The following is a 461,373-nucleotide window of genomic DNA, read 5'->3' on the forward strand; positions in this document are numbered from 1 at the left end:
ATTAACGTTTACGTTGTTTGCCTGCGTTGCGGCGTTTGTTTGATTTGGTAGAAATCACCGATTGAGTTTGTTGGTTATTTGTTTGTGTTACATCTTTGCGAGCTTTGGTAGATTTGTAAGCTTTGGGTGGATTTTTTTCAAATTCAGCAGCAATTTTTTTACGAAGACGCGGTTTAATGACATACATGGTAATCAATTGTTGGAAAATTGAGAAGAAGCCTCCGACCAACCAATAAAGACCGACTCCTGCTGGAAGATTGATAGACATAAAAATCATCATTAATGGAGTTACATACATCATTGACTTCATTTGTGCTTTTTGTTCTTCAGGAACACCGTACATAGACAACCATGATTGACCAAAATAGAGAACTGCAATGATAGCTGTTAAAGCGAGACTGCGCTCACCAAGATTCATCCCTAAAAATGTACTTTCGGAAACGCCATCTGTAAAGCGGGCAGCATAATACATAGCAGTGAAGAAGGGCATTTGGATGATAAGTGGTAAACATCCAATACCACCAAATGGACTTACACCATTTTCTTTTTGAGCGGCCATTAGTTCGGTTTGGGCAGCTAATTTTTCTTCTTGTGTAGAGGCGTTGCGCATGCGCTCGTTGATAGGTTCAAAGATTGGTTTTAAGTAGGCCATCTTTTCAGATTGGTAGCTGGCTTTCCAAGATTGGTACAAGCCCAGCGGCAAAATGAGAAAACGAACAATAATAGTTACTAAGATAACTGCGATACCAAAACCAAGTCCGAGATCGTTAGCAAAATACTGGATAACAGCTCCCATAGGTTTGACGAGGAGGTTATAAACCCAACCATCACCAGTTGGTACGATTTGCCCATTCTTTTTGGTTGTCTGAACACAACCTGCTAAGAATAAGAGCATTGACAAGCTTAGTCCTGAAAGCAGGACACGATTAAGTTTCTTTTTCAATGGTAAATATTCCTTTAAATTTAATAATACCTTACTATTTTACTGTTTTTTAGCAAAATATACAATAGTTCTAGAGACTGATTTTAATTAGCCATACGAAAATCACTATAATCGTCAAAAGATCCCATCTTGACATCGACATAGGTCACCTTTGCCCATTTTGATGGCCCTTTGCGGATTTCTTGAATGAATTTGGCCATCTTAGCAGCATCATTTGACTGCGCTAAAATTTCTACAGTACCATCATCATTATTCCAGACACGTCCATAAATATCGCCTAGTTCAAGTGCTAACGCATAGGTTGAATAACGAAAACCAACGCCTTGAACACGTCCAGAGACAATTAAATGTACTTTTTTCACGCAAATCCCTCCATTATGTTATAATATTCCTATGACTATTATAACCTCAAAATCAAACAATCTCATCAAAAAAACAAAAAAACTTTTACAAAAAAAGTATCGACAAGAATCGTATCTTATTGAGGGGTGGCATTTATTCGAAGAGGCTCAAAATTCTGGTGAGACTTTTCTTCATATTTTTGTTCTTGAGGAAATGGCGGAGCGACTTCCAAATGTCACTAATGTAACTCTTGTGACCAATGATGTCCTCAAAGAGTTGACAGATTCTCCAACACCTCAGGGAATCGTTGCCGAAGTTACTATGCCACATCGTGAATTAGAAGAGTTACAAGCGGGGCGTTATTTGGTCCTTGAGGATATTCAAGATCCCGGAAATCTTGGTACTATGATTAGGACGGCTGATGCGGCTGGTCTTGATGGCGTCATTATTTCAAACAAGTCTGCAGATATTTACAATCAAAAAACCTTACGCTCTATGCAAGGTAGTCATTTTCACTTGCCTATTTGGCGGACGGATGTTATCAGAGCTTGCCAACAATTACAGATAGTAGGTGTGCCTGTCATGGCGACGACTCTTTCTCAGCAGTCTGTGGATTTTAGAGTGATTCAAAATCCCTCCCACTTTGCTCTTGTTATGGGAAATGAAGGACAAGGGATCTCTAAGGAGATGGCTGAGCTTGCTGATGATTTGCTACACATCACTATGCCAGGGAAGGCAGAGAGTTTAAATGTTGCTGTTGCTACGGGTATTGTTCTTTTCAGCTTAATTTAAGTTACTATGTTATAATGGTAGTATAAGAGGTGACTTGTATGAAAAAATATGAACAAGATCAAGAATTTATGAAATATGTGGGGCATTTAATTGACCACCCACGCTTTCAACGTTTGGATGGAATTATACAGCACCAACATTCTACGCGAATGGAGCACTCTATAAATGTCGCCTACACCAGTTTTCGGATTGCTAGAAAACTAGGGTGGGATTCTAAGTCAACAGCTCGTGGTGGTCTTTTGCATGACTTTTTCTACTATGACTGGCGAGTGACCAAATTTAATAAGGGACATGCTTGGGTTCATCCTAGAATTGCTGTGCGTAACGCAAGAAAACTGATTGATTTAAATAAAAAAGAAGAAGACATCATCCTCAAACACATGTGGGGAGCTACCATAGCACCGCCGCGTTACAAGGAAGGTTATATTGTTACGATGGTCGACAAGTATTGGGCGGTCAGAGAGGCTGCTAGACCTTTACGGAAAATTTTTTCGAAGCCAAGACGCTTCAGCCGTAAGATTCTACACAGTGATCACTAATTACGTATACAAGGGAGTTCCGCTTAGTTTCTATTTATTTTTAAGGAGATATGATGAACGATAATCTTATTTACACAGAAGCAGACAGTGGTTTAAACCGCTTCTTTGCCAAAATTTATGGCCTGGTTGGTATGGGGATTGGCTTGTCAGCCTTCGTTTCCTACCTCATGCTTTATATTTTTACGGATAACATGTTAGGAATCATGATAAATTCCCCTATGATTTACTATGGTGCGATTTTATTAGAATTGGTGCTTGTTTTCGTCGCTTCCGGTTCGGCAAGAAAAAATTCGCCGTTGGCCTTGCCTTTGTTTTTAACTTACTCAGCTCTAAATGGCTTCACGCTCAGCTTTGTGATTCTTTCTTATGCCAGAACAACGGTCTTTCAAGCCTTTCTGACATCGGTGGTAGTCTTTTTGGTTATGGCAGTCTTAGGTGTGGTGACTAAAAAGGATTTGTCAGGTTTAGCTAAAGCATTCTTTGCGGCAATTATTGGTATTATTGTGGCAAGTCTAATCAACATGTTTATTGGTTCAGGAACCATGAGTTATATCATTAGTATTGTATCCGTTTTAATTTTCTCAGGTCTCATTGCTTATGATAATCAGATGATTAAACGTGTTTACGATGCTACTGGTGGTAATGTTGGAGATGGCTGGGCTATTTCTATGGCGCTCAGTCTCTACCTTGATTTTATCAACTTGTTCTTAAATATCTTACGTTTATTTGCGAGAAATGATTGATGAGAGTTGGCTTTTTGCCAACTTTTTTCTGTATTTTTTGCAATAGCAGTGCTTTATGTTATAATAGTTTTAATATTTTGAATTTTTGAGGATAGACTATGAAAACACCCTTTATTTCAACAGCAGATTTAGATAAGATAACGGAACAATTTCCGACACCTTTCCATCTTTATGATGAAAAAGGTATTCGTGAGAAAGCGCGTGCAGTTAACAAAGCCTTCGCATGGAACCAAGGCTTTAAAGAATATTTTGCGGTCAAAGCAACACCGAATCCTACTATCTTGAAGATTTTACAAGAGGAAGGGTGCGGTGTGGATTGTGCGACAGAGGTTGAACTATTGATGGCGCATAAATTGGGCTTCACTGATATTATGTTTTCGTCTAATGATACACCTGAGCGTGAGTATGCCTACGCAAAGGAAATTGGAGCAACTATTAATCTTGATGCTTACGAGATGATTGATTTTATCAAGGACAAGGTTGGTCTTCCTGATACCATTTCTCTTCGTTACAACCCTGGTGGTGTTTTTGCTCTAGGAACGGATATTATGGACAATCCGGAAGAGTCAAAATTTGGCATGACACATGATCAACTTATTCAAGGATTTAAGGACTTGAAAGAAGCTGGTGTCAAAAGATTTGGGATTCATTCTTTCTTGGCCTCTAACACGGTGACTAATGATTATTATCCAACTTTGGCAAAACAATTATTTGAATTAGCTGTTGAAATCAAGGAAAAGACCGGTGTTGAACTCAGTTTTATCAACCTTTCAGGCGGTATCGGCGTTAATTACCTTCCTAACCAAGAACCTAATGATATTGCTGTTATTGGTGAAGGTGTGCATCACGTTTTTGATGAGGTTTTGGTGCCAGCTGGACTCGGTCATATCAGTATTTACACTGAGTTAGGACGCTTTATGTTGGCTCCTCATGGTCTTTTGGTAACAAAGGTTTTACACCGCAAAAAAACTTACAGAGATTACATTGGTGTAGATGCATCAGCGGTCAATTTGCTGCGACCTGCTATGTATGGGTCTTACCATCACATCACTAATATGACTAATCCAAGTGGAAAGGTTGAAGTCGTTGATGTGGTTGGTTCTCTATGTGAAAATAACGATAAATTCGCCAAGCAGCGTGAATTGCCTGAAGCACGTGTTGGAGATACTTTAGTTATCCACGATGCGGGTGCTCATGGATTTTCAATGGGCTATAATTATAATGGACGCCTGCGTTCGGCGGAAGTTCTCTTCCAAGAAGATGGCTCGGCTCGCTTGATTCGCCGTGCTGAAACACCGGAAGATTATTTCGCAACCTTGTATGGCTTTGATTTTGAGAAATAAAGTTTTGGAGCAATAATATACTCGAAACAGAGATTGATAATGTTACTGTGCTATTGCTATTGATGCGCGTTGAAAACGGTCTCTTTGACGCATTGAGTTGTGATGTTTATTAATTAGTATTTACTCAAAGTTAATTGACTAAAAAAAGAAAAATTACAAAGTTATGAAACTCTCTACTCTAGTGAGTAAATGAGTTTCTTTTTGTTTTATCTGTTCTTAAAGGTCTTACTATTTTCTTTGAAAAGGCTACTGGAGTTTGTAAAGCTAACACTTTTTTGCTATAATATAGAACGTAATAAAACTTAGGAGAATTAAAGAATTATGCCAACTTTTGTATGGATTTTATTGATTATCGTAGCTCTTGGTGCTGGCCTTGTCGGAGGTGCTTATATTGCTCGTAAGCAAATTGAGAAAGAACTCGGCGAACACCCACGATTAACCCCAGATGCTCTTCGTGAAATGATGAGTCAAATGGGTCAAAAGCCAAATGAAGCTAAGATTCAACAAACCTACCGTAATATTATTAAACATTCTAAAGAAGCTGCAAAGGCTAAGAAAAAATAGTTTTAGTCTAAATCAATTAGAAAAGACTGTTTTGATGGTGATTAAAAGCAGTCAGCAAACTAGATTCTTGAGCAAAAAGGCTCAAAAAAGAAGAACTCAGTTGGCTCACCAACTGAGTTTTTAAGTGTTCTACGTTCTATTTAGGAAGAAAATTTATGGATAATAGACCAATTGGTTTTTTAGATTCAGGTGTTGGTGGGCTGACAGTTGTGAAGGAGTTGATGCGACAATTACCCTTTGAGGAAATTGTGTACATTGGTGATTCCGCTAGGGCTCCTTATGGACCAAGACCAGCCGAACAAATTCGTGAATACACTTGGGAACTGGTTAATTTTCTACTGACCAAAAACGTTAAGATGATAGTCTTTGCCTGTAATACAGCAACAGCTGTTGCTTGGGAGGAAGTCAAAGAGAAACTGGATATTCCTGTTTTAGGAGTGATTTTGCCTGGATCTAGTGCGGCAATTAAGTCTACTCTGACTGGAAATATTGGTATTATTGGAACTCCGATGACCATTAGCTCAGATATTTATCGGCAGAAGATTATGGCTTTGGCACCTCAGATGGAGGTTAAAAGTTTATCCTGTCCTAAATTTGCGCCACTGGTGGAATCCAATCAAATCAATTCGAGCATTGCTAAAAAGGTAGTGTACGAAAGTTTGGCACCTTTGGTCGGTAGGGTTGATACACTTGTTTTAGGATGTACACATTACCCACTTTTGCGACCAATTATTCAAAATGTCATGGGACCTAAAGTAAAATTAATTGATAGTGGTGCCGAGTGTGTACGTGATATTTCTGTTTTATTGAATTATTTTCAAATTAATCGTAGTAGGGCTGTTGAGATGAAGGAACACTGTTTTTACACAACGGCCAACCCTGAAAGCTTTAAGCAAATTGCCGTTAATTGGCTAGGTCGGGATCTGAGTGTTGAACACGTTGAACTGAGTGATTAGAAGTGAGGTATGAATGAGCGAAAAAATTTACGAATACAGAGATGAACAGAACTGGTTTATCGGAAAAGCTAATTTTGCCAATCTAATTAGCAGTTTCGGAGAAATAGGGAGAGAGCAAGAAGTTTTTCAGATAGGTCATCTCTTAAATCAACTTATCCCTGGGAACTATGATGATGAAAATTATAACCAGTGTGTCAGTATTGAAGTTATCAAATTACAATCAGACTTTAGGCTTTTTCAGTTTGCCTGTGAGGTATTGAATAAATTAAACAATCGTCAGTTCAAGGTTTTTCAACACCAAGGGGCTATTCTGGTAAAAGAAGGAGAACAACTTTTACTGGTACACTTGCCAGAGAGTGGGGTGTTATTAAAAGACTTTTTTGGAAGTGGCAGCATCGATGAGATTGGGGACACTATCTTGATTGCAACGCGCAATGAAGGTAAAACCAAAGAGTTTCGAAAGATGTTTGCAGCTCTAGGCATCAAGGTTGAAAATCTTAATGACTATCCAGACTTGCCCGAAGTGGCAGAAACGGGAGTTACTTTTGAGGAAAACGCTCGTCTAAAAGCTGAAACGATTTCTGAATTGACTGGTAAAATGGTCTTATCTGATGATTCAGGACTCAAAGTTGATGCTTTGGGTGGATTGCCGGGGGTCTGGTCTGCTCGCTTTTCTGGACCAGACGCAACTGATGAAAAAAATAATGCTAAACTATTGCATGAGTTGGCCATGGTTTTTGACAAGGAAAAGCGTTCTGCTCAGTTCCATACAACATTAGTTGTAGCAGCGCCGGGCAAGGAAAGCTTGGTAGTTGATGCTGATTGGGCAGGCTACATTGCTACAGAGCCTAAAGGTAAAAATGGTTTTGGCTATGACCCACTGTTTATTGTTGGGGAAACGGGTCGTCATGCTGCGGAGTTAACAGCAGAAGAAAAAAATGAGCTCTCCCATCGTGGTCAAGCGGTCAAGAAATTGATGGAGGTATTTCCAAAATGGCAAGCACAAGAATAGTTGTGATGAGTGATTCACATGGTGACCGAGAAAATGTTAAAAATATCAAGGAACGTTATCTGGGGAAAGTAGATGCTATTTTTCATAATGGTGATTCTGAATTGTCTAGTTCAGATCCAATTTGGGAAGGTATCCATGTAGTGGCAGGGAATTGTGACTATGACTCAGGATATCCAAATAGTTTGGTTGTCCACTTACCAAATGCAACCATTGCTCAAACACATGGTCACCTTTATCACATTAATTTTATGTGGGATAGGCTGGATTTGTTTGCTCAGGAAGCACAGGCAGATATTTGTCTTTATGGTCACCTTCACCGGGCAGCAGCTTGGAAAGAGGGAAATATCGTTTTTATTAATCCTGGTAGTGTTCTACAGCCTCGTGGAGAAATCAACGAAAAACTCTATGCTTTGGTAGAGATAACCACTGATAGTATCAAAGTTGACTATTACACACGTGACCACAAACTTTTTCCAGCTATTTCAAAGGATTTTTCACGATGATTGCAAAAGAATTTGAACAATTTTTATTAAGCCACCTTGATTCTTATCTTATTCCTGCTGATGATTTAGCAATTTTTATTGATACACACAATGCTGAACATGTTATGCTACTTTTGGCTAATAATGGTTATTCGCGAGTGCCAGTCATTACCAAAGATAAGAAGTATGTTGGGACTATCAGTATCTCAGATATCCTTTCTTATCAATCTAAACATCATTTAGCAGATTGGGAAATGACTTCTATGGATATTGGATATATGGTCAACGATAAAATTGAAACCCTTCCTATTGAGGCAACTCTGACAGAAACAATGCACAAATTGGTGGAATATCCATTTCTTCCTGTTGTTGATAAAGATAATATTTTCATTGGTATTATTACGCGTAAATCCATTTTGAAAGCCGTAAATAGCCTTTTACATGATTTTACCGACGATTATGAGATAAGGTCAAAACATGATTGAGTGGATAGACGCCTTTGTAGCCAGTAAGGAGTTGTCAGAAAATAGCAGAGCAGCCTATTTTTATGACCTTCAACAATTTGCGACGACAGTTTGCGATACCATTACCCGAGAAAAGCTGGCGCTTTATGAACAGTCGCTGACTAAACTCAAGGTTTCTGTCAAGAAACGCAAGTTGTCAGCAGTCAATCAATTTTTATTCTTTCTTTATGAGACTGGTAGAATTGACACCTTTTTTAAGCTGAAGAATAGTGAGAAACTAGTCGCTCAAGTAGTCAAAGAAAATTTGATTGATAGAAGTTTATTTTACCAAGAAACAAAATATATCTCAGGTCAACTGATTGCTCTACTAATCTTAGAATTAGGCCTAGCACCAAATGAACTTAAGGAAATCAAGTTGATTGATCTTGACCTTGATTTTGCTATTTTACGCTTGGGGAAGAGTGGCAGTGTTCGCGTTTTGGAAATTCCACATCAGCTTCTACCTTATTTAGAACGTGCTGTCTCTTCTGATCAGATTTATCTGTTTGATAAGAATGGCAAATCTTACTCACGACAGTGGTTTTTTCAACGGCTTAAAGATTTTTTGGCTGAGATAGGCTTAACAACTTTGACAGCTAAAGATCTGCGTCAGCAATTTATTCTAAAGCAAAAGGAAGACGGGAAAAGCATAAGCCAGGTTAGTCGGCTTCTAGGTCTGAAAAGTCCAATAACGCTGGAGAAGTATTATAAGAATGGATATTAAATTAAAAGATTTTGAAGGACCTCTGGATTTACTGCTGCACTTAGTATCCAAATACCAGATGGATATTTATGATGTTCCCATTGTGGAGGTGATAGAGCAGTACTTGACGTACATTTCAACCTTACAAGCTATGAAGTTAGAGGTGGCAGGTGAGTATATGCTTATGGCCAGTCAGCTTATGCTGATAAAAAGCCGAAAACTTTTGCCTAAGGTAGTAGAAGAGCAGGCAGATGAAGAGGATCTTGAGCAAGTTTTAATTTCACAAATCGAGGAATATCGTCGTTTCAAGGTTCTTAGTGAAGAGATGACACTCCAGCACGAAGAGAGAGCCAAGTTTTATTCGAAGCCAAAGCAAGAATTGATTTTTGAAAATGCGGTGCTGAATCAGGACAAGACTACCATGGATCTTTTTCTTGCTTTTTCAAAGCTTATGGCTGATAAGAAAGAGTCCTTTCGGCGTAATCATACGGTTATTGAGCGTGATGATTTTCGGATTGAGGATATGATGAGTAGCATACAGCAGCGTTTGGCAGTTCAGCCAGTGTTGACCTTGACCACTGTTTTTGAAGAATGTCAGTCTGTTCAAGAAATGCTGACACTTTTTCTAGCGACTCTGGAACTGATAAAAATTCATGAGGCTGTAGTTGAACAAGATGAAAATTTTGGGGATATTATTTTAACCAAACCTACCGAGTAGATGGAGAAGCATGATATGAATTATTTAGCCCAAGTTGAAGCATTGCTTTTTGTAGCGGGTGAGGATGGCTTGAGTTTGCGCCAGTTGGCTAGTCTATTGAATCTTACCCCCACAGCTCTTCAGCAACAGTTGGAAAAATTGTCGCAAAAATACCAAGAAGATGATAGTTCCAGTCTTTGTCTTTTGGAAACATCAAATACTTATAAGTTGGTAACAAAAGAAGTTTTTGCTGACTTGTTGCGTGATTTTGCCAAGGCACCAGTTAATCAAAGTTTATCGCGTGCCAGCACAGAAGTTTTGTCTATTATTGCCTACAAGCAACCCATCACACGAATTGAGGTTGATGATATTCGAGGTGTTAATTCAACTTCTGCTATTAGTAAACTTATGGCATTGGGTTTGATTACAGAAGCTGGGAAGAAAGAGGTTATTGGTCGACCAAATTTATATGCAACGACTGATTATTTCTTGGATTTTATGGGTATCAATGATTTGGCAGAACTTGTTGATGTTTCTGATGTGGAAATTGGTGAAGAAGAGATGACACTATTCAACACCACTGAGATTCCAGAAGAAGAGAAAAATGAGTAATTACCTCTGCTATTTTCATAGCACACCTTGTTGTATATTAGGATAACCAGTGATCCACTGCTATACCCTAGTGAACTATATCAAAAAACACGGACGTGAGTCCGCGAGGAGAAGAAAATGAGAATAAATAAGTACATTGCGCATGCTGGTGTTGCCAGCCGCCGTAAAGCTGAAGAACTTATCAAAAAAGGTCTTGTGACCATCAATGGTCAGGTTGTTAGAGAATTGGCGACAATTGTCAAAGCTGGTGATCTTGTTGAAGTAGAAGGAACACCGATTTACAATGAGGAGAAAGTCTATTATCTTCTCAATAAGCCGCGAGGTGTGATTTCATCAGTATCTGATGAGAAAGGGCGCAAAACTGTTATTGACCTTCTACCTCAAGTAAAGGAGCGGATTTATCCTGTCGGGAGACTTGACTGGGACACATCTGGTTTGTTAATTTTAACCAATGATGGGGATTTCACTGATAAGATGATTCATCCTCGAAATGAGATTGACAAGGTTTATCTGGCGCGTGTTAAAGGCATAGCGACTAAGGAGAATCTTCGTCCATTGACTAGAGGCCTTGTTATTGATGGCAAGAAAACTAAGCCAGCACGTTATAATATTATCAAAGTTGAGCCAGAAAAGAACCGCTCTGTCGTTGAATTGACTATTCATGAAGGTCGCAATCATCAGGTTAAAAAAATGTTTGAAAGTGTAGGACTATTGGTGGACAAGCTATCTCGCATTCGTTTCGGGAATCTGGATTTGACAGGTCTACGTCCAGGTGAATCACGCAGGCTTAATAAAAAAGAAATTAGTCAATTGCATAACATGGCTATTAATAAGGTTAAATGATAAAAAAGCTTTTGATAGCACCTGTTCGCTTTTATCAAAAATTCATATCTCCAGCCTTTCCACCATCCTGTCGCTACAAACCGACTTGCTCGGCTTACATGATCGAAGCTATTGAAAAACATGGGGTCAAAGGTATCCTTATGGGAATTGCCCGTATTCTTCGGTGTCATCCGCTTGTTGAAGGAGGAGAAGACCCTGTTCCAGACCATTTTAGTTTACATAGAAATCGCAACGACTGACACATAAAAATCCCCTCAAGTTATTTTTGAGGGGATTTTTCAATATGAACTCTAGTATTTAGACCATGTTTTTGGAATAAACATGAGAAGAACAGGGTAGATTTCTAAACGTCCTGCGATCATGGCAAAAGACATGATAAGTTTTGAAAATGGGCTAAAAATAGCAAAAGTATCAGATGTTCCAAGCATTGGTCCAATATTGTTAAAGGTAGAGGCAGCAGCACTGACAACGACCATAAAATTATTATTATCTAGAGATAAAATGAGTATGAGCCCTAAAAGAATCATGGCATAAATTGCTAAATATTTTAGGACACCATGCTGTGTTTCTTTATCTAGAGGTTGGTGATTGATGTGGAGTGTGGTAACACGGTTTGGATAAAGTGAAGATAAGACTTGATTTTTTGAAATTTTAGATAATATCAAAGCTCGCATAACTTTTATACCACCAGCTGTTGACCCAGCAGACCCACCAATAAACATTAGTAAGAGTAAGATAACTTGTGAAAAGAGAGGCCAGACAGTAATATCAGTAATTCCAAAGCCTGTCGTTGTAATGACAGTAGCAACCTCAAAAAAGGAATATTCAAATCCTTTATAAGAGGTTTCATAGAGTCCACTGACATTTAGCCAAATTAACACTGTGGAAATAATAACAATCCCTATGTAAGTGCGCAATTCTTCATCACCAAAGAAAGCTTTAAACTTTCTCAAGAGAAGGAAGTAGTAGAGATTAAAATTAATTCCAAAAAGAAGAGTACCTATGGAGACGATGTTCGTAATGAGCGAGCTATTATAGTGAGCGATACTGTCATTATAAACCGCAAAGCCCCCTGTCCCTGCCCCACCCATGGCAATAATAAAACTATCATAGAGAGGCATTCCAGCTAACCAAAGTATTACGGTAAATATGGCGAACATAATCAAGTAGATGATATAAAGAAGTTGAGCGGTGTTTTTTAGTTTAGAGACCACTTTACCAAAGACAGGTCCTGGCACTTCAGCTCGCATGACTTCTAAGTGACTATTTTTACTATTTTCCATAATAGCGAGGGCAAAAACAAGTACTCCCATTCCTCCTATAAGGTGAGCAAAACTACGCCAAAACATTAAGGAAGGAGACAATACAGCTGTGTCAGGAAGGATAGTAGCTCCAGTAGTAGTAAAACCGGAACTCATCTCAAAAAAGGCATTAATGATATTTGGAATTTGCCCAGCAAAGACAAAAGGGAGTCCACCAAAGAAGGCCCATAGAATCCAACATAGTGCAACAATCAGCAAACCTTCCTTTGTATAAATGTGATAATTTTTAGGTTTAAAAATACTTCCCAAGCCACCTAAAAGCACTAGTATTGTCATAGTTCCAAGAATACTTTGGAAAACCAAAGGAGATTCTTGATAAATCACGGCAACGATTAGAGGAACAATGAGTAAGGCAGCTTCAATTAATAGTAACTTGGATAAAAGGTAACGTACCATACTTTTATTCATAGCCTACCTCGCTAGCAAATCAGAGATATGGGTGATATTCTTTAGGAGCGTAATAACGACAATTTTATCTCCAAATTCTAAAATATCATCACCAGTAGGGAAGATCGTTCGTCCGTTGCGAATAATAGCTGCAATCAGCAAATTATTCTTAAATTTAAGAGATGACAAACTTTTTCCAATCATTTTATTACCTTCACGAATTTCAAACTGAAGGGTTTCAATACGTCCATTTGCAACGTGATGCATAGCCTCTAGATGAGAGTCTTGAGCGTTAACACGGCCACGGATGAAATGCATCATGGTGTCAACGGCAATGCTTTTTGGTGTAACAATGGTTGAAAATTGATTGGTATCTATAATTTCAAGTAAGCTTGTGCGGTTAACCTTGGTAATGTTTTTAGCGACTCCAAGTGTTTCTATAAACATTGAGGTGATAATATTTTCTTCATCAACTCCAGTCAATGTTGCCACAGCATCGAAACTTTCGACGCTTTCTTCCTGAAGGACATTTTTAGCGGTTCCATCACCATGAACAATATGGACATTTGGGAATTCTTGGCTAAAGAGCTCGGCACGCTCAAAGTTTGCTTCAATAACCTTGAGATTAATATTTGTGTTTTTGAGTAGGTTAAGTAAATAATATGCTGTTTTACCCGCACCAATAATCATCATATTCTTTACAATCTTTGATTTTACAAAATTGTGAAAAAGAATCATCTCAACACGATTACCAGTAACAAAAATTTTATCACCAGTTTCAAGTGTTGCTTCACCATCGGGAATAATCAAGTCACCTTGACGTTCAATTGCACAGATAACTAAATTGCCAAATTTTTTTCGGAATTGGCTAAGTGTCATCTGACATAGCTTGCTATCATCAACGATTTTGAACTCCATAAGCATGACACGGCCATTGACAAAATGTTCAACAGAAAGTGCGTTGGGAAAGTCAACGGTATTAGCAATATAGCGTGCCGCCAACAATTCAGGATTGACCACAAGGGAGAAACCGAGGAAATTTTTATCCTTAAAGTAAGCATTAGAGTATTCAGGGTTACGTACACGTACTACTGTTTCAGTGGCTCCCATTTTTTTAGCTAGGACAGCTGAAATCATATTAACTTCATCTTTGTCAGTGATGGCAATAAAAATGTCACAGCTTTTGACATCAGCTTGCTCTAAAATTTTAAAGTTAGCACCATTGCCAACAATCCCCATAATATCATGACGTTTAGTGATACGTTTTAGAACAGATTCTTTTTCTTCAATTAAAATGACATCGTGTTTTTCTTCGACAAGTGAGCGACAGAGGGCAGTACCGACCTTTCCTCCGCCGACAACAATAATTTTCATAGCAACCTCCAAATTATACTCTCTATCATACCATTTTTTTGAGAAAATGCACGTTTCTTTAATGTTTAAAATCCTAATAAAATACTGAATTATTACAGTTATATATTTTTTCTGAAAATCTCTTGAAAACTCCTAAAGAGAAGACTATAATCTCTTAGTATTTTAATTATGAGGAGAAGTTATAAGTGTTTACAAAGATGAAAATAGCTCTTATTGGTAAGGCTCTAAAATCTGCCGATGAGGGTGATGAGGAACATTTGTTAACAAAGTCTCAAGCTTTGGCTATGCTATCAAGTGATGCTTTGTCTTCAATTGCCTATGGTCCCGAACAGGTTGTCCTTGTCCTAACAGCTATTTCAGCAGCTGCTATTTGGTGGTCACTGCCGATTGGGATTATTGTTTTAGTTTTGTTAGCAAGTTTAACAATTTCTTATCAACAAGTTATACGAGCCTATCCTAAAGGTGGCGGTGCTTATATGGTATCTACAGAGAATCTCTCGCCCCTTGCTGGTCTAGTGGCTGGTGGAAGCCTCTTAGTTGATTATATGTTGACGGTAGCAGTATCGGTTTCTTCTGGTGCTGATGCAATCACCTCTGCTCTACCAGTACTTAAGGATTATAATTTAGCCATCTCTCTTATTTTGATAGTGGGATTGATGCTTATGAATCTGCGAGGGTTAAGAGAGTCAGCAACTTCTTTGATGATTCCTGTTTATCTTTTTATTGCCTCAGCTTTGTTTTTAATTGGTTTTGGCTTTTTCCAAATTGCGACGGGGCATCTGTCTTACAATGCAACAGCACACGTTGGGAAAGTGGTGCCTGGTGTCGGTATTATTCTTTTATTACGCGCTTTCACAAGTGGTTCAGCCTCTTTGACAGGGGTAGAAGCCATTTCAAATGCGGTCCCATTTTTCAAAAAACCTAAGGAGCGCAATGCGGCCCAAACTTTGGCTATTATGTCCTTGATATTGGGGATTATGTTTGCGGGTATTACTTTCCTGAATTATTGGCTAGGAATTTTGCCTTCCCAACATATTACAATTTTGGCACAAATGGCGAAAATTATTTTTGGAAACTCTGCTTTAGGAAACGCCTTGTTTTATGTATTTCAATTGTCAACGGCTCTTATCTTGGCTGTAGCAGCTAATACTGGCTTTTCAGCTTTTCCAATGTTGTCTTTTAGTATGGCAAAAAATAAATACATGCCTCACATGTTTATGGAGAAAGGGGCGCGTTTGGGCTACTCTAACGGTATTATTACTTTGGCCTTGGGAGCGATTTTACTTTTGCTTTTGTCAGAAGGATCAACTGAACGTTTGATTCCTTTATACACAATTGGGGTTTTTGTTCCTTTTGCTTTGTCGCAAACAGGGATGGTTATTCACTGGAAACGACAATATGGTAAGGGTTTTCTTAGACATTCTTTGGCTAATATTATTGGTGCTGCAATCTGTTACCTCATTATTATTGTTTTATTGCTTTTCCGTTTATCAGATATTTGGCCGTTTTTCCCAATCATCGGTGCTCTGATGTTTCTTTTCATTTCCATTAAGCATCACTATACCAATGTTGCTCTCCAACTACGTTTGACGGATGAAGTTAAGAATATTCAATACTCAGGGAATACAGTCCTAGTACTTGTTGGTAATATGACACAAGCAAGTATCAGAGCGGTCAATTATGCTAAAAGTATTGGCGATACCGTCATTGCTATGCATGTTTCAACCTTGGAAACAAAAGAAAAAGACGAAGAAATTGATGCTGAGTTTCATGACTATTTTCCTGATGTTACCTTTATCAATATTGAATCTACTTACCGTGATATCATCGGTCCGACAGTGTGTTTTGTTGAAAAGATCAGTCGCGAAGCCAATAAGGAAGGGCAAACAATGACGGTTGTTATTCCAAGGTTTGTCCCTAAACACGGTTGGCAAAATATGCTCCACAACCAAATGAGTTTGCGTCTTAAAGCACGTTTACGCTGGCATGAGGATATTGTTATCAGTTCCTACTCTTTCCACTTAAAAAAATGAAAAAAAGAGTTAAAAGGATTGACATTAATATGTAAAGTGTTATAATAAAGTACATGAATTCGTTAGTTTAAATCAAACCTGTTATGATTTAAGGTAATGAATCGCCATCAACCACATTGTCTGCTGAGCTTGACTCCGGGCACTGTGGTTTATTTTTATGTCAAGATGGAGACCAAACATGAACATTGAAGAATTAAATTATCAAGAAAGAGAACATGTTCAAAATCATGTTGTTCTCTTTCAGCCACAGATTCCACAAAATACTGGGAATATTGCCCGAACCTGTGCGGCAACCAATAGCCCCCTTCACATTATCCGCCCTATGGGATTTCCCATTGATGACCGCAAAATGAAGCGTGCTGGTCTTGATTACTGGGATAAACTTGATGTGACTTTTTATGATAGTTTGGATGAATTCATGGAAAAATGTTCTGGAAAAGTTCATCTAGTCAGTAAATTTGCAAGTAAGGTTTATTCAGACGAAAACTACAGTGATGGGCTGGCGCATTATTTCATGTTTGGGCGTGAGGATAAGGGGTTACCTGAAGAATTTATGCGGGTACATGCGGAAAAAGCTCTGCGCATTCCTATGAATGATGAACATGTTCGCAGCCTCAATGTCTCTAATACAGTCTGCATGATTGTCTATGAAGCTTTGAGACAGCAAGCTTTTCCTAATCTTGAATTGAGCCACACTTATGAGCATGACAAGCTAAAGTAGTAGGGAGATAGTACTTTTAATAAAAAAGTACAAAATATACTTGCAATTATCAGAATTTTCATGTAAAATATATTTCAAATATAAAGCGATGAGAGAAAGCGTCTAAGACAACAGACAGAGAGTGCCCGGGGGGTGAGACGGCATGCAATCCTTAGACAACACATTCTTGAGTGCGTATGCAAAATCAAGGTTGAGAGTAGTGTACGACGGTGGGTTCACGTTACGAATCAGAAGTCTCGATACTTCGTGAGAGCAGATAGGCGACTGTCTGCTGAACTAAGGTGGAACCACGCCTCAAGCGTCCTTGCAAGATTTTTTTGCAAGGACTTTTTGTTTTCTCGTAGAGAAAGGAGCTAAGATGTCAGTGATAAAAGGTTTACGAAAGATTACCCCCTATGTAGCAGGTAGTCAGCCCAAGGAAAAAGATATTATTAAACTCAATACTAACGAAAATGCATATGGCCCAAGTCCAAAAGTTGCCCAAGCGCTTGTTGATTTTGATACTGATCATTTACGGAAATATTCAAGCTTAGATCAAGAAAGCTTAAGAACAGCTCTAGGCAAGAAACTAGAAATAGATCCAGATCAGATTATCATTGGAAATGGCTCAGATGATATCTTATCTATGGCTTTTCTTGCTTTTTTCAATGCTGATGAACCGATACTTTTTCCTGATATGACCTATGGTTTTTACAAAGTTTGGGCTGAGCTTTATCATATTAATTATCATGAAATTCCTCTCAATACTCGTTATGAAATTGAGACAGCTGATTATTTTGCGGAAAATGGTGGTATTGTGTTGACCAATCCTAATGCTCCAACTGGGATTTACAAACCTTTGGATGAAGTTGAGGAAATCATCAAGGCCAACCAAGATGTGGTTGTTATTATTGATGAAGCCTACATCAATTTTGGTGGTCAGACAGCTCTGCCCCTGCTTCAAAAATACGATAATGTTTTTATTACTCGAACTTTTTCAAAGGATGCCGCACTAGCAGGATTGCGGGTCGGTTATGGTATTGGAAGTCCTCGGTTGATGAAGGTTATCAATGCCATTAAAAATTCTATTAATCCTTATAATGTCAATAGTATTGCAGAATATCTAGCGGTTTCTGCTGTAGAATCTTGGGATTATTATCAGGAAAATTGCCAAAAAATAATAAAAACACGAGATTGGTTTAGCGAAAAATTAAGAAGTTTTGGATTTAATGTACTTGATTCGAAGACAAATTTTATTTTGACTGAGTCACAAGATGTTAGTGCCGAAGAGCTGTTCAACTATCTTCAGGATAAGAAAATCTATGTTCGTTATTTCCCAAACGTTAAACGTATTAAAAATTATTTGCGCATTTCCATAGGCACCCAGGCTGAGATGGAAAAAGTGGTCGAAACAATTCAGGAGTTGCTGTGATGAAAAAAACAAGTTTACCAACAGGTATGCATGACAAACTTTTTAAACGAGCGCGTGTCATGTATCAAATTGAAAGGGACATCAGTGATTTACTGATGGAACAAGGTTTTAATCGTATTGAAACACCAACTCTAGAACATTTTGAAGTTTTCTCAGATACCATCAATGCTAGCAACTATAATTTCTTTGATAAACAAGGGGAGTTGTTGAGTTTGAGACCTGATATCACCAGCCAGATTGGACGGGTGATTGCATCTACTCGTGTTAACACACCTGTTAAATTTTCTTATTCTGGCAAAGTCTTTAATTATAATGAAGAGATGCGTGGTTTGGCCAATGAACATACTCAGACTGGTATTGAAATTGTAGGTTTTCCAGCAAAAGATGCTTTGCAAGAGGCTATTCTATTAGCTAAGGAAGCCTTGGAGGTAGCAAGGCTAAAAAACTATCAATTTGAATTTTCTCATGCTGCTATTTTACAAACTATTTTTGATGAGTTAGATTTAGATAAGGATTTGGTTGAAGAGCTGTCAACGGCTATTCGGGATAAAAATATCACGGTTCTGCATGAATTTACCAAATCTAATTCCAGTGAATTTGATGCTTTTCTGAAAGAACTCCCGTTCTTATTTGGTGAGGCGACTTCAGTAATTACCAGAGCGCGTAATTTAGTTCAAAATAGCCAGGTGCTTGCTGCTCTGGATGACATTGAACATTTGCTTGGTTGGCTGGGAAATGACTTTGCTCAGGTAACTGTTGATTTAGGGCAGTTACCACGTATGCCTTATTATACTGGCATGATGTTTAAGGTTTTTGGAGAAAAGGTTCCAGATGCCTTCGTCTCAGGAGGCCGTTATGATAAACTTTTTGAGCGTTTTGGTGCTAAAAAACTAACTGCTGTAGGCTGGGCTATAGATGTGGACAGTATTTACCAAGCTATCCACGATGAGTTAAGTGATAGAGGAGGGGCAAGATGACTAATCAAATGACTATCGCCCTGACTAAGGGAAGGATTGAAAAAGATACGGTAGCTTTGTTGAAAAAAGCTGGCTTTGATATGAGTTTTATGGCTGATAAGGGACGCAATCTGATTTTTGAGAGTCCCGATAAGAAGTTCCGATTTTTATTGGTCAAAGCTCCCGATGTGACGACTTATGTTCGACATGGCGTTGCAGATATTGGTGTCGTTGGAAAGGATGTCCTCATTGAGCATCCAATGGGATATTTGGAAATGTTGGATTTGAACTTTGGACTTTGCAAGTTTTCTGTTGCTTCTGTACCAAGTTATAACCCCAATGATCATAAACGGAAGCGGATTGCGACCAAATACCCAACTGTGGCTAGAGATTATTTCAATAAAAAAGGAGAAGATGTTGAAATTATTTCTATTCAGGGCAGTGTTGAAATTTCACCTGTTCTAGGTCTAGCAGATGCTATTGTTGATATTGTCGAAACTGGTAATACATTGGTTGCCAATGGTTTGGTCGTCTTTGAAGATATCTGTCGCATATCAGCTCGGCTTATTGCCAATAAAGCTGCCATAAAAAATAATCCAGAACTTATGGCTTTTATCAAAAAAATTGAAGCTATTGTCGGAAACGAGGAGGTGCCTTTCAAATGAAACGTTTAAAAGGAAGTAATGAAGAAATTGCTGCCTTGCTTTATCAAGAACAGTTGGAATTAAGCAGGCAAAATGTAGATGTTGAGGCGAACGTGCGAACTATCATTGATGATGTGAAATCTCGAGGTGATAAGGCTTTGCAAGAATACTCTCTCAAATTTGATCATATCACTTTAACAGATTTTGAGGTAGGACAAGATTTGATTGACCACGCTTTTGCAGAGGTTGATCCAGCTGTCCTTACGGCTCTTGAAAAGGCAAAAGCGAATATTGAAAGTTACCACCGTCAACAATTAGAAAAAGGGTTTGAAGACGGCCCTACCGAAGGTGTCATTCGCGGTCAACTCATTCGTCCCATTGAGCGCGTAGGTGTCTATGTGCCGGGTGGAACAGCTGCTTATCCGTCTTCTGTTCTTATGAATGTTATTCCTGCTAAAATTGCAGGAGTCAAAGAAATCATCATGATTACACCTCCGCAAAAGGAATTTGTCCCAGCCATTCTGGTAGCTGCTAAACTGGCCGGTGTGGACAAGATTTATCAGGTTGGCGGTGCTCAAGGAATTGCTGCTTTGGCCTATGGAACAGAAAGTATTCCTAAAGTGGATAAAATCACTGGTCCTGGTAATATCTTTGTAGCTACGGCTAAGAAACAAGTTTTCGGGCTTGTTGGGATTGATATGATTGCAGGGCCATCAGAAATTGGTGTGATTGCGGATCAGACGGCTAATCCAATTTTTGTGGCGGCAGATCTGTTGTCGCAGGCTGAGCATGATAAATTGGCTCGCGCGATTTTGGTGACCAATTCTGAAACGTTGGCTGATGCGGTAGAGGCTGAGATTGAAAAACAACTGCAAACCTTGCCGCGTCAGGAAATTGCCCGCGCCTCTATCGAAAATAACGGTCGCATTATCATTGCTGAGAATGTAGATGACATGTTTGATCTCATGAACCAAGTTGCTCCAGAGCATTTGGAAGTGGCTATGGAAAATGCTTATGATTATCTAGATAAGATTGAAAATGCAGGTTCTATCTTCTTAGGACATTACACTAGTGAGCCTATTGGGGATTATTACGCTGGTGCCAATCATGTTCTACCAACCACCGCTACCAGTCGCTTTTCATCAGCTCTAGGGGTGCATGATTTTATCAAACGTATCCAATACACTCAATACAGCAAGGCTGCTGTCAATGCGGCTGAAAAGGATATTACTACCTTGGCTTATGCTGAAGGGTTGCAGGCCCATGCTAGAGCTATTGAGGTGAGAAATGACCAAAATTAAAGGATTGTTAGTCATGGACGTGGATTCAACCCTGGTCCAAGAAGAAGTGATTGATTTATTGGGAGAAGAGGCTGGTGTTGGTCAGCAAGTGGCTGCTATTACTGAGCGTGCCATGCGGGGAGAATTGGATTTTAAGCAAGCTCTGGCTGAGCGTGTGGCGACCTTGAAAGGACTATCAGAATCTATTTTTGACAAAGTTTATGCCCGCATCCATTTTAATAAAAATGCCAAGGAATTGGTGGAAGAGTTGCATGCGCGTGGTTATAAGGTTGGTCTAGTTTCAGGTGGCTTTCATGAGACGGTTGACCGACTGGCAGCAGAAGCCAATATTGACTATGTTATGGCCAACCACTTGGAGACGGCAGACGGCGTCCTGACAGGCCGAACCTATGGCGACATTGTGACCAAGGAAGTCAAGGTGCAAAAGCTCCGCGATTGGGCTGTTGAAAATGGGTTGACGCTGGCAGAGACTGTTGCCATGGGAGATGGCGCCAATGATTTGCCCATGATTCAGTCAGCCGGCATCGGTATCGCCTTTTGTGCCAAACCAATCGTACGCGAGCAGGCACCCTACCAAATCAATGAACCTGATTTGTATAAAGTGATTGAGATATTAGATGAGGTAAGAAAATGAGACAAGCGGAAATCGAACGCAATACCTTTGAAACCAAAATTAAATTGAGTCTAAATTTAGATGCTCAGGAACCTGTTGATATTCAAACAGGTGTAGGTTTTTTTGACCACATGCTAACCCTTTTTGCCCGTCATGGACGGCTGTCTTTGGTGGTTAAGGCTGACGGAGACCTTTGGGTGGACAGCCACCATACCGTAGAGGATGTGGGAATCGCTCTCGGTCAAGCCCTGCGCCAAGCTTTGGGAGATAAAGCGGGAATTAACCGCTATGGAACCAGTTTTGTGCCCATGGACGAAACACTTGGGATGGCCAGTCTTGATTTGTCAGGCCGTAGCTATTTAGTCTTTGACGCAACTTTTGACAATCCTAAGCTAGGCAATTTTGATACAGAGCTCGTTGAGGAATTTTTCCAAGCTCTTGCTTTTAATGTTCAAATGAATCTGCATTTGAAAATTCTGCACGGCAAGAACACCCACCACAAGGCAGAAAGTCTCTTTAAGGCGACCGGCCGCGCGCTTCGTGAAGCGGTAACGTTAAATCCCGAAATACATGGGGTAAACTCAACAAAAGGATCGTTGTGATATGAAAATAATTGTGATTGATTACGATGCAGGCAATACTGCTAATGTCTTGCGAGCGTTGAATAAGCTAGGGGTCAAAGCAGAACTGTCAGCTGATCCGCAAAAGATAACGGCAGCTTCGGGTTTGATTTTGCCAGGTGTGGGAGCCTTTCCTGCGGCAATGGCAGAGCTGGAAAAACGCGGTCTAGTATCTGCAATCAAGGAGGCTGTTGCTAAAGGAACTCCGCTCTTAGGGATCTGCCTTGGCATGCAATTATTAGTTGAAAAAGGGCTGGAACATCATGAAACGGCTGGTCTAGGCTTCATTCCCGGACTTTGTCAAGAAATTCCTGCTATGGCTGGCTATCCTGTTCCCCACATGGGCTGGAATGATTTACAGGTCAAGCAGGAGTCGCCGCTGACGACTGGCTTACAAGATCAAGCAGTTTATTTTGTGCACAGCTATTTTACAGATGTTCCTCAGGAATACATTGATGTAACCGCAGAATATTCTATTTCTGTTCCAGCCATGATTCACAAAGATAATGTCTTTGGCGCTCAATTTCACCCTGAAAAATCAGGGGATGTTGGACTGGGTATTCTCAAAAAATTTGTGGACTTGTGTGAGCGATGAAATAAATTATAAAGGATGGTTCATTTAGGTATTTTCTGAACTGAACCCATGCTAAGATTTAACGGAATAACCAAGTTATTTTTGTTAAGTAAATAAGAAAGAAAGGAATTGAGTTCGAGCTAAAAGCTCGGAATTTAGATGAGTTGTCTAAGGAATAAAGAGTCCTTATTACCTTCCTAAAATTCGATTGCTTTTTAGACGTTCTCGCATCATATATTATGCAAATTCTTCCTGCTATTGATATTAAAGATGGCCAGGCTGTCCGTCTCTTTAAAGGAGATTTTAATCAAAAAACAGTAGTCAATCCCGACGTTCTAGGACAGGCTCGCCTTTTTGCAGATGCCGGTATAGAGTTTATTCATGTGGTGGATTTAGATGGTGCCTTGGATGGGCGAGCCACCAATCGTGATTTGATAGCAGCACTGAAGGTGGCGACAGGCCTTGGTGTTGAAGTCGGCGGCGGCATTCGCACGCTCGAGCAGATTGAAGATTACCTCAATGTTGGTATTGACCGTGTTATCATTGGATCTATGGCAGTTAAAAATCCTAGCTTTGTCAAAGCTGCGCTGGATAAGTTTGGGGCAGATAAGATTGTCGTTGGTATTGATGCCAAAGATGGCTACGTTGCCACCGAGGGTTGGCTAGAAACAAGCACGGTTGATTATATTAGCTTAGCTAAAGAAATGGAAAAAATGGGTGTTAGTCTCTTTGTCTACACCGACGTTGACCGAGATGGTACACTGACTGGACCAAATTATGAGCATTACCAGCACTTGGTATCTGAACTGACCACAGCTAAAGTTATTGCTTCTGGTGGCATTGCAGATGTTGGCAATCTCACTAAACTTCAAGAAATTGGAGTAGCTGGCACTATCGTTGGCAAGGCCTATTATAATGGCAATATCAGCCTAGACCAATTAAAATCATTTGGAGGGTAAGATGCTAAAAAAACGAATTATTCCCTGCCTTGATGTCAAAGACGGTCGTGTGGTCAAGGGTGTTAATTTTGTCAATCTCACCGATGTTGGCGATCCCGTAGATTCAGCACGTGCTTATTACCAAGCTGGTTGCGATGAGTTGGTTTTCTTAGACATCACAGCGACATCTGACAATCGTGAAACAACAGTAGAGATGGTGCGGCACGTGGCTGATCAAGTTTTTATTCCTTTTACTGTTGGCGGTGGTATCCGTTCGGTCGAAGACATGAATAAAATGCTCAAAGCTGGTGCTGATAAAGTAGCAGTCAATTCATCTGCCCTTGCCAATCCGCAGCTAATAGCAGACTGTGCTCAGAAATTTGGTAACCAGTGTGTTGTGGTAGCTATTGATGCCAAAAAACAAACAGATGGGACATGGCATGTTTATGTGGCTGGCGGCCGCAAAGATACAGGTAAGGATTTAATTGAATGGGCAAAAGAAGCAGTCGGTTTGGGGGCTGGCGAAATTTTACTTACTTCCATGGATAAAGACGGAACCAAATCAGGATTTGACCTTAATATGTTAAATGCTGTGGCTGAGGTTGTGGATGTGCCTATCATTGCCTCGGGTGGTGCTGGAAATATTGAGAATATGGTGGAAGTCTTTGAAGAAACCCCAGCAACGGGTGCCTTAGCAGCCTCCATTTTCCACTATGGAGAAGTTGCTATCGCAGATACCAAGAAAGCCATGGCTGATGCGGGAATTGAGGTGAGACTGTGACAGAAATCAAACTGGATTTTGAAAAACAAAATGGACTGGTGCCAGTTATTGTGACGGATTACCAGACTAATCAAGTCCTTATGCTGGCCTATATGAATCAAGAGGCCTATCAACTGACCCTTGAAACCAAGCAAATGCATTATTGGAGCCGTTCTCGTAATGAAATTTGGCATAAAGGAGCTACAAGCGGGCACTATCAATACGTCAAATCCATCAAAACAGATTGTGACCAAGACACCCTGCTCATTGCTGTGGAGCAAGTTGGCGCAGCCTGCCATACGGGAGCTTATTCTTGCTTTTTTAATGAGATTTTCTAAAAGCAAGTTGAATAAACACGCCTTAGGACAACAGTTACACCTTACCAAGTACACTGTTTTGTCAGTTCAGTTTGATAGAATTTTGGACAGTTTTTTTTGTGAAAAACAAGTCTAATCCTACTATTTTTAAAGGAGTAAAAATGTTAGAAACACTATATCAAGAGGCTTTAGATCGAAAAAAAAATCCCAAAGAAGGATCTTATACCAACTATCTTTTCGATAAGGGGCTGGACAAGATTTTAAAGAAAGTCGGTGAGGAAGTCACCGAAGTTGTCATCGGTGCTAAAAATGAAGACAAAGAAGAAATTGCCAATGAAACAGCCGATGTCCTCTATCATTTGGCCGTTATGCTGGTTGAAACTGGCGTGACGCCGGACGATGTCAATAGAGTACTGGAAGATCGTCAGGGCAAAAAAAGCAATGTCCACGATCGTAAGGAAGTGACCGATTATTAGAGAAAACGTGAGGTAGTGCGATGACTTACCACTTTCACCGATATCAAGGCGATTTGTCTGACTTCTTTGACTAGGTTTTTACACAACAGTATGAAAACTTTTTTCAGGAAATAAAGCCCCGTGAACAAAAAGAAATATTTCAGTTTGTTCTAGAGAAAGAACAGCAAATTTTGGCGGTAGCGTCTTGTCAAAGGTTGTATGAGACACTGAAAATCTGTGATTTTGCTGTCAAAAGTCAGTATCAAAGGAAGGGTCTGGGAAGGTGTCTTCTCAAAGAGATTAAAAATTTTGCCAAAAAATCAGGCCTAAAAACGATTGTTTCAACCACACGCTCTTACCAAACTAGGGATTTTTACCTTAAGCAAGATTTTCAAATCTATGCAGTTTAGATGACCTTCCTTTTAAAGGTGTTAAAACTTATTACATGGCCTATAGAGTAGACTAAAAACTAGCATTATAAAAGTGCTAGTTTTCTCAGCTTAGTCGAAAAAATCTTGGAAAAACTTTGGATTTTTCATTTTACAAATACCTTCTGAAAATGCTATAATGTAATGTAACACTAAAATGGGATACTTCTGAGGAGGTGATGAATTGGCTGTTGACAAAGAAACGATTGCTGAGATAAAAAACAGTGTCAATATTGTTGATGTCATCGGAGAAGTGGTCAGCTTATCAAAGGCCGGTCGCAACTATCTGGGACTTTGCCCATTTCATAAGGAAAAAACTCCCTCCTTTAATGTCATTGAAGACCGCCAATTCTTTCATTGTTTCGGCTGCGGCAAATCTGGCGATGTTTTTAAATTTATTGAGGAATATCGTCAAGTCAGCTTTCTGGAAAGTGTTAGAATAGTAGCAGAACGGTCGGGAATTTCTGTTCAGGTTGAAACAACTCCTCAGCAAAATCGTTCTGCTCATCCCAATCAAGCTTTATTGGATATTCACCAAGATGCGGCTAAGTTTTATCATGCCGTTCTTATGACCACTAAGGTTGGTCAGGAAGCGCGAGCTTATTTGGCTGAACGGGGAATGACAGACCAACTTTTGGACGAATTCAATATCGGGTTGGCTCCTGACGAAGCGGATTTTTTCTACCGTCAAGTCAGTTCAAAGGACAAGTATGACGAAGTCACGCTGACCAATTCAGGTCTCTTTAACTTTTCAGAAGAAAATAATCGGTTTTACGATGCTTTTCGTAATCGTATCATGTTTCCTCTGACAGACGACTCAGGACATGTCATTGCCTTTTCGGGTCGTATTTGGACACAGGCTGATAGCGAGCAGAAACTAGCCAAGTACAAAAATTCACGCTCTACACCGATTTTCAACAAGTCCTATGAGATGTACCATTTGGACAAGGCTAAGGCTGTTGCGACTAAACAGCGTGAAATCTATCTTATGGAAGGTTTTATGGACGTTATCGCTGCCTATCAGGCGGGTATTGAAAATGCCGTCGCTTCTATGGGGACGGCGCTGACACCAGAACACGTTCAACATTTGAAAAAATTCACCAAAAAAGTAATTTTAACTTATGATGGTGACAATGCTGGGCAAAATGCCATCGCAAAGTCCTTAGAGATTTTGTCTGATATGCAGGTAGAAATTGTCCGCGTCCCCAATCAGATGGATCCAGATGAGTTTCTTCAAAAAAATTCTCCTGAGGCACTCCGGCAACTTTTGGAGCAGTCGCGTGTTTCTAGTGTTGAATTTTTTATTCATTATTTGAAGCCAGACAATATCGATAACCTTCAGGCTGAAATAGCCTATGTTGAAAAGATAGCACGAATCATCGTTCAATCACCGTCTATTACAGCTCAGAATGCCTATATCAATATGGTAGCGGAGCTTTTGCCAGACTACGATTATTTTCAGGTAGAACAAGCTGTTAACAATCAACGTTTGTCCAACCGCTCTGCTATTGCCCAAGAAACGAAACAAACGGCTATGCGAGTGGTTGATTTACCAGTGTCAAAATCATTAACAGCAGTGGTCAAAGCTGAGACTCAGCTTATGCATCGTTTGTTGCACTACGATTACCTGCTTAATGAATTTCGTAATCGTGATGATTTCTCTTTTGACACACCTGAACTACAAGAGTTGTATTTTTTACTGAAAAAACAAGGAGAAATCAGCACTATTGACTTGAATCAGATGGACGAGCCAGTTCGTCTGATGTATTATCGCGTTTTGGAGGAAAATTTGCCCAAAGAAATTGCGAATAATGAAATAGAGGCCATTGAGCATCGGAGAAAACAACTTTTACAAGAGCGCGAGATGCACAGGCATAGTAAGCAAGTTCGCGAATCTAGTAACCACGGCGATACCGATCAAGCTTTATTAGCTTTGCAACAACTTATTGCACAAAAAAGAAATATGGAATAGAGGAACCTATGGCAAACGAAAAAGAAATTACAACATTTAACGTTCAAGTTGCAGAATTTATCCGTAGCCACAAAAAAGAAGGAACAGCTGTTGATGATGAAGTTACAGAAAAGCTAGTTATTCCTTTTGCATTGGATGCAGATCAGATTGATAATCTCTTGGAACGTTTGACAGATGGCGGTATTTCGATTACCGATAAAGAGGGAAATCCATCAACAAAATACGTCGTTGAGGAACCTCAACCCGAAGAATTAACTGACGAAGAATTGCTGGGTTCCAACTCGGCTAAGGTCAATGATCCCGTCCGCATGTATTTGAAAGAGATTGGTGTGGTGCCACTTTTGACCAATGAAGAAGAAAAAGAATTAGCTGTTGCGGTTGCCGCAGGTGATTTGCAAGCAAAACAGCGTTTGGCTGAGGCTAATTTACGTTTGGTAGTTTCCATTGCTAAACGTTATGTTGGGCGTGGCATGCAGTTTCTTGATCTTATCCAAGAAGGTAACATGGGCTTGATGAAAGCCGTTGATAAATTTGATTATTCAAAAGGCTTCAAATTTTCAACCTATGCGACTTGGTGGATTCGTCAGGCTATCACTCGTGCTATCGCTGATCAAGCTCGTACCATTCGTATCCCTGTTCACATGGTGGAAACAATTAACAAATTGGTTCGTGAGCAGCGCAACTTGCTTCAAGAACTCGGTCAAGATCCAACACCAGAGCAAATTGCTGAGCGTATGGATATGACGCCAGATAAGGTCCGTGAAATTCTCAAAATTGCACAAGAGCCTGTTTCTCTAGAAACACCAATTGGTGAGGAAGATGATAGTCACCTTGGTGACTTCATTGAAGATGAAGTTATCGAAAATCCGGTTGACTATACAACCCGTGTGGTGCTGCGTGAGCAATTGGACGAAGTTTTGGATACACTTACTGATCGCGAGGAGAATGTGCTTCGCCTTCGTTTTGGACTCGACGATGGTAAAATGCGTACTCTTGAAGATGTTGGTAAAGTTTTCAATGTAACGCGTGAACGTATTCGTCAGATTGAAGCTAAAGCGCTTCGTAAACTTCGCCACCCAAGTCGTAGCAAGCAGCTTCGTGATTTCATTGAAGATTAATAAGTGAGGTAATTATGTCAGAAACTGTAAAATACACTGAAGAAGAAATTACTAAAATCAAGGACCGCATCCTAGAAGCTTTGGAAATGGTTATTGATCCTGAACTTGGTATTGATATTGTCAATCTTGGTCTAGTTTATGAGATACGTTTTGAACAAGATGGTCGTACGGAGATTGATATGACCTTAACAACGATGGGATGTCCACTAGCGGATCTTCTGACAAATCAAATCCACGATGTCATGAAAGATGTGCCAGAAGTGACCAGTGTTGAGGTTAAACTGGTTTGGTATCCAGCTTGGACAGTTGATAAAATGAGCCGTTATGCTCGTATTGCACTAGGTATCCGATAAAAAATGAAAAAGGGTGAAAAATCCCTTTTTTTGTTGTAAAATAGAATGGAACGAATAAAAAGGAGTACTCACATGATTTTAGTAACAGGTGCTAATGGCCAGTTAGGAACAGAATTACGCTATCTTTTAGATGAGCGCAATGAAGACTATGTGGCTGTCGATGTCGCAGAGATGGATATTACTGATGCAGATAAGGTGGAAGAGGTATTCTCTCAAGTCAAACCGACCTTGGTTTACCACTGCGCAGCCTACACTGCAGTTGATGCCGCTGAAGATGAAGGAAAAGAACTTAACTATGCCATCAATGTGACAGGTACGGAAAATGTCGCTAAAGCTGCTGCCAAATACGGTGCAACCCTGGTTTATATTTCAACAGACTACGTTTTTGATGGTGAAAAACCAGTTGGACAAGAGTGGTTGGAGACAGATACACCAGATCCAAAAACAGAATACGGTCGTACCAAACGTTTAGGTGAAGAAGCGGTTGAAAAATATGCGGACAAATTCTATATTATCCGTACCGCTTGGGTATTTGGTAATTATGGTAAAAACTTTGTCTTTACCATGCAAAATCTTGCCAAAACCCATGATACGCTAACAGTTGTCAATGATCAGCACGGTCGTCCAACTTGGACACGCACATTAGCAGAATTTATGACTTACTTAGCCGAAAACCAAAAAGCTTTTGGTTACTATCATTTGTCAAATGATGCCAAAGAAGACACAACCTGGTACGATTTTGCAGTTGAGATTCTCAAAGATAGTGATGTTGTCGTTAAACCAGTTGATTCAAGCTCATTCCCAGCTAAGGCCAAACGCCCATTAAACTCAACGATGAGTCTGGCTAAAACAAAGGCAACAGGTTTTGTTATCCCAACTTGGCAAGAGGCCTTGCAAGAGTTCTATAAACAAGGTAAAAAATAAGAATTACTTCATATTTTTAGAGTCTAGATTAGCATCTAGCTCTTTTTTATAATCTTTTAAGTTTTATTTTCAAAGGGTATTTAATACTTTTGAGAGCTAATCTGATATAATAGATGTATGGGAACGTTAAATCTTATTGTGACTTTATGCAGTCACTTTGTTTTTATTGGTATTAGCTATCAACTCTTAGCAACAATGGTTGATTGGTCTAAATTTATTAAATTAACCACGGAAAATATGTCGAAACTCCGTCTTTTAGTGCTATTTTTAAGTCTTGGTTTAGGTTACATGGTCAGTCACTTTTTCTTAGAACTGATTCAAGTTAGCCAAAATCTTTTTTTCATGTTCCGATAAAGGTATTATCTATCAAACTATGGTATAATCAAAGTCAGGATATTGTATAGAACGGAGTTATATTTTGGATAAAATTATCATTGAAGGTGGTCAAACACGCCTTGACGGAGAAGTGGTTATTGAGGGAGCTAAAAATGCTGTTCTTCCCTTACTTGCAGCGACTATTCTACCTGAAAGCGGAAAGACTATTTTGAGAAATGTCCCTATCTTATCAGACGTTTTCACGATGAACAACGTAGTCCGTGGATTGGGAATTTCTGTTGAATTTAATGAGGATGATAAGGAGATTACCGTTGATGCTACGGGTGACATTTTGGATGTTGCACCGTATGAGTACGTTAGCAAGATGCGGGCATCTATTGTTGTTTTGGGGCCAATTTTAGCACGTAATGGACACGCTAAGGTTTCTATGCCTGGTGGTTGTACAATTGGCAGTCGCCCTATTGATTTGCATTTAAAAGGTTTAGAAGCCATGGGGGCAAAAATAACGCAGCTTGGTGGAGATATTACTGCCGAAGCTGAAAAACTCCGCGGTGCTCATATTTATATGGATTTTCCATCAGTAGGAGCAACTCAAAATTTGATGATGGCAGCAACATTGGCTGAAGGAGTAACGACGATTGAAAATGCTGCGCGTGAACCGGAAATTGTGGATCTTGCCATTTTACTTAATGAAATGGGGGCTCAGGTTCGTGGTGCGGGAACGGAAACACTTGTCATTACTGGAGTTGATAGCCTTCACGGTGCTGAACACGATGTTGTTCAGGATCGCATTGAAGCGGGAACCTTTATGGTAGCTGCAGCTATGACCTCTGGAAATGTTCTTATCAAAGCTGCCGTCTGGGAGCATAATAGACCTTTGATTTCAAAATTGATGGAGATGGGAGTCAGTGTTACTGAGGAAGAAAATGGTATTCGTGTGCAGGCAGAGCTTGATAACTTACGTCCTGTAACAGTTAAAACTCTGCCACATCCAGGCTTCCCAACGGATATGCAAGCCCAATTTACTGCGCTTATGGCGATTGTTAAAGGGGAGTCGACCATGATCGAAACAGTTTTTGAGAATCGTTTCCAACATCTGGAAGAAATGCGTCGCATGGGTCTGCATTCAGAGATTCTTCGTGATACGGCATTGATTCATGGTGGGCACGATTTACAAGGAGCGCCAGTTATGTCAACTGATTTACGAGCTAGTGCTGCTCTTATTTTGACAGGACTTGTTGCCAATGGCACAACGATTGTTGGAAAATTAACACATTTAGATCGTGGTTATTATCAATTTCATGAAAAGTTGGCCAAACTCGGTGCCAATATTAGACGAGTTAGCGAGGCTTAAAGATGAATAGTGGTTGGAAGTATGTTTTAAAACAAATCTCACTCGTTCTCTTGGTAGCTCTGCTATCATGCCTTTGTCTAGCTATTGGCTTGATGATTGGTTACAGCTTTATGGGAAATGGAAAGAACCCTCTATCTATCCTTTCAGTGGATAAGTGGGAGTCTATCATTGGAAAATTCACAGGAAAGTAGGGATACCACCTACTTTTTCTTAAAATTTGAAGAGGGATAATGAGAAAGAAAAGACAAAAATCAATTATTTCAGTCCTAGTTTTCCTAGTGACTGTAATTACCATCGCGGTTGTTAATAGCGGAGCTATTCCTGACAAGTCTCCTTTAAAGCAAGTGGCACAATTCGTTTTAAAAACTGATAATGAAACTTCGCAAGCAGGCAAATCGGTTGATACAAGCGGGCGACCGGATCAAGTGTTAGCAGAGTCTGTTCTTACGGCGGAGGTCAAAAATCAGCTTGGGAAGAAAATAGAATGGAATCAAGCAGGCGCTTTTATTATCAATAATAATCAGACGAGTTTAAAAGCAGATGTTGCAAGCGTACCATATGCTACCAATAAAACAAAATATGTGAGAGGGGAAAAAGTGCCGACAGTGGCTAATGCTCTTTTATCGAAAGCTACACGGCAATATGAAAGCCGTGAAAAGACTGGTAACGGAGGAAGTAGTTGGCGACCAGCAGGTTGGCATCAATTGACTGATTTAACAGGCGATTATGATCATGCAGTGGATCGTGGACACCTTTTAGCCTATTCCTTGGTAGGAGGCTTGAAGGGATTTGATGCTTCAATGAGTAATTCAGATAATATTGCTACGCAAGCTGCCTGGGCCAATCAAGCAAATTCTCAAGAGTCAACTGGACAAAATTACTATGAAACACTTGTTAGAAAAGCTCTAGATAATAAAAAACGTGTTCGCTATCGCGTGACTTTGATTTATCAGGGAGATAACATTCTAGCAAGCGGGGTGCATCTTGAAGCTAAATCATCAGATGGGAGTTTAGAATTTAATGTCTTTGTACCCAATGTTCAAAATGGTTTAGTTTTTGATTATTATTCAGGGGAAGTCAAAGAAAGTAGCTGATTATGGAAACAATCAACATTACAAAAGAGTTGCGTTTGTTACCTTTTCAAGCAGATATGATGAAGTTAAGAGTGGCTCTCATTTGGTATCAGGATAAAGAACTTTTGAATCAGGTTAATGGCACAACTGAATCTTATGATTTAGAACGCCTTGTGCGTATGTATGATTATCAGAAAAAACACGGGGAATTGTATTTTATCGAGATTTTTGATAGTGGAAAATGGTTACCAATTGGAGATGTTTGTCTATCTAGAGATGACTTCGCTATTGTCATTGGAAATAGAAACTATCAGGAACAGGGAATAGGGAAATTGGTGCTAAATGCTATGATTGCTCGAGCTAAATCTTTGGGATTTGATACAATACAGGTTCAAGAAATTTATGATTTCAACAAACGTTTCCAGAATCTTTTTTTATCCGCAGGCTTTAAAGTGAATCAATTGACTTCTAATGGTAGATCTTATTGTTTAAAACTTGAGAAATAGATTCTGTATCCGTTTACATTCATTGACTTTAGGTGTATAATAAAGATGTAAAAAGTAGGATGTTTCTTCCAGAAGGAGGTTGTCATGATTTACTTATTTATCAGCTTAATAGCTTTAGCATTATTGATTGTCATTGGTGTGCCCTATCTTATTGATGACTTTGAAGTGATGCAAGCTTTCAAGAAAAAGTCAGGGGAATCGATATCAGATCAGTTAATGGAAATGATGGGATTTCACAGACCTTCACACGGTTAGAGGTTGAGGCAAGGGTCTCAGCTTACTTCTTAGAGTTCATGTTAAAATTTTCAACGCAGTAGTTGATTGCCAGATTTGTTTGTGTTTTACACTCCAATCTGTTCTTACAACTATGCGGAATGGGATTTTGATATGAACTTTTTTATTTGTTAAATTTTTCTTGTGTTTGTTTAAAAATACATTTAAATAGCAAAAAAATTTATTTTTATAAAAAATATATTGACAAACGAATAAATATAAAGTAAAATGAATATATATCAAAAAAGAAAAGAGAAAATTTATGAAATTAGTAAAAGTATTTAGTGGTTTAGCACTTACGGCATCAGTATTATTATTAACAGCTTGTGGTTCAGGTCAAAAGGAAGACACTTCGCTTAAGGATATTCAAGACAAGGGAACTTTGACCGTGGCCATGAATCCCGAATTTGCGCCATTTGAATTCAAAACCTTGGTTAACGGTAAAGATACCATTGTTGGTGCAGATGTAGAGATTGCCAATGCTATTGGAAAAGAACTAGGCGTTAAAGTAAAATTTTCTTCTATGTCTTTTAATAACGTCTTGGCAAGTCTTCAGTCAGGCAAAGCTGATATTGCAATTTCAGGGATTTCAGCTACAAAAGAGCGTGCAAAAGTTTATGATTTTTCAGAAAGTTACTATGAATCTGTTAATGTTGTCATTGTCAAAAAATCTGACTTGAGTAAATATACATCAACAGCTGATTTTGAAAATGCATCAGTGGCAACTCAAAAGGGAACTATTCAAGAAATGGTTGCCAAAGATCAACTAAAAGGAGCAAAAGTTGTCTCTCTTGTTCAAAACGGGGAAATGATTAATGAATTAAAGAGTTCACAAGTTGATGCTGTTGTCTTTGAAAAACCAATTGCAGAAGCCTATGTGGCTAAAAACGATGACCTTGCTATCGCAGAAGTCAAATTAGAGTCTTCTGATTCTGATGCTTACGCTGTTGCCATGCCAAAGGGAAGTACAGCATTGAAAGAAAAAATCGACAAGGTTATTAAAGAATTGAAGGATTCAGGTAAGATTGATCAATTCGTTCAAGATGCCTATGACTTGTCAGTCTCTGGTGCAGAATAACATTCGGTAGAAATGACATTGAAAAACTAAATTAAAGTAATCGTTATTGCATTTAGTAGTAATTTTGCGAGAGTAAAAGGGACTTATTTAAATTCAGACTCCTTTTTAGAACCTGTATTCACAAGTGAGGTGCTTATAGATAAGAAATAGTTTTTCGCTAATCAAGGCAGTTTTTTGAGAGAATACTGACTGTATTTTAAAAAAAACTAACGATGAGTAGCGAAAAAACTAGCCTTAGATAGACGTGCTGAACTGTGAATATAGGTTCTTATTCTTTTTTTATTTGCAGTGATAGTAAAGTGTCTCAAATTTTATTATTGACAGACCTTTCTTTATCCAGTATGCTAGAGAAGTTAACTGTACGATATTATACTCTTTGAAAATCAAACTCAGATGTCGTTGCTTTGATTTGATGAACTTCAGTTTTATCTGCGCCTGCGTTACCTAGTCTGGTTTTGATTTTCATTGAGTATCAGCGGTAGTTAGATTTGCCTGCTCTGCTATTTTCAAAAAAGAATTGAAAGGTTGTCGGATATGTATTTGCCGCGATTTGGGGTTGAGGAGTGGTTAAATAGCCACGAAAAAGATGCGATTTATGATATTGCTGGGGTGTCAATTGATGCTTTGACTATGGAAGAATTATTTGAGTTGTCTGGTGTTACTTCTCAAGAATTTTTTCAACAATTGATAACTAAGAAAATGGATTATGGTTGGATTGAGGGGTCTCCAAGGTTTAAAGAGGCGGTTAGTTCCCTTTATCAATACATTTCACCAGAACAAATTTTACAAACTAATGGGGCGACGGGAGCTAACTTTTTGGTGCTTTATGCACTTGTTTCGACGGGAGATCATGTGATTGCGCATTACCCAAGTTACCAACAGCTATATGATATTCCAAAATCACTTGGTGCAGAAGTGGAACACTGGCAGATTAGGGAGGAAAATAATTGGTTGCCTGATTTGGATGAACTGCGCCAGATGATCCGCCCTAACACTAAGATGATTTGTATTAATAACGCTAACAATCCGACCGGTGCTGTTATGGATAAAGCCTATCTCAAAGAATTGGTTGATATTGCATCTTCGTGCGGTGCCTATATCCTTGCCGACGAAATCTATCATTGCTTTGATGGTCGTGACATCCCAGCTATTGCAGACCTCTATAGTAAAGGAATTTCAGTTAACAGCCTCTCTAAAACTTATTCGTTGCCTGGTATCCGTGTGGGTTGGGTGGCGAGTAGCCCTCAGGTGGTTGATCTTCTTAGAGATTATAGAGACTATACCTTGATTTGTGCTGGAGTTTTTGATGATATGCTTGCTACCTTGGCATTGGAACATAGGGAGCAAATTTTGGCTAGGAATGCTAAAATTGTTACGGAAAATTTGGCTATTTTGGAGAATTGGATAGCATCTGAATCTAGAGCTAGTTTTGTCAAACCAGCTTATGCTTCATCCTCTTTTGTTAAATTGGAAATAGCAGAACCAGTTGAAGAGTTTTCTTTATCTTTGTTAACTGATTATGGGGTATTGGTTATTCCTGGAAATCGTTTTGATTTTGAAGGTTTCGTTCGAATTGGTTATTGTTGCCCTCCAGAAATCTTAAAAGCTGGTCTCGCCAAACTATCCCAGAAACTACATGAAAATGATTGAATTTTTATGCACATATATATTGACAGATGAATAAAAGGACGTTATACTTAGATTAAGTTAAAAGAAAAGAGTATAAAAATGAAAAAAATTGTTTTGGGAGCAATTTCCCTTTTATCTGTCTTCACCCTAGCTGCTTGTGGTTCGTCATCTAATGAAAACTTACAAGATAAAATTGAAGAAAAAGGTAAGTTAGTTGTAGCTGTTAGCCCTGATTATGCCCCTTTTGAATTCAAAGCGCTTGTTGATGGCAAGGACACCATTGTCGGAGCTGATATCGAGTTGGCGCAAGCTATTGCGGACGAATTAGGTGTTAAGCTTGAATTGTCTTCTATGAACTTTGATAATGTTTTATCAAGTTTACAAACTGGTAAGGCTGATATGGCTATTTCAGGTTTGTCTTACACAGCTGATCGTGCTAAAGTTTACGATTTCTCAGATCCTTACTATGAAACGGAGAATGCCGTTTTGGTAAAAGCGGAAAATGTAGACACTTATAACTCTATTGAAAGTTTAGTTGGGAAGAAAGTTGCTGTACAAAAGGGCAGTATTGAAGAAGGGCTTTCAAAAGATCAATTTAAAGATTCTAATGTTGTATCTTTAACAGCGATGGGTGAAGCTATCAATGAATTGAAAGCGGGTCAGGTCCAAGCTGTTGATTTGGAAAAACCAGTTGCTGAGGGTTACCTTGCACAAAATTCAGACTTAGCTTTAGCAAGTTTTGCTCTGAAAACGGGCGAAGGTGATGCTAAGGCGGTTGCTATGCCAAAAGGTAGTGGGAAACTTGTCAAAACAGTTAATAAAGTCATTGCTAAATTGGAAAAAGAAGATAAATATAAAGACTTTATTTCAGAAGCTGCTAAGTTAACAGGATCAGCAGTAGAGTAAAGCAAAGGGAGAGTTTCTCCCTTTTTTAATTTCTAAATTTCTGAAAAATCCTGCTTTATGGTATAATAAAATAGCTAATCAAAAAGTAGTCTGCTTATACTCTTCGAAAATCAAAATTATCCGTTGTCAACTTGCCTTGATGAACTCAAGTTCTATCGTCGGCTTCGTTTCCTAGGCTACTTTTGATTTTCATTGAGTATTACTTGGATAAAGTGGCAGACTGCTTTAATGATTGAGATGAGGTGAGCAGATGATTGAGACGCAAGAAAAGCAAGAACGGGTAATGCTATTAGGAGTTGAACTTCAAGATACTGAAAATTTTGACATGTCTATGGCAGAGTTAGCCTCCTTAGCCGAAACGGCGGGTGCTGAAGTTGTAGCTTCCTACTCACAAAAGCGTGAAAAATATGACAGTAAGACTTTTGTTGGTTCTGGGAAATTAGCAGAGTTAAAAGCTTTAGTAGAAGGTGATGAAATTGACTCTGTGATTGTCAACAATCGTCTGACACCTCGCCAAAATGCAAATTTGGAAACGGAATTGGGTGTTAAAGTTATCGACCGAATGCAGTTGATTTTGGACATTTTTGCCATGCGAGCGCGTAGCCATGAAGGAAAGCTACAAGTTCACTTGGCACAGTTAAACTATATGCTGCCTCGTCTAGTGGGGCAGGGGGTCATGCTCAGTAGACAAGCAGGTGGTATTGGTAGCCGTGGTCCAGGTGAAAGTCAGCTAGAACTTAATCGCCGTTCCATCCGTAATAAAATTCTTGACATTGAACGTCAACTCAAGATTGTTGAGAAAAACAGAAAAACCATTCGTGAAAAACGGATTGATTCAGATACTTTCAGAATTGGCTTGATTGGTTATACCAACGCTGGTAAATCAACTCTTATGAATCTGCTGACAGACAATAAACACTACGAAGCCAATGAATTATTTGCGACACTGGATGCTACAACCAAGCAGATGTATCTACAAAATCAGTTCCGGGCAACCTTGACCGACACGGTTGGCTTTATTCAAGATTTACCAACGGAACTAGTGGCTGCTTTTAAATCAACATTGGAGGAAAGCCGTCATGTGGACCTGTTGCTTCATATCATTGATGCCTCAGACCCAAACCATAGTCAGCATGAAAAAGTAGTTTTGGATATTCTTAATGATTTGGACATGCAGGATATTCCTCGTTTAGCAGTATACAATAAGATGGATTTGGCTGATAATTTAATAGCAACTGCTTTTCCAAATGTGCGTATTTCTGCGCGTGATAAAGGAGCCAAAGACCTTGTACGTAAGCTCATCATTGATGAAATTCGGGATATCTTTGTTCCTTTTTCCGTTAAAGTTCATCAAAATCAAGCTTATAAACTTTATGATTTAAATAAAGTTGCCCTTTTAGACCGATACAGTTTTGAAAAAGAAACTGAGACGATTACAGGCTATATCTCAGAAAAAAATAAATGGAGGTTAGAAGAATTCTATGACTAATTATGTAGACTTGGCCTTGACTTACGGCGGTTTTACAAATTTGGATAGGGTTTATTTGGAAAATAAGCTGGCGCAGTTATCAAATGATCAAAAACTGGCCTTTATCACACCTCCGCCCTCTGTTATCAATGCCTATTTTGCGGAGATTTATCAAAAACAATCGCCTCAGGCTGCGACAGATTATTATTTTGATTTGTCTAAAAATCTAGCTTTATTCACGAAAAAGCCATCTTTTGATGAAGTTAAACCCTTTATTCGACTTAATCTTTCTGGAAAAGCTTATGGATTTGTCTATGAAAATGATGATGAAGAGGCTGTGGTATTTGCAGAGAATGAAGAGGTTATTGAGGACAGCCTTTTATTTGAAATTGCTCAGATTTTTCCTCACTACAAGGTTTATGTTGAAGGCACAGCTATTAAAATGCGAAAAATAGATTTTTCAGAGGAGGTTCTTGAAGATCTCACCCCTGCGACTAGTCTGCTCAGCCATGTGACAAAATTAAAAGGAAATCTCATAAAAATCTCTAGCTTTAATCAGGAAGAGTTGCTAGAATTGGCGCAGCATTTTTCAGGGGGAAAATACTATGCCTATAAGGATCGAGAAGTCATTCTCTATCTCAAAAAATAAGTATTAGAAAGAATAGCAAGATATGGAATTACAATTTTTAGGAACAGGAGCTGGACAACCATCACGAGCGCGTAATGTGTCAAGCTTAGTGCTCAAACTTTTGGATGAAATTAATGAAATTTGGATGTTTGATTGCGGAGAGGGTACCCAGCGCCAGATTTTGGAAACAACGATTAAACCTCGTAAGGTGAGACGGATTTTTATCACCCATTTACACGGAGATCATATTTTTGGTTTGCCAGGATTCCTTGCAAGCCGAGCTTTCCAAGCTAACGAGGAACAGACGGATCTTGAAATGTATGGACCTGTTGGCATTCGAAATTATGTCATGCGTAGTCTACGTGCCTCAGGCACACGCCTACCTTATCGGATTCATTTTCATGAATTTGATGACAATAATTCTAGGAAAGTTTTGGAGACTGATAAGTTTAAGGTCTATGCTGAAAAGCTTGATCACACAGTTTTTTGCTTAGGGTATCGTGTGGTTCAAAAAGACTTAGAAGGAACTTTGGATGCTGAAGGTCTGAGAAAGGCAGGTTTGCCATTTGGTCCGCTTTTTGGCATGGTAAAAAAAGGGCAAAATGTGGTTTTAGATGATGGAACAAAAATTATTGCCAAAGATTTTATATCAGAGCCGAAGAAAGGCAAGGTTGTTACGATTTTGGGCGATACGCGTAAGACAGATGCTAGTGTTCGTCTAGGTCTCGGCGCTGATATCTTGGTTCACGAATCAACCTATGGCAAAGGGGACGACAAAATTGCTCATAAACACGGTCATTCAACTAATATGCAGGCGGCACAAGTTGCCAAAGAGGCTTCTGCCAAACGTCTTTTGCTCAATCACGTTAGCGCCCGTTTCCTAGGTCGTGATTGTAAAAAGTTAGAAACTGATGCACAGACTGTTTTTAAAAATACCCATTTGGTTTGGGATTTAGAGGAGATTAATCTATGAGAAACATTGCCATTACAGGGGCTACTGGTGGTCTTGCTCAAGAGATTGTTAAAAGACTATCTGCCGATGATCAGCTGATTGTCATGGGGCGTAGCCAGCAGCGATTGGAAAAACTATACGGAGATCGTCCGAAAACCAGTTGCCTTCAAGTTGATATCACTGATGATCATGCTATTGAACAGGCTGTTGCAACCATATATCAACAGTTTGGTCAGCTTGATGTTTTTATCAATAACGCTGGTTATGGTGATTTTTCTGCCTATGACGCATACGAAACCTCACAAATCAGACAGATGTTTGAAGTGAATACTTTTGCGACCATGACTTTTTCACGGCTAATAGGTCAGCACATGGCAGATCAAGGACATGGACATATTATCAATATTGCTAGCATGGCGGGGTTGATTGCTTCAAGTAAATCCTCGGTTTATTCAGCGAGTAAGTTTGCCGTTATCGGCTTTTCAAATGCTTTGCGTTTAGAGTTGGCAGAAAAAAACGTTTTCGTAACGACGGTCAATCCTGGTCCTATTGAAACGCACTTCTTTGACACTGCGGATCCTTCAGGCCAATACCTTAGAAGTGTGGAAAAGTTTACTTTGCAACCTGAACAAGTTGCTGAAAAGATTGTGGCCAACATCGGTCGATCCAAAAGGGAACTAAACATGCCATTTACCTTGGCAACCGCGCATAAACTTTACACTCTTTTCCCAACAATTTCTGATTTTCTAGCCAGAAAGGTGTTTAATTATAAATGATTAGATCCAAATTTTCTTGGAAAGAGGAAGGAAGAAAGCCAGATGATGGCTTTTTTGCCCTTGCTAAAAAAGAGGGGTTGAGTCCTCTAGCCACTGAAATTCTCTATCAGCGGGGCATTGACGATGATAAAAAGTTACAATCCTTTTTATCGGCGGATCTATCCCAGCTGCATGATCCTTATCTTTTACATGATATGGAAAAAGCAGTATCGCGAATTCGATTGGCTATAGAGAATGGTGAACAAATCCTGATTTATGGAGATTATGATGCCGATGGAATGACAAGCGCTAGTATTGCTAAGGAAGCTCTAGAAATGCTTGGAGCAGAGGTTCAAATTTATCTTCCCAATCGTTTCACTGATGGTTATGGGCCAAATAAGTCCGTTTATAAGTATTTTATTGAGCAGCAAGATATATCTCTAATTATTACGGTGGACAATGGCGTTGCAGGCCATGAGGCTATTGCCTATGCACAAGACCATGGAGTTGATGTCATTGTGACGGATCACCACAGCCTTCCAGAAGAGTTACCAGATGCTTTTGCGATTGTGCATCCAGAGCATCCACAGGCAGACTATCCTTTTAAATCTTTAGCTGGTTGCGGTGTTGCTTTTAAATTAGCCTGCGCCTTACTTGAATCTCTTCCAACAGAAATGCTGGATTTGGTAGCTATTGGTACTATTGCTGATATGGTTAGTTTGACCGATGAGAATCGTATTATGGTCAAAGCTGGTCTTTCTATTCTCAAAGAGACGGAGCGAATTGGGCTCCTTGAACTTATGTCAGTTTCTGACGTGAGTATTGAAGACATTACCGAGGAAACAGTCGGTTTTAAACTTGCTCCTCAACTAAATGCCCTTGGTAGATTGGATAATCCCAATCCTGCCATTGAATTATTGACAGGGTTTGATGATGAAGAAGCGCGAGCCATTGCCCAGATGATAAACCGCAAAAATGAAGAACGCAAGGAGATTGTTGAGAGTATTTTTGAAGAGGCTATGACTATGGTAAATCTGGATAAGCCAGTTCAGGTTTTGGCTAAAGAAGGTTGGCATCCAGGTGTTCTTGGTATTGTAGCTGGAAGAATTTTAGAGCAGATAAGCCAACCGGTAATCGTTCTCAATATCGAAAATGGATTGGCAAAAGGTTCTGCACGTAGTCTTGAAGCACTGGATATTTTTCATGCGCTCAATCAGAACCGCGACTTGTTTGTAGCATTTGGTGGTCACAGCGGAGCTGCAGGCATGACTCTTCAAGCAGAAGATTTAGATAAACTTGATAGTCTTCTTTGTGACTATGTCAGTAATTATCAATTAGATCTTTCCCAGAAAAATAGCTTGACCATTGATGGTCACTTAAACTTTGCTGAATTGAGTTTGGAGAGCCTTAGGAGTTTGGAGCGCTTGGCACCCTTTGGTATGGATAATAAAAAGCCTGTTTTTCTGTTGAAAAATGTCAAAGTGACCCAAGCTAGAACTATGGGACAAAATGGTAGCCATCTTAAACTTAAGCTGAGTCAGGGCAAGGATAGTTTCGATTTAGTAGCCTTTAATCAAGGACATTTGTATCAGGAATTTCAACAGGCTCAGCAACTTGAGTTAGCTGTCACCCTTTCTGTCAATAAGTGGAATGGGCAAACTACTTTGCAGTTGATGATGGTAGATGCTCGTGTGAAAGGGGTTCAACTTTTTGATATCCGTGCTAAAAATGCTAAATTACCTGCGGATGTTCCTGTCTTAGACGAAAATAGCAAAGCTTCAGAGGTTGTGGTCTTAGATATTCCAGATACGGCTGAAGAATTAAAGGCTCTCTTTGCAGATCGAAAATTTAATGCTGTCTATTTCAAAAACCAGATGAAGCAAAACTATTATTTGACCGGTTATGGAACGCGTGAGCAGTTTGCAAAACTCTACAAAACTATCTATCAATTTCCAGAATTTGATGTTCGCTATAAACTTAATGAACTCAGCCAGTTTCTCAAAATTCCAAATATCCTACTTGTTAAAATGATTCAGATTTTTGATGAGTTGAATTTTGTTACGATAACTGATGGGGTGATGACGGTCAATAAAGAAGCTCAAAAACGTGAAATTTCCGACAGTCAAATTTACCAAAATTTGAAAAAACAAGTTAAATTTCAAGAACTTATGGCCTTGGGAACTCCACAGGAAATCTATAATTGGCTGACAGAAAAGAAAAATGACGGTAAAAATGACTAGAATGTCCTATTTTACCCCAAATGAAAAATATGCTATAATGGACTGTAAATTATTTTTGGCTCAGGCCGATAGGAAGAAAAGATGGAATTAGAAAATTATATTGCTTCAATCGAAAATTACCCACAAGAAGGTGTAACCTTCCGTGACATTAGTCCTTTAATGGCAGATGGCAACGCCTATAGCTATGCTGTACGTGAGATCGTTCAATACGCAACTGATAAAAAAATTGATATGATTGTTGGGCCAGAAGCTCGCGGATTCATTGTCGGCTGTCCTGTTGCTTTTGAACTTGGTATTGGCTTTGCTCCAGTTCGTAAGCCTGGTAAATTGCCACGTGAAGTCATTTCAGCTGACTATGAAAAAGAATATGGTATTGATACTCTTTGTATGCATGCAGATGCCATCAAACCAGGTCAGCGTGTTTTAATCGTGGATGACTTGTTGGCGACAGGCGGGACAGTTAAGGCAACTATTGAAATGATTGAGCGCCTTGGAGGTATTGTTGCAGGCTGCGCTTTTCTTATCGAACTTGATGGACTTAATGGTCGTAAAGCTATCGAAGGTTATGATACAAAGGTTTTAATGAATTTCCCTGGTTAATTCTGAAATAGTATAGTTTTTAACTATAACTGACTAAAGAATTTATATAATTGAAAACTATATCTCCATGGTCTATAATATTAACTAGGATATTGTAAGAAATGGAGATATTTTTATGCCGATAAAACTTGATAAAGAACTGCCAGCACTTGATATTTTGCGTTCAGAGAATGTCTTCATTATGGATAACAGCAGAGCGCGACATCAGGACATTCGTCCGATGGAAGTTTTGATTTTAAATCTTATGCCGACTAAGGAAGCAACTGAGACCCAGCTACTGCGTCTTTTAGCCAATACACCTCTGCAAATCAATGTTGATTTTCTTTATATGGAAAGCCATAAATCTAAAAATACTACTGCTCAACACTTGGAGACCTTTTATAAAACTTTTTCGGACATCAAAAATAAGTATTATGATGGTCTGATTATCACAGGTGCTCCTGTTGAAACCCTAGATTTTGAAGAGGTTGATTATTGGGAAGAACTTTGTCAAATTTTTGACTGGTCAAAAAGTCATGTCTATTCAACCTTACACCTTTGCTGGGGTGCGCAAGCAGCCCTATATTATAAGTATGGTGTTAATAAAGTCAGAATGGCACATAAGCTGTCTGGTATTTTCTCGCAAGACGTTAAGGAAAGCCTTAATCCTCTGATGCATGGTTTTGATGATGCCTTTGATTCACCACATTCTCGCCATACAGAGGTGCTAGCTAGTGATATTGCCGATTTGGATAATATTGAGGTTGTGGCAGCAGGCGAGGAAGTAGGGCTTTCTATTCTAGCTAGCAAAGATCTTCGTGAGGTATATAGCTTTGGACATTTAGAATATGATCGTGATACCTTGAGCAAAGAATATCTACGTGATTTTGAGGCGGATAAACATCCGGGGTTACCAGTAAATTATTTTCCTGATGATGATCCAAGAAAGCCTGTCAAAATGCGTTGGAATTTAGCGGCAACAACCTTCTTTAGTAATTGGCTCAACTATGCCGTTTATCAGGAAACACCTTATCAATTGGAAGAACTGGAAACAGATTTTTCTTATTATGGGTATTTGTAGAGGATAAAAATGCAATTTTTAGAACACTATAAGTCAGGAAACTTGGTTTTACCAGCTGCCTTACTTTTTCACTACAGGGACATTTTCGCCAACAGTGACGATTTTCTGGTTTGGCAATTTTTCTATTTGCAAAATACGACAAAATTAGATGATTTAGCACCTAGTCAGATTGCTTCTGCCTTAGATAGAACTGTAGCAGATGTCAACCGTATTATTTCAAGCCTCACTTCTCAAGAACTTTTGGACATGAAAACGATTGAACTGGATGGTGAAATTGAAATTATTTTTGATGCTAGTCCTGTATTAGCAAAGCTGGATGCTCTTTTAACACAGCCAGAGGACACAGAAGCGCCAGCAGAAGAAGGAAATCAACTGAAGTCCCTTGTTGAAGATTTTGAACGTGAATTGGGGCGAATGCTCAGCCCATTTGAACTGGAAGACATACAAAAAACAATCAAGGATGATAAGACAGATCCAGATTTGGTTCGGGCTGCCTTGCGTGAGGCAGTTTTCAACGGGAAGACCAACTGGAATTACATCAATGCTATCTTGCGCAATTGGCGTCGCGAGGGTATTACGACTTTACGTCAAATTGAGGAGCGCCGTCTGGAACGCGAGGAAGCTAAATCAAGTCAAGTCCCCGTTTCAGATGAGTTTTTAACAGCTATGAACTTGTGGAGTGACCAATGAGAATTGGTAAGGAACGCTTGAAACAGGTTTTAGCCCTGATTGGTGAAATGTTCCCAGATGCTCACGGAGAGTTGGAGTGGGATAAGGACAAGCCGTTTCAGCTGTTAGTGGCAGTTATTTTGTCTGCTCAGACCACTGACAAGGCGGTCAATAAAATTACACCTGAACTTTGGACACATTACCCTGAGATTGAAGACTTGGCAAACGCTAACTTGGTAGATATTGAGAATTGTCTGAGAACAATAGGCTTATATAAGAACAAGGCCAAGAATATCATTAAAACAGCGCGAGCTATTTTGCGTAACTTTGATGGTAAAGTCCCAAAGACGCATAAGGAACTGGAAAGCTTGCCAGGTGTAGGCAGAAAGACTGCTAATGTCGTTTTAGGGGAAGTATATGGTATTCCTTCAATAGCTGTCGACACGCATGTGTCTCGGATTGCTAAGCGTTTGAATATATCTGCTCCAGATGCTGATGTGACTGAGATTGAGAAGGATTTGATGAGAAAGGTGCCTAAGAAAGATTGGATTATCACACATCATAGGCTTATCTTTTTCGGTCGCTATCATTGCACTGCTAAAAATCCCAAATGTGATAGCTGTCCCGTTCAAAGTTATTGTAAATACTACAAAGATGTGGTGAAAGCAAATAGATAAGAAGGGCTCTCCAGCCCTTTTTATAGTCAATTAGTTTATCTTTTATTACTTCAACGTAAGAGGAAACCCCGTTTCCTTATTTCCAACTTCAAACAATCCAGTGGAGTGTTTGAACTCACTTTGCCGTACTTTACGAAAGTGACTTGCTTCGCATGTCTTATTTCCAACCTAGGGCAGCCTAGAGGCTGTTCTAGCAACCTGCAGCTCGTTGCCTAGTACTAAAAGACTACACTATTCAAAGCGAAGAGAATTCTTGTTTTGAAGTTGTCAAATCACCTAAATTCAAAAGCATTGCGTTTATTGACTTTGATGAGATTGTTAGGACCTCCAATTTGGTGTTGTAATAAGGTAATTCCTGTCGTTTAAAACCTTGGTCTGCTGAGTAATTTTTTATCAGGAATTATCAAACTGAGATTGCTTAACTCCTATTTTTTCTGGTTTTAAATGAGATGATATTAGGAGTTATGAAGTCTGTTGTATTCAAAAAAAAAGACAAGCTTGATAAGAAAGTTTGTCTTTTATCTGAACTAATTAAGTTTTTTTTGTCTATCACATTTCAATTTTTTAGTTACCACGATAATAAACATGGTCTCTGTAATTATTATTACCAAAAAGAAGACCTGATGCTATCACCAGACGGTCACGGCTAGTATCAGAGACATCTCCACCACCTTCTGGGGAGAAATAAGTCTGTGCTAATTCAACACCAGCGGGAATGTAATACAAGGTTTGGGACTCTCCATTGCTAGTATTAAAGGTTATAATGGCAATTTGGCCATCCAATCTAGGATTACTTAAAAAATAATCTCCCGGAATGTTGCCATCGCTGGCAATGGTGAGGTTATCAGTCTGACTTTGCCAAGTACCAGCGATGAGATCGTACCTCCCTGATAAGAGTTGAGCATAGGGGTCGGGTTGTGTGGCACTGTCAGTTGTCTGTGTTGACTCGTTAGAGGCTACTGAAGAGCTTGTTTCAGACGAAGTCGCTGATGACGTTGTCTTGCTAGAAGAGCTGCTTGATTGACTCGTTTTTTTACTTGAGCTAGCTGCAAGGCTAGATGATGGCGAGGTTTCTTCTCCTTGTTTTTCGGATTGCTGGCAGCCAGTCACACCGATAAAAAGTAAAAGTAGAGGCAATACAAGGTAAATTTTCTTTTTCATAACAATCACTCCTTTTCATAACTATTATACTACGAAGTGACGTTTTTTTGATAAATTTGACTAGAATAGACACACATAAGATGTTATACTAAATTTATCACAATACGAAAAAGGATATGATATGCAAACACCGTTATCAAATAGATTAAGAAAGGTTACGGAATACGTCCCTGAGGGGGCGCGACTTCTGGATGTCGGCAGCGACCATGCTTATTTACCCATATACCTTATAGAAAAAGGACACATTGATTTTGCCATTGCTGGCGAGGTAGTCAAAGGGCCGTATGAATCGGCAGTTTCCAACGTGGCAAATGCTCAAATGACTGACAAGATTGATGTGCGTTTAGCTGATGGCCTTGCTGCTTTTGAAGAGTCTGATCAGATTTCAGTGATTACCATCTGTGGTATGGGCGGTTATTTGATTGCTGAGATTTTGGCTAATGGCAGAGCAAAGCTAGACAAGGTTGAACGCCTGATTTTACAGCCCAATAACCGAGAGGATGAACTCCGCGACTGGTTAGCGCAACATGGTTTCAGGATTGTAGCTGAGACTATCATGACCGAAAATGATAAATTTTATGAAATCATGGTAGCAGAGCATGGTGATATGACCTTATCCGCTCAGGAGCACCGTTTCGGTCCTTATCTTAATCAAGAAAAATCAGCGGTCTTTAAAGCTAAGTGGCAACGTGAATTAAACAAACTTCAAATAGCTCTCAGTCATGTTCCAATTAGCCATGAGGCTGACCGCTTTGCTATTTCCCAAAAAATTACAGCTATCAAGGAGGCACTTAATGATAAAAGCTAAAGATTTAATCGCACGCTATGAAGCCTATTGTCCTCAAGAATTATCACTGGAGGGGGATATTTCGGGATTACAAATCGGAAGTTTGGATAAACTTGTCAATCGTGTCCTGGTGACACTAGATGTACGTGAGACAACAGTGGCAGAAGCCATCGAAAAAGGGGTTGATTTAATTATTACCAAACATGCTCCCATTTTTCGTCCTCTAAAAGAGTTGACATTGACTCCACAAAATAAAATCTATATTGATTTAATCAAACACGATATTGCTGTTTATGTCAGTCATACCAATATTGATATTGTGCCTGATGGTCTCAATGATTGGTTTTGTGATCGTTTAGGTATCAAGTTTACAAAGCCATTGAGATTAACCAAAGATAGTTATGGAATTGGACGTATCGGAGATGTCCCAAGGCAGACTTTTTCGGAGTTTGCCGTGAAAATCAAAAATGTCTTTCATTTGGATAGTGTCCGTTTGGTTAGTTATGGTCAAGAGAGCAAGATTATCCGCCGAGTTGCTATCTGTGGTGGTAGCGGTGACGATTTTTACAAGGATGCTCTAGTCAAAGGCGCAGATGTTTATGTGACGGGTGATATTTATTACCATACTGCCCAAGAAATGATTACGAATGGGCTTTTGGCTATTGATCCAGGTCATCATATTGAAGTTTTATTTATTGAAAAAATTGTTGAAAAATTAAATGAATGGAAGAAAGAGATGTTTTGGTCAGTAGATATTATTGCTAGCCAAGCGCAAACTAATCCTTTTAGTCATCTTTAAAAAGAGGTCTTTATGTTTGAATGGTTTCAATCACAAAATGCTGTTTTTCTGGCTCTTCTAGCTGGATTATTTACATGGTCTTGTACGATTATCGGTGCAGCAATTGTCTTTTTCTTCAAAAAAATCAGTCGCAAACTTTTAGATGTCATGATGGGATTTGCTGCTGGAGTCATGATTGCTGCTTCTTTTTGGTCACTATTGGAACCTGCTTTAACCTATGCTCAAAGTGATTACGGAGTATGGTCTTGGTTTCCAGCGGCAGCAGGTTTTCTCATAGGCGGTTTTAGTCTGCGCTTAATCGATGCTTTAGTGCCTCATCTGCATATTGGTGATGATATCACAGAGGCTGAAGGTATTCAACCCAAGAAAAAATTATCCAAAACAGCTTTACTATTTTTAGCTATTACTATTCATAATTTTCCAGAGGGGTTAGCAGTAGGTGTAACTTTTGGGGCGCTTGCAAACGGGAATATGACAACAACTGGACTTTTGGGAGCTATTGGTCTAGCGGTTGGAATTGGTTTGCAAAATATTCCTGAAGGTGCGGCTCTCTCAGTTCCGATACGTGCTGATGGAAAGTCAAGGGCGCGTGCCTTTTATCTGGGATCTATGTCCGCTGTTGTCGAACCAATTGGTGCTGTTCTTGGTGCAGCCTTGGTTATGTTGATGCTCCAAATCATTCCTTATGCTCTTTCCTTTGCGGCAGGAGCCATGATTTTTGTAGTTGTGGAGGAATTGATTCCAGAATCTCAAAATAATGGCAATACGGACGTTGCGACCTTAGGTTTAATGCTTGGCTTTGTTATCATGATGGTCATGGACGTTGCTCTGGGATAATTATTTCAGTAAAAGAGAGCGGAAAATCAATGCTATTAAGTAAACTAACAACCTATCACATTTTGTGGTAGGTCAGTTTTTTGGGCTCTTTTCTACCATTGCTAATCTAGATGACGTTCATAGTATTAGTTGCAATTCTTGAGAAATCTTTTTTATTTGTCAGTCAGTCTTGGAGGCATTTTCTTTTTTAGCCGATTTTGCATATTTGTGGTAAAATAGAATGGATTGTATATCTATTAGAATGCACAAATAATTAATGATTTGAAAGGAAAACTCATGATAACCTTAGAAAGTAAGCTACGTGAAGAGTTTGAAATTGTTTTTAGTGATAAAAATTTGCTTGATACAGCCTTTACTCATACATCATACGCTAATGAACATCGCCTCCTAAACATTTCACATAACGAACGTTTGGAATTTTTAGGAGACGCCGTTCTACAACTCTTAATTTCACAGTATTTATTTAAAAAATACCCGCAAAAGCCTGAGGGAGATTTATCTAAGATGCGCTCGGTCATTGTACGTGAAGAATCGCTAGCTGGTTTTTCGCGCCAGTGTGGCTTTGATGATTATATTCGTCTTGGAAAGGGCGAGGAGAAGTCAGGAGGACGCGATAGAGATACTATTTTAGGGGATCTTTTCGAGGCTTTTTTAGGAGCTCTGCTATTGGACAAAGGTGTAGATGCTGTAGAAAAATTCCTTAATCAAGTGATGATTCCAAAGGTTGAGGAGGGGAATTTTGAGCGTGTTAAGGATTACAAAACGACCTTGCAAGAATTTTTACAAGTTGAGGGCGATGTTTCTATTGAGTATAGGGTAATCAGTGAGACTGGGCCAGCCCATGCCAAGATGTTTGAAATGGCCGTATATGTTAATGGTCGAGAAATCAGCACTGGTATCGGAAAGTCTAAAAAATTAGCGGAACAAACTGCAGCTCAGAGTGCTTTGCAAGTGTTCCAATATGAAAATCGAAAGGAAAACTAAGGAGTCAAACTGGCAGGGTTAGTTACTCCAACCACTTTCTCTATGTTTTTAAAAGAAATTGAAATGCAGGGCTTCAAGTCCTTTGCAGACAAGACAAAAATTGAATTTGATAAAGGTGTGACAGCGGTAGTTGGACCGAATGGTTCTGGAAAGTCAAACATCACAGAAAGCTTACGCTGGGCTTTGGGAGAATCTTCTGCCAAAAGTTTGCGCGGCGGTAAGATGCCTGATGTCATTTTTGCAGGAACTGAAAATCGTAAACCACTCAATTTTGCTCAAGTTGTGGTTAAATTGGATAACTCAGACGGTTTCATCAAAGATGCCAAAGAAGAAATTCGTGTTGAACGTCACATTTACCGTAATGGCGATAGTGATTATCTGATTGATGGCAAGAAAGTTCGTCTTCGTGATATTCATGACTTGTTTATGGATACTGGTTTGGGACGAGACTCATTCTCAATTATTTCGCAAGGGCGCGTTGAGGAGATTTTTAATAGTAAACCTGAGGAGCGCCGGGCTATTTTTGAAGAGGCTGCTGGAGTGCTAAAGTATAAGACTCGAAAAAAGGAAACTCAGAGCAAGCTTAATCAGACGCAGGACAACCTTGATCGACTGGACGATATCATTCATGAGTTGGAGATGCAGGTAAAACCATTGGAACGACAGGCCAAAACTGCCAAGCAATTTCTGGTCTTGGAGGAAAATCGTAAGCAACTGCAATTGGCGATTCTGACGGAGGATATTGAGCAGGATAAAGCTAAGCTAAATGATGCGAATGAAAGATTGACTGAAGTTAAAGAAAATTTATCAGCTTACTACGAGCAGCGCCAGCGTTTGGAAGATAAAAATCAAAAACTCAAAGACAAACGGCACATGGTCTCTGAGGCAATAGAGACTAAGCAGTCAGCACTTCTTGATTTAACCCGACTGATTTCGGATACCCAAGGGCAAATAGAACTTGTGCGCTTGCAATCTAGCCAATCTGAAGAAAAGAAACAAGAAGCCCATCAACGTTTAGATGATTTGGCGGTCCAGAAGTCAAATTTAGAGAAAGATCTAGCTACCAATCAAGAAAAGTTAGAAATTCTTAAAGAAAAGCTAACCGATATTCAACTGGCTATTCAGGAATCAGAGGCAGAACTAGCTCTCTTTTCTACTGATCCAGATCAAATTATTGAGAATCTGCGTGAAGAATTTGTAGCCCTGATGCAAGAAGAAGCCGATTTATCCAACCATTTGACAGCCTTATTAGCTGATATGGAAAATCAAAAAAAGCAGTCGGAAAATCAGTCAGCGGAATTATCTAGTTTGTCTGAGCAGCTTATTTCATTGAAAGAAAGCAGTCAAAAGACTTTGTTGGCTTATCAGAATGCTAAAGCAGAAGTTAAGGATTTGCTGGACCGTTATCAGTTACTTGTGACTGAAATAGGCGAAGATGAAAAAAACTATCAAGAATGTCAAGATAAGATGTTTGAGATGATGGATAAAATTAAGTCCAAAGAAGCGCGGCAACAGAGTTTGGAAGCTATTTTAAGAAATCATAGTAACTTTTACGCTGGTGTTAAGGCAATTTTGCAGGCTTCTCATGAGTTAGGGGGAATTGTTGGTGCGGTTAGTGAACATTTGACTTTTGATCGAAACCACCAAACCGCTCTAGAAATCGCTCTTGGAGGAAGTGCTCAACATATTATTGTAGAAGATGAAGCAGCTGCTAAACGTTCAATTGCTTATCTCAAACAACATCGTCAGGGACGAGCTACTTTCTTGCCGTTGACGACTATCAAGGCGCGTGAACTTGCAGGGCATCATCGCTCAAAATTGCAGGCTTGCGCAGGTTTTATTGGTATTGCTAATGATTTGGCAACCTATGATGCTCGTTTGGCCAATATTTTCCATAATCTTTTAGGGGTAACAGCTATTTTTGATACCATTGACAATGCCAATAAAGCTGCACATCAGTTGCATTATCAGGTGAGGTTGGTAACTTTAGATGGAACTGAAATTCGTCCAGGAGGTTCTTTCTCAGGAGGTGCCAACCGTCAGAATAACACTACTTTTATTAAACCTGAACTTGACGGTGTTAACAAGGAACTTTTACAATTTAAAAATCTTTTATGTCAACAGGAGATATTAGTTGAGAAATTGCACACTGAACTTCAGTCTAAAAAAGACCGACTTGCTGATTTGAAATCTCAAGGAGAAATGGCTCGCCTAGCTGAACAAAGGGCGGATTTGGAGTATCAGAAACAGGCTGAACGCTTGGCTGATGTTACTAAAGTTTATGAAAGTTTACAAGCTAATCAAGGTCCATTGGACGTCTCAACTTTAGAAGCTGATAAGGTTGAAATCGAAGCTAAACTTTTACAGTTGTCGGAGAAGAAGACTAAATTAACTAGTGAGATTAATCAAATAAAAGCTGACAAGGATAGTCTTAATCAGAAAGTTTCAGATCTCAATCAAAAATTGTCACAGTCTAGATTGCAGGAACGAGACTTGTTAAGTGAACAAAAATTCGAGTATAGTAATCAAACGCGACTAAAGAGTACTCTTTCCCAATTAAGTAGTGAAGTCCTAACTTTAGAGCAATTGCTTGCAACACATTCAGAAAATCAAGCTAATCAAGATTTGCCACGTTTAGAAAAACAATTAAGTGAAGCAAAAGAGCGTCAGACAGTTGACGAGGAACATTTGATTCAGTTGCGTTTTGAATTGGAGGATTGTGAGGCAGCTTTAGAAGATTTAGCTGAACAGGTTCAAAAAGCAAGCCAAGAAAATGAAGATTTCATTCGTCAACAAGCTCAGCATGAAGCTGAAATTGAAAAAATTTCGGATCGTTTGCGTAATTATTCAAAACATTTGATAGAAGATTATCAAATGTCCTTCAGCGAGGCCAAAGAAGTTGCGTTTGTTCTGGAAGATAGCATAAAGGCAAGACAAGATTTGCAAGATTTGCGTCGTCAGATAAAATCGTTGGGGCCAATAAATTTAGATGCCATTGTGCAATATGACGAAGTTAATGAGCGTTTGATCTTCTTAAATGGTCAGAAAGAGGATTTGGTTCGCGCTAAGAATCTTTTACTTGAAACTATTCATGATATGGATGATGAGGTGAAATCACGCTTCCGTGTAACTTTTGAGGCTATTCGAGAAAGTTTCAAATTGACCTTTACTCAGATGTTTGGTGGCGGTTCCGCTGATCTTTATTTGACAGAAGGGGATCTGTTAACGGCTGGTATTGAAATTTCAGTTCAACCACCAGGTAAGAAAATTCAGTCTCTCAACCTCATGTCTGGTGGAGAAAAGGCACTTTCGGCTTTAGCTCTGCTATTTGCTATCATCCGTGTTAAAACAATACCTTTTGTCATTCTTGACGAAGTAGAAGCTGCACTGGACGAAGCCAATGTCAAACGCTTTGGAGATTACCTCAACCGATTTGATAAGTCCAGTCAGTTTATCGTGGTCACTCACCGTAAGGGGACGATGGCTGCCGCAGATAGCATATATGGTGTTACCATGCAAGAATCTGGTGTGTCAAAGATTGTCTCAGTCAAGCTAAAAGATGCAGAACATATGGTGAATTGAGCAAATGATGTTCTAACTTCGTTTACTCTATTTGCCATTTTCAATAACGACTCAGAAAGTTGAAGCATGAAAAATTCGACTATGAAGAGTCTGGGACAAAAGTTTAACCTCAACTCAAGTATAAAAAGCGAACAAAACTAGTTTTCTGGTGCTCAGATTTTACTATTGTTCGCTTTTTATGTTTATACTCTTCGAAAATCAAAATTATCCGTTGTCAACTTGCCTTGATGAACTCAAGTTCTATCGTCGGCTTCGTTTCCTAGGCTACTTTTGATTTTCATTGAGTATTAGTTTATCAATTTGTAGAGTTGTTGATGAGAAACCTCGAAAATCAATCTCAGACGTTGTTGTCGTGGTTTGACGAAGATAGTTTTATCTGTCGTTTATATTGATTAGTCTGATTTTCATTGAGTCTCAGTATGGCTTTCTGGGGAAGATTGAGGAATCTCTGTTAGACTTTTTTCCTGAATCTCTTGAGTGATTTGGCTATCAATTGCGCTGCTAGATTCGATCGTTTCAGTCGTTAAATTTTCTGTTGGGTAGTCGTCAGAAATTTTATAGAAGACACTATTGATAAATTGTGTGGTTGATTCGTAATCAAAGCGGCTAATCTGGCTAGCAAAGAGACGGTCACGTCCAAAATCAGAAGGGTCTGAGCTTGTAATACCAAAGTGCCAAGCGGGAATCTCTATCCCTGCAGGATAGTAGTGCAAATTAAATCCACCACTGCCATGTCCGTTTGTCACATTAACATGTGATAGAGCTTCACCATTGGCGTCATATACTAATGTGCTCATGCTAAGACTGCCATCGTGGCTGACCAAGCCCTGTGGTGAGAAAGTCAGAGTGTAACCATTAGCATCAGCCCACGTACCAGAAAGGCTGGAAAAATCACCAAGTGAAAGGCTCGTAAAATCTAGTGAGCTTGTTTGGGAACTCAGTTGTCGTGTGTTAAGGATATCCTCTCCGGCTACCATTAAATCTTGTGTAACTTCATTTTCTGCTGGTGTATTAACAAGATCTGAGCGAAGTGATGTTGTTTGTGTTATGTCATTATGAGAAGATTGAACAGTCGCCTGATCGTTGGAAGTGGTAGCCTGTTTTGCTTTAGATTGAGTTGTTTGATGACTAATCGGCTTTGTATGACTTTGATCAGCTAAAATATATTTTCCAGCTGCCAAAAGTAAAATGAGACCCGAGGTTAGTGTAATAGCGGTAGATTTTTTCATGATTTCCTCCTATGTGTTATCATAAACTATATTCGAAAAAGGTTAGAAAAAAGTTTATTTTTGAAATATTTTAAAGGCTAAAAAGATGAAAGCATTTAAATAGTTGTTAATAGGCTGACTGTTGTCGCTTGAAAGTTAAATAGATGATTAACAGTTGAATGTCTATATCAAATTATTGGTTTCAACGATTGAATGCCCAATTTTCTGTGATTTTCTGATACAATAGAGGTATGTAAATAATTTGAGGTAGAAAATGATAAAATTAGTTGCAACAGATATGGACGGTACGTTTTTGGATGGTAGAGGAAATTTTGATGTTAACCGTCTCGGTGCCGTTTTGGATAAGTTTGATAAGGTTGGCATTGTTTTTGCAGTTGCTAGCGGACGATCACTTTTAGCCCTAGAGAAAATGTTTCAAGACTTTTCGGAACGTCTTGTTTTTATTGCTGAAAATGGGAATGTCGTTAAGGTAGGCAATGATGTCATTTTTGAGGCTAGTTTCACAGCACCACAATATACTGAGATTGCTCAAATACTCCTTGAAAGTCCGTATATGAATGGCTATGACTTTCTCTTATCAGGAGAAAATGGAGCATATGTTCATGAAAAAGCAGATTCTAGCTACGTGGAGTTTATTAGTCAGTATTATGAAAATGTGCAGAGCGTACCTGATTTTTCAGGACTTACTGATAAAATTTTTAAAGTGACAGCTAATTTTACCGAAGAGACAGTGCATCAAGGTGAATCTTGGGTCAATCAGGCGTTACCCTACGTTCAAGCTGTAACTACAGGTTTTAAATCAATTGATATTATTTTAAGAGGCGTAAATAAAAGAACAGGGCTAGAGCAGCTTTGTTTACAATATAACTTGGATCAGACAGAAGTTTTAGCCTTCGGCGATAACCTTAATGACTATGAGATGTTGGATTTTGCTGGAGTTGCAATAGTACCGGAAAATGCCCGAGATGAAATCAAAGCCATTTCAGATAAAGTGATTGGCTCTCATGAAGAAGAGGCAGTAATAGCCTATATGGAAGGATTGGTTGATTAAATGGCTAGAATTAAACTACTGGCCTTGGATATGGATGGTACACTTTTTACGACAGATAAAAGAGTGACAACCGAAAACAGAATAGCTTTGAAAGCAGCAGAAGAAAAAGGGGTACATGTTGTTATCACAACTGGACGTCCTTTGCCGGCCATTAAATATGTACTGGAAGATTTACAACTTTACGATGATAAGCACTACAGTGTCACTTTTAATGGAGGTCTGGTTCAGCGCAATAACGGTGAGATTTTGGACAAAAATGTCATGAGTAGAGACCAGTTGCGTGCTATATATGCTATTTTGGAACCTTTATCTCTACCCATGGACGTTCTAAGTGATGGTATTGTTTACAGTATTTCTAGTCAAGGGAATGACTCTCTCTATCATATAGCCAATCCGATGTTGACTTTTCAAAAACTGCCTTCTTTTGAGGAGATACCAGAAAATATTAGTTATAATAAGGTTGTAGTAGTCATTGACTCAGATTTCCTTGATCAACAAATCACCAAGTTGCCAAAAGAATTTTATCAGCAATTCGAGGTTTTCAAATCACGAGATATTATTTTGGAAATTATGCCCAAAGGTATACATAAGGCTGCTGGTCTGGAGTTGTTAATCAAGCATTTGGATGTTAAACAAGAAGAAGTTATGGCTATGGGCGACGAAGAAAATGATTTGAGCATGTTAGAGTGGGCTGGCTGGGGAGTTGCTATGGCCAACGGCGTACCACTTGCAAAAGAAAAAGCTGACGCTGTTACCCGACGAACAAATGATCAGTCAGGTGTGGCAGAAGCAATTAGAGAATATATTTTGAGTGAGGAGTAAAATGGGACTATTTGACAGACTATTTGGAAAGAAAAATCAGGAAGAAAAGACACAAGAAGAAATATCTGAACAACTGACAGAGCCGACTGCATCTGAGAACAGTCAAGCTGAGACTGTCCTTGAGACACTTGATATTAGCCAAGAATCTGAGAAAGCAGAACACGATTTAGCCACAGCAGGGCAAGAAGTGAAATTAGAATCTCCATCACTTACTCAGGAAGATAAGGCTGAAGATGAAGAGACTGAATTAGTTGTTCCTGATTTATCAAAAAATTTCCGCGAAGAAAACTTAGAAGTATCTTCTGAAGCAAAATCACAAGATGATATTGTCGAGGAAACTCATGATAATGTGTTTCAAGAAGAGAATTCAAATCAAAATTTGAAGGAAGACAACAACTCACATACTCAAGAAAGTCAGTCTGAATCTGCCCCTAAAAATGATGCCGCAGCACTTTTTATGGCAGACTATTATTCAAAAAAAGCAGCACTGGAGAAATCCATTGCAGATGGAACATATGTCAAACCTGAGGAGAACAAAGTTGAGGTTGAACAGGTTCATCATCAGAGAGAAGTGCCAGCCATTGAAAGTGAGGAAGAAAAATACAATCGTAGCTTGAAAAAAACGCGTACAGGATTTGCCGCGAGACTGAATGAATTTTTTGCTAATTTTCGCCGTGTTGATGAAGATTTCTTTGAAGAACTGGAAGAAATGCTCATCCTGTCAGATGTTGGTGTGAATGTTGCCACGCAATTGACTGAGGACTTGCGTTATGAGGCTAAACTTGAGAATGCTAAAAAACCTGAAGATCTCAAACGCGTTATTATTGAAAAGTTGGTTGATATTTACGAAAAAGACGGTATTTACAACGAGAAAATCAACTTTCAAGATGATTTGACGGTTATGCTTTTTGTTGGGGTCAACGGTGTTGGAAAGACAACATCTATTGGTAAGTTAGCCTACAAATATAAAAATCAAGGGAAAAAAGTCATGCTGGTAGCTGCCGACACTTTCCGTGCTGGAGCAGTAGCCCAGTTAGTCGAATGGGGACGACGTGTGGATGTTCCTGTTGTGACAGGGCCTGAAAAAGCAGATCCTGCTTCCGTTGTCTTTGATGGCATGGAAAGGGCTGTTTCCGAAGACGTAGATATTCTTTTGATTGATACCGCTGGTCGCCTGCAGAACAAAGATAATCTCATGGCAGAACTTGAAAAGATTGGTCGCATTATCAAACGAGTTGTCCCAGAAGCACCACATGAAACACTCTTAGCCTTGGATGCTTCAACCGGTCAAAATGCCTTGAGTCAAGCCAAAGAATTTTCAAAAATCACACCATTGACTGGACTGATTTTGACCAAAATTGATGGAACTGCCAAGGGTGGTGTGGTTCTAGCTATTCGACAAGATTTAGACATTCCTGTTAAATTTATCGGCTTTGGTGAAAAAGTTGATGACATTGGTGAATTTAACTCTGAAGACTTTATGCGTGGACTCTTGGAAGGTATTATTTAACGGAGTTGCATAATATTTATTAGAGTTGATAGCTTTAGGAAGAGAGCTCGGTCATGACTCAATGTCATTAAGTTAACCAACCTATCATGTTTTGTGGTAGGTTAGTTTTTTTCTATGGTACACTAAAAATAAAAGGGGAAAAGTCATGTTAGATCAGATTAAAGCTCATTTACTTGATAGTATTAACGACATCGTTTCCATCGCAAACCAGTTTGTGCTTCATCCTGAAAAAGATTTTAGTCGGAAAAGTCAGCTAACGATGAAAACCATGATTCAAGCTATACTGACCATGGGTGGTAATACCTTAGCCAAAGAGCTACTTGATTTAGATTTGCCTGTCTCTCAATCTGCCCTGACACCCCTTGTTTTGATGAAGAGTTTGACCTAAACATCTGTCGAAAACAAACCAATAAGATGAAACAACAGTATCGGGACTTCCCTAATCAGTATCATTTTTTACCTAATCACACATCCTTTGGCTTTCTGCCTCGTTCTAGTCGAAAAAGTGATCCAATCAGTTTTTATGAACTTCATTTTCGAATGGTGCGCCTTGAAATCAAGCCAGGTTTCTTTGAAACTTTGGTGACAAACACCGATTATTCTCCAGAAAAATTAAAAGATCTCTATGCCTGCAGATGGGGCATAGAGACCAGTTTTCGTGACCTAAAATACAGTATCGGTCTGACTCATTTTCATGCTAAAAAGAAAGAAGGGATTCTCCAAGAAATCTACGCTCGCTTTATCAATTTTAATGTTTGTAAATGGCTAACCTCACACGTTGCTATTAAAACATCAAAGTTAAAAAAGGCTTATAAGATTTGTTTTTCAGACGCTGTTTATGCCTGTCGAAAATTTCTTAGAGACAAACTCACTTCCTTCCAATTAGAAACCTACATTGCTAAGCACCTATCCATTATTCGACCCAATCGAACCTTCCAAAGAAAGATAAAAAGTCAGGCTCCCGTAAGCTTCACTTATGGAATATCATAATAGTTGAAAAATAAGGTTAAAAAACCTCCTTTTTGTGCGCCCTAAATATAAAAACTATCCCCATTTTGTCATGAACTGCTCGGACGGGAATAGTTTCTTTAGTTAGTTAGTTAAATGTTTAACTTAATGGCATTGGACAAAAACTAGCTTCTCACATATAAAAAACGAGCAATTCCAATTAGGAGTTGCTCGTTTTCTACTTCATGCTTTATAATTATAATAACCACAAAACAACTAGAAAGGCATGAAAATGTATAAACAGTATAACACAAATCAGCTTAGTTTGGAATTAAATATTGCTTCCTCCTAATGAGCATGAATCTAACGAAATTGGCTAAGAAAATAGTCCAAGATAATAGAGATAAAAAGAAAAACACAGACAGTTCGGCTGGATTTCATCAGAAGCAGCTCAATCTGTCTGTGTTTTTTATTTACTGGCTAGTTTTACCCAGCCTCTAGGTGTTAGCTTTTCATCTACCACCACAGTTGACAAAGAGCCAGCTTTTGAAGTTTTGTGAGAATAATTTTAAAGGTAAAATTATTTTAAGGATATTATTTTGTCAGGTCATTCATATACTTTTCAATTTGAAGATGCATTAATTTATTACCATAGATTCTAGATAAATCACGAGCGTCTACATAATAATCATTTACTTCATCGCTATCTAGAAAATCCTTGCCTCCATTACCGACTATGATTAATAGGGGAGCTAGTTGGTAACTAGTCTCATATTCTTTGCATACCTCTATTGTTTCAATTGCAATTTGTATAGCTTGTAATGTTTGACCTTTGGCAAGTAAATAGTGAGCATAGTTATATCTTGTTCTTATATAGCCAAAAAGAAATTCCTGAGAGTCAAAATCTTTCTCGCTATAAAGTTGAATGAGCTTTTGATAATTTCTTTCATAATCATTATCACGTCCAACTAATGAATAAAAATTAGCGAGGGTGTTTAGTATTTTTAGATAAACAGAATGTTTTTCACTCACGGAAATCATTGTTTTTTCTAACAAAGAAATAGCTTTATCTTTTTCATTGTAAGTGTAGAACAAAATAATGGAATGAACCCAATTGAGGTAAGACTCTTCATCTAGCGATAAAAATGACTGTTTTTCTTTTTCAAGATTGTAGAGATATTCAAGGTCTTTGTAATTTCTGTCTTCTAATAGCCTAGATGATAATCTCATAAATTCCTTTAAATTAGAGACAGACTCTATTTGCTCATCGAAAAAATAATCTATTGTAACATTAAGTCGACTTGCTAATTTATGTAAGAGAATGGCTGTAGGCATATAGTTCCCTCTTTCGATTTTACTAATTTGGCTTTGTTCACAAATTCCCTCAGCTAATTCTGACTGTGATAAACCATATTCTTTACGCTTAGTTTTCAATTTATCTGCAATATTAATCATATTTAGAATCCTCATATATTAACGCTAGTATATCTTAATACTTTGTAATATGTATTATACTACTTGAAATTTAAACATTCAAATAAAATAAATAGTTTTTATAGAATAAAAAAAAAAAAAAATCTTAAACAACATAAAAATGTTGACGTTTTCATAATGCTGTGATATTATCTGTATATAAAAAGAAAAGAGGCACCTTTATGAACCGCAATCATAAATTAATTAAAACTGTATTACTTTCGCTATTGATTTTTAGCTCAGGGCTGAGTTTGCCTCGCACCAATGAAAAGAATCAGAGTCAGAAGCGTCCATATATTATAGTTGTAAGAGAAAAGACTATGAAGTCCACAGGACTTGATGTTGGAAAAGCTGATTGATAAGTTCCTAAAAACAGAGTGAGAATAATTCATCTATACATTATTGAGTGAGGGGCTGTACATGTTTAAAAAATATGCCTGTACCATGCAACATGATCAGTCAGATTGTGCAGCAGCAGTTGTTTCGACAGTGCTTTTATCGTATAAAAAAGAACTGTCTATCATGAAGATTCGTGAGATTATCGGGACTGATATGTATGGAACAACTGTGAGCGGTATCGTTTCAGGTCTTGAAAAGCTAAACTTTACTGTCAAAGCTGTCCGAGTAGCACAAGAAGATTTGACATCGAAGTTGACTTTTCCTGCTATCCTTCAAATAAAAAATGATTTGGGACAAAACCATTTTGTTGTACTGCATCGTATCAAGAGAAATGGTAGGTTTCTGGTAGCGGACCCTGCCAGAGGAATGCTTAAGATGTCTCGTGATGAAATAGAAGAAGTCTATCAGGGGATAGCCCTTTTTATGGTTCCTAATTCAGATTTTGAAAAAGGGAAATTAAAAGGAAAGGGACTATTAGAACTATTTGGCACATTGATTTTTAGTCAAAAAGGATTGGTAGCTACGGTTATACTAGCATCCTTTATTCTTAGTATCATTGGGATTTTATCTAGTCTGTTTTCAAAGGTCATTATGGATGAAGTTATTCCATATGGCTTAAAAAATAGTTTGTACCTTTTCTTGATAGTCTTTGGGATAGTGTCTTTTCTACAGAGTCTACTATCCGCCTTCCGACAACATATTTTGTTATTTCTATCACGAAAAATAGATATCCCTGTCCTGATGGGATACTATGACCACATCATCCATTTACCGTATAGTTTTTTTGGTAGCCGAAGAGTAGGGGACGTCCTAACACGATTTCAAGATGCGATGACGATAAAAAATGTATTTACATCAGTATCAATCTCGTTAGTTATGGATATTACTTTATCAGTTATTAGTGCGGTTGTCTTATGGACCATTAACCAGTCCTTGTTTCTGATTTTAGTGTTAATGGTTGTTGTGAATATTATTCTTATTTACTGCTTTAAGAAGCCTTATAAGAAAATTAACCATGAACAAATGGAAGCAAACGGGCTCCTAAACTCTCAGTTAATTGAGTCTATTCGTAATATTGATACCATTAAATCACAACACGATGAAGAACAGCGCCTAAATAAAATTGAAGAAAAATTTGTGCATACTTTAGAGATTGGCTACAAAGAAGGTGTGTTACAAAATGTACAATCTACAGTCTCTTCAATGGCTTCAACTATTGGTGGCTTACTGTTTATGGGGGTGGGCGCCTTATTCATCATTGATGGTAAGATGACGATTGGTGATCTTTTAGTATTTCAAACACTGAGTCAATATTTTACAGAGCCTGTACAAAACTTAGTTGGTCTTCAGTTAACATTTCAGGAGGTACAAGTTGCAGTTAGCCGCCTTCAGGAATTGATGGAAGTTGACCGAGAGGATAACAATCTTGATTATAGTGTCAAAAATTTTTCCTTACAGGATGATATCATATTTAATCATGTGACCTTCGCGTATGGTTCAAGGCCTCCAGTTATTAAAAACTTTGATTTGCAAATTAAACAAGGTGAGAAAATAGCCTTCGTAGGAGAGAGTGGCGCAGGTAAAAGTACGTTAGTCCGATTATTACTTCGCTTTATAAATCCGAGTGAGGGCAGTATCCGTATTGGGCATCATGATTTATCTGATCTTGACTACGGCGAATTACGGGAGAAGATTTCCTATATCCCTCAGACTATTGAACTCTTTACAGGAACCATCATTGATAATTTGAAAATTGGTAATCCAGATGCAACCTATGAAGATATGATGCGAGTTTGTCGTATTGTGGGTATTCATGACACTATCCAGCGCCTTCAAAACCGCTATGGTTCCTTCGTAGAAGAAGGTGGTCAGAATTTCTCCGGAGGAGAGAAACAACGATTGGCTATTGCGAGGGCATTGTTAAGCAAAGCTGATTTATATATTTTTGACGAGGCAACTTCTAACTTAGATTCATTTAGTGAGCAAATTATTCAAGATTTAATCTTTAACAAGATTATTGGTAAGACAACAATTGTTGTTGCCCATCGATTGTCCACAATTCTTCGGTGTGATAAGATATGCTTCCTAGAAAATGGGACCATTGTGGAATATGGAACCCATGAGGAATTAATGTCTCAAAATGGGAAATATGCTCAAATGGTTGACTTACAAAGCATTAAGTTGAATCAACAGATTCAGTCGCAGGCGGTGTTAGATACAGAGGAGGTCACTTATGGCTAAACTAGATGTAAAAGATAATAAAAAACTTGTTTTGAAACAAGTTATTTGTAAAAAATTACATGGTGCTAAAGTAGAAAATGTTGATCATGAAATTGATAAGTTTCATCAACATTTGCAGTTAGTTAAAGCACAAATATTTGGTCCATTAATTGTCAAAAGTTGTGGAACAACAATTCATGATGACGGAACTATCACAACGGATTTTGAGTTTTATGTTCAAGCACATAATGCGCAACAGTACAGCAATATGTACGATGTTCAGGATATGGTATCTGTCCCACATTGTTTATATGTGCATTTTGAAGATAGTCCAGAGTATCTTCAGTTTGCATATTCAAAATTAGAATTGTATCTATATGAGAATGATATTCAAACGGATGGAACTGTCTATACCGTATATGTCAACTCTTCTCCTGAAAAAATGACTGTAGATATTTTTAGACCAATAATAAGCCTATGAAACTATATAACAAGTCAGAATTACGTTATTCTCGGATTTTCTTTGATAAGAAGCCCCCAGCCTATGCCTTTATTCTCATTATTTCAACCACTCTAGTTTTAGTTGGTGCATTGATTGGTGCGGCCTATATCCCTAAAAACTATATTGTGAAGGCGAATGGAAATGCGGTGATAACAGGAACCGAATTTCTATCTGCTATTGGTTCAGGTAAGGTCGTTACCATGCATAAATCTGAAGGAGATACGGTCAAAGCTGGAGATGTTATTCTCTCTCTTTCAAGTGGCGAAGAGGGATTGCAGGCTGGTTCTTTGACGAAACAGTTAGAGAAACTACGCGCCAAAGAAGTAATTTTTCAAAAATTTGAACAGTCATTAAATGAGAAAGTCAACCATATGGCTAACTCTGGTGAAGAGCAGGAGTACTATGGTAAAGTGGAGTATTATCTGTCTCAGCTAAATTCAGAGAGTTATAATAATGGCTCCCAGTACTCCAAACTTCAGGATGAGTATGTAAAATTGAATAAACTCATCGGTGAACGAGATCAGTTAAATATTGATCTTCAGACTGCTCAAAATGAATTAGCTCAACTACAGCAACAACTAGCCTCACTACCTGCGCTAGATCCGACGACAACAACCACTAATGGTACTGAGCCATCTACACCACCTGTAGCGACTACGACAGACGTTAAGGCTGATTTAGAAGCTAAAATAAGTGAACTGACTACGAAAGTTGAAACCATTAAATCCAGTATTACAGCAAAAGATAGTGAGATAGAGGGTCAACAAAGTAATATTAAAGATATGGAACGTACCTATAATGATCCAACATCTCAAGCTTATAACATTTATGCGCAACTAATCAGTGAATTAGGGACTGCTCGTTCAAATAATAATAAGAGCATCACAGAACTTGAGGCGAATCTTGGTATTGCAACAGGACAAGATAAAGCACACAGTATTTTAGCAGCAAGCGATGGTGTACTTCATTACATTGTTCCCTTAAAACAGGGAATGTCACTTCAACAAGGTCAAACAGTAGCTGAGGTTTCTGGAAAAGAAAAAGACTACTACGTGGAAGCCTTTGTGGTTGCAAGTGATATTTCTCGTGTGTCCAAAGGTGCTAAGGTTGATGTGGCACTGACAGGTGTGAATAGCCAAAAATATGGTACTTTAAAAGGAAAGGTTAGACAGGTTGATTCAGGGACAATTGCCCAAGAAACAAAAGAGGGCAGTGTCAGCCTTTATAAAGTTATCATAGAGTTAGAGACGTTAACGCTAAAACATGAGAGTGAAACGATTGTTCTTCAAAAAGATATGCCTGTTGAAGTACGTATTGTTTATGATAAAGAAACTTATTTTGATTGGATTTTAGAAATGTTGAGTTTTAAACAATAATTTGGGTTTAGCCCTTAGACGACCTATAAAATACAATAAAACAGAGAAAGGCTGTCTTATCTAGGTAGCTACGGAGATATAAACTAAGTTGTCTATTACTTGTTAGGGCAATTCCCTAACCCTGTTAAATTAAGAAAGGAAATTTCTTATGGAATTAGTATTACCAAACAATTGTGTAGCTCTTGAACAAGAGGAGATGATGTATCTTGAGGGAGAGGGATGGCTTGCTCAAATTTGTGGAAGTGTTGGAGGTGTTGCAGGAGGAATAGCAGGTGCTATAACTGGTGCTGTAGCTGGTGCTACACTGGGAACAATAACCTTGCCAGTTATTGGTACAGTTAGTTATTCATTTATTTTAGCTACTGCTGGTGCTGCAACAGGCTATATGTCGGGGTATATTACTGGACATACATTTGGTCGTATATTGGAACAAAATTTAGGTTGGCGCTAGCTATGAAAGATAGGCGCATTCACGTGTTCTCATTTATAATGCTTATTATAAATGTGTTATTAGCTGTCATGAGTTTTTATAACGTTAGTATTTTTAAAAGTGTTTTCTTTGCGTTATGTTATTTTGCAATCACGATTGGATATCTGGTCTATATTATCTTTAGGTCTCTACAAGCAAGGAAGAATGAAAAATAAGAATTTGCTTCAGACTGAGGATAAAGTAACGTATCTTGACTGGATTTTAGAAATGCTAAGTTTCAAACAATAATTTGGGTTTAGCCCTTAGACGACCTATAAAATACAATAAAACAGAGAAAGGCTGTCTTATCTAGGTAGCTACGGAGATATAAACTAAGTTGTCTATTACTTGTTAGGGCAATTCCCTAACCCTGTTAAATTAAGAAAGGAAATTTCTTATGGAATTAGTATTACCAAACAATTGTGTAGCTCTTGAACAAGAGGAGATGATGTATACTGATGGTGGTGGCGTTGGTCGTAACTGGTGGAACAGTAGAGGAACTCTTGCTACTGTCTTTGATATCGGGCTTGCTATCTATACAGGTGGAGCTACTATTTTCTCAGCAGTTGCAATTAGAAAAGCGATTAAAGCTAATAAAGGTGCAATGACAAGAACGTTGCGTAGTATGATTATTAAACATGTGGGAAGTGCGGCTGGCCATTTAGCAGGTGGGGCTTTAGATATTGCATTAACTGTTTCTGGTTTCTCGTTAGGTGGAGCAGTTGCGTATGGCGCTGACTGGGCAGATGGCCGCTTGGATGGCTATGTATTTGCTTAAAGATATGAAGCACTTTTTTGCAGGCCTCGGAGAAATAAGTTTATTTAGTTTCGTGATATTATCATGTATTGGACTAGTTCCACTAGTGCATATTTATATCATTGGAACTGAACTAAGTTTTGGAAGATTGCTACTTACTTTCATTGGTATTTCTTTCGTACTCATTTTATTACTTTCTCGCCTTTATAGAAAGTTTTTCTATAAAGATAGTGAATAAACATATACTAATCTATAAATTTTATTGTTAATAATTTGTTAGGTGATATTACCCTAACCATGATCTTCGTTTGGAGGTAAATATTATGGAACTTGTATTACCAAAAAATTATGTAACTCTCGATCAAGAGGAAATGATGTATCTTGATGGAGGAGACTGGAACAACTTTAGGAACAACATTCAAGGATTATGGGCTAGCAGTGCAGGATTGCGTGATGCAATGCGCCAAGTTGGCTTGGTTTCTGCAGCAGGAACTGCAATCAAGTACAGTTATCCTATTCTAATGGCTAAAGTTGCGACAATCTCTGGCCCAATTATTTGGGCAACAGGGGGAGCGGCTGCAGTAGTTGCGGTTGGTGCTGGAGTAGCACTTTGGACAATGCGATTATTCTATTAGTATGAATATTTGAATAATAGCCGAGGTGGGTGTACCAGTGACTCTAAAGTTTTTTAGTTAACTGGATACATTCATCTTGGCTTTATTTTTTAAAATTCTGTACAATATATAAGGAACATATAGGGAGAGAAGCTATGAAAATTAACAAAACTTTGATGATATTTTTATTGTTAATAGTAACAAGCATTTTTTGCGTTGCTCCAGTTTTTATTCAGTTAAATATAAGTGAGGATCCTTTGAAAATAATTCTGTCATTTATAGGAGCTATTCCAATGTATTATATACTTTCTCAGTTTTTCCATACCTTACTTCTTTGGATTACCATGATTTTATTTAGACTGAAAAGTATATATTGTTACTTTGTAGTATTAGTCAGATTAGGTTCGAAATTCTATTTTAGAATTTTCCTTAATCACGTCATGGGCTTTGCTCCAGCAATTGCTTTCCAGTATAAAGAAGGGAAATTACCAAAGCCTTTTTTTAAAGTGTATTACCTCCTATACTTCCTCTCAATGATAGGATACTACCTATTATTTTTGGTAGTCCATCGTAATCCGTTGTTTTTACCGCTTATCCCATTTTCAATTGTAACAGCAATTATTCAGAGGCTATACGAGCCAGAGTATCAGCAGTTATTCATGTTAAAATCAAAGGTATTGACAATATTAGAATCAGGCCATGACTATCATTTTTCGATTAAAGACTATCCCAGAATTTGGCAATTGAGTTCAAAGTCGGAACTACCATTTATAGCACTTTCTTATGTAAGTTTAATAAAAGTATATTTATCTGAGGAGCAGTGTAAGGCTATTGAGATGATTGAAAATGAACGATTTGACGATAAAGGCTACCAAATGGGACTTTATGGAATGTTAGATGTTATCAAACTTAATTTATATCTATTAAAAAATGATACAGAATTGAGGCTAAGGTACAGTAAAATGTTAAATCAACTTTTGACTGATAAACCAAACTTTATGCTCGTTAAAGATGGTATTGATGCCGCTTTAGCTGGAGAACAAGACTTAACAATATCGCTCGGTATTTCTGAAATACAGTTGTTTATGGACATATATAAGTAGAAATTTTACTATTTGTTCTCAAACAACTAGTTTATGATTATACGTATCTCCAAGTATCTGGCGTTATATAATAAGTAAATAACAAATTTCATGAGGTGAAAATATGGCCTATAATTCTTTTGAGAAGCTACTTCAAACTAAGTATTACAATGATATTTTCAAGAAAGTAGATAATTATATCTATAATAACCGTTCAGAAATATCGGTAAAGTCGTATACTATTGATAATCCGAATTATAAGAAACTGGATGATTTCACGGTAAAGAAAGTATTATCTCGTAAAATTCGAGGAGGAGGAGTAATTGTTTCTGAATTACAAGTAGTTGCTTCTCTTGAAATTAAAGGTCATACAAAATATAGTTATGAGACATTTTTTTGCAGGAATTGGTGAGATTCCTTTTTGGTTATTTTTATTATATCTAACAATGTCTACTAGTCCAATTATTGGACTAGTGATTGGACTTACTAAAATAAATCCAATAAATTCTACTATTATGGCTCTTGGTATGATATGGGCATTAACTTTGGTATTATCAAGAGTGTATAGAAAATATTTTTATAGAAACGATGATTACTAAAGTTTTTGCCAACCATAGTGGGTTGATGAAAAGCTAACATATGGAGAGAATCATCAGGGTTCTCTCCTTTTTGATATTTAAAGTGATGAGAATTCTAGTTTTGAAGTTTTCAAAGTTCTGAAAGCCTTAATGACCTTGATGAGGTTGTTGGTTTTGTCTTAGGAACAGGAGGCTTGAGTGTCGGTGGGATATTACATAATTTATGTGGCAAAAATATTTTTTAATCATCATAGCTCTTATTGGAGTACTACTTGTATTACTTAGCATGTATGTCATTCCATATATTGAAAAATATAAGGAAATGGAATTACCAATCTTTTTAATTGGGGTGATTATAATACTGGGATCTTTATTTTTAATAAAAATTTTTAATAAATTTTAAGATTTCTAGAATCAACTTTGTAATACAACTGTACTGCTCTCCAAAAGTTGGACGTTCTATATTAGACCTGTTCGGAAACTCAATGAGTTAATTTTAAATCGACAGGTAAGGTAGCAACAATTTCCGCACCAATTATTGGGGCAACTGGGGGAGCGGCTGCAGTAGTTGCGGTTGGTGCTGGAGTAGCACTTTGGACAATGCGATTATTCTATTAGTATGAATATTTGAATAATATCCGAGGTGGGTGTACCAGTGACTCTAAAGTTTTTTAGTTAACTGGATACATTCATCTTGGCTTTATTTTTTAAAATTCTGTACAATATATAAGGAACATATAGGGAGAGAAGCTATGAAAATTAACAAAACTTTGATGATATTTTTATTGTTAATAGTAACAAGCATTTTTTGCGTTGCTCCAGTTTTTATTCAGTTAAATATAAGTGAGGATCCTTTGAAAATAATTCTGTCATTTATAGGAGCTATTCCAATGTATTATATACTTTCCCAGTTTTTCCATACCTTACTTCTTTGGATTACCATGATTTTATTTAGACTGAAAAGTATATATTGTTACTTTGTAGTATTAGTCAGATTAGGTTCGAAATTCTATTTTAGAATTTTCCTTAATCACGTTATGGGCTTTGCACCAGCAATTGCTTTCCAGTATAAAGAAGGGAAATTACCACAATGTCATTAAGTTAACTAACCCACCACAAAACGTGATAGGTTAGTTAACTTAATGACATTGCGGTCGTGACTGGCTCTTTTTCTTTTAAAAATTGATTTTCATCGGTCAATTTTCTCTTTGAAGGTGTATAATAGAACTTAATTAGAAATTGTGGAGGTAAATTGTATGGCACGAAAAGTCGGAATTATTGGAATGGGACATGTTGGTTCAACAGTTGCACACGGTTTAATCGCTCAAGGGACTTTTGATGATTACATTTTAATTGATACAAATGAGAAGAAGGTGATGGCTGATGCAGTAGATTTCACCGATGCAGCTGCCAACCTCAATCAGCATGCTAATATTATCGTGAACGATTATGAGGCTCTAGCGGATGCGGATGTGGTGATTTCTGCGTTAGGGAATATTGCCTTGCAGGATAACCCCAATGCGGATCGTTTTGCTGAATTACCTTTTACAGCGAAAGAAGTACCAGCTGTTGCTAAAAAATTGAAGGCGGTGGGCTTCAAGGGGATCATCATTGCCATTTCCAACCCTGTAGATGTCATAACCAGCCTATACCAACATTATTCTGGTTTGCCTAAAGAACGTGTGATTGGAACAGGTACCCTTTTGGATACGGCTCGCATGAAACGTGCAGTTTCTGAAAGATTTGGTGTGGATGCTAGAAGTGTTTACGGCTATAACCTTGGTGAACACGGCAACTCTCAATTCACCGCTTGGAGTCAAGTACGTATCAAGGGGCAAGCTATTTCAGAATTTGCCAGTCCAAAAGAGCTGGAAGATATTGCTCACGAAGCTATGATTGGTGGACATACCGTTTTCTATGGCAAGAAATATACAAGTTACGGTATTGCCAGTGCAGCTATTCGTTTGGCAGTAGCAGTTGTCTCGGATAGCCATGAAGAGTTGCCAGTGTCTAATTATTATGAGCCGTTGGATACTTATCTCAGTTATCCGGCTATAATCGGTCGTCAAGGTGTTATTGAGCAAATCAAACTCACCTTGCCAACTGAGGAAGAAGACAAATTAGCCTACTCTGCTGATTTTATCAAACGAAAATTTGCTGAAAGTCTTTGATTTTTAAGAATCCTGAGGGATTCTTTTTATCTAGTCAACCCCGTAGCAAATGTTTGTTAGCTTCTTTATTTTATGGTAAATTATGGTTATTACACGCAATCAAAATTAAAGTCAGACGATGCAACACTGGTTCAATAGAACTAAGGTTCATCAAATTGAATCAACAATGTCTGAACTTGATGTTTGAAGCATACTAGTTCACTAAAGGAGAAATCAAACATGGTTAAAGAATATGATTATATTGTTATAGGTGGCGGTTCAGGTGGCATTGCCTCAGCTAACCGCGCAGCCATGCATGGAGCAAAAGTCATTCTTTTTGAGGGAAAAGAAGTTGGCGGCACATGTGTCAATCTTGGTTGTGTTCCTAAAAAAGTTATGTGGTATGGTGCTCAAGTTGCTGAGACCCTTAATCACTATGCAGCAGAGTACGGTTTTGATATTGAGACTAAAAACTTTGATTATAAGAGATTGAAAGCTAACCGTCAAGCCTATATTGACCGTATTCACGGTTCTTATGAACGTGGTTTTGACAACAATGCTGTTGAACGTGTCTACGATTACGCAACTTTCGTGGATGCCCACACGATTGAGGCAGCAGGGGAGCGCTATACTGCACCACACATTCTCATTGCAACTGGCGGTCACGCCCTTTATCCAGATATTCCGGGGGCTGAGTACGGCATTACTTCAGATGGCTTCTTTGAACTTGATGAGGTGCCTAAGCGTACTGCAGTTGTGGGAGCTGGATACATCGCTGTTGAGGTGTCAGGTGTTCTCAATACCCTAGGTTCAGATACTCACCTCTTCGTTCGCAGAGATCGTCCGCTCCGCAATTTTGACAAGGAAATCATCGATACTCTTGTGAGTGAAATGGCTGTCAATGGTCCTAATCTTCACACTTTCTCTGTCCCAAAAGAAGTCATCAAAAATGCTGATGGCAGTCTGACTTTGGTTTTGGAAAATGGCGAGAACTACACTGTTGATACTCTCATTTGGGCTATCGGTCGTCGGCCAAATGTGACAGGCTATGGTCTGGAAAAGACTGGTGTCAAATTAGATGAGAGAGGTTTCATTAAAACAGATGCCTTTGAAAATACCAATATTGAAGGTATTTATGCTCTTGGCGATGTTAATGGGAAATTGGAATTGACACCTGTTGCTGTTAAATCTGGCCGTCAACTATCAGAACGTCTTTTTAATAACAAACCTAACGCCAAAATGGACTATAAGGATGTGGCAACAGTGATTTTTAGCCATCCAGCCATTGGTTCAATAGGACTGTCAGAAGAAGCTGCTATTGCTCAATTTGGTGAAGATCAAATCAAGGTCTATCGCTCTAGTTTTACTCCAATGTATACAGCTCTTGGCAACCATCGCCAACCAAGCAAGATGAAATTGGTCACACTTGGTAAAGAAGAAAAAATCATTGGTCTGCATGGCATTGGATATGGTGTTGATGAGATGATTCAAGGCTTTGCAGTCGCTATCAAAATGGGAGCAACCAAGGAAGATTTTGATAATACGGTTGCTATCCACCCAACGGGTGCCGAAGAGTTTGTTACCATGCGATAAGGTAAGTAAAAAGAGCAATTTCGAGTGATTACTCCACTTGATAGGGAGTGGTTTAGAAAACTGCTCTTTTTGATTATTCTTTTCGAAAATCGAACGATGACGTTATTGCTTTGGTTTGATGAATGTTCATCAGCAGAGAAATTTAACAACCTGTTACCCAAAAACTCAAAAGTAGTGGAGTTCTACCTACATATGGCTGATTACTTTTGAGTTTCATTGAGTATCGGTAGAAAAACTGAGTCAAAAAAACCTTGCGATTAATCGTGATAATTATCGGTGGATAAAGCTGTGAGCAAATACTGCCTCACTTCGGAGATGAAGTAGAGTGAGCCAGTCACTACGTAAAACTCGTTGGACTGCTTGCTTTCTTCCAACCATGTTCGATAATCAACAACTTTCGTGTAACAGTCAGGGTAGTCTGTTACACATCTTGCTTCGTAAAAGTCAAAATCAGTCACGGACAAGTCATAGTCGGCTAATTGATCTAACATTTGTTCCAGCGGTTTGCGTTTGAGTCCTGCAAAAAGGATATGGATAGTCTTATCGGCGAAGTCTTGTTTGAGCAAGGACACGAGTTTAGCAATTGAATCTTGATTGTGAGCACCATCTAGCATGAGGTTGGGCCTCACGAGTTCGCAGCGTCCAGGCCAGCGCGTGGATTCCAAACCTTTCTTGATGTTGTCTAGGTTTATTTTTGGGAAATGCTGCGCAATTTGCAGGCTGGTCATGGCTGCCAGTGAAGCGTTGGATTTTTGGTGCTTGCCGAGCATCTGTAAATGGATATCTGCAATTTTCACATCATCATAGATAACATCAAATGCTCTGCCATTGTCCAAAAAATGAAAGTCTTGGCCAAGCTCAAAGGTTGGACAGTCCAGAGCTTGAGATTGTCTGTAGAAAACGTGACGGACGGGCTCGTCCATCTGGCCAAATATAAAGGGAACTGCTGGTTTAAGCACGCCAGCCTTGTGCTGGGCAATTTGTTCGAGGCTGTCACCGAGAGTGGCCTGATGGTCAAGGCTAATGGATGGACATACGACTGCTTGAGCAGTAAAAACATTAGTAGAGTCATAGAGACCCCCTATACCAGCTTCAATAACGGCAATGTCAACAGGGTCAATTTGTGCGAAGTAAGTGAACATAATTGCTGTCACTAATTCAAATTCGGTGAGTTTACCGTAGTTTTTTAAAAATGTTTTATCCTCTATCAAAGGTCTAATCTGATCAGCTAGTTTGTCAAGAGCACTGTCAGGAATGTCTTTCCCGTTGATGGCAATGCGTTCGTTAAAACATCTGATGTAGGGCGAGATGAAGGCCCCCGTTTTGTAGCCAGAGGCAGTTAGGATATGCTGTAGAAAACTTGTTGTTGAGCCTTTTCCATTGGTGCCAACGACATGAATAGCTGGAAATTGGTTCTGAGGATTGCCTAGTTGCTTCAACAAGGCTGTCATGCGTTTAAGGTTTGGTCTGAGTCCATTAGCTTTATAGGAATGAATCCAGGCTATGGTGGGTGTTTGATTGATCATATTTTCTAGGATGGTTTAATTAGATGATTCAGTATTTGAACTGTCAATTCCATCTTGGGCAGACGAACTTGTTGCAGTACTAGTTTCTGAGGAACTACTAGAGCTGGTACTTGAGTCATTAGAGGTGGCTGAATTTTCACTGGTTTGATTACTGCTGTTATTTGTTGCAGAATAGGTGCTGCTGTCAGTCTGACTATCAGTGCCGGAAGAATCTGCCGATTGTTCTTTGATAATAACCTGAGTAGTGGAGGTTGTGCTGTCACTTGATTTAGTAGAGGAACCTGAAATGGCATTCTTGATAGTAAAACTAGCCACGATAATACTAAGAATGGAACCAATTAGAGCAATCGTTTTTTGAAAGGCTGAAAATCCAGTCTTAATATGATGGCTAGGATTCTTTGGAGATTGTTTTTGTTGACGTGAATATTGTTTAGACATTTGGAACTCCTTTTACAATTTATTTTTATATTATAGGACTTTCTGTCAAAAAATGCGAGGTAAAACTGAGCAATTCTGTTTGAAAAAATTACTCTACAATATGGTAAAATAATCTCTTTATGAGGTTAAAGGCTTAAAAGACTTGATATTAAGTACTTTGGGGCATCATCCCAAGGTGCTTTTTTAGAATTTACTACCCTTTGTACTACCCCATGTTTGAAATACTGTATTTTTGGTATAGTAAGAGGGTAGTCACAAAGTGTGACCCCCTTTATAAACTATTGATTGCTGTTTCATAATTTGAGACAGCTTTTCTTGCGTTTTCTTGGTTAGTGTGCCAATAAACATTTTCAGTCATCATCAAACTAGAGTGTCCTAGTCTGTATTGTACATCTTTAGGGCTAGCTTGAGCGTAGAGCATCATTGTTGTATGTGTGTGACGGAAACCATGGAATGATACATTAGTCACGCCAGCAGCCTTAAAATGCTTTTCTAGGCGCTTTCTCAAATTACAAGCATAAGCATACTTTTCTGTAAATACAGAGAATACAACCGTTTCAGACCGCCCTAGTTGCCATGATTGTACTTGTTGACGGTTTTTGTATTGTTTGAGCATAAGTAACGTAGCATTGTCTATTGGTATATCACGATAACCAGCGTTTGATTTAGGCGAGTTTATCTCTTGGAATCTGTTGAGTGTCTTGTTAATGCGGATAATACCATTGTCTAGATCAATATCAGACCATTCAAGAGCTAGAGCCTCACCGATACGGCAACCAGTAGCTAACAAAGTCTTATATAAGACAACATCAAACAAGTTTTCATAGTTTGATTGGTCTAAGGTATCGAGATAATCAAGAAATTGTTTTAGTTCTTTGTTATCTAGGTATTTTACGCTAGCTTTTTCTTTTTGCTGCTTACGTGGAACACTAACATCATTAGCTGGGTTATACGTTATCACTTGTAGAGATACACCGTATTTCAAAATACGCTTATTCATGTTATGGAGTAAGGAGTAGTTAGCAAACGCCCCTTTTTGCCCTGTATTAGCCTTGTCAGCCCATTTGTTTACTTGTTGTTGGATAATAGGCGTAGTGAGTTTAGATAGCTTGTAATCGCCAAATACAGGCAATAGATGCACTCTAACCAATCCCTCCATAGATTGGCGAGTATTTGGCTTAACTGTATTCCTGTAACTATCCCACCAAACTTTTACAAGCTCTTTGTACGTTGTAATTGTCGGCTTGTCTTTAACTGTATAGCCATTAGCGGCAAAAGCATTGATAGCATCACGCGCTTTTACCCTAACCCCCTTTTGGGTGGTTGCTGTAACAGTTGTACGGGCTTTTTTGCCCGTTAGTTGATCAACGCCTAGATAAACACTAGCATAGTAAACTTTTTGACCGTTCTTTTTGATTTTATCTTTGATTTTCATGTATTTGTACCTTTCTTTCCATCAGCAGGCAAGGCGCATGGTTTTGTTAGGTATTTATACATGAAGTTGGGAAGTATTTAATAATTGGATACGCTACTTATTTTCAAAGTAGTTTTTGAAATGTTCAAGTTCATGCTTCATTGTAATATTTTTGATTTGAGTATCTTTTAGTTTTAACAAAACTTCTGATGAAGTTTCTAATTTAGTTATTTCACCAGCTAAAGCTATTAAAAACTCACTTGTTTCTTCTAGTGAAAACTTTTTATCAGGATTTAAGGAGTTTACAACATTATCTAACTGTTCATTAGCGCCAACAATTGATGATTTATATATTTTCAAGTAATGCTCATATTGTTCATCAGTCTTTTGTATGGCAGTTGGTAAAATTTCATATAAAGCGTTATTAATTTCTTTTTCATAGCCTAAAAGATAGCTTAGCGGTACTTCAAAGTAATCTGCAATTAACCTTGCAATATCAGGTTTGATAGAATGTTTTCCATTTTCCCAGTTGGAAATATTCATTTTAGAAATGGGCTTCTTTCCATCTAAGAGCCTTAAGTTTAATTGGTCAGCTAGTTCTTGTTGAGTTAGATTTTTACTTAATCTTAAATCTTTTAAGTTATTTTTTATATTGGTCATATTCACCACCTCAAACATGAGTATAACATACAAAAAATGCTCTTGTAAAGAATTTTTATATTTCTTGTTGACAAGTAAAGAAAAGTTTTATAAAATGAAACCAAGTAAAGAAAAACTTTACAAAAACGAGAGGAGGTAATATATGATTATAACTGAAAATCAAGCAAAAGCTGTACGACGCAAACAAGCGGATAACATGCTAACAGCTAAAGCGACAGCACAGGCTATTGGCATTAACCCAATCACTTATAAAAAAGTAGTACAAGGTGGAGAAGTAAAAAACACCGTCTACGCAAAAGTCATGGAATGGCTAGCAAAAGATTACTAAACCAATTTGAAAACACCTATTAGAACAAGCGAAAAAAGGAGAAAACAAATGAATATTGCAGATTTCAAAGCAAAATACAACAAACTCATCGAAGAGGCGACCGACCGTGTTGCCTATAATGACCGAAGAGGAGGGATTGGAGTTACAACTGATGGTGAACTATTAAGAAATCTTCTAAAAGCACTTGATGCTGAAAATTAATCCAGGAAAACAAAAAGCCATGTACAGGCGACCAAACCAACGTACATGGCTAAGGAAAAATAACAAAACTCAAGCAAAGGCAAGGCGCATGGTTTTGTTAGGTATTTAGCAAGGGCTAGAAAAACATACTAAGATTAGTAGTGAGGAAATCTCCGACGGGAGAGAGTACTCACTACTTTTTTCATTCTCAAGATGATAAAGTAGAGGTGTCTTGTTAAGTCGTGGGGCTTTTTGACGCTAGACGTCGCAACAAAAACTGGCAAGACACCTGTTTTAGAAAGAATGTTATCAAAGTATGTGGGACGCCAGACGTCGAGTATTGAAAATGACATCTCTAAAACAAGGAATCATTCAAGACAAAGAGGTAATATCATGCGTGCAGTTTTTGGGATTGATGTGAGTAAAGTAAGTTCAGAAGTGGCCATTCTAGTCAACGGCGAGAAGGTTCATGGCTATACCATGCCCAATGATGCCATTGGCTTTGCTCGGCTACTTGGCGATTTGAAAACCGTCCACAAGCCAGAAATCATCTTTGAAGCAACAGGCGTCTATTCTCGTCGTCTTCAAGCTTTTCTGGATGAACATGGCTACGCTTACACACGGCTCAATCCCTTAGAAGCCAAGAAGCAACTGGATAGCTTGCGTGTGCGGAAAACAGATCAAATTGACGCTGAAAAACTGGCTCAGTCCCAGTTTGTGCTGAATCGTAAACCGACCTATGTCCAAGAAGAAGTCTATCAAGACTTGCGGGATCTCAGCCGTTTCTATCAGAATCTGACTGAGGACATTGTTCGGGCTAAAAATCGTCTACACAAGGTCTTACAGGTCACTTTCCCAGAGTTGGAGACTATCTTATCAACGCCAACTGGGGAACAATACTGGAACTTAGTTACTGCGTTTCCTTGCAAGGACTTCGTGCTTGAGTTAAGCAAGGATGAACTCTCAAAGAGCATCCGTCAGTCCACCTCAAAACGTATTTCGGACAAGCGTGTGGCTTACTTAGCAGAGAAGCTGACAGCACTAGCTAATCAATCTTATTGTGCCGTTAAGAAAACCTCTCCAATGCTGGAAGAGGTGCGTTACTATGCAAAAGAATTGCTTAGACTTTCTGAACAGAGACAGGCAGTCTTAGACCAGATGGTGGAAATAGCTCAACCTTTACCAGAGTATGACATTCTGCTTTCTATTCCTGGTATCGCTGAGACGACTGCAACAAGTATTATTGGTGAACTGGGAGATATTCGCCGTTTTCAGTCTGCCAATCAAATCAATGCCTTTATCGGTATTGACCTGAGACACTATGAATCTGGAAACTTCATCGCTAAGGAACACATTACCAAGCGTGGCAACCCCTACGCTAGAAAGATTCTGTTCAAATGCATTCACAATATCGCTTCAGCTAGTCACACCAATCCTTGCCATATTGCAGACTTTTATGAGAAACGAAAAAGGCAATCGCAAACGACTTCAACCAAGCCACACACGATTGCCTCCATACACCGTCTCATTCGGACAATGTATTACCTCATTACGCATAATAAGCTTTACGATTATACTTCTACCCAAAATCGGTAAAACTGTTTATGCCATATTATTGTAACACCTTATTTCAAAAATCACAAAATAAGGTGTTGGTTTTGTATACACTTTTTATGTAAATCTTTAGTGTAAAGTAAGGTCACTTCCCTATTTTGATGACTGTATGAAAATTATTTTTTCTCTAAAACCTTGATAGGCTTGACAAATGGTAGAAAAAGCCCCTTGTCAAATTTCATTACTTTAATTTTACCAAAAACAAAGTAGAAAATCAAAAATGGGATTAAGCACACGAAACATTAAGCAGCAGGGCAACCAATGGGTTAAAGCATCTTGTTTCAGAACACACTGAATTATCAGATAAATTTTTCAAGGAGTATGGCAATGAATTTAAACGACATGACACGACAAGAATTTGATGAACTTCTAGCAGAGGTAAAAGAAGACTCACCTAATTTATTTCAAATGATCAGTGATTTTATAGATAAAAAAGTGACACGCGAAGAAGTTAGTGTTTATTTATCTATGACCTCTGACCAGCAACAAAACTATATTGACAACTATCAAGCGAGGTAAGACATGCAAAATGAATTAAATCTAACACCAACAGAAAGCATTATTGTGATTGTCGTGTGCTTATTTATCCTTGCCTTGATATGGAACTATGACAAGCCACAGAAAGGCGCTGACACAGCTTTAGACACCGAGCCAACAGAAACACCCAAGGACTATGTAAAAGAGCGCTATGGGGCTTATATTTGGCTATCGAATAAGCATTACAATTAGGAGGGGAGTATGGCGATATTTTCAGTTGAATTTGAACAGGGCTTATTAGATAGAGTTGATAGGCTAGCACAGCAAAAGCTAGAGCTAGAGAAGAAGTTACAAAAGAAAACTGGTCTAATCACGGCTAAGGAACTTAAAGATGAGTTAGATATTTCTAGAACAACATTAAAAAACTGGATGGATATTGGGCTTGTATCGTATCAATCCCCTTTTGAAAGTAGTAAGAAACTTTATTTTAAGGTTTCTGATGTGATTAACTTTCTTACGATTCGCTAGGAGGTATATTTTGAAAGTATTTATTATTGATGGTGATGCGTGGAGAGGTAAGGCACATTATTCACCTAGCTTGGATGTTGTGTTTATCAGCGATAAAGTACCGCAACATGCGCACAATGAAATGATTGAACGTGTGACAAAATCAAGTAATAGAACAATTTGGAGGTAAAGTAGATGAACTCAAAAGATGCCATTAGTTTATTAAATGCTGACATCAGTAATTTAGATAAAATAAAAAATTATGTTAATAGTTACGATAAACAATTGCTGACCGCAGAGCGCTTTGTATTTTTAGTGAAATTATTGTTTAAGGAGGAGGACAATGTACAGAATACTTGAGCTTACCTTACATAAAGATATGATGGCGTTATTTAGCTTTTTGAAAAACAATCCTAGCAGAGCATTTCGAAAGGATGGATATTATAAATTATTGTATTATGAGCCTTTAGATGAGTATTTCACCCCATTTATTTATAAGTTGATTGCATTGAAAATTGTTGAAACTGATCCGACAGAGGAGCTTTTTAACAATGGATGGCAATTTGTTAGAAATTTGGATATTAAAATAGCTGGTACACAACTTATTACAGAGTTGAGGGAGCTAGAGCTTGATAAAATCCGAAAAAATAGACAGGCAAGCGGATTGGAATTAACTGGGTGGGTCTTTGATACTATCACAATAGGAATTTTTACTAAACGTGATGCCGCCCTATTCGTCCGATTGATGTATTTGAACGGATATGATTTTGAGCAGACTGTACAACTATTTAGCGCTATTATTAAAAATATAAGCTTATCAAGGTATTTTCTTGAGTTAGCAACAAAATTATATAAGGAGGTCTAAGTGAGTGAAATTTTAAATAAAGTGAGAGATGCCGAAAATGAAAAGTCATTGTTTCAGCAAGAGAGCAAAGTTATTGAGTTTCCAAAACCAGAACTTTATAAAACTGATAAAGGTGTGGTCAAAAAAATCAGAGCAAACTTGCGTAAATTGTTGACAGGTTATGATGATAATCTTAGTAATCTTTTCAGATACAACGAGAATACACATGTTATTGAAGTCATTGAAGATAGGGAGCTATCGGTCGGAACTATTACTAAAGGTGTACTTGATGATATGGTGGTAAATCAAATTATTAGCTATGTATCAGAAACTTATCAAGTTGATTTTAAAGATGCTGATGTTAGCGGTGAAATTCGAGTAGTGGCAAAAGAAAATAGCTACAATCCCATCAAAGATTTTTTAGAGTATGCCAAAAATACTGGTAAAACCTTAGACGCTTTTCAAGTCATTAAAAAATATATCAACATTGAAGATACTGAATACAATAGAATAGCGCTTGATTTGTTTATGAGGGGAGCAATTGCTCGCGTATTGCACCCCGGTATAAAATTTGATTATTGCCTTGATTTAGTCGGAGTACAAGGTGGAGGAAAAACAACTTTTGCGCGTGATTTATTCATGGGAGTGTATTATACTGACCAAATTAGCTCGTTTTCAGATAAGGATGATTTATTGAAAATGGTAGCTGTTTGGGGTGTGAATGATGATGAGCTGGTAGCAAGTAATAAAATGAGTTTTGGAGAACTCAAGAAAACCATAACCTTAACTGAAATCACTGTACGCCCACCGTATGCGAGAGCGGCAGAGACAACCCCTGTTGACTTTGTTTATATGCGAACAACTAACAATTTCCAACATTTGGCGGATGCAACTGGAGATAGGCGATTTTTACCGATTAAGATTGGTAAAAAAGAAAGTTATCATAGACATCATATTACTAAAGATGATTTGAGGGATATTTGGGGCGCTTACTATATTTCATACACAAATAACCCCATACTCTTTTATCATGATGATAGCCCAGAGGGGCAAATTATATCACTAGAACGTGATACATTCAAGCGTGTTGATGATGTTGTTGAAAAAATTGAATGGTATTTAGAGCAACTGATACCGAGTGACTTTTATAGCCAATACACACGAAGTTGGCAAAGAAAACAGTATTACAGAGATCTTGAAGAGGGAGTGACACCGCTCAAAAATCGTACAGATGATGATGAGTGGATAGGTGATACCGTCAGAGATAGGGTTAATATCGGTGATATGATGAATGAAATATTTTCCGAGGATAGACAGGCGAAAAAGAAAGCTAAACTATTCTTTGATGTATCAACTGAATGGGAGTATAAGAAAAATGTTAAGTTCGGACAAAGACAAACAAGCGGATATTTATTGGTTGGAAAATCCTAAAAAAATTCCAACCAAATTAAGTGGCTAAAACGTTGATTTTATAGGGTTTAAATTATCATGGTTGGAAAAATATTTTTTCTCCAACGCAACTCCAACCATGAAAACCCTTGATATATCTAACTTTGTGAGTATTTGGTTGGAAAAATAATAATAATTGTCTATAAAATATATAAATTCCTACCTAATAGAGGTATATGTTATCTGTTATATGTTTTTATATAATGTTGAGCGATTCCAACCGTGTTTTTCCAACCACGATAGCTAGAAACGTTGGTATTATAAGGTTTTTGTTTTTGGATTGGTTGGAAAATCGCTAAAAAAAGGGTGTTTTAGTTGGAAAAATGACCTTTAAGGTTGGAATTTTGTATTAGATAGTTGGAAAATTTTGCAACTCAATAATTTTAGAATAGGAGAATTAAAATGACTTATGATGAAATCAAAACCCTTGTCTTTGAGAGATTAGATGATCAAGAGCAACATAAAGTAGAAATGTATCTTGATGGTAAGGAAACGATGCTTGAGAAAGCAGCTATACTTGAAGCGATTTTAGGTGCTTTTAATTATATTGATAGCGCCATAAAGCAGGGCTTGCTTGTGCGTAACTTACAAACCTAAACAAAAATAGACACTTTTCATGGGGTGAGAAATCGCCCAATTTAGAAGTAGTTGCCATGCTTTCCACGACCAAATAAATCAAGCGTGGCAATCTAACCAATTTGAAAAATCAGCCATAGGGTACACAAAAAGGGTAGTATTTTAGCATACGAACCCTAAAAACCTAGTGAAATCAATAGGCTGGGGCATTCAGATTATAATAAAATGAAATAAGGGAGCAAAAAACATGGATTTTAATGATATTCAACCAATGGAATCAGTAGCTGAATTATTAAGCCAAGGCTGGATAATTTTAGAAAAAGATGGTATAATTAAAAAAGTCAATAATGTAAGTCATGGTAGCGTAGAAATCCATTTTAGGGATGGCGTGCCATATAAAAAGACTGATCATGTTGATGGTTTAATTTAATAAATAATGCTAGAGGAAGAACCCAATGCAAATTTCAAGGCTTATGGCTTTGTTATTGTGTTGGGTTCTTTTATTTGTCATAAGGAGGATTTTAAAATGACAACATCAAATGTATTGCCTAATATTCAATCTATCGTATCTCAAGTAAATACTAAACGTGATGTAGTGGATGAGTACAAACAAAAACTAGATGCAGCTAAGTCAGAATTAGAGCAAGCAAAAACTGACAGAGAAAAGAATTTCTCATTTGAAACTGATAATAAGGTATCAGAGTTAGAAAGTTATATCTTGCGTGTTGAGAGCCGCTATAATACCTTGAAACGTGAACTTGATGCAGAGTTACCTAATAAGTTACGTGAAGTTGAAGAGTTGTATCATACGTATGTAGTTGAACAATGGGGGCAAGATGAAGATGTTAAGGAGCTGACAGAGCAGACATTGAACAGTTTTAAAGAAACAGTTTCCTTGCTTAGTCAATATACCAAGAAACCCTCAGAGTTTAATAAACAAGTGTTATCACAGATTGTTGATGAAGACTTTAGAAAAGCCTTTAGTGGGCAAACAACTTTTATTGGTGCTGATAATCACTCTTTAGCTACGGCGCTACCGCTAGACTATGAGACATATCAAAAGTTATATGCCGCAGGGCGTAGCCTAGGGGTTAATCTTGGATGATTTATAAGAAGTATCATACAGCGCTGGTATTTACGCTTGTTTTGCAACATCTGCTTAAAGATACTGAGTTAGAGGAAAAAGCATTTAATTTATATGCTGATATTTTGGAACAAGAGAAAGTACCAAAACATCAGATTAAATCAGCTATTCTATACTCAAAAAGAATTATCAGAGCCTTTGAAAAGGGGCAAATTTCACAGCAATCACCCTTTACGAGTTGGCAGAAAGTTAGGCAAGTCATCAAAAAGGGTATAGCTAAAATGGTTGGTTATTTTAGTCCGTAGGGGGTATTATCCCCCTTTACATGTTAGGAGGTAGTAAGTGGCAGGAAATGAAAATGATAGCCTTACAACTAAACAAGTGAAGTTTATAGATGCCATGCTTACCGAACCAACGATAGAAAAAGCATGCGAAAAGGCAGGGATAGCTAGGGCAACAGGGCATAAGTATCTAAATATTGCAGCCGTTAGAAAGACATTGAGGATAAAGCAAGATGAGATGATGGATAAAACAACTCAAATGCTATACCTGGCATCGTCTAATGCTGTTTCTGTACTCAATGATATTATGATGGATAGCAAAGTTAATCCATTCATCAGAACTCAAGCCGCAAAGGCTATACTTGAACAATCATATAAGACCCATGAAATTTTTGGAGTTGTAAGGCAGATTGAAGAATTGAGGTTAGAAATTGAGGAAGTATCTAAAGGAAATTAAAGAGTTACGAGAACTCAAGGAGTTATTAAGTAATAGAAATATGCCAGAGTTTATTATTGTTGAGGGAAACAATGACCTAGGAGAATTTTTCCAAATTGACGGCGAGCTATTTAGTGATAATGAACTTTTAGAAAACCTTAAAAAATGGCATGAGTGGGAAGTGCCAGTTATTATCGATGATGATGCTAACCGTATGTTAAGTGAGGATGAAACGGAAATACTATACTTTCCCACTCATGAGGATATGATGGACTATATTAGAGTGAACAAAGGCTTAGAACCTTTGTATCATACGCCGAACAAGCCCTATGTAACTATTTCTAAAAGTGAGTGGCTAGAGTTGTTAGATTAATTTAGGAGGTAGCAATGACAAAGAAGAAAATTGAGCGTATTTCTGTAATACATCGAGAAAAGATTTTATGGCTCAAGTGGTATTTCATGAGAGATAAAGAACAACCTATGTATAGTGTCCTTGAGCGTAAAATGTTTGATGCTGCTAAAAATCAAGATATGTTATCTTATCAAAAATACGCTACTATCAAGCAGATAACAGATATTAGGGTACAGACAAGCCCAGAGGATATGCTAGAAACTGTAAAAGAAGTTTATGTATATAATCGTATGAATGTTATTGGAGCTTGTCAGAGGATACTATTTCTTACTCAATCATCAGCATATACTAAGCTGAATAAGTGGTTTGATACCTATTCGGATTTGTATTTTAGTATTGTACCTTTACCTAATATGGGGGTATATCATAATAAATTAGAGGAGGTATAATATGGGAAAAGCTATTAGTGTTAAGATAGATTTAGGCGGGATAGAGAAAAAGCTTAGTTCACAATCCTTACAAATAGGAAAGGCAGCAATGATGAACCAAATGATGCTTGATACTAACAAATATATTCCAAAGAAAAGTGGTAATTTGCGAGCATCTGGACACGTAGTTGGAAATTCTATAGTCTATAACCCACCTTATGCAAGGGCGCAGTATTACGGACCAAAACGCAAGGGGTTTGTTTCTGAAAAACAAAGACGATTTTTCTTTGCTAACAAAGAGGAATTATTAGCGGCTAAAAGAAAGTACACAACGCCTGGAACTGGTACACATTGGTATGAGAAATCCTTTAAAAATGCTAATAATATCAGAAATTGGAAAAAGGTATTTATCAAAGCGATTGATATTGATGCTACTTGATAAATTTTAATACTGTTTGATATAATATTCTAAAGCACAAGGAGTAGTATATAGGGATTACGCCTTGATGGAGGAGATTCCAGTTCGAATCCGGGCTATTGTGCTAGCATCTAGGAAACTAGATGCGTTTTTTGTTTTAATAACTTAAAAGTATTTACAAATAATAACTTTTAGGTTATAATAGTTTTTAGAAAGAGGTGCTAATAGTGCATAATATCTATTTTTATAAGGATAAGAATGGGAATGAGCCTGTTTTAGATTATATGCGAGAGCTTGCCAGTAAAAAAGGGAAAGATAGTAGAATTAAGCTCAATAAAATCAATGATTATATTGAGTTACTAAGCCAGAATGGAACACGCGCAGGCGAACCCTATATTAAGCATTTAGATGCTGAAATTTGGGAACTAAGACCACTTAGAGATAGAATTTTATTTGTGGCTTGGATTGATGGTAGCTTTGTTTTACTGCATCATTTTATGAAAAAGACACAGAAAACACCTAAAAGAGAAATTGAGCAAGCTAAACGAGAGCTAGCAGATTTAAAAGAAAGAGGTTTAGACAATGAAAAATAATGCTATTGGTAGTAACTGGAAAGATGTAAGAGCTGAATTATTCAGCAAAGAGGAAATTTTGGAAAGTGATATGCGCGTGGCTATCATGAGTGAGCTTATCGAGGCTAGAAATGAAAAGGGCATTAGTCAGAAGAAACTAGAGGAGATGAGCGGTGTTAGTCAGCCAGTTATCGCTAGAATGGAAACAGGAAAGACAAGCCCGCAACTTGATACAGTATTAAAAGTATTGGCAAGTCTTGGTAAGACCTTAGCCGTTGTTCCTTTGGAGCATGAACAAGCATAAAAAAATAGCACCCGCAAAGGTGCTGTTTTTTTGCCTGCTGAACTCATCGATTTAATACCTTTTTTACTACCCCTCTAGTATATTGTACTTGTTTGTACTTTACATTTTAGAATGAAAAAGGAAAAAAGTAGATTAGTAATTTAGCGTATTTTATTGAACTATTTGATATTATGATAATATGGTATAATAATGTCAATTGATTTTTTAGAAGGAAGACAAATGATTTATTTTGATAATTCAGCAACGACCATTCCCTACGCAGAAGTTCTCAGAACTTATCAGGAAGTGGCCAGTAAGATTTGGGGAAATCCCTCCAGTTTGCACAATCTCGGCAGTAAGGCGACCCGTATTTTAGAAGCCAGTCGCAAGCAAATTGCTGAACTCCTCGGAGTCAAGAGTAGTGAAATCCTCTTTACTTCAGGCGGAACAGAGAGCGATAATTGGGTGATTAAAGGTGTGGCATTTGAAAAAGAGCGCTACGGCAAGCACATCATCGTTTCGGATATCGAACATCCTGCAGTGAAGGAGTCTGCAAAATGGCTGAGCCAACATGGTTTTGAGGTCTCTTATGCACCAGTAACCGCAGATGGCTTTGTGGATATTGACCAGCTAGCTACACTTTTGCGTCCAGATACAATCCTTGTTTCAATTATGGCAGTGAATAACGAAATCGGCTCAATCCAGCCTATTAAAGCTATTTCGGATTTGTTGGCAAATAAGCCAGCCATTACGTTTCATGTTGATGCGGTTCAGGCAATTGGTAAAATTCCGACAAAAGATTATTTGACCGAGCGTGTGGATTTCGCCAGCTTTTCTGGTCACAAATTCCATTCAGTGCGCGGTGTGGGATTTATTTATAGGAAAGAGGGGAAGAAGTTACAGCCTTTGCTAACTGGTGGGGGGCAAGAAGGAGACATGCGCTCAACCACTGAAAATGTGGCTGGTATCGCTGCAACTGCTAAAGCTCTGCGATTAGTCATGAGTAAGGAAAACGAAGCTTTACCCCGTATCGCCAAGATGAAAGAAGTTATCTACGACGAACTTGCCCATCATGAGGATATTGTTATCTTTTCTGGAAAGTCTGAGGCCTTTGCGCCTAACATCCTGACCTTTGGCATCAAGGGTGTCCGTGGTGAGGTGATTGTCCATGCTTTTGAAGAGCATGATATCTATATCTCAACGACTTCAGCTTGTTCATCCAAGGCTGGTAAACCTGCAGGAACTTTGATTGCTATGGGAGTACCGACCAAACTTGCTCAATCGGCAGTTCGTCTCAGTCTTGACGATGACAATGACATGAGCCAAGTCGAACAATTTTTGACCATTTTCAAGCAAGTCTATGAAAAAACTAAAAAGGTGAGATAAGAATGGATTGATACTCAATGAAAATCAAAAGTAGCCTAGGAAACGAAGCCGACGATAGAACTTGAGTTCATCAAGGCAAGTTGACAACGGATAATTTTGATTTTCGAAGAGTATGAAATAGTCCCTTGGGTTTATTCTAGTTATGAGTCAGCAAGTTGAAAATTATACTAGAATATGGCAAAGTTAACTTAGAAAAACCAGTTGTCCTAGTAACGTATTATACTTGTAAGATTGAAGATTTACTAGTGTGCTAGCCAAATAATATTCTTAAAAGAAAGAGGAAAAATGACTTTAACGTATTCAGAAATCATGGTTCGCTACGGCGAACTCTCAACTAAAGGAAAAAATCGTATGCGTTTCATCAACAAATTGAAGCGTAACATTCAGCATGTACTATCCATTTACCCCGATGTACATGTAACAGCTGATCGTGACCGTTGCCATGTTTATTTGCATGGTACAGCTTATGAGCCTGTCGCTGAATCACTCAAGCAAGTCTTTGGAGTGCAAGCTTTTTCACCTGTTTATAAGGTGGAAAAAGATGTGGTTATTTTGAAAAAAGCAGTGCAAGAAATCATGATAGGTCTCTACCATAATGGAATGACTTTTAAGATTGCTAGCAAGCGTAGCGACCACAAGTTTGAATTAGATAGCCGTGAGCTCAATCTAACGCTTGGGGATGCCGTCTTTGATGTTTTGCCTGACATTAAAGCGCAAATGAAAAATCCTGACGTGACCCTCAAAGTGGAAATTCGTGATGAAGCTGCCTATATATCTTATGAAGAAATCAAGGGCGCAGGCGGTTTGCCAGTCGGGACATCTGGTAAGGGCATGCTGATGCTGTCTGGTGGAATTGATTCGCCAGTTGCAGGGTATCTTGCTCTTAAACGTGGTGTGGACATTGAAGCGGTTCACTTTGCTAGTCCGCCTTACACTAGCCCTGGTGCTTTGAAAAAAGCCCAAGATTTGACGCGTAAGTTAACAAAATTCGGTGGCAATATCCAGTTCATTGAGGTACCTTTCACAGAAATCCAAGAAGAAATCAAGGCCAAGGCACCAGAAGCTTATCTCATGACCTTAACTCGACGTTTTATGATGCGTATCACCGACCGTATTCGTGAGATTCGTCATGGTTTGGTCATTATCAACGGAGAAAGTCTGGGTCAGGTTGCCAGCCAAACGCTTGAAAGTATGCAAGCTATCAATGCTGTAACCTGTACGCCAGTTATTCGTCCTGTCGTTACCATGGACAAGCTAGAAATTATTGACATCGCTGAAAAGATTGATACCTTCACGATTTCTATTCAACCATTCGAAGATTGTTGTACGATATTTGCGCCAGATCGTCCAAAAACTAATCCAAAAATAAAAAATGTTGAGCAGTATGAAAAACGTCTTGATATAGAAGGACTAGTCGAGCGTGCGGTTGCAGCTATTACCATTACTGAAATCACACCACAGGCAGAAAAAGATGATGTGGAAACTTTGATTGACGATTTATTATAGGATAAATTGAAGTTAGAACCTGTATTCACAAGTGAAGTGTTTTTATATAAGAGATTGTTTTACGTTAATCAAGGCAGTTTTTTCGTGGGAATACTTACTGACTGTATTTTGAAAAAACTAACGATGAGTAGCTTAAAAACTAGCCTTAGATGGAAGTCCTGAACTATGAATATGGGTTCTTAGAACAGAAATTTTAAATTTTGAAGTCTTGCATTTGTTATCTCATTTCAGCGGTAGTTTATTCATTGTTTAATGATTGAGAATTACTTTTAAAAACTATGTTGTTTAAGTAAAAACGACAGAAACATAGAGAGCTAGATACTTTTGTTCTAGCTCCTTCATGTAGAAAAAAACTATTTCAATTTTCAGAAAACTTTGCTATAATAATAGCGAGAAAAATAGAAATGGGAGAATTTTTATGACAAAAACGATTCACACTGACAAAGCACCAGCAGCTATCGGACCTTATGTCCAAGGAAAGGTTGTTGGTAATTTCCTTTTTGCATCAGGGCAAGTGCCTTTATCACCAGAAACGGGAGAGATTGTCGGAACAACTATTCAAGAGCAAACTGAACAAGTACTGAAAAACATTTCAGCCATTCTTGCTGAAGCAGGAACAGACTTTGACCACGTTGTTAAAACTACTTGTTTCTTATCTGATATCAATGATTTCGTCCCGTTTAATGAAGTTTATGCTACTGCTTTCAAGGCAGATTTTCCAGCGCGCTCAGCAGTGGAAGTGTCTCGTCTGCCTCGCGATGTTAAAGTTGAAATCGAAGTGATTGCATACTTAGATTAATTTTTCTAAAAGAGTGGTTCTCACTCTTTTATTTGAAAAAAAAACAGTAAAAAAGCGCAAAGAATCACTCCCTGTGCTATACTGTAATTGAAATTTTTTAAAGTTTAGGTGTTAGAACTGTTGTCTCAGTCCTAGCGCCTTTTCTTTTTGATAGATTTGGTGAGTGGAGAATAGTTTATAAATAAGTCTGAGAATCTTATGGGCACAAGCAATGACAGCTTTTATCTTGCTTCCTCTTTGGAAGATTCGGTTGTAAAGAGATGAAAAAGCGAGATCCTTAGAGTGTGCTACAATCAATCCAGACATAGTTAAAACCTGTTTGCTGTAGCGATTTCCTTACGTGATGTGTGAGGATTTTTAATGCCTACACTGTCGTAAGAACTAGGACAAAGTCCAGACCAAGAAGCTAGATGTCCATCGGTCTCAAAACTATCTACAGTTGGTCAAATCTCAGCTAAAATAATGGCGACACAATTTTCACTAACACCAGGAATTGTTTGGAGTGGCCTGTTTTCTTCAGGAAAATTCCTTTTCGATATAGGTTCGAATCTCACCATTCAATTTCCCACTGAGTCTGACATTCTTCTAGACTCTGATTCAACAAAAAACGGTCTTCTAGTGACAGTTTCCCCTTCATAGCCTCAGCTAGCTGATCAGGACTTGCTTTCACTTTCCTGTGAATACAAGAAATGACAGTGTTTTACATTAATTCTCTCTCCAATAATGAATAGTGTTAAAAGTGCCTGACCAGTCTTCAAAAAGATGTCAGAAAGATAGCTAGTCAGCTTAATATTGACCCATTGTAGAGATTATGAATTTTTTTAACTTGTGTTTGGCGTCGTTTATAGGAGTGTAACCTGCGAGTGAGTAAGCGTAACTGCATAACCTAAGGACTTGGGATATAAGAAGGGGTAATCAAACCACATCGTCCTAGTTGTGCGATCCATTCGGCATTCTTCATATCTGATTTTCACCCCGAGATATTTTTGATGTGGTGTGGATTAGTTAGTACAAGAACCAAATCTGAATCTGAAAAAATATTAAAGAGAGGTGCCCAATATTGACCTGTGGATTCAAAGAAAACATGGGTAACATGATTTTCATACAACCAAGCTAAAGCATTTTGAAGAGTGATAGTAGTCGTCCAAAATTTCTTCTGAATTTTCTTTGGTTAGACGGTATCCAATGGACCATCTAAGATACAACAAACGATCGATTGTTGGTGGACATTGATACCACAACAGGTTTCAATCATGACTTTTATATGAAAGGCCTCCTATTCTAAGTTTGAACAATAAAATAAGAGGTTTCGAGTAATTTTATTTTCACGCTATAGGCGTATTCGAGTTTTCTCATAGCTCTTATTCATCCAGTTTTTTGCACAGGCTAGGCAAAGCCTAATTAGAGTTTTTTATGGCTTTAAGACTCTCGGTTCCCTCGATTTTCTTGAAAATACGGCTAGAAATGAAAAGATAACCTAACGATAAAAGCCAGTTTGTTTACGGTCTGATATTATTACAAAAAAATTGAAAAATAGTGTGTTTGCATGATAAAATAAAACTAACAAAAGTGAAAAGGGTTGCGAATCCTGAAGAAAGCAACTAAAAAGTTTGTAATAGCTATTTTATTAGTAGGTTTATTGATTACAATTCCTAAACCGTTAGGAAATCCAACGCCCACTCCTTTAGGTGTTGCCACTGAAGAATTGTATAATATTGGTACTTAGAATAATTGTTGTAGTAGATGGAATGTTGTCAAATTTACTAACAGCAGATACTTATTAAACTAATTGACGTGATAACGGGTTTATTTATTTTCAGTCATTTTGTTCTTCCTTTTGAGGTGATAATTGGTGAAATGATTGTTTAAAAATTTTTGAAAAAAGTGTGTCGGTCTGTAGAAAGGAGAGAAAAATTTAGGAAACTATATTCAGGCTGGTATACCGAATGTTGTTTTATTGTGTTTTAGGATTTAATTAAATAAGGAGTATCATTATGTTAATAATTAGAACAGTAGTTGCAACAGCTCTTACAATTTTGACGTTTTCGGTAGCTCTTCCTGTTTTAGCAGTTTCCCATCGTGGTGGAGAGTGGACCTATGTTGGAAGCACATGTCGAAATAATCAAAGAACTGCTATTGCAAATGCACGCCGTACATCATATGCCTTCATAAATACAAATGTTGGCGAGCATGTTGTGTTCGATGCTGGATGGTAGATTAATTCTCACTCTGACACAGTGTTAGCGTTCTCGTTAATATTTTGATTTTTATAGAATGAGGAGTGCTTATGAAGAGAATTTTTGTTATTATATCTAATTTGCTAGCTAGCTTATTTTTTATATGGGTATTTTCAATTTGGGCTGACACCTATGTTTCTTACTATTACCCTAACGTATCTGCGTTTGTCTCTTCACCCGAGACCACATTTGATAGTATCTCTGAAAGATTAACGCAATTAGCTGAGGAAACAGATAGTCTTATTGCTATACAGCACCAAGAACCGGGAGAAGATGGAACCCCAATCTTTTCTTATACAACTTTTGGGCGAGGAAAACTACCAGATGGACTTTCTGAAAAATCACTCCAAGATGCTAGAACTAATAGTATTAAGACAAACTACTTTATATTTGATGGTAATTTAGAAGTTGATTATTTGAAACAGGAACTAAGCAGAGCTGGTCTATCAAACCTATACATATCTAAACCTTCTAATTTAACAGTTTTAACTTTAGTTTTTAGTAATGGATTTCAGGCTATAGGTTTACTTATCTTCTTTTTAACTTTTGGGGCACTTAGTCTAATCAGTCGAATTAGAGTTTTACGGACAGCTGGTATTCGTTTAATTTCAGGTGACAATCGCTGGTTAATTTTTCTTAGACCAATTAGTCAAGATGTAGGTAATGCCTTGATGGGGTTACTGTCTGGTATCATTTTTGCTGTTATCCTGAAACAGTTTATTCCTTTTCCTTTTATAGCTCTTTCTACTATCATAACTGGATTAGTAGTCTATAATATTTTACTCCTAGCTATCTCTTTGTTTTTTGCCAGTATATTTGCAATAGGTGTAAAAAAAGTTCATTTAATGCAAGTTATCAAAGGACAAATTCCTGTAAGAGGAATTATCAGTCTTATCTTAATTGGTCAGCTTTTGGCAGTTGTTATTGTAGCAATTGGAGTTAGTCGAACGTTGACTTATTCGCAAGCGTGGCAACAACAGGAACAAGGACGAAATGCATGGCAGAAAGAAAGCAAATTGATAATTGTATCTTCTGGTCGAGAAGGGGTGGATCCGAGACAAGATAGGGAAGAAGTTATTCGAAAACAAAAAATATGGTTTGACCTCATTAATCAAGCTGTTTCTGAAGAAAAAGCTTTTCTAGCTTATCACCACTTGATTGACAGAGTGATGCAAAATGGTATGGGGTCTTCAAAAAATCTAACGACTTCTACAGTATGGCAAGACTACAATCCAGCGGGAAATGTTTTAATCGTTACTCCTCAGTACTTAAAACGCCAACAAGTTAAAGTTGAACCTGATATTGATGATAAAATCCATCAATTAACAGCTGGGGAATTTATTCTTCTTTTACCGGAGAATCTCCGTTCTGAAGAAAGTTATTATAAAGCGCTTTTCGAAGAGGATTTGACAAATCGAATGTCTAGTCAAGATAATCGTCAAGACATGGCTGCAACAGTATATTATCTGGAAACGGGTCATGATAGATTTGTCTACAACACCACTCCCATCTCATATCAGCAGTTCTTGAGAGATCCAATTATTGTTGTTCTAACTCCCCAGTCAACGGGAGAACAAGCTTTTCTTTTTTGGGAACAAGCTACTCAAACCTACCTATACTTTGATAATCTAAGTGTTGCGCAATCTCTCATTCATCAGCATGGTATTGAGAGTTGGGTATCAGAATTGCAATCAGGTTATGACATTCATCAGACGTTATTAGATAATCTTCAAAGGGAAATGTGGACAACGGTCGCAGGGGCAATACTAGGGATAATGACATCTGTATTGATGTTTAACACGATGAATCGACTCTACTTTGAAGAATTTAGACGAGATATTTTTATTAAACGTATTGCAGGATTACGTTTCTTAGAAATTCATCGTAATTATCTGTTATCACAGTTATGTGTGTTCTTTCTTGGCTTTCTTGCCAGTATTTTTCTTGTAAGAAATATATCGATAGCTTTCCTAGTATTGTTATTGTTTATTGCGCTTTCTGTTTTACAATTACATTTCCAAATGAAGAAAGAAAATCAAATGTCCACGCTTATTTTGAAAGGAGCCTAAGATGATTCAATTAGAAAAAGTGAGTAAGCATTTTGGCGAACGTTTCTTATTTTCAGATATCTCTATGACTTTTGATGCGGGGAAGGTCTATGCCCTAATTGGATCAAGTGGAAGTGGTAAAACGACACTTATGAATATGATGGCTAAACTTGAAAGTTATGATGGTAGGATATTTTTCCGTGGTAAAGAGTTAAGTAAGTACAAGTCAAGTGATTTTTTTCGTCATGAACTAGGGTATCTTTTTCAAAATTTTGGCTTGATAGAAAATCAGACGATTGAAGAAAATTTAAAATTGGGTTTGATTGGTCAAAAATTAAGCAAAACTGAGCAACGTCAAAAAGAAGAAGAGGCTTTGGCGCGTGTAGGATTATCCTACCTCAACTTAGATAAGCCGATATTTGAGTTGTCTGGTGGTGAATCACAGCGGGTTGCTTTAGCAAAAGTTATTTTGAAAAATCCTCCATTTATCCTTGCAGATGAACCAACGGCATCAATTGACCCAGAGACTTCTAAACTCATTATGGAGATTCTTTTATCTTTAAGAAATAAAAACAGATTAATCATTATCGCCACCCATAACCCATCTATCTGGAAAATGGCTGATGAGATAGTCTCTATGGATAAGTTATAATAGACTTGTTCTACCTCCCTTTCAAAAGCAGTATGTCCGTACGCAGATTGTTAAAATGAAGAAGTTATAACAGTCTTAGATGATGAAATTAATTGGGATTTATTGGAATTCCAAGAATTCAAAAAATATCAGTTTCTGTGATAAGAATGTTGGAGGGGCATTAAGCATAATTATCAAAAAATATATCAAGATAAAAACTTGATGTATTTTTTGATATAATAAGCCGCTATATCAGAATGTGTCTGTCTTTTGAAGGAGTGGGGGTCCCAATCTCAAAATTAAATTTAATTTTAAAAGTATGAAAGGTTTGATGATTTATCAGGGAGGGAAAGCAATAAGTCAATCCTCAATGCTATTAAGGAAATCCTATCTACCATTTTCATCATTTTTAGTAAATTCAATAAGATTAACTTTATCATATGGTATTCTAGGAAGATTTCTAGAGTTCTCAACAACAATGAGTTGTCCGTCATCTTCAGATTGGATAAAGTAATTGAATAACCTAATCTGCATACTTTCGAGCTTGTTATTGCGCTCCTCTCATTTAAACCAAGTAATGGAGTACCAATAATGTGGAAGAAGGGTTTGTACTTTGCGTGTTTATTAAAATACTTTCTTAAAGCGATCACAACAACAGTATTTAGAAATACTATATATCCTTTGCTATACTTATCATCTTTTTTTCACCTGAAACAGTTATATCAAATAAGGGTCTGTCAAATTTAGAAAAAGTTACTTTATCGAAGATACATTCTTGCAATATATCTTTAATATTCGAAGTTAGTTTACTCCAGAAGGTATAAGGGAACTCATCTCAAGGAGTATATGAAATACCTTCCTTTTTTCGTTATCAATTTTTGTAATATCATTTTCCCAATCTTGATATGTTATCAATATCCTGTTTAATTTGTATATAATTTTTATATTGATGTATTTTATGTGTAATATTACGTTCGTCAGGGATAATAATTATCTTAAGTTCGTTAGTTAGTACTTCTCTTTTTGTTTGAACAATTTGATGAAAACAGTTTCAAGAAAAAATGGTATAATGGAGCAAGGAGGAAAAAGAAATGTTTGGGAATATGAAATATAAACGCACCATTTTAGCTTGTTTGAGTTTTTTAGCAGTCGTACTAGTAAGTTCATCCATTTATAGTCTAGTTTTTGAGAGAAATATTGAGACAGATTCAGTATCAAAGACCAAAATAAGTCCGAAGGTAAAAACAGCTCGCGTTGTTGCTAACGGAGACATTCTCATTCATGATTTGCTCTATATGAGTGCAGAGCAAGCGGATGGAACTTATGACTTCAATCCTTATTTTACCTATGTAAAAGATTGGATAAGCGAGGCTGATTTAGCCATTGGTGATTATGAAGGTACAATTGCACCTGATTATCCATTGGCAGGTTACCCTTTGTTTAATGCACCTAGTGAAATTGCTCAGACAATTAAAGACACGGGTTATGATGTTGTGGATTTGGCACATAATCATATCTTAGATTCAGGACTTGATGGGGCAATTAATACCGTTGAAACCTTTGAAAATCTTGGAATTTCGACCATTGGCCTTTACAAAGAAAATCGAGCAAAAGAGAATATTCTCATCAAGAAGGTCAATGGCATTAAAATTGCCATTCTAGGCTATGCTTATGCTTACAATGGTATGGAAGCCAATCTGACCACAGAAGAGTACGAAGCACATATGTCGGATCTTGATGAAGAAAAAATCAAAGCAGACATTCAAAAAGCTGAAAAAGAATCTGATGTCACTATCGTTATGCCTCAGATGGGAGTAGAATATCAGAGACAACCTACTGATGAGCAAGTAACTCTCTATCATAAAATGATTGACTGGGGAGCAGATGTTATCTTCGGTGGTCATCCCCATGTTGTCGAGCCATCAGAGACAATCGAAAAAAATGGTGAGCAAAAATTTATCATCTATTCCATGGGGAATTTTATCTCAAATCAGCGTTTGGAAACAGTTGATGATATTTGGACGGAGCGGGGGCTCCTGATGGATGTTACTTTTGAGAAGAAAGGCCAAAAGACGACGATTAAGACAGTCAAAGCACATCCAACCATGGTTTGGGCAACAGGAACAGGAGTGATTGGCAAAGATGGTTTTGAACTTTACGATTACCGTACGCTAGTTCTTGAAGATTTCATTGAAGGTGGCAAATATCGTGATAAGCTAGACGACACAATGAAAGAAAAGGTTGACACTGCCTATCAAGAAATGAATGATTTGGTGGCTCTCAAATGGAAATAAGGCGTTGTGCTTTGCGACTAGATAGGCTAGATGACTTGAAATCTATCTACTACGATGCTTTTCCACCTCAAGAGCGCATATCACTAGGACTGCTTTTGGTTAATAGCTTGCGCGGGAAGGGAAAGTTCCACCTTTATTTTAGTCAGGATGAACTGGTTGGTTTTGCTTATACTATAGAAAAGGCAGAGCTTTATTATATATTAATGCTGGCGGTGGATAAAAAATATCGATCACAAGGGATTGGAAGAGATATCCTTAACGATTTGTCCGAGCAAGCTAATGGTAGAGAGCAGTTAATCACTATTGAGCCAATTGAGGAAGGCGCGGACAATTATCAGCAACGTCTCATAAGACTGGCATTTTATGAAAGACAGGGTTTCAAACCTCTAATGCATACTTATCAAGAAGATGAAGAAATTTATCAGATTATCAGTACAGTCAATCAACCACATTTAGAGACTTTTAGTGATATAATGACAGATTTTTTTCGAGATAAGGTTTTCACCGCAGTTAACTAAAAAGCTGGGCTATTTTTCAAAAAAATCGCACAAAATTCTTGAAAAAGAAAGTAAGTCGTGATAAAATAGCAACGTTGACTAAATGCACATCCTGTGCAACCGCACGAAAATTGTTATTTAAGTAGTGTCTATCACTCACAATTTAGGCGAGTCTTCACAGAGGGAAACCTCGCAACAAAATTCTATAGGAGGTGCATAATGAGCACATACGCAATCATCAAAACTGGTGGAAAACAAGTTAAAGTTGAAGTAGGTCAAGCTATCTACGTTGAAAAACTTGATGTTGAAGCTGGAGCAGAAGTAACTTTTAACGAAGTTGTTCTTGTCGGTGGAGAAACAACTAAAGTTGGTACTCCAGTTGTTGAAGGAGCTACTGTTGTTGGAACTGTTGAAAAACAAGGAAAACAAAAGAAAGTTGTTACTTTCAAATACAAACCTAAAAAAGGTAGCCACCGTAAACAAGGTCACCGTCAACCTTATACAAAAGTTGTTATTAACGCTATCAACGCTTAATTTTGGATAGACCACATGATTAGAGCAACCATTACCCAGCTTGCTTCAAGTCAGCCTGTAGCCATAAAAGTAACGGGACACGCCGCTTATGGTGACTATGGTCAAGATGTCATGTGTGCTTCTGTCAGCACCCTGATTTTAAACTTTTTAAATTCTTTGGAAGCTCTGGCAGATTATATTCCAGATTACAACTTAAATCAAGAGGATGGTGGTCATCTCGAAATTGATTTTTCAGATTTTGAGAGGGTATCCAAAAAAGAAGTGGTTCAAATTCTATTTGACTCATTTCGACTTGGCATGACTTTATTGGCACGTGATTCAGCAGAATACGTTTCGACAAAAGTCTTGATCAAAAACTAACTTCAGAGAGGAAACAACATTATGTTAAAAATGAATCTTGCTAACTTGCAACTTTTCGCCCACAAAAAAGGTGGAGGTTCAACTTCTAACGGACGTGATTCACAAGCTAAACGTCTTGGTGCTAAGGCAGCTGACGGACAAACTGTATCAGGTGGATCAATTCTTTACCGCCAACGCGGAACTCACATCTATCCAGGTCACAATGTAGGCCGTGGTGGAGATGATACACTTTTTGCTAAGGTTGAAGGTGTTGTACGTTTCGAACGTAAAGGACGCGATAAAAAACAAGTATCTGTTTACCCAATCGCAAAATAATCGCTAGAAATGATATCATTAAAGGCTTTCTGTCTTATTCAGAAGGCCTTTTTTAATTTTAGTGCATGTTTTAAAGTCTAATAGGAGTAGTAAGTAAATTTGTCTGGGCGGCATAGAGTCTCTAATACTGGCTAAAAATCCGAAATAGCTATCTGGGAGTGGTTGGATATGTTCAAAAATGAACAATTGCACGATTGATGGAATCTTTTGTCACGGTAAAAGGGGATGATTTGAGATAATAGTTATAAGGTTGTTATTTTTGATTTTGGTTGAGTATAAGTTGGATTTATATTTTTTTGGAAAATTTAATTGACTCTTTGGAAGAGATTTTTCTCATTTTTTATAGTTTAAATGAATATGATTTGGTAAAATAGAATCATGATTATTTTACAAGGAAATAAAATTGAGCGCAGTTTTTCAGGTGATGTGCTCTTTGATAACATAAATATTCAAGTAGGTGAACGTGATCGTATTGCTCTTGTTGGGCGTAATGGAGCCGGAAAATCCACTCTCCTTAAAATTTTAGTGGGAGAGGAAACTCCAACATCAGGTGAGGTTAATGTGAAACGCGACCTAACTCTTTCTTATTTAGCTCAGGACAGCCGTTTTGAGTCAGAAAATACGATATTCGATGAAATGCTCCATGTTTTTGATGATCTTAGGGCAGCGGAGCAGACTTTACGCTCCATGGAATTGCAGATGGCTGAACTTGATGGAGCAAATTTTGACAAACTAATGAATGATTATGATCGTTTGTCAGAGGAGTTTAGAGCAAATGGTGGTTTTACTTATGAGAGCGATATTAAGTCTATTCTCAACGGCTTTAAGTTTGATGAGACTATGTGGAATATGACAATTTCTGAGCTTTCGGGAGGTCAAAATACGCGATTGGCTCTGGCAAAGATGTTACTTGAACGCCCAGAACTTCTAGTTTTGGATGAGCCAACTAACCATCTGGATATTGAGACTATTGCTTGGTTAGAAAACTATCTTGTCAACTATCAAGGAGCACTGATTATTGTTAGTCATGACCGCTATTTCTTGGATAAGGTAGCCACGATTACTCTCGATTTAACGCCGCATAGCTTGGATCGTTATGTAGGTAATTATTCCAAATTTATGGATTTAAAAGCAGAGAAGATTGCCACAGAAGAAAAAAATTATGAAAAACAAGCTAAAGAAATTGCCAAACTTGAGGATTTTGTACAACGTAATATAGTTCGGGCTTCAACAACCAAACGCGCGCAAGCACGTCGTAAGCAGTTAGAAAAAATTGAGCGTTTGGATAAGCCAATTAGTGGTCAAAAATCAGCTCATATGACTTTTCACGCGGATAAGGTTTCTGGGAATGTTGTATTGACAGTGGCTAATGCGGCCATCGGATATGATGGTGAGGTTCTGGCTCAGCCGATTAACTTAGATGTCAAAAAATTCGATGCTATTGCTATCGTGGGACCGAATGGAATTGGCAAGTCAACTTTCATCAAGTCAATTATTGGTCAAATCCCTTTTATTAATGGCCGTTCAAGCTACGGTGCTAATGTGGAAGTGGGCTATTATGATCAGACACAGAGCAATTTGACTCGAACAAACACAGTGCTCAATGAACTTTGGAATGATTTCTCTACAACGCCAGAGGTTGAAATTCGCAACCGGTTAGGTGCTTTTCTTTTTTCAGGTGATGATGTTAAAAAATCAGTGAACATGCTGTCGGGTGGAGAACGAGCACGTCTTTTGTTGGCTAAACTATCCATGCAAAATAATAATTTTCTCATTTTGGACGAACCAACTAACCATTTAGATATTGACAGTAAGGAAGTGTTGGAAAATGCCTTGATTGATTTTGATGGAACCTTACTTTTTGTCAGTCATGACCGCTATTTTATCAATCGTGTTGCAACTAAAGTTCTTGAAATTTCTGAAAATGGTTCTCAGCTTTATTTGGGTGATTATGATTATTATTTGCAGAAAAAAGCAGAGCAAGAAGAACTGGCTCAGCTGACTATAAACTCGCAACAAGAGGAGCAGTCTTCTCAGCCTGATAGTAAAATTTCAGATTATCAAACTCAAAAAGCTAATCAAAAAGAGTTGCGTAAACTCAACCGTCGTATTTCAGAGATTGAAGAAGAACTAGAAGACATCGAAAGTCGTGAGCAAGAAATTAATGAGGCGATGATGACGACTAACGAAGCAACTCAGCTTATGGATCTTCAAAAAGAATTAGATGCTATCACAAATCAACAAGATATACTTATGCTTGAATGGGAGCAACTTAGTGAACAACTTGACAAATAATATTTTGTTAGTCGGATGAGAAGGTAGTTAATTCTATATTTAACAAAAAAGATTATCTTGTATAAATTTTGATTGTACTAGTAAATTTGGTTAATATTACTATCCTTTTTGCTAGAGAGTCACAGAGAATCTATAAGTGAAGTTTGTGACAGTTGCTTGGGTGACTGAGTTTTATGCTAATTATCTGGTTTATATCCAGATGATATGTTTTGTCATGGCTTAAGCTGTCTTGGTATAAGTGTAAACATTAACTGTTCAGTTCATTTTTATAGCTAGGCTTCTTATGTGGTTCTATCTGAACAGTATAAGATCAGTTTTTATAAAGAAGATACATGTCATTAGAAAATAGTTACATGTATTTTCTTTATATGTATACCATCTGGTTTGATTAAAGTGTGTTTATTTTTGACAACTATTATGGTAAAATGATGAAGAAGTTAAGATCGTTTTTCATTGAGAATATTATGAGACAAAAAGGACATGGAACAATTAAAAAATCAAAAGCCTACGGTGCTATTGGCACCTTGTTGCTGTCGGGGGCTTTAATTGCTACCTTGGGGACAGCGAGTGTTAGTGCAGATGAAACAACAGTGATTGTTACAAATGATAGTACGACTAAGCTAGTTACCGATTCATCAACTACAGTAAATAGTAACACTGAAGCTACTATAGTAGCAGAAGATGCTATCAATGAAGAAAAGAATCAAGATAATATATCAATCAATAATGAGCCAGCAACGGTTTCTGAAGACAGTCAAACTAATGTTCAGGAACAAGCAAAGGCTGGAAAAGATACGAACGATGAAACATTAGAAGAATCATCAGATAACACAGAAAACTTACAAATAGTTACAGAAATTTCTAATGGTGAAACAAGCAAGCAAACAGAAGATGTTACAAAAGATGTTGTGACCGATTCTCAAGAATCTAATCAAGCTAATGAACAAAAAGCAACTGCTGAAGAACCAACTGATAAAGTAAGCGTTGAACGTGGGGCGACTGGAAATGTTACTAGTGAAGTAACAAGTGTTACTCTAGCAAGTAATGGATTTAATTTACAATACAATCAAGCTATTGCGAGTGGAGCTAAAATAATGTTTGCCGTTTGGTCAGATACCAAAGGTCAAGATGATTTGATTTGGTATACTGCAGACGATAACGGAAAAGCAGTTGCTAAATACACTGGTTCTTATGGTAAGTACTATGTCCATACCTATCAGAACCTCAACAATAAAATGAATGGCTTAAATGCTACATCAATTGCTATTCCAAAACCGAGTGCTAAAGTAACCGTTACAAAGGCAAGTGCCACAGCTTATCAAGTCACAGTTTCAGAAGTGCCAGTATATATTACAAGCGTGACACTGCCAATTTGGACCGAAAATAAGGGACAAGATGATCTCATTTGGTATAAAACAAGCAAAAATTCAGCGACTACATATTCAGCAACCATTAGTATTGCGGAACACAATCTTGAAAGTGGAAAATATAATGTCCATGTTTATGGGACAAGTGCCGTTACTAATTCTTTAACAGGTTTGTTGGGAACAAGTTTCCAAGGTGAGTTTGAAAATATTAGTGTTTCAGCCAGTCTCGAACAGAATGGTATTAATATCACGATACCAAGTGATGTTAGCAAGGCAATGTCCATTTACCACGCTGTCTGGTCTGCAAAAAACGCCCAAGACGATATTGTCTGGTATAAAGCGGATAGTTCAGGTAAGACCACAGCGAAATATACAGGTGATTACGGAACCTACTTTATTCATACCTATGGCGTTGTTAATGGGCATATGGTAGGTTTGAATGCCACAAGTATTAATGTTGTTAAACCTAGTGTCTCTGTAGATGTGACTAGGGTCGGTGAAGCATCTGCCAAGGTTACTGTTAGAGATGTTCCAGTTTACATGACAAGTATTGTCTTACCAACTTGGACGGAAAACAAAGGGCAAGATGACATTAAATGGTATCAGGCTGCTAAGCAAGCAGATGGTAGTTATACGTATACAATCTATGCGAAAAACCATAATTTTGAGTCTGGACATTATAACATTCATGTTTATGGTACAAGCCAAGTGACCAATTCTTTTATTGGGATAACATCGACAAGTGGTATTGATTTTACCTTTAATCAAAGTTTAACAAATCCAACTGTAACCGTTCAAAATCAAAATACTGCTAATGGGATGTTGCAAGTTGTAATTGCCGAAACAGAGACTTCTAAAGAAATTGCTAGCGTTGCAGTAGCCGCTTGGTCACAAGAAAAACAGAAAAACATTCACTGGTATACAACTTCAAGTGTGGTCAACGGGAAAGTGGTTGTGACAGTTGATGAAAAATACCACCATAATATCTCGGGGAACTACACAGTCCATGCTTACGTAAAAACCAAAGATGGCGAAACGATTGGTTACAATCTCGGCCAATATACTTTAACGAACAAGCAAACAACTGCTAATGTATCAACAAATTATAAAGGTACAGGTATTTACGCTGTCAGCATTTCAGGTGTTTATTCAAGTGGAGCAGTAAAATATGCCGTTTGGTCTGATACTAACGGACAAGATGATCTTAGTTGGTATGATGCTACAACATCAGGAACAAATGCAACTGGCTTAATTAATGTAGCAAACCATTCCGGAACAGGAACGTATCATCTGCATGTTTATCAATCTGATAATGGACAGATGTACTTCTTAACCTCAACTGATTTCACAGTGAAACGCACTAACTACAATACCCCTTATTACAATCAACGTGATGGACGTTGGGGTGGTACCCGCTATGGTTACTACACACTGGCTTCAACTGGTTGTGTACCAACTAGCCTTGCCATGGTTTTTTCATCATTGACCAACACTGAGGTTCTTCCAACCACAGTTGCAAGTTACCTTTACAACAATACTGTTGAATTTAACCGAGGTACGGAAGGAACAACTGGAAATGGTATCTTGATTGCCTCTCGTCAATGGGGCTTGACACCGACTATTATTAATTCCTCAGCAGCTTTAACAAGTACTCTCAAAGAAGGGCATCATGTGGTGGCAGCCGTCCAACAGGATAAATTCTCACCGTGGGGTTATGGTACTAGCCACGAAATCGTTCTAAAAGGGTACTCAAATGGAAATACTTATGTTTCTGACCCATACAATTCATCCAATAATGGTTGGTATCCAATTGCTTCGCTTTGGAATGAACAAAGTACGCAAAGCGTGGATACTCGTGGCTTAGGAAATCCATTTGTCAAAATAACAGATATTTAATCATACTTGTCCATCCGAACGGACAAGTAATAGGATAAGCCACTAGCCAGCGTCTAAAGACACTGGCTAGTTGTATGATTCAGCTGGTGAGTAGAGGCAAAGTTGAAAAGAGAGGACATTTTTGTCTTCTTTTCTTTATGTCTAAAGCAATTAGAACTAACTTAATGGCCTATATATCACAGTTTGTTTGATTAATTGGTGTTATTTGATGGAAGATAAGAAACCAAGTTTCATGACGTCGCCAAATACTGGTATGTCTTTGGTTATTTAGTTCATAGGTGACGAGTTTTGTTTTTTGGCTGATAGATTGAATTTTAAAATATTTGAAATTACAAGTGTAATATTTCTGTTGATCTAGAAAATCTTCAGCGGTTAGAAAGTTTCCATTCTCATCAACCATTAAGAAGGTTTTAGAGATGTATTTCTCATAATCGGGAATTTTAGAAAGAATTATTTTTTCGTTTTTATAAATTTTCTTAGAAACATTTTCAAAAATTTCATCTTCGGGTATGGAAGCAGGTTCGACATGGATGTCAATATCATAGACATGAAATTGATCACTTAATAGACGTTCTACTTGTTCAGTAATGGCATGGCTTTCGTAAACCGATAAATCTGGATTCATTTCTAGAACAATATCTAAATAGACATTGCTACCATAGTTACGTCCGCGTTGTGATTTGACTGCGGAGATTTTTGGAATTTGGAGGATGGCTTTTTCGTATTCTTTAAGTTGCTTCTCGTCAAAGCCATCGGATAAGCTAAAGGCGCTTTCCATGAAAATATCATAGGCTGTCTTTAAAATTAGATAAGTGATAATAATGGCCGTGATACGGTCAATAATAGGAAGGTTAAGAGAAGAGGCAAGGATGGCAACAGAAGTCCCCAGTGAAGTTAAGGCATCAGACAGATTGTCTTTTGAAGCCGCTACAAGGGCACTTGACTTGACTTTTTTGGAAAGGGAGCGGTTATAAAGATAAACTCCAAACATGATAAGAGCTGAAATTAATCCTACAATTGCACCAATCGAATCAATCTTTGCACTTTGTCCAGAGAAGAGTTTCTGGAGAGTTTGAATGAGCACTTGAAAACCTACGATAAACATGATGACCGAAGTAATCAAGCTAGATAAATCTTCTATTTTCCAGTGGCCAAAACGGTGATTATCATCTGCAGGTCGGCTAGCTAAATGCAGCCCGATAAAGAGCGCTACATTTCCCATAATATCGGAGAGATTGTTGAAGCCATCAGCAATCAGAGAAGATGACCCGAGGAGATAGCCTGAGAGTAATTTGCCAATGGTAAGTGTTAGATAGGCGATAATACTGACAATCGGGCCTCTTTTTGCTAATTTGAGATTTTCTGCTGGTGATGCCATGTTTTCTCCTTTGTTTGAATGTACTTGTATTAAAAATCGAGTTTCTATTTCGTTGAAGCAACAAAGTTGCCGTTCTATGTTTTAACCAAAAATTGTGTGTAAGTATGTGTCACTGTAAATGAAGAGGGCACATTTCTGCGTTCTCTTGCGCACTGAACTCAGAGGTGACAGTACGAAAAAATAGCTATTAGTACCCATTATACCACAATTTCGATATGAAAAACCGCCATATATTTCAGGCGGCTAACGACTATAATTGTGAAAAATAACGTTTTGTTTCCTTGATAATGATTGGTGATAGCCCAAGGAGTGCAACAAGGTTTGGAATAGCCATGAGACCATTAACAATATCAGCAAGAACCCAGATTAATTCAAGCTTAAGAAAGCCTCCAAGTGCAACCATAAGTACAAAAATTAAGCGGTAAACGGGAATGGCACGTGTACCAAACAAGAATTCAAAGCAACGTTCTCCGTAATATCCCCATCCTAAAATGGTTGTAAAAGCAAAAAGGACCAAACTAATTGTTAGTGCGAAAACACCAAAATTTCCAAAAACAGTTGCAAAAGCATGCTGAGTCAATGTTGCACCGTTGAGATTGCTAGACCAACCTCCAGTAACGATAATAGCTAAACCTGTCAGTGTACAGACGATAATGGTGTCAATGAAAGTTCCAGTCATGGATACCAACCCTTGTTCGACAGGTTCTTCGGTTTTGGCTGCCGCTGCTGCAATTGGAGCTGAGCCGAGACCAGATTCGTTTGAGAAAACACCGCGTGCAATACCTGATTGAATAGCAATCATCATAGTAGCGCCAGCAAAGCCACCTGTTGCCGCTTGACCTGTAAAAGCTGATTTTAAAATGAGGGCAATACTTGGAAGGATATTACCAGTGTTGAAGATAAGGACAATGAGTGCAGCCAGAATATAAATAATGGCCATAAAGGGAACAATTTTTTCAGCTACTTTAGAAATGGATTGGATACCCCCAAAGATAATAATCGCAACAATGACAGCAAGTATGATACTGACAATAGTAGCAGGCAAACCAAAGGCGTTATTTAACGACTCTGTGATGGAATTGACCTGAGTGAAGGTTCCAGATCCAAGGAGGGCGACCATGACACCAAAAATTGAAAAGACAATAGCTAGCGGCTTCCAGCGTTTACCCAATCCGTTTACGATATAATACATTGGACCACCAGCTACCTCACCATTGGCGTCTTTTGTCCGATATTTGATAGCCAATACCCCTTCTGAGTATTTTGTCGCCATTCCAAAGAAGGCAGCTACCCACATCCAAAAGAGGGCACCAGGTCCCCCAAGTTTAATGGCTGTCGCAACTCCGACAATATTTCCAGTACCAATAGTTGCTGCAAGGGCGGTGGCAAGGGCTGCAAAACTCGAAATGTCCCCCTGGCCCTTACTTTCAGCAGTGAAAATCAATTTTAAGGCTTTGGGGAGTTTAAAAACTTGGAGTAAACCAAGCCGTGCTGATAGGTAAATTCCTGTTCCAACCAAAAGAACAAGAAGTGGTGGTCCCCAGACAAAACTGTCCATGGACGAAAGAATTTGATACATAAAAGTCTCCTAAGTCTGATCATTCTTCTTGTTAGACAAAAGCTAACATTAACTTTATTATTATATAAGTCAGAAGTGGATTTGTCAATTTTTGAAAAATAGCACTTGCGCTAATAGGTATTGATGGAAGCTAACCCATAAAATAGTGACATGGCAAAAAAAATTCAGGTTTTGTGTCTGCTTCTCTTTTCAGTGCAGCAAGTGATTGATTATATTTCAAACATAGGGTGATCAGCTATGTAAAAAAGTGTGATTTGATCGTTAAAAGTTAGCATTAATAGAGATTAAAATAGAAAGCGCTGGGCAGTTTGTCCCAGCAGCATTATGTTAGCGTTTATTAAAATAATGACGTGTTTCCTTGATGATAATCGGCGACAGTGCCAAAAGAGCAATAAGGTTTGGGATGGCCATAAGACCGTTGACGATGTCAGCAATAACCCAGATGAGTTCTAATTTTAAGAAACCACCAAGTGCGACCATGAGAACGAAGATAGTGCGGTAAAGCTTAATGTGCGTTGTACCGAAGAGAAATTCAAAGCAACGCTCACCATAATAAGACCAACCTAGGATTGTTGTAAAGGCAAAAAGAACCAGACAGAAAGTTAAAGCAAACGAACCAGGATTTCCAAATACAGAGGAGAAGGCTGCTTGTGTGAGTGGAGCTCCTTCTAAGCCCTCAACAGTCCATTTTCCTGTAACGATGATTGAAAGGCCAGTTAATGTACAAATAATGATGGTATCAATGAAAGTACCGGTCATAGAGATGAGACCTTGTTCGACAGGTTCTTCTGTCTTAGCAGCGGCAGCAGCAATAGGAGCTGACCCTAAACCAGATTCATTAGAGAAGACGCCACGTGCAATCCCTTTTTGAATGGCATCTTTGACAACAGCACCCGCAAAGCCACCAACAGCAGCAGTACCTGTGAAAGCACCCGCAAAGATTTGACTAAAGGCAGGGATGATTTGGTTAGCATTCAAAAGAATAACAGCAAGAGTAGCGATGATATAAATGATTGCCATAAAAGGGACAACTTTTTCAGATACTTTCGAAATAGACTGAATACCACCGAAGATAATAATCGCAACAACGATGGCAATTACAATACTTACAAGTTTTGGAGAAAGATTGAAACTATTCTCGAGTGAAGAAGTGATGGAATTGACTTGCGAAAAAGTACCAATACCAAAATAAGCAACAAGGATTCCTGCAACAGCAAAGAAAACTGCTAAGGGTTTCCATTTTTTACCCATTCCGTGAAGGATATAATACATTGGACCGCCAGAAATCTCACCATTGTCATCTTTGGTGCGATATTTGATGGCGAGTAAGCCTTCTGCATATTTAGTTGCCATTCCAAAGAAAGCAGCAATCCACATCCAAAAAAGAGCTCCTGGACCACCAGATTTGATTGCTGTGGCAACCCCAACGATATTACCAGTACCTACTGTTGCAGCAAGGGCAGTTGCAAGGGCAGCAAAACTTGAAATATCTCCGTTCCCCTTATCGTCGGCAAAAATAAGTTTGAAAGCTTTTGGTAATCGGATGACTTGCAACAAACCAAGTCGAGCCGTCAAGTAAATTCCTGTACCAACTAACAAAATAAGCAGAGGTGCTCCCCAGACAATATTGTCAAGGATTGTGAAAAATTTCAACATAAAAAAGTCATTCTCCTTTTTTAAAACCTAGGAAGTCAAACAATAGAACTGAAAAAGAATTAAAGAGAGAAAAGAGTTCGTTTTTTGTCGCTGCACAGTTGATATGGTCAGAATTATAGTGTATAACACGAATAAATCTACTCTTCAACTATCATGCTGAGACGTTAAAACGAACTCTGAAAAGTAAGGTTTGGATTTTTCATCCAACCTTTTGATTAACAAGATAAGGTCTAAACTCTACTCAAAAATAATATCATCTATGAATAAGAGATAGGGAGTTTCTTATCTTCTGTCCTTTTGCCTGAGAGATTGGGTGGGAATAAAAGCCCCCTTGCCCCTTCGGCGCCTTTTTTGTCATCGCAGCAATACTGGGATGACAAAAAGGTCTCTCCAGAAGTCCGTCAGTCAACCAGTCCCGTCTTACGACACCTGAGAGTGCAACTCCTTCGGCGAAAGCCTAGCTTTCTTCTCCTGAATGACATCATTCGGTTTTGTATTTGATTGTGGTTTTATATTATATGAAAAAACGAACTTTGTCAATAGAGTTTCTGATAAATGTTTGTGTAATTTGCTAATTTTTCATTTCTCTTGAAGAATATTTTCCAGAATACTGATAATATTGGTAATATCCACTGATTTGATGTTGCTATAATTGACAATGAAACAATTTAACCAGAAGGTATTTTCCTCATGATAGAAGAAAGAAACAGGTATTAGTGAGAGGTCTTGCTCTAGTGCTCTTTGGCAAATAGTGTGTTCGGGAATTGTCGTTTTCATTTCTATGATAAAGTGAAGTCCAGATGAGCTATTTATGATTGAAATGTGCTCTGACAAGGAACTTTCTTTGAAGTTTTTGAGGACATCATCTCGTTTCCTTTGGTAATATAGTCGCATTCGATTGAGGTGTTTTTCGAAGTAACCGTCTTTAATAAATTTTGCCAGAGTATATTGCTCCAGATTAGACACGGTATTAGAATACAAGTCAAGTCTTTCTTGGAAAAGAGGTAAGAGTTGAGGAGGTAAAATCATATAACTAATCCGAAGTGTCGAAACAAGGCTTTTACTGAATGTGTTGATATAGATGACCCTATCAGAATGATCAATTTCTTGAAGGCTAGGTAGCGGCTTGCCACCAAAACGAAATTCACTATCAAAATCATCTTCAATAATGAAACGATTTTTCTTTTGGCTTGCCCAAGCAAGAAGTTCATAGCGTTTGCTGATTGGTAAAATTGCTCCAGTTGGAAATTGATGTGATGGAGAGATGTGAACAATGTCTGCTGTGCTTTTATTTAGACTAGCCAAATCAATCCCATCTTTCTGGACAGGCAGAAACTGATAGCTAACTTTAAATTGTTCGTAGATTTTCTTAATTTTGGGATAGCCAGGATTTTCAATAGCCACAGTCTTTTCTGGCCCCAAAAGCTGGATAAGAAGAAGGTAGAGATAGTCTGTTCCAGCGCCTATGACAATTTGCTGCGGATCGACAGCCATACCTCTGTAAGCATTGAGGTGTGAGGCGATGGCTTGTCGAAGTTCCAGAACTCCCTGACTAGGAGAATGTTCTACAAGTTGTTCTTGATTATCATTAAGTACTGAACGTAGTAATTTTGACCATGTCGCAAATGGAAAGGTTTCTGGATTAATTTGGTTAGAACCCAGATTGAATTTTGTTTTGGGATTTTCTGACCTTATCTTTAAATCTGAAACTAATCTTATCTTTTTTTCAGACTTAACCCTTTGTACTTGAATTTGTGCTACAAAAAAGCCTTTTTTGGGGAGACTGTAAATCAATCCTTCGGCTTGAAGTTGTTGGTAGCTCGTCTCAATAGTGACCACTGAAATTCCAAGATGTTTGGAAAAATTGCGCTTTGAAGGAAGTTTTTCGTTGGCTTTGAGTTTTCCTTCTAAAATATCAGTTTTTATAGCTTGATAGAGTTGCTCATATAAAGGAATTTTGGAGGAGGTGTGTAGTGAATAAGTAAGCATAGTTAACAATCTGACCTTACAAAAAAGTTTTAAAATGATTATTTAAATCAAGTCAGTTTTAATTATAATAAATCTTAAATAAAAAGTAAATATTAGGTAGATAATTCACAGAGGTAAAACTATAAAAAGTATAATTTACTGAGAGGAATGATATCTGCTGATTTTTAGGAGGATTTTATGGTAAACCAACGTTTTGATTTGAACAAGCAACTGGCGCAGATGCTTAAAGGTGGGGTCATTATGGATGTTACAACGCCAGAACAGGCTCGTATTGCTGAAGAAGCGGGAGCATGTGCTGTCATGGCTTTGGAGCGCATTCCAGCAGATATTCGTGCAGCTGGTGGAGTGTCGCGAATGAGCGACCCAGCGATGATTAAGGGAATCCAAGATGCTGTTTCAATACCAGTTATGGCAAAGGTACGAATAGGTCATTTTGTTGAAGCACAAATTTTACAGGCCATTAACATTGATTATATTGACGAAAGTGAAGTGTTATCTCCTGCTGATGATGTTTTTCATATTGATAAAAATCAGTTTGATGTTCCTTTTGTTTGTGGAGCTAAAGATTTAGGGGAAGCTCTTCGTCGCATTCAAGAGGGAGCTAGCATGATAAGGACTAAAGGGGAGCCAGGAACAGGTGACATTGTGCAAGCAGTTCGTCATATGCGAAAGCTAAACCAAGAAATCAATCGTTTATCATCGTTATCAGAAGATGAATTGTATCAAGCAGCAAAAGATTTGCAGGTATCATACGATTTGGTGAAATATGTCCATGACAACCATAAATTGCCAGTTGTTAATTTCGCGGCTGGAGGTGTTGCCACACCTGCTGATGCAGCCTTGATGATGCAACTAGGTGCAGAAGGCGTCTTTGTTGGTTCAGGAATTTTCAAGTCTGGAAATCCAGCTAAACGTGCAGCTGCTATTGTTCAAGCTGTAACAAATTTCAGAGATGCAAAATTGATTGCAGGCTTGTCAGAAAACTTAGGTGAAGCAATGGTTGGTATAAACGAAGGTGAAATTGAACTTTTAATGGCTGAAAGAGGTATTTAAACGGGGGTAAGGATGAAAATTGGAGTTTTAGCACTACAAGGTGCTTTTATTGAACATGAGAAGTGTTTAGCTCGCTTAGGTATCCCTTCTTTTGAAATTAGGCAGCTTTCAGATTTGGAAAATGAAATGGACGGGCTTATTATCCCAGGTGGAGAATCAACTGTCCAAGGGAAGTTGTTGAGAGAATTAGGTTTATTAGAAATTTTGAGAGAAAAAATAGCGTCTGGTTTACCAGTTATGGGAATATGTGCTGGTTTAATATTATTGGCAGAGCATTTATCTAATGATGACCAACAACATCTGGCGACATTACCCGTTACAGTCAAACGTAATGCCTATGGACGTCAACTAGGATCATTTGCCGTGCAAAGCGAATTCAAAGGAATCGGTAATATTCCTCTCACCTTTATTCGAGCTCCATACATCGAGAAAATTGCTGAACAGGTAGAGGTATTAGCTAAGGTTGAAGGAAAAATTGTTGGGGTTCGTTACGGCAATCAAATTGGATTAGCTTTTCATCCTGAAGTAACTGATTCTTTGGATGTTCATCGCTATTTTGTTGAGATGTGTCAGCAAAAAACATCATAGAAATTCCCCTTTTAGTTTGAAAAATGGTATAATTTTAAAGCCGATTCGAATTGAACTGAAAGGGAGAAAAAATGAATCCTTTATTAAATGGTATGAATGATAAGCAAGCAGAAGCGGTACAGACAACAGAAGGACCGCTTTTGATTATGGCTGGTGCCGGTTCTGGTAAGACACGTGTGTTGACTCACCGAATCGCTTACCTAATTGATGAAAAATTTGTTAATCCTTGGAATATTTTAGCCATCACCTTTACCAATAAAGCTGCGCGTGAAATGAGAGAACGTGCCATGGCTCTCAATCCTGCAACAGCTGATACGCTAATTGCAACCTTTCACAGTATGTGTGTTCGCATTTTGCGTCGTGAAGCAGACCATATTGGCTACAACCGCAATTTTACCATTATTGATCCTGGCGAGCAGCGCACGCTCATGAAACGCATTCTGAAAAATCTTAATCTTGATCCAAAGAAATGGAATGAGCGCTCAATTTTGGGAACCATTTCTAATGCCAAAAATGATCTTTTAGACGAAGTGGCTTATGACCATCAAGCAGGTGATATGTATACCCAAATTGTATCCAAGTGCTACAAGGTCTATCAAGAAGAATTACGCCGTTCGGAAGCCATGGACTTTGATGATTTGATTATGATGACCTTGCGTCTTTTTGATCAAAATCCTGATGTTCTAGCTTATTATCAGCAACGTTATCAGTACATTCATGTGGATGAGTATCAAGATACCAATCATGCCCAATATCAGCTGGTTAAACTCTTGGCTTCCCGCTTTAAAAACATCTGTGTGGTAGGAGATGCGGATCAATCTATTTACGGTTGGCGTGGTGCGGATATGCAGAATATTTTGGATTTTGAAAAAGATTACCCAGAGGCTAAAGTTGTTTTGCTAGAGGAAAATTATCGATCAACCAAGAAAATTCTGCAAGCTGCCAATGATGTTATCCAAAATAACCACAATCGACGAGACAAGAAACTCTGGACACAGAATGCTGACGGGGAACAAATTGTCTATTATCGTGCTAATGATGAGCGCGATGAAGCCATTTTTGTGGCCTCTACTATTGATAACTTAGTTCGTGAAACGGGTAAAAACTTCAAGGACTTTGCTGTCCTTTATCGGACCAATGCCCAGTCGCGGACTATTGAGGAGGCCTTGTTAAAGTCAAATATTCCCTACACTATGGTTGGCGGGACTAAGTTTTACAGCCGCAAGGAAATTCGTGATGTTATTTCTTATCTCAATTTGATTGCCAATACTTCAGATAATATTTCCTATGAGCGCATTATTAATGAGCCTAAACGTGGGGTTGGACCGGGAACCTTGGAAAAAATCCGTCTCTTTGCCTATGACCGCCAAATGAGCCTTTTAGATGCCTCAGAAAATATCATGCTGTCACCAATCAAAGGTAAAGCTGCTCAAGCTATTGGAGACTTTGCTATCTTTGTCCTCAAGCTTAGAGATAGGTTAGATAATCTGACTGTAACACAGTTGGTGGAAGAGGTTTTAGATCAATCGGGTTATTTGGAGGCACTACAGATTCAAAATACCTTAGAGAGTCAGGCTCGAATTGAAAATATTGAAGAATTTCTATCTGTTACCAAGAACTTTGATGACAACAATACAGATGGAGCACCTGATGAAAGTGGATTGGATAAATTGGGGCGCTTCTTGAATGATTTGGCCTTGATTGCCGATACGGATGATGGCGACCAAGAGACAGCTGAAGTTACTTTGATGACTCTTCATGCTGCCAAAGGTCTAGAATTTCCAGTTGTCTTTTTGATTGGAATGGAGGAAGGAGTTTTCCCATTATCACGCGCTTCTGAAGATCAGGATGAATTGGAAGAAGAACGGCGTCTGGCCTATGTCGGAATTACTCGGGCGGAGGAAATTCTCTTTTTGACAAATGCTAACAGTCGTATTCTGTATGGTAAGACAAACTACAATCGTCCAACCCGCTTCCTCAATGAAATTTCCACTGATCTATTGCAGTATCAAGGATTGGCGCGGCCTGCAAATACATCTTTCAGTGCGACATATGCCAATAGCGGAGCAAGACAATTTGGTCAGGGGATGAGCTTGCAACAAGCACTGCAAGCCAGAAAAGTTCAGGTACAACCAGACTATACAACGTCATCTAAGTCCAAAGTTCAGCCATTTTCAAAAAACTCTGGAGGACAACCTTTTGGTCAAAATAGCCTTCAAAAAGCGTCGGTTGACTGGCAAATTGGAGATATCGCCCATCATAAAAAGTGGGGTGATGGCACAGTTCTGGCAGTTAGTGGGACAGGAAAGGCTCAAGAATTAAAAATTAATTTCCCTGAGGTGGGACTTAAAAAACTTCTAGCAAGTCTAGCTCCGATTGAGAAAAAATCATAACATTAAAAAAATGGTGCCATGTGAAGTGATTTGATTTAGGCCCGCCACCTCTATATCCTTACTTTCTCTCTATACCTTTTAATTGAGACTCTGAAAATATAAGAAAGCTGGACACATGTGTTCCAGCTCTTTTTATATCTGATACTCTTCGAAAATCAAAATTATCCGTTGTCAACTTGCCTTGATGAACTCAAGTTCTATCGTCGGCTTCGTTTCCTAGGCTACTTTTGATTTTCATTGAGTATGATAAGATTTTCTAGCGGATAAAGTGGACAAGTTAGCAAAAAATTTTCTGAAAATTGTTGCAGAATAAAAGTGATTATGGTATAGTTGGTTTGTAATTAAATAAAGCATTTGGGGTGCGTAAAAGCTGAGATTATACCCATTGAACCTGATACAGTTAGAACTGGCGAAGGGAAATGTGTGAGCAACGAGGTATTTTTGTTGCGCTTAAATCTTTGAAAGATGTTTCTTTTGTGACGACAAAAGTTTTTTTTCAGTAGCTTTAAATAAAAACGCACTATTTGAGTTTTCAGATGGTGTTTTTTATTATTTTTTGAAGAGCCATAATACTTAAAGAAATAGCCAGCTTTGTCAGTTCACTCATTTATCTTTCTGCACCCCAGTCACATTTTTAGCTACTTTGTAAAAAAAAGGAAAACCAGAGGCTTTTTGGAAGAACGAATATGTATTTTTTTACTTTTTATTTTTAACGAGTGATTGATAGAAGCATCCAAGATTGAACTGGCTCTGTATATTTTGGGAGTAGGTCAAGGCAACTTAGTTAGATTATTTCAAAAGTAGTGGATTCAATCTACAATTAAACGTTTAGCTATTTATCATTAAAAAGGTATGCCGATGATAAAGGAGGATAGTAATGATTACCGATGAATGTAAAATTTATAGTAATGTTTTTATTAAGAAGATCATAGAAGACGATTTTATTCAAGGGATGGTTACAGATACGCTATCTTTTGAAGCTATTTCACATTATCTGAAAGCAGATGCTATCTATCTTGAAAAATTTTCAGATATTTATGCTCAGCTTTTTGCCAAAGTATCAGATAAAACAACTAAAAAATTCTTTTTGAATCAAATTGAATTTATCTTTGAGCATGAAATTGAAGCGCATAGGTATTTGGCACAGGTGGTTGGAAAAGATTATCATGAAATTGTAATGGACAAAGATTGCTATCCAAGTGCAGATCATTACATTAAGCATTTGTATTATCATCTAAACTGCAATCAGTTGGTTTATATTTTAGCTGCAATGCTTGCATGTCCGTGGATTTATCAGCAAGTTGCAAAACGAGTATTGGGTGGTGGAAAAATTACTGCTGATAATTCGTTTAAAAAATGGTTTGATTTCTATGCAAACAATGCTATTGCTGAAGATTGCTTGAGTGTCTATTTTGATTTGCTAGAGAAGTATAGTCAACATTTGACAGATAAGGAGAGAAAAAAAGTGATTCGTGTTTTTTTAGAAAGTTGCCAACATGAGCGTCTATTTTTTCAAATGGCTGTAAATCAGGAAGAATGGCCTAAGGAGGTACGAAATGTCTAAATTACAAGTTGCTTTAAGTATTGCGGGTACAGATCCTAGTGGTGGTGCTGGAATTATGGCAGATTTGAAAAGTTTTCAAGCGCGTGGGGTGTACGGAATGTCGGTTATTACGAGTGTTGTAGCACAAAACACACAAGGTGTACAAGCCATCTGTCATCTGGAACAGTCTATCCTGGAGGCTCAGCTTAAAAGTGTTTTTTCGGATATTAAGCCCCATGCAATTAAAACAGGGATGTTAGCAGAAATAGAAACAATTGAACGTATCAGTTGGTATTTGAAGAATAGTGACAGTCCCTATGTCTTAGATCCTGTTATGGTAGCGACTAGCGGTGATCAGCTGATTAGTCAGGACGCGGTGCAGTCTCTTAAAGAAAAACTTTTACCTCTTGCAATGATTATCACTCCTAATTTACCAGAAGCTGAAGTACTTTGTGGAGCAAAAATACCTGATGAAGCTTCTATTTACCAAGCTGGTAGAACTATTCAAACACAATTTGGCGTTAAAAATGTCGTGATAAAAGGAGGGCACCTGGAAGGTGAGGCGACCGATGTTCTTTTCTTAGAAAACGGTGATATTTTGACATTTCGTTCTGATCGTATTCCGACTAGGCACACTCACGGAACAGGTTGCACTTATGCTGCGGTCATTACAGCAGAGTTAGCAAAGGGTCATCCCATTGAAAAAGCGGTTGCAACCGCAAAACGTTTTATCACAGAAGCCATTAGAACTGCACCTGAATTGGGGCATGGAAATGGACCTGTTAATCACATAACCTATAAAGGAGAATAGATGACTTATCTCGAAAAACTAAAACAAGAACAACCTCTAACTATATGTCTTACCAATAATGTGGTAAAAAATTTTACAGCTAATGGTCTTTTAGCCTTGGGTGCTTCACCTGCTATGAGTGAATATCAGGATGATTTAGAAGATTTTTTACCGCAAGCCAGTGCTTTGCTGGTCAATATCGGGACACTAAATGAGAGAAATTGGCAACTTTATAAGGATGCCTTGGACATTGCGGAGAGATATGATATTCGGACGGTTTTAGATCCTGTAGCAGCTGGTGCTGGGCAATTTCGTAAAAATGTTGCACTTGACCTCTTAGAACACCATAAGATTTCATTGTTGAGAGGAAATGCTAGTGAAATCGCAGCCCTGATTGGTCAAAAGGTCGCAAGTAAAGGAGTAGATTCATCGTCTGTAGATAATATCGGAGAACTTGCATTGGCAGCAAGTCGATATTTTCAAATACCAGTCGTGGTTACTGGGAAAATCGATGCTATCGCTGTTAATGGATATGTTAAATTACTATACAATGGTAATTCGCAAATGCCCCTGGTGACAGGCACAGGTTGCCTATTGGGTGCTGTTCTAGCTGCCTTTATTGGATTAGCTAAGGAAGATGATTTGTTAAATTGCCTAGAGGAAGCACTTTCAGTCTATAATATTGCTGGTGAGTTGGCGGCTCAAAAAACAGATGGTCACATGCCTGGAAGTTATCAGATAGCATTTTTAGATGCTTTACATCAGGTCTGTCATGACGATCTTGAGCAATTGAAAAAAGTTGAGGACTATTCATGAACAAAGATATTCTAAAAGTATACTTTGTGTGTGGTACTGCGAACTGCGCTTCAGGGAAATTTCTAGATATTCTTGAGAAGGCTTTGAAATCAGGTGTGACTTGTTTTCAATTTCGTGAAAAAGGAGAAACTGCTCTACAAGGATATAAAAAAATAGAATTAGCTAGGAAAGTAAAGGAACTTTGTCATCATTACCATGTCCCATTTATCGTTAACGATGACGTTTCTTTAGCCTTGGCTCTTGATGCAGATGGTGTTCATTTAGGCCAAGAGGATCTGTCAATTACAAAGGCAAGAGAATTATTTCCTGACAAAATTATAGGTCTATCTGTTGGTTCAATAGAAGAATACCAAGAGTCAGCAGTTGATGAAGTGGATTATATAGGTGTAGGACCAATCTTCCCGACCAATTCTAAAGATGATGCTGGCAGAGCCATCGGGGTGAAAGGTTTGCGTGACATACGACAGTACGCCCCAGATATTCCAATTGTCGCGATTGGAGGTATTGGAGTGAATAACGTAGCAGATCTTTATCATAATGGTGCCGATGGCATTGCCATTATTTCGGCCATCGCACAGTCAGATAATGTGCAATATGCTGTCAAAGAACTTCTATCGTTTTCGAAATGAATGTTTAGGGGATTGGGATAAACATATTCTCAATCTATTATAGATATTATTTATCACTCTGATAGATAAAAACTATTGGCGTAAGTAAAAATAATAGAGTACAATAAAGACAATTTAAAAGATAACATTAATTAGAATGTTGTCAAAACTTTACGACAAGGAGTCAATCATGGCAAGAGAATTGAGTTTTGAAACCCTTCAACTACACGCTGGACAAACTGTTGACCCGACGACAAAGTCACGTGCGGTACCAATTTATCAAACAACCTCATACGTTTTTGACAATGCCCAAGAAGGAGAAGACCTTTTTGGTTTGAAGAAAACAGGGAACATCTACACTCGTATTGGAAATCCGACAGTTGCAGTCTTTGAAGATCGGATTGCAGCTCTTGAAAAAGGTGTGGGTGCTTTGGCAACGGCTTCAGGGATGGCTGCTATTACCTATACTGTACTTGGTTTAGCACACGCTGGCGATCATGTGGTTGCTGCTACAACCCTCTATGGTGGTACCTTTAATCTTCTGAAAGAAACCTTACCACGTTATGGTATTACAACAACATTTGTAGACGTTGATAAACTTGATGAAATTGAGTCAGCAATTCAAGATAATACTAAGCTAGTTTTTATTGAAACTCTTGGTAATCCTTTGATTAACATACCAGACATTGAAAAAATTGCTGATATTGCACATGCTCATAAGATTCCTCTGGTAGCTGACAATACTTTTGGGACCCCCTACCTCATCAATGTTTTTTCACACGGTGTAGATATTTCGGTTCATTCTGCAACGAAATTTATCGGTGGTCATGGGACAACGATTGCAGGTGTTATTGTAGATTCTGGTCAGTTTGATTGGGCAGCTTCTGGAAAATTCCCACAATTTGTTGACGAAGATCCGTCTTATCATAATATCAGTTATACTCGAGATATTGGTCCGGCTGCTTTTATCACAGCCCTTCGTGTACAGCTTCTTCGTGATACTGGTGCAGCCTTGTCACCATTTAATGCCTTTTTACTTTTGCAAGGTCTGGAGACCTTATCATTGCGCATTGAGCGTCACGTCGAAAACACTAAAAAAATCGTTGATTTCTTAGAAAAACACCCTAAAGTTGAAAAGGTCAATTATCCAAGTTTGTCTTCAAGTCCATACTATGAATTAGCTCAAAAGTATCTACCAAAAGGTGCTGGTTCCATCTTTACTTTCCATGTCAAAGGAGGGCAAGATGAGGCACGTAATGTTATTGATAACCTTGAAATATTTTCAGATTTGGCCAATGTTGCTGATGCTAAATCATTAGTCGTTCATCCTGCAACGACTACACACCAACAATTGTCAGAAGAAGACTTGTTGGCTTGTGGTGTCACACCAAACCAAATTCGTATTTCTGTTGGTCTCGAAAATGCAGACGACTTGATTGAAGATTTACGCTTAGCTTTGGAGAAAATCTAAGATAAGCGAAGTGACTCAACCTAGAAAAAGGTTGAGTTTTTTGTTACAATGATGACATGAATTTTGTATTTGATTTAGATGGTACTATTTGTTTTGACCGCAGAACAATTTCAGCAGATATCAAGGAAATTTTAGAGAATGCCCCAAAGTTTGGTCACAGGGTGGTTTTTGCTTCAGCTCGTGCCTATCGTGATTGCATAGATGTTTTGGGAAATCAGCTGGCGCATAACTTGGTGATTGGGCTAAATGGCGGACTTGCTTATGAAGCAGGGGATTTGATTTTTCATCAACATTTAGAAAATAATGCTTATGCTTTAGCACTTTCTTATTGTCACAACTATCAGTTGCCCTATTTTGTGGATGATGATTTTAATTATGCTAGTTTTTATGATCAAAAAATTCCCTTTATCAAGAGTGTTGATCCTTTGAATTTAGCACAGAAATTGGCTATTGATGAGCTGTATAATCCAATTAAGATGGTGATTTATATGGGAGAACGCGAGGAACTTGTTGAGGAGTTTTGTCATGACTTGTTAGCCACCAAACAATTAGATGTAGATTATCATGCTCATGAAAAATGTCTCTACCTTAATCCTCACATGACGAATAAAGCAACAACTATCGTTAAGATGCTGGGGAAGAATTTTGTTGCTTTTGGTAATGATAAGAATGATATTGCAATGTTTGAAGCGTCAGCTTATTCTGTACAGGTTGGAGAATTCGACTTATTGCAACCTTATGCTGATGAGATAATCAGTACAGTTGATCTTAGGCAAAAAATTTTAGAAGTATTTGAGAGATTTTCATGATGATTTTTGATGAGTTACAAAAACGTTTTGAAGCGTCAGCCAATCCTGATAAGGCAAGGCAAATGGCTGCTTATATGAAAAATCAGTTTGTTTATTATGGCATTCAAACTCCCCAACGTAGGGCGCTCTATAAAGATTTGATAGCTACTGAGCGAAGAAGAAAGGTAATTGATTGGAACCTGTTAGAGATTTGCTGGCAGGCGCCACAACGTGAGTATCAATATTTTGTTGGAGACTATTTACGCGCTATGAAAAACTATTTGTCATTTGATGATATTCCTAAGTTGGAAAATTTTGTCAGGAACAGACAATGGTGGGATAGCATTGATTTTTTAGATCAGATTATAGGTAACATCGGTCTTACTGACAGGCGGATAGATGATTTGATGCGCAGCTGTGCTCATGATGACAATTTTTGGGTAAGACGTCTGGCAATTGAACATCAGTTGGGACGTAAGAGTCAGACAAATACAAAGCTCTTGGAAGAAATTTTGCTGGCTAATTTTGGCAGTCAGGAATTTTTTATCAATAAAGCGATTGGTTGGGCACTGAGAGATTATTCAAAAACTAATCCAGAGTGGGTGCGTAGCTTTTTTCAAAAATATAGAAAAGACATGGCACCACTGAGCGTGAGAGAGGGCAGTAAGTATATTTAAGCTTGGAAATTTTCAGTCAAAATTTTGGTAAAACCTTTAGAAATTGATTACAATGTTGGTAATAGGAGGTAACCATATGCCAACATTTATTGGAAAAACAGTGACAGTTAACGCTATCAATCAATTACAGGTCGGAGACAAAGCCTATGATTTTAAACTCATGGCAACGGATTTGACTTATAAAACCTTATCGGATTTTGCTGGTAAGAAAAAAATCATTTCCATTGTTCCATCAATAGATACAGGTATTTGTTCAAGACAGACCAGAACATTCAATACAGAACTTTCCAATATGGAAGATACTGTCGTACTTACTGTTTCAGTTGATTTACCTTTTGCTCAAGCACGCTGGTGTGGTGCAGAAGGGCTGGAAAATGCCATCATGCTATCAGATTATTTTGATAATAGCTTTGGTAAAACTTATGGCGTTTTGATGGAAGAGTGGTGTATGTTAGCACGTGCAGTTCTAGTTTTGGATAAAACTAATACGGTGGTCTATGTAGAATATCTTGAAAATGTCAATACAGATCCAGATTATGAAGCGGCACTTGTTGCAGTTAAGGAGTTATAACATATAATAGGGCGGGAAAGCTGATTTAAAGCTATTTTCCGTTTTTTATATCAAAGTACTTTCTCCGTAAATTAGAGTAAACGAATAAAGTCATTTAGCTTATTTTTTATACATTGTAAACTTATACTTAACAAAAATCAGAAATAGCGTTATAATAGTGTTATGACAAAAGAACTTACCCCAACTCAAGTCGAAGAATTAAAGCAAGCACTTAAAGATAAAAATAATGCTCCGCATCATAGAAAAATCCAGGCACTCATTCTTTATTCTGAATGCCATAATTTAACATCCGTAGCTAAATCAGTAGGTTTTGTCCATCAGACAGTCCGAAACTTATTGAATCGCTATCTAAGTGGTGGCTTAGAAGCCCTCTTAAAGGAAAATCGTGGTGGTCGCCGCCGCTCCTATATGACGCATGAGGAGGAAGAAGATTTCCTTAAAGAGCAAGTCTCTTCTTCTTTGAATGGAGAATTCATTACCGTTAATTCCCTCTTTAAAGCCTATCAAGAGAGAGTTGGGCACAAGACAAGCCGAGAAGGTTTCTATGCTCTCCTGAAACGTCATGGTTGGCGTAAAGTTAGCCCACGTCCCCAACATCCGAAAAAAGCAGACGCCGAAACCATTTTAGCGTCTAAAAATAAAATCTTTATTCAAGGAGAGAGTGAGTAAGCGTTTTATTAATGGAAAAGAATATCAAAAAATCCGCCTTATGTATCAAGATGAGGCGGGTTTTGGGCGTATCAGTAAACTTGGTTTCAAGAATAAAGTATTTAAGACTTTAAATGAGGTAATTGATAAACTTGAAGAGGTTATTCAAACCTTAACTGCTTATCAACTCAAATCAATTGTACATAGAGACTGGACTTCCGCTATTTTTGATTTTAACTGAGTATTAGCTTGTCGCGCCCCAGTACAGCTTGTGGCGAACGACTTAGTACTCAGGTCAAAAATAATATAGAGCTCTTGAAAATCAAATTCCTATTTTGATGAGTGTTTAATGGTTACCTTAAAATTGTATCTGCATATATATGAACAATGTTTCGCTTCATTTCTAAGATAATGTGATTTAATAATGATAAGTACCAGAAACTTGAAATACACCTGGTTTAGTATTATAATACTAATTATTTAAGGAGATATTATGGCATCACTTATTGAAGAATATTATACCAATCCCTCTCCTAAAGTTAGTTTGGGAGAAGTTGTTGATTGTTTCAAAGGAAAAGCAGTGTCTAAATTCGTTAAAGAAGGTAATTTAGCAGTTATCAATTTGGTGGATATAACTGAAATTGGAATTGATTATGATCATCTAAAAATGATTGATACCCCTCCGGGCTCTCTTTCTCGTTATTTATTGGAGGATGGAGATGTATTGATTGCTTCAAAGGGGACTGTAAAGAAAATCGCTGTATTTGAAAAACAAAATAGAGAGGTAATTGCCTCAGCTAATATTACTGTTCTACGTCCAACGGCTGATATTTTAGGCTATTACATCAAATTATTTTTAGACACTGAATTGGGGCAAATGCTGTTGGAAGAGACAAATACTGGAAAAAGTGTCATGAATTTAAGTACGCAAAAAATTCTTAGTATTAAAATACCACAATTACCATTATTAAAACAATCCTATTTTGTTCAGCGTTACCGTCAAGGGCTCAATGACTATAAGCGAAAATTATCACGTGCTGAGCAAGAATGGTCACTTGTCAAAGCAGAAGTTAAAAAGGGCTTATTTTAGGAGGCCATATGGGAATTTTAGAACGGACTATAAAGATTTCTTTAGCGACTATCTTAGCTATTGCATTTGCTAATTTTTTGAATTTATCCTATGCCAGCTCTGCTGGAATTATCGCTATTTTAAGTGTTTTAGAGACGCGAAAAACAAGTTTAAAGGTTGCAGGACAGCGTCTTGTGTCTTTTCTTCTTGCTTTTATGATTGCGGCTCTTGTCTTCACCGTTTTGGGCTATAACCTCATTGCTTTGTTAGTATATTTGTTGATTTATGTATCACTTTCATATCGGTTAATGATTCAAACAGGTGTCGCACCAATTACGGTTTTAGTGACTCATTTAATGGCTGAGCAAAGTTTGGATCTTCCTATTATTCTCAATGAGTTTTGTCTATTTGCTATTGGAGCTGGGCTTGCTTTGATTTTTAATTTTTATATGCCTTCCAGGGATAAGGAAATTGAGACCATTCATGCCAAGGTTGAAGAGCAATTAAAGGCTATTCTTTATCGTTTTGAAAGTTTTCTTTTGCAAGGAAATGGTCGGAATGATGCTACTTTAATAAACGAGTTGGATAAGATCCTTGAGGATGCTTTACAGCTAGTTTATCATGATAGTAGCAATCATCTTTTCCATCATACCAATTATCATATTCATTATTTTGAAATGCGTCAGCAGCAAAACCAGCTCTTACGACAAATGGCTCTTAATATCAATCAATGTCGTTTAGAAGTTCGAGAGAGTGTTTTATTAGCCCACCTTTTTCATGAAACGGCTGCACAACTTAGCCAGCAAAATCCTGCTTTAACTCTGATTGATGATATTAATCAAATGCTTGAAACTTTTCGTCAGCGAGAACTTCCAAAGACACGTGAAGAATTTGAAACACGAGCTATTCTTTTTCAGCTCTTACAAGATTTAGAACGTTTTATACAATTAAAAGTCTCTTTTTATCAGGACTACTACCTTGACGATTGAAGGCTTATCAGTTTTTGGATATATATGAATTGTATAACAAAAGCTACCTTTTGCCTGGGGCAAGGGTAGCTTTTGTTATTTTCGGATATTATAAATCATAGCCTATAACCAAAAACCTACTATTTCAGAGATTATAATACTCAACCAAAATCAAAAATAACAAACTTATAACTATCATCATGAATCATCCCCTTTTACCGTGACAAAAGATTCCATCAATCATGAAATTGTTCATTTTTGAATATATCCAATCACTTCCAGGTAGCTATTTCTGATTTTTAATCAGTATAAGATGGGTTTTACAATAGAAATGTGGTTGAAAAGAAGATTAGTCTATAATCATTGATTAAAATACTCCTCTTGTTTTAGAGCATTAAAAATTGGTTTACTTATAAATGTTATGGCAAGTATTTTTACCAAATCAGAAACAATAAAAGGTAAGACACCAGCTGAAAAAGCAGCCTGCCAAGTCATATTTGCCAAAAAGTGAAGTCCAAGAACGCCGAGTACAAGTGTTGTAATAGCACCCAACAAATTTGCTAGAAAGATTACAACAAGTGACGTTCTAGGATTAATAAGAAAGGATGTTGTAAGGGCATAAACGACAAATCCCCATAAAAAACCAGCGGTAGGTCCCATAAGCGCTGAAAATCCACCAGATCCTCCAGCAAAAACAGGTAAGCCGATACCTCCAAGTAAGAGGTAGAGTAAGACACTTAGCACAGCTTCACGTGGTCTAAAAAGAGTTGCAATAAGACCGATTGCTAAGGTTTGTAATGTGAACGGAACGGTTCCAACTGGAATAACAATTTGTGACAACACAACAATCAGAGCCGCCCCAAAAGCAGGAAGAATCAAAGATAAGGTCGTTTTTTTTGACATTGAATCACCTCAAAATTTTTATGTTAACCCTATATTTTATAAGGTTAACATAAGTTTAATATACGTTTCTAAAAATGTCAACCATAAAATTTGAAATGTTAACTATAAAAACAATTTTTTATTTGTCCTTATTTTAAGCAAAAAAGTAAATTTGAGATAATTGGCGTAAATTCCATTTCAAATGATGAGATTTAGCAGTATACTGTAAGTGGCTCATTTGGACTAACCTCCTGTATGTTTCGTCACTTACAGTATAGTCCATTTGAGTTTTTTATTGTATTTTGAAATTAACTAGCACCACGATAAAATTATATAAAATTGAATCAACTTCCAAGTAATAAAAAGCAAATATGAGCTGAAGTTAAGGCTTTTTCCAGAAATGTAAAATAGACCTCTGACAAATCAGGTCTTACAAAGAACTCGAATTTTAAATAAACAAAAACCGAACAACTTCCACAGATATTGATTCTGAATTGAAGGTGTTCGGTTTATTTTATTTACCAGTTTTACAGCTTATAAAAATTTGATGTTAATTTTAGGCAAGTAGTAGTAACAAAGCTTGTCAAATCAAGGTTTATAACCTCAATTACTTCATCGTAGGGAAGAGTAGTACATCACGGATGGTTGTAGTATCTGTGAGAAGCATCACCAAGCGGTCAATACCGATTCCAAGACCACCTGTTGGTGGCATACCGTATTCAAGGGCTTCAACATAGTCATAGTCAATGCCAGTTGCTTCGTCATCACCAAGTTCTTTAGCAGCTGCTTGAGCTTTGAAACGCTCCAACTGATCAATTGGATCATTTAACTCAGAATAAGCATTTCCGTATTCTTTGGTCATGATGAAGAGTTCGAAACGGTCTGTAAAACGAGGGTCATCTGCATTTTTCTTAGCCAGTGGTGAAACTTCAACAGGGTGTCCGTAAACAAAGGTTGGTTGGATTAGCGTTTCTTCCACAAATTCTTCAAAGAAGGCATTGATGATGTGACCTACCGTGTTAAAATGTTTTTCAAGTGGAACATTCTTTTCCTTGGCAATAGTTTGTGCTTCTTCAAGCGACATAGCTTGCCAGAAGTCAACACCAGTCACTTCCTTAATAGCATCAACCATATGAATACGTTTGAAAGGTTCGTTAATCTTGATTTCAGTGTCTTGATAGGTAATTGATCCTTCGCCATGTACAGCTTTGGCTGCTTGCTGAATGATTCCCTCTGTAATATTCATGATATCTTGGAAATCTGCATAGGCTTGATACAACTCAATCATAGTAAATTCTGGATTATGAGTGGCATCCATACCTTCATTACGGAAAATGCGACCAATTTCATAGACACGTTCCATCCCACCAACGATAAGGCGTTTTAAGTGAAGTTCCAAGGCGATACGAAGTACCATGTCCATATCTTGAGCATTATGGTGAGTAATGAAAGGTTTTGCCGCAGCACCACCAGCTTCATTGTGAAGGACAGGTGTTTCAACTTCGAGGAAGCCAAGTCCATCAAGGTAACGGCGGATTTCTGAGATGATTTTTGAACGGGTCACAAATCGGTCAAAGCTTTCGCGATTTGAAATCAAGTCTAGGTAGCGTTTGCGGTAGATGGTTTCAACGTCTGTCAGTCCGTGGAATTTTTCTGGGAGCGGACGAAGAGCTTTTGATAAGTGTGTAATGTGAGTGGCTTTGATAGAAAGTTCACCCATGTCAGTACGCATGATTTCGCCTTCTACCCCCAGAAAGTCCCCAAGGTCAGCTTTTTTGAAAATTTCGTAATTGTCTTCCCCAACAGCGTCTTTGCGGACGTATATTTGGATTTGACCATCACGGTCTTGAAGGTGGGCAAAGCCAACCTTACCTTTACCACGTTTAGTCATGAGACGACCTGCGATAGTAGCAGTCTCATTGATTTCGTGCAGTTCTTCTTTTGTCTTGTCAGCGTAGGTTTCTTTTAATTGACCAGAGGTAGCGGTACGTTCGAAACGTTTACCAAAAGGATCAATTCCTTGGTCAGCTAAAGCCGTCATTTTTTCACGACGGACAATCTGTTGGTCATTTAATTCTTCGATATGTTCGTTTGACATGTTTTCCTCCAAATAGTATTCCTTCCTATTCTACCATAAAAACAAGTGTTTAGGGATAAAATAGATAAGGAAATTTTTATTTTTAGTGATAAATTTGAGAGGTTTAACTCTTCTTTGTGTTTAATTCAGGCAAGGGCTTTTATCTGAATTGTGTATGAGGATAGAGAAAATGGCAACCTTACTTTGTTGACAGAAAAGAGGGATCAATTCTGGGACATTTTAATGAAAACTTTGTAGAGGTCGTACCCAGTCATCCTCGATTGGTAACGTTACTTTCTTGGCTCTAAATTGAAAAAATATTCCAAACACGGTATAATAGTCGTATTGAAAAATTTGGAGAAAAAGGAAAATCATGATTACTTCGATTGTTTTTGATGTGGATGATACCATCTATGACCAGCAGGCACCCTATCGGATTGCCGTGGAAAAATGTTTCCCTGATTTTGATATGACCCATATCAATCAAGCATACATTCGTTTTCGACATTATTCTGATGTTGGATTTCCACGTGTGATGGCCGGTGATTGGACTACAGAGTATTTTCGTTTCTGGCGCTGCAAGGAAACCTTGTTAGAGTTTGGTTACCGTGAAATTGATGAGGCAATGGGTATTCATTTTCAAAAAGTTTATGAAAATGAACTTGAAAATATTACTATGCTGGACGAGATGCGAATGACCCTTGATTTCTTAAAATCAAAAGGTGTTCCTATGGGGATTATTACTAACGGTCCAACAGAACATCAATTGAAGAAAGTTAAGAAACTGGGGCTTTACGATTATGTTGATCCCAAGCGTGTTCTCGTCAGTCAGGCAACGGGTTTTCAAAAGCCAGAGAAAGAAATCTTTAACTTGGCAGCTGAACAATTTGATATGAATCCTGCAACAACGCTCTACGTTGGTGATTCTTACGATAATGATATCATGGGAGCTTTTAATGGTGGCTGGCATTCTATGTGGTTCAACCACCGAGGCCGTAGTCTTAAACCTGGCATCAAACCAGTTTATGATGTTGCCATCGATAACTTTGAACAGCTTTTTGGAGCTGTCAAGGTTCTCTTTGATTTACCTGACAACAAATTCATCTTTGATGTCAATGACAAGAAGAATCCTATTTTAGAAATGGGCATTAACAATGGACTCATGATGGCTGCAGAACGCTTGTTAGAAAGCAATATGAGTATTGATAAGGTTGTGATTTTACTGCGCTTAACGAAACAACAGGAAAAAGTGCTACGCTTAAAATACAGCCGTTGAACTGGTAATTAGAAGCCGTGTAGATAACCTCTGCAGGGCTTTTTTTGGTATAATAGTACTATTGATTTCTAAGGAAAGGCTAGCACATGAAATTACTCTATACAGATATAAACTACAACATGACTGAAATTTTGGTCAATGAAGCTGCACAGGCCGCTAAAGCAGGTAAGCATATTTTTTACATTGCACCAAATTCGCTGTCATTTGAAAAGGAGCGAGCGGTTTTGCAGGCTTTGCCTGAACAGGCTTCCTTTGCCATCACTATCACACGTTTTGCGCAGATGGCTCGCTATTTTGTGCTTAATGCTCCCAATCAGAAAGATAGCCTAGATGATAACGGTCTGGCTATGGTCTTTTATCGTGCCTTGGCTAGTCTGTCTGACACGGATTTGAAAGTTTTTGGTCGTCTGAAACAGGATAGCCAATTCATCAATCAGTTGGTGGATTTGTACAAGGAATTAAAGTCAGCTAATTTGACGGTGATGGAACTGACAGAATTAAGTACACCTGAGAAGCAAGGAGATCTGCTGACTATTTTTTTAGCAGTTGAAGATATTTTGCGAGATGGCAATTATGACAATCAGAGCAAGGTCGCTTTCTTTGCGAGTCAGGTGGCTTCTGGACAATTAGACGCTGAATTAGCAAATTTGGTTGTTGTTGTTGACGGTTTTACGCGATTTTCCGCCGAAGAGGAAAATCTAGTCAGTCTGCTGCATGAGCATGGGGCGGAAATGATTATCGGTACCTATGTCAGTAAAAAAGCCTATAAAGCGAGCTTTACGGCAGGAAATGTCTATCAAGCTGGGCTTGATTTTCTGAGAAGTTTGGCCAGTCGCTTTGAGGTTAAACCAAACTATGTGGTTTCAGAAGAAGTTGGTTTAGAAGCCTTTGCTAAGCTATCGCAGCTCTTTGAAGCTAAACATGATTTCACGACGACAGACCTAGTGCTAACTGAGGCAGACAAGCGGCACTATGCCATCTGGGATGTCATCAACCAGAAGGAAGAAGTGGAGCATGTGGCCAGGGCCATTCGTCAGAAACTTTATGAAGGTTATCGTTATAAGGATATTTTGGTTTTGTTGGGCGATGTGGAGTCATATAAGCTACAGGTTGGCAAGATTTTTGATAAGTATGAGGTTCCTTATTATTTTGGCAAGGCAGAAAGTATGAGTGCTCATCCTCTGGTGCAGTTTGTGGATTCACTAGAGCGGATTAAGCGCTACAATTTTCGTACGGAAGATGTCATGAATCTGTTCAAATCAGGCCTTTATGGCAAGGTTAACCAAGACCAATTGGACAAATTTGAACAATATGTGACCTATGCCGATATTAAAGGGCAAAGCAAGTTCTTCAAGGATTTCACGGTCAATAATGGTAAATATTCTCTGAAGCATCTTAACGTTTTGCGAACAAACTTACTGACCCCATTGCAGGATTTAGTTAAAGCACGTAAGCAATCGGGCTCTAGTCTCTTGAATAAGTTCATGACTTTCTTGGAAGCTATTGCATTATCGGAAAATATGGCAGAGCTAGCAGATGGTTTATCTGAGATTGACCAAGAGAAGCAAGAGCAGGTTTGGCGGACATTTACAGGAATTTTGCAGCAATTTCAAACTATCTTTGGGAACCAAAAAATGACCTTGGACGAGTGTCTGTCCTTACTACGTTCAGGCATGATGGCAGCAGAATACCGTATGGTGCCAGCGACAGTTGATGTTGTAACTGTCAAGGCCTATGACTTGGTTGAACCACATACCAATAAATTTGTCTTTGCGCTAGGGATGACTCAGTCGAATTTTCCAAAGATTGCACAAAATCGCAGCTTAATTTCGGATGAGGAACGTATCAAGGTCAATGAAGCGACAGCTGATGGATGTCATTTTGACATTCCAACACGTGATAATCTCAAGAAAAATCATTTTGCAGCGCTATCGCTCTTCAACTCAGCTACAGAAGAACTGGTTTTGAGCCTTCCGCAAATTCTCAACGAGGCCCAAGACAATACCTCTAGCTATTTACTGGAACTGCAGGCTTTGGGTGTGCCAGTTCTAGTTAAGGGTCGTAATTATCATTCAACTAGACCAGAAGACATCGGCAATTATAAAGCCCTTTTGTCACGCGTAGTTGAGATTAACCGCTCTGCTATTGCCCAAGAATTGGAAATGTCCAAGAACGAGCAGACCTTTTGGTCGGTGGCAGTTCGCTATCTGCGTAAAAAGCTAGCGCAAGAAGGCGTGGAGGTCCCACAAATCAATGACAATATGGTAACCAAGACGGTTGCTAGCGAAGTCATGGCGGCACGCTTTCCAGTCAATGAACCGATCAGCCTGTCCTCTTCTGCTGTGACGACTTTTTACAATAACCAGTACCTCTACTTTTTGCAGTATGTGCTAGGCTTGCAAGAGCAGGAGAGTATCCATCCCGATGCTAGAAATCATGGAACTTACTTACATCGTGTTTTTGAGTTGGTCATGAAGGATGAGTCAGAGGAGACTTTTGACTATAAGCTGGCACAAGCTATTCAAATGACAAATAGGGAGCAGACTTTCCAAAATATTTATGAAGAAGACGAAGAGAGTCGCTATACCTTGGGTGTATTAGAAGATATTGCCCGTAGCACTGCAACCATCTTACGTCAGAACAGTCAGATTGTGGTGGAAAGTGAGGAGGAGACTTTTGAGCTTATGCTGGATAATGCCGTGCGTATCAAGGGGATTATTGATCGCATTGACCGTATGACAGATGGTAGTCTTGGAATTGTTGACTACAAATCCAGCAAGAACACTTTTGATATTCAGAAATTTTATAATGGTCTTAGTCCGCAGTTAGTCACCTATATGGAAGCCTTGCGTGATAAACGGCAACTGTCTGAACAGGATAAGATTTTTGGTGCGATGTACCTGCACATGCAGGAGCCTAGAACTGACCTAGCAAGGGTAAAGACTTTAGATAAAATTCCTGAGGTGCTTCATAAGGAGTTGACTTATAAGGGACTTTTCTTGGAAGATGAAAAGGAACATTTAGCCAATGGTAGTTACCATTTGACCGATTCAGTTTATAGCCGAGATGAACTAGCGATTTTACTGTCTTACAATAAGTACCTCTATGGCAATGCTGCGCAAGCTATCCGCCAAGGGAAATTCCTCATCAATCCTTACAGTGAGGATGGTAAGTCGGTGCAGGGCGAGCAGCTTAAAAGTATTACACACTTTGAAGCTGACCGTCACATGCCTTATGCTAGACAGCTTTATAAACTGCCACGAAAGGAGAAACGTCAGGGATTTTTGACCTTGATGCAAGCAAAAGAAGCAACAATGGAGGAAGACAATGTTTAAACCATTTTTAACAGCTGAGCAAATTACCTCCTTGCAAATGACAGAAGCGCAATCAGATAAGAAGCAGAAGCGAACGCCTGAGCAGATTGAGGCTATTTACAGTTCTGGCACTAATATTTTGGTTTCAGCGTCAGCGGGGTCTGGGAAGACCTTTGTCATGGTTGAGCGCATTATTGACAAGATTTTACGTGGTGTGAGCATTGACCAACTCTTCATCTCAACCTTCACGGTCAAGGCAGCTGGTGAGCTAAAGGAACGTTTGGAAAAGAAAATAGCAGAGCAGCTACAGTTGACGGAAAATCCTGAACTCAAGCAGTTTCTCTCTGAGCAACTAGCAGCTGTTCAGACAGCTGACATTGGCACTATGGATGCCTTCACTCAAAGACTGGTCAGCCAGTATGGTTATCTGATTGGAGTATCACCTGCCTTTCGAATCATGACGGATAAGAGTGAGCAAGACATTCTCAAAAATGAAGTTTTCGCTGACCTTTTTACTTCTTATGCTTCGGGAAATAGCTCCGCTGTTTTTAGGAAATTAGTCAAGAATTTCGCGGGCAATCGCAAAGACGCCATCCCCTTTAGAAGTCTGGTTTACAAGATTTACGATTTTAGTCAGGCAACGGACAGTCCTCAAAAATGGCTGCAAGATAAGTTTCTCAAGGGTGCTAAGACCTATACTGATTTTTCAGCCATTCCAGACCAAGAGATTGCTGATTTTCTGACTTGTCTGCATGATACGGCTGATAGTCTGCGAGATGTGACAGATTTGCCAGACTACAAACAAGTCACTGGCAAAGGTGTACTTACAGCAGCCTATAAAAAGCATCTGATCATGATTGAGAAATTGCATGATTGGGCCTTGCATTTTGATAGCATTTATGGTCGTGAAGGTCTGAGCAAATGCGCCAACGATGTGGCTAATCTCATCCCATCTGGTGATAGTGTGACGGTGGCAGGTAGCAAGTATTCTGTTTTCAAGGCTCTTCAAGTGCGTCTGACAGGTTTGCAACATCTGGAAACGATTTTCAAGTATCAGGAGGAAACTCAGCCTCTGTTGGAAATCTTACAGGCTTTTGTCATGGATTTTTCAAACCAGTATTTACAAGCTAAGTTGCAAGAAAATGCCTTTGAGTTTTCAGACATAGCTCATTTTGCTATTCAGATTTTAGAGGAAAATCCTGATGTTGCACAGCTTTTTCAAAACAAATACCACGAGGTCATGGTGGATGAATATCAGGATAACAACCATACTCAGGAGCGCATGCTGGAACTCTTATCAAATGGTCACAATCGCTTCATGGTGGGGGATATCAAGCAGTCTATTTACCGTTTTCGTCAGGCAGACCCGCAGATTTTCAATCAAAAATTTAAGGCCTTCCAAGAGGATCCTAGCCAAGGTAAACTCATCTTGCTCAAGGAGAATTTCCGAAGTCAGTCAGAAGTCTTGCAGACTACTAACAGCATCTTTACCCACCTTATGGATGAGGCGGTTGGTGAAATTCTTTACGATGGCACGCACCAATTAGTTGCAGGCAGTCCAGCCCAGAAAGAAGCCCATCCTGAAAATCAAACGCAGGTCTTGCTCTATGATACGGATGAGGCTGAGGAATTTTCAACAGACGAAGACAGTAACCAAATTAGCCCATCTGAGGTAAGGTTAGTTGCCAAGGAAATCATTCGTCTTCATAACGAAGAAAAGGTCAAATTTGAAGACATTACGCTTTTAGTGTCTTCACGCACTCGCAATGATGGGATTTTACAAACCTTTGACCAGTATGGCATTCCGTTGGTCACTGATGGCGGTGAGCAAAATTATCTCAAGTCCGTTGAAGTCATGGTCATGCTAGACACTCTGCGCGCCATTGACAATCCACTCAACGATTATGCACTAGTAGCTCTCTTACGCTCGCCCATGTTTAATTTTGATGAGGATGAACTGGCTCGTCTGGCTCTTCAAAACACTCAGGGTTATCACAAGCAAAATCTCTACGAGAAACTGCAAAATGCGCGTGTTGAAAAGGGTGAGCATAAGGACCTTATGACAGTAAATTTGACCGCTAAGTTGGAAGCTTTCTTTGAAAACTTTTTGGATTGGCGAAGTTTTGCTAAAATGCATTCGCTCTACGATCTGATTTGGAAAATTTACAATGATAAGTTCTACTATGATTACGTGGGAGCTCTACCGCGAGCTGAACAACGTCAGGCTAATTTATATGCGCTAGCCCTACGCGCCAACAATTACGAAAAGACTGGGTTTAAAGGTCTATCTCGTTTTATTGGCATGATTGATAAGATTTTAGAAAATCAGAACGACCTTGCTGATGTAGAAGTAGCCCTTCCCAAGAATGCTGTTAACCTCATGACCATTCATAAGTCCAAAGGGTTGGAGTTCAAGTACGTTTTCGTCCTCAATATTGATAAAAAATTTAGCATTCAGGATATGACCTCCCCCTTGATTTTGTCGCGTGAAAATGGTGTCGGTATTAAATATGTGGCGGATTTGAAGGAAGAATTGGGAGAGAAACTGCTGCCTTCGGTCAAAGTCAGCATGGACACTCTTCCTTATCAGCTCAACAAGCGGGAACTGCGCACAGCCACTTTGTCTGAACAAATGCGTCTTCTCTATGTTGCTATGACAAGGGCTGAAAAGAAACTTTATCTTGTTGGAAAAGGAAGCTCTGCGAAAATAGCAGACAAGTATAGCGGTAAGTCAGAGCGTAACCACTTGCCGATAGCAGAGCGAGAGAATTTTATGACTTTCCAAGACTGGATTTTAGCTATTCAAGAAGCCTATAGCGCTGAGGAGTTGTATTTTAAAACTAGCTTTGTCACTGATGCTGACCTGACAGAAGATAAGATTGGGCAAATTAAACAGGAACAGTTCTATGAGCCGGATGACCTCAAGGATAATCGTCAGTCAGATGACATCGCGCGTGCGCTGGATATGCTGGGGGCCGTTGACCGCATCAATGCAACCTACAAAGCTGCCAGCCAGCTACCGACCGTCCGCACCCCAAGTCAAATTAAGAAGTTTTACGAGCCTGTCATAGAGACAGATGGGGTAGATGTCATGGAGAAGTCCTACCAAGCCAAGCCAAAGTTTGATCTCCCTGACTTCAGCAAGAAGAAATCTGTCTCAGCTACTGAGATAGGTTCAGCAGTTCACGAGCTTATGCAACGTCTGCGCCTGTCCCAAAAGGTTGCAGGTTCAGACATTGAGGCAGCCTTATCTGAGTTATCAGTCAGTGATGAAGTGAAGGCTCGCATTCAAACGGAGAAAATTTTGACTTTCTTTGAAGAAACCCCTCTGGGGCATCTTATCCAAGAAAAGGCAGATAAGGTTCACCGCGAGGCCCCGTTTGCCATGCTCAAGGAAGATCCTGAAAGCAAGGAAAAATTTGTCGTGCGTGGGATTATCGACGGCTACATCTTACTTGATGACCGCATCGTCCTTTTTGATTACAAGACTGATAAATTCACTAATCCAGAAGATATCAAGCAGCGCTACGCAGGTCAAATGTCACTCTATGCCGAAGCCCTCAGCAAATCCTACAACATCCAGAATGTGGAAAAACACCTTATTTTATTGGGAGGTGAAAGCTTAAAAATCATCACCTTGTAAATGATATGAAAACGGAAGACAAGCGTTATGAAAGCGCTTGTCTTGTTGTCTCACGAAAACCACTAGCTGTGCTAGTGGTTCCGAAAAGCTTTTAGCGATGTATCAAAAAAGTCCCCCTAAAGTGTTATATTAGATAAGGTTTCCCGACCACTAACTAATATACAAAAGGAGGACCTCTGATGAGACAGGATAATAATAGTTTAGCACATACTACATGGAATTGTAAGTATCATATTGTTTTCGCCCCAAAATATAGACGTCAGATAATCTATGGGAAATACAAAGCAAGTATTGGTCAAATCTTACGGTTATTATGTGAAAGAAAAGGTGTTGAAATTCATGAAGCAGAAGCATGCCCAGATCACATTCACATGTTGGTGAGTATACCACCGAAGCTAAGTATTTCCTCATTTATGGGATATTTAAAGGGTAAAAGTAGCTTAATGATATTCGACCGACACGCTAATTTAAAGTATAAATATGGGAATCGCAAATTTTGGTGTCGAGGGTTTTATGTTGATACGGTTGGGCGAAATCAGAAGCGAATTGAAGAATATATTCGTAATCAATTACAAGAAGACGTGATAGCAGATCAGCTCAGTCTTTTCGAGGAATATGATCCGTTTACAGGTGAGAAGAATAAAAGAAAGTAGTCTTAAAGAGACCCGCTAGTCGGGTCAGCTAGCAAAGGTGGTGCTGAAGGGAAACCATTCGGTAGGCCTTTAGGCCTCGGCCGGTAGCAGAGGCTTTCAGCCGAAGAGCAAACCACCCGTTCTCACGGGTGGTTTTGATTTTGTATAAAGGTGTAGAATAAAGGAGTGAGAAAAAATAAGAGGAGATTTGGATGGTTTTAGCACACTATAATCGTGAAATCAATAATAGGTGTTAAAAAAGTGACGTTTCAACTGATGCTTGATTGTCTCACTGACGCTTATCAAGAGCAACACCGAAAAGGTGGACGCCCACGCCGTCTAAGTATGGAAGAGCAGCTCATCATGACCTTGCGCTACTTACGCTATTACCCCACTCAACGCTTGTTAGCATTTGATTTTGGTGTAGGTGTGGCAACTGTCAATGAGACCATTACATGGGTAGAGGACACCCTTCGTTCTTCAGGTCTCTTTGATTTAGACCACTTGGAAGCACCTAGCGCCACTGTTGCCATTGATATCACTGAAAGTCCTATTCAACGCCCTAAAAAAACCAAATCAAGAATTATTCTGGTAAAAAGAAAAGACATACCATAAAAACTCAAATCATGCTTGATTTGACTAACCATCGTGCTTGTCAATTGGCTTTTTCAGATGGCCATACGCATGATTTTACCCTTTTTAAGGAGAGTATTGGCTATAGTTTGCCCCAAAGTACCCTTGTTTTCGTAGATTTAGGGTATTTAGGCCTCTTGAAATTTCACGAAAATACCTTTATTCCTGCTAAGCGTTCTAAACATCACCTCTTAACCCAAGAGGATAGACGGTTGAATCGCGAGATAGCTAAAATGCGTATTGAAGTTGAACACTTTAATGCCAAATTTAAAACCTTTCAAATCATGGCACAGCCCTATCGTAATCGTAGAAAACGGTTTGAATTAAGAGCTGAGTTGATTTGTGGCATCATCAACCATGAGATGATGTAGTTACCGAACAAGTCTAATCTAACTATGAATTTTTTAACTAAAGTAATGAATACGACCATTATTCTGTGTACAGCAACGCAACCAGCTTATGATTCCACTGCCATTCATCATAGAATCTCTTATGGTGGCAAAAATGGTGAAGAGGCGGACATTGTTGACTTATCTCGGGAAGAAAAAGAGGTCCTCTTGTTAGTACACTGTCTACCTTTATGTATTTATCATATACACCGTCTACTTTATAAAATCAACTTAAAACATTTCTTGTCTAAAATGATTCATTTTTTCTGAAAAATGGTAAAATAAAGGTATGCTAAAAATACCAACATCTGCCTATGTACACATTCCTTTTTGCACACAAATTTGCTATTATTGTGACTTTTCAAAAGTTTTCATTAAAAATCAGCCTGTGGATGCTTATTTGCAGGCTCTTATTCGTGAGTTTGAGAGTTACAAGATTGAGCAACTGCGGACGCTTTACATCGGCGGTGGAACTCCAACAGCCATCTCAGCTGAACAATTAGATTATTTGCTCAGCCATTTGACTAAAAACCTTGACTTGAGCCAGTTAGAGGAGTTTACCATTGAGGCTAATCCTGGGGACTTGACGCCTGACAAGATAGCAGTATTGGAGAAATCAGCTGTCAATCGTATCTCTCTGGGAGTGCAGACTTTTAATGACAAGCAGCTCAAACGTATTGGGCGTAGTCATAACGAAGCACAAATTTATGAGAGCATTGACAGTCTCAAGGGAGCTGGTTTTGATAATATTTCTATTGACTTGATTTATGCCTTACCTGGTCAAACTATGGCAGATGTAAAGGAAAATGTCGCCAAAGCCATAGCGCTTGACATCCCTCATCTGAGCCTTTATAGTCTGATTTTAGAGCATCATACGGTCTTTATGAATAAAATGCGGCGTGGTAAGCTTAATCTTCCCACAGAAGATTTGGAAGCGGATATGTTTGACTATATTATCGCCAAGCTGGAAAGTCATGGTTTTGAACACTATGAAATTTCCAATTTTACTAAGCCAGGCAGGGAGAGTCGTCATAACCTCATGTACTGGGATAATGCTGAATATTACGGTGTAGGTGCTGGGGCTTCTGGTTATGTCGATGGTGTGCGCTATCGCAATCGTGGTCCTATTCAGCACTACCTCAAAGGCGTTGCTCAAGGCAATCCACGTTTGGAAGAAGAGGTACTCACTAAGCAAGAAATGATGGAAGAGGAATTTTTCCTCGGTCTTCGAAAAAAAGAAGGCGTGTCCATTTCACGGTTTGAAGAGAAATTTGCTGAGAATTTTTCTAATCGCTATGGTGATATTGTAGAGAAACTAACCAGAGATGGTCTTGTACAAGTGACCGATGGCAGACTAAGAATGACGAAAAAAGGTCTCTTTTTAGGAGACACTGTTGCAGAGAAATTTATAGTGGAGTGAAAGATGGGGAAAAAATTTGCAATAACATATCAAGTGCCTTTTTATGAAACAGATGTCAATCATAATATCAAATTACCACATCTACTTTCTTTTGCCTTGCAAGTGTCTGGTCAGCAATCTTTGGATTTGGGTGTGAGTGATGATTATATTTTTGATACTTATCATCTGGTTTGGGTTATCACTGAGTACGACATTGACATTGACCGCTTACCCAAGTATGGTGAAACCATTATAGTTGAGACGGAGGCAACTGCCTACAATAAACTCTTTTGTTATCGTGATTTCACTGTCTATGGTGAAGATGGCGAGAAAATCATGACCATCCACTCTGTCTTTGTGCTTATGGATTATGACACGCGCAAGGTTCATCTTGTGGTGGATGATATTGTAGCAGTGTATGATGTTCCCAAAATCAAGAAGATTATACGCGGACCAAGGTATGAGGAACTTGAAAATTCAGAAGAAACAGTCTATCATGTGCGCTATTTTGATTTGGATATGAATGGTCATGTTAATAATAGTAAGTATCTGGAATGGATGTATGACGTACTTGATGTCGATTTTTTGCGTCAGCACATTCCTCAAAAAATCAACCTTAAGTATGTCAAAGAGGTACACTATGGTCATGATATTCAATCGCGTGTGGTGATGGATGGCAAGGTGACACGCCATGAAATTACTGGTGATGGCATACATGCTCAAGCGAGCATTGTTTGGAAGGAAAAATAGGCGTTGCTGGAGTGAGAGAAGAGGATTTGAGTGATGAGTACAAAGTCAAGCATAAGCTCGTTCTCAGGGGGCAATATTTTGTCACACCATTATTTGGGGTAAGCCGTTTGAGGGAATCTAAAATCACTGACCAGTAGCTATTTACTCTAGCCAAACTTCCAGAACAGCAGGTAAAAGATAATAAAAGAACAAATCAATTAGAAAGAGGAGACAAGTGAAATATAAAGGGTATTTGATTGATTTAGATGGGACGATTTACAAAGGTAAGAGTCGTATTCCAGCAGGTGAACGCTTTATTGCACGTTTGCAGGAACGAGGAATTCCCTACCTATTGGTAACAAATAACACGACCAGAACACCAGAAATGGTGCAAAATATGCTGGCAAGTCAGTTCAATGTCAAAACACCGCTCGAAACTATTTATACGGCGACGATGGCAACAGTTGATTACATGAATGATATGAAGCGTGGTAAAACAGCCTACGTCATTGGTGAGAAAGGGTTGAAGGATGCCATCGCTCAGGCAGGATACCAAGAAGATATTGAGCATCCCGCTTACGTTGTTGTCGGCTTGGACACAGACTTAACTTATGAGAAATTAGCGATTGCTACCTTGGCTATTCAAAAGGGATCTATGTTTATTGGGACTAATCCTGATCTCAATATCCCAACAGAACGGGGGCTCATGCCAGGAGCGGGGTCGCTAATTAACTTATTGCAGTCAGCAACACGCGTTGAGCCAGTGATTATTGGAAAACCTAAGGCTATCATTATGAATAAATCCCTAGATGTACTGGGAGTTGCTCGTCATGAAGCTGTCATGGTCGGTGATAACTACCTAACTGACATCATGGCTGGTATCAAAAACGACATTGCAACCTTGTTGGTCACTACAGGCTTTACCAAACCAGAAGAAGTACCAAACTTACCAGTTCAACCCGACCATGTCCTAGCTAGCTTAGATGAATGGAATTTTGATGAAAACTAGACTTTTTACATTTTTAACTTGGCTCTGGTTGCTTGCTTTAGCCGTTTTGGTGACTATTTATGTTGCCTGGTTGATTTATCCATTGGAGGTTGATTGGCTTCATTTGACCAATCAGGTCATTATCACCAAACAGGATTTATTGAAAAATTTCAATAGTTTGATGTTTTATCTGACTAATCCTTTTTCTAGCAATTTGAGCATGCCAGATTTCCCATCATCAAAGGATGGTCTCCAGCATTTTCGAGATGTCAAACACCTCTTTCATCTAACCCAGGCTGTTTTTGTGATTTTATTGGTTCCTGCTTGGCGTTTTTTGAAAAATAGCAGAGCTGAGAAGTCACTTTTCTTTCATCAAAGAGCGTTTGCAATAGCAGCATTGGCCCCTATTTTTATAGGCTTTGCTACGCTTTTCATCGGCTTTGATAATTTTTTTACTTTTTTTCATCAAGTGCTTTTCCCAGGTGCGACCAACTGGCTATTCAATCCAGCAACAGACCCTATCATCTGGGTATTGCCTGAAGAATTTTTTCTCCACTGTTTCTTAATTTTCTTTATTATCTACGAATTGATTATGTGGAGTTTGGTTTTTAGTGGGAAAAAACAGTTTAGTCAGTATTTAAAAAATAATCCGAATAAATCTGAATCAAGGAAGTAATCTATAAAAAAACTGTAGATTTACTTGATAATTCATTGCCCTTTTGAAGGGGGTATGGTATATTTATTAGTGAGATGTTAGTATGAGTTATAGTATAGAGAGTGGTGTGAGAAGTGATGAAGTCTGTGCAAAGTAGCCATCAATTGTTGATTCAGAAATTATTAGTTAGCATTCATTATTTGACACTTTTTAAAGATGAAATTATTCTGGTCGAGAAGACCCCATCACTACTAGGGGCATCTGTTTCAACTATTCGTGTTCAGGATGAATTAAGTGATGTTTTATCTGCGATTGCTGCAATGGAGAAACAAGAAAAGCTTATTCGCTCAACTTTCTGGTATGATGAGGCATCTTTCAAATTGATGAATCACTCTTTAGATATTGTAGGAACATGGGTTGAAGGGATTGATCATGTCCTAGAAACCTGTCAACAAACATCCGTTTTTCAGGTGATTCTTGGCGATGACCGGATTCATGTGTTCGGGGTGCTTGCAGATGTCTATTCCTCGCTAAAGATAGTCAATCTTTCCATAAAAGAAGATTCTGAAGAAGTACTCTTTTTTAATCCTCTAAGGATGAATATTCAATCACCGCACTTGAGTAAGGAAGAATTAGTGGCAAAGATTGATGCTATGCTTCCGGCAGAAGAAGATATTACGATTGAGGAAATGCCAGCTTTTGAGGTTGCCGATCGTGATGAAGTTGTTAAACTTTTTCGCCATTACCTTTTTGACAACGGCGGAAGTCGTGTTTATGTCATCGATGCTCAGGAAGATCTGGGAAAGGAAATTGATTTTTATAACACCTTCAATCGTTTTACGGGTGCTTACGACGATATATCAACAAGCCTAGTTTTACTCGAAGAAGTGTTATCAGAAATGGAAGAACGTTCTCAAAATAAACCTCAAGAAAGCAATTTAAGTTCATTTCCGCCAATTTATGTCATTATTTACGGACAAAACAAACTAATGTTGGATAGCCGTTTTGAAAGTCTTGTGTCGGAATTGACGACATTAATTGAAGGAACGGCAATTTATATACTCTCCTATCAAGCTTACCTTTGATTTAAAGTTGACAATCAAAGGGATTAAAGCTATAATATAACAAATTTAACAACCTTTAATATAGTCCAGAGAGGCTACAAAGGTTCAAGAAACAAGTGCTTGAGTATGTAGCTCTGCTTATTTTTGTGGACCTTGCCTTCGGGTGAGGTTTTTTTGTAGAAAACGGAGGAGAAGATGAATCCAATATATCAACCTAGTCCGATGGTTTTAAAAGAGGAATTAACCATCATTAGTCAAAAGGAAATTGCACCAAGAATTTTTGAAATGGTACTTGCCGGAGAAATGGTTCAAGACATGGGAGTGGGGCAATTTTTGCACCTACGTGTGCCAGATCCAAGCAAATTGTTGCGTCGCCCTATTTCCATTTCTGAGATTGATAAAGAGCATGGACAAGCAACTATCGTCTATCGAGTGGAGCGAGAAGGTACGGCCATCTTATCTACTCTGAGAGCAGGTGATACTGTTGATGTTATGGGGCCTCAGGGAAATGGTTTTGATTTGTCCGTGGTTGAAGTTGGGAATACAGCACTTCTTATTGGCGGAGGAATTGGAGTTCCTCCGTTGGTTGAAACTGCAAAACAGTTACACGCTAAAGGTGTCATAGTAACATCTGTAATTGGTTTTGCTGATAAAAATGCTGTCATTTTAGAAGAAAAACTTCGTCAATATGGTGATGTGCATGTTACGACTGACGATGGAAGTTATGGTATCAAAGGGTATGTTTCGACTGTTGTTGATCGTTTTGATCAAGTTGCTGATGCCATTTATGCCTGTGGGGCACCAGGTATGCTCAAATATGTTGACAAAAAATTTGAGAACCATCCTCATGCTTATTTGTCAATGGAGGCTCGTATGGCTTGTGGAATGGGAGCTTGCTACGCTTGTGTGGTCCATCTAAGAGATGCAAGTGAGGTTGCTAATAAACGTGTTTGTGAAGATGGCCCTGTGTTTGAAACAGGTAGTGTTATTTTGTAAGGAGGTTTGTCGTGTCTGATAATCGTTTAAAGATTACTTTACCTGGGTTAGAGTTAAAAAATCCTATTATCCCTGCCTCTGGTTGTTTTGGATTTGGGCAAGAATATGCCAAATACTATGATTTGAACAAATTGGGTTCAATTATGATTAAAGCAACTACTCAAAATCCACGTTTTGGTAATCCAACACCTAGGGTAGCGGAAACACCCTCAGGTATGCTGAATGCCATTGGTCTTCAAAATCCAGGTGTGGATGTGGTTGTGGCTGAAAAGCTACCTTGGCTAGCGCAGCATTTTCCAGAATTGCCCATTATTGCTAATGTTGCTGGTTTTTCAAATGATGAGTATGCTTATGTTTCCGAAAAAATCTCACAAGCACCAAATGTCAAGGCAATTGAACTTAATATTTCTTGTCCAAATGTTGACCACGGCAATCACGGTTTACTTATCGGACAGGTCCCAGAGTTGGCATACGCAGCTGTAAAAGCAGCAGTGCAAGCTTCTGAAGTACCGGTTTATGTCAAATTAACACCGAGTGTTGCGGATATCACAATAGTTGCAAAAGCAGTTGAGGAAGCGGGTGCAACTGGTTTTACAATGATAAATACCTTAGTTGGGACGCGATATGATTTAGCTACCAGAAAGCCTATTATTGCAAATGGGCAAGGAGGCATGTCTGGCCCAGCGGTCTTTCCAGTAGCATTAAAGTTAATTCGTCAGGTAGCACTAGCGTCAGAATTGCCTATTATTGGTATGGGTGGGGTTGACTCTGCTGAGGCAGCTTTGGAAATGATGATTGCTGGTGCTTCAGCTATCGCTGTTGGCACTGCTAATTTTACCAATCCTTATGCTTGTCCAGATATTATTAATCGTTTACCAAAAGTAATGGAAAAATATGGAATTTCAAACCTTGAAGACCTCAGACGTGAAGTGCGCAAGAAACTTTTGGGAAAATAAGTTCTACTATTTTCAAATAAAGAATACCAACCTTTGACTTTGCTAGTAAAAAGCGGTATAATGTTTAAAATCAAATAACCTTTAATCGAGTCCAGAGAGGCAAGAAAGGTTTACAAGTAGATGAGGGTGCAGAGTGCCCAGATTTTTCGTGTAACCTTGCCCTTTGGCAAGGTTTTCTTTGTTATAGAAAGGAGAGAGTTCGTTTGAACTCAGGTCAAACCTCCAGTGAACTTAGAGCGTCATAAAAGTTTTACAATATAATTATAATGACGCTTAATTTCAAAGAGTAGGCCTAAACTATTCATTATTATGCGCGAAAGTCGTCCTATTGTTGCTCTTGATTTTCCCTCCCTTGAAGAGGTCAAGTCTTTCTTAGCTTTGTTTCCAACCGAGGAGAAACTTTACGTTAAAATTGGTATGGAACTTTATTATGCGGCCGGACCTGAGGTTGTTCGTTACGCTAAATCATTAGGTCATTCTGTTTTCCTTGATTTGAAATTACACGATATTCCCAATACCGTTAAGTCGGCAATGGCTGTTCTGGCAAATCTTGGTGTTGATATGACTAATGTACATGCAGCAGGTGGCGTTGAAATGATGGCAGCTGCACGTGAAGGCTTAGGAGATGGTCCAAAGCTCATCGCAGTCACTCAACTAACCTCAACTTCAGAAGAACAAATGCAAGACTTTCAAAACATTCAAACTAGTTTATCTGAATCTGTTGTTCATTATGCTAGAAAAACTGCTCAAGCTGGTTTGGATGGTGTGGTTTGCTCCGCCCATGAGGTTGCCCTTATCAAAGCTGCGACTTCCAATGACTTTGTGTGCTTGACACCAGGTATTCGTCCAGCAGGTTCTGCGCTTGGTGATCAAAAACGCGTCATGACACCCGCAGCTGCACGTGCGATTGGATCAGACTACATTGTCGTGGGTCGGCCAATCACGCGAGCAGAGGATCCAGTAGCGGCTTATCGTGTCATCAAGGATGAGTGGAATAGTACTTGTTAAAGCAATAATAGATAGACCAATTGGCTATCAGGATAAGTTTGGAAATGTCTATCCTATTAATTATGGCTACATTCCAGAATTATTGGCAGGAGATGATGAGGAACAAGATGTTTATATCATCTCTGAGAAAGTCAATCAGCCTTTGAAGGCTTTTGAAGGTAAGTTGGTAGCCATCATTCATCGGACAGACGATGTGGAGGACAAGTGGGTTTTGACCTCGCCAAATGAGCAGCTCAGTCTTGAAATTATAAGAGAAAAGACACAGTTTTTAGAACAGTATTTTACATCAACTATTGAACTTTTAGAAGGAGAAGAACTATGACATTAGCTACACAAATTGCATCAGATTTATTGGATATTAAGGCGGTTTATTTGAAACCTGAGGACCCTTTCACATGGGCATCTGGCATTAAATCTCCAATCTATACTGATAATCGTATTACGTTGTCTTATCCAGAAACTAGAACTTTGATTGAAAATGGCTTTGTCTCAAAAATAATGGAAGAATTTCCAGGAGTTGAGGTGATTGCTGGTACGGCAACCGCTGGGATTCCTCACGGGGCGATTATCGCTGATAAGATGAATCTCCCTTTTGCTTATATCCGATCAAAACCAAAAGATCACGGAGCTGGTAACCAGATTGAAGGTCGTGTCGCTAAGGGTGAAAAAATGGTCATCATTGAAGACTTGATTTCAACTGGTGGTTCTGTGCTTGATGCTGTTGCAGCGGCAAAACGTGAAGGAGCAGATGTGCTTGGTGTGGTGGCGATTTTCACTTATGAATTACCCAAAGCAACTGAGAATTTTGAAAAAGCTGGCGTGAAATTGGTGACTTTATCTAACTACACTGAACTTATTAAAGTTGCAAAAGTGCAAGGTTATATCAATGCAGACGGCTTGCAGCTGTTGAAGAAATTCAAAGAAAACCAAGAAACTTGGCAAGATTAAGTTGAGAGCAGGAATTATCCTGCTTTTTTAATTTTGACTAACTTCATAAACTTTTTGACAATAATTATTATATTTTTGACTAATATCGTTGTCAAAAAGAAAATCATATGTTACAATATGATCATAAAAAGAAAAGGTTTACATAAAGGAGAAATGAAAAACGATAATAAGAAAATAATCATAACAGGTAGCATGGTTGCAAGGGCTGTTATAATAGGAGTTCTTTGCTATGGTTCGGGGTATTTTATCGGAACTTGTCTGGCTGGTGAGGACATAGCTATCACAACCTATCTACCAATAATAGGTGGAGTAGCCCTGCTATTATCCATTTTTAAAAAGGAGAATTAGGTGCTTATTATGAACATGAGAAATAGTAACAGTAAAATATCACTAACAAAAGTTGTTGAATGGATACTTGTGATTTTTCTGGTTAGCATACTATTGCTAGATATGTTAAAGATCAAAGTTTTGGACACAACTTACATGGCTTTTTTGGTTTGTGTACTTGCTGCCTTGGAAGCTAATGAACACTCAGATAAAAAGAAGAGGAAATAGCATGAAATCATTAAGAGATCTTATTGTTGCCATTGTCTTAGGAATTCTTGTTTTTGTTATTTTAAAATCTCTTTTAAGCCTACTAGTACTGTTGATTTTTATTGGATTAGCTTATCTGATTTTGCGAGAACTATTTAAGACAAGTTAGTGAGGGAACTATGGAAATATTTAGAATAGTGAGTTTTCCTATACTTGGTTTCGTATTTATCCTAACTATTATAGCTTATGATAAATGCCAAAAATTGGAAAAACAACTGAAGAAAATAAAACGTCAACAAAAAGGAGATAGGAGTATGTCACGACTTATTACAAATTTAATTGGTCAGAAAGTTAACATCGTCATGGAGGATGGAAGATTAGAATGGGAGATTTTAGATGTTGACGGCGATTGGGTATATCTTGAGCGAACAGATAAAAAAGGAAATCGAACAGAAAAATATATTCCGATTGATGCTATTTACTCTATTGAACGTTTAACTTTGGCGAACGAGGGGAAGTAATATGATTGAACTAAAAAATCGTCTCAAGGAACTACGAGCCAGAGACGGTATCAATCAGACTCAGTTGGCGAAGTTGGCTGGTATTTCTAGACAGACCGTCAGTCTGATTGAGCGTAATGAATACACACCGTCGATTGTTATCGCTTTCAAGATTGCAAAAATCTTTGGAGAACCTGTTGAAAATGTTTTTAGTCTAATGGAGGAAGAGAAATGAAAACGAAAAAACAAAGTGGAGCTGTAATGAGGTTCTTGAAACAGTTGTTTATTGGAGGTTTAATTGGTGCTGTTGCTGGTGGACTTATTGGTTTTGGTTCTGGTTATTTTGAACTTGATAAAAAAGGTTTGCCTTTTTCGCAGGAATCAGTCATCGCTATTTTAACATCTGCTTTACGGATTGTATATGTGGTTAGTCTGCTCTTATCTGTATTTTACATTTATCAAGTGGTAAAAGATTATAAACGTTACCAAACCTTACCTGATGAAGATTCAGAAGAACTTTACCGTAGCATAAATCGTAAGCATTCTTATGCAGTAGTATTTAATGGTGTGACAACAGTTCTTGCTACAGTTAGTTTCTTACTATCTTTTCAATTCACTTTTGGGATAGGCAGGGCTGAACTATCTTTCCCTATTTTTGACTTTGTCTTTGTCATGGTTGCGGGTATTTTTCAGTCTTATCTTCTCAAAGTGTATAATCGTATTCGCGACATTAAAATGCCACTTGTCCCAACTTTGAAGGAATTAAAACAGAATATTATGCAGATGGATGAAGCAGAATTAGAAGTAAACTATAAGATGGCTTTTGATATTGTTATGAATCTAAGCGGTGCTATTTTACCTTCTATATACCTTATTCTCTTTTTCTGGTCCTTCATTACTCAAAAAGTTGAAGTCACAGGAATCTTGGTTGCGGCAGTGATTCATCTTTATATTATGGTTAAAAACTTCAAAATGACTAAAGAATACTACAAATAATTCTGGAGAAAATATTATGAAACTAGTTTTAAACTTTTTAAAAGTATTTTGTTTAATTGTATTGTCGTTAATCTGTAATGTCATCCCTATGATCCTTTTACAGTATCAAAATAAGCTTTCGTTAGCTGCCAAATGGGGCACGGGTTTGGCTTACATTGTTTTTGTTGTTCTTGTCATATATTTTTTGTGGAAAGCTCACAAGAAATATGAACCAGTAGAGGTAGCTAGTCAAAAAATGACAGCTAAAGATTTTGGTATCGCTCTGCTATTTTTCCTAGCCGCTAGGGTGGTTGCGATAGTCGGAACTTTAATCAATCAAGCATTATCGGGGCAGCAAACTACGGCCAATGACGCTGCTTTGCAAGGTCTGACGGCTTTCTTCAAAAATGGCTTCTTCCTTTACACGATACTGTATGTTCTCGTGGTTGGGATTGTCGGTCCAATCATTGAAGAATTGGTCTACCGTGCCTTCCCAGATCATCTCTTGTTTAAACACAGTCATAAAATTGCAGCAGGAGTTGTAACAACAGCAATTTTTGCTTTTCCTCACGCCACAACAATTCCTGAATTTATCCTTTATGCTGCAATTGGTGCTATTTTGTATCTAGCTTATGCACGTCGCGGGAATATCAAAGATTCTATGATGGTACATGTTCTTAACAATCTCCCTAGCGCTATTTACTTCCTCTTTATCTCTCTGTAAAATAATAAACTCTATAGAAGATGCTCAAAGAAATTTGAGTATTTTTTCATTTTCTCTTGACAAATGAATAAAAATACATTAAACTAATCAACATAATTATTCAAAGGAGAGAATAAAATGAAAGTGTCAATCGTTGGTATAACTGGCTATAGTGGTTTAGAATTGGTCAAAATTTTGAATAATCATAAGTATGTGGAGGTTGTTTCGATTCATGCTACCAAAGAAATTGGCCGACGATTGTCAGAACTTTATCCTTATTTGTTGGGAGTTTGTGACCTTGAAATTGAAGTTTTTGATGCCCAAGCAATTATGGAGAAGGCGGACTTAGTTGTTTTTGCAACACCTTCAGGTGTTGCAAACCAGTTAGTTGATAGTTTTGTGGCACATGATTTTCCTGTATTAGATATCTCAGGGGATCATCGCCTGCCTGCAGCAGTTTATGAAAAATGGTATAAAAAAACAGCGTCAACTCCTCAAACTCTGAATAAATTTACATATTCTTTGGCAGAATTTACAGAAATCAAAGGTAAGAAATTTATTGCTAATCCTGGCTGCTATGCTACAGCAACAGAACTGGCTTTGATACCCTTGATTCAAGCCAATGTTATTGACCTAGATAGTATTATTGTTGATGCCAAATCTGGATTAACAGGTGCTGGTAAGGCTTTGTCAGAATCTAGTCACTTTGTTAATGTTCACGATAATTATGTGACCTACAAACTCAACAAACACCAGCATATTCCTGAAATTGTACAAGAATTAAAACGTTTTGATGAGAATTTAGAACACATCCAATTCTCAACCTCGCTTTTGCCAGTTAATAGAGGAATTATGGCGACCTGCTATGTTAAGCTCAATCAGACTTTAACTGAGTGTGATATTGCTGAGATTTTTGAAAGCTGTTATGCTGACAAACCTTTTGTCCGTATTCAAGATAGTCTACCAGAATTGCATAACGTCATTGGTTCTAATTTTACGGATATTGGCTTTGCATACAATGATACAACCAATGTTCTAACAGTTATTGCAGTTATCGACAATCTGGTCAAAGGAGCTGCTGGCCAAGCTGTACAAAATCTTAACCTTATGATGGGATGGGAAGAGACAGAAGGATTTCCTATGACCCCAAGTTACCTATAAGTCAGATAAGGAGGAACTAACACATGAAAGTAATTAACGGAAATATTGCCAGCCCGCTTGGTTTTTCAGCTGATGGTTTACACGCTGGTTTCAAAAAGAAAAAACTTGATTTTGGTTGGATTGTCTCAGAGGTGCCAGCCAGTGTAGCTGGAGTCTATACCACTAACAAAGTTATCGCAGCCCCGCTTATTGTTACCAAAAATTCTGTCACCAAGTCTAAAAAAATGAAAGCTGTAGTAGTGAACTCTGGGGTTGCTAATTCTTGCACCGGCATTCAAGGCATGGATGATGCCTATACCATGCAAAAGTGGACAGCTGACAAATTAGGTGTGGATCCTGATTGGGTAGGAATTGCCTCCACTGGTGTTATTGGGGAATTGCTGCCGATGGAAATCCTTAAAACTGGATTATCGAAATTAGTGGTAAATGGTAACTCGGATGATTTTTCGAAAGCTATTTTGACGACTGATACCTGTGTTAAAACAATTGCTATTACAGAAATGTTTGGACGTGATGAAGTCACCATGGCTGGTACTGCTAAGGGGTCTGGAATGATTCATCCCAATATGGCAACGATGTTAGCTTTCATTACCTGTGATGCTAATATTTCCAGTGATACATTGCAACTAGCGCTCAGTAAAATAGTTGAGACAACTTTCAATCAGATCACTGTAGATGGTGATACCTCTACCAACGATATGGTTTTGGTAATGTCGAATGGTTGCACCTTGAACCCAGAAATCTTACCAGATACACCAGAATTTGAAAAATTCTCAGCCATGCTTTATTTTGTTATGCAAAGTTTGGCAAAGAAAATTGCTAAGGATGGTGAAGGTGCAACCAAGCTGATTGAAGTAGAAGTGATTAATGCTCCAGATACTTTAGATGCTCGTATGATGGCAAAATCAGTTGTTGGTTCCAGTTTGGTGAAAACTGCTATATTTGGTGAAGATCCTAATTGGGGAAGGATTTTAGCAGCTATTGGTTATGCGGGAATAGATATCCCCGTTGATAATATTGATATTTACTTGGGCGCAATTCCTGTAATGTTTCAGTCAAGCCCGGTGCATTTTGATGATGAAGAAATGCAAGACGTTATGCATGCAGATGAGATTAAAATTACGGTGGATCTGCACGCTGGAGATGCAAGTGGTATGGCTTGGGGCTGTGATTTGTCCTATGATTATGTTAAAATCAACGCCCTCTATCGGACTTAATACTCAATGAAAATCAAAAGTAGCCTAGGAAACGAAGCCGACGATAGAACTTGAGTTCATCAAGGCAAGTTGACAACGGATAATTTTGATTTTCGAAGAGTATAACCAATCTATTGGGCTTAAAAGGGAAAACTTATGAAAGAAATCATTGTCATCAAAATCGGAGGAGTAGCCAGCCAACGACTGGATGCCGCGTTTTTAAACCAAGTGAAAACATGGAAGCAAGAAGGGAAACAGTTGCTTATCGTCCACGGTGGAGGCTTTGCTATTAATAAGCTTATGAAGGAACGTCATGTTCCAGTGACAAAAATCAAGGGACTTCGAGTGACTAGTCTCAAGGACATGCAGTTAGTTAGTCAAGCTCTGTTAGATATCGTTGGTCACGACCTGACCAAAAAGCTGAATCAATCCGGAGTAGATAGTGTTCAGCTCCGTGCAGATTTAGAAAAAGTTGTAGAAGCAAAGTTTTTAGATCAGGCTACCTATGGCTTTGTTGGACAGGTTAGCCAGATTCATATCAAGCATCTTAGACAAATGTTGGCAGATGACATGGTTCCTGTCCTAGCATCTCTGGGCTATACCACGGACGGTCAAATGCTTAATATCAATGCCGATTATTTGGCGACTGCTGTTGCTACAGCTTTATCTGCCAATCAGCTTATTCTAATGACAGATGTCAAGGGAGTCTTGGAAAATGGAGCCGTGCTAGACAGCTTAAGCGTGCAGGCGGTACAGGATAAGATTGATCAAGGAGTTATCACGGGTGGCATGATTCCCAAAATCGAAAGCGCAGCAAACACAGTTTTAGCAGGAGTTGGTCAGGTTAGGATTGGTGATAACCTTGAAACAGGAACGGTTATCTGCAAGGAGGCAAAATGAGTAAACTATTTCAAAATTATAAACGGGCAGACATTGAATTTATTAAAGCAGAAGGTAATTATTTGTTGGACGCTCAAGGAAAAAGATATCTAGACTTTTCTTCAGGAATCGGTGTCACCAACTTAGGATGTCATCCACAGGTAAAGTCTGCCTTGCAAAAACAGGTGGATTTGATTTGGCACCAGCCTAATCTTTACCAGAACAGTTTGCAAGAAGAAGTTGCACAAAAATTGATTGGAGACAAAGATTATCTGGCATTTTTCTGCAATAGTGGAGCTGAAGCTAATGAAGCAGCTATTAAAATTGCTCGCAAAGCTAGTGGCAAACAGAAAATCATTAGCTTCCAAAATTCTTTTCATGGCAGAACCTTTGGTTCAATGTCAGCTACAGGACAAGATAAAATCAAGGAAGGCTTTGGAGATGGCGTTCCTCACTTTGCTTATGCTAAGTACAATGATTTGGCTAGTGTTATTTCTCTAGTTACAGATGACACGGCTGCAGTGATGCTTGAGTTGGTTCAAGGAGAATCTGGGGTGCAGCCAGCTCGAAAAGATTTTGTTAAAAATTTGTCAGAATTTTGTCAATCTCAAGGAATTTACCTCATCGTTGATGAGGTCCAGACGGGGATGGGAAGAACAGGAAAACTTTTTTCCTTTGAACATTATGATATTGAGCCAGATATCTTTACGTTAGCTAAAGGTCTTGCCAATGGTGTACCTGTTGGTGCCATGCTTGCAAAATCAAGCTTAGGGTCTGCTTTTTCGTACGGCAGCCATGGTTCGACTTTTGGTGGGAACAAATTGGCCATGGCAGCAGCTTCTGCTACACTTGATGTTCTAAAAACACCAGAATTTTTGAAAGAAAGTATGGAAAAAGGTATCTATCTTCAAGAGCAACTCAGACATGCACTCGCGGATAAAGTCAGTGTGACACAAGTCCGAGGATTGGGGAGTATGATTGGTATTGAGACAACAGCGTGCTTGACAGATTTGGTAAAAGCTATGCGAGAGAAGGGATTGATTGTTCTAACTGCTGGAACTAATGTAATTCGTTTGTTACCTCCTTTAACCTTGAGTAAAGAAGAGATGGAAAAGGGAGTCTCGATTCTTGCAAGTGTATTTTTTTAGGTTTAGAAAAAATCCCATCTTTAGGAGACGGGATTTCTCAAAATTTATAATCCAAAATTGTAATCATCATCTTGCATGGCTTCAACAGTTCCAAGCAAATAACCATTTCCAACTTGGCTGAAGAAGTCGTGGTTAGATGTTCCTGTTGAAATCCCGTTCATGACGATTGGGTTGACATCGTTAGCGGTATCAGGAAAAAGGGGATCTTGTCCCAGGTTCATGAGAGCCTTGTTGGCATTATAGCGAAGGAAAGTCATGACTTCCTCGGTCCAGCCCACTCCGTCGTAGAGGGTCTTGGTGTAGAGTTCCTCGTTTTCATAGAGTTGGTAGAGTAGGTCGTACATCCAGTCGCGGAATTCGTCTTGTTCTTCTTCCGGCAATTCATTAAAACCGAGCTGGAATTTGTAGCCGATATAGGTTCCATGGACAGACTCATCACGGATAATCAACTTGATAATTTCAGCAACGTTGGCAAGTTTGTTATTTCCAAGATAGTAGAGCGGTGTGAAGAAACCAGAATAGAAGAGGAAGGTTTCAAGATAAGTTGATGCTACCTTTTTTTGTAAAGCTGTGCCATTTTCATAAATATCGTTAATGATTTTAGCCTTCTTCTGAAGGTATTCGTTGTTATTTGTCCATTCGAAAATGTCTTCGATCTCTTTCTTGGTATTAAGGGTTGAAAAGATTGAAGAATAAGATTTGGCATGAACGGATTCCATGAATTGGATGTTGTTAAGGACTGCTTCTTCGTGAGGAGTGCGTACATCCGCACGAATAGCTTCCACACCAGATTGAGACTGCATGGTATCAAGTAGGGTCAATCCGCCAAAGACTTTGCCCACAAGATCTTTTTCTTGGACAGATAATTTACGCCAGTCATCCAAATCGTTTGATAGCGGAATACGCGTATCTAACCAAAATTGTTCTGTCAATTTTTCCCAGGTTGACTTATCAATCACATCTTCAATTTCATTCCAGTTTATCGCTTGATAGTAAGTTGTCATGTTTATCTCCTAGTTGAGTGAGAATGGGTGCTAGCTCATCCTTATTGGTTAGCGTGTCAAACATAGGAGACTTAGTTCCAAGTTTCTAAAAAGTTACGACACGGAATAAAAGTCCCCATAATGTGACTTTTATGCAGTTAGTAAGGTAGCTAGCTAATTCGCCAGTAGTTCTTGCTACGTTAAATCACACAGCTTTCACATTGGTTTGATCCGACTTCTTCACCATCATCGGTAAAGGTTCGGACGTAGTAGATTGATTTGATGCCTTTGTTGTAGGCATAATTACGAAGAATTGAAAGGTCACGGGTTGTTTGTTTGCTTTCAGTTTTCCATTCGTAGAGTTCTTTTGGGAGCTCGCTGCGAAGGAAGAGTGTCATTGACAGACCCTGATCCACGTGCTCAGTTGCAGCAGCATAGACATCAATCATTTTGCGCATATCCATGTCGTAGGCTGATGTGTAGTAAGGAATTGTGTCAGTTGACAGGCCATTAGCAGGGTAGTAAATTTTACCGATTTTCTTTTCTTGACGTTCTTCGATACGTTGCGTGATTGGGTGAATAGAAGCAGAGCAGTCATTGATATATGAGATAGAACCATTTGGTGCAACTGCTAGGCGATTTTGGTGATAGAGTCCATCTTTCATAACAGCCTGACGTAGAGCTTCCCAGTCCTTTGCCTGAGGAATAAAGTGTCCTTCAAAAAGTTCTTTCACTCGATCAGTTTTCGGTACAAATTGACCTGTCACGTATTTATCAAAGTAAGTGCCATCTGCGTATTGGGATTTTTCAAAGTCTGCAAATGTCGTTTGACGTTCGCGAGCAATGTTATTGGATTCTACCAAAGTCCAGTAGTTCATAAGCATGAAGTAAATATCAGTGAACTCGATAGACTCAGGGCTACCATATTCAATGTGATGTTGTGCTAGGTAACTGTGCAGTCCCATAGCACCAAGTCCAAAGGTATGCGCCTGACTATTGCCATATTTAACAGTTGGGACAGCGTCAATACTTGATGAGTCTGTGACGAAAGTCAGTGCACGCGTCATTGCCTTGATGGAACGTCCAAAATCTGGCGAGGTCATCATGTTAACAATGTTTGTCGAACCAAGGTTGCAAGAAATATCAGTTCCCATCTTCACAAATTCTTGTGCATCATTAAGTTGGCTTGGTGTTTGCACTTGAAGGATTTCAGAACAAAGATTTGACATGATAATTTTGCCATCAATAGGATTGTGGCGATTGGCGGTGTCGATGTTAACGATATAAGGATACCCTGATTCTTGTTGAAGTTTTGAAATCTCAGTTTCTAAATCACGTGCTTTAATTTTAGTTTTGGTGATTCTTGGATTAGCTACAAGTTCATCGTACTTTTCAGTAATATCAATGTAATTGAAAGGAACACCATATTCCTTTTCGACAGTGTACGGACTAAAAAGGTACATGTCTTCATTGTTACGTGCTAGCTCGTAAAATTTATCTGGAACAGTCAGACCAAGTGAGAGGGTTTTGACACGTACTTTTTCATCGGCATTTTCTTTCTTGGTTGATAAAAAAGCGATGATGTCTGGGTGGAAGACGCTGAGGTAAACAACACCAGCTCCTTGACGTTGACCAAGTTGATTTGAGTAAGAGAAACTATCTTCGAAAAGTTTCATGACAGGAACAACTCCAGAAGCTGCGCCAGCATAGCCTTTAATAGGAGCACCAGCCTCACGTAAATTGCTGAGGCTAATCCCAACACCTCCTCCGATACGAGACAATTGCAAAGCCGAATTAATTGCACGACCGATTGCGTTCATGTCGTCTGTGACTTGAATGAGGAAACAAGAGACCAATTCACCGCGGCGGCTTCGTCCAGCGTTGAGGAAGGAAGGTGTCGCAGGTTGGTAGCGTTGATGGATCATCTCCATAGCCAAATCTTCTGCAAGCTGCTCAATACCATCAGCAAAATAGAGGGCATTGAAAAGGACGCGATCTTCGATACTTTCAAGGTAATAATCACCATCATTGGTTTTCAAGGCATATTGTTGGTAAAATTTGTAAGCAGCCATGAAAGATTTGAAGCGAAACTTTTGCGATTGCAGGAGTGCTGCCAGTTTTTCGATGAAGTCAGGTGAGTATTTGCTGATAAACTCACGCTCAATATAGTCCTCTTCAATCAGATAGTTGATTTTATCAGTAATGCTGTCAAATACCTTGGTGTTTGGTTTGACATTTTCAAGAAAAAAGGCACGTAGGGCTTCTCTGTCTTTGTGGAGAGGGATTTTACCATCAACTGGACGGTTAATTTCATTGTTCAGGCGGAAGTAGGAAACATCGCCGAGATTTTTAAGAGTCATGGTGTAAAAATTCCTTTATGTTAGATGATTTCTTTTAATTTATTTGGTTGAAAGCCTGAAAAGACAATATCACCTGCTTCAATAACAGGCGCAGAAGTGAAACCAAGACTTTTCACGTAGTCGATTTTTTCTGGGTGTTCATCAATGTTGATTTCAACAAAATCAGCACCTTCTTTTTCTAAAAATTTTTTTGTCATTTTGCATTGCATGCAGTTGTTTTTTGAAAAGATAGTGATCGTAGCCATCTTGTACTCCTTTATAAAAGTAATCCCTTTTTGGGAAACAGTGATGTAACTAGGATATACAAAATGAACGGAAAAAGCAAGCGATTTATCTTGGAAAACACAATATCTAGTATTAGAAGAACATGAAAGCACGAAATATTGTGGTATAAAGTTTTTTAACAGAAGATGTGACATAATATAACATTACAAAGAAAAAATATTGACTAAATATTCAGAAAGTAGTATAATTTATCCAACTATCTATTTACATTTTTGGGGGTTTGATATGACAGATTATCGCTCGTCACTTTCTTTTAACAATCATGATTATTCTTTTTTTGATATTAGAAAAGCTGTGGCAGAGAACGGTGGGAATTTAGAAAAGCTTCCCTACACTATTCGAATTTTACTTGAAAGTTTATTAAGAAAAGAAGACGGAGTAGATGTGACAAAAAATCACATTAAGAATTTAGTGAATTATACTCCAGAATCTCCGCAAGGAGAATTACCCTTCAAGCCAAGTCGTGTCATTTTGCAAGATTTCACAGGTGTTCCCGTGGTTGTTGATTTAGCTTCTATGCGTGATGCCATTGTTAAAAATGGTGGTAATCCCGATTTGATTAATCCTGAAATCCCAGTTGATTTGGTAATTGATCACTCTGTTCAGGTTGACTTTTACGGATGTGATACAGCCCTAGAGGATAATATTAATTTAGAGTTTAAACGTAATAATGAGCGCTATGAGTTTCTAAAATGGGCTGAAAAGTCTTTTGAAAATTATCGTGCCGTTCCACCTGCAACGGGGATTATCCACCAAGTTAACATCGAATTTTTAAGCGATGTTGTCATCGAAAAAGACAGTCTCCTTTACCCAGACTCTATGTTTGGGACAGATAGCCATACGACTATGATTAACGGTATTGGTGTTCTTGGTTGGGGTGTCGGTGGTATTGAAGCTGAGGCGGCTATGCTCGGAGAAGCATCATATTTTCCAGTTCCAGAAGTCATAGGTGTTCGTCTAGTTGGCAAATTACCTAAAATTGCAACTGCAACTGATTTAGCTCTTAAAGTTACTCAGGTGTTGCGTCAAGAAAAAGTTGTTGGAAAATTTGTCGAGTACTTTGGTGATGGCTTATCACATCTTAGTCTTGCCGACCGTGCGACAGTTGCTAATATGGCGCCTGAGTACGGAGCAACTTGTGGTTATTTTCCAATTGATGATGAGACACTTAATTATATGCGTTTGACCAATCGTGATGACAATCACGTTGCTTTGACAGAAGCTTATGCAAAAGCAAATCATTTGTTCTATAATCCAAATATTCAAGCAGAATACACTAAAGTTGTTGAGATTGATTTGTCAACCATTTCCCCATCTATCTCTGGTCCAAAACGTCCACAAGATTTGATTGATCTTACTGAGGCTAAACAAACTTTCCAAGAGAGCTTAATCCGAGAGGCAGGTGTCCAAGGATTTGGTTTGGGAAATGATGAAATCAATAAAACCGCAACGGTTCATTTTAACGACCATGATGAAGAAATAAAGACAGGTCATGTTGCTATTGCAGCCATCACATCATGTACAAATACTTCTAATCCTTATGTGCTCATGTCGGCAGGACTTTTGGCACGAAACGCTGTTAATAAAGGTCTGAAAGTTTCTCCAACGGTCAAAACCTCATTGGCACCTGGTTCTAAAGTTGTTACAGGTTATCTTAAAAATTCTGGTCTTCAGTCTTATCTTGACAAGCTTGGTTTCAATCTTGTTGGATATGGTTGTACCACATGTATTGGAAATTCAGGAAATCTTCGTCCAGAAGTTGCAGAAGCAGTTGTTAATTCAGATTTACTAGTATCTGCAGTTTTATCTGGAAATCGAAATTTTGAAGGGCGTGTCAATCCACTTGTCAAAGCAAACTTCCTTGCTAGCCCACCACTTGTGGTTGCCTATGCGTTAGCTGGTACAACAAATATCGATTTGACAACCGAGCCGCTTGGTTTTGATGATAATGGCAAAGCTGTTTATCTGACAGATATTATGCCAAGTAGCGACGAAGTATCAGCATTTGTTGACGAGTATGTAACGCGCGAACTATTTGAGAAAGAATATGAACATGTTTTCTCAGACAGCGACAAATGGAATCAGATTCCAACTGAAGAAAGTAAAAGTTATAGTTGGAACAAAGAATCTACCTATATTCAAAATCCACCTTACTTTGATCACCTGGGAGAAGATTTATGTATCAAACCTCTAAATAATCTCCAAGTATTGGCAAAATTTGGTGACACGGTTACAACCGACCATATTTCACCTGCAGGTAATATTGCTAAAAATAGTCCAGCAGCCCGCTATTTAGATGAGCATGGTGTAGCCTACGCAGACTTTAATTCTTATGGTAGTCGTCGTGGTAATCATGAAGTGATGATGCGCGGAACTTTTGCCAATATTCGAATAAAAAATGAATTAGCGGATGGAAAAATCGGCGGTTATACCAAATATCGTGGAGAAGTCATGCCAATTTATGATGCTGCCATGAACTATAAGGCCGACCAAATTGATACCTTAGTCATTGCAGGAAAAGATTATGGTATGGGCTCAAGTCGTGACTGGGCTGCCAAAGGATCAAACTTGTTGGGGGTTAAGGCAGTCTTAGCTGAATCTTTTGAACGTATTCACCGATCAAATCTTGTTATGATGGGAGTTCTTCCTTTGCAGTTCCTTGATGGTGATACTGCAGAAAGTCTTGGGCTAACTGGTTACGAAACATATGATATCAAACTTTCAGAAAATCCAGGCATTCAGGATATTGTTGATGTCATTGCTCGTGATGAAAACGGAGAGAAGACTTTTAAAGTCTTGGTTCGTTTTGATGCTGATGCCGATATTCGTTACTATAAAAATGGTGGTATTTTGCCTATGGTTGTTAGAAAAAAATTAGAAGGAGCGTAAGAATGGGAGAAGAAAACGGGCTTAAAGATCAGATTGCCTGCAACACGCGAATTAGTGCCATTATTGATGACGATTTGTCTTATGCAGGTTATAATATTTCTGAATTGATGGACAACAATGCGAGTTTTGAAGAAGTCATTTATCTTCTTTGGAACTTACATTTACCAACGCAGATTGAATTGAAGCATTTTGTCGATGAATTACGTGCAAATTATGCTATCTCTGATGCAGTTGAACAATGTATTTTAATTCAATCTCGCCGTCATTTGCACCCTATGAGTGTCTTGCGTTCTACAGTCAGTCTTCTGGGGGTTTATAATATCAATGCCGAGGACAATTCTGTTGAAGCAACCTATGAGCAATCTATTCAGTTAATGGCTAAAATGCCAACTATAATAGCTACTTTTGCACGATTAAGGATGGGTTTAACACCCGTAGAACCTAGGGAGGATTTAGGTTTTGCAGCAAATTTTCTTTATATGTTAAACGGTGAGGAGCCTACACCTCTTCAAGTTACTGCGCTGAATAAAGCCCTAGTCCTTCACGCTGATCATGAATTGAATGCCTCTACATTTGCGGCGCGTGTGACAGCATCAACATTGACAGATATCTACTCTTGCGTAACCACTGCTATTGGAACACTCAAGGGTCCTCTTCATGGCGGTGCAAACGAAAAAGTATTTGATATGCTCAGAGAAATCCGCGAACATGGAAATACCGAGGTTTATTTGAAAGAAAAGTTGGATTCACAAGAAAAAATCATGGGATTTGGGCATCGCGTTTATAAAACGCAAGATCCTCGTGAAAAATACCTTCGTGAAATGGCGCAGCAATTGACACAAGGAACAGAAGATGAAGTGTGGTTCAATCTATCATGTGAAATTGAAGCCTATATGAAGAATACTAAAGGGTTGATTCCAAATGTTGATTTTTATTCAGCTACGGTTTATCATGTTTTGGGAATTGACAGTAGTATTTTTACGCTGATTTTCGCTATGAGCCGTGTCTCTGGCTGGATTGCTCACATTCAAGAGCAACAAAAAAATAACAAGCTCATTCGACCACGCTCACATTACATCGGTCAATTGAATTTAGAATACATACCAATTGGTAAGCGCTAAGGGGGATTTATGGCAAACAAAATTTGTTTTGAAAATGGTCAACTAAATGTTTCTGACAACCCAGTTATTCCTTTTATTGAAGGTGATGGTGTTGGACGAGATATTTGGAAAAATGCTCGTGCTGTCTTTGATGCAGCTGTTGAGAAAGCCTACGATAGCCAAAGAAAAGTTACTTGGTTAGAAGTCTTGGCGGGGAAAAAATCTTTTGATGAAACAGGTAGTTGGTTACCTGAACAAACTTTATCTACAATCAAGGAGCACTTAGTTGCTATCAAAGGTCCTCTGGAAACACCTGTAGGAGGAGGTATCCGCTCACTTAATGTTGCCCTTCGTCAAGAGTTAGACCTCTTCGCTTGTGTTCGACCTGTTCGTTACTTTAAAGGAATTGAAAGTCCGTTAAAAAATCCTGAAAAAACTAACATTACTATTTTCAGAGAAAATACGGAGGATATTTATGCAGGTATCGAATGGGAAGCTGGAACGGCAGAAGTTACTAAGGTTATCGATTTCTTGCAAAATGAAATGAAAGTTAGTAAAATACGTTTCCCACAAACGTCCAGCATTGGCATCAAACCTATTTCAGTAGAAGGAAGTGAGCGTCTTATCCGCTCTGCTATCGAATACGCCTTGACCAATCAGCTGACTAAGGTTACCTTAGTACATAAGGGGAATATCCAAAAATTCACCGAAGGTGGATTTCGTAAATGGGGTTATGAATTAGCCAAACGTGAATATGCCAAAGAACTCGAAAGTGGTAAATTAGTTGTTGATGACATCATTGCGGATAATTTTCTTCAACAAATTTTGCTCAGACCAGAGCGCTTTGATGTTGTTGCCCTGACAAACCTTAACGGTGACTATGCTAGCGATGCTTTGGCTGCTCAGGTTGGTGGCATAGGCATTTCACCAGGTGCAAATATTAACTACCTGACGGGACATGCTATTTTTGAAGCAACTCACGGCACTGCACCTGATATTGCAGGTCAAGATTTGGCCAACCCATGCTCTGTCCTTTTATCTGGTTGTATGCTTTTTGACTACCTTGGGTGGACAGAAGTGTCAGAAAAGATAAGTAAGGCTATTGAAACAGCCTTTGCAAAGGGATATTTCACAGCTGATCTTGCAAATGGCAAAGCTTCATACAGTACTAGTGAATTTGCACAAAAAGTCATTGAAAATCTCTAATGCAAAACACCTCCTGAATGAGTTTAGGGAGGTGTTTTGCAATATTTAATTAAAAAGGATATAATCAAGGACGAGAAAGGTTGGAAACTATGATTTATTCAATATCAGAAATAATTTATCTTTTTCTCTTCTATTCTTTTGTTGGGTGGCTATGGGAAACAATTTACTGTTCCATTTTAGATAAGCGCTTTACCTACCGAGGTTTTCTGGTTGGACCGTATTGTCCCGTTTATGGTTTTGCAGTGACGACCGTTTTACTTTGTACAACTCCCTTTCAAAAGAGTTGGTTAATGCTGTTTTTAAGTGGTATGTTGATTGCGACAGCCTTCGAGTATCTAGCGGGCTGGTTTTTAGAAACATTTTTCCATATGAAACTTTGGGACTACAGCCATGAGTTCGGAAATATCAAAGGTAGGATTGCCCCGAAGATTTCACTTTTTTGGGGATTCGGTATTTTGATTTTGGTTAATTTTATCCACCCCCATGTCATGGATTTGCTATTAAGAATTGATGAAAAATGGTCTCTCTTGGTAGTGCTTGTCATGGGAGCAGACTGTGTCTGGACAGTAACAGATACAGCGAAGTTCCATCAAGCAGCTCTTGCCTTTGAAAAGCAGATTCATCGTGAGCAGGAAAAATTTCAAGCATCACTTCATCAACAATTTGATGATTTGAACCAGCAAGCAGAACTTTTAAATCAACATTTTGAAGAATTAAAAGATAACTTATTAGATTTTGTTAAGGAAAGAAAAATTAAACCCTTTAAATTTAATCAGCGCCGCTTGTTGAAAAATTACAGTAAATTCAGAGCTGCGGATGCTCCATTAGTGACAGAAATGCACAAACAAATTGCTTTAATTAAAGGAAAGATTACAAAAAAAGATTAGTCTTGATTGTTATGTAAACCCTTTTTCATGAATTATTTTCAGAAAAAACGTTCTAAAGATTGAAAATCAAAATTCATTGTGCTATAATCTTTAATTGTAAGGGTTATCATAGGATAATTCAAAAATAACACAATAAAAGGAGAATCCATTATGGCTTCTAAAGATTTCCACATTGTTGCAGAAACAGGTATTCACGCACGTCCAGCTACTTTGCTTGTTCAAACAGCTAGCAAATTTGCATCAGACATCACTTTGGACTATAAAGGTAAAGCAGTTAACCTTAAATCAATTATGGGTGTTATGAGTCTTGGTGTTGGCCAAGGTGCAGATGTTACTATCTCAGCTGAAGGTGCAGATGCCGACGATGCACTTGCTGCTATCGAAGAAACAATGACTAAAGAAGGATTGGCTTAATTATGACAGAAATGCTTAAAGGAATCGCCGCCTCTGATGGCGTTGCTGTTGCTAAAGCATATCTACTCGTTCAACCGGATTTGTCTTTTGAAACTACTACAGTTGAAGATACAAATGCAGAAGAAGCTCGCCTTGATGTCGCATTACAAGCATCGCAAGACGAGCTTTCTGTTATTCGGTCGAAAGCAGTGGAAACGCTTGGCGAAGAAGCAGCTGCTGTGTTTGATGCTCACTTGATGGTTCTTTCTGATCCAGAAATGATTAGTCAAATTAAAGAAACTATCCGTGCTAAGCAGACAAACGCAGAAACAGGACTTAAAGAAGTAACTGATATGTTCATTACTATCTTTGAGGGAATGGAAGATAATCCGTATATGCAAGAACGCGCTGCAGATATTCGCGATGTGGCAAAACGTGTTCTGGCTCACTTACTTGGTGTTAAACTCCCAAATCCTGCGACTATTGATGAAGAATCAATTGTTATTGCACATGACCTAACTCCATCTGATACTGCTCAGTTGAACAAACAATTTGTTAAAGCTTTTGTTACTAATATCGGTGGTCGTACAAGTCACTCAGCTATCATGGCTCGTACACTCGAGATAGCTGCGGTATTGGGTACAAATGATATCACTAGCCGTGTTAAAGACGGTGATGTTGTCGCTGTTAACGGTATCACAGGTGATGTTATCATCAACCCAACGGATGAACAAATTGCTGAATTCAAAGCAGCTGGTGAAGGTTATGCGAAGCAAAAAGCTGAATGGGCTCTTCTTAAAGATGCTAAAACAGTTACAGCTGATGGCAAACATTTCGAACTAGCTGCAAACATTGGGACACCTAAAGACGTTGAAGGTGTTAATGACAATGGTGCAGAAGCAGTTGGTCTTTACCGTACTGAGTTCCTTTACATGGATTCTCAAGACTTCCCAACTGAAGATGAACAATACGAAGCATATAAAGCAGTACTTGAAGGCATGAATGGCAAACCAGTTGTGGTTCGTACTATGGATATCGGTGGAGATAAGGAACTTCCTTACTTCGATCTTCCGAAAGAAATGAACCCGTTCTTGGGATTCCGCGCTTTGCGTATTTCTATCTCTGAGACTGGGGATGCGATGTTCCGCACACAAATCCGTGCTCTTCTTCGTGCATCAGTTCATGGTCAATTGCGTATCATGTTCCCAATGGTTGCCCTTCTTAAAGAATTCCGTGCAGCTAAGAAAGTATTTGATGAAGAAAAAGCTAACTTGCTTGCTGAAGGTGTAGCAGTAGCTGATGACATTCAAGTTGGTATCATGATCGAAATTCCAGCGGCAGCAATGCTTGCTGACCAATTTGCTAAAGAAGTTGATTTCTTCTCAATTGGTACAAATGACCTTATCCAATACACAATGGCTGCAGACCGTATGAACGAACAAGTATCATACCTCTACCAACCATATAACCCATCAATCCTTCGTTTGATTGCTAATGTTATCAAAGCTGCACATGCAGAAGGCAAATGGGCTGGTATGTGTGGTGAAATGGCTGGTGATCAACAAGCTGTTCCACTTCTTATGGGTCTTGGCTTGGATGAATTCTCAATGTCAGCAACATCAGTTCTTCGTACACGTAGCTTGATGAAGAAACTTGATACTAAGAAAATGGAAGAATACGCTAACCGTGCGATTACAGAATGCGGTACAGCAGAAGAAGTTCTTGAATTGGCCAAAGAATACGTTAACGTTGACTAGTGTCTCCAGTTCTCATGGAACTTAGTTTCATTTTCATAAGTGATAAGTAACTATATACAAAAACAGGCACTGTCTACTCCTTGTCTTTCGATGACATAAGTAGATAGTGCTTTTTTGAGTGACTTAGAAAAGCTTGTAAATTGATTAATGGGTAGAATTTGAACGATTAATACTCTTCGAAAATCAAAATTATCCGTTGTCAACTTGCCTTGATGAACTCAAGTTCTATCGTCGGCTTCGTTTCCTAGGCTACTTTTGATTTTCATTGAGTATTATATGAGGATTATTAAGAATGTGTGGGTTAAGCAACGACCAAGGAAGAATTCTAAGTGATTTTGAAGTGCTATGGTTGGGTCAAATAATCAAAATGATTTTTGGAGGTGGAAAATAAAATATACGTAGTAGGTAACAAAAAGTATGCCAAAATCAGAGCATCCTAAAAAAGCAAATGCCAAAACTATTTTAGCTTTGGGTGCTGATATTTTAATGAATAGAATTTAACGGCTGCAGAGATTATATAGCCGTTTTTTAGTTGTGATAAGATTGTTTGGAAAGGATAAGTTGTAAATTTTGGGCTAGATTTGCGTTATTTTGCAATTGAACAAAGTTTTTTTGACTTGGGTAAAGGTAATTGTAATCTAAAAAGTGAATATCATCTGTATAGGTCAAATCCCCCAAGTGGTCATGCTCTGCGATTTTTAAAATAACAGTTTGAGGTAAGATGTTATAGGGGTAAGTTATTGTAGTTTCATCTAGCACTTTTTGTGCGCCCTCGATTTGCTTTTGGAAAACATGACGAAGATAGGTGACATTTTTAGTAAACATTCCATTGTCAAGATAGAGAGATAGTGCTTTTTGCATGATTAGACTGGTGTCATAATCCATCATTTTTTTGTAGGATAGAAAAGTTTCTGTCAAAGCAGTCGGTAAGATTAAACTTCCAAGTCTGAGAGCTGGAAAGAGGGTCATGGAGAAAGATTTGAGATAAATGACATGATCTGAGGTATCATAATAATGTAAGGGCAGGTCGTTTGATTTAGCAAAGTCGCCCATGTAATCATCCTCAACAATGTAAACGTCGTAACGTTGCGCTAATTCAATGATTTTTTGCTTTTCAACGCTGGAATATGACAGCCCTAGTGGATTTGAAAAGCGTGAAATAGTATAGAAAAACTTGATATCACCAGTTTTGAAGAGTTTTTCTAATTGGTTTAAATCCAATCCTTCAAAGTCACGATTGATGGTTAAAAAAGGTAGGTTTTGTGCTTTTACCAAATCAATCATACGATGATAGGTGGGCTGTTCCAAGAGAATTGTTTTCTTTTGGTTAGGAAAAGTAATTTGAGATAAAATATAAAGTGCTTGCTGGGTTCCTGAAGTTACTAAAATATTTTTTTCCTTAGTGTAAATAGCATCTTCAGAAAGGTAGTTTTTCAAAGATGTCAACAACTCCTCCAGCCCCTGATGTTGGTGGTAGTAGTTGAACAAATAATTTTCGCGGTTAACGAGACTTTCAGCCATGCAACGTCGAAAATCTTCAAAAGCCATATTATTGTAGTCACTCAAGCTGATATTTAGAGGACTCTCTTGTTTGAATTTTCTCTCTAAAACATAATAGCCGCTCTTTTCAACTGCATAAACTAAATTACGAAATTTTAGTTCCAAAAGAGCACGTTGTGCTGTGTCTTTACTACATTGGTATTTTTGGCTGAGTAAGCGAATTGACGGTAATTTATCACCTTTTTGCAGCTGCCCAGAGTTTATCTGTGCAGCAATTGTTGATACAATATCTTGATACTTGCTCATTCATCTGTCCCCATACAGTTAATTATTATCTCTATTGTAATATAAATTGAATTTTCTTACAATAGAAACAACTCTTGTTGCAACAAGTTGTGATTGACAGGTTCGAAAATATGATGTTAGTTAAATAATCCATGGAAGAAGGAGCTTATGCCAAGAAAAACAATAATAGTCGCCAATGACATGGTTGGTATTGGCAAAGTCGCTTTAACAATTGCTTTACCAATTTTGTCAGCTTGTCAAATCGAGGCAATTCCCTTGCCAACAGTCCTTTTATCATCCCATACGGGTGGTTTTGAAAAAGTTTATGCTAAAAATTTGACCGAGGAAATGGGAGAAATACTTGATGTTTGGGAAAAACTCAATTATTCTCCAGATGGTTTGCTAACAGGTTATTTCAAGTCTTCAGAACAGATGAATTTATTGCTAAACTTTTCTCAAAAAATGGGATTGAGACGTTTTGTTGATCCAATTATGGGAGATAAAGGACACTTGTATTCCGGTTTTGATGATAATTTTGTGATAAATATGCGCCATTTCTGTTATCAAGCAGAGGTCATTATTCCTAATCTTACCGAGGCGGCTTTATTGACCAATAGCCCCTATCTCGGTGAAAAATATAGCATTCAAGATATCGAGCAACTCTTGAAAAAATTAGCCGTTCTGGAAGTCAAACATATTATTTTAACAGGAGTCTCCATCAAGCCTGGTGAGGTTGGTTTTGCTCACTTTGATGCTTCAAACGACAAGATTAGTTACTATATGTCTCACAAATTTGCAGAGCATTTTTATGGTACCGGTGATTTACTAACTGCTATTTTGGGTGCAGCTTATTTTCATAAACTTGATTTTGGAAAAATGGCAGAGCTGTCCTTAACATTTATAAACAGAACCTTAAAAACAACGTTGGAGTGCCAGAATGATTTACGATATGGTCTTCTGTATGAATCACATCTGAATTTTCTCACAACAACCGTTAGTCATCTTTTGGAGGAAAAACATGAAAAATCTCTCAACACGTCAACTAATTGAACTCAGTCTTTATGCTGCCTTAATCATTATCAGTGTTCAATTTCTACGTATACCAGTAGGGCCTCAGTTTATTCATCTAGGCAATGCCTTGGTAGTTTTGGCAGTTCTCATTTATGGTTCAAAACTTGGTGCTCTGGTTGCTACTATTGGACTTGGACTTTTCGATATTTTGAATGGTTATGCGGCAGAAGTTTGGATAACCATTCTTGAATCGCTAATTGTCTGCTATATTCTTCATCTAGTTTTTGAAAAACTGCTTAATTCTCAAGATAAAACAGCAAATATTATTTTGGTTGCTATTATAGCAGCAGTCGCAAAAATTATCATGAATTTCATTAAGTATAGCTTAATCAATGCCATTGTGGGAAATTTACCAGTTGATACCGCGATGCTTACAGCCTTGGTCAAAATTGGCGGAACATTTGGTACCTCATTAGCGACAGCTATTGCTGTACCTATCTTATACCCTATTTTCAAGAAAATATTAAATCAAAGATGAGAAATGTTTCACATTGACAAAAGTCTCAAGATTTGCCATAATAAGATAAACAAAAGCCGTTCTGACGGCTTTTTTAGTGAATAAAAAGAGGTAATATTGTGTCGATTTTAGAAGTAAAAAATCTCAGTCATGGTTTTGGCGACCGTGCTATTTTTGAAAATGTCTCCTTTCGACTTTTAAAAGGAGAACATATTGGTTTAGTCGGTGCCAATGGTGAAGGTAAATCAACTTTCATGTCTATCGTTACAGGCAACCTGCAGCCTGATGAGGGCAAGGTGGAGTGGTCAAAATACGTAACAGCAGGCTATCTTGATCAGCATACTGTACTTGAAGCTGGCATGACCGTTCGCGATGTTTTACGTACTGCATTTGATGAACTTTTCAAAACAGAGGCACGTATCAATGATATTTACATGTCCATGGCCGATGAAGGGGCGGACGTAGATGCTCTGATGGAAGAAGTCGGAGAACTTCAAGATCGTCTGGAGAGCCGTGATTTCTATACTTTGGATGCCAAGATTGATGAGGTAGCGCGTGCTCTTGGCATTATGGATTTTGGCATGGACAGTGATGTGACAGAGTTATCTGGTGGACAACGGACAAAGATACTTTTAGCAAAATTATTACTTGAAAAACCAGATATTTTATTGCTAGATGAGCCGACAAACTATCTGGATGCCGAACATATCGCTTGGCTCAAACGTTATCTTCAGAATTACGAAAATGCCTTTGTCCTCATTTCACATGATATCCCATTTTTAAACGATGTCATCAATATCGTTTATCACGTTGAAAATCAAGATTTAGTGCGTTATAGTGGTGATTATGATAATTTCCAATCGGTTTACGCCATGAAAAAAGCACAATTGGAGGCAGCTTATGAGCGTCAGCAAAAAGAAATTGCTGATTTGCAGGATTTTGTCAATCGAAACAAAGCCCGTGTAGCAACTCGAAACATGGCCATGTCTCGACAGAAAAAATTGGATAAAATGGATATCATCGAACTTCAAGCTGAAAAACCAAAACCAAGCTTTGAGTTTAAAGAAGGCCGTACTCCGGGTAGATTTATCTTTCAAGCTAAGGACCTTGTGATTGGATATGACAGCCCTTTGACAAAACCACTTAATCTGACCTTTGAACGTAATCAAAAAGTAGCCATTATCGGAGCAAATGGTATTGGTAAAACAACACTACTGAAAAGCTTGCTAGGGATTATACAACCGCTCGAAGGTGGAGTAGAACACGGAGACTTCATCGAACTGGGATACTTTGAACAAGAGGTCGCTGGTGGAAATCGACAAACACCTTTGGAAGCTGTTTGGGATGCTTTCCCTGCCCTTAATCAAGCTGAGGTGCGTGCGGCTTTAGCACGATGTGGACTAACTTCTAAACATATCGAAAGCCAAATTCAAGTGCTTTCAGGTGGTGAGCAAGCAAAGGTCCGTTTCTGTCTACTGATGAACCGTGAGAATAATGTACTTGTCCTTGATGAACCGACCAACCACTTGGATGTGGATGCCAAGGATGAACTTCGCAGAGCACTTCAAACATTCAAAGGCAGTATCCTCATGGTCTGCCACGAACCAGAATTTTATCAAGGATGGACAGAAGTCTGGGATTTTAATGAGTTAATTTGATGACTACTAGGCTTTAGAATATATGAAAAAGAGTTAAGGGTTGTAATTGAATGGCCAATTCCAAATTGGGACAGTATTTAACAAAATACGAAACCCGCGTTGTAAAATGAAGTGCAACAAAAAAGACATGCTCGTCTGATATACTAGAATTCCCCAACTCAGTATAGAAAGCAGATGAACATGTCCACTAATCATTCTACCAAAAAATCGTTATATTCACACCTTTCAGCCTCTGAACGCGGAGAAATCAGCGCCTATCTCAAGATGGGCAAAAACCCCTCTGAGATTGCTCGTCTGCTTGGGCGTCATCGCTCAACCATCAGTCGTGAAATCAAACGAGGAAGTGTTTCTCAGGTTCAAGATAAGAACGGGAAACGAATCTACTCAACGGTTTACTTTCCAGATAGTGGTCAACGTGTTTATGAAACCAATCGTCGAAAAAGTGCCTATCATAAACTATCGTACTGCTCCCAGACCTTCTTCAAGGAACTTGAGAAAGCCCTGAAAACGAAACCTCGCTGTCACAGTGTCGATAGCTTTGTTCAAACTTACCGAGAAAAACATCCACTGGAAGTTATCCCTTCCACCAAGACAGTGTATCGTTACATCAAAGACGGACTGTTGAGGGTTAAACCGATTGATTTACCTAAGATGGTAAGCATCCGAAAACGGTCTAAAGTAACGCCTAAGGCCACGAAGATAATCTTAGGAAAATCCATTGAAGAACGTCCAGAGTGTATCAATGACCGTTCTGAATTTGGGCATTGGGAGATTGATCTCATGCTTGGCAAGAAGACCAGAGGGGAAGCTGTTGTCATGACCCTAGTAGAGCGTCAAACACGATTTGCCATCGCTGTAAAACTGGCTAATAAACAAGCAGAAACCATCAATAGGGCTGTTAAGAGCTTACTATCACAGTACCCTATTCGCTCTATCACATCGGACAACGGCTCAGAGTTCAGTAACTTGTCAGACTTAAAAGGTGTGGAAGTCTATTTTGCCCATCCTTATGCTTCTCATGAAAGAGGAACAAATGAAAATTTCAATGGTCTCTTGAGAGAGTTTCTCCCAAAAGGTGTCTCTCTTAACTCACTAACGACAGAAGAACTCAATCACTACGTCTCTGCTATCAATGACAGACCTAGACGAATTCACAAGTATAAAACCGCAAATATTTTGTTTGGGCTAGCCCAAACAGCTTAACCTCTGGAACTCTAGTTATCAATGAACTTGTTGCACTTGACTTGACAAGTGGGGACAAAATACGAAAAGCTAGAAGAATCTCTTTAAAAGGAGAGATAACCGAGGAAAAATTTTTCTATTTCCATGTTATCAAGGCTTGAAAATGGACGATTTGAAATTTGTGCTGAAAAATTGTTCGATTGCTTAAATCATATTTATTTGAATATAAGCGAATATAATGAGCATATAGAAAACTCTGCCATTCATGAAGCAATAGGGGAAATAAAGGCAAAGATAGAAAACACCAAGTTGATGTGTACTTTAACTTTATAAGAAACTGTCACGTACTACAGAAAGTTAATGTAGAAAATGCCTTAAAAATAGTATAACGACATTGGCATTGAGTGAAACAAATTTGAAGCGGTGAACTATTAATGAAAAAATGTTATTGCTGATTCCACAGGAAACATAGCTTATTGGAAATCAGATAAATTTGACCTACCCTAGGGTAGGTCATTATTTCTTCATGGATTAACCGCAAATCATGCTATGTTTGAACAGCAGTTTCTTTCTCTAAAAAGGTATGTCATTTGTGAATAGTAGTATCAATGATTTTTATTATACAAGCGGTTTTATACTCATTTAAAATCAAAAATAGCGGAAGTCCAGTCTCTATCTACAATTGATTTGAGTTGATAAGCGGTTAAGGTTTGAATAACCTCTTGAAGTTTATCGATTACCTCATTTAAGGTCCTAAATACTTTATTCTTGAAACCAAGTTTACGAATCTCAGCCCAGACTTGCTCAATAGGATTCATTTCAGGTGTGTAGGGTGGAATGAAGGTAAATTCAATATTCTTAGGAATATTTAAGGTCTGAGATTTATGCCAGATGGCATTATCCATGACTAAAATAATATAATCTTCTGGATAAGCTGCCGATAGTTGGCGTAAAAATTCATTCATCCAATCACTATTACATCCGCCTGCTATGATGAAAAACGAGTCGCCTGTATGGGCATCCACAGCTCCATAACAATAGCGGTACTCACGAATATGGTGACTAGCTACGTGAGGACGATAACCTTTAGGAGACCAACACGAACCGAGTTTACTGATACGCCCAAAACCCGCCTCATCTTGATACATAAGGCGGACTTGTTGATATTCTTTTCCATTAATAAAACGCTTACTCGTTCTCTCCTCGAATAAAGATTTTATTTTTAGACGCTAAAATGGTTTCGGCGTCTGCTTTTTTCGGATGTTGGGGACGTGGGCTAACTTTACGCCAACCATGACGTTTCAAGAGTGCATAGAAACCTTCTCGGGTTGTCTTGTGCCCAACTCTCTCTTGATAGGCTTTAAAGAGGGAGTTAACGGTAACGAATTCTCCATTCAAAGAAGAAGAGAGTTGCTCTTTAAGGAAATCTTCTTCCTCCTCATGCGTCATATAGGAGCGGCGGCGACCACCACGATTTTCCTTTAAGAGGGCTTCTAAGCCACCACTTAGATAGCGATTCAATAAGTTTCGGACTGTCTGATGGACAAAACCTACTGATTTAGCTACGGATGTTAAATTATGGCATTCAGAATAAAGAATGAGTGCCTGGATTTTTCTATGATGCGGAGCATTATTTTTATCTTTAAGGGCTTGCTTTAATTCTTCAACTTGTGTTTGGGTAAGTTCTTTTGTCATAACACTATTATATCGCTATTTCTGATTTTTGTTAAGTGTTAAATGGTATTATACTATAAATAAAAGAGACAAAAGCAAATAGAAAGTAAGGAGAGACTGTAGCATATGGAGTACACCAAATTAGGTCAAACAGGTTTAGAAGTTTCTAAATTGTGTTTAGGGTGCATGAGTTTTGGTGATCCGGACCGAGGATTTCATTCGGGTTGGGTTTTAAAAGAAGAGGATAGTCGTAAGATTATCAAAAAAGCCCTAGACCAAGGTATTAATTTTTTTGACACCGCAAATATTTACGGCTTGGGTTCTAGTGAGGAAATTCTAGGACGTGCCATTCGCGACTTTGCCAAACGTGAAGATGTGGTCATCGCAACGAAGTTATTCTTTGGAGATGGGAGAAATGCAACAAAACTGTCTCGTAAGGCTATCTTTCATCAAGTTGAAGAAAGTTTAAAGCGTTTAGGAACTGACTACATTGATATTTTATATATCCACCGTTGGGATTATGATACTCCAATCGAAGAAACGATGGCTGCCTTGAATGACTTAGTGCGTTCTGGCAAAGTACTTTACCTAGGGGCATCAGCTATGTATGCTTGGCAATTCCAAAAAGCACAGTATATTGCAGAAAAAATGGCTGGACCAAGTTTTCCGTAATGCAAAACCACTATAATCTGCTCTATCGAGAAGATGAGCGGGAAATGATTCCGTTCTGCAAAGATTCTGGCGTTGCTCTAGTACCATATAGCCCTCTTGCAGCTGGACGAATTGTACGAGATTGGTCTGCGGATACTGCCCGAAGTAAGACGGATGAAGTGTCAAAATCTAAGTACGATTCAACCGAACTGGAAGACAGAAAAATTGTTGAACGTGTAGCTGACCTTGCAGAAAAATATCAAAAATCTCGTTCACAAATTGCTTTGGCTTGGCTATGGCAAAAAGGAATTCACAGTCCAATTGTAGGGGTTACTAAAGAGAAATACCTTGATGATTTCATGGGTGCTTTTGGATTTGAATTGACCGCCGAAGATATTGATTATCTTGATGAACTCTATCTACCTCACAAAATTGTTGGAGCTCTGTAATGGATTCGATGATTAGGAATGGTATCCATGGACTGATAGAGATTGTTTTTTAAGAAAAAAGAAAGTGAGATGAACCAAATGCAACATGTAGTATTAAACAACGGTGTTAAAATGCCGATTTTAGGGTTTGGTGTTTTTCAAATTCCTGCTGTTGAGAAGAAATACAGCACTTACGCTACCTCAACCAGTCCAAAAGAGTTGATCGACTCTCGTCGCTATCGAGCCTTCAATGGTTTTTCAATGGGGTCCGTCAACACTTGGCGAACTTTTGAAAATGCCTTGGACTACTTTTACTATTTCAATCCTATGAGTGGAAATGTCGGAACACCGGCCCGAGTATTTGCAAAAATAGCAGAGCAGAAACAGCAGGATTTCCTGATTTATGCTGTCAGCGGAACTGATGACTTTGCCTATCGAGTTTTTAAACAACAGGTCCTCTCCCTTTCTAGTCAGGCTCCAAGAATATTCAAATAGGAAGAAAATATCATTTTTCGTGAAAGAAAGGGAGGCCGTCACGATTATCAGGCAGTGTGCGATTACACCTATAATGCCTTTCGGAATTTTTTTAAAGAAGAATCGGAAAGTACCTAATTGATGCCATAAGCAAATACCGTACAAAAGAAATGATAATAATTCAAGTTAATTCTAACCTTTGACAAGTAGAACTTTATATCATTATCTCCTATGCATTTCTTGCTCCAAATGTAATTTTAGTCTTTTCATTTATCATAAAAAATAGTATAATTGGTTTATTATAAATTTTTGGAAAATTTTGAGAATAGCTCTGCTATTTTCTTAGAATGAGGTATTAAAATGGGCTACACAGTCGCTATCGTTGGTGCTACCGGTGCCGTTGGAACTCAAATGATTAAAATGTTGGAAGAATCTACGCTACCAATTGATCGCGTTCGATTGCTTGCGTCTGAGCGTTCAGCAGGTAAAACGCTTCCGGTTAACGGTCAAGAAATCGTTATTGAAGAAACGACAGAAAGTGCTTTTGAAGGAGTTGATATCGCTCTCTTCTCGGCTGGAGGATCAACTTCTGCCAAATATGCTCCCTATGCAGTAAAGGCTGGTGCTGTAGTAGTTGATAACACATCTTATTTCCGCCAAAATCCAGATGTCCCGCTTATCGTTCCAGAGGTTAATGCACATGCAATGGATGCCCATAACGGAATTATTGCCTGTCCAAATTGTTCAACAATCCAAATGATGATTGCACTTGAACCTATCCGCCAGAAATGGGGGCTTGACCGTATTATTGTGTCAACATACCAGGCAGTTTCTGGTGCTGGTGCTAATGCTATCAATGAAACTTTGGGACAATTGCACGAAGCAGTGGTTGATGGTGTTGAACCCAAAAAACTACACGCTGAAATTTTACCATGTGGTGGTGACAAAAAGCATTATCCAATTGCTTTCAATGCTCTTGCTCAAATCGATGTTTTCACTGAAAATGATTACACCTATGAAGAAATGAAAATGACTAATGAAACTAAGAAAATCATGGAAGATGATAGCATCAAAGTTTCAGCAACTTGTGTTCGCGTTCCTGTTATTTCTGGTCACTCTGAATCAGTTTACATTGAAACCAAGGAAATTGCAGCAATTCCAGAAGTAAAACAAGCTATCGCTAACTTCCCTGGTGCTATTTTAGAGGATGATCCAAGTCAACAAATCTATCCACAAGCTATCAATGCAGTGGGACGTCGTGAAACTTTTGTTGGTCGCATCCGCAAGGACTTGGATGCTGAAAAAGGCATTCACATGTGGGTTGTTGCTGATAACCTTCTAAAAGGTGCTGCTTGGAACTCTGTTCAGATTGCTGAAAGTTTGCATGAACGTGGCCTTGTTCGTCCTACGACTGAACTTAAGTTTGAATTGAAGTAATTTGACCTGTGTTGTGTTGAAAATTTAGTTCTTCAGAACTAAATATTAGTTACTTGTTAATTAGCCGAGGAGGGAGACAGCATGTCTATTGAACAATTAAAAAATGTAAAACTCATTACAGCCATGGTAACACCTTTTAAGGAAGATGGGTCAATTAACTTTGACGCGCTCCCAAAATTGGTAGAACACCTTTTGGCACACCATACTGAAGCGTTACTATTGGCAGGGACAACAGCAGAAAGTCCGACACTCACCCATGATGAAGAATTACAATTATTTGAAGCTGTTCAAAAAATTGTCAATGGGCGTGTCCCATTAATTGCGGGTGTGGGAACAAATGATACTCGAGATTCTATCGAATTTGCCAAAGAAGTAGCGGCTTTTGGCGGTTTTGCTGCTGGTCTTGCCATTGTACCTTACTACAATAAGCCTTCCCAAGAGGGGATGTATCAGCATTTTAAAGCTATTGCAGACGCCTCTGACCTACCTATCATCATCTATAACATTCCCGGGCGTGTCGTTGTCGAAATGACTCCAGAAACCATGCTTCGTTTGGCTGAACACCCAAATATCATTGGTGTCAAAGAATGTACAAGCCTTGCTAACATGGCTTACCTTATTGAACATAAGCCAGATAATTTCTTGATTTATACGGGTGAGGATGGTGATGCTTTCCATGCCATGAACTTGGGAGCAGATGGTGTTATTTCGGTTGCTTCACATACTAATGGTGATGAAATGTATAATATGCTGGTAGCTATTGAGAACAATGATATGAAAGCTGCAGCAGCTATTCAACGACAATTTATTCCGAAAGTTAATGCACTCTTCTCATATCCAAGCCCCGCGCCAGTCAAGGCTGTGCTGAATTACCTCGGGTTTGAAGTTGGTCCACTACGTTTGCCACTTGTGGCAGCACCAGATGAAGATGCTAAACGTATTATCAAAGTTGTTGTAGACGGAGATTATGAGGCTACTAAAGCAACCGTAACAGGTGTTGTCCGTCCAGATTATTAAAATAATCATACTTACTTCTCAAAGTTCGAGTCATATAACAGCGTGATACTAATGTCGGAAATAGAGTTCACCCCATTTCCATTCTTAAAAGGTTTGCTGAACTTTTTGAGCTATGAGAAGAGGAGGAGAACTCTCTTTTTGGCTTCTCCTTTTAGAAAGCGAAGGTTAATGATGTCACTCTCAGATTTTTGGGATAAAGTAACCCCTCCAAAAACTTTAACACTTAACTTAAAGTCATCAGAAGTTAAACAACTAAAACTTATCCAGAATCGACATGGAGTAATAAAACTCAGTGATAGCAAAGATAAGGAATACCAATTAAAGAAGATTACTATGCTTCTCTCCGAGAAGGATAAACACAAAATTTCTGAAGGAGCAGTAGCTGGGGCTTTTGCAGCTGCATTGATGGATAAGGATGTACTGACTGGTGCTTTGATTGGAGACTGGTGGGAAAAACAAAGAGATAATCAGAGTCGCCAAGTTATAATTGAGTTAACCGAAGTGGAAACAGAGGAGGTTAGAAAAATTAGTTTACGTTTGAAACGTCAGCAATATCAACAAATACGCCGTTTTTTCAATCTTATTTAGATATTTTTTGAATTACAGAGAGTCTCCTCTGATGAAAAATAACATAAGAAATTGTAAGGAGAAGTTAGATGTCGCAAAAGCCCAGAGTTGCCTTTATTTGTGTCCATAATTCTTGTCGAAGTCAAATAGCTGAAGCACTGGCCAAAAAATACTACTCTCATATCTTTGAAGCCTACTCTGCTGGAACAGAAACAAAGACACAAATCAATCAGGATGCTGTACGTATCATGAAAGAACAATATGATATCGATATGGAAAAAGAACAATTTCCCAAACTCATCGCTGTGCTACCACCGATTGATATCGTCATTACCATGGGGTGTAATGTGGAATGTCCTTATTTGCCTTGCCGTTACAGAGATGACTGGGGCCTTGATGATCCTAGCGGGAAATCAGACGAATTATTTTTGTTAACAATTCAACTTATTGAGAAGAAACTACAATCCTTAGCAGAGATTTGTCTGGCAAAAGGTAAAATACTTGACAAAATGTGAAAACATTTGCATAATGAAAGTGGGTTATGAAAACTCATAAAATGAGGAATTCTAAACTACCAAATTCATATTTCCTACAACTTTTTGAGTTATTTAACTGATTATCATATCATTTTACACATGAGAGGAGTGTCTATGCAAATTATTAAACGCAATGGTCAAGTTGCTGATTTTGACCCTGATAAAATTTACCAAGCCATCATCAAAGCTGCTCAAACAGTTTATGTATTAGATGATACATTACGTGAGAATTTAGCTAATGTCACCAAAAAAGTGGTTCTTGATTTACAAGAAGCTCAGGTTGAACGACCAACTATCAGTATGATTCAGTCTTGTGTTGAAAATCGTCTCATGGATGCCAGCTACATTAACATTGCCGAACACTACATTTCCTACAGATTACAACGTGATCTTGAGAGAAATGGTTATGGTGATAGCATCATTGTTCATTTACGTTTTGAACAACTCAAGTAATGCACCAATTGACTCAATTGAAATTCTCCAAAAACTTATCAAATTCTTTAAAAATGAATAAGTAAGAAACGAATGAAGCTAGTTTGTCAAAAGAACAAATCTAGTGTTCATTCGCTTTTTTGATATTCAAGAATTCATGGATTAGGGTTCTTTCAGTAGAGGGACATTATTAAAAATGATATACCTTAGAGCATCTCTGCTTTTTCAAAAAGTCTCCGTCTCCCAGAAAAGCTTAAACTCAGTAACCTTCAATGAGTTTGCTTAAGTTATGCCTATTGCATACGTGTAGCGATATCATTAAAAATACTTTGTGAAAAAAATATTTTATAGTACAGAAAAGGCTTGTTATAGTCCAGAAAGAAAGCGGTTCAATTATTTGCACTTTGTGAATTATTGGAATAGAATGGGTTTGTAAATAAGATTTTTGGAGGGCCTTATGGTTACTTTATCAAAAGAACAACATTTAGAGATGTTTTTAAAAATGGAACGCATTCGTGAATTTGATATGCGCATAAATAAATTAGTTCGTCGTGGATTTGTTCAAGGGATGACTCACTTCTCAGTTGGTGAGGAAGCTGCTAATGTCGGGGCAGTTCAGCACCTGACCTACGATGACATCTTTTTCTCAAATCATCGCGGTCACGGTCAGTCTATTGCAAAAGATATGGACTTAAATAAAATGATGGCGGAGCTTGCTGGAAAAGTGACTGGTGTTTCTAAGGGGCGTGGAGGCTCCATGCACTTGGCTGATTTTGAAAAAGGGAACTATGGAACTAACGGTATTGTTGGTGGTGGCTATGCTCTTGCAGTCGGCGCAGCTTTGACCCAACAATATAAAGAAACTGGCAATATTGTTGTGGCCTTTTCAGGAGATGGCGCAACCAATGAGGGTTCCTTCCATGAATCTGTTAATATGGCTGCAACCTGGAAACTACCTGTAATTTTTTTCATCATTAACAACCGTTATGGCATTTCAATGGATATTAGTCGCGCTACGAATACCCCTCATTTATACACACGAGCAGAGGCTTATGGTATTCCTGGATTTTATTGCTCAGATGGCAATGATGTTCTAGCTGTTTATGAAACAATGGGACAAGCCGTGGGGCATGTCCGTGCTGGAAATGGCCCAGCTATTGTTGAAGTTGAATCTTATCGCTGGTTTGGGCATTCAACAGCTGACGCTGGTAAGTACCGAACAAAAGAAGAAGTAGATGGTTGGAAAGAAAAAGACCCTATTATCAAGTATCGTACTTATCTGACTTCTGAAAATATTGCTAGCGCTGAGGAATTAGAAGCCATCCATAATCAGGTAGTTAAAGAAATTGATGCCGCTTATGAATTTGCACAAAGTAGCCCAGATCCAGATATTTCAGTTGCTTTTGAGGATGTTTGGGTAGATTAGGGACAATTTTTAAGAATAAGCAATACATATAATTAAGCATTTGGAGAAATAAAATAATGACTGAAACAAAATTAATGGCTTTGCGTGAAGCAGTAAATCTTGCCATGAGCGAAGAAATGCGTAAGGATGAGAACATTTATTTGATGGGGGAAGATGTCGGTGTTTACGGAGGTGATTTTGGAACTTCTGTGGGCATGTTTGAGGAATTTGGTCCAAAACGTGTTAAAGATACTCCAATTTCTGAAGCGGCGATTGCTGGGGCGGCGATTGGATCTGCCATTACAGGACTTCGTCCAATCGTCGATGTAACTTTTATGGATTTCATTACGATTGCTCTTGATGCCATTGTTAATAATGGGGCCAAAAACAATTACATGTTTGGTGGTGGTTTAAAGACACCAGTAACTTTCCGTGTAGCATCAGGTTCGGGAATTGGCTCTGCGGCACAGCATTCACAATCTTTGGAAGCTTGGTTGACACACATTCCAGGTATCAAAGTTGTTGCACCAGGTACGGCAAATGATGCCAAAGGTCTTCTAAAATCTTCTATTCGAGATAATAATATTGTCATTTTCATGGAACCTAAAGCTCTCTATGGAAAAAAAGAAGAAGTTAATCAAGATTCAGATTTCTACATTCCGCTTGGAAAAGGGGAAATTAAACGTCAAGGTAGTGATTTAACAATTGTTACCTATGGCCGCATGTTAGAACGTGTGCTCAAGGCCGCAGAAGAAGTCGCTGAACAAGGTATTAATGTTGAAGTTGTTGACCCACGTACCCTTATTCCTTTGGATAAAGAATTGATAATCAATTCTGTCAAGAAAACAGGAAAACTTATGCTGGTTAACGATGCCTATAAAACTGGTGGTTTTATCGGTGAAATTGCAACAATGGTGACTGAAAGTGAAGCCTTTGATTATTTGGACCATCCGATTGTACGTTTGGCATCTGAAGACGTTCCTGTTCCTTATGCACGTAAACTCGAACAAGCTATTTTGCCAGATGTATCTAAGATAAAAGAAGCCATTATTAAGGTGGTTAATAAGGGAAATTAATTCTCAGATAGAGGCTATTTAGTAAAAATAGCTCTAACTATTTAAACTAGGAAGGTATTCAAATGTCTTTTGAAATTATTATGCCTAAACTCGGTGTAGATATGCAGGAAGGTGAAATCATCGAGTGGAAAAAGCAAGAGGGCGATGTGGTCAGTGAAGGCGACATTCTCCTTGAAATTATGTCTGATAAAACTAATATGGAATTAGAAGCCGAAAACTCTGGTGTGCTGTTGAAAATCACTCGCAGTGCAGGAGAAGTGGTTCCAGTAACAGAAATTATTGGCTACATTGGTGAAAAAGGCGAAGTTATTGATTTAGCGACTCCAAGTCGGGTTGCTGAAGAACTTTCGGTCGAAGCAGCGGCAGCTAAGCCGATTCTTGCAACTCCTGCGCCAGCTATTGTTGAGCGCAAGGCGGGTGAAAAAGTACGTGCAACTCCAGCTGCTCGTAAAGAAGCTGCCGAGTTGGGCATTAACCTCGAAGTGATTCAAGGTACAGGTGCCAATGGTCGTATTCACAAGGATGATGTTGAAAACTTCAAGGGGGCTCAGCCAAAGGTAACACCACTTGCTCGTAAGATTGCCTCTGACAAGGGAATTGACCTTACGACTGTGATTGGTTCTGGAATTGGTGGCAAAATCACTAAAGAAGATATCTTGGCTCTTGTGCAACCAGCCAAGGTTGAGGTTTCCAACTCAGAGGTCAAGGAAAAAGCTGCGTCTGCCTTACCTGAAGGTGTTGAAGTGGTTAAGATGTCTGCCATGCGTAAGGCGGTAGCTAAGAGTATGGTGAATTCTTATCTCACTGCTCCAACGTTCACACTCAATTATGATATTGATATGACAGAAATGATTGCGCTACGAAAGAAACTCATTGAGCCTATCATGGAAAAAACAGGCTTTAAGATCAGCTTTACCGACTTAATCGGTCTAGCTGTAGTAAAAACATTGATGAAACCAGAGCATCGTTACCTCAATGCCTCCCTCATCAATGACGCAACTGAAATTGAGCTCCATAAATTTGTGAACCTTGGTATCGCAGTTGGTCTTGATGAAGGCTTGCTAGTGCCTGTTGTTCATGGTGCAGATAAGCTGAGCTTGTCAGAATTTGTTGTAGCTTCTAAGGATGTCATCAAGAAGGCTCAGACAGGTAAGTTGAAAGCAGCTGAAATGTCTGGATCAACCTTCTCCATTACTAATCTGGGAATGTTTGGCACTAAAACATTTAATCCCATCATCAACCAGCCCAATTCGGCTATTTTAGGTATTGGAGCAACCTTCCAAACACCAACCGTTGTTGATGGCGAAATCACCATTCGACCAATCATGGCAATGTGCTTGACTATTGATCACCGTATTGTTGATGGGATGAACGGCGCCAAATTCATGGTAGATTTGAAGAAATTGATGGAAAATCCATTTGAATTGTTGATTTGATAACTGTTTTCGCTACTTTTCTAATGTAGCGAGGGTAGAACCAATCATTGATGGTGGATTAGTAAAAAAGAAATTTATATTTCTGAAGAGAAAATAAAGAAAGGGTGTAGAACGAGTTCGTAACATTTGAACACGAACTAAATGCTCGGATAATAATGGCAGGTGTAGGACCCTCTGATTAGCGTAGATATGCCTACAAAATCGAAGATTTATAACCTACCACAAAAAATTCTGTCGCATTTTGACGTTCTTTGTATCATAATTATGGCAATTGAAATTATTATGCCTAAATTGGGTGTTGACATGCAAGAAGGCGAAATCATTGAGTGGAAAAAATCAGAAGGTGAGACAGTCAATGAGGGCGACATTCTACTTGAAATCATGTCCGATAAGACAAATATGGAAATTGAAGCAGAAGACTCAGGGATTCTTTTGAAAATCGTTCACGGAGATGGCGATGTTGTTCCTGTCACTGAAGTTATTGGCTATATTGGTGCGGAAGGCGAAATTGTCAGAGAAAATGCAGCACCGGTAGTAAAAGTTGCTCAAGCAACGGCACAACTTGAAGCTGCTGGACTTGAAGTCCCTAAAACTCCCGAAACTCCTGCCCCAGCAGTTGCAAAAGCAGCGCTTGCGAATGACGAATACGATATTATCGTGATCGGTGGTGGCCCTGCTGGTTATTACGCAGCTATTCGAGGAGCTCAACTTGGCGGTAAGATTGCCATTGTTGAAAAATCAGAGTTTGGCGGTACTTGTTTGAATGTCGGCTGTATTCCAACTAAGACTTATTTAAAAAACGCTGAGATTCTTGATGGTCTGAAAATTGCTGCAGGACGTGGCATTAATCTTGCTTCCACAAATTACACTATTGATATGGATAAGACCGTTGCTTTTAAAAATTCGGTCGTTAAAACCTTGACTGGTGGAGTTCAAGGTCTCTTGAAAGCTAATAAAGTCAGCATCTTTAATGGTCTTGGACAAGTAAACCCAGACAAAACAGTCACTATTGGTTCTAAGACCATTAAAGGACGTAACATTATCTTGGCAACAGGTTCTAAAGTTTCTCGTATCAATATTCCTGGTATTGATTCTAAACTTGTTTTGACTTCAGATGATATACTTGACCTGCGTGAAATGCCAAAATCGCTTGCAGTTATGGGCGGCGGTGTTGTTGGTATCGAGCTTGGATTAGTCTGGGCATCATACGGTGTTGACGTAACTGTCATCGAAATGGCTGACCGCATTATTCCCGCAATGGACAAAGAAGTGTCATTGGAACTTCAAAAAATCCTTACGAAAAAAGGAATGAAAATTAAGACTTCTGTTGGGGTTTCTGAAATCATCGAAGCCAATAATCAATTGACCCTCAAGCTTAACAACGGCGAAGAAGTCGTCGCTGAAAAAGCTCTGCTATCCATCGGACGTGTTCCACAAATGAATGGTCTTGAAAAACTTAATCTTGAAATGGATCGCAATCGTATCAAGGTCAATGACTATCAAGAAACATCTATTCCTGGTATCTACGCTCCAGGTGATGTCAACGGTATTAAAATGTTGGCACATGCAGCTTACCGTATGGGTGAGGTTGCTGCTGAGAATGCCATGCGAGGCAACAAGCGTAAGGCTCATCTTGACTTCACACCGGCAGCTGTCTACACTCACCCCGAAGTAGCTATGGTTGGGATTACCGAGGAAGATGCTCGCGCAAAATATGGTGATATTCTTATCGGTAAATCAAGCTTCGCGGGTAACGGACGTGCCATTGCCTCAAACGAAGCTCATGGTTTCGTAAAAGTTATCGCTGATAGCAAGTACCATGAAATTCTCGGTGTCCACATTGTCGGACCAGCTGCTGCCGAATTGATTAACGAAGCTGCAACTATCATGGAAAATGAATTAACTGTTGATGAGTTACTCCTGTCAATTCATGGACACCCAACCTTCTCTGAAAACATGTATGAAGCCTTCGCAGACACACTTGGTGAAGCTATACATAATCCGCCAAAACGCAAATAAAATCCTCACTAGAATTAGAATATGATTATTAAAGAACACCTAGCCATTGCCTATAGGTGTTCTGATTTTCGATGGAGTTAAAACAAACATGAAATACATTGTCAATAAGTCTAATAACCCAGCTTACAATATCGCTCTTGAAGCTTATGCTTTTCGCGAGTTAGTTGATGAAGATGAACTTTTCATTCTATGGATTAACGAACCTGCTATAATCATTGGTAAACATCAAAATGCTGTTCAGGAAATCAACAAAGAATATACGGATGCACACGGCATTCATGTGGTTCGCCGTCTATCCGGTGGCGGTGCTGTTTACCATGACCTAAACAACTTGAACTATACTATTATTTCCAACAAGGCCGATGAAGGTGCTTTTGATTTTAAAACTTTTTCTCAACCTGTTATCGCAACTCTGGCCGACCTTGGTGTCAAGGCTGAATTTACAGGTCGTAATGACCTTGAAATTGATGGTAAAAAATTCTGTGGTAATGCGCAAGCCTACTATAAAGGCCGGATGATGCACCACGGATGCTTACTTTTTGATGTCGATATGACAGTGCTTGGCAATGCCCTTAAAGTTTCAAAGGATAAAATTGAATCCAAAGGTGTCAAATCGGTTCGTGCACGTGTTACTAATATTCTCAATGAGTTGCCAGAAAAAATCACCGTCCAAGAATTTTCAGACAAAATTTTGGATAAGATGAAAGAAACCTACCCTGACATGACTGAGTACATTCTCTCGGAGGATGAATTGTTGAAAATCCAGAAATCAGCTGATGAACAATTTGGTACATGGGATTGGACTTACGGCAAAGCACCAGAATATACAGTCGAACGCTCAGTTCGCTACCCTGCAGGTAAAATAACAACCTACGCCAATGTTGTTAATTCTGTCATAGAATCTCTTAAAATCTATGGAGACTTCTTTGGTATTGGAGATGTTTCAGATATTGAAGACTTGTTAGTTGGTACACGCTACGAGTACAGCGATGTCTTAGAAAAATTAAAAACGATTGACACAACTCATTACTTTTCTCGTATGACAACAGAAGAGGTAGCCAAAGCTATCGTGGCATAATGAAATTAACTAGAAAAGCAGGGCAAAAACTAAAACTTTACCCTTCCGATTAAATTTGAGCAATCAAAAATAGCTTAGAATCAACGTTTCTGATGACGGAATTCTAAGCTATTTTCTTATTTTTTACTTTGCACTTTTACAACATACAATAAACAATACCAATATATTGAAGAGTAGATGCTAAAAGGATGAAAAGATGCCAAATCATGTGATCATAAGGACGTTTACGGGCATAAAAGATAGCACCAATGCTGTAGGAAAGTCCCCCAGCAATCATTAGCAACCAAAACATAGCGCCCGTTTTACTGATGATTGCTGGAATGACAAAGACAACTAGCCAGCCCATCAGAAGATACAAGAAAAGACTGAATTTTTCATTGATATTTTTGGCGAAAATTTTGTAAAGAATACCGAAAATCGTTGCTCCCCATTGAAGAACAATAATCAGATAACCGAGCCAACCACCAACCAGTGACAAAGCAACAGGTGTGTAGGAACCAGCGATAGCAATATAAATCATGCTATGATCAATGATCCTCAAAACGTATTTTTGAGGTGAATCATATTGCATAGAATGGTAGACAGCGGATGAAAGGAACATCAGAAAAAGGCTGATCACAAAAATTGACATTCCCACCGAAGCAGCTATTCCATAATGCTGATAACTGAAAATAGCCGTTATAGGCAAAAGAACGAGCATTGCAGCAGCACCAACAGCATGTGTGATACTATTAGCCACCTCCTCACCAAATGAAAGACGTTTACTAAGCTTCATAGTCATACTAGTGTTCATTTTCAATACCTCCAAGTTTTTGAACCAATTGATGTGTTGCATCGTATAATTTTAAAGTTTGACAGGCGGAAATCACCACCTGAGGTAATCCTTCAAGATCATCTCCATTCATACAGGCAACAAAGCCATCATAGCTTTCTTCAGACCGTCCACCTGCTGTCAAAATTTCCAACGTTTGACTAATTTCTTGAATTGAAAATACATTTTTCAGACTTGTAATAGCAATCAACCTTGCCACTTGATGCCGACCATATTTTTTCTTAATAGGTTTTTCCAGATGACCATGCTTGACATAGTTATTAATCATAGAAGCTGTCAGTCCCTTATCATTTTGAGAAATGGCAGAGCTGGTAACCTGATTAACGTAGAGAAGGACTTGGTCCAAATACAAATCAATTTCAGGTAGCTCCGCCCATTTAGGATACTTTTTCATCATCGGTTCATCACCTCTTTATAATCTAGTCTTAATAACTAGATTATATATTTATCAAAAAATAAAGTCAAGAAAAAACCTTCATAAAGAAGGTTTTTAAAATAAGGATTTAAACTTTTCTTGTGACTCTATCAGAGCGTGAGTAATTTCAGGTTCAAACCCTGAATGTCCAGAAATGGTATAAATTATTTCAGCCTTATTGAGTTGCTCAAAAAGTAACTGGGCACCAATAGGTCGGCAATCCACATCATAACGCCCATGAATGATGATTGTGGGAATATTCTTTATTTTATGGGCATTTTCTAAAATATAATTATCTGACATAAAACAACTATTGATAAAATAATGTGTTTCCATTGTAGCCATAGCTATATCTTCATCGGTAATGTTATCTGATAAAAGCTTGGGATATAGTGTAATAACGCTATTTTCAAAATCTGCAAAAGCTTTTCCATATCGCTCTCTAATAGCCTTATCAGGAGAAGTCAAGTAGCGATAATAGCTAGCAATATTATTCTTTTGTTCTTCTAGCGTCAAAAGACTGGTGAATTTAGCATAGGCTTCTGGGAAAAATTGACCAGTACCTCCTTGATAAAGCCAGTCAATATCTTCTTGTCGTCCAAGGAAAACACCACGTAAAATCAAACCACAAACACTTGCTGGATAGGTTTCAGCATAGTAGAGTGATAACGTTGTTCCCCAAGATCCTCCATGAACCAACCATTTCTCAATACCAAGGTGACAACGAACTTTTTCCATATCTTCGGCCAAATCTTGGATTGTGTTATTGTTTAATTCAAGAAAAGGCTCACTTCGACCACAACCACGTTGGTCAATACAAATAATTCTATAAAAATCAGGATCTAAAAATCGACGTGCCCAATCACCACAACCACATCCTGGTCCACCATGAACGAAGATGACAGGAGCACCCTCAGGATTTCCAGACTGTTCAACATAAATACGGTGTTGCCTATCCACTGCAAAAAGTTCCGTCTGAAATGGTGTTATTTCTGGGAAAAGAGTTTTCAAGCTCATAAATTTCTCCTTAAATGAAAAACTAGTCACTTTCTAGTTTTCATTATCTCTGATTTTTTGTAATATTGCTTGCGCAGTTTCTTGATTAAGATGCTTAGCTTGCAGGAGCTGAGTAACCACTTTATTAACCTCCTCTTGGCTAGCGCCAGCTAAGAGAGCAAGTGATTTGGCTTGCAATTTCATATGCCCCACCTGAATGCCAGTTGTTGTCAAAGCCTTCAGTGCAGCAAAATTCTGAGCTAAACCAACAGAAACAATAACCGAAGCCAAGTCACGTGCACAAGGATTATTCAGCAAGTCATGTGAAATTTGAACGGTCGGATTAAGTCCGATAGACCCTCCTTTGGTTGCAATTGGCATTGGCAAAGTAAGTTGCCCTTTTAATACTTGTTCAGTTTTGTCAAAAGTCCAATTTGATAGACCGCGGTATTGACCATTTTGACAAGCATAAGCATGGCAACCTGCTTCAACAGCTCGCCAATCATTTCCAGTCGCCATTACAACTGCATCAATACCATTAAAGATACCTTTGTTGTGTGTACCAGCCCGATAAATATCCACTTGCGCTAAATAACTAGCTAACTCCATCTTTTGAGCAATTACTTGGGCTTCTTTTTTATCACGACTTAGAAAACGCAAATCAATGGAACAAGTGGCAGTCACTAGACTTTCCGTTGCATAGTTAGAGAGAATAGCCATAAGTGCTTGCCCACCAGATAATTCCTCTAAGGTCGGGGTGATTGCTTCCATCATGGTGTTGACCATATTGGCTCCCATAGCTTCTTGTGTATCAATAGTCACAAAAACAATTAGAAACTCTTCTTTAACTTCTACGCGAAGTTCACGCGCCCCACCTCCTCGTTTGACAATAGAGGGGTGAGCGTCATTAGCTTGAGATAATAGCAAAGCTGTTTGGTTGAAAATGTTCTGCTCAGCTATTTTACTATCTGGAACATTGTACAAAGCTACTTGACCAATCATTTCCCGATTATGGACAATCGTCTGAAAGCCACCAGAACGTTTAATGATTTTCGCCGCAAAACTAGCTGCAGCGACAACCGAAGGTTCCTCCGTCACAAAAGGTACTTGATATTCTTTACCATCAACAAGGACATCTGGAACCAGAGCCAAGGGAAGTGAGTGAGTGCCTATAACATTTTCTGCCATTTGATTAGCTGTTTCAAGAGATAATCTTCTCTGTTGCTCTAGTTGTAACTGATTTTCAGCGTTAAGCAAGTTGTTTTTACGGAGATGTTCAACCCGTTCTTGGGGTGCTTTTTTAGCAAAGCCAGTCCAGCTTAATTTAGTCATTTTTTCTACCATAAATGCGTTGATGTTCTCGAATTTCTTTTAATACAAAAGGTCCAGTCTCATAGTCTGCAAAAGTCGCATTTCCTTCCTCATCTAACTGCGCCTCCTCAAAGAAAAGATGTTCGTAGTCAGAAATTGATAGGACGGTGCGTTTTTTGAGTTCCCCTAACCGACTAGGCTGTAGTTGATTTTGAAAACCTTCAACTAGCTTACCTGTGAAGATTTCAGCCACAGCACCACTTCCATAGCTAAAGAAGGCAATTTGATCACCGGCCAAAAGGTTTTGACTATTTTCCAAAAGTGACAAAAGTCCCAAAAAGAGCGAACCAGTGTAAATATTTCCAATTTGTTGACTGTAAAGAATAGAACTCTCAAAATTTTTCTTGAGTTTTTCTTGTATATCAATTGGCATAGACTTGTCCATGATTTTGTTGAAACCTTTGAGAGCTAACTTAGGAAATGGTAAGTGGAAACAGAAGGCTGCAAAATCAGCCAAAGAGGTGTCGAACCTTCTTTGATACTCAGACCACGTTGATTTTAGCATATCCAAATATTGTGTCGTTGAGTATCGACCATTGACGTAAGGAGTAGTAGAGTAGTTTGGACGCCAAAAATCCATGATATCACGCGTCTGCGCAAGTGTCTGATCATTTAATTCCAAAATACGCGGACTTTGAGAAATAAGCATAGCAATACTACCAGCTCCTTGAGTTGATTCTCCAGAGCTTTCAATGCCATATTTTGCAATATCGGAAGCGATCACCAAAACTTTACTATTAGGATGCTTTTCAACATGAAGACGTGCATAATCTAGAGCAGCAGTGGCACTGTAACAGGCTTCCTTCATCTCGACACTACGAGCAAAAGGCTGTATTTCTAGTAGGCTGTGTACATATATAGCTGCCGCTTTGCTTTGATCAACAGATGATTCAGTTGCTACAATAACCATATCAATAGCTTCTTTATCATCCTCCGTTAAAATACTATCAGCAGCAGAGGCCCCCATCGTAACAATATCATCAGTGATGGGCGCAATGCTAAGTGCATTTAAAAGCAGTCCTTTGCTAAATTTTTCAGGATCTGCTCCACGACTATTTGCTAAATCATCCATTTGAAGGACATATTGAGAAGTCGCAAAGCCCATCTTATCAATACCGATTTTCATGAATAAACCTTTCTTTGCGTTAAATTATGAATTATGCTTAACCTCTATTCTACCACAAAGTCGTGAAAAACCAATGTAAAAAACACGATTGTTTTAAGTATCAAAGTATGGAGAGCCATATTAAAAAATATCAAGGAGGCCGTATTATGTTTATGAAAAACAGACATTTTCAAAAGACGGGAAGGTTGTTATTTTCTGAGGAAAACGTCTTTTTCTCGCTTTTTTAGACATTTTCAGGTACAATATTTTGTGACTTTAAGAAGAGATGAGACTTCTGAGCACTGTGAGCCAAAAAATCGTGTGTTTGAAGTGCTGGTGGTCAACATCACTCGCCACAGTTACTTGACGGTTTGACAAAAGTTAAAGCTTTCCATCGTTTGCTAGAAAATATAACTAATTAAACAGTTGGTTCATATCAGTTTTATAAGGGGTAATTATGACAAAAGCAGATAAGATTTTTAAAGACAATATCTCAAAGATTTTAAATGAAGGCGTTTGGTCTGAACAAGCTCGTCCAAAGTACAAGGACGGTACAACTGCCAATTCAAAATATATCACAGGCGCTTTTGCAGAATATGATCTAAGTAAAGGAGAATTTCCGATTACAACTTTACGACCAATTGCTATTAAATCTGCTATTAAGGAAGTCTTATGGATTTATCAAGATCAGTCAAACAGTCTAGATATCTTAGAAGACAAATATAATGTGCATTACTGGAACGACTGGGAAGTCAATGGAACGCGAACTATTGGTATTCGCTATGGTGCTGTAGTCAAAAAGCATAATATTATTAACAAAATTCTCAAACAACTAGAAGAAAACCCTTGGAATCGCCGCAATGTTATTTCCCTTTGGGATTACGAGGCTTTTGAGGAATCGGCAGGGCTTTTGCCGTGTGCGTTTCAGACCATGTTTGATGTCCGTCGTGTAGATGGTCAGATTTATCTTGATGCAACTCTTACACAACGCTCAAATGACATGCTCGTGGCGCACCATATCAATGCCATGCAATATGTTGCCCTTCAAATGATGATTGCCAAACATTTTGGTTGGCAAGTTGGTAAGTTTTTTTATTTTATTAACAACTTACACATTTACGATAACCAGTTTGATAATGCACAAGAATTACTTCGTCGTGAGCCGTCCAATTGTCAACCACGATTGGTATTAAACGTTCCAGATGGTACCAATTTTTTTGAAATTAAACCTGAAGATTTTGAATTAGTTGATTATGACCCTGTTAAACCCCAACTTAAATTTGATTTAGCTATCTAGAACGCAGCAGAGTTTTATCTCTGCATTTTTTAGGGAAATTTGATAAAATGGACTAAGACAATCTGATACCAATAGAGAGGAAGAAACTCTGACAAGCAAGACTATGACAAAAAAACTAATTGCCATTTGGGCTGAGGATGACAATCATCTGATTGGAGTCAACGAGAGATTACCTTGGCGCCTGCCAAAAGAATTACAACATTTCAAAGAAACGACTATGGGACAGGCTTTATTGATGGGACGTGTCACATTTGATGGTATGAATCGTCGTATTTTGCCAGGTCGTGAGACCTTAATCTTGACTAGAGATTCTGATTTTGAAGCAGACGGTATTATTCCTGTTCATAGCGTAGAAGAAGCATTGCAGTGGTTTAAAAATCAAGATAAAAACCTTTACATCGTAGGTGGTGCCAGTATTTATAAGGCATTTGAAAGTCATTATAATCAGTTGATTAAAACCTCTGTTCATGGTGTTTTTGAAGGAGATACATATTTTCCAAATCTTAATTTATCAGGTTTTCGTGAAGTTTCTCAGACTTTCTATGAAAAAGACGAGAAAAACGCTTTTGATTTTACCGTCACTGTATTTGAAAGGTAGGAAAGGAAGCTATGCAAAGAAGTATTTTTGGTATTTTTACAGCGTTTTTGTGTGCTATTTGCGTCTTAACAGCTATTCCTGCCTTTCGTAGGAGACGTTATGGTCTGGGCATTCTATTACTTTTAAACGCCTTTACCAATTTAGTCAATACCATACATGCCTTTTATGGCACATTATTTTAGATTAGAATTTAGAGGAAATCATGGCTGGAAATCGAACTAACGATATTAAAGTACATTGCTCGTTTTGTGGAAAAAGTCAAGACGAGGTTAGAAAAATCATTGCGGGCAATGGTGTATTCATCTGTAATGAGTGCGTGACATTGTCCCAAGAAATAATAAAAGAAGAAATGGCAGAAGAAGTTTTAGCAGATTTGGCCGAAGTTCCAAAACCAAAAGAATTACTGGCAACACTCAACGAATATGTTATTGGTCAAGATCGTGCCAAACGTGCTCTTGCTGTCGCTGTTTACAATCATTATAAGCGCATCAGTTTTACTGAAAGTCGCGATGATAGTGATGTTGATTTACAAAAATCAAACATTCTTATGATTGGCCCAACAGGTTCTGGCAAGACCTTCTTAGCACAAACCTTAGCTAAAAGCCTTAACGTTCCATTTGCTATCGCAGATGCTACTTCATTGACCGAAGCTGGTTATGTGGGAGAGGATGTCGAAAATATCCTTCTAAAACTTATTCAAGCGGCTGATTATAACGTTGAACGTGCTGAACGTGGAATCATTTACGTTGATGAAATTGATAAAATCGCCAAAAAAGGTGAAAATGTATCTATCACGCGTGATGTTTCTGGCGAAGGAGTTCAGCAGGCTCTCTTAAAAATCATTGAGGGTACAGTTGCTAGCGTACCACCTCAAGGCGGCCGGAAACATCCAAATCAAGAAATGATTCAAATTGATACTAAAAATATTCTTTTTATCGTCGGCGGTGCTTTTGATGGTATCGAAGACATTGTCAAGCAACGTTTGGGTGAGAAAATCATTGGCTTTGGACAAAATAATAAAAAAATCGATGATGATGCGTCCTATATGCAGGAAATTATTTCAGAAGACATTCAAAAATTTGGACTTATCCCCGAGTTTATCGGTCGCTTACCTGTTGTAGCAGCCCTTGAACAATTAACCGCTGAAGATTTAGTACGTATCTTAACCGAGCCACGAAATGCTCTTGTTAAGCAATATCAGGCCCTCCTGTCATATGATGGTGTTGATCTTGAGTTTGACGACGATGCTTTGATTGCTATTGCAAATAAAGCGATTGAGCGTAAGACAGGTGCGCGTGGTCTTCGTTCGATCATTGAAGAAACCATGTTAGACATCATGTTTGAAATTCCTAGTCAGGAAGAAGTGACCAAAGTTCGTATTACAAAAGAAGCCGTTGAAGGTAAAGATAAGCCAATTCTAGAAATTGCCTGAGGAGGAAGTTATGGCAGAAGAGTATTTAAATACCCACAATGCTGACTTACTTTTAAGTGCGGCCAACAAATCGCATTATCCTCAGGATAATTTACCGGAGGTTGCCCTAGCAGGTCGTTCAAACGTTGGAAAATCCAGTTTTATCAATACTTTACTTGGACGAAAAAATTTAGCCAGAACCTCTAGCAAACCCGGCAAGACACAATTACTTAATTTTTACAATATCGATGACAAACTACGTTTTGTTGATGTTCCTGGCTATGGCTATGCTAAAGTTTCTAAAGCTGAACGTGCTAAGTGGGGGAAGATGATCGAGGAATATCTAACCAGTCGTGAAAACCTACGTGTGGTGGTTAGTTTGGTTGATTTTCGTCATGACCCTAGTGCTGATGATATTCAAATGTATGAATTTCTCAAATATTATGAAATTCCTGTCATTGTTGTAGCTACCAAGGCTGACAAAGTTCCAAGAGGTAAATGGAATAAGCACGAGTCTGCCATCAAGAAAAAACTCAACTTTGAAAAATCCGATCACTTTATCATATTCTCATCAGTTGATCGTACAGGTTTGGATGAATCTTGGGATACCATTTTATCAGAATTATAAGTAAAGAGACTGAAGTAGTTCACATGATTACTATTAATGAAGTGAACTTTCTCAGTCTCTTCTTTAATAATCCGATAATCAATACCCTTCAAAAATAAAACTTAGACGTTGTTGTCTTGATTTGACTAACTTCAGTTTTATCTGCATCGTCTAGTCTGATTTTCATTGTGTATAAGATGACTTTTATCAACACTTCTTAAAAAAGATATAATTTGATCTGTTATCAAATTATATAGATTTTTGCTAAGGAAGTGATAGAAAATGCCTATTATCCATAGGTCAAATATTATGCTATGATAGAAATATCACTGATTGGAGGTACTATGGAAAATCATCACTTTGAAAACGAAGGTCAATTTCAACGAAAAATGACCAGTAGACATTTATTTATGTTGTCTTTAGGCGGTGTTATAGGAACTGGTTTGTTTTTAAGTTCAGGTTATACCATTGCACAGGCTGGACCCTTAGGGGCTGTATTATCTTATTTAGTTGGTGCTGTAGTGGTTTACTTGGTCATGCTATCCTTAGGAGAATTAGCAGTAGCCATGCCTGTCACAGGGTCATTCCACACCTATGCTACTAAGTTTATCAGCCCTGGTACGGGGTTTACCGTCGCTTGGCTTTATTGGATTTGTTGGACCGTTGCCTTGGGAACAGAATTCTTAGGAGCAGCCATGTTAATGGGACGCTGGTTTCCTGATGTTCCAACATGGGTGTTTGCGACACTTTTTGCTGTCATTATTTTTGGTATAAATGCTTTGAGCGTCCGTTCCTTTGCAGAAGCTGAATCTATTTTCTCATCCATCAAAGTTATTGCTATTATTGTCTTCATCATCCTAGGCTTGGGTGCTATGCTTGGTTTAGTTTCTTTTGAAGGACAACATAAGATTATTCTCTTTACTCACTTGACTTCTCACGGAGCCTTTCCAAAAGGTTTTGCTGCAGTGGTCTCCGTCATGCTGGCAGTTAATTATGCCTTTTCTGGAACGGAATTGATAGGAATTGCAGCAGGTGAGACTGATAACCCCAATGAGGCTGTACCCAAGGCAATCAAGACAACAATTGGTCGCTTGGTCATTTTCTTCATTTTGACTATCGTGGTTTTAGCTTCTCTTTTACCGATGGAAGAAGCGGGGGTATCTACAGCACCTTTTGTTGATGTCTTTGATAAAATGGGGATTCCTTTTGCTGCAGATATTATGAATTTTGTTATCTTGACCGCTATTTTATCTGCTGGAAATTCAGGACTCTACGCTTCAAGCCGAATGCTCTGGTCCTTGGCAAATGAAGGCATGCTATCCAAAAAAGTGGTTAAAATAAATCGTCACGGTGTTCCTATGCGTGCTTTGTTATTTTCCATGGCTGGCGCAGTTCTGTCACTCTTTTCAAGTCTTTACGCTGCTGATACCGTCTATCTAGCACTTGTCTCCATCGCTGGTTTTGCTGTTGTGATAGTCTGGTTGTCCATACCAATGGCTCAAATTAATTTCCGAAAACAATTTTTGAAAGAACACGGCTTAGATGAGCTATCATTTAAAACACCCTTTACGCCGCTGCTTCCCTATCTGACTATTGTCTTGTTAGTAATTTCTGTCATTGGTATTGCATGGGACTCATCACAGCGAGCGGGACTTTACTTTGGACTACCTTTCATGATTTTCTGTTATGTTTATCATTATTTGCATTTTAAAAAGTGGTAGGAGTATGCTATGGGACAATTTAAAAACTTACTTGAAAAGCAAGATTACATTATTTTAGATGGTGCGTTGGGAACAGAACTTGAAAAACGTGGCTTTGATGTGACTGGCAAACTTTGGTCCGCCAAATACCTACTTGAAAATCCTCAAGTTATTAAGGATCTTCACAGAACTTATTTAGAAGCTGGAGCAGATATCTTAACAACTTCTAGTTATCAGGCTACTATTCAAGGTTTAGAAGATGTTGGGCTCCCTACACCTGCCGCACTTGACATTGTGCGCCTATCTGTTCAATTAGCTAAAGAAGCTAGAGAGGAGTTTTGGACCTCTTTATCGGATGACGAAAAAATGAAACGACCATTTCCACTCATCTCAGGAGATGTTGGGCCTTACGCTGCTTATCTGTCTGATGGCTCTGAGTATACCGGTGCTTACAAACTAACAGTAGAGGAATATAAAGATTTTCATCGGCTACGTATTCAAATTCTAATAGAAGCTGGTAGCGATTTATTGGGAATTGAGACCATTCCCAACGTATATGAGGCAGAGGCCTTGCTTGAATTGCTCGCAATAGAATTTCCAACTGTTGAGGCCTATATGTCTTTTACAGCACAAAATAACTCACATATTTCAGATGGAACTCCCATTGAAGAAGTAGCAAAGATGATTCATTTCAATCAACAAGTTCTTGCTTTTGGTATCAACTGTAGTGCACCCAAAGTATTTGATGGTCTATTGGAACGTATTCGTAAAGTTTCAGACAAACCTTTAGTAGCATACCCAAACTCGGGTGAAATTTACGATGGGACTAGCCAGACTTGGAAATCTCTTCCTGATAATTCACGTACTCTACTCGAAAATGCTTTGCAATGGCACAAAAAGGGTGTGAAGGTAGTTGGTGGATGTTGTCGAACCAGTCCAGAAGATATTGCATATCTGTCAGAGGCTATCCGTGGTCGGTGATTCCAATAGAAACTGTCATTTTAGTCCCATATTTTGATATGTATTTGATGTTGTATAGTCAGTTAGTTTATCCTTTATTACTTCGACGTAAAAGGAAACTCTATTTCCTTATTTCCAACTTCAAACACTCCACCGGATTGTTTGAACTCGCCTTGCTGTACTCCAGTACCGCCTGCAGCTCGTTGCCTAGTACTAAAAGACTATAAATCATGAAGAATTCTGATGTTTTTACCTTTCAATATAATTAGATTTGGATAGTCTTAAGATATTCCCTATGAGTCTTTCAAATGAGTTGTTTAATTACTTTTCATTGTAGGTCATATGGGAATTTTTGTACACATTCAAAATAATCTCTCTTTTCTATCTTGAGAACTGAGAGGTAATAGATAAGAAGGTGCTTATTAAAAAGTAAATTTACCAAAAATAATTTGAAATATGATATAATGATAAAGTTTGTTGAATGTTCATTGAAATCAGATTTGGAAGCAAGTTTAGCTTTTTTAACTGATTTGAACAAATACTGAATAAGAGGAGTTATATGAAAACTGTAGAACATTTTGTTGAAAAGTTTGTTCCCGAAAACTACAATATTTTCTTAGATATTAATCGTGAAAATAAAACGTTTTTTGGTAATGTTGCCATTGCTGGTGAAGCTTTAGACAACTATATGTCATTGCATCAGAAAGAGTTATCAATCACTTCGGTCTTACTAGATAACGAGAGTTTATCCTTTGAAATGGATGATGAGAATGAAGCGGTTCATATTGAACTACCAGAAACTGGAACACTAACTCTGGTTATTGAATTTTCTGGTAAAATTACAGATAATATGACTGGAATTTACCCATCTTACTACACGGTTGATGGTGTAAAAAAAGAGGTTATTTCTACACAATTTGAAAGTCATTTTGCTCGTGAGGCTTTTCCATCGGTTGATGAACCTGAAGCGAAAGCGACTTTTGACTTATCATTGAAGTTTGATCAAGTAGAGGGAGAAATTGCTCTTTCGAATATGCCAGAAAGTAATGTTGAACGACGTCAAGAAACTGGCATTTGGACCTTTGCAACGACACCACGGATGTCGTCTTACCTGCTTGCTTTTGCTTTAGGTGAATTGCAAGGTAAAACAGCTCATACAAAAAACGGAACTCTTGTAGGTTCTTATGCCACTAAAGCTCACAAGCCTTCTGCACTTGATTTCTCGCTTGATATTGCAGTTCGTGTTATTGAGTTTTATGAAGAATATTTTGGAGTGAAATACCCAATTCCACAATCTTTACATGTCGCTCTGCCTGATTTTTCTTCTGGAGCCATGGAAAACTGGGGGCTTGTGACTTACCGCGAAGTTTATTTACTTGTTGATGAAAATTCAACAGTTACAAGCCGTCAGCAAGTAGCGCTTGTGATTGCCCATGAGGTTGCTCACCAGTGGTTTGGTAACCTTGTAACGATGAAATGGTGGGATGATCTTTGGCTCAACGAATCTTTTGCAAATATGATGGAATATGTTGCTATTGATGCTATTGAACCAAGCTGGAATATTTTTGAAGATTTTCAAACAACAGGTGCGCCTCTCGCTCTCAAACGCGATGCGACAGATGGTGTGCAATCTGTTCATGTAGAAGTTCATCATCCCGATGAAATCAACACTCTTTTTGATCCTGCTATTGTTTATGCCAAAGGTAGTCGCTTAATGCATATGCTTCGTCGCTGGCTTGGCGATGATGACTTTAGAGCGGGTCTCAAAATTTATTTCGAGCGTCATCAATACTCAAATACTATGGGACGTGATCTTTGGAATGCTCTGGGTGAGGCCTCAGATAAAGACGTCGCGGCCTTTATGGATGCTTGGTTGGAACAGTCGGGATATCCTGTTTTGACTGCAAGTGTTGAAAATGATAACCTTATTCTTCGACAAAAACAATTCTTTATTGGTCAAGCTGAAGATAGGGGGCGAATTTGGCCTTTACCATTGAACAGTACCTGGGTAGGCCTGCCAGATATTATGACAGAAGCGGAGATGGTCATCCCAGAATTTGCTAAACTTGCATCTCAAAATGTCGGCACAGCACTTCGTTTTAATACAGAAAATACGGCACATTACATCACAAATTATCAAGGGCAGTTACTGGAGTCGCTTTTAGATAGTTTGACAGACTTGGATGCAATGGCAAAATTACAAATCATACAGGAACGTCGTTTATTGGCTGAAAGTGGCGAAATTTCGTATGCTGACCTTGTCCCAGTGATTGCAGGTCTTACTGATGAAACCTCCTATCTTGTATCGGCCGCAATAAGTCAAGTTACTTCTGGTTTAAAACGTTTTGTGGATGACGACACAGTAGCAGATGCAGCCTATAAGCACTTGCTTGAGTCTATTTTTATTAAGAATTACGAGCGACTTGGTTTTGAACCCAAAGTTGGTGAGGCAGATGAAGATGAAATGGTTCGTCAAAATGCCTTAAACGCAGTATTATATGCTGATAATGCTAGTGCGGTTGCTGAAGCATCAGCTATTTTCCAAAAATATGCTGACAATATTGAAGCAATTCCAGCCTCTATCCGTTTGATAGTTCTATCAAATCAAATGAAACGCTCAGAAACGCCAGAATTGGTTGAACTTTACTTGTCAACTTATGTGAAAACAAACGATGGCACCTTCCGTCGTCAACTTGCTTTAGCACTTTCTTATACTAAATCTAACACGACTGTGGTACGTATCTTGTCTGAATTAAAAAATAAAGATGTGGTTAAACCTCAAGACTTAGCTATGAGTTGGTATTTGCCATTCTTGAGTCGTGAATTTACTCAAAACGCCTTCTGGACATGGTCTCGTGACAATTGGGAGTGGATTAAGTCTGCACTTGGAGGTGATATGAGCTTTGATAAGTTTGTTATTTATCCTTCAAATGTTTTTAAAACAGCAGAACGTTTAGCTGAGTATAAAGAATTCTTTGAACCACAATTAGATGATATGGCTATTAGCCGTAACATTAAAATGGGGATAAATGAAATCACAGCTAGACTTACTTTAATTGAAAAGGATAAGGCTGCTGTCGAGGCTGCTTTGTTAGCGGCTAAATAAAAAGGTTTGCAATAGAGGATGAAAAATAATCCTAGAGAGAATGAGTTGCGTTCTCTCTTTTTTTGTTTAGAAAAACTTAAGAAATATTGTTTACAATATGATGTAATAATTTTTTGGATTTTTTAAATAAGTAGAAGCGTTATTCTTAAAAGTCATGTTATAATAGGTAAAAAAGGAGTAAAGGTATGATAAAGATTTTATTAGTTGAAGATGATTTAAATTTATCCAATTCTGTCTTTGATTTTTTAGACGACTTCGCAGACGTCATGCAAGTCTTTGATGGTGATGAGGGACTTTACGAGGCGGAGAGTGGCGTTTACGATATTATTCTTTTAGATTTGATGTTGCCAGAAAAGGATGGCTTTCAAGTTCTGAAGGAACTGAGAGAAAAAGGTGTGTCAACGCCAGTTCTCATTATGACAGCCAAAGAAGGTCTAGATGATAAAGGTCATGGATTTGAACTCGGTGCGGATGATTATTTGACCAAACCTTTTTACTTAGAAGAATTAAAAATGCGCATCCAAGCCCTTCTTAAACGTTCTGGTAAGATTAATGACAATTTTCTTCAATATGGGGATTTAGTAGTTGATACGTCTACAAATACAACCACAGTAAATGGAGAAGAAGTTGAATTATTGGGTAAAGAATTTGATTTATTGGTCTATTTTTTACAAAATCAAAATGTTATTTTACCTAAGTCACAAATTTTCGATAGAATATGGGGCTTTGACAGTGATACAACAATTTCAGTTGTTGAGGTATATGTGTCAAAAATTCGTAAGAAACTTAAAGGAACAGGTTTTGTTTCAAATCTGCAAACCTTGCGCAGCGTGGGGTATATTTTAAAAAATGCTGAATAGATTGAGAAAGCGTTTAGCTTCTGAAACATTTACCCATTTCTTTCATTTCTTTGCTGTATTTACAAGTATTTTTGTCATTATGACTACCATTATTCTGCAAATTATGCGTTATGGGGTTTATTCGTCGGTTGATACACGTTTACAAGAAGCAGTGAATTCATATGAATCTTATGTTAATATGGCTTTGGCACGTATCTTTTCGGTTGAAACGGATGGAGATGGCATAACTTTTAAATTCGATCCCGGTAAGAAACCTAACTATAAGGTTAGTAATATTGATGTTTTACTTTATGACAAAGAAGGCAATCTTTTAAACACTGTCGATGCTTACGCGCAATTTGGGACTGTTTCTTTGGATACCAGTAAATTAAATGAGATTGTTGATGGCCAACTTCAGACAAGTTTTGGACAGAAAGAAAAATTTCATTATGTGACAATTAAGGTAAGTAGTAGTGACTACCCCAGTGTAAAATATGCCACATTTCTTGTTAATGTAAGCCAATTAGATGAGGCAAATGATCGTTTTATCACTATTACGATTAGCGTAATGGTAGTGTTTTGGATTATTTCAGTTGCCGCTAGCGTTTATCTAGCAAAATGGTCTCGAAAACCGATTTTAGAAAGTTATGAAAAACAAAAATCCTTTGTCGAAAATGCTAGTCACGAATTAAGGACACCATTGGCTGTTTTGCAAAATCGTTTAGAAAGTTTGTTTAGAAAGCCAAATTCAACCATTTTAGACAACAGCGAGAGCATTGCAGCAAGTTTAGACGAGGTTCGGAATATGCGCTTGCTAACAACGAATCTTTTAAATCTTGCTAGGCGTGATGATGGTCTAAATCCAGAAATTGAAGATATTGTTCCAAATTTCATTGATGATATTTTTGAAAATTATAATATGATTGCTGAGGATAGTGGAAAAACATTTATTGGAAAAAATCAAACTAATCGAACCTTTAAATCTGATAAGACGCTACTAAAACAACTGATGACTATTCTATTTGATAATGCTATCAAATATACAGGGGACGATGGTGAAATTATTTTTACTGTTAAAACAACGGATAAGCAATTGATTTTACAAGTTGCTGATAATGGTCCTGGCATTGCAAATGAAGATAAAAAGAAAATTTTCGATCGTTTTTACCGCGTTGATAAGGCGAGGACACGCCAGAGTGGAGGATTTGGTCTAGGGTTATCACTGGCTCAGCAAATTGTTCACTCATTAAAAGGGACGATTGTTGTTAAGGATAATACTCCTAAGGGAACTATATTTGAGGTAAAATTATAAAAAGAAGCTTGGGACAAAATATACTTCCCAAACTTCTTTTTTATACTCTTTGAAAATCAAAATTATCCGTTGTCAACTTGCTTTGATGAACTCAAGTTCTATCGTCGGCTTCGTTTCCTAGGCTACTTTTGATTTTCATTGAGTATTAGGTTCTATAGTATCTGTAAGGCGATAAATTGAAGCAAAAGAAAAAACTCCGTTTGGAGTTTTCATTGGATATTAGTTAGCCAATTTTGCAGCAAGACGTGCTTTATCGCGGCTTGCTTTATTTTTATGAATCAAACCTTTAGTTTCGGCTTTATCGATGCTTGAAGAAGCAGCGCGGAAAAGCTCTTCAGTTGGGTTAGCTTCAAAAGCTTTGATTGCAGTACGCATAGCTGATTTTTGTGCTGAATTTTTTTCGTTTTGTTTAACGTTGAGTTCAGCGCGTTTGATAGCTGATTTAATATTTGCCAATGTTTTCACCTCCAAATTAATCTAACTATATCATTATATAGGAATTATTTAATTTTGGCAAGCCTTTATCACTTTTTCAGATAAATTTCATCAATTTTGTGGTTCTTAGATTTATGTAAAATAAGTTCAGCTCGGTTGCGTGTGGGTTCAATGTAATTTTCCAAATTAACCAGATTGATAGTTTTCCAGATATCTTTGGCTAATAGCAGAGCTTCTTTTCTTTTCATACTTGTAAAACGATTATAGTAGTTTGTTGGATCTGTTTCTGCAAGTTCTAACAGACTTTCAAAGCGTTCCAAATACCATTTTTCAATATTGTCACTGTCTGCATCAATGTAGATAGAAAAGTCAAAGTAATCATTCATGTAAAGACGATTGTTTTGCTGATTTTGAAAAACGTTAATACCTTCAAGGATTAAAAAGTCAGGTGTCTTAATTGTTTGTCTCTTATTTGGAACAATATCATAAATTTCATGTGAATAAACTGGAATTTGAGCAGATTCACCGTTCTTAATAGTATCAAGGAAGTTCAAAAGATTCTCCATATCATAGGATTCAGGAAAACCTTTTCGATCTAATATCCCTTGCTCAATCAATGTTTGATTTGGATAAAGAAAGCCGTCTGTAGTCACCATTTCAACAGTACTGCTTTTAAAAGTTCGAGAAAGTAGGAGTTGAAGTAGTCGGCTTGTTGTTGACTTTCCAACGGCAACAGATCCAGAAATACCGATAATGAAGGGACGATTGCTGACATCTTTTTTCAAGAAAATGCTTTTGGCAAAGGAAAGATTTTCTTGATTGTTTTTATAAATCTGAATAAGGCTAATAAGGGGTAAGTAAACATCAATAACATCTTGGATATTGATGCTATCGTTTAAACTTTTGATAGAATCCAACTCTTCTTCTGTGAGTAATGGTTGTGATTTTTGATGCAATTCCTGCCAAGATTGGCGAGAAATTTTGTCAAAATTGATGAATTCAGTTGTCATTAAGCACTCCTCTTATGGCTGATGTTATTATTATAGCACTTTCATAAAAATGTAGAAATTTTTTTGGATAACATTTTTAAGTTATTTGTTTGAAATAATTTGAAAGGTCGAACGATGCGATTTTATGAGGTGACGCTATATTTTAAAAATTATCGAATGTTCGTATAAACCGAATGTTCCAAGCTGTTTGTATGATTTTTCACAACTTGTAAACCATTACAAACTGTGTTAGAATGTTAAAGCATCCTAAAAAAGAATAGGAGAATTCATGGCTAAAATGTATTATGCAGAGAATCCTGACAGTGCTCATGATATTCACGAACTTAAGGTAACACTTTTAGGTGATAAATTCAGTTTTTTGACGGATTCCGGTGTTTTTTCTAAAAAGATGATCGATTTTGGAAGTCAATTGCTTTTGAACAATCTTCATTTCAGCGAAGGGGACACCTTATTAGATGTCGGCTGTGGCTACGGTCCATTAGGCCTTGCACTTGCTAAAGTACAAGGTGTTAAAGCAACAATGGTGGATATTAATAATAGGGCGCTAGATTTAGCGAAACAGAATGCCGAAAAAAATGATGTTGAAGCGGTGATTCTTTCGTCAAATATTTACGAGTCGGTGTCTGGTTACTTTGACCATGTGATTAGCAACCCTCCAATTAGAGCGGGAAAGCAGGTGGTTCATACAATCATTGAAGAAAGTAAAAATCATCTTTTGGAAGATGGTGATTTAACCATTGTTATTCAGAAAAAGCAAGGGGCACCTAGTGCTAAAGCTAAGATGGAAGAAGTTTTTGGCAATGTTGAGGTAGTTAAGAAAGATAAAGGATATTATATCCTTAGAAGCGTGAAAGAATGAGAGCAGTTGATTTAATTCAAAAAAAACGTGAGGGAGAGGAACTCAGCACTGAAGAGATTAAATGGTTGATTGAGAGTTATGTTGCTGGAACCGTTCCTGATTATCAAATGTCAGCTTTTGCAATGGCCGTTTATTTTAAGGGCATGACCATGCGTGAAACGCGAGATTTGACAATGACGATGGTTGGCACAGGAGAGCAGATTGATTTATCAGCCATTGCTGGAATTAAGACGGATAAACATTCGACTGGTGGTGTAGGTGACAAGGTCACGCTGATTTTGGCACCTCTGGTAGCTAGTTTTGGTGTTCCAGTTGCAAAAATGAGCGGAAGAGGTTTGGGCCACACTGGCGGAACCTTGGACAAATTGGAAGCTATCAAAGGCTTCCAAGTCGAACGCAATCAAGAGGATTTTATCAAGCAAGTACAAGAAATAGGTGTGTCAGTGATCGGTCAGTCTGATAAATTGGTTAAGGCTGACAAGATGCTTTATGCCCTTAGAGATGTTACGGCAACAGTCGATATTATTCCTTTAATCGCCAGCTCAGTCATGAGTAAGAAAATAGCAGCAGGTGCAGATAGGATCCTTTTAGATGTAACCGTGGGAGATGGTGCCTTTATGAAAACCATAGATGACGCTGTAAAACTTTCAGAAACCATGGTTGCACTTGGAAATGAGGTTGGCCGTAAAACCATTGCAGTCATTACTGACATGAGTCAACCTTTGGGACAAGCCATAGGCAATCGTCTGGAAGTCCTTGAAGCTCTTCAAATCATGCAGGGACAAGGTCGTACCGATGTTACACACTTCATCTGCGAATTGGCGCAAATTATGCTAAGATTAGCTGGAGTTAAGTGCTCCTTAGATGTTATTCATGAACATTTAGTCAATGGTGAGACGTTAAAGAAATTTGAGGCTATGGTATCTGCGCAGGGAGGAAATCTAGAAGATTTGTACAGACCATCGGCAGCAAAAGTTATTACAGAAATTAGAGCAGAAGCTGAAGGCTATATCGAAGCTTTACCAGCCTTGGAATTTGGGCTTTTTGCAATGAGGTTGGGTGCTGGACGAGCAGTTAAGTCGGATAAACTTGATTACGAAACAGGTATTGTCTTTGAAAAGAAAATTGGTGATTCTGTTCAGATAGGAGAACTCGTAGCCAAGGTCTATTCAGAGGAAGTTTTAGAGACAAAATTACTTACAGAATTTCAAAAAAATGTTAAAATAGGTAGAACGCAAGTGACGCCAAAAGAAATTATAAGAATTATTTCATAGAGAGGAGATATGATGAGATGCTAAATAAATACATCGATCATACCTTGTTAAAGCCTGACAGTACTCAGGAACAAATTGATAAACTTATTGCAGAGGCCGTTGAATATGGGTTCGCCAGTGTTTGTGTCAATCCTACTTGGGTAGCTCATTCAGCCAAGGCACTTAAAGATTCAGATGTTAATGTTTGTACAGTGATTGGTTTTCCTTTAGGAGCAAACACAAGTGCAACAAAGGCATTCGAAACAAAAAATGCTGTTGCAAATGGTGCTGATGAGATTGATATGGTTATCAATATTGGTGCTTTAAAATCTGGTGATTACCAACTAGTTGAAGATGATATTCGTGCTGTTGTTGAAGCCAGCGGGGAAAAGTTAGTAAAAGTCATCATTGAGGCATGTCTGTTGACAGAACAGGAAAAAGTAAAAGCATGCCAGTTGTCTGTTGCTGCTGGTGCTGATTATGTTAAGACATCAACTGGTTTTTCTACACACGGTGCGACTGTTGCGGATGTGACTTTGATGCGTCAAACTGTCGGACCAAATATTGGTGTCAAGGCGGCTGGTGGAGCACGCTCTTTTGCAGATGCTCAGGCTTTTATTAAAGCAGGTGCTACTCGTATCGGAACTTCAGCTGGTGTTGCAATAGTTTCGGGAGAAGTTGCTGATGGCGGATACTAATCTCGTAGACTTGGCTATAAAAGCCAGTCAAAAAGCCTATGTTCCTTATTCGCATTTTCCTATTGGCGCTGCAGTTAGAACTAAGGAAGGTAAGGTATTTACTGGTTGCAATATTGAGAATGCTAGTTTTGGTTTGACAAACTGTGGAGAGCGAACAGCTATTTTTAAAGCAGTCTCTGAAGGATTCACAGAATTTGACGAAATTGCCATTTATGGAACGAGTGAGGAGCCTATTTCACCTTGTGGGGCTTGCCGTCAAGTGATGGCTGAGTTTTTCGAACCCAGTGCTCAAGTTACCTTGATTTCAAAAAGTGGCAAGACACTAGTGACGACAGTCCAGGATTTACTTCCCTATTCTTTTACAAATTTGAACTAATTTTGTGAGGATTATTAATTTGTTATTTTAGCCATAAGGCTTGATAAATATTTTTTTGCAACTTAGTTGCGATAAGTTTTTTAGGAGGGTTCAGTTACATGAACAAGAAAATTGTTGGATTCGGTTTGGCTTCAGTTGCAGTTCTTGGACTTGCAGCATGTGGAAACCGTGGAGCATCTAAATCAGACAGTAGCAATGCTAAAACTGATTTGAAAGTAGCTATGGTTACTGATACTGGTGGTGTTGATGATAAATCATTTAACCAGTCAGCTTGGGAAGGACTTCAAGCTTGGGGGAAAGAAAATGGTCTCTCAAAAGGCCAAGGGTTTGATTACTTCCAATCAACAAGCGAATCAGATTATGCAACTAACCTTGATACAGCTGTTTCAAGTGGCTACAAATTAGTCTTTGGTATCGGTTTTGCTCTTCATGATGCTGTAGAAAAAGCAGCAGGTGATAATGCTGATACTAATTATGTCATTATTGATGATACAATCAGCGGTAAGGATAATGTTGCCAGCGTGACATTTGCGGATAATGAATCTGGCTACCTTGCTGGTATTGCAGCAGCTAAGTCAACAAAAACAAAAATTGTAGGTTTTGTTGGTGGTATGGAATCAGAAGTTATTACACGTTTCCGTGCTGGATTTGAAGCTGGGGTTAAGTCAGTAGATGATTCAATTAAAGTGAAAGTGGATTATGCTGGTTCGTTTGGTGATGCTGCTAAAGGTAAAACGATTGCTGCTACACAATATGCTGCTGGTGCCGATATTATCTACCAAGTTGCAGGCGGAACTGGTGCAGGTGTCTTTTCAGAAGCTAAATCAGAAAATGAATCTCGTAACGAATCTGATAAAGTTTGGGTAATCGGTGTTGACCGTGACCAATCTGCTGAAGGAAATTATACTTCTAAAGATGGAAAAAAATCAAACTTTGTTTTAGCTTCAACAATTAAAGAAGTTGGTAAAGCAGTACAACTTATCTCAAATAAAACTGCTAAAGGTAAATTCCCAGGTGGCGAGATAACAACTTATGGTCTGAAAGATAAGGGGGTAGATATTGCTACAACTAATCTATCAGATGATGCTGTTGCCGCTATCAAAGAAGCAAAAGAAAAAATCATCTCAGGCGATCTTAAGGTTCCTGAAAAATAATCTTTAAAAGGGCGACCTTAATCGGTTGTCTCTTTTTTGGGGCTGGGGTTTTTATACCTCAGTAAAACTCATCAAGGATGATGAGTTTTACTGAATTATAAAGATTTTTTCTGAAAGGGAGAACCACATGACACAAAATGTCATTGAAATGAAGGAAATTACCAAAAAGTTTGGTGATTTCGTTGCGAATGATCACATTAATTTGACTGTTCGTAAAGGTGAAATTCACGCCTTGCTTGGTGAAAATGGTGCTGGTAAGTCAACATTGATGAATATGTTGGCGGGGCTTTTAGAGCCAACCAGTGGTGAAATTGTGATCAATGGACAAGTAGTTAAAATTGACTCACCTTCCAAATCGTCACAACTTGGAATTGGTATGGTGCACCAGCATTTTATGCTTGTGGAAGCCTTTACGGTTGCAGAAAATATTATTCTGGGAAATGAAGTTGTCAAAAAAGGTGTTCTTGATTTAAAAAAAGCTTCTCAGGACATCCTCGACTTGTCTCACAAATATGGTCTTGCGGTTGACCCTGACGCTAAGGTGGCGGATATCTCTGTTGGAGCTCAACAACGTGCTGAAATCTTAAAAACTCTCTACCGTGGGGCAGATATTTTAATTTTTGATGAACCGACTGCTGTTTTAACACCATCTGAAATTCATGAACTGATGGAAATTATGAAGCATCTTGTCAAAGAAGGGAAATCTATTATTTTGATTACTCACAAATTAGACGAGATACGTGCTGTTGCAGATCGCGTTACCGTTATCCGTCGTGGTAAGAGTATTGAGACAGTAGATGTAGCAGGAGCAACATCACAAGAACTAGCAGAAATGATGGTCGGACACTCCGTTTCCTTTACTACAGATAAAGAAGCATCGAAACCAAAAGATGTTGTTCTCTCCATTAAGGATTTGATTGTTAATGAGAATCGTGGTATTCCAGCTGTTAAAAATCTTTCTCTGGAGGTCAGAGGGGGAGAAATTGTTGGGATAGCTGGAATTGATGGTAATGGTCAGAGTGAGCTTGTACAGGCCATTACAGGACTTCGAAAAGTCAAAGCTGGTTCTATTACGATTAAAGGACAAGATGTCACGAAACTTTCAAGCCGTAAAATTACAGAATTGAGTGTTGGGCATGTCCCTGAAGACCGCCATCGCGATGGATTGGTTTTAGAAATGACCATGGCTGAAAATTTAGCTCTTCAGACTTACTACAAAGAACCTATGAGCAAAAATGGAATTTTGAACTTTTCCCATATCAATGAGTATGCTCGTAAATTGATGAAAGAATTTGACGTACGCGGAGCTGGTGAATTTGTTCTTGCTAAAGGTTTTTCAGGTGGTAATCAACAAAAAGCGATTATCGCTCGTGAAATCGATCGTGACCCTGATTTACTTATCGTTAGTCAGCCAACGCGCGGGCTTGATGTGGGAGCAATCGAGTATATTCACAAGCGTCTCATTGAAGAACGTGATAGAGGAAAGGCTGTTTTGGTAGTCAGTTTTGAACTTGACGAAATCTTAAACTTGTCCGACCGTATTGCTGTTATTCACGATGGTAAAATTCAAGGCATCGTAACACCAGCTGAAACAAATAAACAAGAACTTGGTATTTTGATGGCTGGTGGAAAAATTGAAAAAGGAGGAGAGTAATGTCTAAACGAACACAACAAATTGCGGTTCCTCTAATTTCAGTTTTACTAGGAATCGTGTTAGGAGCTATCATCATGCTCATTTTTGGATATGATCCAATTTGGGGCTATGAAGGATTGTTTCAAACAGCTTTTGGGAATATCAAGAATATCGGTGAAATTTTTCGTGCTATGGCACCTCTAATCTTAGTGGCTCTTGGTTTCTCTGTTGCCAGCCGTGCAGGTTTCTTTAATGTTGGTTTACCAGGTCAAGCTTTGGCAGGTTGGATTGCTGCTGGTTGGTTTGCATTGTCACAGCCAGACATGCCACGTCCCTTGATGATTTTATGTACGATTGTAATTGCTGCTCTTGCTGGAGGAATTGCTGGTGCGATTCCAGGAGTTCTTCGTGCTTATCTTGGGACCAGTGAAGTCATTGTAACTATTATGATGAACTATATTATTCTTTACTCTGGTAACGCAGTCATTCAAAATCTCTTTTCTAAGAATATCATGCGTACTACAGATTCTAGTATTTATGTTGGTGCAAATGCTTCTTACCAAACGGAATGGTTATCAGCTCTGACAAATAATTCTCGGATTAATATTGGTATTTTCATAGCTTTCATTGGTGTAGCGATTATCTGGTTCTTGCTTAATAAAACAACACTTGGATTTGAAATTCGCTCAGTTGGTTTGAATCCACATGCTAGTGAGTATGCAGGAATGTCTGCTAAGCGCACCATCATCTTGTCAATGATTATCTCTGGTGCCTTTGCGGGTCTTGGGGGTGTCGTTGAAGGACTCGGAACTTTCCAAAATGTCTTTGTTCAATCAAGTTCTATTTCAATAGGTTTTGACGGTATGGCGGTCAGCTTGCTTGCAGCTAATAATCCAATTGGTATTCTATTTGCAGCCTTCTTATTTGCTGTTTTGAGTATTGGTGCACCAGGGATGAACATTGCAGGAATTCCGCCTGAACTGATTAAGGTTGTGACTGCTTCAATTATCTTCTTTGTTGGTATTCACTACATTATTGAGCATTTCTTAAAACCAAGAAAACAAGAGAAAGGTGGTAAATAAGATGAGTTTAACAACGATTTTAGCGCTGATGGTCTCATCCATGTTGATTTACGCAACACCACTTATCTTTACAAGTATCGGCGGAACCTTCTCCGAACGAGGCGGCATTGTTAATGTCGGTTTGGAGGGAATTATGGTTATGGGAGCTTTTTCAGGAGTTGTTTTCAATCTAGAATTTGCATCAACATTTGGAAAAGCAACGCCTTGGTTGGCTGTACTGGTTGGTGGAATTGTCGGAATTTTATTTTCTATTATTCATGCTGCAGCAACGATTAATTTCCGTGCAGATCATGTCATCAGTGGAACGGTGCTTAACTTAATGGCTCCATCGCTCGCTGTATTTCTGACAAAAGTTTTGTATAATAAAGGGCAGACAGATAATATTCAAGAGTCTTTCGGAAAATTTAATTTTCCACTTTTGTCAGATATTCCTATCATTGGGCAAATTTTCTTTAAAAACACGAGTATTCTTGGCTATATCGCTATTTTAGTAGCCTTTGTCTCTTGGTTTGTCCTTTTTAAGACACGCTTTGGACTTCGTCTGCGTTCGGTCGGGGAACATCCACAAGCAGCGGATACACTTGGGATTAACGTTTATTTAATGCGTTACCTAGGTGTCATGATTTCAGGTTTCCTTGGTGGTATGGGTGGTGCTATCTATGCTCAGTCTATCTCGGTTAACTTTGCTGTAACAACTATACTTGGACCTGGATTTATTGCTCTTGCAGCTATGATTTTTGGTAAATGGAATCCAATCGGTGCCATGTTAGCTAGTCTATTCTTTGGGCTATCGCAGTCTTTAGCTGTCATTGGTGGACAATTACCACTTTTAGCTTCTATTCCCAAAGTCTATTTACAAATTGCACCGTACGTGTTAACAGTCGTTGTACTTGCGGTATTCTTTGGACAAGCTGTGGCACCAAAGGCTGACGGTGTTAATTATATTAAATCTAAATAATGGTTTGATTTTCCTTTAGATAATATAAATAGAGAGTTGATCTGCAACTCTCTATTTTATATACAATTGTTGATTTTTTACAAAAATTTCTGAAACATTTGCAAATTTCTTCAATTTTTTGAGATCTTCTGGATGAGCAACAAAAGTGATAACCGCACCAGCCTTGCCCATACGTCCAGTACGTCCAGCTCTATGAGTGTAAGTTTCAATATCTCGTGCAATATCAAAGTTGATAACATATTCTAGGTTATCGATATCGATTCCTCGTGCAACGAGGTCAGTTGCTAATAGTAAAGCTAATTCATGGTTTTTAAATTTTTCTAAAATAATCTTTCGGAATTTTACATTAACGTCACTGGCCAACGAAATAGCAGATGTGTGATTGAATTGCAGACGTTCTTCACTGGCTCCTAAATCAGAAAGGTTATTAAAAAAAACAAGACCTCGAAAACCTGGAATATTAGCTAATTTACGCAAGAGTTCAACTCGGTTACGTTTGTCAATTGTGATATAATAATGACTAATTGTATCAAGTGCTGAACCAGACAAGTCAAATCTCAGTGTATTTTCAGCTAGTAGAGAACTGTCAACCTTATTAGTCGCACTCATGTAAATCATTTGATGGTTACGTGGTACGTAGTTGATGATTTTACTAACAAAATGATATTGCGATTCACTCAAAAGTTCATCAAACTCATCTAAAACGATAGTATCAATAGCCATCATTTTAATTTTTTTTAATTTAATCAATTCAAAAACACGACCTGGAGTTCCAATGAGAATTTCAGGTCCTTTTTTGAGACGCTCAATTTGACGTTTTTGGCTTGAACCAGAGAGAAATAGCTGAGCAGTCAATCCTAATGGCTCTGCCCATTCTTTAGAAACTTCAAATATTTGGCCAGCTAGCTCAGTGTTTGGAGCGAGAATTAGCAACTGTTGAGACTTTTTAGGCTTTAGTTTGAGGAGACTTGGGAGAAGATAGGCTAAAGTTTTCCCTGTTCCTGTAGGACTAATGCCTAGCACATTGTCCCCTTGGGAAATAGGTTCAAATACCTTACGTTGAATATCGGTTAGTTGTGTGAAGTCAAGCTTAGCCATTTTTTCCTGCCAAGCCTTTGGAAATGTTGAAATCATAGTTTTCCTTATCTTTTTGCTTATTTCCTTTTATTATAGCATGAAATTTGGTAAAATAAACAGAAAGACTTTTTAAAACTGGAGTAACAAATGCGAAATAAACCAATTATTATCGGTGTTACGGGTGGTTCTGGTGGTGGAAAAACCAGTGTTTCTCAGGCCATTCTAGCTAATTTTCCTGATGAAAAAATTGCAATGATTGAACACGATTCTTATTATAAGGATCAAAGTCATTTGTCATTTGAAGAACGAATTAAAACGAATTATGACCATCCTCTGGCTTTCGATACGGATTTTATGATTGAACAACTTAAAGAGCTTATTGCTGGTCGCCCAGTGGATATTCCTATCTACGATTACACTCAGCACACAAGGAGCAATAAGACGTATCGTCAAGAGCCTCAAGATGTTTTTATTATCGAGGGCATATTGGTCATGGAGGATGAACGTCTTAGGAATCTCATGGATATTAAACTATTTGTTGATACTGATGATGATATTAGAATTATTCGTCGTATTAAGCGCGATATGGTTGAACGAGGCCGTAGTCTTGATAGCATTATTGAGCAATATATAAATGTTGTGAAACCAATGTATCATCAATTTATTGAGCCAACTAAGCGTTATGCTGACATTGTTATTCCAGAAGGAGTCAGTAATGTTGTTGCCATTGACTTAATTAACACCAAGGTAGCCAGCATTTTGAAAGCATGGTAAATGTCATGTGCAACTTAGCCAATGTGCAAAAACTTCTTTGAAAATCTGCAATCCAATATTTTCTTAGAATAGTTGTTTATCCAATTTTCAATGAATGCGACTTGTTGTTGAGGCGCATTTTTTGCTTTCCTTTGAATAGATTTTCTGTGTAAAGTTAGCTGAGTAAATTCATTCAAAGCCTAGTGTTAACAGTCTTCCCTAATTGTCAAGACACTACAAAGGTCAATTTGCTCGCTAACACAAACTGACCTTAGATACTATTTTAACAATTTCCAATATATCACAGAATGATAGAGACACATTCGTACTCTTCGAAAATCAAGTTTCGCTCAAAGATTTTTTCAAATTACTGATTCTGACGCCACGTATATTCCAGAAAACTGAAATCAGAGTAATCAATAACATCAATGTGACAATAATTATTACGACTGTTAGAGTAAACATAGCACTAATAGATGAAAAAATTCTTATATACGAAAGCAAGTGCAAATACACTTAATAATGCTCTAAAAATCTTTCCTTTCATAATGGTTTTCTCCAAAGTTAAGAACGATAGATAAAACAAGCTTGGCCTATCTTACAGCCACATTGTAAACCTTTTCAAAAAAATGTCAAGTATTTATCTGCAACAATTTCAACAAAATGCTATTTTTGTCTGAAAAATAGTTTTGTGATAAAATAGTGGGACAAGAAAGTGAGGTCGTGATGCGAGGTAAGCACCAAAAAAGAAAAGGTCTTTTCCGAAAGGGGGAATTGATAGCTCTAGGAGTGATGATTAGTTTTGTTCTCATCTTATTTGCTGTTACAGGAAGTTTCGCAGTAATTAAAAATACTTTTTTTCCCCAACACAATCTTGCAACCTTCAAAACAGGTCAATCAGTTCAAATTATTAGCGATGATAAGACAAATAAACTTGAAAAATATAAAAATTGGATAGGCGAGATTACCTCAATTACTGCTAAGCAGACTAATAAAAAATACCTCTACACTTATCGGATTACATTTGACAACGGGAAAGTACTCAAGGCTGTTAAGGCTAAGTTTTTAAAAAATGCGCCAAAAGCTGCCTATTCTAAAAACACTCTTATTCAAATTGCATCTAATGCAGAAACCGATAGTGATGGCTATAGTCTAGTGGAATTTCGAGGGAAAGTAGCGCACATTGATAAAGTTCATCCAAATTATGCCAATAATGATGGCGGCTACTTGTATGATGTTAGTCTTAAGGAGGATGGCAGAACAATCACTAACATTACAGAATCCGCCCTGACTAGCTTGTATCAAATAGCTTTAAAACAAGATAATTCTGCCAGTCAAAACAATGAGGCATTACGTCAAGCTTTTGACTATGCTAGAGCACATCCAGAAACTATACTGGCTTTTCCTAGCGGAAAATTCGATATTGGTAGTTCTAATCCTGAAAAGGATTATCAACAATTGCCATCTGATACTCAGCTTTATGGAAATGAGACGAAACTTAATATTCAAGGTCGAATATACTGGTTGGGATTTGCGACAGGAGCAGGAGCAACAGAAGGTGTGAAAAATTTTAGTATGTCCTATATTGACTTTATTGCTGATAATTTGACAGAGGGAAATCAGTTCATGATAATGGCAAATCATGGCGATAATTGGCAAATAAAACACAATAGCTTTACCATGGTTCAGAAAAAAGGTAGCCATATATTTGACTTAGGTGGCTTACAAAATTCGATTTTTGATAGCAATCAATTCATTGGCTACGCACCAGAACTGACAGAAATTTCAGAAATTCCGATCGGGTCCGACCTACATGATTATTACGCGGAGGCTATTCAAATAGATGCTTCAGACAATTCAGGAATTTGGGACGGTGGTATTTTACAACAAGTAGATGCGAATTACAGTCAAAATAACCCAAGTAAACAACTGAGTTCTAATATCACTATCAGTAATAATTCATTTTTACCATACAGTGATAGTGCTGGAAATATCATTGCCTACAGTGCAAGCATCGGGCAGCATTCCTCCGAAGTTGGTGAAATAACCGTTTATGGCAATACCTTTACATCTAGTCTAGTGAGTCGATATCCTGAGGCTCAAACTGAGTGGGTCATGAAACCAATTCATTTCCCTGAAATTTCAGCCTCTAAAATCGTTAGCTATGATAATATAACAAATTAGAGAATTAAGAACCTGTATTCACAAGTGAAGTACTTATAGATAAGAGATAGTTTTTCGCTAATCAAGGCAGTTTTTTGAGAGGAGAATACTAACTGTATTAAAAAATAACTAACAATGAGTAGCTCAAAAACTAGCCTTAGATAAAAGTGCTGAACTGTGGATACAGGTTCTTAAAAAAAACAGCTCTGCTATTTTTTAAGAAATATGATAAAATAAGGCGTAGAAACGAACTAAGGAGAGCAAAATGATCCCAGCTTATGTCAAAATTCACGATGCCATCCGAAAGGAAATTGAAGAGGGAATTTGGAAGATTGGACAACGTTTACCAAGCGAACGAGATTTGGCGGATGTTTATGAAGTTAGCCGAATGACTTTACGTCAAGCAATCACGCTTTTGGTTGATGAAGGTATTTTGGAGCGTCGAGTGGGAAGTGGAACCTATGTCTCAGGACGACGTGTACAGGAAAAAATGCGTGGAACAACTAGTTTTACTGAAATTGTTAGAGCTCAGGGTAAAACACCATCGTCACAATTGATTTCCTATCAGAAAAAACTTGCCAGCGAAGATGAAATCAAGCGTTTAGAATTGCGTCCGACCGATTTTGTTGTCCGTATGGAGCGCGTGCGGTTCGCGGATAAAATCCCATTGGTATTTGAAGTAGCCTCAATTCCTGAGAAATTGATTCGCCAATTTAAACGTGAAGAAATTACGGAGCACTTTTTTCAGACATTAACAGACAATGGCTTTGAAATCGGGAAAAGCCAGCAAACCATTTATGCCAAAAATGCTAGCGAGCGCGTAGCTAACTTCCTAACAATTCCCAAAGGACAAGCAGTATTGGCTTTGACACAAGTTTCCTACTTTACAAATGGTCAACCTTTTGAGTATGTTCACAGCCAGTATGTCGGAGATCGTTTTGAATTTTATTTGGAAAATAACTAAGCGATGAATTTTACATAATTATATTTACGTAAAATAACAAAGAATCAAGGAGGCGCTTTTTGAATGTTGTTTACATAAATTTAATTACGTTAAATTATATTCAACCCCTTTTTCAGCATGGCATCCTATATTTCCCAAAGAAACATACTAATTCAGACTATAAAAAATAGTAAGATTATGGTAGAATAAAGCTTATGGAAATTGAGAAAACCAATCGAATGAATGCTTTATTCGAATTTTATGCAGCCTTGTTAACAGATAAGCAGATGAATTACATCGAGCTTTATTATGCTGATGATTACAGTCTTGCTGAAATTGCGGAAGAATTCGGTGTCAGCCGTCAAGCGGTCTATGATAATATTAAACGGACTGAAAAAATCTTAGAAGCTTACGAAATGAAGTTACACATGTATTCGGATTACATTGTGCGGAGTGAGATTTTTGACGACATCATTGGTAAATATCCCGATGACAACTTTCTTCAGGAAAAAATCGCCATTCTGATGAGTATTGATAATCGCGATTAAAAATAGCAGAGCAGATATTTTACATGAGAATGATGACTAAAATATTGTGAAAGGAAAAATGAGTGCTGTGTTCAGATGAACCTAAGCTAGGCAATTGTGAAGAGATACGTTTTATTCATTTCGATTGCACTTAGCCGCTCAGGTATTTAATTATGGCATTTGAAAGTTTAACAGAACGCTTACAAGGCGTTTTCAAAAATTTACGTGGTAAGAAAAAACTCTCTGAAAAAGACGTTCAAGAAGTCACAAAAGAGATTCGTTTAGCCCTCCTTGAGGCGGACGTTGCTCTTCCTGTTGTCAAAACCTTCATCAAACGTGTTCGTGAACGAGCTGTCGGGCATGAAATCATTGATACGCTTGACCCAACGCAACAAATCGTTAAAATTGTCAACGAAGAATTGACGGAGATTTTAGGTTCTGAAACTGCAGAAATTGAAAAATCACCTAAAATCCCAACGATCATCATGATGGTCGGACTTCAAGGAGCTGGTAAAACAACATTTGCAGGAAAATTAGCTAATAAGCTCATTAAGGAAGAAAATGCTCGTCCTATGATGATTGCGGCTGATATTTATCGTCCCGCAGCCATCGACCAGTTAAAAACACTAGGTCAGCAGATTAATGTTCCAGTATTTGACATGGGAACTGACCACTCGGCTGTTGAAATCGTGGCAAATGGGTTAGCGCAAGCACGCGAAAATCGCAACGACTATGTATTGATTGATACCGCTGGTCGTTTGCAGATTGATGAAAAACTCATGGAAGAACTTCGTGATGTCAAGGCTCTAGCACAACCAAATGAAATTCTTCTTGTTATTGATAGCATGATTGGTCAGGAAGCCGCTAATGTTGCGGCTGAATTCCATAAACAATTGGAAATCACTGGGGTTATTTTAACCAAAATTGATGGAGATACCCGTGGTGGTGCAGCGCTTTCTGTTCGTGAAATCACCGGTAAACCAATCAAATTCACTGGTACTGGCGAAAAAATCACTGATATCGAAACATTCCACCCAGACCGCATGGCCAGCCGTATTCTCGGCATGGGCGACCTTTTGACCCTTATCGAAAAAGCTTCGCAGGAATATGATGAGAAAAAATCACTGGAACTCGCTGAGAAGATGCGTGAAAACACCTTTGATTTCAATGATTTCATCGATCAGCTTGATCAAGTTCAAAATATGGGACCGATGGAAGATTTGCTAAAAATGATTCCTGGTATGGCTAACAATCCCGCTCTTAAAAATTTCAAAGTTGATGAGCGTGAAATCGCCCGCAAGCGTGCCATCGTATCATCTATGACTCCTGAAGAGCGTGAAAATCCTGATTTACTTAATCCAAGCCGCCGACGACGTATCGCTGCAGGTTCTGGAAACAGTTTTGTTGAGGTTAATAAATTCATCAAGGACTTTAACCAAGCTAAAAGTATGATGCAAGGTGTTATGTCTGGAGATATGGATAAAGCTATGCGCCAAATGGGAATTAACCCTAACAATATGCCTAAAAACCTCCCTAACATGGATGGCATGGATATGTCAGCCCTTGAAGGTATGATGGGACAAGGTGGTATGCCAGATTTATCTGCTTTGAGTGGTAATATGGATATGAGCCAAATGTTTGGTGGTGGTCTAAAAGGAAAAGTCGGACAATTTGCCATGAAACAAGCTATGAAGCGTCAGGCTAATAAAATTAAGAAAGCTAAGAAAAAACGCAAATAGAAAAAAGAAGGAGAACACTTGTTGCATTCGAGTGCTCTCTTTGTTTTTAATAATTTGAGCTATTCAAAGAAAATCAAAATCTAATATGAAATGAGCTACAGCCCAAAACCGATAACTAGCAAGTGACATCATCAGTTTTGGATGATCCTTGTAGCTGTATGCAGTTATACAAATGCTAAATATTTCAATAGTACTGATAAATTAATTTTAAAAAAATAGTATATATTTTCAAAATAGGTGTATAATAATGATAATACTTTAGAAAAAGAGGTTTTAATATGACGACAACGATTATGTCAAATTATAGTTATGGTGTAGATGCATACAAAGAATTACCAGACGTTCTCAAAAAGTATGACTTTAAAAAGATTGCTTTTATTGGAGGAGAAAATGCCTTAGCAAGTGCTGAGAAGGAAGTTCGACAAGTGCTAGAAGGTACTTCCTATGACATTTTAACAAGTCTAGTATATGGTAAAAATTCTACTCTAGCTACCATTGAGCGGTTAGCCGCTGATGAAAATGTCCAAAAAGCAGATGTTATTTTTGGTTTTGGTGGTGGTAGAGCACTAGATACAACTAAAATGGTCGCAAAAACACTAGATAAGCCTGTATTTACCTTTCCAACCATTTGTTCCAATTGTTCAGCAGGAACAGCTATCGCTGTTGTTTACAATGAAGACCATTCTGTCAACTCATATGGCTATCCAGATGCTCCGTTGCATATTTTTATCAATACTCGTATTATTGCGGAAGCACCAACCAAATACTTTTGGGCAGGGATTGCAGATGGTATTTCAAAAGCGCCAGAAGTTGAACACGCCTCAGATGAGGCTCTAAAAAAAGGAAAAGTCCTGTCACATACAGCAACTTTGGGACGCGCAATTGCCTTATCATCTAAGGAAGCCTTTTATCGTTATGGTGAAGAAGCCATGAAAGATGTGGAAAGCAATCGTGCTAGCAAGGCTGTCGAAGAAATCGCCCTTGATATCATTGTCTCAACAGGATATGCCTCAAATCTAGTTAACCAACCAGACTTTTATTACAATTCTGCCCACGCTCATGCTTTTTATAACGCCACGATGTCAATCCCTCGTCAGGGAGAATATTTGCACGGTGTGGTGGTTTCGTTTGGCGTCTTAGTCCTTCATGCTTATTATGATGAAATGGATGAACTTAGACAAGTAGCTGAATTTAATAGAAAGCTAGGCCTTCCAGTTACCTTGGAAGATTTGGGACTAGAAGAAAAAGATGTTCCTAAAATTGTTGAAGTTGCAATGACGACAAATGAATACAAAAATACACCGTTTGATCCGGAAAAATACAAACAGGCAATCCTAATAGCAGATCAATTGGGAAGAAAATGAAATTATTACTCCTTCCATACTCAAGAAAAGAATACATTTGAGTATGGAAGGATAAATTTATAAATAGGCTCTACAATCTTTGTTACGAAGTTCTCGACAAGATTGTAGAGCCTATTTTTGACTTTGAAATCAGCCTTTAGTTTAGCCTCTGTCACGAATTAGCTGTTATTTTGTAATTGACAAGTCGGATTACAACAAGTGTCACAAGGGAGTCTTGTTGAAAGAAGAGTTGTTTGCTTTTTCAATTCATGAGGATAAACACCTATATATTTTTTGAAAAGGCTTGAAAAACGACTATGTGATTTATAACCGACAGCATTAGCAACCTCTTTAATCTCTAATTGCGTTGTTGTTAACAAATGCTCAGCCAAGTTCATGCGTTGCTCTTGAATATACTCAGTGATTGTCATGTTATATTTGAATTTAAATAGATTTTTTAGCTTTTTCTTACTCATCATAGCGATTTTTGCTAGTAAATCTTGGGGGATAGTGGTGGTCAAATGATCATTGATGTAATGTTTGACATTATCCAGGGCTTGAATTATCGTCAGGGTTAATCTTTTTCTCTTTTTGTTGACTATAGTAATTATTGATGATTATGCTTAGCCACTCTTTCGCTTTGACTTCGTAAAAAAGTTCACTCCCTACGGATGAAATCTTATAATTGAAAATTTCATCAGCAATTTTACTTATCTTATCACTAATAAAACATTTCGTTTCTTGGAAAATTTGAAAAATCAGCTCTTGACTTAATTCGTATTGTCCAACTAAATAGTCATCAATTATTTTTTGTGTGAAGTGTACATTAAGAATATGATAGTTAGAATGTTTATGTAGGTGGAATTGAAGCGATTGATGATGATTGAAAAAGACACGGAAATTTCCATTGTTAGCGATAACAAGAAAACTAAAAAAGATGCGCTCACCCAGTTTTGTTTGAGCGATAAGCTGGAAAGGCATCCGCAAAGTTTATCAGGAGGAGAAAAGCAACGTTTGTTATTAGCCATGGCAACAGCATCAAACAAACCAATTGTGATTTTAGATGAGCCAACAAGTGGGCTTTGCAGAAGACAAATGGAGCGTATGGTTGAGGATTTACATGAAATGGCAAAATCAGGAAAATTGATAATCGTTGTAACACATGATTTCGAACTTATCAAAACCTGTAGTAAAGGAAGAATCATTGAATTCGTTGAATAATTTGATGCCCCTCATATTATTTGTGTGAGAGGGTATTCTCTCTTAATATCTTTCCGAAAAACTGTAATTTTCTTGAAACTTATCTAGGGTTATGTTATACTACTTATATAGTTAAAATCAGGAGGAAATCATGCGACGTGATTTATTGCTTGAAAAAATTGAACAATTAAAAGAAATTATGCCTTGGTATGTCTTAGACTATTACCAATCAAAACTTTCAGTTCCTTATAGTTTCACAACTTTATATGAGTATCTAAAAGAATATCGGCGATTCTTAGAATGGCTGATTGATTCTGGAATTTCAGATGTTAATAAAATTGCTGACGTTGAATTGACTACTTTAGAACATTTATCAAAAAAGGATATGGAATCTTTTATCCTTTATCTGCGTGAACGTCCATCACTCAATACCTATTCAACCAAACAAGGCGTCTCTCAAACAACTATTAATCGTACTCTGGCTGCCCTCTCTAGTCTCTTTAAATATTTGACTGAAGAGGTTGAAAATACAGACGGTGAACCTTATTTCTATCGAAATGTTATGAATAAAGTATCCACCAAGAAGAAAAAAGAAACCTTAGCAGCTCGTGCTGAAAATATTAAACAAAAACTCTTTTTAGGTGATGAAACGATGGCATTTTTGGACTATATAGATTGTGAATATGAGAACAAACTTTCCAATCGAGCCAAATCATCTTTCCGAAAAAATAAGGAACGTGACTTAGCGATAATCGCCCTACTGCTAGCGTCTGGGGTTCGTCTATCTGAAGCAGTCAATCTTGACCTCAAAGACCTCAATCTTAATATGATGGTTATTGAAGTCACCCGAAAAGGTGGTAAGCGAGATTCTGTCAATGTTGCTTCTTTTGCTAAACCCTACTTGGAAAAATACCTTCACATTCGCAAATCTCGATATAAAGCTGAAAAACAGGATTTTGCACTTTTTTTAACAGAATATCGTGGTGTACCAAACCGCATTGATGCTTCAAGTGTTGAAAAAATGGTTGGAAAGTATTCTCAAGATTTTAAAATTCGAGTAACTCCCCATAAATTACGTCACACTCTTGCCACACGTCTATACGATGCTACAAAATCTCAAGTTTTAGTAAGTCATCAACTTGGTCATGCCTCAACTCAGGTTACAGACCTCTACACCCACATTGTTAATGATGAACAAAAAAATGCCTTGGATAAACTCTAAAAACCTACAAGTATTCCTGTAGGTTTTTACATAATTAAATTTATGTAAAAATTATCGCTTAATTGAAACTGTTGTTCCGTGGTCAACTTGACTACTAATGGAAATAACAAAGCCCAAACGATCCAAAACCTGTTTTGTCATGTAAAGTCCAAAGCCTGTAGCCTTCTGATGTTCATGACCATTGTAACCTGTAAAACCTTCCTCAAAAAGTCGAGGTAAATCTTCTTCTAGTATTCCAATACCATGATCAATGATACTAATTTGACCTTGTGAAATATTGACTTGAATCACTGAATTCTCTTTAGAATACTTAATAGCGTTATCCAGAATTTGTGAAATAGCAAAGCTGAGCCATTTTTTATCCGTCTTTAAATACCAATCCCCATCAATATCAACAGACATTTGCTTTATTAAAAAAGAAATTCGGTATTTCTTAACCAGATCAGCGACCAAGTCACGCATAGAACATTCCTCAAAACGAAAATCATCCTTGTTTTGATTGAATTTAAGGTATGTCAAAAGCGTATCAAGATAATTTTCCAAACGTAAAAGTTGCTGCCTGACATCGTGTTTATTTAGGTGATCAGTCTGGCTCATCAAGGAAAGAGCTGAAATAGGAACCTTCATTTGATGCGTCCACATTTTTATCATACTTTGTAAATCTTCTATTTGAGATTTTTGAGTTAGCAATAGCTCTGCTTCTGCTTCTTTTTGCTTAGTAAGTAAATCGCGATAGGCTAAGTCTGAAGGCAAATGAAGTTCATTTAGCTCTTCTATGTAAATACCATTTTGTAGCGCAGCCATTTTTTTACGAAATTGCTGAAATTTCCATAAGCTAACCAATATTAACAAACAAAAGTTGAGGTAAAAGCTTGCTTTAAAATAGGCAAGGGGAAGATGGTAAAGATAAAAGGTCAAAAAATACAACAAACTCAAACCGAGATAGATAGCATACCAAGCTATGTATTCTTTAAAAAATTTCCAAATCATTTGAGTAAATATCCCACTCCTCTCACAGTATGAATACGGTCAAATCCAAGCGGAGAAATCTTTTTACGTAAACGTGCCATATTAACACTTAAAGTGTTTTGATCAATAAAGCTATCATTTTCCCAAAGTTTTTCTAGTAATTCTTCTTTTGAAACAACCTGATTATGATGAGCGAAAAGAATTGCTAGAATTTTATTTTCCGTTGGAGACAAATTTATCTGATCCTGACCGTTTGATAGCATACCATCTCGACTGAGACTGTATTGATCGATTTGATAAACATCACTGGTAAAATGCTGTGCACGACGCAAAAAAGCAGAAATCTTAGCATCCAGAATAGTCAATGAAAATGGTTTACAAATGAAATCATCTCCTCCCATATTTAAGGCCATAACTGCGTCCATTTCATCGCTACTAGACGAAATAAATATGATGGGCATGGTCATGCTTTTACGAATTTCTGTTGTCCAGTAAAAACCGTTAAAATAAGGGAGTGTGATATCCATCAAAACCAAATCAGGTTTGATGGTTTCTACCTCGTGACGAATATCGCGAAAATTGCTGACACTAAAAACGTCATAATGCTGTTTAAGATGGTCTTTTAACAAAGAAACGATGGTCGCGTCGTCTTCAATAATATAAATCTTTTCTTGTTTCATCATGCTTCTATTTTACCAAAAAAGTGGCGAAAATCGCCACTTTTAATCTAAGAGAATCAAAATCAGATCAGTTGATGGATTACAGGTAGTACTGGATTTCATCAAATCAAGTCACCAGCGTCTGAACTTGATTCTCAAGGAATACTAGCTATCTTTCTACGAGTTTGTAGTAGGTTCGGCTTGTTACCTTATAGATGATAAAGTAAATTACCAGAATCCCTAAAATAGTCAAGCCGCTGATGGTGTAAAGCATTTTATCGCCTTGCACACCAAAAAGCATGAGTAATTTCTTAAGAATTGGTAAAGCAAAGGCAAAATGCACAATAGAAATAGCGAGCGGCATGAAGAAAACCATGACAATCTGTGAATTAATCGTTTTCTTGACAGCCTTCAAACTCATCCCTACTTCTTGCAAAATTTTGTACGAGCGTTTGTCTTGACTGCCTTCTGAGAGTTGTTTGTAGTAGACAATCAAGGCCGCTCCCATCAAGAAAGCAGAACTTAGTAAGAAACCTGTAAAGAGGAACCCTCCTGTTAATTGCAAACCTTCTTCTCGATAAGCTTGCTCAGTTGAGAAAATAGCAGTAGTTTCGTTACTGTCATCTACAATTGTATTGCTGTTAGGTTGAGATAGTTTTCCGATAGCTTTCACTTGCTTGTTTGATAAGTCGGCGAAGGCCAAATAGGTATAACTAACAGGGTAGCGAACGTTAGGATTATAACTTTTGAGCATTTCATTAAGCGTTTCGTCATCAGCTACAATCACGATACCACCAGGGATACCAGCATTAGGAATCTGAAGGTTTGAAACATGGTTGATATTTTGAACGTTTTGATAGGTTTTACCCATCCAGTTTAACGTGCCAAAAGAAAGAGATTTATTTTGAGCGTAGTCATAAAATGCAATTTGGTCTTTTGTTAAATTTGGTAACTTGTTTCCAAGATTTCTAAAGTCATCTTGGGTGATAAATACCATTGAAGAAATACTTGAAAGCTTACTTAAATTTGATTGAGGATTTGACTTCAAGAAAGACTCATCCACAATCATCGTCTTCTTATCAGCAGCATATTGTCCAATGAAGGAAGTATATTTGTAGTGTTTGAAGACTTGGTTAAATGCTTCTCCATCTTTGCCGAGAGCTGGCAATACCTTTTCCTTGATAAGATTTTCAGCCTTTTCTGGGTCGTTAACATTTGGAAATTCAAACATCGCAGACTTTGGATAAGTCATTCGCGCTAAATTTTCTTGGCTACTGTAAAGTGCTACAGTAGAGAAAATGGTTACAAAGGCCATGATAGCCAATAGTGTGATGTTAGCAAGACCAACCGCATTTTGCTTCATGCGAAAAATCATCTGAGAGGTCGTGATGAAATGCTCTGGCTTGTAAAAATAAGCCTTGTTTTTACGGCGGCGTTTTAAATACCAAGTTAGAAAACTAATGTAAAAGAGATAGGTTCCAACGATGACCGCAAGGATAGCGATAAAGAATCGTTGAATACCTACTAAGGCACTCAGATTGGCTGATGACACAGACAGGTAATAGCCGTAACCAATAGCTGCTACTGAGATGAGAGCAAGAATCATATTTCCTCTTGGTTCACGTTCTCCTTGACTTTGATTACTGAAAAGGTTGAGAGCTGATGTTTTGCGAATTTTGACAATGTTAACCAGCTCCAAAAGGAAGAAAATTGCTCCAAAGAGAAGGATATTTCCCCAAAAGGCTATCGGGTTAAGAGAGAAATTAAGGTTATCATAATGAATAATATTAGCAAAAATCAAGTAGGCTAGATTAGATAAAACAGCACTCAAAATCGAACCAATGACAACGGTAACACCATAAATAAAAATTAACTCGATGGTTGAAACAGTCGTAATTTGACCTTTATTCATCCCTAGAATATTGTAGAGACCAAACTCCTGATTGCGCTGCTTGAGCAAGAAATTATAGCTATAGAGGCAGAGAATAGCTGAGAGAATGCAAAGGACGAAATAAGCCAGTCCCAAGGCATAAGCCCCAGTTCCCATTGAATCTGCTGTCGGACTCGTCATAATGAGCAGGGTGATATTGTTGAAAACAAAAGTTGTCACACTGACTAGGAAAAATGGAGAAAAGTGTTTGAAAGACTGCTTAATATTGTTAATAGCAAGTTTAAGATAAAACATGCCTACTCACCTCCCAAAAGTGCTGTCATGGTAAGGGAAATGTCTTTATTAAATTCTTGATTTGTTTTATTGCCGCGATAGAGTTGGTGGAAAATACGTCCATCTTTAATAAAGAGAACACGCCTAGCATGGCTAGCTGCATTGGCAGAATGGGTCACCATAAGTAAAGTTTGACCATCATCGTTAATTTGTTCAAACAAATTAAGAAGATCTTCTGAATTGCGATAATCCAGCGCAGCTGTCGGTTCATCAGCTAAAACAATCTGTGGATTTGTTATCAAACTACGTGCGATAGCAACGCGCTGCTTTTGTCCACCAGAAAGTTCAAAAGGTCGTTTATCCAGCAAATCTTGAATGCGCAATTTGGGTGCAAGTTGACTTAGGCGAGCTTCCATTTCTTTATAATTCTTACGGTCTAAAACCAGAGGCAAGAAGATATTGTCTCTGACGGACAAAGTATCTAACAAATTGAAATCCTGAAAAACAAAGCCTAAATTTTTAAGTCGGAATTCTGCAAGTTGGCTTTCCTTGATCTTGGTAATATCCTGACCATTCAGCAAAACAGAACCGTTGGTTGGCTTCTCCAGTGTGGCAAGAATATTAAGCAAAGTGGTTTTTCCGGAACCTGACTCTCCCATGATAGCAATGAATTCGCCTTGATCCACCTTGAAGTCCACGTCCTGTAATGCGCGTGTCACTTCTTTCGAAAAGCGCGTGCGAAAAACTTTTTCTAAATGATTGATTTCTAATAACATAATGTCTCCTTCTCTCATTATAACCTATTTTACAAAATAATAGATCTAAAATTTTTAAATAGTATTTAAATACTATCTTTGATGAAGAGGTCTTCTACCACTCCAGTACCATATTCCGAGGCTACAAATACCAACGATAATTATCAAAATAATGATAAGTGAACTATAAAAATTGATAGTTTCTTCTACTGCTTGGATGTGCATAAGATTACCCTCCTCACCAAACAAAAGATCTTAGTTACAGTATAGACTGATAAGCTAATACAACTTAATAATAGCCAAAACACAATTGTTGAACTTGTTTTAACAAAGTAACTCATCTAATTACCACCTTCCTCGATCTTACATCACTATTTTATCGAAAAATGGATTTTGTAACCTTACAAGACTTTCTTAGAATCTTACAATTTTGTAAGGTTTCTAGAAGGGAATTTGCTCACTTTTTGCTATAATAAAGAAAAGATTTCTTGTGAGGAAAAATTATGGCAAAATCAAAAAAATGGACCAAAGTACTGGGGACTGTCGGAAAAGTCATCTCCGTGCTGCCGGATACTACTGAAATTATTGGCAGAGCTATTGATAATACACGACCAATCATTGAAAAAGAATTGGACCGACACAATGATCGTAAAACTGCTTATACAGATTTGGATAATGTTATTCATCTTGATGTTCAGGATGCAACACAGATTTTAGAAAATCAAGGTTTTCTTGTACGTAGTATCACCGTTAACCCAAATGCAAAGTATGCAGATGCCCCGGCTAATCAAGTGATTAATATGTATCCGCGCAGCAAGACAGCAAAAATTGGCTCTTTAATCAAACTCTATTACGTAGATCAGGAAGTTCTTAACGCTTCTTCAATTCTCGCAAATGAACAACGCGAAAAGACAGAAAAATTAGGAAAGAAAGTTTTTGATTCCTTAAACGGTGCCAAAACTATCTTTGATAATAAGAAAAATCGCAAAGATGTAACACCTAAATCGTGAAATGAAATCCTCCTTCCGAATTGGAAAGAGGATTTTTACTATCTTTTTTGATCTTTAAAAACAAGCAGTTTACTGATGAGATAATTCGTTATCATGATAAGAATTTGGGAAAAATAGGTTTCAATCCGATTAACCCAAGTTAAGTCGTGATGGACAAACTGACCGATAATCTCTGGAAATTGTTCCACAAAGAGGAATACCAAAATGATATCTAGAGCGAGAGTTGACAATCTTGCAAGAAAAAACTTAATAAACCGCTTGCCCCAACCATCTCGTTCTTGTGCAAAAACAAAATAATCATTAGTGAAAAAGGCAAATGTAATAGCAACTGCATTAGCTAGTAAGGCTGAAATAGTTGCCTCACGTGTCAAGGTGAAAAGGAGATCTCTTGAAACAATGTAAACAGCTGTTGTTAAAACTCCAAAAAACAGATATCTAAAAACCTCGGTTTTAATAAAAGTTTTAATTATAGAACTAATCTCTTTCATTTATCTCCTACCTTACCTTCCCGTAAATTAACCAACTGATTTTTTGTCTATATAGTACATACTAACAACACTTGCCAAAGAAATCAAGCTCAGAATAGTCCCCACAACCAATCCTTGTGGGAAGAAATGCATTTCAATTTTATGTTTGCCTGAAGTAATCGGAAATGACATCAGACTATCCCATGATTTTTTGGTCATTACTTTTTTTCCATCAACCTCAACTGTCCATCCTTTACTATAAGGGATAGTGGTCATCATGACATTGCTGTCATCAGTAATATTTACCGTTCCTTTGACTGTCGTATCTGTCCATTCTGTAACTGTCATATTTTGCTTCAACCGCTCTGTTAGCACTCTCTTGATAGCATCATTGTCTGCACGGACAAGTCCTGCCCCATTCAAATTGACTCCGTCCATTGAGTAGCGTAATTCAAGAACTGTTTCCTGCCCCTCAGTATTTGAAGTTAATTGCCAGAGTTGTCGTTGCCAGAAGCTTTTTTGATTAGTTAACCATTCATTATTAAGCAAAATGGAAAGATGTCCTTCTGCTTGATTCAATAGATATGGTGTTAAGAAATAATAGGTGTAACTACTTTTTGGAAGAATCTTATAACGAACAATACCAGGTTGACTTTTATCAATGCGATTATAAACCGTTTCACCTTTATTGTTGGTTACCTCTTTCATATTTTCCATCTCAATCCCCGAAAAACCAAAAACTTGAAAATAATTGGTGTCATCTTTAGCATTTCCAGCCATTGAATTAAGAATGATATTTTGGTTAGCTACAGGATTATTAAGACCAAACTTAATGTTCTGTACAAGAGTATTTGTTCCAAAAGCAATAGAAAAGACATTTGGATTTTCATGAACAATAAATCGGTTGTCATCATACACAGTATTCGTATAATATTCTGGAATATCAAATCGTTTTGAATAACGTGTAAAGTACATTTTTTTAGGATTATTTTCAACATCCTCTTGAGAATAGTCTTTAATATCCATATAATAACGTACTCCATAAAGAGCATCTGTCAAAGCTGTTCCATCAGCATATTGAGTAGATGCATTAACTCCCACATCTCCCAGATAAGCAAATAGATTCATTGTAGAGCGCTCTAAACTTGAGCTAAAGCTGCTAAGTCCTGGATAAGATAATAATGTTGGGGCTGTTTTTGAATAAGAGAAACTAGAACCAATTCGGTAAAATTTTGCCTTGGAATTTTCCTGAATACTGTCTGTTACACGCTTAACGGATGTTGTAGCATCGCTAAATTTATAGGCATCAGCATAGTATAAGGTCACTTGAGACAAATAGGCGTTATAGCCTAGTTCAAAGACTGTCACTACTGCTAAAACCGCCCATCCCAAACGTTTTGGCTGGAAATAAAAAGCCAGTAAAGCAATCAGCCAAGTCATAACAGTTAATGTCACCTGTGCCAACAAATAACCTTGCTGCAGTAAAAACACGCTTAATGGCAACACAATTATCAAAACAACCGTGAAAATAAGCTTAGCTTTTTGGGGCTGTTGCCACTTCTTCCATACCCAATAAAGAATTCCAACAACAAAAAGTGCTAAGAAAAAATAAATAAGTAGCTGATTGTGATTAACGAAATTTGTCACAAGTTTAGGCTGATTTTTGGAGATATAGGTATATTTTTGGCTTAAAACATAGATTGCAGAGGCAGCTAGGAAGATTAGGCCAATTCCAAAACCTTTTCGAGAAATTTTAGGATTTTCTTTAAAGGCTTGAAAAGCCAATAGAACCATGTAAAAGGATAAAATCCATGAAAAACGGAAGAAGAAACCTGCTGGGTTCTGTCCCATGTGCCAAATTTTACTAACGAATTCATTAACAAAAGAAACAAAGAAAATTAGTATTATAATACTAGTACCGATTTTCTGATTATTATGAGCTTGAGCAAACTTGAAATAAAGAATACAACCAAGCATTGCCAACGCACCAATATAAATATTTGGCAAATTAGGTCCCGCTGACCATCCAGATGTTGTATCGAAACCACCAATCGTTAGTTTTGATAGAATATCCAGTGGGTTGATTTGTAAGGCAAAGGTAAAGGCCATGCCATCACCAACCTGCCCTTTACTTTGCATGAGGTTCAGTATAACTGGGTAAAGCAATACAGATACTAGTCCCACCCCTACAACAGAGTACATAAGAGCCTTTAAAAGGGGTTGTAGAAAATTAGCAATTTTCTTTTTCCAATCACCATCAATCGCTAGACGCGGTGAGACATAGCAACAGGCATACATAGCAACAAAGATACTAATCATATACCCCATATAAAATTGTAAAAGGAACGTCAATGCTAAAGTCCAGATATAACGAAAAGGCTTACCACCATCTAATAACTCTTCCAAAGCTATGATAACAAGAGGTAACATAATCATTGCATCGTAAAAAATAGGGTTCATCTGATAAGAAACTAGCATGCCAGACAAAGCATAGGCTGATGACATAATAGGCACTAACCAAGCCTTTGTTTCTAGTGCTCTGTAACGTTTTACCAAGAGATGACCAAAACTAAGTCCAATTACCCCATAACGAAGCCAGATTGTCAAGAATACTGCAAAACTAAATTTACTAAGCGGAGTCATAATATAGATAAGATTAAACGGACTCAGCAGATAGTATGCTAAGACACCAATCATATCTCCGCCTAGCGATTTTGTAAATGAGTAAAAGAAACCAGACCAATCCCCCGAAAGAATGGTTTCTTTTAAGAAGGCGTAAAAGCTGATATATTGTTGGCTGAAATCAACAGCCATAAGACTTTTATTCCCAAAAGGATACATTCCGATAAATAACCAAACCACTAAGATGATCATCATTGGAAGCATAGCACTGGCAACATAGGTGCTTATTTTCTTATGTTTTTTAATCCAACTTAACAACGGGCTACACTTCTGTTGTATTTTATTCCATAAACTTTCCATTTTACCCCACTCTATCTTTCTTTGCTTGTTCAATATTTGTTTCTCCGACAATAAAATGCGGACGACGTTTAACTTCGTAATAAATCTTTCCGATATACTCTCCTAGGATACCAATAGAAATTAACTGAATACCACCAAAAAGAATAACGGCCGCTATTGTTGTAAAATAGCCACTAACTGTATGTCCTGGATTTGTAAAATAGCGGATAAATTCAACTAGCAGGTAAAGCAAGGCAATTGAAAGACTGACTAATCCGAACTGGACACAAACTCTCAAAGGCTTGTCATTGAAAGAGACAATTCCTTGAATGGCATAATTAAAAGACTTTTTAAAACCAAATTTACTTTTTCCTGCTACTCTTACTTGGTTTTTATATTTGATGACTTTTTCTTTGAAACCAATCCATTCATACAGTCCCTTATTAAAACGATTGTATTCTGGTAAGGCTATAAAAGTTTCAACAGCACGTCGGCTAAGCAAACGTAATTCAGACTTTCCATCTGTTAATTTGACATCCATTGAATGATTGGAGACATCATAAAAAAGTTTGGCAAAAAGGGATGACAGTTTTGATTCCCCTGCCCTATCTCGCTGTCCACTTACGATATCGTAGCCTTCCTTATAAGCAGCAACAAATTTTGGAATGAGACTTGGTGGATGTTGGAGATCACCATCCATTACCATAACTGCATCACCAGTTGCATATTTGAAACCTGCCAAAATTCCACCTTCACGTCCAAAATTTCGACTTAGACTGATATAGCGTACTTTTGAATTTTCAGTAGCGATTCCTTCTATCAACTTCAAAGTTGCATCACTAGAACCATCATCAATATAAAGTAATTCATAATCAGAAAGTTCTTTTCCTAACATACTGTCTAATTGCTTAGACATTTCAATATGTGTTCTAGTTAGGATTTTTTCTTCATTGAAAAAAGTAATCAATAAGGATAGTTTCATTCGACTGCCTTTCTTTGGTTATATAACTTTTCTAAAAGGAACAAACATAACTTAATCTTTACCTACATTAGGCACCCTTATGTTTGCTCCTTTTAAAAAAGAGAGAAGCAAAATGCTCTCTCTTACAACATCAGCCTAGACACTTATGATTAAGCGTTTTTAGATCTGCGATAGTATACCACTGCTGCTACAATTGCTGCTACAAGAACAATAACTCCTAAAACAGTCGCCACAAGTCCACCTTTTTCACCTGTCGATGGAAGACCTGGTTTTTTAGGTTTGCTAGTAGTTGTTGTTTCTGGTTGGTTTGGTTTCTCACCTGTAGTAGTTGTAGTCGTTGTAGTTGGCTCTTCTGAAGTAGTTGTTGTAGTTGCTTCTTCTGAAGTAGTCGTTGTAGTTGCTTCTTCTGAAGTAGTTGTTGTAGTTGCTTCTTCTGAAGTAGTTGTTGTAGTTGGCTCTTCTGAAGTAGTCGTTGTAGTTGGCTCTTCTGAAGTAGTTGTTGTAGTTGCTTCTTCTGAAGTAGTCGTTGTAGTTGCTTCTTCTGAAGTAGTTGTTGTAGTTGCTTCTTCTGAAGTAGTTGTTGTAGTTGGCTCTTCTGAAGTAGTCGTTGTAGTTGGCTCTTCTGAAGTAGTTGTTGTAGTTGCTTCTTCTGAAGTAGTCGTTGTAGTTGCTTCTTCTGAAGTAGTCGTTGTAGTTGCTTCTTCTGAAGTAGTTGTTGTAGTTGGCTCTTCTGAAGTAGTCGTTGTAGTTGGCTCTTCTGAAGTAGTCGTTGTAGTTGGCTCTTCTGAAGTAGTCGTTGTAGTTGGCTCTTCTGAAGTAGTCGTTGTAGTCGTAGTCGTTTCTTCAGTTGTAGTTGTTGTAGTTGTAGTTGTTGTAGTTGGCTCTACATACTCATTGTTAAACTCTTTATCATCTGAGTAAGCAATTTTAGAATCTAGATTTCCTTCACCATCGTCTGTAACTGTTACTGTCACATCAACTTTAAGATCATCGTAAACTACATTGTCGATTGTTTGACCTGCATTGGTTTCTTCAATTGTATACTTGTAAACCCCTGCTGTATCATAAGTGATTGGTTCGAAAATGACTGCACCGTCAGCAGTATTATTAACTTTTTGAAGTTCAGATCCGTCTTCGCCTTTCAATACAAATTCGAATTCACCCGCCTTCAACTCACGACCAGTTAACTTCTTAGTCACTGCAAATCCTGCATTGGTTGGAGTTGGTTTGTAGATATTTTCGAATGTATTGTCGTTATTTGCATAAGATACAGTTGAAGTCAGTTTGCCAGTTGCATCCGCTGTCACTTCAACAGTCACTTCGACAGGTTGACTATCGTAAGTAACGCCTTTTTCATCAGCTGTACCCGCATTCTTTTCAGTAATGGTGTAGTTATAAGTACCTGCTGTATCAAAGGTTAACTTATCAAAAGTAATATTACCGTCTGCATCATTTTTAACAGTTTGAATGTCTTTACCATCTTTAGATAAAGTAAATTCAAACTCACCTGCTTTAAGGGTGCGTCCTGTTAATTTCTTAGTAGCTACAATTTGTGCCTTGGTTGTAAATTTTGTATTCGTAACCGTCTTAAGCACACCGTCTTTACCAACTGTTACTTTAAACGGAGTTGGATCCAACTCATAACCGACAGGAGCTTCCACTTCTGTAACAGTAAATTCACCAAGTTTTACATCAGCTTCAGAGTAGACAGAAGATTGGGCAACCCCCTCTTCATTAGTTTCTACAATTTCTTCTTGTGCTGTAGCACCTGCTGGAGGGGTGATTTTGAATTTGGCACCTGCAAGACGGTTTTGAGTCTTGCTATCAACTTTGTAAAGTGTAATGCGGTAACCTGTCTTCAGTTGGATACTACCACCAGAAGTAACTTGTGAATTACGCCATACTTTTACAATCTTGGCAGTTCTATCCGTACGATAAGTCAAAGGAACATCATCACCCGCTACTTCTACCGAGTTGGAAATTTTTGTCCCGTCAGCAGGAGCTGTGGTTTTGTAAGTGATTCGGTAAGATGCTGGTTTACCATTTGACGCTAGTCTGACTGAGGCATTGGTAATTTTAATTTTGAAATCAGTATAAGATTCATTCCATTCAATTGTGTAATCAGAACCTTGAGTCATTTCTTTAACATCTTGGAATGTATACTTATTATCATAGTAACCAGATTCTATTTTTAATGACTCAGGAACAAATTGTGCTGGGGCATAATCAGCTGAGATGTAGTCGTGAATATCAATAACATTATAACTTTCTTGTCTGTCATTTACACGAACAACGAATGGGTGATAATATTCACCACTTTTACCCAGCAATGCAGAAGTCCAATTTCCTTTAGTTATGATACCACTAACTTTAGCAAAATTAGTTACTCCAATTTCATAGCCGTAGTCTGGAACATCAGGTTGTTTTACCTTTATAACCTGAGTTACGGTGTCTTTTGTTTCAGTAGTCGGGTATGTGATTGTTTTTTCAGATACCACTTCTTTGACACTAAAACCTACATATAAAGTACCTGCCACACCTTGAATTTGTGTTCCACCTTTTTTCTCGAGGTAGTCTTTTAAGTTTTTCAAAGTAACAGTAACTTTTCCGCCTTGCCCATCACCATTCGAAACGACTTTGGCATTGCCCACCGCTACGTCAGTTTCCTTATCTTTAAGATCAAATTCTTCCGCCTTCACAGTAATAGGAGCTGGAATCGTAAACGTAAAAGTATCACCGTCTGAAAGATTACCGTCATACTTAGACAAGTCAAAATCAAGCACGTATTTATAATTTGCATAGCTGGTATTGGTTGTTAATGTATAAGAACCATCAGCATTTGGTGCTTTTACTTGCCCATTATCAAGATCCCACAAATTGACGCTTGTAATAACATTGGTCAATTCTTTGGCTTGTGCTGTGTTAGCAAATACTGCTGAACCAAACAGCACTAAGAGTGGCGTCAAAAGATAGAGCCACAACTTTTTCAATTTCATAATTTTCTTCTTTTCCTTTCTAATCATTAAGCTAAAAGTGAAATGATACATATACGGTCTGTAATAAGCAACACCCCTTTCAAAAGCTAATTTTCACCTTTTTAACTTGTATCTAGATTAAGCACCGTTGCGATGCTATCTAATCAATGCGTCATCAAAATGTAACTGTCAAAAAATGTGTTTTGGTGATTGAGTAAAATTAGCTTAATAAATTAGTCAGAAATTTAGCTGTAACACCCCCGTTCAAAAAATGGAATATTGGTTATCCCCGCGTATATTATATCTTATTTTTGAAATTATTGCTAGGGATTTCATTCTTTTGTTAAGAAAATCACGATTGTAAGCGTTTTTTTTAAAACCAATTTTTAATGTTCTTATAATTTGTTAGCGTAATTTTAATGACAATACTTTGAGCTCTATTGATTATCTGCTAAACTATAACTTGAAGACTTTTACTGCCACCTTATTCCAAGAACATTTTAGTTTGGTCTTTTTTTCATTTTAAAACATCTGATAAACTTTCTAAATCCCGCAAAGCTCGCTCGGCAATTCTTTCGTAGCGTTCCTTTTTATCACGAATTCGTGGACCATCCAATTCTTTGATAATCCCAAAATTAACATTCATGGGTTGAAAATGTTTACTTTCGGCATGAGTGATATAGTGCGGTAAAGCACCAATGGCAGTCGTTTCTGGAAAGATGACTGGCTCTTGTCCTTTGAAACGACGAACAGCATTAATCCCTGCCACCAAACCTGAAGCTGCGGACTCAATGTAGCCTTCCACTCCTGTCATTTGACCAGCAAAAAAGAGATTAGGATTTTTCCGGCTTGCAAAGCTTTGAGTTAAGAGATTAGGTGAATCCATGTAAGAGTTTCGGTGCATGACGCCATAACGGACAAATTCCGCATTTTCCAGTCCCGGAATCATACGGAACACACGTTTTTGTTCTCCCCACTTGAGATGGGTTTGAAAACCAACGATATTGAAAAGACTGCCTGCTGCATTATCTTGCCGCAGTTGGACGACAGCATATGGCGTTTTAAACTCACCATCGCGTGGTCCTTTGTAATCCTCTGGATATTCTAGACCAACTGGTTTCATAGGCCCGTAAAGCATTGTTTTAATGCCTCGCTTGGCCATGACTTCAATCGGCATACAGCCTTCAAAATATTTTTCTTTCTCAAAAGCACTGAGGGGCGCTTCTTCTGCAGTAGTCAAAGCGCGGTGAAATGCCATAAACTCCTCTTTGGTCATAGGACAATTCAGATAAGCTGCTTCTCCCTTGTCATAGCGCGATTTGAGATAAACTTTGTCCATGTTTATAGTGCTTTTTTCTATAATTGGTGCTGCTGCGTCATAGAAATACAATCCATCACCACCATTGAATTCGTGAATTTTTGCAGCTAGAGCATCTGAAGTCAGAGGACCAGTTGCGATTACTGTGATGGCATCATCTGGAATCTCAATAATTTCATCACGAATCACTTCAATCAACGGATGCTTTTCGATTTCAGCTGTCACTGCCTGAGCGTAACCTTCACGATCAACTGCCATAGCACCGCCTGCTGGTACACGGTGTGCTTCCCCTGCACGCATGATTAGAGAATCCAAGCGACGCATTTCTTCTTTGAGCAGACCGACAGCATTTGTTAAACTGTCACCACGAAACGAATTGGAACAAACCAACTCAGCAAAATGACTAGTTTTATGTTGTGGTGTTGATTTGACGCCACGCATTTCGTATAACTTGACTGGAACGCCACGTTTAGCAATTTGGTAAGCTGCCTCGGAACCAGCTAAACCTGCACCGATAACATTAATGTAAGATTGAGACATGACACTAATACCTCTTTGGAAAAAAATTTCCCACAAATCTTTCTAAAATTTTTGTTTTAATTACTTAGTATTAAAATACCAAGTAATATATTTCATATTCTTAAAACATATACCTATAAGTAAGTTTTTTAAGTTAATAACCATGATTTTGAAGAATTCTTCACTGAATTTCTTCAAATAGAATAATATTGAACATTCAAGTCAAACTTCGTAGAGAGGGGTGTTTCGTGGTTAGTATTATAATACTGTTCTATTAAATTCATCATTCTATCTAAAACAAACAAATCCATGCCGCTAACAAAACACTTAAGATACTAAAAAGTGAGCCAATCAAATAATACTCCGCAAATGCCGGATCTTTAGATATTTTATCATACCGTGCAATAGACTTGGCAGTGAAAACCAAGCCGATTGAAGCAAATTGATTGAAGAACAGACAAACCGCAATGATAATTCGTTCTAACAAACCAATAGTCGCCCCTGCACCAGGAATAGTATCCATTTTACCAATATCTTTGGGTTGGTATTTTGTAAAATACAATTTAAACGCAATATTGGTTGGTTTAGTAATTAAAACCAAGAACAAAATAAGATTTAAACTAGTTGGTGATAACCATTCGGGTAAAACGTAATTTCGAGCGGATAAGCCTAGAAGAATAATGATAACCAGATGCAGCATCTGGTCCAGCGAGAAACTGGCACTTTGAGTAAGTTTCAGAAGCCTTGTTAATCGTGGTTTGAAATAATCTATACACGCGTGACTTATCCAGATAAGCAGAGCAAGCCACCAAATTTTAGGTTGAAGCGCTATCATGATGAGTAGCGGAAAAGCAACCCCTACTAGATGAAAAGATAGATAAATAAGGTTAGAACTCTTTCTATCAGCAACTCGTTGACTTTGTAGCTGGAAGTCAGAGAGGAAATGACAAATTAGCAAACTAGTCAATATAGGATTATCGCTCAAAATATGTGAAAGTCCAGTCATTGCTCTTCCTCCTTCATTCGACTGCTTTCTCTGAGAACCGTCAAAGCGGTCTTACGAGTTCGTAAATATACCTTGAGACTACTGCTCTTCAAACGTTTTGATAGGGCACTAGAACTTAGTTTTAATTTATCGCTTAGAAGCTGCTGATCAAAACGTTCGTCGTAAATTCCTAACTCTAAAAGCTCGTCAAGTGTAATTCTTTGGCTAGCTCGCCAATTGACTTTAATAGCTTCCCCAGCCGATATAAGACTATTAACGACCTCAGTAGTTAATGGCTCTTTGCACCTCACTGCTATCTGGGTATTGCCGTAATCATTTTTCTGATGAATATGGTTAATCGCTTCTCTGGCATACCAATATGCCGGGCCATCAGCACCTAAACTTTGTTCTGGATTGATACTTGTCTTTATTTCTCCCACTCCAAGACCAAAACGGATGTTATACGGTAGCAATGCTGTCTCAATTTGGTCAATAATGAGAAATATAGGAGCTTCCATTTTTAAAAGTCCCTGAAATTCATCTCCTAAAGTGACAGAAAACTTCGAAGCCAACACTGTTTCATAATCTTGATTTAGGCGTGCTAGACAAGATTTTAAAATATCTTGTACTTCTGAACGATTCGGTAACGACTTGGAATTTATTAAATCTCCAATTAAAGCAAAATACATCATAAAAGTCACCTCGAAGTCTATTATAACAGACAAAACAAACAAAGTCCATTATAACGGCAATTTTTAATTTTTTCCATTATAACGGACTTTATAGACTTTATATGGGAAATCACCTTTTGTGATTATTTAACCACTTCTTCCTTGTAGTCACACTTTTCGCTACTACAAATGACTTGTTTTCCACCGCCACGAATTTTCTTCTCAACGAGAAAATCACCAGATTTAGGACAAGAACGACCAACTGGTAAATCCCACGATGTAAATTCACATTCAGGATAGCGGTCACAGCCATAAAAAATACGATTGCGTTTTGTTTTACGTTCAATAACTTGACCTTTTCCACAAATCGGGCAGGTCACGCCAATTTCTTTGGTAATGGCTTTGGTATTGTGGCAATCAGGGAAGTTGCTACAAGCATAGAATTTCCCATAGCGACCGAGTTTAATAACCATAGGATGACCACAGACATCGCAGTCAAAACCGGCTGGCTCGTCTTTAATCTGGATTTTTTCAATCTCAGTTTCAGCCTTCTCCAATTCGTTTTGGAAAGGCTTATAAAATTCGTCAATGACCTTTTGCCACTGCTCTTTCCCAACTTCAACTTGGTCAAGTTTATCTTCCATTTCGGCAGTGAACTTAACATTAACAATATCAGGGAAAAACTCAACAATTAGGCTATTAACAATTTCACCAAGCTCTGTCGGTTCAAATCGCTTAGCGGCTAATTTAACATAATAACGGCGTTGAATGACATCAAGCGTTGGGGCATAGGTTGACGGACGACCAACGCCGTTTTCTTCCAAGGTCTTAATAAGAGTGGCCTCAGAATAGCGTGCAGGTGGCTGCGTGAAATGCTGTTCTGGTTGAGTATTAAGTTTCTTAACAGTGTCGCCTTCAACCATATCAGGAAGCATCTTATTTTTGTCAGAATCATTATAGACAGCCAGATAGCCATCAAATTTGACTTGACTACCATTGGCAACGAAAACAACACTATTTTGCTCCAAATTAACCTTCATGGTGTCAAAGACAGCAGCAGTCATCTGACTGGCTATGAAACGATTCCAAATTAAGGTATATAGCTTGATTTGGTCTTTATCAAGATACTTAGCAATAGTCTCTGGTGTCTGATTAACATTTGACGGACGAATAGCTTCATGGGCATCTTGAGCGCCAGAAGCGTTTTTAATACGACTGCCGTGCTTAGAATACTTCTCACCAAAACGTTGACTGATAAACTGGGCAGCATCATTTTGCGCCACAGGGCTGATACGGGTTGAATCTGTACGCATATAGGTTATCAGACCTTGCGTGCCGTTTGGTCCGAGGCTAATTCCCTCATACAATTGCTGCGCGACCATCATGGTTTTACGGGTGCGGAAGTTGATTTTATTGGCGGCATCTTGTTGGAGTGATGAGGTTGTGTAAGGCAAAGGAGCATTTCTGCGACGCTCCTTCTTTTCAACTTTTGAAACAAGAAAATCATCAGAAGTGATTTGTGTCAACACTTTTTGGACATCTTCATTGGTTTCAAGCTTCATCTTCTTACCATTCATACCATAAAAGGCTGCTTGAAATTTTTTAGTTCCTTTTTTGAAAGAACCGTCGATTGTCCAGTATTCTTCTGGTTTGAAAGCTTTAATTTCATTTTCACGGTCAATAATCAACTTGAGGGCAACAGACTGCACACGCCCCGCAGAAAGTCCCTTTTTTACCTTCTTCCAAAGAATTGGCGAAATGGAGTATCCCACAATGCGATCAAGCACGCGGCGTGCCTGTTGAGCATCTACCAAATCCATATCAATTGCACGGGGTTCAACAAAGGCATTTTTGACTGCATCCTTGGTGATTTCATTGAAGACAACACGATTTTTATCATGTTCATCAAGCCCTAGAATGTGGGCTAAATGCCAAGAGATAGCTTCTCCTTCACGGTCCGGGTCACTAGCTAAATACACTTTTTTGGCATTTTTAGCTTCTTTTTTGAGGGAATTAATCAAAGGCCCTTTACCGCGAATGTTAATGTACTGCGGTTCATAATTATTTTCAAAATCAATCGACATGGTTGACTTTTTCAAGTCACGAATATGTCCAACTGAGGCTACAACTTTGTAGTTGCGACCAAGATATTTTTCAATCGTTTTAGCCTTGGCAGGTGATTCCACAATGACCAAGTTCTTTTGTGGCGCTTTTTTCTTTGCCTTTTTTGTACTTGTTTTAGTTTTGGTTTTGCTAGCTGTCGCTGTTACCATGAAAATCGATACCAAGAGCCATTTGCTACCTCAACGGGAGCTTGGCTCCATTCCTTCTCTTATGTAGTAAAACTTCTAACATAATACCCCGCTTTTAGCAAACTGTCAACAAAAAACTTTCTCCTATAGGAGAAAGCTAATCATAATTGATATTCAGAAACAATATCAAATCCTGTCGTGACGCACTTTGCGCCCTCTTGAATAAGATGGTGACAACCATCAGACCTTCCATCTAAAATATTTCCTGGAATGGCAAAAATATCTCTTCCTTCTTCAAGGGCACGCTCGCAGGTGATAAGACTCCCTGAACGCATTTTAGCCTCAGCAACGATAATACCTTGGGCAAGTCCGGCAATGATACGATTGCGTTCAGGAAAATGGAATTTCAACGGCTGCTCACCGCAAGCGTATTCTGTCAATAGTAAGTGATTTTTCGCGATATAATCCTGCAATTTTGCATTTTCTTTGGGATAGTAAACATCGAGTCCTGTTCCAATAACGGCAATAGTCGTTCCGCCATTTTTTAAACTAGCAACATGGGCACTGGTATCAATACCACGCGCTAGACCAGATACAATCACAAACTGATTGCCCAGCTCTTTGATGACCTTCTGAACCGACTTCGTTCCTATATCAGAGCAATTTCTAGAGCCGACGACTGCTAATTTGGGCTTGGTCAGCAGTTCCAGATTTCCTTGGTAAAATAGCAGAACTGGCGGATTATAAATTTCTTTAAGTTCTAGGGGATATTCTTGGTCTAGTATTGAAATACTAGGATATCTATTAAACTCTTCTCGCAGAGTTTTACTGTCTAGGTGCTTGTAAGACTCCATGAAAAGAATTGGGTTTTTACACTTTGACACAACAGCCATGTCGCGTAGTGATAAGGATTTACCAACACGTGCCTGATAATCCAAAATGTTAATAATATTAAGATTAGTCAATCCAGCTTTTTTCAATTTATACAGTTCAAAATTATTCATGCTTGTTCCTCCACTTTGATTATTCGAAAAAGCTCTGCAAAAATAGCAGAGCTTGAATGAGATTTTAAAGTGTTTTAATAATTTTAGCTGGATTCCCTGCTATGACAACATTGTCTCCAAAAGATTTAGTCACTACTGCTCCTGCTCCGACAACAACATTATCGCCTAGTGTTACTCCAGGTAAAATAGTTGCACCGCCACCAAGCCAAACATTATTACCAATAGTGATTGGAGCGCCATATTCCAGACCAGAGATACGCTCTATAGCGTCAAGCGGGTGAAGTGGGGTCAATAGTTGACAATTCGGTCCTAGCATTGCATTGTCACCAATACGAATCTCACAAACATCAAGAAAAGTACAATTAAAATTGGCATAGAAATTTTCTCCCACATGAATATTGGTTCCGTAGTCACATGCCAAACGTGGTTCGATTAGAAGATTAGCACCGGTTGTACCAAACCAGTTTTTTATGATTTCCTTTCGCTTATCGCGGTCTGCTTCCTTGTTAAAATCTTCCATTTTCTCACGTGCTATTATGCGAGCAGTTTTCAACTCGACATCACTGGGATCATAAAGCTGGCCTGCCAGCATTTTTTCACGTTCTGTTGTCATTTTTACCTCCATATTGTCATTGAATAAGATGTGTCAGGATTGTCCCGATGATAAACACAAAAGTTAGTACACCAAGTATAGTCATATGCCATTTTTTAGTATAGACAAGATAACCAACGAACTCACGAATGAAAGCATTTAAACTAAAATAAAATTTTGTTTTAGCACCGTAACCAATACATTTAATTCCCAGTTGTCGTGCTATAAGTAAGGCGCGAAAAACATGATAGTAATTGGTAACAAGAGCGAATTGACTTCCGTTTGTCATGAGATTGCGGGAAAATTTTATATTTTCTTTTGTATTAGTCGATTTATTCTCAAGAATAATATCGTCTGCTGCTACTCCTTTTACGAGAGCATAGTTAGTCATTGCTTGAGCCTCGGAGATGACTTCATCTGGCCCCTGACCTCCTGACATAATCAGTTTACTTCCTGGATTTTTATGATAAATAGCAATGCCTCTATCAATACGTGACGCTAGAAGTGGTGTAACCTGTTCACCAATTAAGCCAGCCCCCAGAACAACAACATAATCTAGTTTGGGTGGTAAAATGTTGATTAAATTAACAAAACTAGAACTAGTATAAAGTATACTAAGTCCCACAAGATAAGCCACTAAAATCCCTAGATAGAAAAAGAAATAGTTGAGAACGGGGATGGAGGATAAATACTTCGTGATAAAAGGAAAAATAAAGCTATAAAAGGTGATAGCAAGAGCCAAACCAAGGGACAAAAAGTTTTGAAAACGAACCCCTTCACTTTTTAGAAGTTTAAAACCATTATAATAAAGAGCGCATAAAAAGAAAAAGGGGCCAAGCATAAGACAAAGTAAAAAGGTTGCGAAAATAGCGATTCCTAGCAAGCGCAAAATATCATTCGTTTCTAATATACGAGCAGAAAGAATCCATATCCCTAACCAAATAAACAGATTAACAACCAAAAGCGCTATAAAAATAGAGCGTCGTTCTTTAAAATAAGCAAGAACAAAAAATCCCAGTGACAGCAAGAAAAGTAGAAAAAATGGCCACATGATTAGTCATTTCCTCCTAGGATAGATTTTATTGGCTCGAAGGTTCTACGATGAATTGGAGTTACACCGAGATTATGAAGTCCTGAGAGGTGGTCTTTTGTCCCATAACCTGCATTTTGAGCAAAAGCATAGCCCGGGTATTGCTTATCATAAGCTGTCATCATACGGTCACGTGTAACCTTGGCAACGATAGAAGCTGCCGCGATAGATAGAGAAGTGGCATCTCCCTTGATGATAGATTGCTGAGGAATCGCTAAGTCTAACTTCATGGCATCGATCAACAAATAATCTGGTTTTTTCTTTAACTTTCCGACTGCTTCTATCATAGCTAATTTGGTCGCTTCATAGATATTAACACAATCGATGACATCGTTTGATTGCACTCCAACACCTACCGCCAGAGCCTCTTTCATAACCTGTTCATAAATGGCTTCATGTTTAGACTTAGGGATTTTTTTGGAATCATTAAGACCCTTGATTTTACAATATTTTGGCAAAATAACGCAGGCCGCTACCACTGGTCCTGCTAGTGGGCCTCTACCAACTTCATCAATACCAGCAATCTGATTGAAGCCTTGTGAATACAAATCTTTTTCGTAGCGTAGCATATTTTCCAAACGCAAATCTTCGTCCCAATCAGCCTGAATGGCTTTTTTACGCTGTCTGATAGCCGTTTGAACCCCTGCACGGCTATCTGCTTCAAAGCCAGCCCAAGCTGGATCAGAAAGCGTTGTGAGGTCTTCTAGCTGGTTCTTGATTTCCTTAATCGTTGCCATCTGTTTCTCCGACAATATCAAGCGTGTAGCGCCCAAGTTTACCATCACGTACATCTTTGACAAAAAGATTATAAAAACGATCGTAGTCGTCACGAAAACCAAGTTTCTGAGTCATAGTCATGATGATTTCAGGTGCTTCTTCGTCAAGATTAATCCCTTTATAACGTTCGAGCAGACGATCGGCATAATGCTGCTTGAAATAGTTTATGCCAAAAATGGTTACCTCATCCATCGGTAAGAGTTGGTCTTTAATAGCACCAGTAAGCGCAAGTTTTAGTCCTACAACTTCATCTTCAAATTTGGGCCAAAGTATCCCTGGAGTATCTAAAATTTCCAAATCCTTGTTAGATTTGAGCCATTGTTGACCTTTGGTAACGCCTGGTTTGTTACCGACAACAGCAATTTTCTTTCCTGCTAGACGGTTCATCAGGGTAGATTTACCAGCATTTGGAATGCCAATAATCATTGTTCGCAGAGTTTCTTTTTGGATACCGCGTTCACGAAGTTTAGCAATTTTATCTGCCATGAGTTCCTTTGCTGCATCAGTCACTTTTTTTACCGCAGATTGTTCTTTTGAGTTAATTGCCAATGTTTTTATCCCTTGATTCTCAAAAAAGCTACGCCATTGTGTCGTACGAATGCTATCAGCAAGGTCTGCCTTGTTTAAAATCATAAGCTTAGGCTTATCACCAACAATCTTGGTTAACATGGGGTTTTGGCTGGATAAGGGCAGGCGGGCATCAACCAAAATGGTCACGAAATCAACATGCTTGATGTTTTCCTGCACCTGTCGGCGCGCCTTGGACATATGGCCTGGATACCACTGAATAATTGCCATGTCATTAAAATCCTTTCCTCGCAAGGATCTGAGACCCTTGGTTTTCAATTTTTCATTTAGGCACCACATAGGCACCAAACTTAGATTACTAACTTGTTGCTTTTTCTATTTTTTCACTAAGGTTAATAATATCAAATTACTTACTATTATCCTTCGTTTGTCTAGGATAATGTTAATTGTAATGTATCTGACTATGTATGATAATTTAAGTCAAAAGTTTAACTTGGTTAGATACTATTATATCATCTTTTTCTTCTTTTTACCGTCCTTTGTTTTCAGTTCACAAGTTCTTCAAATCCTTCTAACGGATATTCGATTTGTCTTATTTTACTGTTAGACTTGCCGTTTACTTTCAGTTGTCCTTTAGTCTATCTTTTCTAATTTTGGCGACTGAAGAAATTTCGCGTTCTGATTTCCTACTTCAAATAACCCACTGAATCCATTGGAAGTGACTTTGATGTATTTGAGAATGGTGTGCTGCCAGTAAATAGTCTTCAAACTTATCATCGTTACCCTTATTACTCGATAGAAACCGACAAAAAATCCCTTATCCAAAGATAAGGGATTGAGGGGGCACGTTTCCATGAGATGAAAAGGTTCACACAAATCATCAAGGTCCGCTCCTGCGTTTATGACCTCCCCTGCGCAAATATGGTCTTACGACCAAATTCGGCTCATCGCATACGAGAATTATAACAAAAACTCAGCTATTTTACAAGAGCGGTGCAATGGTTTTTACCACATGGCCAAGAACTTTCTGAACAAATGGTGTCTTTACCAAAATTTCAGGAGTTACTTTTTGACATTTAGCTAATGTGTCAATGTAATCTTTGTAGATGTCATCAATCGCATCTACTTTGTAAAGGTAGGTTGCACATTCAAAATGGTGGTATAGGCTGCGATAATCAAGGTTAATTGTTCCAACGACAGCCTTGGCATGATCGCTGACAAAAACTTTGGCATGGATAAAACCGGGTGTGTAAAAATAAATACTAACCCCAGATTTCATCAAAGGAGACAAGTAAGTTTTAGCTAGGGCGTATGGTATTGCCTTGTCTGGGATTCCTGGCATGATTAGACGGACATCTACACCACGTTCGGCAGCAAAACGAATAGCGTGTTCCATTTCGCTGTCCAGAATTAAGTAAGGAGACATGATGTAAACGTATTCCTTGGCATGATTGAGAATGTCAATATAGACATTTTCGCCAATCTTGTCTGTATCAAGAGGAGAGTCTCCATAGGGAATAACATAACCTTTGCTTTCGATGAAGGAGGTATCATGGGAAGTAAGGTAAGGCTCCACAACCATTTCCTTGTCGGTGATTGACCACATTTGCAAAAACAAGATGAGGAAGCTATCAGTAGCAGGACCTTCTAGCATCAAAGCTGTATCTTTCCAGTGTCCAAAACGATCAATTTCATTAATATACTCATCAGCAAGATTAACGCCACCTGTAAAGGAAACTTGGCCATCAATTACAATAATCTTGCGGTGATCCCGATAGTTATAATAAGTTGATATGAAAGGAGAAATAGGTGAGAATGCTTTAGCGCGGATACCGATTTTTTCAAGCCGCTTCGTGTAATCTGTTGAAAGTGTAGAGAGTTCATTCATCCCATCATATAGGACACGTACCTCCACTCCTTCTCTGACCTTCTCTTCTAAAATGCTGAGAACTTCTCCCCACATACGACCCTCTGCAATAATAAAAAACTCTAGAAAAATGTATTTTTGAGCTTTTCTCAATTGTTTTTTCAATTCCTCGAAAAAATCCTCTCCAGATGGAAAGTAAGTCACTTTGGTATTGTTATATACAGGAAAATTACCTCGGCTATATTGCAGATATTGAACAAGATGGTAAGTTGTGGATGTATCATCTTTCAGTACTTCCAAGATTTGTTCGTCATCTTTTAGATATGGTTCACTTTCATCAACTAAATGATTAAAGCGTTGCTTTAACCCTTGGTAACCCCAATCTAATTTGGTATAAATAAGAAATAACGATCCTAATAAGGGCACAACCATCACCAAGATTAACCAAGTCACGCGAGATAGAGCGTCCATTTCACTATTAACCAAATACAACACCACGGCCACGGCTAGAAGTCGTTCAATTCCTTCCCACCAAAGTTGATATTGATCCAGCCAAGCAAATGAAGCCATAAGAAAAAGAATTTGTAGTATGATGAACAAAGCAATGATTGTCGTTCTACTGAAAATACCACGCAAAAAACCTTGACGACTTTTATCTAAAAGCTTTAAAACTTTGATTTTATGACTGATAAAAACACCTCCTAAACTACTTTTTGTTATTATATCACATTTAACAGATGGATGAAAAATCCTAAAGTAATTTAATCATGTAAAAAGTTGATACTCAATAAAAAACGTCCACGGTCAACTGACTAAAAGAAACTTGACAAAAGATTAGATGTTTAGAAAAGTATAACTGTCATTCTCTTTCTTTCAATACGATATTGACAGATGACCCTATCCCTTTTCCAATCGCTTGTTGAATATCCTTTCGAATTCCAACAATATAACAAACCTTATCATTATCATCTTTAACACCCATATTAACTATGGAGCCCTCGTAGGGATACCCATCAAAAGTGACATATACCTTTACTCTACCTTTACCAAATTCTTCTCGAATATCAAAAGGAAAGATGGTGTAAGCTCCACCGTGGTTTGATGGATAAATTTTTGAAGTGTAGCGATAACTCTTATTATTCATAAAATTATAGTACCATAAAAAGCCGACCAAAGTCGGCTTTAAACTTATCAATTCCAAAAAATATTTTAGAAGAGTCCAATTGCTGTTCCGTCCTCAGCAACGTCCATGTTAAGCGCAGCTGGTTTTTTAGGTAAACCAGGCATAGTCATGACATCACCTGTTAAGGCGACGATGAAGCCTGCGCCAGTTTTTGGTACGAATTCACGGATTGTGATATCAAAGTCTTCTGGTGCTCCAAGAAGCGCTTGGTTATCAGAAAAGCTATATTGTGTTTTAGCCATACAAACGGGTAATTTATCCCAGCCAAACTGAGCGAATTGTTTGAGTTGTATTTTAGCTTTTGGTCCAAAAACAACCGATTTTCCACCGTAAATTTCAGTGACAATCTTTTGGATTTTTTCTTCTAGGGTATCGTCATCTGAGTAGAGGCGCTTGTAATCTACACCGCCATTTTCAACAGCATTAACAACAGCATTGGCAAGAGCAATACCGCCATCAGCACCATTTGCCCAAACGCTAGCGAGTTCTACAGGAACGTCAATTTCAGCACAAAGTTCTTTGAGTACAGCAATTTCAGCTTCCGTATCTGCAACAAACTCGTTGATAGCGACAACTGCTGGAATACCAAATTTACGAATATTTTCAACGTGACGTTTAAGATTAGCAAATCCAGCACGAACCGCTTCAACATTTTCTTCGCCAAGGTCTGTTTTAGCTACGCCGCCATGCATTTTAAGGGCGCGAATTGTGGCAACAATAACAACAGCGTCTGGTGTTGTTGGAAGATTTGGTGTTTTGATATCAAGGAATTTTTCAGCACCAAGGTCAGCACCAAATCCAGCTTCTGTAATTGTATAATCAGCTAAGCGAAGTGCTGTTGCTGTTGCAAGAACTGAGTTACAACCGTGTGCAATATTAGCAAATGGGCCACCGTGGACTAGAGCGGGTGTACCATAAATCGTTTGTACCAAATTAGGTTTAATAGCATCTTTAAGAATTAGTGTCAGAGCACCCTCTACTTTCAAATCACGAACATAAACTGGTGTACGGTCATAGCGATAAGCAACCACAATATTTGCCAAACGTTCTTTCAAATCGTTGATATCGGTTGCTAAGCACAAGATTGCCATGATTTCTGAAGCTACTGTAATGTCAAAGCCATCTTCACGTGGAATACCGTTAACTGGGCTACCAAGACCAATTGTAACATGACGAAGGGCGCGGTCATTGAGGTCAACAACGCGTTTCCAAATAATACGACGTTGGTCAATACCAAGTTCGTTTCCTTGATGAAGGTGGTTATCGATAATTGCTGAAAGAGCATTGTTTGCAGTTGTAATGGCGTGCATATCACCCGTAAAGTGAAGGTTAATATCTTCCATTGGAAGAACTTGGGCGTAACCACCTCCTGCTGCTCCACCTTTAATTCCCATAACAGGACCAAGAGATGGTTCCCGAAGAGCAATCATTGTTTTTTTGCCGATTTTATTTAAAGCATCAGCCAGTCCGATTGACATAGTTGACTTTCCTTCACCAGCAGGTGTTGGGTTAATCGCTGTCACAAGAATCAATTTACCTGGTTTGTTTTCTTGAACAGATTTGATTTTATCGAAAGACAATTTGGCTTTGTATTTTCCATAAAGTTCAATATCATCAAATGTAATACCGACTTTTTCGACAATTTCGGTAATTGGTTTGAGTTCGACACTTTGTGCAATTTCGATATCAGATTTCATGGGCTCTCCTACGTTATAAAGATACTCGGCTTTCTAAGCCTGATTAAAGTGATGATTTCATTATAGCATATCTTTTAAAATAACGCATGTTTTTTAACTTTTTAATCAATATTGTTCGTTTTTTGTTTCTCATTTAGTTTTTTTAGGTAAAAACAAGTGAGTTCTGTACACGGTAACTAACTAAGAATAAGATAGTCTCTGTCAAAAGTTTTGCAATGACCAAACCAATTCCTATACCAACCATAGCTTTAATCATGAAATAGTTGCAAGTCATGATGACCAATACCAGCATAAAATAGCGAACCACTGATTTAAAAAGCGGACTAGTTCGATTGAAAACAACTTTAGCGTTAAGTAAACATTGTGTACTTGAACTAATAACACGCGCCAAAATAACAGAGAGTAAAAGATTATGCGTCAAGGCAACTAAGGCAAACAAAGCAAGAGCATCAATAATCGCTGATAACATTGCCGCCCCTGAAAATTTTAAGAAAGGGCTGTAAATGCGAATTGAATCTCGAATAGGCCTGAAATGAGAACTTTTATTATTTTCAAGATAAACCGTTTCTATAGGAACTTCACGAATGAAGTGCCCACTTTGTTTTGCCTCTAAAAGCATATTGAATTCATATTCAAACCGCTCTCCTCTCAGTTTTAGCAACCAAGGAATGAGATCAGTGGATAAACCGCGAAGCCCTGTCTGTGTATCCGAAACTTTTTGTCCTGTCACTATGGAAAATAGCAGAGCAGTCATACGATTTCCAAAACGGCTGCGAGCAGGAACCTTTCCAACAAAAGCACGCGCCCCAAGCACAATATAATTTGGATTTTGCTTGATAGTCTTAGCAACACTAATGATGTCTTTAATAAGATGCTGACCATCACTGTCAACAGTAATCATGACATCTTGGCTTTTATTAACTTTTGCAATATAGCTAAATGCTGTTTTTAAAGCCGCTCCTTTTCCACGATTTTCCGAATGTTCTAGAACTGTTGCCCCTAACCTTTGGCTATCGTCATAAAAATTTTGATATAAAGGGCTACTTCCATCATTTATTAGAATGATGTGAGCTTGAGGAAGTTGATTCTTAATGTCTGCTACGACTTTCACAAGTCGCTGATCGGGTTCATAGGCTGGAATAATAATATACATAGACCAACCTCCTTTCATGTGATACTCTTCAAAAACCAAAACGATCTAAACTTAGGCCATCAGCGTATTAATAACTTTAGATTTTCATCGCACTTGATCTTCATCAGGTAGCATCCTAAATGAAACTTTTCTTATGACTTCACCTTATTCTCAATGTAGATAATAATCAAACTGTTTAAAGTTGAAAATGAAGCGAACCGCATCCATAAAGGTTTGAGCTCAATTACAATGGATATGAGTTCGCCCTATCTTGGACCAAATCCTCCTTGGCCTCCGCCACCCCCACCAGGGCCGTCAGCAACAATTTCAGTTTGATTTTCGCCATTAACTATTACAGTTCCACCTGTATAAGACACTGTACCGTCAAAGTCAAATGCAAATTGGGCAGTAATGTTTATATTGCCTCCTGTTACTGTCAGATTACCATTTGAATCAACCGCATCTGTATCTCCAGAAGACATTTCAATAGTGATGTCACCACCATTGATTGTGACAAAGATTTCATCTGATGAAGCTGAGGCATTGGCAGCATTGATACCATCATCAGTGGCATATAAGTCAATCTTTCCATCGTTAATGGTTACTGATTTCCCTTCAATTCCTTCAGTAGATTCCTTGATGGTATAGGTGCCACTATCGATCACTAGATTTCCTGAAGCGTGAATGGCATCATCTCCCGCTGTGATTGTCATTGTATTATCGGCAAGATACATATTTCCAACGCTTGTATCCTCATCATTATCCACTTTGACAGCATCCTCTTTAGCATCAATTGTCATTGTCGCATTAGCGATATTTAATTCATCATTTACATTGAAGGCATCTCCCACCGAAGTGATGTTATAAGTACCGCCAGTGATATGAAGAGTATCATTTGCCTTGATTCCATTATTCGTCTTTCCATTAACATTAAGTGTTCCAGACCCATTGATAGTTAAATCAACCTTAGAAAAGAGAGCAGCATCGGCATCTTCATCTGTATTTGAAGAGGAGTCAGACAAAGTATTGGTGCTACCATCAGCCAAGGTTACATAGACATGACCTGCCTGAGTAGCAGAAATTGCTGCGCTGGTTGAACTCATTGTTACACCATTCAAAACAATATGTACATCATCTTCAGAGCCTGCTGCAATTTGTATTTGTACACCATCTGATTCACCTGAAATAACATAAGTTCCAGCTTTAGAAATGGTAACTGTAGAACCGCTAACTGCTACTCCGTCACCAGATACCTTAGCCGATGAACCATTTAATGTAATTTTTGAAGCTGTGCTTTCATCATAGGATGTCTCATAATCAGCACTGGTAAAATGATCAGAGCTACTCGATGTCTGTTTTGTTGATGTCGTCGTTGCCGAAGCACTGGTTGATGTTTTTGTTGATGGTGTTCCAGAATTTGTCGTTGTTGAACATGCCGCAAGCAGAGTAAGCGATGTTGCACATAGTAGTAAGTAGTTGAGTGTTGACTTTTTCTTAATTGTCATACGATTCCTCCGTTCTTTTATCTACTCTTATCATACGGACCATGTCTGAAAGATTCCTGAAAGTTTTCTTGTAGAAACCTTAAACCATAAAAATTAAAACTCTTTTTAAGAATCCATCAAGAAAACTTTCCTATACTTGGTTCATCACTTAACAATCAGATGATTGAGATGTGCAATTATACCTAAGGAGGCCTCTATGGCAAAACAATTAGAAACTAAATTTAAACGCATTGAAACTAAGTATATTTTAACCAAAGATGAACGAGACGCTATCATCTCTGACCTTAAAGAATATATGGTTGAAGATGATTACCCAACATCTTCTATTATGACAATCTACTTTGATAATGAAAATTTTGATATGATAAAAGATGCCATCGCTAAGAAAAATATGCGTGAAAAAGTTCGTATGCGCACTTATAATCCCAATCCGCAGTTAGATAGCCAGGTTTTTTTAGAAATTAAGAAAAAAGATAGTAACGGAGTAGGCCATAAGTTTCGTCTGGTGTCTGAACCCGATGCTATTAATCAACTCATCACGGATGGAGCTGTAGATTCTCGTATCACCGACCATGCACTTATTGAAGAAATTCAAGAGTTGCGGCAACGATACTCTAATTTGAAACCACGCATGTTAATTTGCTACGATCGTCTTTCCTTTAAGGAAAAGCATACCATAAAAGGACATTCAGCAAGTAATATCCGTTTGACAATTGACCAAAATCTAACCTATAGAGATAGAAATGTCAGTCTCTTTGATGGGAAAGCGGGTTATCCTTTATTGGATAATAACCATGTCATTATGGAAATCAAAGCACCAGGACACCAACCTCATTGGTTGAAAGAAATTTTAGACAAACACGCCATTACGGCTGAAAAATTTTCGAAGTATAGCAATGCCTATCGCAAATCACAAGGCATCCTCTCGGTTTAAGGAGGTGGTAAGATGACCTCGACCTTATTTAATAGTGTTTTTACCAATTCGACAACAACTGTGGATGCTGGAATGCTATTGATAGCCTTACTTTGCAGTCTTCTTCTCGGAGCTTGCTTAGCTTGGGTTTACAAATATCGTACCTTCTATACCAGAGAATTCGTGATTACACTCACTATTTTACCCAGTCTAATAGCGCTTATCATCTTCCTTGTCAATGGAAACCTTGGGACTGGAGTTGCTGTGGCTGGAGCATTCACTTTGATACGTTTCCGTTCAGCCACAAGTGGCTCTCGAGAATTGCTGGCAATTTTCCTATCTATGATTATAGGAATTGCCTCGGGAATGGGATATTTGTTCTTAGCCATCACGACAACTCTCCTTCTTCTCCTAGTCTGGTTCATTTTAGAAAACCTAAAAATAATTTCAGAAAGTCAAACTAGACGTCACCTAACACTAACCGTTAATAATAATCAATTGATTGAAACTCAAATTGAAGACTTGCTTTCAAAGTCTTGTACAACTTGTGAGCTAGTATCTATCAACAGTCAGTCGTCAGGAGGACGCTTAAAATTCGTTTATGAAATTGACTTAAAACCTTCTATAACAGATTTCCAATTTATACAAAATTGTTCCTCACATCTTGATAATCCCGATATTGTATTAACTCGAAAGGGCAAAAAGAAGAAAAACCTATAAGAGGGTAAAAATGAAAACTTGCTAGTCAGAAACTGATTCGTTAATATTGGAGAACTTGACATTATAACAGACTATCAAATATGGACTACTGCTCGTCTCACAGCTAAAACAACACAAACACAATAAGAATAAGCTAGACATTTTTGTCTAAGCTTATTTATTTTACATAAATCATTTTATGTAAACATTTGTGCTAAATAGGCACTCTTTCGTCTTTTATAATTTTATGTTGCGCTAAAAATTTTAATCTCCTAGCGTAATTACTAATGTAGTAGAAATTGTTGCTTAACAGTGGTTATCTCCTTCTCAAGAAAAAGAATCGCAGTCAGTAGTGAGTAAAAAACAGGTTCTAATGTGAACCTGTCCAAATCTTGTAGTTTATTTTGTTTTTGCAAAACCCGTTAGAAGGCTTACAGCGAGAAATCCTACTGCCACATACCAATAAGGCATATCAACAGTTGTTGTTCGTCCTGAGACTTCCACAATTCCTTTAATTAAACAAGCGCTAACTATCACAGCGATGGCTGAATTAAAAAGTAAGAGAGACGCCCGTGTTTTAATCCAACTAAGATTGAAACCTGATAAAAAAGAAATAACAGCAGCAACTAACGGTGCTATAAACATGCCTCTCATGTAGAGTGATGATTCTCCAAAGCTGAATTTTTCATAAACAATCGTAAAAATGATTAAGAATATAGTCAAACCAAAGTAAATCAGACTAGCTTTTCCAAATGTTTTTTTAGTAACCGATGTAAACAATATCACTCACCGCCCTTTCTGAAATCCTATTACCATTTGTCGTTGGTTTATTAACTACCTGACCGTTAAAATACATGGTAGATGATCCACCACCGTCGAGGTTGTATGCCGTTGTCACACCATATGAAGTCATCAGCTCTGCCATTTCATAAAGTGTCAGACCCGAAGACTCACTTGTCCGCCCATCTGAAACAATCACAATGTAGTGAAGACTGCCATCGTCAGTTTCGATTATACCAATAGCTGTACGCGGATTATCAGTCATGGCCTGACCGACTTCTTCTGATTCAGAAACTGCAATTTTTCCATTATCTACTAGAGTAGGACCGAAAGCGAAGGTATTAACAACACCAGAATCAAGTAATTCTTGCGTAGTGGTATCATTTTCATTGAAGGTTTCAAAATGCCCATCCGAATAGATAGCTAAATCATCGTAATCGCTTTGACGCGATGTACTCCTATAAATGACACCATTTTTGATGACATACCCAGTCTCATTGGCACCATAGTAATCGCCATTGATTGCAAAAATGGCATTATTTTCTGATGCAATATTTGAGGTGGTCTCAGTAATGTTGGTTCCAAAGGTATTTTGGGCTAAAGCTGTTTTCAAATAGTCTGCACTAGAAAGCGTAATATCAGCCACATAATAGGTCGTATCACTGGTTTGTCCCGTTGTAATTGTCACGGAAATATTGTCGTCCTGATAAGAAGTATCACTCTGCGTCACTTGACCAGTTGAACTAGACGCCGTACTACTTACTGAACTAGTTGACGAGGATGTGGTAGCTGTTACTGTTGAAATGGCTGAAGGGAGTACAAAGACCTTAAGTAGCGAATAGGTATTCGCCCCTAACAAGATTGTAGAAAATAGGATAGCGTAACCATGCCGCTTTAGAAATCTCATAATATGTCAATCCTTTCGATTTAAGTTGCAACTATTCTACCTAACTCAACTGAACTTTTCCTAAAAAATCCCTCAAAGAAACCTTAAACTTCCTCTAGATATTGTTACCCTGATTTGATGTGCTTCGGTTTTATATTACATTTAATGACACAAAATATTTTCATGTTTAAGGATAAGTTTGAAAATCTCCAAATAGTTGCTTTCGGAAGCGTTTTTTTGTAAAATACAACTATGAAAATTTTGATTACTTCAGGTGGCACAACAGAAAAAATTGATGCTGTTCGTGGAATCACCAACCATTCAACTGGCACTTTAGGAAAATATATTGCTGAACTTTTTTTAAATAATGGGCATGAGGTAAGTCTGGTGACTACAAAATCTGCTGTTAAACCAGCGGAAAATCCAAATTTGAAAGTATATATTGTGGATAACGTTGCTACTCTCATGGATACTTTAAAACCACTTGTCAAAACACATCAGGTACTCATTCATAGCATGGCTGTCTCTGATTATACGCCTGTTTACATGACAGATCTTTACGAAGTAGAGAGATCTGACAACATCGCTCAGCTATTAACCAAAAAAAATACTGAAAATAAGATTTCTTCAAAATCTGACTATCAAGTGCTGTTCCTTAAAAAAACGCCTAAACTTATCAGTCTTGTAAAAGATTGGAATCCCCTGATTCAATTAATTGGCTTCAAACTTTTAGTCGGAGTGACAAAAGAAGAATTACTTAACGTTGCCCGCGAAAGCCTACAAAAAAATAAAGCCAGTTATATTCTGGCAAATGATTTGACAGAAATTACTCCTAATCAACACCATGCTTTTCTGTTGTCTGAACAAAATGTTGAGGAAGTTTGGACTAAGGAAGCTATTGCAAAACTACTCTACAAAAAGGTAACAACAGATGACTAAGACAATATTATTAGCTGTATCAGGCTCAATATCGGCCTATAAAGCAGCAGACTTAACCAATCAACTAACCAAATTGGGATATGATGTTCATGTCCTAATGACTGAGGCAGCCACAAAGTTTATCACACCACTGACACTGCAAGTCTTATCAAAAAATCCCGTTCACTTAGATGTCATGACAGAAGATAAGCCACAAATTATCAATCATATAGAACTAGCAAAACAGGCAGATTTATTTTTGCTTGCCCCTGCTTCTGCTAACACGATAGCTCATCTAGCGTATGGTTTTGCTGACAATATGGTTACCGCGACTGCTCTTGCTCTTCCAACAAAGACACCTAAGCTTATAGCACCTGCAATGAATACGAAAATGTATGCTAATCCTATAACGCAAAACAATTTAAAACAATTACATGAGGTAGGTTATCAGGAAATTGTTCCTCGCTCTAGTCGATTAGCATGTGGCGATGTTGGACGAGGTGCATTAGCTGATTTAACAACTATTTTAAAGGCGGTACAAGCTATTTTATAACTAGTCATAGTTATTTTCTATATGAAAAGCACTTGTCAAGACACCTATAAAATCATATAATATAAACCAGTTAATCTAAAAGGTTAACAAAAGAAATAGGAGAAAACTATGAAATCTAAAAAATCATCTAACGTGGCAACTATTGCCATCTTTTTTGCTGTCATGTTGGTCATCCATTTCTTGACTAGCATGATTTTTAATCTTTGGCCAGTGCCTATTAAACCAACATTGATCCATATTCCTGTCATAGTTGCTTCCATTATCTATGGCCCGCGTATCGGAGCAATTCTCGGTGGGCTTATGGGAATTATCAGTGTAGTGACTAACACCGTTGTTCTACTTCCAACCAGCTATCTCTTTTCACCTTTTGTTGAAAATGGGACAATAGCTTCGCTGATTATCGCCATGGTGCCTCGTATTCTTATCGGAGTCACACCGTATTTCATCTATAAATGGCTGCGCAATAAAGTAGGTTTGACTCTGGCTGGTGCAGTTGGGTCAATGACAAACACCCTTTTTGTACTTGGTGGTATTTTCATTCTCTTTTCAAGTGTTTACAATGGCGATATAAAAGCTCTTCTAGCTGTTGTTTTTGGTGCTAATGCCCTTATTGAAATGATTATTTCGGCAATCATCACACTAGTGTTGGTTCCAAGTTTACTGAAAATTAAAAAATAATTTATGAAAATCACGGAAAAGCGTGATTTTTTTCTTACATAATGGTATAATGAAAGCGATTAGAAAATCAAAATTCAAACATCTCAGCAAGGCAAACTTACTGTTGAGGTTTCTTTTTAGGAGGAGTTGCATTTTATGACTTACACTGAAAATTATCAAAAATGGCTTAATTTCGCCGAACTTCCAGACTATCTTCGCGAAGAGCTGGTAGCCATGGACGAAAAAACAAAAGAAGATGCCTTTTATACCAATCTTGAATTTGGTACTGCGGGTATGCGTGGTTATATCGGTGCAGGTACAAACCGCATTAATATCTATGTTGTTCGTCAAGCGACTGAAGGCTTGGCTAAGTTGATCGAAACAAAAGATGAAGCGACTAAAGCTCGTGGTGTTGCTATTGCATACGATTCACGTCACTTCTCTCCTGAATTTGCCTTTGAATCTGCTCAAGTTTTGGCTAAACATGGTATCAAATCTTATGTTTTTGAATCTCTTCGTCCAACTCCAGAACTGTCATTCGCAGTACGTCATTTGGGAGCATTTGCTGGTATCATGGTAACTGCAAGTCACAACCCTGCTCCATTTAACGGTTATAAAGTTTATGGCGAAGATGGGGGACAAATGCCACCTGCTGATGCTGATGCCTTGACAGACTTTATTCGTGCCATTGATAACCCATTTGCTGTTGAATTAGCTGACCTTGAAGAAGCTAAGGCTTCTGGTCTCATTACAGTCATTGGTGAAGCTGTTGATGTTGAATACCTTAAAGAAGTTAAAGATGTTAACATTAACCAAAAATTAATTGACGAATATGGTAAAGACATGAAGATTGTTTACACACCTCTTCATGGTACAGGTGAAATGCTTGCACGCCGTGCTTTGGCTCAAGCAGGATTTGAGTCTGTTCAAGTTGTTGAAGCGCAAGCAAATCCTGATCCTGATTTCTCGACTGTCAAATCACCAAATCCAGAAAGCCAAGCTGCCTTTGCACTTGCAGAAGAGATTGGTCGCCAAGTAGATGCTGATGTACTTGTAGCAACTGACCCAGATGCTGACCGCCTCGGTGTTGAGATTCGTCAACCAGACGGCTCATATAAGAATCTATCTGGTAACCAAATTGGTGCAATCATTGCTAAATATATCTTGGAAGCACATAAAACTGCAGGAACACTTCCTGACAATGCCGCACTTGCTAAATCAATTGTGTCAACTGAGTTGGTAACGAAGATTGCCGAAAGCTATGGTGCAACCATGTTTAATGTCTTGACAGGATTTAAATTCATCGCTGAAAAGATTCAAGAATTCGAAGAAAAACATAATCATACTTACATGTTTGGTTTTGAAGAAAGCTTTGGCTACCTTATCAAACCATTTGTACGTGACAAAGATGCTATTCAGGCCGTTTTGATTGTGGCTGAAATTGCAGCTTATTACCGTTCACGTGGTTTGACATTGGCAGATGGTATTGATGAAATTTACAAGGAATACGGCTATTTTGCTGAAAAGACCATTTCTGTTACTCTGTCAGGTGTTGATGGTGCCGCTGAAATTAAGAAGATTATGGATAAATTCCGTGACAATGCACCAAAACAATTTAACAATACTGATATCGTTAAAACAGAAGACTTCCAGGCACAAACGGCAACTACTGCTGCTGGCGTTGAAAAATTAACAACTCCTCCAAGCAATGTCCTTAAATACACTCTTGCGGATGATTCTTGGTTTGCTGTACGTCCTTCAGGAACAGAACCAAAAATTAAATTCTACATTGCAACAGTTGGTAAAGATCTTACTGATGCAGAAACCAAGATTGCAAATATCGAGGCAGAAATCAATGCCTTTGTAAAATAATATGTTGTTCTGCTAGCTATTATCTAGAGGTTGAGCTCGTCTCTCCATCTCTGTAATTTTCACAGTGATAAAAAACGTCACGAAGACATATGCTGCCCCCAAGAAGTTACTTTTTCTGTCTAACTTTTGGGGGCTATTTTTAGGCCCACTGTCACCCCACTACAGTTGACAATGAGCCAAAATAATCTTATCACAACTAAAAACGGCTTTTAAAGCCGTTTTTAGAATGTCATTATCAAAATCAGACCAGAGACTTGCTGCTATACAGAGAAGTGACTCAATAATGTGATGGTTTGATTCGCAAAGAGTATTAATCCTTTGCACCAAGCGCTGCCATAGTGATATAGTTATATGGTTTATTAAAATGTGGCAGGAAGAAAATATCTGTCAGAGCTAGTTTTTCAATTGTAACCCCTTCTTGAATGGCAAGAGAGAACATGTGGATCCCCATTGAAATATCCTCAGTAGAAGCTAGTTGAGCACCCAAGATACGACGTGAGTCCTTATCATAGACAATCTTGATGGTTACAGGGAAATTACCGTGTTCCATAAATTCTGGTTTTTGATTATCTGTATATTCCGTAACGGCAGCATCAAATCCAAGACGTCTAGCTTTTTCCAGTGTCAGACCAGTCGAAACCATGTTTAAGCCATATATAGAAATACCATTTGAACCTTGGACACCAATCCCCTCAAGTTCTGTTCCACATGCATTATGTGCTGCAACGATACCCGTACGTACCGCATTGGACGCTAGGGCGATGTAATTTGTGTCTCTGGTTGCATTATCATAAATTGTAGCACAATCACCAATAGCATAAACACCAGGGATAGAGGTTTCTTGATGTTTGTTAACTAAGAAAGCACCATTGCGGAAGCGTTCAATACCTTCACCTGCAAATGCTGTATTAGGTCGGAAGCCGACAGCAAGAATGACCATATCAACGTCGTATTCATTCTTATCAGTGATAATTTTTTCAACCTTATCTGTGCCAGCAACTTCTTTAACAGTTTCACCAAAGGCTAGCTTGATGCCATGATCTTCCAAATTTTTAGACATCTTATCTGTCAAGTCACGGTCATAGTAACCAGCTAGACAAGTATCCGCCACGTCAATAAGGACAACTTCTTTGCCCTTGCGTTGGAATGCTTCTGCTAGTTCAACGCCGATATAACCCGCACCAACGACTGCGACACGTTTGATATCTTCATCTTTTAATTTTTCGATAACATCAGCAGCATTTTGGTAAAGTTTAACAAATTGAAGATTTTTTAAGGTTGCTTCAAATTCAAGTGAGCCTTCTTTGATAGCTGCCCCTTTAATTGGCGGCAAAACTGGTTGTGAACCTGTTGCAAAAATCAATTTATCATAAGTCTCAACATGTTCTTTACCATCAACAAGTGCCGTCACCGTCTTTGTTTCGTAATCAATTGTTGAAACAGGTGAATTCATATAAACCTTTGCGCCTAATTTTTCCAGTTCTTCTTTATTTGAATAGAAAAGACCGTCTCCACTAGAAATTTGTTCACCAATCCAAAGGGCCATACCGCAACCTAAAAATGAAATGTTAGAATTTTGATCAAAAACAACAATTTCATTAGCATCTCCATAGTTAGTCAACATAGTTTTGATACAGGCTGTACCAGCATGGTTTGCACCAATAACAACGATTTTAGACATAAGTAAAATCCTCTTTTCAGAATTATATTTGTTTTACCTTACTAATATACCACAGCTCTAAAACGCTTACAAGAAATATGCTCATCACTTCACAAAAAATACATATATCCTTTCAGGTAAATCTTACGCTATTTTTTTGACTTCTTTTCATACTTAGCTAAAATCAGTAGGTGACACCAATGAAGATAAAAGCAGAATTCCTCAAATTAAGTCAACGAGGGAGGAATGTTTAGATATATTTCCGAAGAGTATAAATCAGGCAGCCATATCAAGAGAATTATGATGTATGACGCCTCAAAAAAGAGATGGTACTATATGTCCACCTCTAAATTCATCTTATTTGGCAATGTCAAAGACTGTTGACTTAACAGTAGTCATAGCTTCAATAGAATATTTCACACCTTGTGTACCAGCACCAGATTTCTTAGCACCTAAGAATGGGAAGTTATCTGTACCACGTTGTGTTTTATTATTGATATGAACAGTACCTACTTCAAGCTGTTCAGCAATCTTGAAGGCCAACGGGAAGTTATTTGTAAAGACAGCAGCCTGCAAACCATATTCAGATTGATTTGACAAGTCAATAGCTTCTTCAACAGAGTTGACACGAATAAATGGTAAAACTGGACCGAATGGTTCTTCCCAAGCCAAATCCATATCAGTTGTCACATTATCAAAGACTGCAGGATAGATTGTATTTCCTTCGCGTTTTACATCAGTTGTTGCTTTAGCGCCTTTGTCAAGCGCATCTTTGATAAGACCTTCAACAAAATCAGCAGCTTTAGTATCAATCAACGGAGTGATATCTGCATCATCTTCTGGCATACCAACAGTCAATGCTTTAGTTAACTCAGTTACTTTTGCTACCAATTCGTCAGCGACAGTATTCATGACGAGGACACGTTTAACAGCTGTACAACGTTGGCCCGAGTAACCAAATGCGCCAGCAACGATATTTTTGGCTGCCAAATCAAGGTCAGCATCTTCCAGGACAATTGCTGAATCTTTACCACCAAGTTCTAGCATAATTGGACGCATACCAGCCAAACGACCGATATTTTCTCCAATTGGAGTCGAACCTGTGAAATTGATGTAGTTCACAGCTTTGTGTTCAACAATGTAGTCCCCGATTACAGAACCACGTCCAGTAATAGTATTGAACACACCAGCAGGAACACCGGCTTCAGCGAAGACTTCTGCCAAAAGCAAGCCTGAAATTGAACCTTGCGTTGGTGGTTTAAGAGCTACAACATTACCGCTGATGAGAGCAGGGGCAATTTTAGAACCGGCGAGGTTGATAGGATAGTTGAATGGTGAAATAGCAAGTACAAGACCTACTGGTTCGCGACGAACAATCGCAATTTTTTTCTTGCTAGCAGCTTCAAAACTTCCGCCTTCAAGAACCTCACCTTCCATGCGAAGTCCTTCTTCAGCAGCATAATTGATGATTTCAGCTGTACGAACAACTTCACTAACGGCTGACTTATAACCTTTAGCAATTTCTTTAGAGAGTACTGCACCAATCTTCTCAGCGTCACGCACCAAAATATCAGCAGCTTTATGAAGAATAGCTGCACGTTCGGCGTAAGATAGGGCACGCCAAGCTGGCTGAGCAGCCTTTGCAGAAGCATAAACATAATCAACTTCTTCAGGACTCATTGCTGGGACAGAACCTAATTCTTCACCAGTAGCAGGTGCGTAGATTTTAATTTCATCAGCTGAAAGCTTCCACTCACCATTGACAAGATTTTTGTATTGTTTAGTCAATTTTAATTCTCCTTTTACAGTGATAATTCTATTATATCCTATTTAAAAATTATTTCAATAATTTGACACGAAAAAAGTCAGAAAATTATGACATATTTTGTGAACTGAATTATTAAATATGCTTTATTATAAAAAAGTTGTTCATTTTTTTATTAAATCATGTAAATACTAATTTTAACCGAATAAAATGCAATTTACTTGTACTTCTTCTTTCGTGTTAAATTCAGACTCTATATCAAATCAACAATATCAATTTTGTGCCATCAACATCTTATAGTACATACCTTTATGCGCCATGAGTTGGTCGTGTGTACCGTGTTCAACGATATTTCCCTTATCCATGACCAAAATCAAATCAGCAGTACGAATGGTTGAGAGGCGATGGGCGATGATAAAACTAGTCCTGCCTTTCATCAATTTTTCAAAGGCCTCTTGAATAAGCACTTCTGTCCGTGTATCAATAGAGGAAGTTGCTTCGTCCAAAATCAGGATTTTAGGGACTTTAACAAAGATGCGTGCGATGGTCAATAGCTGACGCTGGCCTTGCGACAGAGAACTGCCTGCATCGGCTAAGAAGGTATCATAGCCATTGGGCAACTGACGAATAAAGAAATCAGCATTTGCAGCCTTGGCAGCAGCAATAACTTCTTCTCTACTTGCGTCAGGATTGCCATAAGCAATGTTTTCATGAATGGTTCCTGTTTTAAGCCAAGTTTCTTGCAGAACCATACCAATTTGTTGCCGTAGCTCTTCAACAGAATAATTAGTTGTCGGGACACCATCCAGCAAAATTTGTCCCTTATCCACTTCGTAGAAACGCATAAGGAGATTGATGAGAGTTGACTTACCAGCACCCGTTGGCCCAACGATGGCAATTTTAGAAGCTGCTGGAATGGTTAGGGATAGGTCTGTAATCAGTGGTAGGGACTTATCGTAGCTAAATGCCACATGTTCAAAAGTGACTTTCCCCAAAATTTTGTCTTCATCTAGCTCTGCTTTAGGTTGTAAAACAACAACCTCTTCATCCAAAATCATATAAAGACGCTCTGCACAAGCAATGGCGCTCTGCATTTCCGACAATACTGAGGAAATGTCATTAAAAGGTTTGGTATATTGGTTAACGTAGTTGAGGAAGGTTGTGAGTTGACCAACTGTGAAAGCACCTGACATAATGCGCAGAGCTCCAACTCCAGCCAAAAGTGCATAAATCAGACTGTTGATGAAGCGTGTTGATGGGTTGACCGTTGAGGAGTAGAAAATCGCCCCTTGTGAGTAGTCAGCGTAGGTATTATTGATGGTTTCAAACTGTTTAATAGTTTGTGATTGGGCGTTAAAATTTTGCAACAGGCTTTCTTGACGAATCATTTCTTCAATGTATTGCGTCTGCTGCCCACGTGATCGGGTCTGATTTTGATAGAGATGATAGCTTTTGTTAGCGATAAAACGGGCAACTAAAAGGGAAAGCGGTGTTAGAACCAACACAAGAATCAACATGACCCCATCAATCTCTGCCATTGTGATAACAGTGAATAGGATGGTTAATAATCCAACAAAAAATTGATTGAAAACCATAAGTAGACCGTTGCTGAGCTGCTCAGTATCAGTTGTAACCCGACTGACCAAATCACCAATACTTTTCTTATCTAAATAAGAAATAGGAAGTTGGTTAAGCTTCAGCATAACTTTTTGACGCAAGTCTGAAATCAGTCCAAAGACAAGGCGGTTATAAAGTAGAGGATTAAACCATTGAACCAACGTATTGAACCCAATAACCAAAGCCATTCGTCCAAGAATTGGCAAAATAAGGCTGATTGCTTGTGGTTTCAGGACAACGTCAACCGCATTACCGATTAAAACAGGAAGGTAAACGGTAAGGCTAACTTGTGCAATGGTTCCTAGACTGGATAAGAATACGATTTTCTTTTGTGATAGGAGGTCTTTGATCAGACGTTTGCTAGTATCTGATTGTTGACGTGCTTTCATCAGCTGCCTCCTTTCTCATGTTGGGAATAATGAATAGCTTGATAGAGAGAATTGCTTGCTAAAAGTTCCTCATGCGACGCAAACCCTAACTGCTCTCCCTTGTTTAGAAGTAAAATCTTGTCCGCAGCTTTCAAACTATTGGTACGTTGTGAAATTAAAATTAGAGTGACACCTTCTAATTTGTCATGAATGGCTTGGAGGAGTTTAGCCTCTGTTAGATAATCCAGAGCAGAGGTTGAGTCATCCAAAATCAAGAAAGGGGCAGGCTCTACGAGGGCACGAGCAATGGTTAGACGTTGACGCTGACCACCAGAGAAATTTCGTCCAAAAGCTTCTACTCCTGCATCCAACTGACCTTCTTTTTCGCTCACAAAATCACTAGCTTGCGCGATAGACAAGGCTTTCCAAAGTTCCTCGTCTGAAACATTACGAGAAATCCCAAGAGTTAGGTTGGAGCGAATTGTTCCTTGGAAAAGCTCTGCTTTTTGCGGTACTACATGAACCAACGAACGCCAATCCCGTAACGATTTTGGTGTTTTTTTATTTCGAAAAATAGCCAAGCTGCCTTCTTGTGGTTGGTAGAGATGAGTTAGAAGCTGCACCAAAGTGGACTTACCAGCACCTGTTCCTCCAATAATTCCTAAAAACTGTCCAGATTGCAACTCAAAAGATAAATGCTTCAAAGCTGGTTCGCCAGCATTAGGATAAGAAAATTGCACATCATCAACGACTAATGACAAATTTTTGTCAGATGATTCTTCAATAAACTCTTGTTCCAAATTTTCAGAGGGTTTCTCAAAAACCTCGGTTATCCGCTTAGCGCTGATGAAGGACTGATTCAGCGAAGTAATCAACATGGTCAGCTTGAGCAATTCTGTTAAAATTTGTAGCAGATAATTAACCAATGCAATCAGCATTCCTTGTGATAGCAGGTTGTGATGAACTTGAAAATTTCCTTGCCAGATGACGATGATCAAGGTCACATTGACGACTAAATAAGTTAATGGTGTCACCAATGTTGATAATCTTCCTGCTTGTAGCTGCAAATTAGTATAGTCTTGATTGAGTGCTGAAAAGTTTTCTTCTTCACGTTCAACCTGACCAAAAGCACGAATAACTCTAACCCCCTCAAGTTGCTGGCGAGTTAGATTGACAACTTTATCAGTTGTTTGTCGGATTTTTCCGTAAAGTGGATTTAAAAGGCGTGAGGTAATAGCTACGATTGTAAAAAGGACAGCCACCATCACTAAAAACCAAAGTGTAATTTTAGGACTAATAAGATAAGCCATGATGATTGCCCCAAAAACAATAATAGGTGCTCTAAGAAAGAGACGCAAGAATTGGTTGATACCTGTTTGAATCTGGAAAGTATCACTGGTTAAACGAGTTACCAAGCTTGATGTTGTCAAGCTATCGCGCTCCTCCTTGCTTAGTGACATAACCTTGGCAAAGAGATCTCTGGTCAGTTGACGTGTATATCCTACGGCTGATTTTGCTGAAAAATATTGTGCCGTAATAGCCACCACAACACCAACACAAGCTAAAACAACCAAAAGGAAGAGCATCAGGTATAAATGTCCCTTATCTTGTCTTGGAATCGTCTTATCAACGATAAAAGCTATGATAATCGGCACTAATAATTCAAAGGATGCCTCTAATAATTTGAAAAGGGGACCTAAGATAGTTTCCTTAAGGTACCCTTTAAAATAACGACTTAAATCTTTCATTATTCTCTTTTCTAAGAAATCATAACCGCTTTAAAATGCGCTCATGATTTCAATCAAAAATAAATTAAAATGTACTTCTTGTGAGTAGTAGATATTTCCACCGTTACGATAGAGCTTTCCACCAGACAAAAGAGCAATGGGATGGCGATAAAAATAAGTCTCACCAGTCGTGTTTCCTAAACTTGGAGCAACAACATCACGAGAATAGGCTTTTGCTAGTTCAATGGTGTTTGTCCCGCCATTTTTAGCAACATAATCAATATAGGCAGTCCCAAAATTGTAGGCTTGCACTGCCGTCCATACATCAACTTTTGTCTTGTCGGCTAAAGCCAGATTCTTGGATAACAAGGTTACCCCTTGCTTAATACTTGTTTGACTATCAGTGATAGAATTGGCGACACCATCAGAGCTTTCGCTAGACTGCATGACATCTACCTCCCCACCTTTAGTTTCTGTGTAAATCATAGCTAGTACCAACTCAACATTTGCTTGGGTGTCATTATTATCTAAAACTTCTTCTACCATGCTTTTATATTGAAGTACAGTGTGAACATTTTCATGGATGACATAAGTTTGATAGCCAATAAAAACTAACAAAAGAAGAGAAATAATTCGTCTCAAAACTTTAAACATTATTTATTTTGAATGTCCTCTATATTTTTTATCAAAATGGAATAAGTTCCATCTTGGTTTTGAATGAATTCTACCGAATCAGCATCTTCATAGACGCTATTTGGAACAATCAGTTGAATGCCGTTTGATAGCGACAATTTCTGATTTTCCAACTTTTTAGTTTGGCGAGAATGGTCAATGTCTGCTACTTTTATAGGCTCCGGAATATTTTCTTTGAGCTGGTCAACAAAAGTTAAGCGAGCGGTTAGGTTATCATCAAAAAGTTGGTCTGCTAATTTTTCAGGTGATAACTCCTGCTCCTCTTCCAAATTCTTGTAGATAGCTGATTTCATTTTGGATTGGAAAGCAAAGTCATCTTTATTGAAATTTTCAGCGATTTTTTGTGCAGCCTGCTCAACCATTTTAATGGATTTCTTAACAGATTGCTCAGGTTTAACCTGAAGTAAGTTTTCTGAAAAATAATTAGCAAAACTGCCATTATGCTTAATCCGCTTTTCAATCAAATAGTATTGACCTGTTTGTCGGTTAATAAGCAAAGCTTCATCAGGGGTTTGCGCCGCAGAAGGTAGATTATTCTGAGTGACCTTGATCGGACTCTGACTATCGCCAGAAAAGTGGGCAAAATTTTCTTTTAAGACTACACGGAGGAAGGCAAAATATTCCACACCATCTTTGTCAAACTGAATAAAAATCAAATCGTTGGTTTTTGGATCTTCAGCAATGACAAATTCTTCCTTCCAAAGCTGGGCAATTTTTACCGAAGTCTCCATCAAATCATCACTCAGATATGATAAAAAGACATTATCCGAATCAAATTGACCACGTTTAGCTTCGTCTGAAAAAACTTTAGCTAGTTTTTTCCGGAAATACTCGTCAATCCTAGGTGTTAGTGTCAGCAGATTATCTGCTAAAATTAATTCAGTGTCGTTAGGACTAAATTGGTGAATAATAATACGTTTTAAATATAAATCAATCATACTCTTCAATAAAAGGATTCAGACTTGGTTAGGTAACCAAATCTGATCTCATTTCTTAATAAAGGGGATGAGCGTCAGTAATAGCTTTTACTTCCTGGCGGACTTCAGCCAAAACACTCTCATCTTGGTAGTTTTCAAGGGTTTTAATCATGAGTTCAGCAATTTTCTTGGATTCTTTGACACCAATACCACGACTTGTAATAGCTGCGCCACCGATACGGATACCAGATGTTTTGAATGGCGATAATGTTTCGTAAGGGATAGAATTTTTATTAAGTGTGATATTAACTTTTTCAAGGATATTTTGTGCTAATTTACCATTTTCGACAACTTTAGTCACATCCACAAGGAAAACATGCGTATCTGTGCCACCTGAAATTACACGGAAATCTGGGTGTTGATTGAAAACTTCTGCCATGGCTGATGTGTTAGCAATTACATGTTTGGCATATGTTTTGAACTCAGGATCTAGCGCTTCTTTCAGAGCGACAGCTTTTGCGGCAATAACGTGCATTAAGGGGCCGCCTTGAAGACCAGGAAAAACAGCAGAATTAATCTTCTTCGCCAAGGTCTCATCGTTTGTCAAAATTAAGCCACCACGAGGTCCACGCAACGTTTTGTGAGTTGTTGTGGTGGTGATATCCGCATACGGAACAGGACTAGGATGCTGTCCTCCAGCAACAAGACCTGCAATGTGAGCCATATCAACCATTAGGTAAGCACCCACTTCATCAGCAATTTGACGGAAACGCGGGAAATCAATAATGCGTGAGTAAGCCGAAGCTCCAGCTACAATTAATTTTGGCTTGACTTCTCTAGCTAACTCTGCAATTGCATCATAGTCTAGTTCTTCTGTTTCTTTATTGACTGGATAAGACACAAAATGATAAGTTTTACCAGAGAAACTCACGGGAGCTCCGTGTGTCAAATGACCACCAGCTGCCAAGTCCATTCCAAGAACGGTATCACCTGGTTCAATCAAAGCCATGTAAGCAGCTGCATTAGCTTGTGAACCAGAGTGTGGCTGCACATTAGCATATTTAGCACCAAAGAGTTCTTTAGCACGCTCAATAGCGAGATTTTCAACGATATCAACACAGTCAGTCCCGCCATAGTAGCGTTTGCCAGGATAACCTTCAGCGTATTTATTGGTTAATAAAGTTCCCTGTGCAGCCATAACAGCTTTGGAAACAATATTTTCTGAAGCAATCAATTCAATGTTGTTCTGTTGTCGCACTTCTTCGGCATGTACTGCGTCCCAAAGTTCTTGGTCAAATGCTTGGTAATTTTCTTTGTCAAAAATCATATCAAAACTCCATAAAATATATTATCAAGGACTGTAGCTTATAAATCACTACAATCAAAGCAAAAAGTTACTCAAAAATAAGTTCAGGAAGTGTACGAGTCAATTCTTCTTTTGTAATAGACCCCTGACGTAAGATACGTGCCTTCTCACCGGACAAATCCAAAATGGTTGAATCAAGCCCAGTCAAAGCGTTATCATCTTCAAATCCGCTGACCATTTCAGAAAATTGCTGCTGAATTTGTAAAAAAACTTTGCCACTTTCCTGTCCAGAAATATTGGCTGACGGACCTATAAGTGGTCCTGTTTTCTTAATCAGCTCCAAAGTCTTTGGATGGTTAGGTAATCGAAAACCAATTGTTGATAAGCCAGAATTGATCCAAGCTGGCACAGAATCATTAGCCTTCAATATGATGGTTAAAGGTCCAGGTAAATACTGATCATACAATTTTTTGAGGTACGGTGGCTGATCCTTGGAGTAGGTCAAAATAGTCTCGAAATCCCCGACATTGAGGTTCATTGCTTTGTCTCGTGGTCGTCTTTTGAGGGCATAAACATGCTCCACTGCTTGTTCATCCAAAGCCCTGGCAAATAAGCCATAGACAGTCTCTGTCGGTAAAATGACTGCACCACCAGTTTCTAAAATTTTCTCTAAGTCACACATTATCCATCACGACCATTCTATCTTTTCCAAAGCTGTCCTTTATGACCCGATATCTCTTTTCTGGGAAATACTGGGTTAGCAAATGTAGTAATCCCTCCCCCTGTTTGTAACCAATTTCAAAATAAAGCTTACCTTTAGGAGTGAGATGTTCTCTTGCTTGTTCTATAATTTTTCGATAGATAGCAAAACCATTTTCATTGGCAAAAAGTGCCAAATGTGGCTCAGAAGCTAGAACATTCTGCCCTACTTCGTCTTTGTCACGATATGAGATATAGGGTGGATTTGAAACAATGACATCAAAAGTATCTGGAATTTGACTAAAAACATCAGACTGGATAAATTGAATATCAACAGTATGAAAAGCAGCATTTTCTCTAGCCAAATCTATCGCCTGAGGTGAAATATCACTAGCAGTGATGCACCATTTAGGTCTTTCCTTCTTTAATGAGATAGCTATTACTCCACTTCCCGTTCCAATATCCAATAGTGAAATAGGTGCTTCGCCATTTTCCGACAAAATCAAGTCAACCAACTCTTCCGTTTCAGGTCGTGGGATAAGGACGCGCTCATCAACCGCTAGAGTCAAATCACGAAAATAAGCTTTTCCGGTAATATACTGGGGAGATCTGTGAGCCTTCAGTTCTCGAAAGATTTTGATAGCAAGTTTTTCGTCTTCCTTACTAATCTCTTGATTCTGATGAAGAATAAAATCCAAAAGAGACCAATTTTTCATCTCACGAAAGACATAGGTTAAATTTTCTGCGTCTTCTCCCACTAGCTCTAATTCTTCCTGATAAGCACTAAAAAGCTGTGCATAGTTCATTACTTATTCAACTCTTCCAGTTTCTTTGTTTGATCGTAAAGGACAAGTGCATCAACGACTTCATCCAATTTACCTGATAAAATAGTATCTAGTTTTTGTAGAGTCAGTCCGATACGGTGATCTGTCACACGATTTTGCGGAAAGTTGTAAGTACGGATTCGTTCGGAACGATCCCCTGTTCCGATGGTGGATTTACGTTCTGCATCTTGTTCATCTTGGGCGATTTGAGCAAAGTGGTCTGCAACACGGGCACGAATAATTTTCATGGCCTTGTCACGATTTTTTTGCTGGGTACGCTCCTCCTGCATTTCAACCTTGATATTGGTTGGCAAGTGGACAATACGGACGGCTGTTGCCACCTTGTTGACATTCTGTCCACCAGCTCCTGAGGCATGGTAGATATCGATACGCAAGTCCTTGGGATCAATATCATATTCCACTTCTTCCACTTCAGGCATAACTAAGACGGTTGCTGTTGAAGTGTGGACACGACCTTGACTTTCAGTCACTGGGACACGTTGGACTCGATGAGCTCCGGATTCGTATTTTAGCTTAGAATAAACCGATTGACCAGAAACCATAGCGACAACTTCCTTGATACCGCCAACACCATTATATGAGGCTTCCATAACTTCGAAGCGCCAGCCCTGACTTTCTGCAAATTTTTGATACATTTGCAACAAATCACCAGCAAAGAGTGCGGCTTCATCGCCTCCAGCAGCTCCACGAATTTCCAAGATAATATTTTTATCATCATTAGGATCTTTAGGCAAAAGAAGAATTTTCAGTTGTTCTTCATAGTTTTCTTTGGCAACCTTAGCTTCTTTGAGTTCTTCTTTAGCCATTTCTTCTAAATCAGTGTCACCGCCAGCTTCTTTTATCATTTCTTCGGCATCGGCAATATTTTGAATGACTTGTTTGTACTCCCGATAAGTCGTAACTGTATCACGAGTGTTAGCCTCTTCTTTCGAAAGTTCCATAAAACGCTTAGTATCTGAAACCACATCGGGGTCGCTAAGGAGTTCTCCTAATTCTTCATAGCGATCCTCGACCGCCTGTAATTGATCGTAAATATTCATTTAAGTCCTTTCATCTCATTTTTTATTTAAGTCATAAATTGCGACTAGTTCTCCCTCATGTAAGTCACCAGTTTCAACAAAACCATAATTGAGATAGCAACATCTTGCATGCTTATTTTCTGGTTCATAAGAAACCCAAAGGAGATTAGACAACCCAGTAGATTTTAGGTTGTTTAAAACAGCATCCATAATTAAGCGAAAATAGCCTTTCCCCTGAAAATTTTGGTCTATCATTAAGCGAAATAGGAGATAATTTCCCTTACTAATCCCAATATTTTCATCATAAGCCAGCATGACAAAGCCTATTAAATCAGTACCATCATAGATAGCATATGGCATAACACTATCACCATTCTTCTCATACACATAGGCTTCTGCTAGACTAACAGCGTTTGAGGCAATGAAATTTTCTTGTTCTTTGGAAACGCAAAGCGATAGAAGTTCCCAATAATTTTCGAGTGTAATATCTTTTAATTTAATAGTCACCCCTACCTCCGTTTCGACTATCAGTATGCTTTTCCAACACCATCTATCAAAGGTTGGAAATAATGCTTGCGACAGACTGGGATATAGGTCTCGTTGCCGCCAATTTGAATCTGATTGCCTTCGTAAACTGGTTTTCCATTTTCTGTTCGAAGTACCATGGTTGCTTTTTTAGAACAAAATTGGCAGATGGTTTTTATCTCTTCGATTTTATCAGCCAGAAGCAAAAGTTCTCGCGACCCTTCAAAGAGGTGGTTTTGAAAATCATTTTTAAGACCAAAAGCCATGACCGGAATATCTAGATCATCAACGACACGCGCTAAATCATAGACATTTTCTTTCGATAAAAATTGACTTTCATCAATCAAGACACAGTATGGTTTTTCTGGTAAATTTTTGATGAAATTGAAGATATCCATGTTATCTGTGATAGCAACTGCCTCTCGACGCATACCGATTCGGCTAGAAACAATTCCATAGCCATCGCGTGTGTCAAGTGCAGAAGTCATAATCACAACGGGCTTGCCTTGTTCTTCATAATTATGAGCGACTTTGAGAATTTCAATAGTCTTGCCAGAGTTCATGGTGCCATATTTATAATATAATTGAGCCAAAAGAACATCTCCACCTTCTATCAGTATTTCACTATTTTATCATAAATTGAGTGATTTTTCAGTAAGTATTTTTAGATTTGTTACCACAAATAAATACAGCATAAAAATTTGAAGAAATTATCCTCCAACCTTTTCCAAAATTAGTCCAAAATTAGTATTTAGATGCTTTCAAAAAATATTAGACTTTTTTCTTTTAGAAAACGATGAAGAAAATAACATCTTGCGTTTCATAGTTCAAGATAGAATGTTATATTTTATGATATAATAAGTGTATCAAAACAAAGGAGTCAAACTTATGCCATTTGTAAAAATAGACCTTTTTGAAGGCCGTACTGAAGAACAGAAAATTGAATTAGCCCGCGAAGTCACCGAGGTTGTTTCGCGCATTGCCAAAGCCCCAAAAGACGCGATTCATGTCTTTATCAATGATATGCCAGAAGGCACCTACTACCCACATGGCGAAATGAAAAAGAAAAATTAATCCTTCAGAACATCTCAAACAGTCTGTTAAAATCTGTTTGGGGGTGTTTTTTAGTAAAACTCAAAGAAAATTTATTTTACTAATCCGTTGGATAGGAGATATTTGTCATATCATTGTAGGCAAAAAAAACATCCGAATACGTTCAGATGTTTTGAAAGGAGATTATATAAAGAAAGTTTATTAGGATTGTTCATAGTATAGAGAAAATTCCTTAAAAAAGACTTATACTCAAATTCAAATGTTGCTGACTTGATGAGTTTCAATTCTAACTGCATTGGTGCTGACTAGCCTGTTTTGGATGGAGTACTTATACATTCTTTATTTAACTTGATTTTAGGTATTCAAAGTATTATCATGGTGACAGAAATACATGGAGGTAATCACTTGCAAGAAAGACACAGCCTAGATATGATGGGTACGAGGATTGACTTGATGATTGAAGCTGAAAATGCAAAAGAAATAATGAAAGAAGCCTGCTATTTGTTGGAAGTCTATAAAAATCGTTTTAGTGCCAACGACGAGGATTCTGAACTTGTGCGAGTCAATCAAATGGCTGGGATATCTCCTGTTAAAGTCCACCCTGATTTATTTGAACTCATCAGTGTAGGTAAATTCCATAGTTTACAGCACCCCTCCAATCTCAACATTGCTATTGGTCCTTTGGTGCAAAGCTGGCGCATTGGGTTTGATGATGCTAGGGTACCAGATGATATGACTATTCAGGCTGCTGTTGCATTGACTAATCCTCAAAATATTCTCTTAGATGAAGCACAGCAATCTATTTTTTTGACAGAAAAGGGGATGAAAATCGATCTTGGTGCTCTGGCTAAAGGATATATTGCTGACAAAATCATGACTTATCTCAAAAACAAACAAATCATCTCTGCTATGATTAACCTAGGTGGAAATGTACTTGTCTACGGGGTTAACCCGAAGCGTGAGAGTGGCGAGTGGTTGGTTGGTATACAGCATCCTCAAAAAAAACGAGGGAACAATCTCGGTATTCTACGTGTCAAGAATAAATCGGTCGTGACCTCCGGGATTTACGAACGCCATCTCAAGGTTGGTGACAAAGATTACCATCATATTTTTGATCGCAGGACCGGCTATCCGATTGAAACGGAAATGGCTAGTCTGACTATTGTCGCGGACAAATCTGTGGATTGTGAAATTTGGACTACACGTTTATTCGGGCTTCCGCTCTTGGAATCCCTTGCTACTATCCAGAAAACACCAGATATTGAAGGAATCGTGATTACACAAGATAACCGCATAGCAGTCACAGATGGTTTAAAACAAGATTTTCAATTATTATATTCCTAAGGAGGAACCGATATGAAACTTATCGCTATTGTTGGGACGAATTCAACAAAATCGACCAACCGCCAGCTTTTGCAATACATGCAAACGCATTTTGCGGACAAGGCTGACATTGAACTCGTTGAAATTAAGGATTTACCTGTATTCAACAAACCTGCTGACAAAAAAATCCCTGAGTTAGCTTTAGAAATCGCTGATAAAATTAATGCAGCAGACGGTGTTATCATCGGCACACCAGAGTATGATCACTCTATTCCTGCTGTATTGATGAATGCTTTAGCTTGGCTTTCATACGGTATTTTTCCTCTACTTAACAAACCTGTCATGATTACAGGTGCGTCTTATGGAACCCTTGGTTCTTCGCGTGCACAATTACAACTCCGTCAAATCTTAAATGCTCCAGAAATTAAGGCAAATGTTTTACCTGATGAATTTCTGCTGTCACATTCTTTGCAAGCCTTTGATAGGCAAGGTAATCTGGTCGATCTTGACACTATTCAAAAATTGGAAGCGATTTTTGATGATTTCCGCCTTTTTGTTAAAATCACCGGAAAATTGTCAAATGCGCAAGAATTGCTACACAAAGAAGCTGAAAACTTTGACTGGGAAAGCTTATCATAATTTGGAGGGAAACTAATGAAATTTGTTGGACTTGTTGGCTCAAATGCTGATCAATCATATAACCGCATGTTATTGCAGTACATTCGCAGACAGTTTAAAACGAAATTTGAACTTGAAGTTTTGGAAATTGACGATGTGCCAATGTTCAATCAAGATAAGAATTGGAAAGAGAGTTTCCAATTGCGCTTGCTTTACAATAAAATCACACGTGCAGACGGCGTTGTCATTGCAACACCTGAACACAATCACACTATTACAGCTGCCCTGAAGAGCGTCCTTGAATGGCTTTCTTACGATGTGCACCCTTTTGATAGCAAACCTGTTATGATTGTGGGCGCTTCCTACTACGACCAAGGGACATCGCGTGCCCAAGTGCATTTGCGTAAAATCCTTGAAGCTCCCGGTGTTAATGCCTACGCGCTTCCAGGTAACGAATTCTTGCTAGGCAAAGCCAAAGAAGCCTTTGATGAAGCTGGAAATATTATCAACAATGGCACTGTGAAATTCCTTGAACAATGTTTGGATAATTTTGTGAAATATGTGGGGGTTGTCTCAACCTTGAAAAAACCAAAACTAATTGAACCTGAAGATTTAGATTGTAATCATCCAATCGCTACAACTGTCACAGAAGTTGACCCTGATGATCCTGACTGGATAAATAAAGTTGCAGAAATCACTGGTGCTGTTTCGGGTAATACTTACGTCAAACTCGACCATGGTATCCTTACAGTTGATCAAATCAACATGTTCCTCAAGTCTATGCCATTTGAATTGACTTATGCTGATGACAACAATCAATTTCTCTACTACAATAATGCTCACCAAGATCCTGATACCATGTTTGCCAAACGCGTTCCAGAGCAATCTGGTAACCGCCTATCAACGGTTCACAATACATTACCACCTGCTCGCATGAAGAATGTTGAATGGGTTATCGGAACCCTACGCAATGGCGACCAAGAGTATGTGCGCACGCTCATTCCAAATCCCAACCCAGCCGTGCTCAACACCCACAACTACCAAGCTATGTATTACGATGATGGTTCTTATGCTGGTATCAACGAAATCGTCTTCAACTTCAAACCTTGGTTGGATTGGTACTTGCAAACAACCGGTCAACGCCTTGTTGGTGGTTTTGCTGGACCTTCTACTCATGCTCACGCAGATGCAACCTCTGGCGCATCAAGTAGCGGCGGTCATGGTGGCGGAGAAGCTGCTGCGACAGATGCTGATTCTGGTGCATCGTCACATTGATAGAAAAAGCTATGAAAGTTTTTACCTTTCATAGCTTTTTCTTAGTTCTCGTTTTCAGTAGAACGACGACTGTTAAAAATCAAGTTTAGAATAACCGATGTCAGAGTTGCAATGACAATACCATTAGTTAAGAACATCTGTGCTGTCGTCGGAAGACTGGCAAAGAGGTTTGTACCGTTAAAGCCAAGTCCTGCAGAGATGGACACCGCAGCAATGATAAAGTTGTATTCATTATTTTTAAAGTCAACACGATTCAACATTTGCATTCCCTGTAGGGCAACCATTCCAAAGAGTACAAGCATAGCTCCACCCAAAACTGGACTTGGAATCATCTGAGCAAGGGCACCAAATTTGGGAAGCAAGCCAATTACTACTAAAATACCGGCTGCGTAGTAAATTGGGCGACGAGTTTTAATTCCAGAAATCTGAACCAGACCAACATTTTGTGAGAAACCTGTATATGGAAATGTGTTGAAGAGTCCACCAAGTAAAACGGCAATCCCTTCTGAACGATAACCGTTGCAAAGGCGTTTTTCATCCAACTGTTCATTGGTCAAATCAGACAAGGCCAAATAAACTCCTGTAGATTCTACCATTGAAACCGTTGCAATGATGCACATCATCAAAATCGAAGTTAGCTCAAATTTCGGAGTCCCAAAATAGAAAGGTGTAGGAACATGAACCCAAGCTGCTTCTGCTACTGGGCTTGGATCTACCAATCCCATAAAGGCAGCGATAATGGTACCACCGACAAGACCAATGAGGATAGAAATAGATTTGATAAAGCCCTTGGTAAATTTCTGTATTAGAAGAATAATCAAGATAGTCAAAAGTGATAACATCATACTTTGAGCTGTTGGTGCTTCTGCATTATTCCCCATATTTCCCATCGCCACAGACACCAAGCTAAGTCCGATGACCGTAATGACAGATCCGGTGACAATAGGCGGGAAGAAACGAGCGATTTTTGAGAAAACACCAGCTACTAAAATGACATAAATCCCTGAAGCAATTAAAGCCCCAAACATAGCGCCAGAGCCTTGTTTGGCTCCAATGATTGAGAGTGGTGCGACTGACTGAAAGGCACAACCTAAAACAACCGGTAAACCAATTCCTGTGTGTTTAGTAACTTTCAATTGCAGAAAAGTTGCCACTCCACACATGAAAATATCTGTTGCAATTAAATAGGTTAACTGTTTAGAACTATATCCTAATGCACCTGCAATCATAATGGGAACAAGGATTGAGCCAGCGTACATAGATAAAACGTGCTGTAATCCTAAGATTGCGGATTGTGAATGTGAATGTTCTTTTTCTGTCATTTTAAGCATCTGCCTCCATAAATTTAACTTTTCCTTCTTCGAATGCTTCGATACGTGCCAGCGATGTTACTGCTACACCAGCATCTTCTAACAATTTGCGACCATTTTGAAAAGATTTTTCAATAACAATACCGATTCCAGCAACTTTAGCACCAGCTTGACTGATAATCTCCAAAAGTCCTTTGGCAGCTTGCCCATTTGCCAAAAAATCATCAACAACAAGGACGGTGTCATTTTCAGACAAAAATTTACTTGCGATAGAGACAGTACTGGTTACTTGCTTAGTGAAAGAATAAACTTCTGCTGTTAAAATCCCCTCAGTCATGGTGATATTTTTGTGTTTTTTGGCAAAAATCATTGGAACGTCTAATGCTTGAGCTACATAAATCGCAGGAGCTATACCAGATGCCTCGATGGTAACAACTTTGGTAATTCCTGCATTTTTGTATGCTTCTGCAAAGACTTTTCCAATTTCTTGCATCAACTCATAATCAACTTGGTGAGTTAGAAAGCTATCAACTTTCAAGATATTTTCTCCTAATACATTGCCGTCTTTTAAAATACGGTCTTCCAATAACTTCATGGATTCTCCTTTATGATAAATGAAAAAGGTGTCACTATTGTAAACACCTCATAACGATACTTCTCTTCCTAGTAGGTAATGATTACTCGTTTGGAAAAGAAGCTTATTGTTAGACATTACGGTGTCTTGTAGAAACGCTGTGCCAATTCACAGCATAAATAAGCCTATTAAATTAATTCTATTGTATCATTTTATAAATTGTTTTCAAGATGATATCAGATAGAGTCCCCGTTCCAAATGGAATTTTTCACAATAACATAATCAACACGTCTCAAGCTCTCCACATCACGACCGCCAGCATATGAAATAGAACTTTGTAAATCTTGTTCCATCTCAGTTAAGGTATCTTGCAAGTGACCCTTGACTGGTAAGAGAATTTTCTTACCTTCTACATTCTTGTGTTCACCTTTCTGATACTCAGATGCTGATCCATAGTATTCCTTAAACTGCTCGCCATCAACTTCAACCAATTTTCCGGGACTTTCCAAATGTCCAGCAAAGAGCGATCCAATCATCACCATTGTTGCCCCGAACCGAATAGACTTGGCAATATCACCATGTGTACGAATGCCACCATCTGCAATAATCGGTTTACGAGCAGCTTTAGCACACCAACGAAGTGCAGCCAACTGCCAGCCGCCTGTCCCGAAACCGGTTTTAACCTTGGTGATGCAGACTTTACCAGGACCGATACCGACTTTTGTTGCATCGGCACCAGCGTTTTCCAACTCACGAACTGCCTCAGGTGTGCCTACATTCCCAGCGATGACAAATGTTTCTGGTAATTCTTTCTTGATGTGCTTAATCATCTTAATCACACTATCTGCATGACCATGTGCAATGTCGATAGTAATAAATTCTGGTGCATCATCTTTTAGGCTAGCCACAAAATCATATTCATAATCTTTAACTCCGACTGAAATTGAAGCAATCAAACCCTGAGTGTGCATTTTTTTGATAAATGGCTTTCGCGAAACCTCATCAAAACGATGCATAATATAAAAATATCCTGCTTTCGCTAATTGCTCAGCAATCTCTTCATCGATAATCGTCTGCATGTTAGCAGGAATAACTGGTAATTTAAAGCGATATTTTCCAAGAACAACACTTGTATCAGCCTCTGAGCGACTATTGATGATACATTTATTTGGAATTAGCTGAATGTCTTCATAATCAAAAACAGGCATATCGTTGAACATTATAAAATCCTCTTCAGCCACAAGAGCAGAGCAAAAAGAAAGGCGTACAAATAGACATTCTCCATCCAGTCAAGACAGACTGAACTTGCATGCTCTTCATGGCAACTTCATCTAAAGTATGACCTTCCTATAACTTTGCCTAACACAAAGCATCGCTAGATAATTCCTTATCTTTCCATCTTTATTTTAAAAAAGTTTTCGTTTTTTGTCAAATATTTTTCTATCCATTATTTCTAATGTTCGTGTTTTTAGGGTGTTTTAAGTATAAAAAAGATTATTTAAGCTTTTTTTAAAGTTTTCTTTCAGCTTTGCTTAAGGGATTTTAGGTAAAGTCTAGACATCACATTTTGCAAAGGAGTTTACACAATGAATTTTTTGAAGCGAACTTGGCTTGTGACAAAAGCAAAGAAAGGACGAACAGCACTTCTAATCTTGGTAACCAGTGCCATTCTTATTTTTGTTTTAGCTGGGCTAACCATCAAGAATGCAGCTGATTCAGCTATTGAATCAGCCAAAAGTAAGGCTGGGGCAACGGTCACCTTATCTGTAAATCGCGAAAGTCTGATGAAGGCTTTTAATCCAGACAATCAGTCCTCGGATAGTTCAAGTTCCACCAATGCCGTTACATCAGTTAATTTAAAGACTGCAGATAGCATCGCCAAAAAAGATGGCATTGCCTCTTATCTCTACCTCTCTACAACAACAGCTACTTCTGGAGATGGCATTGAAGCCATCTCAACGAGTTCATCCTCATCTGACAGTAGTGATAGTTCAAGTTCTTCTGATGCCAGTGCAACTCCTCCAGGTGGTAGAGATATGAAAATGGCTAGTGGCGATTTTACTATCACTGGTGTCAATAGTACAAATTATGCTAACGATTTTACTACTAGTATTTCTAAAATCACTGATGGAGTTGGGATCACTGCAGATACTAAAAGCAATCAAGCAGTGATTTCAGAAGATCTAGCCAAGGCCAATGTTTTAGCTGTCGGTGATACTTTTACTGTCACAGCTACAGTTAATAACACAGATACAAATTATAAACTGACAGTTGTGGGGATTTATTCAAATTCATCTACAGCAACAACAGCACAGATGATGTCTAATGCTTCAAACCCTCAAAATAATATTTACACCAATATAGAAACCGCTAATACGATGAAGGGACAGAGTGATGTCCTAGATTCTGCAACTTATACTCTTTCAAATCCAGAAAAACTAGATAGTTTTGTCAAAGATGTTGAATCTGAAATTGACACTGATACCTATTCTGTTATTTCGAGCAATGAAATCTACAAACAAATGCTTTCTCCGCTGAATAACATCTCATCCATTGCCCAAAATATCGTGATTTTAGTTGCTCTTGCTGGAGCGGTCATTTTAACACTTATTATTATCTTAAGTATTCGTGAACGTCGCTATGAAATCGGTGTTTTGATGAGTTTGGGTGAAAATCGCCTCAAAATTATTGGTCAGTTTTTCACAGAACTCTTCTTGGTGACTCTAGTTTCTCTTGTCATAGCTTCTTTTGCAGGAAATTTAGTCGGCAATGCGCTGGGAAATCAACTCTTGACTTCATCAACCGAACAAACCAGCAGTCAAATTGCAGGACCTGGTAAGGGAGCCCCTGATCAAGATACAGCATCAAATTCAAATTCCTCAAGCACTACTAACACTGGTAAGATGACGGGACGTGGCAGAATGGGAAATATGATGGCCATGGTTTCAGCCACAGAAGATATCAATAATTTAGATATCAAAATGACTGCTGAAGATATGATTAAACTTGGCGGTATCGCTCTTCTCATCTCCTTTATTTCAACTGTATTGGCAAGTATCGGTATTGTCCGTATGAAACCAAAAGATATCTTATCTTCAAATTAAGAAAGGACATAGCATGACATTACGAACACAAGATTTAGGCTATTGGTACACAAACAATCCAGACGATTATTTGTTTAAAGAGGTGAATTTAACTTTTGAAAAAGGGAAAGTCTATGCCATTCTCGGACAATCAGGAAGTGGAAAAACAACCTTTTTATCTTTGTTGGCAGGCCTGAATACACCAAAAAGGGGAAAAATTTTCCTAGATGATACTGATATTGCTAAAGCCGGATTAAATAATTATCGCAGAAATTCTGTCTCTACTATCTTTCAGTCATACAACCTCATAACTTACATGACTGCTCGTCAAAATGTTCAAACTGCCTTGGAAATCTCTGGTAGAAAAGGAGATCGCAAGCAGATTGAAACTCTCTTTGAGTCCGTTGGCATCAGTAACGAGTTAATTGATAAACCTGTACTTCAACTTTCAGGTGGTCAGCAGCAACGCGTGGCAATTGTCAGAGCGTTAGCAACCGGACATGATTTAATTATCGCTGATGAGCCAACTGGAAATCTTGATGAAGAAACCACACAAGGCATCGTTAAAATTTTCAAGGCGATTGCGCATGAACAAAATAAAACTGTTATTATCGTTACACACGAAGCAGCTGTCGCTCAAGAAACTGATATTACCTTTGAACTCAAGAAAAAGGTTTTTACACAAGTCTAAACTCAACATCCCCTCTTTTAACGAAGGGGATGTTTTAGTAATAATTAAAGTCAATGAGCAAACGGTTGCGTATTTGTGATATTCTGCTAAAATGTAAGTTAAGAAACTATGGCGAAAAGAGAATAATTATGAAAAATCAAACTTTGATGCAATATTTTGAATGGTATCTACCAAATGATGGAAAACATTGGCAACGTTTGGCAAATGATGCACCGCATTTGGCTGATAAAGGGATTAGCCACATTTGGATGCCACCAGCTTTTAAAGGTACTTCTTCTGCTGATGTAGGATACGGCGTTTATGATCTATTTGATTTAGGAGAATTTGACCAGAAAGGAACAATTCGCACTAAGTATGGCTTTAAAAATGAATATCTTGAGGCAATTGCATCGCTAAAAGCACACGGGATTATTCCTATGGCAGATATTATTCTTAATCATAAGGCATCTGCAGACCATACAGAACGCTTCACTGTTGTTGAAGTTGACCCTAACGACCGCACAAAGATTCTTTCAGAACCATTTGAAATTCAAGGTTGGACCTCATTTACCTTCGATGGACGTCAAAATACCTATAATGATTTTAAATGGCACTGGTATCATTTTACGGGGACTGACTATGACGCAAAAACAGGAAAATCTGGTATTTACCAAATACAAGGTGACAACAAAGGGTGGGCAAACAATGATTTAGTTGATGGTGAAAATGGAAATTATGACTATCTAATGTATGCTGATTTGGATTTTAAACACCCAGAAGTCATTAAAAATATTTATGATTGGGCTGATTGGTTTATTCAAACTACAGGAGTGTTAGGTTTTCGTTTAGATGCCGTTAAGCATATTGACTCCTTCTTCATGCGTAATTTCATTCGAGATATGAATATAAAATATGGTGAGGACTTTTATGTTTTTGGTGAATTTTGGAACCCCGATAAAGAGTCAAATGATAACTATTTAGAAAGTATTGACTATAAGTTTGATTTAATTGATACCAGACTACACCAAAATTTATTTGATGCAAGTAAACAAGTTGAGAACTACGATTTGAGAAATATTTTTGATGACAGCTTGCTTCAAAATCATCCTCAGTCTGCAGTTACTTTTGTTGATAATCATGATACACAACGTGGACAAGCCTTGGAATCTACCGTTGAAGAGTGGTTTAAACCAGCTGCGTATGCACTGATTTTATTACACGAAGATGGATTACCTTGCATTTTTTATGGTGACTATTATGGTATAAAGGGAGACTTTGCCCAATCTTCTTTCCAAAAAATAATTGATAAACTTTTGGAACTCCGTCGAGATTTTGCTTATGGTCCTCAACAAAATTATTTTGATGATCCAAATTGCATCGGTTGGACACGATTAGGTCATTCACCAATTGCCTTGCTCATCAGTAACAAAGATGACACTAAAAAGAGAATGTTTGTTGGTGAGAAATGGGCTAGTGCTATATTTATTGATTACTTAGGTAACTCTTCAGAAAGAATTACTATAGCCGAAGATGGTTGGGCTGATTTCCACGTTTCAGCTAAATCAGTGAGCGTATGGGGGCCAATTAGTTAATTTCAAATCAAAACAAGTTCCTTACGTGAGGAACTTGTTTTATCAAATATGTCTTAAATATTACCTGACAACCATGCATAAATAAAGAAAATGGCGAAACCAAATAGATAAATCAACCCAGCAATGGACAACCACTTAAGCCAACCTTTGACCTGATGTTCTTTATTATTAACTAAGCTGTAATTAAGGTATGCGAAGAATGGCGTTGTGATGAAGGAGGCAATCATTGCAAATCGAAGCATAATAGCAACTTGTCCAGAAAAACCATAGACAATAACTAAACCAAGAATTGACGTTAAAGTCATCCAAGTTGCGAGGGATTTTTGACTAGTCCCTTTTTTGCCAACAAGCAAGCGCAGTGCTTCATCATTTGCGCGTGAATAACCATCAATAACGGTGATAACTGTACCAAAAATACACAAGAAAGCGATAAAGGTAATCAATGGTTTAGCCCAAGCTCCCAGAGCAGAGGCGTACATACTAACAAATTGAGCAATATAGGCTGCTGAAGCACCTTGAACAGGTTCGCCGTTACCATATTGGATGAGAGCACCTAGAGCAAGGAAAAAGAAGGCGAGGATAGCTGTTCCAATGTAGCCAACATTAAAATCAAACAAAGCATCCTCTTCGTTAAAGTCAACGGTTTTTCGTTTTTCAACAGACCAAAGTGAATTGATTGTCGAAATTTCGATAGGTGCAGGCATCCATCCCATAAGGGATACAAGAAATGGCAAAGCAGCCATTTGCCAAGGAGATGTCACAACGAAATCCGGAGCATATTCCCGATGCTGGAAAAGAGCAATAACTACCGCTGCTACTGTTGCCAGAGTTAGTGCTGTCATAATCCATTTTGATAAACCATCAAGGAAACGATACCCTCCTAATAAAAGCATTCCCCAAATAATAACAATGATAATTGAGGTTAGCTGACCCGTCGTCAATGCAATTGAGGATGGTAAAGCGCTAGCAACAATGGCAGCACAAAGGATTCCGACACCCGCAGTATTAACAATAGCTGAAAAGACATTTAAAACGAAATAAACAAGGAGGTAAGCCTTGCCTTTTTCAGCGTAGCCTTCAATCAAGTTTTTCCCATTTTCTGCTGTATATTGTGATCCAAAACGGAAAAACGGATATTTGAATAGATTGATTAAAAGTACCAGAATAGCTAATTGCCATCCATAAAGCGCACCCGCTTGGGTCGAGGAAACAATATGTGAGCCGCCGACAGCTGCAGAAGCCATTAAGATACCTGGTCCTAGAGCTTTCAATTTTGTTTGCCATGTGGAATTGTGTTGAGTTGCTGAATGTTCAGACATATAAAAACCTCTTCTTTTTCAATTTTCAGATAATTCTGAATTGCAAAGTTCATTATACAATGGATTTACTTGCCTGTCAATGGATTTTCTGGAAGTTTTCAGAATAAAAAAGGTGTTTTTCAACACCTTCAAAAATATAGGCTCAGCTATCCAACAAATCCGTGTCATAAATAGTAAAATCAGCACGGTAAATAATTAATCGCTTACCATCAACTAATAAATAGGTTGTATTGGGAATACCATCTGGAGCTGATGTCGAAACACGCTTGCCAAAATAGGTTGCTAAGGGAGTTCCCGTCTGAGAACGGACTAAAATTAGCTTACTCTCACCGCTAATGTCATTTTTTATTTGATTGAAAAAACGATTGACAAAAGGTAAAGATCGATTTTCTGTACTAATATTGACTTTGTCTGAATATTTTTCCATATAATCTGTTAGGCCATTTTCAGCAAAAATGAGAGTTGACCCTACATGGATAACTTGGCTACCACCAACCGTAATATCGAGTACTGAGGATTCTTTACTAACATCACCATTTTCATCAGTTATATCAAAACGATCATCACTTTCAATTGAAATAGATTTTCCACTAATTTTATCAATGACTTGAGAATTTTCATCAAAAGTGCGAAGCGTTCCAGATAGGCCTAGAAACTGTTCTTGTGTTGTTTTAAAAAAATTTCCAATGCTCTGACACCCCGTCAGAAAAAGCAAACTAAGGCTTAATACTACCAAAATTTGATACTTCTTATTCATAAAGTTCTCCTTTTCTTTTCATAAGTATAGCATCAAATCACTTTTTTTGCATTTTTTAAAAGAATTGACTATGATTAAAACATGTTAAGCAATCAACTTGAAAATTTTTTGGACAATTTGCCTTATCGAGCAGCATTTTATGATCAAAACAGACAATTGATTTATTCTAATGGCAGAGCTGATGGCAGCTTTTTCCCCAGCCAAGATGATCCTATCTTGGCCGATTGGATTTGGCAGGATTTGCAGAATTCTCCCGATGGTAGCCTTCATTTTCAAATTCCTAATGACTCTTTTAACCAGATTTTCATGCAGTCTTTTCAACTACTTTTCGATGATCAAAAGCAATGTCAAGGTGTTTATGCCTATGTTCAGGATATGAGACCACTACTGGGCACCTACCTTAAAGAGTCTGGTCAGGCTATTGTTGGTTGGTCAGATACCACATCTGGAGCTTCCATCAAAGGTGAGATTTTTGATGAACTCTAGCGATTACTCATCACGAAAAACAGGTTGAGGACCAAAACTTTGAGACACTGGCATTATTTCGATACGGTTCACATTCAAATGCTCAGGTTGGCTAGCAATCCATGAAACAGTGTTTGCAATATCCTCAGGCCTGATAGCATGAGCTCCCTGATAAAGAGCCTCGGCTCTTTGGTTATCACCTTTAAAACGGATATTGGAAAACTCGGTCCCCTCGCAAAGTCCAGGCTCGATATTGGTAACACGAATTTTTGTCCCGGCTAAATCGGCCCGCAGATTGAGGGAAAATTGTTTAACAAAAGCTTTTGAAGCTCCATAAACATTGGCTCCAGGATAGGGAACAGTTCCCGCAGTAGATCCTAAATTGATAATCATACCGCTATTTCTATCTACCATTTGTGGTAACACCTGACGTGTCAAATACGCTAACCCCACAATATTAGTGTTAATCATGGTGAGCCAGTCTGAAAAATCCGCTTGATAGGCCTTGTCTAAACCTAGTGCCAAACCAGCATTGTTGACTAGAAGGTCTATCTGCTGCCACTCTACTGGCAAAGAGGCTAGCGCTACATCAATATTCTCCGGAAGAGAGACATCCATCTGCAAGGGGTAAAAGTTATCTCCGAAGGTGATATACAAGCTCTCTAATTTTTCCAAACGTCGAGCTACGCCTATGACTTTATAGCCATCTGTAATCAAACGCCTTGCAATCGCCGCACCAAAACCAGCCGAAGCTCCTGTAACAAGTGCAATTTTTGTCATTTAAATTCCTCCCTGTAAAGCAAAAGCCCTGTTTAGACAACAGTGGCTTTTGTCGTTTGATTTTTTACTCTTAAACAGCTTGAGCTGCTGTGATAATAGCTAACTTGTAAACATCGTCTGCTGAGCAACCACGAGAAAGGTCATTTACTGGCTTGTTGAGTCCCTGCAAGACTGGTCCAATCGCATCAAACATTCCCAGACGTTGCGCAATCTTGTAACCAATGTTTCCAGATTGTAAATCTGGGAAGATAAAGATATTGGCTTGACCAGAAACGGGACTAAATGGTGCCTTAATTTTTGCTGTTATTTCGTCAAAGGCGGCATCAAATTGCATTTCACCATCTAAAGCCAAATCTGGAGCCATTTCTTTTGCCAATTTTGTAGCTTCTTGAACTTTTTCCACCTGTGGTGCACTAGCACTTCCCATTGTTGAAAAACTCAACATAGCTACTTTAGGATTGAATTCAAAAATGCGAGCTGTCTCGGCTGTGTTAACAGCAATTTCCGCTAATTCTTTAGCAGAGGGATCAATGTTAATAGCACAATCTGCAAAAATGTAACGTTCATGCGTATTTTCCCGACTCATTAAGAACACACCTGAAGTCCTTGAAATACCTGGTTTAGTCTTAATAATCTGTAAGGCTGGACGAACTGTCTCGGCTGTTGAGTGGATAGCACCTGAAACCATGCCATCTGCTAATCCTAATTGAACTAGCATAACTCCAAAATAATTGACATCATGAAGTAATCTGTCAGCATCTTCAAGTGTAGCTTTACCCTTGCGAAGTTCAACGAACTTCTGCTTCATCTCCTCGTATTCAGGATAGTCTTCTGGGTTAATGATTGTGATTCCGGGATCTGCAAAACCGAAAGATGACAGCAAGTTACGAACTGCTGCTGGTTCCCCTAGGATAATAGGCTCAACCAAGCCTTCGAATTTTAAACGAGCTGCAGCACGAACAACGCGCTCATCAATGCCCTCAGGAAAGACGATTTTAATGTTCTTCCCAACAATTTTTCCACGTAAATCACCAAATAAACTACGCATTTATACACCTCTACAAATTTTTTTGCAAATCTATGATAACGCTATCAAAATCATCTGTCAAGTGAATAGTTTGTGAATTCTCTTTTTTTGTAAAGGGATCTGTAAATTTTAGAAAATGGCAATGCAAAGCCTGACGCTCAATTCCAAGATCCATACGTCCACCATATAGGTCATCACCCAAGAGGGGAAAGCCAATATGTGAAAAATGAACACGTATTTGATGGGTGCGACCAGTGTGTAATCTAATATCTACCAAAGCTACATCGCCAAAACGCTCAATGACCTGAAAACTAGTATGAGCATATTTACCAGAAGGGTGAACGCAACGTGTAATGATGCTATCTTCTGGCCTAGCTATTGGAGCAATGATTTCTCCTTGATCAGGCAGAACACCTTGCCCAGAAACTAGAGCATAATAGCGTTTCTCAATCAGTTTTTGCTGCAGTTGTTTATCAAGTCTAGCATGCGCATAGCCGTGTTTGGCAAACAACATAAGACCACTGGTATCCTTGTCTAGTCGTGTGACAATATGCACCTGCTTATTGGGATAATCTTGTTCTAAATAATAATTTTTAACAAAATTTGCCATGGTGTTGGAGTGCAAAACACTGGGAATACTTGCTATTCCATGAGGTTTGTTAATGATTAAAAAGTGATCGTCCTCATAAACAATAGTTAAATCATGTTTTATGGGCTCAAGGTTTTCAAAAGCCTCTTCATCAGGAATTTCAATGGTGACAAGATCACCAACCTCCAACAAATAAATGGCATTTTGCTCAACACCATTTACCCAGATATTTCCTCCCATGAATTTTACCTTAGCTAGCAGTGCTTTTGAGACATCATGGCTTTTTAAAAAAGTTTTCACTTTTGTACGTCGATCAGCAATATATGAAAATTTCACGAGTCTAAATCTCCTATAAAGGCATCCTTGACACGCTCCCAAAAACTAGTGTGAAATGGTGTAGCTACAAAGTTTATTGTCTTAGAGCCAATCCAATACTCCACCTTGACAACATTTTTATAATGCATGGTTTTATTATCAATCGAAACAGTATAGACACCTTGACGTTTAGGCACAATCTCAATGTGATCTTTTTTAGGAATAATCATGGAAGAACCTACGGTCCGATAAACCCTGTTATTAATACTCGAGATTTCGGTTAGTTGTAAAGCCTCCATGGTTGGATGTAAAATAGCCCCGCCCAAAGACTTATTATAAGCTGTGCTTCCTGTTGGCGTAGAGACAGACAGTCCATCACCGCGAAAACGTTCAAATTTGACCTTATTAATAATAACATCTGCCACCATTGTCTTTTCTATGCGCTTGACGGTAGCCTCGTTAAATGCACGAGCTGTAAAAATACGTCCATCTTCCAAAGTAATGTGAACCTTCAAAGTTGGATATGAGATCATTTCACCCTTATCAGCCCTCAGATTTTCAATTAACTTGTCCACCTCGAAATCACGGTAATCGGTATAGAATCCTAGATGTCCCGTATGAACACCAACAAATCGCACCCGATCCAACTCTTTTTCGTACATATGGAAGGCTGATAAAAGCATCCCATCCCCTCCGATGGAAATAACAATATCAGGATTTTTTTTAGAAAGATAAAAATCCTTATCCTCTTTAAAAGTAGCAAAAAGTTTAGAGGCAACACGCTTACTCTGATATTTATTATTTGAAATAATAGCAACTCGTGTTGCTCTACCGGTAATATTCATCTGTGTCATCACTATTTCCCACACCATCACTTAGTTTTCTATTTTCTGCATCAAATAAAAGCTGCGCTTCTCTGATATCTTCCCGAATTTTGCGCATTTCTTCATCCAATTCAAGAGCAATTTTAGCCGTCGTCTCCAAACGTTGCTTAATTTCTTGCGGAAACTCTCCCTGATACTTATAGTTTAGGGAATGTTCAATGGTAGCCCAAAAATTCATAGCCAGAGTTCGAATTTGTATCTCCGCTAGCACCGTCTTTCTACCGTTTATGGTATCAACTGGATACTCAATAATGACATGGTAGGAACGATAACCGCTGGACTTCATATGGTTAATGTAGTCACGTTCTTGGATGATTTTCATGTCTTGACGTTGCCGCAAAAGTGCCAAAACCTCATCCACATCATCTACAAACTGAACCATGATGCGTAGCCCTGCTATGTCTTGTAAATCTTGAGCTACATTTTCTGGTTTGATACCTCTAAGCGACATTTTTTCTTTTATGCTTTCAACGGATTTTACCCGACCAGTTACAAATTCAACTGGAGAGTGACGATTTTGTTTGCGAAATTGTTTTCGGATACCTCGCAACTTTATTTTTAATTCACCCACAGCTTGTATATACGGATCTAGGAAAACTTCCCACTCCATACCTTTAATTCCTTTGTTAATCATATCTCCTATCCTTGTCAAAAGTCCATCTTTTGTATAAAATGATTATAATAATTTATTATACCATAAAAAGATTACAATTAGAGAGGGAAACTCCCATGACACATCTTGAAATTGAATATAAAACCTTACTGAATAAAGACGAGTTTCAACGTCTATCAACTCTATTTTCTCATGTGACTCCTGTTACTCAAACAAACTACTATTTTGACACTAAAAACTTTGACATGAAAACTAATCGCATGTCACTGCGCATCAGAACTCTCCCTGATCAGGCTGAGCTAACTTTAAAAATACCTGAAGAAGTTGGAAATTTAGAATATAATATTGACCTAACTTTGGAAGAGGCCAGAGAAATAATTAAATCTGGGAATCTTCCAGATAACGCTATTACTCAATTGATTTCCACTAAAGGAGTCAATATAAAAGAGTTGAGTAACTTTGGACACCTCACAACCACTAGGCGTGAAACCATGACCAAAATAGGACTTATGGCGTTAGATAGCAATCAATATGCTGATATTAAGGATTACGAATTGGAACTAGAAGTTTCAAATGCTGAAAAAGGAAAGGCGGATTTTGATACCTTTTTATCCGAACACAACATTAACTTTAAGTACGCCAAAAGTAAAGTAGCGCGCTTTAGTGTCACGCTTAACCGTAATAACTAAATCCAAATGTCGGAGTTTCAGTCTAGAATTTTTCGTTTCTTTCCATAAGTCGCAGTGGCTAGGAGAAGTTTTATTGTCTTTGACCAATCCAATAATTCCAATCCTACGCTGTTCATAGATGCTTTACTCACATCAAATCATCGCTGAGCATATACTACTTCCTGTTATAGTTTAGATAAATCTCTATTGGCTATAAAAAATCCCCTATCCTTACGGATGGGGGTTATTTAATCTTTGCGGGCTCGAAGAGCTGACAAAATAGAAACGGTATCCACCACTTCTTGAAGCATTGCACCGAGTAAAGTAGGGATGACACCTGTACTTGCAATGAGCATAAGTATCAAACAAATCAATAAGCCTGCTAGAACAGATTGTTTTGCAACTCGAAGAGTATCTTGAGAAATCTTGATAGCCTGTGCAACTTTACTCAAATCATCTTTCAATATGACAGCATCAGCACTCTCACTGGTTGCTGTGGAACCGTGAGCTCCCATAGCAAGCCCGACATCTGCAATTGCGAGAGCTGGTGCATCATTAACGCCATCTCCCACCATAATAATAGGGCGTTCATCCTCTTTAGTTTCTTTCAAACGTGCAATTTTATCACTTGGTAAACAGTCTGCCTTGACTTCGTCAATACCGACTTCTTTCGCTACTGCATTCGCCACTTCCGACTTGTCCCCTGTCAGCATGATAACACGTTTGATCCCCTGTGCTTTTAGATTTTCGATGGTTTGTTTGGACTCTGGACGAATAGCATCTTTAAAACTAATGTAACCAATGAACTGATTATTTTTAGAAACATAAATAGTCGTTTGATTGGTGGCAAAATCTTTAGCACTCTCTGGCATGAGGCTGAGTTTACCTACCTTAACCAAATCACTTCCAATTAGAGCTTGAATTCCTTGTGCAGTAATCTCCTTGGCATCAAGGGCCGACCGAATGGTGATGTTTTGAGCTTGTACATATGTTAATAGCGAACGTGCCAAAATGTGAGACGATTCTTGCTCAACACTAGCGGCTAAAATTAAGAGTTCTTCACTATCAATACCATGTGGAATGATTTTATCCACTTGCAACTGTCCCTGAGTGAGGGTTCCCGTCTTATCAAAAGCAATGGATTTTGCTCGTGATAATTTTTCCAAAGTTGTTCCTGTTTTTACGATAATACCATTTTTGCTAGAACGGCTCATTCCTGCTACCATAGCCACTGGAGCAGAGAGAATCAAAGGGCATGGCGAAGCAACAACTAAAACTTGGGCAAAGCGAACTGGATTTTGGGTTACAAACCAAGCGATTCCTCCGATTAAGTAGGCAGCGATGGTAAAAGGTACAGCATACCTATCTGCAAGACGAACAAATGGGGCAGATTCATTTTCAGATTGCTTAACCAATTGTACTAAAAGTTGGTATTGACTGTCTTTGGCCAACTTGGTTACTTCAAATTGAATGGATTGGTCTCCATTAATAGAGCCAGAGAGGATGTCATCGCCAACCCCTTTTTCCGCTAAAACAGATTCACCAGTCAAAGAAGACTCATCAAAATTAGATTGACCTTTAACTATTTGACCATCTACGGGAACTAATTCTCCGGGTTTCACCAGAAGAATATCTCCGATTTCAGCCTTATCGACCTCAATATCGTCAAATTTTCCATCTTTTAATCGATGGGCAACTTGAGGCGAATTATCAAGCAAACTTTGAAGTTCTCTATGTGCCTGGCGACTAGCATAATCTTCTAAACTTTCTCCGCCTGTTAACATGACAAGAATCATCAGACTTGCCCAATAATCTCCTACACACAAGGTTGATATGATAGCTGTTACAGCCAAAATATCCACACCATATTTGCCTGATTTCAGCGTTCGAATCATTTCCATCAACATGCTAAAAGTCACGACACCACCTGCAATAGCTACGATGATAAAAGCAAGATTAGATTTATTAAAACCAAAATCCATTATGATAGCTAAAACTCCAATGGCAAGGGTCGTTAAAAATTTTTTGAAATTCATAAAAAACGCCTTTCTTATTTAGAATTATTCTAAATATCTTTTTTCTTAATTAGAATGATACTAAATAAGGAGAAAAAATGCAACCTATTTGTTTGATAAATTATGGTGAAAAAGTTAATCTTTTTTGGTACAATAGGAATATCAATTTAAAGGAGCACACTAACATCATGGCTGAATATTATGCCGCACCACAACTTAAACTATTTTCATTGAGTTCAAACATCGAAATCGCTGAGAAAATCGCTGCAGCAGCCGGCGTTCCTTTGGGACGTGTCTCTTCACGACAATTCTCTGATGGGGAAATCATGATTAATATTGAGGAGACAGTACGTGGTGATGATATTTATATCATCCAATCAACTAGTTACCCTGTCAACGATAACCTTTGGGAACTTCTTATCATGATTGACGCTTGCAAACGCGCCAGTGCTAATACTGTGACGGTTGTTATGCCATATTTTGGATACTCACGTCAAGACCGTGTTGCAAAATCACGCGAACCCATTACAGCAAAATTAGTAGCTAATATGTTGGTTAAGGCTGGAGTTGACCGCGTTGTTACCCTTGACTTACATGCCGTTCAAGTGCAAGGATTTTTTGATATTCCTGTTGATAATCTTTTCACAATTCCTCTATTCGCAGAATATTACTGCAACCTTGGTCTAAAAGGCGAGGACGTTGTTGTTGTCAGCCCTAAAAATTCTGGTATCAAACGTGCCAGAAGCTTAGCTGAATACCTTGACTCACCTATCGCTATTATTGACTATGCACAAGATGATGCACATCGCGAAGAAGGTTATATTATTGGTGAAGTTGAAGGTAAAAAAGCAATCCTTATCGATGATATTTTAAATACAGGTAAGACTTTTGCTGAAGCCGCTAAAATTTTGGAACGTGGCGGCGCAACCGAAGTTTATGCTGTTGCTAGTCATGGACTTTTTGCAGGTGGTGCTACTGAAATCCTTGACACCGCACCTATCAAGGAAATTGTGGTGACAGACTCTGTACTTACCAAAGAACGTACTCCTCACAACTTAAAATACCTTTCAGCTGGTGATTTGATGGGCGATGCACTTATCCGAATTCAACGTCGTGAACCCTTGAGTCCGCTATTTGCTTATAATTCTAAAGACGAGGATTAAGCATGGTTTATCTCGATAATGCAGCGACAACAGCTTTGACACCATCTGTTATTCAAGCTATGACTCAGGTTATGACAACAGACTTCGGAAATCCTTCCAGTATTCATACCTATGGCCGCAAGGCTAATCGGCGCTTACGTAGCTATCGACAAACAATAGCTGATATTTTAAATACTAAACCTCGTCATATTATCTTCACCTCTGGCGGTACCGAGAGCAACAATACAGCCATCAAAGGCTATGCTCTTGCTAATCAGAACAAGGGAAAGCATTTAATCACAACTACTCTTGAGCACCACTCCGTACTTCATACTATGGAATACCTCGAACATCGCTTTGGATTTGAAGTCACCTACTTGAAACCTGAAAATGGTCAAATTACAGCCCAACAGGTCAGAGAAGCGCTTCGTGAAGATACCATTTTGGTCTCAATCATGTATGCTAATAACGAGACGGGGGATATTTTCCCTATCGCAGATATTGGTCAAATCTTACGAGGACACCAAGCTGTTTTCCATGTTGATGCTGTTCAGGTTGCTGGAAAACTTCCTTTGGCTCCAGAATCATTAGGTATTGATTTTCTATCTGCTTCTGCTCATAAATTTCATGGTCCTAAAGGTATAGGATTGCTCTATGCCAATGCTTTGCCCTTTGACAATTTACTTCATGGAGGTGAGCAAGAAGAAAAACGTCGTGCCAGCACTGAAAATATGGTAGGTATAGCCGGCTTGGCTCAAGCATTAAAAGACAGTCACGATAATTTAAAAGATAATTATCAACATGTCCAAGAGCTTCATCAAACTTTTATTGATGAGTTAGGAAACCTCAATTATTACATCAATGGTAGCGATGTAACTCTTCCTCATGTCATTAACATTGGTTTTCCTAATAAAAATAATGGCATTTTGTTGACACAACTAGACTTAGCGGGGTTTGCAGTTTCTACTGGCTCTGCTTGTACAGCTGGAACTGTTGATCCTAGTCATGTACTATCTAGTATTTATGGTGCAGATTCTCCACGTTTAACTGAGTCTATCCGTGTTAGCTTTTCTGAGATGAACACAATTGATGAAGTTCGTCTCTTTTCAAGAAAATTAAAAGAAATTGTAGGAAATTAAGATGGCTTTTGAAAAAGAAATTAAATTGACTGATTGCCGTTACAGCTATGCTATTAGCCCAAATGTTAAAAAATACACACTTCGCGATAATACTTTTGTACAAACAAAAATCGGCAATTACGAATTGACGCGCCTGCTAGAGACCATTCCAAATTCAAATGATGGTTTCCCTTTGAAAATTACTATCAATAAGGATTTAAACGGCTTTAAATTGATGATTACGGACAAATCGGGTCTTCGTTCGGTTAATATTTTCAAGTCAGCTGACCATAAAATTCTTCAAGATAAGTTCTACTTCCTCATGGATAGCCTTGTTGAACGAGGAATTTTTACTAAAAAAGAAATATGAGATCGACGTATTTCGTTTGATCATGATAAATTTTCGTTTTCCTCCCCTTTAGGAGGGAATTTTTATTATTCCCAAAAAACAAGCTCCCACTAGTCTGAGAGCTTGTTTTAATTATGAAATAGTGAAGCTTTACTCTTTGATAATCAAAATAAGTTGTTATTACCTTGATGTGTGATGGACATTAGTTCTATCTACATCTTATTGATACAGACTGTATTCTCTGAATCTTCAACGCATTAGTGCTGACGTTTACGAATTTCTGAGAAACTAAAGAATGTCAGCATTATACCGAACAAACTGATTAAGATGGGGGTGCTTTGGTCACCAGTTGTTGGCAAGGTGTCGTTTGCCCGCTCTTTTATCGGACTAGCTTGCGTTTGCTCTACTCGTGGTTTAGGAGTCAAAGTGACAGGTTGGGTAACAATGTTTTGTTCTCCAAAGTTTGTTTGACCATCAAGACTAGCCTTAGCCTCTTCAAGGTTTGCTAGTACTTCATCTATCTGTATCTGATTCGTATTAGCATCTGCTAAAATAGCTTGAGCTACTCGAAGAGCTTGATTATATGCTGATTTAGCGGATGCACTTGCATTTTGGTAACTTGCGGATGTGCGTTTAAATTCATCTGATTGACTGACTAATTTATACAAGCCGCTCTTGTTGACTTGTTCCGATTGTGTTGGTACAGGCTCTTTTTTAGTACCGACTAAAATAAGCTCTTCTACCGCTTCAGTCACAACTTCATCAATCATAACTTTTCCGTTAACACTAACAAGACGGCGAAGTCCATTATGTCCTTTGATGAGGACCTGCCGTGTTCCTTCAGGCAAATTTGGATCTTCTACTATGCGACTAGTGTAGGCAATGTCTCGCTCTGTGATAACTGCTTCTGGTTTTTCATCGGCAGTCGGAGCGACAGCAGGGACTTTTGTAATTAGATTTACTAGACTTGCTATGGCTTTTTCAAGAGCCTGAGTTGCAGCATCTACTTCATCTTGACTTGCATCCTCTTTAAAGCGTACAACCGTTGCAGTATCTATAGCTACCTTGAGAGCTTCAAGACTTTCAGGTGTTTTATTTCTTATGTCTGCTTTTTGAGCATCAAGCAAAGCTGAAAGCAAGTTTTCCTTTATCACAGTAAGCTTGCCATCAAGATTAGCACGAGCAACTTGAAGCGTTTTTAAAGCTTGATCAACTTCTAGTTGGTGAGCATCTGCTTTCTTCAAAACTTCCTGAGCCACTGCATAGGCTGTGCGATAAGCCTTTTGGAAATCTGGCTGCGCATTGTAATATGTTGGGCTAGAAAGCAAGTCATCATGTTTTGCTAATTCAGCCTGTAATGCTGTAAGAGCTGTCACTTGACCATTAAGAGCTTGATGAGCCTTGAGCAAATCATCGGTTACATCATTTACCTCCGCTTGACTAGCTTTCGGATTCGCCAGAACAAGCTGTGCTGCACGTCTAACGGTGTCATAGGCTACTTGTTTATCTGGATCCGCATTGTAATAAGCTGGTGTCGTAAGAATCATATCGTAAGCCTGACTTTCATTTGTGAGAACTGAAAAGTCAGTTGGTTTCCCGTTTAAAGCGGCGCGAGCATCTGTGAGGTCTTTAAGAGCGGCATCTACATAAATTTGTTTGCGTTTAGCTACGAGTATGCTTTGAGCATCTGCCAGAGCCTTGTCATAAGCAGCAACCCTATCAGGAGAAGCATTGTAATAAAGGGCGTTGTCTACAACTGCTGAGGCTTGTTCTTCTTCTGCCTTCAAGCCTGTCTTGTCTATAACAGTAAAGTTTACCTTGTTTGGTCGTCCAGCAACTACTGAAAAGGTCGAGTCTTCAAGCAGTTCATAGCCATCAGGTAGGTTTAGTAGCAATTTGTATTTACCAACATAGACAACTTTACCATAATCACTTTCTGAGTAACGCGCTTCTGGAAGTTGGTAAGTCTTGCCATTTTCAGACACTATTCCAACAACAGTGTCTTTTGGCAAGGTCTTGTCAAAGTCAATTAAGAGATTAGCTCTTTGGAGGGTGTTGACATAGAAGCTAACATTTTCCAGACTGTTAGTTTCTGAAATAGTGATAGTTTTCTTGGTTTCACCGACCAAAACTGCTCTGTCAGTGTCATACAAGAACATCTCAATTGTATAAGTTCCAAATGGCAAAATCAAGATGTCATTATTTCCAGCATAACGTGGTACCTCTGAAATGATTTGTCCCTTAGCATCTTTGACAGAATAAGAGAAATCAATTCCTGTCTCATTATCAGTAGCGATATCGCGCGCATTTACACGCACAAGACCATTCTTGTTACCAATGGTAATTAAATCAGAGATTTTTGCAGATGTAATATTTCCAGCGTAGTCTTCAACAGTATAATAGAAATTACCGATTGCTGCCTTGTCAAGTGGTAAAGTGAAGGAGCCATCTGCGGCTTGTTCAACATAGACCTTATCATCCACGAGTTGAATTTTTCCAGTGTTATCGTTGATATCAAATTTACTTTGATTACCATTTTCATCAGTGACAAGATAGAAAACGCGTTCACGGAAAATTCCTGAATCACCTTTATCAACAGCATCGCGAGGGTTAAAGTTAAGTGTATCTGCATTGAAAGTAGCTGTTGTCACAACAGGAGCTTGACGGTCAATAAGGACATCAAAAATAGTTTCTTGAACTTTTGCACCAGGAACATCTGGTAAGTAGCGCAAAACATACTTATAGTGACCATCTGGAAGGTCTTGTCCCTTATTATCGGTGCCAACCCAGTATGTATTGGACATAAGACTTGATTTTGGGTGGTCAGGATTTCCAGAATAAAAATTCTTCTCACCACCTGAAGATTGGCTTTCCCAAAGTGGATTTGCTAGTTCTTGGTCATCTGCTGCATAAACAGAAGCACTTAGATCAGAGAAATTACGTAGGAAGACGCCTCTAAAAGCCAATAATTCTTGATTCCCATCACCATTTGGAGATATGGCAAGATGAGCTTTCCCATCATCTAATTTCAAGATGTATTGACCACTATCATTGGCGAACGTTCCCAATACCTTGTAAGTACCGGGTGTGTTAGAAATGGTACTGGTAGCCGAGTAAACAGGTTCCGAACTTGTTGTGATGAGGGATGTCACATCAGCGTTAGTGGCAACAACATTGTCTTTTACTTGATAGTAGAATCCGCCTTTACCATCGGCCACAAGACTATAGATAGCTTTTTCTGTAACAGCAAGGTCTTGGAAATTACCTCTAAAGCCAACGTAAGGAATGCTGACAACATCAACTCCATCTACTGAATCAACAAAACGGACAAAACCTTCAAGATAGTAACCGTTTGGCATTTGTTCTTGAAGTTCTTTGGCAAAGGTTGATGCATCAACTGTGATAGTAACGGTTGCTGTACTATTAGCTTTTACAGTAATATCATTGCCATCAATAGTCGCCAGTGAGCGTGGTTTGAGGGTGAATTTTCCATTTTCAACGCCATCGGTATTAAGGTTAGTCAGATATTTCAGTCTTTGATCTTTGTTACCAATGTTATGGATAGTGACATCAAAGCTAAAGCTATCCTTGACGTTTCCAAGAGTAATGCTACTGTAATCATCTGAACCTGTCAAATAGAGTTCTTTTGTCGTTGCGGCCTGTGTATCCACAATTCCTGCACCTTGTTGGCGTGGTGAAGTATAAGCTTGAGTTTCAGTATTAAAGTGAGCTTTAGCAGTACTCATCAGCAAGTGCTTGACTAGAGCTTCAATTTCATCATTTGATTTTGTTGGAAAGTTGGCTTTAAGATACTGTTTAACTAAAGCAGCTGCGCCAGCCACATGAGGTGATGCCATGCTCGTTCCATTCATACTAGCATATTCACCATCATTGATAGACGAATAAATACCACCTCCTGGAGCTGCAAGGTCTGGTTTCAATTCTCCATCTGCTGAAAGTCCCCAACTGCTAAAATCTGAAAGTTCATTTGTATGAGGATGAACAGATTTATCAGATTCTCCGTTAAACTGAATTTTGTATTTTTGGGGATGTGCAGCCAATTCATTACCAAATTCAAACGGAATGAAAATAGATGGAATTGAGATAGCTGTTTCATCCAACTGCATGCTGATATTTTCCTCCCCAGCTGTATGATTGAAGATGACAACTCCTTCCGCTCCTTTGGCCGCTGCGTTAGCAACTTTTTCAGAAAAAGTAATCTCTCCACGTTTAATTAGAGCAATTTTACCAGTGAGATCTTGGTCGCCTATTTCATCAGCCTTTCCAGTACCAAGGTAAACGTAATCGTATTGTCGTCCTTTTTCAAAGATTTTTTTGCTCAATTCAGGATTTGAGAAAGAACTCTTGCCATAATTTAAGGCTTCATTGTCTTCCATGCCAACAATCTGTACAACTTTACTCATAATGCTTGTGCTGTTATAAGATGCGACAGAAATTGCGTCACGTGTAGTTGAAGGAGTTCCGACTAAGCCATAATCTGGATTTTCAGCAAGCGGGTTAGACTGTCCTGAACCCCAAGTGCCATCGTTACCGGCTGCCATGACAACAGTAACTCCCGCCTTACGAGCCTCTTCAATAGCTGCAATAAGACTTTCTTCTGAATTAATAACAGAACCAGCCGCACTACCAAGACTAAGGTTGATAGAATCTGCTCCAAGTTTTACGGCATCTTTAATGGCGCGAACATATATCGCTGGACCTGTTGTATTTTTGACATCCGAGAAAACACGCATGAACATAACTTGAGCTTCTGGTGCAACACCGTAAACGAATTCACCACTATCTGGCCGCGAAGGGTTCCCTGTGGCAATGCCTGTAACGTGCATTCCATGAGAGTGCTTATCAGCTTCCTTTATATCATCGTTAACATCAACATAGTTATAGGCAAAAATAACCTTTTCATTGTACCATTTACCATAAGAAATACCCGCAGCCTTTTTGGCAGCTTCCATCTGGTTAGCATCTTTATATTTGGCAGCATCAATATTAGTGATACGCAGAGCATCGTGGTCAATATCTAGGCCTGAGTCGATGACAGCAACAACAGTTCCTTCTCCTTTGTAGCCCGCTACCCAAGTTTTATCCGCTGTTATGATTTTATCAGAATCAATACTTGATGGCTGATCTGATTTGTTGGCAACCCCAGTTTGTTCACCATTTTCGGAAACAGCCTTAGTTTCTACTTCCGCTTGTAAATGTTCAGAAGGTGCATCATTTGCTACTTCTTGTGATTTTGGTATTGTAGGAGTGACTTGAGTTTCTGGTACGTCCTTGGTTAGAGCAACTTGTTCAGAAATTGGAATATTTTCAGTAACATCACTTGTAACTTCAGTAGCAACATCCGTAACTAGACTTGCAGGTATTGATGGGGCTTCTGCCTGTGAAGAAATTGGATCCGCCCCTGTACCTATTGTAGTTTCGACAATAGTCTCTACTGCTGTATCATCGGCCTTTACAAAGATAGCTGTGTTATCTACTTGCGAAGTAGCTTCGTCAGCAGCAACTTGTCCACCAGTTGCTACTAAAAATACTGTTCCTAAAAGAACTGATACTGCACCGATTTTATATTTCCGAATGGAAAAACGTTGATATTTAGCCATAAAAATCTCCTTAAAACTTTTCTTAAATTAACTAAAACGTTAATACGATTTCTATTAAAACACTAATTGTCGGAAAATTCAATAGTTTTCGATAATTTGATATTTTTTATCAAACACGCTAAGATACTCGAAGTCAACTAATTTCTAAAACCCTATACTTTCCAAAACTTTAGATTTTTCATAAAATTTCGTACCAATATGTTGCATTTTTCACAAAGTTTCTTTAAAATAAAATGGAGATGTTTAAGAATCAAGGAGATAATAGCATGGCTATTGATAAATCTATTCCAAAGGCGACAGCAAAACGACTGTCTCTTTATTATCGTATCTTTAAGCGTTTTTACGCGGATAATATTGAAAAAGCTAGCTCAAAACAAATTGCAGATGCGATGGGTATCGATTCTGCTACCGTAAGGCGTGATTTTTCTTATTTTGGTGAGCTAGGGCGCCGTGGTTTTGGTTATGATGTTACAAAATTAGTCAATTTTTTTGCGGATATTTTGGGAGATCATTCTACTACAAACGTTCTGTTAGTAGGCTGCGGTAATATAGGGCGTGCACTGCTACGCTACCGTTTCCATGATCGCAACAAAATGCAGATTGCACTTGCCTTTGATACCGATGATAACCCACTTGTTGGAACTAAGACTGAAGACGGTATTCCAATATATGGTATTTCAAGTCTTAAAGAACATATTCAGAATACCAAGATTGAAACAGCTATCTTGACTGTTCCAAGTGAGCAAGCTAAGGAAGTTGCTGATAGTTTAGTTGATGCTGGAATCAAGGGTATTTTGAGCTTCTCACCTGTTCATCTGCATGTTCCAAAAAATGTCATTGTCCAGTATGTTGATCTAACAAGCGAACTGCAAACGCTACTTTACTTCATGAATCAGGCTGAAGCAAAATAGATAAAAGTAAAAAGCGAATGAAACGATAGAGTATTTTTCTAAATCGTCAATCATTCGTTTTTTTTTTACTTTTTCTTAAAGAATGTCCGTCTCTTCACGAAAACTATAGTAGCAATGTTTTCCAACGATAATATGATCAAGGCACACAATTCCTACTGTTTCACATGATTGTTTTATTTTCTCTGTAAAATGCAAATCATTCTCACTAGGTGATGCAGATCCAGAAGGATGATTATGAACTATAATCAGGGAAGTTGCCATATTTTTACAGGCATAGTAAAGGATTTCGCGTGGTTCTGCTATCGACCTACGTACCGATCCGATAAAAATGGTCTTTTGTTCGATGATACGATTTTGCGTGTCAAGGTAAAGGGCAACCAAATGCTCCTGCTTTTTGTCACTGAGTTCTAACATCATCTTTCGAGCCAATTTTTCACTACTCATGATTCGCTCTTGTTGAGCATAATCTGCCTTGTTGATGCGCTTTGATAATTCTAGCATGGCTTTGATTTCAATAGATTTTACTTGGCCAATGCCTTTGATTTGCTGTAATTCCTGTAATGATAGGTGAGTGAAGTCTGCTAAACTCGTTAAATTTTCTAGGATATTGAGTGATACTTCTAAAACTGGTTTTGTTTTGGTTCCTGTTCTAAGCAAAATAGCCAAGAGTTCTTGATTGCTTAAATTTTCGGCTCCCAAATCCATAAGACGTTCGCGGGGAAGCAAGGCTTCGTTTTTTAATTCTACAGTATACATAAAATACCTCCACTTAGTTTATTCGTAAGTAGAGGTATTTTTATCATGGTATTTTTTTCACACGCTGTTGGTAGTGTTTGTAAAGAGCGGCATAACGTCCGCGGTAGTTCTTTTTCCAGGGTTTATCTCGGCCACAGAAATGTAAAAATACAGTATGTTCAAGAACCCAATCTAAATCCCATTTACCAGAGCTTCTAGCAAAATAGAGTACATTATAACGCGCATCGTAATTATAGATTTCATCGGGGATTTGAAAAACTTTATGACCATAAAGAGCATTTAAGATATCCTGATCTGGTAAAAACAAGATACGTCCATTCGTCGCAATATAATCTAAGATATCCGATTTTTGGACCTGATGTCTAATTTCTGGCAAATTCATCAACAGGACACCAGAATTGTAATAACTTTCAGCCTCGAAATTGCCTAAGCGCAGCTTATTGACTAGTTCAGGAATGTTAGCATCTGAAGTATGACTGGCTGCAGCATACAAATTATCTTTCAAATCCGCTTGATAAAGAGGCACAATGTCATTCAAGCATAAAATATCAGCGTCTAGATAAAGAATACGATCCAAGTCTGCTGGTAAGTAATCCTGTGCTAAAAGTCGATAATAAATGGTTTCAGGATAGCGATCAGTAGTTGGAGCATCTTCGAAAGCCATTTCACCAATAATGACTGGATGATAGGTTATTTGTAATTCTTGACAAAAGCGTTTGATAGCTTCATTTTCTGATAAAGATTCCTTCTGTAAAAGATAGACTGCCATTTGCTTTTTTGAAGCATTTTGCCAAAGGGAATAAAGAGTAACTTTGAACTGCTCAACATAATCATCATTGATGGCAAAAAGAAGGTTTATTATATCACTCATTTTTTGTGTTTACCTTAAGTGTTTGACGTTTATGAACATGATCTTTGATAATTTGATAAATACTTGCAGATAATGGCACTGCTATTAACATACCTAACACTCCCCAGAGTGAGCCGCCTACTGTTATAGCCAGCAGAACCCACATTCCTGGCAATCCACTTGAATTTCCAACAACTCTTGGATAGATAAGATTGCCTTCAAATTGTTGCAAAATAATCAAATAGATAACAAAAAAGATAGCCTTGGTAATAGACTGTGTGGCAATTAAAATAAAGCCAATGCAAAGACCGATATAGGCACCGACCACTGGAATCAGAGCGGTAAAGGCAACCAGAACTCCTATCGTCGCGGCATAAGGCAGTTTAAAAATGAACATGCCTGTAGCTGTTAGAGTTCCCAGAATGATGGCCTCCATTGTCTGTCCAACAAAAAAACCATGAAAACGCTGATGTAGAATACCAATGACATAATGGACTGTTTTAGCAAATTTACCAAGATAGGTGTCAATTAACAAGTTGAACTGATGCCCAAGTTTTTCCTTGCTAGCGAGGACATAGATTGAAAAGACTAGACTAATAAACAAATTAAGTATTGTCGAGGCAAGAGTCGTTACCGAGGTCAGGAGACTGGTTAGGACTGTTAAAACTTGCTTTAGGACTTGTTGGCTGTATTTTTGAATGGTTGTAGCCAAATCATTACCTGCCCCAAGATATTCTAAAGCTTGCGCAACCAATTTGTTATCACCAAGCTCATTGATAAGCTTCGTAATTTGCTTAGTGTCAATGGTCATTAGAGAACTCAAACTTTTTATCAAATCAGGAAGGACAATTGAAAAAATCCAAATGATGATAACAGTGAAAGTCAAATAGGCTAAAATCATAGAAATTGAGCGTTTTAACTTAATTAGCCATGTATTTTTAAATAGTCGAACATAAAGCTTCTCGTAAGCGCTCATGACAATATTGATAATGTAAGCGAGACCGGCTCCCATCAAAAAAGGAAAACTGGCAGTATAGAATGTGTTTAAAAGCTGGGCTCCGCTACTCCAATAAGCTTGTATGGCAAAACAAAGCGTAAAAGCTATAACGACATAGTAAACTTGCTTTTTCTCGAATTTCATCACTACTCCTTGAAACTAATTTCTTATCTATTATACACAAAAATAAAGAATTTTAGTTAAGGAAACTTCTGAAAAGTTGCAAGCATGTCTAAGTAAGTCATTGAAAAAGGTAGTATAGTCAATTAGTTTATCTTTTATTATTTCGACGTAAGGAGGCTGAGCAAAAAGTCCAGCCTCGCTTCTCAAAGTTCGTGTCAACATCTCAGCGCAGTGGTTGATTGGGTTTAACAGTCCAGTGGACTATTTTAGCCCGAACCTAGATGTTTGGAAGTGAGGAGAACTCTTTAGACTTATTGAGTCTTTCCCACTCCCTATTTCCAACTTCAAACACTCCACTGGATTGTTTGAACTCACTTTGCCGTACTTTACGAAAGTGACTTGCTTCGCATGTCTTATTTCCAACCTAGAACAGCCTAAAGGCTGTTCTAGCAACCTGCAGCTCGTTGCCTTGTACTAAAAGACTATAATATTTTAAGAACCTGTATTCATAAACGAAGTGTTTATAGATATGAGATCATTTTTTGCTAATCAAGGTAGTTTTTTGAGAGAATACTGATTGTATTTTGAAAAAAACTAACGATGAGTAGCTCAAAAACTCGTCTTAGATAGAAGTACTGAACTGTGAATACAGGTTCTAAATTTTGAAAGATTATGTCAAGTCACCCAAATACTCAAAAATTTCCCCCTTAACTGGATCAATCATACCGTGCAAAGTAAAAGCTCCTTTTTCAAAACTAAGGTCAAAAATGCAACAATTACTTGGGAAAAATCCCATGCTTTCGACATCAACCCCGATTGAGTTTAAAAAATGCATAATGGCGCCAGCATGACTAACAGCTAAAATGGTTTTACTGTCATTTTCTTCCAAAATATGAGTAATGGTCGTGTGGACCCGCCGAGCAACCTCTTCATCACTCTCACCACCATGAACTACATAATAATTTCCAACAGCCCTACGGACTTGACGAGGAGGATGAAGGTACTCCTGCTGGCCTTCAAAATTTCCAAAGTTCATTTCTTTTAGACCCTTAAGACGGGTGTAGCTTGTCACCCCTGCCGCAATTTCCAAAGTATCTGATGCTCGCTCAGAGGTCGATGAATAGTAGCTGTCGAAAGTCAGTCCTTGCGCTTTAAAATAGTCGGCAGCCATTTGAGCTTGTTCAATTCCCAATTCTGTCAGTGGAGAGTCGCTCCAACCTTGAATGCGTTCTAAGGCGTTAAAAAGAGTTTGTCCATGGCGCATTAAATACAAATGACTTGTCATCTTATTTCTTGCCATCCTTTCTGTAACTGTACTCCTTTTCCACTGGATTATAGACAGAGTGGAGTTCAAAGACACCGTCCTGATAGGTAAAATAGAGGATACAGCAATTTCTCATTTTTCGAATGTCAGGATTTGGATGGATAACACGGCGGAAAAACTGAGCGATTGCCCCACCGTGACTTACAGCTAATACGCTACTCTCTTCTCCTGCCTCTTCTAGAATTTGACGAATACAGGTTTCCATACGATCACGTACTTGTTCATTGTTTTCCCCACCAAATTGTTGGAAATAATCACCATAACCAATTCCACCATCTTGCAACTTAGGGTTCAAATACTCGGGCTGTGCTTCAAACGCACCAAAATCCCACTCTTTCAAGCCTTTTAGACGTTGGTAATCTGAGTGTCCAGTGGCAATTTCTGCAGTATCACAGGCCCGTTCTTGAGTTGACGAATAAACCTTGTCAAAACGAATACCTTTTTCTTCAAAATAACTTCTGGCTGCCTGTGCCTGCTCCTTGCCTAAGTCAGTCAAAGGTGAGTCACAAGCTCTCTGTATTCGACCTTGTTCATTGAAACGAGTCTGACCATGACGCATAAGATAAAAAGTTTTCATAGAGCCACCTCTACATTTTCGATAGGATCAACCACACCAGATAAAACTAGTTCTCCGAAACGGTATTCGTAAATACAAATATTACAATTTCCAAAACGAACCCCCTCTGGAAAAGGCAAATCCAAATACTGAATCAAGCCCCACAAAGCCGCCCCATGACTAACCATAAGGAGGTTTTTAGCCTCTGTCTCATCTAAAACAGACTTGAGTGTATCATAAACCCGATGCCCAACCTGATAAATATCTTCACCACCAAAAGGCACTAACAAGTCTTCAAAAGAACGTGCACCTTGTCGGAATTTCGGAAGCAACATTTCAGGCTGTGCTTCAAATTGACCAAAACTCATTTCTTTCAGTCCCTTGAGTTGGGTAACGTTTTGGCTAGGTGCCACGATTTTGGCCGTGTCACAAGCTCTTTCCTGCGTTGAAGAATAAACCTCTTCAAATCGGATACCTTTTCCTTCAAACCAAGCATGCGCTATCTTAGCTTGCTCAATTCCTTTTGCCGTCAGCGGCGAATCACACCAGCCTTGTACTCGCTTTTGCGTATTAAATAAGGTTTCACCGTGTCTCATGAGGTAAAGTTTGGTCATAAAAATTTTTCCTTTCTTTTGCAAAGAAACCCAGTTGAACCCGCAACTGAGCTTAAATCTTTAATTGTTTAGGATGTTTGCTGCTTGACTAGCAATCACATCCTTATACCAATAGAAACTATCCTTACGATAGCGGTCAAATGTCCCCTGACCTTGGTCATCAGCATCCACATAGACAAAACCATAGCGTTTGGACATTTCAGAAGTTGATGCCGACACAAGATCAATACAACCCCACATGGTGTAGCCCATCAACTCAACGCCATCTTCAATAGCCTCGTACATCTGCCTGATGTGTTTATCTAAATAATCAATCCTGTAGTTATCATGAATGCTACCATCTTCTTCAAGCTTATCCAAAGCACCCAAACCATTTTCAACCACAAAAAGGGGTATTTGGTAACGGTCATAAAGTTTATTTAAAGTTACTCGCAAACCAACTGGATCAATCTGCCAGCCCCAGTCAGAAGCTTCCAAATAAGGGTTAGCCTCACCCAAAATAAGATTTCCTGCTGTTGCTTTTTGTTCTGGTGTTTGATTGTTTGGATGTCGTGTCACCGATGACATATAATAAGAAAAGCTCATGAAATCTACTGGATATTGCTTGAGAATAGCTTCATCACCGGGTTCAAAGACTAATTCAATCTGATTTTCTTTAAAAAAGCGGTTCATATAGCGTGGGTATTCACCACGAACCTGAACATCTGAATAAAAGAGATTGGATTGGTCTTTTTGAATGGCATTCATGATATCATCTGGATGACATGTTGCTGGATAAGCTTCCATACGAGCCAACATCATTCCAACCTTATTTTCAGAATCAATCTCATGCGCTGCTTTGGTAGCCAAGGCAGACGCGATAAATTGATGGTGAACAGCCTGGTACATCTCATCTAAATGAAGTTTTCCATCTTCAAATAAGAGTCCTCCAGACAGGTAACCAGTCATCCCGAGAATATTGATTTCATTGAAGGTCAACCAGTATTTAACTTTTCCCTTGTAGCGTTTAAAACAAGTTTTCGCATAACGAACAAAAAAATCAATGATTTTCCGATTTTTCCAACCACCATATTTTAATACTAAGCCAATGGGAAATTCATAGTGTGATAGAGTTACAAGCGGTTCAATGCCATACTTATTGAGTTCATCGAAAACTTTATCGTAAAACGCCAATCCTTCTTCATTTGGTTCTATTTCGTCACCATTAGGAAAAATACGGGACCAAGCAATAGACATGCGGTAGGTTTTGAAGCCCATTTCAGCCATCAAAGCAATATCTTCCTTATAACGGTGGTAAAAGTCAGAACCCCAACGTTTAGGATAAGAGCCTTCCTTATCCTCCATCGCAAATGTTAGACGCTCCAGCGTCATAGGACTTGAAAATTCACCACCCATAGTTTTTCGTTCTTCAGGTTTAACAGCACGCGCAGTATCCGAAGTAGCAAAACCGCGTCCACCTTCATCAAAACCACCTTCAAATTGATTGGCAGCTGTGGCACCGCCCCAAAGAAATCCTTCTGGAAATTGTTTTGTCATTTCAGTCACCTCTTATTTTGATAGTTAGATTATATGCCTAATTGGTAACGTTTTCTTATAAAATAATCTGTATTTTTGATACTATCCTATGGAACTCTGGCTTATTAGTTTTCTTTTTTAAGCTTCTCTCAATTTTGATTCATTCATCTTTAGATAGTTTTAAAACTTTCCTTAACATTAAGTAGATTCAGTAGCATACCTGACGCAAACTTCTTCGTGATTGGGTGTCTATGTCGATGGTTATCGCTTTGACTGATATTTTCACATTTCTTCTAGCGAAAGAATTATTTCCAACACGACTCGGCATCTCTATAGTATTAAACTTCATCACAAAAAGTTTTTTGTTTAAGCAAATATTAGTATTCAAATACTAAATACTTTTTATAAAGCCAGTTTTGTTAGGCGCTTAGCTATTATGTGATATGCTGATTGAGTCAGATGCAGACCATCTATCGTGTAAGCTTCAGCTAAGTTGCCAATATCATCCAATAAGAGATCATAAAGATCAAGATATTGGGCTCCTGAAAGGACAGACAAATCCTGATTAAGCGCTTGAGTATCCTTGTTATTGCGAATCTTGACACGCTCCTGATAAATTGACCTTTCATTGACAGGAAGAACAGATAAAAGGTATATCTCTGTATAAAAGGACTCCTGTTTGATTGCTGCAATCATATCACTTATTCGTTGGACAATATCAGAAATTGACAACCCTTCTCCAAGATCATTTGTCCCTATCCATAGAAATAACTTACTAGGTTCAAGAATCCAAATTTGTTCCTTGAGGTGCTGACTGAGCCAAATAGTATCCGTCCCAGCTATCCCTCGGTTTATCAAGGGTAAATCCGTCTTCAAATATTTTTTTAAAGGGAAAAACTCAACAATAGAATCTCCGGCAAAAACAATTCCCCCTCTAGGCAAGACTTGATTTTGTTTGGAAAACTCATCTAGTTTTTGCTGGTGATAAGCTTTTAATTCTGAACTGATGACTTCTATCATCTCTTCTCCTTTCTCTGCAAAATTCATCTTCATGATATTATTATAGAACACGATGAAAGGGTGTGGGAAAGAAACTCAATAAGTCTTAAAAAGAGTTCTCCTCACTTCCAAACATCTAGGTTCGGGCTAAAATAGTCCACTGGACTATTTTACTCCCACCCCCGTACAGCTCCAAAGGTTCGGGGGAACCTTTGGAGGTTGGAAATGAAACGAACTCTGCTCGCAACAGTCGTAAAGGCAGATTTCGAGTGTGAAACACGAATTGCTGAGATTTGCTTCGCAAACCTTATCTCCAACCTTTAACAGTCTAGTGGACTGTTAAACCCAATCAACCACTGCGATGAAATATTGACACGAACTTTGAGAAGCGAGGCTGGACTTTGCCCAGCCTCTTTCCTATTAATCTAAAACTGTACCTCTACTGGCAATAACTTTTTGGTACCAATAAAAGGAATCTTTAGGAATACGCTTCATAGTTCCTTTACCTTCATCATCCATGTCAACATAGATAAAACCGTAGCGCTTGCGCATTTCTCCAGTACTTGCTGATACAATATCGATACAGCCCCAAGTTGTGTAACCGATAAGGTCAACACCGTTGTCAATCGCATTAGCCATTGCTTTAATATGAGCGCGATGATAGTCAATACGGTAATCATCATGAATTGAACCATCTTCTTCGACCGTATCAAAGGCACCAAGACCATTTTCAACAACCATCAATGGAATTTCGTAGCGGTCGTAGATTTTTTCAAGGTAATATTGAAGCCCTACTGGGTCATGTGCCCAACCCCAATCAGAGTATGTCAAGTAAGGGTTTTTAGCACCAGTTGAGAAATTCCCTGCTACTTCTTCAACCCCTGTATGTGTCGTCACGTTGTTTGACATATAGTATGAGAAGGTGTACATGTCAACAGTACCACGTTTCAAATCTTCGAGGTCCTCTGCCGTAATGTCTAACTCAACATTGTGTTCTTTCCAAAGGCGTTTAGCATAAGTGCCGTATTTTCCTTTGGCTTGAACGTCGCCACAGTAATATATACCAGACTCCCATTTGTGTTCGTTAGCCAAAATGTCTGCTGGGTCACAAGTTCCTGGATAGAAAGTAATCCCACAAATCATATTTCCAATCATAAAATCAGGATTGATAGCATGACCGAGTTGCACGGCTTTAGCTGACGCTACAAATTGGTGGTGTAAAATTTGATAACCGTCTTGATAATCAGCATCGCTCGCTTTTGCGCCAAACATATCAAGGAACATGGTCGTATTATTGATTTCGTTGAAAGTTAGCCAGTATTTAACCAAATCTTTGTATTCAGTGAAAATCACTTCGCAATAGCGCACGTAAAAATCAATGAGTTTACGATTTTTCCAACCACCATAGTTTTCTTCAAGAGCAAGTGGCGTGTCAAAATGCCAAATCGACACCAAGGGTTCAATATTGTATTTACGGCATTCTTCAAAAACTGAACGGTAAAAATCTAGCCCAGCTTGATTAGGCTCTTTGTCATCACCATTTGGGAAAATACGTGCCCAAGAAATAGACAAACGAAAAACTGAATAGCCCATTTCAGCAAATAATTTAATATCTTCTTTATAACGGTGGTAGAAATCAACCGCTACATGGTTTGGATAATGTTCGGTATCAAGCACCGCATATTTAGCACCTTCTGGGATTTTACCATTGTGTCCCATTGCTGGCGCTTTACCAGGCTTGCCGTCTTTATCAATATAAGTCATGTAACGTGGCGCATTAACACTACCGCCTGTTGTCACATCAGTCGCAACAAGTCCGCGACCATCTTCGTTATAAGCTCCTTCGGCTTGGTTAGCAGCGATTGCTCCACCCCAAAGGAAATTTTTTGGAAATGCTTTTGTCATCTATCGTTTCCCTTCTTTCAATTAAGTACAACAATATTATATTGTTATTTGAAAGCGTAATCTTGCATTATCATCTTAGAAAATGATACTATTACACTAAATATGGCTGAATAGCGTCAGCAATCACCCGATAACCTGCTACTGTCAAATGAAGTCCATCAACTGTCCAGTCACGTTTGAGTTGCCCAGTTTCATCACAAAGTAAATCATGGACGTCAAGCCAAGATACCTTCTCGCCAGCCAATCGGCTAAGATTAACATTTAGTAGTGAAATACTTTGATTATTTCGCAAGCTTGGTGTCCGTACAAATTCAGGCGATTCATTCATCGGAAAAACAGACAATAAGAAAATCTGTGTTTCTGGCAACTGTTGATGAATCTTTGTAATAATGCTCTGAATGGTTTGGCAAACCTCTTCTGGTGTGCGTTTTTTCAAATCATTGACACCAATCAATAGAAAAACTTTGCTCGGTGCTAAATCAAGTATTTGACTACTAAAGTGTTCTAGGAACTGTAAACTATCAATACCATGAATGCCACGGTTATACAGCGGTGTGTCCGATGTCAATAGTTCGTGAATTGGGAAAAATTCTGTAATAGAATCGCCTGCAAACACAATATTGGGATGTGAAACAATTTTATTGAGCGCAGCATATTTTTCCCATAATTGATTTTGTTGGTCGGTCAAAATATACTGACGATATTCTTGCACATCAGCTTTGTGATAAAGTTCTTGAAAATCTGTCATTTTTTCTCCTTTGTGATTATTTTATCACAACTCAATACCTTTCAAAAAATGATTTGACAAGACTTGTAACACACCGTTTTCTTGATTTGACGGTGCTTGATAGCTAGCAACAGCTTTAATTTCCTGCGGAGCATTTGCCATTGCAAATGAGTATTTTGCTAATGTTAGCATTTCAATATCGTTGCCTCCGTCGCCAAATACCATGAGATTTTCTGGACCATAGCCCCAATGATTGAGTAGAAAATCAAGCCCTGTTCCCTTGTGAACGTGTGAGGGAATAACGTCAATACAACCAAAACCACTAGAAGTAGCCGTTAACTGGTAATCAGCAAAAAGCGTGTTAATGTCATCACGCACTTTAAAAGTCAAATCGTCACGAACCAGCAAGGTTACTTTGAAAAAATGATCATCTGGAATCGGATGAAGATTGTCAACGTAAGTTAACACAGGCAAATAATAGCTAAGCAAGTCTTTCACTTTCTTAGGCGTTGCGGCGGGAAGATAAGAGGAGTCTTTCCCTGCTAAATTAATCACCGTATCAGGATAGTACTTTTCAATGTAATTCACCAAGGCTGAAATAGCTTCCTCAGTCTCAAAGGCCTCTTGCAAGGTTCTGCCATTTTCAATAATGTGACCGCCGTTTTCAGCCACAAACGTCATTTGATGTTTATGCTCAGGAAATTGTTGAATGATTTGACGGTACTGATTACCGCTTGCCACAACAAATTTAATATCATCTGCTATAAATTTATCAAATAAACGGTTAAAAAGTACCTTGTCATAGGTTTTGTTATCCGTTAAAAATGTTCCATCCATATCTGTTGCGATTACTTTTATTGTCATCTGTTTACCCCACTTTTTCTTTAAATCCAGTATACACTTTTTTGATGAAATTAACTCATATCATTGACTGAAAAAAATGTACTATACTCCATTTTTTATCATAAACTTGCAATAACACCAAAGAGACTGGGGTACTTTCTCCCAGTCTCTTTATGATATAGTTCGTATTTAATAATTATGCTTCAGTAGCTTCTTCTTCAAGAAGTTGTTTATCATAACGGCGAATGAATGGCCAGTAGACTAAAAACGCTGCCAAGGCACATACAATGGATAGGGGAACAGCTTTGAGGTCGGCTGTTCCAAGGAAGGCACCAATACCAACTGGAGTTGGCCATGGTACTTGGGCGATTACAGCACCGATAAGATTCAGTTTCATAGCAAGATAATAGATTGACATTGAAACAATTGGTGCAGTCAAGAAAGGAATTGCTAATGCTGGGTTATAAATGATTGGAAGACCAAAAATTAGAGAAAATTTCCTTAAAGATAAGGAAACTTTCTCTACCTTACTATTTTCTCTTTTTTAAGAGTAAGACCATTTCCCAAATAAAAATAATAGCTGCTAAAGTAAACAAAACTTTCGAAGCAAGCTGAAGTTCCTCTTTCAGAGATATAATGCTAGCTGACAGCATTAAGGCAAAAAAGAGTAAACTCAAGACAAGTTGATTGCCTAGTTTCTGCAAAAGCTTGATACGATTACTATAATCGTAAAACTCATGAGTCACTAAAAGACGACCATTGAGTAGTTGAGCTAAGAGTTGATGAAGTTCACGAGGTATATTTTTCCCATTTTTTAATAAATAAAATAGTTCAATAAGCAGCGTCTCTCTATTAAGGGCTTGTTTGAGCATGTCTGGCCCCATATTTTCAAGGAAGTAATTCTTAGCTAAAGTCATTAAGTCCACTTCAGGTGCCATTTCTCGGAAAATACCTTCTATTTGAAGCGCAGCCTTTTCCAAAATGGTAAATTGAGCGGGTGCCCGTAGATGATTTTTATGAAAAACAGCCACCAAATCCTCTATTAAATCCGTAATGGCCAGACCACCTAAATCAAGACTAGCATACTTAGACAGCATCTGTTCAACATCCTGAGACAATGCCGCTTTATTGACATCGCCATCAACATTGGTAAGGGTTAAAATGGAGCGAGTCATTCCATCGACATCCTGAGCAGTAAAACCATAAAGAATATCATTTAGACTGGCTCTCATACCTTCTTCCAGCCGTCCCATAATTCCAAAATCAATAAAGTAAATTTTACCTTCATAGATAAGAAGATTACCTGGGTGAGGATCCCCGTGGAAGAAACCATCCTTAAACACTTGCTTGATAAAACTCAACATTAATTTTTTGCCTATATCATCAAGCTCATACCCCTCTTGCAATAGTTGATCGTAGCGATTGATTGGAATACCTGAAACATACTCTTCTACTAGCATATGTTCAGTTGTAAAGTTATCATAAACTTTTGGGATAGCCAAACAACGGATATTGCTATTGAGTTCACTGAATTCATGCATGGCCTTAGCTTCGTTGCGGAAGTCAATCTCACGCTCTAGAGATTCTTTGAGGTTTTTTAAAACTTCTGGAATATCCACCATAGGAAAAAAAGCTTTTGGAATTCGTCTTGATAGCCTCATAAGGACGGACAAATCTTCCTCAATGATTTCTGCTAGTTGAGGGCGCTGAATTTTAATAATAACTTCTTCGCCTGTTAACAGTCGTGCGCGATGTGTTTGTGCGACTGAACCGCTTGCTAGAGGAGTTTCAGAAAGCCACTCAAAAACTTGAACGCTTGGCTGGTCTAATTCTGCCTTAATAGCCGCCATGACCACATCTTGTGACATGGGAGGAACATCGCTCTGTAATTTCACTAATTCCGAGATGTACTCCGCTGGAAGTAAATCGCTTCGAGTAGATAATACTTGACCAATTTTTACAAAACTTGGCCCCAATTTTTCAAAAGCCAACCGTAATTTAGCAGGCGCCGACTTAAGGTCGGCAGGAGTATTTTTCTCTTTAAAACTAGTAAAACCAACAGATGAAAAAACTCTGATAATTTCTCTCAGTCGTTTATTTCCCATAATTAAACCCAACTACTCAGTATCTTCTTTTTGCTTTAAAAGTGTATCTAGTTTTCCTTCCAGTCGAGAAACATCTTCTTTTGTTGCATATTGCACACCCTTCGTCTTAGTATTGATTTTATCTGTCAAATCCTTAAGTTCGTCCTCGCTCTTGCGCTTCAATTCGGACTGCAATTCTTTTCCTTCTTCTACAGTCAAACGCCCTTTTTCAACCAATTCTTTGACAAAACTGTCAGCCTTTTCTAAAGTCATCGAGGTCAAACCAATCCCAGCTAACAACACTTTTTTTAACTCATCCATGATAATTTCCTCCTCCTTTAAATAATCATCATTTTAGATGGAAGATACAAGCACTGCATGTCTGACCATAAATCATACTCTTCGAAAATCAAAATTATCCGTTGTCAACTTGCCTTGATGAACTCAAGTTCTATCGTCGGCTTCGTTTCCTAGGCTACTTTTGATTTTCATTGAGTATCAATAGTCAATACCAGCATCTTCTTAACACTTTCATTGTACCACTTTCAGGGTAAAAATCCTGATTTTTAGCAAGCTTTTGAAAACTTTTTCATATGTCTAATGGAAGAACTGACATTTTACTAGGCTTTTGCTATAATAATACTAAACTATGATTTTTAATATTTGAGGTTCGATGATGAAATTAGTTACAAATGAGTTTAAACAGGAATTTGGTGAAAATAACCACCTTTTATCCTACCATTATTATAATACTATCGTTAAAGATGGAAGACCTGACGTTCTATTCCATTGGCACCCAGAATTAGAAATCAACTATGTCTATGAAGGATCTGCCCGCTATCATATTGATTACGATTTTTTCAATAGTGAACCTGGAGATATTGTCCTTATTAGACCAAACGGTATGCACTCTATACACCCCATTGAAAACCAAAATCACATTACAGACACCTTTCAATTCCATTTGGACATGATTGGACATTCAATTATCGATCAGGTGAGCCTGCGCTATCTACAGCCTTTGCAGACCAGCTCATTTAAATTTATTCCTTGCATCAAACCTGATATGGAAGGCTACGATGAAATCAAGACTTGCTTATTCAGCATCTTTGACTTATCTCGTAATGAAGGCCGACATTTTGAACTTCTCCTGAAATCAAAGCTTAACGAACTAATCTATCTCCTTTATTTCTATCGCTATGTCGTCAAAAAAAATACTGATGATGCCTATCGGAAAAACGAAAAAATCCGTGAACTCATCGATTTTATCAATCGCAATTACGAGAAGAATTTGACAATTGAATATTTGGCAGATTTTATTGGTTATAGCAAGACTCACTTTATGAGCGTTTTTAAACAGCACACGGGGACTTCTTGCACTGAATTTGTTATCCAAGTTCGTTTAAATAAAGCCAGTGACTTACTGATTAATACCAACTACTCCATTTTGGACATTGCCAACCGCATCGGTTTCAACAATCTCTCTAATTTTAATCGTCAATTCAAGCGCTATTATCAAACAACGCCGAGCCATTATCGTAAACATTTTAGCAACCGAAAAGACAGCCGTTATCTGATAAATCCTAAGCAATAGCACTAATACGTCACTACTGTAATACTGACGCAGTTCAAGGAGAACCTAATGACATATCATGGATTCTTTTCTCAATTATTCATCAGCCAGACAGCCCCTGCTAAAGGTTTAATCTAGCAAGGGCTTTTTTGCGTATGAAAAAACTCCATATGTTCTATATGATATCACAGGACACATAGAGTTCATTACGGAGCCTAGAGATTTTCTATCACTTTAGCCGAAAAATTGACTAAAGAAATTAACAATTTGTTGCCAAATACTAGCAAAGAAGCCCTTGCTAGATTCAATCACGCCACTTGCGTCAAAATTAAGGTTGATATCTTTAAAGGTTGATTTGGCATTTGAAACGATACTATCCTTCAATGAAGACAAGGTTTCCTTAAAACCACTGCTTTTAATGACACTTGAATGCGATAAATTAAGTGCAAAATTAACAATCAAGGTAATATGGTCAGCTGATAAAACATCTTTTAGACCGTAGTTTTCAAGTGTATCTTCAACAATTTTGCGAACTTGGTCTTCTGTTAAGTTGTCACCACCCTCAGCAACAGCCTTCTTGATATCTGTTAAAGCAACGTTAAGTTTATCTGCATCATAACCTTGAGTTCCTTGGTTTTCAGCATTGATTGTTGACAGAGCAGATAACTCTTCTTGAGCTAAAGCTTTACTTTCATCAGATACCTTAGCACCGTTTTCTTCCAGTGAGTAATAAATACCAGCAAGCGCACTCTCACCTGTTACAGCAATAGGGGCAGCGACCGTAATTTTGGCATGTTCAATCCCCAAAGTAACCGCCGCATTTCGATACATATCTTGGGTCACTTTTGTAATGTTTTCTGGTGTCACAATTTCTACGGTGAGTGTCTCAGAAGAAGCAAGTTTTTGAATTTTCACTGATGAATAGAGCTGTAAGCTAGCATCATCTGCAACATTCATGATTTGGGCATATGCACTTGTCGTCAGAGTCTTTACCTGAGTATCCTTACTACTATCATAACCAAGCAAACTTAAAGTTTGAGTTTGTTGGTCAGGTGTTAGGGAATAACCAAGCACATAGTCAGGTTGGACATAAGTCTCATCAATGACATCCTGAACAGTATTAGTTGCCGCATGAGCAGTGCTAATCATAAAGATACTCACTAACAAGAGGGCAGCAGAAAAAACAAATTTACTAAATTTCATTTCAGTCTTCCTTTCTGTGAGAATTCATTATACCATTTCACTGCAAAGAGGTCTTAAAAAAACTGTTTGATTCCTTATTTCCCTCATATTTTTTATTCGTGTAATTCAAGTGGAAGTCCATCTGGGTCGAAAAAGAAAGTCATCTTCTTTCCAGTATAATCATCATAACGAATAGGCTCTACAAAGATTCCCATACCTTCCAACTCTACCTTATAAGCTTCAACATCATCAACATAAAATGCTAAATGACGTAACCCACAAGCCTCTCTATCATATTCAGGACGACCGATTCGCTTTGGTGGTGTAGTATAATGTGGGTCACTTAGCTTATTTCCAAAAATTTCAAGTTCGGCGGTACCACACCGTAAATCCAGTTTATAATCATGTCGTTTTGGACGGTGGTTCTCCCGAATAATCTCAAAACCGAGCTTATTAACATAAAAGTCGCGTGATTTCTCATAATCTGAAACAATAATAGCAATGTGATGGATAGTTTTTAATTTCAATATTCTCTCCTTATGCTAGAAAAGAGGCTCGCGCCTCTCTTCTATGAAGTAATTTGGTTATAACTCGACTTAAATGCCTTGACGATATCTTCGGAAGCTTGATCATATGCAACGGAAGATTCCAATGTTCCGTACACAATGATACGCCCCGTTGCCTCAAGATCTGTACAAGTTACAAGCGTAACCTGACTTTGTCCTGGTGTATCGTTTATCACATCAGATCTATCTGGTGCTACAGACTCCACACCGGTGATAGTATATGTGTAAACCATTTCTTTATTAGTCAGGTAAATTTTCATACCAATTTTTGCACGCTCTAGGGGTGAAAAAAGCATTTTTGAAGAACCAGTCATTCCAAAAACATGGTGGCTAGCTAATGCATAATTATTTTCACCACCCATGACTTGTTCTTCCTTCATGGTTCCTGCACCATAGGTCAACCCTACATTGCCTAATCCTTTAAAAATTGGCAAGTTTATTCCAATATCTGGGATGGCAATGCCACCGATAACAGGAAGATTTTGAGCATTCCATTGCGCTTCTAAAACTGACTCGGTTGAAATTGGTTCTACAGCAGAAAAATCAAAAGTAGTTTCAGATTTTTCATTCTTTTTAATTTCTTTTTTGGTTACCTTAACCACCTGATATTTGTTGGAATTCCAGCCAATAATAACGTTTCGAATGGACTTATTGAAAATCAACGCAAGACCAACAATCAATAAAAGGCTAAAAATCAAGATACGCAAAAAACGTAAAATTTTTGATGGTTTCTTTTTTCTTTTTGTCATAGTTTCTCAAACTGTCTATTTTTCATCAGAGACAGATGTTGTTTCCTCATTTTCTACTGATTGAACAAGTGCAAACGTCACAATTTTTGCTTCTTGATCAAGTCTCATAACTTTTACACCCAAGGTTGAACGACCTGTTTGCGAAATGTCAGCAACATTTGTCCGTATAATAATCCCAGTGTTGGTAATGACCATAATATCTTCATCACCATTGACAGTTACCAAACCAGCCAATGAACCATTCTTACTTGTGATATTTGCCGTTTTAATACCCTTACCACCACGGCCTTTTGTTGGATATTCACTCGCTGCTGTACGTTTACCATAACCATTTTCAGTGATAACGAGAACTTCTTGATCATCTGTTATACGAGAGGCACCTACAACTTTATCTCCAATGCGTAAAGTAACCCCTCGAACACCAGTTGCCGTACGTCCCATGTTACGAACAACCTCTTCGTTAAAACGAACGGAATACCCAGTTTGTGTCCCAATAATGATGTCATCTTGCCCATCAGTCAAAAGAACATTGATAAGTTCATCATCTTCTTTCAAGTTTAAGGCTTTAAGACCATTTTGACGGATATTGTTGAATTCAGAAACGCTAGTACGTTTAACTACACCTTGTTTGGTCGTAAAGAAGAAAAATTTATCTTGAACATCTTCTCTGCGAGCATTGATAATAGTCTGAATCGTTTCTCCGTCATCAAGTTTAAGGAGGTTAACAATTGGCAATCCCTTAGCCGTTCGACCATATTCTGGAATTTCATAAGCTTTCAGTCGGTAGACACGCCCCATGTTAGTAAAGAATAACAAACTATCATGAGTGCTTGTTGAAACAAGTTCGCGAACAAAGTCATCATCGTTGACACCTGTTCCTTGCACACCACGCCCCCCGCGTTTCTGAGCACGAAATTCATCTTGAGCTAAACGTTTAATATATCCCTTATTTGATAAAGTGATAAGAACATCCTCTTCTTCAATTAAATCCTCATCCTCAAGAGTCAACACTTCTCCAACCATTAACTCCGTTCGGCGTGGATCTGCGTATTTACGCTTAATTTCATCCATCTCTTCTTTGATGATTGTAATGACACGCTCAGGTTTTGCCAAAATGTCTGCTAAATCAGCAATCAAGTCCAAAAGTTCCTTGTACTCCGATTGAATCTTGTCGCGTTCCAACCCTGTTAAACGGCGCAGACGCATGTCTAAGATAGCCTGACTTTGACGTTCTGACAAATCAAAGCGACTCATCAATTCTGCTTGAGCTTCTGCATCAGTCTGGCTAGCACGAATAATGGAAATAACTTCGTCCAAATGATCAAGCGCAATCAGCAAACCTTCCAAAATATGCGCCCTGGCTTCGGCTTTGTCCTTTTCAAAACGTGTTCGGCGAACAATGACTTCCTTCTGATGCTCAATGTAATTTTCAATAATACGTTTTAACGAAAGAATTTTAGGAACACCGTTTTCGATTGCCAACATATTAAAACTAAAGTTAGTCTGTAAACTTGTCAATTTGAACAAGTTATTCAAAATAACATTGGCAGATGCATCACGACGCACTTCAATGACAAAACGTACACCTTCGCGGCTAGACTCATCACGAACTGCTGTAATTCCTTCAACACGTTTTTCCTGTGCTAGACGCACGATATGCTCATGAACCTTTGTCTTGTTAACACCATACGGAAACTCTGTTACAACAATGCGTTCACGTCCTGACTTAGTTGTTTCAATTTCTGTTCGTGAACGAAGGACAATGGAACCTTTTCCAGTGTCATAAGCGCGATGAATTCCTGATTTACCCATAACAAGGGCGCCAGTCGGAAAGTCCGGTCCAGGCAAAACCTCCATCAATTCGCGAGTTGTCACATCAGGATTATCCATAACCAGCTTAACTGCATCAATTGATTCACCTAAATTATGTGGCGGGATATTCGTCGCCATACCTACCGCAATCCCTGTTGCTCCATTCACAAGAAGGTTGGGAAAACGAGCTGGTAAAACTAGCGGTTCACGTTCAGAACCATCATAGTTATCTTGAAAATCAACGGTATTCTTATTGATATCGCGCAACATTTCCAGAGCAATCTTACTCATACGGGCTTCTGTATAACGTTGTGCAGCAGCACCATCGCCATCCATTGAACCAAAGTTCCCGTGACCATCAACTAGCATATGGCGATAAGACCACCATTGTGCCATACGCACCATTGCCTCATAAATGGACGAATCCCCATGTGGATGGTACTTACCCATAACATCCCCAGTGATACGGGCTGATTTTTTGTGAGGCTTGTCTGGCGTAACCCCAAGTTCATTCATACCATATAATATACGACGGTGAACAGGCTTTAAGCCATCTCTTACGTCCGGCAGGGCGCGGGCGACGATAACTGACATAGCATAATCTATAAAACTGGTTTTCATTTCTGAAGTCAGATTAACGTCAACTAAATTCTTATCTTGCATGAAGCAAAGCTCCTTTTCTAGTCTAAAACTCTATTTTATTATACCATATTTTGAAGAAAATTCCCTAATAAGCATACCGTTTTCATAAATTTTCAAATTTATTTCGTGACATATCAAAGCTATCGTGCTAAAATAGAGTTGTATGGGTATCAACCCAAAAAAAATAAGGGAGATGTTTAGAAATGACTGCAACTAAACAACACAAAAAAGTTATCCTCGTTGGTGACGGTGCCGTAGGTTCATCTTACGCATTTGCACTAGTAAACCAAGGTATCGCTCAAGAGCTTGGTATTATTGAAATTCCACAACTTCATGAAAAAGCTGTCGGTGATGCGCTTGACCTTAGCCACGCCCTTGCCTTTACTTCACCTAAAAAAATCTACGCTGCTCAATATTCTGACTGTGCTGACGCTGATGTCGTAGTAATCACTGCTGGTGCTCCACAAAAACCAGGTGAAACTCGTCTTGATCTTGTTGGTAAAAACCTTGCCATCAACAAATCTATCGTCACTCAAGTTGTTGAATCAGGTTTCAAGGGTATTTTCTTGGTAGCTGCTAACCCAGTTGATGTCTTGACTTATTCAACATGGAAGTTCTCAGGATTCCCTAAAGAACGTGTTATCGGTTCTGGTACATCTCTTGACACTGCTCGTTTCCGTCAGGCTTTGGCTGAAAAACTTGACATTGACGCACGTTCAGTTCACGCTTACATCATGGGTGAACACGGAGATTCAGAATTTGCCGTTTGGTCACATGCAAACGTTGCTGGTGTTAACCTTGAAAACTACCTTAAAGATGTTCGCAATTTCAACGCTGAAGAATTAATCGACTTGTTTGAGGGCGTTCGTGACGCTGCTTACACGATCATCAACAAAAAAGGTGCTACTTACTACGGTATCGCTGTAGCTCTTGCTCGTATTACAAAAGCAATCCTTGATGATGAAAATGCTGTCCTTCCACTTTCAGTATTCCAAGATGGTCAATACGAAGGTGTTACTGACTGCTTCATCGGTCAGCCTGCTGTTGTTGGTGCGCACGGTATTGTACGTCCAATCAATATCCCATTGAATGATGCTGAAACTCAAAAAATGCAAGCTTCTGCAAAAGAATTAAAAGCTATCATTGATGAAGCTTGGCAAAACCCAGATTTCCAAGCAGCTTCTAAAAACTAATTTATAAACATAGAAAAAGCCTCTCCAAATGGATTGGCTTTTTTAATACTGCATAAGATTTCTCAAAATGGCCTGATTCTGCCAAATTAAGTAAATTCCAATAACAATGATGGCAAGGAATATGATTAGCTTTACAAGGCCTTTGATAAATCTGATGAGAATGGCCAGTACCATAGAAACCACTAACCAAGCTATTGCATAACTGCCAAAAAAGCTCTGCAATCTTTCCAAAGAATCACCTAGCAAAAAACGCAACCAATCAGGAATATAGGCTAAAAGAGACTCCGCTTGGATAGAGTCAAACCCCAGTTTAGTAGCGATGGCTAGCCCTGTCGTTTGAAGCCAAGCAAACACGCCCGTATTAAATAAAAATAAGAAAGCTTGCTCTGGATGGTGACTAATAAATTTTTTTATCAATTGCTTCTCCTTAAAAATAACTTACCCTTTACGAATATGATTTAGGGTTATTTTTCTCCTGTCAATCCATTTTTTGACAGGAAATCTTTTGTCTGGTATAAGACTTATCGAAGATTCTTCAGCAATTACTTCAATTATGGCGTCTATAGTCATCTGATCTGTCATGATTATTCTACCGGTTATAACGTTTTCGAAAGCCTCAATACAGGAATCAATGTGTCGTTTACCCCATGTCTGACCAAATTCCAGCCGCTTATTCAAACGTTGCTTTAACGTTTTTGCGCTTGCCGATAAAATGTAGTGTTTAACCGTAATTCCTTCTGCAATCAAACGACCAATAAGTTCATCGTAATATCTTAGATTCGTAACAGTCATAGGGACAATGATAATGCCATCAAATTCTTTTGCTATCTGTCTTAACATAGCATAATTAAACTGACGCCAAAAAGGATAGTCCTGAAAATCATTCTCTTGCAATGATTTAGGAAAATGGTAATTTAAAAATTCGCCCAAATCCTCAGGATCATAGACAAATGCATTTGGCAGTCTTCTCTGTAACTCAAAAGCACAGGTCGTTTTGCCACTACCAAACGCACCATTTAACCAAATAATCATTAGAGCCACCTTTCTCCTGTCCGAAAGCATTGTATTTAGATTCAGAAAACAATCATTTGCTAGCCTTCAGTCTTCGACCGTTTGAATTTTATCTGCTAAAAAATTAAATCCATCAGGAATAAAATGCTTGTCTGTATTTTCTTCAGGAACATTCTCCTGCTTTTGTGTCTTCATTTTCTGTGCAAATTCTGAACGAATACTATTAAAATCTTTGCGTGGAACGGCTATAATATTTGGAGAAAATCCAGCAGCCTTACTCATGATATTGCCAAAAACATCGTTCAAATCTGAACGTTTCATAGCTTGTTCAGCATTGAAGGCCGCATCAAATGCCAAAATAGCATTTTCACTGTTAGCCAAAACAGGTTCAGAACCTAACAAAAGTGCTCGATCTTGTGCTGAAATACTATCTAGGATTTCATTCCAAGCGCCTTTTAAGGCATCTAAATATTCTCGCGATTTTTGGCTATCCACAACAGTTTCTTCCATGATTGTCAACACTTTAAGACGATCAACCTTGAACTTGAACCCTGATTTTGATTTAGCTTGAACTGGCTTTGCACTAGCAGGGACAAATCCATTTGATAACGAAGCTATTTCTTTTTTTAGTTCACTGATTTCAGCTTGTAGCTGACTCAATTGGCCAACCAGGTTTTCTGGTAAATCAGCTGGCGCTGAAGCTGCGTGTAATTCCGACAATTGAATGGTCATCATTTCGGCATAAATTTTAGGCTGTCCTGCCGTTTTTATTTGTAACAAATCTTCTGTAACAAGATCAATCATCTTAAAAATCAAATCTTGACTCAAAGAAAGATTTTCCTCAAAAATGGGACTGCTGTGGTTATTCTCACCACCTGACTGCACAATCAATAAATCACGTAAATAGGTTAATAAGTCAGTGGCAAAACGGCTCATACTCTTGCCCGAATCAAAAATCACATCTAGATTTGTTAAAGCTTGAGTCGTTTCGTGAGCGATGATACTGCTGACATAATCATCTAGAGCTCCCAAAGAAATACTTCCCGTAATCTCCTCAGCAACGTTAAGAGAAATATGATTACCTACAGAAAGGCTAAGTGCCTGATCCAAGATAGATAAGGCATCACGCATACCACCTTCGGCACGACGAGCAATTAGGTTAAGTGCATCCTGATCGTAACTAATTTCTTCCTTATCAAGAATAGTTGCCAAATGTTTTTGAATCGCATTTTGTTTTATAGCTTTAAATTCAAAACGCTGCACACGCGACAAGATAGTCGCAGGGATTTTGTGTAATTCTGTCGTTGCTAGGATGAAAACGACATTCTCAGTTGGCTCCTCCAAAGTTTTTAAAAGGGCATTGAAAGCTCCTGTTGACAGCATATGGACTTCATCAATGATATAAACTTTATAAATCGCACGGCTGGGGGCATAGGTTGACTTATCACGAATGTCGCGAATTTCATCAACACCGTTGTTTGAGGCAGCGTCAATTTCGATGACATCTTCCAGACTGCCATTAGTAATGTCACGGCAAATGTCACAATGATTGCAAGGTTCACCGTCTACTTGATTGGGACAGTTCATGGCCTTGGCAAAAATTTTAGCAGCACTAGTTTTTCCTGTACCACGCGGTCCTGAGAAGAGGTAGGCATGACTAATTTTTCCTGAAGCCACCGCTTGTTTTAAAGTGGTTGAAATAATGTCTTGCCCAACCATCTCGTCAAAAGCCTGACTTCGGTATTTTCGATAAAGTGCTTGATACATTATTCCACCCCAAACATATCAAAATTAAAATTTGTTTTTGATAATAGCACAGCTACAAACTTTTCAAGGTATTCCTGATCAATGACATCATAATCTCCCGTCAAACGAGAATCTAAGTCTAAAACACCTATTAATTTACCATTCTTAACCATAGGTACTACGATTTCTGACATAGCTGCGGAATCACAGGAAATATAATTGTCATGCTTGGTCACATCATCTACTATCAAGGTTTGCCTTTCAGCAGCAGCTTGCCCGCAAACACCCTTTCCTAGAGCAATATGGACACAAGATACCCCACCTTGAAAAGGCCCCAGTATCAACTCATCTCCATCAAACAGATAAAAACCTGTAAAAACAGAATTGGGCAAGGTCATATTAAGCATGGCCGAAGCATTTGATAAATTCGCAAGAGGATTTGTCTCCTTAGCAAACATGGCTTGGGCTTGGGAAATAAGAATTTGATAATTTGAAATTTTTTCTGCGTTATTCATAGATATTATTATATCATTTTATAGAATGATAGCAAAGATTGAAAGAACAAGAGGGCATGAAAAACGAGAGTGTGGTCAAGTATTAACCTGAAACAATCCTTTTGCAGCCCCCGTCCTTTTCCAAAGTCTAGTCTTTAAACTAAACTTATTTTTAAGGAAACAGTGGTTTGTCTTTCCCGTTTATTATTTAGTACTCATTTTCCCACAAAGATCATTTTTGACTTTAGTTGTTGATTCTTTTTTAACTTGTCAAACTTCTTATGATTTCGGACTTTTATCTATCAAGTTCAAAAAAATCTAAAATTCTGATTTAGCGACAATAGTGAGTGGATTAAGCTCAATATCAACTTACTATCTTACTCAAATCCGGAGAAATTTTAATGAATTAGATCCCCCTTTAGGCTTGAACTGAAGCGTCCTTAATCATTGGCTAGATTTTAAATTCCTAACTTATCACCTTCATTAGTATATTGGTCCTAATACCGATTATCACTATCCAAGTTTACAAAAAATCTCTCCTTAGTCAATCACTGTGTTTCAAGCCAAATAATTTGAGAGCATGATGGAATAGCAAAACAAAAATTTTAAAAACCGTTAGTTTCAAAGTATATTGAAAAAGCGAACAAGTATCTCAACCTTATTGGCAATTACTTGTTCACTTTTTTAACTCACTTAAATCAGCATCAGAAATGGTACGATTACTGCCAGTAAGCCGGGCGTTGCTTTTCATAGGCCGCAATTAGTTCTTCGTATTGAAGCGTAATGCCAATATCATCAAGCCCTTCGACCAGTTTACGCTTCCACTCATGGTCAATATCAAAAGGAAATTCCCCCACAGACGACTTAATCAGCTGATTGGGCAAATCAATAGTAATTTCTTCACCGGCTGGCAGAGCTGCTAATTTTTCACGGACATCAAGTGGCTGAACAATTGGAAGCATGCCATTTTTCAGTTCATTGTTGTAATGAATATCTGAAAAAGAGCCTGCAATCACACAGCGGAAACCGTAATCTTCCAGAGCCCAGGCTGCGTGCTCACGTGACGAGCCTGAGCCGAAATTATCCCCCGAAATCAGAATGGTTGCATCCCGATACTCTGGTTTATTGAAGATAAAGTCTGGATTTTCATCATAATCATCATTGAGGTAACGCCACTCAAAAAGTAAATTCTTCCCAAAACCCTTCTTATCGATGGCTTTTAGGAATTGCTTTGGAATGAGCTGGTCGGTATCAATATTGTCATTCATCAAAGGGACAGATTTCCCAGTGTAGACAGTAAATTTTTCCATTTTTCTTTCCCCCCTATCCTTGAACTTCTGTCATTTGACGAACATCGACAAATTTTCCAGCAACAGCTGCCGCTGCTGCCATGGCAGGGCTGCACAGATGGGTACGAGCTCCATATCCCTGACGTCCTTCAAAGTTACGGTTACTTGTCGATGCGCAGTGAACACCTTCTGGCACGTGGTCTGGGTTCATACCAAGACACATTGAGCATCCCGGATCGCGCCATTCAAAGCCGGCATCTAAGAAGATTTTATCAAGTCCAAGACGCTCTGCTTCTTTCTTAACAGGACGAGAACCCGGTACCACGATAGCTGTCAGTGTCGGCGCAATATGTTTGCCTTTAACAAATTTAGCGGCCAATTCGAGGTCAGACAGACGGGCATTGGTACAAGAACCAATAAAGACGTAACCAAGATCAATATCTTCAGCCTTATCACCAGGTTTCACATCCATGTAATGGTAAGCACGTTCATCGTTCATATCCTTAATTTCTGGAAATGGTTGATCGAATTCAACACCCATTTCTGGATTAGTTCCCCAAGTCACCATCGGTGCTAATTTTGATACATCAATAGTAATGACCTTATCGTACTCAGCATCAGGGTCTGAAACCAATGTCTTCCAGTCTGCAACAGCAGCTTCAAAGTCTTTAGGAGCACAAGGGCGACCTTGAACATAGTCGTACGTTTTTTGATCTGGGTTCATCAGACCCATCTTAGCGCCAAATTCAATGGACATATTAGCAATAGTCATTCGTTCATCCATTGACAGAGCATCAATAGCTTCACCGCAGTATTCAACAGCATAACCAACACCAGCATCCACACCGTAACGCGCAATTAAGGCGAGGATGAAGTCTTTTGAGTAAACCCCTTTTTGTGGTGTTCCAATAAATTCAACCTTCATCTTTTTAGGTTTAACTTGCCAGAGACATTGTGTGGCAAAAACGTGCTCCACTTCTGATGTCCCGATACCAAAAGCAATCGCACCAAAAGCTCCGTGAGTAGCCGTATGACTGTCCCCGCAAACAACAAATTTACCTGGTTGACTACGGCCTGTTTCAGGTCCAACCATATGTACAATTCCTTGACGTTCAGTACCATGAGTCGCTGCGTCAATACCAAATTCTTCCACATTGCGAGCAAGTGTATCGATTTGATTTTTTGAAACCAAATCACGGATATTAAAAATATCTACGGTCGGCACATTATGGTCTGTTGTCCCAAATGTCAAATCAGGACGACGTACTTTTCGTCCAGCATCACGAAGGCCTTGAAAGGCTTGTGGGCTGGTTACTTCGTGGATATAATGCTGATCCACATACATTAGCTGAGGCTCGCCTTCTTTACCAGTTACTACATGGCGCTCCCAAAGCTTATCAAAAATTGATTTTCCACTCATATTAGATTCTCCAAATTAAATACATTAAAACACAAGTCATCACGATTCCTAAATACCAAACCAACTGAAAATACCATTTTCTCGTTTTATGATGAAATAGGTGTCCGGCCAAGAAAGCCCCTAACCCGCCGAAAAATATACTCTCTAGCAGTAGAAGTCTCTCTGAAATTCTCCATTGTCCCTTTCTAGCTTTGTTTTTGTCAATACCATAACTTGTAAAAACGATGCCATTCCAAAGTACTATGGAGAAATAAAGTATTATTTTGACACTCATAGATTTTTAATAATAGCCGCTGTCATTGTTGCGGTATCTGCTTGTCCACCTAAGTCACGTGTTAAAACACCTTGCGCTAAAGTCTTGTCAACAGCATTTTCAATCATCTCAGCACCAGCATTTTCTCCAAAGCTCTCACGTAACATCATGGCTACCGACAAAATCATCGATATTGGATTAGCAATACCTTTACCAGCGATATCTGGTGCAGAGCCATGAATTGGTTCGTAAAGGCTTGGCCCATCTTCAGAATGACTGGCAGATGGCATAACTCCAAGGGTACCAGGCAAGACAGATGACTCGTCAGACAATATATCACCAAATAAGTTTTCAGTCACAACGACATCAAAACGTGCTGGATTAGTAATCATAATCATTGCCGCACTGTCAACTAACTGGTGTTCCAAAGTAACATCTGGATACTCTTTTGCTACTTTTTCTGCTACTTTGCGCCAAAGTTTAGATGTTGCTAAAACATTTTGCTTATCAATGCTAGTAACTTTTTTATTTCGCCCACGTGCGATTTCAAACGCTTTACGCATGATACGACGAATCTCGTCTGCTGAATAATCATTGATATCACGTGCAGATTCTTCGTTCAAAATGTGTTCTCCAAAATAGATACCACCAGTCAACTCACGAACAACAACGAAGTTAACTTCTTCAATGCGTTCAGGCTTGAGAGGTGACAAGTGCTTCAACGCATCAAAAATACGGACAGGACGAATATTAGCAAAAAGATTAAGCTCTTTTCGAATGGCCAGTAGACCTTGCTCCGGCCGAACTGGAGCATTATCATACTGCGGACTACCAATAGCTGCTAACAAAATAGCATCTGCAGATTTAGCCGCCTCTAAGGTATCGGCTGGTAAGGGATGTCCACTGGCATCTATTCCTGCACCACCAAAAGCTTTAGCTTGTGTTTCATATTCAAAACCAACCTTTTGGGCAACAACATTGAGCACTTCTAAACCAGCGGCCATAATTTCTGGTCCGATACCATCACCAGCTAGCGTTACGATTTTTTTCATCTTTTCCTCTTTTCCTAATCCTATTCGTTTGGAACATCACGGAAAGAAACACTTTTACCAATCTCTCCCGCATTCTCTTTTTGAACTAGAGCGTTTGCATTGACATAAGCGATAGCTCCTGCTTTCATGACATCAAAGTCAATACCCGCAGCATTGAAAATAGTCCCTGTGTCAACATTTTCAACAGAAACAGCAACGCGGGCTTGAGCGTCGATTCCATCAGTTACAGCATCCATGGTATAGCTTAGCAATTTCACTGTCTGATTGAAGAATTTATCAATAGCATTGTAAGCCGCTTCAACCGAACCCTTGCCGTTAGCAATAACATTGACTTCTTCACCATCGTTATTAACCATAGAAACTTCTGCTGTCACTGTCTCATCAGCATTTGAAGTTAGTTTCAAATCTTTGAAATGGAAACCTTCTGGATTTTCAATGTCATTTCCTGCGACGAGAGCTCTGACATCAGCATCAGTGATTTCATGTTTTTTATCAGCCAACTTTTTAAACTTGGCAAAAAGTGGGATGACTTCACTTTCTTCAAATGCCAACTCCAGTTCTTTAAGTTTTTCAATGAAGGCATGACGGCCTGACAATTTTCCGAGAGGGAGAGAGTTTTTCTTAACTCCAACCAATTCTGGCGTAATGATTTCATAAGTAAGAGGATTTTTAAGAACCCCATCCTGATGGATACCTGATTCATGTGAGAAAGCATTCCCTCCTACAACTGCTTTATTCTTAGGCACTGGAATTCCAGAGAAACGCGACACCATATCAGAGGTATTAACCGTCTCATTGAGGACAATATCTGACGTTGCTTGATAATAATCTTCGCGAATGTTAAGAGCGACTGCAACTTCTTCAAGCGCAGCATTTCCCGCACGCTCACCAATCCCATTAAGAGTTCCTTCCACACGTCCCGCACCGTTTTTAATTGCAGCAAGTGTGTTAGCAGTCGCCATTCCAAGATCATTGTGACAATGTGGACTAAAAATAATCTTGCGATTAGACTTGGTATTTTCAATCAGATATTTGAAAATATAACCATATTCTTCTGGCGTTGTAAAACCGACGGTATCAGGAATATTGATGTAGGTTGCACCAGCATCAACTGCTGTCTGGACAACCTCAAGTAGATAATCTAATTCTGTACGTGTTGCATCTTCAGGTGAAAATTCAACCACTTCAAACTTCTCACGAGCATAAGTCACATGTTCTTTGATAATCTCAAGAATTTCTTCTTTGGTCTTTTTTAGCTTATATTCACGATGAATTGGGCTAGTCGCAATAAAAACGTGACATTGGGGGAATTTAGCATCTTTGATAGCCTCGTAACATGCATCGATATCTGATTTAACTGAACGTGCTAAACCTGACACTGCAGTCGTCGTTAGAGCTGCTGAAATTTGTTTCACCGCTTCAAATGAATCTGGACTTGCTGCAGGAAAGCCTGCCTCAATGGAAGAAATCCCCCACTTTTCCAATTGTTTTGCGATAGCAACTTTTTCTTTGATTGAAAAATTTACTCCAGGAGTCTGTTCTCCATCACGGAGAGTCGTGTCAAGAAATTCAACTTTACGCATAAAAGACCTCTTTCATTATTTTATTAAAAAATAAAAACACCTCACTCAGAAACCCAAGCGAGATGTTTTCTATCCCGCTTGGTAAGCCAAACAGGACTAATGCCTTTGCATTAGCCCTCATTACGCAATAGTAAAACTGTCATACTTGCGAATGTCATTGACTTTTTCCTTTCGATGTTTACTTGTAAGTATTGTATAATTTTCTGACTATTTTGTCAATAGCAAAAAACTGAAAAAAGTACTTTATTAGAGGATCTCACTTTCTGCCAAAAACTAAAATTTTAATTTCATACAAGAATATACTGAAAAATCTTTTGAATTATGCTAAAATAAGTTAGACTCTGTTAGTTTTTTAACTAGCCTAGAAGGAAAGGAAAACAATGACTGATAATTCTACTTTGAATGATGTCCAAAAAATTATCGTTCTAGATTATGGTAGCCAGTACAACCAACTGATAGCTCGACGTATTCGTGAATTTGGCGTATTTTCTGAATTGAAAAGCCATAAAATTACAGCAGATGAGATTCGTGCTATCAAGCCAATTGGTATTGTATTGTCTGGAGGGCCTAACTCAGTTTATTCTGAGGATGCTTTTGGCATTGACGAGAACATTTTTGAACTCGGTATTCCAATTCTTGGAATCTGTTATGGTATGCAACTTTTAACTGATAAGCTTGGAGGTAAAGTTGTGCCGGCAGGACAAACAGGTAGTAGCGAGTATGGGCAATCAACGCTACATTTACGTTCAAAATCAACACTTTTTGCCAATACACCTGAGGAACAAATTGTCTTGATGAGCCATGGTGATGCCGTTACTGAAATTCCTGCTGGTTTCCACCTTGTCGGTGACTCTAGTGATTGCCCTTATGCTGCTATTGAAAATATCGAAAAAAATATTTATGGCATTCAGTTCCACCCAGAAGTTAGACATTCTGTTTATGGAAATGATATTCTTCGTAACTTTGCCTTTAATATTTGTGGTGCACGTGGCGACTGGTCAATGGATAATTTTATAGATATGGAAATCAAAAAAATCCGTGAAAAAGTTGGTACTCGCAAGGTCCTTCTTGGATTATCTGGTGGAGTTGATTCCTCAGTTGTTGGTGTCCTTCTTCAACGTGCTATTGGTGATCAATTGACATGTATCTTCGTTGACCACGGACTTCTCCGTAAAGGAGAAGGTGATCAGGTTATGGAAATGCTTGGCGGTAAGTTCGGACTTAACATTATCCGTGTTGATGCTTCGAAACGTTTCTTGGATCTTCTTGCTGGTGTGGACGACCCTGAGAAAAAACGTAAAATCATTGGTAATGAATTTGTCTATGTTTTTGATGATGAAGCAAGTAAACTGAAAGGTGTGGACTTCCTAGCCCAAGGAACCCTCTACACCGATGTCATTGAATCTGGTACCGAAACAGCTCAAACCATCAAGTCTCACCACAACGTTGGTGGACTTCCTGAAGACATGCAGTTTGAATTAATTGAACCTCTCAATACCCTCTTTAAGGATGAAGTACGTGCTCTAGGAACGGCTCTTGGTATGCCCGATGAGATCGTTTGGCGTCAGCCTTTCCCAGGCCCTGGACTTGCTATTCGTGTTATGGGTGAGATTACCGCTGAAAAACTTGAGACGGTTCGTGAATCTGATGCTATTTTGCGTGAAGAAATTGCTAAAGCAGGCTTAGATCGCGATATCTGGCAGTATTTCACAGTCAATACAGGCGTCCGTTCTGTCGGTGTTATGGGTGATGGCCGCACCTATGATTATACTATTGCTATCCGTGCGATTACCTCTATTGATGGTATGACAGCTGATTTCGCTCGTATTCCTTGGGATGTCTTACAAAAAGTCTCCGTCCGCATCGTAAACGAAGTAGATCACGTCAACCGTATCGTCTATGATATCACCAGCAAACCACCGGCAACTGTTGAGTGGGAATAATATAGAAAGTAAAATTGAACGTTTTACGCCGATTTCATAAGGTTTTTCGACATTAGAATGGTATAAATTTTATCTTTTTAGACAAGGTACCCCGCCAATTTCCCCGCCAAAATTGGCAAATAGATTACAAAAAGCTCTCTTAGTATGAATATGTACTAAGAGAGCTTTTTTTCTATAAATCATCATTTATAACAAATTAGAAAAATATTTAGCCTTTTCCTTGGATATACCGAAATTGAGATTTCGATGACCTTGGAATAAGGTATCAAAAGTAATGATTGAGAGAAAGTTATTTATTAGGTAACTAATTGGACTTTCTCCGACTGCTGTCAGTTCGACTTTTCTTTTATTGTCTAAATCTGATACAGTAACTAAGACTTGCCAACATGTATATCTACTTAAACCTGGGTGCTTTATGTAGTCAAAAAAATTTCCCTGTCCAGAATATGAAATTTCTTCAGAATTTTGCCGTTGAACACTAATATTCCACCACGGCTTATCCAGTAATACGCTACACAGGATGAAAAAAGGAAAACCAATAACTACAGCTACATTAGATACCCTATGCTTCATTTTAGATTGCAATGTGTCTGATGTGATTACTTATATTCCAGATGAAGTGGAGGACTAATCTCTTATGACAATAACAAAATTTGAAAACTCTTGTCATTTAATTTTTAATCGGTGTTCGCAACGGATAAAAATGCTATATGAGAATTCTCAAAATAAAGGATTAAGTAAAAGTTTGGTAGATTTTTATCCAGATGACAGAACTTTAATAGAAGATATTATAAATAATAAATTAACTAGCAATAATCGATATTTGATTCCAAAAAGAGCATTAAATTCTTTGGTTCATGATTCAAATTATTTTCATGATGAAAACGAATTACTTTGGGGTGATAATATAGATGATTATTTAGAAGATTTCTTTATCGCAATGATTCTTGATATTCAAGAAATCCCAGAATATTCCAAACACTTATTAAATTTATCATTAACAAATACAGAGGATATTAAAGAATATTTCCAACAAAACTTTTCTTTAGCGAGTCCTTATTATGAAGAATTAAAAGATAAATTTATAGATTTTACATATAATCGGTTTGATACTATATACATTTCAGAGAAGGATTCAGTATTTTCATTTGAAGAAAAAACTTCTGTTACTCTATCATCAAAAGATAAGGATTCCTTTCTTAGTTTTAAAAATCTTCCAGAAAAATTAGATTTGCTAGCAAAGTATGTTTTATTACCAATAATAGATAAAATAACACTTGAAAATTTGATAAACAAAAATGATTAAACTTTTATTATAACATTTTTTCCCTCACTTCGTGTGGGGATTTTTTTATTGTCATAAAATTTTTATCCTCCTAAATTCTCAAAGTAAGTTCTAGTCTACCCCCAAAGCTGGAAATTAGACTGAGACAAAAAAATAAGGTAGAACTTACTATGGGACAAGTTGGTAACTGACAATGAAAAACAAACACTTAACTCTCTCTGATCGCAATGATATTCAAATAGGAATTGAACAGCTCAAAACCTTTTCGGCTATAGCAGCTAAGTTAGGAAAAGATCCGTCCACAATTTCAAAAGAAGTTCGGAGAAATAGGGTGACAAAAGAGAACTCTAGTGCTTCCAATTGTGAGGCCTGCCCTCTGCTCAAAAAGGCTCCCTACGTTTGTAATGCCTGTCCGAAAAAGAGATTGAACTGTGGATACCAGAAACAGTTCTACTATGCCAAAAGAGCTCAGCTTGATTATGAAGCTAAGCTCTCGGAGTCGAGAACAGGCGTTGCCCTAAACAAAGAAGAATTCTATCGTATGGACGAGATTGTCTCTTCAGCCATACAAAAGGGACAACATCTCAACCACATCATCGCCTCAAACGAACTTTCGGCATCCAGAGCTTCTATCTACCGATACCTTGAAAAAGGATATCTTTCCACAAAGCCTATTGATTTCCCCCGTGTCGTGAAATTCAGAAAACGTCGAACAAGAGATCTTCCTCCCATTCCTAAAACTGCCAAAGAAGGACGGTCCTATGAGGACTTCCAACGCTTTCTCACAAAAGAAGGCATCAGCTATTGGCTGGAAATGGACACCGTTACTGGACGGATTGGAGGAAAAGTTCTTCTAACCTTCAACCTCTCCTTCTGTAACTTTATTTTCGCTCGATTGCTTGATAATAAAACAGCTAATGAGGTCGCTAAACACCTCTACATTATCAAAAACGACCTGCATCAGAAAGAGATAGACTTCTGCGAACTATTCCCTGTCATTCTGACCGACAATGGTGGTGAATTCGCCAGAGTGGACGACATCGAAAGGGATGTTCGCGGAGAATCAAAGCTATTCTTCTGTGACCCCAATCGTTCTGACCAGAAAGGGAGAATTGAGAAGAATCACACACTTATCAGAGATATTCTTCCTAAAGGCAGTTCGTTTGACAACTTGACACAGGAGGACATCAACCTGGTTTGTTCGCATGTCAACAGCGTCAAACGAGCTTCTTTCAACGGAAAATCGGCTTATGAACTCTTTACATTTACCTACGGTGAGGAATTGGCAACACTTTTGGGTATCTCTAAAATTGACCCTGAGAACGTCATTCAATCTCCACGATTACTAAATAATCACTAGTTTTTATCAAAAAAATTAATCAAAAATAGAAAGGAACTTGTCCCATCCCAAATTCCAGATAGCTAGAACTTACTTTGAGACGTCTCAGAGCCAGTAACTTTAGTGTACTCTTTTTTTCAACAATTTCAAGCCAAAAACACCCTTGAAGCCTCATTTTAGTCAAAAACAGAACTTAGTCTGAGACTAAATTCTGTTGGTTTTATGCAGTTTTCTCATAGTAACTTCTGGGAGACTCAGACCTAGAACTTACTTTGAGAATTTACCCACTTTTTATGTAAATCTTTAGTGTAAAGTAAGGTCACTTCTCTATTTTGATGACTGTATGAAAATTATTTTTTCTCTAAAACCTTGATAGGCTTGATAAATAGTAGAAAATAGAGAACCAACCGGATTCACTCTCGTTGCTAATTATAAGTCACCCACTATAGTTGACAAAGAGTCACAGAGCCAGAAAATAGTTTGAGCCAATAAAACCGATTGTTCTTAATCAGTAGTAGAAAACAAACCTATAAGTTAACCATTAGGGTTAAGAGACTATAATTCAATTATTTTACCAGTCTTGAGGTAAACAACCCATTCACAAATATTTCGAGCATAATCACCTATGCGTTCAAGATACATTAATACTTGAAAATATTCCTTGCCAGCAAAAACAGCATCTGGTACTTTGCGGATTTCTTCAACAGCCAAGGCTTGGATATCTTTAAAATAATTATCAATCACTTCATCAGATGCCGCAATTTCATAAGCTTTCTCACTGTCACCGTTGATATAAGCATTCAAGGCTTCCTCAACCATTTGCTTAACAGCTTTACCCATTTTATTAATCTGCTCTTCAACTACTGGAATTCGTTCTTCCCCTTTCATACGAATGGTAGCTTTAGCAATAGATGTAGCATGGTCTCCCATACGCTCAATATCACTTGAAGCTTTTAAAACAGTAATCACAGTACGTAAATCGTGCGATACGGGTTGTTGAAGGGCAATAATCTCTAAAGATTTCTTTTCCAGCTTTGTTTCAAATTCATTAACAACCTCATCTTCTTCAATAACTTCTTTAGCCAACACACGATCGTGACTAACAAAGGCGCGCACAGTCTTATTAATTTGTCCTAATACCTCTGTTCCCATTGAATAAAATTGGTTGTGCAATTTATCTAATTCTTCGTCAAATTTTGATCTTAACATAAACAATCTCTTTCTAAAGACTACAAATAAGTCTTAACCAAACTTACCAGTGATATAATCCTCTGTTTCTTTTCGTTGGGGATTCATAAATACTTCTTTTGTTTTTCCGTATTCAATTAAATTACCATCTAAAAAGAATCCTGTTCGATCAGAAATACGTGATGCTTGCTGCATAGAACGCGTAACAATCAACATAGTATATTGTTCTTTTAAACCATACAGAGTATCTTCAATCTTACCAGCAGAAATAGGATCCAGTGCAGATGTCGGTTCATCCAAAAGAATAATTTTAGGACTGGTTGCCAACACACGTGCTACACAAACCCGCTGTTGCTGACCACCAGATAGGCCAACTGCTGAATCGTGCAATCTATCTTTTACCTCATCCCAAATTGATGCACCAATAAGTGATTTTTCAACTGCTTCATCAAGAATATGCTTATCTTTTATCCCTTTTATCCTAAGACCGTAAACAACATTCTCGTAAATAGACATTGGAAAAGGATTTGGTTGTTGGAAAACCATACCTATTTCCTTACGGAGTTCAACAGTATCAGTTCGAGGACTATAAATATTGTGTCCATTATACATAATACTTCCTGTCAAACTCACCTCAGGATTTAAGTCCCCCATACGATTGATAGCTCTCAGTAAGGTTGATTTCCCGGAACCCGATGGTCCAATCAAAGCTGTGATTTCATTTGGATAAAATTCCATTGACACATTATTCAGCGCTTTTTTCTTGTTATAATAAACAGATAAATCGCTTACTTTTAAAATAGGTTCTGTCATCTCTTACCTTTCTATCCAAAATGTCCAGAGACATAATCACTTGTCGATTGTAATTTAGCATTTTGGAAAATGTTATTAGTCTTATCATACTCAATCAAGTCCCCTAAATAGAAGAAACCTGTGTAATCACTAGCCCGAGCAGCTTGTTGCATATTGTGTGTCACAATAATAATAGTATAATTTTTCTTCAACTCAAACATAGTTTCTTCTAACTGCATCGTTGCAATAGGGTCCAACGCTGACGCGGGCTCGTCCATAAGAAGAATATCAGGTTTAACAGCAATAGCACGTGCAATGCACAACCGCTGCTGTTGACCACCAGACAGGGTAAATGCAGATTTATGCAAGTCATCCTTTACCTGATCCCAAAGTGCAGCTTGTTTCAGTGAAGTTTCAACAATTTCATCAAGAACTTTCTTATCTTTCAATCCAGCTCTCTCGTAAGCAAACGTAATATTTTTATAGATTGATTTCGCAAAAGGGTTTGGACGTTGAAAAACCATTCCGATATGTTTTCGCATCTCATAGACATTAATATTTTGTGCATTAACATCAATGCCTTCAAATAAAATTTGACCTGTTACTTTGGCGATATCAATAGTATCATTCATCCGATTCAAGCTACGTAGAAAGGTAGATTTTCCACATCCGGACGGACCAATGAGGGCTGTGATTTTATTTTTTTCGAACTGCATATCAATGCCTTTTATAGCTTCTTTTTCACCATAATAGACATGTAAGTCCTTCGTTGATAAGGCTAACTTTTCTTCTGGAAAAGTAATGATATGCCTTTCATTCCAATTATATTCAGTCATGTCTCTCCTTCTCCTTTAGGATGCTGACGTTAGTTTTTGGTGTAACTTTTTACCAATAAAACGAGCAGATAGATTGAAAATCAAGATGACAACCAAAAGTACCGCTGCACTTCCTGCTGATACTATTGTTGCATCTGGAATCGTTCCTTCACTATTAACTTTCCAAATGTGGACTGCAAGAGTTTCTGATTGACGGAAAATAGAAATTGGACTCGTCACACTGAGTGGATTCCAATTTCCCCAGTCAAGAGCTGGTGCAGATTGTCCAGCTGTGTAGATAAGGGCAGCTGCCTCACCAAAAATACGACCAGAAGCAAGTACAATACCCGTTACAATACTTGGAAGAGCTTCTGGAATAACGACATGAAGCACAGTTTCCCAACGAGAAATTCCTAGTGCAAGACCTGCTTCGCGTTGTGTATGATGAACATTGCGCAAACTATCCTCTACACTTCGAGTCATCTGAGGTAAGTTGAAAACTGTAAGAGCGAGTGCACCTGAAAGGATTGAGAAACCATATTGGAATTGAACTACAAAAATCAGATAACCAAAAAGACCAACAACAACAGATGGCAGAGATGACAAGATTTCAATACAAGTTCGAACAAAATCCGTCAAACGTCCTTTTTTAGCATATTCAGACAAGTACACTCCCGCTCCCATGGAAATAGGTACTGAAATAATCAGGGTGACTACTAATAGAAAGAAGGAATTATACAACTGAATTCCAATACCACCACCAGCCTGATAAGAAGACGACTTCCCAGTCAAAAACGACCAAGAAACATGTGGCAAGCCTCTAAACAGAATATAACATAAAAGCGAGGTGAGAATAGCAACAATGATAATAGCAATTGAATAAAGCGCACCTGTTGCTAATTTATCAACTTTTTTAGCGTGCATAGTTCTTCTTACCTCTCTCTTTCGTAATCAATTTAATCACACTGTTAAATGCCAAACTCATCAAAAGTAAGACTAATGCAAGTGACCAAAGAACATTATTCTGAACAGTTCCCATAACAGTATTACCAATCCCCATGGTTAAAATAGAGGTTAGTGTTGCTGCTGGAGTTGTTAATGACGTCGGCATCACAGCCGAATTTCCGACAACCATCTGAATTGCCAATGCTTCACCAAAGGCGCGAGCCATTCCAAAGACAACAGCCGTAAAAATTCCCGGACGTGCAGCATTCAAGATAACTCTCCAAATAGTTTGCCAGCGTGTTGCTCCCATTGCAAGACTGGCTTCTTTATAGTGGCGTGGAACTGCCTTTAGACTATCTACCGTCATAAAGGTTACTGTTGGTAAAATCATAACAAAAAGAACAAAGACACCAGATAAAATACCAAATCCAGTTCCGCCAAAAATAGAGCGAACGAATGGTACGACAACCTGTAATCCGATGAAACCATAAACAACCGATGGAATACCAACAAGCAATTCAACAGCGGGCTGCAAAATTTTAGCACCATACTTCGGTGAAATTTCAGTCATAAAAACAGCCGCACCTATAGCAAAAGGCGTTGCAATCAACGAAGATAGGATTGTCACAATAAATGACCCTGCAATCATTGGAAGAGCACCGAATATTTTCGAACTAGGCTCCCATTTACTTCCAAATAGAAAATCAAAAATGTTAACACCATCAACAAAGAAAGTAGATAGACCTTTTTGAGCAACAAAAATTAAAATCATTGCCACAATAAGGACAATTAAAGAAAGGCACAAAAAAGTAAGAGTTTTACCAAATCTTTCCAATCGTGAATTTTTGGACGGCGAAGTCAGCTTCTTAGCTAATTCTTGATTATTCATCATCTCTCCTTTACTTAGCTGTCACAGTGCCATCAGCACTTTTTATAACTTTCATGTCATTAATCGAAATATAGCCCATTCCAGTAACAATTCCCTTCTGAACCTCATCGCTCATCATAAAAGTCAAAAATTCCTTAGTCAAACCTGTAGCCTCACCTTTAGTGTACATATGTTCGTAAGACCACAATGGCCAATCGTTTGTTGTAACATTTTCCGCAGTTGGACTAAAGCCGTTTAATTTCAATGTTTTTACAGAATCATCCACATACGCAAAAGCAAGGTAGGAAATCGCACCTGGCGTCTGAGATACAATTGATTTAACCATACCATTTGAATCCTGTTCTTGACTTTGAACGGCTGTCTTACCATCCATAATAACACTGTCAAAGGTGGCTCGAGAACCCGAACTTGCCGCGCGGTTAATAATAGTAATGGCAAGATTTGATCCACCAACTTGTTTCCAGTTCGTGTATTCTCCTGTAAAAATCTTGCGTAGCTGCTCTGTTGTTAAATTATCAACGCTAACTTTTTCATTTACAACTACAGATAACCCTGCAACTGCAACCTGGTGATCAACCAACTTACTAGCATCAATACCATCTTTTTCTTCGGCGAAAACGTCGCTATTCCCAATTTGAACGGCACCGGATTGTACTTGAGAAAGTCCTGTCCCAGATCCACCACCTTGAACATTAACCGTCTTTCCGAGGTTTGTTGAACCAAATTCATCCGCTGCAGCCTCAACAAGGGGCTGAAGAGCAGTCGAGCCTACGCTAGTAATAGATTGTCCTTTGTCAATCCAGCTAGCACAGCCTGATAAAGTCGTTGCAAAAACAAGAAGCAATGGTAGAATTAGCCAATTTTTTCTTAATTTCATTTTGATTTCCTATTCATTTTTTAAATTAATAACATCATGAAAAGATTTTATCATTTCAACATTCAAATAGTAACATATCAAACGGGAATTTGAAAAGTCCTTTTTTTCATATCATTATAAAAATGTATTCAATAACAGTTAAGATTGAAAACGTAGTCCTTTAGGAAAATAATTTTTAAGGGTGCTGTTTACTACCTTGGCAAACCCAATACCATTCCCTTCAATGACAACTTGATACCAACCATTTTGAAAACCTTCGCTTAATTGAACAATATTTCCAGAGACATATTTCTCGAACTGTTCTATATCAATTTCAACGAACTGTTCTATGTCATTAGGCTTAATAGCCAATCCCAAAGCAAATGAGGGCTCAAATCGATTTTTCTTAAAAGTACCCAAATGCAAACCATTTCGTGCAATTTTTACTTTAGCGAGGTCTGGTAAATCATCTGGAAGAAGATAAAGTTGATTACCGAAAGTTTGAAAAAGTCCTGATAATTTTAATTTCAAGTGTGCTTCTTCAAAATCAAGCCAGAGTTTAAACTGTTCTCTGGTTAGGTTTGATTTCCCGGGCTTAACCTTTACTATATCTCGCTTGCGTACATCTCTAAGTTTAGCAACAAATTGTCCCTCCCCTTTGAAAAGGTGCGGATACATTCTAGCAACTTGTGGCATATTAATCCCCTCAACCATACCATTGATTTTAGGAATATCTACGAGTTCTAAATAATCGTACTCTGATAATAACCACCTAACCACGTCTTCATTTTCTTCTGGAGACCAGGTACATGTTGAATAAACCAAGGTTCCTCCAGGTGCTAGCATTTTCATTGCTTCCGCTAATATTTCTTTTTGTAAAGTAGCACACTGGGTAGGATAATCTTTATGCCAATATTGAATCGCTGATGGATCTTTTCGAAACATCCCCTCTCCTGAACACGGACCATCAAAAATTATCATGTCAAAGTATCGTTTAAAAAAATTACTTAAGTTTTGTGAACTTTCATTGGTGACAACAAGATTTCTAGCACCAAAACGTTCAACATTTTCAACGAGAATTTTACTGCGCTTGGTAGAGATTTCATTGCTGACAAGTACACCAGTATTGTCCAAATAACTGAGTAAGTGCGTTGTTTTACCGCCAGGAGCAGCAGCTAAATCAAGAACACGCATTCCCTTCTCTGGACTAGCGACTTGTGCAACCATCTGAGCAGCTGGTTCTTGAGAATAAACGAGGCCTGATACATGCTCTGCCGATTTTCCAGAAACCTTGCCATAATGTCCCCATAATGTATTAGGGATAGAATCTGGATAGGTCTTTAGGGTTGCTTTTAAGGGATTTAAACGATATCCCGAAATCGCCTCATGGTTAAAACTTTCAAAAAAATCAACTGCCTGTTTACCAAGTATTTTCTCATATTTTTTTACAAATTCTTCTGGTAACAACATACTTCCATTATACTACATCTTACGAATTTTGGATATGAAAAAAACCTATATTGCTTTGACAAAATAGGTTTTTTCAGTCATTTCCACACTAACTCACTTTGCTATCTTTCGCTACATCGTACTAAAACTATATACTCACTTTTACGGGTAATCTCAAGGTATTTCAAAGCATGTTAACAAAATTCCTTAGGATGCTCACATAAGTTATTTGATATAAGTCTTGATTTCAGGCAATTTAGCTTTTGGCACAAACATAATAGATTGTCTCGTTGAAAAATCTGGTTTTTCACCATCAATGGTTAGGAGGGTGTAGCCTAGATTTTCTCCCATAATCAATGCCGCAGCATAATCCCAAGGCTGGATACAAGAAAAATAACCTAGAAGATGACCAAGCATTACCTGTGTCATACTGATTCCCGCTCCACCATAGACTCGAACTCCTAAGGTTTGTTTTGCCAAATCACGAATCCCATGGTAATTATCTGCAAACATCCCTGCATTAGTCCCCAGAAGGGTTCGATTTAGAGGAGTATCCTGATATCTAGGAATTGGTTTGCCATTGACGCAGACAGGGAAACTCCCACCACCACAATAAAGTAAATCTCTCATGACATCATAAATCAGACCAAATTTACCAATTCCATCCTCAAAATAGGCAATCATCACAGCAAAATGCTCACCTTGAACTATAAAATTCACGGTCCCATCAATCGGATCCAGAACCCAAACATTCCCATGTTCAACCGAATGACGAACACCATCTTCCTCAGCAAAAATAAAATCATTAGGATAATTTTTTATAATCTTAGCAATCATCAAATCTTGAGTTGCCTTGTCTAGATTAGTTACCAGATCATCAAATTGAGTTTTTTCCTCAATTTTGAGCGTTTTAGCCATCTCATCCCTAATAAAACTTCCTGCTTCATGGATCAAATCTTGCGCAAATTTGAATTTAGTTTCCAAGAGAAATCATTCCTTTCCCTTTTTCTTTAGCTAACTGAACTGCACGATAGGTTGAATAACCACTACTTTGCCCAAATTCACGATCAATTTGCTTTTCCTGTGCCTTACTCTTGACAATGTTTTTGAAAATGTCATAGCTTTCAAGAAGACTTTTAGCATCTACCTTGCTTTCATAAGCTTTTTCAACCTGATTCAAAAAAGAAAGCACTGCGGTAATTTCATCAGTGCTCCAAGATGGATCAAGTGGGTAACTGTAACTTTTCATTCCTATCCCTCAATTTCTGCGCGAATGGTTGCCTGGCGTAACTCGTGTCTCCTGTAATCACGTGATAAAAAAGCACGAATTTCATCTTCGTTAAAACCAATTTGCATTCTTTTCTTGTCTAATAAAATTGGGCGACGCAAAAGACTAGGATTATCAGCAATCAATTGAATGAGCTCTGAAATAGACATCTCATCGACATCAATATCCAATTTTTGAAAAACCTTTGAACGCGTGGAAATAATGTCCTCAGTTCCGTTTTCCGTAAAAGAAAGTATACTCATTAATTCTTCACGACTTAGAGGACTGGTAATTATATTATGCTCTTGAAAGGGTACTTCGTGCTTTGTTAGCCAAGCGCGTGCCTTTCGACAACTTGTACAACTAGGTGATAAAAATAAGGTGATCATACATTTGCCTCTGTCAAATCTTTACTCCCTTTATTATACAAAATTTTACTCTTCTTGGCTATGTTTTTCTAGTCCAATTGTAAATATACTTGAAAAAATTGAAAAAAGTTGCAATCAAATGATTACAACTTTTTCAGTTTGAAGGATAGGTTTGAGCAATTCTCTTATCTGCATCTAATTGAGTGACAAGTTCATCTATTCCTGAAAATTTAACCATATTACGTATTTTATCTAGCCAAATAATTTCGATTGACTCGCCATAAATATCACCGTCAAAATCAAAAAGGTGTGCCTCTAAACGCAATTCCGTTCCTCCAAAGGTCACGTTCTTTCCAACGCTGGTCATTGCTCGATAACGTTGACCGTTAAGCAGGACATCCGAGACATAGACTCCGTCAGCCGGTAAAAAAGTGCGGTCAATAGGAGCAAGATTGGCAGTTGGAAAACCAATTGTACGACCTCGAGCATCTCCATGAACAACCATACCACGAGTGGAAAAATCATAGCCTAAAAGTTTATTAGCCTCAGCAATATCTCCTTTAGCGATCAAGTTTCGAATACGTGTTGAGCTGATTTTTTCACCATTTTCTTGAACTTCGGGAACTGTGATAACTTGACCTGAAAAATTTCGAACTAGGTAATCACTATCAGTACGATTATGACCAAATTTGTAGTCAAACCCTACCACTACCGCCTTGGCTCTTAAATTTTCAATGTAGTTTTTAATAAAATCGTCAGATGATATTCTTGAAAAACGCGTCGTAAAGTCAGTTAGATAAAGTTTATCAACACCATACTCTGCAAATTTGGCGTAACGCTTTTCTGGCGAAGTCAAGTGTAGTAAAAGATCTGGAGAAAAGCGAACAAAGGCCAGCTGTGGAGACTCATTGAATGTAAGTACTGCAATCTGTAATTTTTCCTGCTCTGCTATTTCTCGTGCCTTATCAAAAAGGGCTTTATGACCACGATGGAGAGCATCAAAATACCCCAAAACTAGTACGCAATCCTGAGTTGTCTTAATATCCTTATAATCTTTTATCAGCTGAATATCCATAATCTTCCGTTCTAAATCAATACTTTTCGAGGTTTATAGAGTTCCTCACGTAGCTCAAGAATAGCCACCAGTTTGTCTTGATAAAAAGCCGCTACTAATGGTTCAACCGTTGCTAAAGCAATTGGTCGACCAAAGGAAATCACTCTCGTTTCCGCTTCTGTCAACTCCTGACGTGGTAAGTCAGATACACCATATTCAATGGGCAAAAGAAAAGAAAAATCATCTTCTGCCACCATAGCTTCAATTTCTGCCAAAGTCAGAGCATTCCTAAGTTCCAAACCAGCTGAGGCTTTTCGCTCCAAAGCTGACATATGGGCAGGATACCCCAACTTTTCCCCTAAATCTACAGCTAAGGTACGCACATAGGTTCCTTTGCTACAAGCTACTTCAAAATCAAAGCGGCAACAACCATCTTCAATAGTTAAATCACTTATTCGTTTAAAATCGTATATAGTTACCTGACGGGATGGACGATCCACTTTCTGACCGGCCCGTGCATATTCGTAAAGCTTACGACCGTTGACTTTTACTGCCGAGTACATTGGCGGTATCTGAGTGATTTGCCCCACGAACATCTGCATGGCTTGATCAATAGCTTGTGCTGATAAATCTGGTGTCACTGCTTTACTAGCAACGATTTGCCCACTAGCGTCCTCTGTTGTGGTAGCATACCCCAATGTTACCTGACCACAATAGAGCTTCCCAGCTTCTGTCATATACTCAATAACGCGCGTTGCCTTACCGACAGCAATCGGTAGAACCCCAACAACATCAGGATCCAATGTCCCCCCATGACCGATTTTCTTTTCACCTAAAATCTTTCGAAGTTTGAAAACCGCATCATGTGAGGTCATACCGGCTTCTTTTTTGAGGTTAATAATTCCATTAATCATAAGGTCTATTATACCTGTTTTCACACCAAAAAGGCAACTAATTCTCATTGAAAAGTTGCCTTTATAACCTTCTAGAGGTTAGTCGGTCAAATCTTGACCATTACTTGCGATGACCTTCTTGTACCAGAAGAAAGAATCTTTGCGGTAGCGTTTGAGAGTTTTCAAATCAAATTCATCACGATCAACATAGATGAAACCGTAACGCTTTTTAATACCTTCGTGAGTTGAAATGAGGTCAATAGCCGACCAAGGATTATATCCCAACATTTCTACACCATCTGAAATAGCTAATTGAATTTGCTCAATATGAGCACGAAGATAGTTGATACGGTATGTGTCATGTACCCTACCATCCTCAGTCAAACTGTCGTAAGCTCCAAGGCCGTTTTCAGTGACCAAAAGTGGCAAATGGTAACGGTCATAAAGCGTGCGCAATGTTGCTCGGAAACCAATTGGATCAATTTCCCAGCCAAATTCTGTTTTAGGAAGATTAGGATTTGATACTGCACGATAATAACCCGGCTCTGTTAACATTTTCTGTTGGTCGGATTTTTCATCGCCCAATTCAAATTCTGCAGGGCAATATTCTACTGTTGAGGTATTGTAGTAATTAAAAGCAATGAAATCAGGTTTGGCCTGAGCTAAGGCTTGAGCATCCCCAGGAGCAAATTCTGGTTGGGCATCAAAATGTCCCAGATATTCCCATACCAAATGATTGTAGCGTCCCTTGACAGCCATATCCAAATAGAGCCAGTTACGAATGGCATTGGCATTTTGCGATGCTAAAATATCTTCTGGTTTGTTAGTATTTGGATAAATAAGAGCAATATTTGGGGCGGGGCCAATTTTAGCTTCAGGAAGTAGCTCGTGGCAAAGTACCATAGCCTTAGCTTGCGCAACCAACTGATGATGGTTTTGCTGATAGATTTCTTTTTTGACATTGGTACAATTGTCTGGCAAATGTAGGGTTCCAATGATTGGACCAGCTAAGGTTAAAACATTTTGTTCATTGATGGTTAACCAATATTTTACACGGTCACCAAAGTTTTCGTACATGAGTCGGGCAAATTCAAGAAACCAATTGACCGACTCTGGGTTGCCCCAAGAACCGCGCTCATCAAGAGCAGCGGGCATATCAAAGTGGAACATGGTCACAATCGGCTCAATGCCATATTTCAAGCATTCATCAATGAGGTTGTTATAAAAAGCAATACCTTTGGGATTGACCTCACCAACGCCTTGCGGTAAAAGGCGAGACCAAGAGATTGAAAAGCGATATGACTTGAAGCCCATTTCCGCCATGAGAGCAATATCTTCTTTGTAACGATGATAATGATCCACAGATACCGATAAATCCGAAGTCCCCTCAGGAACAACCTTAACATCCTGACAAGATGGTCCTTTGCCATCTTCCAAAGCAGCTCCCTCTACCTGATAAGCTGATGTTGAAGCACCCCAGAAAAAGTTATCTGGAAATGGTTTAAGTGTTTTGTGATGCATATACTGTCACTCCTCCTATTGATTAAAGCACTTACATTATACCCTTTTCAAATTTAAAAATCTTATAATAGACTTGTTCGGTAACTCAAAGGTGGTATACTAAAGCTATGGAAACAACATACGAAAAAGCCTTAAAATTAAACTCAGAGAATTTCAAATTGTTGATAGGTGTTAAAAAAGCGACGTTTCAACTGATGCTTGATTGTCTCACTGACGCTTATCAAGAGCAACACCGGAAAGGAGGACGCCCACGCCGTCTAAGTATGGAAGAGCAGCTCATCATGACCTTGCGCTACTTACGCTATTACCCCACTCAACGCTTGTTGGCATTTGATTTTGGTGTAGGTGTGGCAACTGTCAATGAGACCATTACATGGGTAGAGGACACCCTTCGTTCTTCAGGTCTCTTTGATTTAGACCACTTGGAAGCACCTAGCGCCACTGTTGCCATTGATGTCACTGAAAGTCCTATTCAACGCCCTAAAAAAACCAAAGCAAGAATTATTCTGGTAAAAAGAAAAGACATACCATAAAAACTCAAATCATGCTTGATTTGACTAGCCATCGTGCTTGTCAATTGGCTTTTTCAGATGGCCATACGCATGATTTTACCCTTTTTAAGGAGAGTATTGGCTATAGTTTGCCCCAAAATACTCTTGTTTTCGTAGATTTAGGGTATTTAGGCATCTTGAAATTTCACGAAAATACCTTTATTCCTGCTAAGCGTTCTAAACATCACCTCTTAACCGAAGAGGATAGACGGTTGAATCGAGAGATAGCTAAAATGCGTATTGAAGTTGAGCACTTTAATGCCAAATTTAAAACCTTTCAAATCATGGCACAGACCTATCGTAATCGTAGAAAACGGTTTGAATTAAGAGCTGAGTTGATTTGTGGCATCATCAACCATGAGATGATGTAGTTACCGAACAAGTCTAATAAACTAAGATAATCTGATACTATGCTATGATATAAAAGTGATGGTTTGAAGAGTCATTTCAGGATAGAAAGTACTTAGCGTAAAAAAGCCCAACAACAGCCACCAATACACTCGCTAGTCCAATCCATATAAAAGTACTAAGTTGAACAGCATTTGGCAGTAATGTTACGATAAGTGTCCCAAGTGGAGTCAAACAAAGAGCCAAAGTGTAAATACTTGAAAAAACACGCCCCATATAAGCCTTATCTGTTCGAATTTGCACCTGACTAAAGAAATGAATATTAAAAATTGCCTCAAAAATCTTAACAATAACCTGACCACCATAACTCAACCAGACAGGAAGTCCAAATATGGCTGGTAAGGCCACCAAAATGATACCAGTATTACTCAACATCAACACCCAAAGCATAGTAGTCAAATTATTTTTAACAAAGCGTGATAAAGCTGAACCAATAAGAACTGATACTGCTGCTACTGATAAAAAAGTAGCATAAGCTCCCTTAGAAACAAGCATATCATCCATAAAAGGCAATAAGTAATCATACATCACAATAAAAAAATTAACAGCACTAGCCATTATCAAAAGAAAGAAAATGTCTTTGTGTTCGTAGATATAGCACATTCCCTCCCAGATATCCTTCAAAATAACACTTGGCTTAGTAGGAGACTTGGATAATGACCGAGCTTCTATCCTAATTCGACCAACTAAGAAAAAAGAAACGAAGAAAGTCAGACTATCTAGCAATAAGGTCAGTTGAAGACCTAGGTGTTGCAAAATTACAAATCCCAAAATGGGGGATGAAACCTTGATAACCTGTACTACTGTTGTCAAATTAGAATTGTAAGCCACCACTTCCTCTTTATTGACAATATCACGAATAAAAGCTTTATATGCTGATTGCGAGAAAACACCTGTGAAAGCTAACACAACATTAACTACAATTAAGCCATAAACCATAGCTGTTTTTTCTCCTAATAAAGCAACAACTAAACACATTGTCGCACTCAACAAATCTGTCAGCAGTAAAATCTTCCTTCTATCAAACCTATCAGCCAAGGCTCCCGCAAATGGTCCAACAAAAATTTGTACTATGAGCTCTGCCATCTTATAAATACCCAAAAAGGTCTGACCGACGGTTCCCATGGAAGCAATCCAAACGCTATTGCCATAATCATACATGATATCCCCTAACTTATTAACCGCTCGACTAACTAATAATTTCTTCCCATTAGCATTCATAACTATTATCCTTCCGTTTTTTTCAATTATACAGAAGAAATTCGAGGTAATAAAAAAATTCTCACATTTGAGAATTTTAATGAATGTGTCTGTCAAAATGTTTTTGGTAATAGGAGGCACTATCATGACATTCTAACATTTTAAATGTAGTAATTGCTTTCTTCATATCAGTAATTCCGCTATTATCTCCCAAAACATAGTGATAAAAACCTTTAGCGTAAAGGTAGTCTATCCGATTATTGACACCATGCTTTTTCTTAGAAAAAATAGTTTGTAGAGCTTGGTCAAATTCTGGAATTCTATCTAAGTCACCTCGCTCTGAGCAAATAATGATTGTATTTAGTAATGTCGCCTCAACTAACTGACGATATTGAGAAATCTCAGCATAAAACTCTTCCCTTGATAAAATCTCACGCACTCTTCTGCAAATCAAATCAGTAGGATAAAACTCCATAAGATTGCCGCTGAGAATCAACTCATCCATTCCCCAATGCTCAACTTGAAACAGGTAGTCTGAAACATAGTCTAAGTCAGACTGCTTCATTTTATAACTATCATCCAACTGACAAATCAAGCCTTTAAACATGATAGCGTTCAACCTTGGACGAGGATTCGACAAATCTTGTTTAGCTTTAATATTCTGATTTTCGATTAAGTTTTCTAAACCTTGAATGTCGGAATCATAATAGTATCTAGCCATACGAGACATCAAATCAGCCTGTTCAAAGCGCTGGTAGTCATTGACTCTATTCATAAACTCCGTCACGCTAACGTTGATAGACTTCAAAGCTGACAAGAATTTAGTTAAAGAGAGGTCTGACTCTCCACGCTCAAACTTAGACAGTTGGGCAACTGATACCGTGTCGTTAGCTACTTGTTTAAGGGTAAATTGTCGATTTGTTCGCAATTCTTTAAACATTTGTCCATAATACAGTTGTTTTTCCAAAATCATCTCTTTCATTAACTTATCTACACATAAGACAAAATAATCATCTTAGCCTTATAAATAATTACTTTTGCTATTATTTGTTCAACTCCAAAACAAAACCGTAGCTTGCTCTTTTAAAACCATAATTTTGATAAAATACATGCGCCTTCTGCCGTTCAACAGTCATGCCACTATTCAATGCCAAGGCAGATGCTCCCTCTAAGCTAGCTTGTTCCTTGACACTATCCATCAAGCACGAGGCAATCCCTCGATTTCGATAACTTTCACTAACCACCAAAGCAAGAATACGATAATAAAAGCCATCTCGCTCGAAGAAATACAATTTTGAAAAGCCAACAAAACCGACAACCGTTTCGTCAAGACTGGCAACCTTCAGCAAATAATTATTCTTCAGCAAATTTGCTAAGCGTCTTTCCAAAGTCTTTTTATCCGACGGATAACCCAACTCCTTAAATAGAGGGACTAAGGCCTCAACATCACAACTTCGATAATCTCGTATTTTTAACATATCTTCACTCCTTCAAAGCATCAAATTTTGCCTTCATAGTCGGATTTTTTCGAGTTAATTTTTTTATCGTCACGTCTTCAACCTTATTATTAGCTAGACGTAGATTATTTTCTGAAGATAGCAAGGCATCTTTTGTTTTTTGAAGATGGCTAATAGTTTTATCAATCTCATCAATAGCTGTTTTGAATTTTCGACTAGCCAGTTCGTAATTTCTTGCGAAAGCTGACTTGAAAGTTTCCAAATCTTCCTCAAAATGCGTGATGTCAATATTCTGTTCACGAACCAAAGCCAATTCCTGCTTGTACTTCAGCGAATTTAGCGCAGCATTTCGCAGAAGACCAATTAATTGGATGAAAAACTGAGGGCGCACAACATACATTTTTTCGTATTCATGGCTAACATCAACAATACCAGTATTAAAATAGTCATTGTCAGCTTCTAGCATTGATACCAAGACGGCATATTCGCATTTTTTCTCGCGGCGATCCTTATCAAGTTCCTTGTAAAAATCACTGTTTTTATGTTTCGTTTTTGTCATATCCGCTTCGTTCTTCATTTCAAACATGATAGATAGTATTTCAATACCATTTTCATCTTTCTCTCGGAAAATGAAGTCACCTTTGGATTTTGAAGCTTTAGAGACCTCGTTATCTTTACCAAAATAGGCATTTGGAAAGGCATAGGAACGTACCTTGTTAAATTCTGTCTCAGCATAGACTTCAAGGCTCTCACCAATAGCCTTAGTTGATTGCTGTGCCTTGAAATCCTTGTAGAAAGCCACTTGTTCATTAGCGGCCTTAAGCTGTGCTTCATAGTCATTACGTACTGAAGATAGCTGTAACTCAGTTTCTTTCTCTTGTAAAGCTAACTGAGTTTTAACCGCATCACGTTCTTTCTCAAGACTGGATAAAGTTTTTTGTAATTCATTTTCATGACTTAAAGCCTGTTTGTCAAGTTTAGCTTGTAAATACTGAACTTCCTTATCCTTATCAGACAATGCTTCTTGTAGTTTCAAAGCATTCTGATCAGATAATTTTTCTAATTCAGCCTTTAAGGTAGCAATCTGACTGTCCTTCTCAGCCAAGGCCTTTTGCTTGTCAAAATTCTGTACTTGTTTCAACTGCTCTAATTGTTGGCTTAAATCTCTAATTTCTTGATCTTTTTGACTAGCTTGAAGTTGTAAGTCATTTTTGGACTTCTCTGTCAACAAAGCCTTCTCTCTTTCCAAACGTTCATGAATTTCTTTTTCAAATTCATTGCCTCGAACCTGAGCCAAAAGCTGACTATACTCTGTTTCATTTATAGTAAATACCGTTCCACAGTGGGGACATTTAATTTCGTTCATTAGTTCACCTCAACCTTATACCCAATGAAAATCAAAATTAGACTAGTTGATGCAGATAGAACTGTCTCCATCAAACCAAGGAAACAACGTCTGAGTTTGATTTTCGAAGAGTATTAATAGTTCTATTATAACAAAAAGCACCTCATTTTTATGAAAAGAGGTGCTTTGAATAGGGTATTATATTCCAATTCTGGATTACAGAAATAATACCGATAAATACTTTGCTTTTATTTACGGAAAGCGTTTAAGATTGTCTTGAACTCTTCATTTGTAAGAGTAATCCCTTTCCCCATTTTAGTGTGATCTGGACTCCAAGAACGAATGTCCCACTTAGGCTCAGCGCCATTAAAGCTGACACGATTCAGCTCTTTAGTCCAACCCTTTTCATTTTCAGACAAAGTGAGTAAGTGTTCTTCAATATGAAATGTAAATTCTGACATAATATTTATTCCTCCTATCTTACTTATTCGCAAAAAATAAAAAAAATAACTTATTTAGCAAAATATTTTATTTTTCTCTAAAATAATGTATAATCATTGTATCAATTTTTTAGGAAAAAAACCATGATAAATTTTCTACGAAAAACGAAAAACTATTGGCAAGATTATCTAGATATTTCTAAAAAGTCAAATTCCATCAATCTCAAAGCCAATAAAATCATTACAACTATTCAAGAAGCACAGAGTAAAAATCTAGCACTGCATGCTATCTACAACAACACTAGCTTCACTGGTGATTTGGTAAGATATGATAAAGAGCAAGGTAAAATTATTCTCAAAAATTTTAAAAAGAATATTTCAACTATCATTCTTCTCGATGATATTGATAAACTTAGCCTAGTCCCCCCTACTATCCGTACATCACAGCTATCTACTCAAAAAAGAACAAGTTCGTTTTAAAGCGACTTGTTCTTTTTATCTCATTAAGCACGGACAGTACGGCTTGAACCATCATTTTGATAAAGATTGACAAGCCCTTCTTTGCAGGCTCGAATCATATCACCAGCTTTAACCTCCTGTGGAACAGTTATAGTTAATAATTCCATTGGATTTGGTGCACGATCAATTTTATTTCCATCTGCATCGTGAAGGTCTTGAATATGACACTCAAAATGACGGAATCCTGGTCCGTAGAATTCGACTGCATCACCTTCCATGATAACATTACGTTGGCGAATGGTTGCAGTCATATTTTTTTCATTGAAGGCGACAACTTCGCCAACAAATTTGTATTGTGGAATTTTACGACGAGCGCCGAAGAGTTGCTCGTTTTCTGTTGGGGTAGAGTAATAGAAGCCTGTTGCCAATTCACGTTGAGCAACCTTCCAAAGTTCATCAATCAAGTCGTCCTTGATGGCATAGAATTTCTCTGGGCTTTCCATGTAAGCATCAACAGCAGCTTTATAACAGTTAGTTACTGTTGAGACGTAGTGGATTGACTTCATGCGCCCTTCTATTTTAAGGCTATCAACACCATTTTCAATCATGTCAGGAATATTTTCAATCATGCACATATCGACAGCTGACATTGAGTATTCTTCTGGAATTTCACCGTGAAGGCTACGACGTTCTGTGCCAAATGGCATGTCGTAAAGGTTGTATTTCCAACGACAGGATTGTGAACATCCACCACGGTTAGCATCACGATGACTCATATGATTTGACAACACACAACGTCCTGAATAAGAGATACACATTGCCCCATGAACAAAAGCTTCAATTTCAACATCGGTATGTTTACGAATTTCAGCAAGTTCTGCCATTGATACCTCACGCGCCAAAACAACACGTGTTAAGCCTAGCTCTTTCCAAAATTCAAATGTTTCATAATTAGTTGATGAAGCCTGGGTTGATAAATGGATTTCAAGACCTGGTGCTTCTGTTGCGCAAATGACGATGAGAGCAGGATCAGATACAATAACAGCATCAAGTCCCATGTCACGCAATTCACGGAACCAAGTACCTGCACCTAGTTCATTACCTTCGTGAGTAACCATGTTGGCGGCAACATAGACCTTAGCACCTGCAGCATGGGCATAGTCAATTCCCTCTTTCATTTCTTCCATTGAGAAATTCCCTGCACGACTACGAAGTCCATAAGCCTGACCTCCAACGAAAACTGCATCCGCACCATAATCAATAGCGACTTTTAATTTTTCAAGTGTTCCAGCAGGTGACAAAACCTCTGGACGTTTCAACGTTTTAGACATATTATTTATTCTCCAATTTTCAAGATTGTAAGAAAAGCTCGGAAGATATGATTCAGCAGTAAAATAAACATTTAACACACTCAATCATTCCCTGAGATTATAAAGTTCTGACGAAGATTAGCAATGCCCTGAAATTAGAAACTCTCTCATTACTAATCAATTAGGGGTTACTTAACCGTTTTAGGATCAAATTCATAGAAACCTGTGTCAAGACCGCGACCTGCTGGATGGAACTTACGTAGTTCTTCATCAAAGACAAAGGCTTGATCTTGTGAAAACTCACCTGCTTCAAGCAAGTCACGTGCCTTGATAAACAGCTTAGCTATTTCCACAAAATGTTGACCTGGACAGTAAATGCCATCCAATTTCCAGTGAGTAAAGTTGTGCTCAGTCAACTCTATCAGTTTGGTCATCATATCAATATCATTATTGATAAAAATATGGGTGCCATGTTTATCTTCGTAAATTGAGTAATGACTTTCTGGGTCATTTGGCTCAGCTAAGAAGAGGCCCCGCTCACGTGTCTTTTCATCATCAATATGCGTGAAATTATAGTAATTCTGTAGCAACGGGCGTTTTGAGTGGTGAATAACTGAAGCACCGTAAACCAAAATTTCCGCTGGAAAATCCAGATTTTCAGAGAGTTTGAATAGCTCTTCTGATGGAATTTCACGCGCTAGCACTGTTTCAACAGCTCCGTGTTCGCCCCAAAAATTCACCTGACGGCTTGATGTCACAAAGACAGAAGTGTCATAAATGAGTTTGAAATTGTAGCCATCACGTTTGTTCACATAAAAGACACCTGCATCACCAACAACAAGATAATCGACCTTGATCTCCTTCATTAAATCAAGGAATGGTTTAATATTATCCATCATGTCTTGGTGCATAAGAGCGTTGCAGGCAACTGTCAATTCCTTACCTGCGCCATGAACCAACTCTGCTATTTCCCGCAACTCATCAAAAGTGAAATTATGAGGAAGACGCAAACCATAGTTTTCTTCACCAACATAAATACGATCAACTCCCGCCGCTAAGAGCTCTTTGACCTGCTCAATCGACTCAACTGTCGCCGTAATAATAATTTTTTCCATAACTTAATTATTATAACAAATTTTTTGATAGGACGAGGAGATTTTTGAACGAGATTGTTAAATTTTTATGTCATGGGTTTATTGATTTGGTTTATTGATTTGTCCTCAAAAAGAAAGAATTTTTAAAAATAGGTGACAAATTGATGCTTTTATGATATGATGATGGAGAATTCTAAAAGGAGAGGACTATGTCAGCACCATTAAAACAACCACAGCAGTTTGATAATGAAAAGCATTCAGAGACAGTTAGTCCTAAATTCCATGAATTCCAAGAGGCTGACAATGATAGTATTAAACTACGCGAACTACTCTTTTTTACTCGAATCGCTTGTTTTGCCATTCTGACGGTAATATTTGCTTTCTTACTACTTACCATCAACCTCTCATCACTATGGGCTTTCACTTTAGCCATTTTGTTGAGTCTTGTGGTCACCTCAGTTGTGTCATCTGTTATTTCATCATTAAAACACTAGGTCTGGTCTTAAAACTAGACTTTTTTAATAAATCAAAGAGAGGCTGGAATCATATACCTAGCCTCTCTTTTTACCAAACTCTTTTAGATGCTGTTTCTATTTTCGTTCCTCAAGCTTGTTCTTTTCTTGTTGAATTGATTAATTATGTTGACGAAGTTCTTCAAGTCTTTCTTGAAAAATGGCTGGCGCTTCTGCCGTGAATGTCATAACCTCCCCCGTCCTTGGATGGGTAAACCCAAGAGTCCGAGCATGAAGAAACTGCCCTTGGCCCTTGAGTGTTTTTCGAGGTCCGTATAGAGGGTCTCCTGCAACAGGATGTCCGATATAGGCCATATGTACACGAATTTGATGGGTTCGACCCGTTTCTAGGGTAAGTTCGACCAATGTATAATTTCCAAAGCGCTCCAACACTTGAAAACGTGTCACTGCTTCCTTGCCCTTGGCTGTTACTGCCTGTTTTTTACGATCTTTTTCACTACGACCTATAGGAGCTTCAATCATTCCCCGATCATTTGGCAAATTCCCATGAACGATGGCAAGATATTTCCTCAAAGACTTTTTATCCTTGAGTTCTTCTGCCAGAGCCTTGTGGGAAATATCATTTTTGGCAATCATCAAAAGTCCAGAAGTATCTTTATCAATTCGGTGAACAATTCCTGGACGCACAACTCCGTTGATTGTGGATAAATCTTTGATATGATACATTAAAGCATTAACCAAAGTACCTGAGGTATGTCCTGCAGATGGATGGACAACCATACCTTGTGGTTTATTGATAACTGCTACATCTTCGTCTTCATAGATAATATCAAGTGGAATATCTTCTGCCTCATAATCCAGAGTCTCATCTTCTGGAATTTCGTAAGTAATAACATCTCCAACTTTAACAGCATATTTGGCTTTAGCAGCTTTGCCATTGACCAAAACGGTGCCTTTTTTTATCTCTTCATTTGCCTGAGACCTTGACAAGGTTGTCAAATCAGCTAGGGCTTTGTCAAGACGATTCCCACTGTCCTTAATGATTAACTCCATTTTCCTCCTCTTTCCATAAAGCAATGAAAAGTATCACTACTCCAACTGATAGATAGGCATCTGCTAGATTAAAGATTGCAAAATCCATAAAATCCAGATGCACCATATCCACAACATAACCCAGCCGTAAGCGGTCAATAAAATTTCCTAAGCCACCAGATATGATAAGCAAGAGACCAAAGAGAAGCCAGAAACTCCCCTTGATATGCTTGACAAAGTAATAAACTGCAAAACCAACCACGATAAAAGTGATGATGGCAAACAGCCACTGCTGATCTTGGAGCATTGAAAAAGCCGCACCATTATTCTGAAGATAAGTAAGACTGAAAATCCCTGGTAAAAATGGACGGACTTCGCCAAGTGAAATATTCTTAACAATCCAATACTTGCTAAACTGATCAAGTACAACAAGTAGGAGACCAGCAAGCGGGAAATAAATTTTTCTCATTTCGTTTTCAATCACTTTCTAATCCGACTCTTGAACATTTTGTGGGTTATATTTAGCAAAATAATTTGTCATGACCGTTATAAATTTAAGTGCACTAGCTGTCAAGTTTTTATCATGACGTTTGATATAAACCATCTTATTATCCAAATCATCTGCTAATGGAATAACTGTAATACCATTAACACTTCGACTATCTAGAAATCCTGACCCCGTTGCATAGGCATCTGTTCTCTCTAAAATACCATTTAAAGTCGCCCTGTCAGTAACATTGAAAATTCGAGGGCTTTCTGTGGTATCTACAAGATTTTCAGAATAGTACAGATACTCGTCCTTTTCCTGTGTAAAACGAACCGTTGGGTATCCTAAAAGATCAGACATTACTAAACTCTCTTTTTTTGCCAAAGGATGCTGCTGTCCAAGGTAGATATGAGTTTGAAACGGAATAAGTTCGACGTATTCTAAATCTAACTTCTCCATCCGCTGTAGGAGACCTTTACGGTTTTGATTGTTGAGATAAATAATTCCCAGTTCACTATCCCCTTGAGCCACCTCATCTAAAATACGAATCGTTGTTGATTCAAAAATCCGAAAATTTTTCTCCTCTGGATAAACTTTTGAAAATGCTGTAATAAGCGGAGGTAAAAAATCATAATGTTGACTAGCTACTGAAAATTCCTTATTTTCAGCTTGGTACTGGGAGAACTGTCGTTCAAAAGAATCAAACCCCTTAACCACCTCCAAAGCCTTTTCATAAAAGGCCATTCCCTGAGAAGTCAAGACAGTTCCAGTCGTTGTTCGTGTAAAAATCAAAAAACCAAGTTCTTTCTCTAACTCTCGCACGGCTACTGATAAACTCGGTTGGCTAACAAACAACTTGGACGCTGCTTCTCGAAAAGTTCCACTATTTGCAATAGCCACCACATAACGCAATTGTTGAATATTCATTATTTACCCTTTTCTAGAAAACTCAATTAGCTATATTATACCAAAAATCAACTAATGACGCTAATAAGATTAACTTTTTCAACAATCACTTAGATGCCAAATTAAAAAGATGATAAAATTTCAGTGTCATTTATAATTGATATTTCATATCTAATGTACTATACTAATAGTATAAGATATTTTAAAAAATCTATTTCCTTGTCAATGCTAATTATCTATAAATAATATTTTGAAAGGAGAGTTAACATGAATCATGTCAGGGAATTTCGTATAGCTCTGGGCTTATCACAACTCGCCCTTTCTAAAAAGATTGGCGTGGCTAGGCAAACTGTAAATCTCATTGAAAACGACAAATATAATCCCTCTCTTGATCTCTGCATCAAGTTAGCAGAAACTTTAGAAACTGATCTCAACAGCCTCTTTTGGAACTCGCGAAAAGAAAACAAAAATAAGGAAGATGACATATCATGACAAAATGTTTTAAATGGCTTTATGCAATTGACGACTTTTCTACTGAACAATCCTCCTGCCTCAATCGCTTTTATCGAAATTTAAAGATAGGAATTGCATTCTGGCTAGTACTTCTATTCATAGGAACACTCATGGCTTCAATTCAGAATACTTTCGACATTTCTCTTATTTATATACCAGCTGTTATTTATTTATACTTTACTTATCTCATTGTTGTGATTTCTTCTTCCCAAATTTTTGAAAAAGCTAACCTGCACAGTTATTTTACCAAAGAGGATTTTAAACGGAAAGATAATCGAAAAGTCAAACGTTTTGTTCTTTTTTATTTCATCAGTCTGAGTATCGTCCTAACAATCTTAGTCCTATTCCAAAATCAAGTCAGTCTCTTACTTGGTATTAAAGATTTTCAATTAAAACCTTTTAGCTTTTTCTCCAGCTTCTCACTTGGTTTGTATCTATCTCTTATCAGCTGGCTACAATACAAGGGAAGATATCAAAAATTTTCAAAAGAGGAGAAAGAAGATGACTTTAAAGGATAAATTTTATAGTCTTTCTATAAAACGTGCAGCATATTGGCAATATCACTTAAATAGAGTTAGCAAATGGGTAATTCCACTATTTTTTCTTGTTCTTCTACTTGGCTACATTCTAGCTCAATACACAAAGCTGCTAACCGTCACTTCTGCATATTTGATAATTGGTTTAGATATCCTAGTTGCATTAATTTATGGTTTAGTTAGCTTATACTTAGACTTATGGGTTAAACACCATCATTTTGATAACAAAGAAGGAAGGCGTAAATCGTGAAGAAAAAATCTTTCTGGACGATTCTAATCAAACATTTTTATGGTATTTCTGGTGAACTTGATGAATATCGTGAACAACATGTCAATCGTTTGGGGAATCGGCTATTTCTCCTTGTCTGGTGGTACGTTTTCATTCAAACTTTTATAGCATTTTGTTTTATATTAAGTTATCCTCAATTCGTGGCCTGGGCACTTTTAGGAACGAACTTCTTTGTCTTTATTTTTGTCATTCCGCTTTATGTTCTGAGTCAAACTGATGGTTTTCACCTTCTTGAATGTGGTGACGATGACTATGAAAAACTTATCCAAAAAATGACAAAACGTGCCAGAGTCCAAGCAATCATCTATGGTCCTCTTATGCACCTTATTTCTTCTTTCTTGGACTATCTCCAAAACGGCGGGAACTTTTGGAGAATACTTTTTCACCCATATCACTTTTTAATATGGTTTGGAGCCGGCGTTTTGATGAGTTACACATTTCTGGCTATTGCCAAGGGAAACATTACTAAGATTGAGTGAGAAAGCTATCTGATTTACAGTCCTCAAAAATCAGACTTAGATATTATTGACTTAAGTTGATGATTTTTATTGAATGTTAGAAGTATTTTTCTTTGACAGTAAACATTAAATGTTAAAAAATAGGCTATTCAAGCCTATTTTTTGTCGAGTCTACTTTTTAAATCTGTGAGAGAAATTTTGGGTGTTTCTAATCTTTTAAACTTAAAATGCCCTGTAAACGTATCAAAGAGGAGGCGTATTGACTTACTCATTAAATTCTTTTTCCTATCATCCACTGAGCGAAAATTCCCTATGGCGTTTAAAAATTTGCTTGCTGAGTTCAAGTTAAGTCCACTGACATCATTTAAGCTAGTGATGCCACTTCCAATTAAGGTATCAAACAGTGTATCAAAAAGCAGTTTCAATTCTTGACTACTCAATTCATCTGTCCATTGTTTGAAAGTTTGTTGCAAATTCAAGCTAAGCTCCGTTGGTTTTTCAGCAAGAACATAGTTACCAGTAAGTTCATCGACCTGCCAATTCGTAGCTGCATGTTGAAAAACACCGAAAGAATTACTAGCAACTATCTCTTGAGGAACATCAATTTCAAGCATCACACCAACAATAGATTCTTCAGGCCGAATCCCCTTAATCCGGCTGCGAATCGCTTGATAACTTTGCGATTTTAAAACGGAAGTTTGTAGCCCTGGAGCATCTAGCATGTAAACACATGTAATCTTTTCTTGAAATTCTAAAGGAAGGTGACTTGTCGCATAAACCGCAAGATTTCCTCCTTTCGAATGACCAGAAACCACAACCTGCCCCTCGTGAGTGCTAAGATAGTTTTTGAGATAGGCGATGGCGGAGCGATGTGCAGGAATTTCTCTCATGTATGTTAACTTAAAATCTTCTTTCCAGCCCACCATACTATCATCAGTCCCACGAAAAACTATCTGGGTGTGATTAATTTCAGGTAGCCTGAAAACCATAGCCGCAAATTGCTTTTCAAGTGCTTCATCAATTTCATTGACATAATTGGATAAACATAATCCCTCAAAACGCTTTGAAGAAATCATGAGTTTGATCAAATCAACCCGATCTTTTGTCAGAAGAAAATCATAAGGAATTTCCTGACCTTGCTCCTCATAACGTAACAACACATCATGAAGCGCCAGCTCTTTAGATAAATCAAAATCACCAGCTAGTACTTCTCCAAAAGTTATATATCCAATCTCATTAAGACAAAGTATATCCGCATCGGTTAAAGGCATTTTTGAAAAAGGAACATCCTTATTTCGGTTTAAAAAGTCAATTATCGTAGCCATCTGTCACCTCATTTAGTATCGTTTTCATTTTACAAACAATTTACCTATTCGTCAAGAAAACTTCTATCAACCTAACCTTTTTCTTTATTAAAAAGTTTAGGTTCATCAATAAATTCATTACTAACATTTGTGTAACTTCCTTTTAGCGTTTTAAAAGATATACTGCATACTATCCAACCTCCCTATCTAATCGTGCTATCATATCATTGTAACGACGTTCGCTAGCTTCCCAGCCATCACGTTCAATCGTCCAAGTTTGCTGTACCTCTTGCTTTTTTGGTTTTGCCCAAATCCAGTTAAATAGTTTTTTCATTTTTATGCTCCAATCTTATCTAGTTCCAGTTCATCAATGGTGATACTTGCTGCTGCTTTACGGATTGCTTCCTCAATCTTGATAGCTTCAATCATTTCAAGCAGCGTCTCCTTCTTAACTTTGTATCGATTACGACTCTTCCACTTCACAAAAAGTGCAAAGCCCTTGTAATCAATGAAGACGATTTTGTGTGTTGGGTTATTGACGAATATTTTGAAATCTGGATGATTTCTCATTTCCGCTACCCACGCTTTTGCAGTTGTTTCTGTCAGCCCCTCCCAGCGTTGACAGAGGTGTGCATAATCACCGTGGGTGGCTTTGTCATTTGCACCAACACCCTTGTAGATAATTTCTGTTTTTGGCATAGCAATTCATTCCTTTCTGTGATATAATTTTGTTAGTTATTTTAGTAAGAGCCTGATTGCCGTCAGGCTTTTTTCTACCATTTGTCAAGCCTATCAAGGTTTTAGAGAAAAAATAATTTTCATACAGTCATCAAAATAGGGAAGTGACCTTACTTTACACTAAAGATTTACATAAAAAGTGTATACAAAACCAACACCTTATTTTGTGATTTTTGAAATAAGGTGTTACAATAATATGGCATAAACAGTTTTACCGATTTTGGGTAGAAGTATAATCGTAAAGCTTATTATGCGTAATGAGGTAATACATTGTCCGAATGAGACGGTGTATGGAGGCAATCGTGTGTGGCTTGGTTGAAGTCGTTTGCGATTGCCTTTTTCGTTTCTCATAAAAGTCTGCAATATGGCAAGGATTGGTGTGACTAGCTGAAGCGATATTGTGAATGCATTTGAACAGAATCTTTCTAGCGTAGGGGTTGCCACGCTTGGTAATGTGTTCCTTAGCGATGAAGTTTCCAGATTCATAGTGTCTCAGGTCAATACCGATAAAGGCATTGATTTGATTGGCAGACTGAAAACGGCGAATATCTCCCAGTTCACCAATAATACTTGTTGCAGTCGTCTCAGCGATACCAGGAATAGAAAGCAGAATGTCATACTCTGGTAAAGGTTGAGCTAGTTCCACCATTTCGTCTAAGATTGCTTGTCTCTGTTCAGAAAGTCTAAGCAATTCTTTTGCATAGTAACGGACCTCTTCCATGATTGGAGAGGTTTTCTTGACGGCACAATAAGATTGATTAGCTAGTGCTGTCAGCTTCTCTGCTAAGTAGGCCACACGCTCGTCAGAAATCCGTTTTGAAGTGGACAGACGGATGCTCTTTGAGAGTTCATCCTTGCTTAACTCAAGCACGAAGTCCTTGCAAGGAAACGCAGTAACTAAGTTCCAGTATTGTTCCCCAGTTGGTGTTGACAAGATAGTTTCCAATTCAGGAAAAGTGACCTGTAAGACCTTGTGCAGACGGTTTTTAGCTCGAACGATGTCCTCAGTTAAGTTCTGATAGAACCGACTTGAATCTCGCAGATCTTGATAGACTTCTTCTTGGACATAGGTCGGTTTACGATTCAGCACAAATTGAGATTGAGCCAGTTTTTCAGCGTCAATTTGATCGGTTTTCCGTACACGCAAGCTATCCAGTTGCTTCTTAGCTTCTAAGGGATTAAGTCGTGTATAAGCGTAGCCATGTTCATCCAGAAAAGCTTGAAGACGACGAGAATAGACACCTGTTGCTTCAAAGATGATTTCTGGCTTGTGGACGGTTTTCAAATCGCCAAGTAGCCGAGCAAAGCCAATGGCATCATTGGGCATGGTATAGCCATGAACCTTCTCGCCGTTGACTAGAATGGCCACTTCTGAACTTACCTTACTCACATCAATCCCGAAAACTGCACGCATGATACTACCTCTTTGTCTTGAATGATTCCTTGTTTTAGAGATGTCATTTTCAATACTCGACGTCTAGCGTCCCACATACTTTGATAACATTCTTCCTAAAACAGGTGTCTTACCAGTTTTTGTTACGACGTCCAGCGTCAAAAGAGTTCTCGACTTAACAAGACACTTCTACTTTATCATCTTGAGAATGAAAAAAGTAGTGAGTACTCTCTCCCGTCGGAGATTTCCTCACTACTAATCTTAGTATGTTTTTGTGTCTCAGACTAGCAGGTATAGCCCTAGCAAGGATTTAACTAATGTCTAAATTACTAATGGTATCGTTAGAAACGTATAAAATTTATAGGAGATTTTCTAAATCGTTGCAGTTTTTTTGAGGAAGTACCTTGCTAGAGCCGTAGCTGCTAGTCTAAGTGGTTGATAATAATTAATTTACCGAGAATAAACTTGTCTGTCTGTTAGCGTTAAAAATTTCATCTTTCAGCTCGCTATCAATCATCCAGTTTTGGATAAAGATGACGGCTTTTTTGAAATCTTTAGCAGGTAACTCTTTACGACGAACGCCGAATGCTTTGCGAATATCTTTGTTAATTGCTGAATAGGCTTTGCCTCTGATATGATTATCACGATAAGCAGCGCTTTTCTTACCTTCCAAAAATCCAATAATTTTCTTGTTGACTTCTTCGGTCAATTTCGTTTCTTGGACAGCATTTACGCGCATAGTATCTTCAAGGTTTGTGATCCGTTCTTCATGATTTTCGATAGTGTCAGGCATTTTACGCATGACCCCAATTTCACTGACTTGGTTTTTGTGGTCTTTGCTTTGACCGATAATGTCATTTGTCATAAGATTTCCCCTTCTAAAATGTCATCTTCGTTAAGTAAGTTATCAACTTCACGCGCTAGGCTGTTGAGCATTGTAGAAAATGTCTCTAACTCGTTTTTAATTTGGTAGTTGGATAAAGCTGGCTTAATATCCACATAGACCAGACCACCAAAATTCGATAAAAACTGATTGCCTTTTTTTAAAAAACTAAGAATATCCTTATAAGCGCTGATTGACTTTTGATACTCATCAAGCTGGCCTTGTGACTGCTCAATGGCGCGTGTCAATTCGTCATATTTTGCGGACTTCTCGTCAACCTCTGCTCGTTTTGCGTAGAGGTCTTTTAATTGCTTTTCAACAAAATCATTGCGACTTTTAACATCATCATATTGTCGTTGCAAGTCTTTGTTTTTGTCTAAAAGCGTGTTGTTAAGCTGTTTAGTTGCCTTGTAATCATCTGGAATGACTTCCTTGATGACCTCTTTTTCAATGGTCTTTGGTTCGGCTGTCGCCAATGCCTGCTCCGCCAAGCGTTCATTCTGCGCTTTCAGACGTTCGTTGTCCGCCTTGGCTTGGTTTAGCTGGCGCTTCACTTCCTGCAACTCACGGACACTGGGTGTCTCCCCCTGCTCAATGCGCGACAGTTGCTTTTCCTGTTCCTCATCTGGAAGTGTAGCGATGAGATAGAGAGCTGATGTTCCTAAATCTCTCAACGTTGAGAGATTTGGCAACTCTTTTGCTATTCTCATCATTTTGTTTGCTTCAGGATAATTAAGCCCGATTTTTTCAATCCATTCAGTAAACTGCCCGTGCGCCAAATCATGTTCTTTGACATGGTTCAAGCGTCTGCCAATCTCCCAAATAGACAGACCTGCTATTTGCTTATGATGAGTGATTTCCAGTTCAATCTGAGACAGATTATCTGATAATGTTAGTTCATTCATTGCTGCCCTCCTTTCTAAATTCATCTAGACTGACACCTAAAGCGTCAGCAATTTTGACGACATCGTCAAATTTTAGTGATTTTTTTCGTCCTTTTTTTAAATCAATCAAACTATTTTTATTGATACCTGCAAGAGTAGCAAGCTTGTTCTTAGTCATACCTTTTTCTTTTAGCAGTTTTTCAATTTTTTCCCACATAAGACCCTCCGAGTACAATATATAGTATTTAAAAAAGTTATCCACAACTAGATATTGATTTTTCAACAATATCCTGATATAATTTACCTATGACAAATCGATTAAATTAAGACCTCTTAACTCCTTATGAAAATCGTTAGTCAAATAAGTTAGAAAGGAGAATCTTTATGTATTTTGTTATTAAAAAATCTATCGACGGACAATACTATTTCACAATTGTCGGTTCAAATCATGAAACTGTCGCAACTAGCGAGACTTACTAATCAAAATATTCTGCCGAAAAAACAATCAATTCAATCAAAAATAGTATCAACCCAAATTCTATTGTTATCGACTTAACTTAACCGATTAGCGATAGATAGTAATTGAGCAGAAATTTCAACAATTTCATCTTTGTCAACCTTTTGGGTTGACTTTTTTTGTCCGCTATACGGATATCGTTTTGGTTTCATGTTGCTCCTTTTTAGCTTTGCTGATTGATTTGATATAATATAAATAAAAACGTGAGGTAAACTAATGGCACCACAAATTGAAACTACTCCATTCTGGCTAACACTTGATTTCTGGAATTTTGTCATTGCTGTTTTAGCGCTTCTAGCAGCCTTTTATAGTATTTGGTACACAAGACAGCGAGATAAGACAACTCTTGAAATCGTTGATACTTGGTATGAAATACCAGAAGGTAATCCATTTTTTGTAGGCTTTACAATTTTCAATAATTCATCTACAGCAGTTAGATTGACAAATATGGAACTGCTAAATCTAAACGGTACCCCTGCCAAAATCATCAAAGACTATGAATACAAAAATCCAGATGAAGACACTTTTTTGTCTTCTGCAGCGTTTTTTAATCCAGACTATGATCCAGAGCCATTTGACAGAGACGAGATTATCCCTGCCAATGAAGACACTTCTTTCAGGTATTACCTCAACCCATTCTCTCCTGAGATGAAAATTAGAGTTACTGCCGACCGTCCAATTCACAGATGGTCGAAAACTAAAACTTTCCTAGTCCATTTTGTTAAGTCGGATTAGAATTGTAATATTCAAAATCATATGTGCAATTAGTAAAATAAATGTTGCTAGTTGCATTTTCTACCATTTGTCAAGCCTATCAAGGTTTTAGAGAAAAAATAATTTTCATACAGTCATCAAAATAGGGAAGTGACCTTACTTTACACTAAAGATTTACATAAAAAGTGTATACAAAATCAACACCTTATTTTGTGATTTTTGAAATAAGGTGTTACAATAATATGGCATAAACAGTTTTACCGATTTTGGGTTAAAGTGTAATCGTAAAGTTTGTTATGCATAATGAGGTAATACATTGTCCGGATGAGACGATGTATGGAGGCAATCGTGTGTGGCTTGGTTGAAGTCGTTTGCGATTGCCTTTTTCGTTTCTCATAAAAGTCTGCAATATGGCAAGGATTGGTGTGACTAGCTGAAGCGATATTGTGAATGCATTTGAACAGAATCTTTCTAGCGTAGGGGTTGCCACGCTTGGTAATGTGTTCCTTAGCGATGAAGTTTCCAGATTCATAGTGTCTCAGGTCAATACCGATAAAGGCATTGATTTGATTGGCAGACTGAAAACGGCGAATATCTCCCAGTTCACCAATAATACTTGTTGCAGTCGTCTCAGCGATACCAGGAATAGAAAGCAGAATGTCATACTCTGGTAAAGGTTGAGCTAGTTCCACCATTTCGTCTAAGATTGCTTGTCTCTGTTCAGAAAGTCTAAGCAATTCTTTTGCATAGTAACGGACCTCTTCCATGATTGGAGAGGTTTTCTTGACGGCACAATAAGATTGATTAGCTAGTGCTGTCAGCTTCTCTGCTAAGTAGGCCACACGCTCGTCAGAAATCCGTTTTGAAGTGGACAGACGGATGCTCTTTGAGAGTTCATCCTTGCTTAACTCAAGCACGAAGTCCTTGCAAGGAAACGCAGTAACTAAGTTCCAGTATTGTTCCCCAGTTGGTGTTGACAAGATAGTTTCCAATTCAGGAAAAGTGACCTGTAAGACCTTGTGCAGACGGTTTTTAGCTCGAACGATGTCCTCAGTTAAGTTCTGATAGAACCGACTTGAATCTCGCAGATCTTGATAGACTTCTTCTTGGACATAGGTCGGTTTACGATTCAATACAAACTGAGACTGAGCCAGTTTTTCGGCGTCAATTTGATCTGTTTTTCGCACACGCAAGCTATCCAGTTGCTTCTTGGCTTCTAAGGGATTGAGTCGCGTATAAGCGTAGCTATGTTCATCCAGAAAAGCTTGAAGACGACGAGAATAGACGCCTGTTGCTTCAAAGATGATTTCTGGCTTGTGGACGGTTTTCAAATCGCCAAGTAGCCGAGCAAAGCCAATGGCATCATTGGGCATGGTATAGCCATGAACCTTCTCGCCGTTGACTAGAATGGCCACTTCTGAACTTACTTTACTCACATCAATCCCAAAAACTGCACGCATGATATTACCTCTTTGTCTTGAATGATTCCTTGTTTTAGAGATGTCATTTTCAATACTCGACGTCTAGCGTCCCACATACTTTGATAACATTCTTTCTAAAACAGGTGTCTTGCCAGTTTTTGTTGCGACGTCTAGCGTCAAAAAGCCCCACGACTTAACAAGACACCTCTACTTTATCATCTTGAGAATGAAAAAAGTAGTGAGTACTCTCTCCCGTCGGAGATTTCCTCACTACTAATCTTAGTATGTTTTTGTTCCTCCTTCCTAGGTCCTCAAGAACTAGACGCTTAGTCTTGATGACAACTTCTTCAATACGAGCACGTTTTAAATCTTCACTGATAAAATAATCAACGATAGCACTACGGCTCATTCCTGTGCCAATTGATAAGCTATCTACCTCGTCGTAGTTCTCACGACTAATGACCACTGTGGGACGGTTATTCCCTTTCTGCCCTGTACTTGGGCGACCGTATCTTTGTTTTGACATGTTAATTCCTTCCTAGTTCGGTTAGTTTTATCTCACATTGAGATATTATGTTTTAAAAAAATAATTCAGCTTCCGAGATACCGAATTTTTTTTGAGATGATTGCCATTTCATAGTCTTTAAAAGGCTGTAACCCATCTTCTTTCTCTGAATAACCTTTGCGATTTTTTAAGCCAATCAAATCCGCCATATACATCTCTGTATATTCACGTTTTAATCGTTCCTCTCGAAGTCGCTTCTTAGGTTCTAAAAATTGCTCGCGCAATCTTTGTTTTTTTTGTCAATACCCCTCACCCCTTTCTAAATTTGGTATAATATAATAAAAACGATTGGAGAATAAATCTCATGGATAAAAAAATTTGTTTTGTGGTATGCCCAATCGGGGCAGATAACTCTGAAACACGCAAACGTTCTGATGTTGTGTTGAAACACATTATCAAGCCTGTTTGCGAAAAGAACGGCTATGAAGTTATCCGAGTCGACCAATTAAAAACAGTGGATCGAATCGATCATACAATCATCGAATACTTAGAAACTGCCGAACTAGTTATTGCAGATATGACTGATCACAACGCAAAGCTTTTTACGAATTTGGATATAGACAAGCTACAAACCTTCCTCTTATACCGATTATCGAAGAAGGGGAAAGTATCCCATTTGATGTAGCAACCTTGAGGACGATAAAATACGTCACTAATGATTTAGATAAAGTCGAGACTATAAAAGAACGACTAGCTGAGACTGTCGAGCTATTATCGAACGAAGAGCTTACTCCTGCTACTCGTATCGAAAAAATATTGACGCAAACGCTATACTTTCTCTACATAGTAAATTGGATGAAATAACTGACCTAATCAACAAAAACAATGTTGAAACGATAAGTTACATAGTTGACCAAATTACTAAACATTCCAAGAGTACCAATACCACAGAAGATAAAATAATGGAGTTACTTCTACCAGAATTTTTGAAAAATCCCGATAAGATGATAGAACTATCCCAGAGATTTTCTAAGAATGATTAGGTTTTTCCAAACGGTTTAGCCGTTCCTCGAGACCTTTGATGTAGCCTCTTAAAAATGAAATAGAGGCTACATTTTCTTTAATAATCTGTTCAAGTTTTTCAATTCTTTCCTCGTGATTCATTTTCTTTTCTCCTTCATCCACTTCACAATCTGCCGTAGCACAAACGACAGGACCAACAAACCAGCTAACCAATAGATCATTGCTTTTCCTCCTGTTTTATTAGGTCATTTCCCTGACCTTGATTAAACCATATCTCACTTTGAGATATTTGTCAACAACTTCTTTATCTCTTTCTGAGATTTTTTATTTACTTTTTTATATCTTCGTTGTATAATGAAGAAAAAGGAGGATGTTACATGAAAAATATTCTCGGTAATGCAATTAAAGATTTGCGAAAGAGCAAAAAGTTAACGCAAAAACAATTATCCGAATTAACAGGTTATAAACAGAATACAATTTCTAATCACGAAAATGGAAATAGGCAGTTAGATGAAAATGATATTCGTGTATATGCCAAAGCGTTGGATGTGTCACCTCAAACGTTATTTGACAAAACAAATCCGCGCCCCACTTCTTCCATCCCCTTCTCCAACTTCGACCCACGGCAAGCTATTCTGCTATCTAACTACGACAAGCTCAACGACACACGCAAGAATAAGCTCCTAGCGACCTCTGAGACGCTCCTAGCCGAGGAGCAAGGGAAAATCATTGACATCACCGAAAAACGGGCAGAATACGACGCTAGAAAGCGTATCAGCCTATCTGTACCAGGTAAAGTCTCCGCAGGTACAGGCTACTGGCAAGAAGACGACTATGACACTATGGTCAGTTTTTACGCAGATGATATTCCAGACGAAAAAGACTACGACACGGTTGCTATTGTTGTTGGGCATTCAATGGAACCCAAAATCAAAAACGGTGACTTCCTCTTTATCAAACTTAAAAACCAAGTTGACCTAAACAAAATCGGCATCTTCCAAATTGACGGAGAAAACTACGTCAAAAAACTAAAAAGCGACCACCTAGAATCGCTTAACAAAGACTATGACGATATCCAAATCACAGAAGGCATGCGAACCATCGGTGAAGTCGTGGATATTTATAGAGAAAAATAAAATCGTAGTATAGTATCAGTTTCCTACTAGTTTTAGACGGTTAGAAACGAATAGAAAAGAATAAAATAAATCTAAAGTAGAAAAATATCATTTTTTGGTTGACAAACTTCTGCTATTCCTTTATCATAAAATTATGATTAAGACTTAGCAGACGCCTCTTAACAATGCGTACCAGTGCTAAGTCGTTTTTTTGTGGAGAAAATCATGAAACAAGCCAAAACTATCAAAGAACAATTAGAGATCTTAATGTCTCGCGGACTCATTATTAATGACTACGAGAAGGCCTATAAGACCTTGATGGATGTTAATTACTACACATTAACGGGCTATCTGTTCCAGTTTAAGAACCAATCAAATTATCAATCAGGAACCTCAATAGAACTTGCTATAAACCTTTATCACTTTGATAACGAGTTGCGAAATATCCTCATGTCTCTGATGACCGAAGCTGAAGAAAAGCTGAAAACCAGAATGGCTTATAACATCGCAATAGCACACCCAGATGATCCGCTCATCTATACCGATATCAACTTCTTTAAAAATCCAGATGACCATATTCGATTTATGGCAGATTTTCAAAATAATGTTAGGAATAACCGTGAGGTTCCTTTCGTCAAACATCACATTCAGAGGTACCGTAGTCAATTTCCTATCTGGGTAGCCATCAACCTCTTTACACTTGGAAATCTAAAATATCTTTACAAAAATATTCCTAGTAGAGACAGAAAAAATATCAGTTCTACTTTTAATATCTCTCCTGATACACTAGATAGTTGGATAGATAACTTAAGAATTTTAAGAAACAAGCTAGCACATAATATGCGGTTATATAACATGACCTTTCATAAGACACCGAAACTAGAGAAACATCACTCAGTCAGAATAACTAATAATCGAATGTTTGCTAACTTCATTTTCTTAAAATACCTGTTAGGAGACAGCAAAAATTGGAGAAATGCCTTAAACAACTTATCTGAAGCAATAGACAATTATAGTGAGTTCATAAAGCTAGATGCTCTCGGATTTCCCAAAAATTGGAAAGAGCTGCTAAACTAAACAAAAAATCTCTATACTCGCCTTCGCCAAAATTTGAGTATAGAGATAATGAAACTTGTATAGTAAAAACCTGCTTTGCAGTAGGTCTCTTTACTATACCCATTTTATCAAGAAATGAGGAAAAAAGCAATGTGGAAGGAAGAATTACCAGACGGTAAGTTTATACTTAACAAAAATCAAAAATAGCGTTATAATAGTATTATGACAAAAGAACTTACCCAAACACAAGTCGAAGAATTAAAGCAAGCCCTTAAAGATAAAAATAATGCTCCGCATCATAGAAAAATTCAAGCCCTTATTCTCTACTCTGAATGCCATAATTTAACATCTGTAGCTAAATCAGTAGGCTTTGTCCATCAGACAGTCCGCAACTTATTAAATCGCTATCTAAGTGGTGGCTTAGAAGCTCTCTTAAAGGAGAATCGTGGTGGTCGCCGCCGCTCCTATATGACGCATGAGGAGGAAGAAGATTTCCTTAAAGAGCAACTCTCTTCCTCTTTGAATGGAGAATTCGTTACCGTTAACACCCTCTTTAAAGCTTATCAAGAGAGAGTTGGGCACAAGACAACCCGAGAAGGTTTCTATGCTCTCCTGAAACGTCATGGTTGGCGTAAAGTTAGCCCACGTCCCCAACATCCGAAAAAAGCAGACGCCGAAACCATTTTAGCGTCTAAAAATAAAATCTTTATTCGAGGAGAGAATGAGTAAGCGCTTTATTGATGGAAAAGAATATCAAAAAATCCGCCTTATGTATCAAGATGAGGCGGGTTTTGGGCGTATCAGTAAACTTGGTTCGTGTTGGTCTCCAAAAGGTTATCGTCCTCACGTAGCAAGTCATCACATTCGTGAATACCGCTATTGTTATGGAGCTGTGGATGCCCATACAGGCGACTCGTTTTTCATCATAGCAGGCGGATGTAATAGTGATTGGATGAATGAATTTTTACGCCAACTATCGGCAGCTTATCCAGAAGATTATATTATTTTAGTCATGGATAATGCCATCTGGCATAAATCTCAGACCTTAAATATTCCTAAGAATATTGAATTTACCTTCATTCCACCCTACACACCTGAAATGAATCCTATTGAGCAAGTCTGGGCTGAGATTCGTAAACTTGGTTTCAAGAATAAAGTATTTAGGACCTTAAATGAGGTAATCGATAAACTTCAAGAGGTTATTCAAACCTTAACCGCTTATCAACTCAAATCAATTGTAGATAGAGACTGGACTTCCGCTATTTTTGATTTTAACTGAGTATTAAATATTTCGAGCGTTACAAAGACCCCTACACCGAAAAATGGCGCAGGGTATCTGTCACACTAGAAAGTGGCTCAAATCGTGCACAGAAAGAAGCACAGAAGCTTTTAGAGGACAAGATAGCCGATAAGCTAGAACACTTAAAAGAAAGCGATGCGCTATTTGCTACCGCATTTAACGATTGGCTGCTAAAATATAAAGACAACGTCAAAAAAAGCAGCTTGCACTCACTTCTTGCTGCCATCGATAGGATACAAAACCACTTCGCAAATGATGTCCCAATAAAAAATATCACGCCAAAGTACATCCAAAATTTTCTTGATCAGCATGAAGAATGGTCATACAGCCAGAAATATAAAATAAAATCACTCCTAAATGTCTTCTTTGATAATGCTGTTTCTTTGGAAATATTACCAGACAATCCAGCCAGAAAAGCAAAATTACAGAAACCCAAACTAACCATCGAAAAAATGGAGCAAACAAGAAATAAATACCTTGAGCCAAACGAACTAAACGCTCTATTGACTGAGTTGTACAGAAAACCAATCACTTACAGATATGCCCTACTGGCTGAATTTATGTCACTAAATGGTTGTCGCATTGGGGAAGCTACTGCTCTCAAGACATCAAGTTATAACAAGGAACTCAAAACCGTTGACATCCATGCTACATTCTCAAGATACGACAAAGGACCAACGACAACCAAGACGCTTGCCAGCTTTCGAACAGTCCACCTCACAGATAGAGAAGTTGAAATACTGGATGAAATCATTAGGTTGAACAGGTTAGAAAGTGATACGAATCCTAATTGGATAAAGTCTGATTATATTTTCGTTACAAATACAGGGCACTTCGTCCAAAGTCCAGTCTTTGCTAGATCTCTCCAAAGAGCAAATGAAAGACTAGATGAACCTATCCCAAAACATTTATCAAGCCATATTTTCCGTCACACAATGATTAGCAGACTCGCAGAGCATAATGTTCCGTTGAAGGCAATCATGGATCGAGCTGGCCATGGAGATTCTAGAGTTACTACGGAGATTTACACCCACGTTACTAAAAATATGCGAACAAATGCGGTTAAGGTACTCAATAGCATAAGCAAAAATAATAATCCATTTGCCCCTTATTTGCCCCCTGAACACAAAAAAGACCCTAGCTATCTAGCTAAGGTCTTTAAAACGTTGTTAAATCAACGATTATTTTTTAAGATTGTAGAATGATTTCAAACCACGGTATTCAGCAACTTCACCAAGTTGATCTTCAATACGAAGCAATTGGTTGTATTTAGCGATACGGTCTGTACGTGACAATGAACCTGTCTTGATTTGGCCAGCGTTAGTTGCAACTGCGATATCAGCGATTGTTGAATCTTCAGTTTCACCTGAACGGTGTGATACAACAGCAGTGTAACCAGCTTCTTTAGCCATTTCGATAGCTTCGAAAGTTTCAGTCAAAGTACCGATTTGGTTAACTTTGATAAGGATTGAGTTAGCAGCACCTTCAGAAATACCACGTTCAAGGTATGAAGTGTTAGTTACGAAGAAGTCATCACCAACCAACTGAACACGTTTACCAAGACGTTCTGTAAGAGCTTTCCAACCATCCCAGTCATTTTCATCCATACCGTCTTCAATAGTGATGATTGGATATTTGTTAACCAATTCTTCAAGATAGTCGATTTGTTCTGCAGCAGTACGTTTAGCTCCACCTTCACCTTCAAATTTAGTGTAGTCGTAGATGCCATCTGCATAGAATTCTGATGACGCACAGTCAAATCCGATGAAAACATCTTCACCTGGTTTGTAACCAGCAGTTTCGATTGCTTTGATGATTGTTTCTACAGCATCTTCAGTTCCGTCAAATTTAGGTGCGAATCCACCTTCGTCACCAACAGCTGTTTCAAGTCCACGTTCTTTAAGGATTTTCTTAAGTGTGTGGAAGATTTCAGCACCCCAACGAAGAGCTTCTTTGAACGTAGGTGCACCAGCAGGTACAATCATGAATTCTTGGAAAGCGATTGGAGCGTCTGAGTGAGAACCACCATTGATGATATTCATCATTGGAGTTGGAAGAACTTTAGTGTTGAAACCACCGAGGTAGCTGTAAAGTGGGACTTCAAGGTAGTCAGCTGCTGCACGAGCTACAGCGATAGAGACACCAAGAATAGCGTTGGCACCAAGTTTTCCTTTGTTTGGAGTACCGTCAAGGGCGATCATAGCACGGTCGATTGCTTGTTGATCGCGAACATCGTAACCGATGATTGCTTCAGCGATAACGTTGTTTACATTATCAACAGCTTTTTGAGTACCAAGACCGTTGTAACGAGATTTGTCACCATCACGAAGTTCAACTGCTTCGTGTTCACCAGTAGAAGCTCCTGAAGGAACCATACCACGTCCGAAAGCACCAGATTCAGTGTAAACTTCTACTTCAAGTGTTGGGTTACCGCGTGAGTCAAGGACTTCGCGAGCGTAAACATCAGTAATAATTGACATTATGTTACTCTCCTTATGAGTTTAATATTTTTACACACTTATAATACCACAAACTTAACTAATAATCAAATTAAAAAGCAATTTTATGAAAAAATGAAAATCGATTTTCATTCTTCACTTTCTCTCTTTCGCACTTATTAAGGGTTCCTCAAGATTTTTTTCACAATATGAGGTATAATTATCTTATCAATTTACTGAGGTGATTTATGGAAGATTTATCAAAAAAAGTTTTACTAGCAGGTAGTGGTGAACATCGTTTAAATCCTAATGAACAGCGACGTTATTTGGGGACGTTTGAAGAACGTGTTGTGCTTTTGATTAATCTCGATGATGCTCAGTCGGAGACTGTTCAACAACATTTTTCAGAGATGCTTAGTCAACTGAAATCTCTGCCATGCTCTTTATACTTAAAAATTTCATCTGAACTGCCTTTAAGTACTCAAATGACTTACATGAAAATAGCGGAATCTCTAAATATCAAAACGACGATTATAAGAGAAAGTAAGGGAGTTTCTCCTTATGGACTTCTCATTCACTCTGACCAAGTAGTTGACATCAAAGAAAAAGATATAAGAATGCAGTTTCCAGGTTATTTTATAACCATTCAGCATAAAAATGAGAAAAAATCTTTTTGGGCAAAATTATTTAATAAATGAAACCAGTTACTCTATCTTCTCCATGCGTACTACATTAAGTCTGGCGGTCTTCTACTTATTAACTTAACTCGTTTTGGGATTTATATACGAGTTTATCACATGCTCAACAACGAAACAAGTATCTCTAGCTAGCTATCTGCAACTTAAACCAATGTCTATGCTTTATTTGAAAGTACACCATGAATGCTATCTATCAGCAATTTTTTGGTAAAGTAACCGTTAATAATTAGTTCGCGATATTTTTTAACTGCTTTGACCATCTCGTCATACTCCTGTTCGGTCAATGAATTCACTTTTTCCACCGCCTCCTCAAGAGATGTCACAACTATACCTAGATTATTTTCTTTGATAATCGTTTGATTTGACAGAGTATCTTGAACAATTACAGGTAACCCCGCTGCCAAATAGGTACTTAACTTATAGGAAACATTCCATTCATAATAAAGAACATCATCTTTTTGTGACCACACTAAACCAAAACCACCCAGCAAAGGCAGAGACTGGATAAGTTCAATATCATCTTTCCACCCCTCATTAACAACCATCGGTAAATCTGAAACTTTCTCAGAAGCATAAATATGCAAAGGGATTTCATAGCTCCATTCCTTTACAAATGTAAAACGCTCAGGTGAACCCGCAAACTGAATTTTTTTGACAAATTTTGGCTGAGTGTACGGTAGGCTAGTTGGGTGATCCCACATATGTTGTACAATAATTTTCTTAGTGGTAAGTCCTCTATTTCTTAATTCAACTAACATTTTTTCTGATGGAACAACTAACAAATCCGCCTTATTATAGGTTGCGATAGTTTTATCAATTAAATATTCATTCGTTTTAAACATTAGGGGAATAATATCATGGATAAAAATAATCAGTTTCATTTCTGGATAGACTTTCAACTTGTTGACAAAATAATCATCAAATTCTGTCGAATTCCATGATGGTGATTGCACAACAACAATATCATCGAATCCGACCGAAGCAATCATACCATCTATACGTTTACTTAATTCAGATTCAGTATCGGTGTGAACAGGATAGGCATAAATTCCAATTTCACGAAAGTCCAAACCTCTAGCAATATCCGCTACCATATTTTGTGCAATTAAGGCAACACTACGGGATGATTGTCCAAATAAATTGGTAATGTGCATTCTCATTTTTGATTCCTCGTCCCTCTTAACTTGTTTGTTTACTTGAAAAATAATGTCATCATTCTATTGACAATCAGATTACGGTTGTTGAATTTAGACTAGTGTTATTAACTCCCTAATAGCACTAACTTTCCAAAATTACTTTGAATTTTAAGAGTTAAATTCTGCTAATTTTAACCACGACCATTATATAGTTTACCATATTTTCCGTATTTCGATAGTCCAATGAGTCGAAATAAACATTGCTTTTTATAATTTCGCTAATACTAATTTCTATCACGTCCTAATACCTCAGTACTTCTGATTTTATACCATTCTCTAATTTTCAATAAGTCCCTAAACAAATTTATTAAAGATTAGAGAATTTCTTTATGAAAAAGTCACATGTACTACTCATTTAAAATCTTAAAACATTGCCAATATTTTGCGCAGTGCGAATAAGATTGGATTTTGTTTGTGCAAATGTGTTTTCTAAACTGTCAACCGTTGAAATAATCGGGAAAACAGCTTGAATGTGGTGGTTTGGAAAGTCTGGTAAATCGTCCTTGAGACTACCACAAATAGCAATGATAGGAATTTGCTCGGGTGTTCGTTTTGCTACTCCAAAAGGAGCTTTACCAGATAAACTTTGTCTGTCCATGCGCCCTTCGCCAACGACAACGAGGTCAGCCTTTTGGACGCGTACGTCAAAGTCTAAGATATCCAACACAGCATCAATCCCTGAAAAGATTTCACCCGCTGCAAACGTCACTAAACCTGCAGCCATACCACCTCCAGCACCTGCACCAGCCATTTTTAAAATATCTGGATTAGCAAGCTGATAAAAACTCTGCATATCGGTATCAACCATTTCAAATTGATTTTCTTCCAGACCTTTCTGACCACCGAAGATATAGGTTGCACCATTTTCACCACAGAGAGGATTTTGTACATCTGTGATAATCGTCACTTTGACACCTGCTAAAGGATTTTCCTGAGGAGGGATAATCTGACAAATTTTTGCCAAATTGGCTCCTACTGCTTCTAGTGGCTGCCCATGTTCGTCAATAAATTGATAACCTAAGCCTGCAGCCATACCAATACCACCGTCATTAGTCGAGCTACCTCCAACACCAATCATTATTTCAGTCATTCCTGATTGTGCAAGTTTAACCAATAGTTCGCCAACACCTCTTGTCGTCAATGTTAAAGGTTGCCGTTCATTCTTTGGGACTTTTTCTAGGCCACAGACATCAGCCATTTCAAAAACCGCTAGGCTTCCCTTGCTGGCATAAGTTACGGAAACAGAATGTCCAAGTGCACCTGTAACTGACTGCGTTCGCATTTCCAAAGATAGACCATCAATCAGGGATGCTAAAGTTCCTTCGCCACCATCGCCAATAGGCATAAGATCAAATGTGGCATCTGGCAAGGATTTGCTGAATCCTTCCTTGAGAGCCTCAGCAACCTTAAGGGCGGATAGACTTTCTTTAAAAGAGTCAGGAGCAATGAGAATATGCATGGTAGGTCTCCTTAAATATGCTATACTACTATTATAACGAAATTAAAGGAGGTTAGCATGGAAAAATGGGACGCTTACCTAAAAAATGGGATGAAAACTGAACTGCTTTTGACACGTGGGCAACCTATTCCAGATGGGCTCTACCACTTAGTGGTGGATGTATTGGTTCAGCATAACGATGGAGACCTACTTTTCATGCAGCGCGCCCTTGATAGGCGCGGTTATCCTGGCTACTTTGAGGCATCTGCTGGGGGTTCAGCTTTGTCTGGGGAAATAGCAGAGCAGGCTGCCTTACGTGAACTGGAAGAAGAGACCGGCATTGTACCATGGGACTGCCGCTTGGTTAAAATCAAACGATATGATAATGATTCCTGTTTTATTCATACTTTCATCGCAAGAACTGACTGCAATAAGGAAGATATTCGTCTCCAAAAGGGTGAAACTATTGCCTACAAATGGGTACCACTTTCTGATATCGATAACTTCCTCAACACTCATAAAGTCATTCCGCGTCAAAAAGATTACATAACAACATTAACTACTCATGGTGCCCGCTAACTTCAAAGTACAATTGAAAGTCCAAATAGACTATACCGTTAGTGATGAAGCGATTATCAAATGTAACTAGCACCACGGGTGTACTATACAAATATAGTCTTATACTCAATGAAAATCAAAAGTAGCCTAGGAAACGAAGCCGACGATAGAACTTGAGTTCATCAAGGCAAGTTGACAACGAATAATTTTGATTTTCGAAGAGTATTAACATCGCTTCAGCTAGCCATACCAAGCCCTGACACGTCGCAGACTTCTATGAGAAATGAAAAGACAATCGAAAACGATTTCAACCAAATCACATACGATTGTCTCTACACGTCGTCTTATCAAGACGATATATTATCTTATAACGCATAACAAATTTTACGAACACACTTCAGCCAAGAGTCATTAAAGTCGTCTATGCTCTACAACGATAACATCTTGTTTCAAAAATGGCTAGATAGAGGTGTTTTTTCTACCATTTGTCAAGCCTATCAAGGTTTTAGAGAAAAAATAATTTTCATACAGTCATCAAAATAGGGAAGTGACCTTACTTTACACTAAAGATTTACATAAAAAGTGTATACAAAACCAACACCTTATTTTGTGATTTTTGAAATAAGGTGTTACAATAATATGGCATAAACAGTTTTACCGATTTTGGGTAGAAGTATAATCGTAAAGCTTATTATGCGTAATGAGGTAATACATTGTCCGAATGAGACGGTGTATGGAGGCAATCGTGTGTGGCTTGGTTGAAGTCGTTTGCGATTGCCTTTTTCGTTTCTCATAAAAGTCTGCAATATGGCAAGGATTGGTGTGACTAGCTGAAGCGATATTGTGAATGCATTTGAACAGAATCTTTCTAGCGTAGGGGTTGCCACGCTTGGTAATGTGTTCCTTAGCGATGAAGTTTCCAGATTCATAGTGTCTCAGGTCAATACCGATAAAGGCATTGATTTGATTGGCAGACTGAAAACGGCGAATATCTCCCAGTTCACCAATAATACTTGTTGCAGTCGTCTCAGCGATACCAGGAATAGAAAGCAGAATGTCATACTCTGGTAAAGGTTGAGCTAGTTCCACCATTTCGTCTAAGATTGCTTGTCTCTGTTCAGAAAGTCTAAGCAATTCTTTTGCATAGTAACGGACCTCTTCCATGATTGGAGAGGTTTTCTTGACGGCACAATAAGATTGATTAGCTAGTGCTGTCAGCTTCTCTGCTAAGTAGGCCACACGCTCGTCAGAAATCCGTTTTGAAGTGGACAGACGGATGCTCTTTGAGAGTTCATCCTTGCTTAACTCAAGCACGAAGTCCTTGCAAGGAAACGCAGTAACTAAGTTCCAGTATTGTTCCCCAGTTGGTGTTGACAAGATAGTTTCCAATTCAGGAAAAGTGACCTGTAAGACCTTGTGCAGACGGTTTTTAGCTCGAACGATGTCCTCAGTTAAGTTCTGATAGAACCGACTTGAATCTCGCAGATCTTGATAGACTTCTTCTTGGACATAGGTCGGTTTACGATTCAATACAAACTGAGACTGAGCCAGTTTTTCGGCGTCAATTTGATCTGTTTTTCGCACACGCAAGCTATCCAGTTGCTTCTTGGCTTCTAAGGGATTGAGTCGCGTATAAGCGTAGCTATGTTCATCCAGAAAAGCTTGAAGACGACGAGAATAGACGCCTGTTGCTTCAAAGATGATTTCTGGCTTGTGGACGGTTTTCAAATCGCCAAGTAGCCGAGCAAAGCCAATGGCATCATTGGGCATGGTATAGCCATGAACCTTCTCGCCGTTGACTAGAATGGCCACTTCTGAACTTACTTTACTCACATCAATCCCAAAAACTGCACGCATGATATTACCTCTTTGTCTTGAATGATTCCTTGTTTTAGAGATGTCATTTTCAATACTCGACGTCTAGCGTCCCACATACTTTGATAACATTCTTTCTAAAACAGGTGTCTTGCCAGTTTTTGTTGCGACGTCTAGCGTCAAAAAGCCCCACGACTTAACAAGACACCTCTACTTTATCATCTTGAGAATGAAAAAAGTAGTGAGTACTCTCTCCCGTCGGAGATTTCCTCACTACTAATCTTAGTATGTTTTTGTGTACCTAAATTTCCAAATAATCAAATCTAAATCTTCCTGAAATCTGCCTATTAATACAGGACCAGAAAATAGTTTGAGTTAATAAATCCCATTGTTCTCGACAATGCCCTAAAATTCAAACAAGCAGCTGAAACAAAGGTCTCAACTGCTTTCTTTTTAGTCTTATATTCTAATAAACTCGCACCACTACAATGAGATTGAATTAGAGTAGACTAATCAATTTTTATATTTTTGTCAAAGGTAAGGCTTCATCTGGAGAAGTATCGTAAACCATCATATCGCTCCCGACACCAAAGTCGGCCTGCATAAGATTGTTTTCCATAGTCATGTGAGCAAGTTCTTTTATGTTATTTTCCTTGCTGAGGTGACCTAGATAAATCTTCTTGGTCTTATTCCCAATCGTTCGAATCATAGTCTGAGCGCCATCTTCATTTGACAGATGCCCTTTATCAGACAATATACGTTGCTTAAGACTCCATGGATAGCCTCCAGAACGTAAAATTTCGATATCATGATTTGATTCAATCAGATAACCATCTGCATTTTCAATCAAACCTGCCATACGATCGCTAACATAGCCAGTATCGGTCAACATCACGAATGATTTATCATCTTTCATAAAACGGTAAAATTGAGGATCTGCAGCATCGTGACTAACACCAAAACTTTCAATATCAATATCCCCAAAAGTCTTTGTTTTTCCACGTTCAAAGATGTGCTTCTGTGTCACATCAAGTTTTCCGATCATATTCCGGTCATCGATAATTTTCCAAGTGTTTTCATTGGCGTAAACGTCCAGATGATACTTTCTAGCAAGCACACCTACACCTTTAATATGATCAGAGTGTTCATGAGTAATTAGGATTGCATCTAAATCCTCAGGTTTTCGATCAATCTCAGCTAAAAGACTGGTAATTTTCTTACCAGTCAAGCCTGCATCAATGAGAAGTCTTTTTTGTGGTGTCTCAAGGTAAAAACTATTTCCAGTTGAGCCTGATGCTAAAATACTGTATTTAAATCCCTTATCTGACATTTAATTTTCTTCTTCATCCTCCCATTCATCATCATAAATAGCAGAGTCTTTTTCATAAGGCAAAACAATGGTAAATGTTGACCCTTTACCATAAGTACTCTTAGCCCAGATAAAGCCTTTATGCTGTTTTACAATTTCTTTTGCAATGGATAAGCCCAAACCTGAGCCACCTTGGGCACGACTGCGTGCCTTATCAACACGATAAAAACGGTCAAAAATCAGAGGAAGGTCTTTCTTAGGAATACCAAGCCCCTCATCCGCTATAGAAATAATCAACTGAGTATCTGTGGTTTTCATGCTAACCGTAATTTTGCCACCATCTGGTGAATACTTAATGGCATTATTAAGAATATTATCCAGAACCTGCGTCATTTTATCTGTATCAATTTCAATCCAAATAGAATTTAAAGGATAGTCTCTGACAATCTCATACTGTTTGCCACTAATAGTATTCTGATTTTTAATCTGGTCAAAGCGATTTAAAATTGATGTCATAAAAGCGGTGAAATTGGTCATTTCGATGTCAAGTTGGATAGCCTGATTATCAATACGTGACAAATTAAGAAGGTCAGAAATCATTCGCATCATGCGGTTTGTTTCATCCAAAGATACCTTAATAAAACTCGGCGCTATATCTTCTTTTAGCGCCCCTTCATCCAGTGCCTCTAAATAAGATTTCACCGAAGTCAAGGGAGTTCGCAATTCATGACTAACATTTGAAACAAAGAGCCTACGTTCTCTTTCTTCCTTTTCTTGTTCAGTCGCATCATGGAGCACCGCAACCAAACCAGAGATAAAACCACTCTCACGACGATTCAGCGCAAAGCGAATACGCAAGGTAATAAATTCATCAAATTCATTACGACGGTTAATAACAAGCTCTGGTGTTTGAGAAACCAACTCATGATATGTATAAGCCCGATCGGTATTTAAGATATCAATGATATTCAACTTAATTGCTTCTTCACGTTTAAGATTCAGCTGTCGCTGGGCAGTTTCGTTAATCATAGTGATATTACCAGCACGGTCGGTCGCTAGCACTCCATCCGTCATGTAGGTCAGAATACTAGCCAAGCGATTTTTCTCCTGCGCCAGATTCTCATGCGTTAACCGAAATACCTTGGACAAATCATTGATATGCTGAGCTAATTCTACTAAATCAGGATCCCCAACAACATGAATGTCGTCTGTATAATTACCTGTAATCAATTCTCGAATTTTATCACTCAAATTACGAATAGTTTTAAAATTTCGATAATCCCGAAAAGCCAAATGTATAAAGTAAACAGCTACAAAACTTAATAAGATTAAAATGGCAAGTTCAAAAAGCGTTAGATTTCCAGCAATATAGGTATTAGTCATATACTTTCATAAAATAGCCCACACCACGACGAGTCAAAATATACTCTGGGCGACTAGGGACATCTTCAATTTTTTCACGTAAACGTCGAACAGTCACATCAACAGTACGCACATCTCCAAAATAATCGTAACCCCAGACAGTTTCAAGTAAGTGCTCACGTGTCATTACTTGCCCCATATGAGTCGCCAAATGGAAGAGCAACTCAAATTCACGATGAGTTAACTCAATTTCCTCACCATGCTTCTTTGCAACAAAAGCGTCTGGTAAAATTTGCAAATCTCCCACGCTAATTTCTGAGATATTATTAGCGTTATTGCTTTCTGCAACGGCTGTCTCAATTGTCTCTGTTCGACGCAAATGAGCCTTCACACGCGCTAACAATTCACGGTTTGAAAAAGGTTTAGTCACATAATCATCTGCACCAATTTCAAGTCCAATAACTTTATCAAACTCACTATCTTTGGCAGAAAGCATAATGATTGGAATATGGCTAGTTTTTCGAACTTCTTTGGCCACTTCCAAACCATCAAGCTCTGGTAACATTAAATCCAAGACGATTAAGTCTGGCTCTTCTTCTTTAAATTTCTCCAAAGCTTCACGACCATCAAAAGCGGTCACGGTATCGTAACCTTCCTTGGTCAAATTAAACTTAATAATATCTGAAATTGGTTTTTCGTCATCTACGATTAGAATCTTTTTCATCTGATACTTACCTTTCTAGGTTAATAGATAAATTCAACTGTGAAAATTATCTTTTTGATTAGCCACAAATAGCATACACTGCTGATTATACCAAAAAATCGCTTTAATTGGAAATTTTCACCCTGCTTGACATCATAAAGTAATATTTTATAAACTTTTAAGTTATTTAAATTTTCTGAAAACATTTGACAACTTTGTTTTCCTATGCTAGACTGTATATATTCATGTTATAAAATATGACAATTTAGAAGGAGATAATTATGGCTCTTATTGAATATAAAAATGTTGAAAAATATTACGGTGACTACCATGCCCTCCGCAATATTAATTTAGAAATTGAAAAAGGTCAAGTGGTTGTTCTGTTGGGTCCTTCAGGTTCTGGAAAATCAACCCTCATCCGCACCATGAACGCCTTAGAATCTATTGAGACAGGAAGCTTGAAGGTAAATGGGCACGAGATAGCTAATGCCAGCGTCAAAGACTTAGTTCAACTTCGTAAAGAAGTGGGTATGGTTTTCCAACACTTTAATCTTTATCCTCACAAAACTGTGTTAGAAAATGTCACTTTAGCACCTATCAAGGTACTCGGTAAATCGCAAAAAGAAGCAGAAACCATTGCCGAACAATATTTGACCTATGTCAATATGTGGGATCGTAAAGATTCATATCCAGGAATGCTTTCTGGGGGGCAAAAGCAACGTGTAGCTATTGCTCGTGGTCTGGCAATGCAACCAGAGCTACTGCTTTTTGACGAACCTACTTCTGCTCTAGACCCCGAAACCATCGGTGATGTGCTAACCGTTATGCAAAATCTAGCCAAAGAAGGTATGAACATGGTAGTCGTAACCCACGAAATGGGCTTTGCTCGTGAAGTTGCTGATCGCATTATCTTCATGGCAGAAGGTCAGATTTTAGTTGATACAACTGATGTTCATGGTTTCTTTGATCATCCAACTGAGCCTCGGGCTCAACAATTCCTTAGTAAGATTATCAACCATACTAGCGAACGCGTTTCCAAGAAATAAGGAGGCTGCTCTATGAAATTAAAACAAATTTTATTCAGCTTAACGCTTGTATTTATGACCTTTATCTGTCTGTCAAACGTTGCCGCAGATAGCCAATCAGCCCAAATTAAAAAAATTCAAGATAGCGGTGTTCTAAAGGTTGGTGTCAAACAAGATGTTCCAAACTTTGGGTACTATAGTGCTGAATCTGATAAATACGAGGGTATGGAAATTGATATTGCCAGAAAAATTGCTAAATCACTGGGCGTCAAAATTGAATTTACACCCGTAACAGCTCAAACCCGTGAAGCTGTGATGGATAATGGTCAGGTGGACATCGTCATAGCTACCTACACCATCACCCCTGAACGTCAGGCCTCCTACAGTTTTTCTAACCCATATTATACTGATGAAGTCGGCTTTCTTGTCAATAAATCCAGCGGTATCAATTCCATTAAAGATCTGGACGGCCAAACCATCGGTGTAGCTCAAGGATCTACAACCAAAGCTGCCATTGAAGAATATGGCAAGGCACATGATCTATCTTTCAAATTTGTTCAGCTTGGCTCCTATCCCGAATTAGCTATTTCTCTCTATGCCAAACGAATTGATGCTTTTTCAGTAGATAAATCAATTTTGTCAGGCTATCGCAGTAAAAAGACTAAAATTTTAGCTGATGGTTTCAATACTCAGTCTTATGGTATTGCCTCTAAAAAATCAAATACAGAAGTAACTGACTACATTAACAATCTCATCTCCAAATGGTCTGAAGATGGAAGTCTGCAAAAAATTTATAAAAAATATGACCTAAAACCTGCTAGTATAGATAATAATTAAGAGAGGAATATAATATGACGATACTAACTTCCAGTCCTTTTGCCCTCTCACGTTGGGCGGACTTTTTCGCAAACTTTGGGGCGTTCGCTAAAGGATTTCTTTACACGCTAGGAATGTCCGCAGGAGCTCTGCTTCTTGCCCTAATTCTAGGAATTATATTTGGTGCCATGTCCTCATCAAAGAACAAAATTCTAAAAGGAATTGCCCGTGTTTATGTAGAGCTTTTCCAAAACACGCCACTTCTGGTGCAATTTGTTTTTGTTTATTATGGCTTAGCTATTGTGAGCAATGGTGTTATTATGATTTCAACGTTTTTCACTGCTGTTCTCTGTGTAGGAATCTACCACGGTGCTTATATCGCCGAAGTTATCCGTTCAGGAATTGAAGCAGTACCGCGTGGACAAACAGAAGCTGCACTCTCCCAAGGATTTACTTATAGCCAAACAATGAGTATGATTATCTTGCCCCAAGCGGTGCGAACTATTTTACCACCTATGACTAACCAGGTCGTTAATCTCATCAAGAATACTTCCACCGTTGCTATCATCTCCGGCGCTGATATTATGTTCACCGCTAAAGCTTGGGCTTACGAAACAACTAACTATGTGCCAGCATTCGCTGGAGCAGCCCTTCTATACTTTATCATGTGTTTCCCACTAGCAACTTGGGCACGCCGTAAAGAAGAAGCCAACAAGAAAAGTTATTCAATTTAGGAGGAGCCTTTCATGTCAGTATTTACGCCTACCAACATCAGCTTCATCCTACAAGGTTTGTGGCTGACCCTTTATATTTCCTTTATTGCCATTGTTCTATCCACTCTCATTGGAACAGTCCTCGCCGTTATGCGCAATGGGAAAAATCCCTTGCTCCGATGGGTAGCTAGCATCTACATTGAATTTGTACGTAATGTTCCAAACTTGTTATGGATTTTTATCATCTTTCTGGTCTTCCAAATGAAATCAACACCCGCTGGAATTACTGCTTTCACAGTATTTACTTCTGCTGCACTGGCCGAAATTATCCGTGGTGGACTAAATGGAGTTGACCATGGGCAAACTGAGGCTGGCTTGGCCCAAGGAATGACAGGCTTTCAAATTTTTATTTACATTGTCTTTCCACAAGCTTTTCGAAAAATGCTCCCAGCTATCATCTCCCAATTCGTAACAGTTATCAAGGATACATCACTTCTCTACTCTGTCATCGCCATTCAGGAGCTCTTTGGGAAGAGCCAAATCCTCATGGGACGTTATTTTGAAGCTGGACAAGTCTTTAGTCTCTACGCTATTATTACTGGAATTTATTTTATCATTAACTTTGCCATTTCAAGTTTTTCACGACGTCTGGCTAAAAAATGGGAACAAGCCGCTGAATAAAGCGATGCCATTTTAAATTTAACAACTCAAAGCTCTCAAAGAAGACCCTATGCAAGTCATTAATCTTCTCTGGGAGTTTTTACCTGCTGTACTCATACTTAATCAAACTCAGACTAATACTCTTCGAAAATCAAAATTATCCGTTGTTAACTTGCCTTGATGAACTCAAGTTCTATCGTCGGCTTCGTTTCCTAGGCTACTTTTGATTTTCATTGAGTATAAGTTTCCAAAATCTAAGGAGATTTGAAAGATTAAAGTGAAACAAATGGCGTCTGTGTATCAGCAATGAGGAGATTGAACCGTTATCAATTAAGAATCTGTATTCACAAGTGAAGTGCTTTTACATAAAAGATCGTTTTTCGCTAATCAAGGCAGGTTTTTGAAGGAATACTAACTGTATTTTGAAAAAAACTCGCCTTATACTCAGTTAAAATCAAAAATAGCGGAAGTCCAGTCTCTATCTACAATTGATTTGAGTTGATAAGCGGTTAAGGTTTGAATAACCTCTTGAAGTTTATCGATTACCTCATTTAAGGTCCTAAATACTTTATTCTTGAAACCAAGTTTACGAATCTCAGCCCAGACTTGCTCAATAGGATTCATTTCAGGTGTGTAGGGTGGAATGAAGGTAAATTCAATATTCTTAGGAATATTTAAGGTCTGAGATTTATGCCAGATGGCATTATCCATGACTAAAATAATATAATCTTCTGGATAAGCTGCCGATAGTTGGCGTAAAAATTCATTCATCCAATCACTATTACATCCGCCTGCTATGATGAAAAACGAGTCGCCTGTATGGGCATCCACAGCTCCATAACAATAGCGGTATTCACGAATGTGATGACTTGCTACGTGAGGACGATAACCTTTTGGAGACCAACACGAACCAAGTTTACTGATACGCCCAAAACCCGCCTCATCTTGATACATAAGGCGGATTTTTTGATATTCTTTTCCATCAATAAAGCGCTTACTCATTCTCTCCTCGAATAAAGATTTTATTTTTAGACGCTAAAATGGTTTCGGCGTCTGCTTTTTTCGGATGTTGGGGACGTGGGCTAACTTTACGCCAACCATGACGTTTCAGGAGAGCATAGAAACCTTCTCGGGTTGTCTTGTGCCCAACTCTCTCTTGATAAGCTTTAAAGAGGGTGTTAACGGTAACGAATTCTCCATTCAAAGAGGAAGAGAGTTGCTCTTTAAGGAAATCTTCTTCCTCCTCATGCGTCATATAGGAGCGGCGGCGACCACCACGATTCTCCTTTAAGAGAGCTTCTAAGCCACCACTTAGATAGCGATTTAATAAGTTGCGGACTGTCTGATGGACAAAGCCTACTGATTTAGCTACAGATGTTAAATTATGGCATTCAGAGTAGAGAATAAGGGCTTGAATTTTTCTATGATGCGGAGCATTATTTTTATCTTTAAGGGCTTGCTTTAATTCTTCGACTTGTGTTTGGGTAAGTTCTTTTGTCATAATACTATTATAACGCTATTTTTGATTTTTGTTAAGTATTAGATGAAAGTGCCGAACTGTGAATACAGGTTCTAAGCCAACAAGGTTCATTTTTGAGTTTCAAAGAGTATAATTTTCAGAACCTAATCAAACCCACCAGTTCACACTAGTGGGTTTAATTGTTTTCAATGTAAAGAGATAGTCCGATCACATGAATTTGCAATTTCTTCATCATGTGTCACAACAACCACCGTTTTCCCTGATTCATTTAGTTCTTTTAGCAAGTTCATCACAATCCATTTGTTTTCTCTATCTAAGGAGCCTGTTGGCTCGTCAGCCAGAATAAGTTCACTTGGTTTAAGAATGGCTCTAGCAAGAGCTACTCGCTGCTGCTCTCCACCAGAAAGTTCATAAATCTTTCGATTTTCATACCCTTTCAATCCCACTTTTTCCAAGACCTTAGCAATCTCAGTTAACTTTTCTTTTTTATTCATCTTGACATAGGTCATTGCTAGTAACAGATTTTTCTCAACCGTTTCTGTCTCTATTAGAGCAAAATTTTGAAATAAATAAGAAATTTTCTCTCGAATAACTTTCTCCGAATGCCTAGAGTTGACCTTTATATTTTTCAGTCCATCAAAACTATAGTCTCCAGCTTGAAAATCTTCAATCAGACCAAGAATGTTCAGCAAGGTTGATTTTCCACATCCACTTGGTCCAACAAGCGCAACCATCTCTCCTTTTTTGATGTAGAAGGATAGCTGACTAAAGATTGTTTTACTGCCAAAATTTTTACTTAGATTGTTCACTTCTAACATGACTCACCCCTCCTTCAACATAATAGCAACTTGCTTAGACTCTATTTTCAGAATATGATGTATGCTCAATAGAGCATCTGCAAAAATTAAAAGCAAGACTGCTGGAAACATTATGACCGTTTGTTCAAGGATTCCAACAATAATAACAGTAACAGCATATATTAACAGCATCGCAAGGATATGTTTCTTATAACGATCAAAAAACTTCAAGCCAAGCAATTTTTTAATGGCTAAACTACTGCGCTCTGTATAAAAGACGATTGAATTTAAGGCATAAGCAACAAAAAGTTCAATTCCAAAAGTAAACAATAAAATACTTGCCATAATCACCAGAAACGTTTGATTAAATTGTAGGATTTGGTTAAATAAGTCTTTAATTTTGGTAAATTTTGGAATAAATACTTTGGATTTCTGTGCAACTAATTGCTCTATTTTTGCTTGTTCAATATTTCCACCTTTTATTTTTATCGGGTTTTCTAATTGCGTATTTGTCAACCTTACCTTTTCAAACCAAAGCATATTTTTAGGATTAACGACTAATAAGATGGGATTCTTTAATGTCTCTTCTTTGCCGAAATCAAAGGAAAAAGTTTCCAAAGGTTCAGAATAATAGATGATTTTGATTGGAATATCCGCTAGTTTTATATTCTCTTGCTCTTTTACTGAGTAAAGGTTAAATAAAATGGCTCGAAAGGTGGGTGATAAATCCTTTCCTTTTAAAGTATCAGGTACTAATATTACTCTTGTTGAAGCTGACTCGCCTGCGATGAAGTCCAACATCTTTATTTGCTTTAAATATTGGTAATTGACAGTTAAAATATCAAGATTATCTTGAAACTGATAGATTTCATTTTCTTTGTTATCAGTTAAGGTCTGACCTTTCTCATAGTTCTCATGATAAGTATAGGTAACATTTGCTTCTTGTTCCAATGACTCATATAACTGAAAAAGGTCTTTTACTCCCTCGCCTGTATTCGTTTCTAAATCTACCTCTCCAGCTTGTGTTAGTGAATAATATTCCAAAGTAGAATAATCAAGATAATCATTCCATTGCTGGTAGCTTCTTTGCTGGCGGTACATGTCAACCACTACTGTAGAAGTATTTATCAACAAATATCCCATAACAATAAATACTAATATTTTTAAGCTGTAAATTAAGGAAACTCCAAATTTAAAGTCCGTGAATTTCTTCAACAGCTTACTAATGGTTATCTTAGATACTAAAAGATATAGCCAACCATTCACTGCGATGTAATAGACTTGTTCGGTAACTCAAAGGTGGTATACTAAAGCTATGGAAACAACATACGAAAAAGCCTTAAAATTAAACTCAGAGAATTTCAAATTGTTGATAGGTGTTAAAAAAGCGACGTTTCAACTGATGCTTGATTGTCTCACTGACGCTTATCAAGAGCAACACCGGAAAGGAGGACGCCCACGCCGTCTAAGTATGGAAGAGCAGCTCATCATGACCTTGCGCTACTTACGCTATTACCCCACTCAACGCTTGTTGGCATTTGATTTTGGTGTAGGTGTGGCAACTGTCAATGAGACCATTACATGGGTAGAGGACACCCTTCGTTCTTCAGGTCTCTTTGATTTAGACCACTTGGAAGCACCTAGCGCCACTGTTGCCATTGATGTCACTGAAAGTCCTATTCAACGCCCTAAAAAAACCAAAGCAAGAATTATTCTGGTAAAAAGAAAAGACATACCATAAAAACTCAAATCATGCTTGATTTGACTAGCCATCGTGCTTGTCAATTGGCTTTTTCAGATGGCCATACGCATGATTTTACCCTTTTTAAGGAGAGTATTGGCTATAGTTTGCCCCAAAATACTCTTGTTTTCGTAGATTTAGGGTATTTAGGCATCTTGAAATTTCACGAAAATACCTTTATTCCTGCTAAGCGTTCTAAACATCACCTCTTAACCGAAGAGGATAGACGGTTGAATCGAGAGATAGCTAAAATGCGTATTGAAGTTGAGCACTTTAATGCCAAATTTAAAACCTTTCAAATCATGGCACAGACCTATCGTAATCGTAGAAAACGGTTTGAATTAAGAGCTGAGTTGATTTGTGGCATCATCAACCATGAGATGATGTAGTTACCGAACAAGTCTAATAGAGTAAACATAGGAATTGAGCGACCGCTAATAATTGAAAAAATCCAGGTGGATATACTTCTAAAGTGACTAAAAAATAGATATTTATGACAGCGATGGATAGAATCATCCGACTAAGATCCCGTCGAATTCTTTCATAAATAATCCTACCATTTGATAAGCCATTTAGTTTCATGATACCAAACGTATGTATGTCAGCAACCCCTAACGAAATAACAATGACTCCAATAATTAAAAATGATAGAGCCAGAAGGACACTATACAGTATCAAGAAACGATTGAACAAGCTTACACTGCTAAAAGCAGTCTCATGAAGCAGACTCTCTTTGTCAACCTTGTAAAAATTACTGATATCCTCTATTAACCCTTGAGTGTCAATAGAGGAACTCGAAATGGCTACATAGTTCCCTAGAATCGAGTGACTCGAATCAGAGTAGTAATCCTCCATAGACTGAACGATAAGTTTGTTCTGAAGTGAGAAAGCTGGAATTTTCTTAATTTGTTTTTCTTCTCCAGACTTATAATTAGCATAAAAACTATCTTTGAGTTTTAGCTTTTTTTCGCTTGGTATAAAATAATCTGGAAAGCTATCAGCATAGATTTGAATGGATTTGACAATAGTATCATTATCATAATCTGTTCTGATAATTGATACCTGATATTTTTTGCTCAGTTCTTCTAAAAAGCTAAGATGCTCCTCTACCGTCTTATCTGTTTGAACTAAGTAAAAATTCTGAGTAAAACCACTTGCGTTTCCTAGGTTCTGTAGTCGCTGGTAATCTTTTGTCTGAAAAATATTATAAACAAATAAACTGACTAAAATAGTAGCAACTACAGTAAATATGCTAATAATTTTCTTCACACTCTCTACCTCCTAAAAGAGGCGAGCCCTATACCTCGCCTCACTTTCTATATGCTAGTTTCCATAATTCCAATAATAAGACAGCCTAGTTGGTGGGAAAATTGAATAACTAGAATTTGCCCGGTCGCCCTTACTAGCATTTGCACTTGCAACTACTTTTGTATTGTATTTAATGGTAGAACCATGAAATCTGGTTGCATGATGATAGTTTGAATAACTAAAAGTTTGTCCAGCCAACACCGTAATTCCACGTACCTCCAGCTACAATAGGGCTTGCTAGACTAACTCCCAATACCAATGAAGTGACTAACTTTTTAATTTTCATAGCTTTCTCCTTTATGTAATACCATGTATAATAAAACACTATTTCCCGATTGCACTTGCAAATTTTCTTTACGATCGTTTGAGATTATTCTCCTTTATAATAAGCGCTCTCTTCACTTTTTCATTCTATCACGCTTTGACTTATTTGTAAATAAATACACTAATTTTATTGTATAATCATAACCATTTCTGTGAACTGCTGGTTTCAGAAGATAGACAAAATCCGATTTAGCAGTCAATTGACATGATGCTCTGCTAGGCAAAGTAAAAGTTATGAGCAAAACAAGTAGTAACCAGAGACTCTATCTTCAAGCTCTATTTTTTGGGATTCCAAAAAACAAGACCATTACCGATCTTGTTTTGTCCTGTTAATCTTACTTAGTGAGCCACAAGGTCTTGTGCAATTTCATGTCCAGTAGATGATGCTGGGAAGTAAGTTGGCCAATTGTCCATTTCTTCTAAGATCTCATCTTGACTTGTATTACCCCAGAAAAGGTGGAAATGTTCAGCCTTGGTTTTTGAAATGTTGTGGTCACTGAATTGAATATATTTGAATTCGCCAGCGTTCTTATCATCTGTTTCAAAAAGATAACGAACACCACGATTTCCTTTTTTATAAGTCAAAATTTTATATCCAACGTATTTGTAGGTGAAGGTTTGTTTGACACCATTTTTAACAAAAGTAATTTTATTCTTTTTGCCATCAATCTTAATTTGTTCGACATCTGTCTTATAACCTGTTGTGTAGTATTCTTTGTATTCAGCAGCAGTCATTGCTCCTTGGGATTTTTTAGCCTTATAATCCCAAACCTCATCCAAAGTACCGTCTAAAAGATAAGGATAAACTGATTGCCAAGTACCTGTCCAATCAGTTAACTTACGGTCGGTAACATCTTTATCTTTAAAATAACCTGTTTGAACAGTTTTACTAGTATCAGTTTCAGGTTCAATAGCTTTTCCTTCTACCTCAGTAGTCAATTGCAAAGCTGCTAGATTTTTTCGCATCGTTGAGAAGTAATCTTCACCAGCTTTAATTTCTTTTGTTGTTAAACTTTCAATTGGATTGAGGACAGCTGTTTTTACATCGGCCTCACTTGCTAACGTTTTTGCTACCTTGCTTGAAGCATTTTCTTCAAAATAGATATACTTAATGCCATACTTTTTAACATATTTTGCTAATTCAGCCAAACGTTTTGCTGATGGCTCAGACTCTGCAGATACTCCTGTGATTGAGATTTGGTTCAATCCATAATCAAGTGCTAAGTAACCAAAAGCTGCGTGCTGTGTAACAAAGCTCTTTTGCTTAGCAGTTGATAAAGCAGCGCTATATTCCTTATCAAGTGCTTTAAGTTTTTCAATATAAGCGGCAGCATTTGCTTTAAAAGTATCAGCTTTATCAGGATAAGCCTTAGAAAAACTATCACGAATATTTTCAACAACTGTAACAGCGCGAAGTGGCGACAACCAGACGTGTGGGTCAAATTCGTGATGATGTCCTTCTTCACCATGGTCTTCTTCGTCACCCTCTTCTGTACCAGCCATTAGTAGCATGTCCCCAGTTCCTTTGACAATGGTCTTCTTGCTAGTATCCATGCTCTTACTCAAACTGCTAACCCAAGTTTCCATACTATCATCCATATAAACAAATGCATCTGCATCTTGGATTGTGGCAATATTTTTTGTAGATGGTTCAAAATCATGTGGTTCGGTTCCCGCCTTGATTAACATGGAAACTTTAGCTTCATCCCCAAGAACCCCTTTGGTAAACTCATAGACAGGGTAAAATGTCGTTACAACATTAAGTTTACTGTCTGCTAAAACTAATTTTGCCTGACTAAGTTGCACAGTCAGGAAAACTCCCAACAAACTGATCATTAAAAGAATCTTCTTTTTCATGACATCTCCTCTTCTTAACTAGTTATTTACTGGTTAAGTATATCATAATTGAAAATCTTTGCAAGTCTTTTCTTACAAAATCTTGAAAAATCTTATCATGTTGTTTTTTTCAGAATATTCTGTGTTTTGTTTCGAGAATTAGTTTAGCCATGCTATAACAAAAGTGAAAAGAAGAACATTCAGATTGATTGTGTTGAAAAGCCAGTATCATCGAAGTCAAGACTAACAGTGATACATTAAGCTTCAAGTAGTTTTTTAAATTTATTTATAGTCAATTAGTTTATCTTTGATTACTTCGACGTAAGAGGAAACTCCGTTTCCTTATTTCCAACTTCAAACACTCCACTGGATTGTTTGAACTCACTTTGCCGTACTTTACGAAAGTGACTTCCTTCGCATGTCTTATTTCCAACCTAGAACAGCCTAGAGGTTGTTCTAGCAACCTGCAGTTCGCTGCCTTGTACTAAAAGCAAACTAAAAGACTAAAAAACCTCTGTGACTAAAACTCGCAGAGGTTTTTTGAAACTGATGCGGAACAGTGGCACTGTTTTATTTGGGGACCTCTAAAAACTAATTTTCTAAAATTTAAAATGTTGATTTAACAAGGCTTTCATAACTCTAAATTTGCAATTTTGGGAGTTTATAGAGGTGCCCATTGGGAAATAGCTTAGTCACTGACTGAGAAGCGGTTAGTCATAAGATTGCTAGCATCAAAGAGAATCTTGTTAAGCAACTTTTGGGTTTCTGCTTCAAGAAAATCGCTTATCGCTTGATTTTCAGCTTCAAAATCAATTGCTTCACCATTTGCTAAAGCCTTGTCAACCGTGTGAATCATAGCATGGCCCTGAGCCATCGTTTTTTCAACGTAAGCTTCAATATCACCTTCATGTTGGTGGAAATGTGCATCTGCAATCGCAGCAATCAAGCGATTAACCCAATAGAAACTATTGGTAGATACATCAGCAGTCGTGTTAGCAAAGTAAGCTGGTGTGGTTGAGACTTGCGTAAAGAAGGGCACCATTGTCCCAAAAGGCATAGATCCATAGGCCAACCACTGGACACCAGTGGTCTCATGAGGGCAATTAGGGCGCAACTGCATTAAAGCTGTTTGACTGGTTCTATTGATTCCGATAGTACGGAAACTACGTTGGCTGACCGAACTCCCCTCTGGTCCATAAGGATCATAAATCGTGTCCTGATAATGGTTGCTAAGAACATATTTGACATCCTCAATAGTGATTTTGCGATAGGGTTTTTGGCACCATGGAATAAAGAAACTGCGTGGATCTTGTTCAATTTCTGGGTTCAAGAATCGCTGCATAGCCCAAGCACGTGGGGTATTGTAATGACGATCTTTGTCACGCTGACTACCAAATGCATAGCGTGGATTGAAATGTTCATTGGAATATGTCAAATCCAGATCATATTTGGCAATAAATTCTTTTAAATCACTCGAACACATATAATCATCTGGATTGTTAAATTCAAAATGATCAATTCCCAACTGATTTGGATTGGTCACATAGGCATCATCCGGTACTCGGCGAGCAATCCAATGATGTCCGCCGATAGTCTCCATCCACCAAATGTCATCCACATCAGAAAAGGCGATACCATTTGACTCATAAGTTCCATATTTTTCTAAAATGGCACCTAAACGCTCTACACCCTCTCGTGCAGAGTGAATATAAGGCAAAACAAGCGTCAACATATCTTCCTCACCGATACCAGAGGCTACCAAAGGATCTGCTCCCAAAACGCGACTATTGGTTGTGATAGTCTCTGTTTCACTCATGGCTACATTGACTTCGTTGATTCCCGCTTCTCCCCAGATTCCTTCATTATCAAGCGCATTTGGGACAGATGTATAGCGCATGGGTTTGTCAGGCAAATCAATCTCAAAACTAGACAAAACCGATTTGTAATGACTGGGCTGTTCTTCAGGGGTGATAACCTTGAACTGTTTAGGGCAAAAGTCACCATTTTGTGAATCTTCTGTACGGGCAATCATGGTTGAACCATCATAGGACGCTTTTTTTCCGACAAGAATTGTAGTACAACTCATTTGTATTTCCTCACTTATTTAATTTCTTCTCTATCCTATCACAGTTAAGAGAAAAGTTCAAAGTAAGTTTTATAATCTAGCAGTAAATCCTAAGACTAACTAAAGTTTCGTCGTACATAGATTAGCGCTAGCATTGACATAAGAAAAATAGCAGAGCCCAGAACCATGAAACTGGTCACTGATAGAGCTACCGGTAGAAGGGTCATGGTCAGTGTACCTAGAGGCATAAAGAGGATGGCAATAGTGAAGATAGTTGAGATAACTCGCCCCATATAGGCCTTGGCAACACGCAACTGAACTTGACTGAAAAAATGAATGTTAAAAATGGTTAGAAATCCTTCAAAAAGGAGGTTGCCGCTGTAGGAAAGCCACACAGGAAAATTCAAAAGTGGCGATAGAGATATGACCATCATACCCAGACCACTGAAGGCTAGCATCCATAGTAGAGAGCTCATACTGTTCTTCACTTTTCTAGCGACTAGCGCCCCGATAATCGATCCCACTGCTGCCAAACTCAAAAGACTAGCATAAGCACTGGAATCCTTGAAGAGATGATTTGTGAAGGGGAGAAGGTAATTAAACATAGCAATGAAAGTATTAATCAGCGCAGCGATAACTAGCAGGAAGAAAATTTCTTTCTCCTTTTTGATGTAGGTAAAGCCTTCTAAAATATCAGTGACAATAGCCTTGGCTGCTAAGGTTTTATTAGTTGGTTCAACTTCTTCCTCGGTTTCTAATTTGATAGCATAGAGACAAAGAAAAGATAAAAAGAAAGTCAAAGCATCGATGACAAGGGTCAAGCGAATACCCAAATGATTAAAGATGAAAAAACCCACTACAGGTGAGCTTACCTTAATGATTTGCACGACAGTTTCAAGATTGGAATTGTAGGTGACAATGTCTGTTTTATCTACTACTTCTGGTATATAAGATTTGTAGGCAGGACCAGAGAAAGCACTGGAAATAGCAAGGACAACATTAGCCGCAATAAGGCCATAAAGTAGTAACTGCGTATTGCCAATAAAAGAAATTCCCAGACAAATAATAGCACAAAGCCCATCTGTTACCAGTAAAATTTTTCTTCGTTTGAAACGGTCTGCCAGAGCACCACCGAAAGGATTGAGAACGATAGACACCAATAGCTCTGCAATTTGATAAATCCCAAGAAACTTTTGACCCAGACTACCCATAGAAGCAATCCAAGTGCTATTTCCGTAGTCATACAAAACATCACCCAGTTTGTTAATGGCACGGCTAGACAATAATTTAAGTCCATTTAAATTCATAATAATCCCCTTAATCTAAAATATATAACCAAACTGCTGACGGCTTCTTTACAATCAAAAATCTGTCACAGACTTGAATAAACACAAACTAACTTTCTAGTAAAGATAGGATGAAAGGTTGCAGATAATTCAAACGTATTTCCTATCCGCAGTGTGCAGGCAAGACTAATCTTCTTCCCAATAAGTCTAATAATGTCTGAGTTTGACGCTCGAAGAGGCTAATACTCTTCGAAAATCAAAATTATCCGTTGTCAACTTGCCTTGATGAACTCAAGTTCTATCGTCGGCCTCGTTTCCTAGGCTACTTTTGATTTTCATTGAGTATAATCATCTTGTTTGGTCTATTGTTATTATAAAAGATTAAAAGGACAAACGAAAAAAATTCCCATAAACAGGAATTTTACTTAGTAACACGGGTAAAGTGGTCTTGAAAAGTCTGAGCATGATATTTAGAGCCTGTGACTTGAAAACAAAAGATAGCATTTTTCATCATCTCCAAACCAGATGAATGCCCCTTGGCATAGGCCAAAAAGCCCTTTTCGTAAAGCAGAATAATGCGATGATAGGCGTTGCGTTCATTATAAAGCATTGGCTCGACTTTTTCTAAAAAATAGCTTGCCTCAAGCAAGTCTCCACGCTCAGTCAGTGTTTCTACCACATTTAAGAGAGTCGTTTCCACAACGTTCTTGTTGGTCGGTACATCCTGGTAAAAGTCCTTACGCTTAAGAACTTCCTTAACCATGCGGCAAATAAGATCCGTCTTATAATAACGATAGAGATTACCAATTAAAATTAATTCATCAATCTCCCACTGCTCCTTCTGAAACAGATAGTCCGCTAAAAAGTCTAAGTCTGACTGACTCATTGTCCTTGATGGGACACACTCACAAATCATCCCTTTAAAGAGAATAATATTTAGTTTCGCTCTCATATTTGAAGAATCCTTACGCAACTTCTCTTCCTCATCTAGAATCATGTCTTCTAGACCAGCCACATTTTTCTGATAATGGTATTTCGCCATCTGAGACATGAGCACTTTTTGACCAACTCTCTGATACTCATTAACCCTATCCATAAATTCTCGCGTTGATAAGCCAATAGCATCTAAAGCCTGCAAAAACTTGGTTAAAGATAGGTCAGATTCTCCCCGTTCAAAGCGAGACAGCTGCGATACAGACAAATCATCTGACGCTACCTGCTTGAGAGAAAACTGACGATTTTTCCGAAACTCCCTAAAAATCGGACCGTAGATGAACATAGAAACTCCTTTCTGACAAGAAAACACATTCACAAAAACGTGGTAGTATTATATCAGATTTTATAGAAAAGGCGGGTAAATAAAGAGGCTAGACTCACTTGTCAGATTTCTTTTCACCCCAGAGTTAATTTACCTCTCACTTCAATCCATCCGTGTTTGCAGCTATGCGTTCATCTCCCCACCAGAGTGGCATGAGTTCACCAAGTGTGATGGTTTCTCGTTTATCGTAATCAACCATAAATTCCGTCTGCTTGTTTTTCTCAGACAGTTGCAACAGAAATTCACGGCAAGCTCCGCAGGGCATGCCAGAGGCTTCACCGTAAGGTGCTTTATCACAAAAGGCAATGATGCATTTAATTGCTGTTTGACCAGACTGCTGGTACATGTTAAAGGCGGCAGAGCGTTCTGCACAGAGGTGGAAAACGCCTGAAGTCGCTTCAAAACAGTATCCCGTAAAAATTTGACCGTCTTCAGCTTCAATTGCTGCCACAACATGATTGGCATAGATGAGGGGAGAGACATAGTGAGGAGTTGTAACCTCTTTTAGCTTCCTCATATAGTTTTTCCCAAATATCTATCGTCTGCTTCCTTTCTTACCGCACTTCCGCTCCGACTTGTTCGGTTAGGGCTTTGGTGATTTTTTCTTGAAATACTTTTTCAGATTTTTGAATTTGATTGACAAAATCATTATAGTTGCTGCTGGTTTGAGGAAGCAAAAGAGACCATTTTTTCAACATTCCACCATAACCATTTAGCTTTCCAATATGATTGTCAACCCCTTTTTCATTGCTTGGAAACAGTAGACCACCTATTCGGGTTTCTAAAATATAAGAATAACTAATCAGCTGAAATAAATCTCCCCGAGCAATACCCTTCTCAGTCGTTTCCAGTCTTTTATATTTGGCATCTAAAACAATACTGGAATGGCGATTGTAAAAGTCGGGATAAACTTTTCGACCATTACCTTTTTGGAAAACAGAAATACCACCTTTTCCCGCCTTGTTCTGCGGATGCTCAAATTCAGGTAACAAGGTCGCTAGATATTCTTCCCAGAGCCAGGCGCCATCAATCAAGAAACCTGAAACTTCCTGCTGGTTTTGCTGGTAAGGCATGACAGTTTCCCGTCTTAAAATGGCAATGCAAAGTCGTTGCAAATCCCGATACTCATGATAATAAGCATGACGCAGCGGTTTCTTAATATTGGTCAGTAAAATTTGAGATAAAGACTTCTTTTGGTAATTCTGACTATTTTGGACAATGACATCAACATTTTCACGGCTGGTCTTATCAGATAGCCAAAGCTTGTCATATCCCTTTTTCTTTAAAAAATCAATGGTATAACGCACCAGATGGATTACCGCATTCTCACTGCTCCGCTCACGTGTATCATAAGCAATTTTTCCTATAAAAGGAAGGTCCTCCTTGAGAAAACGATTAACATCAATACGCCCACGGATGTTAGCATCATTATAGTGAAAATGCCGATACTCTTTGTAAATTCCTTTGGTCAAGGCTTTGTTGAGATAATAGGGAAAAAGAAAGACTAGAAAGTTGAGGTAATTATGTTTACGTGCACTCATCATAAAGTCAGTCACATTGAAATGCAGCACTTTCTCCAGCATATAGAAGAAAAAGAAATTATTCTCATCATCGAAACGAGACTGAATGAAAAGCTCTTCTTCACCACGCTTCAAAATTCCCATGACATTGCCGGTCTGTAATTCATTTCCAATCGTTTCTAAAATCTTTTGACTGCTTTCAAGATCATTAGATTCTGATAAATCAGCTGGAAAGATAAAAAGGCCTTCTTTCTGAAAATTTTCTAAGGTTTTATTAGCGATTTGATTTAAAAAATCATCTGATATTTTAACCTCCTTTCGCTGTTTCTTACCGTTATCCTTGAGCTGTATCATCAGCAGTTTCCTCAACTTTATCGGATAGATAATAAGCATCCTTAAAAGATTCCATCAGCTCAGCTTCATTAAGTTGCCCGCGGACATAATCCTCTAAAAGCGGCTCTAAGTAATCAGACCAAAGTACATTGTAATCATAAGCGATATTCTTCAATTTCAAGAAATAAGACGGTCCGATATGGTAGTGAGAATTGAGACCTTCTGTGTCTGAAATAACGTTGTTGAGATTGGTCAAGCGTGTTTTCGCTTCCTCAGCATTATCGCCTAATTGCTCGTCCAACATTTCCAATCTATCCTCTGCTTTCACTTCCACAAACCTAAAACGCCTACGCATCGCAAAATCAAAAGTATCCACCGAACGATCAATATCATTCATAGTTCCAATGATATAGACATTTTCAGGAATATAAAACTTGTCATCTGTCTCATGCATATTAGCGTATTGTGTCGAAATAGCACCAGTCGTTCCCCGATAGTTGGGGTCCAACGAGAAAAACAGCTCTCCAAAAATTTTAGCCATATCTCCACGGTTGATTTCATCAATAAGAAAGATGAACGGTTTATTCTTATCCGCCACTTCAGAACTTGGTTTCTTATAAGGTGTAAGCTCAAATTTATTTTCTAATTTTTCAAGAACTTTTCTTCCTTGTCCACGATAGTAGGTTTGTTTATCATATGAACTATTTTTATAAAGTTCGTAAACATAAGACTTTGTTAGAACAGTTCCTTGAGCTTTGCTCTCATAGTTGACATTTAAATTATTTCGACTGTTAACCGTCAGATAAGATTGTTCTGTCAATCGCTCTTTTTCATCACTGTTATTGATAAATTCAAGATAAGCATTCCAAGCTGAATCAAAATTATCTTGTCCACCACTTTCACCCGTTTTCTTCGCTTTCTCACAAAATGCTTTAAAAATACCATTCTGTAATTCAAAGCCTATACTACCATCAACATTAACAGGACGAAGTCCTTCGACAAAGTCAGTATAGTCATAATTGGGATGAAATTGGACAAATTCAAATTGAGGATTATCTCCCAACTCCTCCACATCGCAACCAATCATCTCAGCCGCTATCTGGCGGGCTAGGTAAGTCTTACCAGTACCCGGTGCCCCCCGGAAGATGAGGTTCTTTGAAGCCTGAAGTTTTTGGATGTAATCATCAGTCATCATGTTTAATCCTCCTATTTCTTTTTGGACTGAATTTAGAGAAATATAATTATCGTAAAATTCTTGTAACTTTTCATTAGGATCTGACTCATCATCTATCCCTAAATCCTTCACCAAGTATGAACCAATTTCTTGGATATCCCTATTTGTCCTCTGTTCCCAAATAACGATATGGAAACTAACAATATGAAAATTTTCAAAAGTAACACGAAGGTTAGCCCAAGTTCCTTCACCGACACTGATATTGATATAAGGCAAGGTTGTCCTCCCCTTTCCACTTTTAGGACCGTATGAGCCATTGTTAAAAAGATGGATGTGAAAACTGATATCATCAATGCTCAGATAACAAAAATTTTTTTCTTTCGTGTAACTATTTGATTCAAATCCACTAATGCCTAGCTCTGTTTTTCTCCTCTCAACATCTATCAAATTCACATGTGATTGTTCAACAAATCGTTTTAAGAGATATTTAAAATCTTTATATTTTTGTTCTACCATTTCTTCACCCTCGTCAAAAAGCCCAGAATAAACTGGGCTAATCTCTTACCGTACTTCCGCTCCGACTTGTTCGGTTAGGGCTTTGGTGATTTTTTCCATGTATTTGGCAACTTCTTCGTCAGTCAGGTTGTCATTTGAGTTTTGGAAGGTTAGGCTGTAGGCCATTGATTTCTTGCCAAGTCCTAGCTTTTCACCAGTAAAGACATCAAAGAGTTTAATAGCAATTAAGCGTTTGACACCGGCCGATTGGATTGCAGCTACAATATCCTGATGGCTGATTTCTGTGTCCAAAAGCAGAGCCATATCTCGAGTAACGGTAGGGAATTTGCTGATTTCTTGGAAGACTTTGTCGTCAGAATGCACAGCTTCAATAGCATCCAAGTTCAATTCAGCCACGTAAGTTGGTGGAATGCTATAGTCTTTGGCTGTTTGCGGATGCACTTGACCAACAAAACCAATAGTCTCACCATTAAGCATGACAGCTGCCGTACGTCCTGGGTGCATGCTTGCCAGAGATTTGTCAGCAACAAAATCCAAGGCTAAGCCAAGCTTGTCTGCCAAAGCTTCAACGATACCTTTAGCATAGAAGAAATCCACAGGTATTGCCTTAGTTTGGAAATCTTTTTCAACAACCAATCCAGAAATAGCAAAGGCAAAGGTATTGATTTCATTTGGCAATTCAGTTTTTGGATTGCCTTTTTGTTCAAAAACTTTACCGATTTCATAGATAGCCAAATTACTGTTCTTACGCGCTACATTGTAGGCTACGGTATCCAACATACCGGATACGATGTTTTGACGAAGGGCAGAACGCTCAACTGACATAGGCCACATAAGCTCGGTCACATTGCTAGGATTAAGAGCGAATTCTACAGCTTTCTCAGGCGTTGTTAAAGCATATGAAATAATTTCTGACAAACCTGCACTTTCTGCAATCGTACGCACTTGGCGACGCAATTTTTGACTGACTGTTAGTTCACCCGCTGTTCCAGCAGCTTCTGGCAGAGTGGTTGGCAACTTGTCATAACCATAGATACGGGCAATTTCTTCTACCAAATCAGCTTGGATAGCAATGTCCCAACGACGACGTGGAACAGAAACGGTAAATTTATCACCATTACCCGCAACACCAAAACCAAGTTTTGTAAAGACGTCTTCAATGTCAGCGTAAGTCAACTCTGTTCCCAGACGAACATTAACATAATCAAGAGTCGTTGATACCTCAACATCATCAGTTGGAACTGAACCAGCTTCAACACGACCAGCAAGAACTGTTCCGTCAGCTAATTCTGTAAGCATTGCTGCTGCAAAATCAAGAGCTTCAGCAACAGTTGCATAGTTGATACCTTTTTCAAAACGTGATGAACTTTCAGAACGAAGGTTCAAACGACCGCTTGTTTTACGAATAGATTTACCATCAAAGACAGCCGCTTCCAAAAGCACATTTTTAGAAGATTGGTCAATTTCAGTCGCCTGACCACCCATGACTCCACCAAGAGCAACAGGCTTACCAGCTACGCTAATCACAATGTCCTCTGCTATCAAATCACGCTCTTCACCATCAAGAGTTACCAGTTTTTCACCATCACGCGCACTGCGTGCAACAACTTTCTTGTCTTCAAATTTATCCAAATCAAAAGCATGCATTGGTTGACCAAAGTACAACAAGACATAGTTTGTCACGTCAACAACGTTGTTGATTGGACGGATACCAGCATTCATCAAAAGGTTTTGCAGCCATTGTGGACTTGGTTTAACAGTCACATTTTCAACAACACGCGCTTTATAAGTCAAAACTTTATCAGATTCGATAGCAACATCGATAACGTCTTTTGCAGCTTTAGAAACTTCTTTAAGTTCTTTTTCTGGGAAATGAACCTCTTTACCATAAATAGCAGCCACTTCATGAGCAACCCCGCGCATAGAAAGAGCATCCGCACGATTTGGTGTGATAGATAATTCAATGATTTCATCATCCAAATCAAGGTATGGGAAAATGCTATCACCTGGTTTAGCATCTTCAGGCAAAATTTGAATACCATCAGAAAATTCTTTTGGAATAATAGAATCTGGCAAACCAAGTTCTTGAAGCGAACAAATCATACCAAGTGATTCCATACCGCGGATTTTACCTTTTTTGATTTTGTAGTTATCCGCAATACGAGCACCCGGAACTGCTACGATAACATTGATTCCAGCAGTCACATTTGGAGCTCCACAGACAATTTGACGCAATTCATCATCGCCTGTATCAACTTGGCACAGGTGCAAATGTGTTTCTGGAACATCTTCACAAGATACAACGTGACCAACAACTAGTTTTGTCAAACCTTCAGATGGTGTTGAAACTCCTTCAACCTCAATTCCGGTTGTTGACATTTTTTCAGAAAGCTCATGTGTTGTTACATCAACATCAACAAGCTCTTTTAACCATTTATAACTTACTAACATAATAATGTGTTAAAAGCTTTTTACATTCAAAACGCATTTGAAATGTAAGCTTCTTTATCCCTTCTACTGTTATTCTTTTAAGGCTTTTCTCATAAGCCAGTCTGTATCTACTTTATCGCCAACTTTAAAAGAGTGTTCTGAAAATTTTTCAAAGCCATATTTTTGGTAAAAAACCTGTGCCCTGATATTATTTTCCCAGACACCTAACCAAGCCCAATCAAAGCGACCTTCTTTTGCCATATCAAGCGCTAGCTCAAATAATTTCTTACCTAAGCCTAATCCTTGACACTCGTTAAGGATATAAATGCGCTGAATTTCAAAGGCATTTTCTAATTCGTGTTCGGTCTGTGCAGCGCCCCAATTGACTTTCATAAAGCCAACCTCACGCCCATCAACCAAGACAAAACGAACATCAGATTCTGGGTTGATTATCTCTTTTTTGAGTTGCTCCAAAGTATAACTATCATCAAAAAACTGTTGGAGTTCCTCTTCGGTATTATCAAAAGCAAAAGTTTCACGGAAAGTCTGAATGCTAAGTTCTTGCAAAGTTGCTAACTTGTCCAAAGTCACTTTTTTTATCGTTATTTCTGACAATAGCTCTCCCTCCAATCGTTTTTCTATCCTCTCTCGTTATTTAAATTGTTCTGAGAAACGAACATCCCCTTGATAAAAACCACGAATGTCGTTGATACCATAGCGAAGCATTGCGATACGTTCTTGACCAAGCCCAAAAGCAAAGCCAGAATATTTTTCAGAATCAACGCCAGACATTTCTAAAACGCGAGGGTGAACCATACCAGCACCAAGAATTTCAATCCAACCCGTTTTCTTGCAGACATTACATCCCTTACCACCACATTTGAAACATGAAACGTCAACTTCTACGGATGGCTCTGTGAATGGGAAATAAGATGGTCGAAGACGAATCTTACGATCAGCACCAAACATTTTTTGGCTAATCATTTCAAGCGTTCCTTTGAGGTCACCCATTGAAATATTTTCACCGACAACAAGACCTTCAATTTGGTGGAATTGGTGGCTATGAGTAGCGTCATCTGTATCACGACGGAAGACACGCCCTGGTGAGATCATCTTCAAAGGACCTTTAGAAAAGTCGTGTTTATCAAGCGTACGCGCTTGAACAGGACTTGTGTGAGTACGAAGTAAGATTTCCTCAGTGATGTAGAAGGTATCTTGCATATCACGCGCTGGGTGATCCTTTGGCAAATTCATCCGCTCAAAGTTGTAATAATCTTGTTCAACTTCAAAACCATCCACAACTTGGAAACCCATCCCCAAGAAAATGTCTTCAATTTCTTCACTAGTTTGACTGAGGATATGACGATTTCCCAAAGAAACTTTTCGACCTGGTAGGGTCACATCGATACTTTCTGCATCTAATTGTGCTTGAATTTTTGCGGCTTCAACAATTTTAGCCGTTTCGTCAAAAGCCTCTGTTAAAATGTCACGAACTTCGTTGACCATTTTACCTACGACAGGGCGTTCCTCTTTTGACAAATCTTTAAGCCCCTTCAAAAGATCTGTTAGAGAGCCTTTTTTCCCTAAGACAGCAACACGAAGATCTTGTAGTTCTTTAGCGTGATTACCTTTCATTTCAGCCAATTTAGTCTGAGTTGAAGTCTTTAATTCTTCTAATTGAGTTTGTAAATCCATGGTTATCCTTTCCCTGTTTAAGGCCTGATTGAAACAAAAAACGCGTCAAACTCCACATCGGAGCGTTGACACGCGGTACCATCCGTTTTCATCTGACAAGCAGACCTTAATTGTTTGTCTTTTTACATGAGTGAATTGGCAAAACTTCCATCTGATTGGCTTCCAGTCAACGACCAACCTTCCCTGTTAGACTTCCATTAAGTTACTAGTCTCATAAGACACTATTCAATTAACTACTAGTGTAACAAATATCTGAGATTTTTTCAATCACTTTTCTCCTTGAAATAGCATATCATGGTATAATACCAATTGTATTCTGGAAGAAAGCCTATAATACCTAAAAAGAGTCTATCTTACAGTTATTACAGCACTTAGCAAATCCTTCTACTTGCTGATAACATTATGCTAAGCATATCTCTCAAGTCAAAATAAAAATCCTGCGATGATAGTTATCCCAAATAATCTCGTTTTAGCTGTAAAGATGGAGAAAGAACCCGATGTTAATTTGCAGCAGTTACTTAATCAAAAATATCAGAAGTAATTGAAATAGAAAGTTCAGAAAGATTTTATGAAATTGTCAAAGAAATTGCTTGCCATTCCACTAGTTTTAATAGTGCTTTTGTCTTATCGCACCGTTTATCTTAATCTAGTTACCCATTCAGGCTATTATGCCCAATATCTCCCACATAAGAAAAGCACAAATCCTGAATTAATTTTTACTCTCAAATATCTCTATTATCTGGAAAAACCGAAAAATTCTAACTTAGATTATGATTACGATAATGATGGTGTTAATTCGATAATTGTCAATGAAGAATTTTCTGTTAGTGGCTATCGAAGTCCCATTGTATATGATAATTCAAAATACGATAGACCAGAAGACGCTATTTTAACGTCATATCGTTTCAATGAGAAAGGGGTGTTTCAAATGAAAAGAATTCGTGATATTACTAAAAATGGTTTTCAATATAGTAAATCATCAGAAAGCAAGAAAGAAGCGGAGAACTATGTTGAACGAGCTATAACACCAATTCTTAGAGTACAGCCAAAACCAAAACTTAATCTACAGTGGTTATTTAATCTGATATACCAACGCAAATTTGAATAGAGAAAAGACCGAAACACAGCAGGCACAAAATGATAAAAATAGTTTTGAATGCTTTGTAATACTCATTCACACCTCAACATGATATGAAATTTTTCCATCTACAAATGACTTTTTGGGACAAACTTGCTTCTATGGAAAATTTTAGTATTATAAGAACCTGTATTTACAAGTAAAGCTCTTTTATCTAGGAGAGCCTTTTTCGCTAATCAAGGTAGGTTTTTTCAAAATACCGACTGTATTTTGAAAAAACTAACGATGCATAGCTCAAAAAACTAGCCTTATATAGAAGTGCTGAACTGTGACTACAAGTTCTAAGATTTCGATTACAACTGCATCTAATCTCACGTTAAAATTTTTACATCATCAGAAAACGTTTTATTTACACTAAACTGAGCAATCCTATTGCGTTCGTTAAAGGCTTTCTGTTATAATGGTTAAGAACTAAATAAAGGAGAAATCTAATGATTAAAGAACTTAAAGAGTTTTTGTTTAAAGGCAATGTCTTGGATCTTGCTGTTGCTGTTGTCATGGGTGCTGCTTTCAATGCCATCATCACATCACTTGTAGGTGATATCATCACACCTCTGATTCTTAATCCTGCCTTGAAAGCAGCTAATGTAGAAAACATTGCTGATCTTGCATGGAATGGTGTAAAATATGGTAGCTTCCTAAGCGCTATCATCAATTTCCTTATTATTGGTACAACACTCTTCTTCGTTGTCAAAGCTGCTAACCACGCTGTATCACTTGGCAAAAAAGAGGAGGTCGTTGAAGAAGAGGAAGCTGCACCAACTCAAGAAGAATTACTTGCTGAAATTCGCGACTTGCTTGCCAACAAATAATGTCTTCAGAACCACTGCATTTTGCACTGATAACTCTATAAACAAAAGGAGCTGAGCGCTATTGTCTCAGCTTCTTTTGTTTAGGAAATCAAAAAAACCAGAGAAATCTCTCTAGCTTTGTTATTCTAAACTTAGAATTTTTTACGTTTGCGAGCTGCTTCTGATTTACGTTTACGTTTTACAGAAGGTTTTTCGTAGAATTCACGCTTACGTGATTCTTGAAGAGTACCAGCTTTAGTCACAGAACGCTTGAAACGACGAAGTGCATCGTCAAGTGATTCATTTTTACGAACTACTGTTTTTGACATGTTTTCACCTCCTCAAGATATTGTAACATTTTCACGTTCCTTACTAGGATACCTAATTTTTAGAGGATTGTCAAGAAATCTCTAACTTTTTTTTCAATCTTTTCTTTAGTATCAGAGTCGCTTACTCTGTAAAAGTTGATAGTCATTCGATTCCTAAACCAAGTTAATTGACGCTTTGCAAATCGGCGTGTATTTTGTTTAAGTTTATCTGTGGCCTCCTGCAATGATTGTTCACCCGAAAAATAGGGAAATAACTCTTTATAACCTATAGCACGTGCCGCTTGTACCTGAGGAAAATTTTCATATAACCACTGAGCTTCTTGTAAAAGCCCGTTTTCTAACATAAAATCTACACGCTTGTTGATACGGTCATAAAGAAGCTGTCTGTCATCGTTTAGACCAATGAGTAGAGCATCATAGTTGGTCTCCTTGTTTTCCATAACTTGTCCGAACTTAGCTAGCTCTAGTGCTCTCATAGCACGGCGACGGTTTAGTTGAGGGATATCAAGACCCAGCTCTGCTATTCTCCCAAATAAGTCGTCATCAGACAAATTGTCCAGCTGTGCTCGATAAGCCAGTACTTGCTCTTGGTCAACCTCACCCCCTAAATGATAACCTTCTAGCAAACTTTGTAGGTAAAGTCCGGTCCCTCCCACAATGATAGGGAGTTTTCCACGGTTATAAATATCTATGATGGCAGCTTTCGCTTCCTTCACAAAGTCATAAACCGAGTAGTTTTCATCTACATCACGCACATCGATCAGATGGTGCACTGCTTCCACCTGTTCTTGTACTGTTGCTTTGGCCGTTCCAATGTCTAACTTGCGATAAACTTGTTGACTGTCCCCTGAAATAATTTCACCATTAAAAGCTTGAGCTAACTCAATTCCTAAGGCCGTCTTTCCTACTGCTGTCGGACCAACAACTACTAGAATTTTAATTTTTTCTGACATTTTCTCTCTTTCCTGAAAACTCAGTCCTAGGTCTGATTTTTTCACCATTATGATACTTTCACTTGAAATTTAAACCATTTTTCGTTACCATTATTATAACATAAGATGAAGAGACTTATAGTCTAATCTATTTCATCGATAAGGAGACTACTATGGCTAAAAAATTTGCATTTGTAAAAGGACTTGCTACTGGTGTTGTCGGAACTGCTGCTGCAGTTGCTGGCGCTGTTTATGCCGTCAAGAAAACAATCATTGACCCAGAAGAAGAAAAAGCTGCTTTCATTCAAGAAAACCGCAAGAAAGCAGCACGTAAACGCGTGTCACACTAAGTCTATAAAAAAGCCGTTCTGCTACGGAGCGGCTTTTTTAGTTTAAAAATGTCTTGATGGCCACTGCTACTTTCTCATAGGCATAATCGTGCACATAGTGGGGAACATTGAGTGAAATGATCTGGCTACCCTTGACTTCTTTGGCATAGTCTTTTTGAAGTTGCTGCCATCTTTTACTGCCAAGATTTGTTCCTTGACCATTTGATGTAAATAAGAGCGTTGGTACTTGTGGAATTTTTCCTTTTTTGACCAGACGAGAATTGGCTTTAATGGCCTTGACTTCTTGGACAACATTATCTGACAGCGGTCTTCTATGAAAAATAGCTCTATAGCTTGATTTTTCCTGTTCAGTCAACTGATTATGTTTAAACAGTCCTTTATCTACTATCTTAGGAAACCAGCGGGTAAGCCCCAGCGAAGCAATGGCATGCAGCCAATCAATCAGAGGCGGATTCAGCGGATAATTATCGTAAACCGCTGGCACGGCCATGTCTAAACCGATAATCGCTGACACTTCATCAGGATATTGTTGCGCCCAATAGATGGCCTCAATTCCAGAAATAGAATGGGGTAGCAACACATAAGGTCCTTCTACACCTGCCTTCTGTAGGGCAGCTCTGCTATTTTCCAAAATTTTAGCAATAGGACGCTCCTCTTTTACGTCATCAGAAAAGCCATAACCAAACTTTTCGATCACCACGATACGGTAAGAGTCGGTCAGTCGAGAAGTCAGAGCCTTAAAGTCCAAGATAGGCGAGGGCGTGCCCCCACCTGAGAGAAAGACGATCGTCCTATCCCCTTTTCCCGCGATGAAAATACTCATCTTATGCTCGTCCACTTCTACTAGCTTACCCAGTGGCTTCATCAAGTTCTGCTCTTTTTGCAAGAGTTTGCGGTGATGGTGATAGCTTACTGACAAGATCAGTAAAAAAAGCAGAACAATAGAAACAAGTATTTTAAATATCATTGACTTCATTAACTTTCTTTAAATAGCCACTTAAGGAGATTTGAACAACAATGCCAACGAGTTCAAATATTCTTACATACTTCTTTTTGACCTTAACAGATTTTGTTGCTCATAACAGATGTAAAGAATGACAAAAACTTTCAAATCGCCATCTGTTTAAATGACTTCTATTGCTTCAATCCCAAACTCATCCAAAATAGTTTGGATTTTATCAAAAGACAATCGGAAATGCTCGAGTTTATGACCATCAGAACCAATGGCATATTTGTGACATTCCAATTCTTTAACTAGTTCTAGAGCGTAGCGATAAAGGTGTTCATGATGATAGAGATACATGGATTTGCTATTGAGTTCAAAGGCTAGGTTATAGTCAATCATCTTTTGGAAAATGCGGCGCAACTGAGGTTCATAAATTTTTAATTCATCAACTGTCACATCAAACAAGCGAAAGCCATAATCGAAATGCGCTAACACATCTGCCTCTACACGCCCAATGGCATATTCCAACTTATCCAGATATTCTTGTATGATAACGTTCTTGTCCATGGTGGCGATTTCATCATCCAGATAATCATTGACACCATTATGATGGACAGAAAGGAGTTTCAAATCATAGTCCTTATCGGCTAAGAAGCTTATGATATCAGCCTCACGGGGTTGGTAATATCCGATTTCAATACCGCGCTTGATACGATTACCGTATTTATCATTAAGCTCTGCAATTTCCTTAGAATAAGCCTCATAATCAGGGATATCATCCTGTCCTGTGTATGGATTAGACAGATCATAATGTTCTGTCGTCACAATCTCACCATCATAGTGAAGCAAATAATCCTCAAATCTAGCGTCAGAATCATAGGAAAAGTGGGTGTGTAAGTGATTGTCGCGCATAAAGTTACTCCTCTCAAATTTAAGTAATACTCTTCGAAAATCAAAATTATCCGTTGTCAACTTGCCTTGATGAACTCAAGTTCCATCGTCGGCTTCGTTTCCTAGGCTACTTTTGATTTTCATTGAGTATAAGTTAATTATAACAAAAAGACTGGAACGAAGCCATTCCAGTCTTTGTATTTACTTTAGCAAAGTGTTACCTTATAAATTTTTCGCTACTGCAGCAATCAAGTCTTTGATAGCTGAGGCATCACTACCACCTGCCATAGCCATATCTGGCTTACCGCCACCACGACCTGATACAATTGGTGCTAAAACTTTGATAAGGTTACCGGCATGAACATCCTTGGTTTTACTTGCTACAAGGACATTTACTTTTTCACCAATGGCTGCTACAAGGACAAGGACATCAGAGTAATCTTTTTGTTTCCAGTTATCGGCAAAAGTGCGAAGGGCGCCAGCATCTGAGACAGATACTTGGCTTGCAATGTAACGCACACCGTTAACATCCTTAACGTCCTTAAAGACTTCACTAGCAGCGGCCGCAGCTGCTTTTTCTTTAAGCTCTGCATTTTCTTTTTGTAAATGGCGGAGCTCCTCAGCAAGACTCGCAACTTTGTTTGAAGTCTCTTTGATCTGAGGTGATTTGATTGTCGCTGCAATCGCGCGAAGGGCATCTTCTTCTTCGCGATAAGCAAGGAAAGCTTCACGACTTGTCACAGCGAGAATACGGCGTGTTCCTGAACCGATACCTTCTTCTTTGACAATCTTGAAAAGGCCGATTTCTGAGGTATTCTTGATGTGAGTACCACCACAAAGCTCAACAGAATAATCACCAATTGAAACCACACGAACATTCTTACCATATTTTTCACCAAAAAGAGCCATAGCTCCCATGTTTTTAGCCGTATCAATGTCTGTTTCAATAGTTGTAACTGGGATAGCATTCCAGATTTGTTCATTAACCTGTTCTTCAATCTGACGAAGTTCTTCTGCTGTAACTGCTTCAAAATGTGTGAAGTCAAAACGCAAAAATTCAACTTCGTTGAGGGATCCAGCCTGAGTGGCATGTTCGCCGATAATATTGTGCAGAGCGGCATGAAGCAAATGAGTAGCTGTGTGATTTTTCATGACACGGTGACGACGGCTACTATCAATTTCAAGGGTATAAGTTGTGCCCTGAGAAAGACTTGCTAAGATATCAACAGTATGAAGGGCTTGACCATTTGGTGCTTTTTGCACATCTGTCACACGCGCAACAGTATCACCCTTTTCATTCTTGATGACACCATGATCAGCCACTTGACCACCCATTTCAGCATAGAATGGTGTTTCTGCGAAGACAAGAAGAGCTTGACCTTCAGATACTACTTCTGAACGTTCATTATCAGTGATGATAACTGAAAGTGTACTATCCAACACCTCTTTGTCATAGTTGAAGACTGAAGGTTCTACAATACCTGCAAGGGTTTCGTTTTGCATGCCCATTGAACCGCCTTTGACAACAGCAGCTCGTGCACGTTCTTGCTGTTCTTTCATAGCTACTCTGAAGCCTTCATGATCAATCTTATAACCTGCATCTTCTGCTAACTCCTCAGTCAATTCGACTGGAAAACCATAGGTATCGTAAAGTTTAAAGATATCTTTACCTTCAAGTGTATTCTTACCTGCCTCTTTTAATTGCGCTAGCAATTGATCCAAATGACCGCTTCCAGCATCAATAGTCCGTGCAAAAGTTTCTTCTTCACGCTTCACAATCTTTTCAATGAAATCACGTTTTTCAAGAATTTCTGGATAGTAACTTTCCATAATCTTTCCAACAGTTGGAACAAGTTTGTAGAGGAAAGTGTCACCAATACCAAGACGACGACCATGCATAACTGCGCGACGGAGAAGACGACGAAGAACATAGCCTCGACCTTCGTTTCCTGGTAGAGCACCATCACCGATAGCAAATGAGAGAGCACGAATGTGGTCGGCTATAACTTTAAAACTCATATTATCACCGTCTGGATCATAGGTCTTGCCAGACAATTTTTCAACTTCGCGGATAATTGGCATGAAGAGATCGGTTTCAAAGTTCGTTTTAGCTCCTTGCATCACAGCAGCCAAACGTTCAAGACCAGCACCCGTATCAATATTTTTATTAGGAAGTTCCTTGTACTCAGAACGTGGAACAGCAGGATCAGCGTTGAATTGTGATAAAACGATATTCCAGATTTCAATGTAACGATCGTTTTCAATGTCCTCAGCCAAAAGACGAAGTCCGATATGTTCTGGATCAAAGTCTTCCCCACGATCAAAGAAGATTTCTGTATCTGGTCCTGAAGGACCCGCACCAATTTCCCAGAAATTATCTTCGATTGGTACTAAGTGGTCTGGTTCTACTCCACAAGCAATCCAGCGGTTATAAGAATCTTTGTCGTCAGGGTAGTAAGTCATATAAAGTTTATCTTTTGGAAAATCAAACCACTCTGGACTTGTCAACAGTTCAAAGCCCCATTCAATCGCTTCATCTCGGAAATAATCTCCAATAGAGAAATTTCCTAGCATTTCAAACATGGTATGGTGGCGAGCTGTTTTACCAACATTTTCAATATCATTGGTACGAATTGATTTTTGAGCATTAGTGATACGTGGGTTTTCAGGAATAACAGAACCATCAAAATATTTTTTGAGAGTTGCCACACCAGAGTTAATCCATAAAAGTGTCGGATCGTTGACGGGAACAAGATTGGCTGAAGGCTCAACTGAGTGACCTTTCGATTTCCAGAAATCAAGCCACATTTGACGAATTTGTGCAGAAGATAATTGTTTCATAATTAAGATACTAAGGGTGTTAAGCGGACACCGTCAAAATAGGAAACTTGACGAAGACGCTTGCGTCTAGGAAGTGTTTCTCTTTTTGACAAAGTCCGTAACCCGAGTTCATTTCAACATGAACTCGCTCCCCTTTCCTTTCTTTGTTTTTATAAAATTTAATTGGAAGCGCTATTTGCTGCGTGGTGTTCCATTTCTTTGACGTAGTCAATGGCAATGACAAGTGATATAACCAAATCTGCATATTGATTATCATAAACTTCAATACGATAAGTTGATGTCAGGCGCAACCACTCCTGAGAAATTCTGGCAACTTCTTGACCATTCTGAGTCAGATGAAAGTTCATATCCCAGAAATCTCCCTGAACATCAATGCCTAGTCCCTCAATGCTATAACGAGGTTTGAAAAACGTAAATTCTTTCTTAATGGTAAAAGATGTACCATCAGCCAGAACCACATCAAATTTTGGTAAAAAAGTCATGAATTGTTTGTCAATTCGACTGACTAGATTTCCCTGCATATCTGTAATGGAAAACGTCTTAGGTATTTTGAAAAAAGAACCCTCCACTTGATAAGTTGGAATTCCCAATTCGTCTGTAATAGTAAACTTTCCTCCGAGAGACCACATCTTTTGTTTGATTTGGAATGTCGTCATTATACCTTCCTCAATTTAAAAGACAAGCCCATATCACGAAGGGCGAGAACCGCGGTACCACCTTCATTCAATGAACTTGTCATCCTTTTTATTATCTTAAATTGTCGTATTGAGTAGCATGTTCTTCACCCATCTATGGCTCGCAGCAACCGCCATTTTTCTGTATTAGGGCAACGAAAAACAATTCTCAACACTTTATTATACAAGCTTTTCGAGACACGGTCAAGTTAAATTATTTATCTGAAGAACTTTCAGTTGTAGATTCTGTTGTACTTGAAGATGTAGACGATGAACTACTTGAGCTTGATGAGCTTGTTGCATATTGTGACAAGATGTCTGCAAATGCGCTGTCTTTAATTTTCACATTAGCTTTTTCAAGAGCCGCAGCAATTACTTTGTTTTGGAAGCTAGTATCACTTTGGTACTTAGCCATGAGCAATTTCTTCAAACGTTTCTTATACGTTTTCCAGTCAGAATCTTTTTCAGTCTTTTCTGTCGTTTTTACAATGTAATAAGAATACGTATAAGTAGAAGAATCAAGGACCGAGATAACATCTGAAATACCATCTTTATCAAGTTTAAAGGCCGCTGACATGACATCGCTTGGTAAAGTTGTATCTGCTGAGTCAAAAGTATAACTTACTTTTTTATCAGCCTCCGTTGTCTTTTCTTTAGCAATTGATTCAAAGTCTGCGCCTTCTGCTTTGACAGATTCAAGAACGGTTTTTGCTGTTTCCTCATCTGATAGCTTAATGACAAGTGCTTTTGTTTCTGGATTGTAAGTTTCGTATGCAGCCTTATAATTCTTAGTTGTCAATTCTTTTTTAGCCGCTTGTTCCACTGCGTACTCAACCAACTTTGTTGTACGAATTTGTTGTTTGTAGCTTTCAGTTGTAAGACCAGCTTGAGTAAGGGCACTTGAGAATGATGAACCATAGGAAGAAGCTGTTTTATTATATGCGTCAGTAACTTCTTTGTCAGAAACTTTGTCACCATATTGTTGTTCAAAAACTCGTGTCAAAACCAAAGTCAACATTGATTGCTGAGCTGATGAGGTATTTTTCACAGATTTGAAAAAGTCTGAAACTGTGATAGTGTCACCTTTTAAGGTAACTAGATTCGTACTCTCAGAATCACCGTTTTTAACAGCAAGATAAGTCACACCTGATGCTAAAAGAGCAGTTACTGCAACAGTTGCAATCCCTGTAACAGCTTTGTTCAAACCTTTTTTCTTGTTTGCCATGTTAAATATAACTCCTTAAATTGTCATTAACTCTATTATTGTACCATATTTTCTTAAAAATGCCTTAAATTATAGGACAATATTTTCAGTATTTTTCCGAATCATCAAAAGTCCATCACCTAATGGCACCAGACTAGTCGTCAAATCAGGGTGTGTCAGCGTTGCGTCGAATAAACGTTGAAGCCCTTTGTAGATGGTTCGTTGACCACGACGAACCTCCAAAATAGGTCTAGCTACGTCGCCACCTTGAAAAATATCATCCATAATAATGACACCACCAACTGTAAGATGATTTAAAATTTCTGGCAAAAAGACAATGTATTTTGACTTTGCTGAATCCATAAAAACAAAATCATAAGTCTCTTTCAGACCGACCAATAAATCGACGGCATCACCTTCTAGAAGTTGAATTTGATTTCTTGTATCGTATTTTTCAAAATTTTCCTTTGCAAAACCAATCATTTCCTCGTTGCGATCAATAGTCGTAATCTTTGCCTGCGGCGCATTTTCAGCCATCAAGAGTGCGGAAAAACCTATGGCTGTTCCAATTTCTAAAATATTTTTGGGTTGAATAGTTTGCATTAAAAATCGAAAATAGGCCACTGTTTCATGGGGAATAATAGGAATATTTTCTTGGTGTGCAAATGCTTCTAATTTTGCCAAATGAGCTTCATTTTGCTTTTGACGAGTCCTCATAAAATGAACGATATTTTCAGACACAACAGGACGGCGCATGTTGTGATTGGCATTTTTACTGTAAGATTGAACCATCTTTCTCCCTTTTCTCTTGCATTTTGACAAAACTGTCAACTGTCCTATTATAGCAAAAAAATCCTAGTAAGTACTGGAAATTTTAGTCTTAGCGATAATTTGAAAAACCATTCCGATAAAGAATTTTTTCAGCATCCAAGACATGACTCCAGTTCTGACCGATTTCTGAAAACATTCTTCCACCATGACCTGATCCAACAAGATCAGCAGTTTGATAATCTGGATTTTGGGTCAGCATAATGGTCAAACTTGAACTCTCTGAATTAGAAAACACTGCTCCTCCACTTACCATATAATAATATTCAAATATAAGAAGGACTACCTTGGTATCTGTTGTTGTTCGCCAGCTTTCAAAGATTAATTTACCTTCCAGTTGTTCTTTTAAAAGAGCAGTTACCTCCTCCAATGTCGCCGAAAAATTTCCAATCAATTGTTTGGCTCGTAAGTCCATCACTCACCTCCGAAAATCGTTATTATTTCCGACAAGTCAGCAATTTTATCATTGATGGAAGAGTCGGGCTGGTTTAGATTGATAGACTTGATACCAGCATGTTCTGCCACCTCAACATCCAGTTTACGGTCGCCAATATAGTAAGCCTTCTCCTTGTCCAGCTTGTACTTGTCTAACAAATAGTTAATGCCTTCAGGATGGGGTTTACGAATAAAACCATTAGCCGAGGTGATAACCTCTGTAAAATACTGATCAATGCCTAATCGAGCCAGCACTGCTTTTGTCGTCGCTCCCTTATGAGTGTAGATAAAGTTTTGGATACCTCTTTCTTGGGTAAATTGCAGAGCTGCTTTAGCATGAGGCACGAGGTTTATCATGTGGTCACGCGCTTCTTGTTCACGATTGAAAAAGCACAACAATTCTTCAAAAGGCACATCGTGCTCCGCTGCCAAACGACGTAAAAGTTCCCCGACAGACTCCTTGATGATAAAATCAAAAACAAAGTCCTCATCCATCGGCCATTCGTAAGTGTCATAAAGCAAAATCAATACCTGACGGATAGCATCGTAAGACTCCACTAGCGTCCCATCAAAATCCCAAATAAAACTGACGGTTTTCATCTTCTCTCCCTGATTTCCTGTAAAGAATATCTTTGTCGACCAGCCGTATCAAAATTTTCAGGTGCCAACCAGCTTTCTAAGACTGCTTTAGTAACGGGCCAATCTTGATCAGTCATCGCAAACCAGTCAGTATCACGACTTCTGTCCTTGTAAATAACATGATTTCGGAAAGTACCTTCATATGTAAATCCTAGACGTCTAGCAGCCTTAGCAGAAGGAAAATTAAGATTGTCACACTTCCATTCGTAGCGACGGTAGCCCAAGGTTTCAAAAACATAGGTCATGACAAGATACTGTGCCTCTGTTGCGGCTCGTGTTTTTTGCAATGCTGGTGCGTAAATAACTCTTCCCATTTCTACTGAGCGATTATTCGTATCAATCCGCATGAGCGAAAAAGTCCCTAAAATTTTGTCGCTTGCCTTATCTCGAATGGCAAAAAAGTAGGGATTGCTTGATTGTTCATAGGTCTCTAAACGTTCACGAACGGTATCGGGTGAGTCAAACGGCTCATCAAATAAGTAAGTCCAGTCAGACAATACCACATTGTCACAATAAAAGTCAACAATATCTTCAAAGTGCTGGCTAACGTTTAAATGCTCAACAACACAGTATCGTCCTTCCAAAGTCTCAACAGTCGGAAGTTCCCCTGTTTTAAAATCAGGTAAAGCCTCTCCAATTTCTTGTCCAAAACGATTAACTGACATGCTTATCCTCCAAATTTATCCAATAACGCGCTAAATGATGACCGTCTTCTAGGGGAAGAATATTTTCCAATTTCCCACCAACCTTCTCAATCGTCTTACGACTAGGAAGATTATCTTCACGGGCAGTTATCAGAACACGTTTGATCCCTCTTTGACGATATTGTTCAAGTGCAAATGCTAAAAGTTTTGTCATCACACCTTGCTGACGAAAGTCTGGTGCAGTAGCATAGCCGATATGACCGCCGATACGTAATAAATCTCCCTTTTCAATTTGCCAGCGGCAGTCAATCCGTCCTACAATACTCTCATCCACAAAAGCATAATAATTAGTGGAGGTTGACCACTCAGGATTGTCTGTCTGGGTTTCAAAACGCTTAGATTTTTCAACAAAAGCTGCAAAATCCTCTACTTTTTTAGTTTCAATAAAGCTGTTTCCTGCTGCTTTTTCGTCCAACAACTTTGCTTGAAATTCTTCAAATGCTACTTGATCACTTAATTCTAATTTTCTGATTTCCATCGTCTTCTCCAAATAATAAATAAGTACAATTGATAGGTATTAGCTCTAACAGTTAGTTAATCAGCCGATAAATCACTCAATTAGGAGACAATCGGTCAATCAAGTTTTTCGTTAGTCTCTTTTATTCAAATCAAAACTGTATCGAGCAGACTTTAAGACTTTATCGTGGTAAGGAATAGTTTCCAGAGCAAGCAACTGACCGCCCATCTTTTCAATCAAACCGCGACTGGCCACATTGTCCTCATCTGTCGCCACAAAGACCTGATTAGCTCCTAGCTGACGGTAATGTTCAAGAGCAAAGGTAAATAATCTGCTTGCCAGACCTTGTCTACGAAAGCTCGGAGCTACCATATAACCAAAATGCCCTAACGTCTGACAATCAGGATGATCTAATTCCCAGAAGCAGATCACTAACCCTGCAATCTGCCCACTGCTAAAAGCAAAATAGCGAGTAAAAGGGGGCCAAGTCTGATTAGATAATTTGACCTCTGATTGGTCACTCTGTCTGACAAATTCATCAAAATCAGACACATCCCACCATTCCACAAAAGGATTATTTTCTTTATCTGCTAACATGGCAGCATTAAATTTTTCAAAAGCTTCTCGGTCACAGCTTTTAATCTTTCGAATCTCCATACATGCTTTTGAACTCAATTCACTTTCCTCCTTATATCTGGCTACAAAATACAAATCTATTGTAAAAACCTATATTCACAAGAGAATTGCTTATAGATAAGAGATATTTTTTTGCTCATCAAGGCAGTTTTTTGAGGGAACACTGACTGTATTTTGAAAAAAACTAACGGGGAGTAGCACAAAAACTAGCCTTGGATAGAAGTGCTGAACTGTGAATACAGTTTCTAAATACTCAATGAAAACCAAAATCAGACTAGCTACAACGGTCTGAATGGTGCTTTAGAAAGTTTGAAATAAAGCAAACTTAGTTCGTGTCAGCAATGCGGAAGTGAAACTGAAAGTCAGCAACATCTGGAGTTAGTTTTTCGAAAAATATGCCCACACAAACGTTAAAGTTCCTAAGGTAAGCTCCCATAGAGAGGCCGATAACATCTTCAAGTAGTACATAAAAGTTTACAAATCATCAGCAATTTTGTTAATCTTACGCAGACGGTGATTGACACCACTCTTGGTGATTGGTATTTCCAAGCTATCGGCTATCTGCTGAATGGAGTAGTCAGGATGAGCCACTCTGACTTGGGCAATCTGTTGTAGTTCAACAGGCAGAGCCTCCAAACCAACTGTGTCCATAATCTTAACGATATTGTTAATGGTTTTCATACTGGCTGTAATGGTCTTAGCAATGTTGGCTGTCTCAGCATTATTAGCTCGATTGATGTCGTTTCGGGTTTCCCGCATAATTTTGACTTCCTCAAAAGCTTCGCGGCAAGCCATAGCCCCAATGACAATGAGAAAATCCATGATGTCTTCGGCCTTTTGCAAGTAAGTTATCGAACCATTTTTGTGTTCAATGACCTTAGCATCCAGCATAAATTTTCGCATGAGGTCTGCTAAGTCTTCAGCATGATCTTGATAGACTGAAAAAATCTCCAGCTGGTACTTTCCCGATTCGGGGTCACGAATGGTTCCTGTCGCCAAAAATGCACCGCGTAAATAAGAACGCCCTTTCTCATCATCTTCTAAAATACTAGGCTTGATGCCCGTTTCAATACCAAAGAATGAGTCTGCTAACTGCAAATCAGACAAAATTTCTTCAACATTTTCAGTAACAAAAACATTGTAAACCCGATTTTTACGGAGATTAGTCTTCTGGTGATATTTGATTTCTGGTGTGAGGCTATAGATACTTTCGACAAGGTTATAGATATGTCTAGCAATTTTGGCATTTTCAGTGGTGATGGATAATGTTAAGCCTTGACCAGTTAGACCAAGGCTGCCTGACATTTTGATGATAGCTGAAAGTTCATTCTTATCTGAAATCGCTAAGGTTAGGAGTTCTTCTTTCACTTTTATTGTAAAACTCATCGGCGCTTCACCTTGACTAAATTCATCAATTCATCAACCACACGTTTGCCATCGTGAAAAGCTCCGCCATTTTCCAAACGTAAAAAATTAGAAGAAATAACGGTCTTAGCCAGTTTACGCAAGTTCTTAAAATCATGCTCTACCTGTACCAAGTATTCATCAAATTTGTTGGAATTCATATAAGTCTGAGGAACTTTTTCGATATTGACCAAAACGGTGTCAATGACATCTAAACCAAGGTGACGATTGAGGACAGCCACGTGGTCTGCATCCGTAAAATGCTCTGTCTCACCACGCTGTGTCATAATATTGCAGACATAAGCAACTTCCGCTTTGGTATCCAAAAGTGCTTGCCTAATTTCAGGAATAACAAGGTTAGGCAAAATCGAGGTAAAAAGCGAACCTGGTCCAAGGACAATCATGTCACTTTCCATGATAGTTTGAACCACCTTACGGCTTGCGGTTGGTTCTTCTTCATTGTAAGTATTTGTCACATAGACGCGGTCAATCATCCCTTGATAGTCGGCAATGTGACTCTCACCAACAACTTCATGACCATCTTTAAAGATGGCATGCAATGTCAATGGGTTTTCACTAGCTGGGTAAATCTTTCCAGTCACATGAAAGAATTTAGTCAAAATTTGCATAGCATTGTAGGTGGAACCTTGCATTTCTGCGATTCCAGAAATAATAAGATTCCCCAAAGGATGACCTGCCAAAGCACCATCACCTTCTGCAAAGCGATATTGGAAAATTTTTTCATAAAACTTTGGCATATCGCTCATGGCAACTAGAACATTGCGCAAATCGCCGGGTGGTGTCAATTGCATAACTGAGCGTAACTGACCAGATGATCCTCCGTCGTCAGCGACAGTTACAATTGCCGTAATATCAACATCTTCATGTCTAAGGCTGTTCAGTATGACAGGAATGCCTGTCCCGCCTCCAATAACGGTAATTTTAGGTTTTCTCATGAGCGATTAACAGTCTCCTTACGACGATCTTTGTCACGATGGCTTTCATTAACAAGCCAGTCCGACTTTAAATCTTCAGCCAAGCGATGAGCGAATGCTGTACTTCTATGTTGACCTCCCGTGCAACCAATAGCAATAGTCAAAACTGATTTTCCTTCTTTTTGGTAGCCTGGTAAAATAGGCTGCAATAGAGCCAACAAATGTTGGTAAAATTCTTCTGATTCTTTATGTCCCATAACATAGGTGTAAACGGGGTTATCAAGCCCAGTCAAATTTCGCAATTCTGGCATATAATAAGGATTTGGCAAAAACCGCACATCAAATACGAGATCTGCATCAAGAGGTAAGCCATATTTAAAACCGAAACTGAGGACTTCTATACGAAATGTTGTGTGTTCTCCAGAGTTTGAAAACTGGTCTGTTATCGTTTTTCTAAGTTGACGAGGTGTTAACTCAGTAGTGTCCACAACATTTTGACTCAAACTCTTCAGTGGAGCCAATAATTCACGTTCTAACTTAATTCCATCCATAATACGACCATCCGCTGCTAGAGGATGACTGCGCCGTGTTTCTTTATAGCGTGATACCAGTTCGCCGTCTGTCGCATCTAAAAATAGAATCTTAAAGTTAAGTTTTTCATTTGATTCAATCTTATCAAGGACAGTATTAACTTCACTGAAAAACTGACGGCTACGCATATCGACAACAAGTGCTACTTTGTCATAGTCCTCAGACTGACCAATTAGTTCCAAAAATTTGGGAACTAAGGCGGGCGGCATATTATCAATCGTAAAATAGCCTAAATCTTCAAAAGATTGGATAGCAACAGTCTTTCCAGCTCCACTCATTCCTGTAACAATGACCAAGTTAATTTTTGAGTCTAACATAATTTCTCCCTTTTCTAATCACTTACAGAATAGTCTGTTCTCTCTAGATGTCTTATTTTCCCAAGTAATTCTTGATTACTAGCCTGCAAAACAGCTATTTGCTGGGTCATGGAAGCGAGCATTTCTGTTTGTAACTTCTGAATTTCCAACAAATCTGACTGATCTTGCTGCACAAGGTGATCAATTTTGGTGTGCAAAAGTCGGATACCTTGCTCTGATTTCTGATTAACCCTATAGTCATTTTTAGCCTGCAAACGATCATAATCAGAAGAACGATTCTGACTCATCATAATTAAAGGAGCCTGAATGGCAGCTAGTGTTGACAGAGCCAAATTCAATAAAATGAAGGGATAAGCATCAAAAACAAGACCAAACGGTTTCAAAACATTGAACGCCATCCAAACCGCCATTAAAAAAACAAAGGAGATAATAAATGTCCAAGAACCTCCAAAACGTGCGACAATGTCAGCTATTTTCTGACCAAAAGTAATCGTATTGTCCCACTCTTCCTGCACATCCATTGTTTCATAGGCTTGATTTTTTGTAACTTCATAAACAGTCTCACGAACATAGTCGTTCTTTTTATTAGCTTTATCAATAACGTTTTTCATAAATATCAAACGATACTTCACCAAATGAACATTACTCACAAAACTACCATCAGATAACTCCGGATAATCATGTAAAATCAACTTTTTAAGTCCGACATTTAATTCAGATAAGTAAACACCCTCAACTGCACGGTAGTTAAGATGATCAATTCCATCAATAATCCATTCCTCCTCCGACATCGGCTCCACCTTCTTTCCACGACCTATTATAGCAAAAAATCACTGAATTCTCAGCGTTTTTTAGTCTCTATTAATGCTAATACCAAGAACAGTCAGATGACCATTGCTAATTAAAGTAATCACCAAACGAGCAAGTTCCTTAGCTGGCATGTCAAAACCAGATTTTATCCACCACGATAAAGTTCCTGTAAAAATACTAGTTAGATAGGCAACGATAAAATCAGTCGGGACTGGCTGGCCTGACTCTGTCACATTAAGCCTACTTAAGATATGGGCATACTTTTCCCTAACTAAGTCCCCGAATCCTTTTTGCATAATTTCTTGTGAAATACTCTTTAGAGCAATTTGAGCCAAAGAACTATTTTTTTCAAGTGTTCGATAATAGTCAGCTAAAAGTTGCTCTGCTTTTTTGACCATAACCGTATCTTCTGTCGCAATCTGAGCAGCATCAATCATGTCAGACATTTGCTGCAACATTTGCTGCTGAATACCTTGCTGAAGGGCTTCTTTATCGGCGTAATGGGCATAAAAGGTGGCACGGTTAATCATAGCTTCATCAGCAATATCCTGAACCGTAATTTTTTCATATTCTTTCTGACTCAGCAATTTTGTAAATGAATCAAAAATTAACTTTTCAGTTCTTAAATAGCGAATATCAGTAAATTTCATAGATTTTCCTCTAAGATAAACAACAAATTGTTAGTTAGGTGTTGTTTAAACAACAGATTCCCCAAAATCAACGATTGTATTTGACAAACATAGTTTTATAATATTATTATAACAAACACTCTGTTGAATAAGCAACAGAATGTTGATAGGCTGACAAATTGTCGCCTAGAAAATGAGGAAAGATAAATGTACAAAACTGGTATAGATGTTGGGTCAACAACGGTCAAAGTCGTTGTTTTCGATGAAGATAATAATCTACTTTTTGCTCGCTATGAACGTCATTACTCAGATGTCAAGACGGCAACCATTAAAGTTTTGCAAGAAGCTATCTCAGAAATTGGTGACCAAGTGGTCTCCATTGCCATTACAGGTTCAGGTGGTATGGGTTTGTCTGACGCTGCTGAAATTCCTTTTGTTCAAGAAGTTATTGCGGCTACAACTACTGTTGAGAAGCTTATCCCACAAACTGATGTCGTTATTGAGTTGGGTGGTGAAGATGCCAAGATGACTTTCTTTGGTGACGCACTTGAGCAACGCATGAACGGAACTTGTGCTGGTGGGACAGGTGCTTTCATTGATCAAATGGCAGAACTACTCAAAACAGATGCTAATGGCGTCAACGAATTAGCCAAGGGCTATGAAACCATCTATCCTATCGCCAGTCGCTGCGGGGTTTTCGCCAAAACTGACGTACAACCCCTTATCAATGAAGGAGCCCGCAAGGAAGACATCGCTGCTTCCATTTTCCAAGCAGTAGTCAATCAAACCATAGCAGGTCTAGCATCAGGACGTAAAATTACCGGAAATATTGCTTTTTTAGGTGGACCACTCTACTTCATGAGTGAATTGCGCCAACGTTTCATTGAAACGCTCAATATCGCACCTGAAAATGTGATTTTCCCAGAAAATCCACAACTCTTCGTTGCCATGGGGGCAGCCTTTGACGAAGACCAAACGGTGCTCAAAATATCACAAATTATTGATAACCTCAATCACAATACCTCGGAATCACTGGTGCCTAAAAATACTTTGGATGTCCTTTTCAAAGATCAAAATGAGTTAGATATTTGGCGCCAACGCCATAATGAAGCTAGCGCTCAATATAAAGATATCGCTAATGCTTCTGGTCCAGTCTTTCTCGGAATTGATGCAGGCTCCACCACTTCTAAGCTCATCCTGACCGACCCAGATGGCAATATTCTTTTCCAACACTACGGCAGCAACAAGGGACAACCTCTGGAATCTGTCATTGCCGTTATCAAGGAAATCTATCATCAGTTGCCAGAAGAAGCCTATATTGCTCGTTCTTGTGTGACGGGCTACGGTGAAAATCTGATTAAGGCTGCGCTTCGTGTAGATTACGGTGAAGTTGAAACGGTAGCACACTTCAAGGCTGCCAACTACTTCAATCCCGGCGTTGACTTTATCCTTGACATCGGTGGACAAGACATGAAAGCCATGTCTGTCCAAGACGGAGCCCTCTCAAGCATCCAACTCAACGAGGCTTGCTCGTCTGGCTGCGGCTCCTTTATTGAAACCTTTGCTAAATCGCTTAAATACGATGTCAAAGACTTCGCTCAAGTTGCCTTGCTGGCAGAGCACCCGGTTGACCTCGGTTCTAAATGTACCGTCTTCATGAACTCTAAAGTTAAACAAGTCCAAAAAGAAGGGGCAACCGTTGCTGACATTTCTGCAGGGCTTTCCTACTCAGTCATCAAAAATGCTCTCTACAAAGTTATCAAACTCAAACGCCCCGAAGACCTCGGTGAAAAAATTGTTGTGCAAGGCGGTACCTTTTATAACGAAGCAGTTCTGCGTGCCTTTGAACTTGTCTCTGGCCGCGAAGTTGTCCGCCCAAGCATTGCCGGACTCATGGGAGCTTATGGCTGCGCTCTCATTGCTCAAGAAAAATACGAAGATGAGATCCATGCACAAACTCATGAAGCAGTTGCCATGACATAAGGAGAATTAAATGGTTGAAGATAAATTTAAAAATAGCAGAGTTGGTTCTAGCCTGATGAGCTTGGACGAACTAGATAGCTTCACATCTGAGAAAGAATTCACCCGCTGCGGTCTCTGCGAAAACAACTGTGCACTAACAGTCACCATTTTTCCTGATGGTTCAAAATTCGTTACAGGAAACCGCTGCGAACGCGGTGCTGAAAAAGTCACCAAAATCAAATTTGACCGTAGCAATGCCAAAGAAAATCTCGTTGATTACAAATACAAGAAACTCTTCAAATTCAAAACCTTATCAAAACGTGACGCAGTTCATGGTACAATTGGTATTCCACGTGTGCTGAACATGTATGAAAACTATCCACTTTGGCATACTATCCTGACTGACCTTGGCTTTCGTGTACAGATTTCACCCAAATCAGACAAAACTTTATTCGAAAAAGGAATTGAGACCATCCCATCTGATACAGTCTGCTACCCTGCTAAGCTGGTTCACGGTCACATCCAAGCCTTGATTGACAAGCAAGTAGATGCCATCTTTTATCCTAGTGTTATCTACGAACGCATCGAAAATAGCAAGGCCCCTAACCACTATAATTGCCCTATTGTTCAAGGCTATCCAGAAGTTATTGAAAAGAATATGGATCCTATCCGTGACGGTGAAGTGACTTTCTACCATCCTTTCGTCAACCTGGCTGACCCTGAAACCTTGGTGCATTCTTTATCAAAAGCTTTTGCCACCTACAAGGACATCACCATCGAACAAATTCGTACAGCTGTTAATAATGGTTATAAGGCTCTTGATGACTTCAAAAAAGACCTTCAAGATAAAGCAGACGAATTGCTAACCAGTCTTGCCATGAAAAACGAAAAAGCCATTGTCCTATCTGGGCGCCCTTATCACCTCGACCCTGAAATCAATCATGGAATTGCCAACATCATCACCCAAGAGGGCTTTCATGTGCTTACCGAAGACATGGTCTCAGGCTTAGAGGAAGTCAATGGCTTGCGTGTTGTCAATCAATGGGTCTATCATTCGCGTCTTTATGCAGCAGCTAGAGTTGTTGCAAAAAATCCTAATCTGGAATTGGTTCAACTTAACAGTTTCGGCTGCGGATTGGATGCCGTTACCACTGATCAAGTTGAAGAAATCATGCGTGGTCACAACAAACTCTATACTGTCTTAAAAATTGATGAAGGCAGCAATATGGGGGCCATCCGCATTCGCCTACGTTCGCTCAAGGCTGCCGTGGAAGAACGAGATGCCAAGTTGAAAAAAGGCAACCTAGACCACATCTTCAATCAAGCTCCGCAATTTTCAAAAGAACTAGAGGAGGAAGAACACAAGCAAGAGCCAGCCTTCACTAAGGAAATGAAGAAGACCCACACGCTGCTTATGCCAATGCTCTCGCCTATTCACCAAAACGGTCTTATCGAAGAAGCCTTCAAGCAAGCCGGTTACAATGTCGTAATTCTGCCAGCAATGGATCGTCAAGCCGTTGATGTCGGCCTCAAATTTGTCCACAACGATGCCTGCTATCCTGCTATCATCTCTATCGGACAAATCCTTGAAGCCCTTCAATCTGGCAAGTACGACCTTGACAATACCAGTGTCATGATGACGCAAACTGGTGGTGGCTGTCGTGCTACCAACTATATCCCACTCCTTCGCAAAGGGCTTAAAGATGCTGGCTTCCCACAAATCCCCGTTGTTTCCATCTCTATGGGTAACCAAGGGACTGAGGAAACCCCAGGTTGGAACCTCACCCTTCCCTTTGTTAAGCGCCTACTCATCAGCGTCCTCTATGGTGACCTCTTTGAGCGTGTCCTTTACCGTGTCCGCCCTTACGAGGCTGTCCCTGGCTCTGCCAATGCCCTTTATGATAAATGGCTGAGCACCGCCAAACACAACATCAAGACAGGCTCATACTTTGAGTTCAACCGCAACATGAAACGTATTATTAAAGAATTTGACACTCTTGAAACTATCGACTTTGACAGCAAACCGCGGGTTGGTGTCGTCGGTGAAATCCTCGTCAAATACGCCCCAACGGCTAACAATGATATCGTTGGGATTATCGAACGCGAAGGAGGCGAAGCTGTTGTCCCTGACCTAATTGGATTTATGAATTACTCACTCTTTAACCAAATCTGGAAAGCTGACGAACTTAACATGAGTCAAAAAGCTCGCCGCTTTGCCAAACTAGGTATTGATGTCATCAAGCTCCTTGAAAAACCAATGAACAAGGCTTTAGAAAAATCTGAACGCTTTGAAGGTATTGAGTCTATCTATGACATCGCAGAAGGTGCTTCTAAGATTATCTCAATTGGTAACCACACTGGTGAAGGTTGGTTCCTGACCGGTGAAATGATTGAACTGCTCAATAACGATGTCAAGAACATCGTCTGCCTACAACCATTTGGTTGCCTGCCTAACCATATCGTCGGAAAAGGGATGGTCAAAGAATTGCGCCGTCAATACAAGGGTGCAAACATCGCTCCAATCGATTACGATCCAGGATCATCAGAAGTCAACCAACTCAATCGTATTCGTCTCATGATGACTACTGCTAAGAAAATGAACAAAACTCAAGCATAAAAGCTAACTTCGAGGCTGGAACAAAAGTCCAATCCTAAATATATAGTCAACTAGTTTATCTTTTAATACTTCCTTAACTCGCCTTGCCGTACTCCAGTACAGCCTGCAGCTCGTTGCCTTGTACTAAAAGCAAACTAAAAGACTATAAAAAGCGAACAAAATTAGTTTTCTGACACTCAGAATTCTATCTTGTTCGCTTTTTATAGCTAATTTATCAATTTGAAGAATGGGCGATAAAGAATTTCAAACATCAAAATCTTTTTGTTCCAGTCTCGATTTTTATCTTCATTTCCAATTTTCTAATGCCTCCCACTGTTGAAGTCAATATGAGTATGATTTTTTGAAAGGTGACACTTCTTTTTCACGCTTAGTTTACAAATCCACCAATCCGTATTATAATAATAAACGTGCATAAATCAGAAGTTCGCTTCTGGACTGGTTCGAAAACTTCCCAGAATAAAAAACTAAGTGACTGCAAAAAACATAAAAGGTCTCGTGTAAGGCCGTTTTTGAGGAGCTTTGTTTTTTAACAAGGCTCTTTTAATTTGAAAGGAAAGGAGACTACAATGACCAAGAAAAAAATTATCATTGACTGCGATCCAGGCATTGATGACACTTTGGCTCTGCTCTATGCTTTGCAGCACCCAGAGCTTGAGGTGGTGGCTGTGACCGTTGTGGCTGGCAATAGCCCTATTGAACTTGGTGTCAAAAATGCCTTTGTCAGTTTGGAATTGCTGAACCGCTTGGACATACCTGTTTATAAGGGAGCAGCTACACCACTAGTTCGTAACTATGTGTCTGCACAGGACACCCATGGCATGGATGGTCTAGGAGAAAATGATTTCCAGCTTAAGACTAGTTATCGGGTTCAGGAGCAATCAGCTGACGCTTTCTTAGCGGACTATTTCGCTAGTGAGCAAGATACGGCCATCATTGCTCTTGGACCACTAACAAATATCGCTAAGGCCATTGAGCGTAACCCAAACTTGGGTCAGCACTGCAGCCGCTTCGTCAGTATGGGCGGTAGCTTCAAATCCCATGGTAACTGTTCACCTGTTGCGGAATACAACTATTGGTGTGATCCCCATGCTGCCCAGCAAGTTTTCCAAATGCTCGGTCGTCAGGTGGAAATGGTAGGACTTGATGTCACGCGCAGCATTGTCCTAACCCCTAATCACCTAGAGTACATGAGCCGCCTCAATTCTAGAATGGTTGACTTCATTGCCAAAATTACCCGCTTTTACTTTGATTTTCACTGGGAGTACGAGCATATCATTGGTTGTGTCATCAATGATCCTTTAGCAATTGCCCATTTTATCAATGACGATATTTGCACTGGTTTTGATAGCTACACTGATGTCGTAACGGATGGTCTTGCCATAGGCCAAACCGTGGTTGATCAGTATCACTTCCACCACAAACCTAGTAATAGCACCATTTTAACCTCAGTCAATACCCACTTATTCTGGACGGATTTTCTAACTGTCATTCTTAATGCACAAAAAGAGGTCATCGCACATGACCTAAATAATTTACAGTTAGGATAAAAAACATGAAAAAATCACACGCCCACCTGATTGCCTTTATGGCTATTGCCATTGCCATCAATTATGTTGGAGCCAATATCGCGCTTTTCCTGCGCCTGCCCCTCTACCTTGATACCATCGGCACGCTACTCGTTGCAGTTGTCTTCGGCCCTTGGCTTGGAGCTGCTGCTGCTATCATCAGCGCTTTGCTGAGCTGGATGACGACGGATATCTTCTCCCTCTATTTTTCTCCAGTTGCCATCCTTGTGGCTGTCATTGCTGGTTTTTTGGTTAAGAAAAATAGCAAAGCTACGAGCTTGATTTGGAAAAGCTTACTCGTTTCCCTACCAGGAACCATTGTGTCATCAGCCATCACTGTTATTCTTTTTCATGGAATCACATCAAGCGGGTCGAGCCTACTTGCCCAATTTCTGCACAGCATGGGGGTTGACATGACAACTAGCCTTATTTTGGTACAGGCAAGTACCGACTACATTGACCGACTACTTAGCCTCATCATCGTCATCGCAGTTGTCAAATCATTGAAAAAATATACCCCTAGTCTGCTTGATTAGTCAAAAAATCCTCTGGTTTCAATACCAAAGGATTTTTATTATTGTCTGTCTTACCAGACTGTTAAGGTTTGAGACGGTGCAACATACGTGGGAATGGGATGGCTTCTCGGATGTGTTTTGTACCAGCAACAAAGGTCACCATTCGCTCAATTCCGATACCAAAGCCGCCGTGTGGTACTGATCCGTATTTACGAAGGTCAAGGTAGAACTCGTACTCTGACTTGTCCATGCCAAGCTCATCCATCTTAGCAACAAGAGCATCATAATCATCCTCACGCATAGAACCACCAATGATTTCACCGTAACCTTCAGGGGCTAAAAGGTCCGCACAAAGCACGCGCTCTGGATTACCAGGAACTGGTTTCATGTAGAAAGCTTTGAAACTTGCTGGATAGTTAACCACAAAGGTTGGGACACCAAAGTAGTTTGAAATCCATGTTTCATGTGGTGAACCAAAGTCATCCCCATGCTCCAAATGTTCATAATCCGTATCTTCATCTGCCTCATGCTCTTGAAGAAGGCTAATGGCATCATCATAAGACACGCGCTTAAATGGTTCTGCAATGTAACGCTTCAATGCATCAACATCACGCCCAAGGGTTTCAAGTGCCTGCGGGGCACGGTCGATAACCCCTTGCATCAAAGCTTTAACATATGCTTCTTGCAAGTCAAGTGACTCCTCATGTGAGAGGAAGGAATACTCGGCATCCATCATCCAGAACTCTGTCAAGTGACGGCGAGTTTTAGATTTTTCCGCACGGAAAACAGGACCAAAGTCAAAGACACGACCAAGGGCCATAGCACCAGCTTCTAGGTAAAGCTGACCTGATTGACTGAGGTAGGCTGGGCTTCCGAAATAATCTGTTTCAAAAAGCTCTGTTGAATCTTCAGCTGCATTTCCAGAAAGAATCGGGCTATCGAACTTGATAAAGCCATTTTTCTCGAAAAATTCATAAGTCGCATAGATAATCGCATTACGAACTTGCTGAATGGCAACCTGCTTACGTGAACGCAACCAGAGATGACGATTGTCCATCAAGAAGTCAGTACCGTGTTCTTTTGGTGTGATAGGGTAATCAACAGACTCGCCAATCACATCAAGATCAGTCACATCAAGTTCATAACCAAATTTGGAACGTTCGTCTTCTTTGACGATGCCAGTCACATAAACAGACGTTTCTTGGCTCAAACGTTTGATGGTATCAAACTTAGCAGCTCCTTCTTCTTCACCAAATTTTTCAAGGAAATTTGGTTTAAAAGCAACTGCTTGGAAAAAAGCAGAGCCATCTCGAAGTTGAAGAAAGGCAATCTTCCCCTTCCCAGATTTGTTGGCAACCCAAGCACCAATAGTCACTTCTTCTCCTACATGCTTAGGCACATCAATAATCGTTACTAATTTTCTAGACATTAACTTTTTCTCTTTTCTAATTGTATTCCTCTTTGTGACAAACAGCCTCGATATTATTACCGTCTGGATCAATGATAAAGGCTGCGTCATAACCCTCATGATAATGGTTACGTTCCTAAGGAGCGCCATTATCTTTGCCACCAGCAGCTAAACCTATATGGTAAAAGGATTCAACTTATTACGCCTCTTTGCATTAAAAGCAAAGTGACTGGGATTTGCTTGACCACTCTACAACCAAAAATCTCCAACAGAATCACTCCTCTAGACTCACCAAAGCTAACAGCATATTCATTGTCGAAACTTAATTTATAACTAAGTGGCTCCAAAGTTTTTCGATAGAAGGCTGTTGAGACTGTAGATTTTTAACACAAATACTAAAGTGGTCAATCATAAAACACCCTAGTTCTTTTCCATGAACTCTTTAATACGGCGAACAGCTTCTTTAAGGGTATCAAGGTCAGTCGCATAGCTCAAACGAACATTCTCAGGGGCACCAAACCCTGCACCTGTTACCAAGGCAACTTCTGCTTCTTCTAAAATAGCATTCGTAAACGCTGTCACGTCTGTATAACCTTTCATCTCCATAGCTTTTTTGACATTTGGGAAAAGGTAAAAGGCACCTTGTGGCTTAATCACCTTAAAGCCAGGAATCTCAGCTAATAGAGGATAAATAGTATTTAGGCGTTCTTCAAAAGCTTGACGCATGGTTTCAATGGACGATTGATCACCAGTTAAAGCTTCAATGGCAGCATACTGTGAAACAGCCGTAAGATTTGAGGTTGTTTGGCTGATAACTTTAGCCATGCCAGAGATAATTTCTGAATCACCAACTGCAAAACCAACACGCCAACCGGTCATAGCATAGGTCTTGGACACCCCATTAACAACAATAGTCTGTTTCCGAATGGCCTCAGACAAGCTTGAAATCGCTGTAAATTCATTGCCATTATAAACGAGACGCCCGTAAATATCATCAGCCAAAATAAGGATGTCATGTTCTACAGCCCAGTCACCGATGGCCTGTAGTTCTTCTCTGCTGTATATCATACCTGTCGGATTAGATGGTGAATTGAGCAAAAGGACTTTAGATTTATCAGTTCGTGCATTTTCTAATTGTTCAACTGTTGCCTTAAAATGATTGGCTTCCTTTGTTTGGACTGTTACAGGTACGCCATCAACCATCTTCACTTGATCAACATAAGAAACCCAGCAAGGAGTTGGAATAATGACTTCATCACCTGGATTTAAGACTGTGGCAAACAAGGCATACAAGATATATTTTGCCCCTGTTCCTACAACTATTTGATTTCGTGGAACAGTGTAACCATAAAAGTTTTCCATGTAGGTTCCGATAGCATCTTTTAATTCTGGTAGACCTGAAGCTACAGTATAAAAACTTGCCTGTCCATTTTGAATTGACTTAATCGCAGCATCTTGGATGTTTTTTGGTGTTACAAAATCTGGCTCCCCCAGAGTTAAAGATAAAATATCACGCCCTTGCGCTTTCAATGCTTTCGCACGCGCACTGGCTGCCAAGGTCACACTTTCTTCCATTTCCAAAACACGGTTTGATAGTTTCGTCATATACCCTCCCTTTTAACGAGTTCACCTGTTTCAAAATCAATAAGATAATAGCCATTTTCTGCCTTAACTTCCCAAATCGGCTTTCCATCACGAAGACCAAAAACCACTCGTGAGATTGTCTTAGCACCTTCTTGCTTAGCGGATGCTTTGGCTTGTTTCTGGGTAATGCCAGATGACAAATCAAAAATATAAATTTTCTGATTTTTCTTGGAAATGACAACAACTTTGCTCTTTCCTTTGCTATCACTACCATAGACACTATAATAAGCACTGCTACCATTGTAAACATCGACAGAGCTTACCTTAGTCAACTTAGCATAATTTTGAGCTACGCTGACAGCCTCTCTCTCCGCATCTTTGCGAGGTTTTATGGCTGAATAAAACATGACAACTGTTGCAATCAGAAGAGCGATAAAGACAAAGCTAAAGCCCAGTAAATATTGCTTCACTGGTGTTAATTTTTTCATTGAACACTCCTCTAAACATTATCTATACTATTATACCAAAAAATTTGCTATTTCAAGCATGCAGTTCTGACTTTTTTGATTAGACAAGTAAAATTCTTCATTTAAAGCCTTGTGAATGATTTGTCCATACGTCTTGGTAAAAATACGTTTATCTAAAATCAATACTGCTGACTTCTGACCTTTTCTACGCATGGTTCGACCGACAGCCTGCTTGATTCTGAGAATAGCTAATGGTAGAGAGTAGTCGTAGAAAGGGCTTTTGCATTGGGCAAGTAAGCGATCACTCATTTTTTTCATAAACATATCCCCTGGATTATCAAAGGGCAAGCGAACAATCACTTCTATTATTTTGTCTGCATGTACAAAATCTACACCTTCCCAAAATGAGCCTGTACCAAGCAATATAGAAGTTTCTCCACGGTCAAATCGTCGTTTAACATTATAAGCAGAGCCGTTTTTTTCCTGAGTTAAATGGCGTATTTCTTTACCATCTAATATCTCTGATACTTGTAACATCATTTTTTTTGCATTAAAAAGTACCAAAATAGGCTGGCCAATCTCTCTCATAGTAAGCAGGCGATTGACGATTTCTCTGGCATATTCTTCTTCTGCCACTTCATCTATGCTTGGCATGGTATCGTCAATCCAGATTTTTTGATTTGGATTTTTTTCTTTAGGAATGCTAAGAAACTCATAATTCTCAAAACCTAGTAACTCCGCCACGTTTACTCGTGGGCTGATTTGGAGTGTTGCTGAAATCAGATAAGTTTTGCGCGTCTCTGGAAGAAAGTCTTTGAAATTTAGAAAAGCCTGACTGGCAGCATTCAGATAGACGGTACGTTTTTCATTTTCAAATCGGCTTTCTAGCCAAAAGTCGCTAAAATAATCTTGAAAACAATCTTGTAATTCGGCTAACTCTGGTAGAGTAAGTTCAGACAACGCTTGTTTAATTGATGCTATCTGCTTATCTGACAATTGAAACCTCTGATTACGGTGAAAGGATAGGATAGCTTGCGACAAGTCAAAACTTAAACTTTCTAATAATCTCTGTTCTAGCAAAGAGTTCGTTTCCACTAATTGTTTTTCCAATTTTGACAAAATTTGCGTCAGATTGACCTGTTTGCGTGAGAAATTTTCTAAATTCAGAAATAATCTCTGTGCCTCATCAAAGACAAGAATTTTCCCTTGAGAAAATGCTTTATCATCTTGAACACGTTCCAAAAAATAAGCGTGATTAGTCAGCAAGAGGCGACTATGTCGCGCCTTTTCATAAGAACGTTGCCAAAAATCAACATCATAAAAAAGTGATTTTTTACTCAATTTCCCATCATGTTTAATCCGATCAAAATAGGCTTCAAAGCGCTGTTTTTGCTTGATTTCATCCAGGTCACCCGTATCTGTTTCCGTCAGCCAGACTAGAATCTGCATTTTATATCGGTTGACCAGATGATTATCTCCTTCTGATGCCAAATTATCATAAAAAGAATCTAATTTAATATAATTTCGAGGACCTTTGAGACTGTGGCAAGAAATTTGAAAAACCTCTCTGATTTTCTTCATTTCATTTGATGAAATTTGATCTTGAAGAACCTTGGTAGGCACAGAAACAATGACTTGCTCATTGTGAGATTGTTTCAAGAGAGGCAAAAGATAGCCGTAGGTTTTTCCGAGACCTGCTTGAGCTTCCAGAAAAGTTGGTAGAGATTTTTCAAAAGACTTCTCAACCATCTCTGCAAAAACAATCTGTTTTTCTCTAGCATCCAGTCCCAGCAGTCCCATATTGACTTCAAAATGGTTTGATAATTGCCGTTCAAAAGCCTGTTCTTCCTCTTGTTTCAATACTAAACCACCGACTAGATGATGGGTTTGATTTGACAATAATTGAGCCTCTTCAAAGCCCTCTTCAATTACTAGACGTGTCTCAAATAAAAGATTGTCAGCTAAAGACAAAATTTTTTCTAAGGTTTCTTTAGGCAGGCTTGCTATTTTTTTCTTTAATTTTAAAAATAGCTGAGCGGTTGCCATGGCATCTGCAATAGCTGTATGAGCATCAGAAAGCTCCAAATCAAGCAGTTTAGACAAATCTGTTAGAGAGTACTTTTCAAAAGTCGGATAAAAAACCTGAGCCAATTCCACCGTATCCACACGAGGCGTTCGTAACTCAAAGCCTTCAAGAAAAAGTTGCTCTGCCAACAAATTTGCATCAAATTTGACATTGTGTGCCACAAAGGTGCAGTCTGCAATCAGCTCATAAATGTCTTTGGCTACTTGAGAAAACTCTGGAGCTTTACCTAGCTGGGCATCTGTTATTCCTGTGAGATGAATAATATGCTCAGACAATTTCTGATGTGGGTTGATATCTGTCTGATAAGTATGGACAATCTGATTATCTTGAATGATAACTATTCCGATTTGAATAATACTTGCCGAAGCATGGGCACCCGTCGCCTCCAAATCAACAATAGCATATTTTCGTGGTGTGTTTTCCATCATAACATCTAAATTATATCACATTCCCAGTCGTTTTCTTAATGTATTTGCTAACGAGGGCAGCCATTTTTCAAAAATGAACTGAAAATTCTAAAAAATCATTTGCATTGTGATATAATAAAGGTAACTACCCTTTAGGAGCGCTTATGAGAAAAACAAAACTCAATAACTACTATCTTGAGATGAAGGAACATTACCTGACAGTTCCTTATTACAATGAAGAACGCCGTATTCGTGTGCTACTTCCAAAAGATTATGATAAAGAAGAGTGGGCTAGCTATCCTGTGCTTTACATGCACGACGGTCAAAATATTTTCTACAGTAAAGAGTCTTTTTCTGGCTATTCTTGGAAAATTATTCCTACCCTAAAAAACCATAAAGAATTTCCAAAAATTATCGTTGTTGGCATTGATAACGCTGAGGATAATCGTCTCAATGAATATGCTCCGTGGATGACTGATGTGGGGTCAACTCCTGAAACAGCAAGTGTTGGTGGCGATGGTATGGCTTATGGTGACTGGGTTGTTCATACGGTTAAACCTTTTATCGATGAAACCTATCGAACCAAACCAGATCGCAAGAATACTATTCTTGCAGGTTCATCTATGGGAGGGATTATCACCGCTTATATGGGAGCGGCCTACCCTGACATTTTTGGAAATCTAGGTGTCTTTTCGTTAGCATCTTGGTTTAGTGAGCGTGATTTTTTGCGCTTTTGCGACAGTCACCCTCTTAACAATGACAGTAAAGTCTTTATCCAAGTCGGCACCAAGGAAGGTGATGAAGTGGATGAACAATTTGCTCCTAACATGAATCAAGCCTACATTGATTGTACCTTACACTATTACCAATCATTGCTCAAAACTGGACTTCCTATGAATAGTATTAAATTGCTCATCATGGCCAATGAAATCCATCATGAAAAATATTGGGCAAACCATTTTGTTGAATTTCTGCAGTTTGTACTAGATGAAAATCAAAAATAGCCTAGTTTAAGTCATCGAATAATCTGAAAATAAGGAATTAATAAAAAGAAAACTATCAAAGTAAGACAAAAAGTCCTCGCTAATTTTTATTCTTAGTGAGGACTTTTTTAGTTATGCTTTTTGAAAATCAAAATGTTATTGTTGGCTTCGCCTTGCTAATATCAGCACTGGTTGCAGTTATTGTGCTTTGATTTTCTTTGAGTTTTAACTTTCTTCTACAGATGTTGATTTGATTCATCTTAGACTTTTCCAATAGCAGTCCTATTTCAACCCATCCTTTGTATAGTGTCCATCAAGTGAGAATTCAAATCCGACCGCTGATGGGAATTGAACATTGCTATTTGGTTTGTTAAAAAGAATCTTAACATTTGAATCTGCGTATGTCTTTGGCAAATCAATGTAGAAGTTGCCTTGGCTATCTTTGGTCATAGCTTTACCTGGCCACGCACCAAGTGGCATCTGGATTGGATTGCCATAATAAGCATAGACATTCGCTGCATCCCAACCTCCTGGGTTATCAAATGTAATTCGTGTCACTCCTTCCTCTGGTAAAACTGCTTGGTGTTTCCCATCAATGTCATAGATGTGACCTAATTCTATATCGTAGCCTGCTTTGTTTTGGGCTGGATATTGAACCTTAGTGTCTGGATTGTTGAAAATGATTTCTCCGCCAGACAAGTCTTTTGATAACTCAATATAATATCCATACTCATCTTTGGACATTTCTTTGCCTGGCCATGTGCCTACAACTGGCTTACCTTGGCTGTCATAGACATAGGCATAGACTTTATTCCAATTTTGGGAATTGTTAAAGTAAACTCGGCTGGCAATGGCTTCGTCTGCTTCTTTTTCTTTAGTTCCTACTTCAACAACTTTTGGAGTTGCTTCGGTTACTGTTTTTTCAGAAATTTTTTCACGTGCAGTTTCAACACCATCTGTGTATTCAACTTTGTAAGTAACTTCTTTAACACCCTCTTTTCCTTCAGAGATTGTCTTAGTTTCACCCTTGGTCAACTCTGGGTTTTCCTTCGTTTGTGTTTCAAATGGAATATTTTCTTTTACGACTTCTTCCTTATACTCTACTTCAGAAGCTGTTCCAGTTAGACCAGCTTTAGAGTAAATGCCATTAACCTTCAAATCAAAGCCAACATTTTGTGGGTACTGAGCACCTTGATTATTTGTGAAGAGAACCTTAACACCATCTGATTCATATGATTTAGGAACAGAAATGCTATAACGTCCTGAATTATCTTTGGTCATTTGTGTTCCTGGCCATGCACCTAGAAGCTTGGTATCTTTGGAGCTATACATATAAGCATAGACAGTTGACCAATTATCTGGATTGTCAAAAGTAATTGTAGTCTGTTCTTCAGGCTGTTCCGCTTTTTTCTTAGTTATTGTATAAACTTTCTTAACAAGTTGTCCATCTTCCCCTTTAGCAGTCAGCGTGAGTGTAGTAGTGGAACCATTTGCAAGATCCTTGCCAAGCGTAACGGTTTCTCCGTTAGCAAATGCTGCTACCTGTCCACCATCAATCTGATATGATGACTCCATAGCATTTGACACTTGTAAGGTTAAAGCAATACTATCTTCGACTTCAATATTACCTTCCGAATAATCTTTAATTCCGAGAATTACTGGCTTAACGCTCTTATCTTTTACTGACAATTGGCAAGTTGCTGAATAAGAGCCATCCACTGTCGTTACAGTAATCTCAGTACTACCTGCCTTGAGTGCTTCAACAAGTCCATTATCAGACACTTTAGCAATATCTGGGTTACTTGATTTCCATGTGACTTTTTTATTGCTAGCATCACTTGGAGTAATCTCTGCGATTAATTGCTCTGACTTCCCAACTTCAAGTTCTGCCTTATTTTTATTCAGTGAGATACTCTTCACTGGTTTAACATCTGTTTTTTCATAGTCAGACCAAGTAGATGTTTCAAAATCATAGATTTGTCCGTTACTACCAATCGCTAAATCTTTAGTTTGCTCAAAACCATTATTAAAGATAATCTTGTCATAATTTGTATTTGGCAATAGTTCAATACTATAGACATTATTTCCCAGAGGAGTCATTACTTCACCCGGCCAACTAGCATTTTTATCGGTCGGATTACTTGTTGAATCCCAAGCATAAGCATTAACAATTTTCCAAGAAGCCGGACTCTTGAAATAAAGTGTTGTGGCAGCTGTATTCTTCTCAACAGTGACATTACAGCTGGCGCTATAATTACCGTACTTGCTCGTTACAATTATTGTAGTTGTCCCTGGTTTAAGCCCTGTAACCTTTCCTGTATCATCTACTTTTGCAATTGTTGGGTCTTTGCTTTCCCATTTGACTTCTGGATAACTGGTATCTTTCGGTTGGATAGTAGCCGTAAGTTTTTCTGATTGTTTTGTAAACAATACCAGAGAGTCTTTATCTAGACTAATACCTGTTGGCTTGATAATATCAGGATTTGTTTGGACGGTGACTTTGACTGTTTTAGAAATACCATTAGTAGTAGTGGCTGTAACCGTTGTTGTTCCTACTGCAACTCCTGTGATTTCTCCACCATTTACAGTTGCAATTTCAGGATTTTTAGAAGACCATTTTACAATTGGAGAAGCATCCGCTGGTGTCACTTTAGCTGTCACTTTTGTTGAAGTAGCTTCTTTAACAGTGACTTCTGATTGACTTAATTCCAAGTTTTTTGGTTCTACTACAGAAACTGTACCATTTCCAATTTCTGATGCTGAACCACCATCTGTCAAATATTGACCATTTGGAATAACGCGTCCTGGAGCAGGAGTTTTACTAGTACTAAGAACATAGACTCTCATGTTACCTTTACCAGAAACATTTGCGGTTAATGTTCCATTAGAAACAGTCTTTGTGTCTCCAGTAATAGCATCAACATAAGTACCATTTGGAATTCCTGAGAAAGTAGAACTTCCTGAAATAGTCACTAAAGCAAAACTATCTGTTGAAGCATCTGTGTATCGGCGTTTGAAAGCCATGCTTCCTGAGCATCCTTCGGTAGAATATTGTCCTTTTCTAAGAGCTGGAATAGCTTGACGAAGGCGGTTCAAGCGCATAATATGTTGAGAAAGTGGAGATTTTAAGGTCTCTGCAACCTTACCACTAAGATTACCAAATTCAGTGAAATCAGTTGTATCTACATTTCCTTCAAGGTAGTCACCATAATAAGCACGGCCTGTTGCACTCAATGGAGCGTTAGGTCCTACGTCAATAGGTTTTCCTGCTTGAAATTCTACTTCACTACCATAGTAAAGACATGGAATTCCGCGGAATGTGAACATAAGCGAGAGATTTTCTGCCCAAGCATCTGTACCACCGTTGTAGCGCATCGTTTGCGAATTGTCTGGACCATAATCGTGTGAGTCAACGTACACAACATTCCAAGTAGAATCATTGAAATAACGATCTTCTGATTTCGCGGTATTGAAAGCTTGATTGGTATTATCAAATGACCAGTGCATTTGAAAATCAATTGCTCCCAAATCAGATTTTTGTGAATAATCAGTTGCATGGTAGTCATTACCATTCAAAAAGGCATTGGTTGATGTTGGCTGGTTAGCAGTGCTTATATGATCAGTGTAGTGTTTTTCAACTAACTTTTCATTTGTGGCTGAGTTAGTACTGCTCCACTGTGCTTTATAAGTAGCATCTGTATCCCATGTATAGAATGGGGTTGAAATAGGCGGAGCATCACGATACCAGACATCATGACCTTTTGTACAGATTTCGCCAAACATGTAGAAATCATTGTTCCCATTTGACTCTGCTGCTTTCTGCAATTGAGGTAAAAAGGTAGAATTTAATGTTAATCGAGAGATATGTTTGACAGTGTCAACACGGAAACCATCTACTCCCATGTTGATATACTTCTTATAAGCATCAATGAGGTAATTATAAACCAAAGGATTTTCAGTGTCTAAATCAAAACAGTCATCAGCGATTGTCTTTCTTTGTGCCTCATAATTATCCCAATCACCTCCACCACAGAAACCGTTATGGTGATAAATATTGAGAGGATCTCCAGTTCCATTCATGACAACCTTATTACGAGTAGGGTAATCATTGCTAGAGATTTGTTTTTGTAAACTTTCACCTCCAAGTTTGTTCAAACCTTCTTCACCAAAGTTAGAGGTATGATTGAAAACGACATCCTGAATAATTTTCATCCCTTTAGCGTGAACAGCATCAATTAAGGTCTGGTAATCAATCCCATTTGACTCATAACGGTAGTCCACAGCATTAAAATTGGATGCATGATAACCATGGTAGTCGTATCCTGAGTTGTTTTGAACTACTGGTGTAATCCAAATCGCAGTAAAACCAAGAGCTTTGATATAGTCTAATTTTTCAATTAATCCTGCAAAATCACCACGCCAGGAAGGGTCGCTCTCCGGATTGTTAGCTTTCTTATCTTCTGAGGTGCGGGCGTTATTTGATGAATCACCATCGTAAAATCGCGTTGTGATCAAAAAATAAATAGTCTCATCACGAAAATCTGTTCTAGAATTTGCATAAATAACTCCCCTGTCTTTTGCCGACAGCAAACCAGATGACGTATCATTTGCAAAAACAAATTGTGTCAATACGGGAGAGATACTAGACAATAGCGTTGCTAAAATAAGTGTCAAAGCTATGAGCAACCTTAAAGTTAAGGTTCTTACTTTGGATAATCCTTGCTGCATCTTAATTCATTTCTCCATATCATTATTTAAAAAAAGATGGGAGTGGGAAAGAACTCAATAAGTCTAAAAAAGAGTTCGTCAACAATTTCTCGTTTCAAGTTGTTGAGCTGAAACAGTCTTTTCCCAGACTGTTTCACTCCCACCCCAGCACAGCTCCAAAGGTTCCCCGAACCTTTGGAAGTTGGAAATGAAGCGAACTCTGTTCGCATCAGTCGTAAAGGTCAGACTTGGTGTGTGAAACACGAACAAATCTGACCTTTACGACTGCGATAAGATGGTGACACGAACTTTGAGAAATGAGGCTGAACTTTTTGCCCAGCCCCTTCCTCTTTAGTGTGTGTTATTTCAACCCATCCTTTGTATAGTGTCCATCAAGTGAGAATTCAAATCCGACCGCTGATGGGAATTGAACATTGCTATTGGGTTTGTTAAAAAGAATCTTAACATCTGAATCTGCGTATGTCTTTGGCAAATCAATGTAGAAGTTGCCTTGGCTATCTTTGGTCATAGCTTTACCTGGCCACGCACCAAGTGGCATCTGGATTGGATTGCCATAATAAGCATAGACATTCGCCGCATCCCAACCTCCTGGGTTGTCAAATGTAATTCGTGTCACTCCTTCCTCTGGTAAAACTGCTTGGTGTTTCCCATCAATGTCATAGATGTGACCTAATTCTATATCGTAGCCTGCTTTGTTTTGGGCTGGATATTGAACCTTAGTGTCTGGATTGTTGAAAATGATTTTCCCGCCAGACAAGTCTTTTGATAACTCAATATAATATCCATACTCATCTTTGGTCATTTCTTTACCTGGCCATGTGCCTACAACTGGCTTACCTTGGCTGTCATAGACATAGGCATAGACTTTATTCCAATTTTGGGAATTGTTAAAGTAAACTCGGCTAGCAATGGCTTCGTCTGCTTCTTTTTCTTTAGTTCCTACTTCAACAACTTTTGGAGTTGCTTCGGTTACTGTTTTTTCAGAAATTTTTTCACGGGCAGTTTCAACACCATCTGTGTATTCAACTTTGTAAGTGACTTCTTTAACACCCTCTTTTCCTTCAGAGATTGTCTTAGTTTCACCCTTGGTCAGCTCTGGGTTTTCCTTCGTTTGTGTTTCAAATGGAATATTTTCTTTTACGACTTCTTCCTTATACTCTACTTCAGAAGCTGTTCCAGTTAGACCAGCTTTAGAGTAAATGCCATTAACTTTCAAATCAAAGCCAACATTTTGTGGGTACTGAGCCCCTTGATTATTTGTGAAGAGAACTTTAACACCATCTGATTCATATGATTTAGGAACAGAAATGCTATAACGTCCTGAATTATCTTTGGTCATTTGTGTTCCTGGCCATGCACCTAGGAGTTTGGTGTCTTTGGAGCTATACATATAAGCATAGACAGTTGACCAATTATCTGGATTGTCAAAAGTAATTGTTGTTTGAGCGTTAGGATCTTCTTTTGTAAATGTGTATTTCTTACTACTTACTTTTCCGCTTGCATCTGTCATGGTCAAAGTGATTGTAACACTTTCTCCAATTTTCAAATCTTGACCAACAGTTAATTTCGTGCCATCTTTGAAATCAATTTCAGAACCATCGTTAATCTTATAAGTTGCAGACTTCACATTAGAGCTTTTTAGTGTAACTTCTTTTGGTTCAGAGATACGATTGACACCTTCTTTATACCCACTAATGGAAACTGAACTTGTTGTATAAGGAGTATCCTCACCTTGATATAAAACCACAACTGAGCGAGACGGAATGTTACCAGTGATACGGTTATTAGATACCGTAAATGTTTTTCCTGAAATCTTGTCAGTGTAAGTACCATTAGCAAGCTTTGTCTCTGAATTTAGATTTTTATCATTATTAACAAGATTAACTAAGACAGCTCCTTTTGCTCCTCTTTCAATCATAACCATTTGTTCATCGCCATTTGGATTGCGAATATATTCAGATTCACCAACCATAGCATTGTGGAATTTATTAACTGCTGCAACGGAAGTGTCTTTATACAAGTTACTTCCTGCATCACCAATCTTGCTTTGACCTGGGAAGCGATTACCATTTCCTCCACCAACTGGACGTGAGAAGAAGAGCGGTGTTCCTTTTGCACGAGCTGTAATCATTGCCCAACCCAGTTTAATATCTTCATCGTTCATCCAAGTAGATTCTTTATCATCATTAGCATAGTTATCATGCGATTCAACCCATAAAATCAATTTAGAAGGATCAACAGAGGCTTGATAGTTTACTAAGTTACCTGAATTCATTCGACGATCACGCAGAGCATTTCGGATTTGTTGCCCGTAATTAGAAGCTGTGATACTCATTAAATTGGCATAACCAGCATCATTTGAAATGCCATCTTGTAAAACTTCACCATATTGAAACTCTGATCCGTTGTTTAAGATAACATTCCAGAAATTACTACCGTATTCCCCTGGAAGTTCAATATGTTTTGCTGCATCGTAACGGAAACCGTCTGCACCGTCAGCAACTGCTTTTTTCAAGAATTGCAATAGGTATTGTTGAACATCTGAACTTTGTGTATTCCAATCATACAGTCCCAATAAAGCTTTCTGAGTGACTTCGTATCGATCATTCCCATTTTTTAATTTTACATTGCCGTGGGTCCAATTAGGAATTGATTTGATATAACTATCAACTTGATTGTAGTCTGAGGTGGTATGATTCAATACAGCATCGACAATAATCTTAATACCATACTCTTCAGCCACCTTGTTCATTTCAATAAACTCAGCCTCAGTACCCAGCTGATAATTACCAATGGTATAAAGTGTTGGCTGGTAATGATAATACCAATTTGACAAGCTCTTATTACCACCTTCTCCCGCTACTACAGCGTTAATAGGTGATGTTTGGACACTTGTGTAACCAGCATCCTTGATGGCTTTCATATTATCTCTTATGGTGTTAAAAGACCAGCACCACGCATGAAGAATTGTCCCATCTTTCATGGAGACCTGAGACTGCGAAGTAACTGCATTTGACTCACTAAAAACTGTACTATCCTGAACAAAAATACCTGTTCCGAACAAGGAAATAACTACTGCCGATTTTAGTAATAATTTCTTAAATGACTTTTTCTTGCCTTTCTTAAGCATGAAGAATCTCCTTAATAAAAATCTTTTTACAATGCAACCGTTTTCTTGATTATGTAAAATAAAACACCAAATAATTTTGGCTATATCTTCCTTTCATTTATCACATTTAAACTTATACCCCTCATCCTCCTTCTCCAAAAATATTTTTGCAATCGGTTGCATTCTGTTATATTATAGCACAGATATCCTAAAATATAACATAAAAAATAAAATTTTATATAATTGAAAATAAATATTCATCATATAGTAATCTTAAAAAGGTATTCAGACCCAATAAAAAAGCTCCAAAAATGGAGCCCAAATGTCTCAAACAGTCCAATTGACTGTTTAGAGTAAGAAATATCGTAAATAGACTTTACATCATTTGTTATTTACTAATCGGAATCCAGAGTTCCATTTCGTAGTCAGGGCTATACATATCTCCTTCTGCATAGACTTCAAAATCCGGAGCTCCGGAATGACGATAACCCGTTTCAGGAAAGAAAACTTCCAAGACATACTTCCAAGCCCGATGAATGGAGCCTGGGATTGGACCTTTAACTGGGATAATGGCATATTCTGCTGCCTCAATTTCCATGATAGTCAGACCCAATGCTTTGGCTTTTCTCTGATCGGTCACATCATAGCCAGCCATATAGTTGATAATTTCCCCTTCTTTGACATCTGTGCAGACACCATAAGACTGACCATTTCCAAGCGCTTCAAGACTTTCAAAAGACTGATTTTTATAAAGCTGATCCCAAGCGGAGGGACAGAGACTATTATCAATAGCTTCTAGCAAGACACCAGCTACAGCAAAGGCTGGTTTTTGTTCAATTTTGATATCCATATTTTTTCCTCCTGTGATTTTCAAAGATAGTTGCAGGGGCGGGAACACTTTATAGGCACTTCCGCCCCTAACCTGAGAAGGTGTCACCCCATGAAATTTTTTGAAGGCCGCACTAAAGGCATCAGCCGAATCATAGCCGTATTTGAAAGCAATCTCGATTATCTTAGCAGAGGTTTGGGTCAAATCATGAACAGCTTGCGAAAGCCTGCGATTTCTTAGGTATTCTGCCAAGGTCATATCTGCCAAAATGGAGAAAAGCCTGCTGAACATAGCATAAGGATAGCCCGACAGTTGATGGACTTTCTTGGGATCAATTTCCGAATCCAAGATAGTCTCCAAATATTTCATGGTTTGGTTAAAGTGATGCATCATTTTCAAATACCAGTACCGACGTGAAAGTGAAAGTAATTTTAGGAACACGACGCGAAATCCTGATTTCAACGGCGAGTTATCTAAATTCCTTTCTTTCCTTTCGGGATCAATTCCTTTCTTCACCTCTCATAGACAGTATAACAGAAATCAGATGGACTTGCCCCAGATTTTTTGAACAAAGATTATGGGATTCTTACTAATTTTATCACTGCAAAAAACACCGTCCCATCAAAGGATGTGGCGATGTTCTGTATGTATTATTTGACAGCTGCTTTTAAAGCTTCTACCTTGTCTAATCTTTCCCAAGGTAGATCAATATCGGTCCGGCCCATATGCCCATAGGCCGCTGTTTGACGATAAATTGGACGTTTAAGGTCAAGCATCTTGATAATGCCTGCCGGACGTAGATCAAAAATGTGACGAACTGCTGCCTCAATCGTGCTTTCAGCGATAACATTTGTTCCAAAAGTATCCACACGGACTGAAACAGGATGAGCCACGCCGATGGCATAGGCTAACTGCACCTCCGCCTTGCTGGCTAGACCTGCTGCTACGATATTTTTAGCAATATAGCGAGCTGCATAGGAGGCTGAACGGTCAACCTTGGTCGCATCCTTACCAGAAAAAGCACCGCCACCGTGGCGAGCGTAACCACCATAAGTGTCCACAATAATCTTACGTCCTGTTAAACCAGAGTCTCCTTGAGGACCGCCAATCACGAAACGCCCCGTTGGATTGATAAAGAATTTGGTCTTATCATCCAAGTATGTTGCTGGAATAACCGCCTTAATCACCTTATCGATGACATCGTCATGGATTTGGTCATTACTAACGTCTGGATCGTGTTGGGTAGAAATAACAACCGTATCCACACGAACAGGTCTATCATTTTCATCGTATTCAACCGTTACCTGCGACTTGGCATCTGGTCTCAGATAAGCAATCTCACCCGATTTGCGAAGATCTGCCAATTTTTTGACCAATTTATGAGACAATGAAATTGGTAGTGGCATGAGTTCTGGTGTTTCATCAACCGCAAAGCCAAACATGAGTCCTTGGTCACCCGCACCAATTAAATCAAGCGGATCCTGATCACTAGCACCACGGACCTCCAACGCTTCATTAACTCCTTGAGCAATGTCTGGAGACTGCTCAACAAGTGAAGGATGCACACCAACTGCCTCAGCTGAAAAGCCATAATCAGCATTAGTATAACCAATCTCAGCAATTGTATCACGAACCACACGATTAATATCAACATAGGCAGTTGTGGAAATTTCACCAAAGACATGAACTGTCCCAGTATAGACTGCTGTCTCAGCAGCAACGTGTGCGTCTGGATCTTGACTTAAAACCGCATCTAAAATCGCATCGGAAATTTGGTCTGCAATCTTATCTGGGTGCCCCTCAGATACAGATTCAGACGTGAAAAGTTTACGTTCTGACATAAAAATGTCCCCCCATTTTCATTAAAGATTATTTTTAGCACACCACTGCACTAAAAAGTTGGAAAGTGATTTCCATGAAATACCCTAACAACTAAGCTAATATCTTATACTTGAAGAAAATCAGACGAAATACCGACTTAAACAACCGTGAACCAAGGTTAAACTTGGTCTATCGTTTAGATTTTCAAAGAGTATTAAAGTTCTATTAGTCCAATTGAACAGGTTTTCCAGTGAGTTACAAAGTACCAACCTAACCACTATCTTCCGTTCAGAAGATGAAACAGCGAATATCTTCTCAGCCAAGGTAGCAAAACCACAGGTAAAACTGAAGTATCCCAAGGTTAGCTAACAAAAGCTACCAAGATAGTAAGAAGCCAGATTGTCTTATCGGGACTTAATAACTCAATCATTATACCACGTTTTCCACCAGCTTGGTGATATTTTTTTATAATCGCACTAACAAAATTTCCTTATCACCTTTTTTAAAAGAAATTATCTACTTTTATGCTATACTAATCTTATGAAAACCTATGAAAAACTCTATGATTACCTCAGCCAACAGGACGATTTTTGCAGTGGCGAAAAATTAGCACAACAATTTCAAGTATCCAGAACTGCTATTTGGAAGGCCATCCAGACCCTTGAAAGCAAGGGAATCAACATTGAATCCATTAAAAATCGTGGCTACAAAATTTTGTCCGGTGATTTATTGCTTCCAGAGGAGATTGGTCGCAAACTTGGCATCACTGTCAGTCTCAATGAAAAAAGTGAATCAACTCAAATTGATGCCAAATTGGGTATCCAAAAAGCTTATCCAGCCCCCCACCTCTATCTAGCCACCGATCAGAAAAAAGCTAAAGGGCGGTTTGGGAGAGATTTTTATACTTCTAATCAAGGAGGTATTTATATGTCTCTCCATCTAAGTCCAAACTGCCCTTTTGACCAAGTTCCACCTTATACACTCATGGTTGCCTCCAGTATCGTTAAGGCCGTTTCACGCCTGACTGGTATCGAGACAGATATCAAATGGGTCAATGATATTTACCTTGATGGCAAAAAGGTTGCTGGTATCTTAACTGAAGCCATCTCCTCTGTCGAAACAGGTTTGGTGACAGATATCATCATCGGTGTCGGTATCAATGTTAATATCACATCCTTCCCTGAAGAATTGCAGAGCAAGGCAACTAGTCTTTTCAAAGAACAACCTAGTATTAGTCGCAATCAACTTATTACTGAAATCTGGCAGTTGTTTTTTACTATCCCAGAACATGACTTAGTCAAAGTTTACAAAGAAAAATCACTTGTCCTAGATAAGCAAGTGACCTTTATTGAAAATGAGCAGATAAAATCAGCTTTCGTGGAAGATATCACCAATAAGGGACATCTAATTGTTAGTCTCCCAGATGGTAGCAAGCAGACACTAAAAAGTGGTGAAATTAGTCTTTCTTCTTGGTAGCAGCTAAAAGTGATTTGGTAAACTTTGTTACACGGTAAACACGTTGCAAGTCACGCACCAAAAAGATTCCCCACAAGATAGCTAATAAATAATCACCATTAAAGACAGCTTCATTAAAAAAATAAGTTTCGAAGGCACAGACAACGACCATCACTAAAAATTGTAAAATACTCATAGTGTCATTATACAAAAAAGTAAAATTCTCAGCAAATCAAAAGATACTCAGAAACTTAATCATTAACATACAATCTGTTGATAGTCTGTCAAAACCAAGATAATAGAGCATCAAACACTTGGAAACATGCTAGCTAGCCCTAGCCGTTCCAAGTGTTTTTTATTAGTCAAAAGAAATGAAAAACCACTCAGACACGTCAAAAATCAAACTCAGACATCGTTGACGTGATTTGATGAAGTTCAGTTCTATCTGCATCGCCTAGTCTGATTTTTGATTTTCATTGAGTATCAATCAAAATATTGGCTTGCTATTTTAGGACAGGCGTTCCTCCTTAACATAGTTAATAGGAAGCCACTCCAGTAAAGATTCCAACTGCTGATTCCAATAGTACCATTCATGTTTACCATGATCATTACAATAAGTAACGTCCAAACCTAAAGCCTTTAATTCCTTGATGGCAAATTCGTTGGCCTGATAAAGAAAATCTTCATAGCCACACCAAGCGTAAAATTTTGTTTTCTTATCTGAAGATTCCGCAAGGGTGGATAAGGCGTGCTGACACGCAACATTTTTAGATAAGTCACCAAAAACACCTTGCCAATAAGCAACACTTTCACCAACGACTGCCGCTGGATCTTGCCCATCCATCCCCATGGCTAATGCTCCCGAAAAAGAAGCGGCATGAGAAAACTGGTCTGTGCTTAAAGCGATTTTATAAGCCCCATAACCTCCCATTGAAAGTCCAGCAATGAAAGTCTTTTCACGCTTATTGGTCATATTGGGAAAGAAACGCTTGAGAACCCTCGGTAGTTCTATTGCGATGGCATCATAATAAGGTAGTCCTGATGCGGTATTAGTGTACCACCCCAAATCTGTAGATGGCATGACCACGATTAGATTAGTGTGCCGCAGCAGGCGTTCAATATTGGTGCGTTTTTGCCAAGAATTTTCATTACCTCCCATTCCATGCAACAAATACAAGACTGGAATATCATTATCATCTACTTCAGCCGCAGTTAGTTCAGAAGCATCAGGATAGATAACATTCACCTGTCTTTCCATGCCTAAAACTTTAGAATTGTACTCAATTTTAAAAAAAGCCATTTTAACCTCCAATTTACGAGAAAAGACTAGTTTCCCAGTCTTTTTCTATTCTGTCAATATTTTACTCACTGTCACACCTACAGCTCAATCATTCATCAAAACGAGAACAATTGGCGTACACCATTCTTTACGCAATCTTTGGCACGAAACAATGTCCGTAAGCTATATTACATTATGGCAAAGAGAGTTCCAATAATCCGGTAAATTATTGGAAATGAGAAATTAAGAAATCATATTTTCTCAGCTGTCACAGTCATAAAAGATACACTAAAAGCCTATCTTAGCGAACTTCCATAACAACTGGTAGGACTGCTGGACGTCGTTTCGTTTGATCAAAGAGGAATTTAGAGAGGTCGTCACGAACAGCCCCTTTGAGTTCTCCCCAATCAAAAGTATCTTGAGCTAGATAATTCTCAACAGTCGTATTGACTAAATCCGCTGCCTCACGTAAAATGTCACGGCTTTTCTTCACATAAACAAAACCTCTGGTGTGAATTTTAGCTTTGGCGATAATTTTCTTTTCCTTTTTATTAACGGTAATAGCCACGATAAAAATTCCATCCTCAGATAAAACTTTTCGGTCACGAAGAACAATATTTCCCACATCACCAATGGCGTTTCCATCAATCATCACATCACCAGCTGGAACGCCCCCTTCATGAAGAAAACCATCCTTGCTGTAAACCATGATATCTCCACGTTTGACGATGTAGATAGTTTCAGGATACATACCAACCTCTTGAGCCAATTCCGCATGTGCTGCTAAGTCACGATATTCTCCTTGTACAGGGAAGAGATGTTTAGGACGCAAAAGATTTAGCATGAGTTGCAAGTCACGTCCATTCGCATGTCCAGACACTCGGAGATTTTGGGTAATTAGTTTAACTGATCCACCTGCCTTGTAAATAAGGTTTTCAACACGCGCAACGACAGCTTCCTTCGCAATACTTGGCGTTGTCACAATATACACAAGGTCTCCTTCTTTAATTTGGACATGACGGTGACGACCAAGAGCCATTTTTTGGAGGCTGTTAATAGGCTCACCCATTCGCCCAGCATCTAAAATAATGAGTTCATGATCCTCAAATTTATCCATTTCTTTTGGTTTGATAATCAGCTTTTCATCAGCAATACGCAATCGTTTCATGCGAATAGCTGTACGGACAATATTTTCAACATCCAGACCCGTCAAGACGACACGTCGACCATGATCAGCTGCTGAATCAAAGACTTGTTGGATACGCACTAGATTGCTAGCTACTGCTGCAATAATGACGCGACCTTCAGCATCCGCGATAACATGGTCGATTTCTACGCCGACTTCTGATTCACTAGCAGTCTGTACTGTGCTAGTGGCATTAGCAGAATCAGACATTAAAGCCAAAACACCTTCACGGCCAATTTCAGCCAGACGAGCCAAATCTGTCTTGTAGTAAGGACGAGCAGCTTGGTCAAATTTGAAATCACCAGTATAGACAATATTTCCTTCGTCCGTCCCTACGACAATCCCTAAGCTCTCAGGAATTGAGTGTGTTGTTTTGAAAAATGAAATTACAGCATCTTCAAACTCAATTTCGGTTTCCGCATCAACCACATGAAAATTGTTAAATTTCTTAGGACCATTATTTTTCACAAAAAGCTTAGCCAACTCAATAGTCAGAGGTGATCCAAAAACAGGTGCTTTCACTTCTGAAATCAAGTAAGGTAGAGCTCCAATGGCATCCGCGTGACCATGTGTTAGAAAAATCCCTTGTACACGTTTTTTATTCTCAATGAGATAATCAAGACTTGGAATGACCACATCAACACCCAATTGTTCATTTTCAGGGTATTTAAGACCGGCATCAAGCACAAAAATAGACTCATTAATTTCAACCACATAGAGGTTTTTTCCGTTTTCACGGACACCTCCAAGGGCGATAATTTTGATATCGCTCATTTTTTCTCCTTTTTCTGTATTTTTTTAATAATAGCAGAGCTTTTTAGCTCCTTTTTCATACAAACGGTCCTTGCTCCAAAGAATTCGTGTCCAGAGTGAGCAAGTCGAATTACAGCACTTCTATTGTACCATATTTCTACCAAAATGACTAAGAGAGAACTATGATATACCACGGTTGTGACATTGAGATTTCACTAACAGGCCTTAACAGATTAAAACAAAGACTAACAAAGATAAATGACAAATCTAGTAGCTTATACTCTTCGAAAATCAAAATTATCCGTTGTCAACTAGCCTTGATGAACTCAAGTTCTATCGTCGGCTTCGTTTCCTAGGCTACTTTTGATTTTCATTGAGTATTAGAGCAAGCCGAAGCCAATGAGTCATCCTTTTGATAAAAAAGAATGACTTGCTTTTAGTATCATTCTCTGAATAAGAATATACTTCACCACTTATTTCCTAAAAAAATCAAGCAACTCACGTTTGCTTGACTCACTCTTTATAAAACTGGGATAACAGTTGAAAATGAAGTGCTTGTTTTAAAATACATGTTGGTGTTTGCAATGTTGCCAAAGTGACACCAGCCCCAATGATGATGCTATCCTTTTGAAAACTTCTGGTTCAATGACAAGTAGCCAATCAGATGACAGAGCAAGGGGCGTAAAAGCGCTAAATGACTGTCCTGTCAGCATTTCTGCCTTTACCTTATCCATAAGATGCAGATCACGCAAACCTAACTGCTTCTTTATCATTTTACTATCAACACGCTTACCAAAAGGCACTAAGGTAGCAATATTTATCAAATTATGCCCGCTTTTTCCCTCAAAAAAGATACAATTATAAGCCATGTCTTCTGGAAAATGGTAGGCATCCATAAGCTCCCTACCATTTGTAAATTGGGGATTTACCATCATAGCTTGAACACGCTCCAATAGATGATTATCAAGGAGATAAGTTTGGATGGTTTCCGGTAGAACATCCAAATAAGTTGCTACACTTTTAAAATCAGCCATATTTCCCCCTTACTCAAATAGTTGGTAATAGTCAGAAATACTCATTTTTTCCTTTTCGGCTTGCTTGAGGTCTTGGATAATTTTTCCATCCTTCATTACAATGAGGCGGTTACCATACTTAAGAGCGTCTTCCATATGATGAGTGATCATCAGAGCAGTTAGCTTATCCTGTTTCACAAAATCATCTGTTAACTGCATAAGAGACACGCTAGTTTTTGGATCCAAAGCTGCTGTATGTTCATCCAAGAGCAAGAGTTCTGGGCGTTTGAGCGTTGCCATCAGTAAACTCAACGCCTGACGTTGACCACCTGATAGTAGCCCTGTTGGAGTCTCTAAATGTTTTTCCAAACCATTGCCCGTCTTGCTAATCAGATTGGTAAATTCTTCGGTAAAAGCGTGAATTTTTCGTGGAGAAAAGCTGCGCTTCTCGCCACGATACTTAGCAATTAGGAGATTTTCCGCAACTGTCATACGAGGTGACGTCCCCATTTTGGGATCCTGAAAAACGCGGGATAAATATTTGGCTCTTTTTTCAGCTGGAAGAGCTGTCACATCTTCTCCTAAAATGACAACACTGCCACTGGTTAACATGAGGGTTCCGGCAATAACATTGAATAGAGTAGATTTCCCCGCACCATTTCCACCAAGGATCGTTAAAAAGTCATGTTCATAAATGTCCAAATTAACATGGTCAAGTATTGTTTTGACCTCATCAAAACCATTATTAACTTGAACAGTTGCATTTTTTAGTTCAATGATTTTTTTCATCGTGATAAGGTCACTCCTTTAAAGAATTTTTGCCTCAAAACAGGAATCATTAGACAGATGGCTAAGACAAGAGCACTAAAAAGTTTTAGATAATTCGTATTAAAGCCAAGCGCAATGACAGCTGCTATTAAAAATTGATAGAAAATCGAACCAATGACAATAGCTACCAGGCGCTCTAACAACGTCAATCCTGTGGAATAGAGAACCTCACCAATGATAATACTGGCTAGTCCGATAACAATAACACCAATCCCTTTAGAAACATCGGCATAGCCATCTTGTTGACTAACCAAGGCACCTGAAAGAGCAATCAAACCATTTGATACTACCAAGCCCATCACTTCCATGCGATCAGTGTTTATCCCAAAACTCTTTGCCATTTCACGATTATCTCCCGTAGCAATATAGGCTTGGCCAAGTCGGGTGTACAAGAAATATATCAGTGTAGCAATGACCAAAATCACCACAATTAAACCTAAAATCAATAGATTACTTTCCTTTGTAAAGGGAAATAAATCTTGTAAGGTTTTAATATCAAGTAGTCCAAGATTAGCTCGCCCCATAACCATGAGCATGATGGAATTACAAGATGTCATAACCAATATTCCTGCCAGTAAGGTTGGGATTTTTCCTTTGGTGTAGAGGAGACCTGTCACAAGTCCTGCCAAACATCCAGCTAATGTTCCTGCTAATGTCGCAAACAATGGATGAGTACCGTTGTTCATCAAAGTCACTGCCACTGCTCCGCCTAATGGAAAAGAGCCTTCTGTTGTCATATCTGGAAAATTTAAAATTCTAAAGGTAAGGTAAATTCCCAACCCGAGTACGCCCCAAAGTAATCCTTGTGATACTGATGAGATAATCATAAGTTTTGCTTCTTTCTATTCATTTTCTTTGACTGCAATATCAGCCTCTTCTAAAACGCTGTCTGGAATAGTGATACCAAGCTCTTTAGCAGCCTTTAGATTAACTGTTGGTGTTCCTGTATCAATGACATTAACTGGAACCTCCTTAAC

General features: G+C 38.4%; 429 protein-coding genes, 18 pseudogenes, 5 riboswitches and 1 other annotated feature (1 of these 453 only partly in view). Of the genes and pseudogenes, 248 read left to right on the forward strand and 199 right to left on the reverse strand.

The window, feature by feature from the left end:
- Nucleotide 1: 1 nt before the first annotated feature.
- The gene (gene yidC / locus ABZ559_RS05940; RefSeq protein WP_367007527.1) at nt 2-943 is read right to left on the reverse strand and encodes a membrane protein insertase YidC; all 942 of its coding nucleotides are present in this window, start codon (nt 941-943) and stop codon (nt 2-4) included.
- An 83-nt stretch (nt 944-1,026) separates the two neighbouring features.
- Entirely contained in the window at nt 1,027-1,305 is a 279-nt protein-coding gene (locus ABZ559_RS05945) for an acylphosphatase (protein ID WP_018376481.1), read from the reverse strand.
- 31 nt (nt 1,306-1,336) lie between these two features.
- On the opposite strand from ABZ559_RS05945, the gene ABZ559_RS05950 reads away from it, so the two are divergent.
- The 14 genes from ABZ559_RS05950 (at nt 1,337) to yidD (ending at nt 11,313) form a co-directional block, all read left to right on the forward strand.
- Nucleotides 1,337-2,077, forward strand: a complete 741-nt coding sequence (locus ABZ559_RS05950) for an RNA methyltransferase (RefSeq protein ID WP_026217212.1) — start codon at nt 1,337-1,339, stop codon at nt 2,075-2,077.
- 38 nt (nt 2,078-2,115) lie between these two features.
- Nucleotides 2,116-2,616, forward strand: coding sequence for an HD domain-containing protein (locus ABZ559_RS05955; RefSeq protein ID WP_273404892.1), 501 nt, complete (start codon nt 2,116-2,118; stop codon nt 2,614-2,616).
- 53 nt (nt 2,617-2,669) lie between these two features.
- Nucleotides 2,670-3,359 carry a Bax inhibitor-1/YccA family protein gene (locus tag ABZ559_RS05960; protein WP_018376478.1) on the forward strand — a complete coding sequence of 230 codons (690 nt, stop codon included), beginning with the start codon at nt 2,670-2,672 and terminating at the stop codon, nt 3,357-3,359.
- Nucleotides 3,360-3,457: 98 nt separating this feature from the next.
- A complete protein-coding gene (locus tag ABZ559_RS05965; RefSeq protein WP_367007528.1) occupies nt 3,458-4,702 on the forward strand; it encodes a diaminopimelate decarboxylase in 1,245 nt (414 codons plus the stop codon).
- A 321-nt stretch (nt 4,703-5,023) separates the two neighbouring features.
- On the forward strand, nt 5,024-5,266 hold the full coding sequence (locus ABZ559_RS05970; RefSeq protein ID WP_018376476.1) for a YneF family protein: 243 nt from the start codon (nt 5,024-5,026) through the stop codon (nt 5,264-5,266).
- Nucleotides 5,267-5,421: 155 nt separating this feature from the next.
- Complete coding sequence (gene racE / locus ABZ559_RS05975; protein WP_273404899.1) at nt 5,422-6,222, forward strand: glutamate racemase; 801 nt, start codon at nt 5,422-5,424, stop codon at nt 6,220-6,222.
- A 13-nt stretch (nt 6,223-6,235) separates the two neighbouring features.
- Complete coding sequence (locus tag ABZ559_RS05980) at nt 6,236-7,234, forward strand: nucleoside-triphosphate diphosphatase (RefSeq protein ID WP_367007529.1); 999 nt, start codon at nt 6,236-6,238, stop codon at nt 7,232-7,234.
- Complete coding sequence (locus ABZ559_RS05985) at nt 7,216-7,737, forward strand: metallophosphoesterase (RefSeq protein ID WP_367007530.1); 522 nt, start codon at nt 7,216-7,218, stop codon at nt 7,735-7,737. The genes ABZ559_RS05980 and ABZ559_RS05985 overlap by 19 nt, the downstream gene beginning before the upstream one ends.
- Entirely contained in the window at nt 7,734-8,201 is a 468-nt protein-coding gene (gene cbpB / locus ABZ559_RS05990) for a cyclic-di-AMP-binding protein CbpB (protein ID WP_277290781.1), read from the forward strand. Before ABZ559_RS05985 ends, cbpB begins: the two co-directional genes overlap by 4 nt.
- A complete protein-coding gene (xerD, locus tag ABZ559_RS05995; protein WP_367007531.1) occupies nt 8,194-8,943 on the forward strand; it encodes a site-specific tyrosine recombinase XerD in 750 nt (249 codons plus the stop codon). Before cbpB ends, xerD begins: the two co-directional genes overlap by 8 nt.
- Entirely contained in the window at nt 8,933-9,640 is a 708-nt protein-coding gene (locus tag ABZ559_RS06000) for a segregation/condensation protein A (RefSeq protein ID WP_273404908.1), read from the forward strand. The genes xerD and ABZ559_RS06000 overlap by 11 nt, the downstream gene beginning before the upstream one ends.
- Nucleotides 9,641-9,655: 15 nt before the next feature.
- Nucleotides 9,656-10,231 (forward strand): SMC-Scp complex subunit ScpB, encoded by a 576-nt coding sequence (scpB, locus tag ABZ559_RS06005; RefSeq protein ID WP_018376469.1) that lies wholly within the window; start codon nt 9,656-9,658, stop codon nt 10,229-10,231.
- Between the two features lie 117 nt (nt 10,232-10,348).
- Nucleotides 10,349-11,074, forward strand: a complete 726-nt coding sequence (locus tag ABZ559_RS06010) for a pseudouridine synthase (RefSeq protein ID WP_018376468.1) — start codon at nt 10,349-10,351, stop codon at nt 11,072-11,074.
- Complete coding sequence (yidD, locus tag ABZ559_RS06015) at nt 11,074-11,313, forward strand: membrane protein insertion efficiency factor YidD (RefSeq protein ID WP_367007631.1); 240 nt, start codon at nt 11,074-11,076, stop codon at nt 11,311-11,313. The genes ABZ559_RS06010 and yidD overlap by 1 nt, the downstream gene beginning before the upstream one ends.
- Before the next feature lie 51 nt (nt 11,314-11,364).
- Here the strand turns inward: yidD and ABZ559_RS06020 are convergent, their stop codons facing one another.
- Complete coding sequence (locus tag ABZ559_RS06020; protein WP_367007532.1) at nt 11,365-12,804, reverse strand: TrkH family potassium uptake protein; 1,440 nt, start codon at nt 12,802-12,804, stop codon at nt 11,365-11,367.
- Between the two features lie 3 nt (nt 12,805-12,807).
- Nucleotides 12,808-14,157: a Trk system potassium transporter TrkA gene (gene trkA / locus ABZ559_RS06025; RefSeq protein ID WP_273403484.1), complete on the reverse strand. Its 1,350-nt coding sequence runs from the start codon at nt 14,155-14,157 to the stop codon at nt 12,808-12,810.
- A 197-nt stretch (nt 14,158-14,354) separates the two neighbouring features.
- Here trkA and ABZ559_RS06030 point away from each other — a divergent pair, with 197 nt between their 5' ends.
- From ABZ559_RS06030 to nth, 36 genes are all read left to right on the forward strand, one after another.
- Nucleotides 14,355-16,190 carry an APC family permease gene (locus ABZ559_RS06030; RefSeq protein WP_367007632.1) on the forward strand — a complete coding sequence of 612 codons (1,836 nt, stop codon included), beginning with the start codon at nt 14,355-14,357 and terminating at the stop codon, nt 16,188-16,190.
- A 178-nt stretch (nt 16,191-16,368) separates the two neighbouring features.
- Nucleotides 16,369-16,911, forward strand: a complete 543-nt coding sequence (locus tag ABZ559_RS06035; protein ID WP_018376567.1) for a tRNA (cytidine(34)-2'-O)-methyltransferase — start codon at nt 16,369-16,371, stop codon at nt 16,909-16,911.
- Nucleotides 16,912-17,269: 358 nt separating this feature from the next.
- Nucleotides 17,270-18,322 (forward strand): histidinol-phosphate transaminase, encoded by a 1,053-nt coding sequence (hisC, locus tag ABZ559_RS06040; RefSeq protein ID WP_367007533.1) that lies wholly within the window; start codon nt 17,270-17,272, stop codon nt 18,320-18,322.
- Entirely contained in the window at nt 18,322-19,299 is a 978-nt protein-coding gene (locus ABZ559_RS06045) for an ATP phosphoribosyltransferase regulatory subunit (RefSeq protein ID WP_277290776.1), read from the forward strand. The genes hisC and ABZ559_RS06045 overlap by 1 nt, the downstream gene beginning before the upstream one ends.
- The gene (gene hisG, locus ABZ559_RS06050) at nt 19,296-19,943 is read left to right on the forward strand and encodes an ATP phosphoribosyltransferase (protein WP_273403476.1); all 648 of its coding nucleotides are present in this window, start codon (nt 19,296-19,298) and stop codon (nt 19,941-19,943) included. Before ABZ559_RS06045 ends, hisG begins: the two co-directional genes overlap by 4 nt.
- Nucleotides 19,940-21,223 (forward strand): histidinol dehydrogenase, encoded by a 1,284-nt coding sequence (gene hisD / locus ABZ559_RS06055; protein ID WP_367007534.1) that lies wholly within the window; start codon nt 19,940-19,942, stop codon nt 21,221-21,223. The genes hisG and hisD overlap by 4 nt, the downstream gene beginning before the upstream one ends.
- The gene (serB, locus tag ABZ559_RS06060) at nt 21,210-21,857 is read left to right on the forward strand and encodes a phosphoserine phosphatase SerB (protein WP_367007535.1); all 648 of its coding nucleotides are present in this window, start codon (nt 21,210-21,212) and stop codon (nt 21,855-21,857) included. The genes hisD and serB overlap by 14 nt, the downstream gene beginning before the upstream one ends.
- Nucleotides 21,854-22,438 carry an imidazoleglycerol-phosphate dehydratase HisB gene (gene hisB / locus ABZ559_RS06065; RefSeq protein WP_367007536.1) on the forward strand — a complete coding sequence of 195 codons (585 nt, stop codon included), beginning with the start codon at nt 21,854-21,856 and terminating at the stop codon, nt 22,436-22,438. The genes serB and hisB overlap by 4 nt, the downstream gene beginning before the upstream one ends.
- 1 nt (nt 22,439) lies before the next feature.
- Nucleotides 22,440-23,051, forward strand: a complete 612-nt coding sequence (hisH, locus tag ABZ559_RS06070; protein WP_367007537.1) for an imidazole glycerol phosphate synthase subunit HisH — start codon at nt 22,440-22,442, stop codon at nt 23,049-23,051.
- A gap of 218 nt (nt 23,052-23,269) precedes the next feature.
- Nucleotides 23,270-23,989, forward strand: coding sequence for a 1-(5-phosphoribosyl)-5-[(5-phosphoribosylamino)methylideneamino]imidazole-4-carboxamide isomerase (gene hisA / locus ABZ559_RS06075; RefSeq protein ID WP_321058527.1), 720 nt, complete (start codon nt 23,270-23,272; stop codon nt 23,987-23,989).
- 1 nt (nt 23,990) lies between these two features.
- Nucleotides 23,991-24,749, forward strand: coding sequence for an imidazole glycerol phosphate synthase subunit HisF (gene hisF, locus ABZ559_RS06080; protein ID WP_367007538.1), 759 nt, complete (start codon nt 23,991-23,993; stop codon nt 24,747-24,749).
- On the forward strand, nt 24,746-25,066 hold the full coding sequence (hisI, locus tag ABZ559_RS06085; protein ID WP_317335960.1) for a phosphoribosyl-AMP cyclohydrolase: 321 nt from the start codon (nt 24,746-24,748) through the stop codon (nt 25,064-25,066). The genes hisF and hisI overlap by 4 nt, the downstream gene beginning before the upstream one ends.
- A gap of 140 nt (nt 25,067-25,206) precedes the next feature.
- A complete protein-coding gene (hisE, locus tag ABZ559_RS06090; RefSeq protein ID WP_367007539.1) occupies nt 25,207-25,521 on the forward strand; it encodes a phosphoribosyl-ATP diphosphatase in 315 nt (104 codons plus the stop codon).
- 134 nt (nt 25,522-25,655) lie between these two features.
- Nucleotides 25,656-25,910, forward strand: a complete 255-nt coding sequence (locus ABZ559_RS06095; RefSeq protein WP_367007634.1) for a GNAT family N-acetyltransferase — start codon at nt 25,656-25,658, stop codon at nt 25,908-25,910.
- 202 nt (nt 25,911-26,112) lie between these two features.
- Nucleotides 26,113-27,900 (forward strand): DNA primase, encoded by a 1,788-nt coding sequence (dnaG, locus tag ABZ559_RS06100; protein WP_367007540.1) that lies wholly within the window; start codon nt 26,113-26,115, stop codon nt 27,898-27,900.
- A gap of 8 nt (nt 27,901-27,908) precedes the next feature.
- The gene (rpoD, locus tag ABZ559_RS06105; RefSeq protein ID WP_018376600.1) at nt 27,909-29,018 is read left to right on the forward strand and encodes an RNA polymerase sigma factor RpoD; all 1,110 of its coding nucleotides are present in this window, start codon (nt 27,909-27,911) and stop codon (nt 29,016-29,018) included.
- A 14-nt stretch (nt 29,019-29,032) separates the two neighbouring features.
- Nucleotides 29,033-29,371, forward strand: coding sequence for a metal-sulfur cluster assembly factor (locus tag ABZ559_RS06110; protein ID WP_018376599.1), 339 nt, complete (start codon nt 29,033-29,035; stop codon nt 29,369-29,371).
- A 72-nt stretch (nt 29,372-29,443) separates the two neighbouring features.
- A complete protein-coding gene (gene rfbD / locus ABZ559_RS06115) occupies nt 29,444-30,295 on the forward strand; it encodes a dTDP-4-dehydrorhamnose reductase (RefSeq protein ID WP_018376598.1) in 852 nt (283 codons plus the stop codon).
- 117 nt (nt 30,296-30,412) lie between these two features.
- On the forward strand, nt 30,413-30,649 hold the full coding sequence (locus ABZ559_RS06120; RefSeq protein WP_367007541.1) for a DUF1146 family protein: 237 nt from the start codon (nt 30,413-30,415) through the stop codon (nt 30,647-30,649).
- A gap of 64 nt (nt 30,650-30,713) precedes the next feature.
- Nucleotides 30,714-31,985 (forward strand): UDP-N-acetylglucosamine 1-carboxyvinyltransferase, encoded by a 1,272-nt coding sequence (gene murA / locus ABZ559_RS06125; protein ID WP_367007542.1) that lies wholly within the window; start codon nt 30,714-30,716, stop codon nt 31,983-31,985.
- A 2-nt stretch (nt 31,986-31,987) separates the two neighbouring features.
- The gene (locus ABZ559_RS06130) at nt 31,988-32,176 is read left to right on the forward strand and encodes a DNA-directed RNA polymerase subunit beta (RefSeq protein WP_018376595.1); all 189 of its coding nucleotides are present in this window, start codon (nt 31,988-31,990) and stop codon (nt 32,174-32,176) included.
- A gap of 39 nt (nt 32,177-32,215) precedes the next feature.
- Nucleotides 32,216-33,079, forward strand: a complete 864-nt coding sequence (locus tag ABZ559_RS06135; RefSeq protein ID WP_367007543.1) for a DNA/RNA non-specific endonuclease — start codon at nt 32,216-32,218, stop codon at nt 33,077-33,079.
- Nucleotides 33,080-33,081: 2 nt separating this feature from the next.
- Nucleotides 33,082-33,564 (forward strand): GNAT family N-acetyltransferase, encoded by a 483-nt coding sequence (locus ABZ559_RS06140; protein ID WP_018376593.1) that lies wholly within the window; start codon nt 33,082-33,084, stop codon nt 33,562-33,564.
- 84 nt (nt 33,565-33,648) lie between these two features.
- Nucleotides 33,649-33,819: a hypothetical protein gene (locus ABZ559_RS06145; protein WP_018376592.1), complete on the forward strand. Its 171-nt coding sequence runs from the start codon at nt 33,649-33,651 to the stop codon at nt 33,817-33,819.
- A gap of 280 nt (nt 33,820-34,099) precedes the next feature.
- Nucleotides 34,100-34,915: a transporter substrate-binding domain-containing protein gene (locus ABZ559_RS06150; protein WP_018376161.1), complete on the forward strand. Its 816-nt coding sequence runs from the start codon at nt 34,100-34,102 to the stop codon at nt 34,913-34,915.
- Between the two features lie 534 nt (nt 34,916-35,449).
- Entirely contained in the window at nt 35,450-36,565 is a 1,116-nt protein-coding gene (locus ABZ559_RS06155; protein ID WP_367007544.1) for an aminotransferase, read from the forward strand.
- Nucleotides 36,566-36,643: 78 nt separating this feature from the next.
- Complete coding sequence (locus tag ABZ559_RS06160) at nt 36,644-37,450, forward strand: transporter substrate-binding domain-containing protein (protein WP_367007545.1); 807 nt, start codon at nt 36,644-36,646, stop codon at nt 37,448-37,450.
- Nucleotides 37,451-37,700: 250 nt separating this feature from the next.
- On the forward strand, nt 37,701-38,939 hold the full coding sequence (hflX, locus tag ABZ559_RS06165; protein ID WP_367007546.1) for a GTPase HflX: 1,239 nt from the start codon (nt 37,701-37,703) through the stop codon (nt 38,937-38,939).
- Nucleotides 38,932-39,567, forward strand: a complete 636-nt coding sequence (locus tag ABZ559_RS06170; RefSeq protein ID WP_367007547.1) for a cystathionine beta-lyase — start codon at nt 38,932-38,934, stop codon at nt 39,565-39,567. The genes hflX and ABZ559_RS06170 overlap by 8 nt, the downstream gene beginning before the upstream one ends.
- Nucleotides 39,568-39,589: 22 nt before the next feature.
- The gene (gene rnz, locus ABZ559_RS06175) at nt 39,590-40,519 is read left to right on the forward strand and encodes a ribonuclease Z (RefSeq protein ID WP_367007548.1); all 930 of its coding nucleotides are present in this window, start codon (nt 39,590-39,592) and stop codon (nt 40,517-40,519) included.
- Nucleotides 40,516-41,274, forward strand: coding sequence for an SDR family oxidoreductase (locus ABZ559_RS06180; protein ID WP_367007549.1), 759 nt, complete (start codon nt 40,516-40,518; stop codon nt 41,272-41,274). The genes rnz and ABZ559_RS06180 overlap by 4 nt, the downstream gene beginning before the upstream one ends.
- Complete coding sequence (gene recJ, locus ABZ559_RS06185) at nt 41,271-43,493, forward strand: single-stranded-DNA-specific exonuclease RecJ (RefSeq protein ID WP_367007550.1); 2,223 nt, start codon at nt 41,271-41,273, stop codon at nt 43,491-43,493. Before ABZ559_RS06180 ends, recJ begins: the two co-directional genes overlap by 4 nt.
- Before the next feature lie 81 nt (nt 43,494-43,574).
- Nucleotides 43,575-44,093, forward strand: a complete 519-nt coding sequence (locus ABZ559_RS06190; protein WP_018376169.1) for an adenine phosphoribosyltransferase — start codon at nt 43,575-43,577, stop codon at nt 44,091-44,093.
- Nucleotides 44,094-44,208: 115 nt separating this feature from the next.
- Nucleotides 44,209-45,153, forward strand: a complete 945-nt coding sequence (metA, locus tag ABZ559_RS06195; protein WP_367007551.1) for a homoserine O-succinyltransferase — start codon at nt 44,209-44,211, stop codon at nt 45,151-45,153.
- A gap of 9 nt (nt 45,154-45,162) precedes the next feature.
- The gene (locus ABZ559_RS06200) at nt 45,163-45,843 is read left to right on the forward strand and encodes a DnaD domain-containing protein (protein ID WP_367007552.1); all 681 of its coding nucleotides are present in this window, start codon (nt 45,163-45,165) and stop codon (nt 45,841-45,843) included.
- On the forward strand, nt 45,840-46,499 hold the full coding sequence (nth, locus tag ABZ559_RS06205; RefSeq protein ID WP_018376172.1) for an endonuclease III: 660 nt from the start codon (nt 45,840-45,842) through the stop codon (nt 46,497-46,499). The genes ABZ559_RS06200 and nth overlap by 4 nt, the downstream gene beginning before the upstream one ends.
- Before the next feature lie 564 nt (nt 46,500-47,063).
- On the opposite strand, the gene ABZ559_RS06210 is transcribed toward nth, so the two are convergent.
- A complete protein-coding gene (locus tag ABZ559_RS06210) occupies nt 47,064-47,660 on the reverse strand; it encodes a hypothetical protein (protein WP_277290791.1) in 597 nt (198 codons plus the stop codon).
- 121 nt (nt 47,661-47,781) lie between these two features.
- Here ABZ559_RS06210 and ABZ559_RS06215 point away from each other — a divergent pair, with 121 nt between their 5' ends.
- The 5 genes from ABZ559_RS06215 to smc all read left to right on the forward strand — a co-directional run bounded on the left by ABZ559_RS06215 (nt 47,782) and on the right by smc (nt 54,649).
- Nucleotides 47,782-48,468: a tRNA (adenine(22)-N(1))-methyltransferase TrmK gene (locus ABZ559_RS06215; RefSeq protein WP_367007553.1), complete on the forward strand. Its 687-nt coding sequence runs from the start codon at nt 47,782-47,784 to the stop codon at nt 48,466-48,468.
- Nucleotides 48,458-49,246: a Nif3-like dinuclear metal center hexameric protein gene (locus ABZ559_RS06220; RefSeq protein WP_367007635.1), complete on the forward strand. Its 789-nt coding sequence runs from the start codon at nt 48,458-48,460 to the stop codon at nt 49,244-49,246. The genes ABZ559_RS06215 and ABZ559_RS06220 overlap by 11 nt, the downstream gene beginning before the upstream one ends.
- 12 nt (nt 49,247-49,258) lie before the next feature.
- Nucleotides 49,259-50,083, forward strand: coding sequence for a ZIP family metal transporter (locus ABZ559_RS06225; RefSeq protein WP_018376176.1), 825 nt, complete (start codon nt 49,259-49,261; stop codon nt 50,081-50,083).
- A gap of 276 nt (nt 50,084-50,359) precedes the next feature.
- Nucleotides 50,360-51,067 (forward strand): ribonuclease III, encoded by a 708-nt coding sequence (gene rnc / locus ABZ559_RS06230; RefSeq protein ID WP_018376177.1) that lies wholly within the window; start codon nt 50,360-50,362, stop codon nt 51,065-51,067.
- A 42-nt stretch (nt 51,068-51,109) separates the two neighbouring features.
- Nucleotides 51,110-54,649, forward strand: a complete 3,540-nt coding sequence (gene smc, locus ABZ559_RS06235; protein ID WP_367007554.1) for a chromosome segregation protein SMC — start codon at nt 51,110-51,112, stop codon at nt 54,647-54,649.
- Nucleotides 54,650-55,053: 404 nt separating this feature from the next.
- On the opposite strand, the gene ABZ559_RS06240 is transcribed toward smc, so the two are convergent.
- Nucleotides 55,054-55,878, reverse strand: coding sequence for a DUF6287 domain-containing protein (locus ABZ559_RS06240; protein ID WP_367007555.1), 825 nt, complete (start codon nt 55,876-55,878; stop codon nt 55,054-55,056).
- 253 nt (nt 55,879-56,131) lie between these two features.
- Here ABZ559_RS06240 and ABZ559_RS06245 point away from each other — a divergent pair, with 253 nt between their 5' ends.
- The 4 genes and pseudogenes from ABZ559_RS06245 to ABZ559_RS06260 all read left to right on the forward strand — a co-directional run bounded on the left by ABZ559_RS06245 (nt 56,132) and on the right by ABZ559_RS06260 (nt 60,251).
- Entirely contained in the window at nt 56,132-56,929 is a 798-nt protein-coding gene (locus ABZ559_RS06245) for a Cof-type HAD-IIB family hydrolase (RefSeq protein ID WP_367007556.1), read from the forward strand.
- Nucleotides 56,930-57,751, forward strand: coding sequence for a Cof-type HAD-IIB family hydrolase (locus ABZ559_RS06250; RefSeq protein WP_367007557.1), 822 nt, complete (start codon nt 56,930-56,932; stop codon nt 57,749-57,751).
- 1 nt (nt 57,752) lies between these two features.
- A complete protein-coding gene (ftsY, locus tag ABZ559_RS06255) occupies nt 57,753-59,261 on the forward strand; it encodes a signal recognition particle-docking protein FtsY (protein ID WP_367007558.1) in 1,509 nt (502 codons plus the stop codon).
- Between the two features lie 145 nt (nt 59,262-59,406).
- Nucleotides 59,407-60,251 (forward strand): annotated as a pseudogene (locus ABZ559_RS06260) (transposase).
- A gap of 552 nt (nt 60,252-60,803) precedes the next feature.
- On the opposite strand, the gene ABZ559_RS06265 reads toward ABZ559_RS06260, so the two are convergent.
- The gene (locus ABZ559_RS06265; RefSeq protein ID WP_367007559.1) at nt 60,804-61,664 is read right to left on the reverse strand and encodes a helix-turn-helix domain-containing protein; all 861 of its coding nucleotides are present in this window, start codon (nt 61,662-61,664) and stop codon (nt 60,804-60,806) included.
- 200 nt (nt 61,665-61,864) lie between these two features.
- On the opposite strand from ABZ559_RS06265, the gene ABZ559_RS06270 reads away from it, so the two are divergent.
- The 12 genes from ABZ559_RS06270 to gorA all read left to right on the forward strand — a co-directional run bounded on the left by ABZ559_RS06270 (nt 61,865) and on the right by gorA (nt 73,422).
- Nucleotides 61,865-62,041 carry a hypothetical protein gene (locus ABZ559_RS06270; protein WP_273414588.1) on the forward strand — a complete coding sequence of 59 codons (177 nt, stop codon included), beginning with the start codon at nt 61,865-61,867 and terminating at the stop codon, nt 62,039-62,041.
- A gap of 61 nt (nt 62,042-62,102) precedes the next feature.
- The gene (locus ABZ559_RS06275) at nt 62,103-64,322 is read left to right on the forward strand and encodes a peptidase domain-containing ABC transporter (protein ID WP_277291477.1); all 2,220 of its coding nucleotides are present in this window, start codon (nt 62,103-62,105) and stop codon (nt 64,320-64,322) included.
- Nucleotides 64,315-64,782 carry an AraC family transcriptional regulator gene (locus ABZ559_RS06280; protein ID WP_277291476.1) on the forward strand — a complete coding sequence of 156 codons (468 nt, stop codon included), beginning with the start codon at nt 64,315-64,317 and terminating at the stop codon, nt 64,780-64,782. The genes ABZ559_RS06275 and ABZ559_RS06280 overlap by 8 nt, the downstream gene beginning before the upstream one ends.
- Entirely contained in the window at nt 64,779-66,179 is a 1,401-nt protein-coding gene (locus ABZ559_RS06285; protein WP_367007560.1) for an HlyD family efflux transporter periplasmic adaptor subunit, read from the forward strand. Before ABZ559_RS06280 ends, ABZ559_RS06285 begins: the two co-directional genes overlap by 4 nt.
- A 148-nt stretch (nt 66,180-66,327) precedes the next feature.
- Complete coding sequence (locus ABZ559_RS06290; RefSeq protein ID WP_367007561.1) at nt 66,328-66,630, forward strand: hypothetical protein; 303 nt, start codon at nt 66,328-66,330, stop codon at nt 66,628-66,630.
- Nucleotides 66,631-67,045: 415 nt separating this feature from the next.
- A complete protein-coding gene (locus tag ABZ559_RS06295) occupies nt 67,046-67,426 on the forward strand; it encodes an argininosuccinate lyase (protein ID WP_367007562.1) in 381 nt (126 codons plus the stop codon).
- 302 nt (nt 67,427-67,728) lie between these two features.
- A complete protein-coding gene (locus tag ABZ559_RS06300; protein WP_367007563.1) occupies nt 67,729-68,040 on the forward strand; it encodes a hypothetical protein in 312 nt (103 codons plus the stop codon).
- A gap of 134 nt (nt 68,041-68,174) precedes the next feature.
- Nucleotides 68,175-69,122: a hypothetical protein gene (locus ABZ559_RS06305; protein WP_367007564.1), complete on the forward strand. Its 948-nt coding sequence runs from the start codon at nt 68,175-68,177 to the stop codon at nt 69,120-69,122.
- Nucleotides 69,123-69,484: 362 nt separating this feature from the next.
- Nucleotides 69,485-69,700, forward strand: coding sequence for a hypothetical protein (locus ABZ559_RS06310; protein WP_367007565.1), 216 nt, complete (start codon nt 69,485-69,487; stop codon nt 69,698-69,700).
- Nucleotides 69,701-70,431: 731 nt separating this feature from the next.
- Nucleotides 70,432-70,779 (forward strand): hypothetical protein, encoded by a 348-nt coding sequence (locus tag ABZ559_RS06315; protein WP_367007566.1) that lies wholly within the window; start codon nt 70,432-70,434, stop codon nt 70,777-70,779.
- A 156-nt stretch (nt 70,780-70,935) separates the two neighbouring features.
- Entirely contained in the window at nt 70,936-71,850 is a 915-nt protein-coding gene (locus ABZ559_RS06320; protein ID WP_018376405.1) for an L-lactate dehydrogenase, read from the forward strand.
- Between the two features lie 219 nt (nt 71,851-72,069).
- The gene (gene gorA / locus ABZ559_RS06325) at nt 72,070-73,422 is read left to right on the forward strand and encodes a glutathione-disulfide reductase (protein WP_367007567.1); all 1,353 of its coding nucleotides are present in this window, start codon (nt 72,070-72,072) and stop codon (nt 73,420-73,422) included.
- A 257-nt stretch (nt 73,423-73,679) separates the two neighbouring features.
- Here gorA and ABZ559_RS06330 read toward each other — a convergent pair whose 3' ends face one another.
- The 4 genes from ABZ559_RS06330 to ABZ559_RS06345 all read right to left on the reverse strand — a co-directional run bounded on the left by ABZ559_RS06330 (nt 73,680) and on the right by ABZ559_RS06345 (nt 77,460).
- Complete coding sequence (locus ABZ559_RS06330) at nt 73,680-74,945, reverse strand: folylpolyglutamate synthase/dihydrofolate synthase family protein (RefSeq protein WP_367007637.1); 1,266 nt, start codon at nt 74,943-74,945, stop codon at nt 73,680-73,682.
- Between the two features lie 18 nt (nt 74,946-74,963).
- On the reverse strand, nt 74,964-75,386 hold the full coding sequence (locus ABZ559_RS06335; protein ID WP_317335253.1) for a DUF6556 family protein: 423 nt from the start codon (nt 75,384-75,386) through the stop codon (nt 74,964-74,966).
- A 271-nt stretch (nt 75,387-75,657) separates the two neighbouring features.
- Entirely contained in the window at nt 75,658-76,821 is a 1,164-nt protein-coding gene (locus ABZ559_RS06340) for a site-specific integrase (protein WP_367007568.1), read from the reverse strand.
- 93 nt (nt 76,822-76,914) lie between these two features.
- Nucleotides 76,915-77,460 (reverse strand): helix-turn-helix transcriptional regulator, encoded by a 546-nt coding sequence (locus tag ABZ559_RS06345; RefSeq protein ID WP_367007569.1) that lies wholly within the window; start codon nt 77,458-77,460, stop codon nt 76,915-76,917.
- A gap of 142 nt (nt 77,461-77,602) precedes the next feature.
- Here ABZ559_RS06345 and ABZ559_RS06350 point away from each other — a divergent pair, with 142 nt between their 5' ends.
- From ABZ559_RS06350 to ABZ559_RS06510, 33 genes are all read left to right on the forward strand, one after another.
- Complete coding sequence (locus tag ABZ559_RS06350; protein ID WP_367007570.1) at nt 77,603-77,788, forward strand: hypothetical protein; 186 nt, start codon at nt 77,603-77,605, stop codon at nt 77,786-77,788.
- 48 nt (nt 77,789-77,836) lie between these two features.
- A complete protein-coding gene (locus ABZ559_RS06355) occupies nt 77,837-77,989 on the forward strand; it encodes a hypothetical protein (RefSeq protein WP_367007571.1) in 153 nt (50 codons plus the stop codon).
- A gap of 372 nt (nt 77,990-78,361) precedes the next feature.
- On the forward strand, nt 78,362-79,564 hold the full coding sequence (locus ABZ559_RS06360) for an IS110 family transposase (protein WP_367006366.1): 1,203 nt from the start codon (nt 78,362-78,364) through the stop codon (nt 79,562-79,564).
- Nucleotides 79,565-79,903: 339 nt separating this feature from the next.
- Nucleotides 79,904-80,101: a hypothetical protein gene (locus tag ABZ559_RS06365; protein WP_367007572.1), complete on the forward strand. Its 198-nt coding sequence runs from the start codon at nt 79,904-79,906 to the stop codon at nt 80,099-80,101.
- Nucleotides 80,102-80,104: 3 nt separating this feature from the next.
- Nucleotides 80,105-80,311 (forward strand): hypothetical protein, encoded by a 207-nt coding sequence (locus ABZ559_RS06370; protein WP_367007573.1) that lies wholly within the window; start codon nt 80,105-80,107, stop codon nt 80,309-80,311.
- 9 nt (nt 80,312-80,320) lie between these two features.
- Complete coding sequence (locus tag ABZ559_RS06375; protein ID WP_367007574.1) at nt 80,321-80,587, forward strand: HTH domain-containing protein; 267 nt, start codon at nt 80,321-80,323, stop codon at nt 80,585-80,587.
- 10 nt (nt 80,588-80,597) lie between these two features.
- Nucleotides 80,598-80,756: a hypothetical protein gene (locus tag ABZ559_RS06380; protein WP_367007575.1), complete on the forward strand. Its 159-nt coding sequence runs from the start codon at nt 80,598-80,600 to the stop codon at nt 80,754-80,756.
- Nucleotides 80,757-80,761: 5 nt separating this feature from the next.
- Nucleotides 80,762-80,926, forward strand: a complete 165-nt coding sequence (locus ABZ559_RS06385; protein ID WP_367007576.1) for a hypothetical protein — start codon at nt 80,762-80,764, stop codon at nt 80,924-80,926.
- On the forward strand, nt 80,910-81,431 hold the full coding sequence (locus ABZ559_RS06390; protein ID WP_367007577.1) for a hypothetical protein: 522 nt from the start codon (nt 80,910-80,912) through the stop codon (nt 81,429-81,431). The genes ABZ559_RS06385 and ABZ559_RS06390 overlap by 17 nt, the downstream gene beginning before the upstream one ends.
- Nucleotides 81,432-82,841 carry a VapE domain-containing protein gene (locus tag ABZ559_RS06395; RefSeq protein WP_367007578.1) on the forward strand — a complete coding sequence of 470 codons (1,410 nt, stop codon included), beginning with the start codon at nt 81,432-81,434 and terminating at the stop codon, nt 82,839-82,841.
- A 420-nt stretch (nt 82,842-83,261) separates the two neighbouring features.
- Nucleotides 83,262-83,456, forward strand: a complete 195-nt coding sequence (locus ABZ559_RS06400) for a hypothetical protein (protein WP_367007579.1) — start codon at nt 83,262-83,264, stop codon at nt 83,454-83,456.
- A gap of 226 nt (nt 83,457-83,682) precedes the next feature.
- Nucleotides 83,683-83,865: a hypothetical protein gene (locus tag ABZ559_RS06405; protein ID WP_367007580.1), complete on the forward strand. Its 183-nt coding sequence runs from the start codon at nt 83,683-83,685 to the stop codon at nt 83,863-83,865.
- 96 nt (nt 83,866-83,961) lie between these two features.
- Nucleotides 83,962-84,540, forward strand: coding sequence for a hypothetical protein (locus ABZ559_RS06410; RefSeq protein WP_367007581.1), 579 nt, complete (start codon nt 83,962-83,964; stop codon nt 84,538-84,540).
- Nucleotides 84,537-84,824 carry a hypothetical protein gene (locus tag ABZ559_RS06415; protein ID WP_367007582.1) on the forward strand — a complete coding sequence of 96 codons (288 nt, stop codon included), beginning with the start codon at nt 84,537-84,539 and terminating at the stop codon, nt 84,822-84,824. The genes ABZ559_RS06410 and ABZ559_RS06415 overlap by 4 nt, the downstream gene beginning before the upstream one ends.
- Before the next feature lie 37 nt (nt 84,825-84,861).
- Nucleotides 84,862-85,257: a hypothetical protein gene (locus tag ABZ559_RS06420; RefSeq protein WP_027971718.1), complete on the forward strand. Its 396-nt coding sequence runs from the start codon at nt 84,862-84,864 to the stop codon at nt 85,255-85,257.
- A gap of 40 nt (nt 85,258-85,297) precedes the next feature.
- Nucleotides 85,298-85,609: a hypothetical protein gene (locus ABZ559_RS06425; protein ID WP_367007583.1), complete on the forward strand. Its 312-nt coding sequence runs from the start codon at nt 85,298-85,300 to the stop codon at nt 85,607-85,609.
- Nucleotides 85,610-85,623: 14 nt separating this feature from the next.
- Nucleotides 85,624-86,037 carry a hypothetical protein gene (locus ABZ559_RS06430; RefSeq protein ID WP_367007584.1) on the forward strand — a complete coding sequence of 138 codons (414 nt, stop codon included), beginning with the start codon at nt 85,624-85,626 and terminating at the stop codon, nt 86,035-86,037.
- Between the two features lies 1 nt (nt 86,038).
- On the forward strand, nt 86,039-86,455 hold the full coding sequence (locus tag ABZ559_RS06435) for a minor capsid protein (RefSeq protein ID WP_171841004.1): 417 nt from the start codon (nt 86,039-86,041) through the stop codon (nt 86,453-86,455).
- Between the two features lie 206 nt (nt 86,456-86,661).
- The gene (locus ABZ559_RS06440) at nt 86,662-87,027 is read left to right on the forward strand and encodes a type II toxin-antitoxin system RelE/ParE family toxin (RefSeq protein WP_367007585.1); all 366 of its coding nucleotides are present in this window, start codon (nt 86,662-86,664) and stop codon (nt 87,025-87,027) included.
- Entirely contained in the window at nt 87,017-87,310 is a 294-nt protein-coding gene (locus ABZ559_RS06445; RefSeq protein ID WP_367007586.1) for a helix-turn-helix transcriptional regulator, read from the forward strand. Before ABZ559_RS06440 ends, ABZ559_RS06445 begins: the two co-directional genes overlap by 11 nt.
- A 219-nt stretch (nt 87,311-87,529) precedes the next feature.
- On the forward strand, nt 87,530-88,675 hold the full coding sequence (locus tag ABZ559_RS06450) for a cysteine desulfurase family protein (RefSeq protein ID WP_273403309.1): 1,146 nt from the start codon (nt 87,530-87,532) through the stop codon (nt 88,673-88,675).
- Nucleotides 88,676-88,960: 285 nt separating this feature from the next.
- On the forward strand, nt 88,961-90,181 hold the full coding sequence (thiI, locus tag ABZ559_RS06455) for a tRNA uracil 4-sulfurtransferase ThiI (RefSeq protein WP_367007587.1): 1,221 nt from the start codon (nt 88,961-88,963) through the stop codon (nt 90,179-90,181).
- A 418-nt stretch (nt 90,182-90,599) separates the two neighbouring features.
- On the forward strand, nt 90,600-90,980 hold the full coding sequence (locus ABZ559_RS06460) for a RidA family protein (protein ID WP_273403316.1): 381 nt from the start codon (nt 90,600-90,602) through the stop codon (nt 90,978-90,980).
- A gap of 1,994 nt (nt 90,981-92,974) precedes the next feature.
- The gene (locus tag ABZ559_RS06465; RefSeq protein WP_367007589.1) at nt 92,975-93,196 is read left to right on the forward strand and encodes a lactococcin 972 family bacteriocin; all 222 of its coding nucleotides are present in this window, start codon (nt 92,975-92,977) and stop codon (nt 93,194-93,196) included.
- Between the two features lie 71 nt (nt 93,197-93,267).
- Entirely contained in the window at nt 93,268-95,286 is a 2,019-nt protein-coding gene (locus ABZ559_RS06470) for a DUF1430 domain-containing protein (RefSeq protein WP_367007591.1), read from the forward strand.
- Nucleotide 95,287: 1 nt separating this feature from the next.
- A complete protein-coding gene (locus ABZ559_RS06475; RefSeq protein ID WP_273403324.1) occupies nt 95,288-95,917 on the forward strand; it encodes an ABC transporter ATP-binding protein in 630 nt (209 codons plus the stop codon).
- A 1,070-nt stretch (nt 95,918-96,987) separates the two neighbouring features.
- The gene (locus ABZ559_RS06480) at nt 96,988-98,190 is read left to right on the forward strand and encodes a CapA family protein (protein ID WP_367007592.1); all 1,203 of its coding nucleotides are present in this window, start codon (nt 96,988-96,990) and stop codon (nt 98,188-98,190) included.
- Nucleotides 98,181-98,708: a GNAT family N-acetyltransferase gene (locus ABZ559_RS06485; RefSeq protein WP_367007593.1), complete on the forward strand. Its 528-nt coding sequence runs from the start codon at nt 98,181-98,183 to the stop codon at nt 98,706-98,708. The genes ABZ559_RS06480 and ABZ559_RS06485 overlap by 10 nt, the downstream gene beginning before the upstream one ends.
- A gap of 87 nt (nt 98,709-98,795) precedes the next feature.
- Nucleotides 98,796-98,872: a sequence feature (ribosomal protein L21 leader region), on the forward strand.
- 34 nt (nt 98,873-98,906) lie between these two features.
- Nucleotides 98,907-99,221, forward strand: a complete 315-nt coding sequence (rplU, locus tag ABZ559_RS06490) for a 50S ribosomal protein L21 (RefSeq protein ID WP_018376867.1) — start codon at nt 98,907-98,909, stop codon at nt 99,219-99,221.
- 15 nt (nt 99,222-99,236) lie between these two features.
- Entirely contained in the window at nt 99,237-99,581 is a 345-nt protein-coding gene (locus ABZ559_RS06495) for a ribosomal-processing cysteine protease Prp (protein WP_277290866.1), read from the forward strand.
- Nucleotides 99,582-99,602: 21 nt separating this feature from the next.
- A complete protein-coding gene (gene rpmA / locus ABZ559_RS06500) occupies nt 99,603-99,896 on the forward strand; it encodes a 50S ribosomal protein L27 (protein ID WP_018376869.1) in 294 nt (97 codons plus the stop codon).
- Nucleotides 99,897-100,274: 378 nt separating this feature from the next.
- Nucleotides 100,275-102,191 (forward strand): ribosomal protection-like ABC-F family protein, encoded by a 1,917-nt coding sequence (gene abc-f / locus ABZ559_RS06505; RefSeq protein ID WP_367007594.1) that lies wholly within the window; start codon nt 100,275-100,277, stop codon nt 102,189-102,191.
- A 464-nt stretch (nt 102,192-102,655) separates the two neighbouring features.
- Nucleotides 102,656-105,454 carry a GBS Bsp-like repeat-containing protein gene (locus ABZ559_RS06510; protein WP_367007595.1) on the forward strand — a complete coding sequence of 933 codons (2,799 nt, stop codon included), beginning with the start codon at nt 102,656-102,658 and terminating at the stop codon, nt 105,452-105,454.
- 169 nt (nt 105,455-105,623) lie between these two features.
- On the opposite strand, the gene ABZ559_RS06515 is transcribed toward ABZ559_RS06510, so the two are convergent.
- The 4 genes from ABZ559_RS06515 to ABZ559_RS06530 form a co-directional block, all read right to left on the reverse strand.
- Nucleotides 105,624-106,832, reverse strand: a complete 1,209-nt coding sequence (locus ABZ559_RS06515) for a cation diffusion facilitator family transporter (RefSeq protein ID WP_317335385.1) — start codon at nt 106,830-106,832, stop codon at nt 105,624-105,626.
- A 250-nt stretch (nt 106,833-107,082) separates the two neighbouring features.
- Entirely contained in the window at nt 107,083-108,411 is a 1,329-nt protein-coding gene (locus ABZ559_RS06520) for a sodium:alanine symporter family protein (protein ID WP_367007596.1), read from the reverse strand.
- A gap of 327 nt (nt 108,412-108,738) precedes the next feature.
- Complete coding sequence (locus ABZ559_RS06525; RefSeq protein ID WP_273415358.1) at nt 108,739-110,067, reverse strand: sodium:alanine symporter family protein; 1,329 nt, start codon at nt 110,065-110,067, stop codon at nt 108,739-108,741.
- 279 nt (nt 110,068-110,346) lie between these two features.
- Nucleotides 110,347-110,471, reverse strand: a riboswitch (glycine riboswitch).
- Nucleotides 110,472-110,551, reverse strand: a riboswitch (glycine riboswitch).
- Nucleotides 110,552-110,646: 95 nt separating this feature from the next.
- Nucleotides 110,647-112,056 (reverse strand): PLP-dependent aminotransferase family protein, encoded by a 1,410-nt coding sequence (locus tag ABZ559_RS06530; RefSeq protein ID WP_367007597.1) that lies wholly within the window; start codon nt 112,054-112,056, stop codon nt 110,647-110,649.
- A gap of 177 nt (nt 112,057-112,233) precedes the next feature.
- On the opposite strand from ABZ559_RS06530, the gene pdxS reads away from it, so the two are divergent.
- The 14 genes and pseudogenes from pdxS to ABZ559_RS06600 all read left to right on the forward strand — a co-directional run bounded on the left by pdxS (nt 112,234) and on the right by ABZ559_RS06600 (nt 126,060).
- Nucleotides 112,234-113,109: a pyridoxal 5'-phosphate synthase lyase subunit PdxS gene (pdxS, locus tag ABZ559_RS06535; protein ID WP_018375848.1), complete on the forward strand. Its 876-nt coding sequence runs from the start codon at nt 112,234-112,236 to the stop codon at nt 113,107-113,109.
- Nucleotides 113,110-113,121: 12 nt separating this feature from the next.
- Nucleotides 113,122-113,697, forward strand: coding sequence for a pyridoxal 5'-phosphate synthase glutaminase subunit PdxT (gene pdxT / locus ABZ559_RS06540; RefSeq protein ID WP_367007598.1), 576 nt, complete (start codon nt 113,122-113,124; stop codon nt 113,695-113,697).
- Nucleotides 113,698-113,768: 71 nt separating this feature from the next.
- On the forward strand, nt 113,769-116,090 hold the full coding sequence (pcrA, locus tag ABZ559_RS06545) for a DNA helicase PcrA (protein WP_367007599.1): 2,322 nt from the start codon (nt 113,769-113,771) through the stop codon (nt 116,088-116,090).
- Nucleotides 116,091-116,435: 345 nt separating this feature from the next.
- Nucleotides 116,436-116,525: riboswitch (TPP riboswitch) on the forward strand.
- Between the two features lie 442 nt (nt 116,526-116,967).
- The gene (gene tenA / locus ABZ559_RS06550; RefSeq protein WP_273415397.1) at nt 116,968-117,654 is read left to right on the forward strand and encodes a thiaminase II; all 687 of its coding nucleotides are present in this window, start codon (nt 116,968-116,970) and stop codon (nt 117,652-117,654) included.
- Entirely contained in the window at nt 117,647-118,444 is a 798-nt protein-coding gene (gene thiD / locus ABZ559_RS06555) for a bifunctional hydroxymethylpyrimidine kinase/phosphomethylpyrimidine kinase (RefSeq protein ID WP_367007600.1), read from the forward strand. The genes tenA and thiD overlap by 8 nt, the downstream gene beginning before the upstream one ends.
- Nucleotides 118,445-119,239 carry a hydroxyethylthiazole kinase gene (thiM, locus tag ABZ559_RS06560; RefSeq protein WP_367007602.1) on the forward strand — a complete coding sequence of 265 codons (795 nt, stop codon included), beginning with the start codon at nt 118,445-118,447 and terminating at the stop codon, nt 119,237-119,239.
- Nucleotides 119,236-119,868 carry a thiamine phosphate synthase gene (thiE, locus tag ABZ559_RS06565; RefSeq protein ID WP_367007604.1) on the forward strand — a complete coding sequence of 211 codons (633 nt, stop codon included), beginning with the start codon at nt 119,236-119,238 and terminating at the stop codon, nt 119,866-119,868. The genes thiM and thiE overlap by 4 nt, the downstream gene beginning before the upstream one ends.
- A gap of 169 nt (nt 119,869-120,037) precedes the next feature.
- Complete coding sequence (locus tag ABZ559_RS06570; protein ID WP_367007605.1) at nt 120,038-121,318, forward strand: O-acetylhomoserine aminocarboxypropyltransferase/cysteine synthase family protein; 1,281 nt, start codon at nt 120,038-120,040, stop codon at nt 121,316-121,318.
- A 56-nt stretch (nt 121,319-121,374) separates the two neighbouring features.
- Nucleotides 121,375-122,127 (forward strand): HAD hydrolase family protein, encoded by a 753-nt coding sequence (locus ABZ559_RS06575; protein WP_367007606.1) that lies wholly within the window; start codon nt 121,375-121,377, stop codon nt 122,125-122,127.
- Complete coding sequence (locus ABZ559_RS06580) at nt 122,124-122,783, forward strand: DNA alkylation repair protein (protein ID WP_367005627.1); 660 nt, start codon at nt 122,124-122,126, stop codon at nt 122,781-122,783. Before ABZ559_RS06575 ends, ABZ559_RS06580 begins: the two co-directional genes overlap by 4 nt.
- 76 nt (nt 122,784-122,859) lie before the next feature.
- Nucleotides 122,860-123,354: a thiol peroxidase gene (gene tpx, locus ABZ559_RS06585; RefSeq protein WP_321058500.1), complete on the forward strand. Its 495-nt coding sequence runs from the start codon at nt 122,860-122,862 to the stop codon at nt 123,352-123,354.
- Nucleotides 123,355-123,516: 162 nt separating this feature from the next.
- Nucleotides 123,517-124,243: pseudogene (locus ABZ559_RS06590) on the forward strand (helix-turn-helix domain-containing protein).
- 252 nt (nt 124,244-124,495) lie between these two features.
- Entirely contained in the window at nt 124,496-125,092 is a 597-nt protein-coding gene (locus ABZ559_RS06595; protein WP_367005628.1) for a restriction endonuclease subunit S, read from the forward strand.
- 8 nt (nt 125,093-125,100) lie between these two features.
- Complete coding sequence (locus ABZ559_RS06600) at nt 125,101-126,060, forward strand: aromatic acid exporter family protein (RefSeq protein WP_317335179.1); 960 nt, start codon at nt 125,101-125,103, stop codon at nt 126,058-126,060.
- A 339-nt stretch (nt 126,061-126,399) separates the two neighbouring features.
- Here ABZ559_RS06600 and ABZ559_RS06605 read toward each other — a convergent pair whose 3' ends face one another.
- Both ABZ559_RS06605 and lysS read right to left on the reverse strand, forming a co-directional pair.
- Nucleotides 126,400-126,942, reverse strand: coding sequence for a biotin transporter BioY (locus tag ABZ559_RS06605; protein ID WP_367005630.1), 543 nt, complete (start codon nt 126,940-126,942; stop codon nt 126,400-126,402).
- A 586-nt stretch (nt 126,943-127,528) separates the two neighbouring features.
- Nucleotides 127,529-129,019 carry a lysine--tRNA ligase gene (gene lysS / locus ABZ559_RS06610; RefSeq protein ID WP_018375863.1) on the reverse strand — a complete coding sequence of 497 codons (1,491 nt, stop codon included), beginning with the start codon at nt 129,017-129,019 and terminating at the stop codon, nt 127,529-127,531.
- A gap of 352 nt (nt 129,020-129,371) precedes the next feature.
- On the opposite strand from lysS, the gene ABZ559_RS06615 reads away from it, so the two are divergent.
- The 25 genes and pseudogenes from ABZ559_RS06615 to ABZ559_RS06735 all read left to right on the forward strand — a co-directional run bounded on the left by ABZ559_RS06615 (nt 129,372) and on the right by ABZ559_RS06735 (nt 154,724).
- Complete coding sequence (locus ABZ559_RS06615; protein ID WP_273415416.1) at nt 129,372-130,274, forward strand: HAD family hydrolase; 903 nt, start codon at nt 129,372-129,374, stop codon at nt 130,272-130,274.
- A gap of 86 nt (nt 130,275-130,360) precedes the next feature.
- Nucleotides 130,361-133,609, forward strand: a complete 3,249-nt coding sequence (gene rexB / locus ABZ559_RS06620; protein ID WP_367005632.1) for an ATP-dependent nuclease subunit B — start codon at nt 130,361-130,363, stop codon at nt 133,607-133,609.
- Nucleotides 133,602-137,231 carry a helicase-exonuclease AddAB subunit AddA gene (gene addA / locus ABZ559_RS06625; RefSeq protein ID WP_367005634.1) on the forward strand — a complete coding sequence of 1,210 codons (3,630 nt, stop codon included), beginning with the start codon at nt 133,602-133,604 and terminating at the stop codon, nt 137,229-137,231. The genes rexB and addA overlap by 8 nt, the downstream gene beginning before the upstream one ends.
- A gap of 179 nt (nt 137,232-137,410) precedes the next feature.
- Nucleotides 137,411-137,884, forward strand: coding sequence for an IS200/IS605 family transposase (tnpA, locus tag ABZ559_RS06630; RefSeq protein ID WP_002891962.1), 474 nt, complete (start codon nt 137,411-137,413; stop codon nt 137,882-137,884).
- A 207-nt stretch (nt 137,885-138,091) separates the two neighbouring features.
- Nucleotides 138,092-138,867 (forward strand): annotated as a pseudogene (locus tag ABZ559_RS06635) (IS5 family transposase).
- 307 nt (nt 138,868-139,174) lie between these two features.
- Nucleotides 139,175-140,305 (forward strand): radical SAM family heme chaperone HemW, encoded by a 1,131-nt coding sequence (gene hemW, locus ABZ559_RS06640; protein WP_367005635.1) that lies wholly within the window; start codon nt 139,175-139,177, stop codon nt 140,303-140,305.
- Nucleotides 140,306-140,308: 3 nt separating this feature from the next.
- Entirely contained in the window at nt 140,309-141,034 is a 726-nt protein-coding gene (locus ABZ559_RS06645) for an acyl-ACP thioesterase domain-containing protein (RefSeq protein ID WP_367005636.1), read from the forward strand.
- Nucleotides 141,035-141,248: 214 nt separating this feature from the next.
- The gene (locus ABZ559_RS06650; RefSeq protein WP_367005637.1) at nt 141,249-142,022 is read left to right on the forward strand and encodes a TIGR01457 family HAD-type hydrolase; all 774 of its coding nucleotides are present in this window, start codon (nt 141,249-141,251) and stop codon (nt 142,020-142,022) included.
- Nucleotides 142,012-142,677 (forward strand): TIGR01906 family membrane protein, encoded by a 666-nt coding sequence (locus ABZ559_RS06655; RefSeq protein ID WP_367005639.1) that lies wholly within the window; start codon nt 142,012-142,014, stop codon nt 142,675-142,677. Before ABZ559_RS06650 ends, ABZ559_RS06655 begins: the two co-directional genes overlap by 11 nt.
- Nucleotides 142,678-142,793: 116 nt before the next feature.
- Nucleotides 142,794-143,741, forward strand: coding sequence for a hypothetical protein (locus ABZ559_RS06660; protein ID WP_367005640.1), 948 nt, complete (start codon nt 142,794-142,796; stop codon nt 143,739-143,741).
- Nucleotides 143,742-143,942: 201 nt separating this feature from the next.
- Nucleotides 143,943-144,716, forward strand: coding sequence for a dihydroorotate dehydrogenase electron transfer subunit (locus tag ABZ559_RS06665; RefSeq protein WP_367007639.1), 774 nt, complete (start codon nt 143,943-143,945; stop codon nt 144,714-144,716).
- 11 nt (nt 144,717-144,727) lie between these two features.
- Nucleotides 144,728-145,672, forward strand: coding sequence for a dihydroorotate dehydrogenase (locus tag ABZ559_RS06670; RefSeq protein WP_367005642.1), 945 nt, complete (start codon nt 144,728-144,730; stop codon nt 145,670-145,672).
- Nucleotides 145,673-145,981: 309 nt separating this feature from the next.
- Nucleotides 145,982-146,680 (forward strand): orotidine-5'-phosphate decarboxylase, encoded by a 699-nt coding sequence (gene pyrF, locus ABZ559_RS06675; protein WP_273404572.1) that lies wholly within the window; start codon nt 145,982-145,984, stop codon nt 146,678-146,680.
- The gene (locus ABZ559_RS06680; protein WP_273404569.1) at nt 146,658-147,002 is read left to right on the forward strand and encodes an inorganic diphosphatase; all 345 of its coding nucleotides are present in this window, start codon (nt 146,658-146,660) and stop codon (nt 147,000-147,002) included. The genes pyrF and ABZ559_RS06680 overlap by 23 nt, the downstream gene beginning before the upstream one ends.
- The gene (gene pyrE / locus ABZ559_RS06685) at nt 146,999-147,628 is read left to right on the forward strand and encodes an orotate phosphoribosyltransferase (RefSeq protein ID WP_367005644.1); all 630 of its coding nucleotides are present in this window, start codon (nt 146,999-147,001) and stop codon (nt 147,626-147,628) included. The genes ABZ559_RS06680 and pyrE overlap by 4 nt, the downstream gene beginning before the upstream one ends.
- Before the next feature lie 153 nt (nt 147,629-147,781).
- Nucleotides 147,782-147,976, forward strand: a complete 195-nt coding sequence (locus ABZ559_RS06690) for a hypothetical protein (RefSeq protein WP_367005645.1) — start codon at nt 147,782-147,784, stop codon at nt 147,974-147,976.
- 208 nt (nt 147,977-148,184) lie between these two features.
- Nucleotides 148,185-148,331, forward strand: coding sequence for a hypothetical protein (locus ABZ559_RS06695; RefSeq protein WP_273404561.1), 147 nt, complete (start codon nt 148,185-148,187; stop codon nt 148,329-148,331).
- A 145-nt stretch (nt 148,332-148,476) separates the two neighbouring features.
- On the forward strand, nt 148,477-148,683 hold the full coding sequence (locus ABZ559_RS06700) for an aspartyl-tRNA synthetase (RefSeq protein WP_245538850.1): 207 nt from the start codon (nt 148,477-148,479) through the stop codon (nt 148,681-148,683).
- Nucleotide 148,684: 1 nt separating this feature from the next.
- The gene (locus tag ABZ559_RS06705; RefSeq protein ID WP_018376222.1) at nt 148,685-148,897 is read left to right on the forward strand and encodes a helix-turn-helix transcriptional regulator; all 213 of its coding nucleotides are present in this window, start codon (nt 148,685-148,687) and stop codon (nt 148,895-148,897) included.
- Nucleotides 148,894-149,658, forward strand: coding sequence for a DUF3169 family protein (locus ABZ559_RS06710; RefSeq protein WP_367005646.1), 765 nt, complete (start codon nt 148,894-148,896; stop codon nt 149,656-149,658). Before ABZ559_RS06705 ends, ABZ559_RS06710 begins: the two co-directional genes overlap by 4 nt.
- A 16-nt stretch (nt 149,659-149,674) precedes the next feature.
- A complete protein-coding gene (locus ABZ559_RS06715) occupies nt 149,675-150,361 on the forward strand; it encodes a type II CAAX endopeptidase family protein (RefSeq protein ID WP_367005647.1) in 687 nt (228 codons plus the stop codon).
- Between the two features lie 117 nt (nt 150,362-150,478).
- Entirely contained in the window at nt 150,479-151,501 is a 1,023-nt protein-coding gene (gene argC / locus ABZ559_RS06720) for an N-acetyl-gamma-glutamyl-phosphate reductase (RefSeq protein ID WP_367005649.1), read from the forward strand.
- Nucleotides 151,502-151,524: 23 nt separating this feature from the next.
- Nucleotides 151,525-152,718 carry a bifunctional ornithine acetyltransferase/N-acetylglutamate synthase gene (argJ, locus tag ABZ559_RS06725; protein WP_277290859.1) on the forward strand — a complete coding sequence of 398 codons (1,194 nt, stop codon included), beginning with the start codon at nt 151,525-151,527 and terminating at the stop codon, nt 152,716-152,718.
- Between the two features lie 135 nt (nt 152,719-152,853).
- Complete coding sequence (gene argB, locus ABZ559_RS06730; protein ID WP_367005650.1) at nt 152,854-153,597, forward strand: acetylglutamate kinase; 744 nt, start codon at nt 152,854-152,856, stop codon at nt 153,595-153,597.
- Entirely contained in the window at nt 153,594-154,724 is a 1,131-nt protein-coding gene (locus ABZ559_RS06735) for an acetylornithine transaminase (RefSeq protein WP_367005651.1), read from the forward strand. The genes argB and ABZ559_RS06735 overlap by 4 nt, the downstream gene beginning before the upstream one ends.
- Before the next feature lie 44 nt (nt 154,725-154,768).
- On the opposite strand, the gene nrdF is transcribed toward ABZ559_RS06735, so the two are convergent.
- The 3 genes from nrdF to nrdH all read right to left on the reverse strand — a co-directional run bounded on the left by nrdF (nt 154,769) and on the right by nrdH (nt 158,312).
- A complete protein-coding gene (gene nrdF, locus ABZ559_RS06740; RefSeq protein WP_018376216.1) occupies nt 154,769-155,728 on the reverse strand; it encodes a class 1b ribonucleoside-diphosphate reductase subunit beta in 960 nt (319 codons plus the stop codon).
- 179 nt (nt 155,729-155,907) lie between these two features.
- Nucleotides 155,908-158,067 carry a class 1b ribonucleoside-diphosphate reductase subunit alpha gene (gene nrdE / locus ABZ559_RS06745; RefSeq protein ID WP_367005653.1) on the reverse strand — a complete coding sequence of 720 codons (2,160 nt, stop codon included), beginning with the start codon at nt 158,065-158,067 and terminating at the stop codon, nt 155,908-155,910.
- A gap of 20 nt (nt 158,068-158,087) precedes the next feature.
- Nucleotides 158,088-158,312: a glutaredoxin-like protein NrdH gene (nrdH, locus tag ABZ559_RS06750; RefSeq protein ID WP_018376214.1), complete on the reverse strand. Its 225-nt coding sequence runs from the start codon at nt 158,310-158,312 to the stop codon at nt 158,088-158,090.
- A gap of 265 nt (nt 158,313-158,577) precedes the next feature.
- Between nrdH and acnA the strand changes: the two genes are divergently transcribed.
- The 6 genes from acnA (at nt 158,578) to ptsP (ending at nt 166,584) form a co-directional block, all read left to right on the forward strand.
- Nucleotides 158,578-161,241 carry an aconitate hydratase AcnA gene (gene acnA / locus ABZ559_RS06755; protein ID WP_367005654.1) on the forward strand — a complete coding sequence of 888 codons (2,664 nt, stop codon included), beginning with the start codon at nt 158,578-158,580 and terminating at the stop codon, nt 161,239-161,241.
- Between the two features lie 2 nt (nt 161,242-161,243).
- Complete coding sequence (locus tag ABZ559_RS06760) at nt 161,244-162,362, forward strand: citrate synthase (protein ID WP_018376212.1); 1,119 nt, start codon at nt 161,244-161,246, stop codon at nt 162,360-162,362.
- Between the two features lie 9 nt (nt 162,363-162,371).
- On the forward strand, nt 162,372-163,547 hold the full coding sequence (gene icd, locus ABZ559_RS06765) for an NADP-dependent isocitrate dehydrogenase (protein ID WP_317334875.1): 1,176 nt from the start codon (nt 162,372-162,374) through the stop codon (nt 163,545-163,547).
- Between the two features lie 89 nt (nt 163,548-163,636).
- Nucleotides 163,637-164,434 (forward strand): putative ABC transporter permease, encoded by a 798-nt coding sequence (locus ABZ559_RS06770; protein ID WP_273404530.1) that lies wholly within the window; start codon nt 163,637-163,639, stop codon nt 164,432-164,434.
- 150 nt (nt 164,435-164,584) lie between these two features.
- On the forward strand, nt 164,585-164,848 hold the full coding sequence (locus tag ABZ559_RS06775; RefSeq protein WP_003064009.1) for a phosphocarrier protein HPr: 264 nt from the start codon (nt 164,585-164,587) through the stop codon (nt 164,846-164,848).
- Between the two features lie 2 nt (nt 164,849-164,850).
- On the forward strand, nt 164,851-166,584 hold the full coding sequence (gene ptsP, locus ABZ559_RS06780; protein WP_367005656.1) for a phosphoenolpyruvate--protein phosphotransferase: 1,734 nt from the start codon (nt 164,851-164,853) through the stop codon (nt 166,582-166,584).
- A 528-nt stretch (nt 166,585-167,112) separates the two neighbouring features.
- On the opposite strand, the gene ABZ559_RS06785 is transcribed toward ptsP, so the two are convergent.
- Entirely contained in the window at nt 167,113-168,390 is a 1,278-nt protein-coding gene (locus ABZ559_RS06785; protein ID WP_367005657.1) for a PLP-dependent aminotransferase family protein, read from the reverse strand.
- A 147-nt stretch (nt 168,391-168,537) separates the two neighbouring features.
- Between ABZ559_RS06785 and ABZ559_RS06790 the strand changes: the two genes are divergently transcribed.
- The 4 genes from ABZ559_RS06790 to ABZ559_RS06805 all read left to right on the forward strand — a co-directional run bounded on the left by ABZ559_RS06790 (nt 168,538) and on the right by ABZ559_RS06805 (nt 172,758).
- The gene (locus ABZ559_RS06790) at nt 168,538-169,419 is read left to right on the forward strand and encodes a pyridoxamine kinase (protein ID WP_018376369.1); all 882 of its coding nucleotides are present in this window, start codon (nt 168,538-168,540) and stop codon (nt 169,417-169,419) included.
- Nucleotides 169,388-169,918 carry an ECF transporter S component gene (locus tag ABZ559_RS06795; protein ID WP_321058318.1) on the forward strand — a complete coding sequence of 177 codons (531 nt, stop codon included), beginning with the start codon at nt 169,388-169,390 and terminating at the stop codon, nt 169,916-169,918. The genes ABZ559_RS06790 and ABZ559_RS06795 overlap by 32 nt, the downstream gene beginning before the upstream one ends.
- Before the next feature lie 98 nt (nt 169,919-170,016).
- A complete protein-coding gene (locus ABZ559_RS06800; protein ID WP_367005658.1) occupies nt 170,017-171,555 on the forward strand; it encodes an ABC-F family ATP-binding cassette domain-containing protein in 1,539 nt (512 codons plus the stop codon).
- A 180-nt stretch (nt 171,556-171,735) separates the two neighbouring features.
- Nucleotides 171,736-172,758: an IS30 family transposase gene (locus tag ABZ559_RS06805; RefSeq protein ID WP_367005659.1), complete on the forward strand. Its 1,023-nt coding sequence runs from the start codon at nt 171,736-171,738 to the stop codon at nt 172,756-172,758.
- Nucleotides 172,759-173,375: 617 nt separating this feature from the next.
- On the opposite strand, the pseudogene ABZ559_RS06810 reads toward ABZ559_RS06805, so the two are convergent.
- Nucleotides 173,376-174,432: pseudogene (locus ABZ559_RS06810) on the reverse strand (IS630 family transposase).
- A gap of 105 nt (nt 174,433-174,537) precedes the next feature.
- Here ABZ559_RS06810 and ABZ559_RS06815 point away from each other — a divergent pair.
- The 12 genes and pseudogenes from ABZ559_RS06815 to ABZ559_RS06870 all read left to right on the forward strand — a co-directional run bounded on the left by ABZ559_RS06815 (nt 174,538) and on the right by ABZ559_RS06870 (nt 186,967).
- Nucleotides 174,538-175,511, forward strand: a pseudogene (locus ABZ559_RS06815) (aldo/keto reductase).
- 78 nt (nt 175,512-175,589) lie between these two features.
- Nucleotides 175,590-175,985 carry a hypothetical protein gene (locus ABZ559_RS06820; RefSeq protein WP_367005660.1) on the forward strand — a complete coding sequence of 132 codons (396 nt, stop codon included), beginning with the start codon at nt 175,590-175,592 and terminating at the stop codon, nt 175,983-175,985.
- A 339-nt stretch (nt 175,986-176,324) separates the two neighbouring features.
- A complete protein-coding gene (locus ABZ559_RS06825; protein ID WP_367005661.1) occupies nt 176,325-177,401 on the forward strand; it encodes an aspartate-semialdehyde dehydrogenase in 1,077 nt (358 codons plus the stop codon).
- Between the two features lie 81 nt (nt 177,402-177,482).
- Nucleotides 177,483-178,418 carry a 4-hydroxy-tetrahydrodipicolinate synthase gene (gene dapA, locus ABZ559_RS06830; protein WP_018375387.1) on the forward strand — a complete coding sequence of 312 codons (936 nt, stop codon included), beginning with the start codon at nt 177,483-177,485 and terminating at the stop codon, nt 178,416-178,418.
- Nucleotides 178,419-178,556: 138 nt separating this feature from the next.
- Nucleotides 178,557-179,006, forward strand: coding sequence for a hypothetical protein (locus ABZ559_RS06835; protein ID WP_277290704.1), 450 nt, complete (start codon nt 178,557-178,559; stop codon nt 179,004-179,006).
- Between the two features lie 68 nt (nt 179,007-179,074).
- Nucleotides 179,075-179,500: an arsenate reductase ArsC gene (locus ABZ559_RS06840; RefSeq protein WP_018375389.1), complete on the forward strand. Its 426-nt coding sequence runs from the start codon at nt 179,075-179,077 to the stop codon at nt 179,498-179,500.
- A 135-nt stretch (nt 179,501-179,635) separates the two neighbouring features.
- Complete coding sequence (locus ABZ559_RS06845; protein WP_367005662.1) at nt 179,636-179,974, forward strand: ATP cone domain-containing protein; 339 nt, start codon at nt 179,636-179,638, stop codon at nt 179,972-179,974.
- Between the two features lie 436 nt (nt 179,975-180,410).
- Nucleotides 180,411-181,379 carry a thiamine pyrophosphate-dependent dehydrogenase E1 component subunit alpha gene (locus tag ABZ559_RS06850; RefSeq protein WP_321058667.1) on the forward strand — a complete coding sequence of 323 codons (969 nt, stop codon included), beginning with the start codon at nt 180,411-180,413 and terminating at the stop codon, nt 181,377-181,379.
- A 56-nt stretch (nt 181,380-181,435) separates the two neighbouring features.
- Complete coding sequence (locus ABZ559_RS06855; RefSeq protein WP_018375392.1) at nt 181,436-182,434, forward strand: alpha-ketoacid dehydrogenase subunit beta; 999 nt, start codon at nt 181,436-181,438, stop codon at nt 182,432-182,434.
- Nucleotides 182,435-182,496: 62 nt separating this feature from the next.
- A complete protein-coding gene (locus ABZ559_RS06860) occupies nt 182,497-183,870 on the forward strand; it encodes a dihydrolipoamide acetyltransferase (protein WP_367005663.1) in 1,374 nt (457 codons plus the stop codon).
- A gap of 264 nt (nt 183,871-184,134) precedes the next feature.
- A complete protein-coding gene (gene lpdA, locus ABZ559_RS06865) occupies nt 184,135-185,889 on the forward strand; it encodes a dihydrolipoyl dehydrogenase (RefSeq protein ID WP_367005664.1) in 1,755 nt (584 codons plus the stop codon).
- A gap of 88 nt (nt 185,890-185,977) precedes the next feature.
- A complete protein-coding gene (locus tag ABZ559_RS06870; protein WP_273413839.1) occupies nt 185,978-186,967 on the forward strand; it encodes a lipoate--protein ligase in 990 nt (329 codons plus the stop codon).
- A 136-nt stretch (nt 186,968-187,103) separates the two neighbouring features.
- Here the strand turns inward: ABZ559_RS06870 and ABZ559_RS06875 are convergent, their stop codons facing one another.
- From ABZ559_RS06875 to ABZ559_RS06895, 5 genes are all read right to left on the reverse strand, one after another.
- On the reverse strand, nt 187,104-187,760 hold the full coding sequence (locus ABZ559_RS06875) for a hemolysin III family protein (protein ID WP_367005665.1): 657 nt from the start codon (nt 187,758-187,760) through the stop codon (nt 187,104-187,106).
- Nucleotides 187,750-188,196 (reverse strand): DUF1836 domain-containing protein, encoded by a 447-nt coding sequence (locus ABZ559_RS06880; RefSeq protein WP_367005666.1) that lies wholly within the window; start codon nt 188,194-188,196, stop codon nt 187,750-187,752. Before ABZ559_RS06880 ends, ABZ559_RS06875 begins: the two co-directional genes overlap by 11 nt.
- Nucleotides 188,197-188,289: 93 nt before the next feature.
- Nucleotides 188,290-189,231, reverse strand: a complete 942-nt coding sequence (pip, locus tag ABZ559_RS06885) for a prolyl aminopeptidase (RefSeq protein WP_367005668.1) — start codon at nt 189,229-189,231, stop codon at nt 188,290-188,292.
- Nucleotides 189,232-189,264: 33 nt separating this feature from the next.
- Nucleotides 189,265-190,554 (reverse strand): hydroxymethylglutaryl-CoA reductase, degradative, encoded by a 1,290-nt coding sequence (locus ABZ559_RS06890; RefSeq protein WP_367005670.1) that lies wholly within the window; start codon nt 190,552-190,554, stop codon nt 189,265-189,267.
- Nucleotides 190,535-191,707: a hydroxymethylglutaryl-CoA synthase gene (locus tag ABZ559_RS06895; protein WP_018375400.1), complete on the reverse strand. Its 1,173-nt coding sequence runs from the start codon at nt 191,705-191,707 to the stop codon at nt 190,535-190,537. The genes ABZ559_RS06890 and ABZ559_RS06895 overlap by 20 nt, the downstream gene beginning before the upstream one ends.
- Nucleotides 191,708-192,143: 436 nt before the next feature.
- Between ABZ559_RS06895 and ABZ559_RS06900 the strand changes: the two genes are divergently transcribed.
- From ABZ559_RS06900 to ABZ559_RS06945, 10 genes are all read left to right on the forward strand, one after another.
- On the forward strand, nt 192,144-192,983 hold the full coding sequence (locus ABZ559_RS06900; RefSeq protein ID WP_277290713.1) for a thymidylate synthase: 840 nt from the start codon (nt 192,144-192,146) through the stop codon (nt 192,981-192,983).
- A gap of 103 nt (nt 192,984-193,086) precedes the next feature.
- Entirely contained in the window at nt 193,087-193,581 is a 495-nt protein-coding gene (locus tag ABZ559_RS06905; protein WP_018375402.1) for a dihydrofolate reductase, read from the forward strand.
- An 11-nt stretch (nt 193,582-193,592) separates the two neighbouring features.
- A complete protein-coding gene (locus tag ABZ559_RS06910; RefSeq protein WP_156812728.1) occupies nt 193,593-193,763 on the forward strand; it encodes a hypothetical protein in 171 nt (56 codons plus the stop codon).
- Between the two features lie 20 nt (nt 193,764-193,783).
- A complete protein-coding gene (gene clpX / locus ABZ559_RS06915; protein WP_367005672.1) occupies nt 193,784-195,013 on the forward strand; it encodes an ATP-dependent Clp protease ATP-binding subunit ClpX in 1,230 nt (409 codons plus the stop codon).
- A gap of 10 nt (nt 195,014-195,023) precedes the next feature.
- Nucleotides 195,024-195,620 carry a ribosome biogenesis GTP-binding protein YihA/YsxC gene (gene yihA, locus ABZ559_RS06920; protein WP_277290715.1) on the forward strand — a complete coding sequence of 199 codons (597 nt, stop codon included), beginning with the start codon at nt 195,024-195,026 and terminating at the stop codon, nt 195,618-195,620.
- Nucleotides 195,621-195,943: 323 nt separating this feature from the next.
- The gene (locus ABZ559_RS06925) at nt 195,944-197,320 is read left to right on the forward strand and encodes an amino acid permease (protein WP_367005673.1); all 1,377 of its coding nucleotides are present in this window, start codon (nt 195,944-195,946) and stop codon (nt 197,318-197,320) included.
- A 9-nt stretch (nt 197,321-197,329) separates the two neighbouring features.
- Entirely contained in the window at nt 197,330-198,280 is a 951-nt protein-coding gene (gene mmuM, locus ABZ559_RS06930) for a homocysteine S-methyltransferase (RefSeq protein WP_367005674.1), read from the forward strand.
- A 538-nt stretch (nt 198,281-198,818) separates the two neighbouring features.
- A complete protein-coding gene (locus tag ABZ559_RS06935; RefSeq protein WP_367005675.1) occupies nt 198,819-201,365 on the forward strand; it encodes a M1 family metallopeptidase in 2,547 nt (848 codons plus the stop codon).
- A gap of 185 nt (nt 201,366-201,550) precedes the next feature.
- The gene (locus ABZ559_RS06940; protein WP_018375408.1) at nt 201,551-202,225 is read left to right on the forward strand and encodes a response regulator transcription factor; all 675 of its coding nucleotides are present in this window, start codon (nt 201,551-201,553) and stop codon (nt 202,223-202,225) included.
- Nucleotides 202,215-203,516 carry a HAMP domain-containing sensor histidine kinase gene (locus tag ABZ559_RS06945; protein WP_367005676.1) on the forward strand — a complete coding sequence of 434 codons (1,302 nt, stop codon included), beginning with the start codon at nt 202,215-202,217 and terminating at the stop codon, nt 203,514-203,516. Before ABZ559_RS06940 ends, ABZ559_RS06945 begins: the two co-directional genes overlap by 11 nt.
- A gap of 219 nt (nt 203,517-203,735) precedes the next feature.
- On the opposite strand, the gene rpsT is transcribed toward ABZ559_RS06945, so the two are convergent.
- Nucleotides 203,736-203,987 (reverse strand): 30S ribosomal protein S20, encoded by a 252-nt coding sequence (rpsT, locus tag ABZ559_RS06950; RefSeq protein ID WP_074486519.1) that lies wholly within the window; start codon nt 203,985-203,987, stop codon nt 203,736-203,738.
- Between the two features lie 53 nt (nt 203,988-204,040).
- Complete coding sequence (coaA, locus tag ABZ559_RS06955) at nt 204,041-204,961, reverse strand: type I pantothenate kinase (protein WP_018375410.1); 921 nt, start codon at nt 204,959-204,961, stop codon at nt 204,041-204,043.
- A 268-nt stretch (nt 204,962-205,229) separates the two neighbouring features.
- Between coaA and ABZ559_RS06960 the strand changes: the two genes are divergently transcribed.
- The 8 genes from ABZ559_RS06960 to ABZ559_RS06995 all read left to right on the forward strand — a co-directional run bounded on the left by ABZ559_RS06960 (nt 205,230) and on the right by ABZ559_RS06995 (nt 212,974).
- On the forward strand, nt 205,230-205,820 hold the full coding sequence (locus tag ABZ559_RS06960) for a class I SAM-dependent methyltransferase (RefSeq protein ID WP_367005677.1): 591 nt from the start codon (nt 205,230-205,232) through the stop codon (nt 205,818-205,820).
- On the forward strand, nt 205,817-207,094 hold the full coding sequence (locus ABZ559_RS06965; protein WP_367005678.1) for a pyrimidine-nucleoside phosphorylase: 1,278 nt from the start codon (nt 205,817-205,819) through the stop codon (nt 207,092-207,094). Before ABZ559_RS06960 ends, ABZ559_RS06965 begins: the two co-directional genes overlap by 4 nt.
- A gap of 17 nt (nt 207,095-207,111) precedes the next feature.
- A complete protein-coding gene (gene deoC, locus ABZ559_RS06970) occupies nt 207,112-207,771 on the forward strand; it encodes a deoxyribose-phosphate aldolase (protein WP_018375413.1) in 660 nt (219 codons plus the stop codon).
- Nucleotides 207,758-208,147 (forward strand): cytidine deaminase, encoded by a 390-nt coding sequence (locus ABZ559_RS06975; protein WP_018375414.1) that lies wholly within the window; start codon nt 207,758-207,760, stop codon nt 208,145-208,147. The genes deoC and ABZ559_RS06975 overlap by 14 nt, the downstream gene beginning before the upstream one ends.
- Before the next feature lie 98 nt (nt 208,148-208,245).
- Entirely contained in the window at nt 208,246-209,301 is a 1,056-nt protein-coding gene (locus ABZ559_RS06980; protein ID WP_018375415.1) for a BMP family protein, read from the forward strand.
- Between the two features lie 127 nt (nt 209,302-209,428).
- Nucleotides 209,429-210,955, forward strand: coding sequence for an ABC transporter ATP-binding protein (locus tag ABZ559_RS06985; protein WP_321058226.1), 1,527 nt, complete (start codon nt 209,429-209,431; stop codon nt 210,953-210,955).
- Nucleotides 210,955-212,016 carry an ABC transporter permease gene (locus tag ABZ559_RS06990; RefSeq protein WP_367005679.1) on the forward strand — a complete coding sequence of 354 codons (1,062 nt, stop codon included), beginning with the start codon at nt 210,955-210,957 and terminating at the stop codon, nt 212,014-212,016. Before ABZ559_RS06985 ends, ABZ559_RS06990 begins: the two co-directional genes overlap by 1 nt.
- A gap of 1 nt (nt 212,017) precedes the next feature.
- Nucleotides 212,018-212,974 carry an ABC transporter permease gene (locus ABZ559_RS06995; RefSeq protein ID WP_273413431.1) on the forward strand — a complete coding sequence of 319 codons (957 nt, stop codon included), beginning with the start codon at nt 212,018-212,020 and terminating at the stop codon, nt 212,972-212,974.
- 51 nt (nt 212,975-213,025) lie between these two features.
- Here ABZ559_RS06995 and ABZ559_RS07000 read toward each other — a convergent pair whose 3' ends face one another.
- On the reverse strand, nt 213,026-214,108 hold the full coding sequence (locus ABZ559_RS07000; protein ID WP_273413429.1) for a DEAD/DEAH box helicase: 1,083 nt from the start codon (nt 214,106-214,108) through the stop codon (nt 213,026-213,028).
- 90 nt (nt 214,109-214,198) lie between these two features.
- Between ABZ559_RS07000 and udk the strand changes: the two genes are divergently transcribed.
- The 6 genes from udk to ABZ559_RS07030 all read left to right on the forward strand — a co-directional run bounded on the left by udk (nt 214,199) and on the right by ABZ559_RS07030 (nt 221,540).
- Nucleotides 214,199-214,825, forward strand: a complete 627-nt coding sequence (gene udk, locus ABZ559_RS07005) for a uridine kinase (RefSeq protein WP_018375420.1) — start codon at nt 214,199-214,201, stop codon at nt 214,823-214,825.
- Nucleotides 214,826-215,530: 705 nt separating this feature from the next.
- A complete protein-coding gene (locus tag ABZ559_RS07010) occupies nt 215,531-216,988 on the forward strand; it encodes an HlyD family secretion protein (protein ID WP_367005681.1) in 1,458 nt (485 codons plus the stop codon).
- A gap of 244 nt (nt 216,989-217,232) precedes the next feature.
- Nucleotides 217,233-217,931 (forward strand): GntR family transcriptional regulator, encoded by a 699-nt coding sequence (locus ABZ559_RS07015; RefSeq protein WP_273402914.1) that lies wholly within the window; start codon nt 217,233-217,235, stop codon nt 217,929-217,931.
- Nucleotides 217,932-218,125: 194 nt separating this feature from the next.
- Nucleotides 218,126-218,458: a putative DNA-binding protein gene (locus tag ABZ559_RS07020; RefSeq protein ID WP_018375500.1), complete on the forward strand. Its 333-nt coding sequence runs from the start codon at nt 218,126-218,128 to the stop codon at nt 218,456-218,458.
- A 152-nt stretch (nt 218,459-218,610) separates the two neighbouring features.
- On the forward strand, nt 218,611-220,176 hold the full coding sequence (ffh, locus tag ABZ559_RS07025) for a signal recognition particle protein (RefSeq protein ID WP_273402919.1): 1,566 nt from the start codon (nt 218,611-218,613) through the stop codon (nt 220,174-220,176).
- A 278-nt stretch (nt 220,177-220,454) separates the two neighbouring features.
- A complete protein-coding gene (locus ABZ559_RS07030; protein ID WP_367005682.1) occupies nt 220,455-221,540 on the forward strand; it encodes an iron-containing alcohol dehydrogenase family protein in 1,086 nt (361 codons plus the stop codon).
- A gap of 158 nt (nt 221,541-221,698) precedes the next feature.
- Here ABZ559_RS07030 and ABZ559_RS07035 read toward each other — a convergent pair whose 3' ends face one another.
- Nucleotides 221,699-221,998 carry a helix-turn-helix transcriptional regulator gene (locus tag ABZ559_RS07035; RefSeq protein ID WP_367005683.1) on the reverse strand — a complete coding sequence of 100 codons (300 nt, stop codon included), beginning with the start codon at nt 221,996-221,998 and terminating at the stop codon, nt 221,699-221,701.
- Between the two features lie 397 nt (nt 221,999-222,395).
- Here ABZ559_RS07035 and ABZ559_RS07040 point away from each other — a divergent pair, with 397 nt between their 5' ends.
- Both ABZ559_RS07040 and xerS read left to right on the forward strand, forming a co-directional pair.
- Nucleotides 222,396-222,740 (forward strand): ATP-binding cassette domain-containing protein, encoded by a 345-nt coding sequence (locus ABZ559_RS07040; protein WP_018375503.1) that lies wholly within the window; start codon nt 222,396-222,398, stop codon nt 222,738-222,740.
- A gap of 130 nt (nt 222,741-222,870) precedes the next feature.
- The gene (gene xerS / locus ABZ559_RS07045; RefSeq protein ID WP_018375504.1) at nt 222,871-223,941 is read left to right on the forward strand and encodes a tyrosine recombinase XerS; all 1,071 of its coding nucleotides are present in this window, start codon (nt 222,871-222,873) and stop codon (nt 223,939-223,941) included.
- A 51-nt stretch (nt 223,942-223,992) separates the two neighbouring features.
- On the opposite strand, the gene ABZ559_RS07050 is transcribed toward xerS, so the two are convergent.
- The 4 genes from ABZ559_RS07050 to ABZ559_RS07065 all read right to left on the reverse strand — a co-directional run bounded on the left by ABZ559_RS07050 (nt 223,993) and on the right by ABZ559_RS07065 (nt 228,509).
- Nucleotides 223,993-224,931 (reverse strand): sensor histidine kinase, encoded by a 939-nt coding sequence (locus ABZ559_RS07050; RefSeq protein ID WP_367005685.1) that lies wholly within the window; start codon nt 224,929-224,931, stop codon nt 223,993-223,995.
- The gene (locus ABZ559_RS07055; protein WP_367005687.1) at nt 224,928-225,593 is read right to left on the reverse strand and encodes a response regulator transcription factor; all 666 of its coding nucleotides are present in this window, start codon (nt 225,591-225,593) and stop codon (nt 224,928-224,930) included. The genes ABZ559_RS07050 and ABZ559_RS07055 overlap by 4 nt, the downstream gene beginning before the upstream one ends.
- Nucleotides 225,594-225,738: 145 nt before the next feature.
- Nucleotides 225,739-227,754, reverse strand: coding sequence for an ABC transporter permease (locus ABZ559_RS07060; protein WP_367005688.1), 2,016 nt, complete (start codon nt 227,752-227,754; stop codon nt 225,739-225,741).
- A gap of 2 nt (nt 227,755-227,756) precedes the next feature.
- On the reverse strand, nt 227,757-228,509 hold the full coding sequence (locus tag ABZ559_RS07065) for an ABC transporter ATP-binding protein (RefSeq protein ID WP_273402946.1): 753 nt from the start codon (nt 228,507-228,509) through the stop codon (nt 227,757-227,759).
- Nucleotides 228,510-228,991: 482 nt separating this feature from the next.
- Between ABZ559_RS07065 and ABZ559_RS07070 the strand changes: the two genes are divergently transcribed.
- Entirely contained in the window at nt 228,992-229,498 is a 507-nt protein-coding gene (locus tag ABZ559_RS07070) for a PASTA domain-containing protein (RefSeq protein WP_018375510.1), read from the forward strand.
- Nucleotides 229,499-229,536: 38 nt separating this feature from the next.
- On the opposite strand, the gene ABZ559_RS07075 is transcribed toward ABZ559_RS07070, so the two are convergent.
- The 18 genes from ABZ559_RS07075 to ABZ559_RS07160 all read right to left on the reverse strand — a co-directional run bounded on the left by ABZ559_RS07075 (nt 229,537) and on the right by ABZ559_RS07160 (nt 254,003).
- Nucleotides 229,537-229,986: a GtrA family protein gene (locus ABZ559_RS07075; RefSeq protein WP_277291403.1), complete on the reverse strand. Its 450-nt coding sequence runs from the start codon at nt 229,984-229,986 to the stop codon at nt 229,537-229,539.
- Between the two features lie 27 nt (nt 229,987-230,013).
- A complete protein-coding gene (locus tag ABZ559_RS07080; protein ID WP_367005690.1) occupies nt 230,014-232,947 on the reverse strand; it encodes a YfhO family protein in 2,934 nt (977 codons plus the stop codon).
- A gap of 1 nt (nt 232,948) precedes the next feature.
- Nucleotides 232,949-233,908, reverse strand: a complete 960-nt coding sequence (locus tag ABZ559_RS07085; RefSeq protein WP_367005691.1) for a glycosyltransferase family 2 protein — start codon at nt 233,906-233,908, stop codon at nt 232,949-232,951.
- 149 nt (nt 233,909-234,057) lie between these two features.
- A complete protein-coding gene (locus ABZ559_RS07090; protein WP_367005692.1) occupies nt 234,058-236,904 on the reverse strand; it encodes an FctA domain-containing protein in 2,847 nt (948 codons plus the stop codon).
- 496 nt (nt 236,905-237,400) lie between these two features.
- The gene (gene trmFO, locus ABZ559_RS07095; RefSeq protein WP_367005693.1) at nt 237,401-238,741 is read right to left on the reverse strand and encodes a methylenetetrahydrofolate--tRNA-(uracil(54)-C(5))-methyltransferase (FADH(2)-oxidizing) TrmFO; all 1,341 of its coding nucleotides are present in this window, start codon (nt 238,739-238,741) and stop codon (nt 237,401-237,403) included.
- A gap of 271 nt (nt 238,742-239,012) precedes the next feature.
- Complete coding sequence (locus tag ABZ559_RS07100; protein ID WP_367005694.1) at nt 239,013-239,726, reverse strand: DUF3307 domain-containing protein; 714 nt, start codon at nt 239,724-239,726, stop codon at nt 239,013-239,015.
- Complete coding sequence (locus ABZ559_RS07105; protein WP_273402958.1) at nt 239,723-240,397, reverse strand: SatD family protein; 675 nt, start codon at nt 240,395-240,397, stop codon at nt 239,723-239,725. The genes ABZ559_RS07100 and ABZ559_RS07105 overlap by 4 nt, the downstream gene beginning before the upstream one ends.
- 122 nt (nt 240,398-240,519) lie before the next feature.
- Nucleotides 240,520-242,649 (reverse strand): type I DNA topoisomerase, encoded by a 2,130-nt coding sequence (gene topA, locus ABZ559_RS07110; RefSeq protein WP_367005695.1) that lies wholly within the window; start codon nt 242,647-242,649, stop codon nt 240,520-240,522.
- Between the two features lie 140 nt (nt 242,650-242,789).
- A complete protein-coding gene (dprA, locus tag ABZ559_RS07115) occupies nt 242,790-243,632 on the reverse strand; it encodes a DNA-processing protein DprA (protein ID WP_367005696.1) in 843 nt (280 codons plus the stop codon).
- Nucleotides 243,633-243,696: 64 nt separating this feature from the next.
- Nucleotides 243,697-244,245: a sugar O-acetyltransferase gene (locus ABZ559_RS07120; protein ID WP_018375539.1), complete on the reverse strand. Its 549-nt coding sequence runs from the start codon at nt 244,243-244,245 to the stop codon at nt 243,697-243,699.
- Between the two features lie 16 nt (nt 244,246-244,261).
- On the reverse strand, nt 244,262-245,275 hold the full coding sequence (locus ABZ559_RS07125) for a YdcF family protein (RefSeq protein ID WP_367005697.1): 1,014 nt from the start codon (nt 245,273-245,275) through the stop codon (nt 244,262-244,264).
- A 2-nt stretch (nt 245,276-245,277) separates the two neighbouring features.
- Entirely contained in the window at nt 245,278-246,051 is a 774-nt protein-coding gene (locus ABZ559_RS07130; protein ID WP_367005698.1) for a ribonuclease HII, read from the reverse strand.
- Nucleotides 246,038-246,889, reverse strand: a complete 852-nt coding sequence (gene ylqF, locus ABZ559_RS07135; RefSeq protein WP_018375542.1) for a ribosome biogenesis GTPase YlqF — start codon at nt 246,887-246,889, stop codon at nt 246,038-246,040. Before ylqF ends, ABZ559_RS07130 begins: the two co-directional genes overlap by 14 nt.
- Before the next feature lie 712 nt (nt 246,890-247,601).
- Nucleotides 247,602-249,206, reverse strand: a complete 1,605-nt coding sequence (gene cls / locus ABZ559_RS07140) for a cardiolipin synthase (RefSeq protein ID WP_367007640.1) — start codon at nt 249,204-249,206, stop codon at nt 247,602-247,604.
- A gap of 139 nt (nt 249,207-249,345) precedes the next feature.
- Nucleotides 249,346-249,630 (reverse strand): DUF1905 domain-containing protein, encoded by a 285-nt coding sequence (locus ABZ559_RS07145; RefSeq protein ID WP_273402981.1) that lies wholly within the window; start codon nt 249,628-249,630, stop codon nt 249,346-249,348.
- Between the two features lie 65 nt (nt 249,631-249,695).
- A complete protein-coding gene (locus tag ABZ559_RS07150) occupies nt 249,696-251,366 on the reverse strand; it encodes a formate--tetrahydrofolate ligase (protein WP_367005699.1) in 1,671 nt (556 codons plus the stop codon).
- A gap of 142 nt (nt 251,367-251,508) precedes the next feature.
- On the reverse strand, nt 251,509-252,519 hold the full coding sequence (locus ABZ559_RS07155) for a glycosyltransferase family 2 protein (protein WP_367005701.1): 1,011 nt from the start codon (nt 252,517-252,519) through the stop codon (nt 251,509-251,511).
- 245 nt (nt 252,520-252,764) lie between these two features.
- Entirely contained in the window at nt 252,765-254,003 is a 1,239-nt protein-coding gene (locus ABZ559_RS07160) for a carbohydrate-binding domain-containing protein (protein ID WP_367005703.1), read from the reverse strand.
- Nucleotides 254,004-254,199: 196 nt separating this feature from the next.
- On the opposite strand from ABZ559_RS07160, the gene ABZ559_RS07165 reads away from it, so the two are divergent.
- Together ABZ559_RS07165 and ABZ559_RS07170 are read left to right on the forward strand one after the other, a co-directional pair.
- Nucleotides 254,200-254,937, forward strand: a complete 738-nt coding sequence (locus tag ABZ559_RS07165; RefSeq protein WP_367005704.1) for a polyphosphate polymerase domain-containing protein — start codon at nt 254,200-254,202, stop codon at nt 254,935-254,937.
- 12 nt (nt 254,938-254,949) lie between these two features.
- The gene (locus ABZ559_RS07170) at nt 254,950-255,636 is read left to right on the forward strand and encodes a DUF4956 domain-containing protein (protein WP_367005705.1); all 687 of its coding nucleotides are present in this window, start codon (nt 254,950-254,952) and stop codon (nt 255,634-255,636) included.
- Between the two features lie 378 nt (nt 255,637-256,014).
- Here the strand turns inward: ABZ559_RS07170 and ABZ559_RS07175 are convergent, their stop codons facing one another.
- Nucleotides 256,015-256,395, reverse strand: coding sequence for a hypothetical protein (locus ABZ559_RS07175; RefSeq protein ID WP_018375550.1), 381 nt, complete (start codon nt 256,393-256,395; stop codon nt 256,015-256,017).
- Nucleotides 256,376-257,302, reverse strand: coding sequence for a phosphodiester glycosidase family protein (locus ABZ559_RS07180; protein WP_367005707.1), 927 nt, complete (start codon nt 257,300-257,302; stop codon nt 256,376-256,378). The genes ABZ559_RS07175 and ABZ559_RS07180 overlap by 20 nt, the downstream gene beginning before the upstream one ends.
- A gap of 231 nt (nt 257,303-257,533) precedes the next feature.
- Here ABZ559_RS07180 and ABZ559_RS07185 point away from each other — a divergent pair, with 231 nt between their 5' ends.
- From ABZ559_RS07185 to ABZ559_RS07200, 4 genes are all read left to right on the forward strand, one after another.
- Nucleotides 257,534-258,220: a phosphopantothenate--cysteine ligase gene (locus ABZ559_RS07185; protein ID WP_367005709.1), complete on the forward strand. Its 687-nt coding sequence runs from the start codon at nt 257,534-257,536 to the stop codon at nt 258,218-258,220.
- Nucleotides 258,213-258,752, forward strand: coding sequence for a phosphopantothenoylcysteine decarboxylase (coaC, locus tag ABZ559_RS07190; protein ID WP_367005711.1), 540 nt, complete (start codon nt 258,213-258,215; stop codon nt 258,750-258,752). Before ABZ559_RS07185 ends, coaC begins: the two co-directional genes overlap by 8 nt.
- Before the next feature lie 108 nt (nt 258,753-258,860).
- A complete protein-coding gene (locus ABZ559_RS07195; RefSeq protein ID WP_018375554.1) occupies nt 258,861-259,430 on the forward strand; it encodes an ECF transporter S component in 570 nt (189 codons plus the stop codon).
- Between the two features lie 135 nt (nt 259,431-259,565).
- A complete protein-coding gene (locus ABZ559_RS07200) occupies nt 259,566-261,281 on the forward strand; it encodes a phospho-sugar mutase (RefSeq protein WP_367005712.1) in 1,716 nt (571 codons plus the stop codon).
- A gap of 310 nt (nt 261,282-261,591) precedes the next feature.
- Here ABZ559_RS07200 and nox read toward each other — a convergent pair whose 3' ends face one another.
- The 12 genes from nox to ABZ559_RS07260 all read right to left on the reverse strand — a co-directional run bounded on the left by nox (nt 261,592) and on the right by ABZ559_RS07260 (nt 275,015).
- A complete protein-coding gene (nox, locus tag ABZ559_RS07205) occupies nt 261,592-262,962 on the reverse strand; it encodes a H2O-forming NADH oxidase (protein WP_367005713.1) in 1,371 nt (456 codons plus the stop codon).
- Nucleotides 262,963-263,298: 336 nt separating this feature from the next.
- The gene (locus ABZ559_RS07210) at nt 263,299-264,729 is read right to left on the reverse strand and encodes an NADP-dependent glyceraldehyde-3-phosphate dehydrogenase (RefSeq protein WP_018375557.1); all 1,431 of its coding nucleotides are present in this window, start codon (nt 264,727-264,729) and stop codon (nt 263,299-263,301) included.
- A gap of 249 nt (nt 264,730-264,978) precedes the next feature.
- Nucleotides 264,979-266,712, reverse strand: a complete 1,734-nt coding sequence (locus ABZ559_RS07215) for an ABC transporter ATP-binding protein (protein WP_367005714.1) — start codon at nt 266,710-266,712, stop codon at nt 264,979-264,981.
- Complete coding sequence (locus tag ABZ559_RS07220; protein WP_367005715.1) at nt 266,712-268,439, reverse strand: ABC transporter ATP-binding protein; 1,728 nt, start codon at nt 268,437-268,439, stop codon at nt 266,712-266,714. The genes ABZ559_RS07215 and ABZ559_RS07220 overlap by 1 nt, the downstream gene beginning before the upstream one ends.
- Nucleotides 268,440-268,469: 30 nt before the next feature.
- Nucleotides 268,470-269,072 carry a lysozyme family protein gene (locus ABZ559_RS07225; protein ID WP_367005716.1) on the reverse strand — a complete coding sequence of 201 codons (603 nt, stop codon included), beginning with the start codon at nt 269,070-269,072 and terminating at the stop codon, nt 268,470-268,472.
- Entirely contained in the window at nt 269,072-270,049 is a 978-nt protein-coding gene (locus ABZ559_RS07230; protein ID WP_277291076.1) for a nucleoid-associated protein, read from the reverse strand. The genes ABZ559_RS07225 and ABZ559_RS07230 overlap by 1 nt, the downstream gene beginning before the upstream one ends.
- Nucleotides 270,050-270,104: 55 nt before the next feature.
- Nucleotides 270,105-271,355, reverse strand: coding sequence for a serine hydroxymethyltransferase (gene glyA / locus ABZ559_RS07235; protein ID WP_367005719.1), 1,251 nt, complete (start codon nt 271,353-271,355; stop codon nt 270,105-270,107).
- Between the two features lie 67 nt (nt 271,356-271,422).
- Nucleotides 271,423-272,016, reverse strand: a complete 594-nt coding sequence (locus tag ABZ559_RS07240; RefSeq protein WP_367005721.1) for an L-threonylcarbamoyladenylate synthase — start codon at nt 272,014-272,016, stop codon at nt 271,423-271,425.
- Nucleotides 272,009-272,839, reverse strand: coding sequence for a peptide chain release factor N(5)-glutamine methyltransferase (gene prmC / locus ABZ559_RS07245; RefSeq protein ID WP_277291079.1), 831 nt, complete (start codon nt 272,837-272,839; stop codon nt 272,009-272,011). Before prmC ends, ABZ559_RS07240 begins: the two co-directional genes overlap by 8 nt.
- On the reverse strand, nt 272,839-273,918 hold the full coding sequence (gene prfA / locus ABZ559_RS07250) for a peptide chain release factor 1 (protein WP_018375565.1): 1,080 nt from the start codon (nt 273,916-273,918) through the stop codon (nt 272,839-272,841). The genes prmC and prfA overlap by 1 nt, the downstream gene beginning before the upstream one ends.
- A 15-nt stretch (nt 273,919-273,933) precedes the next feature.
- On the reverse strand, nt 273,934-274,404 hold the full coding sequence (locus ABZ559_RS07255) for a GNAT family N-acetyltransferase (RefSeq protein ID WP_367005722.1): 471 nt from the start codon (nt 274,402-274,404) through the stop codon (nt 273,934-273,936).
- A gap of 20 nt (nt 274,405-274,424) precedes the next feature.
- Nucleotides 274,425-275,015, reverse strand: coding sequence for a thymidine kinase (locus ABZ559_RS07260; protein WP_321056838.1), 591 nt, complete (start codon nt 275,013-275,015; stop codon nt 274,425-274,427).
- 295 nt (nt 275,016-275,310) lie between these two features.
- Here ABZ559_RS07260 and ABZ559_RS07265 point away from each other — a divergent pair, with 295 nt between their 5' ends.
- From ABZ559_RS07265 to ABZ559_RS07280, 4 genes are all read left to right on the forward strand, one after another.
- On the forward strand, nt 275,311-275,496 hold the full coding sequence (locus ABZ559_RS07265; protein WP_018375568.1) for a 4-oxalocrotonate tautomerase: 186 nt from the start codon (nt 275,311-275,313) through the stop codon (nt 275,494-275,496).
- Between the two features lie 384 nt (nt 275,497-275,880).
- A complete protein-coding gene (locus ABZ559_RS07270; protein ID WP_367005724.1) occupies nt 275,881-276,819 on the forward strand; it encodes an FAD:protein FMN transferase in 939 nt (312 codons plus the stop codon).
- A 12-nt stretch (nt 276,820-276,831) separates the two neighbouring features.
- Complete coding sequence (locus ABZ559_RS07275) at nt 276,832-277,437, forward strand: NADPH-dependent FMN reductase (RefSeq protein ID WP_321056821.1); 606 nt, start codon at nt 276,832-276,834, stop codon at nt 277,435-277,437.
- 15 nt (nt 277,438-277,452) lie between these two features.
- Nucleotides 277,453-278,691, forward strand: coding sequence for an NAD(P)H-dependent oxidoreductase (locus ABZ559_RS07280; protein ID WP_367005725.1), 1,239 nt, complete (start codon nt 277,453-277,455; stop codon nt 278,689-278,691).
- A 41-nt stretch (nt 278,692-278,732) separates the two neighbouring features.
- Here ABZ559_RS07280 and ABZ559_RS07285 read toward each other — a convergent pair whose 3' ends face one another.
- The 3 genes from ABZ559_RS07285 to guaC all read right to left on the reverse strand — a co-directional run bounded on the left by ABZ559_RS07285 (nt 278,733) and on the right by guaC (nt 281,795).
- Complete coding sequence (locus tag ABZ559_RS07285; RefSeq protein WP_273403049.1) at nt 278,733-280,022, reverse strand: nucleobase:cation symporter-2 family protein; 1,290 nt, start codon at nt 280,020-280,022, stop codon at nt 278,733-278,735.
- The gene (locus ABZ559_RS07290) at nt 280,015-280,596 is read right to left on the reverse strand and encodes a xanthine phosphoribosyltransferase (RefSeq protein WP_277291291.1); all 582 of its coding nucleotides are present in this window, start codon (nt 280,594-280,596) and stop codon (nt 280,015-280,017) included. The genes ABZ559_RS07285 and ABZ559_RS07290 overlap by 8 nt, the downstream gene beginning before the upstream one ends.
- An 86-nt stretch (nt 280,597-280,682) precedes the next feature.
- Nucleotides 280,683-280,778, reverse strand: a riboswitch (purine riboswitch).
- A 33-nt stretch (nt 280,779-280,811) separates the two neighbouring features.
- Nucleotides 280,812-281,795: a GMP reductase gene (guaC, locus tag ABZ559_RS07295; protein WP_018375574.1), complete on the reverse strand. Its 984-nt coding sequence runs from the start codon at nt 281,793-281,795 to the stop codon at nt 280,812-280,814.
- Between the two features lie 366 nt (nt 281,796-282,161).
- Between guaC and ABZ559_RS07300 the strand changes: the two genes are divergently transcribed.
- The 3 genes from ABZ559_RS07300 to ABZ559_RS07310 all read left to right on the forward strand — a co-directional run bounded on the left by ABZ559_RS07300 (nt 282,162) and on the right by ABZ559_RS07310 (nt 285,920).
- Nucleotides 282,162-283,679: an ABC transporter permease gene (locus tag ABZ559_RS07300; RefSeq protein WP_367005727.1), complete on the forward strand. Its 1,518-nt coding sequence runs from the start codon at nt 282,162-282,164 to the stop codon at nt 283,677-283,679.
- Nucleotides 283,680-283,692: 13 nt separating this feature from the next.
- Entirely contained in the window at nt 283,693-284,349 is a 657-nt protein-coding gene (locus tag ABZ559_RS07305) for an ABC transporter ATP-binding protein (RefSeq protein WP_367005730.1), read from the forward strand.
- Between the two features lie 128 nt (nt 284,350-284,477).
- Nucleotides 284,478-285,920 carry an alpha-amylase gene (locus ABZ559_RS07310; RefSeq protein ID WP_367005731.1) on the forward strand — a complete coding sequence of 481 codons (1,443 nt, stop codon included), beginning with the start codon at nt 284,478-284,480 and terminating at the stop codon, nt 285,918-285,920.
- A gap of 53 nt (nt 285,921-285,973) precedes the next feature.
- Here the strand turns inward: ABZ559_RS07310 and ABZ559_RS07315 are convergent, their stop codons facing one another.
- Nucleotides 285,974-287,239, reverse strand: coding sequence for an NRAMP family divalent metal transporter (locus tag ABZ559_RS07315; protein WP_018375578.1), 1,266 nt, complete (start codon nt 287,237-287,239; stop codon nt 285,974-285,976).
- Nucleotides 287,240-287,381: 142 nt separating this feature from the next.
- The gene (locus ABZ559_RS07320) at nt 287,382-287,996 is read right to left on the reverse strand and encodes a DUF5052 family protein (RefSeq protein WP_367005733.1); all 615 of its coding nucleotides are present in this window, start codon (nt 287,994-287,996) and stop codon (nt 287,382-287,384) included.
- Between the two features lie 81 nt (nt 287,997-288,077).
- On the opposite strand from ABZ559_RS07320, the gene ABZ559_RS07325 reads away from it, so the two are divergent.
- Nucleotides 288,078-288,482: a sodium transporter gene (locus ABZ559_RS07325; protein ID WP_277290842.1), complete on the forward strand. Its 405-nt coding sequence runs from the start codon at nt 288,078-288,080 to the stop codon at nt 288,480-288,482.
- A gap of 3 nt (nt 288,483-288,485) precedes the next feature.
- Here ABZ559_RS07325 and ABZ559_RS07330 read toward each other — a convergent pair whose 3' ends face one another.
- The 5 genes from ABZ559_RS07330 to ABZ559_RS07350 all read right to left on the reverse strand — a co-directional run bounded on the left by ABZ559_RS07330 (nt 288,486) and on the right by ABZ559_RS07350 (nt 292,666).
- Nucleotides 288,486-289,241, reverse strand: a complete 756-nt coding sequence (locus ABZ559_RS07330) for an SDR family oxidoreductase (protein WP_367005734.1) — start codon at nt 289,239-289,241, stop codon at nt 288,486-288,488.
- Between the two features lie 70 nt (nt 289,242-289,311).
- Nucleotides 289,312-290,289 carry a phosphate acetyltransferase gene (gene pta / locus ABZ559_RS07335; RefSeq protein ID WP_367005736.1) on the reverse strand — a complete coding sequence of 326 codons (978 nt, stop codon included), beginning with the start codon at nt 290,287-290,289 and terminating at the stop codon, nt 289,312-289,314.
- A gap of 10 nt (nt 290,290-290,299) precedes the next feature.
- A complete protein-coding gene (locus ABZ559_RS07340; RefSeq protein WP_367005739.1) occupies nt 290,300-291,193 on the reverse strand; it encodes an RluA family pseudouridine synthase in 894 nt (297 codons plus the stop codon).
- Entirely contained in the window at nt 291,190-292,026 is an 837-nt protein-coding gene (locus ABZ559_RS07345; protein ID WP_018375584.1) for an NAD kinase, read from the reverse strand. The genes ABZ559_RS07340 and ABZ559_RS07345 overlap by 4 nt, the downstream gene beginning before the upstream one ends.
- Nucleotides 292,001-292,666 carry a GTP pyrophosphokinase family protein gene (locus tag ABZ559_RS07350; protein ID WP_026217126.1) on the reverse strand — a complete coding sequence of 222 codons (666 nt, stop codon included), beginning with the start codon at nt 292,664-292,666 and terminating at the stop codon, nt 292,001-292,003. Before ABZ559_RS07350 ends, ABZ559_RS07345 begins: the two co-directional genes overlap by 26 nt.
- A 119-nt stretch (nt 292,667-292,785) precedes the next feature.
- Between ABZ559_RS07350 and ABZ559_RS07355 the strand changes: the two genes are divergently transcribed.
- On the forward strand, nt 292,786-293,358 hold the full coding sequence (locus ABZ559_RS07355; protein ID WP_367005741.1) for a CYTH domain-containing protein: 573 nt from the start codon (nt 292,786-292,788) through the stop codon (nt 293,356-293,358).
- Nucleotides 293,359-293,585: 227 nt separating this feature from the next.
- On the opposite strand, the gene ABZ559_RS07360 is transcribed toward ABZ559_RS07355, so the two are convergent.
- Nucleotides 293,586-295,373: a heavy metal translocating P-type ATPase gene (locus tag ABZ559_RS07360; RefSeq protein WP_367005744.1), complete on the reverse strand. Its 1,788-nt coding sequence runs from the start codon at nt 295,371-295,373 to the stop codon at nt 293,586-293,588.
- Between the two features lie 167 nt (nt 295,374-295,540).
- Between ABZ559_RS07360 and ABZ559_RS07365 the strand changes: the two genes are divergently transcribed.
- From ABZ559_RS07365 to ABZ559_RS07375, 3 genes are read left to right on the forward strand one after another with little or no spacing between them, the layout of a single operon-like run.
- Nucleotides 295,541-296,515, forward strand: a complete 975-nt coding sequence (locus ABZ559_RS07365; RefSeq protein WP_026217208.1) for a ribose-phosphate diphosphokinase — start codon at nt 295,541-295,543, stop codon at nt 296,513-296,515.
- A 2-nt stretch (nt 296,516-296,517) separates the two neighbouring features.
- A complete protein-coding gene (locus ABZ559_RS07370) occupies nt 296,518-297,633 on the forward strand; it encodes a cysteine desulfurase family protein (RefSeq protein ID WP_277290847.1) in 1,116 nt (371 codons plus the stop codon).
- A gap of 1 nt (nt 297,634) precedes the next feature.
- Nucleotides 297,635-297,982 carry a DUF1831 domain-containing protein gene (locus ABZ559_RS07375; protein WP_018376450.1) on the forward strand — a complete coding sequence of 116 codons (348 nt, stop codon included), beginning with the start codon at nt 297,635-297,637 and terminating at the stop codon, nt 297,980-297,982.
- 236 nt (nt 297,983-298,218) lie between these two features.
- Here the strand turns inward: ABZ559_RS07375 and ABZ559_RS07380 are convergent, their stop codons facing one another.
- From ABZ559_RS07380 to ABZ559_RS07390, 3 genes and pseudogenes are all read right to left on the reverse strand, one after another.
- The gene (locus ABZ559_RS07380) at nt 298,219-301,632 is read right to left on the reverse strand and encodes an Fn3-like domain-containing protein (protein WP_367007641.1); all 3,414 of its coding nucleotides are present in this window, start codon (nt 301,630-301,632) and stop codon (nt 298,219-298,221) included.
- 15 nt (nt 301,633-301,647) lie between these two features.
- A pseudogene (locus ABZ559_RS07385) lies at nt 301,648-303,444 on the reverse strand (S8 family serine peptidase); the annotation flags it as partial.
- A gap of 39 nt (nt 303,445-303,483) precedes the next feature.
- Nucleotides 303,484-303,582, reverse strand: a pseudogene (locus ABZ559_RS07390) (YSIRK-type signal peptide-containing protein); the annotation flags it as partial.
- A 266-nt stretch (nt 303,583-303,848) separates the two neighbouring features.
- Between ABZ559_RS07390 and ABZ559_RS07395 the strand changes: the two are divergent.
- The gene (locus ABZ559_RS07395; RefSeq protein WP_367005746.1) at nt 303,849-304,493 is read left to right on the forward strand and encodes a redox-sensing transcriptional repressor Rex; all 645 of its coding nucleotides are present in this window, start codon (nt 303,849-303,851) and stop codon (nt 304,491-304,493) included.
- A 75-nt stretch (nt 304,494-304,568) separates the two neighbouring features.
- On the opposite strand, the gene radC is transcribed toward ABZ559_RS07395, so the two are convergent.
- The 14 genes and pseudogenes from radC to ABZ559_RS07465 all read right to left on the reverse strand — a co-directional run bounded on the left by radC (nt 304,569) and on the right by ABZ559_RS07465 (nt 318,107).
- Nucleotides 304,569-305,249, reverse strand: a complete 681-nt coding sequence (gene radC / locus ABZ559_RS07400; RefSeq protein ID WP_273403098.1) for a DNA repair protein RadC — start codon at nt 305,247-305,249, stop codon at nt 304,569-304,571.
- 43 nt (nt 305,250-305,292) lie between these two features.
- On the reverse strand, nt 305,293-306,120 hold the full coding sequence (locus ABZ559_RS07405; protein ID WP_367005748.1) for a glycosyltransferase family 8 protein: 828 nt from the start codon (nt 306,118-306,120) through the stop codon (nt 305,293-305,295).
- Nucleotides 306,113-307,240, reverse strand: coding sequence for an AI-2E family transporter (locus ABZ559_RS07410; protein WP_273403104.1), 1,128 nt, complete (start codon nt 307,238-307,240; stop codon nt 306,113-306,115). Before ABZ559_RS07410 ends, ABZ559_RS07405 begins: the two co-directional genes overlap by 8 nt.
- A 649-nt stretch (nt 307,241-307,889) precedes the next feature.
- On the reverse strand, nt 307,890-308,504 hold the full coding sequence (locus ABZ559_RS07415; protein WP_367005750.1) for a histidine phosphatase family protein: 615 nt from the start codon (nt 308,502-308,504) through the stop codon (nt 307,890-307,892).
- A gap of 1 nt (nt 308,505) precedes the next feature.
- Nucleotides 308,506-309,120, reverse strand: a complete 615-nt coding sequence (locus ABZ559_RS07420) for a histidine phosphatase family protein (RefSeq protein WP_367005752.1) — start codon at nt 309,118-309,120, stop codon at nt 308,506-308,508.
- The gene (locus ABZ559_RS07425) at nt 309,117-309,713 is read right to left on the reverse strand and encodes a histidine phosphatase family protein (protein WP_018375670.1); all 597 of its coding nucleotides are present in this window, start codon (nt 309,711-309,713) and stop codon (nt 309,117-309,119) included. Before ABZ559_RS07425 ends, ABZ559_RS07420 begins: the two co-directional genes overlap by 4 nt.
- A 60-nt stretch (nt 309,714-309,773) precedes the next feature.
- Nucleotides 309,774-311,249, reverse strand: a complete 1,476-nt coding sequence (gene ascB, locus ABZ559_RS07430) for a glycoside hydrolase family 1 protein (RefSeq protein ID WP_277291526.1) — start codon at nt 311,247-311,249, stop codon at nt 309,774-309,776.
- 381 nt (nt 311,250-311,630) lie between these two features.
- On the reverse strand, nt 311,631-312,281 hold the full coding sequence (locus tag ABZ559_RS07435; RefSeq protein ID WP_367005753.1) for a GDSL-type esterase/lipase family protein: 651 nt from the start codon (nt 312,279-312,281) through the stop codon (nt 311,631-311,633).
- A 366-nt stretch (nt 312,282-312,647) separates the two neighbouring features.
- A complete protein-coding gene (locus ABZ559_RS07440; protein WP_367005755.1) occupies nt 312,648-314,132 on the reverse strand; it encodes a glycoside hydrolase family 1 protein in 1,485 nt (494 codons plus the stop codon).
- Nucleotides 314,133-314,223: 91 nt separating this feature from the next.
- Complete coding sequence (locus ABZ559_RS07445; RefSeq protein WP_367005756.1) at nt 314,224-314,880, reverse strand: SGNH/GDSL hydrolase family protein; 657 nt, start codon at nt 314,878-314,880, stop codon at nt 314,224-314,226.
- A 24-nt stretch (nt 314,881-314,904) separates the two neighbouring features.
- Nucleotides 314,905-315,723, reverse strand: coding sequence for a Cof-type HAD-IIB family hydrolase (locus ABZ559_RS07450; RefSeq protein WP_367005759.1), 819 nt, complete (start codon nt 315,721-315,723; stop codon nt 314,905-314,907).
- Between the two features lie 175 nt (nt 315,724-315,898).
- Nucleotides 315,899-316,192: pseudogene (locus ABZ559_RS07455) on the reverse strand (PTS cellobiose transporter subunit IIC); the annotation flags it as partial.
- A gap of 40 nt (nt 316,193-316,232) precedes the next feature.
- Nucleotides 316,233-317,807, reverse strand: coding sequence for an AarF/UbiB family protein (locus ABZ559_RS07460; RefSeq protein ID WP_277291005.1), 1,575 nt, complete (start codon nt 317,805-317,807; stop codon nt 316,233-316,235).
- A gap of 12 nt (nt 317,808-317,819) precedes the next feature.
- Nucleotides 317,820-318,107: a hypothetical protein gene (locus tag ABZ559_RS07465; RefSeq protein ID WP_367005762.1), complete on the reverse strand. Its 288-nt coding sequence runs from the start codon at nt 318,105-318,107 to the stop codon at nt 317,820-317,822.
- A gap of 355 nt (nt 318,108-318,462) precedes the next feature.
- On the opposite strand from ABZ559_RS07465, the gene ABZ559_RS07470 reads away from it, so the two are divergent.
- The gene (locus tag ABZ559_RS07470; protein ID WP_367007642.1) at nt 318,463-319,380 is read left to right on the forward strand and encodes an AraC family transcriptional regulator; all 918 of its coding nucleotides are present in this window, start codon (nt 318,463-318,465) and stop codon (nt 319,378-319,380) included.
- Between the two features lie 213 nt (nt 319,381-319,593).
- Here the strand turns inward: ABZ559_RS07470 and ABZ559_RS07475 are convergent, their stop codons facing one another.
- From ABZ559_RS07475 to gyrA, 4 genes are all read right to left on the reverse strand, one after another.
- Nucleotides 319,594-320,508, reverse strand: coding sequence for a DUF1002 domain-containing protein (locus ABZ559_RS07475; RefSeq protein ID WP_273414662.1), 915 nt, complete (start codon nt 320,506-320,508; stop codon nt 319,594-319,596).
- A 146-nt stretch (nt 320,509-320,654) separates the two neighbouring features.
- Nucleotides 320,655-321,068: a VOC family protein gene (locus ABZ559_RS07480; RefSeq protein WP_018375682.1), complete on the reverse strand. Its 414-nt coding sequence runs from the start codon at nt 321,066-321,068 to the stop codon at nt 320,655-320,657.
- A gap of 41 nt (nt 321,069-321,109) precedes the next feature.
- Nucleotides 321,110-321,856 carry a class A sortase gene (locus ABZ559_RS07485; protein ID WP_273414654.1) on the reverse strand — a complete coding sequence of 249 codons (747 nt, stop codon included), beginning with the start codon at nt 321,854-321,856 and terminating at the stop codon, nt 321,110-321,112.
- 15 nt (nt 321,857-321,871) lie between these two features.
- The gene (gyrA, locus tag ABZ559_RS07490; RefSeq protein WP_367005766.1) at nt 321,872-324,331 is read right to left on the reverse strand and encodes a DNA gyrase subunit A; all 2,460 of its coding nucleotides are present in this window, start codon (nt 324,329-324,331) and stop codon (nt 321,872-321,874) included.
- A gap of 182 nt (nt 324,332-324,513) precedes the next feature.
- Here gyrA and ABZ559_RS07495 point away from each other — a divergent pair, with 182 nt between their 5' ends.
- The gene (locus tag ABZ559_RS07495; RefSeq protein ID WP_018375685.1) at nt 324,514-325,503 is read left to right on the forward strand and encodes an L-lactate dehydrogenase; all 990 of its coding nucleotides are present in this window, start codon (nt 324,514-324,516) and stop codon (nt 325,501-325,503) included.
- 42 nt (nt 325,504-325,545) lie between these two features.
- On the opposite strand, the gene ABZ559_RS07500 is transcribed toward ABZ559_RS07495, so the two are convergent.
- The 9 genes from ABZ559_RS07500 to ABZ559_RS07540 all read right to left on the reverse strand — a co-directional run bounded on the left by ABZ559_RS07500 (nt 325,546) and on the right by ABZ559_RS07540 (nt 334,351).
- Complete coding sequence (locus ABZ559_RS07500; RefSeq protein WP_317335274.1) at nt 325,546-325,920, reverse strand: hypothetical protein; 375 nt, start codon at nt 325,918-325,920, stop codon at nt 325,546-325,548.
- Between the two features lie 21 nt (nt 325,921-325,941).
- Nucleotides 325,942-326,535 carry an AAA family ATPase gene (locus ABZ559_RS07505; protein WP_367005768.1) on the reverse strand — a complete coding sequence of 198 codons (594 nt, stop codon included), beginning with the start codon at nt 326,533-326,535 and terminating at the stop codon, nt 325,942-325,944.
- 66 nt (nt 326,536-326,601) lie between these two features.
- Entirely contained in the window at nt 326,602-328,281 is a 1,680-nt protein-coding gene (gene dnaX / locus ABZ559_RS07510; RefSeq protein WP_367005771.1) for a DNA polymerase III subunit gamma/tau, read from the reverse strand.
- Entirely contained in the window at nt 328,281-328,775 is a 495-nt protein-coding gene (locus ABZ559_RS07515) for a GAF domain-containing protein (protein WP_277291010.1), read from the reverse strand. Before ABZ559_RS07515 ends, dnaX begins: the two co-directional genes overlap by 1 nt.
- 698 nt (nt 328,776-329,473) lie before the next feature.
- Nucleotides 329,474-330,064: a 3-isopropylmalate dehydratase small subunit gene (leuD, locus tag ABZ559_RS07520; RefSeq protein ID WP_018375693.1), complete on the reverse strand. Its 591-nt coding sequence runs from the start codon at nt 330,062-330,064 to the stop codon at nt 329,474-329,476.
- Nucleotides 330,065-330,077: 13 nt separating this feature from the next.
- Nucleotides 330,078-331,463 carry a 3-isopropylmalate dehydratase large subunit gene (gene leuC, locus ABZ559_RS07525; RefSeq protein WP_018375694.1) on the reverse strand — a complete coding sequence of 462 codons (1,386 nt, stop codon included), beginning with the start codon at nt 331,461-331,463 and terminating at the stop codon, nt 330,078-330,080.
- A 1-nt stretch (nt 331,464) separates the two neighbouring features.
- Nucleotides 331,465-331,737 (reverse strand): DUF1294 domain-containing protein, encoded by a 273-nt coding sequence (locus ABZ559_RS07530; protein ID WP_018375695.1) that lies wholly within the window; start codon nt 331,735-331,737, stop codon nt 331,465-331,467.
- Nucleotides 331,734-332,768 (reverse strand): 3-isopropylmalate dehydrogenase, encoded by a 1,035-nt coding sequence (leuB, locus tag ABZ559_RS07535; RefSeq protein ID WP_367005775.1) that lies wholly within the window; start codon nt 332,766-332,768, stop codon nt 331,734-331,736. The genes ABZ559_RS07530 and leuB overlap by 4 nt, the downstream gene beginning before the upstream one ends.
- Before the next feature lie 20 nt (nt 332,769-332,788).
- Nucleotides 332,789-334,351, reverse strand: coding sequence for a 2-isopropylmalate synthase (locus tag ABZ559_RS07540; protein WP_018375697.1), 1,563 nt, complete (start codon nt 334,349-334,351; stop codon nt 332,789-332,791).
- 380 nt (nt 334,352-334,731) lie between these two features.
- On the opposite strand from ABZ559_RS07540, the gene guaA reads away from it, so the two are divergent.
- The gene (gene guaA, locus ABZ559_RS07545; protein WP_367005776.1) at nt 334,732-336,294 is read left to right on the forward strand and encodes a glutamine-hydrolyzing GMP synthase; all 1,563 of its coding nucleotides are present in this window, start codon (nt 334,732-334,734) and stop codon (nt 336,292-336,294) included.
- A 186-nt stretch (nt 336,295-336,480) separates the two neighbouring features.
- Here guaA and ABZ559_RS07550 read toward each other — a convergent pair.
- Nucleotides 336,481-336,774: pseudogene (locus tag ABZ559_RS07550) on the reverse strand (hypothetical protein); the annotation flags it as partial.
- Between ABZ559_RS07550 and ABZ559_RS07555 the strand changes: the two are divergent.
- From ABZ559_RS07555 to ABZ559_RS07565, 3 genes and pseudogenes are all read left to right on the forward strand, one after another.
- Nucleotides 336,773-336,925: pseudogene (locus ABZ559_RS07555) on the forward strand (helix-turn-helix domain-containing protein); the annotation flags it as partial. The pseudogenes ABZ559_RS07550 and ABZ559_RS07555 sit on opposite strands and share 2 nt — an antisense overlap.
- Nucleotides 336,926-336,931: 6 nt before the next feature.
- A complete protein-coding gene (locus tag ABZ559_RS07560; protein ID WP_044668516.1) occupies nt 336,932-337,600 on the forward strand; it encodes a hypothetical protein in 669 nt (222 codons plus the stop codon).
- Between the two features lie 172 nt (nt 337,601-337,772).
- Nucleotides 337,773-338,939: an IS30 family transposase gene (locus tag ABZ559_RS07565; protein WP_367005779.1), complete on the forward strand. Its 1,167-nt coding sequence runs from the start codon at nt 337,773-337,775 to the stop codon at nt 338,937-338,939.
- Between the two features lie 534 nt (nt 338,940-339,473).
- Here ABZ559_RS07565 and phoU read toward each other — a convergent pair.
- The 13 genes from phoU to ABZ559_RS07630 all read right to left on the reverse strand — a co-directional run bounded on the left by phoU (nt 339,474) and on the right by ABZ559_RS07630 (nt 350,955).
- Nucleotides 339,474-340,127, reverse strand: coding sequence for a phosphate signaling complex protein PhoU (gene phoU / locus ABZ559_RS07570; RefSeq protein WP_018376352.1), 654 nt, complete (start codon nt 340,125-340,127; stop codon nt 339,474-339,476).
- Between the two features lie 33 nt (nt 340,128-340,160).
- Complete coding sequence (gene pstB, locus ABZ559_RS07575; RefSeq protein ID WP_273404500.1) at nt 340,161-340,919, reverse strand: phosphate ABC transporter ATP-binding protein PstB; 759 nt, start codon at nt 340,917-340,919, stop codon at nt 340,161-340,163.
- A gap of 11 nt (nt 340,920-340,930) precedes the next feature.
- On the reverse strand, nt 340,931-341,734 hold the full coding sequence (pstB, locus tag ABZ559_RS07580; protein WP_018376354.1) for a phosphate ABC transporter ATP-binding protein PstB: 804 nt from the start codon (nt 341,732-341,734) through the stop codon (nt 340,931-340,933).
- Between the two features lie 15 nt (nt 341,735-341,749).
- Entirely contained in the window at nt 341,750-342,637 is an 888-nt protein-coding gene (gene pstA, locus ABZ559_RS07585; RefSeq protein WP_367005782.1) for a phosphate ABC transporter permease PstA, read from the reverse strand.
- Nucleotides 342,627-343,547 carry a phosphate ABC transporter permease subunit PstC gene (gene pstC / locus ABZ559_RS07590; RefSeq protein WP_367007644.1) on the reverse strand — a complete coding sequence of 307 codons (921 nt, stop codon included), beginning with the start codon at nt 343,545-343,547 and terminating at the stop codon, nt 342,627-342,629. Before pstC ends, pstA begins: the two co-directional genes overlap by 11 nt.
- Nucleotides 343,548-343,557: 10 nt before the next feature.
- Nucleotides 343,558-344,424 (reverse strand): phosphate ABC transporter substrate-binding protein PstS family protein, encoded by an 867-nt coding sequence (locus ABZ559_RS07595; protein WP_367005785.1) that lies wholly within the window; start codon nt 344,422-344,424, stop codon nt 343,558-343,560.
- Nucleotides 344,425-344,562: 138 nt separating this feature from the next.
- Nucleotides 344,563-345,873, reverse strand: coding sequence for an RsmF rRNA methyltransferase first C-terminal domain-containing protein (locus ABZ559_RS07600; protein ID WP_367005786.1), 1,311 nt, complete (start codon nt 345,871-345,873; stop codon nt 344,563-344,565).
- Nucleotides 345,874-346,077: 204 nt separating this feature from the next.
- Nucleotides 346,078-346,836, reverse strand: coding sequence for an inositol monophosphatase family protein (locus ABZ559_RS07605; RefSeq protein ID WP_273404484.1), 759 nt, complete (start codon nt 346,834-346,836; stop codon nt 346,078-346,080).
- A complete protein-coding gene (locus tag ABZ559_RS07610) occupies nt 346,826-347,101 on the reverse strand; it encodes a UPF0223 family protein (protein ID WP_367005789.1) in 276 nt (91 codons plus the stop codon). The genes ABZ559_RS07605 and ABZ559_RS07610 overlap by 11 nt, the downstream gene beginning before the upstream one ends.
- A 2-nt stretch (nt 347,102-347,103) precedes the next feature.
- Nucleotides 347,104-347,508 carry a Spx/MgsR family RNA polymerase-binding regulatory protein gene (locus tag ABZ559_RS07615; protein WP_273404478.1) on the reverse strand — a complete coding sequence of 135 codons (405 nt, stop codon included), beginning with the start codon at nt 347,506-347,508 and terminating at the stop codon, nt 347,104-347,106.
- Between the two features lie 133 nt (nt 347,509-347,641).
- The gene (locus ABZ559_RS07620; RefSeq protein ID WP_367005791.1) at nt 347,642-348,562 is read right to left on the reverse strand and encodes a bifunctional riboflavin kinase/FAD synthetase; all 921 of its coding nucleotides are present in this window, start codon (nt 348,560-348,562) and stop codon (nt 347,642-347,644) included.
- An 11-nt stretch (nt 348,563-348,573) separates the two neighbouring features.
- Entirely contained in the window at nt 348,574-349,455 is an 882-nt protein-coding gene (gene truB / locus ABZ559_RS07625; RefSeq protein WP_367005793.1) for a tRNA pseudouridine(55) synthase TruB, read from the reverse strand.
- A 78-nt stretch (nt 349,456-349,533) separates the two neighbouring features.
- Nucleotides 349,534-350,955, reverse strand: a complete 1,422-nt coding sequence (locus tag ABZ559_RS07630; protein WP_018376364.1) for a glycoside hydrolase family 1 protein — start codon at nt 350,953-350,955, stop codon at nt 349,534-349,536.
- 107 nt (nt 350,956-351,062) lie between these two features.
- Here ABZ559_RS07630 and ABZ559_RS07635 point away from each other — a divergent pair.
- Nucleotides 351,063-351,877: pseudogene (locus ABZ559_RS07635) on the forward strand (IS5 family transposase).
- Nucleotides 351,878-351,953: 76 nt separating this feature from the next.
- Here the strand turns inward: ABZ559_RS07635 and ABZ559_RS07640 are convergent.
- From ABZ559_RS07640 to ABZ559_RS07660, 5 genes are all read right to left on the reverse strand, one after another.
- A complete protein-coding gene (locus ABZ559_RS07640; protein ID WP_367005795.1) occupies nt 351,954-353,135 on the reverse strand; it encodes an MFS transporter in 1,182 nt (393 codons plus the stop codon).
- Between the two features lie 76 nt (nt 353,136-353,211).
- The gene (locus ABZ559_RS07645) at nt 353,212-354,087 is read right to left on the reverse strand and encodes a helix-turn-helix domain-containing protein (RefSeq protein ID WP_367007645.1); all 876 of its coding nucleotides are present in this window, start codon (nt 354,085-354,087) and stop codon (nt 353,212-353,214) included.
- 70 nt (nt 354,088-354,157) lie between these two features.
- Nucleotides 354,158-354,592, reverse strand: a complete 435-nt coding sequence (locus tag ABZ559_RS07650) for a GNAT family N-acetyltransferase (protein WP_367005796.1) — start codon at nt 354,590-354,592, stop codon at nt 354,158-354,160.
- A 4-nt stretch (nt 354,593-354,596) separates the two neighbouring features.
- Entirely contained in the window at nt 354,597-355,937 is a 1,341-nt protein-coding gene (locus ABZ559_RS07655) for a DUF2130 domain-containing protein (RefSeq protein ID WP_367005798.1), read from the reverse strand.
- A gap of 227 nt (nt 355,938-356,164) precedes the next feature.
- Nucleotides 356,165-356,377: a YdbC family protein gene (locus ABZ559_RS07660; RefSeq protein ID WP_018376701.1), complete on the reverse strand. Its 213-nt coding sequence runs from the start codon at nt 356,375-356,377 to the stop codon at nt 356,165-356,167.
- A gap of 123 nt (nt 356,378-356,500) precedes the next feature.
- On the opposite strand from ABZ559_RS07660, the gene ABZ559_RS07665 reads away from it, so the two are divergent.
- Nucleotides 356,501-356,836 carry a hypothetical protein gene (locus ABZ559_RS07665; protein WP_367005800.1) on the forward strand — a complete coding sequence of 112 codons (336 nt, stop codon included), beginning with the start codon at nt 356,501-356,503 and terminating at the stop codon, nt 356,834-356,836.
- Nucleotides 356,837-356,859: 23 nt separating this feature from the next.
- Here ABZ559_RS07665 and ABZ559_RS07670 read toward each other — a convergent pair whose 3' ends face one another.
- Nucleotides 356,860-358,146 carry a U32 family peptidase gene (locus ABZ559_RS07670; RefSeq protein ID WP_018376699.1) on the reverse strand — a complete coding sequence of 429 codons (1,287 nt, stop codon included), beginning with the start codon at nt 358,144-358,146 and terminating at the stop codon, nt 356,860-356,862.
- Nucleotides 358,147-358,313: 167 nt separating this feature from the next.
- Nucleotides 358,314-359,240 (reverse strand): peptidase U32 family protein, encoded by a 927-nt coding sequence (locus tag ABZ559_RS07675; RefSeq protein ID WP_367005803.1) that lies wholly within the window; start codon nt 359,238-359,240, stop codon nt 358,314-358,316.
- Between the two features lie 188 nt (nt 359,241-359,428).
- Between ABZ559_RS07675 and ABZ559_RS07680 the strand changes: the two genes are divergently transcribed.
- Nucleotides 359,429-359,713, forward strand: coding sequence for a DUF3270 family protein (locus ABZ559_RS07680; protein ID WP_367005805.1), 285 nt, complete (start codon nt 359,429-359,431; stop codon nt 359,711-359,713).
- 138 nt (nt 359,714-359,851) lie between these two features.
- Here ABZ559_RS07680 and ABZ559_RS07685 read toward each other — a convergent pair whose 3' ends face one another.
- From ABZ559_RS07685 to ABZ559_RS07695, 3 genes are read right to left on the reverse strand one after another with little or no spacing between them, the layout of a single operon-like run.
- The gene (locus ABZ559_RS07685; protein ID WP_367005808.1) at nt 359,852-360,745 is read right to left on the reverse strand and encodes an RluA family pseudouridine synthase; all 894 of its coding nucleotides are present in this window, start codon (nt 360,743-360,745) and stop codon (nt 359,852-359,854) included.
- Nucleotides 360,729-361,193 (reverse strand): signal peptidase II, encoded by a 465-nt coding sequence (lspA, locus tag ABZ559_RS07690; protein WP_026217229.1) that lies wholly within the window; start codon nt 361,191-361,193, stop codon nt 360,729-360,731. The genes ABZ559_RS07685 and lspA overlap by 17 nt, the downstream gene beginning before the upstream one ends.
- A gap of 18 nt (nt 361,194-361,211) precedes the next feature.
- Nucleotides 361,212-362,138, reverse strand: coding sequence for a LysR family transcriptional regulator (locus tag ABZ559_RS07695; RefSeq protein ID WP_018376723.1), 927 nt, complete (start codon nt 362,136-362,138; stop codon nt 361,212-361,214).
- Nucleotides 362,139-362,384: 246 nt separating this feature from the next.
- Here ABZ559_RS07695 and ABZ559_RS07700 point away from each other — a divergent pair, with 246 nt between their 5' ends.
- The 4 genes from ABZ559_RS07700 to ABZ559_RS07715 are packed head-to-tail and all read left to right on the forward strand — an operon-like array spanning nt 362,385 to nt 363,934.
- Nucleotides 362,385-362,609 carry a helix-turn-helix transcriptional regulator gene (locus ABZ559_RS07700; protein WP_273414520.1) on the forward strand — a complete coding sequence of 75 codons (225 nt, stop codon included), beginning with the start codon at nt 362,385-362,387 and terminating at the stop codon, nt 362,607-362,609.
- Nucleotides 362,606-363,148, forward strand: coding sequence for a hypothetical protein (locus ABZ559_RS07705; RefSeq protein WP_273414519.1), 543 nt, complete (start codon nt 362,606-362,608; stop codon nt 363,146-363,148). Before ABZ559_RS07700 ends, ABZ559_RS07705 begins: the two co-directional genes overlap by 4 nt.
- On the forward strand, nt 363,132-363,416 hold the full coding sequence (locus ABZ559_RS07710) for a hypothetical protein (protein ID WP_317335166.1): 285 nt from the start codon (nt 363,132-363,134) through the stop codon (nt 363,414-363,416). The genes ABZ559_RS07705 and ABZ559_RS07710 overlap by 17 nt, the downstream gene beginning before the upstream one ends.
- The gene (locus ABZ559_RS07715) at nt 363,413-363,934 is read left to right on the forward strand and encodes a DUF3278 domain-containing protein (RefSeq protein WP_367005813.1); all 522 of its coding nucleotides are present in this window, start codon (nt 363,413-363,415) and stop codon (nt 363,932-363,934) included. Before ABZ559_RS07710 ends, ABZ559_RS07715 begins: the two co-directional genes overlap by 4 nt.
- Nucleotides 363,935-364,068: 134 nt before the next feature.
- Here the strand turns inward: ABZ559_RS07715 and ABZ559_RS07720 are convergent, their stop codons facing one another.
- From ABZ559_RS07720 to ABZ559_RS07750, 7 genes are all read right to left on the reverse strand, one after another.
- Complete coding sequence (locus ABZ559_RS07720; RefSeq protein WP_367005815.1) at nt 364,069-365,184, reverse strand: Mbeg1-like protein; 1,116 nt, start codon at nt 365,182-365,184, stop codon at nt 364,069-364,071.
- 223 nt (nt 365,185-365,407) lie between these two features.
- Entirely contained in the window at nt 365,408-365,551 is a 144-nt protein-coding gene (locus ABZ559_RS07725) for a hypothetical protein (protein ID WP_367005817.1), read from the reverse strand.
- A gap of 2 nt (nt 365,552-365,553) precedes the next feature.
- Nucleotides 365,554-365,916, reverse strand: coding sequence for an excisionase (locus ABZ559_RS07730; RefSeq protein ID WP_367005819.1), 363 nt, complete (start codon nt 365,914-365,916; stop codon nt 365,554-365,556).
- Nucleotides 365,917-366,166: 250 nt separating this feature from the next.
- On the reverse strand, nt 366,167-367,369 hold the full coding sequence (locus tag ABZ559_RS07735) for an IS110 family transposase (protein WP_367005822.1): 1,203 nt from the start codon (nt 367,367-367,369) through the stop codon (nt 366,167-366,169).
- 424 nt (nt 367,370-367,793) lie between these two features.
- On the reverse strand, nt 367,794-368,213 hold the full coding sequence (locus ABZ559_RS07740) for an ORF6C domain-containing protein (protein WP_367005825.1): 420 nt from the start codon (nt 368,211-368,213) through the stop codon (nt 367,794-367,796).
- Nucleotides 368,210-369,136, reverse strand: a complete 927-nt coding sequence (locus ABZ559_RS07745) for a DUF3102 domain-containing protein (RefSeq protein WP_367005827.1) — start codon at nt 369,134-369,136, stop codon at nt 368,210-368,212. Before ABZ559_RS07745 ends, ABZ559_RS07740 begins: the two co-directional genes overlap by 4 nt.
- On the reverse strand, nt 369,129-369,332 hold the full coding sequence (locus ABZ559_RS07750) for a helix-turn-helix transcriptional regulator (protein ID WP_367005830.1): 204 nt from the start codon (nt 369,330-369,332) through the stop codon (nt 369,129-369,131). Before ABZ559_RS07750 ends, ABZ559_RS07745 begins: the two co-directional genes overlap by 8 nt.
- Before the next feature lie 167 nt (nt 369,333-369,499).
- On the opposite strand from ABZ559_RS07750, the pseudogene ABZ559_RS07755 reads away from it, so the two are divergent.
- Together ABZ559_RS07755 and ABZ559_RS07760 are read left to right on the forward strand one after the other, a co-directional pair.
- Nucleotides 369,500-369,676, forward strand: a pseudogene (locus ABZ559_RS07755) (DUF1508 domain-containing protein).
- Nucleotides 369,677-369,848: 172 nt separating this feature from the next.
- A complete protein-coding gene (locus ABZ559_RS07760; protein WP_367005833.1) occupies nt 369,849-370,367 on the forward strand; it encodes a hypothetical protein in 519 nt (172 codons plus the stop codon).
- Between the two features lie 236 nt (nt 370,368-370,603).
- On the opposite strand, the gene ABZ559_RS07765 is transcribed toward ABZ559_RS07760, so the two are convergent.
- The 3 genes from ABZ559_RS07765 to ABZ559_RS07775 all read right to left on the reverse strand — a co-directional run bounded on the left by ABZ559_RS07765 (nt 370,604) and on the right by ABZ559_RS07775 (nt 372,556).
- On the reverse strand, nt 370,604-371,806 hold the full coding sequence (locus tag ABZ559_RS07765; RefSeq protein ID WP_367005835.1) for an IS110 family transposase: 1,203 nt from the start codon (nt 371,804-371,806) through the stop codon (nt 370,604-370,606).
- A gap of 154 nt (nt 371,807-371,960) precedes the next feature.
- Nucleotides 371,961-372,293: a hypothetical protein gene (locus ABZ559_RS07770; protein ID WP_367005837.1), complete on the reverse strand. Its 333-nt coding sequence runs from the start codon at nt 372,291-372,293 to the stop codon at nt 371,961-371,963.
- Nucleotides 372,294-372,358: 65 nt separating this feature from the next.
- Nucleotides 372,359-372,556, reverse strand: a complete 198-nt coding sequence (locus ABZ559_RS07775) for an XRE family transcriptional regulator (protein WP_367005839.1) — start codon at nt 372,554-372,556, stop codon at nt 372,359-372,361.
- An 80-nt stretch (nt 372,557-372,636) separates the two neighbouring features.
- Here ABZ559_RS07775 and ABZ559_RS07780 point away from each other — a divergent pair, with 80 nt between their 5' ends.
- Nucleotides 372,637-372,957 carry a hypothetical protein gene (locus ABZ559_RS07780; protein ID WP_367005842.1) on the forward strand — a complete coding sequence of 107 codons (321 nt, stop codon included), beginning with the start codon at nt 372,637-372,639 and terminating at the stop codon, nt 372,955-372,957.
- A 344-nt stretch (nt 372,958-373,301) separates the two neighbouring features.
- Here ABZ559_RS07780 and ABZ559_RS07785 read toward each other — a convergent pair whose 3' ends face one another.
- Nucleotides 373,302-373,508, reverse strand: coding sequence for a hypothetical protein (locus ABZ559_RS07785; protein WP_367005845.1), 207 nt, complete (start codon nt 373,506-373,508; stop codon nt 373,302-373,304).
- A gap of 164 nt (nt 373,509-373,672) precedes the next feature.
- Here ABZ559_RS07785 and ABZ559_RS07790 point away from each other — a divergent pair, with 164 nt between their 5' ends.
- The 4 genes and pseudogenes from ABZ559_RS07790 to ABZ559_RS07805 all read left to right on the forward strand — a co-directional run bounded on the left by ABZ559_RS07790 (nt 373,673) and on the right by ABZ559_RS07805 (nt 377,971).
- Entirely contained in the window at nt 373,673-374,431 is a 759-nt protein-coding gene (locus ABZ559_RS07790) for an XRE family transcriptional regulator (protein WP_367005848.1), read from the forward strand.
- A 204-nt stretch (nt 374,432-374,635) separates the two neighbouring features.
- Nucleotides 374,636-375,487, forward strand: a complete 852-nt coding sequence (locus tag ABZ559_RS07795; RefSeq protein ID WP_367005850.1) for an Abi family protein — start codon at nt 374,636-374,638, stop codon at nt 375,485-375,487.
- Between the two features lie 201 nt (nt 375,488-375,688).
- Nucleotides 375,689-376,745: pseudogene (locus tag ABZ559_RS07800) on the forward strand (IS630 family transposase).
- Nucleotides 376,746-376,867: 122 nt separating this feature from the next.
- Nucleotides 376,868-377,971, forward strand: a complete 1,104-nt coding sequence (locus tag ABZ559_RS07805; RefSeq protein WP_367007646.1) for a tyrosine-type recombinase/integrase — start codon at nt 376,868-376,870, stop codon at nt 377,969-377,971.
- Here ABZ559_RS07805 and eno read toward each other — a convergent pair.
- Nucleotides 377,948-379,246, reverse strand: a complete 1,299-nt coding sequence (eno, locus tag ABZ559_RS07810) for a surface-displayed alpha-enolase (protein WP_018375899.1) — start codon at nt 379,244-379,246, stop codon at nt 377,948-377,950. The genes ABZ559_RS07805 and eno overlap by 24 nt on opposite strands.
- A 206-nt stretch (nt 379,247-379,452) precedes the next feature.
- Between eno and ABZ559_RS07815 the strand changes: the two genes are divergently transcribed.
- The gene (locus tag ABZ559_RS07815) at nt 379,453-379,902 is read left to right on the forward strand and encodes a DUF1694 domain-containing protein (RefSeq protein WP_367005853.1); all 450 of its coding nucleotides are present in this window, start codon (nt 379,453-379,455) and stop codon (nt 379,900-379,902) included.
- A gap of 155 nt (nt 379,903-380,057) precedes the next feature.
- Here ABZ559_RS07815 and ABZ559_RS07820 read toward each other — a convergent pair whose 3' ends face one another.
- Entirely contained in the window at nt 380,058-381,062 is a 1,005-nt protein-coding gene (locus ABZ559_RS07820; protein WP_367005855.1) for a sugar transferase, read from the reverse strand.
- A 391-nt stretch (nt 381,063-381,453) separates the two neighbouring features.
- A complete protein-coding gene (locus ABZ559_RS07825; protein WP_367005858.1) occupies nt 381,454-382,557 on the reverse strand; it encodes a glycerate kinase in 1,104 nt (367 codons plus the stop codon).
- A gap of 57 nt (nt 382,558-382,614) precedes the next feature.
- Here ABZ559_RS07825 and ABZ559_RS07830 point away from each other — a divergent pair, with 57 nt between their 5' ends.
- Together ABZ559_RS07830 and ABZ559_RS07835 are read left to right on the forward strand one after the other, a co-directional pair.
- Nucleotides 382,615-383,115 (forward strand): NUDIX domain-containing protein, encoded by a 501-nt coding sequence (locus ABZ559_RS07830; protein WP_018375895.1) that lies wholly within the window; start codon nt 382,615-382,617, stop codon nt 383,113-383,115.
- A 206-nt stretch (nt 383,116-383,321) separates the two neighbouring features.
- Nucleotides 383,322-383,509: pseudogene (locus ABZ559_RS07835) on the forward strand (IS110 family transposase); the annotation flags it as partial.
- 239 nt (nt 383,510-383,748) lie between these two features.
- On the opposite strand, the gene ABZ559_RS07840 reads toward ABZ559_RS07835, so the two are convergent.
- From ABZ559_RS07840 to yycF, 4 genes are all read right to left on the reverse strand, one after another.
- Nucleotides 383,749-384,951 carry an IS110 family transposase gene (locus tag ABZ559_RS07840; protein WP_367005859.1) on the reverse strand — a complete coding sequence of 401 codons (1,203 nt, stop codon included), beginning with the start codon at nt 384,949-384,951 and terminating at the stop codon, nt 383,749-383,751.
- Between the two features lie 478 nt (nt 384,952-385,429).
- On the reverse strand, nt 385,430-386,239 hold the full coding sequence (locus tag ABZ559_RS07845; protein WP_273403598.1) for an MBL fold metallo-hydrolase: 810 nt from the start codon (nt 386,237-386,239) through the stop codon (nt 385,430-385,432).
- Nucleotides 386,240-387,601 carry a cell wall metabolism sensor histidine kinase VicK gene (vicK, locus tag ABZ559_RS07850; RefSeq protein WP_277291577.1) on the reverse strand — a complete coding sequence of 454 codons (1,362 nt, stop codon included), beginning with the start codon at nt 387,599-387,601 and terminating at the stop codon, nt 386,240-386,242. It lies immediately after the preceding gene.
- Complete coding sequence (gene yycF, locus ABZ559_RS07855; RefSeq protein WP_018375892.1) at nt 387,594-388,304, reverse strand: response regulator YycF; 711 nt, start codon at nt 388,302-388,304, stop codon at nt 387,594-387,596. The genes vicK and yycF overlap by 8 nt, the downstream gene beginning before the upstream one ends.
- Nucleotides 388,305-388,564: 260 nt before the next feature.
- Here yycF and ABZ559_RS07860 point away from each other — a divergent pair, with 260 nt between their 5' ends.
- From ABZ559_RS07860 to ABZ559_RS07875, 4 genes are read left to right on the forward strand one after another with little or no spacing between them, the layout of a single operon-like run.
- Nucleotides 388,565-389,329, forward strand: coding sequence for an amino acid ABC transporter ATP-binding protein (locus tag ABZ559_RS07860; RefSeq protein ID WP_273403603.1), 765 nt, complete (start codon nt 388,565-388,567; stop codon nt 389,327-389,329).
- Between the two features lie 12 nt (nt 389,330-389,341).
- Nucleotides 389,342-390,145, forward strand: a complete 804-nt coding sequence (locus tag ABZ559_RS07865; protein ID WP_367005861.1) for a transporter substrate-binding domain-containing protein — start codon at nt 389,342-389,344, stop codon at nt 390,143-390,145.
- A gap of 14 nt (nt 390,146-390,159) precedes the next feature.
- On the forward strand, nt 390,160-390,858 hold the full coding sequence (locus ABZ559_RS07870; protein WP_273403609.1) for an amino acid ABC transporter permease: 699 nt from the start codon (nt 390,160-390,162) through the stop codon (nt 390,856-390,858).
- 12 nt (nt 390,859-390,870) lie between these two features.
- Complete coding sequence (locus tag ABZ559_RS07875) at nt 390,871-391,518, forward strand: amino acid ABC transporter permease (protein ID WP_018375888.1); 648 nt, start codon at nt 390,871-390,873, stop codon at nt 391,516-391,518.
- A gap of 423 nt (nt 391,519-391,941) precedes the next feature.
- Here ABZ559_RS07875 and ABZ559_RS07880 read toward each other — a convergent pair.
- The 3 genes and pseudogenes from ABZ559_RS07880 to ABZ559_RS07890 form a co-directional block, all read right to left on the reverse strand.
- A pseudogene (locus tag ABZ559_RS07880) lies at nt 391,942-392,998 on the reverse strand (IS630 family transposase).
- 164 nt (nt 392,999-393,162) lie between these two features.
- Nucleotides 393,163-393,795: an ABC transporter ATP-binding protein gene (locus ABZ559_RS07885; RefSeq protein WP_273403614.1), complete on the reverse strand. Its 633-nt coding sequence runs from the start codon at nt 393,793-393,795 to the stop codon at nt 393,163-393,165.
- A gap of 3 nt (nt 393,796-393,798) precedes the next feature.
- Entirely contained in the window at nt 393,799-394,917 is a 1,119-nt protein-coding gene (locus tag ABZ559_RS07890) for a DUF1430 domain-containing protein (protein WP_367005863.1), read from the reverse strand.
- Between the two features lie 172 nt (nt 394,918-395,089).
- Here ABZ559_RS07890 and ABZ559_RS07895 point away from each other — a divergent pair.
- Nucleotides 395,090-395,904 (forward strand): annotated as a pseudogene (locus ABZ559_RS07895) (IS5 family transposase).
- Between the two features lie 13 nt (nt 395,905-395,917).
- On the opposite strand, the gene ABZ559_RS07900 reads toward ABZ559_RS07895, so the two are convergent.
- The 12 genes and pseudogenes from ABZ559_RS07900 to pheS form a co-directional block, all read right to left on the reverse strand.
- Complete coding sequence (locus ABZ559_RS07900; protein ID WP_367005865.1) at nt 395,918-396,784, reverse strand: hypothetical protein; 867 nt, start codon at nt 396,782-396,784, stop codon at nt 395,918-395,920.
- A gap of 54 nt (nt 396,785-396,838) precedes the next feature.
- Complete coding sequence (locus tag ABZ559_RS07905; RefSeq protein WP_367005867.1) at nt 396,839-397,024, reverse strand: lactococcin 972 family bacteriocin; 186 nt, start codon at nt 397,022-397,024, stop codon at nt 396,839-396,841.
- A gap of 462 nt (nt 397,025-397,486) precedes the next feature.
- The gene (locus tag ABZ559_RS07910; RefSeq protein WP_367005868.1) at nt 397,487-399,004 is read right to left on the reverse strand and encodes a zinc ABC transporter substrate-binding protein AdcA; all 1,518 of its coding nucleotides are present in this window, start codon (nt 399,002-399,004) and stop codon (nt 397,487-397,489) included.
- 667 nt (nt 399,005-399,671) lie between these two features.
- Nucleotides 399,672-401,069, reverse strand: a complete 1,398-nt coding sequence (locus ABZ559_RS07915; RefSeq protein WP_367005869.1) for a C69 family dipeptidase — start codon at nt 401,067-401,069, stop codon at nt 399,672-399,674.
- Between the two features lie 95 nt (nt 401,070-401,164).
- Nucleotides 401,165-402,355, reverse strand: a complete 1,191-nt coding sequence (locus ABZ559_RS07920; protein ID WP_321058380.1) for an MFS transporter — start codon at nt 402,353-402,355, stop codon at nt 401,165-401,167.
- Nucleotides 402,356-402,755: 400 nt separating this feature from the next.
- Nucleotides 402,756-403,613, reverse strand: a complete 858-nt coding sequence (locus tag ABZ559_RS07925) for a helix-turn-helix domain-containing protein (RefSeq protein WP_367005870.1) — start codon at nt 403,611-403,613, stop codon at nt 402,756-402,758.
- 136 nt (nt 403,614-403,749) lie between these two features.
- Nucleotides 403,750-404,191: pseudogene (locus ABZ559_RS07930) on the reverse strand (cytidine deaminase).
- A gap of 15 nt (nt 404,192-404,206) precedes the next feature.
- Nucleotides 404,207-405,526: a 3-isopropylmalate dehydrogenase gene (locus ABZ559_RS07935; RefSeq protein WP_367005872.1), complete on the reverse strand. Its 1,320-nt coding sequence runs from the start codon at nt 405,524-405,526 to the stop codon at nt 404,207-404,209.
- Complete coding sequence (locus ABZ559_RS07940) at nt 405,507-407,195, reverse strand: AAA family ATPase (RefSeq protein WP_367005874.1); 1,689 nt, start codon at nt 407,193-407,195, stop codon at nt 405,507-405,509. The genes ABZ559_RS07935 and ABZ559_RS07940 overlap by 20 nt, the downstream gene beginning before the upstream one ends.
- 45 nt (nt 407,196-407,240) lie before the next feature.
- On the reverse strand, nt 407,241-409,646 hold the full coding sequence (pheT, locus tag ABZ559_RS07945; protein WP_367005876.1) for a phenylalanine--tRNA ligase subunit beta: 2,406 nt from the start codon (nt 409,644-409,646) through the stop codon (nt 407,241-407,243).
- 69 nt (nt 409,647-409,715) lie between these two features.
- Nucleotides 409,716-410,240 carry an N-acetyltransferase gene (locus ABZ559_RS07950; RefSeq protein ID WP_277291534.1) on the reverse strand — a complete coding sequence of 175 codons (525 nt, stop codon included), beginning with the start codon at nt 410,238-410,240 and terminating at the stop codon, nt 409,716-409,718.
- 36 nt (nt 410,241-410,276) lie between these two features.
- Nucleotides 410,277-411,320, reverse strand: coding sequence for a phenylalanine--tRNA ligase subunit alpha (pheS, locus tag ABZ559_RS07955; RefSeq protein WP_018375871.1), 1,044 nt, complete (start codon nt 411,318-411,320; stop codon nt 410,277-410,279).
- Nucleotides 411,321-411,888: 568 nt separating this feature from the next.
- Here pheS and ABZ559_RS07960 point away from each other — a divergent pair.
- Complete coding sequence (locus ABZ559_RS07960; RefSeq protein ID WP_367005877.1) at nt 411,889-412,428, forward strand: hypothetical protein; 540 nt, start codon at nt 411,889-411,891, stop codon at nt 412,426-412,428.
- 461 nt (nt 412,429-412,889) lie between these two features.
- Complete coding sequence (gene mscL / locus ABZ559_RS07965) at nt 412,890-413,270, forward strand: large conductance mechanosensitive channel protein MscL (protein WP_018376855.1); 381 nt, start codon at nt 412,890-412,892, stop codon at nt 413,268-413,270.
- A 131-nt stretch (nt 413,271-413,401) separates the two neighbouring features.
- Here the strand turns inward: mscL and rpsU are convergent, their stop codons facing one another.
- Nucleotides 413,402-413,578: a 30S ribosomal protein S21 gene (gene rpsU, locus ABZ559_RS07970; protein ID WP_000048058.1), complete on the reverse strand. Its 177-nt coding sequence runs from the start codon at nt 413,576-413,578 to the stop codon at nt 413,402-413,404.
- A 59-nt stretch (nt 413,579-413,637) separates the two neighbouring features.
- Nucleotides 413,638-414,531 (reverse strand): tRNA (adenosine(37)-N6)-dimethylallyltransferase MiaA, encoded by an 894-nt coding sequence (gene miaA / locus ABZ559_RS07975; protein ID WP_367005879.1) that lies wholly within the window; start codon nt 414,529-414,531, stop codon nt 413,638-413,640.
- A 152-nt stretch (nt 414,532-414,683) separates the two neighbouring features.
- Between miaA and ABZ559_RS07980 the strand changes: the two genes are divergently transcribed.
- The gene (locus tag ABZ559_RS07980; RefSeq protein WP_018363455.1) at nt 414,684-414,860 is read left to right on the forward strand and encodes a DUF3042 family protein; all 177 of its coding nucleotides are present in this window, start codon (nt 414,684-414,686) and stop codon (nt 414,858-414,860) included.
- 37 nt (nt 414,861-414,897) lie between these two features.
- On the opposite strand, the gene ABZ559_RS07985 is transcribed toward ABZ559_RS07980, so the two are convergent.
- The 16 genes from ABZ559_RS07985 to ABZ559_RS08060 form a co-directional block, all read right to left on the reverse strand.
- Nucleotides 414,898-415,836 carry an alpha/beta hydrolase gene (locus ABZ559_RS07985; protein ID WP_367005881.1) on the reverse strand — a complete coding sequence of 313 codons (939 nt, stop codon included), beginning with the start codon at nt 415,834-415,836 and terminating at the stop codon, nt 414,898-414,900.
- Between the two features lie 147 nt (nt 415,837-415,983).
- The gene (locus ABZ559_RS07990) at nt 415,984-416,718 is read right to left on the reverse strand and encodes a PHP domain-containing protein (RefSeq protein ID WP_018376320.1); all 735 of its coding nucleotides are present in this window, start codon (nt 416,716-416,718) and stop codon (nt 415,984-415,986) included.
- A gap of 201 nt (nt 416,719-416,919) precedes the next feature.
- A complete protein-coding gene (gene alaS / locus ABZ559_RS07995; RefSeq protein ID WP_367005883.1) occupies nt 416,920-419,538 on the reverse strand; it encodes an alanine--tRNA ligase in 2,619 nt (872 codons plus the stop codon).
- A 158-nt stretch (nt 419,539-419,696) separates the two neighbouring features.
- Nucleotides 419,697-420,194, reverse strand: a complete 498-nt coding sequence (locus ABZ559_RS08000; protein WP_273414642.1) for an LURP-one-related family protein — start codon at nt 420,192-420,194, stop codon at nt 419,697-419,699.
- A 232-nt stretch (nt 420,195-420,426) separates the two neighbouring features.
- Nucleotides 420,427-421,437 (reverse strand): peptidylprolyl isomerase PrsA, encoded by a 1,011-nt coding sequence (gene prsA / locus ABZ559_RS08005; RefSeq protein ID WP_018376317.1) that lies wholly within the window; start codon nt 421,435-421,437, stop codon nt 420,427-420,429.
- A 69-nt stretch (nt 421,438-421,506) separates the two neighbouring features.
- Entirely contained in the window at nt 421,507-422,208 is a 702-nt protein-coding gene (locus ABZ559_RS08010; protein ID WP_367005884.1) for an O-methyltransferase, read from the reverse strand.
- A gap of 88 nt (nt 422,209-422,296) precedes the next feature.
- A complete protein-coding gene (locus tag ABZ559_RS08015; protein WP_273414639.1) occupies nt 422,297-422,659 on the reverse strand; it encodes a DUF6054 family protein in 363 nt (120 codons plus the stop codon).
- Nucleotides 422,659-423,279: an HAD-IA family hydrolase gene (locus tag ABZ559_RS08020; protein ID WP_367005885.1), complete on the reverse strand. Its 621-nt coding sequence runs from the start codon at nt 423,277-423,279 to the stop codon at nt 422,659-422,661. Before ABZ559_RS08020 ends, ABZ559_RS08015 begins: the two co-directional genes overlap by 1 nt.
- Entirely contained in the window at nt 423,276-423,983 is a 708-nt protein-coding gene (locus ABZ559_RS08025) for a GNAT family protein (RefSeq protein ID WP_367005886.1), read from the reverse strand. The genes ABZ559_RS08020 and ABZ559_RS08025 overlap by 4 nt, the downstream gene beginning before the upstream one ends.
- Complete coding sequence (locus tag ABZ559_RS08030; protein ID WP_367005887.1) at nt 423,973-424,500, reverse strand: GNAT family N-acetyltransferase; 528 nt, start codon at nt 424,498-424,500, stop codon at nt 423,973-423,975. Before ABZ559_RS08030 ends, ABZ559_RS08025 begins: the two co-directional genes overlap by 11 nt.
- Before the next feature lie 111 nt (nt 424,501-424,611).
- Nucleotides 424,612-425,154, reverse strand: a complete 543-nt coding sequence (locus ABZ559_RS08035) for a GNAT family N-acetyltransferase (protein ID WP_367005888.1) — start codon at nt 425,152-425,154, stop codon at nt 424,612-424,614.
- Between the two features lie 435 nt (nt 425,155-425,589).
- A complete protein-coding gene (gene whiA / locus ABZ559_RS08040) occupies nt 425,590-426,501 on the reverse strand; it encodes a DNA-binding protein WhiA (protein WP_367005889.1) in 912 nt (303 codons plus the stop codon).
- On the reverse strand, nt 426,498-427,475 hold the full coding sequence (locus ABZ559_RS08045; RefSeq protein WP_367005891.1) for a YvcK family protein: 978 nt from the start codon (nt 427,473-427,475) through the stop codon (nt 426,498-426,500). Before ABZ559_RS08045 ends, whiA begins: the two co-directional genes overlap by 4 nt.
- Nucleotides 427,472-428,362, reverse strand: coding sequence for an RNase adapter RapZ (rapZ, locus tag ABZ559_RS08050; RefSeq protein WP_273414631.1), 891 nt, complete (start codon nt 428,360-428,362; stop codon nt 427,472-427,474). The genes ABZ559_RS08045 and rapZ overlap by 4 nt, the downstream gene beginning before the upstream one ends.
- 14 nt (nt 428,363-428,376) lie before the next feature.
- Nucleotides 428,377-429,153 carry a DUF1003 domain-containing protein gene (locus ABZ559_RS08055; protein ID WP_367005893.1) on the reverse strand — a complete coding sequence of 259 codons (777 nt, stop codon included), beginning with the start codon at nt 429,151-429,153 and terminating at the stop codon, nt 428,377-428,379.
- A 60-nt stretch (nt 429,154-429,213) separates the two neighbouring features.
- Entirely contained in the window at nt 429,214-429,822 is a 609-nt protein-coding gene (locus ABZ559_RS08060; RefSeq protein ID WP_367005894.1) for a TetR/AcrR family transcriptional regulator, read from the reverse strand.
- Between the two features lie 186 nt (nt 429,823-430,008).
- On the opposite strand from ABZ559_RS08060, the gene ABZ559_RS08065 reads away from it, so the two are divergent.
- From ABZ559_RS08065 to ABZ559_RS08080, 4 genes are all read left to right on the forward strand, one after another.
- The gene (locus tag ABZ559_RS08065) at nt 430,009-431,784 is read left to right on the forward strand and encodes an acyl-CoA dehydratase activase (RefSeq protein ID WP_367005896.1); all 1,776 of its coding nucleotides are present in this window, start codon (nt 430,009-430,011) and stop codon (nt 431,782-431,784) included.
- A gap of 10 nt (nt 431,785-431,794) precedes the next feature.
- On the forward strand, nt 431,795-434,380 hold the full coding sequence (locus ABZ559_RS08070; RefSeq protein WP_367005897.1) for an acyl-CoA dehydratase activase-related protein: 2,586 nt from the start codon (nt 431,795-431,797) through the stop codon (nt 434,378-434,380).
- A gap of 429 nt (nt 434,381-434,809) precedes the next feature.
- A riboswitch (PreQ1 riboswitch) is annotated at nt 434,810-434,854 on the forward strand.
- 92 nt (nt 434,855-434,946) lie between these two features.
- A complete protein-coding gene (locus tag ABZ559_RS08075; protein ID WP_273414394.1) occupies nt 434,947-435,927 on the forward strand; it encodes a nucleoside hydrolase in 981 nt (326 codons plus the stop codon).
- A gap of 5 nt (nt 435,928-435,932) precedes the next feature.
- Nucleotides 435,933-436,481, forward strand: coding sequence for an ECF transporter S component (locus tag ABZ559_RS08080; protein ID WP_367005899.1), 549 nt, complete (start codon nt 435,933-435,935; stop codon nt 436,479-436,481).
- 61 nt (nt 436,482-436,542) lie between these two features.
- On the opposite strand, the gene asnS is transcribed toward ABZ559_RS08080, so the two are convergent.
- From asnS to ABZ559_RS08105, 5 genes and pseudogenes are all read right to left on the reverse strand, one after another.
- The gene (gene asnS, locus ABZ559_RS08085) at nt 436,543-437,889 is read right to left on the reverse strand and encodes an asparagine--tRNA ligase (RefSeq protein ID WP_367005901.1); all 1,347 of its coding nucleotides are present in this window, start codon (nt 437,887-437,889) and stop codon (nt 436,543-436,545) included.
- Nucleotides 437,890-437,905: 16 nt separating this feature from the next.
- Nucleotides 437,906-438,280 (reverse strand): annotated as a pseudogene (locus ABZ559_RS08090) (VOC family protein).
- Nucleotides 438,281-438,288: 8 nt separating this feature from the next.
- On the reverse strand, nt 438,289-439,473 hold the full coding sequence (locus tag ABZ559_RS08095) for a pyridoxal phosphate-dependent aminotransferase (protein WP_367005903.1): 1,185 nt from the start codon (nt 439,471-439,473) through the stop codon (nt 438,289-438,291).
- Nucleotides 439,470-439,940: a DUF5590 domain-containing protein gene (locus ABZ559_RS08100; RefSeq protein WP_367005905.1), complete on the reverse strand. Its 471-nt coding sequence runs from the start codon at nt 439,938-439,940 to the stop codon at nt 439,470-439,472. The genes ABZ559_RS08095 and ABZ559_RS08100 overlap by 4 nt, the downstream gene beginning before the upstream one ends.
- A gap of 30 nt (nt 439,941-439,970) precedes the next feature.
- Nucleotides 439,971-442,433: a bifunctional DnaQ family exonuclease/ATP-dependent helicase gene (locus tag ABZ559_RS08105; RefSeq protein WP_367005907.1), complete on the reverse strand. Its 2,463-nt coding sequence runs from the start codon at nt 442,431-442,433 to the stop codon at nt 439,971-439,973.
- Between the two features lie 143 nt (nt 442,434-442,576).
- On the opposite strand from ABZ559_RS08105, the gene ABZ559_RS08110 reads away from it, so the two are divergent.
- A complete protein-coding gene (locus ABZ559_RS08110) occupies nt 442,577-443,416 on the forward strand; it encodes an alpha/beta hydrolase-fold protein (protein ID WP_321056276.1) in 840 nt (279 codons plus the stop codon).
- A 261-nt stretch (nt 443,417-443,677) separates the two neighbouring features.
- Here the strand turns inward: ABZ559_RS08110 and ABZ559_RS08115 are convergent, their stop codons facing one another.
- The 4 genes from ABZ559_RS08115 to metK all read right to left on the reverse strand — a co-directional run bounded on the left by ABZ559_RS08115 (nt 443,678) and on the right by metK (nt 453,902).
- Entirely contained in the window at nt 443,678-448,123 is a 4,446-nt protein-coding gene (locus ABZ559_RS08115) for a starch-binding protein (protein WP_367005908.1), read from the reverse strand.
- Nucleotides 448,124-448,463: 340 nt separating this feature from the next.
- On the reverse strand, nt 448,464-451,253 hold the full coding sequence (locus tag ABZ559_RS08120) for a starch-binding protein (protein WP_367005910.1): 2,790 nt from the start codon (nt 451,251-451,253) through the stop codon (nt 448,464-448,466).
- A gap of 367 nt (nt 451,254-451,620) precedes the next feature.
- A complete protein-coding gene (locus tag ABZ559_RS08125) occupies nt 451,621-452,454 on the reverse strand; it encodes an AraC family transcriptional regulator (RefSeq protein ID WP_367005912.1) in 834 nt (277 codons plus the stop codon).
- A gap of 257 nt (nt 452,455-452,711) precedes the next feature.
- On the reverse strand, nt 452,712-453,902 hold the full coding sequence (metK, locus tag ABZ559_RS08130) for a methionine adenosyltransferase (RefSeq protein WP_367005913.1): 1,191 nt from the start codon (nt 453,900-453,902) through the stop codon (nt 452,712-452,714).
- A gap of 520 nt (nt 453,903-454,422) precedes the next feature.
- On the opposite strand from metK, the gene birA reads away from it, so the two are divergent.
- Nucleotides 454,423-455,358 (forward strand): bifunctional biotin--[acetyl-CoA-carboxylase] ligase/biotin operon repressor BirA, encoded by a 936-nt coding sequence (gene birA / locus ABZ559_RS08135; protein WP_367005914.1) that lies wholly within the window; start codon nt 454,423-454,425, stop codon nt 455,356-455,358.
- Here the strand turns inward: birA and ABZ559_RS08140 are convergent.
- The 7 genes from ABZ559_RS08140 to trpX all read right to left on the reverse strand — a co-directional run.
- A complete protein-coding gene (locus ABZ559_RS08140; protein WP_367005916.1) occupies nt 455,339-455,533 on the reverse strand; it encodes a DUF3272 family protein in 195 nt (64 codons plus the stop codon). The genes birA and ABZ559_RS08140 overlap by 20 nt on opposite strands.
- A 312-nt stretch (nt 455,534-455,845) precedes the next feature.
- Nucleotides 455,846-456,637 (reverse strand): alpha/beta hydrolase family protein, encoded by a 792-nt coding sequence (locus ABZ559_RS08145; protein ID WP_277291002.1) that lies wholly within the window; start codon nt 456,635-456,637, stop codon nt 455,846-455,848.
- Between the two features lie 280 nt (nt 456,638-456,917).
- Nucleotides 456,918-458,576, reverse strand: a complete 1,659-nt coding sequence (locus ABZ559_RS08150; RefSeq protein ID WP_367005918.1) for a ribonuclease J — start codon at nt 458,574-458,576, stop codon at nt 456,918-456,920.
- Between the two features lie 539 nt (nt 458,577-459,115).
- Nucleotides 459,116-459,589 (reverse strand): YbaK/EbsC family protein, encoded by a 474-nt coding sequence (locus ABZ559_RS08155; RefSeq protein WP_367005919.1) that lies wholly within the window; start codon nt 459,587-459,589, stop codon nt 459,116-459,118.
- A 9-nt stretch (nt 459,590-459,598) separates the two neighbouring features.
- Nucleotides 459,599-460,357, reverse strand: coding sequence for an ABC transporter ATP-binding protein (locus ABZ559_RS08160; protein WP_367005921.1), 759 nt, complete (start codon nt 460,355-460,357; stop codon nt 459,599-459,601).
- Nucleotides 460,354-461,223 (reverse strand): ABC transporter permease, encoded by an 870-nt coding sequence (locus tag ABZ559_RS08165; RefSeq protein WP_273414411.1) that lies wholly within the window; start codon nt 461,221-461,223, stop codon nt 460,354-460,356. Before ABZ559_RS08165 ends, ABZ559_RS08160 begins: the two co-directional genes overlap by 4 nt.
- A gap of 15 nt (nt 461,224-461,238) precedes the next feature.
- Nucleotides 461,239-461,373 carry the 3' portion of a tryptophan ABC transporter substrate-binding protein gene (trpX, locus tag ABZ559_RS08170; protein WP_367005923.1) on the reverse strand. Its footprint extends 876 nt past the window's final position, so 135 of the gene's 1,011 nt are visible here — the last part of the coding sequence; its start codon lies beyond the right edge, outside the window; the stop codon is at nt 461,239-461,241.

Origin of the sequence: Streptococcus sp. ZY19097 (assembly GCF_040731245.1) — a bacterium.
Taxonomy (GTDB): domain Bacteria; phylum Bacillota; class Bacilli; order Lactobacillales; family Streptococcaceae; genus Streptococcus; species Streptococcus orisratti.

Excerpts from the sequence above, each read along its gene's own strand:
- ABZ559_RS05950 (WP_026217212.1), top strand. The coding sequence starts at position 1,337 with ATGACTATTATAACCTCAAAATCAAACAATCTCATCAAAAAAACAAAA.
- ABZ559_RS05955 (WP_273404892.1), top strand. The coding sequence starts at position 2,116 with ATGAAAAAATATGAACAAGATCAAGAATTTATGAAATATGTGGGGCAT.
- ABZ559_RS05960 (WP_018376478.1), top strand. The coding sequence starts at position 2,670 with ATGAACGATAATCTTATTTACACAGAAGCAGACAGTGGTTTAAACCGC.
- ABZ559_RS05965 (WP_367007528.1), top strand. The coding sequence starts at position 3,458 with ATGAAAACACCCTTTATTTCAACAGCAGATTTAGATAAGATAACGGAA.
- ABZ559_RS05970 (WP_018376476.1), top strand. The coding sequence starts at position 5,024 with ATGCCAACTTTTGTATGGATTTTATTGATTATCGTAGCTCTTGGTGCT.
- racE (WP_273404899.1), top strand. The coding sequence starts at position 5,422 with ATGGATAATAGACCAATTGGTTTTTTAGATTCAGGTGTTGGTGGGCTG.
- ABZ559_RS05980 (WP_367007529.1), top strand. The coding sequence starts at position 6,236 with ATGAGCGAAAAAATTTACGAATACAGAGATGAACAGAACTGGTTTATC.
- ABZ559_RS05985 (WP_367007530.1), top strand. The coding sequence starts at position 7,216 with ATGGCAAGCACAAGAATAGTTGTGATGAGTGATTCACATGGTGACCGA.
- cbpB (WP_277290781.1), top strand. The coding sequence starts at position 7,734 with ATGATTGCAAAAGAATTTGAACAATTTTTATTAAGCCACCTTGATTCT.
- xerD (WP_367007531.1), top strand. The coding sequence starts at position 8,194 with ATGATTGAGTGGATAGACGCCTTTGTAGCCAGTAAGGAGTTGTCAGAA.
- ABZ559_RS06000 (WP_273404908.1), top strand. The coding sequence starts at position 8,933 with ATGGATATTAAATTAAAAGATTTTGAAGGACCTCTGGATTTACTGCTG.
- scpB (WP_018376469.1), top strand. The coding sequence starts at position 9,656 with ATGAATTATTTAGCCCAAGTTGAAGCATTGCTTTTTGTAGCGGGTGAG.
- ABZ559_RS06010 (WP_018376468.1), top strand. The coding sequence starts at position 10,349 with ATGAGAATAAATAAGTACATTGCGCATGCTGGTGTTGCCAGCCGCCGT.
- ABZ559_RS06020 (WP_367007532.1), bottom strand. The coding sequence starts at position 12,804 with ATGAATAAAAGTATGGTACGTTACCTTTTATCCAAGTTACTATTAATT.
- trkA (WP_273403484.1), bottom strand. The coding sequence starts at position 14,157 with ATGAAAATTATTGTTGTCGGCGGAGGAAAGGTCGGTACTGCCCTCTGT.
- ABZ559_RS06030 (WP_367007632.1), top strand. The coding sequence starts at position 14,355 with ATGAAAATAGCTCTTATTGGTAAGGCTCTAAAATCTGCCGATGAGGGT.
- ABZ559_RS06035 (WP_018376567.1), top strand. The coding sequence starts at position 16,369 with ATGAACATTGAAGAATTAAATTATCAAGAAAGAGAACATGTTCAAAAT.
- hisC (WP_367007533.1), top strand. The coding sequence starts at position 17,270 with ATGTCAGTGATAAAAGGTTTACGAAAGATTACCCCCTATGTAGCAGGT.
- ABZ559_RS06045 (WP_277290776.1), top strand. The coding sequence starts at position 18,322 with ATGAAAAAAACAAGTTTACCAACAGGTATGCATGACAAACTTTTTAAA.
- hisG (WP_273403476.1), top strand. The coding sequence starts at position 19,296 with ATGACTAATCAAATGACTATCGCCCTGACTAAGGGAAGGATTGAAAAA.
- hisD (WP_367007534.1), top strand. The coding sequence starts at position 19,940 with ATGAAACGTTTAAAAGGAAGTAATGAAGAAATTGCTGCCTTGCTTTAT.
- serB (WP_367007535.1), top strand. The coding sequence starts at position 21,210 with ATGACCAAAATTAAAGGATTGTTAGTCATGGACGTGGATTCAACCCTG.
- hisB (WP_367007536.1), top strand. The coding sequence starts at position 21,854 with ATGAGACAAGCGGAAATCGAACGCAATACCTTTGAAACCAAAATTAAA.
- hisH (WP_367007537.1), top strand. The coding sequence starts at position 22,440 with ATGAAAATAATTGTGATTGATTACGATGCAGGCAATACTGCTAATGTC.
- hisA (WP_321058527.1), top strand. The coding sequence starts at position 23,270 with ATGCAAATTCTTCCTGCTATTGATATTAAAGATGGCCAGGCTGTCCGT.
- hisF (WP_367007538.1), top strand. The coding sequence starts at position 23,991 with ATGCTAAAAAAACGAATTATTCCCTGCCTTGATGTCAAAGACGGTCGT.
- hisE (WP_367007539.1), top strand. The coding sequence starts at position 25,207 with ATGTTAGAAACACTATATCAAGAGGCTTTAGATCGAAAAAAAAATCCC.
- rpoD (WP_018376600.1), top strand. The coding sequence starts at position 27,909 with ATGGCAAACGAAAAAGAAATTACAACATTTAACGTTCAAGTTGCAGAA.
- ABZ559_RS06110 (WP_018376599.1), top strand. The coding sequence starts at position 29,033 with ATGTCAGAAACTGTAAAATACACTGAAGAAGAAATTACTAAAATCAAG.
- rfbD (WP_018376598.1), top strand. The coding sequence starts at position 29,444 with ATGATTTTAGTAACAGGTGCTAATGGCCAGTTAGGAACAGAATTACGC.
- ABZ559_RS06120 (WP_367007541.1), top strand. The coding sequence starts at position 30,413 with ATGGGAACGTTAAATCTTATTGTGACTTTATGCAGTCACTTTGTTTTT.
- ABZ559_RS06130 (WP_018376595.1), top strand. The coding sequence starts at position 31,988 with ATGAATAGTGGTTGGAAGTATGTTTTAAAACAAATCTCACTCGTTCTC.
- ABZ559_RS06135 (WP_367007543.1), top strand. The coding sequence starts at position 32,216 with ATGAGAAAGAAAAGACAAAAATCAATTATTTCAGTCCTAGTTTTCCTA.
- ABZ559_RS06140 (WP_018376593.1), top strand. The coding sequence starts at position 33,082 with ATGGAAACAATCAACATTACAAAAGAGTTGCGTTTGTTACCTTTTCAA.
- ABZ559_RS06145 (WP_018376592.1), top strand. The coding sequence starts at position 33,649 with ATGATTTACTTATTTATCAGCTTAATAGCTTTAGCATTATTGATTGTC.
- ABZ559_RS06150 (WP_018376161.1), top strand. The coding sequence starts at position 34,100 with ATGAAATTAGTAAAAGTATTTAGTGGTTTAGCACTTACGGCATCAGTA.
- ABZ559_RS06155 (WP_367007544.1), top strand. The coding sequence starts at position 35,450 with ATGTATTTGCCGCGATTTGGGGTTGAGGAGTGGTTAAATAGCCACGAA.
- ABZ559_RS06160 (WP_367007545.1), top strand. The coding sequence starts at position 36,644 with ATGAAAAAAATTGTTTTGGGAGCAATTTCCCTTTTATCTGTCTTCACC.
- hflX (WP_367007546.1), top strand. The coding sequence starts at position 37,701 with ATGATTGAGACGCAAGAAAAGCAAGAACGGGTAATGCTATTAGGAGTT.
- ABZ559_RS06170 (WP_367007547.1), top strand. The coding sequence starts at position 38,932 with ATGACTAATTATGTAGACTTGGCCTTGACTTACGGCGGTTTTACAAAT.
- rnz (WP_367007548.1), top strand. The coding sequence starts at position 39,590 with ATGGAATTACAATTTTTAGGAACAGGAGCTGGACAACCATCACGAGCG.
- ABZ559_RS06180 (WP_367007549.1), top strand. The coding sequence starts at position 40,516 with ATGAGAAACATTGCCATTACAGGGGCTACTGGTGGTCTTGCTCAAGAG.
- recJ (WP_367007550.1), top strand. The coding sequence starts at position 41,271 with ATGATTAGATCCAAATTTTCTTGGAAAGAGGAAGGAAGAAAGCCAGAT.
- ABZ559_RS06190 (WP_018376169.1), top strand. The coding sequence starts at position 43,575 with ATGGAATTAGAAAATTATATTGCTTCAATCGAAAATTACCCACAAGAA.
- metA (WP_367007551.1), top strand. The coding sequence starts at position 44,209 with ATGCCGATAAAACTTGATAAAGAACTGCCAGCACTTGATATTTTGCGT.
- ABZ559_RS06200 (WP_367007552.1), top strand. The coding sequence starts at position 45,163 with ATGCAATTTTTAGAACACTATAAGTCAGGAAACTTGGTTTTACCAGCT.
- nth (WP_018376172.1), top strand. The coding sequence starts at position 45,840 with ATGAGAATTGGTAAGGAACGCTTGAAACAGGTTTTAGCCCTGATTGGT.
- ABZ559_RS06210 (WP_277290791.1), bottom strand. The coding sequence starts at position 47,660 with ATGAAAAAGAAAATTTACCTTGTATTGCCTCTACTTTTACTTTTTATC.
- ABZ559_RS06215 (WP_367007553.1), top strand. The coding sequence starts at position 47,782 with ATGCAAACACCGTTATCAAATAGATTAAGAAAGGTTACGGAATACGTC.
- ABZ559_RS06225 (WP_018376176.1), top strand. The coding sequence starts at position 49,259 with ATGTTTGAATGGTTTCAATCACAAAATGCTGTTTTTCTGGCTCTTCTA.
- rnc (WP_018376177.1), top strand. The coding sequence starts at position 50,360 with ATGATAACCTTAGAAAGTAAGCTACGTGAAGAGTTTGAAATTGTTTTT.
- smc (WP_367007554.1), top strand. The coding sequence starts at position 51,110 with ATGTTTTTAAAAGAAATTGAAATGCAGGGCTTCAAGTCCTTTGCAGAC.
- ABZ559_RS06240 (WP_367007555.1), bottom strand. The coding sequence starts at position 55,878 with ATGAAAAAATCTACCGCTATTACACTAACCTCGGGTCTCATTTTACTT.
- ABZ559_RS06245 (WP_367007556.1), top strand. The coding sequence starts at position 56,132 with ATGATAAAATTAGTTGCAACAGATATGGACGGTACGTTTTTGGATGGT.
- ABZ559_RS06250 (WP_367007557.1), top strand. The coding sequence starts at position 56,930 with ATGGCTAGAATTAAACTACTGGCCTTGGATATGGATGGTACACTTTTT.
- ftsY (WP_367007558.1), top strand. The coding sequence starts at position 57,753 with ATGGGACTATTTGACAGACTATTTGGAAAGAAAAATCAGGAAGAAAAG.
- ABZ559_RS06265 (WP_367007559.1), bottom strand. The coding sequence starts at position 61,664 with ATGATTAATATTGCAGATAAATTGAAAACTAAGCGTAAAGAATATGGT.
- ABZ559_RS06270 (WP_273414588.1), top strand. The coding sequence starts at position 61,865 with ATGAACCGCAATCATAAATTAATTAAAACTGTATTACTTTCGCTATTG.
- ABZ559_RS06275 (WP_277291477.1), top strand. The coding sequence starts at position 62,103 with ATGTTTAAAAAATATGCCTGTACCATGCAACATGATCAGTCAGATTGT.
- ABZ559_RS06280 (WP_277291476.1), top strand. The coding sequence starts at position 64,315 with ATGGCTAAACTAGATGTAAAAGATAATAAAAAACTTGTTTTGAAACAA.
- ABZ559_RS06285 (WP_367007560.1), top strand. The coding sequence starts at position 64,779 with ATGAAACTATATAACAAGTCAGAATTACGTTATTCTCGGATTTTCTTT.
- ABZ559_RS06290 (WP_367007561.1), top strand. The coding sequence starts at position 66,328 with ATGGAATTAGTATTACCAAACAATTGTGTAGCTCTTGAACAAGAGGAG.
- ABZ559_RS06295 (WP_367007562.1), top strand. The coding sequence starts at position 67,046 with ATGGAATTAGTATTACCAAACAATTGTGTAGCTCTTGAACAAGAGGAG.
- ABZ559_RS06300 (WP_367007563.1), top strand. The coding sequence starts at position 67,729 with ATGGAACTTGTATTACCAAAAAATTATGTAACTCTCGATCAAGAGGAA.
- ABZ559_RS06305 (WP_367007564.1), top strand. The coding sequence starts at position 68,175 with ATGAAAATTAACAAAACTTTGATGATATTTTTATTGTTAATAGTAACA.
- ABZ559_RS06310 (WP_367007565.1), top strand. The coding sequence starts at position 69,485 with ATGAGACATTTTTTTGCAGGAATTGGTGAGATTCCTTTTTGGTTATTT.
- ABZ559_RS06315 (WP_367007566.1), top strand. The coding sequence starts at position 70,432 with ATGAAAATTAACAAAACTTTGATGATATTTTTATTGTTAATAGTAACA.
- ABZ559_RS06320 (WP_018376405.1), top strand. The coding sequence starts at position 70,936 with ATGGCACGAAAAGTCGGAATTATTGGAATGGGACATGTTGGTTCAACA.
- gorA (WP_367007567.1), top strand. The coding sequence starts at position 72,070 with ATGGTTAAAGAATATGATTATATTGTTATAGGTGGCGGTTCAGGTGGC.
- ABZ559_RS06335 (WP_317335253.1), bottom strand. The coding sequence starts at position 75,386 with ATGTCTAAACAATATTCACGTCAACAAAAACAATCTCCAAAGAATCCT.
- ABZ559_RS06340 (WP_367007568.1), bottom strand. The coding sequence starts at position 76,821 with ATGAAAATCAAAGATAAAATCAAAAAGAACGGTCAAAAAGTTTACTAT.
- ABZ559_RS06345 (WP_367007569.1), bottom strand. The coding sequence starts at position 77,460 with ATGACCAATATAAAAAATAACTTAAAAGATTTAAGATTAAGTAAAAAT.
- ABZ559_RS06350 (WP_367007570.1), top strand. The coding sequence starts at position 77,603 with ATGATTATAACTGAAAATCAAGCAAAAGCTGTACGACGCAAACAAGCG.
- ABZ559_RS06355 (WP_367007571.1), top strand. The coding sequence starts at position 77,837 with ATGAATATTGCAGATTTCAAAGCAAAATACAACAAACTCATCGAAGAG.
- ABZ559_RS06360 (WP_367006366.1), top strand. The coding sequence starts at position 78,362 with ATGCGTGCAGTTTTTGGGATTGATGTGAGTAAAGTAAGTTCAGAAGTG.
- ABZ559_RS06365 (WP_367007572.1), top strand. The coding sequence starts at position 79,904 with ATGGCAATGAATTTAAACGACATGACACGACAAGAATTTGATGAACTT.
- ABZ559_RS06370 (WP_367007573.1), top strand. The coding sequence starts at position 80,105 with ATGCAAAATGAATTAAATCTAACACCAACAGAAAGCATTATTGTGATT.
- ABZ559_RS06375 (WP_367007574.1), top strand. The coding sequence starts at position 80,321 with ATGGCGATATTTTCAGTTGAATTTGAACAGGGCTTATTAGATAGAGTT.
- ABZ559_RS06385 (WP_367007576.1), top strand. The coding sequence starts at position 80,762 with ATGAACTCAAAAGATGCCATTAGTTTATTAAATGCTGACATCAGTAAT.
- ABZ559_RS06390 (WP_367007577.1), top strand. The coding sequence starts at position 80,910 with ATGTACAGAATACTTGAGCTTACCTTACATAAAGATATGATGGCGTTA.
- ABZ559_RS06400 (WP_367007579.1), top strand. The coding sequence starts at position 83,262 with ATGACTTATGATGAAATCAAAACCCTTGTCTTTGAGAGATTAGATGAT.
- ABZ559_RS06405 (WP_367007580.1), top strand. The coding sequence starts at position 83,683 with ATGGATTTTAATGATATTCAACCAATGGAATCAGTAGCTGAATTATTA.
- ABZ559_RS06410 (WP_367007581.1), top strand. The coding sequence starts at position 83,962 with ATGACAACATCAAATGTATTGCCTAATATTCAATCTATCGTATCTCAA.
- ABZ559_RS06415 (WP_367007582.1), top strand. The coding sequence starts at position 84,537 with ATGATTTATAAGAAGTATCATACAGCGCTGGTATTTACGCTTGTTTTG.
- ABZ559_RS06425 (WP_367007583.1), top strand. The coding sequence starts at position 85,298 with ATGCCAGAGTTTATTATTGTTGAGGGAAACAATGACCTAGGAGAATTT.
- ABZ559_RS06430 (WP_367007584.1), top strand. The coding sequence starts at position 85,624 with ATGACAAAGAAGAAAATTGAGCGTATTTCTGTAATACATCGAGAAAAG.
- ABZ559_RS06435 (WP_171841004.1), top strand. The coding sequence starts at position 86,039 with ATGGGAAAAGCTATTAGTGTTAAGATAGATTTAGGCGGGATAGAGAAA.
- ABZ559_RS06445 (WP_367007586.1), top strand. The coding sequence starts at position 87,017 with ATGAAAAATAATGCTATTGGTAGTAACTGGAAAGATGTAAGAGCTGAA.
- ABZ559_RS06450 (WP_273403309.1), top strand. The coding sequence starts at position 87,530 with ATGATTTATTTTGATAATTCAGCAACGACCATTCCCTACGCAGAAGTT.
- thiI (WP_367007587.1), top strand. The coding sequence starts at position 88,961 with ATGACTTTAACGTATTCAGAAATCATGGTTCGCTACGGCGAACTCTCA.
- ABZ559_RS06460 (WP_273403316.1), top strand. The coding sequence starts at position 90,600 with ATGACAAAAACGATTCACACTGACAAAGCACCAGCAGCTATCGGACCT.
- ABZ559_RS06465 (WP_367007589.1), top strand. The coding sequence starts at position 92,975 with ATGTTAATAATTAGAACAGTAGTTGCAACAGCTCTTACAATTTTGACG.
- ABZ559_RS06470 (WP_367007591.1), top strand. The coding sequence starts at position 93,268 with ATGAAGAGAATTTTTGTTATTATATCTAATTTGCTAGCTAGCTTATTT.
- ABZ559_RS06475 (WP_273403324.1), top strand. The coding sequence starts at position 95,288 with ATGATTCAATTAGAAAAAGTGAGTAAGCATTTTGGCGAACGTTTCTTA.
- ABZ559_RS06480 (WP_367007592.1), top strand. The coding sequence starts at position 96,988 with ATGTTTGGGAATATGAAATATAAACGCACCATTTTAGCTTGTTTGAGT.
- ABZ559_RS06485 (WP_367007593.1), top strand. The coding sequence starts at position 98,181 with ATGGAAATAAGGCGTTGTGCTTTGCGACTAGATAGGCTAGATGACTTG.
- rplU (WP_018376867.1), top strand. The coding sequence starts at position 98,907 with ATGAGCACATACGCAATCATCAAAACTGGTGGAAAACAAGTTAAAGTT.
- ABZ559_RS06495 (WP_277290866.1), top strand. The coding sequence starts at position 99,237 with ATGATTAGAGCAACCATTACCCAGCTTGCTTCAAGTCAGCCTGTAGCC.
- rpmA (WP_018376869.1), top strand. The coding sequence starts at position 99,603 with ATGTTAAAAATGAATCTTGCTAACTTGCAACTTTTCGCCCACAAAAAA.
- abc-f (WP_367007594.1), top strand. The coding sequence starts at position 100,275 with ATGATTATTTTACAAGGAAATAAAATTGAGCGCAGTTTTTCAGGTGAT.
- ABZ559_RS06510 (WP_367007595.1), top strand. The coding sequence starts at position 102,656 with ATGAGACAAAAAGGACATGGAACAATTAAAAAATCAAAAGCCTACGGT.
- ABZ559_RS06515 (WP_317335385.1), bottom strand. The coding sequence starts at position 106,832 with ATGGCATCACCAGCAGAAAATCTCAAATTAGCAAAAAGAGGCCCGATT.
- ABZ559_RS06520 (WP_367007596.1), bottom strand. The coding sequence starts at position 108,411 with ATGTATCAAATTCTTTCGTCCATGGACAGTTTTGTCTGGGGACCACCA.
- ABZ559_RS06525 (WP_273415358.1), bottom strand. The coding sequence starts at position 110,067 with ATGTTGAAATTTTTCACAATCCTTGACAATATTGTCTGGGGAGCACCT.
- ABZ559_RS06530 (WP_367007597.1), bottom strand. The coding sequence starts at position 112,056 with ATGCTTACTTATTCACTACACACCTCCTCCAAAATTCCTTTATATGAG.
- pdxS (WP_018375848.1), top strand. The coding sequence starts at position 112,234 with ATGGTAAACCAACGTTTTGATTTGAACAAGCAACTGGCGCAGATGCTT.
- pdxT (WP_367007598.1), top strand. The coding sequence starts at position 113,122 with ATGAAAATTGGAGTTTTAGCACTACAAGGTGCTTTTATTGAACATGAG.
- pcrA (WP_367007599.1), top strand. The coding sequence starts at position 113,769 with ATGAATCCTTTATTAAATGGTATGAATGATAAGCAAGCAGAAGCGGTA.
- tenA (WP_273415397.1), top strand. The coding sequence starts at position 116,968 with ATGATTACCGATGAATGTAAAATTTATAGTAATGTTTTTATTAAGAAG.
- thiD (WP_367007600.1), top strand. The coding sequence starts at position 117,647 with ATGTCTAAATTACAAGTTGCTTTAAGTATTGCGGGTACAGATCCTAGT.
- thiM (WP_367007602.1), top strand. The coding sequence starts at position 118,445 with ATGACTTATCTCGAAAAACTAAAACAAGAACAACCTCTAACTATATGT.
- thiE (WP_367007604.1), top strand. The coding sequence starts at position 119,236 with ATGAACAAAGATATTCTAAAAGTATACTTTGTGTGTGGTACTGCGAAC.
- ABZ559_RS06570 (WP_367007605.1), top strand. The coding sequence starts at position 120,038 with ATGGCAAGAGAATTGAGTTTTGAAACCCTTCAACTACACGCTGGACAA.
- ABZ559_RS06575 (WP_367007606.1), top strand. The coding sequence starts at position 121,375 with ATGAATTTTGTATTTGATTTAGATGGTACTATTTGTTTTGACCGCAGA.
- ABZ559_RS06580 (WP_367005627.1), top strand. The coding sequence starts at position 122,124 with ATGATGATTTTTGATGAGTTACAAAAACGTTTTGAAGCGTCAGCCAAT.
- tpx (WP_321058500.1), top strand. The coding sequence starts at position 122,860 with ATGCCAACATTTATTGGAAAAACAGTGACAGTTAACGCTATCAATCAA.
- ABZ559_RS06595 (WP_367005628.1), top strand. The coding sequence starts at position 124,496 with ATGGCATCACTTATTGAAGAATATTATACCAATCCCTCTCCTAAAGTT.
- ABZ559_RS06600 (WP_317335179.1), top strand. The coding sequence starts at position 125,101 with ATGGGAATTTTAGAACGGACTATAAAGATTTCTTTAGCGACTATCTTA.
- ABZ559_RS06605 (WP_367005630.1), bottom strand. The coding sequence starts at position 126,942 with ATGTCAAAAAAAACGACCTTATCTTTGATTCTTCCTGCTTTTGGGGCG.
- lysS (WP_018375863.1), bottom strand. The coding sequence starts at position 129,019 with ATGTCAAACGAACATATCGAAGAATTAAATGACCAACAGATTGTCCGT.
- ABZ559_RS06615 (WP_273415416.1), top strand. The coding sequence starts at position 129,372 with ATGATTACTTCGATTGTTTTTGATGTGGATGATACCATCTATGACCAG.
- rexB (WP_367005632.1), top strand. The coding sequence starts at position 130,361 with ATGAAATTACTCTATACAGATATAAACTACAACATGACTGAAATTTTG.
- addA (WP_367005634.1), top strand. The coding sequence starts at position 133,602 with ATGTTTAAACCATTTTTAACAGCTGAGCAAATTACCTCCTTGCAAATG.
- tnpA (WP_002891962.1), top strand. The coding sequence starts at position 137,411 with ATGAGACAGGATAATAATAGTTTAGCACATACTACATGGAATTGTAAG.
- hemW (WP_367005635.1), top strand. The coding sequence starts at position 139,175 with ATGCTAAAAATACCAACATCTGCCTATGTACACATTCCTTTTTGCACA.
- ABZ559_RS06645 (WP_367005636.1), top strand. The coding sequence starts at position 140,309 with ATGGGGAAAAAATTTGCAATAACATATCAAGTGCCTTTTTATGAAACA.
- ABZ559_RS06655 (WP_367005639.1), top strand. The coding sequence starts at position 142,012 with ATGAAAACTAGACTTTTTACATTTTTAACTTGGCTCTGGTTGCTTGCT.
- ABZ559_RS06660 (WP_367005640.1), top strand. The coding sequence starts at position 142,794 with ATGAAGTCTGTGCAAAGTAGCCATCAATTGTTGATTCAGAAATTATTA.
- ABZ559_RS06665 (WP_367007639.1), top strand. The coding sequence starts at position 143,943 with ATGGTTTTAAAAGAGGAATTAACCATCATTAGTCAAAAGGAAATTGCA.
- pyrF (WP_273404572.1), top strand. The coding sequence starts at position 145,982 with ATGCGCGAAAGTCGTCCTATTGTTGCTCTTGATTTTCCCTCCCTTGAA.
- ABZ559_RS06680 (WP_273404569.1), top strand. The coding sequence starts at position 146,658 with ATGAGTGGAATAGTACTTGTTAAAGCAATAATAGATAGACCAATTGGC.
- pyrE (WP_367005644.1), top strand. The coding sequence starts at position 146,999 with ATGACATTAGCTACACAAATTGCATCAGATTTATTGGATATTAAGGCG.
- ABZ559_RS06690 (WP_367005645.1), top strand. The coding sequence starts at position 147,782 with ATGAAAAACGATAATAAGAAAATAATCATAACAGGTAGCATGGTTGCA.
- ABZ559_RS06695 (WP_273404561.1), top strand. The coding sequence starts at position 148,185 with ATGAAATCATTAAGAGATCTTATTGTTGCCATTGTCTTAGGAATTCTT.
- ABZ559_RS06700 (WP_245538850.1), top strand. The coding sequence starts at position 148,477 with ATGTCACGACTTATTACAAATTTAATTGGTCAGAAAGTTAACATCGTC.
- ABZ559_RS06705 (WP_018376222.1), top strand. The coding sequence starts at position 148,685 with ATGATTGAACTAAAAAATCGTCTCAAGGAACTACGAGCCAGAGACGGT.
- ABZ559_RS06710 (WP_367005646.1), top strand. The coding sequence starts at position 148,894 with ATGAAAACGAAAAAACAAAGTGGAGCTGTAATGAGGTTCTTGAAACAG.
- ABZ559_RS06715 (WP_367005647.1), top strand. The coding sequence starts at position 149,675 with ATGAAACTAGTTTTAAACTTTTTAAAAGTATTTTGTTTAATTGTATTG.
- argC (WP_367005649.1), top strand. The coding sequence starts at position 150,479 with ATGAAAGTGTCAATCGTTGGTATAACTGGCTATAGTGGTTTAGAATTG.
- argJ (WP_277290859.1), top strand. The coding sequence starts at position 151,525 with ATGAAAGTAATTAACGGAAATATTGCCAGCCCGCTTGGTTTTTCAGCT.
- argB (WP_367005650.1), top strand. The coding sequence starts at position 152,854 with ATGAAAGAAATCATTGTCATCAAAATCGGAGGAGTAGCCAGCCAACGA.
- ABZ559_RS06735 (WP_367005651.1), top strand. The coding sequence starts at position 153,594 with ATGAGTAAACTATTTCAAAATTATAAACGGGCAGACATTGAATTTATT.
- nrdF (WP_018376216.1), bottom strand. The coding sequence starts at position 155,728 with ATGACAACTTACTATCAAGCGATAAACTGGAATGAAATTGAAGATGTG.
- nrdE (WP_367005653.1), bottom strand. The coding sequence starts at position 158,067 with ATGACTCTTAAAAATCTCGGCGATGTTTCCTACTTCCGCCTGAACAAT.
- nrdH (WP_018376214.1), bottom strand. The coding sequence starts at position 158,312 with ATGGCTACGATCACTATCTTTTCAAAAAACAACTGCATGCAATGCAAA.
- acnA (WP_367005654.1), top strand. The coding sequence starts at position 158,578 with ATGACAGATTATCGCTCGTCACTTTCTTTTAACAATCATGATTATTCT.
- ABZ559_RS06760 (WP_018376212.1), top strand. The coding sequence starts at position 161,244 with ATGGGAGAAGAAAACGGGCTTAAAGATCAGATTGCCTGCAACACGCGA.
- icd (WP_317334875.1), top strand. The coding sequence starts at position 162,372 with ATGGCAAACAAAATTTGTTTTGAAAATGGTCAACTAAATGTTTCTGAC.
- ABZ559_RS06770 (WP_273404530.1), top strand. The coding sequence starts at position 163,637 with ATGATTTATTCAATATCAGAAATAATTTATCTTTTTCTCTTCTATTCT.
- ABZ559_RS06775 (WP_003064009.1), top strand. The coding sequence starts at position 164,585 with ATGGCTTCTAAAGATTTCCACATTGTTGCAGAAACAGGTATTCACGCA.
- ptsP (WP_367005656.1), top strand. The coding sequence starts at position 164,851 with ATGACAGAAATGCTTAAAGGAATCGCCGCCTCTGATGGCGTTGCTGTT.
- ABZ559_RS06785 (WP_367005657.1), bottom strand. The coding sequence starts at position 168,390 with ATGAGCAAGTATCAAGATATTGTATCAACAATTGCTGCACAGATAAAC.
- ABZ559_RS06790 (WP_018376369.1), top strand. The coding sequence starts at position 168,538 with ATGCCAAGAAAAACAATAATAGTCGCCAATGACATGGTTGGTATTGGC.
- ABZ559_RS06795 (WP_321058318.1), top strand. The coding sequence starts at position 169,388 with ATGAAAAATCTCTCAACACGTCAACTAATTGAACTCAGTCTTTATGCT.
- ABZ559_RS06805 (WP_367005659.1), top strand. The coding sequence starts at position 171,736 with ATGTCCACTAATCATTCTACCAAAAAATCGTTATATTCACACCTTTCA.
- ABZ559_RS06820 (WP_367005660.1), top strand. The coding sequence starts at position 175,590 with ATGCAACATGTAGTATTAAACAACGGTGTTAAAATGCCGATTTTAGGG.
- ABZ559_RS06825 (WP_367005661.1), top strand. The coding sequence starts at position 176,325 with ATGGGCTACACAGTCGCTATCGTTGGTGCTACCGGTGCCGTTGGAACT.
- dapA (WP_018375387.1), top strand. The coding sequence starts at position 177,483 with ATGTCTATTGAACAATTAAAAAATGTAAAACTCATTACAGCCATGGTA.
- ABZ559_RS06840 (WP_018375389.1), top strand. The coding sequence starts at position 179,075 with ATGTCGCAAAAGCCCAGAGTTGCCTTTATTTGTGTCCATAATTCTTGT.
- ABZ559_RS06845 (WP_367005662.1), top strand. The coding sequence starts at position 179,636 with ATGCAAATTATTAAACGCAATGGTCAAGTTGCTGATTTTGACCCTGAT.
- ABZ559_RS06850 (WP_321058667.1), top strand. The coding sequence starts at position 180,411 with ATGGTTACTTTATCAAAAGAACAACATTTAGAGATGTTTTTAAAAATG.
- ABZ559_RS06855 (WP_018375392.1), top strand. The coding sequence starts at position 181,436 with ATGACTGAAACAAAATTAATGGCTTTGCGTGAAGCAGTAAATCTTGCC.
- ABZ559_RS06860 (WP_367005663.1), top strand. The coding sequence starts at position 182,497 with ATGTCTTTTGAAATTATTATGCCTAAACTCGGTGTAGATATGCAGGAA.
- lpdA (WP_367005664.1), top strand. The coding sequence starts at position 184,135 with ATGGCAATTGAAATTATTATGCCTAAATTGGGTGTTGACATGCAAGAA.
- ABZ559_RS06870 (WP_273413839.1), top strand. The coding sequence starts at position 185,978 with ATGAAATACATTGTCAATAAGTCTAATAACCCAGCTTACAATATCGCT.
- ABZ559_RS06875 (WP_367005665.1), bottom strand. The coding sequence starts at position 187,760 with ATGAACACTAGTATGACTATGAAGCTTAGTAAACGTCTTTCATTTGGT.
- ABZ559_RS06880 (WP_367005666.1), bottom strand. The coding sequence starts at position 188,196 with ATGATGAAAAAGTATCCTAAATGGGCGGAGCTACCTGAAATTGATTTG.
- pip (WP_367005668.1), bottom strand. The coding sequence starts at position 189,231 with ATGAGCTTGAAAACTCTTTTCCCAGAAATAACACCATTTCAGACGGAA.
- ABZ559_RS06890 (WP_367005670.1), bottom strand. The coding sequence starts at position 190,554 with ATGGTAGAAAAAATGACTAAATTAAGCTGGACTGGCTTTGCTAAAAAA.
- ABZ559_RS06895 (WP_018375400.1), bottom strand. The coding sequence starts at position 191,707 with ATGAAAATCGGTATTGATAAGATGGGCTTTGCGACTTCTCAATATGTC.
- ABZ559_RS06900 (WP_277290713.1), top strand. The coding sequence starts at position 192,144 with ATGACAAAAGCAGATAAGATTTTTAAAGACAATATCTCAAAGATTTTA.
- ABZ559_RS06905 (WP_018375402.1), top strand. The coding sequence starts at position 193,087 with ATGACAAAAAAACTAATTGCCATTTGGGCTGAGGATGACAATCATCTG.
- ABZ559_RS06910 (WP_156812728.1), top strand. The coding sequence starts at position 193,593 with ATGCAAAGAAGTATTTTTGGTATTTTTACAGCGTTTTTGTGTGCTATT.
- clpX (WP_367005672.1), top strand. The coding sequence starts at position 193,784 with ATGGCTGGAAATCGAACTAACGATATTAAAGTACATTGCTCGTTTTGT.
- yihA (WP_277290715.1), top strand. The coding sequence starts at position 195,024 with ATGGCAGAAGAGTATTTAAATACCCACAATGCTGACTTACTTTTAAGT.
- ABZ559_RS06925 (WP_367005673.1), top strand. The coding sequence starts at position 195,944 with ATGGAAAATCATCACTTTGAAAACGAAGGTCAATTTCAACGAAAAATG.
- mmuM (WP_367005674.1), top strand. The coding sequence starts at position 197,330 with ATGGGACAATTTAAAAACTTACTTGAAAAGCAAGATTACATTATTTTA.
- ABZ559_RS06935 (WP_367005675.1), top strand. The coding sequence starts at position 198,819 with ATGAAAACTGTAGAACATTTTGTTGAAAAGTTTGTTCCCGAAAACTAC.
- ABZ559_RS06940 (WP_018375408.1), top strand. The coding sequence starts at position 201,551 with ATGATAAAGATTTTATTAGTTGAAGATGATTTAAATTTATCCAATTCT.
- ABZ559_RS06945 (WP_367005676.1), top strand. The coding sequence starts at position 202,215 with ATGCTGAATAGATTGAGAAAGCGTTTAGCTTCTGAAACATTTACCCAT.
- coaA (WP_018375410.1), bottom strand. The coding sequence starts at position 204,961 with ATGACAACTGAATTCATCAATTTTGACAAAATTTCTCGCCAATCTTGG.
- ABZ559_RS06960 (WP_367005677.1), top strand. The coding sequence starts at position 205,230 with ATGGCTAAAATGTATTATGCAGAGAATCCTGACAGTGCTCATGATATT.
- ABZ559_RS06965 (WP_367005678.1), top strand. The coding sequence starts at position 205,817 with ATGAGAGCAGTTGATTTAATTCAAAAAAAACGTGAGGGAGAGGAACTC.
- deoC (WP_018375413.1), top strand. The coding sequence starts at position 207,112 with ATGCTAAATAAATACATCGATCATACCTTGTTAAAGCCTGACAGTACT.
- ABZ559_RS06975 (WP_018375414.1), top strand. The coding sequence starts at position 207,758 with ATGGCGGATACTAATCTCGTAGACTTGGCTATAAAAGCCAGTCAAAAA.
- ABZ559_RS06980 (WP_018375415.1), top strand. The coding sequence starts at position 208,246 with ATGAACAAGAAAATTGTTGGATTCGGTTTGGCTTCAGTTGCAGTTCTT.
- ABZ559_RS06985 (WP_321058226.1), top strand. The coding sequence starts at position 209,429 with ATGACACAAAATGTCATTGAAATGAAGGAAATTACCAAAAAGTTTGGT.
- ABZ559_RS06990 (WP_367005679.1), top strand. The coding sequence starts at position 210,955 with ATGTCTAAACGAACACAACAAATTGCGGTTCCTCTAATTTCAGTTTTA.
- ABZ559_RS06995 (WP_273413431.1), top strand. The coding sequence starts at position 212,018 with ATGAGTTTAACAACGATTTTAGCGCTGATGGTCTCATCCATGTTGATT.
- ABZ559_RS07000 (WP_273413429.1), bottom strand. The coding sequence starts at position 214,108 with ATGATTTCAACATTTCCAAAGGCTTGGCAGGAAAAAATGGCTAAGCTT.
- udk (WP_018375420.1), top strand. The coding sequence starts at position 214,199 with ATGCGAAATAAACCAATTATTATCGGTGTTACGGGTGGTTCTGGTGGT.
- ABZ559_RS07010 (WP_367005681.1), top strand. The coding sequence starts at position 215,531 with ATGCGAGGTAAGCACCAAAAAAGAAAAGGTCTTTTCCGAAAGGGGGAA.
- ABZ559_RS07015 (WP_273402914.1), top strand. The coding sequence starts at position 217,233 with ATGATCCCAGCTTATGTCAAAATTCACGATGCCATCCGAAAGGAAATT.
- ABZ559_RS07020 (WP_018375500.1), top strand. The coding sequence starts at position 218,126 with ATGGAAATTGAGAAAACCAATCGAATGAATGCTTTATTCGAATTTTAT.
- ffh (WP_273402919.1), top strand. The coding sequence starts at position 218,611 with ATGGCATTTGAAAGTTTAACAGAACGCTTACAAGGCGTTTTCAAAAAT.
- ABZ559_RS07030 (WP_367005682.1), top strand. The coding sequence starts at position 220,455 with ATGACGACAACGATTATGTCAAATTATAGTTATGGTGTAGATGCATAC.
- ABZ559_RS07035 (WP_367005683.1), bottom strand. The coding sequence starts at position 221,998 with ATGATGAGTAAGAAAAAGCTAAAAAATCTATTTAAATTCAAATATAAC.
- ABZ559_RS07040 (WP_018375503.1), top strand. The coding sequence starts at position 222,396 with ATGATGATTGAAAAAGACACGGAAATTTCCATTGTTAGCGATAACAAG.
- xerS (WP_018375504.1), top strand. The coding sequence starts at position 222,871 with ATGCGACGTGATTTATTGCTTGAAAAAATTGAACAATTAAAAGAAATT.
- ABZ559_RS07050 (WP_367005685.1), bottom strand. The coding sequence starts at position 224,931 with ATGATTTGGAAATTTTTTAAAGAATACATAGCTTGGTATGCTATCTAT.
- ABZ559_RS07055 (WP_367005687.1), bottom strand. The coding sequence starts at position 225,593 with ATGATGAAACAAGAAAAGATTTATATTATTGAAGACGACGCGACCATC.
- ABZ559_RS07060 (WP_367005688.1), bottom strand. The coding sequence starts at position 227,754 with ATGTTTTATCTTAAACTTGCTATTAACAATATTAAGCAGTCTTTCAAA.
- ABZ559_RS07065 (WP_273402946.1), bottom strand. The coding sequence starts at position 228,509 with ATGTTATTAGAAATCAATCATTTAGAAAAAGTTTTTCGCACGCGCTTT.
- ABZ559_RS07070 (WP_018375510.1), top strand. The coding sequence starts at position 228,992 with ATGGCAAAATCAAAAAAATGGACCAAAGTACTGGGGACTGTCGGAAAA.
- ABZ559_RS07075 (WP_277291403.1), bottom strand. The coding sequence starts at position 229,986 with ATGAAAGAGATTAGTTCTATAATTAAAACTTTTATTAAAACCGAGGTT.
- ABZ559_RS07080 (WP_367005690.1), bottom strand. The coding sequence starts at position 232,947 with ATGGAAAGTTTATGGAATAAAATACAACAGAAGTGTAGCCCGTTGTTA.
- ABZ559_RS07085 (WP_367005691.1), bottom strand. The coding sequence starts at position 233,908 with ATGAAACTATCCTTATTGATTACTTTTTTCAATGAAGAAAAAATCCTA.
- ABZ559_RS07090 (WP_367005692.1), bottom strand. The coding sequence starts at position 236,904 with ATGAAATTGAAAAAGTTGTGGCTCTATCTTTTGACGCCACTCTTAGTG.
- trmFO (WP_367005693.1), bottom strand. The coding sequence starts at position 238,741 with ATGTCTCAATCTTACATTAATGTTATCGGTGCAGGTTTAGCTGGTTCC.
- ABZ559_RS07100 (WP_367005694.1), bottom strand. The coding sequence starts at position 239,726 with ATGACTGGACTTTCACATATTTTGAGCGATAATCCTATATTGACTAGT.
- ABZ559_RS07105 (WP_273402958.1), bottom strand. The coding sequence starts at position 240,397 with ATGATGTATTTTGCTTTAATTGGAGATTTAATAAATTCCAAGTCGTTA.
- topA (WP_367005695.1), bottom strand. The coding sequence starts at position 242,649 with ATGGTAACAGCGACAGCTAGCAAAACCAAAACTAAAACAAGTACAAAA.
- dprA (WP_367005696.1), bottom strand. The coding sequence starts at position 243,632 with ATGAATAATTTTGAACTGTATAAATTGAAAAAAGCTGGATTGACTAAT.
- ABZ559_RS07120 (WP_018375539.1), bottom strand. The coding sequence starts at position 244,245 with ATGACAACAGAACGTGAAAAAATGCTGGCAGGCCAGCTTTATGATCCC.
- ABZ559_RS07125 (WP_367005697.1), bottom strand. The coding sequence starts at position 245,275 with ATGTGGCCATTTTTTCTACTTTTCTTGCTGTCACTGGGATTTTTTGTT.
- ABZ559_RS07130 (WP_367005698.1), bottom strand. The coding sequence starts at position 246,051 with ATGGCAACGATTAAGGAAATCAAGAACCAGCTAGAAGACCTCACAACG.
- ylqF (WP_018375542.1), bottom strand. The coding sequence starts at position 246,889 with ATGGCAATTATTCAGTGGTATCCAGGCCATATGTCCAAGGCGCGCCGA.
- ABZ559_RS07145 (WP_273402981.1), bottom strand. The coding sequence starts at position 249,630 with ATGAATAATAAGAGTTATCGCTACACTTCAAAAATTTATCCATCAAAC.
- ABZ559_RS07150 (WP_367005699.1), bottom strand. The coding sequence starts at position 251,366 with ATGAAATCTGATATCGAAATTGCACAAAGTGTCGAACTCAAACCAATT.
- ABZ559_RS07155 (WP_367005701.1), bottom strand. The coding sequence starts at position 252,519 with ATGTATATTATTATTCCAGCCTATGAACCCGATCAGCGACTTGTGAAA.
- ABZ559_RS07160 (WP_367005703.1), bottom strand. The coding sequence starts at position 254,003 with ATGACAATTAAGAAAAAGTCAACACTCAACTACTTACTACTATGTGCA.
- ABZ559_RS07165 (WP_367005704.1), top strand. The coding sequence starts at position 254,200 with ATGGCAAAACAATTAGAAACTAAATTTAAACGCATTGAAACTAAGTAT.
- ABZ559_RS07170 (WP_367005705.1), top strand. The coding sequence starts at position 254,950 with ATGACCTCGACCTTATTTAATAGTGTTTTTACCAATTCGACAACAACT.
- ABZ559_RS07180 (WP_367005707.1), bottom strand. The coding sequence starts at position 257,302 with ATGAGATTTCTAAAGCGGCATGGTTACGCTATCCTATTTTCTACAATC.
- ABZ559_RS07185 (WP_367005709.1), top strand. The coding sequence starts at position 257,534 with ATGAAAATTTTGATTACTTCAGGTGGCACAACAGAAAAAATTGATGCT.
- coaC (WP_367005711.1), top strand. The coding sequence starts at position 258,213 with ATGACTAAGACAATATTATTAGCTGTATCAGGCTCAATATCGGCCTAT.
- ABZ559_RS07195 (WP_018375554.1), top strand. The coding sequence starts at position 258,861 with ATGAAATCTAAAAAATCATCTAACGTGGCAACTATTGCCATCTTTTTT.
- ABZ559_RS07200 (WP_367005712.1), top strand. The coding sequence starts at position 259,566 with ATGACTTACACTGAAAATTATCAAAAATGGCTTAATTTCGCCGAACTT.
- nox (WP_367005713.1), bottom strand. The coding sequence starts at position 262,962 with ATGTCTAAAATCGTTGTTATTGGTGCAAACCATGCTGGTACAGCCTGT.
- ABZ559_RS07215 (WP_367005714.1), bottom strand. The coding sequence starts at position 266,712 with ATGAAAGCACGTCAACAATCAGATACTAGCAAACGTCTGATCAAAGAC.
- ABZ559_RS07220 (WP_367005715.1), bottom strand. The coding sequence starts at position 268,439 with ATGAAAGATTTAAGTCGTTATTTTAAAGGGTACCTTAAGGAAACTATC.
- ABZ559_RS07225 (WP_367005716.1), bottom strand. The coding sequence starts at position 269,072 with ATGTTTAAAGTTTTGAGACGAATTATTTCTCTTCTTTTGTTAGTTTTT.
- ABZ559_RS07230 (WP_277291076.1), bottom strand. The coding sequence starts at position 270,049 with ATGATTGATTTATATTTAAAACGTATTATTATTCACCAATTTAGTCCT.
- glyA (WP_367005719.1), bottom strand. The coding sequence starts at position 271,355 with ATGATTTTTGACAAAGAAAATTACCAAGCATTTGACCAAGAACTTTGG.
- ABZ559_RS07240 (WP_367005721.1), bottom strand. The coding sequence starts at position 272,016 with ATGTGTGACTTAGAGAAAATTTTAGAAACTGGTGGTGCAGTCATTTTA.
- prmC (WP_277291079.1), bottom strand. The coding sequence starts at position 272,839 with ATGAACTATGCACAGCTTTTTAGTGCTTATCAGGAAGAATTAGAGCTA.
- prfA (WP_018375565.1), bottom strand. The coding sequence starts at position 273,918 with ATGAATATTTACGATCAATTACAGGCGGTCGAGGATCGCTATGAAGAA.
- ABZ559_RS07265 (WP_018375568.1), top strand. The coding sequence starts at position 275,311 with ATGCCATTTGTAAAAATAGACCTTTTTGAAGGCCGTACTGAAGAACAG.
- ABZ559_RS07275 (WP_321056821.1), top strand. The coding sequence starts at position 276,832 with ATGAAACTTATCGCTATTGTTGGGACGAATTCAACAAAATCGACCAAC.
- ABZ559_RS07280 (WP_367005725.1), top strand. The coding sequence starts at position 277,453 with ATGAAATTTGTTGGACTTGTTGGCTCAAATGCTGATCAATCATATAAC.
- ABZ559_RS07285 (WP_273403049.1), bottom strand. The coding sequence starts at position 280,022 with ATGCTTAAAATGACAGAAAAAGAACATTCACATTCACAATCCGCAATC.
- ABZ559_RS07290 (WP_277291291.1), bottom strand. The coding sequence starts at position 280,596 with ATGAAGTTATTGGAAGACCGTATTTTAAAAGACGGCAATGTATTAGGA.
- guaC (WP_018375574.1), bottom strand. The coding sequence starts at position 281,795 with ATGTTCAACGATATGCCTGTTTTTGATTATGAAGACATTCAGCTAATT.
- ABZ559_RS07300 (WP_367005727.1), top strand. The coding sequence starts at position 282,162 with ATGAATTTTTTGAAGCGAACTTGGCTTGTGACAAAAGCAAAGAAAGGA.
- ABZ559_RS07305 (WP_367005730.1), top strand. The coding sequence starts at position 283,693 with ATGACATTACGAACACAAGATTTAGGCTATTGGTACACAAACAATCCA.
- ABZ559_RS07310 (WP_367005731.1), top strand. The coding sequence starts at position 284,478 with ATGAAAAATCAAACTTTGATGCAATATTTTGAATGGTATCTACCAAAT.
- ABZ559_RS07315 (WP_018375578.1), bottom strand. The coding sequence starts at position 287,239 with ATGTCTGAACATTCAGCAACTCAACACAATTCCACATGGCAAACAAAA.
- ABZ559_RS07320 (WP_367005733.1), bottom strand. The coding sequence starts at position 287,996 with ATGAATAAGAAGTATCAAATTTTGGTAGTATTAAGCCTTAGTTTGCTT.
- ABZ559_RS07325 (WP_277290842.1), top strand. The coding sequence starts at position 288,078 with ATGTTAAGCAATCAACTTGAAAATTTTTTGGACAATTTGCCTTATCGA.
- ABZ559_RS07330 (WP_367005734.1), bottom strand. The coding sequence starts at position 289,241 with ATGACAAAAATTGCACTTGTTACAGGAGCTTCGGCTGGTTTTGGTGCG.
- pta (WP_367005736.1), bottom strand. The coding sequence starts at position 290,289 with ATGCGTAGTTTATTTGGTGATTTACGTGGAAAAATTGTTGGGAAGAAC.
- ABZ559_RS07345 (WP_018375584.1), bottom strand. The coding sequence starts at position 292,026 with ATGACACAGATGAATATTACCGGTAGAGCAACACGAGTTGCTATTATT.
- ABZ559_RS07350 (WP_026217126.1), bottom strand. The coding sequence starts at position 292,666 with ATGGAGTGGGAAGTTTTCCTAGATCCGTATATACAAGCTGTGGGTGAA.
- ABZ559_RS07355 (WP_367005741.1), top strand. The coding sequence starts at position 292,786 with ATGACACATCTTGAAATTGAATATAAAACCTTACTGAATAAAGACGAG.
- ABZ559_RS07360 (WP_367005744.1), bottom strand. The coding sequence starts at position 295,373 with ATGAATTTCAAAAAATTTTTAACGACCCTTGCCATTGGAGTTTTAGCT.
- ABZ559_RS07365 (WP_026217208.1), top strand. The coding sequence starts at position 295,541 with ATGGCTGAATATTATGCCGCACCACAACTTAAACTATTTTCATTGAGT.
- ABZ559_RS07370 (WP_277290847.1), top strand. The coding sequence starts at position 296,518 with ATGGTTTATCTCGATAATGCAGCGACAACAGCTTTGACACCATCTGTT.
- ABZ559_RS07375 (WP_018376450.1), top strand. The coding sequence starts at position 297,635 with ATGGCTTTTGAAAAAGAAATTAAATTGACTGATTGCCGTTACAGCTAT.
- ABZ559_RS07395 (WP_367005746.1), top strand. The coding sequence starts at position 303,849 with ATGGCTATTGATAAATCTATTCCAAAGGCGACAGCAAAACGACTGTCT.
- radC (WP_273403098.1), bottom strand. The coding sequence starts at position 305,249 with ATGTATACTGTAGAATTAAAAAACGAAGCCTTGCTTCCCCGCGAACGT.
- ABZ559_RS07405 (WP_367005748.1), bottom strand. The coding sequence starts at position 306,120 with ATGAGTGATATAATAAACCTTCTTTTTGCCATCAATGATGATTATGTT.
- ABZ559_RS07410 (WP_273403104.1), bottom strand. The coding sequence starts at position 307,240 with ATGAAATTCGAGAAAAAGCAAGTTTACTATGTCGTTATAGCTTTTACG.
- ABZ559_RS07415 (WP_367005750.1), bottom strand. The coding sequence starts at position 308,504 with ATGACAAGTCATTTGTATTTAATGCGCCATGGACAAACTCTTTTTAAC.
- ABZ559_RS07420 (WP_367005752.1), bottom strand. The coding sequence starts at position 309,120 with ATGAAAACTTTTTATCTTATGCGTCATGGTCAGACTCGTTTCAATGAA.
- ABZ559_RS07425 (WP_018375670.1), bottom strand. The coding sequence starts at position 309,713 with ATGACCAAACTTTACCTCATGAGACACGGTGAAACCTTATTTAATACG.
- ascB (WP_277291526.1), bottom strand. The coding sequence starts at position 311,249 with ATGACAAAACAATTTCCAGAAGGATTTCTTTGGGGCGGTGCCACAGCT.
- ABZ559_RS07435 (WP_367005753.1), bottom strand. The coding sequence starts at position 312,281 with ATGAAGATGAATTTTGCAGAGAAAGGAGAAGAGATGATAGAAGTCATC.
- ABZ559_RS07440 (WP_367005755.1), bottom strand. The coding sequence starts at position 314,132 with ATGACAAAAGCATTTCCAAAAAATTTCCTTTGGGGTGGAGCAATCGCT.
- ABZ559_RS07445 (WP_367005756.1), bottom strand. The coding sequence starts at position 314,880 with ATGACAGATTTTCAAGAACTTTATCACAAAGCTGATGTGCAAGAATAT.
- ABZ559_RS07450 (WP_367005759.1), bottom strand. The coding sequence starts at position 315,723 with ATGACAATAAAAGTAATCGCAACAGATATGGATGGAACATTTTTAACG.
- ABZ559_RS07460 (WP_277291005.1), bottom strand. The coding sequence starts at position 317,807 with ATGGGAAATAAACGACTGAGAGAAATTATCAGAGTTTTTTCATCTGTT.
- ABZ559_RS07465 (WP_367005762.1), bottom strand. The coding sequence starts at position 318,107 with ATGGATGAGTTAAAAAAAGTGTTGTTAGCTGGGATTGGTTTGACCTCG.
- ABZ559_RS07470 (WP_367007642.1), top strand. The coding sequence starts at position 318,463 with ATGAAATTAGTTACAAATGAGTTTAAACAGGAATTTGGTGAAAATAAC.
- ABZ559_RS07475 (WP_273414662.1), bottom strand. The coding sequence starts at position 320,508 with ATGATTAGCACTGCTCATGCGGCAACTAATACTGTTCAGGATGTCATT.
- ABZ559_RS07485 (WP_273414654.1), bottom strand. The coding sequence starts at position 321,856 with ATGACAAAAAGAAAAAAGAAACCATCAAAAATTTTACGTTTTTTGCGT.
- gyrA (WP_367005766.1), bottom strand. The coding sequence starts at position 324,331 with ATGCAAGATAAGAATTTAGTTGACGTTAATCTGACTTCAGAAATGAAA.
- ABZ559_RS07495 (WP_018375685.1), top strand. The coding sequence starts at position 324,514 with ATGACTGCAACTAAACAACACAAAAAAGTTATCCTCGTTGGTGACGGT.
- ABZ559_RS07505 (WP_367005768.1), bottom strand. The coding sequence starts at position 326,535 with ATGATTATTTGGTTAAATGGTGCGTTTGGTAGTGGCAAAACGACCTGT.
- dnaX (WP_367005771.1), bottom strand. The coding sequence starts at position 328,281 with ATGTATCAAGCACTTTATCGAAAATACCGAAGTCAGGCTTTTGACGAG.
- ABZ559_RS07515 (WP_277291010.1), bottom strand. The coding sequence starts at position 328,775 with ATGAATAACGCAGAAAAAATTTCAAATTATCAAATTCTTATTTCCCAA.
- leuD (WP_018375693.1), bottom strand. The coding sequence starts at position 330,064 with ATGGAAAAATTTACTGTCTACACTGGGAAATCTGTCCCTTTGATGAAT.
- leuC (WP_018375694.1), bottom strand. The coding sequence starts at position 331,463 with ATGAGTGGAAAATCAATTTTTGATAAGCTTTGGGAGCGCCATGTAGTA.
- ABZ559_RS07530 (WP_018375695.1), bottom strand. The coding sequence starts at position 331,737 with ATGAGTGTCAAAATAATACTTTATTTCTCCATAGTACTTTGGAATGGC.
- leuB (WP_367005775.1), bottom strand. The coding sequence starts at position 332,768 with ATGAAAAAAATCGTAACGCTAGCTGGTGATGGTATCGGACCAGAAATT.
- ABZ559_RS07540 (WP_018375697.1), bottom strand. The coding sequence starts at position 334,351 with ATGCGTAAAGTTGAATTTCTTGACACGACTCTCCGTGATGGAGAACAG.
- guaA (WP_367005776.1), top strand. The coding sequence starts at position 334,732 with ATGACTGATAATTCTACTTTGAATGATGTCCAAAAAATTATCGTTCTA.
- ABZ559_RS07560 (WP_044668516.1), top strand. The coding sequence starts at position 336,932 with ATGACAATAACAAAATTTGAAAACTCTTGTCATTTAATTTTTAATCGG.
- ABZ559_RS07565 (WP_367005779.1), top strand. The coding sequence starts at position 337,773 with ATGAAAAACAAACACTTAACTCTCTCTGATCGCAATGATATTCAAATA.
- phoU (WP_018376352.1), bottom strand. The coding sequence starts at position 340,127 with ATGTTAAGATCAAAATTTGACGAAGAATTAGATAAATTGCACAACCAA.
- pstB (WP_273404500.1), bottom strand. The coding sequence starts at position 340,919 with ATGACAGAACCTATTTTAAAAGTAAGCGATTTATCTGTTTATTATAAC.
- pstB (WP_018376354.1), bottom strand. The coding sequence starts at position 341,734 with ATGACTGAATATAATTGGAATGAAAGGCATATCATTACTTTTCCAGAA.
- pstA (WP_367005782.1), bottom strand. The coding sequence starts at position 342,637 with ATGCACGCTAAAAAAGTTGATAAATTAGCAACAGGTGCGCTTTATTCA.
- pstC (WP_367007644.1), bottom strand. The coding sequence starts at position 343,547 with ATGAATAATCAAGAATTAGCTAAGAAGCTGACTTCGCCGTCCAAAAAT.
- ABZ559_RS07595 (WP_367005785.1), bottom strand. The coding sequence starts at position 344,424 with ATGAAATTAAGAAAAAATTGGCTAATTCTACCATTGCTTCTTGTTTTT.
- ABZ559_RS07600 (WP_367005786.1), bottom strand. The coding sequence starts at position 345,873 with ATGTTGTTACCAGAAGAATTTGTAAAAAAATATGAGAAAATACTTGGT.
- ABZ559_RS07610 (WP_367005789.1), bottom strand. The coding sequence starts at position 347,101 with ATGAAAAGTTACAGTTACCCACTTGATCCATCTTGGAGCACTGATGAA.
- ABZ559_RS07615 (WP_273404478.1), bottom strand. The coding sequence starts at position 347,508 with ATGATCACCTTATTTTTATCACCTAGTTGTACAAGTTGTCGAAAGGCA.
- ABZ559_RS07620 (WP_367005791.1), bottom strand. The coding sequence starts at position 348,562 with ATGGATATTCAGCTGATAAAAGATTATAAGGATATTAAGACAACTCAG.
- truB (WP_367005793.1), bottom strand. The coding sequence starts at position 349,455 with ATGATTAATGGAATTATTAACCTCAAAAAAGAAGCCGGTATGACCTCA.
- ABZ559_RS07630 (WP_018376364.1), bottom strand. The coding sequence starts at position 350,955 with ATGCATCACAAAACACTTAAACCATTTCCAGATAACTTTTTCTGGGGT.
- ABZ559_RS07640 (WP_367005795.1), bottom strand. The coding sequence starts at position 353,135 with ATGAATGCTAATGGGAAGAAATTATTAGTTAGTCGAGCGGTTAATAAG.
- ABZ559_RS07645 (WP_367007645.1), bottom strand. The coding sequence starts at position 354,087 with ATGATTTTGGAAAAACAACTGTATTATGGACAAATGTTTAAAGAATTG.
- ABZ559_RS07650 (WP_367005796.1), bottom strand. The coding sequence starts at position 354,592 with ATGTTAAAAATACGAGATTATCGAAGTTGTGATGTTGAGGCCTTAGTC.
- ABZ559_RS07655 (WP_367005798.1), bottom strand. The coding sequence starts at position 355,937 with ATGAACGAAATTAAATGTCCCCACTGTGGAACGGTATTTACTATAAAT.
- ABZ559_RS07660 (WP_018376701.1), bottom strand. The coding sequence starts at position 356,377 with ATGTCAGAATTTACATTTCATATTGAAGAACACTTACTCACTTTGTCT.
- ABZ559_RS07665 (WP_367005800.1), top strand. The coding sequence starts at position 356,501 with ATGATAAATTTTCTACGAAAAACGAAAAACTATTGGCAAGATTATCTA.
- ABZ559_RS07670 (WP_018376699.1), bottom strand. The coding sequence starts at position 358,146 with ATGTCTAAAACGTTGAAACGTCCAGAGGTTTTGTCACCTGCTGGAACA.
- ABZ559_RS07675 (WP_367005803.1), bottom strand. The coding sequence starts at position 359,240 with ATGGAAAAAATTATTATTACGGCGACAGTTGAGTCGATTGAGCAGGTC.
- ABZ559_RS07680 (WP_367005805.1), top strand. The coding sequence starts at position 359,429 with ATGTCAGCACCATTAAAACAACCACAGCAGTTTGATAATGAAAAGCAT.
- ABZ559_RS07685 (WP_367005808.1), bottom strand. The coding sequence starts at position 360,745 with ATGGAGTTAATCATTAAGGACAGTGGGAATCGTCTTGACAAAGCCCTA.
- lspA (WP_026217229.1), bottom strand. The coding sequence starts at position 361,193 with ATGAGAAAAATTTATTTCCCGCTTGCTGGTCTCCTACTTGTTGTACTT.
- ABZ559_RS07695 (WP_018376723.1), bottom strand. The coding sequence starts at position 362,138 with ATGAATATTCAACAATTGCGTTATGTGGTGGCTATTGCAAATAGTGGA.
- ABZ559_RS07700 (WP_273414520.1), top strand. The coding sequence starts at position 362,385 with ATGAATCATGTCAGGGAATTTCGTATAGCTCTGGGCTTATCACAACTC.
- ABZ559_RS07705 (WP_273414519.1), top strand. The coding sequence starts at position 362,606 with ATGACAAAATGTTTTAAATGGCTTTATGCAATTGACGACTTTTCTACT.
- ABZ559_RS07710 (WP_317335166.1), top strand. The coding sequence starts at position 363,132 with ATGACTTTAAAGGATAAATTTTATAGTCTTTCTATAAAACGTGCAGCA.
- ABZ559_RS07720 (WP_367005815.1), bottom strand. The coding sequence starts at position 365,184 with ATGCCTTTAACCGATGCGGATATACTTTGTCTTAATGAGATTGGATAT.
- ABZ559_RS07725 (WP_367005817.1), bottom strand. The coding sequence starts at position 365,551 with ATGAAAAAACTATTTAACTGGATTTGGGCAAAACCAAAAAAGCAAGAG.
- ABZ559_RS07730 (WP_367005819.1), bottom strand. The coding sequence starts at position 365,916 with ATGCCAAAAACAGAAATTATCTACAAGGGTGTTGGTGCAAATGACAAA.
- ABZ559_RS07735 (WP_367005822.1), bottom strand. The coding sequence starts at position 367,369 with ATGCGTGCAGTTTTCGGGATTGATGTGAGTAAGGTAAGTTCAGAAGTG.
- ABZ559_RS07740 (WP_367005825.1), bottom strand. The coding sequence starts at position 368,213 with ATGACAAATGACATTATCGGTCAAAGCAAAGACCACAAAAACCAAGTC.
- ABZ559_RS07745 (WP_367005827.1), bottom strand. The coding sequence starts at position 369,136 with ATGAATGAACTAACATTATCAGATAATCTGTCTCAGATTGAACTGGAA.
- ABZ559_RS07750 (WP_367005830.1), bottom strand. The coding sequence starts at position 369,332 with ATGTGGGAAAAAATTGAAAAACTGCTAAAAGAAAAAGGTATGACTAAG.
- ABZ559_RS07760 (WP_367005833.1), top strand. The coding sequence starts at position 369,849 with ATGGCACCACAAATTGAAACTACTCCATTCTGGCTAACACTTGATTTC.
- ABZ559_RS07765 (WP_367005835.1), bottom strand. The coding sequence starts at position 371,806 with ATGCGTGCAGTTTTTGGGATTGATGTGAGTAAAGTAAGTTCAGAAGTG.
- ABZ559_RS07770 (WP_367005837.1), bottom strand. The coding sequence starts at position 372,293 with ATGTCAAAACAAAGATACGGTCGCCCAAGTACAGGGCAGAAAGGGAAT.
- ABZ559_RS07780 (WP_367005842.1), top strand. The coding sequence starts at position 372,637 with ATGGATAAAAAAATTTGTTTTGTGGTATGCCCAATCGGGGCAGATAAC.
- ABZ559_RS07790 (WP_367005848.1), top strand. The coding sequence starts at position 373,673 with ATGAAAAATATTCTCGGTAATGCAATTAAAGATTTGCGAAAGAGCAAA.
- ABZ559_RS07795 (WP_367005850.1), top strand. The coding sequence starts at position 374,636 with ATGAAACAAGCCAAAACTATCAAAGAACAATTAGAGATCTTAATGTCT.
- eno (WP_018375899.1), bottom strand. The coding sequence starts at position 379,246 with ATGTCAATTATTACTGATGTTTACGCTCGCGAAGTCCTTGACTCACGC.
- ABZ559_RS07815 (WP_367005853.1), top strand. The coding sequence starts at position 379,453 with ATGGAAGATTTATCAAAAAAAGTTTTACTAGCAGGTAGTGGTGAACAT.
- ABZ559_RS07820 (WP_367005855.1), bottom strand. The coding sequence starts at position 381,062 with ATGAGAATGCACATTACCAATTTATTTGGACAATCATCCCGTAGTGTT.
- ABZ559_RS07825 (WP_367005858.1), bottom strand. The coding sequence starts at position 382,557 with ATGCATATTCTCATTGCTCCTGACTCTTTTAAAGAAAGTCTATCCGCC.
- ABZ559_RS07830 (WP_018375895.1), top strand. The coding sequence starts at position 382,615 with ATGGAAAAATGGGACGCTTACCTAAAAAATGGGATGAAAACTGAACTG.
- ABZ559_RS07840 (WP_367005859.1), bottom strand. The coding sequence starts at position 384,951 with ATGCGTGCAGTTTTTGGGATTGATGTGAGTAAAGTAAGTTCAGAAGTG.
- ABZ559_RS07845 (WP_273403598.1), bottom strand. The coding sequence starts at position 386,239 with ATGTCAGATAAGGGATTTAAATACAGTATTTTAGCATCAGGCTCAACT.
- vicK (WP_277291577.1), bottom strand. The coding sequence starts at position 387,601 with ATGACTAATACCTATATTGCTGGAAATCTAACGCTTTTTGAACTTGCC.
- yycF (WP_018375892.1), bottom strand. The coding sequence starts at position 388,304 with ATGAAAAAGATTCTAATCGTAGATGACGAAAAACCAATTTCAGATATT.
- ABZ559_RS07860 (WP_273403603.1), top strand. The coding sequence starts at position 388,565 with ATGGCTCTTATTGAATATAAAAATGTTGAAAAATATTACGGTGACTAC.
- ABZ559_RS07865 (WP_367005861.1), top strand. The coding sequence starts at position 389,342 with ATGAAATTAAAACAAATTTTATTCAGCTTAACGCTTGTATTTATGACC.
- ABZ559_RS07870 (WP_273403609.1), top strand. The coding sequence starts at position 390,160 with ATGACGATACTAACTTCCAGTCCTTTTGCCCTCTCACGTTGGGCGGAC.
- ABZ559_RS07875 (WP_018375888.1), top strand. The coding sequence starts at position 390,871 with ATGTCAGTATTTACGCCTACCAACATCAGCTTCATCCTACAAGGTTTG.
- ABZ559_RS07885 (WP_273403614.1), bottom strand. The coding sequence starts at position 393,795 with ATGTTAGAAGTGAACAATCTAAGTAAAAATTTTGGCAGTAAAACAATC.
- ABZ559_RS07890 (WP_367005863.1), bottom strand. The coding sequence starts at position 394,917 with ATGGGATATTTGTTGATAAATACTTCTACAGTAGTGGTTGACATGTAC.
- ABZ559_RS07910 (WP_367005868.1), bottom strand. The coding sequence starts at position 399,004 with ATGAAAAAGAAGATTCTTTTAATGATCAGTTTGTTGGGAGTTTTCCTG.
- ABZ559_RS07915 (WP_367005869.1), bottom strand. The coding sequence starts at position 401,069 with ATGAGTTGTACTACAATTCTTGTCGGAAAAAAAGCGTCCTATGATGGT.
- ABZ559_RS07920 (WP_321058380.1), bottom strand. The coding sequence starts at position 402,355 with ATGAATTTAAATGGACTTAAATTATTGTCTAGCCGTGCCATTAACAAA.
- ABZ559_RS07925 (WP_367005870.1), bottom strand. The coding sequence starts at position 403,613 with ATGTTCATCTACGGTCCGATTTTTAGGGAGTTTCGGAAAAATCGTCAG.
- ABZ559_RS07935 (WP_367005872.1), bottom strand. The coding sequence starts at position 405,526 with ATGATACAGCTCAAGGATAACGGTAAGAAACAGCGAAAGGAGGTTAAA.
- ABZ559_RS07940 (WP_367005874.1), bottom strand. The coding sequence starts at position 407,195 with ATGGTAGAACAAAAATATAAAGATTTTAAATATCTCTTAAAACGATTT.
- pheT (WP_367005876.1), bottom strand. The coding sequence starts at position 409,646 with ATGTTAGTAAGTTATAAATGGTTAAAAGAGCTTGTTGATGTTGATGTA.
- pheS (WP_018375871.1), bottom strand. The coding sequence starts at position 411,320 with ATGGATTTACAAACTCAATTAGAAGAATTAAAGACTTCAACTCAGACT.
- ABZ559_RS07960 (WP_367005877.1), top strand. The coding sequence starts at position 411,889 with ATGAAATTGTCAAAGAAATTGCTTGCCATTCCACTAGTTTTAATAGTG.
- mscL (WP_018376855.1), top strand. The coding sequence starts at position 412,890 with ATGATTAAAGAACTTAAAGAGTTTTTGTTTAAAGGCAATGTCTTGGAT.
- rpsU (WP_000048058.1), bottom strand. The coding sequence starts at position 413,578 with ATGTCAAAAACAGTAGTTCGTAAAAATGAATCACTTGACGATGCACTT.
- miaA (WP_367005879.1), bottom strand. The coding sequence starts at position 414,531 with ATGTCAGAAAAAATTAAAATTCTAGTAGTTGTTGGTCCGACAGCAGTA.
- ABZ559_RS07980 (WP_018363455.1), top strand. The coding sequence starts at position 414,684 with ATGGCTAAAAAATTTGCATTTGTAAAAGGACTTGCTACTGGTGTTGTC.
- ABZ559_RS07985 (WP_367005881.1), bottom strand. The coding sequence starts at position 415,836 with ATGAAGTCAATGATATTTAAAATACTTGTTTCTATTGTTCTGCTTTTT.
- ABZ559_RS07990 (WP_018376320.1), bottom strand. The coding sequence starts at position 416,718 with ATGCGCGACAATCACTTACACACCCACTTTTCCTATGATTCTGACGCT.
- alaS (WP_367005883.1), bottom strand. The coding sequence starts at position 419,538 with ATGAAACAATTATCTTCTGCACAAATTCGTCAAATGTGGCTTGATTTC.
- ABZ559_RS08000 (WP_273414642.1), bottom strand. The coding sequence starts at position 420,194 with ATGACGACATTCCAAATCAAACAAAAGATGTGGTCTCTCGGAGGAAAG.
- prsA (WP_018376317.1), bottom strand. The coding sequence starts at position 421,437 with ATGGCAAACAAGAAAAAAGGTTTGAACAAAGCTGTTACAGGGATTGCA.
- ABZ559_RS08010 (WP_367005884.1), bottom strand. The coding sequence starts at position 422,208 with ATGGTTCAATCTTACAGTAAAAATGCCAATCACAACATGCGCCGTCCT.
- ABZ559_RS08015 (WP_273414639.1), bottom strand. The coding sequence starts at position 422,659 with ATGGACTTACGAGCCAAACAATTGATTGGAAATTTTTCGGCGACATTG.
- ABZ559_RS08020 (WP_367005885.1), bottom strand. The coding sequence starts at position 423,279 with ATGAAAACCGTCAGTTTTATTTGGGATTTTGATGGGACGCTAGTGGAG.
- ABZ559_RS08025 (WP_367005886.1), bottom strand. The coding sequence starts at position 423,983 with ATGTCAGTTAATCGTTTTGGACAAGAAATTGGAGAGGCTTTACCTGAT.
- ABZ559_RS08030 (WP_367005887.1), bottom strand. The coding sequence starts at position 424,500 with ATGGAAATCAGAAAATTAGAATTAAGTGATCAAGTAGCATTTGAAGAA.
- whiA (WP_367005889.1), bottom strand. The coding sequence starts at position 426,501 with ATGAGTTTTACAATAAAAGTGAAAGAAGAACTCCTAACCTTAGCGATT.
- ABZ559_RS08045 (WP_367005891.1), bottom strand. The coding sequence starts at position 427,475 with ATGAGAAAACCTAAAATTACCGTTATTGGAGGCGGGACAGGCATTCCT.
- rapZ (WP_273414631.1), bottom strand. The coding sequence starts at position 428,362 with ATGTTAGACTCAAAAATTAACTTGGTCATTGTTACAGGAATGAGTGGA.
- ABZ559_RS08055 (WP_367005893.1), bottom strand. The coding sequence starts at position 429,153 with ATGTCGGAGGAGGAATGGATTATTGATGGAATTGATCATCTTAACTAC.
- ABZ559_RS08060 (WP_367005894.1), bottom strand. The coding sequence starts at position 429,822 with ATGAAATTTACTGATATTCGCTATTTAAGAACTGAAAAGTTAATTTTT.
- ABZ559_RS08065 (WP_367005896.1), top strand. The coding sequence starts at position 430,009 with ATGTACAAAACTGGTATAGATGTTGGGTCAACAACGGTCAAAGTCGTT.
- ABZ559_RS08070 (WP_367005897.1), top strand. The coding sequence starts at position 431,795 with ATGGTTGAAGATAAATTTAAAAATAGCAGAGTTGGTTCTAGCCTGATG.
- ABZ559_RS08075 (WP_273414394.1), top strand. The coding sequence starts at position 434,947 with ATGACCAAGAAAAAAATTATCATTGACTGCGATCCAGGCATTGATGAC.
- ABZ559_RS08080 (WP_367005899.1), top strand. The coding sequence starts at position 435,933 with ATGAAAAAATCACACGCCCACCTGATTGCCTTTATGGCTATTGCCATT.
- asnS (WP_367005901.1), bottom strand. The coding sequence starts at position 437,889 with ATGTCTAGAAAATTAGTAACGATTATTGATGTGCCTAAGCATGTAGGA.
- ABZ559_RS08095 (WP_367005903.1), bottom strand. The coding sequence starts at position 439,473 with ATGACGAAACTATCAAACCGTGTTTTGGAAATGGAAGAAAGTGTGACC.
- ABZ559_RS08100 (WP_367005905.1), bottom strand. The coding sequence starts at position 439,940 with ATGAAAAAATTAACACCAGTGAAGCAATATTTACTGGGCTTTAGCTTT.
- ABZ559_RS08105 (WP_367005907.1), bottom strand. The coding sequence starts at position 442,433 with ATGATGGAAAACACACCACGAAAATATGCTATTGTTGATTTGGAGGCG.
- ABZ559_RS08110 (WP_321056276.1), top strand. The coding sequence starts at position 442,577 with ATGAGAAAAACAAAACTCAATAACTACTATCTTGAGATGAAGGAACAT.
- ABZ559_RS08115 (WP_367005908.1), bottom strand. The coding sequence starts at position 448,123 with ATGCAGCAAGGATTATCCAAAGTAAGAACCTTAACTTTAAGGTTGCTC.
- ABZ559_RS08120 (WP_367005910.1), bottom strand. The coding sequence starts at position 451,253 with ATGCTTAAGAAAGGCAAGAAAAAGTCATTTAAGAAATTATTACTAAAA.
- ABZ559_RS08125 (WP_367005912.1), bottom strand. The coding sequence starts at position 452,454 with ATGATGCATCACTTTAACCAAACCATGAAATATTTGGAGACTATCTTG.
- metK (WP_367005913.1), bottom strand. The coding sequence starts at position 453,902 with ATGTCAGAACGTAAACTTTTCACGTCTGAATCTGTATCTGAGGGGCAC.
- birA (WP_367005914.1), top strand. The coding sequence starts at position 454,423 with ATGAAAACCTATGAAAAACTCTATGATTACCTCAGCCAACAGGACGAT.
- ABZ559_RS08140 (WP_367005916.1), bottom strand. The coding sequence starts at position 455,533 with ATGAGTATTTTACAATTTTTAGTGATGGTCGTTGTCTGTGCCTTCGAA.
- ABZ559_RS08145 (WP_277291002.1), bottom strand. The coding sequence starts at position 456,637 with ATGGCTTTTTTTAAAATTGAGTACAATTCTAAAGTTTTAGGCATGGAA.
- ABZ559_RS08150 (WP_367005918.1), bottom strand. The coding sequence starts at position 458,576 with ATGAGCGATATCAAAATTATCGCCCTTGGAGGTGTCCGTGAAAACGGA.
- ABZ559_RS08155 (WP_367005919.1), bottom strand. The coding sequence starts at position 459,589 with ATGGCTGATTTTAAAAGTGTAGCAACTTATTTGGATGTTCTACCGGAA.
- ABZ559_RS08160 (WP_367005921.1), bottom strand. The coding sequence starts at position 460,357 with ATGAAAAAAATCATTGAACTAAAAAATGCAACTGTTCAAGTTAATAAT.
- ABZ559_RS08165 (WP_273414411.1), bottom strand. The coding sequence starts at position 461,223 with ATGATTATCTCATCAGTATCACAAGGATTACTTTGGGGCGTACTCGGG.